Below are 461,373 nucleotides of genomic sequence, written 5' to 3'. Positions count from 1 at the left end.
TCCTGTTTGCGATTCACTGCGTTTTCGCGGGGCTTTCCTTTATGGTCATGCAGCTGCTGCATGTAAAAATCGGTATGACCTTCTCAGGCGGTCTGATTGACTACTTCCTGTTCGGAATTCTGCCTAACCGGACGGCTTGGTGGCTTGTCATTCCGGTCGGCTTAGGATTAGCCGTCATTTACTACTTCGGTTTCCGGTTTGCGATCAGAAAGTTCAATCTGAAAACGCCGGGCCGTGAAGAAGAGGCTGCGGATGAAGGTGCGGGCGCCTCAGGCGAAGCCGGCGACCTTCCTTATGAAATCCTGCAGGCAATGGGTGATCAGGAAAACATTAAGCACCTTGACGCTTGTATCACGAGACTCCGCGTTACGGTCAACGACCAGAAGAAAGTGGATAAGGCCCGTCTGAAACAGCTTGGCGCCTCAGGCGTTCTTGAAGTCGGAAACAACATTCAGGCCATTTTCGGCCCGCGTTCTGACGGTTTAAAAACACAGATGCAGGATATTATCGCCGGACGCACGCCGCGCCCTGAACCGAAAGTATCCGCGCAAGAAGAAGTCAGCCAGCAGGTTGAAGAGGTTATCGCAGATCCGCTCCGAAACGAGCAGGGTGAAGAAGTGTTCGCTTCTCCGATCACCGGCGAAATCCATCCGATTACTGATGTGCCTGACCAGGTGTTCTCAGGAAAAATGATGGGTGACGGTTTTGCGATTCTTCCTGAAGAAGGAATCGTCGTATCGCCTGTCCGCGGAAAAGTGCTGAATGTTTTCCCGACAAAACATGCGATCGGCCTTCAGGCTGACGGCGGAAGAGAGATCCTCATTCATTTCGGAATCGACACAGTCAGCCTGAAAGGCGAAGGATTCACTTCTTTTGTTTCTGAGGGTGACCGGGTTGAACCGGGGCAAAAGCTGCTTGAAGTTGATCTTGAAGCGGTTAAACCTCATGTTCCTTCATTAATGACACCGATTGTCTTTACAAATCTTGCCGAGGGTGAAGCGATTTCCCTTTCGGCCGAAGGTACCGTAAAACGGGAACAAAAAGATATTGTGAAAATCGGAAAATAAGCATATAAATACGCCGTGCTTGTCAGATGACAAGTACGGCTGTATGATATAATATTGTGTAGTAAAATAGCTTTAATTTAAAGGAGAATGATAATCATGGCACAAAAAACATTTAAAGTAACAGCAGATTCCGGAATCCACGCTCGTCCTGCGACAGTTCTTGTACAGACTGCAAGCAAATACGATGCTGACGTAAACTTAGAATATAACGGCAAAACAGTAAACCTTAAGTCAATCATGGGCGTTATGTCTCTAGGTATCGCTAAAGGCGCTGAAATCACAATTTCCGCTTCAGGCGCTGACGAAAACGATGCTCTTAACGCTTTAGAAGAAACAATGAAAAGCGAAGGACTCGGCGAGTAATGCAAGAATTAAAGGGAATAGGCGCTTCAGCCGGAATTGCGATTGCGAAAGCATACCGGCTTGAAGAGCCGGACTTAACGGTTGAAAAGAAAAACATTGCTGATGCTGCGGCTGAAGTAAGCCGTTTTGATGAAGCGATTGTACGTTCTAAAGAAGAGCTTGAAAAAATTAAAGAGCATGCTTTAAAAGAACTGGGACAAGACAAAGCTGACATTTTCTCCGCGCACCTTTTAGTTCTGAGTGATCCTGAGCTGTTGAACCCGGTAAAGGAGAAAATCAGCACCGATTCAGTCAATGCTGAATTCGCTCTGAAAGAAACAGCTTCCATGTTCGTTACTATGTTTGAATCAATGGATAACGAGTACATGAAAGAGCGTGCGGCGGATATCCGTGACGTAACAAAACGTGTGACGGGGCACCTGCTGGGCGTGGAAATTCCGAACCCGAGCATGATCTCAGAAGAGGTTGTTATCGTGGCTGAAGATTTAACACCGTCTGATACGGCGCAATTAAACCGCCAGTTTGTAAAAGGTTTTACAACTGATATCGGCGGACGCACTTCACACTCCGCGATCATGGCCCGTTCGCTTGAAATTCCGGCTGTTGTCGGCACAAAAGCGGCTACAGGGACAATTGAAAACGGTGTTACGGTAATCGTAGACGGCATCGATGGTGATGTGATCATCGATCCTTCCAGTGAAACGTTAAAGAAATATGAAGAAAAGCACAGTGCTTACCTGGCGCAAAAAGCTGAGTGGGCGAAGCTCGTAAATGAACCGACTGTTTCTAAAGACGGCCATCATGTAGAGCTTGCCGCAAATATCGGCACACCTGACGATGTAAAAGGCGTTCTTGAAAACGGAGGAGAAGCTGTAGGGCTTTACCGTACGGAATTCCTTTACATGGGACGCGACCAGCTTCCGACGGAAGAGGAGCAGTTTGACGCTTATAAAACGGTTCTTGAGCGTATGGAAGGAAAATCAGTTGTCGTGCGGACATTGGATATCGGCGGCGACAAAGAGCTTCCATACCTGCAGCTCCCTAAAGAAATGAACCCGTTCTTAGGCTACAGAGCCATCCGCCTTTGCCTTGAAGAGCAAGAAATCTTCAGAACTCAGCTTCGTGCGCTGCTTCGTGCAAGTACATACGGAAACTTAAAAATCATGTTCCCGATGATTGCGACAGTAAACGAGTTTAAACAGGCGAAAGCGATTCTTCTCGAAGAAAAAGAAAAACTCGTTGAAGCCGGCGTAGCGGTTTCTGACGATATTGAAGTCGGTATGATGGTAGAGATTCCGTCTACAGCCGTTATCGCAGATCAGTTTGCCACAGAAGTTGACTTCTTCAGTATCGGAACAAATGACTTAATCCAATACACGATGGCTGCTGACCGCATGAACGAGCGCGTAGCTTATCTGTATCAGCCATACAATCCGGCGATTCTTCGTCTGATCACCCTTGTTATTGAAGCCGCTCACAAAGAGGGTAAATGGGTCGGCATGTGCGGAGAAATGGCGGGAGACGAAATTGCGATTCCGATTCTTCTCGGCTTAGGCTTAGATGAGTTCTCAATGAGCGCTACATCCATCCTTCCGGCAAGAACGCAGATCAGCAAGCTTTCTAAAAAAGAAGCTGAATCATTCAAAGAAACAATCTTGTCTATGAGCACGACAGAAGAGGTTGTCGCATTCGTTAAAGAAACATTCAATAAGTAATACAAAAGCCAGACGGTGTAAGCCGTCTGGTTTTTTTCATATTCGGAAAAAAGGGGGGAACAATAACTTTCAACAGGAGGGATTATCATGACAAAATCATTTGCAGCGGGGGATACGGTCTATGTGATTTACCGCAATCCGCATGCCGCCAATGTTGCCCATATTAAAGAGGCGGAGATCGTCCATCACCCGTATCACGAGGGAGAACTGTCTCTGTTTTTATACGAAACCTATCATCCGCTGGCCGAAGATGACGCGGTCTTTTCGACATATGAGGAAGCGGAAGCGCTTTACAGCGAGCTTTTTGAAGAAGACCGATATCATTGATCAAAGGAAATGTTTACAACGCATATTCACTCTCTTTTCAACGGAAAGTAACAACATGAGAATATGTAAAGGGAGTGTCTGTCTATGCTGAAGCCGTTTGTGCCCCAGCTTGTTTATATTGAACCGAGAGCGCTCGAATACCCGTTAGGACAAGAGCTGAAGAATAAGTTTGAAAACATGGGGCTTGAGATCAGAGAAACGACATCGCATAATCAAGTCCGGAATATTCCGGGAAAAAATCACTTGCAGCAATACCGGAACGCGAAATCAACATTGGTAATCGGCGTCCGGAAAACACTGAAATTCGATTCTTCAAAGCCGTCCGCCGAATATGCCATTCCATTTGCGACGGGCTGTATGGGGCATTGTCACTATTGCTACCTGCAGACGACGATGGGGTCAAAGCCTTACATCCGGACATATGTCAATGTGGAAGAGATTCTGGATCAGGCTGATGAGTATATGAAAGAACGGGCGCCGGAATTTACAAGATTTGAAGCCTCTTGTACATCTGATATCGTAGGAATCGATCATCTGACACATACATTAAAAAGAGCCATTGAACATTTCGGACAAAGCGAATTGGGACAGCTCAGATTCGTGACTAAATTTCACCACGTCGATCATTTGCTTGATGCAAAACATAACGGAAAGACTAGGTTCAGATTCAGCATCAATGCGGATTATGTCATTAAAAACTTTGAACCGGGAACTTCTCCGCTCGACAAACGGATAGAAGCCGCCGTCAAAGTCGCTAAAGCGGGCTATCCGCTCGGTTTCATCGTGGCGCCGATTTATATTCACGATGGCTGGGAGGAAGGCTATAAGGAACTGTTTGAGAAACTTGACGCGGCGCTTGATGAAGACGTTCGGCATGACATCACATTTGAACTGATCCAGCACCGTTTTACAAAACCGGCCAAACGGGTGATTGAGAAGAACTATCCGAAAACAAAGCTTGAGCTTGATGAAGAAAAGCGCAGATACAAATGGGGACGCTACGGAATCGGCAAGTATATATACCAAAAAGACGAAGAGCATGCTTTAAGGGAAACACTGGAGTCTTATATCGAAACCTATTTCCCTAAAGCGAAAATCGAATATTTTACGTAAGGCGGAGCTGTCGGCATGACAGCTCTTTTTTTGCTGCGCCAAATGGCGGGAATTTTTGATATTTATTTCAAGGTTTATTCATTTTCTTGGCCGAAAGACCGATATAACTCTCAGGAGGGGATGGTTATGTTTAAAAAAATGCACATCAAAATTGCTGTGTTTGTATCGGTAATGCTTATCGTAACGGTTGTTTTTTTAACGGTTTCTTCATATTTGACATTAAAGCCGATGATGACGGAGGAAGCAAAACGTACGACAGAGAATGTCACCAATTCACTCGGTCAGAACATTGAGCTTCAGCTGAAAAATGATGAGACCGTATTAATGAGATTAGCAGACGGTGAATTGTCCCGGTCTTTTCTATCAGATGGGAAGAAAGAAACCGCGCGGCTTTTTAACGATGAGTTAAAACAGATCGGACAGAATGACAAATATGTCGCGCTTGCGTATGTCGGAACCGCAAACAAACAAATGTTTACATATCCAAAGGCCGAATTTGCCAAAGACTATGATCCGACAAATCGAACGTGGTATAAGATGGCGGCCGAAAAACCCGATAAAGTTGTCTGGACTGATCCTTATAAAGATGCAGTGACGGGAGACATGATTGTGACGGCGTCAAAAGCCATTCAAAACAGCGGAACCGTCGTCGGAGTGGCGAGCTTAGATCTGAAGCTGTCCTCCATTCAGAGCATGGTCAACGAGCAAAAGGTTCCATATAAAGGATTTGCGTTTTTGGCGGATGAAAACGGTTCTCTGCTGGCGCATCCGGAAAAACAGGGAAAAAATATTTCGGAAGATCAGACGTTAAAAGACATCACTACGGATAAAGAAGGCATCAAAGAGCTGCAGGGGAACATGGTCGTCTACCAAACGGTAAAAGAAACAGGGTGGAAAGTCGGAACGCAGTTTGAAAAAGATCAGCTGATGGGAGTAGCCGACAAAATGAACACGGTGAGCATTTTTATGTCACTGATCGCCCTTGTGATTACGATCGGACTCAGCTATTTACTAGCAAAAACGATAACCGGGCCGATTCAGCAGCTGATCGCCAAAACAAATTCAGTCTCAGCCGGAGATTTAACCGTCCGCGCCCAGACGAAATCAAAAGATGAAGTAGGCGAGTTAACAAAAGACTTTAATCAAATGGTTGAAAATATGAAAGAGATGGTCGAACAGGTTAAGGCCTCCTCAGAAAATGTGTCTGATACATCTGACCAGCTAACCGTCATTTCACAAGAAACAAATGAAACGAGCGGACAAATCGCAAAAGCGATAGAGGAAGTCGCCGCCGGAGCGACAGAGCAAGCGTCAGAGGTTGAGACGATCAACGAAAAATCAGAAAATCTCTCAGTCAAAATAAAAGGAATCGCAGATCGCGCGGGCAGCATAAAACAACTCTCAAAATCTTCAGAGGATGCCAGCTACAAAGGATTGGACGCGCTCGGGCAGCTGCTGATGAAGTCAAACGAAGCCAATTCAGAAACGAAAAAAGTAGAGGCAATGCTGAATGACCTGGAAGAACAAACGAAAAACATAGAAGAAGTCGTGACGGCAATATCCGCCATTTCAGACCAGACGAACCTCTTGGCGCTGAATGCGAGCATTGAAGCCGCAAGAGCGGGAGAAAGCGGCCGGGGCTTTGCCGTCGTCGCGGAAGAAGTCCGAAAGCTTGCTGAACAATCAGCTCTTTCTTCCGGCCATATCAGTGAGACGGTCCGTCTGATTCAATCTGAGACAAAAGAAGCGTCACACGCGATGATTGAGGCAAGCAGAATGAATGATGAACAAAACAGCGCCATTCATGAAACGGGTGAGGTCCTCAATCTGATTACGACGGAAATGCAGTCTCTCGTTCAAGGTATAGATCATATTTACAATGACATTCAAAAAATGAGTGAAGAACAAGCCGCGATTCAAGAAGCGATTCAAAGCATCTCCGCCATTTCTCAAGAATCTGCGGCAGCGGCGGAAGAAGTGAATGCTTCTACTGATGAACAGCTCGTTACGCTTGAAAAAGTGAAGCAATCGACTGATATGTTAAAGAGCGCAAGCGAAGATCTGATCAGCGCCATTTCTAAATTCACTTTGTAATGCGGTCTCTATCAGCCTATAATATGGTAATATAGACATGGAAGAATAAATACTATGAATCGCATAAGGGGAGGAAAGCGCAGTGAACAAAACGGTCGGATTTATCGGTTTGGGCGTCATGGGAAACAGTATGGCATCGCACATTTTAGAAGCGGGCTATCCTGTTTTAGTCTACACGCGGACGAAACAAAAAGCGGAAGAGATTCTGAATAAGGGAGCGGTCTGGCAGGAGATGGTCAAAGACCTCTCGGAAAAAGCTGACATTATTATTACCATGGTCGGCTATCCGAGTGATGTCGAGGACATCTATCTCGGCGAAAACGGCATTCTCCGGCACGCAAAAGAAGGGGCGTTTGTCATTGACATGACGACATCAAAACCGTCTCTGGCGAAAAAGATTGCGGAGAAAGCCAAAGAAAAGTCCATTCACGCCTTGGATGCACCCGTTTCCGGCGGAGACATCGGCGCGAGGAACGGAACGCTTGCCATTATGGCCGGAGGAGAAAAAGAAGCGTTTGAAGCATGCCTGCCGCTTTTCTCCGTTATGGGGGAAAACATTCAGTATCAAGGGCCGGCTGGCAGCGGCCAGCATACGAAAATGTGCAATCAGATCGCGATTGCAGCGGGAATGGTCGGAGTGGCTGAAGCGATGGCTTACGCTGAAAAATCCGGTCTGAACCCGGAACAAGTGCTGAAAAGCATTACAACCGGAGCGGCTGGCAGCTGGTCATTGTCAAATCTCGCCCCCCGTATGCTGAAAGGCGATTTTGCGCCCGGATTCTACGTGAAACACTTTATTAAAGACATGGGCATTGCCCTTGAAGAAGCGGAGCTCATGGGAGAAGAAATGCCCGGATTGGCTCTTGCCAAATCATTGTACGACAAGCTTTCCGCGCAAGGTGAAGAAAACAGCGGAACTCAAAGTATTTATAAGCTTTGGGTGAAATAAAAAAGATTGCCCGAACGGACTATTTTATGGATGCCGAGGAAGAGAAGGCTTACGGTATTGTTGATGGTGTTTTGTAAACAATGATCTGTAAACCTTGTATTCTTAGAGTCTTTAATGAAGACAGGAACTTAGCAGGATAATGTATTAACGTGTATCCGTTTATAATGCTCTACTGTGAATAATTTGGAAAATCCCCCTCGTTTGTTTGATGCAGACTGTCTATTATAAATCTAAAGGGGGATTTCCAAATAATGATTAGGATTAATACAACTTTACAACAGTAGGATGTATCATGTTTGATTCAACTATGAATTCGAGTAACCCAAATGTACATAGCAATAAATCGAGTTGATTCCCGCAATTAAAACCTAATAATTTGGCATCCGAAACTCTACAGATTAGCTTTCTAGCAAAACTGAAAAATAAAAGAGGATGTATCGTAAAAAATCCAAGAGATTTACGAAAACATCCTCGATTCAGAGATTTCATCATTACATGCTGTTTTTTGAATTCCAGATGAAATCAACGTTAAACCCATTTGTTAATAATATGAATTTTAATGTTTTACAGTAATATAGTGTTTCAGTTCTCCTCTATGGGTTTGATTTCCCCAAGTCAATGCTACCACCACATCATACTTGCCTGCTGGAATATTTTTTGTCAAAAAGCTCACTTTAAAACTGCGAATATTACGGCCATTAACATATATGTCTTTGACTACATCTCTTTTTTTATTGACAAGAAGAACATTAACACCCCAGTTTACCTCATATTTTGCAGGAACAGTACCTGTTACGACAATAGAAGTAGCGTGTTTTGAGTAAGTATTAGCATCTGTTTGGAATTTAATTGCTCCTTTTGAAGTCATGGCTAACGCTTCTGAACTGTTTGAGAAAATCCCGAATGTCAAAAGAGCAACTGTGAATAGTGTCATTACAATTTTTTTCAATTTAAACTTCCTCTCTCCATTCATTTAGAAACCCATTCAATATACTACTAAATATTGAAAAATTATTCAACAGAAAATAGGTAAATTCTACTTTTTATTAAATAAAGTATTACTAAAGAAGCAAAGGCTAACAAAACCAATTTAATCATCACGTTTAAGATTTTACAAAAAAGCTCCCAGCACTTATGTGCTGGGAGCTTCAAAATTTATAAATTTTGCCGTCACCGGGTTCACGGGTTTTGAGCACTTTTTGTGCCGTCTCAGCCACTTTTTCGACAGACAAAAGATTGCCCGCAGGGGCAATCTTTTTTATTATTTATTTTCCGATGAATTGCTGTGTCCAGATGTTTCCTGATTCTACATAACCGACACCGATTTGAGTGAACTCAGGATTCATAATGTTCTTTCTGTGGCCTTCACTGTTCATCCAAGCTTTAACGACAGCTTCAGGAGTCGGCTGTCCTTTGGCAATATTTTCACCGGCAGTTTTATAAGTGATTCCGAAAGACTTCATCATATCGAAAGGTGAGCCGTAAGTAGGACTTTGGTGATCAAAATAGTTTTTGTCTTTCATATCTTGTGATTTTGCGTGAGCTGATTTGCTTAATTTTTCATCAATCTGCAGAGGTTTTAAGCCTTGCTTTTGTCTCTCTGCATTTGTCAATTCAACGACTTTCTTTTCGTACGCACTGACTGATGAAGGAGTTTTCTCGCTGCTGTTGTTTGTGTTATCTGTCTGCTTTGCATTGTCAGCCGTCTGGTTTTGATCGGCTTTCGGTTTTTCGGCAGCTGCCGGAGCCGTTTTTGCCGGTGTTTCTTTTTGAACGTCTTTAACTGTCATATCAGAATGCTTTGCGTGTTTTTGCAGCAGCTGAGTCAGTTCTTTCTCATTTTTAACGTTCAGCTTTTTCACGCTCGTTTTCATATGTAGTTTTTCAACAGCCTCTTGAAGAGTCAGATGCTGTACGGTGTTTCCTTTTTTCACAGTAACGACGTGCTGGCATGACAGCTCTTTGGCAGATGCCTGCTGAATGCCTCCGAATGTAATCAAACTGACTGCCGCGGCGGCAGATAAGAGAAATGCTTTTTTCATAAGTTTATAGCCTCCCAGAGAAGTTGTTTTTTTCTACATGAAAAATCTTATCACAGCTTTTTTGTCATAATGCAGGCAGCCATTTCCTTTGACAACAAACGTTTGTCATAATTGTAATTGAGCACAGAAAAATGGCTTTATATCAGGAAAAACGATCTGTATTTATTTTTAAAATCCGTTACATCTCTTCAAATTATTTGAAGTGTTAGATATATTTTAAGATAATTTGATCTTGACAGTTTTTTTTACCCGTTTTCGCTGTAACAACTTTTACAAAAATGTTACAATTAAAATCTGTTTATGTAAATATATTCAATGATTTGAGAGGTGTAACAGAAAGTGGCTGAAGTCGCGCGCGAACCAAAGAAAAAAACGAAACGTTACAGAGCGCTGAGAATGAATCTCTATTTTTTGATTGTTTTTCTTCTCTTTACGGCACTGATTTTTAAACTCGGCATCGTCCAGATTGTCGAAGGGGATAAACACCGCCAGGATGCGGAGAAGGCAAACGCAAAAACCGCCTATTATCCGACACCGCGGGGAAAGATGTATGACAAGCGGAACAGAGTGGCGGTTGATAACCAGGCCGTGCCCGAAATTGTATATGTATCCACCTCAAAAACCTCGGCAAAGGACAAATTGAAAACGGCAAAAAATCTCGCCGCACTGATTCATATTGATACTGAATTTATGAAGGATCGAAATATCATTGATTACTGGCTTGCGGCACATCCGAAGAAGGCGGAAAAGCTTATGAAGGATTCAGAAAACAGCCTGAAGCCGCAAGAAGTATACAAACGCCAGATTGAACGCGTCCCGAAGCAAGAGATTGATGCGATCAAACAAAATAAAAAAGAGCTGGAAATCGCGGCGATTTATACGCGTTTTTCAAGCGGCAACGCTTATCAGCCGCAAGTCGTCAAATCAATGGACCCGAATAAGCTGAACGGAAACGGAAACAGCGGTTCACTGCTTGACGAGCATGACAACAACAAGCAAAAACCGAAAAGCGACCTGACATATGAAGAAGTTTCCGTCGTATCCGAGCACCTGAAAGAGCTCCCCGGCATTGACGTAATCAATGACTGGACGCGGAAATATCCGTACGACAAAACACTGTACTCTCTGTTCGGCGGTGTGACGACACCGGAACAGGGATTGTTGGGCGAACGGAAAGATTACTATGTCACAAGAGGCTATTCACTGAATGACCGAGTGGGAAAAAGCTACATCGAATATCAGTATGAAGACTATTTAAACGCGCATAAAGAAAAAGTAGAGTATGTGGAAAACAGCAAAGGTGAGGTCGTCAGCCAAAAGCCCGTCGATGAAGGCAGCAGAGGCTACGATCTGCAGCTCTCGCTCGATATGGAACTACAGTCGAAAGTCGAAAAAGTCATTGAAAAAGAGCTGAGAAGAAGCCGCGCCGCAGGCAACTATATGGTTGACAGAGGATTTGCCGTCATGATGGACCCGAACAACGGGGACATTCTCTCAATGGCGGGGAAACGCATCGATCTCGAAACAAATAAAATACAGGATTTTGCGATCGGAGCATTTACGACCCAATATGAGATGGGCTCTTCTGTTAAAGGAGCGACTGTTCTCGCAGGTTACCAAAGCGGCCTCCCGCATTATAAAACGTTTGTCGATGCACCGCTTGTATTTAAAGGCAAAACGAGAAAACAATCGTGGACACAAATGGGAGCCATTACTGAGCTGACTGCGCTGCAAAGAAGTTCAAACGTATATATGTTTCATGTGGCCATGCATATCGCGGGCATTACCTACGTCCCGCACGGCACGCTGCCTGCCGGATTAGACGATATTAAGAAAATGCGCAACTACTACGCCCAATTCGGCCTGGGTGTGAAGACCGGGATTGATCTTCCGCAGGAATCAGCGGGCATGCAGTCAAATCCGCAAATGGTCGGGGGATTGCTGCTTGACTTTGCGATCGGACAATTTGATACATATACGCCGCTTCAAATGGCTCAATATATTTCAGCCATCGCAAACGGCGGGTATCGCGTCCAGCCGCGGATCGTCACAAGCATTCATGAACCGGACAGCAAAAACAAGATTGGAAAAGCGATTGAACAGCGAGATATTAAAATTTTGAACAAAGTAAATAACAGCCCGAGCGATTTTGACCAAGTTCATAAAGGGATGAAATTGGTTACAAGCTCACCTCAAGGAACGGCTTATTCAACATTCCAGGGGTCCGGCGCCGATGTTTCCGGAAAAACGGGAACCGCGCAGACGCGCTATTACGGCACGAACAAAAACTGGTGGGGGAAAGAGACGTATAACCTGACCTTTGTCGGCTATTATCCGTCAGAACATCCGCGAGTGGCATTCAGTGTCGTCGTACCGACTGTTCAGGATGATCACGATCCCGTCAGTAAAAACATTGCCAAGGGAGCAGTTGACGCTTACAAAGAGCTTGAAAAGAAATACAATAAAAAATAACAAATGAAAGGGCGGCCGAACATCTCGTGCGCCCTTTCTTTCATTCAGGAAAATTGACGTTCACAATAAGAATAGAAGGAGAATGCTTATTTTTTAGCGAATCAATCTAGTGGAATTTCTTTTTATATCAGTCCGTGTCCAGCCTGCAGTGCGAGTATAATGCAAAGGAGGGATTCTGTGGAACAGGATACTCAGCATGTCAAACAGTTTCAATCGAAAACCGATCTTCATGCCGTTTTGACGTCTAACGGGCGTATTATGTATATTTCTGCAAACTGCAAATCGTACTTCAGTTATTCTCAGGAAGAGATGATTGGGTCATTTCTCAAAACGTTCCTGCATGAAGAAGATCAATTTTTGGTTGAAAGTTACTTCTATAATGAGCATCATTTGATGCCTTGCACCTTTCGTCTTATTAAAAAAGATCATACCATCGTATGGCTTGAAGCGGGTGTGGAAATTGTCACACCGCAAATGGAGGGGACGGATCGGGAAATCATCCTCAAAATCAAGGTGCTTGAGGAGAAGACGCCCCGCCGGCCTTATATGTATGAACAAAAGAAGCAAAAGGCAGAACAACAGTCGGAAGATGCGGCTGGAAACGGCGAATTCGAGCGTCTTGTCGAAATGCTGCCGAATCCTTTATATGTCAGCATCAACGGCACAATCGCCTACGCCAACAATGCGATGCTTGCCATGCTGGGAGCCGAAAGCAAAGACGAGGTAATCGGCAGGCGCTCTTATGAGTTTATTGAAGAAGAGTATCACGACATTGTGAAAAACCGAATTGTGCGGATGCAAAAAGGAATGGAAGTCGGAATGATCGAACAGACGTGGAGAAGGCTCGACGGCACGCCCGTTCATTTAGAAGTAAAGGCGGCACCGACGACATATAAAAATCAGCGGGCGGAATTGCTGCTTCTGATTGATATTTCTTCACGGAAAAAATTCCAAACGATTCTGCAAAAAAGCAGAGAGCGTTATCAGCTCCTCATTCAGAATTCAATTGATACGATCGCCGTGATTCACAATGATAAATGGGTATTCATGAATGAGTCGGGCATTTCGCTGTTTGAGGCTGAAACATATGAAGATTTAATCGGGAAAAACGTCTATGATCAGCTTCATCCCTGTGATCATGACGGCGTGAAACAGCGGATCCAAAATATTATCAACCGAAAGACCGAGTCAGAAATTATTAAGCAATCGTGGTTTACCTTTAAAAACCGGCTGATCTACACGGAAATGGTCTGCATTCCGACGACGTTTTTCGGAGAAACGGCCGTACAGGTCATTCTGCGTGACATTTCTGAGCGGAAGCAGACGGAGGAATTAATGCTGAAGTCGGAAAAGCTGTCTATCGCAGGGCAGCTGGCGGCGGGAATCGCTCACGAAATCCGCAATCCGCTGACGGCGATCAAAGGATTTTTACAGCTCATGAAGCCGACGATGGAGGAAAACGAACATTACTTTGAAATTGTGTTTTCTGAACTGAGCAGAATCGAATTAATTTTAAGTGAGCTTTTAATGCTTGCCAAACCTCAGCAAAACGCCGTGAAAGAGCGTGTAAACTTAAAGAAAATTATAAGTGAAGTGACCGCTCTTTTAGAGACGCAGGCAAATCTTAAAGGGATTTTTATCAAAACGGATTACGAACATGACAGCATGTATATTAACGGTGATCAAAATCAGCTGAAACAGGTGTTTATCAATCTGATTAAAAATGCCGTTGAGTCGATGCCGGATGGGGGAACGGTTCACATTCTTATGACAGAAGATGAGTATTCCGTTAATGTGACGGTGAAAGACGAGGGTGACGGGATACCGGAAAACGTGCTGAAACGAATAGGCGAACCGTTTTTGACAACGAAAGAAAAAGGAACCGGCCTGGGGCTGATGGTCACATTCAACCTTATTAAAAACCACCAGGGAGCTATCCAAGTAGACAGCAAACCGGATAGAGGCACGGCCTTTCATATTACATTCCCGAAACAATAAAAAACAACGGCGTTATGCCGTTGTTTAAATAGTCTGCATGGATTCTCTCGTTTTTAAAATAAATGCTTCCAGCCGGTCCAAGCCTTCTCTCAATGTATCCAGTGAATATGCGAATGACAGCCTCACATACCCTTCACCCAACTTTGAAAACGAGCTGCCGGGGACAAGAGCCACACCTGCATCCTCTAAAAGAGCCATACTAAAATCAAACGATGACATTCCGAATGACTTAATGGAAGGGAAGATATAAAATGCGCCTGACGGCTTTACGACGTCAAGCCCCATTGAAACAAGACGGTCATATACATAGTCAAGCCGCTTTTTATACTGTTCTCTCATAATAAGCGCATCATCAACACCGTTTGTCACTGCTTCAAGAGCCGCTTTCTGAGAGATTGAAGACGCGCATGTCACACTGTATTGGTGAACTTTTAAGATGTGCTTGGCAATTTCTTTCGGTGCGAAAATGAAACCGATTCTCCAGCCCGTCATGCTGTGTGATTTTGACAGGCCGTTGATGACGATCGTCTGGTCTCTCAAATAAGACGCGATCGAATAATGCGGTCTGTCATAGGTTAATTCGCTGTAAATTTCATCAGACAGGACAAAAACATTTCTGCCCTTCAGGACGGCTGCGATGTTTTGCAGCTCTTCCTCAGACAATGTCACTCCGGTCGGATTTGACGGATAAGGAAGAATGACGCATTTTGTTTTTGGTGTCAGCGATTCTTCAATGAGCCGCGCCGTCAGCTTAAATCCGTGTGTCGTCGTATCCACATGGACCGGAACGGCGCCCGACATGCGGATGATCGGTTCGTAGCCCGGATATATCGGTCCGGGGAGAATAACTTCATCGCCCGGAGATAAAATCGTCCGCAAAGACGCGTCAATCGCTTGGCTTGCCCCGGTTGTGACGATGATTTCAGTTTCAGCTTCATAATTCAAATCAGCTTTTTTCTTCATATAAAGCTGTACGGCCTGTCTCAGCTCAAGGCCGCCCGCATTCGGAGTATATGCCGTGGCGTTCTCGTCGATTGCCTTTTTGGCAGCCGCTTTGACATGGTGCGGCGTGAAGAAATCCGGCTGACCGATCGTAAGCGAAATGACATTGTCGTGCTGAGCTACAAGATTTGAGAATTTGCGAATTCCTGAAATTTCAATTTCTTTTACATTCGGATTAAGCAAATGTTCCATAATTCATCACCTTATACTATATATTGAGTTTATCCTATTTTACCACTAGCTGAGCATTTGTCATCTTTTTATTGAACTATCCCGAGTATATGTCCGATATGTGAAAACATACCTTCTTTCAGAAAAAAATAAGACAACCAGCTGAAATGATTGTCTTCATTGTATCATGATCTATCTATTGTGATATGTAGCGAATGTCATTAATACCCGTATTCAAAGCTGACGTCTTCCCGCCATAAGATGTATGGAGCGGGCTTGTCGGGACGCTCTTTCGCCTCTTTTTTCATTTGCAGGTAAGCCGTTTTGCTGATATCTTCTAACACCGTCATTTGATCTTGGTCGAATATGACTACTGTACCCATTTATTACACCCTTCTTCCTGAAAAATCCTTGACTATTTTACCACTCGATGTCAAAAAGTCAATGGGATATCAGAAAAAAGCATTTTTTTATAAAGAGTTTTTGGCCAGTTGGACCGAATACATTCACTTTTTCCGTTTACAGCCGATATATACAGTACAATACTGAATGCGGATAGCGAGGGATTGAATTGTCTTTACAACAATACGATATTTTATTGGATTCAGGCACAAACGAATTAGAAATCGTCAAATTTGAAGTAGGCGTCAATACATTTGGCATAAATGTGATGAAAGTCCGGGAAATCATTCAGCCGGTAGATGTCACATCTGTGCCTCAGTCTCATAAAGACGTAGAAGGGATGATTAAGCTGAGAGGCGAAATTCTTCCCGTCATCAGTCTGTATTCCTTTTTCGGCGTTGATGCCGAAGGAGCAAAAGACGATAAATATATCGTAACGGAATTCAACAAACGGAAAATCGTCTTTCACGTCGGTTCCGTTTCACAAATCCACAGGGTGTCCTGGGAGGCGATTGAAAAGCCGACTTCCCTGAACCAGGGCATGGAGCGGCATTTAACGGGAATCATCAAACTGGAAGACACGATGATCTTTCTGCCTGATTATGAAAAGATCATTTACGATATTGAATCGGCATCGGGAGTTGAGACTTATCATGTCCATCAGGAAGGATTTGACGAAAGACGGGCGGGTAAAAAACTGATCATCGTTGAAGATTCGCCGCTTCTGATGCGTCTTTTGACGGATGAGCTGACTGAGGCGGGGTACAGTGAAATCGTTACGTTTGAAAACGGAAAAGAAGCGTATGATTACGTCGTAGAACTGACGGATAACGGAGAAAACCTGTCAGACCATATTGACATGATTATCAGTGACATTGAGATGCCGAAAATGGACGGGCATCGTTTGACGAAGCTCCTTAAGGATAACCCGCAAAGCTCTGATGTGCCGATTATGATTTTCTCGTCCCTGATTACGGACGACCTGCGCCACCGGGGCGAAGTAGTCGGAGCGGATGAACAGATCAGCAAGCCTGAAATCAGCGAGCTCATTAAAAAAGTGGATACGTACGTGATTGAATAGAAAAAAGCCGATGCATGACGCTCGGCTTTTTTGCGGAGGAATTAAAAATAACTCTCACCAAGTTTTTTAAATACGGGTTTATGATAAGCGGGCTGCTGCCTGTTGGCGGCAAGCGGTTTTTCCTTTAAGCCCACATATTTTTGCAATACGTTTTTCGCTTTTGTTAAAGACATTTGTGCTTTAGGATTGCGGTACGATTGATTTAACGTACCTAAATGCGGAAGATGATGCCGGAAGTCTTCTTTTGTTGGAGGCATGTGAAAATAGTAGTCTCCGATAGAGATAAGTACGTCTGACTGCTGTTGGCTAAACCTGGGATTATTTGAAAAGTGAAGCCCTATTTTTTTCCCTTTGCCTTCTTTCACAAGCTTTTGTAATGCCCGTTTTTTCAGCAGATAAAGGTATTTAGGGTTGGGGGCGGTTTTTGCATGGCGGTTCACAGTATAAACAGCTTTTGAAAGATTCTCGATGGTTGGCTGCAGCTCTTTCGAATAAGCGTGGTCGTCCATTATTTCTCTCCTTTGCATTGATCAAGTTCATATATAGATTATACTTTTTTAGCGTTGAAATGCAAATATTGATTATAAAAATACGCCTTTTTCTGATGAAAAGGGCGCATCTTTTTCCTTTATTAGACAGGATTCGCATGTTTTTCGGAATCAGCCTTTAATGATTGCTGCACATCGACCTCTGCTGCCTCGGCGCTGTATTTCGGAAGAGCGATAAAATAGAACACAAATACCGCTAAAATCACGATTCCCATGCCGTAATAAAGGTAATCAATATTGGAAACGAATTTCGGAAATAACAGGGCAACCAGTCCGAGTGTAATCGATTGGGCAAACATCATAAAAGGATCCTGCCAGCCGCTGACCCGGCCCATTATTTTCGGATGAACAATTTTCGGCATCCAGCCGCCGATGGCGATATTGACAGGGCCGATGCACATGCCGAGGACGAAAGCCGCCGCATAATAAATCCACAGCTTATCCGTATAGCCGAGGACAAAAATGAGCAGTCCGGCTGCCAAAATAGGAATCGACATCAAATGATGCGGTTTGACTTTTTTCGCGATCATCGTTCCGATCACACTTCCTGCAAGCAGGCCGAAGCCGAGTGCGACGGTGAAGATGGAAGTATGTGATTCGTAATGATCAGGCGCAAGTCCGTACTTCATCGTAAACATCGGCAGTACGGCAAAGCCGCCGTTGACAAAACCGAAGATAAAAAAGCCGAAAATAAGGGAAGCAAGCAATTTGTTTTTAACAATATATACGATCCCTTCCTTAAAATCAGCGACCGAGTCTTTCAGAAACGAATCTCCCCATTTAAAAGGGCCGTTCGGCTGACGGGCTTCTTTCGGAATGCGGCAGGCGCGGATCAGAAAGCCTGATACAATAAAGCTGACAAAATCAAGGATAATGGCTCCGTGAATACCGATCGTTTTATACATAAACGCGCCTATACCGACGCCGAATACCATGAAGATGCTGAACAGGATCTGGTTAAGTCCCGCCGCTTTCGCGTAATGCTCCTTAGGCAGAATAGCTTGTACAAGGCTGGCTTCCGCCGGGAAAAAGAACTTGGTCACGGCGCTTCTGATGAACAAAATACAGAACACGAGAGGGATGCTCCCGGTGTATAGTGCGGCAAACAATACGATCGTCAGTCCGGCTCTGATCCAGTCACAATTCTCTGCGACCTTTTTCCTGTCAAGCCGGTCAGCTGCGACACCGACAATCAGAAATACGAAAACTGTCGGCAGTGAATACATCAGCTCAGCCAAAGTCGTGTATGCCGGCTGATTTGAAAAATGGTCCAGCAAGTAAAAAGCGAAAGCCATATTACCTACAGTCGTTCCCATTTGAGAAGCGAGTGCTGCGAAAAAGAGACGGACAAAATTGCGATTTTTAAATATATCCATAAACACGCTCCTTACCCTAAAGGTCCCACTGTAATATATTATCATCAGCTCGTTCCATTAACAAATAAGATCTTTCTATCTTATAATAGTCACCCTTGTTCCATTAGGAACGGCAGCGGCAAGTTTAGTGACGTCCTGATTATACATCCGGATGCATCCTTTTGATACCGCTTTGCCGATGGAGGAAGGATTATTTGTTCCGTGAATGCCGTAATGAATTTTAGAGAGGCTGAGCCAATAAGCGCCGAACGGGCCTCCGGGCTTAGGCTGGCGGTTCACGATGTAAAATTCTCCGGTCGGCGTGGTCGTCAATATTTTTCCGACTGCGATGGGGTACGTACGGATGAGCCTGCCAAGGCGGTATAACTCCAGTTTCTTCGCTCCGATATACACGATGATGGAGTAGGGAATGGTGGATGGGTCAGGAAGATTCGGTATGATAATGTGCTGTCCCGCGTATATGACCGATTGGATTGAGGGATTTGCCTGAAGGAGAGCAGCAGTGCTTATTCTGAAGTCTTGCGCAATGCTTGAGATGGTTTCTCCTTGTTTCACTTGATATGTCAGCAGTTTCATCACCCTCCTTTTTGCTCTTTTCCATATACATATTACGGAGGGGGTGTCTGTGCATCAGGATAAAAGTCTTATTTTTGCTCGGTTTTCAATGTGAACAGCGTGATTTCCGGTCTGGCTAAAAATCGATACGGCAGTCTTGTCGTACCGAGCCCGCGATTGACGTAAACGGCTGTGTCATGCAGCGTATACATGCCGTCGGTATACGTTTTTCCGTAAGGAGGCGTAATGAGAGGGCCGAAAAACGGGAGCTGGACCTGGCCGCCGTGAGTGTGTCCCGACAGCTGGAGGTTTACGGGATATCCGCCTATCTCGAGAGCGGCATCAGGCTCGTGGACGATTAAAATGGAAAACGCATCTTCGGAAAGGCGGGACAGGGTGCCTTCATAATCGGGTTTTCCGAGCATTACATCATCCAAAAACGCGAGTTCAATCCGGCTTCCGTCTGTCAGCTGCACCTGACGATAGCCGTTTCGAAACACTTGAAAATCAGCCGCTTCCATCAGAGCCTTGTACGTGTTCGTACCGTAGCCTCCGTGGTCATGGTTTCCGTAAACACAAAGTTTGCCGAAGGGAGCTTCAAGATTTTGCAGCACGGCGAGTGCACGCTGGTGATCATTAAATAAATGCGGCTTATCAATTAAATCTCCCGTAAAGATGAGCAGATCGGGTTTCAGCTGATTGATCTTTTCCGCTGCTTTTTTCAAGTCAACGGATGTAAACACATCACTGAGATGCGTATCGCTGAATTGAACGATTTTAAAATTGTCAAAGCCGCGGGGGATCAGGCGGTTGGTGATTGTATGCCGGGTGATTTCAATCATGCGCGGTTCAATATACCGGGCATAGCCGTAGCCACCGCAAGCCGTTGCAAGAGCTGCACCCAAAACACCGAATCCTCTTTTTAAAAATGTTCTTCTGGTCATTTTCTCCATATGTAAAACCAACCTTTGTCAGAGTTTTTCTATTATATCATCAGCTTGGCTGAAAAATCCCTTCTCAGCATGTAATGACGCGGAAAGACATCTATGATAAAATTATGAATGATTATTCATTCAATAAAAGGGGTGGGTTTGTTATGGATAAGAAAGCGGTAATCATTACAGGCGGTTCAAGCGGCATGGGAAAAGCAATGGCGAAAAAACAGGCTGAATTAGGATGGCACGTCATGGTGACAGGGAGGAACCATGAAGCACTTGAGGAAACAAAAAAAGAAATTGAGACCTTTGAGGGGCAGGTCGCCTGTTTTCAAATGGATGTCCGTTCTGATTCCGCCGCTTCAGACATGATTACAGAAGCGAAAAAAGTCTTTGGCCGGCTCGATGCGCTGATTAACAATGCGGCCGGCAACTTTATTTGCCCGGCAGAGAAGCTGACGCCCAATGGATGGAAAGCTGTTATTGAGATTGTTTTAAACGGCACATTTTTCTGCAGCCAAGCCGCGGCAAGGCATTGGATCGAGCAGGAGCAGAAGGGCGTCATCTTAAATATGGCCGCTACATACGCATGGGGAGCGGGAGCGGGTGTCGTTCATTCTGCTGCAGCCAAAGCGGGGGTATTGTCACTGACAAGAACGCTGGCCGTTGAATGGGGGAGCAAATACGGCATCCGCACAAACGCGATAGCCCCAGGCCCGATTGAACGGACAGGCGGTGCGGAGAAGCTGTTTGAATCGGAAAAAGCGGCGTCCCGCACTATGAACAGTGTGCCGCTCGGCCGGCTGGGCACACCGGAAGAAATCGCCGCGTTGGCAGCGTTTTTGCTATCTGATGAAGCGTCCTATATAAACGGGGATTGTATCACAATGGACGGGGGGCAATGGCTGAATCCTTATCCGTTTTAATTTTTCAGATATTGATGATTTTGCAAAACAAGCGAACGTTAAAGCCGCCGTTCGCTTGTTTTATTTTCTATTCAAAATTATGATATAATTTTGAAAGATTAAGGGGCGATTAATTGAAGAAATTATTAAAATGGTTCGTTGTACTATTTGTAAGCAGTTTAGCTATCATCTTTAATATTTGGTACTTTATTATTTGTGCTTTTACTCCGGAGTATTATCAAAATACCAATCTTACATCTGATGAAATAATCAGATTTGAAAAGCTATATCACATAGATTTTCCTGATGAAACGAAATGTATTAAAGCCAGGGAGTATTTGAGTGGGCTCGGAGGCGATACATCGGCTGTATTATATGTGTCTCTGCCAACCAAGCTGGCGGAAACAATTTTATCTGATTATACGTATATGCCAATAAATCATACTGATCATGCCGGTTCAATGTATGGAGTTGACGTTTCCGAGAGTGTTGGCGGGTTAACAACTCTTACATTTGGCATTTTAGATAAAAAAGGAACTTTCTTTCAGTTGAAACATGATGATGATTGGATATTTAACAGCACTGATTGGAGCCATTATTTTTGGACAGCTGCCGGTTATAATGCTCTTATATTTATCCTTTTATTTGTGATTGTGAAACAAATGAATAACGTCCTTAATTAACCGGTCTGAAGAGTGATCTTAAAAATGTCCCCCTTTTATTTTAAGCTGCTGCCATACTGCCTCCTTTTCCCCTAATCTAAACATTTGTGGTGCTGATATAATTGTGTATAATCAGACAAAGATAGAGAAGCAGGTGATAACATGTTGGACCCACTTGATATACTGACGAATATTGATGATGTCATTCCGTATTACCAAGCGATTTTTAACGCTGAAGAACAAAGAGTCGTAGGCTATGAGGTGCTTGGGCGTATTTTGGCAGATGCGGAGATTGAGAGCCTCGGGTCGTTTTTCTTAGATTCCGGCATTCCGGAAGAATATAAGCTTGAGGTCGATGACAGAGTCATCAGGCAGGCGCTGGAGCGGTTTAAAGAAGCTGACCGTGATCTGTTGATTTTTATCAATCAGGATGCGAATGTATTGATGCTTGACCACGGCGAAAGCTTTCTTGAGCTTTTGAAAGAATACGAAGAGCAGGGCATTGAATTGAACCGTATTGTGCTTGAGATCACCGAGCACAATTTCGAAGGCGACATTGAACAGCTGTACCATATGCTTGCCTATTATCGTACATACGGCATTAAAATCGCGGTGGACAATATAGGTAAGGAGAGCAGCAACCTGGACAGAATCGCGCTCCTTTCACCGGACCTTCTGAAAATAGATTTGCAGGCGCTGAAGGTATCTCAGCCGTCACCATCATATGAGCATGTGCTGTACAGCATTTCATTGCTGGCGAGAAAAATCGGCGCCGCGCTGCTGTATGAAGATATAGAAGCTGATTTCCAGCTCCAGTACGCATGGAGAAACGGAGGCCGATTTTTTCAAGGCTATTATCTGCAGGCGCCGAGCGGGGATTTTATAGACCGGAGCCTGTTAAAAGCACGCTTGAAAACGGAGTTTCAGCAATTTATCACGAGAGAAAAAAAGAAGCTGGAAACGGTATATGAACACTCTGAGAATTTTTATAAGCGGGTCAATCAGGCAGTTTCCGAGCTGAAGAAAACCCATCAGGCGGACGATGAGTTTATTAAAAAACTGGCGGAAAACCTGACCGACTGCTGCTTCAGAATTTATATGTGTGATGAAGAAGGCTATCAGCTGACGGGAAATGTGTTCAAGCAGTCCGGCGAATGGCTTTATCAGCCTGAATACATGGAGAAAAACTGGAGCTGGCGTCCGTACTTTTTAGAAAACATCATGAAGATGCGGAATTCAAGAAAAGGTTTTTTCAGTGACCTGTACAGTGATATTGAGACGGGTGAGATGATCAGAACCTTTTCATACCCGATGGATGACAATATGTATTTATTTATCGATCTGCCTTACTCTTATTTATATGAACAGGACGGGTTACTTTAAAGCGGCTGCTGTATGCCGCTTTTTTTATAAGTGTGAAAAAGTTTTAAAAAACGATTGACAATGATACTGATAATCATTATCATTTAGTTATAGAGAGAAGTTACTCTCTGTTCCCCAACCCCTCTATCAGATCAAGATCCGAAAAAACTTGGCGCTACCCCCGCCAAGTTTTTTTATGCCGTCTGCGCATAAAAAGGCTTCTTCTCACATACATCTGACAATGGCGGCTCAAAAAGCGAAAAAATTTTTTGAAAGGTGTATGACATTCCGAAAAAAGCTTCAAACTATTCGAAAACACGGTTTTCCCGTTTATTTCTTTTTGAAAATCCAGCGGGAAAATGCCATCCCGGTCTACTTTATGGTATGATGCTCTGTAGAACTTGTATTATAATAAATACTTGTTGATTTGAAGTTGTTTTTTGAAAGGAGTCTTTTTTTAGAATGTCACAATTAATGGGTATCATCACGCGGCTGCAAAGTCTGCAAGAAACAGCGGAAGCGGCGAACGAGCCGATGCAGCGTTATTTTGAAGTTAACGGCGAAAAAATTTGCAGTGTTAAATATTTCGAAAAAAATCAAACGTTTGAACTGACGGTTTTCCAAAAAGGTGAAAAACCTAACACATATCCGTTTGATAACATTGACATGATTTCTATTGAAATTTTTGAGCTCCTTCAGTAATTTGATTTGATTTTTCAGGCTGACCAAGCTTCCGGTCTTCCGCAAGCGGAGCTTTATTAAATTATGCAAAGGAACGTGCTTGTTCGTTTGGTTGTAGACTCTGGAAAGAGGAGTGTCCGTACATGGCTGATTCTTTTCTGTTTTATAATCTTTCTGAGGCACAGATGACCTTTCAAGACGTGACGGAGCGGCTGAAACGCTTTGTCAATAAAGACCCCCGTTCAGCATACGTGCTGTCTGTAGGGACTGATTCACAAGTTTACCGCGACTTCACAAAGTTTATTACGGCTATACACTTGCACCGTACAGGCAAGGGAGCTTGGGGCTGTTTGAAAAATCATGATCTTGCAAGACCGATACATAGCCTTCGCGAAAAAATTTCGCTGGAAACCGCGTTCAGCCAGGAGATGGCTGCGCATATCCTCGACGGCCGTCTTATGGAAATGACAGATTTACTCTTGCCTTTTGCGGATGAAGGGGCGGATCTTTCATTTGAAGTGCATCTGGATATCGGTCAAAAAGGGCTGACAAAAGAATTGATACAAGAAATGACCGGCCGCATTACCTCGATGGGCATTGAAGCGAAAATCAAGCCCGATTCCTGCACAGCATTCAGTTATGCCAATCGTTACACAAAATAATATTTCATACAGAATCCGCAAAATGTCGAATTATGCGGTTGACGATTTTTTTCTGTTTACTTATTCTAGCGGTAGAGCTGAAAGCAAATTTCACCTTGCTTTCAGAGGTATTCAGTTAAAAATAGGGGGCCTGATTACGTATGAGTCTTATCAGTGAACGATTTACGGAAGAAGAACAGAAACTTCTGCTGAATATCCTGATCAATCAAGAATATGCCATTGAGCTTTTGACCAGCGAAATCAACGATATAGAAGCAGGGTCAAAAAGCGTTGATGGAACCACTTATAAAAAACTCGTAACGCTCTATGACCGTTTTCGGAATGAAAATTAATCAGCGGCCTATAAATTGATACTCGATTGCAAAGAGTATCTTTTTTATTGACGGAAACTTTTCGACAAAAAATGATAATGTTTATATTATTGCAATATAGGGAATACATGCTTTGATGAAAAATGTAAAGGGGTCGAAGTGACATGATTAGCTTACAATCAGATCAGCTTCTTGATGCAACAGTCGGACAATTTATGATCGAGGCGGATAAAGTGGCGCACGTTCAAGTCGGTAACAACCTTGAGCATGCTCTTTTAGTGCTGACCAAAACCGGCTATACCGCCATTCCCGTCCTCGACGCTTCGTACCGTCTGCACGGTTTGATCGGGACAAATATGATTATGAACAGCATTTTCGGACTTGAACGGATCGAGTTTGAGAAACTGGATCAAATTACGGTTGAGGAAGTCATGCTGAAAGACATTCCCCGTCTCCACATCAATGATCCGATTATCAAAGGGTTCAGCATGGTCATTAACAACGGCTTTGTCTGCGTTGAAAATGATGAAGGCGTCTTTGAAGGCATTTTCACGAGAAGAGTCGTGTTAAAACAGTTGAGCAGCCATATCAGATCATTGAATAAGTAGGCTCGCACGATCAGCCTATTTGTTCTTTTGCATGCCGGAAAAAGAAAACGCATACATATGAGTGGCGCTTGCCTCGGCAGCCTTTATTTTATTAGAATGGTAGATAAGAAATACGAAAGGCATTGAAAAGGAGGACGACATGCAGCTTCAAGAGCTTCATATGCTCGTAGTTTTAGCTGAGGAATTAAACATGAGGAAGGCTGCCGAACGGTTATTCGTGTCACAGCCGGCTCTGTCCCAGCGATTGCAGACCATTGAAAAAGCCTGGGGAACAAAGATCTTTCTAAGATCTCAAAAAGGACTTACGGTAACGCCGGCAGGAGAAAAAATCATACAATTTGCAAATGACGTCACGGATCGGCAAGAAAGAATCAGAGAAAACATTGATGAACTTGAGGGTGAGATTCACGGCACATTAAAGCTTGCCGTCGCCTCCATTATCGGGCAGCACTGGCTTCCGAGAGTGTTAAAAACATATGTGGAACGATATCCGAATGCAAAGGTCTCTCTCATTACAGGGTGGAGCAGCGAAATGCTGAAAAGTCTGTATGAAGATCAGGTACATATCGGCATTATCCGGGGAAATCCGGAATGGAAAGGCCGGAAAGATTATTTAATGACCGATCATTTATATTTGGTTGATACGGAAATTTCCTGTATTGATGATATTGCCCATACCGATCGGCCGTTTATCCAATTCAAAAGTGACAGTACATATTTTCAGGAAATTCAGCATTGGTGGCATCAAAAATTCAAAACCTCGCCGAAACAGACCATCCTCGTCGATCAGATTGAAACGTGCAAGCAGATGGCGCTGCACGGAATCGGTTATGCCATTCTGCCGTCAGTCACTTTAGAAGAGGAAGACAAAGTAAATAAAATGCCCCTGCTTGATACAAAAGATCATCCGATCGGCCGTGACACATGGCTGCTCGGTTATGAGCCGGCATTTGAATTAAAACAGGTGCAGGCTTTTGTTTCTGTCATTAAAGATATGCTGAAGCAGGAACGCCCATTTTAGAAAGACAGCAATCATGCTGTCTTTTTTTTATTTTTTATTGACAATGAAAATCATTATCATTTAAAGTGTTATATATGTTAATGAAAATCATTATCAATTACGAGGTGATCATATGCAGAAAGCATTAATGATATACGCAAGCATGTCGGGGAATACAGAGGATATTGCCGGCATTATAAAAGAAACACTGAGCGGGCATCAGATAGCAGTTGACTGTCTCGACATGGATGAGGCAGATGCGGATTCTCTCGAAGCATATGATTATGTTTTTGTCGGCACGTACACATGGGGGGATGGTGATCTTCCTTACGAAGCGGAAGATTTTTACGAAGATATTCTGCACAGCCAGCTCAACGGACTGAAAACGGCCTGTTTCGGTTCAGGCGATCACGCCTACCCGAAGTTTTGCGAAGCGGTCACGCTGTTTTGCGATGCGTTTGAACAGGCCGGAGCCAATTTATATCCGGAAACGCTGAAAATCGAATTGGCGCCCGAGACGGCTGAGGATCAGGAATGCTGCAAAGAATTTGTCCGCGGTTTTCTTGCATGGGCCGCTCACCACGGAGACCGGTGCCATGTTTCATAAAGGCGCGACGGCTGTCATGGCATCAGTGACTTTAGGATATTTTGTCGCAGTGAAAGACGAAGGTATTTTTCATTTTTCCGCGGAAGAAGGCTGGAAAAGACTATTCCGAGTGAAAAGCAGAATTCATGTGCTGACTTATATAGGGCCCTACATATTCGCGGCTGGAGAAAAAGGCGCCGTTCTCAGATCAGCCGATCAGGGAAAGACTTGGACGGTCTCCCGATTTCCGACCAGCGCCTCCGTATGGGCCGTTGCCGGGCGGAATGACGGGTTTGTCTGTGCGCACGGCACATATTGCCTCTACTTATCTGATGATTTCGGCGTCACTTGGCATGTGGCTAAGCCCTTTTCACAATTAAAGGAGCCGCCTGTCATCCGTTCGCTTTGTTTACACGGTCAGACGATTTATATCGGCACCCGGATTCATATGAATCATGGCGGCATTTGGGCGTATGATCTGACGGAAGACCGCATCCGGCGTATAAGCCGCGAAAGGCAGCGCATGACGGCTTCAATGATGATGTATCAGAATGACTGGCTCATTGCAGCAAAGGGCGCGGCAAAGGGAGAACGGGGGGAGGTTGCCGTCCGAAACGTGCGGACGCAAGAGGAGTTTGCCATTACAGCCGGGCCCGCCGTACGGGAAAAATCATTTCTCGACGTTTCTGAGGATAACGGGATTATTTATGTCACATCGTCACAGGACGAAAACGGATTTTCGCGTATTTATCAAGCTGATCTCGCCGCCGGTGAATTAAAGTGGTTTGATACGATCCGCGGTCACGGATGGCGGGTGGCAAACCGGGAAGAAAACTTTTTTTGCGCGGGCCTTTACGAAAGTAAGTTTGTCAGACCGTATGAGGCGGTTCGGCTCGCACATTAGTTTTTATGCATAAAGGAGAGACGAAGATGGGGAATGTACTGCTTGTTTACGCTACAATGTCAGGAAACACCGAGGCGATGGCGGATTTAATTGAAAAAGGGCTGATCCAAGCACAAGCATCCGTAGACAGATATGAAGCGATGGATATTCATGCCGAACTTTTTAATGATTACGAGTATATTTTATTAGGCACATATACGTGGGGAGACGGGGATCTTCCTGATGAAATGCTCGATATTGCTGAAGATATGGAAAACCTGGAGTTTACGGGAAAAACATTTGCTTTGTTCGGTTCCGGAGATACGTCCTATGAGTTTTTTTGCGGAGCAGTTGACGAATTGGAAAAAGTAATCACGGCCCGCGGCGGGCGGGTGGTGCTGCCGTCGGTCAAAATTGAAAACAACCCTGAGGGCAGTGAGGAAGAAGAGCTCCGGGAATTCGGAAGACAGTTTGCCGCGCTGTGCAGCCAGCCGGCAGAATAAAGGCTTGTTCCTTTTTTTCTTGTCTTTGTATCCTTCCTTTGTTACAGTAATGAGGTAGAAAATCAGAGGAGGACAATACATATGAAAATGATGGATGCAAATGAAATTATTTCATTTATTCAAAATAGTACAAAATCAACGCCTGTAAAAGTGTATGTAAAAGGCGATCTCGAAGGAATCAGCTTTGGCGATTCCGCTAAAACATTCCTGAACGGCCAATCCGGCGTCGTTTTTGGCGAGTGGGCTGAAATTAAAAGCGCAATCGAAGAAAACAAAGACAAAATTGAGGATTACGTCATTGAGAATGACCGCCGCAACTCTGCGATCCCGATGCTTGATTTAAAAGATGTTAAAGCGAGAATCGAGCCCGGCGCTATTATCCGCGACCAAGTCGAAATCGGCGACAATGCCGTTATCATGATGGGTGCGTCTATTAATATCGGTTCAGTCATCGGCGAAGGTACGATGATTGATATGAACGTTGTTCTCGGTGGGCGCGCGACTGTCGGCAAAAACTGCCACATCGGAGCGGGTTCTGTATTAGCGGGCGTTATTGAGCCGCCTAGCGCTAAGCCTGTTGTCGTGGAAGACGACGTTGTGATCGGCGCAAATGCGGTTGTGCTTGAAGGCGTAACAATCGGTAAAGGCGCGGTTGTCGCTGCGGGAGCCATCGTTGTGAACGATGTCGAACCATATACCGTTGTAGCGGGAACACCTGCGAAAAAAATCAAAGATATCGATGAAAAAACAAAAGGCAAAACAGAAATCAAACAGGAATTACGCCAGCTGTAAGGAATGGTTTGATAGAATGGGCGTGGATGATAAAATCCACGCCTTATTCTTATCTCAAGGAGGAATACATATGGAAAAAGAGCGGCTCATTGCCATCCGAAGAGATCTGCACCGCATTCCGGAGATCGGCTTTCAGGAATATAAAACCCAGCAGTACCTGCTGAATCTATTGAACCAATATCCGGAGGAAAGAATTGAAATCGAAACTTGGAGAACCGGGATCTTTGTTAAAGTCAACGGCACGGCTCCGGAAAAAATGCTCGCCTACAGAGCGGATATAGACGCTCTGTCGATTGAAGAGCAGACGGGGCTTCCGTTTGCATCTGAACACCCCGGTTTTATGCACGCATGCGGCCACGATATGCACATGACCATCGCGCTAGGCATTATTGATCATTTTGTCCATCATCCCGTCAAACATGATCTGCTCTTTTTATTCCAGCCGGCTGAAGAAGGACCGGGCGGAGCGGAACCGATGCTTGAAAGCGATGTGCTGAAAAAATGGACACCGGATTTGATTACCGCTCTCCATATAGCACCTGAGCTTCCTGTAGGCACAATCTCCACCAAAAGCGGATTGCTGTTTGCCAATACGAGCGAACTCGTCATCGATCTCGAGGGGAAAGGCGGGCATGCGGCATATCCGCATACAGCAGACGACATGGTCGTCGCCGCGAGCACGCTTGTCACGCAGCTGCAGACGGTCATATCCAGAAATACGGATCCGCTTGACAGCGCTGTGATCACTGTCGGAACGATTACCGGGGGCACGGCGCAAAATATCATCGCAGAGGATGCTCATCTGGAGGGAACCATCCGGACGCTTTCCGAGGAATCAATGCGTATGGTGAAAAAGCGGATTGAAGAGCTTGTCAAAGGAATTGAAATCGGCTTCCGATGCAAAGGAAAAGTCACGTATCCGTCCGTTTATCATCAAGTTTATAATACAAGCGGCCTGACCGAAGAATTTATGCAATTTGTCAGCGATCATCAGCTTGCTGACGTGAGAACGGCGAAAGAAGCGATGACCGGAGAAGATTTCGGATATATGCTGAAAAAATATCCCGGCTTTATGTTCTGGCTGGGGACCGATTCATCCCACGGGCTTCATCACGCAAAGCTGAACCCGGATGAAGATGCGATGGAAACCGCGGTAAATGTCATGGTCGGATATTTTTCGAAGTATGCCAATTAAATCCGAAAAGAAGAATAATCTAACAAAAATTGAGCATTCTACATAACGGAGGTGTTCAATATGACGAAAAAAATTGGAATTGAACAATCTTTATCGGATGTAGAACAGGCGTTAAAACAAAAAGGATATGACGTAGTGATGATGAAGACTCCTGAGGATGCGAAGAATTGTGACTGCTGTGTTGTAACCGGACTTGACAGCAATGTCCAAGGAATTGCAGATACGTCAACTCAGGCTCCCGTCATTACGGCTTCCGGAATGACCGCCGACGAAATCTGCAGCGAAGTGGAAAAAAAATTTCATTAAAAAGAAAAAACCGAAGCTTACGCTTCGGTTTTTCTATTCGGCGGAAGCGGCGTTTTTAAAACGGTCGAGCGCGATTTTCATTTCTCTCCGCAGTACGCGTTCAACCCGCCATTGCTCCATATTTTCTGTTTTGGCAATGATTCTGAGCACCATTTCTGACGAGCTTAAATCCTGAACCCCGATGACGTCCGGCCCTTCCTTAATCTGCGGGAGCTCAGCGGCTGCTTTGTCACACGCGGTTTGCAGGATTTGAATGGTTTCATCAAGATTTTCTTCAAGCGGCACTTTAATATCGACAAGCGCCTGCATCGTTCCGCGGGAATGGTTGCTCACATTCGTAATGCCCCGGTTGGGAAGATAGTGAAGCGTGCCGTCAAAGCTCCGGATTTGCGTCGTACGGAGACCGACCTGCTCGACAATGCCGCTGTAGCCGGCAACCGTAATATAATCACCGACGTCGATCTGTTTTTCCAAAAGGATAAAAAATCCGGTGACGATGTCACTGACAAGCCCCTGAGCCCCGAAGCCGACTGCGAGACCGACCACGCCGGCGCCGGCAATGAGAGCGCTCGGATTGTAGTGAAATAAATCCAAAATCATTACGATAAAAACGAAAATCAGGATGTATCCATATACATTAAGCGCGAGGCTTCGCAAAGTATAAGCGCGGCCTGTAGAGAGGTTGTTTTGTTGCTCGAATTTCTGAAACAGATGCTTGATCAGCTTTTTTCCTGCCGTCCGGAAAATAAAGTACGCTAAAATAATGAGAGCCAGCTTTATGATGAAAATCCCGGCAGATGTGAGAAGCCCGGCCCAATCAAAGTGTTTTAAATCAATCATAGTGATGTCTTCCTTTCAAGTCTATTGCGGAAAAAGCTAAAAGTGATATACCCGTTTTTAAAATAAAATAAACCTTTTAATAGAAATCAGTTATTTCATTTATGATTTGTTCATATTGCCCGGTTTCAATATCATCATTTTTGTGAAGATATGAACTAAGGAATCGCCACACTCATTTTAACATGGTGATTCAGCCAAATCATATCCTTTGGAGGGAAAACAGGAGAACGTTGCCCGGCGGACTGAAAGCCCCGGCAAAAAACCTTTTTCGTAAGGAGGGAAATAAGATGAAATTACGTCAGCAAATGCCTGAATTGACAGGCGCTAAAGCATGGATTAACAGAGAAGTCTCGAAGGAACAGCTGGTCGGCGGAAAGCCGGCACTGATTCACTTCTGGTCCGCCAGCTGCCGCATGTGTAAAGAAGCGATGCCTGAGGTGAACGGGTTTCGTGATAAATATAAAGATCAGCTGAATGTGGTGGCCGTTCACATGCCCCGTTCCGAAGATGATCTTGATCTTGAGAAAATCAAGAAAACAGCGGCTGAACATGATATCTCTCAGCCGATTTACGTCGACAGCGATCATACGCTGACTGAAGCATTTGAAAATGAATATGTGCCGGCTTATTACGTTTTTGATAAAAGCGGGCAGCTCCGCCATTTTCAAGCGGGAGGAAGCGGGATGAAAATGCTTGAAAAACGCGTCAGCCGAGTACTTTCAGAAACGGAGCAGGCTTCTGAGTAATCGGGACAATCTCCGCCGGACTATTGTCTCGGTTCCGCAAGACCTTTGCCGTTTAGGTAACAGGGTTTTTTTGTGCCTATTGGATAAAAAATTCCAATATGACATGTGTGGCTTAAAAAATAAGAGAAACAGCCGTAAACACGCTGTACCGCTTGTTTTATCCATATCATTATCTTTTACATATTATAGTCGAAAATTGTAGATATCACGCTAATTTTCATTAAAGAAGTAATTTCAAGTTATATTTTGAAATGGTTGAATAAATTGGAACTTTGTCCAGAATCCCCTATATGATAAGGATTTTTGTATATAAAGTACCATTTTCAGAAAATAAGCAATTTTTCATAGAGTAAATAAAATAGTAAAATGATAAAATAATAGTTGATAAAATTACTTTTGTAATCTAATATCTTAATAAAAGCGTTTAAATTTTTGACAGGGGGTTTTACACATGTTTAATGAAAGAGAAGCGCTGCGCTTACGTTTAGAACAATTGAACGAAGCAGAGGTAAAAGTCATTCGTGAATATCAAATAGAACGTGATAAAATATATGCAAAACTGAGAGAATTAGACAATACAGGCAGCCTGTCCGATACAAAAAAAGAGTTTCGTCCGGAGAAAAAAAGTGACTCTCTCCCGGTGCTTGCAGAGCTTGCGGCACAGGAAATGAGAAGCTATCAAAAGCCGCAGACACAGACTCAATCCTCCCAGCCGCAGATGCAGTCTATTACGTCTCTTCCCGCCGGCATTCCGGACGGTTCTACAAGAAGAAGAAGAGGGACGGCGAGACCGGGATCAAAAGCGGCAAAACTGCGCGAAGCAGCGATTAAAACGTTGAAACGCCACAATGCAGCGATCAAAAGTTCCGAACTGCAAAAGGAAATTGAAAAGGAAAGCGGCCTTGAAATTCCTAATATGACAACATTTATGCAAAGCTTAATTAAAATGTATCCGGAAGTGAAAAAACCATACCGCGGCCAATATATTCTTGAGGGAGAAATTTCTCAGGAAACAGCAGAAACGGCAAATGATACGGCTGCTGAATAAAACAGTAAAAACTGCTTGCGTTACTCAAGCAGTTTTTTTGCGTTTTCCCGCTTATTCTGCGGAAGTGACGCATCTTTTCCCGGCTTTTTTTCAAGCTTGACGACATATTTTTGGAAAGGCTTTTCGCCGTCAGCACGTTCTTTCAACGCATCCAGTTTTTCATCAAACGACTGATCGCGGGACTCTGATTGTACAAATTGTTTTTGCAGGGAGATGACTTGTTCGGTAACGGCTTTAAGCAAGTCTTCTGCCTGAACAGTCTCTTTGGAAACAGAAGGGATTTCCAGAGCTTGTTCCGCCGGTTCCGCCGTGCGGCTGTCAATATCAGCAAAATGGCCGGCAATCCAAGCATCACTTTCGTCCAGCTGCCGTTTATACGAAAGAATGGTTTCTTGAAATAACTTTTCTTTCGTTTTTTCTATTTCTACAAGCCGTTCTTTTGTTTCTAGTATTCGATCTCTCATATGATTAATTTCTATTTTAATATGTTTGAGCTGGTATTCTTTTTCTATCATTTGTGTTTGGAGCCGGGTATTTTCGTCTGCAGCGGCATGATAACGCTGTTTCATATCTTCGTGAGAAGTCCGTTCAGTTTGAATGGCGGTCTCAAGTGAGCGGATGCGGGTATGTAAGTTTTTATTTTCTTCTTCAAATTTTACATTTGTAAGATGCAGACGGTGCTTTTCTTCCATCTCATTCTTCCGCCGAAACGTTTCCTGCTGAAGCAGTTCTTGCAGAATGACGATTTTATCGAGCAGCCCGGCTCTGATTTCCTGCAAAGAACGTTCCGTGTCACTTGTCTGTTTGTGTTTTTGAGCCATGGCTTCCAATTCGTCAGAAAGCTTGTGAAGCCGCTCTTTAATATTGGCGTTTTCCTCTTGAAGCTTATTATTTTTCTGATGGAAGTAGCTTGCTTCAAATTCTGAAATTAATTTTCTGCATCTGGAAAGTTCGGATTTCAAGTAAAGGTTCTCTTGAGAAGTGTCGTGGAAAAACGGACCGGATATTTTCATAAGAACCATCTCCCTCATGATGTTAACACTACAATATGGGAAAGGAACAACGGCTATTCCTCTTATTTAAACAGACAAGCACCGTAATATTGTATTTCGGCTGAGGCGTTTGCTATGCTTTTATATAGAATGGGAGAGAGATGACATGAAACGGGTGAATGTAATATTAGCGGGGGGAGCTTCCCGAAGATTCGGAGAACCGAAAGCTTTTGCAAAGTGGAAGGGCGGCATGTTTTATGAACAGGCGAAAAAAGCCTTCGGCGGCGGAGAAACGGTAATTATCAGCCGCCCTGAGCATATAAAAAAGTTCTTATCAAACAGGGAGCGGCATGTTTTTGCCGATGAGCCGCGGTTTCGGGGAATGGGCCCGCTGGCCGGCATATATACGGCAATGAAACAAACGGAAGGCGAAACATACACGGTCATATCCTGTGACACGCCGCTCGTGACAAGAAAGACGATGGCTGCGCTTGAAATGAAGCTGACCGGAAATCTGGACGCTGTCATACCGGTTTGTGAAAACAGAGAGCATCCCCTCTTGGCGGTTTACCATAAACGGGTGCAGGATGTGCTTTTTGATCAGCTGACACAAAACAAACTGAAAATGACAGACACGCTGAAACGGCTGTCTGTCTGTTATGTGCAGGCTGAAGACATCGGCGCCGGGCCGGAGGAGTTCGCTAATATCAACACACGGGACGATTACACCAGACTTTTGGCGCATGTCGAGTCTTCAAATCAGGACTGATCGGGAAGAAACATGGTATGATGGAAATAAAAATGCAAGGGGACAACACAGATGGAAGAGCGCTATTCGCGGCAGACAAGATTTAAGCCGATAGGGGAAAAAGGGCAGCAGGCGCTGGCTGACAGCAGTGTCCTGATTGTCGGAGCCGGAGCCCTCGGAACAGCCGCGGCAGAGGGCTTGGCAAGAGCCGGAGCGGGCCGTATGGCGATTATTGACCGGGATTATGTGGAATGGAGCAATTTACAAAGACAGCAGCTGTATACAGAAGAAGACGCGAGACAGCGCCTGCCGAAAGCAATGGCGGCCAAGGCGCGTCTTTTGGCGGTAAACAGTGATATACATATCGATGCTTACGCGGCGGAAGGTACGGCGGAAACGCTCGAACCGCTGATCGAACAAGCGGATTGCATCGTGGATGCGACAGATAATTTTGAAACGAGAATGGTCATCAATGATCTGGCGCTGAAAACGAAAACACCTTGGATTTACGGTGCCTGTGTCAGCAGTCAGGGAATGTGCATGACGATTATTCCGGGGGTTACGCCGTGTTTATCCTGCCTGTTTGAGCAAATGCCCGTGGGCGGAGCGACATGTGATACAGCAGGTATCATACCTCCGGCGGTTCATATCGTCTCCGCTTATCAGCAGGCTGAGGCGCTGAAATTGCTGACAGGAAATCATGCAGCGGTAAATCGGCGCTTTTTCACGTTTGACGTGTGGAATAACACCAATATGAGCATAAATGTGGATCAGATCAAACGGGATCATTGCCCTTCCTGCGGCGCGGAGCCCGTATATCCGTATCTGCAGCCTGAAAACAGGCCGAAAGCAAGCGTGCTGTGCGGAAGAGACACCGTTCAAATCAGATCGGAAGCCTTAAAGAGGCTGGATAAAGAAGAGCTTGTCAAACGCCTGAAGCAGATCGGTAAAGTGGAAGCAAATGAATTTCTGCTGCACATGGCGTATGAGCGCTTCAGAATCGTTATTTTTCAGGACGGACGGGCTTTGATTCACGGTACAAACGATATAAAAGAAGCAAATTCAGTTCTGGCCAGAGTGATCGGACTGTAGGAAGGGGAGATATTGCTATGCTTGAAAAAAGAACGCCGATTCAGGTGGACGAAGCAGTCCGCCGGGTGAGCCGGTATAAAAAACAGGGGGATACCGAATGGGTGGCGCTTGAGGACAGTCTCCACCGCTATTTGGCGGAGGATGTTAAGGCGGATCATGATGTGCCGGCCTTTAACCGTTCCCCGTATGACGGGTTTGCCATCAGGGCGAGCGATTCAAAAACGGCTTCCCGTGACAATGCCGTCACCTTTGAAGTCATTGACCATATCGGAGCCGGCGCCGTGTCAGAAAAAGAACTCGGGCCTTATGAAGCGGTCCGCATTATGACGGGGGCGCAGATTCCAAAAGGCGCGGATGCCGTAGTGATGCTTGAACTGACAAAAACGTTTTCTGAAAACGGGACGAATTACATGTCAGTGAAACGCCCTTTTCATGCGGGTGATAATATTTCATATCAAGGAGAAGATGCGAAAAAGGGCAGCTCGCTATTAAAAAAAGGGACGAAAATCACGCCGGGCGTAACCGCTCTTTTAGCAACCTTCGGCTATGCTTCCGTTCCCGTGGTCAGAAAGCCGGTTGTCGGCATTATCGCAACGGGAACCGAGCTTCTTCATGTCAGCGATCCGCTTGAGCCGGGGAAAATCCGCAACAGCAACGCTGCCATGGTGTATGCCCAGGTCATTGAAGCGGGCGCGGTACCGCTGAACTTAGGGAAAATTTCCGATGATTTTGATGACAGCTATGCTGCGGTGAAGGAAGCTATGAAAAAAGTTGATTTTCTGATCACGACCGGCGGCGTGTCAGTCGGCGATTTTGATTTTCTTCCAGACATTTATAATAAGCTCGGAGCGGAAGTTCTTTTTAACAAAGTGGCAATGCGCCCGGGGAGCGTGACAACTGTCGCCCGGGCCGATGACATGCTGCTGTTCGGCCTTTCAGGCAATCCGTCCGCATGTTATGTCGGATTCACCCTGTTTGTCAAACCGATGATTCAGACGTGGCTTCTGAATGAAAAACCTCATTCCGGATGGGCGGAAGCCGTGTTAACAAACGACTTTCCGAAACCGAATCCGTTTACGAGATTTGTGAGAGCATTTGTTTATCATAAGGACGGAAAGATGATGGCGTCACCGGTCGGTCTCGACAAATCAAGCTCAGTCACATCTCTAGCCGAAGCAAACGCGTTTATCCTTCTGCCGGGAGGAACGAGGGGGTATGAAGCGGGACGGACGGTTCACGTGCTCCTCATCCGTGATGAGAATGGAAGTGAATGGCCGTGGTCAATTCTTTCCCGATCGTCCAGATCGTAGGTTTTCAAAACAGCGGTAAAACAACGTTTATTGAACGTGTGCTGAAAGCGGCGCCGAAAGAGTGCGATATTGGATGTTTAAAACATCACGGACATGGCGGAGAACCGGAACCTTTTTCTGACGGAAAAGACTCGGAGCGTTTTTCAAAAGCCGGAGCCGCGGTTACGGCAGTAGAAGGGGACGGCGTCCTGCAGCTTACGGCGCGAAAAAAATGGGATCTGGCGGGTTTGATCAGTCTGTATGAATGTCTGGGAATTGACGGTCTTCTTATAGAGGGATTTAAACATGCGCCGCATCCGAAAATCATTATGATCAAAGACAGCGAAGATTGGCAAAAGCTGAAGCATTTGGAGCGCGTGATCGCGGTTATCAGCAGAAATACGGAGCATATGCCGGCAGATGCAGGCATGCCCGTATTCCATGCGGACGATCCGGCTGCCATTATGTTTGTGCTTTCGCAGCTGAAAGGGGAATCAGCATAAATGGAACGTTTTCAAATTACAAGGGAACCTATCATTGCGGAAAATATCGTAAAAAAAGTTGAAAAGCGTGAAGCCGGCGCCATCACAACGTTTATCGGCACGGTCAGAGAGTGGACTGCCGGGCGGCGGACGGTGCGGCTCGAATATGAAGCGTATGAACCGATGGCTGTTCAAATGCTTTCTCAAATCGGCGATGAAATCAGTGCGAAATGGGAAGGAGCCGAAGCTGCAATCACTCACCGTGTCGGCGTCCTTGATATCGGAGAAGCAGCGGTCGTAATCGCCGTGTCTTCACCGCACAGAAAGGCGGCATATGAGGCGAATGAATATGCAATTGAACGGATAAAACAGATTGTGCCGATATGGAAAAAAGAAATCTGGGAAGACGGCGAAGAATGGATAGGCGATCAGCTGGAAACAACGCCCTATCCGAACGGAAAACCGGATTTGGATAAAGGGGAATCGCGATGATTAAAGTATTATTGTTTGCCGGGCTTGCGGAGCAGGCGGGAACACCGGTCATTGAACTTGAAGAAAAAGAGACGGCGGCGTCTGCTGTAAAAACACTGTTAAAGGAACGGTACGGACTTCAGACGATTGACAATGCCATGATCGCAATCAATGAAACATATGTAAAAGACAACAGCATCGTAACAGAAGGTGATACCATTGCCTTTATCCCTCCTGTAAGCGGAGGGTGAAAAAAGAGCCGGATGAGCATCATTGCCATCCGGCTTTTTTGTATATAGGAGCTGAATTCCAGAGAATATCTAAATGGGATTTAAAGGAATTTGTGATTGAGACGGTTTTGATTAGATGAATAGGCTGAAGACAGTGCCTTCACAAGGCTTTGAGCCTCCCGTCATACCGGTCTGACAATACTTTTTTTTACATAATTATGGAACGTAAAGCTGAGAATTTGTGTTACAATTTAGCATAAATACGCAAACGGCAAAAAAATTGAAACTTCTCTCAGCCTAAAGCGTACGTATAAACAGAATAATACATAGGAGGCATCAGCAATATGGAACCAAACCTGGAAAAAAGCAATACGGCAGTAACGGAAAAGCCGTCAATTTTCGGCGTCATTACAAGTCCTGTTGTGCAGTTTAAAAGATTAAAAGAAAAGCCGGTCATCGGCATTCCTCTCCTGATTGTCATCATTCTCATCGCGGCCGGCAGTATTTTGCGCGGACTGGGGATGAATTATGAAGAAGTGCTGAACAGCACATCTCTTGACGGATTGTCGGATGATCAGATTGAAATGACCAAAACCATTGCTAAATTCGGCTCGATGTTCGGAGGAATCTTCGGGGGCATTATCGCTCTGTTTATCGTTCCGCTCATTTACTGGCTGTGCGTCAAAATTTCAGGCGGCGTGACAACTTATAAAAAAATGCTCTCACTCAGCCTGTTCACGGCATTTATTACCAATATCGGCTTAGTCATTAACGGTCTTGTCACTTATTTTACCGGAGCGGGCTCCCTGCACGCCGTTACATCTTTGGCGAGTATCATACCGGCCGGAGACGGCGTTGCGGTCTTTTTAAGCGCGTTCGACATTTTCAGCATCTGGAGCTATATTCTGCTCGCTTTGGGACTTCGCTATACAGGCGGCATTTCGAAAAAAGCGGCCTGGACTTCCGCGATTGTCCTGTTTGTTATTATGCTTTTGGTTTCGGCAGTCGGAGGACTGTTAAGTTCAGTGACAGCAGGTGTATAACATGAAAAAAATTTGGATCGGAATCGGCATCGCCGTAATTGTTGCAGTATTCATCGGTATCAATATTTATAAGTCTGCCGCTCCCGCGGGCGGCAGCGCCGGGAAAAAAATCGAAACCGGAACCATGGAAAACAGAGAAATCTCCTCTACGGTTATGGTTCCGGGAACACTTAAATTCTCTAAAGAACAGTATGTTTTTTATGAAGCGGATAAAGGAACTCTTGATAAAGTGAAAGTAAAAGAAGGCGACAAAGTAAAAAAAGGGTCGTCGTTAGTCACGTATACAAATGAGCAGCTCAATCTTGATAAAGAACAAAATGAGTTGACAGAACAATCAAAACGGATGCAAATCGAACAAGTTGAAGAAAAACTCAGAGCATTAAACAGCAAGGAACAAGATCTGGCAAAACAAGTTGGAGAAGCGGAAGCCAAAAAACAAATTGAATCCGAACGGACTGATCTGCAGCTTCAGCAAAAAACGGCGGAAATCGAATTAAAGCAATCTGATTTGCAAAAGCAGTCTCTTGAAAATCAAGTGGCGAATCTCAATGTTAAGAGTGAGATGGACGGGACGGTAATCTCGGTAAATCAAGAAGCGGCTTCTAAAAAATCGGATATTCAAGAACCGGTTATACATATAGGAGACCCGGAACACCTGATCGTTGCCGGCAATTTGTCCGAATACGACACGCTGAAAGTGAAAAAGGGACAAAGCGTTACGATTACCTCAGACGCCATTCCAGGTAAAACGTGGAAAGGGAGAGTGGCGGCTGTCGGACTCGTTCCTGATCAAAAGTCAAGCGCTGCTTCGGGGGAAAGCACGGAACAGGCTGTGCAGTATCCGTTTCAGGTTAAGCTGATCGGAAACCTTCCGGAGGGCAAGCCGGGGTTTAAATTAATTATGAACATTGAAACCGACAAACGGAAAGCCGATACGCTGCCGTCCTCCGCGGTCAAAAAAGACGGAGATGAGCACTGGGTCTTTACGGTAAAAGACGGGAAGGCCAAACGCGTGAAAGTTAAAGTCGGCGATACCGCAAATCAGCTTACGGAGATAAAAGAGGGGCTTTCAAAGGATGATAAAGTCATTCTGAATCCGGCTGACGGTTTGACTGACGGAACGGATGTGAAAGCATAGATGATTCAGCTTTCAAAGGTGAAAAAAAGCTATCAGATCGGCAAGGAGACGTTTGATGTTCTCCGTTCAATCGACCTGACGATTGAAGAAGGAGAATATGTGTCAATTATGGGACCGTCGGGATCGGGGAAATCTACGATCATGAATATCATCGGCTGTCTGGACAGACCGACGTCCGGCAGTTACAGGCTTGCGGGCGAAGATGTTTCTTCATGCACCGAAAAAGAGCTTGCGGCGGTCCGGAACAAATCAATCGGATTTGTCTTTCAGCAATTTCAGCTGCTGCCGCGATTGAATGCAAGAAAAAATGTCGAACTCCCCATGATCTACGCCGGTATCGGCAAAAAAGAGCGTGAGGAACGGGCTGAGCATGCGCTGGAAAAAGTCGGTTTGGCGGATCGGATGCGTCACATGCCGAATGAGCTGTCAGGCGGCCAGAAGCAGCGTGTCGCGATTGCAAGAGCCATCGTGAACGAACCGAAGCTCATTTTAGCTGATGAACCGACCGGCGCGCTGGATACGAAAACAAGCATTTCCATTATGGAGCAGTTCACAGAGCTTAATGCAGAGGGCGTGACCGTGGTGCTTGTGACTCATGAGCCTGAAGTGGCGGACTGTACAAACAGAGTGGTTTTCGTCCGTGACGGCATGATCGTTTCCCGCGATGCTGAGCAGAGGAGAGTGGGGGAATGAGCCTGTTAGAAAATCTCCGGATGGCCCTCAGTTCCGTAAGAGCTCACAAGCTGAGATCGATCCTGACAATGCTCGGAATCATTATCGGCGTCGGTTCAGTAATCGTGGTTGTGGCTGTCGGCCAGGGCGGAGAGCAAATGCTGAAGCAATCCATCAGCGGGCCGGGCAATACGATTGAATTGTTTTACCTTCCGAGTGATGAAGAATTAACAGCCAATCCGAACGCCTTACAGGAAGCGAGTTTTACAGAAGAAGATATTAATGGATTAAAAGGAGTGGACGGCGTAAAGCAGGTTGTCGCTTCCGCGGTAAAATCCATGACGGCCCGTTACCATGAAGAAGACACGGATATTACGCTGAACGGCATTAACAGCGGCTACATGGACGTAAAAAAGCTGGACGTTCAAGATGGACGGACATTTACGGACAATGATTTTCTTTCCGGGAAAAGAGCGGGAATCATCTCGAAAAAAATGGCTGAAAAGCTGTTCGGGAAAACGTCTCCGCTCGGAAAAATCGTCTGGGCCGGCGGACAGCCCGTTGAAGTAATCGGCGTACTGAAAGAAGAGAGCGGTTTTTTATCGTTAGGACTCAGTGAAATGTATGTGCCGTTCAACATGCTGAAAACGTCTTTCGGTACTAACGACTACAGTAACGTTTCCGTTCAGACGGAGTCCGCTGATCAAATCAAAACAACAGGAAAAGAAGCGGCCCGTCTCTTAAATGACAATCACGGTACAAAAGAGGCCTATCAAGTCATGAATATGGAAGAAATCGCGGCGGGAATCGGTCAGGTCACGACCGTCATGACGACGATCATCGGTTCGATCGCCGGTATTTCTCTCATTGTCGGCGGGATCGGGGTCATGAATATTATGCTCGTATCAGTGACGGAACGGACAAGAGAAATCGGCATCCGCAAATCGCTCGGTGCCACGAGAGGACAGATTCTGACACAATTCTTAATTGAATCTGTTGTGCTTACATTAATCGGCGGCTTAATCGGAATCGGTCTCGGCTACGGGGGAGCATCACTCGTTTCTCTTATCGCAGGCTGGCCGTCGCTCGTTTCCTGGCAGGTGGTTTGTATCGGCGTACTGTTCAGTATGCTGATCGGTGTCATTTTCGGCATGCTGCCCGCCAACAAAGCATCACGCTTAGATCCGATTGAAGCATTAAGGTATGAATAACCTGCGCCCCATGCAGTCTGCATGGGGTTTTTTGTGTTTTAATGATTGAATGAATATAATAGACTTTTTTCATTTATGATAAAAAGAAAATGTCATACAATTGTCCCCCTTTTTGTCGAATTTACAGTTTACAAACCCTATGTACATACGTTAATATGAACAAATGTGAAAGATTTTGATAGTTATTGAATGAATTTGAGTGATTTTAGTTGCTTGAAGTAAAAAAAGCGTTTACAATTATCTTGCAGCCGAAATGAATACGTTTTCAAAGGAGGCGGAATATGCTCACTCCTGAAAGGTATCAGCTGATTATGGATCAGATTGAAAAGCGAGATGTGGTGAAGATTCAAGAGCTGATAAGCATGACAAACGCTTCTGAATCAACGATCAGAAGAGATTTATCAACACTTGAAGAGCGCGGGTTTTTAAAGCGCGTTCACGGCGGGGCGTCTAAACTTTCCAACAGCAGGCAAGAACCCGATATGCTTGAAAAATCCTCCAAAAACCTTCAAGATAAACTGAAGATCGCAGAAGAAGCGGCATCTTTATTAGAAGAAGGTGACTGTATTTACCTCGATGCGGGAACAACTACATTGCACATGATTGATTTTATAGATCATACAAAGGACATTGTGGTTGTCACAAACGGAGTTATGCATATCGACGCTTTAATAAGGAAAGGGATTCCTTTTTATCTTCTCGGAGGATATGTGAAGCATAGAACAGGTGCGATGATCGGCGGCGCCTCATTAACGGCGGTCAGCCAGTACCGTTTTGACAAAAGCTTTCTCGGGGTGAACGGCGTGCACATTGAAGCCGGCTTTACAACACCCGATCCGGATGAGGCTCTTCTGAAGACAAAGGCTGTGAGACAGGCGAAAAATGCGTATGTTTTAGCCGATCCTTCTAAATTCGGCGAGATTTCTTTCGCAGCGTTCGCCGCCTTGGGCGATGCCGCTATCATTACCACTGAAGCTGAAGAACTTGCATTCGATAATTACCAAGAAAAAACTGTCGTAAAGGTAGTGAAACCATGATTTACACTGTAACCCTCAATCCGTCTGTTGACTATATCGTTCACGTTGAAGATTTTGCCGTAGGCGGTTTAAACCGTTCCAGCTATGACACGAAGTATCCCGGCGGAAAAGGCATCAACGTTTCGAGATTACTGAAAAGACACCATGTGCCGTCAAAAGCATTGGGGTTTGTCGGCGGATTTACCGGAAATTATATCACGTCATTTTTGCAGCAGGAAGGTCTGGAAACGGCTTTTTCTGAGGTAGATGAAGACACGCGTATAAATGTAAAACTGAAAACGGGCGATGAAACGGAAATTAACGGACAGGGCCCGACGATTTCAGATGAAGTGTTCAATGCCTTTTTAGAACAGTTCTCCGCTCTGGAAGAGGGAGACATCATCGTTTTAGCGGGAAGCATTCCTTCTTCCCTGCCGCATAACACGTATGAAAAAATTGCTGAGGCATGCAGAAAGCAGAATGCCCGGGTAGTGGTGGACATCTCCGGTGAAGCGCTGATGAAAGCGACAGAAATGAAACCGTTTTTGATGAAGCCGAATCATCATGAGCTTGGGGAAATGTTCAATACGGTCATTGATTCAGCCGAAGCTGCCGTTCCTTACGGTAAAAAATTAATTGAACAAGGCGCTGAACACGCGATTGTTTCGATGGCTGGCGACGGTGCGCTTTTATTTACGAAAGAGGCGGTTTTCCTCGCCAATGTTCCTAAAGGAAAGCTTGTCAATTCGGTAGGCGCGGGTGATTCCGTCGTCGCGGGATTCCTTGCGGGAATTTCAAAACAGCTGCCTTTGGAAGATGCGTTCCGTTTAGGAGTTGCTTCCGGAAGCGCGACGGCATTTTCTGAAGAACTCGGAACTGAAGAGTTTGTACAGCAGCTTCTTCCTGAAGTTAAAGTCACACGTCTATAGAGGAGGAAAGAAAAGTGAAGATAACTGAGCTGTTAACAAGAGATACAATTCATCTCAATATAGAAAGCAAAGAGAAAGAAAACGTTATCGATGAAATGGTGACAGTGCTTGACAAAGCCGGCAGATTAAATGACAGAGAGGCTTACAAAGCAGCCATTTTAAATCGTGAAAGCCAAAGCTCGACGGGAATCGGCGAAGGCATTGCCATTCCTCATGCGAAGACGGCGAGCGTCATTAACCCGGCCATCGCATTCGGCCGTTCAAAAGATGGTGTGGATTATGAATCATTAGACGGTCAGCCGGCACACCTGGTCTTTATGATTGCGGCAACCGAAGGAGCGAATAATACGCACCTTGAGGCATTATCAAGACTTTCAACGCTTCTTATGCGTGAGGAAATCCGCAAACAGCTTCTTGAAGCTGAATCAGAAGACGCGATCATTGACATCATCAATCAGCATGACAAAGATGACGATGAGGAAGAAGAAGAGCAGGAAGAACAGGCAGCGCCGTCAGGAAAAGGCAAAATCCTTGCCGTTACGGCATGTCCGACAGGTATCGCCCATACGTTCATGGCAGCTGACGCACTGAAGGAAAAAGCGAAAGAGCTCGGCGTTGACATTAAAGTCGAGACAAACGGCTCAAGCGGTATCAAACATAAGCTGACGGCTCAAGAAATTGAAGACGCGCCTGCGATCATCGTGGCGGCTGATAAACAGGTTGAAATGGAGCGCTTTAAAGGCAAACATGTTCTTCAAGTACCTGTAACAGCTGGTATCAGACGTCCTCAGGAACTGATTGAAAAAGCCGTTAACCAAGATGCGCCGATTTACGAGGGCAGCGGCGGCGGATCTTCCGCTTCAAATGAAGACGGCCCGAAACAGAAATCAGGCACAAGTATCGGAAGCACTTTCTATAAACACTTAATGAGCGGTGTCAGCAACATGCTGCCATTTGTCGTCGGCGGCGGAATTCTCGTTGCGATCTCATTCTTCTGGGGAATTCATTCAGCTGATCCGAAAGACCCGACATACAACACGTTTGCCGCAGCGCTGAACTTTATCGGCAGCGATAATGCGTTAAAACTGATCGTTGCCGTTCTTGCCGGATTCATCGCAATGAGTATTGCGGACCGTCCGGGATTTGCGCCGGGTATGGTCGGCGGATTTATGGCTACGCAGGCGAATGCCGGATTCTTGGGCGGACTGATTGCCGGATTCTTAGCCGGTTATGTCGTAATCCTGCTGAAAAAGCTGTTTGTCTTTATCCCTCAATCTCTTGACGGATTAAAACCTGTATTGATTTATCCGCTGCTCGGTATTTTTATCACAGGAGTTCTGATGCAATTTGTCATTAACACACCTGTAGCAGCGTTCATGAATTTCTTAACAAATTGGCTTGAAAGCCTTGGAACTGGAAACCTTGTTTTAATGGGGATTATTTTAGGCGGTATGATGGCTATCGACATGGGCGGCCCGCTCAATAAAGCGGCGTTCACTTTCGGAATTGCGATGATCGATGCCGGAAACTATGCGCCGCATGCGGCCATCATGGCGGGCGGAATGGCTCCGCCGCTTGGAATCGCACTGGCGACAACATTCTTTAAACACAAATTCTCTAAACGTGACCGTGAAGCCGGTATTACGTGCTACTTCATGGGAGCAGCTTTCGTTACAGAAGGCGCCATCCCGTTTGCAGCGGCTGATCCGCTTCGCGTCATCCCTGCAGCCGTTGTCGGTTCTGCGGTAGCTGGCGGGTTGACAGAGTTTTTCCGTGTAACGCTTCCTGCACCGCACGGAGGAATATTCGTTGCATTCATTACGAACCATCCGCTGCTTTATTTAATGAGCATCGTGATCGGAGCGATTGTAACGGCTGTTATCTTGGGAATCGTCAAAAAACCGGTTGTAGAGAAATAAGCAAAAAGCGTCCTTTACGGGCGCTTTTTTCAATCATGTACGCATAGAAGCGTTATGTATTTTGTGATGAGTTATGATAAAGTAAAGATGGTGCATGAACTGAAACAGTGATCGTCTAGGAGGAACCACGTTGACTGAAGAACAAAAACCTACTTCTGAAAAATCGGTAAAAAGAAAATCCAACACGTATTGGGAATGGGGAAAGGCCATCATTATAGCGGTCGCACTTGCGCTGTTAATCCGCCATTTCCTGTTCGAACCGTACTTAGTGGAAGGATCATCAATGTACCCGACATTACATGACGGTGAAAGGCTGTTTGTCAACAAAAGCGTCAATTATATCGGAGAAATCGAGCGGGGGGACATCGTCATTATTAACGGCGATACATCGAAAGTCCATTATGTAAAGCGTCTCATCGGAAAACCGGGAGAAACGGTGGAAATGAAAAATGACACGCTTTATATAAACGGCAAAAAAATCGCAGAACCGTACCTCGCGAGCAATAAAAAAGAAGCGAAAAAACTGGGAGTCAACCTGACGGGAGATTTCGGCCCCGTAAAGGTTCCGAAAGGCAAATACTTCGTCATGGGCGACAATCGGCTGAACTCAATGGACAGCCGGAACGGACTCGGTTTAATTGCCGAAAACCGGATCGTCGGCACCTCGAAGTTTGTGTTCTTCCCATTTCATGATATGCGTCAGACAAAATAAAAACGCCGCGCTGCCCGATTTGGACAGCAGGCGTTTTTTATTTGGCAAACGAGGCGGCGACGGCGATGAACAATACCGTGGCCAGCACTGATCCGACAATGGCCAGAACGCTGAAAAAAAGGTTCACCTGCTTCTTCTCTTTGCCGCGTTTTTCAAGCATCCGTTTTGAAAAGAGATGCGAAAACGTATAAATGAGGGCGATTCCCACGTACAAGCCGATGTCACGGGCCGTAAAGCCTGTGACGGCCAGAAAAACCCCGGTGAAGAAAATCATAAGACAGTATTCTGTGAGTGTTAAAAGCTTCAACTTGTTCCTCCGTGATGAATATGTATATATATCTATTGTATCACAGCGCTCCGGGTTTGACGCCTGCATCTTTTCAAACCCGTATATTCGCAGGGAAACATTTCTCTTCCCCTTTATTCATGGTATACTTTTAATGATGATAGACACGATGGAGGATTCTAAATGATTGCTGTAAATAATGTGAGCTTGCGTTTTGCGGATCGCAAGTTATTTGAAGATGTCAATATTAAATTTACGCCGGGCAACTGCTACGGATTAATAGGCGCAAACGGTGCCGGAAAATCAACATTTTTGAAAATTTTATCCGGTGAGCTGGAGCCGCAGACCGGCGATGTCCATATGAGCCCGGGTGAACGTCTTGCCATTCTGAAGCAGAACCACTTTGAATATGAAGACTTCGAAGTGCTGAAAGTCGTCATTATGGGACATAAACGTTTATACGAAGTTATGCAGGAAAAAGACGCGATTTATATGAAGCCTGATTTTTCAGATGAAGACGGCATCCGCGCCGCTGAGCTTGAAGGAGAGTTTGCGGAATTAAACGGATGGGAAGCTGAAAGTGAAGCCGCTATTTTGTTAAAGGGCCTGGGCATCTCTGAAGACCTGCATACGAAGAAAATGGCGGACTTAGGCGGTTCAGAAAAGGTGAAAGTGCTTTTGGCACAGGCGCTGTTCGGCAAGCCGGACGTTCTGCTGCTTGATGAACCGACCAACCACTTGGATCTGAAAGCGATTCAGTGGCTGGAAGAGTTTTTAATCAACTTTGAGAACACAGTCATCGTCGTATCCCATGACCGTCACTTTTTAAATAAAGTGTGCACGCACATCGCCGATCTTGATTTTAATAAAATTCAAGTGTACGTCGGCAACTATGATTTCTGGTATGAATCCAGCCAGCTTGCTTTAAAGCTTTCTCAGGAAGCCAACAAGAAAAAAGAAGAGCAGATTAAACAGCTTCAGGAATTCGTGGCCAGATTCAGCGCCAACGCTTCTAAATCAAAGCAGGCGACATCAAGAAAGAAACTCCTTGATAAAATCACGCTTGATGATATCAAACCGTCATCACGCCGTTATCCTTATGTCAATTTCACGCCGGAACGCGAGATCGGAAATGACGTGCTGCGGGTTGAAGGCTTAACAAAAACGATTGACGGGGTAAAAGTGCTTGATAACGTCAGCTTTATTATGAACAGAGAAGATAAAATCGCTTTTACGGGCCGCAACGAACTTGCCGTTACGACATTGTTTAAAATCATTTCCGGGGAAATGGAAGCTGACAGCGGCACATTTAAATGGGGCGTGACCACTTCTCAGGCGTACTTCCCTAAAGACAACAGCGAGTATTTTGACGGCAGCGATGCGAACCTTGTTGACTGGCTCCGCCAATACTCGCCGCATGACCAAAGTGAAAGCTTTCTGCGCGGTTTCTTAGGACGCATGCTGTTCTCAGGAGAAGAAGTCAACAAAAAATCAAACGTTCTTTCCGGAGGAGAAAAAGTGCGCTGCATGCTTTCAAAAGCGATGCTTTCCGGCGCGAATATCTTAATTCTGGATGAACCGACAAACCACTTAGATTTGGAATCCATTACGGCGCTTAACAACGGCTTAATCAGCTTTAAAGGCGCTATGCTGTTTTCATCTCATGACCATCAGTTTGTACAGACAATTGCCAACCGCATCATTGAATTAACGCCTAAAGGCATTGTTGACAAACAAATGTCTTATGACGAATTTCTTGAAAACGCGGATGTACAGAAAAAGCTTGAAGAGCTATACGCGTAATAAAGAAGCAGGGGAGACTCTGCTTCTTTATTTATGAAAAAAGTTTTCAATCTTCTGACTTCCCGTTACAATAAATGAATACATAACTTGAAAAGATACGGAGGAATGCATCATGAAGTTTTTAATTGTCGGAGCTGGAGGAGTGGGCGGATATATCGGCGCGCGTCTTGCAGAAAAGGGAAATGACGTTACGTTTCTCGTCCGCAAGAAACGGGCGGAACAATTACAAGAAACGGGTTTGATCGTCAAAAGTGCAAAAGGTGATGTTTCAATCAAGCCGAAATTAATGATGGCGGGCGAAGAAGGAGCATTTGACGCCGTTATTATCGCTTCAAAAGCGTATTCTTTGCAGGACGTTATTCGGGATGTCAAACCGTTTGTCAAACCTTCGTCGGTCATTATTCCTTTTTTAAACGGATACAGGCACTATAACCAGCTGTTTGAAGCTTTTTCAAAACGGCAGGTGCTGGGCGGCCTCTGCTTTATTGAGAGCGCCCTTAACGACAAAGGGGACATTCTTCATACGAGCGCTGGCCACCGCTTTGTTTTCGGTGAATGGAACGGGGAACGCACAGAACGTATGAACGAGCTGGAAAACGCATTTGCAGGTGTGAAAGCGGATGTCATCATCAGCCGGGATATTGAAAAGGACATTTGGAAAAAATATATGTTTATTGCCGCGCAGGCGGGAGTGACCACTCTGTTTCAACAGCCGGTCGGACCGATTTTAGAAACAGAAGGCGGCCTCAACACGGCAAAGCGCCTCTTTGCTGAAATCGGAGCCATTTTCAAGGCTGCCGGCATCCCGAAAGATCCTGGTCTGGAAGAAGAGAGTTATCGCACATTGACAAGCATGTCTTACCATATGAAATCGTCGATGCTGAGAGATATGGAAAAGGGCAGGGTGACGGAAGGTGATCATTTACACGGATTTTTGCTTGAGAAAGCGAAAGGCTTGTCAGTTGATACACCTGTTTTGGAAACCGTCTGCGCCAACTTGCAAATGTATGAAGCGAAATAAAAAAAGGAGGCCTGATCGCCTCCTTTTTTATTAAAATGCCCAGTTTCCGTTTCTGAAGATCGGTTCTCTTTTGCCGTCCGCCGTAATGCCGTCGATATTCATATCTTTGGAACCGACCATAAAATCTACGTGTGTAATGCTTTCATTTAAGCCCTCTTTGACAAGCTCTTCCCGTGTCATTTGTTTACCGCCCTCAATATTAAAGGCATACGCACTGCCGATCGCCAAGTGGTTAGAGGCGTTTTCATCGTACAGTGTGTTGTAAAATAAAATATTTGATTGTGAAATCGGTGAATCGTACGGCACTAAGGCCACTTCTCCGAGATAGTGTGAGCCTTCATCGGTTTCGACGATGCCTTTTAAAATCTCCTCGCCTTTTTCAGCTTTCACATCGACAATGCGGCCGTTTTCAAAGGTAAGAGTGAAGTTATCAATAATGTTGCCGCCGTAGCTCAGCGGTTTCGTGCTGGAAACCGTGCCGTTCACCCCGTCACGCTGCGGAAGGGTGAAAACCTCTTCTGTCGGCATGTTGGCCATGAATTCGTGCCCGCTCTCATTCACGCTTCCCGCGCCTGCCCATACATGTTTTTTCGGCAGTTCAATGGTTAAGTCTGTTCCTTCAGCCTGATAATGCAGGGCGCTGTAATGTTTTTTGTTCAGGTGTTCCACTTTTTCATGAAGATTTTGATCATGTTTTTTCCATGCTTCCACAGGGTTTTCTTCATTTACGCGGGTCGTTTTGAAAATTTCTTCCCATAAAAGCTGAACGGCTGTTTCTTCCGGCTGATCCGGGAACACTTTTTTCGCCCAGCCTGTTGAAGCCGCTCCGATCACCGTCCAGCTGACCTTATCTGATTGAATATATTGTCTGTATGTATGCAATGCTTTTCCGGCGGCTTTTTGGAACGCTGCAATCCGTTTGCCGTCAGTGCCTTTTAACAGGTCGGGGTCGGATGAGACGACAGAAATAAACGCAGCCCCTTTTTTCGCGAGCTCTTCTTTGCCTTTTGCTTCCCATTCAGGATACTCTTCAAACGCTTCAAACGGTGCCATCTCGTATTTTAATCTGGACAGTTCATCGTCCTGCCAATTTACGGTGACGTTTTTTGCGCCTTTTTCATAAGAATGTTTGGCAAGCAGTCTGACAAGTTCCCTAACATCAGTTGAGGCATTGATTACGACATGCTGTCCTTTTTGGACATTGACGCCGACTTCTACCGCCAGCTGAGCATATGTATGTAACTTTTCAGTAAACGAACTCATCGTTCATTCCTCCTCATCGGTTTTTCTCATCATATCAAATATCGCCTCATAAAGGAAAGAAAGGAGCACAAACGAAAAAGACACAGCTTTTGCTGCGTCTTTACGGGTGATTCAGTTTTACGGCGCCGCCGGCCGGAGAATGGGGCATATTGGCCAGTGAAATGCTCATACCCCCCAAAATAATTCCGCTTAAAATGACGGCTACTGCTACGCGTCTTCCCACATCTCTAAGCATATGCTTCCTCCTTAATGTTTCTCCAGTTCTCACAATATGAGCCGGCCGGAGAAAAAAGAAGCACAATCTTATTATTTAATCGCTTTTTGCAGCTTGTCGATGACGTCTAATGAACGCCCCGTGCCGATAGCCACTGATTCAAGCGGATTTGCCGCCAAATGAACGGGAACGACGATTTCTTCTGTCAGCCATTCTTTCATCCCGTTTAAAAGGGAGCCTCCGCCGGTTAACACGACGCCGCGGTCAACGATATCGCCGCTGAGCTCCGGCGGACAATCTTCAAGTGTCGCTCTGATCGCTTCAAGAATATGCAGGAGCGACTCACGCATCGCGTGCTGAATTTCATTAGACTGCAGTCTGATTGTCTTCGGCAGACCGGTTACAAGGTCACGGCCGCGGATTTCCATCGTTTCCGGCACATGTTCAATCAATGCAAAACCGATTTCCATTTTCACTTGTTCTGCCGTACGTTCCCCGATCAGCAGGTTGTATTTTTTTCTGACGAACGAGGCGATATCTTCATCAAGCTGGTCGCCGCCGATTCTGATCGAATGGCAGGATACGACGCCCCCGAATGAGATGATGGCGACTTCAGTCGTACCGCCGCCGATATCTACGACGACGTTTGCGACCGGCTCGTCAACAGGGAGGTCGGCCCCGATTGCAGCGGCTACGGGTTCTTCAATCAAGTGAACGTTTTTCGCTCCGCAGTTTTTGACAGCGTCACTGATGGCGCGGCGTTCAACGGCTGTTGAGCCTGAAGGCGTGCAGACGACGACATTCGGTTTGCGGAAAGTCATTCCGATTTTTTTTCCGGCTTTTTTCATAATGTGTTTTAATAAGTCAGTTGTCATATCATAATCAGCAATGACACCGTCTTTCATCGGCCGTACGGCGACGATTTTCCCCGGCGTCTTTCCGATCATGCTTTTGGCATCCGTTCCGATGGCAAGCACCGCTTTCGTTGTTGTATCTACAGCGACAACGGAAGGTTCGTTTAAAATAATTCCTTTATTTTTACTGTAAACAAGTATATTAGCGGTTCCTAAGTCGATTCCGATCTCAGTTGATTGAAACATGTTTTCACCCAATCCCTATCCTGATTTAATTGATTCTACATTTAAAGTTTCTGAGAAAAACCACGATTTTTGGGGGTTTCCGCCGGGAATGAAATGTTTTTGTAAAAAAGGAGGGAAAGTCTGTATCCCATATTTCAAAAGGATTTTCTTCTGTAAAAAAACATTCAGTTCCGGATGCTGAGAAACTTTTGCTCCGTTCCTTTCGTCTACGTTTATGAAGGATTTTCCTTGGACATAAAGAAGAGACATTAAAGGAAGTAGGGGATTTCTATGAAATCAATTGGTGTAGTAAGAAAAGTAGACGAACTCGGGCGTATTGTCATGCCGATTGAATTGAGAAGAGCATTGGATATCGCTATTAAAGATAGTATTGAATTTTTCGTTGACGGAGACAAAATTGTCTTAAAAAAATACAAGCCGCACGGCATTTGCTTAATGACGGGGGAAATTACCTCCGAAAATCAGGAGTACGGCAACGGCAAAATTATTTTAAGTCCTGAAGGAGCGAAAATGCTGCTTGAGGAAATCGAGGAAGCGTTAAAAGGTAGATCATAATCGGCAAAAAGGGCGGAGCATCATTCCGTCCTTTTATTATGAACTTGTGCAAAAACTCACGGGAAAAGTAAGCGAACCTGCTCAATTAATTGGGAATAGTTATCATTTTTTAGTCAATAATGCAGTCAACAATGTTACAATATATGTAGAAATGCTAGCGGCAGGTGGGACTATGGGAAAATATCAAGCGCGTATCATTTCCTTAATCTTGGCAATGATTTTTATTATGTTTTGGGATTATTTATTTTATATGATTGAACGGAATCCGATTAACTGGCCAGTTGACATCACCTTTACCGCCGTCACATTAATCGGCGTCTGGCTGCTGGCTTATTATGTGGATAATAAAAAGCAGCTGCTGGCGGAGCTGAAGGACAGCGAGCAGAAAGCAAAGGCGCTTTCAGATGAGAAAAACCGGATCATGGACAATCTGCAGGAAATCGTTTTTCAGACGGATGCACAAGGGAATATTACATATTTGAATCAGGCCTGGACGGCGATTACGGGCCACTCCATCAGCGAATGTATGGGCACGATGTATAATGATTATTTTATAAAAGAAAAACATATCATTGATTATATTATCTCCCAAATCAAGCAGCAGTCCCCGTCAGGAATGTTTACGGCCAAATATATTAAAAGAGACGGCTCGATCTTTTGGGGAGAAGTCCATTATAAGCTGTATTATGACCGCAGACAGAAATTTGTCGGAAGCCTGGGGACGATGTCTGATATCAGTGAACGGAAAAAAGCGGTCGACGAGCTTCTGGAGACGAACGAACGCCTTGCCATGCAATCTCAAAAGCTGGCCATTGCCGGGGAGCTTGCGGCAGGAATCGCCCATGAAGTAAGAAATCCTTTAACGTCAGTCAGCGGCTTTCTCCAGCTGATGAAAGCCCAGTATCCGGAAAGAACGGATTATTTTGATATTATTTTTTCGGAGATTAAAAGGATTGATCTCGTGCTGGGGGAGCTGCTTCTGCTCGCCAAGCCGCAGACCGTGACGTTTACCGCTCATCATCTCAACCATATTTTAAGGCAGGTGGCGACGCTTCTTGACACGAACGCGGTGCTGTCGAACACTGTGATTGAGAAGGATTTCAGGCAGACTGAGTCCTGTATGGTCAACGGTGACGAAAACCAGTTGAAACAGGTATTTATCAATATTATTAAAAATGCGATTGAAGCGATGCCTGACGGCGGGAATATTCATATTTATACAAAACGGGATGAAGAATACGCGGTGATCAGCATACAGGATGAAGGGAACGGCATGTCGAAAGAAAAGCTTGAAAACATCGGGAAACCGTTTTTCTCAACAAAAGATCAGGGAACGGGTCTCGGTCTTCCGATTTGTTTACGAATTCTGAAGGAGCATAATGGTAAACTTAACATTAAGAGCAAAAATGGAGAAGGCAGTACGTTTCAGGTGATTCTGCCGTTAGAAGCGGCTGCTGTCCAAAAGGAGGAAAAATAACTTGCTTCTTTTTGTATACGGTTTGTTACGGAAGCGTGAAGAAAACCATGAACTGCTGAAAGGCGCTCCGTGTGTGTGCGAGCAGGCCGCGATAAACGGCGTGCTGTACGAAACGGATAAAGGTCAGCCTGCGGCGTCTTTAGCAGAAACAGCTTTTGTGTACGGGGAATTGTATGAAACAGATCATCAGATGATCCGTAAGCTGGATGCGTATTATGCTGATTTTGATCGGAAAGAGGTTGCCGTGACGACGGATGCCGGGAATAAAACCGCCTTCGCATATGTCGTAAAGCCCGGCCAGTGTGCCTCATTCAGCCGTATCAAAAGCGGAGACTGGAAAGAATACCGTTTTATGAAACGGGAGGATGACAGTCCGGTTTATTATTTCGCTTACGGCTCCTGTATGGACAATGCCCGGTTTAAACAGGCGGGGGTCGACCACTTTTTTGCCGAGCCGGTCGGAGGGGCGGTTGTTGAAGGGTATTCGACGAGATTCACGTTAAGGCGTCCTGACGGTTCCAGAGCCGATCTTGTTGAAGACGGGGGACGAACTGAAGGCGTGCTGTACAAGCTCCCGTTTGAAGCGGCAACCTATCTGTACAAAAGAGAAGGTGTTGATAACCACACATACCGTCCAGCATTCATAGAAGTGTGTGCCGGCGGCCGTGTATACAGAGGCGTCCTGACGTTTCTCGTTCTTGATAAAGCTGAGGAAATTGCGCCTCCGGGTCACTATCAGGAAGAAATCGAACGCGGAGCGGACCTGTATTTATCGCCCGCCTTTTCAGAAAAGCTTAAACGCTATATGAACTCATTGCCGAAAATGTGATACTATTCCTATTAGAGATATTGTTTAAAGGAGTACTGTTATGAGAAAAGAGTTTGCCGTTATCGGTCTCGGACGCTTCGGCGGAAGTATTTGCAAAGCATTAAGTGAAGAAGGCCTTGAGGTCATGGCGATGGATATTGATGAAGATAAAGTAAATGAATACGCCAAAATCGCATCACACGCGGTCATCGGCGATTCAACCGATGAATCGGTGCTGAAAAACTTAGGGCTGCGCAACTTTGACCACGTCATTGTGGCAATCGGCGAAAATATACAGGCGAGCATTTTAACGACGCTGATCTTAAAGGAACTCGGCGTGAACACGATCACGGTTAAAGCGCAGAACGATTATCATGAGAAAGTGCTTGCGAAAATCGGGGCCGACCACATCGTCCACCCTGAACGTGACATGGCAAAACGCATCGCCCACAACATCGTATCAAATAATGTGCTTGATTATTTGGAGCTGTCCGACGAACACAGCATTGTGGAGATCGTGGCCAACAGCAGGCTTGCGGGCAACACACTGCTTGACCTGGACATCCGGGCGAAGTACGGCATTAATATCGTGGCCATCAAGAGAGAAAAAGAAGTGATCGTATCTCCGCTGGCGACTGAAATGATCCAAAAAGAAGATATTCTCATCGTTATCGGCTCTCTTACGGACATTTCCCGATTTGAAAAAAGAGTGCTTCATACAAAGTGAAAAGCCGTCCGTAAAAGGGCGGTCTTTTATTATGTCAGAATAGTAAGACATTTATCGTGTAAGCGGTATTTTCTGCGATTTTTATTGACTATGATCAAGCGATCCGATAGCATATTGTACCATATAAAGAAAAAGAGGAGGCCTCATTTTGAACAAAGAAACACTGGCTGAACGGCTGAATGCATCAGCCGGCAGACAAAAAGCCGATACCGTCATTAAAAACGGAAAAATCATGGATGTATTTAACCAGGAATGGATTTCTGCAGATATCGCCATTACGGACGGAGTGATCGTCGGGCTGGGCGAATATGAAGGGGAAGAAGTCATTGATGCAGAAGGCCAAATGATCGTTCCGGGCTTTATTGACGGACATGTTCATATCGAGTCCTCTATGGTTACTCCGATTGAATTTGCTAAAGCCGTCCTCCCACACGGAGTGACTACGGTCATTACTGATCCTCACGAAATTGCGAACGTTTCCGGAGCAAAAGGCATTTCATTTATGATAGAGCAGGCGAAAAAGGCGCCGCTGAACATCCGTTTCATGCTTCCTTCCTGTGTTCCCGCCGCTAGCTTTGAACGCTCAGGAGCCGTATTAAAAGCCGAGGATTTAAAGCCTTTTTATCAGGAGAAAGAGGTGCTCGGACTTGCGGAAGTAATGGATTATGTGTCTGTTGCGGAAGGTCAAGAGGATATGCTTCAGAAACTGCTTGATGCCAAGCGTCACGGAAAACGGATCGACGGGCATTTAGCCGGACTCTCTTCAGATATCATCAATATATATAGAACCGCAATGGTGTCAAATGATCATGAAGTGACGACAAAAGAAGAAGCGCTGGACAGAATCAGACGGGGGATGTATGTCATGCTGCGCGAAGGATCGGTGGCAAAAAATACGCTCAATGTGCTGCCGGCGGTGAATGAAAAAAACGCGCGGCGCTTTTTCTTTTGCACGGATGATAAGCATGTAGATGATCTGCTTTCAGAAGGAAGTGTGAACCACCAAGTCAAAATGGCGATAAAGGCGGGACTTGATCCATTCCTTGCGTATCAGCTCGCCAGCTTAAATGCGGCTGAGTGCTACGGTCTTGAAACAAAAGGGGCGGTAGCGCCGGGTTTTGACGCAGATCTGCTGTTCATTTCAGATGTACGGGAGGCTGCCGTCACGAAGACCATGGTCGCCGGCCGGACCGTTGCCGAGAACGGACGCACGGTTTATGAACAGTCTGCCGGTTCCTATTCGCCGGACCAGGCGCTGTTGGATACAGTGCGGCTGAAAGCGCCGCTGACTGAATCGGATTTTCATATACCGATTCAAGAGGGCAAGAAAATGAACGTAATCGAAATGATACCGAATCATTTGGAGACGAGAAAAAAAGAAGTGCCTGCACCGTCTGCTGACGCGTTTCGTCCTGATACAGAAAATGATTTATTAAAAATCGCCGTCGCAGAGCGGCACAGCGGCGAAAAAATGATAGGACTCGGGATTGTACAAGGGTTCGGGTTAAAAGAAGGCGCCATCGCCACAACCATTTCTCACGATTCCCATAATATCATCGCCGTCGGTACAAACGATGCCGATTTGGCAAAAGCAATCAACAGGCTCCGTGACACCGGAGGAGGATTAACAGCCGTGAAAAACGGAGAATTGCTTCATTCCGTTCCGCTTCCGATCGCCGGGCTTTTGTCTGATAAGTCGGCGGAATGGGTCAATGACAGCTTGGGCGTGCTTCATGAAAAGCTTTCTCTGCTCGGATTCACCGGTGATTTCAATCCGTTTCTCACATTATCGTTTTTAGCGCTTCCGGTGATTCCGGATATTAAAATGACGGCGGCCGGTCTGTTTGATGTCAAAGCCTTTCAGCATATTCCGCTGCAATAAAAAAACTGCACTCGTAATGAGTGCAGTTTTTTTTAGACCTCCATAATGATCGGAAGGATCATCGGGCGGCGTTTTGTTTTTTCGTATAGGAACGGAGCTAGTGTATCGGTAATTTCGTTTTTAATTTCGGACCACTGCGTTGTTTTCCGATCCATTACTTTCTCCAGATGGTTCGAAATGAGCTGCTGCGCGTCATTGATCAAATCACCGGATTCTCTCATGTAAACAAAACCTCTTGAGATTAAATCAGGTCCCGCCGAAACCCTAAAGTCGTCCATATTGATGCTGACAACAACGATAACAAGGCCTTCTTCTGAAAGAATGCGGCGGTCGCGGAGCACGATATTGCCGATATCACCGATTCCGCTTCCGTCAATGTAAACGGAGCCGGACGGAATTTTGCCTGCCACAGCGGCTTCTTCGCCTTTGAGGGCCAGCACTTCGCCATTATCCATGATAAAGCAGTTTTCTTCAGGTATGCCGCAATCAGTCGCGAGTTTGACGTGCATTTTCTGCATTCTGTACTCACCGTGAATCGGCATAAAGAACTTCGGTTTGATCAGGCGGAGCATTAATTTCTGCTCTTCCTGTCCGCCGTGTCCGGATGTATGAATGTCATTCAATGAACCGTGAATGACTTCTGCGCCCGCACGGTACAGCTGGTTGATGGTGCGGCTTACGCTGATTGTGTTTCCGGGAATCGGAGAGGAAGAAAAGACGACCGTATCTCCGGGATTAATGGAAATCTGCCGGTGCGTCCCGTTAGCGATGCGTGATAACGCCGCCATCGGTTCACCTTGGCTTCCCGTACATAAAATCGTTACCTTATTGGCAGGCATACGATTGATTTCGTTATGCTCAATAAACGTATTTTTAGGACAGGTAATGTAACCGAGATTTTGTCCGATTTCAATAGCCGATTCCATACTGCGTCCGAATACGGCAACTTTTCTGCCGTTTAAAACGGCTGCTTCAATCACCTGCTGAAGACGGTGTATATTTGAAGCGAATGTCGCAAATATAATTCTGCCGTCCACTTTTCGGAAAATATCGTGAATGCTTTCGCCTACGCGGCGTTCTGACATGGTGAAATCAGGAACCTCACTGTTTGTACTGTCAGAAAGCAGGCACAGAACGCCTTCTTTCCCGATTTCAGCCATCTTAGTCAAGTTTGCCGGTTCGCCTACCGGTGTGAAATCGAACTTAAAGTCCCCGGTATGTACGATATTGCCCGGCGGTGTTTTGACGACGATTCCGTATGAATCCGGAATGCTGTGTGTCGTTCTGAAGAAGGATACAGACGTCTTGCGGAACTTCACGATGTCGTCTTCACCGATGATGTTTAATTTGGTCTGTCTTAGCAGCCCGTGCTCTTCAAGTTTATTCCGAAGTAAGCCGATCGCGAGTTTACCGCCGTAAACGGGAATATTTACTTGTCTGAGCAGGTACGGAATACCGCCGATATGGTCTTCGTGACCGTGGGTGATAAACAGACCTTTAATTTTATCTTCATTTTTTACTAAATACGTGTAATCGGGGATTACGTAATCAATGCCGAGAAGTTCATCTTCCGGGAACTTGATTCCCGCATCAATCAGTACAATTTCATCCTGAAACTGCACCCCGTACGTATTTTTCCCGATCTCGCCCAATCCGCCGAGGGCGAAAACGGCAGTCTGGTCATTTTTTACAAATTTCATTCCGCTCATAACTCCAATACTTTAAAATTTTCGCTCTGCTTCTCATATTCTAAAAAAGCACCGTCCACAGGCTGAACAAATTCAATGTTGTATTTCTGATCTTTCAGTTTCGTTCTGACGTCCCGTTCTGAAACGCCCTCAATGTAAAGTGAATCTGTTTTTTCCCGAACAGGTACTTCGTCAGCCTTCTCTTGATAAAATACCTTATAAATCATCCAAATCTCTCCTTAAATGCCGTATGTTAGACTCGCTTATTCTATTATATTCGAAAACGGATTATAAGGAAAGTCTCGAGCAAAAAAGGGACTTTCAAAAACCGAAAGACCCCTTCTACGCGATGACTTTTTTCCGGAGCATTCCGCCCCACTGTCTTCTGAGTTTCTTCCGTAATCGGCGCAGCATCGTATACCTCCTTTGAAGCCCTTTATAGCAGTAGTATGCGGAAAAACTGAATTTGTTTTCGTGGGTAAAACTGGAATTTCATCAAGGCGGTTTTCCGGAAGAAAAACTTTATGTATGATGATATTGAAAAAGACACGACTGATAAACGGGAAAAAGGAGAAATTGACATGAAACCAAAATTGATTTTTTTTGATATTGACGGCACGATCTATGACCATGATAAACATATTCCCGATAGCGCAAGAAACGCCGTGACGGCGCTTAAAGAGGCTGGCCATCACGTTTTTATCGCCAGCGGAAGGTCCCCGTTTATGGTAAAACCGATTCTGGAAGAGCTTGAGATTGAATCATTTATTTCATACAACGGCCAGTATGTCGTATTTGAAGGTGAGGTCATTTATAAAAATCCGCTTCCTGAAGATGCAGTTGCGCGTTTATTAAAGCAGGCGGCAGAAGGGGAGCACCCCGTCGTATTTATGGCGGAAGACACGATGAAAACGACCGTCCCCGGACATCCGCACGTCTCGGAAGGAATAGGCAGTCTGAAAGCGCCTTATCCCGAAGTTGATGAAACATTTTATAAAGGAAAAGAAATTTATCAGCTGCTTTTATTCTGCCGCGGTCATGAAGAAAAAGCATATGCCGCTTTTCCGGAGTTTGATTATGTCCGCTGGCATGAATTGTCAACGGATGTGCTTCCGAAAGGCGGTTCAAAAGCGGAAGGCATTAAAAGAGTGCTTGAGCGGCTTCCGTACGGGGTAAGTGACACTTATGCATTCGGCGACGGACTAAATGACCTTGAGATGATCCGTTTTGTCGGCACCGGGGTGGCGATGGGAAATGCGGTTCCGGAATTAAAAGCTGCCGCCGATTTCGTCACAAAGCCGGTGGATGAAGAGGGAATCAGCTGGGCCGTCAAAGAACTGGGCCTTTTGAAATAGAGAAAACCGGCACTTTGGGAAGTGCCGGTTATTTTTAACGGTCAATGGCAATGGCGTTTTCAGGTTCTTTGAACGGATTTTCTTTGTCGATATGGTCGTAAAACATCACGCCGTTCAGATGATCGATTTCGTGCTGAAACACGATGGCCGGAAAACCTTTGAGACGGATGTCAATCTGTTCTCCTTCAAGCGTCACCGCCTTTACGCGGATGCGGGCGTAGCGCGGCACATAGCCGGGAATGGGTTCGTCTACCGACAGGCAGCCTTCTCCGCTCGTCAAGTAGCTTTTTTCCACTGAGTGGCTGACGATCTTAGGGTTAAAAAGAGCATAGCTGTATAAAGTGCCTTTCGCATCTTCTGCATGGACGGCGATCATCCGTTTTTTTACGTCTGTTTGCGGAGCGGCAAGACCGACGCCCGGACGAAGCTTGTATTTCTCGGCTAATTCAGGATTTTGGCTGTTTTTCACAAACTCAATCATATCAGCAAGATGCTGTTTTTCTTCGTCAGAAGCGGGAAGCTGAACCTCTTCAGCGATCTCTCTGAGCGCGGGATGTCCGTCGCGTACAATATTTTCCATAGTAATCAAGAAACTTCACTCCTAAAGCTTAATATGTAAATTATAGCGAATTTCTTTATCGCGGCGCAACGAAACAATTGGCCGGCCATAGCAGGCCGGCCGATGTTCATGGTGTATAAGGTCAGCAGCCGCAGCCTAAATAAGCGGCACCGACGATGATTAATAAGATAAACAATACGACGATTAATGCGAATGTGCGGCCGTATCCGCCGCCGCAGCCGTAACCGTAACCGCCGCCATAACCATATCCGCCGCCGCAACAACCGCCGCCAAATCCGCCGCCAAATCCATATCCGTACATAAAAAAACCTCCTCTTTTAATTACGCTGACCCTCTGTCAGCAGGGCCGGCGTCTACTATAAACTATGTAAAAGCCAAAAAGATGTATGGTCATCCGCCCTGTTTTCTCAATTTTTTACGCAAGTATTCTTTGAAAGCACCGTAAGCGTCTTTACCCGGTCATGCCAATTACAGCTCAGCTATTGTCAAAAAGCGTTCGGGCTTCTATAGTGGAAATTGTCAAGATTGGGGGATTTTAAGTGAATATGATTCAAAAAAAGGTATTAGCAGGAATCGGAGCGCTCGGCGCCGCAAGTATGCTGCTTGCCGGCTGCGGGGGAAAAGATCCGGTTGAATCGCTTCATGACTCGATGGAAAAAGCCGTTCAAGCGGAAAAACCGTTTCAAAAAGAGCAGAAAACATTAGAAAAATTGGAGAAAAAAGAGCATCAGCTATACGACAGCGCGGTTAAACTGAATATGGATGATTACCAGAAAATTGTCACACTGTCTGATCAGGCTCTGAGCAATGCAAATCAGCGAAAAAAACATCTGAAAGCAGAAAAAGACAGTATTGATGATTCAAAACAAGCGTTTGAATCCGCAAAAAAAACTTCTCAAGAAATAAAGGATAAGAAAGTAAAAGAAAAAGCCGGGCATGCGGTCGCTTTAATGGAGAAAAGGTATGCATCTTATGACCTTTTGTACAAAAAGTACGAAAAAGCCATTTCACTTGATAAGGACCTTTATAAACTGATTAAAGATAAAAAGCTCACATTAGCGCAGCTGGAAGAGCAAATCAGCAAAGTAAACTCAGTTTACGAAAAGGTGCATAAACAAGCAGATGAGTTCAATCAATTTACTAAAGACTACAACAAAGAGAAAGAACTATTATTCCGCAAATAGTATAGTGAAGGCATATCGGCATGGGCTGATGAACTGATAACAACCGAGTTCAGCCGCCTGTAAAAAGGCGGCTGAAGAATTGGTAAATACGTGTGTTTCCCATTGACAACAAGTAAATCATAGTATAGTATTTATTTAGGGAAATATTCACATAAAACCAATCGTTGTTTCGGCACGTTGGAATGTTTTTATTATATTGATATATATATATATATAAAACAGAATGAAAATGTGATTTTAATTATCAGAAAATTCTATCTATTTATATTTACGGCAATATGATATTTGTACATGCTTTTTGCTTTTAAACCTTTATCCGGCATAAAGGTTTTTTTATTTTGCTTAGTAATGCTTATTAAGTAAGGGTGCTGAAAGTAAACGACAATTTTAAAATTGAAGTGAAAAACGTTTATCAAAATCGTAACGAAAAGAAACGGCAGAAATACGGAACAGGAGGAAAACAAATGCTTGCTTACGTCTTTCCCGGACAGGGAGCGCAGTTTAAAGGAATGGGCAGAGACTTATTCGATGAATTCGGTGAGCTCATTAAAAAGGCAGATCATATTTTAGGATACTCCATAAAGGATTTATGCCTTTCAGACGAAAAAGAGAGGCTGACTGATACGAAGTATACACAACCTGCAATTTATACAGTGAGCGCACTGCAATATTTAAAGGGTTTAAAAGAAGGTCATACACGTCCTGATGCTGTTGCAGGACATAGTCTGGGTGAATATACTGCGCTTTTTGCGGCCGGTGTTTTTAATTTTGAAACAGGTCTCCGGCTGGTTGCTAAAAGAGGCGAGTTAATGAGTGAGGCTTCCGAGGGCGGAATGGCTGCCGTGATCGGACTGGATGAGCACCACATAAAAAAAATACTTCAAAAGTATGAATTCGGCCAAATAGATATCGCCAATTACAATACATCTTCACAAATTGTGATAGCAGGGGCTGCAGAAGAGATAAAGCGGGCAGCCTCTTTTTTTGAAAAAGAAGGGGCGAAAGCTTATATCGTATTGCAGGTCGGCGGGGCTTTTCATTCTCGTTTCATGGAAAGTGCACAGCGTGAATTTGCGGAATTTATCGAGGGGTTTCATTTTTCTGAATTGAATTTCCCGGTCATTTCTAACTATACGGCAAGACCTTATAAACAAGAAGATATCAAACGGAATTTAATTGAACAAATAACAAACTCGGTAAAATGGACTGAAAGCATCAGGTATCTAATGGGACAAGGCGTCACTGTGTTTGAAGAGATCGGTCCCGGAAACATTCTGACTAAATTAATTCAAACCATACAAAGAGATGAGGAACCGCTTACTATCAGTGCGCCGGAAGACAGTCTCTTTTTTCCTGAAGGGAACAAGGACAATTCGGAAAGCGGGAAAGAGCATAGCCTCTTGGCCGAAAATATAGAGAGCGGTGCAGCTTCACCGGTGTCCCGATTGGGTGATCAATCTTTCAAAGAAGATTACGGTTTGACATACGCGTATTTGGCAGGTGCGATGCATAGAGGGATCTCTTCCGCTGAAATGCTGATCCGCCTCGGGAAGAAAGGAATGCTGGGGTTCTTTGGAACAGCAGGTTTAACGATAAGGGAAATTGAACAGGCCCTTATTTCTATTAAGAAGACACTCAAAAATGGCCAGCCCTACGGTATGAATCTGCGATTTGAGCCGGCTCATCAAGATAGAGAAAAGGAATTGATAGATTTATATATCAAGCATGACGTACGAGTAATAGAAGCGTCTTCGTATCTTTCCGTCAGCGCGCCATTAATTTATTACAAAGCGCATCAGTTGAAGATAGACAAAAGCGGCAGCGTCATACCTCATAATCGGATCATTGCCAAAGTTTCACGGCCGGAAGTTGCGGCCGCATTTCTGAGTCCGCCTCCTCAAAGTATCGTAAAGAGAATGTGTCAGAACGGTATGCTGACGGAAGAGCAGGCGGAGTGGCTCAGCCGTATTCCGTTAGCAGACGATATCATTATTGAAGCAGATTGCGGAAGTAATACCGAACAGGGCTCATTGACGGCGATGCTGCCGTTTTTTGTTAACCTGCGGGATGAAATGATGGAAACACACAAATACGCAAGGAAGATAAGGATCGGGGCTGCGGGAGGAATCGGGACTCCCGAGTCTGCCGCGTCTGCTTTTTTAATGGGCGCTGATTTTATTATGACGGGATCCATTAATCAATGTACAGTTGAAGCCGAAACAAGCGGTTTTGTTAAAGAAATGCTGAGTGAGACAGGAATATGCGATACTGCTTATGCGCCTTCGGAGACTCTGTTTGAGTTCGGAACAAAGGTTCAGGTGCTGAAAAAGGGCACGCTGTTTCCGGTCAGGGCAAATAAATTATTTCAAATCTACCAACAATACGAGTCTTTGAATGAGATAGATGAAAAGACAAAGATTCAGCTCGAAAATGATTATTTTAACAAGACTTTTGATGAAATCTACGAAAGCATAATAGAAAAACAGCCGAACCTGGCCCAAAAAGCTGAGCGCAATCAAAAATATAAGATGCTGTTACTATTTAAGTGGTATTTGCAAAGAGGATGTCTGCTTGCTTTGGAAGGGCAGGAAGAACAAAAGGTGAATTTCCAAGTTCATTGCGGCCCGTCTTTAGGCGCTTTTAATCATTGGGTAAAGGGCACGGATTTGGAATCATGGAGAAACAGACATGTCGATGACATTGGTGAAAAATTGATGAATGAGACCGAAAGTCTGCTGAGGCGCAGATTGGATACGTTATTTCTACACTAAAGAAGGGGCGGGTGGAGGCCAATGGTTCATTTGAATAAACAGAGTGCGGATATCGCGATAATCGGGGTTGCTTGCAGATTCCCCGATGCAGATCATTATCATGAATTCTGGGAAAACATAAATAGCGGCAAAGATTCCATCCGGGAAGTGCCGATTGAACGGTGGGATCCCGATCTTTATTATTCAGCCGATATCAGTATACCGAACAAAACAATCAGCAAGTGGGGAGGTTTTATTCATAAAGCTGACCATTTCGACCATAAGTTTTTTAATATCTCTCCCCGGGAAGCGAAAAACATGGACCCTGAGCAAAGAATCCTTTTAGAAGAAACTTGGCGGTGCATCGAAGATTCCGGGATTTCTTTGCAGGATCTCCAGCGTAAAACCACTTCTGTTTTTGCGGGTATTATGAATTCTGACTACCGGCAGACAGGTCATACTGAATCGGAAATCGACAGTTACGCCTGTTTAGGAAGTTTCGAAGCTATGCTTTCCAACCGGCTTTCATACACATTCGGTTTGACCGGAAAAAGCATGTCTGTAAATGCCGCTTGTGCATCGTCGCTTGTTGCTTTACATGAAGCGGTTAAGTCATTGCGGACAAAAGAAAGCGATTATGCAATCGCATCGGGAGTAAACTTGAATTTCCAACCCGGAAAATATATTTCTTTTTCCAAAGCCAGAATGCTGAGTCCTGACGGCAAATGTAAAACCTTTGACGCAGCGGCGAACGGGTACGTTCCCGGAGAAGGGGCAGGCGTTGTATTGCTGCAGCGCCTTGGTGATGCAGTAAAAGCCGGTCACCATATATACGGGATCATAAAAGGGACAGCTGTTAATCATGGCGGTAAATCCCGTTCCATAACCGCTCCCAGAGCAGAAGCGCAGAGCCGGGTCATCTCAGAAGCTTTACACAACGCTGCTGTCGATGCTGCGACGGTTTCTTATGTAGAAGCACACGGCACAGGTACATCTCTGGGCGATCCGATAGAAATAGAAGCATTGACAAAAGCGTATCGGCAATATACTGAGGATACTCAATATTGCAGGATCGGAAGTGTGAAAACAAATATCGGTCATACAGAAGCAGCGGCGGGAATGGCCGGATTGATAAAAGTTCTAATGATGATGAAACACCGGAGGGTGCCGAAAAGCCTGAATGTACATACGGTAAATCCAATTATACAGTTTGAAAAAACACCGTTTAGGCCGGCACTTGATTCAAGTGATTGGAAGGCGGCAGACGGGGCTCCGCTCAGGGCGGGAATCAGCTCCTTCGGTTTTGGGGGTGTCAACTCTCACGTCATCATCGAAGAATTTATACATACAAAAGACGAATCTGACAGAAAAGGAAGGGTACCCTTCCTTTTTTCCGCTAAAAGTGAAGAAAGCATGAAACAAATGATACATCATTGGAGAACCTTTGCTGACGATTCAGAGGAATTTTGCAAAATATCAAATGAAGTGATCAGCAGCACCCTTTTAACAGGGAGGACATCGTTTGATTACAGGGCTGGTTTATTGGCAGGCAGCAAGGAGGAATTTAAAAATCAGCTTAAAGAGGGATTGAGTTTTCGGAGGAAACAAGATTCTGAATGGGCGCTTGCCATCGGTGACTTCAAATGGGAAAGTTATAAACAATTTGCCGTTTTGAAACGGGTGTTCCCTGATTTAGAAAAGAACGTAAGGCCGGTGCTGAAGGGTATACCGACATTGCACAGTTCATTTAAAAGAAAATGGACGCCTGAGAAAATCCGCTTGTATTCTTTAGTTATCAATACGGAAATCATAAAAAGTATCCTGGCATCCGGTTTTAAGCCAAGCCTCATTACAGGCGCCGGAGACGGATATTACGTCGCTCTTGCAGCAGCGGGTATCATCAAAATTGAAAAGGCCATTTCTGTCATCACAGGCGCTGAAAAACCTTCGCACTTATCCTGTGAGCCGCCGTCCATTCCATTTGTCAATCCGTACACTTCAAAAACGTACCCGCCGGTTCGATTAAATGAAGAATATGTAAGGATGCTGCTGAACGGTCTGAGCTTCCCGGCTGATTTTGCAGACCGCCTGTACGGGAAAACACGGCTGCTTCTTGAGCACCAATATACGTTTAAAGGGTTTTTAGAAGAGTGGGATAAAGCGGGAAAGACTCAGGAAATCGAGATTTTATCTTATATTGTGAATCGCACGGCGGATAAAAGAAACGCATTGCCGGCTGATGAGGAAGCGGCGATCATGGCTATCCTTGCCTCTATGAGGAGACTGTATAAGAGATGGGATTTAACAGATTATGATGGATTCTTTAATAATGATTATGTTCTGGAAATATTAAATTTACTGGACGAAGGAATTTTGTCTAAAGAACTTTTTCTGAGCATGTTATTGAAAAAGCAAGACGGAATTAAACAGGCTGTTGCTTGTATGAATGAGCAGCCGGCAGATTTTTATGATAAGGATCGTTTTCCGTTGATGACAGAATACAATCAAATGGATGCCGTGTCTCAGGAGATAGCTGATCATATGCCGCTTCACACGGAAGAAAAGGGAACGGAGCCGGATGTGGATATTTCTGAGTTTTCAGTTTTTCAATTCGGATCGCTCCCTCCATCAGCAAAACTAAACAAAGCGGCTGCTTTTGAAGCGGACAAAGCAGCTGATGAGGCTCTTTATCATTCATTTATGCAAATGTGGCTTTCAGGAGAAGAGATTGAATGGGCGAAACTAGGTGACTATCATAAAAGAAAAGCCCCGCTTCCGCCTTATCCGTTTGAGCGCTGTCAATTTTCTTTAAACCCTCAGCAGGTAAAATCAGACGCGGCTTTTTCAGCAAAGAAGAATCAGGCACTTTATACGCCGATATGGAAAGAAACCGCACTTGAGAATGAAGCGGACAGCGGACAAGCCTGTACTATTTTGCTGTTCTCCGAGAATAAAGACTATTTTGAAGAGATGAAAAAAAGAGAGAATACGTCCGCATATCTTATTATGCCCGGTGACCGTTTAGAGCAGATAAGCGATAGTGTTTTCACGATCAACAGGCAGCGTCCCGATGATTATCAAAGTGTCATTCGTCTGTTAAAAGAAAAAGGCGCAGCGCCTGATGCAATTTTGCATACGTGGTCTGAAAAACAGCCTGAACTGGAAGAAACACTCGAATCAGGAATTTATTCCGTGTTTTATCTGACTAAGGCTTTAATCAGCGAGAACCTTATAAACAAAGTAACGTTCATTTATACATTCAGCGCAGATCAAAAAGAAAAATTGCCGTATTTTGAAGGTGTGAACGGTTTTTTTAAATCGGTAAAACAAGAATATCCGCAGCTGCATTGTAAGACGGTTTGCTTTGAACATGATTCTGCAGCCGTTTCATTTTCAGAGAAGGCTGCCATTCTTTATAAAGAAATAAACACAGCGCCTGATCGGCATATTCATATCACTTACAGAGGCTGCGTAAGATATGCACGGATGTTAGAGAAGCAGAGAGAAACATACACAAAGACCATTCAATACCCTGAAAAAGATAAAGTATATTTAATTACAGGGGGATTTGGGGGGATTGGCAGTAAAGTCGCTGAATATTGCGCGAAAACTGAAAGATCCACCATTATTCTATCGGGGCGATCTGCTTTAACCGGAGATAAGCAGAAACATTTAGAATATCTGAACAGCTTTAAAGCCAAGGTTTATTATATACAGGCGAATATATCCGATAAAGAAGCGGTAAAAAAAATGATTGACGGTATTACCGATCAGCATGCAGGTCTTCATGGCGTCATTCATTGCGCAGGAGTTATCAGAGACTCGCTGCTTTTTCAAAAAACAAAGCAGGAACTTTCAGAGGTGATTGCTCCAAAAGTTCATGGTGCATTGAATCTTGATCATGCAACGAAGTCGCTGGAATTGGATTTTTTCGCCGTTTTTTCTTCAGTCGTCTCTATTGCAGGGAACGAAGGCCAGTGTGATTATGCATATGCAAACGGCTTTTTAGATCATTTTGCAGAATATCGGGAATGGAAACGGCAAAATTCTCTGCGCAGCGGCCGCACGCTGACAATCAATTGGCCTTTATGGAAAGACATCGGAATGGGGGCGAACCTGTCAGGTCAAGGGCGGACGTCTCTTTTTCATGGTTCCGGGCTCGAAGAACTTCCTGCTGAAAACGGAACGCAATGGTTTTCGCGGATTGTAACTTCGGGTCAGCTGCATAATATTGCAGTCTGCGGTGATCATGAGCGCTTTGAACAATTTATGCGGCAGAGATTTTTGACGGACGAAACAGAGACAGGCAGTGCCATTCCTTTGGCTCAAGGCGATATTTTGGATCAGACAGTTTTGTTTTTAACCAATATCATCTCCTCTGAGGTCGGTGCAGAACGGGAAGAGATCGATCAAGATGTGCATCTGGCTGAATATGGAATGGATTCGGTTATGATTCATCAATGCAACACAAAGCTGGAGCAGTCACTGGGAGCAATTTCGAAAACGCTTTTATTTGAATTTCATACAATCAGAGATTTAGCAGATCATCTTGTAAAGGAATATCCGGATCGGCTGGGGCGTTTATTTTCACGGGAGGAAAAAGGAAAACAGATTCAGAGCATTACCCCCGCCAGGCCGGAACAAAACATCACTGCACCTGCGGCGGAGGAAAAAGAACATCTTGACGGGATAGCGGTAATCGGTATCAGCGGCCGTTATCCCGGGGCTGAAAATATCGAAGAATTGTGGGAGCTTCTATCAAAAGAGAGAACCGCAATCACAGAAATTCCGAAAGAACGATGGAATTATGAGACCTACTATGATCCAGACCCCGCTAAAGCGCATGAGGGGAAAATTTATTGCAAATGGGGCGGATTTTTAAAGAATGCTGAATCATTTGATTCTTTGTTTTTTCAAATATCTCCAAGAGAAGCAGAAGCGATGGATCCTCAGGAACGAATATTTCTCGAAACCGTATGGAAAGCATTTGAAGATTCGGGATATACCATTGAAGGGTTGAGAAAGCAGACCGAAAAACATGTCGGTGTATTTGCGGGAGTGACAACCAATTCTTACAAGCTGCTCGGCGAAAGAATACCGACGGACAAAAACGATGTACTTCCAAATTCGTTCCCATGGTCTCTCGCGAACAGAGTGTCTTACACATTTGACTTTACAGGTCCCAGTGTCCCTGTAGATACGGCTTGCTCTTCATCCTTAACGGCAATTCACATGGCTTGCCAAAGTTTAAAAAAAGGTGAGTGCTCGGTTGCGGTTGCGGGAGGAGTAAATTTGTATCTTCATCCTTCTGACTATTTATACCGATGTCAGATGGGAATGCTTTCAAAATCGGGAAAATGCAGAAGTTTTGGAGAAGGCGGCGACGGTTTCGTACCCGGGGAAGGTGTCGGGGCCGTTATTCTTAAACCGCTTAAAGATGCCATACGTGATAATGATACTGTGTACGCCGTCATTAAAGGAACGGCAATTAATCATGGGGGAAAGACGAATGGCTATACGGTGCCTAATCCTGCCGCACAGGCGGATTTAATCCAAGGAGCTCTTAAAGCGGCCGGTTGGAGCGCCAGAAGTGTCAGCTTTATTGAAGCCCACGGCACGGGAACGCCGCTGGGTGACCCGATTGAAGTCCGAGGCCTGACCAAGGCGTTTAGAGCTTATACCGAAGATGTTTCATATTGCTCTCTCGGATCGATTAAATCTAACATCGGTCATCTCGAAGCGGCTGCGGGTATTGCCGGCCTGACAAAGATTATCTTACAAATGAAGTATAAAAAAATAGCCGCAACACTGCATGCTGAACGGGTGCATCCGGATCTTTATCTGGAAGAGACACCTTTTTGCCTTCAGCAGGAAACCGCCGACTGGATAAAACCCGCGAATGAAAAACATTCTGACAGCAAATATCCGCGGCGTGCGGGATTAAGTTCTTTCGGAGCGGGCGGGGCGAATGCTCATATTCTTGTGGAAGAGTATGAGTCTGCTGCTGACTGTTATACGGATTGTGAGGAAAGTGAGGAACTTATCGTACTCTCAGCCAAGCATTCACTGAGTTTACGGGAATCGGCAAAACAGCTGGTGGAATATCTTCAAAAGGCCCGTCAACAACAGGGCGAGTTTTTGCAGCAAGCGGGAACAAACAAGCCGCTTCACCTTTCTGATATTGCGTATACCCTTCTTGAAGGGCGTGAAGCCATGCCGGAAAGGCTTGCTGTCATTTCAAATAATATCGATGATCTGATGTTGAAATTAAATCACTTTTATAATGGAATTGACGATCACGAAATATTTAGAGGGAAAAAACTGAATCATAAACGCAGACAGCAGCAATCGGAACTTCCGCTCAAATCCGGCAGAACCACATTAGCCGAAATGGCTGAATTCTGGGTATCAGGAGGCAATTTAAGCTGGGAAGATTTCCGCACTGGCAGAAAACCGGCGAAACTTACCCTGCCGACTTACCCTTTCTTAAAAAACAGACTGTGGGTGTCAAATAAGGCGCAATCAAAATCAACAGCTGATAAAGCTCCTTTATTTGATTTTTCTGCAGGTGAGTGCCGATTTTATAAAACGCTTTCAGATTCTGAATATTATGTAAAAGATCATGTTGTGCATGGGAATATGGTTCTGCCAGGAGCGGCAATCATCGAAGCGGCCAGAGAAGCGGGAGAGAGGCTGTACGGAAAATCAGTCATAAAACTGAGTCAGGTTGTATGGGCGGTTCCAATAACCGTTGAAAAAGAAAAGACGATAATGATAGATCTGCTGCCGAATCAAAAAGACGGCAGATTTGTGGTGAAAACCGATATGCAACCTGAAGCGGCAGTTCACTGCCAAGGAAACATTATCACATGCGGAGATAAAGATGCCTCTCATACAGAGCGTTTTCAATTGGACAGCTGGTTAACCGGACAGAAAAGATTAATCAGCGGCGCTGAGTGTTACAGGGATTTCCGGCAGAGCGGTTTGGACTATGGAGCCAGTTTTCAGGTAATAAAACAGCTGTTTATCCATGAAAATGCTGTTCTTGCACGAATATCACTTCCTGAGAGCATTCATAAAAAATCCGGCACGCTGCTGGAACCGTGTTTATTGGATGGCATTTTTCAATCCACAACCGGGTTTACGTCCGGTCAAGAAGGAGATCACACCGCATATTTGCCTTTTGAATTAGGTGAGCTGGAGATTCTTCATACACCTTCGGCAAACGGCTATGCTTACATTACAGCTGCCGATGAAAGACAACATGATGATGTCAAAAGGTTTCATATATTATTTATGGATGAAAACGGATCTGTAAGTCTTAAAATAAAAAACTTAGCGTTAAAGGCGTTAAGGGCTGCACCGCAGACTCAGGATGAGCGGCATTCAGTTAAGTATTACACTGATATGTGGAAGCGGGCCCCTCTGCTTCATCAGCCTGAAGCCAGCGGTTTAAACAGCTGCCTTGTGATTTCACTCCGTCGGGATATATCAGAACCGCTGATCCGCCAGGCATATAAAGATATCGGCTTGAACATGATCTTTGTCCGCCATGGCGGCAGTTTTCAAGAAAAAAGAGCTGATTCCTTTGAATTGAACAGCGTCAAACTTGACGGCTATCAGAAATTGCTGGCGATTCTTAAAGAAAGACAAGTGACAATTGACCGCGTCATTTTAATCGGGATGAGCCCTGAAACGGGAATTGAGCAGAACATTCATGAAAAGCTGGAAGAGGCTGTTTTGCCGGTTTTCAATGTAACGAAAGCTCTGCTAGCAACAATCCCAAGACATAAAATCCTGATATCACATGTATTTTTCACAAGGGAAAATCAAATCTTACCTTATCAAATGGCAATCAGCGGCTTTTTTAGGTCACTTCATTTGGAACATCCAATGTTGTCCGGTAAAAATATTGAAATACAAAGCGGTGAAATTCAGTTACAGCTGAACACCGGTCTGCCTGAATTAAAAAACCTTGTGAAAGAAACAATCATCAGCGATGGTACTTCAGAAATCAGATACAGAGATGGAATCAGGCAGGTCAAGCACTCTGCAGAAATTGAAAGTGCCGAGCCCCCCAAAAAGATGGAAGTAAAAGAAGGGGGAGTTTACCTCATTACAGGAGGAACGGGCGGTCTGGGACTGATTTTCGCCAGACATCTTGTGCGAAAAGGGAGAATAAAACTTGTCCTTATCGGCAGGTCAGAGCTTTCTGAGGAAGCCGTAAGCAATGTAAAAGAGCTCGAAAAAAACGGATCAGAGGTTTTTTATGTAAGAACCGATATTTCTGATAAGGAAAATGTCAATAACCTGATAAACCTCGTCAAAAACAAATTAGGTCCTGTTAAAGGAATTATTCACAGTGCCGGTGTGATAAAAGATTCATTACTCATCAATAAGCGTGAAGAGGATCTCGATTCAGTCGTGGCCAGCAAGGTTTACGGAACGATATGGCTTGACCGGTATACAGACAGAGAACCTCTGGACTTTTTTGTAATGTTTTCATCTATCAGCGCAATAATCGGGAACGCGGGACAAACCGATTATGCTTATGCAAACCGGTTTATGGATTATTTTGCGGAAATGAGAGCGGCGGAAAATAAACCTGGAAAAACAGTCTCGATTAATTGGCCTTTATGGAAAGAAGGCGGTATGCAAATTGATATTCATTCAGAGAAGTTCCTTTATGACCGTTTCGGAATGCTGCCTCTGGGAAAACGGGAAGGCCTTGCAGCATTTGATCAAGCAATGACAGGGTGTGAACATCAAATAATGGTATTTAGCGGTAATGAATTAAAGCTGGAACGAATGATAACGATTGACAGCGGAAAAAGTGATCCGGCAATCGCCGACGAAAATCACGAACCGAAAGAGCTGTCAATAACTGAATCTTTAAAAAGCACTTTGACGCGCATCATCACCGGCGTATTAAAAATTGAAGAACGGGAATTTGATTTTGAACTGCCGATAAGTGAATACGGATTTGATTCAATTATGTTTACAATGCTGGGCAGCGAATTAAACGAGTCATTAGGAATATCAATGATGCCGTCAGATTTTTTCGGTCTTACTGATTTTAATGAACTTCTTGAGTTTTTAAAGAGTGAGTATTCCGAGAAGCTTCATCTCTGCGGTTCTTTTTCTTCAGATGAATCTGCGGCGAAAGACCGGAGAGAAAATCTGATTGAGGGCATCGCAAAGATGATGTCAAGTATTTTGAAGATTGACAGAAAGGAAATAGAAGAAGAGACTTCATTCGGCGAGTACGGATTTGATTCTATTACGTTTACCAGACTCGGAAATGAAATCAATCAACAATATGGTACGGAATTATTGCCGTCCATTTTCTTTGAATGCAATTCACTGGCTGAAATGACTGATTATGTAATCGAGGAATACGGAGAAATCCTTTTTGCTGAGACAGAATCTTTTTCTGCAGCTGACGAAAAAACATTGTACAGCACGCCTCCGCCGGAATCCTATGAACATTCCCCTGAGCCTGAAAATAAAACTAGGCAAGAGGAAAGACATATGAATGAGCCGGTGGCAATAGTGGGAATAAGCGGCCGTTTCCCCCAAACAGATACGCTGGAAGACTTTTGGGAAGGAATTGAAAAAGGCCGGGATATGATTACAGACATTCCTGAAGACCGTTGGAACTGGAAAGAGTTTGACGGCGATCCGATCAGGGACGTCAATAGAACAAAAATAAAAAAAGGCGGATTTATCAAAGGCGCGGACAGTTTTGATCCGTTGTTTTTCGGGATTTCTCCCGCCGAAGCAGAATTAATGGATCCCCAGCAAAGAATTTTTATGGAGACTGTATGGAAAACAATAGAAGATGCGGGCTATAAGCCGTCTGATTTGGCAGGGACGAAAACCGCGGTGTTTGCAGGGGTCGCCACAACGGATTATGCTGAACGTCTGAATGAAAATGGCGTCTCTGTTCAGGCGCAGACCGCAACCGGTTTAAATCATTGTATATTGGCAAATCGTATTTCTTACCAGCTGAACCTGACGGGTCCGAGCGAACCGATTGACACTGCCTGTTCAAGTTCGTTAGTTGCGCTCCATCGTGCGGCTGAGGGGATTCAAAGAGGCGATTTTGAAATGGCGATTGCAGGCGGAGTGCATATTATGACAAGCCCTACTCTGTTTATAGCTTTTGATAAAGCAGGTATGCTTTCCAAAGACGGAAAGTGCAAAACGTTTGATAAAAGCGCTGACGGCTATGTAAGGAGTGAAGGGGCGGCTGCAGTATTGCTCAAGCCGCTCAGCAAAGCACAGGCAGACGGTGATCATATATATGGTTTGATTAAAGGGTCAGCTGTAAATCACGGCGGCCGCGCCAATTCTTTGACAGCTCCGAATCCGAACGCACAGGCGGACTTATTAACCGAAGCTTGGCGGAAGGCGGGGGTCAGTCCTGCCACTGCGGGATATATAGAAGCGCATGGCACAGGGACAAGTCTTGGTGATCCGATTGAAGTGAACAGCATCATAAAGGCATTTAAAACGTTATATCAAGAATGGGACATTCCTTTTGCGAAACAGAAATGCTGCGGAATCGGGTCTGTGAAAACAAACATCGGCCATCTCGAAACCGCTGCCGGAATAGCCGGAGTGCTGAAAGTGTTACTGGCTTTTAAATATCGCAAACTTCCGGGACTCGCCCATTTTTCAGAACTCAATCCATACATCAAACTGGAAAATACGCCATTTTATATCACAGAAACCGCTCAAAAGTGGAATTCGATAAAAGATGAAGAGAACAACGATCTGCCGAGGAGAGCAGGTGTCAGCTCATTCGGATTCGGCGGTGTGAACGCGCATATTGTTTTAGAGGAATATAGGGAACCTCAAAAAGAAGTGCCGGAAAACAACGGTAACACACATATTTTTGTTTTATCTGCGAAAACCAAAGATCAATTACTTGAGTATATCCGGCTTATGGTTCAGTACTTGGATCGCGTGATTGCCGGTGACATGACCGTTAATGCCAGTGACATGGAATTTACATTGCAAAACGGCCGGGAAGCAATGAACGAAAGAATTGCCGTATGTGCAGCGAGTCTGACTGAGCTGAGAGATAAATACGTCAGCTTTCTTGATGACAGCAAGGTGCAAAAAGGCGTATTTATAAGCGAAAACACTGAAGAGCGCACAGCTGTTTCTGAATATATGATTCAGGAGGCTCTTCAAAGCGGAAAAGAGGAGCTGCTCGCACAATGGTGGGCCAATGGAGCCGAGTTTGAATGGAAGACAATCGGCAATAAGAAATTGAATAGAGTGCCGATGCCAACTTATCCGTTTGCAAAAGAGAGTTATTGGTTTACTCCGAAAAAGAACAAAAGCGAGGTTAATAGTAAAAGTCTTCACCCATTAATCAGCGAGAATGTCTCAACATTAAAGAAACAAGCATTTAAAACTGTTATTTCCGGAACTGAATTTTTCGTCACTGATCATCTTGTTTCAGGAGACTATGTGCTGCCAGGAGCCGCTTCGCTTGAAATGGCTCTTGTTTGTGCGGAAATAAGCGGAGAAAGTAAAGTATATAAAATAAAAGACGTGATGTGGAACAGACCTATATTATATAAAGGAAAAACGCTGCACATTTATACCGACTTGGAAATGAAACAAGATAAGTTGAACGTAATGATATGTAAGGAGGGTCCGGATGGCGTGCAGCAAATCTGCACACAAAGTGAAACAGTATTCGGAGACATAAACAGCAATCCTGAGTATGTCGATATTGATCAGTTCATACGCAGCAGTGAGCCGGTCATAAGCCGGGAAGAGTGTTATCACCGCTTCAGCCGTATGGGCCTGACATATCATAGCAGTTTTCAAACGTTGAAAGCCGTATATCGCAGTGATATGGAGTTAATGGCAGAATTGGAGCTTCCTGCTCATTTAGCGAACGGGTTTTCACATTTTACACTTCATCCTTCATTGATTGACGGCGGTTTTCAAGCGGCGGCATTTTTGTTAAGAGATAATGAGAAAGAGGGCTTATTTGTTCCATATTCACTTAGAGAGCTTCACATTAAGAGGGCGCTTACTGCCCGATGCCATGTTTCGGTGAAAGAAACCGGTTTTTATACGTATAACATTGATTTTATTAACGAGAGCGGCGAAATAGCCGTGAGCATGAAAGACTTTTCTGTCAGAAAAGTGACCGGGGGAGAATTAACCGCAGGACGTAAAAATGAAGATCAGGAAATTCTCTTCTTATTAGAACGATTGAAAAACGGTGAACTTTCTGCTGACCAAGTTTATCAGCTGCTGGAGGGAAAATAGTGCAGATCAAACAAATACTTTCCTTAATTGAAGAACAGCAAATGTCTCCTGATGCAGGACTGGAGCTAATTCGCACTTACAGAAAAGAACAAATGGAAAAAAAGGCGGAGCCGGAATCACAAGCTCCGTCCCCAACCATTTTTTTCAAGAACGATTGGGTAAGGACAAATAACATTGATATGCCGAATCAGCAGGCGCCGGGAAATATGCTGATTTTTGATCAGGATAACCGTCTTTTTCAGCATGCCGAGATGATGAATGGAGAACATAACCGTGTCATTCTCGTAACGCCCGATTCTGATTATAGAATTGAACGGAATAGATGCATAATCAATCCTTCTGATGAAAATCATGTCGAAATGCTGCTGTCTGATTTGGCTGAAAACGGATTTACACCTGATGTCGTGCTTTATTTATGGAACGGAGAAATCAGAGAATTCACTGAAGAATCCGTTAACGAAACTCTTCGCAGAGGGATAAACTCGCTCTTTTTATTATCAAAAGCTTTAATGCGAAGAAACGAACCTGTTACGTTATTGCATATTTATTGGACAAGCGGTCTGAATCAGCCGTTTCATGAAGCTGTCGGAGGGTTCATGAAAACGGTAAACATGGAAAGCTCCAAGCTTAAAGCGAAAACCATACAGATTCGCCATGAGCATTCTGAGATAAATCCTCCGGTTTCCGAGGTGTGGGATGCTGCAATCAGTGAAATACAGCACTTTCAATCCGATGAATGTGAGGTTTTAATAGACTCACATACCCGTTATGTGAAAGGGCTGCAGCATATTGATAATCCGGAACACGATAACGGATCTGTAACGTATCAAAAAGGCGGCATATATATCATTACCGGAGGAGCGGGAAAACTCGGGCTGCTGTTTGCGGAACACATCGCTAAAGAAAACCAAGCCGTGATTATACTTACAGGCCGTTCTTTTTTAACCGCTGATCAAAAAGAACGGATCAGTAAGCTTAATGAGAGCGGCTCTATTGTTGAATATCAGCGGACGGACATAACAGATCGAACAGAGACAGAGCGATTCATTTTCGGCGTTAAACAGCGGTACGGCAGCATAAACGGGATCATTCATGCTGCCGGCATCCTTCGTGACTCATTTCTTGTAAATAAAAGTCTCAGTGATTTTACGGACGTACTGAACCCGAAAGTTTACGGGACAATCTGGCTGGATGAGCTGACAAAAGACGAAGATCTTGATTTTTTTGTTCTCTTTTCTTCTTTTTCCGCTTACGGAAATGCCGGCCAAAGTGACTATGCGTACGCAAATCATTTTATGGACAGTTTTGCAGTGCTTCGATCTCAGCTCTCCCGAAACGGAAAAACCCTTTCAATCAATTGGCCGTTATTGAAAGATGGCGGGATGAGTCTCGACAGCAATGGAATCATTCAAATAAAAGAAAAATACGGAATGACTCCGATGCGAACTTCCTCTGTTTTGGAAGCGTTTCTGAAAATGCTGCGGTCTTCATTTACCAGCTTAATGCCTGCAGAAGGAGAGCGGGATAAAATGATAAAAGCGCTTTCGATTCAAAGAAATACAGCTGCAGCAGATCAAGATACACTCACGGCGGAACACGATGAAGAAGAGGAATATGCTGCGAAAGAAAAAGTCAATGACTATTTAATCAAGATCATCAGCGGTGTCTTGAAAATCCAATCTCATAAAATAAATGCGAAAGACTCTTTTGAGAAATTCGGAATCAACTCACTTATGATCATGTCACTTATTTCAAAGCTTGAAGATACTTTCGGGGATCTTCCAAAAACAATCTTTTTTGAATATCAGAACATTGAAGAGCTTTCAAACTTCTTCCTAACATCTTTTAAAGAAAAAGTGCTTAAGGCCGCAGGGGCAGCTCCGGTAACAAGAGTGCCGAAGAAAAGAGAAAATCTGAGTAAAAAACAGCACCGGCAGCAGAAGGTTGCATCTGCACCGAGCATGGTTCCGCCGGGTGAGGATATTGCCATTATCGGTGTGAGCGGAAGATATCCGAAATCCGATACTCTTGAGGAGTTCTGGGAAAACATTGCCGGAGGGAAAAACTGTATTATTGAAATCCCCGAGGAACGTTGGGATTTCAGATCGAATTACAGTCCCGACAGAATGGAGAAGGGGAAAATCAACAGTAAGTGGGGCGGTTTTATCAGCGGTGTTGATCAATTCGATCCGCTGTTTTTCCACATTTCTCATAAAGAAGCTGAGCTGATGGACCCTCAGGAGCGAATTTTTCTCGAAACCTCCTGGCATACGCTTGAAGATTCAGGATATACAAAAGAGAAGCTTGACGGTATGAAAGCCGGTGTGTTTGTCGGAGCCATGTACGGACAATATCAATTATTCGGCGCAGAAGAAACTGCGCGGGGCAATCCGATTGCGCTCAGTTCCTTCTTTTCATCTATTGCGAACAGGGTTTCATACTTTTTTAATCTCTCCGGCCCGAGCATTGCACTGGATACGATGTGTTCATCATCGCTGACGGCCATTCACTTGGCATGTGAGAGCATTAAAAGAGGGGAAAGTGAAATTGCGCTTGCGGGCGGCGTTAATGTGTCCATACATCCCAGCAAATACCTTTGGCTGAGTCAAGGTAATTTTGTTTCCACCGAAGGATTGTGCAGAAGTTTCGGAGAGGGCGGAGACGGCTATGTCCCGGGAGAAGGTTCGGGAGCCGTCCTTTTGAAACCTCTGGAAAAAGCAATTGCTGATCAGGATCATATATACGGAGTGATTAAAGGAACATCTGTAAATCATGGCGGAAAAACCAATGGATTTACGGTTCCGAATCCGAATGCACAAGCTGAGCTGATTGCTGAAAATTTCAAGAAATCAGGCATCAGTCCGCGATCCGTCAGCTACTTGGAAGCACACGGAACGGGTACCTCGCTCGGAGATCCGATTGAGATCGCAGGATTGACAAAAGCGTTTGAGAAATTTACGGATGATAAACAATTTTGTGCTATAGGTTCAGTGAAGTCTAATATCGGACATTTGGAGTCTGCTGCAGGTATAGCAGCTCTTACAAAAGTTCTTTTACAATTTAAGCATCAGAAATTGGCGCCATCCATTCACTCGGAACAGCTGAACCAAAATATCCGATTTGAAAAGACGCCTTTTTACGTTCAGCGGAAAGAAGAAGAGTGGCGGAAAGAATCAGGCGCCTCCAACAGGAGAGCAGCAATCAGTTCGTTCGGAGCGGGAGGAGCAAATGCCCATGTCATTGTGGAAGAATATCAAAACCATGCGGACACACAAACAATAAGCGGGCCGTTTGCCGCAGTTCTCTCAGCCAAAAATGAAGACAGACTGAAAGAATACGCTCGGCGCCTTCTGCAATTCACAGAGCGGGAGACAAAGGCCTCGGCAGCTGATATCGCTTTTACATTGCAGACATGCAGGCAACCGATGGAAGACAGACTTGCTGTTGTAGCTTCCGATTTGCCGGAGCTTAAGGAGAAGCTGAGAACTTTCTGTACTGAAGGAACAATTGGAGAGGGCGTATACAAAGGCAATGTTACGAAAGATTTTGATAAAGTCTTTATCTTTCATGACCAAAAGATGAAAGATAAATTCCTCGAGGTGATGATGGAGACAAAGGACTTGAATCTTCTTGCAAAATTATGGTCTTTCGGGGCTGATATTCAATGGCGAGAGTTATATGAAGAATATACCCCGCAAAAGGTCAAGCTTCCTTTATATCCATTTGCTGAGGAGTCTTACTGGGTGCCTCGAAATCAAAGTGCAATATTTCCGGAAACATTGCCGCAGCAGTCTTCACTGCACCCGCTTCTGGATTCGAATGAATCTACTCTGGAACAGCAGTTTTTTAAAACGACATTAAGAGAAAAAGAGATTTGGTTAAAAGACCACATTGTAAAAAACAAGAGCATTCTCCCGGCAGCTGCTTTTCTTGAAATGGCATGCGCAGCGGGAACGCGGTCATATCGAAAGAAAAAGGTCACTCGTTTAAAAAACGTGATATTTGCCAGACCGGCCATGCTTTTGCAAGAGAGCCTGACCATTTACACTCACATTTCCGTAAAAGACGGCAGCATATTATTTAACATGTCACCTGACGAGGATGCTGCTGTAAGGACTGGATTTGTGACGGGGGAATTAGATTATGATCATCATTACAGTGATGATGATATAGAGAACATCGACAGACAAGAGATGATAAACAGAAGTGCTTTTGTCCGTGAACAAGATGAATGTTACGAGTATTTTCGGGAAAACGGGTTCCTGTATGGGCGCGCTTTTCAGCCGATTCAACGTTTATGGGGCGGCGGAACGGAAGCGGTTGCACACTTATTGCTGCCAAAAGAAGCCGCATATGCTCTTGAAAATTATACATTGCATCCGTCTTTAATTGATGGGGCTCTGCAATCTTTGTTCGGAATTACCGACGGAAGAGAAGAGGCATCTGTTTATGTTCCTTTTTCAATAGGAGAGATTACGATTCGGAAAAAGGTTTCAGCAGAATGCTGGGCTTATGCGCGTAAAACAGGCCAAAAAGGTCAATCCGAGCTTATTTACGATATTCAGCTGCTTAATGAACAAGGAGAGAGACTTGCAGGTTTGAAGGATGTAACCATTCGTAAAAAAGAAACGTTTTCCGCGGAGGCACAGACTCGTGCAACAGCGGATTCCAATGGAAAGAACGAGAGAGTAAAAGAGCTCCTCAGACAATTAAAAGCGGGCGAACTGACTGCGGAGGAAGCAGATTATGCGCTGGAGCGTATGCAGGATTAGTTTATCATTTTGCGGAAGTGCCATTTGTAAAGGGGATGAAGATTTTTATGAAAGAAGCCCGTCATATTAGAAAAAAAGTACTTTCTGACATAGAAAGCGGCATCATTTCTTTGGAAGAAGGAGTAAAGCGGATACAGCAGCTTGGTTCTCATTCCGCAGGGGGTAACGGACAGGCGATATATTATCAGACGGTCTGGCAGCGGACAGATCTCAGCATTCATGTAAAAGGCGGCCGACGTGAGGGCAGCCTTTTATTATTTGATAAAAATGAAATTGTGAGAAATGAACTTGCTGCATTGCATGATACAAGGGTTATTTTGGTTAAGCCGGGGAAAGAGTTTCGAAAAACCGGGGACGGTGTATTTGAAATCGACCCCCGCTCTGAAAGAGATTACATAAACCTGTTAGGATGGCTTATAGAAGAAGAGAAGTCAGATATACGGGAAGCGGTGCATTTATGGTCAGACATGCCGTTTGAAAAGACTGAGAGAGCGATTCGTGAACAATGCGACAGCGGAGTCTATTCTTTGTTTTTACTGCAACAGGCGCTCTTCAAAAATAACTGCCGCAAACCGATCAAGCTGTTATACGGATATTTTTCGCATCTTTCCGGAGAACAGCCTCTTTACGCGGCGGCAAGCGGATTTTTGCGGACATTGCAGCTGGAAAATCCGTTAATCTCAGCAAAAAGCATTGAATTGGAGCAGTCAATAGCAGCCGTTCACGCGGCTGATATCATACGCAATGAGCTGAGTGATTTCCAGCCTTCAGATGTAGAGATCCGTTATAAAGACATGCAGCGTTATGTTAAACAGCTCAAAACGTATGAACCCGAAAAAAATTCCCGAAGCGGAGATGTGCCGCTGAGAGAAAATGGAGTATATATTATCGCGGGAGGCGCGGGCGGATTAGGATTTACCTTTGCAGAATATTTGGCTTTTCAAACAAAATGCTGCCTTGTTTTAACGGGGAGATCTCCGCTTTCAGATCATATAAGAAAACAGCTGAGACGATTAGAGGATGCCGGTTCTTCAGCTGTTTATGTTCAGGCTGATATTACCAATAAGGAAGAAGCCGAATATGTAGTCAAAAAAGCCAAAACTTCTTATGGAAAAGTAAACGGGGTCATTCAGGGCGCGGGAATCATCCGTGATTCTTTCCTTCTTAACAAGTCACGAGAGGAATTCGATCAGGTAATCAGACCGAAAGTATTGGGTACGATGTGGCTGAATGATGCTGTTGAGAAAGAAAATCCTGACTTTTTCATTTGCTTCTCCTCTACTTCCGCAGTGTTGGGAAATGTCGGGCAATCTGATTACGCGTTCGGAAACAGTTATATGGATCATTTCATGAATATGCGTTCTGCCCAGGATTCTGATACGATTTCTCTCTCTCTGAACTGGCCGCTGTGGAAAGAAGTCGGCATGCAAGTGGATGAGCGCACGGTAGAGACAATGAAAAAGGCGGGTTTTTATCCTTTAGAAAAAGAAGAAGGTAAAGAAGCGTTTGCAGTCGCATTGTCCTCCGGTTTTTCGCAATTTACTGTATTTTACGGAGATGAGCAAATTGACAATCATGTTCATCAATTATATGAACGAAAAGACAATATTCAGGCAGATGAAGGAACAGGGAGAAATATCGAATCATTTGATTCAGAGAAACTGACAGCTGAAACATCTGATTTTATTATAAAAATGATTGCTGCAGAATTCAGGATGCCTGCGGACAAAATAGATGCAGAAGAGGCATTGGAAAAATACGGACTTGATTCCGTTATGATTATCAATATGACGAATGAGCTTGAAAAACATTTCGGCGCGCTCTCAAAAACGCTGTTATTCGAATATCAGACTGCGGCAGAATTGTCACAGTATTTCGTTGAGGAGCACAGGGATACTCTTCTTCATAAACTCCGGTTAGGAGAAAACAGGAGCAGCACCCCATCTCAGAAGAAAAAAGACAATAAACAGACAGCCGAAGTTAACGGGAAACAGAAAATCCAGATGAAAAATCAGGTGCAGCAGCAGGAGAAGTATCATGACAATGATATCGCGATTATCGGTATCAGCGGACGTTACCCGATGGCAAATGATCTTGATACTCTGTGGGAAAACTTATTGAACGGTAAAGACTGTATAACTGAGATACCTAAGGATCGGTGGGATTCGGGGCTGCACTATCAGCCCGCAGCGGGCGATGAAGTAAAAAACCAAAGCAAATGGGGGGGATTTATTGACGATGTGTATCATTTTGATCCGTTGTTCTTTAATATTTCTCCTGCCGAAGCTGAATTAATTGATCCGCAGGAGAGACTGTTTTTAGAGACGGTTTGGCACACCATAGAAGATGCGGGGTACGCAAAGAAAACGCTTGAAAGAAAAAACGTCGGTGTTTTTGCAGGGGTTATGTACGGCCAATATCAGCTGTACAGCGTTGGTCACGAAGCGGCCGTTTCTTCCTCATATGCATCAATCGCCAACCGGGTATCCTACTTCTTTAATTTCAGCGGGCCAAGTATTGCTTTGGACACGATGTGTTCCTCATCATTAACGGCTGTTCATTTTGCTTGTGAAAGTTTAATCAGGAATGAATGTGAAATTGCAATTGCAGGAGGCGTCAATTTATCCATTCATCCTCATAAATATGAACTCTTGACTCAAGGCGGATTTTTATCCAGTGATGGCCGATGCAGAAGCTTCGGTTCAGGAGGAGACGGCTATGTGCCGGGAGAAGGGACAGGTGCCGTGCTGCTGAAACCCGTAAAAAAGGCTATTGCCGACGGTGATCAGATTTATTCAGTGATTAAGGCAACAGCCATCAACCACGGTGCTAAGACGAATGGATATACCGTGCCGAATCCCAAAGCTCAAAGTGAGGTCATTACGAGAGCCTTAAAAAAAGGATTTATTGATCCAGACAGCATCAGCTATATAGAGGCTCACGGAACAGGCACCGCGTTAGGAGATCCGATTGAAATCACCGGTCTGACCAAAGCATTTTCAGGTGCCGAACGCGATAAGAAGACATGCGCGATCGGGTCGATTAAATCAAATATCGGACATCTTGAGGCTGCTGCAGGCATAGCGGGCATTACGAAAGTTATTCTTCAAATGAAACATAAAACAATTGTTCCGTCACTGACTCATTCTGCTGAATTGAATGAAAATATACCGTTTCAAAAAACACCTTTTTATGTACCGGACAGTGCCGAAAAATGGGAGTCATCCGTTCCCAGGCGTGCCGGAATCAGTTCTTTCGGGGCAGGAGGAGCTAATGCCCATGTTATTTTAGAAGAATTTGCGGATGAAGCTATCTCTCCTCTCGCGGCTGAAGAACCTGAACAGCTTTTATTTGTTTTTTCTGCAAAAAATGCCGACAGGCTGGAAGAATATGCAAAACGCGCAAAAGAACATATAGCAGCCAGAGATTATCCATTAGAAACACTTAGAAATACAGCATTTACTTTACAAACCGGCAGAGAAGAAATGCCGCACAGATTGGCTGTTATCGCCTCCACAAGAGATGAATTGCTTAAAGGACTGACAGACTATACTCTCGGAAACGCGATGGATCATATTTTTACAAGCGGCAAAGACACAACAGAAGCAAAAAGGATGAACAAAGCTGAAATTGAAGAAGCAGCCGCAAACAGGGATCTTTTGAAGATTGCTGAATACTGGGTTGCCGGTAACGGGGTAGATTGGCCGTCACTTTATAAAGATGTCACTCTGAGACGGGTATCAGCACCCGGATATCCATTTGCCAAAGAGCTATGCAGAATAGATGCGCAAAATACGGGAAGCCGCCGGATGAACGTAAATAACGATCTGCATCCTTACATTTCATGCAATATATCTGATTTTAAAGCACAGAAGTTTCTTATCAATGTAAGCGATACCGATTTGTATATAAAAACAAAGTATCAAGACAAGGAAATGTTTCCGTTTCTCAGCCAGATTGAAATGGCGAGAGCTGCCGGAGCGATGGCTTCAGGGAATCCGATTATTAAATTAACAGAGCTCTCCTTTAGAGAACCGATGTTACAAAGCGGAAGCAATGAGCAGATCCGGATTGTATTAACCCCGGATAATCAGGGTGCATCGTATTCTATAGAAAAACAGAGCGACTCATCCATTTATTCCTCAGGGCGGCTCGAATTAGAAGGCGGGGCGTACGAGAACGGAAATATTCGTCTTGAGCCGTTTCTGTCTCAGCGCGCAGACCGCATACCGTATGAAGCGTTTTATCAGCGGCTTGCCGAATTCGGATACAGCTGCAGTGACAGTCTGAAAGCCGCAGAGCAATGTGTCAGCAGGAACGGACAGGTACTTTTAAAGATAAAAGCAAAGGCCGAGCCGAAAGGGTGCATAATCAAACCGGAAGTTATTGAGAGCGTATATCAAGCCGTCATATACCTTGCGGGGGAAAATGCCGGAGAGCTCCCGGAAAACATTAAAGAATGTACGATTTTTGATCATGAGACTGAACCCGTTTATGTATATGCAGAACAAACTGAAGAAAGCGATTCGGCTTATGATGTGTATGTATTAGACAATGCCGGCGGGATTTTGATGGAACTGAGCGGACTGGTTTTTGGCGGAAAGCCTAATAAAAATGTACGTTTTTATGAGCATAAGTGGGATCAAAAAAACCCTCTGATTGAAATGAAAGATAGGGAGCCTAAAACAATTCTGGTCTTTGCAAAAGATGAAGCATTGGCTGGAGCTCTGAAAAATCAATCAGACAGCCGTGTCATTCTCGTCACGCCGGATCAGCGGCAGACCGATCAAAATCTGCTGACATTCTGTATAAACCCGGAAGTGACGTCAGATTACATTCGTTTATTCGAAGAATTGGAGAAAAAGGGGTTTTCTCCTGATGTCATCTTGCACACGGGAGAAACATTTTACGCGGGTGACCGCCTTCTCAGCGGCCTGGAATCAATTTTTTATTTATTAAAAGCGCTGAACGCCCGCAGTGACGCCGCTCTTTATCTTCATTCTCTGCTTCTTGTTCACTCTTTTAAAGAAGGCGTGAATGATCCGTATACGGGCGCTCTTGCAGGCTGTTTAAAAACGGCAAATATGTTGGTGCCATCCGCAGAGAATGTGAAGTCAATCGGTTTTTCAGAACGTATATCAATTGAAAAAATGGCTGAATTTTGTCTTAACGAAATGGTTTCAGGCGTGGAACGGCAGGCGGAAGAAGTTAAATATATAAATGACAAGAGGTATGTTAAGACATTAAAGGAGTATGTATTCAATCATACAGAGCACTCTCATCAGCTGAAACAGAAAGGGATTTACCTCATAACGGGCGGTTTGGGCGGTCTGGGCCTGATTTTCGCCAAATATTTAGCCTCTCAATATCAAGCAAAATTAGTATTGACGGGAAGGTCACCGTTAACAGCTGATAAACGACATAACATTGACCGGCTGCAGGCGCTTGGAGGAGATGCGGTATATTATCAAGCTGATGCCGCAGATCAAAAGACGATGGGACGGGTCATAGAAGAAACGAAACGGACTTGGGGCTCCATTCAAGGCGTTATTCATTCAGCTGGTCATGCCGATGATCGGTTATTTACAGAGATGAATCTGACTGATTTTTCAGAAGGCATGACTGCTAAAATTGAAGGAACGGTATGCTTAGATGAATTAACGAAAGATGAGCCGCTTGATTTCTTTATCGTATTTTCTTCTATTTCTGCGGTCTTCGGAGATTTTGGACAGGTTAATTATGCGTTGGGCAATTATTTTCAAGATCAATATATAAATTGGAGATCCGAACAGAGCCGCCGGCAAGAGAGACAAGGCAAGAGCATTTCGATTAACTGGCCGTTGTGGCGTAAAGGCGGAATGCATTTAAACAAAGAAGCTGAAGAAGCATATCTTTCCGCATCCGGGTTTGATTATTTGGAAACGGAAGAAGGGATAGCGGCTTTTGAGACGATTTTGGCAAGTGACTGTCCGCAAATTTCGGTTGTTACCGGGGATGCCGGAACAACACCAGCAAAAAAAGACCTGCCGCATCAAAAAGTAAATACGCTTCCGGTTCGTCAAGAGGAAATTTCTTATACAGCACCGGTGTCTGCAGACAATGTCCTGGAAGAACTGAAGCAAATGGTATCGGAATTATTGAAAATTAACATTGAACAGCTGGATACGGCAGAGAATTTCGGCAATCTCGGCTTTGATTCTATCAGTTTGAAAACATTAGCTGTCCGACTGAATAAAAAATACAAGCTTAAGCTGACACCTGCCGTTTTCTTTACTTACAGCCATATAAAATCTCTTTCAGAATTTCTAAACAGTGAACTGCGTACTGTTGCAAAAGGGAATACAGATGCAGAAAAAAACATTTCTGAAAAAAGGAAAGTAGTGCACGCTGGGAAAACCGCCGGGAAAACCGTGAAGCCGCCGCGAAGTTTTCCGTTTGAAAAAAAGACAACAAGACAGGCTGACCATCATCCAGAGAAGCAGCCAGTTGCCATTATCGGGATGAGTTGTGTTTTTCCGGGATCAAAAAATGCAGATGAGTTTTGGATCAATTTAATCAATGAAAAAGATTTGATTCAGGAAATTCCCCCGGATCGCTGGGATTGGAAAAAATACGCCGAAGGCAAAGGAAGCAGCGAAGTACATTCGAAATGGGGCGGCTTTATCACAGATGCCGATAAATTCGATGAGGCGTTTTTCAATATTAATCCGCGGGAAGCAGAACTCATGGATCCTCAGCACAGAATTTATTTGCAGGAAACCTGGAAAGCGATAGAAGATGCGGGTTACAAAGCTTCAAAGCTGTCTGGAAAAAATATCGGGGTGTTTACGGGCATTCAATTTAATGATTACCGCCAGCTGCTGATGAGGCATTCGGACGGGGCGCATGCGTTTGCGGGAACCGGAAACAGCCAGGCGCTCATCAGCAATCGTGTATCCCACTATTTTAATTTCAGAGGTCCGAGTGAGTCCATTGATACAGCCTGCTCAAGCAGTCTTGCAGCAATCCACAGAGCTGTGCGCTCGATTCAAAATGGCGAAAGTGAGCTGGCGGTAGCAGGCGGGGTTTCGCTGCTCTTAGATCCAGTCACGCATATGTATACTGATAAACTCGGTATTTTGTCTAGGGACGGCCGGTGTAAGACGTTTGATAAACTTGCCGACGGTTATGTCCGCGGTGAAGGTGCAGCTGTTCTGTTATTGAAACCATTGCAAGCGGCAATGAATGACAGAGACAATATTTACGGAGTCCTGAGAGGAACCGGAGAAAATCACGGAGGAAGATCTGCTTCATTGACCGCTCCGAACCCGGAAGCTCAGGCTGAACTGTTAACGTCTGTTTACAAAAATGCCGGTATTCCTGTTGATACGATATCTTATATTGAAGCACACGGAACCGGGACAGAACTGGGAGATCCGATTGAGATTGAAGGCTTGAAAAAAGCGTTTGGATCTTTTGAGCCGCATCCAGGAAAGAATCATGACCAATATTGCGGCATCGGTTCAGTAAAAACGAATATCGGTCATTTAGAGCCCGCCTCTGGAATGCCGGGGCTGATTAAAGTATTACTATCCATGAAGTATAAAACATTGCCTGCCACACTTCATGTCAAGGAGCTGAACCCTTACATTCAATTAAGCGGAACACCGTTTCATATTGTCAATAAAACGATGAAGTGGGCCAGATTAAAAGATCGAAAAGGAAATGAAATTCCGCGCCGTGCCGGAGTCAGTTCCTTTGGATTCGGCGGGGCAAATGCTCATGTCATCGTGGAAGAATTTGAATACGGCCAAGATAAAGCAGTAACTGCCGAGCGGGAACAAATCATTGTTCTATCGGCCAAAACAAAGGAAAGGCTGATGGTTAAAGCCAAAGAGTTAACAACATTTTTACATGAAGAACGATCAGTTCAATTCAGTCAGCAAGAGGTGCAGGAACGTGATTTACAAGAGGCGGTTCGGGAAGCGGCAGCGGGTATCCTGCGTTTAGATACCGCAGATATAGATGCAAAGACACCTCTTTCGGAATTCGGATTTGATCCGTTGGCTTATTCCGAATTAATCTCTTTTATAAACCAAATGTACGGCACAGAAATATCACTTGACATATTTCAGGAATTAAAGACACTGAGCGAGCTGTGCCGCTATATCAGCCGCATCCGGAATCGATCAGCTGATAAACCGCATAACGGCAATTTTAGAGAAAAGTCCGGATTCGGTCTTGAAGAAATAGCATATACGCTGCAAACCGGAAGGGAACCATTTGAATGCCGCCTTGCGATCACTTGCTCGAATACCGGAGATCTTCTTGAAAAATTAAACGGTTACATCCAGGGGAGCAGGCTGCAAGGTGTTTATGAAGGAAATGTAACGGATTTTGATAGTCTGTACGCTCCTTTATTCGGCGGCCCCGAAGGTCATGCATATGTTCAATCACTAATTCAGCAAAACAAGCCGGCCAAACTGGCTCAGTTGTGGACGATCGGTTGTGAAATCAGCTGGGAAGACTTGTATGAGGAGGAACTCAAACCGGTTAAACTGTCTCTTCCTCTTTATCCTTTCAGCAAGAACAGACATTGGATTCATTTAAATAAAGATGAAGCGCAGAAGGCTGAGGCTTTCTCGAACACTGAGCTTCACAACTCAAATAAAGATACAGCAGATGGAGAAATCATGTCGCTTCTTGAAAAAGCACAAACAGGTGAGATGAATACGAAAGAGACGTCAGAGCTGATAGAGGAGTTGCTTTTCCATGAATGAAAAAACGATGCAAATTGAGCAAATCGTGAAAAAGGTGAAAGAACGCAGCCTGACGCCTGAAGAAGGGCTGGAATTCATTAAGAGCTTGGGGAAAACCCATCTATATGAAATGGTATGGGATAGACATGAATTTAAAGGCAGTGAAAAATTCCCGCATACGAAAGAGCCAATTTTATTTTTTTGCGAAGACGACAGCATGTATACCGTAATGAAGAGGCAGCTTGAAGGCTATGAGGCACCTTTCATTTACGTGACTTCCGGCGAGCGTTTCGAAGATTGCCGGAACGGTCGTTTTACAATGAACTTTACAAAAGGTGAGGATTATGATGCGTTATGCGGGGTTCTGCGTTCTCAAAATATAAGACCCCGCCACATTATTCATTTTTTAGCTGCCGGGCTCTTCAAAAATACGGAAGATGCAATGAGAAAGCAGCTCAATAAAAGTCTGTATTCCTTGTTTCAAATGTTTCAGGCCTTAATGGCGAACAAACTTTGTCCGAAAGCAGAAATTTTGTACCTGTATGAAAATACCGAGGGCGAGGTTCAGCCGATTTATAACGCGGTTGAAAGTTTTCTTAAGACCGTACAGGCCGAAAATCCGAATTTCACATGTAAGGCTGCAGAGCTGAAATCAATGTTTGACGAGCCGTTTACAAAGCAGCATATTGCAGATGTCATCTCTTTTGAATGGAACAATCAATGTAAAACGGACCACTTTACCTGCTATGAGCCGAGGCATTATTATAAAAGGCAGCTTCAAAGAGTAAAAAAAGAAGATGGGGAGAAACATAGTTTCAGTGTAAAAAAGAACGGTGTGTATTTAATTACGGGAGGAGCCGGCGGTCTTGGGTATCTGTTTGCTGAATATCTGGCGAAACAGGCAGAAGTCAAGCTGGTATTAACCGGGCGTTCCCCGGCCTCCAGTGAAACGGCGCAAAAATTGAGCGCTCTTGAAAATCTTGGCGCTGAAGCCTTATATGTCCCGGCAGATATTTCAAAGGAAAAAGAGACGGACGCTTTGATTAAGCACATTAAGCAGACATTCGGAGAATTAAACGGAATTTTGCACAGTGCCGGACTTGTTAAGGATGCATTTATCATAAAAAAAACGAAAGAAAGCATAGAAGAAGTTATAGCGCCTAAAGTATTCGGAACCGTTTGGCTGGATAAAGCAGCTGAAGAAGAGCCTCTTGATTTCTTCGTTATGTTTTCATCCCTTTCGGCCGTTCTGCCTAATGCGGGTCAAAGCGACTACGCCTTCGCTAACGGATGTATGGATGGATTCACTCAGTATCGAAGCATTAAAGGACGTCCCGGGAAAACACTTTCTATTAATTGGCCGTTATGGGATGCGGGCAATATGACAGTCGGGCCGGGAGAGCTGCAAGCTTTAAGACATGCAGGGCTGGAACTTTTATCCGCCCAAGCAGGGCTTGCCGCTTTTCAGGACAGTATGAGCCGCTCTGCTTCTCAGCTGGCTGTTATCAGCGGAGACAAAGATAGAATAAGTGAATTACTCTCAACTGATCATAAAGAAATAGAGACTGTGCCTGAAAACAACAGTAATCTGCCGCAATTAAATGAAAAAGATCTGAAAAAGCAAACGGTCCGTCTTTTGACAGAGATCGTCGGTGCGGAAACGGGAAGACCGGCGGACAGTATTTTACCCGAGGATACGTTTGACCGTTACGGAATTGATTCTCTCACGATTTTAGGTCTTAACTCCCGTCTGGAAAAATATTTTGGAAGAGTGTCTAAGACTCTTTTCTTTGAATACAGCAGTGTTGAAGAGCTGTCAGAGTATTTTCTTGAACACTATCATCATGAGTTGAAGAAGGCGTTTTTACCGGCAGCCGAACAGCGAATTGATCATTCGGCGCCGGCGAAACGGGAGAAGCTTTCCGTTTCCCGCATACCATCCGCACCTTCCGAGGAAGATATTGCAATTATCGGTATAGCCGGCCGCTACCCGATGGCGAAGGATGTGGAACAGTTTTGGGAAAATATTTCTTCCGGAAAAGATTGTATAACGGAAATACCGAAAGAGCGCTGGGATTTTCGGAAATATTATCACACAGGTGACAATGCCCGTCATGACAGCAAATGGGGAGGTTTTATAAAAGACGCTGATAAATTCGATCCGCTGTTCTTCTCAATTTCGCCCCGTGATGCCGAGTTAATTGATCCTCAGGAACGGTTATTTTTAGAGACAGCGTGGCACACGTTTGAAGATGCGGGTTACACAAAGAAAAAGTTGAAACGGCATAAGACAGGTGTATTTGTCGGCGTCACCTACAGCCACTATCAGTTATTTGCAGCCGGTGCTTCAGATGATGAGGAACGTCAGGCGCTCCTGTCTTCTTATTCGTCTATCGCAAACCGGGTGTCATATTTCTTTGACCTGCACGGACCCAGCCTTGCAATTGATACAATGTGTTCTTCTTCACTTTCTGCTGTTCATTTTGCATGTGAAAGTATAAAAAGGGGAGAATCCACCCTCGCTATTGCCGGAGGAGTGAATTTATCCTTACACCCTGATAAATATACTTTGCTTTCACAAAATCATTTTGTTTCAAGCGATGGGCGCTGCAGAAGCTTTGGAGCGGGAGGAGACGGATATGTGCCGGGAGAAGGAGTCGGGGCCGTTCTTTTGAAATCGCTTTCTGCCGCGAAGGCTGACGGGGACAGGATTTACGGTGTGATTAAGGGAACATCTGTAAATCACGGCGGAAAAACAAACGGATACACTGTGCCAAATCCGGGCGAGCAGGCAAACGTCATCAGTGAAACTCTTGATAAGGCGGGGATTGATGCAGACAGCATAAGTTATATTGAAGCGCATGGCACCGGGACATCTTTGGGAGACCCGATTGAAATTTCAGGATTAACCAAAGCTTTGCACAGCTCGAAAAGCGATTATCGTTGTGCAATTGGTTCGGTTAAGTCAAATATCGGACACCTAGAGGCTGCGGCGGGAATTGCTTCTATTACAAAAGTGCTGATGCAAATGAAGTATAAACAGCTTGCTCCTTCCCTTCATTCCGATCACTTAAATCCTAATATTGATTTTGGGGAAACACCGTTTTACGTGCAGTCTGAACTGACCGATTGGGAGACGCCGCAAAATCAAGCCAGAAGGTCAGGCATCAGTTCTTTCGGCGCTGGAGGATCTAATGCCCACATTATCATCGAAGAGTATAAGAATGAAGAAAAGATGGAAACGGTACAGAGCAACAAGACGCAAATTATTCTGCTTTCTGCCAAAAATGAAGAACGGCTCAGACTCTTGATTGATGCATATATAAAAGAACTGGAGCCAAAAACGTCATTAGCTGATGCTGCGTACACCTCGCAGACCGGGAGAAACGCTATGGAAGAGCGGCTCGCTGTTGAGGTTAGCAGCATTGACGATCTTCGCAATAAGCTGACGATGTATTTGCGTTCAGATCATAAGTTAAACGGTTTATATAGGGGAAAGGCCCGCCGAGGCGCTGGTCAAAAGGATGCCATGTCAGCCGCTCACTTTAAAAGTGCAAGAGAAATGGCCATTCACTGGGTGAACGGAGGAGATGTTCAATGGGAAGAGATGTACACTTCGGAATTACCGAAGCTTATCTCTCTTCCTGCATATCCTTTTGAACGGAACAGATATTGGGTGCCTGCCGCAAAAGCAGCACAGAAACAGAAAAAAACAGGCGTACCGCAGAGTCTGCCCCATGCACCGACTGACTTATCATTTGATGTATTAAAAAAATCGTGGAAAAAACAAAAGGCTGCGCCTTCCGCTTTTACGAAAGGACAGGTGATGATCCTGGCTAATAGTGAAAGTGAGCGGCTTGCATTCGAATTGTTTGATTCAGACCCTATGATTGAATCCGCTGTCATTTGCGCAGATAACTGGGATCATTCGGATGGGGAAGCCAAAAAAACGGCTCTAGCGGTCATAGAAGAAAATCCGGAAATCATCGGCATGATTGACCTGTCAGATTTCCGGAGTGATCAAAACGGGGCACGCACTGGCACAATCGGGAAGCTGACACTGCTGCAGGAAATCATAAAGACACGTAAACAGCTTTTCGTTTTACATGTGACCAGAGGGCTGCAGACATTTCTGAATGACAAGCCGTCGTTAGCCGGAGCCGAAACAGCCGGACTATATAAAATGCTGAGTGCGGAGTATCAAAAGATAAAATCAAAAACAATAGATGTAGACGGGCATGTCGGGACTGCGGCGGAACTGAGACAGGTAATCACAGATGAAGCTTGCGCTGACGGGCTGTATAGTGAAATCTGCTACCGGAACGGTGAACGTTATATTCCATACGTCGAGAAATTACATGCAGCGGAAATAAACCGGAAACTATCCGGTCTGCCAGTATGCCGTACGGATCAAACCCTGGTAATTACAGGGGGAACAAGAGGGATCGGAGCAGAACTTGCCAGACATTATGCCGGCAAGGGAGTCAAAAAACTTGTGTTGATGGGAGTAACCGACCTTCCGGAATCTGATAAAATAGCCGGCATGTTAAAAGACACCGATGAAAAGTCACCTCTTTATTCGAAATTACAACTGCTGCATGAGTTGGATCAAAAGGGAGTTCAGGTGGAAGTGTATTCCGGGCCGCTCACGGAAAAAGAAACATTACATCGCTTCTTTTCAGAGGTGAGACTGAAGTTCGGCAAAATCGGCGGGGTGATTCATTGCGCTGGTGCAGCCAATCATTCGAATCCGGCTTTTATTCATAAATCTGATAAAGAAATAAGAGAAGTATTTGAGCCAAAGGTGCAGGGGATGCAGGTACTTCATGACATTTTTATTGATGACGAACTTGATTTCTTCATTTTGTTTTCATCTGTTGCGAGCGCTTTTCCTTTATTAGGCGCCGGAACAAGTGACTATGCCGCAGCGAACGCTTTTATGGATTACTTTGCGGCGTATCAGCATGCAGCCGGCAGAACATATTATCAATCAATTAACTGGCCGAGCTGGAAGGACATTGGGATGGGCGAGGTGACAAGTCCATCATATCAGGCACTTGGTTTACTATCTCACTCAACAGAAACAGGTATTGCCATGCTGGATGAAATGATGACGATAAACGGATACCCCTGCCTTATACCGGCAAAGACACATCCGGAGAAATTCATGCTGCAGCAGCTGCTTCAGACAAGAATTCAAGCTGCTAAAAATAACCCGGATGCTGAGGAAAAAGTGATTTCTGGTCAGGGAGACAATGAAGCTATGATCAGGAAGTTAATGGAGATTTTTTCCGCAGAGCTGAAAATACCTTACGGGAATTTAGATCAAGATACGTCTTTTGCGGATTACGGAGTTGATTCAATCTTACTGGTTCAGCTTGTCAAAAAAGCGGAAGATGCATTTCAAATAAAAATTGAACCTTCAGCTTTTCTGGAGTATCCGAGTTTTTCACAACTGGCCGTCTATTTAAACGAATTATTTGCAAGTGAGGGGATCAGTCCTCAAATTGATTCAGAAAACATTGAGGTTCGGAAAAAAGAGCAACATATAAATCAAAATGCTTCCGAAGTACGGGACAGCGGATCTCAAATGCAACAAACCAGTCTGAACCAAATCGCTATTATCGGAATGGGCTGTGAGTTTCCGGATGCTCCGGACACAGAAACGTTCTGGACAAATTTGAAGAAAGGACAAAATAGTGTCCGCGAAGTCCCGGCGTCGCGATGGGATATTTCTTCATACTACTCTGACACCTATGAAAAGGGAAAAAGTATCAGTAAGTGGGGCGGATTTCTTCAAGATATTGAGTCTTTCGATCCCGCATTTTTTAATATGAACAAAAGTGAGGCATCAGAGCTTGATCCGTTAATCAAAAAATGCCTTGAGGTCAGCGTCCAGACATTGAGAGACGGCGGCTATACAAAAGAAGAAGTATCAAATAAAGAAGTCGGCGTCTTCGTCGGTTCGCGGACCGGGACGTTTATGTCCAAAATAGGTTCCCCTTCAAAAAATACGATCGTTGGTATAGGACAAAATTTCATAGGCGCGCATATCTCACACTTTTTTAATCTGAAAGGACCGAATCTGGTTGTAGACACGGCTTGTTCTTCTTCATTGGTCAGCGTCCATCTCGCTTGTCAAAGCCTGATGTCAAAAGAGTCAGATATGGCGATTGCGGGCGGGGTTGACATTTTGCTGGATCAAAAGCCTTACGTCATGCTGAGTGAGGCTCGGGCGCTTTCACCTGAAGGAAAATGTCATACATTTGATGAGAAGGCAGATGGATTTGTACCGGGAGAGGGATGCGGCGCAGTCCTTTTGAAAAGACTTGATGATGCCCTTGCCGAAGGTGACAGAATTTACGCGGTAATTGACTCATCCGCGGTTAATAATGACGGACAGACAATGGGAATGACAACACCTAATCCGAAAGCGCAAAGCGCAGTGATAAAAAAAGCCCTGAAAAAAGGCGGAATTGATGCAGATACTCTCAGTTATGTCGAGACGCATGGCACCGGTACGATGATAGGAGATCCGATTGAATTAAAAGCGCTGACTGAAGTGTTCCGGGAGGTTACGGAAGAAACGCAATTTTGCGGAGTAGGCAGCGTAAAAACGAATTTCGGACATTTAATGAGCGCAGCGGGGATAGCGAGTATTATAAAGGTTGCCTTATCCATAAAAAATCAGATGCTCCCGCCGACATTACATTGTAAAACGCCAAATCCGCGTTTTAAATTTGATCAGTCGCCATTCTTTCCGAACACGTCTTTAAAAGAATGGCGTCCCAGAAAAGGGGTTTTGAGAGCCGGAATCAGTTCTTTTGGATTCGGGGGCACGAACGCACATATGATATTGAGCGACAGCCATCTCACATTAGGATATGGAGAGACAAAAAGACACCCGCTTTCTCCGATTATATTCAATAAGGAACAATGCTGGATCGACAATGGAGAAACTCCAGAAAAGGAAGAGTCAGAATTGCTGATTCCTTTACTTGATTTCAAAGAATTATAAAGAAAAGAAAAGGAATGAGACAGGTGGCCAGTAAACAAAACTATCAGTTCACATTAACAATTAAACATACGGACTATATTGTCAGGGATCACCGGGTGCATGGCACCCGGATTATACCCGGTGTCACATTTTTAGATATGATATACCGTATGGCGCTGAGCAAAGGTTTGCCTATTGAAGAACTCGAGTGTCAGAATATTTTGTATTTGGAACCTGTAGCAACATCGGATACCTTTGACAGAGAAATCCGCATCCGTTTTCAGGGATTGGAACAGGGATGGGAAATTCAGGCGAAGAGCAGAAAAGTAAAAGATGACCGCATTCTGGATGAAAGCTGGGATGAGAATATGAACTGCAGGCTCATGCCGAAAATCCCGGAAAGCATGAGTTCAATCAATATTGATGAAATCAAACATGCCTCCGTCCGTGAAGCCGATATGGAGATATGTTATGACTATTTAAAAAAGGTCGATATAGAGCATTTTGAATTTATGAAGAGTCTGGGGAAGGTTTATGCGTCTGACCATTCTGTACTTGCAGAGTTGACGCTCAGCCAAATTGCCAATCAATATACCGGCTATTTTCAATTGCATCCCACTTTTCTTGATGCGTCTACCATCATATCGATCCTTTATCAGGCATGTCCCGAATATTTTACACAAGGATCTCCGGCAAGCCGGATGAAAACGTATATTCCCATTCATATTGAATCTTTCCGTATGACGAAGCGCCTGGAAGACAGGTGTTATGTGTACATAGAGAAGCAAGACCAAAATCATGATTCAGGGGATGTCATCCAAGTAAGTTACGGTTTGTACGATGCACACGGGGAGATGATCGCTTATTTTACGCGGCTGTCTGTGAAACATATCCGCTCAAAAGATTTAATTGAAAACCTGAAGCAGACTCGTTTGGAAACTGAAGCGGCTTCTCAGCCAAAAGACAGCCTGATCAGAAAAGATTCAATCATAAATCGAAGCGAAAGCATCGAGACACACCTTAAAGAATTAATATCCGGGGTTTCAAATATAGATCTGCGTGACATAAGGACAGACATTGGTTTTTATGAACAGGGCCTGGATTCAGCTTCTTTGCTTGCCATTGTCAAAGAACTTGAAAACAAAACAGGGGAACAGCTGTATCCTACACTCCTGTTTGAGCAGAAAACGATCCGGGAACTCGCCGCGTATATTAAAGAAAATCAAAAAATGTCCAGTTATTTCTTAACGCGAAATCTACCGGCTGAAAAGCCTGACTTGAAAGAAAGTAAGAACGAAAATCTTTCCGCTCTTATAACAGAAGGAGACATTCAGCAGCTGATCGCAGATATCAAAGGGACTGCTCCTGAAACACTCTCTGTTGTAAAAGGTTTTTATGAACAAGGCCTCGATTCCGTAACACTTATGCAAGCCGTAAAGGCATTGGAAGAGAAAACAGGCAGGGAACTGTACCCTACTTTATTGTTTGAGTATCCGACGATTCAAAAACTTGCAAATTATTTTGCAGAGAGCGGCGAAAAGACTTCCGTTGAAAAAGACCGCCCTCTTCATCATGGAGAGAATCATACGGCTCTGACCTATTTAACGCCGCATTGGAGACAAAAGGCTGCCGCTTGGGACCCGAATTGCGGAAATAAAAAGAAAAGAACATGCCTGCTGTTTCAATATGACAGAGAGCTTTTTCATTTTATGCGGGAAAATGCTGAAAATGGATTCGAAAATACACAGATCATTCTCGTTTTATCAGGGAATCGTTTCTCCTATCACGGAGACGGTGTTTATGAGATAGATCACAGGGAGGAAGCTCACTTTGACAGGCTTGCAGCTGATCTGAAAAAAAGGGGGCAAATGCCCGACACCGTGGTTTACGGGTGGCCGGAAGGGTCATTTGCCGGCCCGGAAAAAATAAGTGAACAGCTTTCTAAAGGGGCTTACCCGCTATTCTTTTTCAGCCGGGCATTGATGCGCAGCAAGGCGGAAAAAAAGGTTGTATCGCTTTTCCTTTATCCGGCGGACCATAAAAATGATCAGCCGCTTTACGCTTCAGTCCATGGCGCAGGGCAGTCTATTTTGCTTGAGAACCCGAAACTGGCCCTTAAGACAATCGGGATATCAGTTTCAGACAAGTCATCGTTGCCGGAACTTACAGCTGAAATCATCAGAGTCGAATCTACGGAAGCGCATCCGGGAGAAACCGATCTTTATTATGAAAGAAATGTGCGCTGGGTCCGTGCCTTACGGGAAGCGGAACCGGCTCAAAACTCAGGTTTCTCCTTTAAAGAAAACGGAGTATACATGATTACAGGAGGGGCCGGCGGCTTAGGCCTTATATTTGCAGAACATATCGCAGCCCAAACGAAAGCCAATATTATTTTAGCGGGCCGTTCTGAACTTACGGAAGACAAAAAGAACAAAATCAGCCGAATGAAAGCAGGCGGTTCTTCGGTTCAATATATAAGAGGTGATTTTTCAGATAGCCGCGATGCAGAGCGAATCATAAAAACCATAAAAAGGCAATTCGGAGAAATCAACGGTGTGATACACAGTGCCGGTGTGACGCACGACGCTTTATTGATTCAAAAATCAAAAGATGAAATTCAGGAAGTGATCGCTCCGAAAATAAATGGGACGGTCTTATTGGACAGCTTGCTGCAAACCGAACCTTTGGACTTCTTTGTGATGTTTTCATCAAGCAGCTCGATGTACGGGAATATCGGACAGACGGATTACGCATTGGCCAACCGGTTCATTGATCTTTTCGCTGAGTGGCGTGAAGGAATGAGGCGGAAAAAAGAACGCTCCGGCGTCTCAGTAGCCATCGGCTGGCCGCTATGGGAAGACGGCGGCATGAAAGTGGATAAACAAACTGAAAAATGGATGAAACAAAAAATCGGTATGGTTCCCCTTAGTAAAACCAATGGGATCAAAGCTTTTCAAGATTCACTCTCTCTGAACGCATCACAGCTGATCGTGTTTGAAGGTGACAAAGAAAAATTAGAATCTGTACTTCAAGATACCTTCATAGAGGATGAAAACTGCGAGATCCAAATAAATGAGAAAGCTGATACAAGGCATGAGGACATTGCCATTATCGGATTAAGCGGGAAGTATCCGATGGCTGAAGACTTACCTGAATTTTGGAAGAATTTAAAGAGCGGAAAAGATTGTATTACAGAAATCCCGCCTGACCGCTGGAATATGGATGATTTCTTCAGCGAAGACAGAGATATGAAAGGGAAGTCTTACAGCAAGTGGGGAGGTTTTATCAGCGGAGCCGATCAATTTGATCCGCTTTTCTTTCATATTTCCCCAAGGGAAGCAGAACTTATGGATCCCCAGGAAAGGCTCTTTTTAGAAACGGCCAAAAATTGTTTTGAAGACTCAGGGTACCCGAGAAACATGCTGGAAAAGATGAAAGTCGGTGTATTTGTCGGTGCAATGTGGGGCCAATATCAACTATTTGAAGGGGAAGAAAACGGAGCGGCTTTCTCGCCGGCGTCCGTCTATTCTTCAATTGCCAATCGGGTGTCTTATTATTTTCATTTAAAAGGTCCGAGTTTGGCTCTGGATACAATGTGCTCTTCATCACTGACCTCTATTCATTACGCATGCCAAAGCATACATTGCGGAGAGAGCGATATGGCATTAGCCGGCGGAGTGAATTTGTCAATACATCCGAATAAATATAAGTTCCTCAGTATGGGACAGTTTCTATCAAGTGACGGCAGATGCCGGAGTTTTGGAAAAGACGGAAGCGGTTATGTTCCCGGTGAGGGAGTCGGAGCCGTATTGTTAAAACCATTGAAAAAAGCAATAGAAGATCAAGATCAAATATATGGCGTGATTAAGGGAAGCGCCGTTAACCATGGAGGAAAGGCGAGCGGGTATTCCATACCGAATCCGGATGCGCAGGCGGAGGTCATTTCAGAAGCGCTTCGTAAAGCTGACATTGATCCGAACACCGTCAATTATATTGAAGCGCATGGAACAGGGACGTCATTAGGCGATCCGATTGAAATTCAAGGACTGAAAGATTCCTATCAATTGAACCATCCTTGCGCCATCGGTTCGGTGAAATCAAATATCGGACATTTAGAATCTGCGGCAGGAATCGCTGCGGTAACGAAAGTGCTTCTCCAAATGAAGAATAAGCAGCTTGTTCCTTCTCTGCATTCCGATATTGTTAATCCGTTTATAGATTTTGATCAGGTTCCTTTTCAAGTGCAGCGGAAAGCGGCTGAATGGAATATTCCGCAAAACAGCAATGTTGTTCATCCTTTGAGAGCCGGGGTAAGCGCTTTTGGGGCAGGAGGGACAAACGCGCATCTTATATTGGAAGCGTATGAGCCGCCAAAAGCTTTTGATCATCAAAGCGGCCGAGTGATCTTTGTTTTATCGGCTCAAGACAAACAACGGCTGATAAAATATGCAAAGGTTATGGCTGATTTTCTATCAGAAAATGAATCGAAGGATAACAATCATAAACTGCGTCTTCAGGATATTGCCTATACACTTCAGACGGGACGCGATCATATGGAAGAACGGCTGGCGATAGTGGCAGATTCCGGGCAGGTCATTGCTGAAGAGCTTTCAGCTTATATCAGGGGTGAAAAAAGCAGCTTGAGCCATACCGGTCATACATTCGAATCAGAAGTTCACAATGAAATGCCTCACGTTTGTTCAGATTACGCCGAAGCAGCATCCAAATGGGTAAATGGAAGAAAGATAGATTGGGAGACTTTTGAGGTGAATCGGAATGCTCGCAGGATTTCTATTCCGGGACAACCGCTGATCAAACAGCGGTATTGGATAGCGGAAAAAGGGGACGCACTTGCTTCAGCGGATGTGAGTAAGCCGGGTCACCCTTTCTTGGGGAGTAACACGTCCGATTTTAATCAGTTCAGTTTCACGAAAAAAATCAGCCGTAATCATCCGTTTGCACTAAGTCTGTCTGAAGGAAACGTGTCCTTTTTCCCTTATGCATCTTTGGCTGAAATGGCTATCGTCAATGCAGCGGAGGCATTTGGACAACCAGTTCATACATTGACTGATTTATTGTGGACCGAAAGCATGAACGGAATGACTGATATACGGGAACTGATGATTACGCTGACGCCTGAGCGCGGCTTTGCGCGATTTGAGATATATGCAAACACAAAAAATGAGAATAAAGTACGTCTTGCCAGGGGAAATGCGCATATTGTTAAGCCTGAAAGCGGTATGCTTCCTGAAGCGCTTGATATTGCTGAAGTCAAATCAGAAATGACTGAACATCCGGCTGAAGCGCCTTTTGTCATTGAATCAGCGAAAAACAGTGACGGAATGCTGTCGCTTCATTCATTGCCGGATGAGCTTTATGCAAAAAGAGAGAATTTTACGATCTCTCCTGAAGCGCTTGAGTCCGCGATTCAAGCCAGTGCGTTTTTTGTCAGCGGAGAAACCTTCCCGGAATTGATCGGAATGGGAGCGGCGGATGTCTATCAGCCTCTCGCTCAAAATTTTTATGTCTATACTCAAAAAGAGAACCGGCAGAACAGCCGTGATGTAACGTGTCATATGACATTTACAGATGGAAACGGAAGCATTCTGGCAGAGTGCAGAGATGTGAGATTCAGGTATGGTCATGAAAAAGACACTGTTCAGACGGACGATGAACTCATTCGTCTCCTGCGTCAATTGGAAACCAATGATATTGATCAGAAGGCTGTATTGAAACAATTAATGGGGGAAGAATGATGAACGGAAAACGTGAACAAATCAGCGATATTCTTGATCTGATTCAAACAGGACAAATGTCGGCTGACGAAGGCTATGCCCGTGTGACATCCATTCAGAATCAAAAATCACGGGCATCGAACCATCCGCTTTTTTATTACAAGCCGGAATGGACAGAATCGTTCATTCCGAGTAAGAAGAGCGTACCCTTGACGGGATTGCTCCTGATTTTTGCAGAAAATGAACGGCAAATACAAGAATTGAGCGGTTTGTTTAAGGGCTGTACTCTCTTGTTTGTCATCCGCGGAAAAGAATTTGCTGTTTTACATGATGATACGATTTGTATGAACCACGTGAAAAAACACGATTATCTAAAGCTGTTCCGATACATTCATGATCATTATCAGCTGCCCGAAAAGATTCTTCACTTGTGGTCTGATTCTCAGGCTGACATGAGTAAAGGAGGTATACAGAAACAATTGGAAAACGGATTGTTTTCTCTTCTGTATATTACACAGGCGCTGATTGAACTAAAATGGAAAAAGATAATAAAGCTGACGCATATTTTTCAAACAGAGAATAAAGAACAACTGCCGCTGCATCATGCGCTCGGCGGATTGGTGAAAACCGTTCACCAGGAACACCCCAATTTTCACTATCAGATTATCAATATCACGCAATCAGAGGGTGCGGGAGCCGCTCTTCCTGCAATAGCGGACATATATCAGAGAGAGTTTGACGAAAAACGGGATATTCATTTTGAAGTGCGCTATGAAAACGGCAGACGTTTTACGAAAAGCTATAATAAAGCCGGCTCATTCGATTTAACCCAGCCGCTGAAACATCATGGGAATTATCTGATTACAGGAGGCCTGGGCGGTCTCGGTTATATTCTGGCAAAACATCTGTCGGAAAAATGGAAAGCGAATCTCATATTAACGGGGCGCTCTGATTTAACTGAAGAGCAGGAGAAAAAGATCGAATATTTAAGAAGTTCAGGTTCAACAGTTGAATATATCCGATCTGATGTTTCAAAACAAAGTGATGCTGAACGGATATTTGCTTTTGCAAAAGAGCAGTTCGGCACCTTACATGGAGTATTTCACAGTGCCGGCGTACTCCGTGACTCTTTTATCTTAAGAAAGACAAAAGAAGAAATTGATCAAGTCACAGGTTCGAAAGTTTATGGCACGCTGTGGCTGGCGGAAGAAATCAAAAAAATGAAAGTTGAATTACTTGTCTTGTTTTCATCCACATCGGCAGTCTTCGGCTCAGCCGGCCAATGTGACTATGCTTTCGCCAATGCCTTTCTGGATCAGTATGCAGCAGTTATGACCGCAAAAGAGTCTGCCGAAAGGGTAGTGTCAGTCAATTGGCCGCTATGGACTTCCGGCGGGATGAATATTGACGATGAAGGAGTATCCTACATGAAACAGGAACTCGGTCTTGACCCGTTAGATGACAGTGACGGAATACAGGCTCTGGAGAACAGCTTGTGTCAATCATCTGAACAGCTGATTGCCCTGAAAGGCCGTAAAGAAAAGATTGAGGATGTGCTGAAGCGTGCCGGCACAATCAGCTTTCATTTAAAGCAGCAGGAAGATGCTGATTTGCAAAATGATGAATTAAGACAAAATATAATCAGTTATCTGAAAAATATAATGTCAGAGGAATTGAAATTACCGGCCTCACTCATAGATGAAAAACAATATCTGGAGAAATACGGCATTGATTCAGTGATGATCATGCGTCTGACCAAAAAGCTGGAGCAAAGTATCGGCAGATTGTCGAAAACATTATTTTTTGAATATCATTCAATATCGCAGTTAGCCGAATATTTCCTGAGTCATCACAGCGAACGAATGATGAAACTGCTGAACCCGGCCGGCACATCTGAACTTGTTTCATATCAAAAAAAGCCAAAAAGAAAACCAGTGGAAACAAAAGCGCCGTTACGCTCTGAAGGAGAAGATTCAAAAGAGCACATTTCGGCCGATCCCCTTTCTGCTGATATAGCCATTATCGGTGTCAGCGGCAGATACCCGGGTGCGGAAAACATCAGGGAGTTCCAGAATGTGCTGATGAATGGACGGGATTGCGTAAGCGAAATTCCTGATGACCGGAAGGAAATGCTGGAGGGAAGCTGCTATAAGTGGGGAGGTTTTCTGAAAAATCCAGACCGGTTTGATCCTTTATTTTTCCGGATATCACCGAAAGAAGCGGCTTTTCTTGATCCTCAGGAACGCCTCTTTTTAGAGACAGTGTACAATACCATAGAGGATGCGGGTTATAAACCTTCAGATCTGACCCGCAAAAAGGTCGGAGTATTTGCAGGCGTCACATATGGAAGCTATCAATTTTTCGGCGTTGAAGAATCACTTAAAGGAAATGAACTGGCCGTCGGGTCTCCATTTTCTGCAATAGCAAACAGAATATCATATTTCTTTAACTTTAAGGGGCCGAGTATGGCGGTTGATACAATGTGTTCATCCTCTCTTAACGCCATTCACTTAGCCTGTGAAAGTATACGAAGAGGAGAAAGCACCCTTGCTGTTGCGGGCGGGGTCAATCTTACGCTTCATCCGAATAAATATACATTATTAAATCAAAGCCGCTTCTTTGCAAGTGATGGCCGGTGCCGTACATTCGGCGAGGGCGGTGACGGTTATGTACCGGGAGAAGGAGTGGGATCCGTACTTTTAAAGCCGGCGGCGGAAGCGGTAAGGGACGGAGATCATATTTATGCGCTGATTAAAGCGACAGCGGTCAATCACGGAGGGAGAACAAACGGTTTTACGGTTCCTAATCCAAATGGTCAGTCTGAACTGATACAGGACGCGCTTCAGAAAGCTTGTATTGACCCTCGTACAATTAGTTATATTGAAGCTCACGGAACGGGAACTTCTCTGGGAGACCCGATTGAGATCACCGGATTAACAAAAGCGTTTCGGGAATTTACGGAGCACACTCAATATTGTTCAATCGGTTCTGTCAAATCAAATATCGGCCATCTTGAGGCCGCAGCGGGAATTGCCGGTTTGACAAAGGTTCTTTTGCAAATGAAACTGAAAAAACTGTTTCCTTCCATACATGCGGAGACGTTGAATCCAAATATTGATTTTAAAGCATCTCCCTTTTATGTACAGCGGTCATTGCAAGACTGGAAGAAACCGAAACTGCAGGAAAACGGAAAAACAGTAACTGTTCCGAGAAGAGCGGGGATCAGCTCATTCGGAGCCGGAGGAACGAATGTTCATATCATTATAGAAGAATATGAAGAAACAAACGTCTCAACAGAACATGTTGAGAACGAACCGCATATTGTCCTGTTATCTGCCAAAGACAATGAACGTCTTCTTGAGTATGCCGAAAACATGAAAGATTTTATTCAACGTTCACTAAGTCCTGAAGTAAAGGATAAACAGCCTGATATGAAAGAAAAGGTGAATGAAGTACTCAAACCGTTTGTTTCGGAATTGCTTCATATCCATCCGGAAGAAATTAATATTGCTGATCACCTGAGTGAATTTGGCGTAGGGCCTTTGGAATTAAGCCGGATGGCGGATTTTATTAACGAAATGTTTCATATTGAACTCACGATGTATGAATTAACTGATTGCGCCTCCATTCAAGCGGTTACTGAATACTTATTGAAGGAATATGCCGGAGCGATAAGAAACATGTTCCCGAATGAAGTGATGGAAGCCGGCCATTCGGAAAGCGTCGTTTTACGGGATCTGGCATACACTACACAATCGGGCAGAGAAGCGATGGAGGCCAGAGCGGCGATTACCGGTACCTCTCTTAAAGAAATGAAAGATAAATTATTTGAGTTTTGCCGCGGTGACAAGCAAGTTCCAGGCGTATATGTTAATCAGCAATCAGCAGATGCATTCGCTGAAAAAATGAAGGCGTTAACGGAAGGCAGAGCAGGTGAATTGTTTGTAAAGACCATTATTGAGAACGGTGAAGCGGAAAAGCTGGCTCAATTATGGGTTTGGGGGGCGGATATCGACTGGAAATCCGTTCATCAACATTTACAGCAGCCGGGTAAACGGATCTCAATTCCGACTTATCCGTTTGCAAAAGAACGTTATTGGGTTCCGTCCAGGACTGAGAAGGCAGAGATCCCTCAGCATTCTTTTCAACATCACTTGCAAAAAAAATGGAGGGAGAATCCGTTTGTAAATCCATCCGAAACAAAAGAGTACGGACTGACAGTAGCATTTGTAAATCAAGACACAGAATCAATTGCCCGCACCATTTGTTCGGATATAGATCAGGAGAATCTGATTGTCATAAAACATCACTCTTCATTTATAAAACACTCTGATCAAATGTTTAAGTGTTCTTTATTAGATGAAAACCACGCATACGACGTTATCCGTGAGATCTTCTCGGGCGGTGAGCGGCAGGTCGAAAATATATTTGATTTCTCAGATATCGGAAACCAGAGTGACAATCAGAACGGCATCCCATATGGTAAATTCTTATTTATACAAGAAATAATTAAGCGGAGTAAAAAGGAAACACCATTATCCATTTTACAAATCACCAATGGCTTGCAGGTATTTAAAGCGGAAAAACCAAAGCTGACGGGGGCAGAATCAGCGGCTTTTCTGAAAGCCCTTTCTGCGGAATACGGCTTTGCTCATGTGAAAACAATAGATATAGACAGCATGAAAGAAACGCATGAGCTGAAACAAATCTTTGAGAATGAAAGGGCGCAATGTACCGGAGAGAATGAAGTATGCTACCGCAGCGGCGTCAGATATGTTCCGTATTTTGAAGAAGAAAGAATCCATACCGGCGGGCCTGTTTCATTTCCTGCGGATAAAGCCATCGTGATTACCGGCGGGACAGGGGGTATTGGCAGAGCAATAGCTGAAGATTTGGTGAAACGGGGAGTGAAAAAACTCGTGCTGACGGGGACGCGTCCATTACCTTTGCGAAGTGAATGGGATCATTTGCTGAAAGAGGGCAGACAGGACGAAAAGACAGTCAGCAATATCAAACTGTTTCAAAGTTTTGAAGAGAAAGGTGTCAACTATCTGTATTACAGCGGTTCTCTCACAAATGAAGAGAGGCTGCGTTCATTCTTTCACCAAGTAAGCATTGAATTTAAAGATATAAGCGGTGTCATACACTGTGCCGGACTGCACAGCGGCGGAAATCCGGCCTTTATTCATAAAAGAATGAGTGAATTTAAGACGGTGTACGGCCCGAAAGTCACTGGACTTCAGAATTTGGAGCGGATTTTTAATAATAGGCCGCTGGATTTCTTTATTCTATTTTCATCAATTGCTGCACAGTCACCCAAACTGTCGAAAGGAATGACTGATTACGCGTCTGCAAACGCATATATGGACTATTTCGCGGCTTATCATTTTCAAAAGGGGAGAACGTATTTCACGTCCATCAATTGGCCGAGCTGGAAAGAAGTCGGAATGGGTACTGTGACGAGTCCTTTATATGATGAATTGGGATTGGACTCTCTTTCCACACGGGAAGGACTGGCGGTTTTGTATCATGCACTGGAGAAAAAATCGGCCAATATCATTCCTATCGTGAAAAAAGGAACAGTGTTTCATGCAGACAGTCTCCTGAATATCAATAAAACCGGCAAGGCTTCATTTCCAGTGCGAAGACAGGAGACTCCCGACACTTTTGATCATTCAGAAGGGCTTGTCAGTGAACTTTCTGCCGTATTTGCCGAGGAATTGAGCATTCCCCTTGAAAAGCTTAACCCAAATACGGATTTTCAGGAATACGGTGTGGATTCTATACTTCTTGTCAGCATTATACATCGTATAGAAGCAATGATTCAGAAAAAAATTGACCCTACTGTGCTTCTTGAACACAACACGATTCATGGTCTTGCGGAATATATCGGTAAGACGGCGCCGCCGTTGAAAAAACAAATCGAACAGACTGATTCTCAAAGCAGCAATCAGCATGATATGCAGTCTGTGACGAGCCGAAATACAGAACCGCAGACGGCTTCCTCTGCAAAGATAGCTGTTATCGGAATCGGATGTAAGTTCCCTGGAGCGGCTGATAAAGAGGAATTTTGGGACAATCTGAAAAAAGGGAAGAATCATATTAAAGAAGTACCTGATTCCCGGTGGAATATAGAAGAAAATTACTCTCCGGTGCAGCAAAAGGGAAAAAGCATCAGCAAATGGGGAGGATTTATCAATGGAATCGGCAGCTTTGATCCGGAGTATTTCCGCATGGAAGAGGAGAAAGCCATCCAAACGGACCCGCTGATAAGACATTTCTTAGAAACGAGTGTACAGACTGTACGGGATGCCGGTTATGAAGAAACAGAATTATCGGGAAAAAAAGTCGGCGTATTTGTCGGTTCCAGAATGGGCGGCTACGGTCACAAACTGCCGAAAGAAAGCAGCAGCCACATCGTCGGGCTTAGTCAAAACTTTATTGCTTCACACGTGTCGCATTTCTTTAATTTTCACGGTCCAAGCATGGTTTCTGATACCGCTTGTTCTTCTTCATTAGTCAGCATTCATTTAGCCTGCCAAAGCATAAAAAACGGTGATTCAGAGATGGCGCTGGCAGGAGGGGCGGATCTGCTTTTGGATGAAATTCCTTACCTGATGTTAACAGAAGGAGGAGCTCTTTCGCCGGACGGTCAGTGTTTTACTTTTGATGAAAGGGCAAACGGCTTTGTACCCGGAGAGGGTTTTGGCGCTGTTCTGTTAAAACCGCTCGAGAAAGCGAAAGCGGACGGAGATCGGATATACGGTATCATTGAAGCATCAGCTATTAATAACGACGGTGCGACAATGGGAATTACGACCCCGAATCCTAAGCTTCAAGAGCAGGTTATTCAAGATGCATTTGAAAAAGCCGATATCACTCCCGGATCAGTCAGCTACGTCGAAACTCACGGCACAGGTACGATGATTGGAGATCCGATTGAGCTACAGGCTCTGACAAAAGTATTCCGAAGAGACACAAACAAAACGCAATTTTGCGGAGTAGGAAGTGTAAAAACCAATATCGGACACTTATTAAGCGCTGCCGGAGCGGCAAGTTTCATTAAAGTGATTTTATCAATATGGCATAAGGAAATTCCGCCTACATTGAATTGTGAAACGCCAAATCCCCGCTTTGAATTTGAAAAGTCGCCTTTTTATCCGAATACAGAGCTGAGAAGCTGGAAGGATGGAAAACGGAGGGCGGGCATCAGCGCTTTCGGTTTTGGCGGAACAAACGCCCACCTTTTGGTAAGCGGCCTGGATGATTCATATCATGCCGTCAGAACTCCGCTGCCGCCTGCCGAGTTTGTCAGAAAAGAGTACTGGCCGGATTCAAATCGAAAAAAACAAATCAAACAGAATAAAAAACGGCTTCTTGAAATTATTGATGAAACAGAGTAGCACCTGCTCTGTTTCTTTACTTTGTAAAAGAAGAAAGGTTGTCGAGTTGCATGAGGTTCAGCGTATTAGTCAAACATGACGATTATATTGTTTCAGACCATGTCCTTCATCAAGTGCGTACGATACCCGGCGTAACGTATCTGGATTTAATAACACGATTTTTAGCTGAGAAAGGGATATCCCCCCGAAGTTTTGAAATCAAACATGTTTTATTCCGTGAACCTGTTGCGACGTCAGTCCATTTTGATAAAAAAGTCACCTTCCAGTTTACGGAACAAGAAAACGGCTGGCTTGTTGAAACAACAAGCAGGAAATGGGTCGCTGAAAAGGCGGAAGGTGAAGCGTCAGTCAACTTGCAGGCGGAAATCATAAGAAAAAATGCGATAAACGAAAAGACAATTTCAATCGAAGAATTAAAGAAAGGAGCCGTCCGGATTTCGGATGCTGAATCCGCCTATCGTAATTTGCGCAGGGGCGGGCTGATTCATAAAGATTTTATGAAATTGGAAGGTACGGTATTTGAAGGTGAAAATTATATTCTGGGAGAGGTCAGTTTAAGCGGACTTTCAAAAGAATATACAGATGACTTTTACATGCATCCCGCATTTTTGGATGGGTCTCTCAGCTTGTTGGGAATCCTTACATCAGACTTGCCGGATGAAGGAACAAATGCGTTTATCCCTATATATATTGAGACATTCCGGGCACTGCATAAAACAACTGGGTCTTGTTTTGTGTATATTGATAAAAACAGTATAACGCAGCCGCCTTCTAAAGACATTTTATATGCGGACATAGAAGTATACAGGCCTGATGGAGAGCTTGCTTTTTATTATGAGCGATTCGGTGTGAAAAGAGTCAGAAATGAAAAATCAATACAAAGGCTGGAGCATTCCCAAAAAGCTAAAGAAGTCGGCAGCGCAACGAACAATAAAGAAATGATCAGAAATAATTTGATCCAAGAGATAGCCGGCATGATTGAAAAACCTGCTGAAACAGTGAAGAATGATATTTCCTTTTACGAGATGGGCTTGGATTCTAAACAATTATTAGACTTATCCAAAAAATTAGAACTGATGTTAGATACAAAGCTGTACCCGACTTTATTATTTGATTACTCCACAATCGGTGAATTGACGGAATATCTGCAGGAGAAATACGGAGCTGACATTACAGACTCTATCTCTGATACAGTTTTGCACCAAGACAGTCAAAAAACATTAACAGATGAGCTGTCATCCATTATTGGAGAGGTTACAGACACACCGCCAAATAAAGCGGACAAACACCAATCTTTTTACGAACTGGGTCTTGACTCAAAACAGCTGCTGCATATATCGAAAATGCTCGAGGAAAGATTGGATACACAATTGTATCCGACATTGCTTTTTGATTATAACAATATTCATGATTTAGCGGCTTATTTAGAAGAAAAATATGATGTGCGTAATACACCGGCTGCAGCTTTTAAAGAAAAAACGCAAACGAAAGAGCCGTCTGAAAAGCCGATGCTTGAATCTTTGTATTTACAAAAAGAATGGATTGAGTCGCCATTAAAGTCCGGAGAAGTACCTAAGGAAAATACATTGATTTTCGATTTCGACAGTTCATTGAGTGATGAAATCCGTAAGTGCATCGGCAGTGAAAATGTTATTTATGCGGAAGCCGCCGCTGAATATGAAATGGTAAATGAAAAGCATTATAAATTTAACCCGGAGCAGTCTGCTCATTACACCAGACTGTTAGATGATATGAAAAAGTCCGGAGCGTTTCCGGCGTCAATCATTCATTACCTGTCAAAAAAAGCTTATACTGAAGCGGCGTTAGACCTGACTCACAGCTTTTATTCAATCCTTTATTTAAGTAAAGCTTTGATCCGTCAAAAAACAAAAGAAAACATCAACATTCTGTACGTACATGACAAGGATCAATATACAAATCCGGTTTACGCCGCGATTGGAGGCTTTTTTAAAACGCTGAATGCGGAGCAGCCGAATATAAAGTGTAAAACGGTTGAGATTTCTTCAAGACAAACCATTGAAAAAGCACCTTTGCTTCTCAATGAATTAAGTGCCGGACATCATCGGGCTGTGAAATATGACGGCGATCAAAAAAGGTGGGTGACAGCATATAGAGACGCTTCGCTGCAAACAGGACAAAAGGCCGCAAAGTTTGCAAAAAACGGGGTGTATCTCATCATCGGAGGGTTAAGCGGCATCGGCTGGATTATTTCAGCGTTTCTTTATGCAAATCACGGAGCCAGCGTTATCATTGCCGGGCGATCGAAAATGACAGCAGACATGGAAGAAAAATTAGACAGCATCCGATATGACGGGGCAAGCATTTCTTATATCCAGGCTGACATGTCAGATAAGCAGCAGGTCATCAAGTTAGCGGAAAAAATTCGTGCTGATTATTCCGAAATCAACGGGGTCATTTACAGTGCAGGCGTGTTAAAAGACTCTCTCATTATGAACAAAACAGACGCGGAAGCTCAAGCGGTGCTGCAATCAAAGGTCAATGGTGTGATTCATTTGGATGAAGCGCTCAGAGATATGCCTTTAGACTTTTTTGTTTTGTTTTCTTCCATCTCCTCAGAAATCGGAAGTCTGGGTCAAGCCGATTATGCCTACGCCAATCGTTTTCTGGAGCATTTTGCCGAGTGGAGGGAATGTATGAGAAAGGCGGGGGGAAGATCAGGAAAAACCATCGCTGTAAATTGGCCTTTCTGGAAAGACGGAGGCATGTCAGTTGATCCCGGCATCCAAGATATTATGAAAAGGGAGTACGGACTTCACCCATTAGAAAATACTGCCGGAATCAAAGCTTTTGAACACTCGCTTCTCGGCCAAGGCCACCAGCTGATCGTGTTATACGGAGAAAAAGAAAAAATACAAAACGATTTCAAGCCGTTATCCGCCCGTTCAGCACCGCCTCTGGTAAGAGATTCAGCGATTGCAGCCGATTTTGATGCTTCGTCAATCGTTACGGAAGCTGAAAGTCCTTTCCGGATACTCGGCACGGCTTCCAATCGTCATCTCGACGATTATTTGCATTATTGGAGCAGACTGAAGAAAGGAGCCCTTCAGCACAATCAAAGCGATGCCGCAAAAAAACTCATCGCTTTTTACCAGACAGAAGAAACGGAAACCGTTCATTTTCTGGCAAACACAGAAAATGCCCGGCATATGGAGATATTGATGAGCGGTAAGGGCGAAACAATTTTACTGATTTGCGGTTTTGCTACCACTGCTTACATGTGGAAAGAACAAATGAAAGAGTGGGCAGATCAATTTAATGTAATTGTCATACACACACCGGGTTACGGGCTGAGTGAGGGGAGCGCCGATTTTACACTGAGCGGGCTGGCTCAGACTTTTATCGAAGTGCTGAACGAGATAGGGGTTGCGTGGCCGATCCACATTGCGGCAGCTTCTTGGGGAGGCATGATAGGGCAGAGGATAGCCTATGAATACCCTGAAAAAGTAAAAACACTCATTCTTTCCGGAAGTTACACCGAATACGAAGAAGACCCTGAAAGCAGTGTCGAGGAAAAACTGAAAAATGATTTTATAGCTATAGGAAAATCGCATGAATATGAAAGTTTATACAGTAATCAATTTTTAAATGCTTCTATTGAACGTTTTATGAAGATACATCAACAAGAAGGCTATTCTACGATCGGCTTTTTAAAAGACATTCATACAAGAACGCTTATCCTTACGGGTGAGAAGGAAAGCGTAGTTGATCAGAAAGAAACAAAAAGGCTGCAGAAACTGCTGAGCAATGCAGAATTAAAGAAAATTAAGGGAGCGGGGCATCTTCCGAACCTCACACATCCGGAAGAATTTAATAAAGCGGTGTCAGAATTCATCAAGAAATCAGTAAGTAAAGGATGAAAACGATACATACAGTACAGGGGGAGAAAACAATGAAACAAACAATAAGCAATCCGGCATTTGATATGAAACAAATTAACGCTCTTAACAGCCATTATCAGACGATGATAGACAATGGAGATCTGCAATGTGCGAGTTATATGATGTCAAGAGGAGGTGAGGTTTTTGCAGCTGAGTCGTTAGGGGAATTTACCGGCGGACAAAACGAAAAGCAAACATTTCAGCTTGATACAATCAGAGAAATCGGTTCTTTGACAAAAGTGTTTACCGCTGTAGCCGTCATGCAGCTCGTCGAAAAAGGTTTGCTCGATCTGAAAATGCCGGTCAAGCTCATTTTGCCTGCGTTTGATAAACCGGGTTTCGGAGAAATTAAAATTTTGCACCTTTTGACTCATACGGCGGGATTAAGTTTTGAGCTGGATATTCAAAAGGCTGAAGGCATTGACTTAACGAATGAGGAAGAATGGATAAACTATCTGGTCAGTACGCCTTTGGAGTACGGAGTGGATGAAGCATGGAACTATTCCAGAACCGGTTTTGTTATACTTGGCATCATTATTTCAAAAGTAACAGGCGTATCCTACGAACAGTATGTAACAAAGCATATTATTGAAGCGCTCGGATTAGAAAGAACGTATTTTTATGTGCCTGATGCTTTAAAAGAAGAAGTTTGTGTGATCAATGAACACGAGTGCGTACAGCTGGAAAAAAGTCATCACCCGTATTTTCCGAATAAAGCGACAAGCGGTCTGTACTCTTCGTTGCGGGATATTTGGAAGTTGGCTGAAATGTTTAGAAATAAAGGCAGATTGAAAGATAAGAAGCTGCTTGGAAGAAAAACAGTCGAGGCCATGCTGAGAAATCAAATAAAGCCCGGTCTTCCTTTTTACTTCTTCGGAGCGCCCAGAGAGGAAGGCGGCTTTGGTTTAGGCGTTAATTTGTGGCCGGCCGGCGACCATTATTTCATGACAGAAGGCACCTTCTCACATCTTGGAATGGGTTGGTGCGGCATGTTTTCTGATCCAGCCGAAGATTTTACGTATGTATTTTTCACTCCGATTTCCGAGTTTCATCCTCATGCCGTGCTGACGCCGCTGAATATCGTGTGGGCGGGTATTGAATAATTAGACAAAAGCATCGTCCCGTCTGTTCGGCAGGCGGGACGATTGCTAACTGCCCGTTTTTATCCCGCGGCATCTTTTCAAAGCCTGCCCCTAAGTTAAATAACTTAATTTACTCTTTGTAATTTTTTTTAATTGTAGTACAGTAGAGTATTTTTATAATACAGTTTAAAGTCTTTTATAGTACAGTTTGGCGCAATATGGTCTTAAGTTTTATAAGCGGTTTCAAAATGAGGTTATAAATAATTGACGGCTTTGTTTAATTACTGTAAACTATGGTTGTTGATCATATTGTACTAATAAAAAATCTTTTTTTATTAGTACAGTTTAAACGTCATTATCTTTGCTTAAGCGCTATGTGAATTTCTGAATGATTAATTTTAGAATTGCAGAGCATGATAAGACTGTTTTTAATACGGATGGCTAAACGGTATCCTAACCCTGTTAAATCAAAAGAAGAGGTGGTTTAAAAAATGGCTGCAAAGACAAAAACTTCAATTGTTGATAGCAAAAAACAATTTGATGCTATTCATAAGCAGTTTGAAACGTTCCAAATTTTAAATGCTGAAGGAGAAGTCGTAAATAAAGACGCAATGCCTGATCTTTCAGATGATCAGTTAAAGGAATTAATGAGAAGAATGGTGTATATCCGCATTTTAGACCAGCGTTCAATTTCTCTTTCCCGTCAAGGACGTTTAGGTTTCTATGCACCGACAGCGGGCCAGGAAGCTTCTCAAATTGCATCACACTTCGCGCTTGAACAGGACGACTTTATCCTTCCGGGTTATCGTGACGTTCCTCAGCTGATTTGGCACGGGCTTCCTTTACATCAGGCATTCCTGTTCTCAAGAGGCCATTTTAAAGGTAATCAGATGCCTGAGGGAGTAAATGCTTTATCACCTCAAATTATTATCGGTGCTCAAATTATTCAAACCGCAGGTGTAGCTTTAGGTCTTAAAAAGCGCGGTAAAAAAGCGGTAGCTATTACTTACACTGGTGACGGCGGAGCTTCTCAAGGTGACTTCTATGAAGGAATGAACTTTGCCGGAGCATTTAAAGCGCCAGCGATCTTCGTTGTTCAGAATAACCGCTATGCGATTTCAACTCCTGTAGAAAAGCAATCATCCGCACAGACAATTGCCCAAAAAGCAGTTGCCGTCGGTATTACAGGTGTTCAAGTAGACGGAATGGATGCACTTGCCGTTTACGCTGCAACCGCAGAAGCACGCCAGCGCGCAATTAACGGTGAAGGTCCGACTCTGATCGAAACTCTTACATTCCGTTACGGACCTCATACAATGTCCGGTGACGATCCGACTAAATACCGTACGAAAGAAATAGAAAATGAATGGGAGCAAAAAGACCCGCTCGTACGTTTCCGCAAGTTCTTGGAAAACAAAGGACTATGGTCTGAAGAAGAAGAGAACAAAGTGATTGAACAGGCCAAAGAAGAAATCAAACAAGCTATCAAAAAGGCTGACGGCGAATCAAAACCGAAAGTAACAGAGCTGATTGAGAATATGTTTGAAGAGCCGACGTTCAACTTAAAAGAACAACTTGAAATTTACAAAGCGAAGGAGTCGAAGTAAGCCATGGCGCAAATGACAATGATTCAAGCGATCACTGATGCGTTACGCACAGAACTGAAAAACAATGAAAACGTTCTGCTTTTCGGGGAAGATGTAGGCGTTGCCGGAGGCGTATTCCGTGCAACTGAAGGCCTTCAAAAAGAATTCGGTGAGGACCGCGTATTTGACACGCCGCTTGCTGAATCCGGTATCGGCGGTCTCGCTCTCGGTTTAGGCCTGCAAGATTACCGTCCTGTTATGGAAATCCAATTCTTCGGATTCGTATATGAAGTAATGGATTCAATCTCAGGACAAATGGCTCGTCTCCGCTACCGTTCCGGCGGACGCTGGACTTCTCCGGTGACAATCCGTTCTCCATTCGGCGGAGGGGTTCATACACCTGAACTTCACGCTGACAGTTTGGAAGGCCTTATCGCTCAGCAGCCGGGTATTAAAGTTGTTATCCCTTCCACTCCTTACGATGCAAAAGGACTGCTGATTGCCTCTATCAGAGACAATGATCCGGTTGTTTTCTTAGAGCATATGAAACTTTACCGTTCTTTCCGTCAGGAAGTTCCTGAGGAGGAATACACAATCGAGCTTGGCAAAGCTGATGTGAAACGCGAAGGTACTGACCTTTCTATCATCACATACGGCGCGATGGTTCATGAGTCGCTTAAGGCTGCTGAAGAGCTTGAAAAAGAAGGCGTTTCTGCTGAAGTTATCGACCTTCGAACTGTAAGTCCGCTTGATATTGATACGATTATTGCTTCTGTTGAAAAAACAGGCCGCGCAATTGTCGTGCAAGAAGCTCAAAAACAAGCCGGCATCGCTGCCAACGTTGTAGCTGAAATCAATGACCGCGCGATTCTGAGCCTGGAAGCTCCGGTTCTGCGTGTTGCGGCGCCTGATACAGTATTTCCTTTCTCGCTTGCTGAGAGCGTATGGCTTCCAAACCATAAAGACGTTCTTGAAACTGCGAAAAAAGTTCTTGAATTTTAATCAGGCATCATAAAAGACGGTAAAGAGAGTCCTTTTCTCTATATGAAGGAGTCTGTTTACTAGGTTCAATGCTTGCGAATGCATAACTAAAATTTGCTTAATCAACTAGGAGGTCGAAAACTGTGGCATTTGAATTTAAACTTCCGGATATCGGGGAAGGTATCCACGAAGGCGAAATCGTAAAATGGTTTGTTAAGCCGAACGACGAGGTAGAAGAAGACGATGTTCTGGCTGAAGTGCAAAATGATAAAGCAGTGGTAGAAATTCCTTCACCTGTTAAAGGAAAAGTATTAGAATTAAAAGTTGAAGAGGGAACAGTTGCAACTGTTGGACAAACGATTATTACGTTTGACGCACCTGGTTACGAAGATCTTCAATTTAAAGGAAGCCATGATTCAGGAGATGCGAAAACTGAAGCTCAAGTTCAGTCGTCTGCTGAAGCAGGGCAGGATATCGCTAAAGAAGAGACTCCTAAAGAGCCTGCAAAAGAAACCGGCGCAGGACAGCAGGACCAAGCGGAAGCTGATCCGAACAAACGCGTGATCGCGATGCCTTCCGTACGCAAATATGCCCGTGAAAAAGGCGTGGATATCCGTAAAGTAACAGGTTCAGGCAATAACGGACGTGTTGTAAAAGAAGATATCGACAGCTTTGCAAATGGTGGAGCGGCTCAAGAAGCGGCACCGCAAGAAACAGCTGCACCTCAGGAAACAGCTAAACCTGCAGCGGCTCAGGCTCCTGAAGGCGAATTCCCTGAAACACGCGAAAAAATGAGCGGTATCCGTAAAGCGATCGCGAAAGCAATGGTGAACTCTAAGCATACTGCACCGCACGTAACTCTTATGGATGAAGTTGACGTAACAAATCTTGTTGCTCACCGCAAACAGTTCAAACAAGTTGCTGCTGATCAAGGCATCAAGCTGACTTATCTGCCTTACGTCGTCAAAGCATTAACATCCGCTTTGAAAAAATTCCCTGTTTTAAACACATCTATTGATGATAAAACAGATGAAGTGATCCAAAAACATTACTTCAACATCGGAATTGCAGCGGATACCGAAAAAGGCCTGCTTGTGCCGGTAGTGAAAAATGCCGACCGTAAAGCCGTTTTCGAAATCTCTGATGAAATCAACAGCCTTGCTACAAAAGCGCGTGAAGGCAAGCTTGCACCTGCGGAAATGAAAGGCGCTTCTTGCACGATCACAAATATCGGTTCTGCCGGAGGCCAATGGTTCACACCGGTTATCAACCACCCAGAGGTTGCGATTCTCGGTATCGGCCGTATTGCTGAAAAAGCGATCGTCCGTGACGGTGAAATTGTAGCTGCTCCTGTCTTAGCTCTTTCTCTCAGCTTTGACCACCGTATGATTGACGGAGCAACTGCACAAAATGCGTTAAACCACATCAAGCGTTTACTGAACGATCCACAACTTATTTTAATGGAGGCGTAATGTTATGGTAGTAGGAGATTTCCCTATTGAAACAGATACTCTTGTGATTGGTGCGGGACCTGGCGGCTATGTAGCTGCCATCCGCGCTGCTCAGCTTGGACAAAAAGTAACAGTCGTTGAAAAAGCAACTCTTGGAGGCGTTTGTCTGAACGTCGGCTGTATTCCTTCAAAAGCGCTCATCAATGCAGGCCATCGTTACGAGAATGCAAAACATTCAGATGACATGGGAATCACTGCTGAGAACGTAACGGTTGACTTTACAAAAGTCCAAGAATGGAAAGCTTCTGTTGTAAATAAGCTTACCGGCGGTGTTGCAGGTCTTTTAAAAGGAAATAAAGTGGACGTTATAAAAGGGGAAGCTTATTTCGTAGACAGCAACTCTGTCCGCGTAATGGATGAGAACTCTGCGCAAACATACACATTTAAAAACGCAATCATTGCTACCGGTTCTCGCCCTATCGAATTGCCAAACTTCAAATATAGCGAACGCGTTCTGAACTCTACAGGCGCACTTGCGCTTAAAGAAATTCCGAAAAAGCTCGTTGTTATCGGCGGCGGATATATCGGTACTGAGCTTGGAACAGCGTATGCGAACTTCGGAACTGAATTGGTTATTTTAGAAGGCGGAGATGAAATTCTTCCTGGCTTCGAAAAACAAATGAGTTCTCTCGTTACCCGCAGACTGAAGAAAAAAGGCAACGTTGAAATCCATACAAGCGCTATGGCTAAAGGCGTTGAAGAAAGACCTGACGGCGTAACAGTTACATTCGAAGTAAAAGGCGAAGAAAAAACGGTTGATGCTGATTACGTATTAATCACTGTCGGACGCCGTCCGAACACTGATGAGCTCGGCCTTGAGCAAGTCGGTATCGAAATGACTGACCGCGGTGTCATTAAAACAGACAAGCAGTGCCGCACAAACGTACCGAACATTTACGCAATCGGTGACATCATTGACGGACCTCCATTGGCTCACAAAGCGTCTTACGAAGGTAAAATCGCTGCGGAAGCTATTTCAGGAGAGCCGGCTGAAATCGATTACCTCGGTATTCCGGCGGTTGTATTCTCTGAGCCTGAACTGGCTTCTGTCGGTTACACTGAAGCACAGGCGAAAGAAGAAGGCATTGAAGTCGTTGCAGCTAAGTTCCCGTTTGCAGCAAACGGACGTGCGCTGTCTCTTAACGAAACTGACGGCTTCATGAAGCTGATCACTCGTAAAGAAGACGGTCTTGTAATCGGTGCGCAAATTGCCGGCGCAAGCGCTTCTGACATGATTTCTGAATTGAGCCTGGCGATCGAAGGCGGAATGACTGCTGAAGATATCGCAATGACAATTCACGCTCACCCGACATTGGGCGAAATCACTATGGAAGCTGCCGAAGTAGCAATCGGAAGCCCGATCCATATCGTAAAATAATAATGTAACAAAGAAACAGCCCCCGTTTGTAAAAGCGGGGGCTGTTTTTATTGTGCAAGCACATGCTGCATAGGTTTGATGATATCCTCTTTTTTCTTTACGGATCCCTCAATCTTCATGACCACATGCCGATGATTGATCACCATCAGCGCAGGGAACGTATTGATTTCCTCTTCCCATCCCTTTCTGTTGTCATAAACCTTCATTTGATCGACATGATGGGGATATTTCTTTTCTAAATCAAGGATCGCATCGTAATAAGGCACTTCTTTATCTATATGATTTTCATCGGAAAAAAACAAGATTTGAGTGTGATGAATGCTGTCGATCCGGTTTTTTTTGAATGGACTGACAGTAGAAACCGAACAGCTTGACAGAACGAACAGCATCAAAAAAAAGGGAATCACCGTACGGTAGCGCATCTATCTTACTCCTCTGTTTTATATAATATATTGGTTCATCCATTTATAAGGACTATATCAAGTGTATCACGAGAGGTGAAAAACCTAAGGCTTGTTACTGAATTGTTATATAATTGAAACCGTTTTTAATGAAGAAATAATACGTGTGACAACTTGCGCAGCCGATGTGTAAAAAAGGCACATTGTTTTTCGTGAGAGCGCTGTTTTTTCGTTATACTGGGGGCAAAACCATATCAGGAGGGATTGTCATGTATAAAGCCGCTGCAGCCGTCGTATGTATGTGCTTACTCGCCGGCTGCCAATCAAATGAAAAAATGCAAACAAACAAACCCCATTCTCAAGCCGCGGCCAATCATGCCAAACGGGAAAACCACCATACAAAAGAGGAAAAACAGAAAAAACAGAAGGCGGAGCCTCGTTACTATATCAATCCTAAAACCTTTTCTGTGGAAAAAATGGATGAACAGAAAGAGAAAAAACCGATCGCATTGGTAACGATCGATGACGCGCCTGATCAGCATGCCGCTGAGATTGCGGACAAACTGCATGATCTCAATGCGTCAGCGATCTTTTTTGTAAACGGACATTTTTTGAAAAAAGATGAAAATAAGAAAGCGCTTAAGCATATTCATGAGTTAGGTTTTATGATCGGAAATCATACAATGACTCATCAAAACTTAAAAGATCTTTCCGAACAAAAACAACGGGAAGAAATCATTGGCGTCAATAAAGCGGTTGAAAAGGTAATAGGAGAGAAACCCGCATTTTTCAGGGCGCCTTTCGGAAGCAATACGGACTACAGTGACAGACTTATAAAAAAAGAAGGCATGGTGAAAATGAACTGGACCTTCGGGTATGATTGGGATCAGAAATATCAATCCAAAAAAGCGCTTACCGATATCACACTGAGCAGTCCTTATCTGCGGGACGGGGCCAACATATTGATGCATGACCGGAAATGGACGGCAGAAGCCATGCCGGACATTGTAAAAGGATTGCGTAATAAAGGATATACTGTGATTGACCCTCGAGCTATAAAAAGACCGTAAAAAATAAATGTGTTATACAATTTATCAGTTGACATATTAAATGTGACATAATAATATAATAACAACAAGTAAAAATTAAGCGTTTTCAAATTCTGAGAAATGGGGAATGACAGATGGGTACAATTGTTTGCCAAGACTGTAACGAAGCGATTCATTACTTTGAGGATGAGAAGGTCACGACGTTATACGGAACATGCTGCGGACAATGCCAGTGTCATCTTGAAGAAGAGTAAAAAGCGTAAAAAGGCCCGAAACAATTTCGTTTCGGGCTTCTTTATATTTATTGGATGGCTTTTTGCTCTTTGATGACTCTGATCATTTCAAGCGTTGCATCTTCGGGACCCTGCACAGGAAGGCCGGCGTCCAAGTTTTTAAAAATGTAGCTGATATTTTCTTCAGTAATGATCTCACCCGGAATAAAGATCGGAATTCCCGGCGGGTACACCATGACAAACTCTGCGATGATCCGTCCCGCGGATTCTTTTAACGGAATGACTTCCGTATTTGCGTAAAACGCGTCTCTTGGCGTCATCGCTAACAGAGGAATTTCAGGAAGCAGAACTTCGGTTTGCTGATGAGCATAGTCATTGGCGGAAGCCTGTTTTGAAATGTCTGTAAGCGCGCTTACAAGACGGTCGGCATCTCCTGCTCTGTCTCCGGGGGTGAAAATACATAAAATATTATACAAATCGGACAGCTCGACTTCGATATTATATGATTCGCGGAGCCATTTTTCAACGTCATGACCCGTCAGGCCGAGGTTTTTGACCGAAATGATTAATTTAGTCGGATCATAACTGAAGGCAGCTTTAGACCCTGTGATTTCTTCGCCGACACAGCGGAAGCCTTCAATTTGATTGAGGCGTTCCCGTGTCTGATCCGCCAGCAGAATCGTATCTTCAAGAAGATCGCGGCCTTCTGTAGCGAGGCGTTTTCTTGCGACATCCAGTGAAGCGAGAAGCAGATAGGATGTTGACGTTGTCGTCAGCATGCTTAAAATCGACTGTACTCTTTCTTTGGAAACAAGACCTTCTCTCACATTTAAAATGGAGCTCTGCGTCAGGGAGCCTCCCAATTTGTGCACGCTTGTGGCTGCCATATCAGCGCCCGCCTGCATGGCGGACAGAGGAAGCTTATCATGAAAATGAATATGCACGCCGTGCGCTTCATCGACAAGCACAGGCACATCGAAAGAATGCGCGAGCTTTACAATGCTGCTCAAGTCCGCTGCCACACCGAAGTACGTCGGATTTATGACAAGCAGGCCTTTTGCGTCAGGGTGCTCCGTCAAAGCCCGCTCTGCGGACTCAAGCGTAATGCCGTGAGAAATTCCGAGCTCATCGTCAATTTCCGGGTGTATAAAAATCGGAACCGCTCCGGAAAATACAATGGCCGACATAATGGATTTATGAACGTTTCTCGGGATGATGATTTTATCTCCGGGTCCGCATACGGCCATGACCATCGTCATAATGGCGCCGCTCGTCCCTTGAACGGAAAAGAAGGTATGGTCTGCGCCGAATGCTTCCGCGGCCAGATCCTGGGCTTCTTTAATGATGCCCTTTGGCGCATGTAAATCATCCAGAGGTTCGATATTAATTAAATCTATGCTTAACGCGTTTTCTCCGATAAATTGTCTGAATTCCGGATCCATTCCCGCGCCTTTTTTATGGCCCGGAATGTGGAATTGGACAGGCTGTCTGTCCGCGTGCTTTTTCAGTCCGCTGTACAGGGGTGTTTCATGTTGCGGCAATTGTTTTCCCACCTTTATCATAATACCTACGGATTAGTTTGTATTACATTCAGTTTTATTACCCATTTTTTAAACGTAAAACAAATGAATTATATTATGAACTTGAAAGAAAGTAAAGAACAATTTATGATCTATGGAAGATGCTTATTTTGAGCATGATTATAAAGGAGTGAAGACATTTGGAATATCAATATCCGATGAATGAGGACTGGACGACAGAGGAGGCTGTGGATGTCATTGCTTTTTTTCAGCAGGTGGAAAACGCCTATGAAAAAGGAGCTGACCGAGACAGACTTCTGAATGCGTACCGCCGCTTTAAAGAAATCGTTCCCGGGAAAGCGGAAGAAAAGAAAATCTGCAGCCAATTTGAAGCTGACAGCACCTATTCCCCGTATCGGACTGTGAAACAGGCGAAACAATCAGATCAAGCGATTATCAAAATGTAAACAAAGCGAGCCGGCAATCGGCCCGCTTTTTATGTTATGAGACTTTCTGAGTCAGTGTGTATAAAAAGGAAAGCTTCCTAAAAGCGTCTTCAATGGTTTGCAGGAATTCATTGTTGTTCATGTTGATCACGTCTTCTTTTTGCAGCTGAATGCCGCACAATAGCTCTGCTTTTTTCACTGTCTGCAGGCGTTCAAATAATGTTTTCAGCTGCTCCTGATCCATGTCGGACTGCTTGTACGCACCTGGCTTCGTATGATCCGGCGACCATACAAAATGACCGGGAATCTGTTTTGTGATGTCCTCCTGCTTCGCTTCCAGCAATCTGCCGTATTCCTCTTTTATCGGAGATTCATAAATGATGGCAAACCATACAAACATATGGGTGTCCCATAAACCGATCTGAAAGTGAGGGAGTTTCTTATACCCGCGTTTGCTGTTGGCAAAGGCAACCCAGCTGTCAGCCGGCGGGTTGACAGATCTTCTCGCGTGCTTGGCGACATGCGGGAACATTTCATCGCCTGTCAATGCTGACAATGTCGGTGCGAAATGCTCTCCTAACAAGGTCAGCTTCGGACGGACTTGTTCTTTTAACACCTCCATGCGCGGATCTAAACCTTCTATTGTAAATGTATCGAAGTCTTCTTTTGTAAAACGCATCTGAGTCATCTTTTTCCTCCTTATCGTAAGTATTCATATTTTACCACAGCCGCCGCCGGCCGCAAAAACATTGAGAACGTTTGAGCCGAGAGGATTGGGGTAAAAAACGAATAGGTAAACACACAATTTTAAGAATGTTGTTACAGCCGAATATAAGTTTCCATACGATATAAGAAGTATCATTAATAAATTGGAAAAATGGGATGCTTTTTTAACAAATGATCTCTGGAAGGGGCGAAAGACAATGAGGCAAGTGGTGAAGGAAGGATTCAGGGAGGAAAAAAATAACCGTGTAGCTGTCTGGAGACTAGAGGTTGATTATGAATTGGCAACCCTGTATGAGGCCATGCAAAAAGAGAATGAAGATCAAATCGATCTCAGCAAAAGAAAACTGGAACGTCTCAGAAAAGAATGGATTCGGCTTAACGGATAAAGAATAGTAAAAACGAACCGCAGGAAATGGTTCGTTTTTACGTGAGAAGGCATTTTTTTCATTTTCCTTGCTTTTTCATCGCCTTTATCAGTATGCTATAGAATAAGCTATACATAGAAAAGAGGTACACGGTATGACAAATTGGACGGAAATTGATGATATCGCAAAAAAATGGGTAAAAGAAGCCGGAACGAGAATCAGACAATCCATGCAGGAAAGCTTGACGATTGAAACAAAATCAAATCCGAATGATTTAGTCACAAATATTGATAAAGAGACGGAACGCTTTTTCATTGACCGTATACAAGGAACTTTTCCCGGACACCGGATTCTCGGAGAAGAAGGGCAGGGGGATAAACTCCGCTCCCTTGACGGAATTGTCTGGATCATTGATCCGATTGACGGAACGATGAATTTTGTCCATCAAAAGCGGCATTTCGCGATCTCCATCGGCATCTTTGAAGACGGAAAAGGCAAAATCGGCTTAATTTATGATGTGATGCAGGACGAATTGTATCACGCATTCAGCGGAAAAGGGGCTTATCTGAACAATACGCCGCTTGCTCCTTTAAAAGAAGCTTCCATTGAAGAAGCCATTATTGCAATCAATGCCACATGGGTGACGGAAAACAGAAGGATTGACCCGAGTATTTTGGCGCCGCTCGTAAAACGGGTCAGAGGAACGCGTTCCTACGGTTCGGCGGCACTTGAGCTGGCCAGTGTTGCGGCCGGCCGCATTGACGCATACATTACGATGAGGCTCGCGCCGTGGGATTACGCTGCCGGCTGCGTGCTGCTGAACGAAGTCGGGGGCATTTACACGACCACAGACGGCGAGCCGTTTACGTTTTTAGATAACCACAGCGTGCTTGCGGGCAATCCGGCAATACATAAAATTATCTTTGACGACTATTTACATGCTGACAGGTAGAGATTTTGAAGAAGAAGATCTCGGGTTTCTGGAGCAGCTGGCGGCATCACACCCGGTGTGGAAAAGCGAAGAGTTCGGAACAAAAAATGCGGCGGAGTTTATGCTTGCATACTCCATGTACAATGGAACGTGGCTCGTATGGGAGATTGACGGCGCTCCTGCCGCCGTCAGTTTTCATTTGGAATGGGCGCCTTCAAACGGAAAACCGTGGCTCGGAACCGTGGCCGTCGCTCCGGAGGCAAAAGAGAAAGGAATCGGACGCGCGGTCATTGAAGAGATTGCGGGCCGGCTGAGAGGGGAGCATAAAGCGATGTTTTCAGCCGTTCCCCTGGACAGGCAGGAATGGGTTTTGTTTTTAAGCCAATGCGGCTTTGAACAGCTTAAGCTTGAAAAAGACGATCGGGAAAAAACATATATGATCATGGTGAAGCCATTGTGAAATGTTTCAGATATAAAAAAGAGACCGGATTTCTCCGGTCTCTTTTCTTGTTTACAAGCCGACCGCATTCCAGGCCGCTTCTACGCTTGCAGCGTCTTGAGAGCCGTAAAGGTCCCGCGCTGATTGAATCAAAGCTGCTTTTGCATCTTTAAAGCTTGATGACGGAGTGAGATATACCGTCAGTGCACGGTAGTAAATCTGCTCCGCTTTTTTCACGCCGATTTTTGTAATCGTGTTGTAAGCGGCTTTGTTCGGAATTCCGCTGTTTGTATGCACGCCGCCGTAGTCGCCGGCATCAGTATTCGGAAGGTTTCGATAATTTTTGTAATGGTCGGGCTGTCCGTATTTTGTCGGATTGGATAAACTGCGGAGAGCCGGCTGGCTGACCGTAATATCTTCACCGATATCCCAGTCCTCAGTATCATTGAAGTATCCGAATACATCAGAGAAGGATTCGTTTAAAGCGCCCGGCTGATTTTCATAGTTCAGGTTGGCTGTTTCCTGTGTAACACCGTGTGTCATTTCATGGGCCGTTACGTCCATTGAACCGGAAAGAGGCGAGAAGAATGAGCCGTCACCGTCACCGTAAATCATTTGGTCGCCGATCCAGGCCGCGTTATTGTATTTGCTGCCGTAATGAACGGAAGATACGATTTTGCCGCCTTTATTGTCGTAGCTATTGCGTTTAAACGTCTGATAGAAATAATCGTACACTTTGCCGAGATTGTAATGCGCATCAACGGCAGCGCGCTGAGAAGAAGTTGTGAACTGGTTTGTAGTGCTTGATACGAGCGTGCCCGGCAGGTTATATTGTCGGTTTTGCAGATCGTACGTAATAATTTGCGTTCCGGTAGGTTTAGAAAGATCACGCATTACATATTTGCCGCTTTCAGAAGAAATATTTAATGAGACCGTTTTTCCTTTAAGAGTCGTACCTGTTCCGGTTGCAGCGGCATGCTCCACTTTGTTTTGCTTTTTCAGGACTTTCCCTGTTTCCGCATCAACGGTTACTTCCCAGTTAGCTGGTTCCGGTTCGATGTAGCGGATGGTTACATCATAGGCGAGGCGGTATTTACCGTCTTTTGTGGCCGCTGCTTTCAGCTCGGCTTTGTTTTTGTTTGCAACGTTGCCGTTAGAGACGGCTTCAGGTGATTTGCCGATTGCTTTAAAAGCATGATCCAGCGCCTGATTTGCAGATAATTTTTTGCTGTTTGCCGTTTTGGCAGAAGCATCGTTGTTTAATTCACCGTTAATCGCATAGACATTGTTGGATTTATCGACGTGAATAATGACTTGCGAGTCTTTCACAGGCACACCGTTAACGACAGGCACATAACGGAAGTGCTTGTAGCCGAGATCATCGGTCGTGTGGTCAATCAGCTTCAGTCTCTCAGAAGGGTTGCCTTTGAAGACTTTGCCGTTTTGTTTCAAGTATTGCTTGATTGCTTTGTCACTGACTGAAGGCAATTCAGATTGCACCAAAGAATGCTTCGGCACAAAGTTCGTCAGGTTTTCTTTAAGCTGAGGATTCTCAGCGGCCTGAACACCCGGAAGACTGATGGTTAAACTCATAAAGGAAGCGGCGACAGCAACAGACAATTTCTTACCTAAACCCACAATAAATCCCCCTTTTTGAAAATAATGAAAACTTATATTGTTATAATAAACCAGCATTCTCTCATTCTGCAATATAAAACTAGACTCCGCTGATGAATTGATAGAATCGTCCCGGAAAGGCTTCCGGAGGCCAGCATCGGGGGATAAGCCGAGAGGCACGTGTTGAATCAGACATGAGTCGAATGATGCGATTTATTCTGAAAAAAATGACAAATGAAGTCGGGAAAAATGATAGGGGAAAAATGTTCCGATTTGTAAAACTTTTTTTATAGCCGTTTGTCTAAACGGGTGAGGCCTTAATAAACGAAAAGGATTGTTTCAGATGTCAGAGATTTTCAGTCATTTTATTCAGCATTTCGACAGATATTTCAAGAGCTGTCTTACGAAGAGATTGCAGATGTTTTGGACTGGAGTCTTTCGAAGGTGAAGAGCACCCTGTACAGGGCGAGAATGCAGCTGAAACAGCACTTGGCGGAAAAAAGGAAGGACGGACAGATATGACTTGCTGTTTAGTGAGAGATTTACTCCCTTTATATATTGAAGGCGATTGTGAAACAGAAACGGAGCGGTTTATTTCCCGCCATCTTGAATCATGCGGTAAGTGCGGGAGTTTATATCATATGATGAAGGAGCCGCTTGACCTCGGCAGCCCTGAGATGAAGGCGCCAGCCTGTTACGCAGAAGAAGAAAGGCGGTTTAAGGAACGGTATTACGGGAAGCTGCTGATAAAAGCAGCCTGTTTGTTCGGCGCTGTTTTCTTTATCATGCTGATCCTTAAACTGCTGATTTAAAAAAACGCCCGGCTGAATGACCGGGCGTTTTAATCCGTTTACTCAGCCGGATGAAAGGCTGTATAAATGCCTTCAAGCAATTCCTGGGGCAGTGAATTAAAGAATCCGGCACACAGCTTTGCTTCTTTTTTTCCTGCTCCTGCTTTTTCAGCAAGGTCCTGATCAAACGTATACTCACCGTCTTCTTCAATCAGCGCAGATTGAAGGATATGAAGACTTTGGGAAAAAGCGGTGAACAGCTGATCAACGATAAGGGCCTCTTTTTCCGTAAAGCCGAGCTCCACCGCTTTTTCTTTATTAAATGTATATTCGCCGTCCGTTTTCTCAATACATTGGGAAAGAACGGTTAAAAATTCGGTTGAACTGTCCCACAGCTTTTGAATGATCTGGGCTTGTTCTTGATCTAATCCCAATTCCACCGCTTTTTCGCTGTCAAAATAATAGACACCGTCTTTTTCGTAAATCGATTGGCTGATGATGTCAATGAGTTTTGCCGCGTCTTCCGGTGTTTTCTCTGCGGAAGCCTGCAGGATATGCGGTTCATTTGCCTGGATCGTTTTTGCGCCGGCAGAATCAAGCGGACTGAATGCAAGCAAGGCGGCTGAGGCGGTTGCGGCGGCAGTTACAGCGGTTTTCTTCAAAAAAGATGTTTTCATTTCGTTCTCTCCTTGTCATGTGTATTTGCTTACAGCCACAAGTATAAAAAGACAATGATGGAATTGATATAGGAGGTATGGTATTTTCTGCATAACGATGCCGGACTATTTCAGACTGCATCTTCTGAGGGAATCTGCTGATGTAACTAGAATGGGAGCTGTCATTTCCGGCTTCCTGACTAGGCGGCGGGGGAGATAAGCCTTACATCTAAAGCCTGTTTTGAGCATGTGAAAAAGCCTGAATCTTTGATTCAGGCTTCATTAGATATTGTGCTTTCCATGTTTACCGAATTTTGCAAAGGGCCATGCTTTTAATCAAGCAGTCCCTGTTCGCGCATTTTTTTCTTTACGGTGAAACCGCTTCCCATCATGGCGATAACGAGAACAATGCTTCCGATGATGCCCCATGCGCTTTTCTCAGCGATTGATACGCCGATCAGCATCATGCTGAAGACTGCTGCGAATGCAAATAATAATAAGAGCCAATTCAATTTTTTCATATTTCCATCCCCTTTAACGTCATACTTTCAGTTTACAGAAAAACGTAACGCTTTTAAAGAGGATGTGTGGTATAATATGAAAGTTATCTAATTTTTTTAGGAGATGAAAATGTGAAACTTCGAAACGATCTTCGCAACATCGCGATTATTGCCCACGTTGACCATGGGAAAACGACTTTGGTAGACCAATTGCTTCACCAAGCCGGAACATTCCGTGCCAACGAAAATATTGCCGAGCGCGCAATGGATTCAAACGATCTTGAACGTGAACGCGGTATTACAATTCTTGCGAAAAATACTGCGATTAACTATAAAGATACACGCATTAATATTTTGGACACTCCGGGACACGCCGACTTCGGCGGAGAGGTAGAACGGATTATGAAAATGGTTGACGGCGTTCTGTTAGTCGTTGACGCATATGAAGGCTGCATGCCGCAAACCCGTTTCGTACTGAAAAAAGCCCTTGAGCAGAACTTAAATCCGGTTGTCGTCGTAAACAAAATCGACCGTGATTTCGCCCGTCCGGAAGAAGTCATTGATGAAGTGCTTGATTTGTTCATCGAGCTTGACGCAAACGAAGAACAGCTTGAGTTCCCTGTCGTCTACGCTTCTGCGATTAACGGAACGGCAAGTCTTGATCCGAAAAAGCAGGACGAAAATATGGAATCATTGTATGAAACGATTCTTGAACATGTCCCTGCCCCGGTAGATAACGCCGAAGAGCCTCTTCAATTCCAAGTGGCGCTGCTTGATTACAATGATTATGTCGGCCGTATCGGTATCGGACGCGTTTTCCGCGGCACGATGAAAGTGGGTCAGCAGGTTTCATTGATGAAACTTGACGGAACGGTAAAATCATTCCGCGTAACGAAAATCTTCGGTTTCCAAGGATTGAAACGCGTGGAAATTGAAGAAGCGAGAGCGGGAGACCTCGTTGCCGTTTCGGGCATGGAAGATATCAACGTCGGTGAAACGGTTTGTCCGGCTGAACACCATGAGCCGCTGCCGGTTCTGCGCATTGATGAGCCTACGCTCCAAATGACATTTGTCGTAAACAACAGCCCGTTTGCAGGCCGTGAAGGCAAATATGTCACATCCCGCAAAATTGAAGAGCGTCTGAACGCGCAGCTTCAAACAGATGTCAGTCTCCGTGTCGAACCGACGGCATCACCTGACGCATGGGTTGTTTCAGGACGCGGTGAGCTTCACCTGTCCATTTTAATTGAAAACATGCGCCGTGAAGGCTATGAGCTTCAAGTGTCTAAGCCTGAAGTTATCATTAAGGAAATCGACGGCGTAAGCTGCGAGCCTGTTGAGCGCGTGCAGATTGACGTGCCTGAAGAGCATACCGGTTCTGTTATGGAATCAATGGGTGCGAGAAAAGGCGAAATGCTTGATATGATTAATAACGGAAACGGCCAGGTCCGCCTGATCTTTACCGTACCTTCGCGCGGACTCATCGGCTATTCTACTGAGTTTCTGTCACTGACACGCGGTTTCGGTATCCTGAACCACACGTTTGACAGCTATCAGCCGATGCAAAAAGGCCAAGTCGGAGGCCGCCGTCAGGGTGTGCTCGTTTCCATGGAAAACGGAAAAGCGACATCTTACGGAATTCAAGGTATTGAAGACCGCGGCGTCATCTTCGTTGAGCCTGGAACAGAAGTATATGAAGGTATGATTGTCGGCGAACATAACCGTGACAATGACCTTGTCGTCAATGTCAGCAAAATGAAACAGCAGACAAACGTCCGTTCCGCTACGAAGGATCAAACGACTACGATTAAGAAAGCGCGCATTATGTCGCTTGAAGAATCACTCGAGTACTTAAACGAAGATGAATACTGTGAAGTAACGCCGGAATCCATCCGTTTAAGAAAGAAAATCCTGAATAAAAACGAACGTGAAAAAGCGGCGAAAAAGAAAAAAACAGCAGGAATGTCTTAATCACTTGCAGAATTTGAAAAGGTAGAACCCGAACGGAAAAGGGGAGGGGGATCCTTTTGAATGAAGTAAGTGAACGGCTGTCGTTCTTTGCGGCTCTTTACCAAGTGGATGAGCATCCGCTGACGGGAATGTGGCTGTTATACGGAACGATCGTCGTGCTTTCGGTGATTGTATTTAAACTCGGCTTTGCCAAACGGCTGCCGGTGTTGAAGGCTGCGGCAGTTTATCTCTTTCTCGTGCTCGGCTGCACCGTGCTGACTTTTTTCGGTGTGTTTCTGCCGGTCGGAGAAGGGCTTGTTGTCGCCGCCTTGATTTTGATCGTTTACAAAATCCGTCTGCACCAGTCCAAAAAAAACCAGTCAGCTAAACCGCAATAAAAAAATGACCTTGCCTTCCGGCGGGTCATTTTTTATTCGGTTTATTTTTTCAGTTTATCTTTTTTCGCTTTTTGTCCGGGATGAAAGGAAAAGTGTCCGGTATTCAGCCGCGCCTCCGTTTTGACTTTGATTCGGTCATGGCATTCCCGGCACATATATGTATGAATCGGACGATTGCGGAGGCGTTTGGCTGTCAGTGTTTCATCATCAATTTGTTCGATTTTGTCGCAAATGGAACATTTTACTCTCATTGATTTTTCACCTCTTTCACTATGACAAGCATTATATCATGGATGCCCCTCCTGCCAAAGGGAAAGAAAGCAGCGCCCTTCCTTTGAAGCGGGCGCTGCTTTTTACCGGCGGTTTTTCATATGATGATCCGATTGATCGTTCTGTTCGTTCTGCAGCTTGTTCTGGTCTCTTTCGTTCAGCTGATCATCATTCGATTGAGTCGGTGATTCTTTTTCATTGTCGGTCACATCATTCGGGACTTCCGGCATGACACGGCCGACGATGGCGGCAAGTTCGTCCAAAATGCCTGAAACGGGGCGGCCGGCCTTAATGTCGCTGCCCATGCCTCTCAGACGGGAAACCGTATCAGGATCAGCCACGACAACGGCATTGGCGCCGTAAGGATCGTTTTTTAACGCCTGGGCAACCGTGTATTTAATGCTCTCCACTTTGCTTCTTTCTAAATTGTCATCCACATCGATACCGACAACGGAGTATCTTCCGAGTACAACCGCGGTGGCATCTGAAATGCCGGGGATTTTTTCGGTTACCTCGACGAGATGCTTAGCGATGTCTGTCCGGCCTGGATTTTCAGCTGTCTCAGGAGCCGTATTTTTCACATGGATCGGTTTTGCATCGCGCTGATCGGCTGATTCGTTCTGAATATTGCGGCCGCGGCCGTCCTGTACAGCAGTGCAGCCGGTAAGGATAAACAAGGCTTGTATGATAATGAAAAGAATTCGCACGTCAGATTTCCTCCTTGAATGCTTTCATTTATTTTATTGTTGAATTAACCTTCTATCTTTATTCACCAAATCATATATTTTAGCAGGCATCCCCGTTTTTCGCGGAAAGAGAAGCACACGATGGGCTTTGATCCTTATTTCAGGAGGCTGAGACTTGAGTAAAATTTATGTGTTAGATACGAATGTACTTTTGCAGGATCCTAACGCCATTTTTTCCTTTGAAGAAAACGAAGTTGTCATCCCCGCCGTCGTGCTGGAAGAGGTCGATTCAAAAAAGCGGTATATGGACGAGGTCGGGAGAAATGCGAGGCACGTATCTAAGCTGATAGACGGGCTCAGGGAGAAAGGAAGGCTGCACGAGAAAGTTCCGCTTGAAAGCGGAGGAACGCTCAGAATTGAACTGAACCACCGGTCATTTCACCAGCTCCAAGAAATTTTTATCGAAAAAACGAATGATAACCGCATTTTGGCGGTGGCAAAAAATTTAAGCCTTGAGGAGGAAACGAAAGAAAACGGCCGCCTCGTCATCCTGGTCAGCAAAGATGTGCTTGTCAGGGTAAAGGCGGATGCCATCGGGCTTTTGGCGGAGGACTTTTTAAACGACAGAGTCGTTGACCATGATGAAATATATAGCGGGTACAAAGATATATTTATGAATAAAGAGCGGTTTGCCTCGTTTTATAAAAACAAACAAATTTCAGTCAAGGAGCTTCAGCAGCATCAGGTTTATCCGAATCAATTTGTGCTGATGAAAGATGAATTAGGAGGATCTTCGTCTGCGGTCGGCATGGCAGATAAGAAAGGCGAGACCGTAAAAAGACTCGTTTTCGATGATGAGCACGTATGGGGTATCAGGCCGAAGAACGTCCAGCAGACAATGGCGCTTGAACTCCTGCTGAGGGAAGATATCCCGCTTGTCACCCTGATCGGAAAAGCGGGAACGGGAAAAACCTTGCTTGCTCTCGCGGCAGGGCTTCTGCAGACGGAGGATCTCGGTATTTATAAAAAACTGATCGTCGCGCGTCCCATCGTCCCGGTGGGAAAGGATATCGGATATTTGCCGGGCGAAAAAGAGGAAAAGCTCAAGCCGTGGATGCAGCCGATCTTTGATAATCTTGAATTTTTATTCAATGCGAAAAAGCCGGGTGAACTTGAAGCGATTTTGGCAGGAATCGGATCGATTCAGGTGGAGGCGCTGACATACATTCGGGGAAGAAGCATTCCGGATCAATTTATTATTATTGATGAGGCTCAGAATCTGACGAGGCACGAGGTCAAAACGCTTTTGACTCGGGTGGGAGAGGGCAGCAAAATTGTCCTGATGGGCGATCCGGAGCAAATAGATCACCCATACTTAGACAGTTTAAACAACGGACTTGCTTATGTTGTAGAACGGTTTAAAGAACAAACCGTCTCCGGCAGCGTGAAGCTTGTGAAAGGTGAGAGATCCGGCCTTGCACAGCTTGCCGCCGATTTGTTATAAAACTTCGATTTCTGTGACGCCCGTTATTGGTTTTTCAAAGTCTCCGTCCACGTAAAAATGGACCGGGCCGCCGTCTTGAAGGGGTTTCCCCGCATCGCTGAAATGCGCGATTGCGTCCATCGCCTTTTCGAGCGGCACTTCGGTTCTTTCTGATTTTGAAATAAATGCGCACAGGACAGCGCTTTCTTTCGGCTCGGCATTTGCTAAAACAGCGCCGAGCTTCATGGCGAAGCTGCCGTTCATCAGTCTTTCTTTTTCATAACGTTTTTCGCTTTTTAAAGTCGGCGGCGAAATGCGCCCTTCTCTGATCACCCGTTCCGGATCAAGCGTATGCTCCTGGGTTTCTGCAGAGCCGTCCGGATGAACGGGCTGATTTTTTTCAAACGGAAACTTGCGGTCATCGAAAATCCAGACACTCGGATCAATTGTAATCGGGTATGTAACATTGCCTTTTACTTGAATAACGCTCATGGTGAAGCCCCCCTTTACTTAAAGTATAAAAGTTTTCGCATGAATTGTCACTTTGTGTCGCAAATTAGATGTATACAACGGCAGCGAAGTGAGGATGATCGACATGGTATGCCGGCATTACCAAGAGCTGGACGCATTAGTTCAGGAAGCGAAAAAAAGGACCGAAGAAGGCAAAGTGGCAGACTATATTCCGGCTCTGGCTGAATCTGAACAAGACAGCCTATCGGTCACGATTTATCATGCGGAAAATACATGTCTGACGGCAGGAGACGCCGACCGGACATTTACGCTGCAGAGCATTTCGAAAGTGCTTTCTCTGGCGCTCGTACTGATGGATTACGGAAAGGAAAAGGTGTTCAGCTGCGTGGGTCAGGAGCCGACCGGCGACCCGTTTAATTCCATGATTAAGCTTGAAACAGTAAATCCGGGCAAGCCTTTAAATCCGATGATTAATGCGGGAGCTCTCGTCGTTACGGGTTTAATTAAAGGGCATTCGCCGAAAGACCGCCTGAATTACCTGCTCGGATTCATCAGAAGACTTGCGAATAATCAGGACATTACATATTGCAGCCATGTCGCGGAATCGGAATTCAAATCTTCCATGATTAATCGGGCCATGTGTTATTACATGAAGCAGTATGACATTTTTAAAGGCGATGTTGAAGAGGTCATGGATTTGTATACAAAACAGTGCGCGATTAAGATGAGCAGTCTGGATTTAGCCAAAATCGGCTGTGTATTCGCCCTTGACGGCAAGCATCCGGAAACCGGGGAGCAGGTCATTAAAAAAGATGTGGCGAGAATCTGCAAGACGTTTATGGTGACCTGCGGCATGTACAATGCGAGCGGGGAATTCGCAATCAAGGTCGGCATTCCCGCTAAAAGCGGCGTTTCGGGAGGAATCATGGGTATTTCGCCGTACAACTTCGGAATCGGTATATTCGGCCCGGCGCTTGATGAAAAAGGCAACAGCATCGCGGGTGTGAAGCTTTTGGAAATCATGTCTGAGAAATACAGGCTGAGTATTTTTTGAAACATTTTTTATCATAACATCTGCTTAAATCCTCTTGCAATTTCACCTGATACCCTTTATGATAAATAGAAGAATTAGGTACTCGCCTGGGGAACGGAGGGATACTTTTGGCTTCAGAGATTATAGTTGACCATCAGCAGAAAGCATTCGAGCTGTTGAAGTTAGATGCTGAGAAGATTTTGAAGCTGATCCGAGTACAAATGGATAACTTAACGATGCCTCAATGTCCTCTGTATGAAGAGGTCTTGGATACTCAGATGTTCGGACTGTCGAGGGAAATCGATTTTGCTGTCCGCCTGGGATTAGTTGACGAAAACGACGGCAAAGAGCTGCTGGACAGACTTGAAAGAGAACTGTCTGCTTTGCATGACGCGTTTACAGGAAAATAAATGATCAAACTCAAACTATTCAACGGTTTGGGTTTTTTTATAACCGTAAACCGTTTTTTTGCATCTTCTTTTCGTAAGACGGTCTCTTAATCTGCATTTCATCCGAAAAACTATAAAGAAACTGCGTAAATTGTTTATGAATTATAGTAAAATATAATACGCAATAGGTATTAAACGTAAGCTTTAAGCAGGAAAGAGGATGTTATGTTTAAAAGAATGTTAAAATCTTACGATTATTCATTGATATGCGCTATCATTCTGCTGTGCAGTTTCGGATTGGTAATGGTATACAGCTCAAGCATGATTACCGCCGTTATGCGTTACGGCGTGAGCAGCGACTATTTCTTTAAACGGCAGCTGTTCGCCGTCATCGCGGGGTTTGTGCTGTTTATCATCGCGGCCGTTTTTCCGTACAAAGTGTTCGCCCATCAAAAGATTCAGAAATTCATACTGCTTGCGTCAGTGGCTGCGCTTTGCGCGCTGTTTGTTTTCGGACATGTTGCCGGAAACGCGCAAAGCTGGTTTAAAATCGGAGGAATGGCCATTCAGCCGGGGGAATTTGTCAAGCTGACCCTGATACTGTACCTTGCCGCGGTATACGCAAAGAAACAAAGCTACATCGATCAGCTTTTGACGGGGGTTGCTCCGCCGGTGATCGTCACCGTAGTCATTTGTGCGCTTATCGCTATTCAGCCTGACTTCGGAACGGCGATGATTATCGGTCTGATCGCGCTTTGCGTTATTATGTGTTCGGGATTCAGCGGAAGGACCCTGCTCAAGCTGGTTCTCATGGCGGGAATCGTATTACTCCTTGTCAGCCCGATCATCTATCTGAAATGGGACGATATTTTGACACCCGGGCGTATGAGCCGGTTTGAAAGTCTTGAAAATCCCTTTAAATACGCCAGCACATCAGGCCTGCAGATTATAAATTCGTATTATGCGATCGGCTCAGGCGGTTTTTTCGGTCTCGGTCTTGGAGAAAGCATTCAAAAATACGGTTATCTGCCTGAATCGCATACAGACTTTATTATGGCGGTTATTTCAGAGGAGCTCGGCATTTTCGGCGTCCTGTTTGTCATTGTGCTGCTGGCTTTTGTCGTGTTAAAAGGTTTTTATATTGCGAGAAAATGTGAAGATCCGTTCGGAAGCCTTTTGGCAATCGGGATATCCAGCATGATTGCGATTCAGACCTTTATCAATCTCGGCGGTGTCAGCGGTTTAATTCCGATCACAGGTGTTCCGCTGCCGTTTATCAGCTACGGGGGCTCATCAATGTTTTTGTTATTAACGAGTGCCGGTATATTGGTGAATGTCAGCATGCATGTCAAGTACTCAGAAAAGAAGAAAAAGAGGGAGCCCGTTCCGTCTAAGGGGGTAAAAAGACGGCAGACGGAAAAATCTGTGTATCTCTAAAAAACAAGTGTATACACAGGACGGATATTCCTTTATTATAAACTACATATTTATTAGGCCAAGGGGGAGAAAAGTTTGTCACAACAATCCATCCAAAAAGTGTTAGTAGCAAACAGGGGAGAAATTGCGATCCGGATTTTCCGGGCGTGCACAGAATTGAACATCAGAACGGTAGCCGTTTATTCAAAAGAAGATTCGGGCTCCTATCATCGCTATAAAGCGGATGAAGCTTATCTTGTGGGAGAAGGCAAAAAACCGATTGACGCGTATCTTGATATTGAAGGGATTATTGAGATCGCAAAAAGAAACGGCGTTGATGCCATTCATCCGGGCTACGGATTTCTCTCTGAAAATATCCAATTTGCGAGGCGCTGTGAAGAAGAGGGCATCGTATTTATCGGACCGACGTCAGCGCATTTGGATATGTTCGGAGATAAGGTAAAGGCGAGGGAGCAGGCAGAAAAAGCCGGCATCCCCGTTATTCCGGGGAGTGACGGACCGGCTGAAACATTAAAAGATGTCGAACAATTCGCAAAAGTCCACGGATTTCCGTTTATTATTAAAGCATCGCTCGGAGGCGGAGGCCGCGGAATGAGAATCGTCCGAAGCGAAAGCGAATTGAAAGAATCGTTTGAGCGGGCCAAATCAGAAGCGAAAGCCGCATTCGGAAACGATGAAGTGTATGTTGAAAAACTGATCGAAAATCCTAAGCATATTGAAGTTCAGGTGATCGGAGATAAAGAAGGCAATGTCGTCCATCTGTATGAGCGGGACTGTTCCGTTCAGAGACGCCATCAAAAGGTCATTGAGGTGGCGCCGAGTGTATCTTTGCAGCCTGAATTAAGGGACGAAATCTGTGAAGCGGCTGTCGCGCTTGCGAAAAATGTCGGCTATATCAACGCGGGGACCGTGGAATTTCTCGTAGCGGGCGGTGAATTTTACTTTATTGAAGTGAACCCGCGCGTACAAGTGGAGCATACGATTACGGAAATGATAACGGGGGTTGATATCGTTCAGACGCAAATCCTCGTCGCGCAGGGCCACGGACTGCACAGCCGTGCCGTCAATATCCCTGAGCAGAAAGACATTTTTACAAACGGGTATGCGATCCAATCACGTGTGACCACTGAAGATCCGCTGAATGACTTTATGCCTGACACGGGTAAAATTATGGCTTACCGCTCAGGCGGCGGCTTCGGCGTCCGCCTTGATACGGGAAACAGCTTCCAGGGCGCCGTCATCACGCCTTATTATGATTCACTGCTCGTCAAGCTGTCGACATGGGCGCTGACGTTTGAACAGGCATCAGCGAAAATGGTCCGCAACCTGCAGGAATTCAGGATCAGAGGCATTAAGACCAATATTCCGTTTCTTGAAAACGTGGCAAAGCATGAAAAATTCCTGACGGGCCAATACGACACATCATTTATCGACACAACGCCTGAGCTGTTTGTTTTCCCAAAACAGAAGGACCGCGGAACAAAAATGCTTTCCTATATCGGCAATGTCACGGTGAACGGTTTTCCGGGAATCGGGAAAAAAGAAAAGCCTGCATTTGATAAGCCTCAGACCGTTACGTTAGATATCGGGGAAAGGCCGGCAAGCGGTACGAAACAGATCCTTGATGAAAGAGGCGCTGAGGGGCTTGCAGACTGGGTGAAAGAGCAAAAATCCGTGCTCCTGACCGATACAACGTTCAGGGATGCCCATCAGTCCCTGCTCGCAACACGGATCAGATCCAATGATTTGAAAAAAATCGCGAATCCTACGGCTGCCCTGTGGCCTGAACTGTTCAGCCTTGAAATGTGGGGAGGCGCGACATTTGATGTAGCGTACCGTTTCTTAAAAGAAGACCCTTGGAAACGCCTTGAAGATCTTCGCAAGGAAGTGCCGAACACATTGTTCCAGATGCTGCTTCGTTCATCAAATGCCGTCGGTTATACAAACTATCCGGACAATGTCATCCAAAAATTTGTCCGGCAGTCAGCGAAGTCAGGTATTGACGTATTCCGGATCTTTGACAGCCTGAACTGGGTAAAAGGGATGACGCTGGCCATCGATGCCGTCCGTGAAACCGGAAAAGTGGCGGAGGCTGCGATTTGTTACACGGGAGATATTCTTGATAAGACCCGGACGAAATATGATTTGAAGTATTATCTTTCTATGGCGAAAGAGCTTGAGGCGTCTGGTGCGCACATTCTCGGTATTAAAGACATGGCCGGTCTTTTGAAACCTCAAGCCGCATACGAACTTATCTCAGCGCTGAAGGAAACGATTGATATTCCCGTTCATCTTCACACGCATGATACGAGCGGCAATGGCGTCTTTCTCTATGCCAAAGCTGTTGAAGCGGGTGTGGACATCGTGGATGTCGCCGTCAGCTCAATGGCGGGTCTGACTTCACAGCCGAGCGCAAGCGGATTTTATCATGCCCTTGAAGGAAACAGCCGCCGTCCTGAAATGGATGTCCGGCAGGTGGAAAGACTGTCGCAATACTGGGAATCCGTCCGTCAGTATTACAGTGAATTTGAAAGCGGGATGAAGTCTCCGCATACTGAGATTTATAATCATGAAATGCCGGGCGGCCAGTACAGCAATCTGCAGCAGCAGGCAAAAGGAGTCGGCCTCGGTGATCGCTGGAATGAGGTGAAAGACATGTACAGCGTCGTCAACCGCATGTTCGGCGACGTCGTGAAAGTAACACCTTCTTCCAAAGTCGTCGGAGATATGGCGCTTTACATGGTGCAAAACAATTTAACAGAACAAGATGTTTATGATAAAGGCGAAACGCTTGATTTTCCGGATTCAGTCGTTGAGCTCTTTAAAGGGCAGATCGGCCAGCCGCACGGCGGATTTCCGGAAAAACTGCAAAAGCTCGTTCTGAAAGGACAGACGCCGATCACGGTAAGACCGGGTGAGCTGCTTGAACCGGTATCTTTTGAAGGCATTAAAGAAGAATGGAAAGAAACACATCAGATGGAATTGAGTGATCAGGACGCAATCGCGTATGCTCTTTATCCGAAGGTGTTTACTGAATATGTTAAAACGGCGGAACGCTTCGGTGATATTTCCGTATTGGACACACCGACTTTCTTCTACGGCATGACACTCGGTGAAGAAATCGAAGTGGAAATCGAGCGCGGAAAAACGCTGATCGTGAAGCTTGTATCTATCGGTGAACCGCAGCCAGATGCGACACGTGTCGTTTATTTCGAATTGAACGGCCAGCCGCGCGAGGTGGTCATTAAAGATGAAAGCATTAAATCGTCCGTACAGGAAAAATTAAAAGCAGATCGGACAAACCCAAGCCACATTGCGGCATCCATGCCGGGAACCGTCATTAAATTGTTAACGGAAACCGGGGCAAAGGTGAATAAAGGCGATCATCTGATGATTAATGAAGCGATGAAAATGGAGACGACGGTACAGGCGCCGTTCTCCGGGACGATACAGCAGATTCATGTGAAAAACGGTGAACCGATTCAGACAGGCGATTTACTGATCGAAATTGAAAAAGCGTAAAAAATGAATATAAAAAACCTGATCCGCCCCCGTGTGCGATCAGGTTTTTTATATGTAAAAAGGCCGAAGCTCTAATGCTTCGGCCTTTTCATGTGCCTCAGATGTTCCGCTGTTTTGATTCATAGCGGAAGCGGGCGATTAATAATAAGAAATAGCATAAGACGCCGAACAGGCCGGCAATAAAGAGCGAATGGGCAAGTGCAAAACCGGTGGCCATTTCTGAATAAACAACCATGATTCCGGACAGCGCCTGTAATAAAACAAAGACAAGAGACGCTATCCAGCCCCCAAGAATCTGTTTTTGATCTTTGTAGGAGCGCACCGCATGCGCAAAAGCGACAAGAATCCATACGAACAGAAGCAGTGCTGCCGTTCTGTGACCCATCTGCACCCATTCCTGAAAATGGGACGGAAGCCCGTGATTCAGCCTGCTGCAAAGCGGAACGTCAGGGCAGGCAAGGCTTGATTTCGTATGGCGTACATAAGCCCCCGTATAAACGACGATATACGTGTAAATCGAAAGACCGATCATATGAAACTGCATTTTTCTGCCGATTCTGAGCGGCTTGACGAGCTTTTTGTCTGATTTATCAGCTTCGAATATGAGCAGCGTCAAAATCAGAACAGAAGCGAAAGAAATCAGCGATATGCCGAAATGAAGCGCCATAACGAGCGCATTTGATCCGAAAACAACCGCTAATGCGCCGAGAAGCGCCTGTAAAAATAAAAAGATAATGGACATAATGGCGAGAAAGGTTGTTTCACGGAAAACAGGCGTGACTTTTCTCCATGCCCAAAAAGCGAGACTCAGCACGAGAACGATTGAGACACCGCTTGCGAGTCTGTGGCTCCATTCAATGATAGAAGCGGCGTTAAGCTCCGGGAAAAACCGGCCGTGGCAAAGCGGCCACTGCCTTCCGCAACCGAGACCCGATCCTGTCTTTGTGACAAGAGCGCCGCCGATCAGCACGACGAGCATGACGAATGTCGTCAGTACGCCGAGCGCTTTCAAAGCTTTATTCATTTTACATTCACCTTCTTAACAAACTGGACAAAATGATATACGTACCAAGTGTAAGCGAATATGTGTTTTGTGGCAATTCTCAATTCTGTTTGTTCACAAAAATATAATAGAATCAGGACTTCTTAGATAATGGGGTTGATTATTCCAGATGGGTCTGATAGAAATAAAGTAACCGCTTTATTAAGAAACCGGCGGATTTGGTAAAATTCATAAAAAGTTCACAAATAAATTCCTGTTTCTCGTTTAATATTTAAGAGGATGTTTTTTTACAGGTCATTATCTTGTATGATAGAGTTGCAGGTCTTAAAAAACCTGCTTTAGGTTTGTAAGGGAGGTTTACGTTATGGCTAATTCCAGAATTTTAAACGATACAGCTATAGACGGACAGATTGAAGAGACGACGGCATGGAAGGATTTCCTTTCGCTTATCAAAATAGGAATCGTCAATTCGAATTTAATTACGACTTTTACCGGCATGTGGCTTGCGTTACATATATCCGGTCTGAGTTTTTTAGGCAATTTAAACACCGTGCTTCTTACATTAATAGGATCTTCTTTGATCATCGCCGGTTCTTGTGCGGTTAACAACTATTACGATCGTGATATTGATCATTTAATGGAACGCACGAAAGTAAGACCGACGGTAACCGGAAAGATTCAGCCGAATCAAGCGCTGTGGTCAGGAATTTTACTCATTGCTTTAGGACTTATCATGCTTTTGATGACCACCGTGATGGCAGCAGTCATCGGTTTTATCGGCGTGTTTACGTACGTTGTTCTTTATACAATGTGGACGAAACGCCGTTATACGATTAATACGGTTGTCGGAAGTGTATCAGGCGCCGTGCCGCCGTTAATCGGCTGGACAGCGGTTGAAGGGCACATCGGTGTTGTCGCGTGGGTTTTATTCATGATTTTATTCATCTGGCAGATTCCGCACTTTTTAGCGCTTGCGATTAAAAAGACGGAAGATTACAGAGCAGCGAATATCCCGATGCTTCCGGTAGTGCACGGCTTTGAAGTGACGAAAAGACAGATTATCGTCTGGGTCGCATGCCTGCTGCCTCTTCCGTTTTTCCTCGGCAGTCTCGGTCTTCCGATCGTCATTCTCGGCACTTTGCTGAATGTCGGATGGCTTGTTCTCGGACTGATGGGATTCCGCATGAAAAACATCATGAAGTGGGCAACTCTTATGTTTGTCTATTCGCTTAATTACATGACCATTTATTTTGTAGCGATGGTGGTCTTCACGCTGTTTTAATTGAATAATGAGCTTGTTTGATCGCCAAAACAAACAATGACAACTAGTAAACGCCGCCTTGACCTTTTGTTTAATCAGGCGGCTTTGCTTTTATACATAGATGGAATTTTAAGTAAAAAATCTCATATTTTAAGAAATGAGGAAATGAAGTATTTCGGCTGGAAGCAGATTTACTGCTTGTGCATCTCGTACTGATTCAAAAAAGGGGTTGGGTGAAATGTTAAAGCGTTGGCGTCTTTTATCATTATTAGCCTTAGTGCCGCTTTTATTGAGCGGCTGTGGAAAACCGTTTCTGTCCACACTCAAGCCTGCCGGCGAAGTGGCTGATAAACAATATGATCTGACGGTGCTCAGCACACTTATCATGGTTGTCGTCGTTGCGGTCGTAGCAGTTATTTTCTTTTACGTCATTGTGAGGTTCAGACGGTCGCGTGTAGGGGAAGACACGATACCGAAACAGGTGGAGGGGAACCGTTTTTTAGAAATCACCTGGACCGTTATTCCGATCCTGCTTCTGATTATTCTTGTCATTCCGGTTGTCATCGACACATTGGCGCTGGCGGATACGTCGCCGATGGATAAGAAAAACCGTAAAGCAGAGGATGCGCTCGTGATTAATGTAAGGGCGAATTTATACTGGTGGGAATTCGAGTATCCTGATTACGGGTTTGTGACAAGTCAGGAGCTGATCGTTCCCACAGATGAACGCGTCTATTTCAAGCTGAAGTCCTCAGATGTGAAACACTCTTTCTGGATTCCGTCAGCCGGGGGAAAAATCGATACGAATACGGATAATGACAATACTTTCTTTCTGACCTTCGATTCTAAACGCAGCAAAGAAGCGGGAGAATATTTCTTCGGGAAATGCGCAGAGCTGTGCGGACCTTCACATGCGCTGATGGATTTCAAAGTGAAACCGCTGCCGTCAAAAGAATTTAAACAATGGACGAAAGCGATGAAAAATTATAAGCATACAACAGATTCCGGTTTAGCCGCGCAAGGAGAAGAGCTCTTTAAGGAAAAAAACTGCCTGAGCTGTCATGCGGTTGAGCCCAATGATAAACGGGCTGAAGCGGCAAGAACGGCTCCGAACCTCGCTACCTTCGGTGAGCGGGTCAAAGTGGCCGGCATTAAGGATGCGAATAAAGAGAATATAAAAGCCTGGCTGAAAAATCCGGACAGCATTAAACCGGGCAATAAAATGACAGGGACTTATCCGAAGCTCTCGGACGCTGAAACGGATGCGCTGTATGAATATTTAAAAGGGCTGAAAGCGGAGAACAAGTGAGGACAGGGAGATATCAGGGGGGAGGTCGCAAATGATGAATACGCTTACAGGACAGCAAAGAAAAAGCTCTTTGCTTTGGGATTATTTGACGACGGTTGACCATAAGAAAATCGCGATTTTATATATGATCGCCGGGGGATTTTTCTTCGTCGTCGGCGGACTTGAGGCCATGCTTATCAGGATTCAGCTCTTGAGGCCGGGGAACGATTTTATGGGTGCGCAGCAGTTTAATGAAATTATGACGATGCACGGCACGACAATGATCTTCCTGGCGGCGATGCCGCTGTTATTCGGGCTGATGAACGCGGTTGTGCCGCTGCAGATCGGGGCGCGTGACGTATCATTCCCATTTTTGAATGCGCTCGGATTTTGGCTGTTTTTCTTCGGAGGCATCTTTTTGAATCTGAGCTGGTTTTTAGGGGGCGCTCCTGATGCAGGATGGACGTCGTACGCGTCACTTGCGCTGAATTCGAAAGGGCACGGCATAGACTTTTTCGTGCTCGGCCTGCAAATATCAGGCTTAGGTACGCTGATTGCGGGGATCAATTTTCTCGCCACGATTATTAATATGAGGGCGCCGGGTTTGACGTATATGAGATTGCCGCTGTTTACGTGGACGACATTTGTGGCGTCGGCACTCATTTTATTCGCATTTCCTCCGCTCACCGTCGGTTTGGCGCTGATGATGCTGGATCGTTTGTTCGGAACGAATTTCTTTAATCCTGAATTGGGCGGCAATACGATAATCTGGGAGCATCTGTTTTGGATTTTCGGGCATCCGGAAGTATACATTTTAATTCTTCCCGCCTTTGGGATTTTTTCAGAAATCATTCCCGTATTTGCGAGGAAACGTCTGTTCGGTTATTCGTCTATGGTCTTTGCGATCGTGCTGATCGGCTTTCTCGGGTTCATGGTTTGGGTTCACCACATGTTTACGACGGGACTCGGACCGATCGCTAATGCGATATTTGCGGTTGCGACGATGGCGATCGCGGTGCCTACGGGCATTAAAATTTTCAACTGGCTTTTGACCATCTGGGGAGGAAATGTCAAATTCACGACGCCTATGCTGTATGCCGTCGCCTTTATTCCTTCTTTCGTACTCGGAGGAGTCACGGGTGTCATGCTGGCGGCCGCAGCGGCAGATTATCAGTTCCATGATACGTATTTTGTCGTAGCGCATTTCCACTACGTCATTATCGGCGGCGTTGTGTTCGGCATCCTGGCGGGCGTGCATTTCTGGTGGCCGAAAATGTTCGGGAAGGTGCTTCATGAAACGATGGGAAAAATTTCGTTCGTCTTATTTTTTATCGGGTTTCATCTTACCTTCTTCATTCAGCATTTCCTCGGCTTGATGGGAATGCCGCGGCGCGTTTACACATATCTGCCCGGCCAGGGGCTTGATACCGGCAACCTGATCAGTTCAATCGGCGCGTTTTTCATGGCGGGCGCGGCAGTTTTACTCGTCGTCAATATTATTTATACCTCAATAAAGGGGAAATACGTGGGGAACGACCCGTGGCTGGACGGTCGTACGCTTGAATGGGCGGTCTCTTCGCCGCCGCCGGAATATAATTTTAAACAGCTTCCGTTTGTCCGGGGACTTGACCCGCTGTGGATTGAAAAGCAGGCCGGAAATGAAGGGATGGCGCCTGCAGAGCCTGTAGAGGACATTCATATGCCGAACGGCTCCATCATGCCGTTTATCATATCTTTCGGGCTGTTTGTCGCAGCGTTTGGGTTTTTATACCACTCCGATTATTCATGGGGGCTTCCGGTTATCTTCATAGGGCTCGGCATCACATTCTTTACCATGCTGCTTCGCTCTGTGGTCGATGATTACGGCTATCATATTCACAAAGAAGATCTGCCGAATGATGATAAAGGGGTGAAGGCGTAATGCAGCTGCAGGAAAAAATGACGGCTGAAACCTTTCCGGCTTCTCCTGAAAAAGCAACGCTAGAGGGGAAAAATAAGTTTTTGGGATTTTGGCTGTTTCTCGGCGGCGAAACGGTTCTGTTCGCCTCGCTATTTGCGACATTTCTTGCTTTACGGGAATCTAAAGCCGGAGGGCCGTCAACGGCTGAGATGTTTGAGCTGCCGATCGTGTTTATCGCGACGATGCTTCTTTTAACGAGCAGCTTAACGAGTGTGTATGCGATGTATCATATGAAAAATTTCTCCTTTAAAAAAATGCAGGTGTGGCTTCTGGTTACCGTTTTATTGGGAGCAGGATTTTTAGGGGTAGAAATCTATGAATTTATGCATTACACTCACGAATTCGGCTTTACCATTACAAGCTCTGCGCTCGGCTCAGCGTTTTACACGCTGGTCGGCACACACGGAGCACACGTGGCGTTCGGGCTGTTGTGGATCAGCGCGCTTATGATCCGGAATGCGAAAAGAGGGCTCAGCCTTTATAATGCGCCGAAATATTATGTGGCCAGCTTATATTGGCATTTTATCGATGTCGTGTGGGTCTTTATCTTTACCGTTGTATATTTGATGGGGATGGTGGGATAACGATGGACGATAACAAAAACAGAGGGACTGTCAGTACGGATCTCGAATATCGGAAAAAGAAAAATGCCGAGGAGATGAAATATCAGGTCATATCCTTCGGTTTGATGATCGGCCTTACGCTTGTCGCGTTTTTGACGGTGGCTGCTGACGGCATTGCCGGATGGTTTACGATGCCGTTTCTGATCCTGCTTGCGGTCATCCAGGTCATCTTTCAGCTGTTTTACTTTATGCATATGAGCCAGAAGGGGCATGAAGCGCCGTCATTATTTCTGTATTCGGGAATATTTGTCGCGTTTATCACCGTGCTTGCATTTGTCACGATTATTTGGTGGTAATCGGGACGGCGGGGAGTGAGAGATTTGATTAATTTGGAAATGTTCGGGTTTCGCGCAATGTGGAGCCCGTATCTGTTTTGTATAACTGCCGTGATAACAGGTGTTTACTTTTACTGGTGCAGCCGGCATAAAGGACGTGTGGCCGCTAAGGAGAAGGTGCTGTTTGTGCTTTCCGCGCTATTTTTTTACACGGCTGCGGGAAGTCCGGTTGATTTATTGGGCCATGTGATGTTCAGCGCCCATATGGCGCAGATGGCGGTTCTGTTTTTAGTCGTACCGCCGCTGTTGATTTCCGGAATTCCCGGCTGGGCATGGAAAAAACTGATCTTCCGTCCTGTCATAAAGCCGCTGTTTTCGTTCTTTTCAATGCCGCTTATCGCATTAGTGCTGTTTAACGGTATTTTTTCACTGTATCACATCCCGTTTATATTTGATTTCGTCAAAACGGATTCGCTGTATCACACGCTGATGAACGGACTCATCTTTGTAACGGCGTTTTTTATGTGGTGGCCGCTCGTGCATAAGGTGGACGGTCTGCCCCGTCTCAGCGGTTTAATGAAGCTGGGGTATATTATGGCAGACGGGATTCTGTTAACGCCGGCCTGCGCGCTCATTATGTTCAGCGGGGCGCCCATGTATGCCACGTATACAGATCCGGCGGCTTGGGCCGAAGCAATGAAGCTTTGCGTTCCTTTAGACTTGCTGGAGGAGATCCCTTTATCCGGACCGGAGATGTTTAACACGCTCCCTCCTCTGGAAGATCAGCAGCTTGGGGCAGTACTGATGAAAATCATTCAAGAGGCGGTCTACGGAACATATTTGGCTGTCATCTTTTTTCAGTGGGTCAGAACGGAACGGGAAAAAGATACGCTGTCAGAGCCGCCGTATATCGAGCATACCGTCTCATAAAAAAAGTACAGCAGAATATGCTGTACTTTTTTATTACATTTGCACTGTTTTTAATGACTCTTCCAATTCAAGCAGTAAAGCTTTGCTTTCAGCGACAACATGTTCCGGAAATTCTTCAGCACTGCCGTATTCTACGCCGTGCGGATAATAATGCTTTCCTAAAAGAGGGGCCTTCAGCTGAATCACGGCCCGGCTGCCGCCGACATCGCCCTCTTTTGCCGTTCCTTGAATCCGCAGATAAAATGTCCCCTCAGGTACTGAAAACTTTTTGTCGTAAGTCACTCTTTCATAATCCCATTGTCCAGCCAGAATGAGCCCTTTACCTTCCATCAGATCATTCAAGCGGCTGAGCTCCGCTGTTACCCCTTCAAGACCGCTGTTTTCAAACTTCAAACCTTCCCCCTCCTTTTAAAAATGCCCTTTCCTGACAATCATAGTATGAAAGCGTTACACTTTCAATGATTCATGCGGTGAAAGTATGCAAAAAGAAAAATTTGACGACAATAGTAGCAGAAAAAGGAGGAATTCCGCAATGACAAAGATCAATAAGCTCATGACGTCAGACTTGCAATATTGTACAGTATTAGATAATGTATATGAAGCTGCGGTGAAGATGAAAGACGCGGATGTCGGCGCCATTCCGATAGTGGATGAAGACGGCGCCACACTTGTCGGGATCGTGACAGACAGAGATCTCGTATTACGGGGAATTGCTTCAAAAAAGCCGAACTCTCAAAAAATAACCGACGCAATGACAGAGCGGGTTATCAGTGCAGAAGAAGACGCCTCTGTGGAGGAGGTGCTCCATTTGATGGCTGAACATCAGCTCAGAAGAATTCCCGTCACAAAGGATAAAAAACTGGTCGGCATTGTTACGCTCGGCGATCTTTCGCTGGCCGAGCAATCAAATGAGCAAGCAGGCCGGGCGCTGTCTGACATTTCTGAAGACGGCGGTCCGGAGGGGTTTATCCATTAAACATAAATCACGGACGATGCAAATAGGCTGTACTGTATAAGAGTAAACAAAAACAGAACGGTTTGAACATATGGGGGTGAGAGGTTGAAAAATATCGCAAGGGCTCTCGTTATCCTTTTGCTTATTTACGGAGCGTATGTTCTGTTTATACAATATGGATCGGCTCCTCAGAAAAAGACGGATCAGGAGGAGCCTCAGGTTTCCAATGAAGAAGAGAGCGGAAAACGGCTGAAAATGCCGTCATCCGGACTGCTTTCTCTCATGGGGAAATCTGCCGCCGATGTGAAAAAGAAACTTGGGGAACCGTCCCGGAAAGATCCTTCTGCCTACGATTACGAGTGGTGGGTGTACAACCAGGGGAAAGACCAATACGTACAAGTCGGTATTTTGAATGATAAAGCCGTGACTTTGTACGCTTCGGGAAGCGGCATCAACGCAAAACCGTTTAAGATCGGCGAATCGACGGGCGAAGTTTTTAAAACGACGCAGGTTTCTCCTTTTGTCAATGTGACTGACAAGGGAAACACGTATCGGTTCGAGTTTTCTGAAGAAGATATCAATACCCGCCCCACCGTCAAGATAGGCGGAATGTATGTTCAGCTGTACATGGACAAATTTGACGGGAATCTGTCAAGCATCAGGGCATTTGATGCGGAAACACTTGTGAAACAAAGGCCGTATGAAGTCATGTACAGAGGAAAGCTGACAGAACCCGAGCCAGTTTCTGATGAAAAATGGAACGACATTGAACGAGCGAGTGAGCAGCAGATTCTCGACATTACAAATGTCATCCGCGTGAAACACGGACTGGCAAGGCTGAAATGGGACGAAGGCGCCGCAAAAGTGGCATTCGGCCACAGCAAGGACATGAAGGATAACAAGTATTTCTCTCACGTCTCAAAGAAATACGGGACTCTGAAGGACCGCTTGGAAAAAGGCGATGTGAAATACCGGGAGGCCGGTGAAAATATTGCCTACAACTATGTGGACGGTCCTGCCGCCGTGGAGGGCTGGCTGAACAGCGAAGGCCACAGAAAGGCGCTGTTAAGCCCGGATTATACGCACCTCGGTGTCGGCGTGGACCGGAAGTATTATACGCAAAACTTCATTAAGCCTTGGCAGTAAAAACCGCAGAGGGGCGCGTCCCCCGCGGTTTTTTTATGTTTTTTCGCGAGCGGCGCTCCTGCTGAAAAAAATATACCTGCTTTTTTTCGCAATTTAGGCGAACATTAAGGCGCATGAACCGATACATTATAGCAGGCAAAACTTTTCGGAGGGGGTGAGAATTGTGGCGAATCAGCAATCACGGCAATCAATCGATGATTTTAAACAATTCGTAAAAAAGCATCCCAAACTGATCCAAAATGTTCGCAAGGAACAAAGGAGCTGGCAGGAAGTCTATGAAAATTGGGTTCTTCTGGGCGGGGATGATCCGATATGGGACCCTTTTAAAGACGAGGCCGTTCAGCCTTCTTCCGACGCGGAAACCAAACAGGAACCAGCTGAAAAGAACGATTTCGTTTCAAAAATGGTCACTGCCGTTAAAAAGATGGATATCAACCAAATGAATGAGCAGATCAATAAAATGAGCCAGTCCATTTCATCATTGCAAAGCCTTTTAAGCCAATTTTCGGGGAGCAGCACGAAGCAGCCCCGGCAAGGCTCCGGACAACATCCTTTTTCGTTCAGAAAGGATTAAAGAAGGGGATCGTGTATGCGAAAAGAGGTTCAGGAATTCATATCCGCAGATGAGGAACGGAAACGGTTTATACGGCAGCGTCCCGTCTGGTACCGCAGACTTGCGAGAAAACCGGACGATCTCAATTCCTTTCAGCTTGACATGATGAATTTTTATGAAAAGACGATACCGCATCGGGTAAGCCAATTCTCAAACGGGATTCAAATGGCGCAGATGATGATGCAGATGGTTCACGCCATGCGTTCACAGGATTAAAAAGCGTTTAAACGCCGCATTTTCCAATTGGGTGGTTTCATGGTAAACTAGCAACTGGAGGTGCGTATTTATGTATGCAACAATTGAGTCCGTCAAGCTTCAAAGTGAAGCGGAGCAGCTTGCCGGCATGATTCTGCAGTCTGAGACGGCTGAAAATTACCGCGATTGTTACAAGCGTCTCCGTGAAGATGAAGAGGCAGGGCGGATCATTCGTTCTTTTATGAGCGTTAAAGAGCAGTATGAGGATGTGCAGCGCTTTGGCAAATACCATCCTGATTATAGAGAGATTTCCCGCAAAATGAGAGAAATGAAGCGGGAACTGGATTTAAACGATAAGGTGGCCGAATTTAAAAAAGCGGAGACTGAGCTTCAGTCGCTGCTTGACGAGATCAGCATTGAACTCGGAACGGCCGTCTCGGAGCATGTAAAAGTTCCGACGGGGAATCCTTATTTTGACGGCCTGTCATCCTGCGGCGGCGGGTGCGGTTCCGGCGGCGGCTGCGGATGCAAAGTTTCCTGACGAGACGGCCGTCTCGTCTTTTACATAAAATGAACAGAAAGTCAGGCGGGTGATCATGATGGAAAATAAGCGCCAAGGCATAATCGTATATCTGCATTCTTTAAAACACAGCAAAATGCTGAGAAAATTCGGCAACGTTCATTATGTTTCCAAGCGGCTGAAATACGTTGTGCTGTATTGCGATATGGATCTAATCGAAAAAACAATGGAAAAGATTTCTTCTTATTCTTATGTGAAGAAGGTAGAGCCTTCTTATAAACCTTTTTTAAAGCTGGAATTTGAATCAAAGCTTGATAAAGCGAAAGAGTACGATTATAAAATCGGCATATAAAAAAATCCCCGCAGATACCTGCGGGGTCCTTCTATTCCTTAACAAGTTAAGGAGAAGGAAAAGGGAGAGGAGAAACCGGAGGAAGAACTTATGGGGAAACGTAAGTCTTCTCCGCGGTTGGCAACAACATCATTCATTGATGCTGTTACACTTAGTCTTGACAGGAATGTGAATATGTATACACGATTTCACGTTCATTGTTTGAAAGAATGCTTTATGATAAGATAGGGATTGTTTTGATACATAACGGCTCAGCCGATGAGAAACATCAAAGTTTTCAGAAAAAGTGGTGTGAATAATGAGAGTAATTTCCGGTTCAAGAAAAGGACGAGCCTTAAAGGCTGTGCCGGGCACATCAACAAGGCCGACGACGGATAAAGTAAAAGAGTCTATTTTTAATATGATCGGCCCGTATTTTGACGGAGGAACGGGGCTGGATTTGTTTGCGGGGAGCGGCGGTCTCGGGATTGAAGCGCTGTCGCGCGGATTTGACCGCTGTATCTTTGTGGATCGTGATTTCAAAGCCATCCAAACGGTAAAAGCGAATATCAAAGCGCTTGATCTGCTGTCTTCAGCGGAAGTATACCGCAATGATGCAGAGCGGGCCCTCTATGCCGCGGCGAAACGGGAAAAAGGTTTTGACGGAATTTTCTTAGATCCTCCGTATAAGGAACAAAAGCTGAAAGCGCTTATCGAAATGATTGATGAGCAGAACATGCTGAATGAAGGCGGTTTTGTCGTAGCCGAGCATGATAAAGCCGTTGCGCTTCCTGAAGCCGTCGGCGCGCTTTCCGTAACAAGAAGGGAAATTTACGGGCTTACAGGAGTGACGATATACCGAAATAGGGGGTAATGATGTGGCAAGTATAGCTGTATGTCCCGGAAGTTTTGATCCCGTTACCTACGGACATCTGGACATTATCAGACGGGGGGCAAACGTGTTTGAGCAGGTGTACGTATGCGTGCTCAATAATTCTTCTAAGCAGCCGCTGTTTACAGTTGAGGAACGATGTGAGCTGTTAAGAGAAGTGACAAAAGACATACCGAATGTTACGGTCGAGACGTCACAGGGACTGTTAATCGACTATGCGAAAAAAAAGCGGGCGAAGGCGATTATCAGGGGGCTCAGAGCCGTTTCTGACTTCGAATATGAGATGCAGGGGACTTCCGTCAACCGCGTGCTCGACGAATCAATAGAAACTTTTTTTATGATGACGAACAATCAGTATTCTTTTTTAAGTTCAAGCATCGTAAAAGAAGTCGCAAAATATAACGGGCCTGTTTCAGAGTTTGTTCCTCCGGAAGTTGAACAGGCGCTGAAGCAGAAATTTAAAGGATGAGAAGCGCTGATTGGCGTCTCATCCTTTTTTTGTCCGTGCTGACAGCCTGTAACAATAAATCAATGCGTATACGGCGAGAGCTGTCAGCGTGATGGCGGGTCCGGTTTCAACAAGTGTATTCCATCCGCTGACGGCAGCAGATACCGCTTCCTGATCGCGGAAAGGGAGGAATACGGACTGGTAAGGTTCGTCCAATGCAAGGTAAAGCGGCTTCCACAGTAAGAGAATAAAGAGTGCGGCATAAATGCCCTGAAGGATACGCGCCGCGAAAAATGGTTTAAAGCGGATATCTGTTTCCGATAAAATGCCGGCTACCTGGGCCTGTACGGAAAGGCCGCTGAACCCGAGAATAAAACTCACAATCATGGCTTTCGGCAGCAAGTCGGCATCAGCTTCACTGACCAGTTTGCTCCCAAGTGTAATTTCAAACATCCCGCTGATAAGAGGGATGTCCAGATTTGCCGGAAGATGAAAAAGCGAAAGCAGCGCGTTTGTAAATACAGAAAGCACATCCATGACTTGTACGATTGATAATAACCGGCTGAAAACCGAAAACAATATAATAAAACCGCCCACCATCAGCAAGGTTTGTACAGAAGAGGTGACGGCGTCGCCCAAAATTTTTCCGAGCGGCCGCTTTTCCGAAAGCCGCGCCTTGTGGAGGGCCAGAAATGCTTCCTTCAGAGAAGGGAGAGCGATCGACTTTTTACCGGTATACGCTGCTTCTTCTTTCCGTCCGTATGAACGCATCGTCAGGCCGACGGCGATGTTTCCGAGATAGTGAGCCGATGCCAGCAGAATGCCGAGAGACGCGTTATGAAAAAAGCCGACCGCTACAGCAGCGAATATAAATAACGGATTGGATGAATTGGTAAAAGAGACGAGGCGTTCAGCCTCTACTCTGGAGATTTGTTTATCCTGGCGCAGCCGTGCAGTCAGCTTCGCGCCGGCCGGATTGCCTGAAGCCATGCCCATAGCCAGTACAAATCCGCCGACCCCCGGCACTCTGAAAATGGGACGCATAAAGGGTTCGAGTAAAAGGCCGACAAACTTGACAATGCCGAATCCGATTAAAAGCTCAGATAGAATAAAAAACGGAAGCAATGAAGGAAAAACTACCTCCCACCACATGGAAAGACCGGTTTTGGAGGCTTCGAATGAGGCCTGAGGGTGTGAAATAACCGTCGCCGTCAAAAAAATGAAAAACAATGAAATCAAAAATGTATGAAACTTAGACAAATTCATTCTTACCTCCCCGATGCTAAAATTGCACACTGACATTTATATCATGATAAAATATAGAACAGACCTTAAAGGCGGCCGGGCAAGTACCTATTTGTCATCCTGTACTAATATACGAGCATAGGGGTTCAATTTAGACCATAGAATTCATGTATAGGATGTCTATTAGGGGGTTCGTCGCGTTGGCCAAACCTACAATCGGGTTAGCGTTAGGTTCGGGAGGGGCAAGAGGCATCGCTCATCTCGGAGTGTTATCCAGTTTACATAAGCATCAGATTCCAATTGATATGATTGCCGGCAGCAGCATGGGAGCATTAGTCGGGAGCTTTTATGCGGCCGGGCATGACGTGGCCACGATGAAAAAAGTCGCTAAAGCATTTAAGCGGCGGCTGTACGCGGATTATACGATGCCGAGGCTTGGTTTTTTAAAAGGAGACCGCATCAGGCAGCTCGTTCATGCCTATACGTACGGCAAGCCGATAGAAGAACTGCGGATCCCGCTCGGCATTGTGGCCTGCGACCTTCAGACCGGCGAAAAGCTTGTTTTTACGAAAGGTTCAGTATCCGAAGCCGTCCGAGCGAGCATCAGCATACCGGGCGTTTTCGTCCCGCAAAAAATGAACGGACGTATGTTAGTCGACGGCGCGGTGGTCGACAGAATCCCGGTTTCCGCCGTAAAAGATATGGGTGCTGATATCGTCATCGCCTCTGACGTATCCCGGGTGAAAAAAACGGAAAAGGCGGCACATATTTTTGATGTAATCATGCAAAGTATGGATATACTGCAAAATGAATTGGTCCGTCACCAGACCATTGCCGCAGACGTCATGATCCGCCCTTCTCTTGAATCATTCAGCTCAAGTTCTTTTGCCAACATTGATCATATGATCACAGCGGGCGAAGAAGCCGCAGACCGGATGATCGGCCGGATTAAACAAGAAATAGAGAACTGGGAGGGCTAACTCATATGAAAGCAAAACATTTTCGCTGGGTGTTTATCATCCTGATCTTATTAATCGCTGTTACATTTATTAAGCTTCCGTATTACATCACACAGCCGGGAGAAGCATCAGAGCTGAGACCGCTGATTAAGGTGGACGGAGGCTATCCTGAAAAAGGAAGCCTTTCCTTGATGACTGTCAAAGTAGGCCCCGCCAATCCGTATACATATCTTTGGGCGAAAGTGCATCCTTACGATGAAATCGTCCCTGACGAAAGCATAAAAGAAGAGGGCGAATCGGACTCGGATTATATGAAGCGCCAGCTGCAAATGATGAAAAGCTCCCAAGAAAACGCGGTCATTGCCGCTTATCAAAAAGCCGGGAAACAGGTGAAATACTCATTTAACGGCATTTATGCCAGCTCAGTCGTCTCTGACATGCCGGCAAAAGGAAAAATAGAGGTCGGTGATAAAATCATCAGCGCGGACGGGAAAACATATGATTCCGCCGAAAAGCTGATTGATTATATCAGCAGCAAAAAAGCGGGGGAAAAAGTAACGTTTCACATTGAACGGGACACGAAAGAAAAGACCGTTGACATTGTGCTGAAATCCTTCCCGGACGACCCGAAAAGAGCGGGAATCGGCGTCGCGTTATATACGGACCGGAACGTGAAAGTGAAGCCGGATCTTCATTTCAGCATTGAAAACATCGGCGGGCCTTCTGCGGGTCTCATGATGTCTTTAGAAATTTACAACCAGCTGACAAAACCTGACGAAACAAAAGGCTATAATATAGCCGGAACGGGGACAATCGACGTGGACGGCAAAGTCGGACCCATCGGCGGAATCGATCAGAAAGTCGTCGCCGCAGACAAAGCGGGAAAAGATATTTTCTTTGCGCCGAATCAAAACGGAGCTGAAAATTCTGATTACAAAAATGCGGTAAAAACGGCGAAAGCAATCAAGTCCGATATGAAGATCGTCCCTGTCGACACCATGCAGGACGCACTTGACTATTTAGATCAGATGAAAGTAAAAAGCACCTGATACAGTCAGGTGCTTTTTTTACGCATTCAAAAAACGCTTTTCGTCTTCATCATAGCGGATCGGCGCTTGTGAAAATTCCTGCTTCTCAAACAATGTGCGTTCAGGTTCTTTTATCGGCAGGCTGTAAACCCGTCCCGCCAGTATGTCCAGATCCAGAGCGGGATGAGAGAAAGAAGAGAGCTTGCTGACGAGAGGTGCGGTAAGCTCTTTTTTCTTTGCCGACAGGTACGCCTGTCCTTTTTTCGTCATTCCGAGAAGACGGATATAAGGAGCGCTTGAAGGCTGCAAGAGCCGATGCATGTCTTCTTTTTTCGACCGTGTCAGAATGTGCGTGTTCATCCGCTGCAGCCTCGTCCACGTGTATCGTTTTGTTTTCAATCGTTCCATCATTTCGCGATAGGATCGGGCTTGTCTGATGGTGCGCAGAATTCTGTGCTCAAGGCCTTCTTCCACTTCATAGATTCGGCTCAATTCTTCAGCGGAAAGAGTGCTGAGGCTGTATTTTACATATGAAAAATAGTCTTCCGTGCTGTGCCATATTCCGTATGAATTTCTGTATGCCTCCAGCTCACGCGCAGACGCTTCCGGGAGAAAGCTCCTTGCGGCCGCCGTTCCTTTTTCTATCAGCGCTTTCCGGATGCTTGTTGCGCTGGCTATCCGGCTGTTATCTCCGGGAAGCTCGGCGTCATGATATTGGGAAGCGATTCTGGCTGTCGTATAAGGCTTCATAGCGGAACCGGAGGTGTGTATCGCTCTAACGTAGTGAAAACCGAGAATATTGTTCGGCTTGGACAAATCGAGCATGTCCCGCCCTTTGAATATGTGTGAAAAAGCTTTTGAGGCGGCGGCCGGATAGCTGAGACCCTTTTTCAGCTCCTCTTTCAGAATCAGGCTGCAGTCATCTTCCTTTCGGCTGAACGCTTCAGACGCTTCAATAAAGGGTTCGATCCGCCCGTTTTCGCTGCCGAAAAACAAGCTGCTGCATCCTAAATGATGAAGAAGCGAAACGCTGCCGCGCGCGAATAATTCCGCTTTTTGTACGGCATATATATAAGGGAGCTCAATGACGATATCCACGCCGTTTTCCAGCGCCATTTTTGTCCGGGCCCACTTTGAGACGGCGGCCGGTTCCCCGCGCTGCAAAAAAGGGCCGCTCATCACCGCCGCCGCGACGCTGCTGTCCGTTTTGATTTTTGCTTGTTCCGCATGATAGCGGTGTCCGTTATGAAAGGGATTATATTCAACAACCAGGCCGACTGCTTTCATATTTGTCCCGCCTTTCTTGCTATGTTTTGCTTCGTGTGGTACATTTGCAAATGAAGTGCATATTTTAGTCCGTTTCGTTTAGTGTATGCATAGCCTATCCGGCTGTCAACGATTGCATGACGGCGGCATTATGCTGTAAAGAAAAAATATTGACAAAAACATTCTGAAAAGCTATAATCATGTTTGTTGCTTTCCTGAGGTGATACAAATGAAATGGACGATTTATCAGCTTCATCAAATGGCGAAAAAGAGCTTTGAATTTGATGAAACAGTTGAGTTAAATGAGCTGACAAAATTGAATTCTGACATCCGCCGCATTTCTCCCGTCCGGGTGAAGGGCCGCGCGGAGATTGAATCCAAGCAAGTTTCGTTTGACTTTACGATTTCAGGCGAAATGGTTTTGCCGTGCTCAAGAACTTTAGTTGATGTGCCGTATCCATTTACAATCGCGACAAAAGAACTGTTTAGATTTCATAAGTCGGATGATATAGAAGATGAGGACGTTCATATTGCTGAAGACGATACCGTCGACTTAACTCCGATCGTAAAAGAAGAGATTCTTTTAGAAATTCCTATGCAAGTCTTTTGTGAAACTGAACAAAAAGAAGGAGCCGCTCCCCAAGTGGGGAAGGATTGGCAAGTGATTTCTGAGGAAGACAAGAAAAATCAAATCGACCCCAGACTTGCAGATCTGAAAAAGCTCTTAACACAAGATGATGAATCTTAACTCTTTAAGGAGGTGGGAATAATGGCTGTACCTTTTAGAAGAACTTCTAAAATGAAAAAAAGATTGCGCCGTACACATTTCAAACTAAATGTACCTGGTATGACAGAATGCCCGTCATGCGGAGAGATGAAATTGTCTCACCGTGTATGTAAAGCATGCGGATCATACAACGGCAAAGACATAAATGTTAAAAGCAATTAATGTATGAAGAAAAGCGCGGGAATCTCGGTTCCTGCGCTTTTCTTTTTTTTTTGCCCCTCCGGCCTGCTTCCGCCGAAAAAATTGTGAGCCCCAGTAGTCTATCTAATCTATCAGCGGCATATGTATGAGGTAAATGAGCAAATATGGAGGGAGATACGATTGACGATAACGAGACAAGACGCGTGGACGCAAGATGAAGATTTGCTGCTGGCCGAAGTGGTGCTCAGGCATATTCGGGAAGGCGGGACCCAGCTTTCCGCTTTTGAAGAAGTCGGCAGAGCGCTGACGAGAACGGCTGCCGCCTGCGGGTTCAGATGGAATTCTTATGTCAGAAAACAATATCAGTCAGGGATAGAACTGGCGAAAAAACAGCGGAAGGAATTAAGAAAGCAGATCGGGGTGCATTCCGCCAATATGCCGGGAACCGTCAAACAGCCTCCGATCCGCAGGGCGGAAGGAGAAAAAGAGCTGTCCATTGATGATGTCATTTTGTTTCTGCAGCAATTTAAAGAGTCGCCGGCCGCAGCGGATGTGCGTCATGAAAAAGAAAAACTCACAGAACAGCTGACCGCGCTGCAAAAAGAAGTCGAGGATCTGCGTGAGGAAAATGAAAGCTTGAGAAACAAGCTGGAGATGACGGAAGAAGATTATAAAGCGCTAATTGACATTATGGACAGAGCGAGAAGGATGGTCAATTCAAAAGAAGACGACAGAAAATCGGCGCAGAGCCTGTAAAATGAACCGGCCTGGGGGCGGCGCCCCGCCGGTTTTTTATTATGCCGTTTCTCCGGATGTCATTTCACCGTCCATATCGGGATGCCAGATATAAGGATTTTCTCCTTTATCACGCGCCATATCATATTTAACGGGCTCAAAATTCATCTTATCCCAGAAATCTGCTGATTTCATGCGTGAATTTGTCCTGATCGGCATTCTGAAGGATTTTGCAAAATCAACAAGCGCTTTTCCGTATCCGTTATTTTGATAGCCCGGAAGAACCTCAAGCTTCCAAAGTTCCAAAAAGTCCTGACGCTGATCAAAATACGGATTCGCACCTCCGTTTACCTGATATAAACTCATTCTCGCCACTAGTTTATCCCCGAAGTAAATCCCGTAAAAAGGCGAGGTGCTGTCATTTTCAATGATATTATCCTGAAGATCTTCAAGCATCGACAGCTCCTGCATCCCGTATTCCTTAAACCTTTTAAATTCTTCGAGTGTCTTAAAGTTGATGAGCAGTCGCTCTATTTTCAACACAAACTCCCCCTTTGTTGTGTTCTACCATTATTGTAAACGCTTTAATTGAAAATTCCAACTATAATATGCTTGCCAGTCTTTTTGCTCAAAACGAAATTGAAGTAATTTGCGGCGGCTTCTGCTATGATAATATGGAAAAATGCAGATATAGGGTGTGACAGTGTGAAAATCGGAATTATCGGCGGCGGAGCGGTAGGCCTTTTATGTGCTTACTACTTATCGTCCCGCCATCAGGTAACGGTCATTACGCGGCGGACGGAGCAGGCTGATGCGATTAACTCAGGCGGTATACGGCTTGTGAAAGACGGAATAGAATGTACGGCGGCATGCAGAGCGCAAACGGGCATCACTTCCGGATTCGACCTCTTAATCGCAGCCGTTAAACAGCACCAGCTCAGTGCTGTGCTGCGGGATCTTGAGACGATAAAAGAGACGAATGTGCTGTTTTTGCAAAACGGCATGGGACACATACACGACATGAAAGATTGGCAAACAGATCATTCGCTTTATGTCGGCACTGTTGAGCACGGAGCAAAAAAGATATCAGATCATGCCGTTGAACATACGGGAGCGGGAGCCGTAAGATGGAGTGTATTCAGCGCATCCCGGCCGGAAACGATCAAAAGCATCTTTTCCGGCATGCATCGGGATTTTCCCGTATATGATGAAAACGACTGGTATCGGCTGTTAACGGGAAAACTGATCATAAATGTATGCATCAACCCGTTAACTGCATTGCTGCGCGTGAAAAACGGAGAGCTGTTAAGAAATGACGCTTACAAAAAGTATATGAGAAACGTATTTGAAGAAGCGGAGACAATTCTTGGCCTCGCCGATAGAGAAAAAGCGTGGAACAAGGTTTGCGAAGTGTGCAGACTGACGGAAAAAAATCATTCTTCCATGCTCGTCGATATCATGGCAGGCAGGCGGACAGAGGTTGATGCGATTATCGGCTACCTTGTAAAAGAAGCGGAAAGCCGCGGATTGCCGGCCGTTCATCTCACGTTTTTACACCGCAGCATAAAAGCGTTAGAAAGAAACTGAAACAAAGTCTTTTGAGGTTTTCCGGTAACATGCTATACTCATTTCGGAAACCTAACTATTTATTGGAGAAAGGAAGTTCCAGACAGATGCAGCTAACTGAACTTTCCATCAAAAGTCAAAATAAGTTTGTGCAGCACTATATAGATGGAGAAAACATGTCTTCATTTTTTGATTATGATATTCATTCAGAGGACGTATGGCAAAAGCGGCTCCATGACTTGTCTTCGCGGCCGTTTGCCAGAGAGGAATTAGCGGATTATTTATCCTCCTATCACGAAAAATTTCACTCCGCCGCCATGCAGGCCTCCATCGAAAAACTGAGAGATCCAAAAAGCGCAGCGGTAGTAGGCGGCCAGCAGGCCGGTCTTTTAACGGGGCCTCTTTACACCATACATAAAATTATCTCCATTATCGTACTTGCCAGACAGCAGGAAGAGGCGTTACAGATTCCTGTCGTTCCGATTTTCTGGGTGGCGGGTGAAGATCACGATCTGGAAGAAATCAATTTTGTGCATACGTCAACAGAGAATAAAGGTCCGGTGAAACAGAAACTGCCGCAGTCGTACTGGAAAAAAACATCGGCGGCTAAAACCGAGCTTGATCAGGAAAAATGCGCGGCTTGGATTGATGAAGTGTTCGCTGCTTTTGAGGAAACGGATCACACAAACACACTCCTTCAAAACGTGAAGCGATGTTTACGCTCATCAGAGACATTCACCGACTTTTTTGAGCTGTTGATCGCCGACTTGTTTCAAGAAGAAGGCCTTATTCTGATGAACTCGGGAGATCCGGGGATTAAAAAGCTGGAAACGGGTATGTTTCAGCAGATTTTAAAACACAATCATGAGCTTGCCAAAGCCGTTTCAGACCAGCAGCGTCTTATGCGGGAAGCCGGTTATCACCCGATTATTGAATCGGACAAAGATCAGGCCAATCTGTTTTACGAACACGAGGGAGAGCGTTTCTTAATTGAAAAAGAAAACGGCGTTTTTGTCATTAAGGAGCTTGACCTGAAGTGGACGAACGACGAGCTTCATACCCATATGGAAGAAAAACCGGAATGTTTCAGCAATAACGTTGTGACAAGGCCGCTTATGCAGGAGTTTCTCATCCCGACTCTGGCGTTTATCGCGGGACCGGGGGAGATCAATTATTGGGGTGAGCTGAAGCAGGCTTTCTCATTAATGGGCTTTCGCATGACGCCGGTAGTGCCGAGACTGAACATTACGATTCTTGAGCGCCATATTGAAAAGAAGCTTTCAGAACGGAATATCCCGCTTCAGGAAGCGATCGAACACGGCACCGGACACCTGAAAGACACTTATTTTGAAGAGCAGATTCCGGAAGAGTTTTCTTCTGTAATGGAGCAGGCGAAGTCGCAGATTGAAGCTGTCCATAAAAGCGCAAGGGACGAAGCGCTGAAGGTCGATTCAAGCCTTGAGCCGCTCTTACAGAAGAATGCCGCTTTCATTCAAGATCAGCTCTTGTTTTTAGAACGGACGGTAACGAAAAGAATTGAAGAAAAAGAAGGCTTTGTGCTGCGTGACTATGAAAGAATCCAAAACAGCATCAGACCGCTCGGCGCTCCGCAGGAACGGATTTGGAATGTGATGTATTATCTGAACCGCTACGGTCCAAAATTCTTCACAACCTTCAAACATCTGCCATTTTCTTTTCAAAACCAACATCAGATTGTCAAACTTTGAAATAAAGTTTTAAAGAACCCTGAATAGTTCAGGGTTTTTTTTTATGTGTAAACAGTGTAAAATGAGGTTGTGGAGAGAAGTGGCGGATAGTGGTGAGTTTAGGGGAGAAAGTGGGGGTCCTTATCATGTTTATGGGTGAATACCGGCATACTGTTGATGCAAAGGGCCGCATGATCGTACCCGCAAAATTCAGAGAAGGCCTCGGTGAGCAGTTTGTGCTGACCAGAGGACTGGACCAATGCCTTTTCGGCTATCCGATGAATGAATGGAAGCTGATTGAAGAAAAGCTGAAGGCTCTGCCGCTCACCAAAAAAGACGCCCGCGCATTTACCCGATTCTTTTTTTCCGGTGCGACCGAATGCGAACTGGACAAGCAGGGAAGGGTTAATATTGCGTCATCTCTTCTGAATTACGCAAAACTGGAAAAAGAATGTGTTGTCATCGGGGTTTCCAATCGAATTGAATTGTGGAGTAAGGTAATATGGGAACAATACACAGAAGAGCAAGAAGATTCATTCGCTGAAATTGCTGAAAACATGATTGGATTTGATATATAATGGATCTTCGTGCATCACAACAACAACTGACAATTCAATTCATTCCTGATAAAGGTGGGACCGACACAAATGTTTCAGCATAAGACAGTACTTCTTCGTGAAACCGTCGACGGTTTAAATATCAAACCGGACGGAACCTATGTGGACTGCACCCTTGGCGGCGCCGGGCACAGTACATATTTATTGCAGCAATTATCGGAAAAAGGACGCTTGATCGCCTTTGACCAAGATGACACAGCACTTGAAAACGCAAAGAAAACATTGTCCGAATACAAAGGACAGCTTATTCTGGTGAAAAGCAACTTTCGTTATTTAAAAGAGTGTTTACATGAACACGGCATTACGAGTGTCGACGGAATTTTATTTGATTTAGGAGTATCCTCTCCGCAGCTTGATACACCGGAACGGGGATTCAGCTATCATCATGACGCACCGCTGGACATGAGGATGGACCAGTCGGCCGCCCTTACGGCGAAAGAAGTCGTAAATGAATGGCGGTATGAGGACCTTGTGAGGATTTTCTTTAAATACGGAGAAGAAAAATTCAGCAAGCAGATCGCCCGAAAAATTGAAGAGGCTAGAGAAAAATCGCCTATTCAAACAACCGGCCAACTGGTCGATCTAATAAAGGACGCGATACCTGCTCCGGCGAGAAGAAGCGGAGGTCATCCGGCCAAACGTGTATTCCAAGCCATTCGAATCGCCGTAAACGACGAGCTTCAAGTATTTGAAGAGGCCCTCTTGCAAGCGATAGAGGTGCTGAAGCCGGGCGGAAGGGTGTCTGTGATCACTTTTCACTCGCTGGAAGACAGAATGTGCAAGACGACATTCAAGGAAAAATCATCACTTCCCGAACTGCCTCCGGGTCTTCCCGTGATACCGGAAGAATTTGAACCGGAATTAAAACTGATTACGAGAAAGCCCATTACGGCATCAAAAGAGGAGCTTGAAGAAAATAACCGCGCCCGGTCAGCGAAGCTCCGCATTGCGGAGAAACGAAAATAACGGGCAGCAAATGACAACATTAAAGGAGGTCATCAGCCTATGAGCAACTTAGCTTACCAGCAGGAAAAACAACAACGGCCAGTGATAAGTCCCGAAAAAAAGGTGATTGTCAAAAAAAGGGCTTCCATTACACTCGGGGAAAAGGTGCTGCTCGTCCTGTTTGCCATTGCCGTTCTCTCCACATCAATGTTTATCGTATCAAAGGCATACGCGGCGTACCAATCCAATATTGAGGTGCAAAAACTGGAGGAGAAAGTATCTGAGAAGAATAAGCAGATCGGTGATCTCGAAAAGACGGCTGCTGACTTAAGCCAGCCGCAGCGCCTGATGGATATCGCCAAAAAGCACGGTTTGAATCTGAAAGATAAAAAAGTGAAAAACATACAGGAATGATAACCCATGCCGAAAAAAAATAAGTTTATGAACAGAGGAGCAGCGATACTCAGTATTTGTTTCGCTCTCTTTTTCTTTGTCATTCTCGGGAGAATGGCGTACATTCAATTAACCGGTAAAGCAAACGGTGTAGAACTTGCAACAAAAGCGACCGAGCAGCACGAAAAAAAGCGGACGATAGAAGCGAGCCGCGGCTCTATTCTTGACCGGAACGGCAAAGTGCTTGCAGAGGACACGGCGACATATAAGCTCATTGCAGTGCTTGATAAAAAGATGACGACCGACAAGAAGCATCCTCAGCATGTCAAAGACAAAGAGAAAACGGCGGAAAAACTGGCGACCGTTATCAATCTTGATAAAAGCAAGATTCTGGACATCTTAAACAGGGATGGCGCGAAGCAGGTGGAATTCGGTTCAGCCGGCCGCGATATCTCTTATGCGAAAAAACAAAAGATCGAAAAAATGAATCTTCCGGGTATTTCTTTCTTAAGAGATACGAAGCGCTACTATCCGAACGGCATATTTTTGTCAAATGTTCTCGGCTATGCCGATGTGAATGAAAAAACAAACGAGATACAAGGCTCTTTAGGGCTTGAAAAAATACTGAATAACTATCTGACGGAACGCGACGGATCCGTCACTTACGAAAGTGATAAATCCGGCTGGAAACTTCCGAACAGCAAAGAAAAAATCACCGCACCTAAAAACGGTGACAATGTATATTTAACCATTGATCAGAAAATTCAAACCTTTTTAGAAGACAGCATGACGAAAGTAGCGGAAAAATATAAACCGAAAAAAATTATGGCGGCTGTCGTAGAACCGAAAACAGGCAAAGTGCTTGCGATGGGGCAGCGTCCGAGTTTCGACCCGAATATCAGAAACGTCACCAATTATTACAACGACTTAGTGTCGTACGCGTATGAACCGGGTTCAACGATGAAGATCTTTACGCTTGCCGCGGCGATTCAGGAAAATGTGTTTTCTGCAAACGAGAAATATAAATCAGGAACATATAAAGTGGGAGGCAAACCTGTTAAAGATTGGAACGAAGGCGCCGGTTGGGGTATGACAAGCTTCCGTGACGGCCTCATGAGGTCATCCAATGTTGCTTTCGCCAAACTGGCCAACGAAAAACTGGGGTTTGACCGGTTTAATGAGTACCTGCACAAATTCGGGCTCTATCAAAAAACAGGGATTGATCTGCCCGGTGAAGTATCAAGTAAAATTAACTACAAATATGATTTTGACAAAGCGTCTACGGCTTACGGCCAAGCATCGGCGATAACGCCGATCCAGCAGCTTCAGGCCGTCACGGCGATTGCCAATAACGGCAAAATGATGAAACCTTACGTCATTGATCATATTGTCGACCCCGATACGAAAAAAGTCGTCAAGCAGACAAAACCAGAGCAAGTAGGCACGCCGATTTCAGCCGATACGGCGAAAAAAGTCCGGAACCTGCTCGGAGAAGTCGTGACGTCAGACATCGGAACGGGAAAACCTTATAAAATTGAAGGATTTGACGTCGCGGGTAAAACGGGAACCGCGCAAATCGCCGGGACGGGCGGATATTTAAAGGGAACGAGCAACTATGTGTTTTCATTCATGGGCATGGCGCCGAAAAATGATCCTAAGCTCGTCATCTATGTAGCCGTGCAGCAGCCGCAATTAAAAGCGGGCCAAAGCAGCACTGATCCTGTCGCGGAAATCTTTAACCCGACGATGAAAAACAGCCTCCACTACCTGAATATTGAACCGACGGAAAAAACAGATTCCGGTCAGGAAGAAACGAAAAGCCAAAAGATGCCTGACCTGACAGATAAGACGGTCACGAGCGCTGAGAAGGAAGCGAAAAATGAACATCTCACACCGATTGTCATTGGCAGCGATGTTGCCGTAAAAGAGCAGTATCCGACAGCTGGAGAAGATGTGATCACCAATCAGAAAATCTTCTTAAAAACAGACGGAAAGATGACGATGCCGGATATGTCCGGATGGTCGAGACGGGAAGTGCTTCAATTCAGCAAAGTATCAGGTATTCACATTGATGTGAGCGGTGAAGGTTACGCTTCAAGCCAAAGTGTGAAAAAAGGCAAAGAACTGAAAGAAAATACCGTGATCAAGGTGAAATTTAAAAATCCTGATTAACGGGACAGAGAAGTCCGCGGATGCCCGCGGGCTTCTTTTTTATACGCCGCCGTTCTATGTGTCCAAGCTGAGGCATAAATTGAAACAAGCCTAAATAAGGAGTGGACGGTCCCTTGCGCGTTTCAAATGTAACGGTTCGAAAACGTTTATTACTGGTTTTGCTTTTTGGCGTAATCATTTTTTTGATCATTGACAGCAGATTAGGCTATGTCCAATTTGTGATGGGAGAAAAGCTGACTTCACTGGCTAAGGATTCCTGGAGCCGGAATTTGCCGTTTGAGCCTGAGCGGGGAGAGATTCTTGACCGAAACGGCGTGAAGCTGGCTACTAATAAAAGCGCGCCGACCGTCTTTGTCGTACCGCGCCAGATCCAAAATCCCATAAAAACGGGCAAGCTTCTCGCGTCAGTTTTAAATATGTCGGAAGAGAAGGTCTACAAACACATTACTAAGAAAACCTCCATAGAAAAAATCTCACCCGAGGGGCGGAAAATTTCCAATAAAAAAGCGAAAGAAATCAAAGCGCTCGACTTAAAGGGGGTTTATGTGGCTGAAGACAGCATCCGCCATTATCCGTACGGAAGCTTTTTGTCCCATGTTCTCGGTTTTGCCGGTATTGATAACCAGGGCCTTCTCGGATTGGAGGCTTATTATGATGATGACTTAAAAGGTGTAAAGGGATCTGTGAAATTTTATACGGATGCCAAGGGGAAGAAAATGCCTGATGAAGCGGATGATTACAACCCTCCGAAAGACGGACTTGATATGAAATTGACGATTGATGCCAAGGTTCAGACGATTATAGAAAGGGAGCTCGACAATGCAGCGGCGAAATATAACCCGGACGGAATGATTGCGGTCGCAATGAATCCGAAAAACGGGGAAGTGCTCGGCATGTCAAGCCGTCCTGATTTTGATCCGGCTGACTATCAATCGGTGGATCCGTCCGTTTACAACCGGAACCTGCCGGTATGGAGCACATATGAACCGGGTTCGACCTTTAAGATTATTACGCTTGCGGCGGCTCTCCAAGAGCAAAAAGTAAACTTGCAAAGAGACCACTTTTATGACAAAGGATTTGCCGAGGTCGACGGCGCCCGCCTCCGATGCTGGAAAAAGGGCGGCCACGGTTCGCAATCTTATCTTGAAGTCGTTCAAAATTCCTGCAACCCCGGGTTTGTACAGCTGGGGGAACGGCTCGGAAAACAAAAGCTGTTTCAATATATTAAGGACTTCGGCTTTGGAAAGAAAACAGGCATTGATCTGCAAGGGGAAGGAACGGGGATCTTATTCCCGCTTGACAGAGTCGGACCGGTCGAACAGGCGACAACCGCTTTCGGACAAGGGGTTTCCGTCACGCCGATTCAGCAGGTGGCAGCCGTTTCCGCGGCAATAAACGGCGGAACGCTTTATACTCCGTTTATCGCCAAAGAGTGGGTTGATCCCGTTACGAAAAAAACCGTTAAGAAACAATCGCCGATTGCGAAAAGGCAAGTTATTTCCCAGGAAACGTCAAAGCAGATCAGATATGCTTTAGAAAGCGTCGTCGCTCAGGGAACGGGGCGGAATGCCTTTGTGGAAGGATATCGCGTCGGCGGAAAAACAGGTACCGCACAAAAGGTTAAAGACGGCAAATATCTCGAAAACAACCATATCGTCTCCTTTATCGGTTTTGCGCCGGCTGATGACCCGAGCCTTGTCGTATATGTCGCGGTTGATAATCCGAAAGGTACGATTCAATTCGGGGGAACCGTCGCCGCGCCGATTGTCGGAAATATGATGAGAGACAGTCTGCCTGAGCTCGGCGTCAAACCGCGAAAAAATCAAATCGAGAAAAAATATCAATGGAACGACACAAAAACAATAGAGGTTCCGAATGTTGTAGGGATGTCTGTCTCTGATCTTGAGTCGCTGCTTGTCAATTTGAATATAGACTCCTCAGGAAAAGGAAGCAAAATTGTGAAACAATCACCTGCAGCCGGAACGAAAGTAAAAGAAGGCTCAAAGATCCGTGTTTACTTGAGTGAAGAATGAGTCTTTTTGAGGCAGCCGATTGTTTTCGGCTGCCTCTTATCATAAAGAGAAAAAAAGAAGATAACTTTTAAGATTAACTGGATGTATCCTTTTATTTACGCTAAAATATGAACTGTATGTTTAAAAGCCATTCTGACTTTTATAAACGGTTATCATGATAAAAGAATGAATAGAATTTCTGAGAGGTTTGATACAATGAAACTTACAAAGCTGCTTACATATTTAATGGCCGAACCTGTTCAAAATGACTTTCATGACCCTGACATAACTTCAATTGAGATGGACTCCAGGGAAGTGAGAAAAGGGAGTCTTTTTGTATGTATAAAAGGGTATACGGTAGACGGACATGATTTCGCCCAAAAAGCCGCAGAAAACGGCGCAGCGGCCATCGTTGCCGAGAAAGAGCTTGACGTCGATGTTCCTGTCATTATCGTCCGCCGGTCACAGCGGGCGCTCAGCGTTCTTTCTGACGCGTTTTACGGGCAGCCGACAAAGCAGCTTCAGCTTATCGGCATCACCGGCACAAACGGCAAAACATCAACGACGCACATGGTTGATGAGATTTTCAAAAAAGCGGGAAGGCAGACCGGTTTAATCGGAACGATGTACATTAAAATCGGGGATGAGACATTCCCGGTCAAAAATACAACGCCCGAAAGCGTCACACTGCAAAAAACGTTCAAGAAAATGAATGATGAGCATGTTGACACAGCTATTATGGAAGTGTCTTCTCACGCTCTGTCACTCGGCAGGGTTCACGGCTGCGATTATGATATCGCCGTATTCACGAACCTGACGCAGGACCATTTAGACTATCACAAGACGATGGAAGACTACAGACAGGCTAAAAGCCTCCTGTTTTCCCAGCTGGGCGGCTCCTTTAACCACGAAAAGCCGAAGCGGGCCGTTTTAAACGCAGATGACAAAGCCAGTGCTTATTTTGAAAAAGTGACGGCGGCGCACATCCTTACATACGGAATCGAGAACGATGCCGATGTCATGGCGAAACAAATCGAGATCTCTGCGCAAGGCACAAGCTTTGAACTCGTTACGCCAAAAGGAACAAAGCAGATCACGGTTTCACTCGTCGGCCGCTTCAACGTGTATAACGTACTGGCTGCAGCGGCGACAGCGATCGCAGCGGGTCTGCCGTTTGATACGATCACAAGCGCTCTTGAAGAGCTGCAAGGTGTCAGAGGCCGGTTTGAACTGGTGAATCATAATCAGCCGTTTCCTGTGATCGTCGATTACGCGCACACGCCTGACAGTCTGGAAAACGTTCTGAATACATGTAAAGACATGACAGAGGGCAAGCTTTTCGTCGTCGTCGGATGCGGCGGAGACCGGGACAAAACGAAACGCCCGAAAATGGCGGAAATTGCGGTGCGGATTGCCGACGAACCGATTTTTACTTCAGATAACCCGAGAAGCGAGGACCCGCTGGCCATATTAAGAGATATGGAAAGAGGGGTAGAAGGCACTTACTATCACAGTATCGCAAACCGCGAGCAGGCTATCTTTTTTGCCATTGCCAACGCGAAAAAGGGAGATGTGGTTCTGATTGCCGGGAAAGGGCATGAAACCTATCAGCAGATCGGCAATGAAACATTCGACTTTGATGACGCCGAAGTAGCGGGTAGAGCTATTGTTGAGCTGAATAAAAAGTAAAACAGGAAAGAGTGTTAGAATGAGGGAAATGAAAAGAATTACGGGGACACAATGTGAATATGATAAATACGTATGTCGTTTGAACGAAACGGGAGGAGAAAAGAGCAATGCTTGAGCAAGTGATTTTATTTACAATAATAATGGGATTTTTAATCAGTGTTCTGATATCTCCGATTCTTATCCCGTTTTTAAGACGTTTAAAATTCGGCCAAAGTATCAGGGAAGAGGGGCCGAAATCACATATGAAAAAATCAGGGACGCCGACGATGGGCGGAGTCATGATTATCGTATCCATCGCCATTACGGCGATTGTCATGACGCAGAAATTTTCGCATCTGAGCGCGGAAATGTTTCTTCTGCTGTTTGTCACGATCGGATACGGCCTGCTCGGCTTTCTGGATGACTATATTAAAGTAGTAATGAAACGGAATCTCGGATTGACGTCGAAGCAGAAATTGATCGGCCAGATCATTATTGCCATTGTATTTTACGGAGTATATCATTATTGCCATTTTTCAACCGGCATCCGGGTGCCGGGCACACATCTGTCAATCGATCTCGGCTGGGGATACTTTATCCTCGTTCTCTTTATGCTTGTCGGAGGTTCAAATGCCGTCAACCTGACAGACGGTCTGGACGGTCTCTTGTCCGGTACCGCGGCTATCGCATTCGGCGCTTTCGCCATCCTTGCATGGAACCAGTCACAATATGACGTTGCGATTTTCTCGGTTGCCGTTGTCGGCGCCGTTCTCGGTTTTCTTGTATTCAATGCCCATCCCGCCAAGGTATTTATGGGGGATACCGGTTCGCTTGCGCTCGGAGGAGCGATCGTGACCGTTGCCATTCTGACGAAGCTTGAAATTCTGCTCGTCATTATCGGCGGAGTATTTGTTATTGAGACCTTATCTGTTATCTTACAAGTCATCAGCTTTAAAACGACAGGAAAACGAATCTTTAAGATGAGTCCGCTTCACCACCATTACGAATTGGTCGGATGGTCTGAATGGAGAGTTGTCGTCACATTCTGGACTGCGGGACTGCTGCTTGCCGTTTTAGGAATTTACATCGAGGTGTGGTTATAAGTGGAAAACGAACTTTTTTTGCAAAAACAAAACTTTCTGGTCCTCGGACTGGCGAAAAGCGGATATGCGGCTGCGTCGATTCTTCATGAAAAAGGCGTTAACGTCGTCGTGAATGATCAAAAAGCCTTTGAAGAGAACGAACCTGCCCAAAGGCTTGCAGAAAGAGGAATTGAAGTCATCTGCGGTGAGCATCCGACGTCACTTTTTGATCAGCATCACATTACCATTCTGATCAAAAATCCCGGAATCCCGTATGAAAATATCATGGTGGAGGAAGCGCAAAGAAGAGGCATCCCGGTCTGGACGGAAATCGAGCTTGCGTATTATATCACCAATGCAAAATTCATCGGCATTACAGGTTCAAACGGGAAAACAACAACGACGACCCTGATTTATGAAATGCTGAAAGCTGACTCGATAAAGGCGCTGATCGCAGGGAATATCGGCACTGTCGCCAGTGAAGTGGCTTATCATGCTGACGGTGATGAATGGATCGTCACAGAGCTTTCTTCGTTCCAGCTTATGGGGACTCATGCGTTCAGACCTGAAATCGGCCTGATTTTAAATGTATTCGACGCTCATTTGGATTATCATCACAGCCGTGAAAACTATGAAAAAGCCAAGCAGAACGTGTATCTTCATCAGCTTGAGAGTGATACGGCCATCGTGAATCAAAGCGATGAAACAGTCGTGCGGCTTGCCGAAAGCGGAAAAGCCGGCACCGTTCCGTTTTCAGTTCACCAGGAACTGTCAAGCGGCGCATTCATTAAAGACGGAATGCTGATGTTCGGCAATGAAGCGATTCTGCCTGTTGATGACATCGTACTGCCGGGCGCGCACAATTTAGAAAATATATTGGCCGCTGTAGCCGCGGCAAAAACGGCGGGCGCGTCTAATAAAGCGATTCAGAAGGTGCTGACAAGCTTTACCGGTGTCAAACACCGTCTGCAGTATGTAACTGCGATCCAGAATCGTAAATTTTATAATGACAGCAAAGCGACGAATATTTTGGCCACAAGCAAAGCGCTCTCCGCATTCAAAGCACCGGTTATTCTGCTTGCAGGCGGACTGGACCGCGGCAACGGTTTTGACGACCTGAAACCGTATATGGACAATGTCAAAGCGGTCCTGACGTTCGGACAGACAGCGCCGAAGATAGAAAAACTGGGCAATGAGCTGGGAATACAACATGTCAAACGTGTCGATAATGTTGAACAAGCAGTATCTGCGGCGTTTGCGCTCTCAAATGAAGGAGACGTCATCCTCTTGTCACCCGCGTGTGCAAGCTGGGATCAGTTCAAAACATTTGAAGAACGCGGTGACATGTTTATAGATGCCGTGCATATGCTTAAGTAAGGGCTTGTCTCTGTTCATCGGCAGCCCTAAATGACTTATGCTTGGGGTGTCGATTGCTTTGACTACTAAAAAAACAGCGCCTGATTTGTTATTAGTTATCATTACGTTATTGCTTTTAACAATAGGATTAATTATGGTCTACAGTGCAAGTGCGGTATGGGCGGATTATAAATTTGACGACTCGTTTTTCTTCGCGAAACGGCAGCTGCTGTTTGCGGGGATCGGCGTCATTGCCATGTTTTTCATTATGAATGTGGATTATTGGACATGGCGCACATGGTCGAAGCTGCTTCTGATCATTTGTTTTTTTCTGCTTGTGCTTGTGCTGATTCCGGGAGTCGGAATGGTGCGGAACGGTTCAAGAAGCTGGATCGGAGTGGGAGCGTTCAGCATTCAGCCTTCGGAGTTTATGAAACTCGCGATGATCGCGTTTCTGGCTAAATTTCTTTCTGAAAAACAGAAGAATATTACGTCATTCAGACGCGGATTCGTTCCCGCGCTCGGAATCGTGTTTTCTGCATTTATTATTATTATGTGCCAGCCCGACCTGGGAACGGGGACGGTAATGGTGGGCACGTGCATCGTGATGATTTTTGTTTCCGGTGCGCGAATCGCTCATTTCGCGTTTCTCGGACTCATCGGTTTAAGCGGATTTGCGGCGCTTGTTCTATCCGCTCCTTATCGGATTAAACGGATTACCTCTTACTTAAACCCGTGGGAGGATCCGCTTGGAAGCGGATTTCAGATCATTCAGTCGCTCTATGCCGTAGGTCCGGGCGGTCTGTTCGGGATGGGGCTGGGCCAAAGCCGGCAAAAGTTTTTTTACCTGCCGGAGCCGCAAACCGATTTCATTTTTGCTATTTTATCTGAGGAACTCGGCTTTATCGGCGGTTCGCTCATATTGCTGCTGTTCAGTATTTTATTATGGCGGGGCGTCAGGATTGCCCTCGGCGCGCCGGATTTATACGGAAGCTTTGTCGCCATCGGTATTATTTCTATGATAGCTATTCAAGTCATGATTAATATCGGCGTTGTGACGGGGCTGATCCCGGTAACAGGAATTACGCTGCCGTTTTTAAGCTACGGAGGCTCATCACTGACGCTGATGCTCGCAGCGGTCGGCGTGCTTTTAAATGTCAGCCGGTACTCGAGGTATTGATCTGTATCTTGCCTCATCACTCATGATTTATTCGTTATCTATAAAAAAACAGACAACATCAATAACCCTGTCCTAAAAAACAGGGTTATCGCTATGTGATTAAGGGGGACATACGAATGCGTATTGCAGTAAGCGGAGGCGGAACCGGAGGACATATTTATCCGGCCCTGGCCTTTATTAAAGAAGTTCAGCGCCGGCATCCGGATGTGGAATTTTTGTATATCGGAACAGAGAACGGCCTTGAGAAAAAAATTGTTGAACGGGAAAATATTCCGTTTCGCGCCATTGAAATTACAGGTTTCAAACGAAAACTTTCTTTTGAAAATGTAAAAACCGTCATGCGTTTCTTAAAAGGCGTGACGAAAAGCAAATCATATTTAAAAGAGTTTAAACCGGATGCCGTTATCGGTACAGGCGGCTATGTATGCGGTCCGGTCGTATACGCGGCGGCAAAAATGGGGATTCCGACGATCATTCATGAGCAAAACAGCCTGCCCGGCATCACAAATAAGTTTCTCTCGAAATATGTTAATAAGGTGGCAATTTGCTTTGAAGAGGCAAAATCGCATTTTCCTGCTGAAAAAGTTGTGTTTACGGGAAACCCGAGAGCCTCTGAAGTCGTCTCAATTAAGACAGGCCGCTCATTAACTGAGTTCGGGCTGAAAGACAATCAAAAAACGGTGCTCATTTTCGGCGGAAGCAGAGGCGCGGCTCCCATTAACCGTGCCGTTATAGATATGCAGGAAGAATTGAAAACGAGACCTTACCAAGTCCTTTATATTACCGGGGAAGTGCATTACGAGAAGGTAACGGCTGAGCTGAAAGGCGGAAAAGCCGCTGATAATATGGTGACAAAACCGTTTTTGCACCAAATGCCGGAGTACTTACAATCAATTGATGTCATTGTGGCAAGAGCCGGAGCGACGACGATTGCGGAGATCACCGCTCTCGGCATTCCGAGCGTGCTTATTCCGAGCCCGTATGTGACAGCCAATCACCAGGAAGTCAATGCGAAGGCGCTCAGCCAGCATGACGCTGCAATCGTACTGAAGGAAACCGAGCTCAGCGGAGAAAAACTGATCGCTGCGCTGGACAAAATCGTCATGAATGAAGAAACCTTAAAAGACATGAGTGAGCGGACAAAATCACTCGGTGTTCCGGATGCGGCAGCCAGACTGTACAGTATCATGGAAGACATAAAAAAATAGAGCAAATGGAATGCGGAGGTTTATGATGGAGAACGTAATTCAGGAATTAAGAGACCGCGAAGTCGGCAAAGTGCTGGAACAAGAACCGCTCGCGAACCATACAACGATGAAAATCGGCGGTCCGGCGGACATTTTAATCATCCCCAACCGTGTGGAAGCGGTCAAAGATATTATGGATATTGTGAAGAAACATGATCTGCCATGGACGGTTATCGGCCGCGGTTCAAATCTGCTCGTGCTTGATGAAGGCATAAGAGGAGTTGTCATCAAACTGGGCGCGGGTCTGGATCATTTGGAGATTGACGGTGATCAGGTGACGGTCGGAGGCGGCTATTCGGTCGTCCGGCTTGCGACTTCCATGAGTAAAAAAGGAATGTCCGGTCTCGAATTTGCAGCGGGCATTCCCGGATCAATCGGCGGAGCCGTCTATATGAATGCCGGGGCGCACGGATCTGATATGAGTGAGATTCTTGTGAAAGCCCGTATCTTATTTGAAGACGGCACAATCGAGTGGCTGACAAACGAAGAGATGGATTTCAGCTACAGAACGTCTGTTTTGCAGAAAAAACGCCCCGGTGTCTGTCTCGAGGCAGTTCTTAAGCTTGAGCAAAAGGAACGGGAAGCCATTACGGCGCAAATGCAGCAGAACAAAGATTACAGAAAAAATACTCAGCCGTATTCAAGCCCATGCGCCGGAAGCATATTCAGAAATCCGCTGCCGAATCATGCCGGAAACCTCGTTGAAAAAGCGGGATTAAAAGGACATCAGATCGGCGGAGCGAAAGTATCCGAAATGCACGGGAATTTTATCGTCAATGCCGGCGGAGCGACTGCCAAGGACGTTCTAGACCTGATTGAGTATGTGAAAAAGACAATCCGTGAGCAGTATGATGTTGACATGCATACAGAAGTTGAAATCATCGGAGGGAATCGTTAAAAGGTTCTCTGATTTACATGGGCTCATGTGATATACTTTTAACAAATGTCAAACGGCATCACAGCATGCCGTTTGTTTTTCAATCAGACGAATGTCAAGCTGTTTCATTCTTAGTGAGGTGGACAGGCAGTGAACCCAAATCATGAAAGAGAAAAAATCGTAAATATTGAAGAGCGGATTCCGAAAATCAAAGAGCAGCGGAAACAAAAAGCAAACCGCCGGCTGATTTCATTCATTGTGCTCTTTTTTATGATGGTGCTGATCATCGTGTACTTGCAGATGCCGATCAGCAAAGTGTCTTCTGTCACCGTTTCCGGAAACGAAAACGTTTCTGTAAAAGAGATCAACGCGCTTTCTGATATACATAACGGACAAACCGAGTTCTGGAGTCTGAACAAGAAACAAACAGAAGAAAAGATTGAGCAGAATAAGCTGGTGAAAAAGGCGGAACTTTCAAAAGTATTTCCTAACAAAGTCAGCATTCACATTGAAGAATACAAGACGATCGCGTATCTGCAGCGACATGATGTGTATTATGAAGTGCTGGAGAACGGCACTGTGCTGCCGAACGAAGTCACGCCGGATGACGCGGGCCCGATTTTGGTTGACTGGACAAACGCGAAAAAGCGGGTCAAAATGGCGGAGCAGCTTGATAAGCTTTCCGGTTCGCTTAAGCAGTCGATTTCTGAAATCTATTATACACCGGTAAAAATGGATCAGGACCGGATCAAGCTGTATATGAACGACGGGTATGTAGTTACCGCTTCTATTAAAACGTTTGCCGGCCGGATGAAGACCTATCCTTCTATCGTTTCCCAGCTGGATGGCGGGAAAAAGGGGATTATCCACTTAGAAGTCGCTACGTATTTTGAAGAATTTAACAAAGGTAAATCCGGCAAGAAAAAAGAAAATGATTAATAGTTCTAAAGAACTAATTTAAAGGCGGTTCAAAAGAATCTATTACAATCAGCGGGGCAGCCGATATAACCGATAGCGGAATCATTATGACTATGTTTGTTTTTGCGCGGGATATGGCTGCCGGACAAGCGGAAAATTCTCAATGCAATGGGCGTGTCTTCTGCAGTGAGCATTACATTTGGAATTTTCCTCCTGTTTCTTCTTTTTTCGGATGTTTCTGGCAATATCTATAGCTTTTCTGGAGGTTCATCTTAGTGTAGACTAAGGGAAAGCGGGTATATTTGCATCTGGATTGCACAGTATGACACCGTGACAAGAAATCTTACGGTAAGGTGGGCCGTCTCTAAAAAAAATAAAAAAAATGCGATATAAAAGAGGATATACATAGAATATAACGAATAGTTTCATTAAACATAAATTGTGAGAAATCAGATAAGAATTTGTTGATGCTGTTGTTTTTGTTACACACTTGTAAAGCCACATTCATTGTATTGTTGTTCCGCAAATAATAGAATAGAATTTGATCGAAATGTGAGGAGGTGCCATAGAATGAACAACAATGAACTTTACGTCAGTCTTGACATCGGTACGTCCAATACAAAAGTGATCGTCGGAGAAATGACAGATGATTCCCTTAACATTATCGGAGTGGGAAATGTACCGTCTGAAGGGTTGAAAAAAGGCTCAATCGTTGATATAGATGAAACCGTTCATTCTATAAGAAAAGCGTTTGACCAAGCTGAAAGAATGGTAGGTTTTCCGCTGAAAAAAGCCATTGTCGGCGTTAATGGAAATTATATTCATATTCAAGATACGAACGGCGTTGTCGCTGTTTCCAGTGAAAACAAAGAAATTCACGTTGAAGACGTCCGCAGGGTAATGGAAGCGGCACAGGTCGTGTCAGTTCCGCATGAGCAGCTGATCGTTGACGTTGTTCCGAAACAGTTTATCGTTGACGGAAGAGACGAAATTACCGATCCGAAAAAAATGCTCGGCGTGCGCCTGGAAGTAGAAGGCACGCTGATTACCGGCTCCAAAACGATCTTACATAATTTACTTCGCTGTGTGGAGAGAGCGGGCGTTGAAATTACTGATATCTGCCTGCAGCCGCTTGCGGCCGGTTCGGCGGCTTTGTCAAAAGACGAAAAAAACCTCGGAGTCGCCATGATTGATATCGGCGGCGGCTCGACGACGGTGGCGGTATTTGAACAGGGGCACCTGAAGGAGACAGCCGTCATTCCGCTCGGAGGCGAAAACATCACGAAAGATGTATCGATCGGATTGCGCACTTCCACCGAAGAGGCTGAAAGAGTAAAAAAACAATTCGGACATGCATTCTATGATGAGGCTTCAGAAGATGAAGTATTTGAAGTCACCGTCATAGGAACGAATCAAAAGCAATCTTTTACACAGCAGGAAATTGCCAATATTATTGAAGCAAGAGTGGAAGAGATTCTTGAGATTGCCGCAGCCGAAATTGAGCATATGGGAATTACAGATCTGCCCGGCGGCTTTGTGCTGACCGGCGGACAGGCCGCAATGCCCGGAGTGCTTTCATTGGCACAGGAAGTGCTGAGGCACAATGTAAGGGTCGCAAGCCCGAATTATATCGGTGTAAGAGACCCTCAGTATATGACGGGTGTCGGCTTGATACAATTTGCCTGCCGAAATGCCAGAATTCAGGGAAGAAAAATAGGCTTTCATATGCCGGAAGAAGCCGTGCAGGAAATCGCGGTCTCTCACGAAGAAGAACATCATCAGCGGCCAGAGGCGCAGCAGCGTCCAAAAGCAAAACAAAAAACACAAGCCGAACACAACAAACCGAGCAAAATGAAAAAACTATTAAGCATGTTTTGGGAATAGATTGATAGTCATTCGGCAGATTAGGAGGATTTAGCATGTTGGATTTCGAAACAAACATAGACGGCTTAGCATCAATTAAAGTAATCGGAGTAGGAGGCGGCGGTAATAACGCGGTCAACCGAATGATTGAAAATGAAGTACAGGGTGTAGAGTACATTGCGGTAAACACGGACGCGCAAGCTCTTAACCTGTCAAAAGCGGAAGTGAAAATGCAGATCGGGGAAAAGCTGACCCGCGGTCTCGGAGCGGGTGCGAATCCGGAAGTGGGCAAAAAAGCCGCTGAAGAAAGTAAGGAACAAATCGAAGAAGCGCTAAAAGGCGCTGACATGGTGTTCGTTACAGCCGGAATGGGAGGCGGTACCGGAACGGGAGCCGCACCGGTTATCGCGCAAATCGCAAAGGACTTAGGCGCTTTGACTGTCGGTGTCGTAACAAGACCGTTTACATTTGAAGGAAGAAAACGTCAGCTGCAGGCTGCAGGCGGTATCACGGCAATGAAAGAAGCCGTTGACACACTGATCGTTATTCCGAATGACCGCATTCTTGAAATTGTCGATAAAAACACACCGATGCTTGAAGCATTCCGTGAAGCTGATAACGTGCTTCGCCAAGGGGTGCAAGGTATCTCTGACCTCATCGCAACGCCTGGTTTAATCAACTTGGACTTTGCCGATGTCAAAACCATCATGTCCAACAAAGGTTCAGCATTGATGGGTATCGGGATCGCTACGGGCGAAAGCCGTGCTGCTGAAGCCGCCAAAAAGGCGATCTCCAGTCCGTTACTGGAAGCGGCAATCGACGGAGCGCAAGGTGTTTTGATGAACATTACGGGAGGTACAAACCTGAGCCTCTACGAAGTGCAGGAAGCAGCCGACATCGTCGCTTCTGCATCTGACCCTGATGTCAACATGATTTTCGGTTCAGTTATCAATGAAAATCTGAAAGATGAAATCGTCGTCACCGTTATTGCGACCGGTTTTATCGAACAGGAAAAAGATGACTCAAAACCGCAGCGCCCGACTTTAAACCAAGGATTGAAGTCTCAAAGCCAAAACGCTGCGAAACGTGAGCCGAAACGAGAAGAAACACAGCATCAAAACACGGCGAACCGCCATACATCACAGCCGGCGGATGATGCCCTCGACATTCCTACATTTTTAAGAAACCGCAACAAACGCGGCTGATGTAAAAAAGGACAAGACCACATGGTTTTGTCCTTTTTCTTTTTTGTGCCAGTCTTCCTTCCTATCCCCATGATCTATACGGTGAAAAAAGCAACTTTATACCTATGACGAATTGATTGTTTTTTAGTTTCATACGGCTTTCTACAGAATGTGACAATATCTGGATGGAAGATTGTCTACATTTAACGTACAGCATCGAAAATGACAAACGATTCCAATTATGAAGGAGGGATACACATTTTATAGGGTGTTACCAAATAAGGGGGGATACGATTGAAGAAAAAAACGAGAAACAGATGGACAGGCTCCGTTTTAAGCGCGATTGTCGTCAGTTCACTGTTGTTTCCGGGTGCAGCCGGAGCGAACAGCACACCGGGGGCAGTTTCTTTCACCAAAGATCTTTCTTCCTCTAAGAGCATTCAGCATAAGATTTCCGATTCAGTCAAGAAGCGTTTTGAAAAAAATGATAAAGTCACGTTTCTTATCAAATTTAAAGAGAAAGCCAATACGAAAAAAGCGGTCAAAGAAGCAGAAAAAAACGCCAAGTCTCAATCGCTTTCCGCAGCAAAAACCGAATATCAAAAGCGGTCAGCCGTCGTTTCTTCTTTAAAACTGGCGGCTCATGATGCGCAGCAGAATCTGAAAACATATTTGGAAAAACAAAAAAAGAAAGGCAAGGCTGATCACATCCATTCCTATTATATTGTTAACGGAATGGCAGTCACTGCTTCGAAAGAGGTAATGGAAAAAGCCGCCTCATTTCCTGAAGTAGAAAAAGTTCTTCCGAATGAAAAACGTCAGCTTACTCAACGACAATCAAAAGCTCCTTTTCAAATGAAGAAAAAACAAAAAGAGATCAAAGCAAAGGAAGGCATCGAATGGAATATCAGCCAAATTGATGCGCCGCAGGCCTGGGCCTCAGGATACGACGGAACCGGCACGGTTGTCGCCTCCATTGATACGGGAGTTCAGTGGGATCATCCGGCGCTTAAGGAAAAATACCGGGGTTACGATCCTGAAAATCCCGCAGCGCCGAATAATGAAATGAACTGGTATGATGCCGTGTCCCATAAAGACGCTCCCTACGATGATCTTGAACACGGCACTCATGTAACAGGGACCATGACGGGTTCAGAACCTGACGGCTCAAATCAAATCGGTGTGGCTCCGGGGGCGAAATGGATCGCAGTAAAAGCATTTTCAGATGACGGAGGAACCGATGCCGATATTTTGGATGCCGGTGAATGGGTGCTCGCGCCTAAAGATAAAAACGGCACGCCGCATCCCGAGATGGCGCCGGATGTTGTTAATAATTCCTGGGCAGGCGGTTCGGGAATGGACGAGTGGTACCGCGATATGGTGAATGCGTGGAGAGCGGCAGGGATTTTTCCGGAGTTCTCTGCGGGAAATGAAGACTTATTTACACCGGGAGGACCGGGTTCAATCGCAAATCCGGCCAATTATCCTGAAGCATTTGCGACAGGTGCGACTGACATCGACAAGAAACTCGCTGATTTCTCACTTCAAGGCCCCTCACCGTATCATGAAACAAAACCGGACATTTCGGCTCCGGGAGTGAATATCCGTTCTTCGATCCCTGGAGGAACATACGAAGGCGGCTGGGACGGAACTTCAATGGCCGGGCCGCATGTGGCGGCGACGGCGGCTTTGTTAAGGCAGGCAAACGCCTCTATTACGGTCGATGAAATGGAAGACGTTTTGACGCGCACCGCGGAAAAGCTGACAGATTCCGTTTTTCCGGAGTCACCGAATAACGGTTACGGCCACGGTCTCGTTAACGCTTTTGATGCCGTTTCTGCCGTAACGGACGGTATCGGAAGCGTAGAAGGCAAGGTCTCTTCTGCGGGCGAAGATCACAATCCGCCCAGCTTTCACCATGAACCGGTCTCAGTGGCTTACAAAGGGGCAAACCTTCCGTTAACGGTTACAGCAGAAGACAATGTAAGCGTAACTGAAGTCATCCTTTCCTATCAGTTTGATGAAGGAGAGTGGAAAACGACAGCCGCCGTTCAAAAAAGCGGTGATGAAAAAAAGGGAACATACCAGGCGGAAATTCCGGATGTAACGGGAAGCAAGATAAGTTATAAATGGACCATAAAAGATTTCGGAGGTCATTCTGTAGAATCTGATACGTACCGGGCTGACGTGAAACCGAGCATTACTGCGGGATACAAAGAGGATTTTGAATCACAGCCGGCGGGCTGGTCCAGTTACGGGACACATGACCAATGGGAATGGGGTACCCCGGGTTCAGGGCCCGGCACCGCATTTTCCGGAGATAAAGTGTATGCGACGAATCTGTCCGGCCCTTATGCCGATTCAGCCAACATGAATTTGGTGATGCCTCCGATTCAAGTTCCGGAAACAGGACGGCTGTTTTTGCAATTTAAAAGCTGGCACAAGCTCGAAGAATTTTTTGATTACGGGTATGTGTTCGTTCTGCCGGAAGGAAAATCAAATTGGGAGCAGGCGGCCGTTTACAATGGTGACTCCGCAGGATGGAACGATGAAGAGGCTGATTTATCTGCGTATAAAGGCCAAAACATAAAGCTCATGTTTAATATGCAGTCAGACGAAGTACTGAATGAAGACGGATGGTATATCGATGATGTCCGGCTTTCAAGCAGCCCTCTCGGCAAGGCGGCCAAAAAAAATAAACACAAAAGACAAACACCTCCCGGCCACCTGAAGAAAAAAGCCGTCAGTCCGAAACAGGCCAAACCGGCAGTGAAATCACCCGGAAAAAGAGTGAAACGTGAAACAAACCTCCTGCCGCTCAGAGCGCAAATCAGTGTCGCCGAGACGGGGAAATCCGTATATTCCGACCCTGCAAGCGGAAGCTACAGCCTGTCACATAAGGCGGGAAGCTATACGCTGAAAGCCGAGGCTTACGGATTTAAGTCCGCTTCGAAACAAGTTTCTATTCAATCAGACAAAACCGCACAGGCAGACTTTACACTGGAGCAAATGCCGTCCGGTACGCTAAAAGGAACCATCACCAATCAGTCAACAGGTAAACCGGTAAAAGGGGCTGCGCTTTATGTGGCTGAGGATGCCGCAATTGAACCGGCGGTGACAAACGATAAAGGGGAATATTCGCTTAAGGCGTACGAAGGCTCCTACACAATCAAAGTAGCGGCAAAAGGCTTTTACAATAGCGAATTTTCTGTTGACATCAAAGGAGATTCTGAAAAAAACGTCAAGCTTAAGCCGTATATCGGTTATGAAGGGGAAATTGCCTATGATAACGGGACGGAAGAAGCCGCGCTGTCATATTTTAAAGCCGGCAGCAAATCTGCCGTTAAGATGACGCTTAAAGACGGAAAAGAACACGGTATGCTGACGGGAGGCCTTTTTAAATTTTGGGGCGCCGACTGGCCTGATCCGGGCGGTACTGAATTTCAAGCAGAAGTATATGATGCATCCGGCCCTGATGGAGCTCCGGGCAGCAAAATTGCCGGCCCGTTCCAAGCTGAAGCGCTTCGAAACGGCGAATGGACCAAAGTGGATCTCAGCTCAAAAGGAATCGCGGTCGGAAAGGATTTTTATCTTGTGTTCCGCCAGACGAAACCCGATCCTTATACACCTGCCCTGTCATCTGATGACGGCAGTCCGTACTCGAACAGAAACTGGCAATACCTTGACGGCCGCTGGTCAAAAGCCGATAAATCAGACGGAAACTTTATGATCAGGGCTTTGGTCGACTATGAAGCTTCTGTGCCTGAGATAACCTCGCCTGAAGATCAGTCATTTACAAACAAGAAGTCAATCACGGTGAAGGGAACGGCTTCACCAAAAACCGCTGTCCGTCTTACCAATAACGGTAAAACCGCCGCAGAAACGAAAGCAGATGCAGACGGCAATTTCCAGGCTGATGTCACACTCACTAAAGATGCCAATCGGCTGACAGCGGCATCTGTGACAGACAGCGGGTCAACCGATGAGTCACGCCCTGTCACGGTCATACTGGATGAGGATAAGCCGGATGTGACGATTGACAGTCCGGCAAACGGTGATAAAACAAATAAAGAAGCAGTGACTGTAAAAGGAAAAGTGCACGACGCCCATTTAAAATGGGTAAAGGTGAACGGAAAAAAAGCTGAAGTAAATAACGGTTCTTATCAAGCGAGAACCCTTCTGGAAAACGGCAGCAATGAGATCAAGGTCACGGCCTCAGATGAAGCGGGTAACAAAACAACGAAAAAGACGGTAATCGATGTCAATTACAATGCTCCCGTCATTTCCGGATTGGTTCCCGGAGCGGATAAGGAATTAAAAGCCGGAGAATCAGTGAAAATCGCTTTTTCAAGCGGAAAGAAATTAGACGCTTCCTTCGTGATCCGTCTGCCTCTGACAAACGCCCGGGCAGGGAGCCAAAACGCAACAGAGCTTCCGCTGAGAGAAATTTCTCCGGGACGATATGAGGGTTACTGGACGGCGACTTCTTCCATCAAAGCAAGCGGAGCAAAAATTGACGTTATCGCAAGAGATGACTACGGAAATGAAACGAGACAGACGGCTAAAGGAAAACTTTATATCAATGAGTAAAAACAGAGCGCTGCCAAATCACGGCAGCGCTTTTTTAGTTGAAGGGGACAATAGGAAATCAACCCTTTCGGCCCTCGACAAATAAAACGGTTATCCCTTAAAAATTGTACTTTACCCTCAACATTAATTGACAGACTTTCCCACAGAGCTTGCTTTATACTTATGAAACAAGAGAGAGAAACAGATAAGTAAGACAAAAGAGGAAAGGGGTCAGATGTGAAAATCTATCTGGATGTCATTTGGCTGTTGAACTTTTGTTTTGATTCTCTTTTGCTTTTATTGACCGCCTTTATTTTAAAACGCCAGGTGAAAAAAAGAAGAGTGGCCGCCGGCGGTTTCATCGGGTCAGCCATTGTGCTTCTGATGTTTACGCCTGTTTCTCCCTTTGTGGAGCATCCGGCGGGAAAAATGGCGTTTTCAGTAGTCATCGTGCTTACGGCTTTTGGCTTTAAACGGTTCCGATACTTTTTTCAAAATTTGTTCGCCTTTTATTTCGCGACTTTTCTCGTCGGCGGGGGAATGATCGGCGTACATTCCCTGCTGCAGACAGAATCAATTGTGCAGCAAGGCGTAATGGTCACAAGCCAGACCGGATTCGGCGACCCGATCAGCTGGATGTTTGTAGTTATCGGATTTCCGGCCATATGGTTTTTTTCGAAAAAGAGAATTGAAGACATCGAGACGAAGTCCATTCAGTACGATGAACTTGTCATGGTGCAGGCGGAATTCAGCGGACAGACAATCCGCGCGAAAGGATTGGTGGATTCCGGGAATCAGCTGTATGATCCGCTGACGAAAACGCCGGTCATGATCCTTTGCATTGACAAATTCGCTCCGATTCTCAGCGAAAAGGAAACGGACCTCATCAAATCCGCCAGTCCGCTTGAAGTGATAGAGCAGCTTGATGATTCGTTCCGCCATGCGGATAAGCTGAGGCTGATTCCGTACAGGGGCGTCGGCCAGGACAATCAATTTTTACTCTGTTTAAAGCCGGATTACGTCACGATTTTAACAAAAGACGAAATGATCGCTTGTGAAAAATGCCTGATCGGCATCAGCACGAAACCATTATCCGCGGACGGTGAATTTGACGGAATCGTTCATCCGAAGATGCTGACAGGGAAGGCTGTAAAACATGTTTCCTGACGAAAAGTCTGTTATTCATCATACTCAAAATGCATTGTATTTAGAAGGGGGAGGAAGATGAAAAAACTTAAGCTGCGTCTGACATATTTGTGGTATAAATGGCTGATGAAACTCGGACTGAAAAGCGATGAAGTGTATTACATAGGAGGAAGCGAGGCGCTGCCGCCGCCTTTGTCTAAAGAAGAGGAGCAGGTGCTCTTATTAAAGCTGCCGAGCGGGGATCAGGCGGCGCGGGCCATTCTGATTGAGAGAAACTTACGTCTTGTCGTTTACATTGCCCGCAAATTCGAAAATACCGGCATCAATATCGAGGACTTAATCAGCATCGGCACCATCGGTTTGATCAAAGCGGTAAATACTTTTAATCCGGAAAAGAAAATCAAACTCGCCACCTACGCGTCGCGATGTATCGAAAACGAAATTTTAATGTACTTGCGCAGAAACAATAAAATCCGTTCAGAGGTGTCCTTTGATGAACCGCTGAATATTGATTGGGACGGAAACGAGCTGCTGCTTTCGGATGTGCTCGGCACAGATGATGATATTATTACAAAAGACATTGAAGCCAATGTGGATAAAAAACTTTTGAAAAAAGCGCTTGAGCAATTAAACGAAAGAGAAAAGCAGATTATGGAACTGCGTTTCGGGCTTGTCGGAGAAGAAGAAAAAACACAAAAAGATGTAGCCGACATGATGGGGATTTCACAATCTTATATCTCCCGGCTCGAAAAGCGGATTATCAAAAGACTGAGAAAAGAGTTTAACAAAATGGTGTAAAATTTTTTCCATCTGACAGCCCTTACTGCTGCAAGGATTGCCGCAGCCGGATGTTTATTTCTGTAAAATGGCGGTGCATATTTTTCCCACCCGAGGAGATACTTAACGTTGTACAGCAGCTCCTAGTGGGAGGGAAAAACGTGTCAAGAAATAAAGTCGAAATTTGCGGGGTGGATACCTCCAAATTACCGGTGCTCAAGAATGAAGAGATGAGAAAGCTGTTTAGGCAATTACAGGATGAGGGCGATGATTCAGCGAGGGAAAAGCTTGTAAACGGCAATCTGCGCCTTGTCTTAAGCGTCATTCAGAGGTTTAACAACAGAGGAGAGTATGTTGATGACTTATTTCAGGTCGGCTGCATCGGACTAATGAAATCCATTGATAATTTTGACCTAAGCCATAATGTTAAGTTTTCAACATACGCTGTACCGATGATCATCGGAGAAATCCGCAGATATTTGCGGGATAATAATCCGATCCGCGTCTCGAGGTCGCTTCGCGATATCGCATATAAAGCGCTTCAAGTAAGAGAGCGGTTAATCAGTGAGACAAGCAGGGAGCCGACAGCAGAGGAAATCGCCAAAGTTCTTGAAGTGCCCCATGAAGAAATTGTGTTTGCCCTTGACGCCATCCAGGATCCGGTTTCACTGTTTGAGCCGATTTATAATGACGGCGGCGATCCGATTTACGTGATGGACCAGATCAGCGATGAGCGCAACAAGGATACACAATGGATTGAGGAGCTGGCTCTGAAAGAAGGCATGAGAAGACTGAACGAACGGGAAAAAATGATTTTGCGAAAGCGCTTTTTCCAAGGGAAAACCCAAATGGAAGTCGCTGAAGAAATCGGCATATCCCAAGCTCAGGTCTCAAGGCTTGAAAAGGCAGCCATTAAACAAATGAATAAGAATATCCATCAATAACGGAAAAAGCCTTTAAACCTTGTTTAAAGGCTTTTTTTATGCGATGGTTTACGTTTGCAAAAAAGTGATGTATTCTAATGTGTAAAAGTTTTTAGAAAATTTAAATAAAACAAACGGGGGAAACTGCAATGATTTTACAGCTGGACAGTGTGTCATTAAAAAGAAACGGGAAATGGATTTTGAAAGATATCAACTGGCGCGTCGAGAAAAACGAAAATTGGGTGCTGTACGGATTAAACGGAGCCGGGAAAACGGCTTTGCTGAATATGTTATGCTCTTATTACTTCCCCACTTCAGGAGAGATGCAGGTGCTCGGCCATCAATTCGGCAAAACAGAGCTCGGTGACAGGCTCAGAAGGAAAATCGGCCTTGTTTCGGCAGGTCTTCAGCACAAATTATATGCCGCGGACTCCGCTTTTGAAATCGCCCTCAGCGGCGCGTACGCCTCAATCGGGCTGTACGAAACTCCGAGTGAGCAAGTAAGGGAAAAAGCGATCGGTCTTCTGAAGGATTTGGGCGCCATCGGTTACGCCGACAGACGGTATGAAACATTATCACAAGGGGAAAGACAAAGAGCGCTGATTGCGCGGGCGCTTATGGCTGATCCGGAACTGCTGATTTTGGACGAACCCGTGACGGGTCTTGATTTTATGGCAAGGGAGCAGCTGCTGGACACGATTACGTCGATCGCCGAAAAAGAAAATGCGCCGTCCATCCTTTATGTCACCCATCACGCTGAAGAAATTCTGCCGGTATTTGATCAGGCGCTTCTTTTAAAACAGGGCGAGGTGTTCGCCTCCGGGAAAATCAGGGACATGCTTTCTGACGAGCGGCTTACAGCGTTTTTCGATATGCCTGTCAATGTCTTATGGAACAATGGCCGCCCGTTTTTAACACGTGCAAAAGAGGCATCATCCGTAAAATAACATATATTCACCCTGGGGGTGCTGCCATGCGGCTGAGAGAGACGTTGTCTCAACCCTTAACGGACCTGATCCGGATCATGCCGGCGGAGGGAAGCGGTGAAAAAGCGGAGGAAGATCCGTTTTTTACCCGTTTCATTTCATGAATGAACGGGTTTTTTGATACAGCCAAAGGGGAGATTTCCAATGCATCAGATTGATATGCTGTTACACCAGGCGGAGAAACGGCGGCACGACTTCATACATATTGCTGAAAGACTGATAGCCTTTCCCACTCCGGCCCCGCCAGCAAGAAATACGGCAGAAGCCCAAAAGTGGGTGGCCGGCTTTTTAAAAGAAACGGGCTGCTCGGTCGATATGTGGGATGTGTATCCGGAAGACCCGAATGTAGTCGGTGTTTTAAAAGGGACAGATTCAAGCAGGCATCAAAGCCTGATTTTAAACGGACACATTGATGTGGCAGAAGCCGGGGGCGAAGACTGGCACTCTGACCCGTTTCAGCCGCTCGTAAAAGACGGCATGCTGATCGGAAGGGGCGCCGCTGATATGAAAGGGGGATTGGCGTGTGTTCTTTTCTCTCTGAAGCTGATCCATGATGCCGGCATTGAGCTTCCGGGCGACCTCATTGTACAGTCTGTAATCGGAGAAGAAGTCGGTGAGGCGGGGACGCTGGAATGCTGCAAACGCGGCTATCACGCGGATTTTGCGGTTGTCGCGGATACGAGCAGCCTGCATATTCAAGGGCAGGGCGGTGTAATCACCGGCTGGATAGAATTGAAAAGCAAACAAACATTTCATGACGGCATGAGGCGCAATATGATTCATGCAGGCGGAGGCACATTCGGAGCGAGCGCCATCGAAAAAATGGCGAAAATCATTGCTGCCTTGGGAGAGCTGGAGCGCCACTGGGCGGTAACGAAAAGCTATCCCGGCTTTGCGCCCGGCACCAATACGATCAACCCCGCCGTCATTGAAGGCGGAAGACACGCAGCGTTTGTCGCCGATGAATGCCGGTTATGGATCACCGTCCACTTTTATCCGAACGAAACGCACGAACAAGCAGCCGCAGAAATCGAAGACTATATTAATCGTGTCGCTGACAGTGATCTGTGGCTCAAAGAAAACAGGCCGGTGTTCAAATGGGGCGGATCTTCGATGATTGAAGACAGAGGAGAGGTGTTCCCGGCGCTGGAAATCGACCCGGACCATCCGGCAGTTTCTGTCTTGGCTGCATCACACTCAGCCGTCAAAAAACAGGAGCCCGTCATTGATGTTTCCCAAACCGTAACAGACGGAGGGTGGCTTTATCATGCCGGGATTCCGAGCGTCATATACGGCCCCGGCGATTTAAAAAACGCCCACTCCGTAAACGAGGAAGTGTCCGTTGATGAGCTTATGGACTATACGAAAATCATGCTGAGATTTATCCTCGGCTGGTGCAGCCGCAAAAAAGATTGCCCGATGTGACAAGGTTCAGCCCGGCCGTTCATATAATAGGAAAAAGAACGGGCAAAGGGCGTGATACGGATGATCAGCATATCTGAATTTCAAATAAAAGATGTGGTAAACGTGTCGAACGGAAAAAAACTCGGAAGCATCGGTGATATTGATATTAACGTGACAACGGGAAAAATTCAGGCGATTATTTTAGGCGGAAGCGGAAAAGTTCTCGGTTTTTTCGGAAAAGAAGAGGAAATGATCATTCCTTGGCGAAATATAGTTAAAATTGGGGAAGATGTCATCTTAGTGCGTGTAAACGAACCAAAGGGGGGAGCGTAATCCTCCCTTCACTTGTAAAAAGCCGGAAATCTCAATGTTTCCGGCACATTTATTTATCTCATTTTTCAATCAGCCGCTAAACGTATGCTTAAAATTGTGTTAAAATGAGTGGGAAATTACGCTTTTTTAATGTTTGTCGAAAGGTTGGATCTCCATGAATACATATCACCCGTTTAGTCTTACCACCCCCTCGGCACTCATGATAGAAGACTGGAACTGTGTGAATCAGCTTAACACAAAGGTCATCGCCGGATTCACGACGAAAAACGGCGGGGTCAGCAATCCTCCGTATGAGTCATTAAATACCGGATTGCACGTCCGGGACGAAGCTCATGATGTTGTGACAAACCGTGAAGTCATAGCGTCCTTATGCGGTACTGATCTGGATTCCTGGGTGTTCGCCGACCAGACACATGAAAACCGCGTCCGGCGCGTGACAGCCGGGGATAAAGGAAAAGGAGCGAGAGACTATTCTTCCGCATTCCGCGGGACGGACGGGCTCTACACGAAAGATGCGAATCTTTTTTTGGCCCTTTGTTTTGCGGACTGTGTGCCCTTGTATTTTTATGACCCGGTGAAATCCATTATCGGCGCTGCCCATGCCGGATGGAAGGGGACGGTCAAACAAATCGGACGCATCATGACGGAACGCTGGGTAAACGAAGAAGGCTCCCGTTTAACAGATATTCAGGCTGTCATCGGTCCGTCCATCAGCGCGGGAAGCTATACAGTCGACGACCGCGTCATCAATGAAGTGCGGGCGCTGCCTTTTACGGCTGAATCCGCCATATGCGAAACGGAAAAAGGCCAGTATCAGCTTGATTTAAAAGAGGTCAACCGTCTTCTTCTGATACATTGCGGCATTCCGGAAGAAAACATTTCAGTCAGCGGTTTATGCACCGAACGAGAGCGTGAACTATTCTTTTCACACCGCCGCGACAAAGGGAAAACGGGACGCATGATGTCCTTTATCGGAATGAAGGAGGCGTAAGATCTTGCGTGTTGCTGATCAATTACGACATATAAACGAAAGAATAAACGAAGCATGTAACAGATCGGGCCGAAGCCCCGAAGATGTTACCGTCATCGCGGTTACAAAATACGTATCAGCCGAAAGGGCTCAAGAGGCCGTTGATGCCGGTATTACAAGTCTGGGAGAAAACCGGGATGCCGAGCTTATCCATAAGCAGGAAGTCATCAAAGGCAGCCCGGAGTGGCACTTTATCGGCAGTCTTCAGTCCAGAAAGGTGAAGGCCGTCGTTGACCGTGTATCTTATATTCATTCCTTAGACAGACTGTCATTGGCAAAAGAGATTGAAAAACGGGCGCAGCATACGGTTCGCTGTTTTGTGCAGGTGAATACTTCGCTTGAGCCGTCTAAGCACGGTTTGAAAACAGAGGAGGTCATCCCCTTTATCAGAGAGCTTTCTGAGTTTAGAAACATTTCTGTAGAGGGCCTGATGACGATGGCTCCCCTGACAGACGATACAGAAACGATCAGAGCCTGCTTCCGGCAATTGCGTGATCTGAGGGATCAGGTGCAAAAACTGAATCAGACAAACGCACCGTGCCGGGAACTGTCAATGGGCATGTCAAATGACTATGAAATCGCTGTTGAAGAGGGCGCAACTTTTATCAGAATCGGCTCTTCATTAGTCGGAAATGAACCGGGGGGTGTAAACAAATGAGCATGAAAAATAAACTGAAAAACTTTTTCTCAATGGATGAGGAGGAGTACGAGTACGAATACATTGAAACGGAGCAGGATCATCCGGAAGAGCATGAACAGCAGAAAGATAAACAGCCTGCTTACGCTCAGAAGCCGCAGGGCAAGCAAAACGTAGTAAGCTTGCAAAGTGTTCAGAAATCCTCTAAAGTGGTGTTGAGTGAACCGCGTGTATATGCGGAAGCGCAGGAAATCGCCGATCATTTAAAGAACAGGCGGGCGGTTGTCGTCAATCTGCAGCGCATCCAGCATGATCAGGCGAAAAGAATCGTCGACTTTTTAAGCGGTACCGTCTACGCCATCGGCGGCGACATTCAGAGAATCGGTTCAGATATTTTTCTGTGCACGCCTGATAATGTCGACGTTTCCGGCACGATTTCGGAGCTTATAAATGAAGACGAACATCAGAGGTGGTAAAGCAGGATGATTCTTTATCAAATTTTTTCCGTTCTGAGTTATTTAATTTACATCTACTCGTTTGCCCTGATCATCTATATCTTTATGTCATGGGTGCCGAGTACGAGAGAAACGGCGGTCGGACGGTTTCTCGCAGCGATTTGCGAACCGTATTTAGAGCCGTTCAGAAGGATCATTCCGCCCATTGCCATGCTGGATATATCCCCGATTGTAGCGATTATCGTGCTTCGGTTTGCCACGACGGGACTTTGGGGCCTATACCGCATGATCGCAATGTATACTTGAATGCGACAGTTTGATACGGGCTTGGCACCAGCCAAGCCTCTTTACATAGAAAGGAAAGAACATGAGCGATATTTACCAGCACTTCAGACAAGACGAGCGGCCTTTTATTGATCAGGCGCTTGAATGGAAACAGATTGTCCTGGACCAGTATCGGATGAAGCTGACTGATTTCTTAGATCCCAGAGAACAGGTGATTGTAAAAGCCGTTATCGGCGACGCCTGCGGTCTTGCGTTTTTCGGAGGATATGACAGAGCTGAGCGCAAACGCGCGATTTTATACCCTGAATATATGGAACCTGAACAGGATGATTTTGAGCTTCGGGCTTTTGACGTTCAATACGCTGAAAAATTCGTCAGCATTGACCACCGCTCTCTTCTCGGATCATTAATGGGGATCGGCTTAAAGCGGCAGAAATACGGCGATCTGATTTTCTCAGAGGAAGCCGTGCAGCTGATCGTCTCCGGTGAAATCGCCGATTTTGTCAGCACTCAGCTGACCAAAGCGGGCAAAGCGCCGGTAAAGCTTGAGAAAATCGAGCTTTCCGCTCTTCACATTCCCGCTTCAGATGTCGAAATAAGGGATGACACGGTTTCTTCATTGCGTCTCGACGCCGTCTGCGCTTCAATGAGCAGGCAATCCCGTCAGAAAGCGCAGGCGCTTGTGAAAAACGGGCTCGTTAAGGTGAATTGGAAAGCCATTGAAGATCCGTCTTATCAGGTTGCTGAAGGGGACATGCTCTCGATTCGCGGCTTCGGACGATGCAGTTTGGCAAAAGTTGACGGAAAAACGAAAAAAGACAAATGGAAAGTTACATTTGAACGGCAAAAATGAGTCGTTTTTTCAGTTTTTTTCTCCATCTGTGCCGTATTTGTTTTATAATGTGAACTAGATAACCGTACTGAAATGTAAAAATGGAGGTGGCAATATGCCATTAACGCCGAATGATATCCATAACAAAACGTTTACAAAAGGTTTTCGCGGATATGATGAAGATGAAGTAAATGAATTTTTAATGCAGGTCAGAAAAGATTACGAAATCGCACTCCGTAAAAAAACGGAGCTTGAGGCGAAAGTGAACGAGCTGGACGAAAAAATCGGCCACTTTGCCAATATCGAAGAAACGCTGAATAAATCAATTCTCGTAGCTCAGGAAGCCGCAGAAGACGTAAAGCGCAACTCGCAGAAAGAAGCGAAGCTGATCGTCCGTGAAGCAGAAAAAAATGCTGATCGCATCATCAATGAGTCGCTTTCCAAATCAAGAAAAATCGCAATGGAAATTGAAGAGCTGAAAAAACAGTCTAAAGTCTTCAGAACGCGTTTCCAAATGCTGATTGAGGCGCAGCTCGACCTGCTGAAGAACGATGATTGGGATCATCTGCTGGAATATGAAGTCGACGCGGTTTTTGAGGAAAAAGAATAATTTTCTGATTTTCTTGACATTCTCCGGCCCGTTCGAATATAATACGTTCATAAATTCAGATGAAAAGACGATTGAAAGGGACCGGCATGACTCAAAACAGGCTATAAAGCGACCCGGGGAAGGTGAAAGCCCGGGATGGCCGGAATCATGCAGATCAGCCCTTTAGTTTCCTTTCTGAACCGAGAGTAGGATAGGACGTTCCATCACGTTACGATGTTCGAGAGGAAAAGACGGATGATCCGTTTTTTCTAAAAGGGTGGTACCGCGAGATAAGCTTTCTCGTCCCTTATGGGATGAGAGGGCTTTTTTTATTTTCTGAAAAATGTTGTGGAGGAATGAAAATGGATTACAAAGATACGCTGTTAATGCCGAAAACAGATTTTCCGATGCGCGGAAATCTGCCGAATCGTGAGCCGGACATGCAAAAAGACTGGGAGGAGCAGGACATTTACCGTCTTGTTCAAGAACGGACGAAAGACCGCCCGAAATTCGTGCTGCATGACGGACCTCCTTATGCAAACGGAGACATCCACATGGGCCATGCCCTGAACAAAATCCTGAAAGACTTCATCGTCCGCTATAAATCAATGAGCGGCTACAACGCACCGTACGTGCCGGGCTGGGATACGCACGGACTGCCGATTGAAACGGCGCTGACGAAAAACAAAAAAGTAAACCGGAAAGAAATGTCAGTAGCGGAATTCCGCAAACTATGTGAAGAGTACGCTTGGAAGCAAATCGAGGGACAGCGTGAGCAATTCAAACGTCTTGGTGTCCGCGGTGACTGGGAAAACCCATACGTGACATTAAAACCGGAATACGAAGCGCAGCAAATCCGCGTATTTGGTGAAATGGCAAAACGAGGCTACATTTACAAAGGCCTTAAACCGGTTAACTGGTCACCTTCAAGTGAGTCTGCTCTGGCTGAAGCCGAGATCGAATATCAAGACAAACGTTCAGCATCTATTTACGTCGCTTTTGGTGTAAAAGACGGAAAAGGCGTTCTTGAAAACGGCGAGCGCATCATTATTTGGACAACAACGCCTTGGACAATTCCGGCGAACCTCGGAATCTCAGTGCACCCTGATCTTGAGTACAGCGTGATTGCAGTAGGTGAAGACCGCTTTGTCGTAGCAAGTGCCTTAGTCGAAAGTGTTGCATCAGCATGCGGATTTGATCAGTATGAAGTGACAAGAACGGTCAAAGGAAAAGACCTTGAGAACATTATCGCTGAACACCCGCTATATGGCAGAGACTCTCTCGTTATGCTTGGTGAACACGTAACAACTGATGCCGGAACAGGCTGTGTTCATACAGCGCCAGGACATGGGGAAGATGACTTTATCATTGGCCAAAAATACGGTTTAGATGTGCTTTGCCCAGTCGATGAAAAAGGTGTAATGACAAGCGAAGCCCCTGGGTTTGAAGGCATGTTCTATGATGATGCAAACAAAGCGATCACACAGCAGCTCGATGAAAAAGGCGCACTTGTGAAGCTTGAATTCATTACTCATTCTTATCCGCATGATTGGAGAACAAAAAAACCAACCATTTTCAGAGCGACAGCGCAATGGTTTGCGTCTATTAAAGATTTCAGATCAGACCTGCTGGATGCCATTAAAGAAACCAAATGGGTTCCTGAATGGGGTGAGCAGCGTTTGCACAACATGGTTCGGGACCGCGGAGACTGGTGTATTTCCAGACAGCGTGCGTGGGGTGTGCCGATTCCGGTATTTTACGCTGAAAACGGAGAACCGATTATTACAGATGAAACCATTGAACATGTTTCTGAATTGTTCAGACAGCACGGATCAAACATTTGGTTTGAAAAAGAAGCAAAGGATCTTCTTCCGGAAGGCTTTACGCATCCTGGCAGCCCGAACGGCACATTTACAAAAGAACAGGATATCATGGATGTTTGGTTTGATTCAGGCTCTTCACATCAAGCAGTGCTTGAAGAACGTGATGACCTCGTTCGCCCGGCTGATTTATACCTAGAGGGATCTGACCAATATCGCGGCTGGTTTAACTCTTCTCTTTCTACAGCAGTAGCCGTAACAGGAAAAGCGCCGTATAAAGGTGTGCTCAGCCATGGGTTCGCACTGGATGGAGAAGGACGCAAGATGAGTAAATCAATCGGTAACGTTGTTGTTCCGGCTAAAGTCATGAAACAGCTTGGTGCCGACATCTTAAGATTATGGGTATCGTCAGTGGATTATCAGGCGGACGTTCGCGTGTCTGACGCCATTCTGAAGCAGGTTGCGGAAGTATACCGGAAAGTCCGCAACACGTTCCGCTTCCTTCACGGCAACCTGTTCGATTTCAATCCAAGTGTCAATGCCGTTGATGTAAAAGATCTCCGCGAAGTGGATCAATATATGCTGATCAAGCTGAATAAGCTGATTGATAAGGTGAAAAAAGCGTACGATGAATATGAATTTGCGGTGGTTTATCACAGCATTCACAATTTCTGTACGATCGAGCTCAGCTCCTTCTATCTTGATTTTGCAAAAGATGTTGTGTACATCGAGCATGCGGATCATCCGGACCGCCGCAGCATGCAGACCGTCTTTTATGAAACGCTGCTGGCGTTAGTGAAGCTGACGGCGCCGATTCTCCCGCATACGGCGGATGAAATGTGGTCTCACTTATCATTTGTTGAAGAAGCAAGCGTGCAGCTGACAGATATGCCGGAAACCATTGCTGTTCCGGACAGTCAAGCGACAGAAGAAAAGTTCGACCGCTTCATGGAGCTTCGAAACGACGTGCTGAAAGCTTTGGAAACAGCCCGTAACGAAAAAATTATCGGAAGATCATTGGAAGCGAGCCTGACTTTGTATCCGAACAAAGAAAACCGCGACCTCTTGTCATCCATTAAAGAAAACATCGCGCAGCTGTTTATCGTCTCAGAACTGACAGTAAAAGACGAAAGTGAAGCGCCTGAAAACGCGCAAAGTTTCACAACAGGAAAAATGACCGTAGAAAAAGCGGAAGGCCAGATGTGTGAGCGTTCCCGCGTAATTTCTAAAGATGTCGGAGCCAATCCGAAATATCCGACATTATCACTGCGCAATGCAGAAATCGTTGAAAAATATTATCAAAAATAATAAATGGGAAAGCGCCCGGTGTCAGCCGGGCGCTTTTTTACATGCCAGCAATGTCATCGATTAGAACGACAGGAAAAATCTTATGGGCTTCAAATGGCGCTCTGGGGGCAACAATAAAGCCATAACATCAAGAGCAGGAGTTGTGATGAATGAATGATCAACTGACCGCAATCCACACGGAGCTTCTCATGATGAAAGAAGAACTTCAATCAAGATTATTCGAATATTCTTGCTTTCAAATGTCAGCATCTGTTGAACCTTCAATGAACGACCAAGAAGCAACTCTGATCTATCATATAAAAGAAGAACTTCAGGACGTTCTTCTTGCCCTGTCTAAGTTTGAAAACAATACGTACGGTTATTGTGAAAAAACAGGCGCCCCCATTCCGATTGAAAAACTTGCGGTGTTGCCGACGGCCAGAACCGCTGATGATTTTTATTATCCCGCTCAATTTGAAAAGAAAACCCTTCCATATTGGGAACCCGGAGATTATGCATATGATCAGGCGCTGTATGAGTGACAGCGTCTGTTTGCATGCGCTTATGATCTGCCTTTACTCTGGCATCTTTTACTGATAAAATTCATAAAGGATAAAAGTAACTGTATACTGGAGGAACGTGTGTGCTTTATTATCTTATCGCTCTTTTTATTATTATTGCCGACCAATTGACCAAATGGCTTGTCGTCAGCCATATGGAATTGGGACAAAGCATACCTGTCATCAATCAGGTGCTTTATATCACATCTCATCGCAACACGGGAGCGGCGTGGGGGATTTTAGCCGGCCAAATGTGGTTTTTCTACGTCATTACCATCGCCGTGATTATCGGAATCGTTTATTACATACAGCGTTATGCAAAAGGGCAGATGTTACTCGGAATTTCTCTCGGCTTAATGCTGGGCGGTGCGGCCGGAAACTTTATTGACCGGGCGGCGCGCCAGGAAGTGGTGGATTTTATTCATGTCATCATCGTGGATTATCACTATCCGATTTTTAATATCGCGGACTCCTCACTGTGCGTCGGTGTAATACTTTTATTTATTCATATGCTGTTTGACAGCGGGAAAAAGAAGGAGCAATAACATGAATCAATTTGAGATAACCGTTCAGCCTGAACAAAAGAGCGAACGGATTGATAAATTTTTGGCTTCAACGGGAGAAAACTGGTCACGCACTCAAGTGCAGCAGTGGGTAAAAGAGGGACTGGTATCCGTTAACGGCAAATCCGTAAAAGCGAATTATAAAATGCAGCCCGGCGATCAGGTAAACGTCACCATTCCTGAACCGGAAGAATTGGACGTGCTTGCAGAGCCGATGGATTTGGACATTTACTATGAGGATCAGGACGTCTTGGTTGTGAACAAACCGCGGGGCATGGTTGTACACCCGGCGCCCGGCCATGTGACAGGGACGCTTGTAAACGGACTGATGGCTCACTGCAACGACCTTTCCGGCATTAACGGCGTCATGCGCCCGGGAATCGTCCACCGGATTGATAAAGATACTTCCGGTCTGTTAATGGTCGCTAAAAACGATATGGCGCATGAATCACTCGTTAATCAGCTCGTCAATAAAACCGTGACCAGAAAGTACACAGCGGTTGTCCACGGGATGATTTCACATGATGACGGAACGATTGACGCTCCGATCGGGAGAGATAAAAAAGACCGTCAAAGCATGACCGTAACAAGAGAAAGCAGCAAAAACGCCGTCACGCATTTCCACGTGCTTGAGCGTTTTCAAGATTTCACGCTCGTAGAGTGCCGTCTTGAGACCGGAAGAACGCATCAGATCCGTGTTCATATGAAATATATCGGATTTCCTTTGGCGGGCGATCCGAAATACGGACCGAGAAAAACCGTTGATTTTAACGGTCAGGCGCTTCATGCCGGAATATTAGGTTTTGATCATCCCCGGACGGGCGAATACATGGAGTTTGAAGCGCCCCTTCCTGAAGATATGAAAAAACTCATTGAAGATTTAAGAAATAGCCGTTGACAGCGAGTTTCTTTTCTGAAATAATAAAAACAAGCTGAATAGATTCTTTAACACAGTCCAGAGAGGCTGAGAAGGATAACGGATAGGACAGAAGAGATACACGTGTGTCTTCGTCCTGGAAAGGAACCCCTCTATGCTCTGGCAGGAGGGGTTTTTTCTTCTTATATACGAATGGAGAGGTGTCACGAGTGAATCAAAAAGCTGTTATTCTCGACGAACAGGCGATCAGGCGGGCGCTGACAAGGATAGCCCATGAAATGATCGAACGGAATAAAGGAATGAATGACTGCATTCTTGTAGGAATTAAAACAAGAGGCATTTATTTAGCGAAGCGGCTGGCCGAGCGGATCGAACAGATTGAAGGGAATCCGGTCACCGTCGGGGAAATCGATATCACCCTTTACCGTGACGATCTCACGAAAAAAACGAGCAATGAAGAGCCGCTTGTAAAAGGCGCGGACATTCCGGCCGATATCACAGACCAAAAGGTCATTGTGGTTGATGATGTGCTTTATACCGGCCGGACGGTGAGAGCTGCGATGGATGCCCTCGTTGATGTCGGGCGGCCGTCATCGATACAGCTTGCCGTGCTTGTCGACAGAGGGCACCGGGAACTGCCGATCAGAGCGGACTATATCGGGAAAAACATTCCGACCTCAAAAGCTGAAAAAGTGATGGTTCAGCTGAGCGAAGTTGATCAGACTGATATGGTCGCCATTTATGAAAATGAATAATCACCCTTTTTAAATGCATTCCAGAGAGTTTGCAAAGAGGATTTTAAAACACAAAGCCGGGCGGATCGACGCGGCCGGGTTTTGTATGCCTCTTTGCGCAAAAAGCAAAGAGGTTTTTTTATACCATTTGAAAGTCAACCGGGAGGAAAACGCCATGAGTAAGAAAAAAGTAAACCTGGGAGTCAGGGACGTCCCCAATCCATTGTCCTGGCTGTCATTCAGCCTGCAGCATTTATTCGCCATGTTCGGCTCAACCATACTCGTGCCGAAACTGGTCGGAATGAGCCCGGCTGTGGCGCTTGTCACGAGCGGAATCGGGACACTCGCCTATCTCTTGGTGACAAAAGGCCAGATTCCCGCTTATCTCGGCTCATCATTCGCCTTTATATCACCGATTATCTTGGTGAAGGCGACGGGAGGGCCGGGGGCTGCCATGGTCGGCGCTTTCCTGGCGGGAATTGTGTACGGCCTGATCGCACTTCTCATCAGGCAGCTTGGAACGGGGTGGCTGATGAAGCTGCTGCCCCCGGTGGTCGTCGGGCCGGTCATCATCGTCATCGGCCTCGGACTGGCAAGCACAGCCGTCAATATGGCAATGTATGCTGATCCGAATGCGAAGGAACTCGTCTACAGCTTGAAACATTTCAGTGTAGCCGGCGTCACTTTGGCAATCACCATTATCTGCGCCATCTTTTTACGAGGATTTTTAAGCCTGATTCCGGTATTGATCGGCATTATAGGCGGATATCTGTTTGCGCTGACACAGGGTATCGTCAATTTTCAGCCGGTCATTGATGCAAAATGGTTCGCCGCTCCTGAATTTATCATCCCTTTCAAAGACTATACGCCGTCAGTGACATTGGGCATTGCGGCTGCGATGGTGCCGGTCGCTTTCGTGACGATGTCAGAACATATCGGCCACCAAATGGTGCTGAGTAAAGTCGTCGGACAGGATTTCATTAAAAAGCCGGGACTGCACCGCTCCATAATGGGGGACAGCGTAGCGACGATTATCGCTTCGTTAATCGGCGGCCCGCCGACGACAACATACGGCGAAAACATCGGTGTACTGGCAATTACGAGAGTTTTCAGCGTCTTTGTCATCGGCGGCGCGGGTGTGATTGCGCTGTGCTTCGGATTTATAGGAAAAGTATCAGCGCTGATCAGCTCTGTTCCGTCCGCGGTTATGGGAGGCGTTTCCTTCCTGCTCTTCGGAATTATCGCCTCCAGCGGCTTAAGAATGCTGATTGACAACAACATTGATTATGAAAACAAGAGAAATTTAATTATCACATCCGTCATCCTCGTGATCGGCGTCGGAGGGGCTTTTATTCAAGTATCAAAAGGCGGGTTCCAAATATCCGGCATGGCGCTTGCGGCAATCGTCGGAGTCATCCTGAACCTCATCCTGCCGCATGCAAATGAAGAAGACGCGATTGCATCAGAAAAACAAAATCATATGTAAAACCTTTTAAAGAAAGTCCAGAGAGGCTTGGAAGGGTTATAACGGGAAGAAGCTGTACGCTGCTTCTCTCTTTAACCGCACCCCGAGTCTATAGACCGGGGTGTTTTTTACGGCCTTCAAGCGGAAACGGAGGAGAAAAACATGAATCATTTAACGGCGATGTCTGAACTGAGCACGGCTGAAATTACAGAACTGCTGCGTGAGGCAAAAGCGATAAAAGAGGGAACAGTCCGCCCCGATCTCGCGGGAAAATTTGTTGCGAATCTGTTTTTTGAACCGAGCACGAGAACGCGGTTCAGCTTTGAAGTGGCGGAAAAGAAACTCGGAATGAACGTGCTCAGCTTAGACGATACGAGCACAAGCGTTCAAAAAGGCGAGTCCTTATATGACACGGTCAAAACACTGGAATCAATCGGAGCGGACGCCTGCGTCATCCGGCACAGCACGGATGAATATTACAAAGATCTGACCGGCAGAGTCAATATTCCGATCTTAAACGCCGGCGACGGCTGCGGCCAGCACCCGACTCAGTCATTGCTCGATTTAATGACGATTCAAGAGGAATTTGAGACCTTTCAGGGCCTGACGGTTTCCATTCATGGCGATATCAAACACAGCAGGGTGGCAAGGTCGAATGCCGAGGTGCTGACAAGGCTCGGCGCACGCGTGCTGTTTTCTGGTCCGCCGCAATGGCAGGATGAGAAAAACGCCTTCGGCACCTGTGTTCAGACGGATGAAGCCATACAAGCTTCAGATGTCGTCATGCTGCTCCGCATCCAAAATGAAAGGCATCAGACAGAAGCTGACCAAAAAGGCTACCTGGAAGCATACGGGCTGACCGCAAAGCGGGCGGAGAGCATGAAGCGGCATGCCATCATCATGCATCCCGCACCGGTGAACAGAGGAGTCGAAATTGACACAACATTAGTGGAATGCGGAAAATCAAGAATCTTTAAACAAATGGAAAATGGTGTGTATATCAGAATGGCAGTCTTAAAAAGAGCACTGCAAACCAATGTGAAAAGGGGAGAAGCGGCTTATGTCTTATCTCATTAAAAACGGCTGGATGTTAAATGAACAGGGAGAAAAAGTGGCACAGGATATCCGGGTAACGGGTGAATTCATTACGGAAACCGGGCTTCTGACAGCGAAAGAAGGAGAAACGGTGATCGACGCTGAGGGACTGTTCGTTTCACCGGGGCTCGTAGACCTTCATGTCCACTTCAGAGAACCGGGCGGCGAGAAAAAAGAAACCATTGAGACGGGCTCTAAAGCCGCGGCGCGGGGCGGCTTTACCACAGTCGCAGCCATGCCGAATACAAGACCGGTGCCGGATACGAAAGAGCAGATGGAATGGCTGCAAAACCGGATCAAAGAAACCTCATCTGTCAGGGTCCTTCCTTACGCATCAATTACGATCAGACAAATCGGCGAAGAAATGACAGATTTTGAGGCGCTTCATGAAGCGGGCGCATTCGCCTTCACCGATGACGGCGTCGGCGTTCAGACGGCAGGAATGATGTATGAAGCCATGAAACGGGCGGCTTCAATGAATAAAGCGATTGTCGCTCATTGTGAGGATAACTCGCTTATTTACGGCGGAAGCGTGCATGAAGGATCTTTTTCAAAAGCGAACGGCCTGAACGGCATACCTTCCATTTGTGAAGCGGTACATATCGCCCGTGACGTCCTGCTGGCGGAAGCGGCGGACTGCCATTACCATGTGTGTCATATCAGCACGAAAGAATCCGTCAGAGCCGTAAGAGACGCAAAAAAAGCGGGAATCCGCGTGACGGCGGAAGTGTCGCCGCACCACCTGCTGCTTTGTGACGAAGATATCCCGGGACTTGATACCAATTTTAAAATGAATCCGCCGCTTCGCAGCAAAGAGGACAGAGAGGCGCTGATTGAAGGGCTTTTAGACGGCACGATTGATTTCATCGCCACTGACCATGCGCCGCATACAGAAGAAGAGAAAAACACGGATATGAAGCTTGCGCCTTTCGGTATCGTCGGTTTAGAAACAGCCTTTCCGCTTCTGTACACACATTTTGTGAAAAACGGGACGTGGACGCTGAAGCAGCTGGTTGATTTCATGACGGTAAAACCTTGCGAGGCATTCGGTCTTCCGTACGGAACGCTTGCACCGGGGGCGCCGGCTGACATTACCCTGATTGATCTGGAAAAAGAAGCAGCCATTGACAAAGATACATTTTTATCTAAAGGAAAAAATACGCCATTCAACAAGATGAAGTGCTTCGGCTGGCCTGTTGCAACGATGGCTGCCGGTAAGCTTGCATATGAAGAAGGGAGACTCGTCAAATGAAAAGAAGACTAGTGCTGGAAAATGGAGCGGTATTTGAGGGTGAAGCATTCGGGAGCCTGGAACATACCGCGGGTGAAGTTGTATTCAACACGGGAATGACCGGTTATCAGGAAATTTTATCAGACCCTTCTTACTGCGGGCAGATCGTGACGCTGACGTATCCTCTGATCGGCAACTACGGAATTAACAGAGATGACTTTGAATCCATCACTCCTTTTGTAAAAGGGCTGATCGTAAAAGAACTGTGCGAGCTGCCTTCCAACTGGCGTTCGGCTTACACGCTTGACGAGTATCTGAAAATGAAAAATATCCCCGGCTTACAAGGGATTGACACGAGAAAGCTCACAAGAATGATCCGCACGGCCGGCGCATTAAAAGGAACGTTTGCTTCAAGTGAGGAGAATGTCGGTGAGGTTCTTGCAAGGCTGAAAGAAACGGAACTGCCGAGAAATCAAGTCGCTCAAGTATCTGCGAAAACGGCATATCCGAGTCCGGGCCGCGGCAAACGCATCGTACTCGTCGATTTCGGTATGAAGCACGGCATTTTAAGAGAGTTAAACAAAAGAAAATGCGATGTCATCGTTGTGCCGTACAATGTAACGGCGGAAGAAGTGCTTCAGCTCAAGCCGGACGGCATCATGCTTTCTAACGGACCCGGAGATCCGAAAGATGTGCCGGAAGCCATTGAAATGATAAAAGGCATACTCGGGAAGGTGCCGTTATTCGGAATCTGCCTCGGCCACCAATTATTTGCGCTGGCATCCGGAGCGGAAACGGAAAAAATGAAATTCGGACACAGGGGTTCCAATCATCCGGTTAAAGAGCTTGCGACAGGGAAAGTCGCTTTAACCGCCCAAAACCACGGATATACAGTTTCTTCAATAGATGAGACAGAGCTTGAAGTGACGCACATTGCGATCAATGATCAAACGATCGAAGGACTCAAGCATAAAACGTTGCCGGCATTTACGGTTCAGTACCACCCTGAAGCTTCACCGGGGCCGGAAGACGCCAATCATTTATTTGACAGATTCATTGACTTGATCGAAACAACTGAGAAAGAAGGGGAAGCGGTATGCCAAAACGCGTAGATATTAAAAAGATTTTAGTGATCGGATCAGGCCCGATTATTATCGGACAGGCGGCGGAATTTGATTATGCGGGCACACAGGCGTGTCTCGCTTTAAAGGAAGAAGGCTATGAAGTCATTCTCGTCAACTCGAATCCGGCAACGATTATGACGGATACGGAAATGGCTGATCGGGTATACATAGAGCCGCTGACGCCGGAGTTTCTCACGCGTATTATCAGAAAAGAACGGCCGGACGCCATCCTGCCGACTCTGGGAGGACAGACCGGACTGAACCTTGCCGTCGAGCTGTCTGAACTCGGGGTTCTTGAGGAATGCGGGGTGGAAGTGCTCGGCACAAAGCTGTCCGCCATCCAGCAGGCGGAAGACCGCGACTTATTCCGTACGCTGATGAATGAGCTGAATGAACCGGTGCCGGAAAGTGAGATCATCCGCACTTTACAGGAAGCCGAGGAATTTGTCGGCCGGATCGGGTTTCCGGTTATCGTGCGCCCCGCTTACACATTAGGCGGAACGGGCGGCGGCATCTGCTCGAATGAAGCAGAACTGAAAGAGATCGTCGAAAACGGATTAAAACTCAGCCCCGTCCATCAGTGCCTTCTGGAAAAAAGCATTGCCGGTTACAAAGAGATCGAATATGAAGTCATGAGAGACAGCAGAGATCACGCGATCGTCGTTTGCAACATGGAAAATATCGATCCGGTCGGCATCCATACGGGCGACAGCATCGTCGTTGCCCCGAGCCAGACTTTGAGCGACCGGGAATATCAGCTTTTGCGCAATGTTTCATTAAAGCTGATCCGCGCGCTCGGCATTGAAGGCGGCTGTAATGTTCAGCTCGCGCTCGATCCCGACAGCTTCCAATATTACATTATCGAAGTGAATCCGCGGGTGAGCCGCTCATCTGCCCTCGCTTCAAAAGCGACGGGTTACCCGATCGCAAAGCTTGCGGCGAAAATCGCAGTCGGGCTTTCTCTTGATGAAATGATGAATCCCGTAACAGGAAAAACATATGCGGCTTTTGAGCCCGCGCTTGACTATATCGTTTCTAAAATCCCGCGCTGGCCGTTCGACAAATTTGAGTCGGCAAACCGCAGGCTCGGGACGCAAATGAAAGCCACCGGAGAGGTCATGGCCATCGGACGCACCCTTGAAGAATCGCTGTTAAAGGCGGTCCGCTCACTGGAAGCCGATGTCTATCACCTGGAACTGAAGGATGCGGGAGAGATTTCTGACGGACTTTTGGAAAAACGGATCAGAAAAGCCGGGGATGAACGCCTGTTTTATCTTGCTGAAGCGTTCAGAAGAGGCTATACAGTGGAGCAGCTTCATGAGTTTTCCGCAATTGACGTATTCTTTTTGCACAAGCTCTGGAAGCTGGTCGCTTTTGAAACAGAGCTGAAAGCGGAAAAAGGCAGCCTCGCCGTCCTTCAAACAGCGAAGGAACTCGGTTTCTCCGACAAATATATCAGCCGGGAATGGAATATGCCGGAACAAGAGCTGTATCAAATGCGAAAAGAAGCAGACATCAAGCCTGTATATAAAATGGTGGATACATGCGCGGCGGAATTCGAATCAGAAACCCCGTACTTCTACAGCACATATGAGGAAGAGAACGAGTCTGAGGTTACTTCAAGAAAAAGCGTCGTCGTCCTCGGTTCCGGGCCGATCCGTATCGGACAGGGCGTCGAATTTGACTATGCGACCGTTCATTCTGTCTGGGCGATCAAGCAGGCAGGCTATGAAGCGATTATTATCAACAACAATCCTGAGACGGTGTCCACTGATTTCAGCATATCAGACAAACTGTATTTTGAACCGCTGACGGTTGAAGATGTCATGCACATCATTGATTTGGAACAGCCGGAAGGCGTTGTTGTCCAATTCGGCGGGCAGACGGCGATCAATCTTGCGGAAGAATTGAGCGCCCGCGGCGTCAAAATTCTCGGCACATCACTTGAAGATTTAGACCGTGCGGAAGACCGGGATAAGTTCGAGCAGGCGCTTGAGGCGCTGAATGTGCCGCAGCCTCTTGGAAAAACCGCCGTGTCGGTGAACGAAGCTGTCAAAATCGCCGCATCCATCGGCTATCCGGTACTTGTCCGCCCTTCGTATGTGCTCGGCGGCCGGGCGATGGAAATCGTCTATCACGAAGAAGAGCTGCTTCACTATATGAAAAATGCGGTCAAAATCAACCCGCAGCATCCGGTGTTAATCGACCGTTATCTGACGGGGAAAGAAATCGAAGTCGATGCCGTATCTGACGGCGAAACAGTCGTTATTCCGGGAATTATGGAGCATATCGAGCGGGCCGGCGTCCATTCAGGGGATTCAATCGCCGTCTATCCGCCTCAGTCTTTAAGCGAAGACATTAAGAAAAAAATCGAACAATACACTGTAGCCTTAGCAAAAGGCCTTAACATCATCGGGTTGCTGAACATCCAGTTCGTCCTGTCGCAAGGTGAGGTGTATGTGCTTGAGGTAAATCCGCGGTCAAGCAGAACCGTGCCGTTCTTAAGCAAAATCACAAAAATCCCAATGGCGAACCTGGCGACAAAGGTCATCCTCGGCCAAAAGCTTGCTGATTTCGGCTATCAAGAGGGGCTGCAGCCTGAACAGCAGGGGGTATTCGTGAAAGCGCCTGTCTTCTCATTCGCGAAGCTGAGAAGAGTGGATATTACGTTAGGCCCTGAAATGAAGTCGACGGGAGAGGTCATGGGCAAAGATTCAACCCTTGAAAAAGCGCTCTATAAAGCGCTGATTGCCTCTGGCATTCAAATTCCGAACTACGGCTCAGTGCTGTTGACTGTTGCCGATAAAGATAAAGAAGAAGGACTGCTGATCGCCAAGCGGTTCCACGCCATCGGCTATAAAATCTTGGCAACGGAAGGAACGGCGGCTTATTTGAAAGACGCTCAGATTCCGGCTCAGGTCGTCGGAAAAATCGGCGAAGAAGGGAAAAATCTGCTCGATGTCATCAGAAACGGCGAAGCGCAATTTGTCATCAATACGCTGACAAAGGGCAAACAGCCGGCCAGAGACGGCTTCAGAATCCGCCGCGAATCCGTTGAGAACGGAGTCGCCTGCCTGACATCTTTAGATACGGCCGAAGCCATTTTGCGGGTATTGGAAAGCATGACATTCCGGGCGGATCATATGCCTGCATCCGAAACCAATCAAAAGGCGGCAGTCACGATATGAAGAAAGCGCATTTGACTGTTCAATCCAACTTAGAGATTGCCGACAGGATTTATAAGATGGTGCTGAAAGGAGAGCTTGTCCGGCACCTTACCGAGCCGGGTCAATTTCTTCATCTGAAGGTGAGTGACGCGGTCACGCCGCTATTAAGAAGACCGCTCAGCATTGCGGACGTCAATTTCGCCGCGAATGAAGTATCCGTTATCTACAGAGCTGACGGTGAGGGAACGCGTCTTTTGTCCGAGAAAAAAGAGGGCGGCAGGATAGACGTTCTCGGCCCTCTCGGCAACGGATTCCCCGTCCGGCGGATTGAACCCGGCAAAACCGCGCTGTTAGTCGGAGGCGGAGTCGGGGTTCCGCCTTTGCAGGAACTGTCAAAGCGCCTGACGGAAAAAGGCGTAAACGTCATTCATGTGCTTGGATTTCAATCAGCAAAGGATGTTTTTTACGAACAGGAATGTCGTGCGTACGGAGACACCTATGTGGCGACGGCTGACGGAACATATGGAGAGAAAGGATTTGTCACCGATGTCATCCGTGAAAAGCAGCTCGAATTCGATGTCCTGCTAAGCTGCGGACCGACACCGATGCTGAAAGCTCTGAAGCAGCAGTACGGCCATAAAGAGGTTTACCTTTCGATGGAAGAGCGGATGGGCTGCGGCATCGGGGCCTGCTTCGCCTGCGTGTGCCGCACGGGTGAAAGCGATACATCCTATGTAAAGGTCTGCCTTGACGGGCCGGTATTTAAAGCTGAGGAGGTGGCGCTGTAATGTTAGAAGTGAATCTGCCGGGTCTCCAATTGAAAAATCCGATCATCCCCGCTTCCGGATGTTTCGGTTTCGGGAAAGAATATGCCGGATTTTACGATTTATCATGTCTCGGAGGCATTATGATTAAAGCAACGACGAACGAAGCCCGCTTCGGAAATCCTACGCCGAGAGTGGCGGAGACAAGCGCGGGAATGCTGAATGCCATCGGACTGCAAAATCCCGGGCTTGAGCATGTGCTCAATCATGAGCTGCCTTGGCTCGAACAATTTGACACGCCGATTATCGCAAATGTCGCCGGTTCTCAGGTGGACGACTATAAAGAAGTGGCCGAGCACATCAGCCAAGCGCCGAATGTGCATGCGCTTGAGCTTAACATTTCATGTCCGAATGTCAAAACAGGTGGGATTGCTTTTGGCACTGATCCCGTCATGGCGGCCGAACTGACAAAAGCGGTGAAAGAAGTTTCCGCAGTGCCTGTGTATGTGAAGCTTTCGCCTAATGTCGCAAACATAACCGAAATTGCCAAAGCGATTGAAGCGGCCGGTGCTGACGGTCTGACGATGATTAATACACTCATCGGGATGAGGCTCGATCTCAAGACGGGACGGCCGATCTTAGCAAATAAAACGGGCGGACTGTCAGGCCCGGCGATCAAACCGGTCGCCATCCGGATGGTATACGAAGTCAGCCAGGCCGTTCAAATCCCGATTATCGGGATGGGCGGCGTTCAGACCGCAGAGGATGCATTAGAATTTCTTCTTGCGGGAGCGAGTGCGGTTGCCGTCGGCACGGCGAACTTCGTCAATCCGTTCGTCTGCCCGGAAATCATAGAACAGCTCCCCCGTGTGCTGCGCCAACACGGCTTTCAATCTGTAAGTGAATGCATCGGAAGGAGCTGGAAACATGAAAAACAACCTGCCCATCATCGCGCTTGATTTTGCATCAGGGGAAGAGACTTTAACGTTTTTAGACTTGTTTGAAAAGGAAAGGCTTTTTGTCAAAACGGGGATGGAACTTTTTTATCAGGAAGGCCCCGCCATCATTCACCAATTAAAAGAACGGAACTGTGATATATTTTTAGATTTAAAGCTTCATGATATCCCGACTACGGTCAATAAAGCGATGAGGCGGCTTGCCGGCCTCGGCGTTGATCTCGTCAATGTGCATGCGGCAGGGGGCGCACGCATGATGCGCGCGGCCCTTGAGGGGCTTGAAGAAGGCACGCCGGCAGGCAGAAAACGCCCGTCTTTAATCGCGGTGACTCAGCTGACCAGCACTTCAGAGCAGGTGGCGAAGGAAGAGCTTCTGCTGCATAAGCCGCTGTTAGAAACGGTTGTGCATTACGGCAAAATGGCGGAAGAGTGCGGGCTGGACGGAGTGGTATGTTCGGTACATGAAACAAAAGCCATTTATGAAGCGGTCCGGCCTTCATTTCTGACAGTCACACCGGGCATCCGCACGGCCAGTGACGCAGCTGACGATCAAGTCCGGACGGCGACTCCGTCATTTGCGAAAGAAAACGGGTCGTCAGCCATCGTCGTGGGCCGCTCAATTACAAAAGCGGAAAACCCCGTTAAAGCATATGAAGCAATTAAACTGGAATGGGAGGGCGTTCGCCGATGAAACAGGCTATCGCAAAACATCTATTACACATTGAAGCTGTCTTTTTACGCCCGAATGAGCCGTTTACGTGGGCGAGCGGCATTTTATCACCGATCTATTGTGACAACCGTCTGACATTGTCGTATCCAAAAGTGAGAAATGATGTGGCGGACGGGCTCGGCAAACTGCTGAAAGAGCATTTCCCCGAGGCGGAGATGATCGCGGGCACTGCAACGGCGGGCATTCCGCATGCTGCGCTTCTCGCAGATCGTACAGGCGCGCCGATGTGCTACGTCAGAAGCAAACCGAAAGCGCACGGCAAAGGAAATCAAATAGAAGGCGCCATTAAGAAAGGACAAAAAACAGTCGTGATTGAAGACTTGATTTCTACCGGGGGCAGCGTGCTTGAAGCTGCGGCGGCCCTTCAAAGAGAGGGCGCGGAAGTTCTCGGCGTCATTTCCATTTTTACATACGGACTGCCGAAAGCAAAAGAAGCCTTTAAAAAAGCGGGTCTTCCTTATTACTCGTTAACGGATTATGACACGCTGATTGAAGTCGCGCTTGAAAACGGAACGATTCATTCAGCTGACATTGAAAAACTGAAATCATGGAAATTAAATCCCGAGTCAAAAGATTGGTTTAAAAAATAATGACAATAAAAACAGGCCTCAGGGCCTGTTTTATTATTCCTATCAAAAAACTCGGGTTGACTTCTGTTAGAATTGTGCTAAAATTTAGTACAAATCTAAAAAGCTTATCAAGAGCGGCTGAGGGACTGGACCGATGACGCCCGGCAACCTGCGTGAATTGCAAGGTGCCGCATCCAGAAAAATGCACAGCATTTTGAAGATAAGGGCTATACCGGGTCACTGTCTTTCATTCCGCTGGATTGAAAGTTTTTTATATGAAAAAAAGATTGAGGGATAAGACAACCGGCAGAAAACAACAGCTGTTTGATTGTCTCCGGGAGGAGGAAAGAAAAAATGCTAACGTATGACACATGGGAAGAGCCGGCGATTACATTTCCGGAAGACGATTCCTATAAAGGCGCGCTGTCCGTTTTAAAATGGGCATACGGCCACTACGGAGACCAGCTTGTTTACGCGTGCAGCTTCGGGATTGAAGGCATCGTCCTGATCGATTTAATTTCTAAAGTAAAGAAAGACGCGGAAATCGTGTTTCTTGATACGGGTCTTCACTTTAAAGAAACATATGAAACGATTGAAAAAGTGAAAGAACGTTACCCGGGGCTGAACATTATCCTGAAAAAGCCAAGCCTTACTCTTGAGGAACAGGCCGAGGCTCACGGAGATAAACTGTGGGAAAGAGAACCGAACCAGTGCTGCTACATCAGAAAAATTCTGCCGTTAAGAGAAGCGCTCGCGGGGCATCCGGCATGGCTGTCCGGTCTTCGCCGGGATCAAGGGCCGAGCCGGGCGAATACGAATTTCCTGAATAAAGACGACAAGTTTCAATCGATTAAAGTATGCCCGCTGATCCATTGGACATGGAAAGACATCTGGAGATATACTTCCAAGCATGAGCTGGATTACAATATCCTCCACGATCAGGGGTATCCGAGCATCGGCTGTGAACCGTGCACTTCACCTGCATTTACCGCGGAAGATTTGCGGAGCGGCAGATGGAACGGCATGGCGAAAACAGAATGCGGACTGCATGAATAAAGGAGCTGCACGATGGAATTAGCCGCTATTTTATTCTGCCTGTTTTTTGCCATGAATATCGGAGCCAGCGGAGCCGCGGCTTCAATGGGAGTCGCTTACGGGTCCGGCGCCGTTAAAAAGAAAACGTATGCGCTGATCATCTGCGCGGCCGGAGTCCTGTCAGGGGCGGTTATCGGCGGCGGTGAAGTTGTTAAGACGATCAGCGGCGGAATCATTCCCGAACAAACCATTACGCTCACCATTGTCTGCATTATTATCGGATCGGCGGCGCTATCGTTATTCACGGCGAATGTGCTCGGCATTCCGCTGTCGACGAGTGAGGTCACTGTCGGGGCGATTGTCGGTGTCGGCGTCGCGTACAAAGTATTGTTTTTACAGCATCTTTTGGTCATCGTGAGTTTTTGGGTGCTTGTACCGTTTGTCGCGTTCTGTTTCACGTTTCTCGTCTCGAAGGTATTCAGTTCTCTGAATATTCGAGTCATTTCGAATCGGAAACAGAAGATTTTAGGGATTGTGCTGCTGATTGCGGGGTTTTGGGAAGCTTTTTCAGCCGGAATGAATAATGTCGCAAATGCAGTGGGCCCTCTGGTTGCTGCGGGCGTGCTCAGCGTGTCCAAAGGAACGCTGTACGGAGGCATCTTTGTCGCTCTCGGCGCTCTGCTTTTAGGACGTAAAGTGCTTGAAACCAACGGGAAAAAGATTACGAGATTTTCAGCCGGAGAAGGCATACTGCTTTCAGGAACCGGCGCGGGGCTTGTCATTATCAGTTCCGTCTTCGGTCTGCCGGTCCCATTGGCGCAAGTCACATCATCATCAATTATCGGTATCGGAATGGCCAAAAACGGGCCGAACGTTTTTCATAAAGAAGTCGTGAAAACGATGCTCAAAGTATGGGTCGTTTCGCCGTTTTTGTCACTATCGATTTCGTATCTGCTTGTCTCCCTGCTGTTAAAAGGAGATTACTATTCCATCTTTATGATGGCCAGCGTGCTTTTGGCAGCTGGCGGAGCCGCCAGTCTGATGAAAGCCATCCGAAAAGAGAAACGCTCTGTCCATGAACAAGGCGGGGGCATTTAACTATTAATCTGAGTTTATTTATCTGTTAACTGGGAGGAATCATGTATTATGAGTTTAGCACCGCACGGAGGAACATTAATTAACCGGGTGAATGAGCAGTATGATCTTACATCCGTCCAAAAAGAAATTGAGCTTGATTTGATTTCGTTCGCTGATTTAGAGCTGATCGGCATCGGGGGGTACAGCCCGATTGAAGGATTTTTCACAGAAAAAGATTACGTGTCAGTCGTTGAAAATATGCGTCTGGCATCCGGGGTTGTCTGGTCCCTGCCGATCACGCTTCCGGTCGATTCAGAAAAAGCGGCTGAGCTTGCCGTCGGCGACACGGTGAAACTGACTTACGGCGGAGAAACATATGGCGTCGTCGACATCGAAGATATTTATACGCCGGATAAACAAAAAGAAGCTGTTCACGTATATAAAACCGATGATGCCGCGCATCCGGGCGTGAAAAAATTATTTTCACGCGGCGATACGTATATCGGCGGGCCGATCACATTAGTTAAAAAAGCGTCAAAGCAGTTTCCCGAGTTTACATTTGAACCTGCCGATACAAGACGAAGCTTCGAAGAAAAGGGCTGGAAAACCATCGTCGGTTTCCAAACGAGAAATCCGGTTCACCGCGCCCACGAATATATCCAAAAAACCGCGCTTGAGACGGTTGACGGCCTGTTTTTGAACCCGCTCGTCGGTGAAACAAAATCAGATGACATTCCGGCGGATGTCAGAATGGAAAGCTACCAGGTGCTGCTCGATCATTATTATCCGAAAGACCGTGTTTTCCTCGGCGTATTTTTGGCGGCAATGCGGTATGCGGGGCCGAGAGAAGCCATTTTCCACGCGCTTGTCCGCAAAAACTACGGCTGCACGCATTTTATCGTCGGCCGCGATCATGCCGGCGTCGGTGATTACTACGGCACATATGAAGCGCAAGAGCTGTTTGATCAATTTACAGCGGATGAACTCGGGATTACACCGATGAAATTCGAGCACAGCTTCTTCTGCCGGAAATGCGGCAACATGGGAACGGCCAAAACATGCCCGCATGACAGAGAAGACCACGTCATTCTGTCAGGAACAAAGGTTAGAGAAATGCTGCGAAGCGGCGTCATGCCGCCGGCGGAATTCAGCCGTCCTGAAGTTGTCGAGGTGTTGATTAAAGGGCTGAAAACGAAAGAAGAAGCAGGCGTTTCTTAAGGAGGAAAATAGAGTGACAAATCGTGATATCGTGTGGCATGAAGCCTCAATAACGAAAGAAGAATACCAGCAGAAAAACAAGCATAAAAGCTCTATCCTCTGGCTGACGGGCTTAAGCGGTTCAGGGAAATCCACGATTGCAAACGCCGCAGCGCGCGAGCTGTTTGAACAAGGCTATCAAGTCATCGTGCTTGATGGTGATAACATCCGCCACGGCTTAAACAAGGACTTAGGTTTTTCCGATGATGACCGCAAGGAAAATATACGCCGAATCGGGGAAGTGGCGAAGCTTTTCGTTCAGCAGGGAACCATCGTCATCACGGCTTTTATTTCTCCGTTCCGTGAGGACAGAGATCAGGTGAGAGAGCTTGTGGCAGAGGGCGAATTTAATGAAATCTATGTGAAATGCGACCTCGATATATGTGAAAAACGCGATCCGAAAGGTTTATATAAAAAAGCAAGAAATGGTGAAATTCCGTTCTTTACGGGGATCGACTCACCGTATGAAGAGCCGAAAGCGCCTGAGCTCGTACTTGATTCAGGCAAATGTGAACGCGAAGAATGCACGGGAAGACTGGTTGACTTTGTGAAAAACAGCTTAGCATAATAGGTCCAAAAAGGCCGCGCAATCAGCCGGATATCCCCCCTAATGGCGGGATATGGTAAAATAGCTGAAGTGCGGCCTCGCGGCTGTTCTGGGAAGATTTCAAAACGGATCGGGGAGACATGCTATGGGGAAAGTATTTATCGTTGGAGCCGGTCCGGGAGATCCGGACTTATTAACGGTCAAGGCAATGAAAGCCATACAGAAAGCGGATGTTATATTATATGACAGATTGGTAAGCAAAGAGATTTTACAGTATGCCGGAGAAGAAGCGGATCTGATTTACTGCGGCAAGCTCCCGGATTTTCACATTATGAAACAGGATACGATCAACCGTTTCCTTGTGAAGTATGCGAAAAAAGGAAAAACCGTTGTAAGGCTCAAGGGGGGCGACCCGTTTGTTTTCGGCCGCGGAGGCGAAGAAGCGGAGGCTCTCGCGCAAAACGCCATTCCGTTTGAGATCGTTCCCGGCATTACATCAGGAATCGCGGCTGCTGCTTATGCCGGCATTCCCGTGACGCACAGAGAGGCGAGCTCCAATGTCGCATTCGTTACGGGGCATTATAAACAAGAAGACGACTTTGAAGAAAAATGGAAAGCGCTGGCGACGGGCATTGATACGCTGGTGATTTATATGGGAATTAAAAATATCCGGCAGATAGAAAGAATGCTGCTGGAAAACGGAAGAGACGCCGGCACCCCGGCAGCCTTTATTCATTGGGGAACGACGGACAGGCAAAAAACAGTCGTCTGCACCGTCGGCACGCTTTCAGACACAGTGATAAAAGAAGAAATCAAAAACCCGAGCTTAATTGTTATCGGTGATGTCGTCAATTATCACTGCAAACTGGACTGGTATGCATCTGAACAGAAAAATCTGGATTTGAGCGAGGCGTTGTAAATGAAGCAGGCGATTTTATACATCGGGCACGGAAGCAGGCTGAAAAAAGCGCAGACAGAGTCGGCGGCGTTTTTAAAAGGGTGCATGCCGCACGCTGACGCTCCCATTCAGGAAATTTGTTTTTTAGAACTGCAGGAACCGTCTATTGAAGCGGGATTTGAAGCATGTGTCAGACAAGGCGCCACTCATATTGCGGCCGTGCCTTTGCTGCTGTTGACCGCTGCCCACGCAAAACATGACATTCCGGCTGAAATCGCCCGTGCGGCGGCCCTGCATCCCGATATAAAAGTGACATATGGTGTTCCGATCGGAGTGGACGATGAAGTCGTAAAAGCGGTGCATCATCGCATTGAAGATACCGGAGTGCCCATTGAGCAGGCGAAAGTGGTGCTGATCGGAAGAGGAAGCACAGATCCGGCAGTTAAAAACGCAGTCAGTAAGATTGCCGGAAAACTTGAGGCGATTACACCTGTTAAAGAAGTCATCCCTTGTTTTTTAACAGCATGTGACCCGCACTATAAAGAAGTGTTTGCCGGCCTTGAAGAGGATGACGGAGCACCCGTTTTTATCGTTCCATATCTTCTGTTTACCGGGCTTTTAATGACTGAGATTGAACGGGAAGTTCAAAAGCTTCAAACGATCAATCAAAATGTTCATCTCGCTTCATACTTAGGTTTTCACCCGCATATTAAGCAGGCGTTTTTGAACCGTGTGTCAGAAGCTGTTCGAAACCCCGGCGGCCAGTTTGATTTTAAGGGGGGACAGTATGCTGCCTCTGCACATTAATCTAAGCGGAAAAAGAATTATCATCGCGGGCGGAGGCAATGTTGCCTTAAGAAGGCTCAAAACGGTGCTTCCGGAAGGCGCGGATATTACTGTAATCAGTCCCGATGCCCTGCCTGAAATTAAACAGCTGGCGGATGAAGGACGTATTCGCTGGGTTTCCCGTAAAATTGAAATGAAGGATCTCGCGCCCGCTTTTTTCATCATTGCCGCGACAAATGACCGCAGCGTGAATCAGGAGATAGCCGCGACCGCTTCTGAAACACAGCTGGTCAATTGTGTAAGCGAGGCTGAACAGGGCAGCGTGTATATGCCGAAGATCATCCGCAAAGGTCGCATTCAAGTATCCGTATCAACAAGCGGCGCAAGCCCGGCACATACGAAAAGACTGGCTGAGGACATAGAGCCTCTCATTACTGCTGATTTGGCTGAAGAAGTGGATCGTTTATTTGAGAAAAGAAGAAGATCATAAAAAACACCTTGTCTGTCATCAGGCAGGGTATTTTTTATACTGTCCTGACAGTCCCCGAATGTGAACAATTCAAAACGAAAGCGGGCAGTTTGAATGTTATATGCCGACAAGCGGTCAGGATTGCGAAGTGACGCGGAATATGTATCTGGTCCCGATGCCGCCTGGATTCCGCCCGCATACAAAGGAAAGGTCAGAGACCCGCCCGGATGTGCTCAGGTTCGGCGAGGGAAGGTGACAGTATCCGCCGCCAAATCAGGTGTGACCGTTTTAATCAGAGACGGCCCCGGCGGATCAGGCAGACATGACGGGAAACTGATCAGATACTGTAAAGATCGGTTCTGACGGCTGGGAGAGTTTCGTCACCGTTTATAAGTAATAAAAAACACCTCCAAGCTGAGTGCGGGTTTCAGCTTGGAGGTGCGTTTATTTTTTCAGCCGTATGACAAGGTCGGCATCAGGTGTGACAAATACGGTATGCTGGCTGTCATAGGTGACAAATCCGGGCTTTGCGCCGTTTGGCTTTTTCACGTGTCTGATTTTTGTATAATCAACGGGAACGGAGCCGGAATCTTTCGCCTTGGAAAAATAAGCGGCGATCGCAGCCGCCTCCAGTATGGATTGTTCATCCGGATCGCTGCTTTTAATCACAACGTGGGAACCCGGAATGTCTTTCGTGTGGAACCATAAATCATCCCTTGCGGCAGCTTTTGTCGTTAAGTATTCATTTTGTTTATTGTTTTTGCCGACAAGAATCGTCAATCCCCGTGAAGATTCATATTGCTCCAAAACAGGAACGTGCTGCTTCTGCTTTTTCTGTCCTCGCTGCTGTTTCGGTCGCAGATATTTGCCTTCCACAAGCTCTTCCCTTATTTCGTGAATATCCTTTGTGGAGGCGGAGGAGAGCTGCTGGATCAGCTGATCGAAATAAGCGATTTCCTCCTCGGCCAGACGGATCTGTTCTTTTACCACCTCGACGGAATTCTTCGCCTTTTGATACTTTGTAAAATACATCTGCGCGTTTTCTGACGGTGTTTTGTTCGGATTTAAAGGGATGGTCACCGTCTTACTTTCTTCATCATAATAATTGATGACTTCCGCTTCTTTGTCACCTTTTTTCAGCATATACAAATTCGCCGTCAGCAGTTCGCCGTATAGCTGGAATTCCTTCGCATTCTCTGAGTAGTCGAGCGTCTTTTCCAGCTTTTTTATCTTATTGGCGTTCTTTTTCCGTTCATTTGCGACAAACCGCTCGAGATCCTGAGCCTGCTGTTTGACGCGGTCGCGTTCCGCTTTGCCGAAATAAAACCGGTCCAACAGCTCACTCAGTGAGTGAAAGGTGCGCTCCTCTCCGTTTACATGTGTGAGAGACAGGAGATAAAAGTATTCCTTTCCGCCGGCTGTTGTAATGTTTGGTGTAAACCTGCAATCTTTCACGGCATGGAACATTTCAATCAGCGTCTTCGGCAGCGTTATTTTGTTAGCGAGACCCGCTCTGTGAACGGCTTCTTTTGCAAACAGCGGAGAAACACCGGAGAAATGTCTGACGATCTGCTGGTCAAGCCGTCCTTCCTGAAAACTGAGATAACGCAAAACGTCTTCTTCGTCCGCGGCGAGCGGCGAAATTTTTTCCTGAGCGGGAGGAAGCTTGTAATCATAGCCCGGCAGAACGGTCCGGTAGCTGTTCATCGACGGAGATAAATGTTTCAGCCCGTCGATGATGGCTCCTTCTCCGTCAGTCAGGATAATATTGCTGTGCCGTCCCATAATTTCAACATACAGCGTTCTTACGGTTTCGTCGCCGATTTCATTTCTGCTTTTTATGCGGAATATCATAATCCGGTCTAATCCGGCCTGTTCTATTTTCTCAATAAATCCGCCTTCTATATGCTTTCTGAGCAGCGTACAAAACATCGGCGGCTCGCTCGGATTTTCATAGGCCTGATTCGTCATGTGCACCCGTGAATAGCTCGGATGCGCCGATAATAATAATTTATGGTTTTTTCCGTTAGCGCGGATATGGAATATCACATCGTGCTTAAAAGGCTGATGGACTCTCGTGATCCGGCCTCCGGCAATCCGGCTGTTTAATTCATGTGTCATTCCGTATGTAAACATGCCATCAAAAGACATATAAAACACCCTTTCCTTCTTCCTGCATTCGATAATTATAGCATGAAAAGGGACGAGTCAGAATAAGCTTGTTTACAGAGTGACATCTCTAAAGCGAGGCAGGGGAGTGGACGAGAAGAATGAAGTTTCATGAAATGGGACAAACCGATTTGCTGAAAGCAACAAATACGTCCATTAAACAGGGGTTGACCGAAAAAGAGGTGAAAAAACGCCTTGAAAAGCACGGGCCGAACGAGCTTCAGGAGGGCAAGAGGACACCGGCGATCGCCGTGTTTTTCGCCCAATTTAAAGATTTTATGGTGCTCGTGCTGCTGGCGGCAACCTTAATATCCGGGTTTTTAGGCGAATATGTAGATGCCGTAGCGATTATGGCGATTGTATTTGTCAATGGGGTTCTCGGTTTTTTTCAAGAGCGGCGGGCGGAAAAGTCTTTACATGCATTAAAAGAGCTGTCAACGCCGTATGTGTCAGCGTTGCGGGACGGGAGCTGGAAGAAAATTCAGTCCAAGGAGCTCGTTCCCGGCGATATCATGAAATTTTCAAGCGGCGACCGGATTGGCGCGGATGTGCGGATCGTTGAAGCGAAAAGCCTTGAAATTGAGGAATCGGCGCTGACCGGGGAATCAATTCCGGTGGTTAAACAAGCCGATAAATTGAGAAAGCCGGATGTTTCGTTAGGCGACATCAGCAATATGGCGTTTATGGGTACGATCGTAACGCGCGGCAGCGGTGTCGGCGTCGTTGTCGGTACAGGAATGAATACGGCAATGGGGAAAATCGCCGATATGCTGGAATCCGCCGGCAGCCTTTCAACACCGCTACAGCGAAGACTTGAAGAGCTCGGCAAAATTTTAATTATCGTCGCGCTCCTTTTAACGGTATTGGTCGTTGCAGTCGGCGTCTTACAGGGACATGATCTTTACAGCATGTTTTTGGCCGGGGTGTCATTGGCCGTCGCCGCGATTCCGGAAGGGCTTCCCGCCATTGTTACGGTGGCATTATCAATCGGCGTCCAGCGCATGATCAAACAAAAATCAATTGTCAGAAAGCTCCCGGCGGTTGAAACATTGGGCTGCGCCTCTGTCATTTGTTCTGATAAAACCGGCACGCTGACACAAAACAAAATGACCGTCACCCATATGTGGTCAGGCGGCAAAATTTATAAAGTGTCGGGCATCGGCTATGTGCCGGAGGGCGTTTTCACTCGCGATGAGCGGGAAATCAAGCCGAAAGATGAGAAGATTCTTGAACAGATGCTGGTTTTCGGCGCGTTGTGCAACACATCTGAAATCTCACTGAAAGACGGCCGTTATGTACTCGACGGTGATCCGACAGAAGGAGCGCTGCTGACGGCTGCAAGAAAGGGCGGCTATTCAAACGATTGGCTCAGCGGGCAATACCGCGTGGTTGCCGAGTTTCCGTTTGACTCCGTCCGCAAAATGATGACCGTCATTATAGAGGATAAGGAAAAAAAGCAGTTCGTCATCACTAAAGGAGCGCCCGATGTGCTGATTGACCGCTCGTCACATCTGATGCACGGCGCAAGAAGTACGCCTTTTTCAGGAGAAAAGAAAGCAGAAACGGAAGCGGTTCTGAAAGAGCTGGCGTCGCAAGCTTTGCGTACGATCGCGATTGCTTATAAACCGCTTAAGCCCGGAGAAAAGCCGACAATGGAGCAGGCGGAAAAAAATCTGACGATGCTCGGCTTGTCAGGCATGATTGATCCGCCCCGTCCGGAGGTCAGACAGGCCATTAAAGAATGCCGTGAGGCCGGCATTAAAACGGTTATGATCACAGGAGATCACGTCGAAACGGCAAAGGCCATTGCAAAAGATTTGCGTCTTCTTCCGAAAAAGGGGCGTGTGATGGACGGCAAGACGCTGAATGAGCTTACGGAGAAAGAACTTATCGAAACGGTCGATGATGTCTACGTCTTCGCACGCGTGTCACCTGAACATAAATTGAAAATCGTCAAAGCGTTTCAGGAAAACGGACACGTCGTCGCCATGACGGGAGACGGGGTTAATGACGCGCCGGCCATAAAGCAGGCAGATATCGGTGTTGCCATGGGCGTGACGGGAACGGATGTGGCAAAGGAAGCCTCTTCTCTCATTCTGGTGGATGATAACTTTGCTACGATTAAATCAGCCATAAAAGAGGGACGGAATATCTATGAAAATATAAGAAAATTCGTCCGATATTTGCTCGCCTCCAACGTCGGTGAAATTTTAGTGATGCTGTTTGCGATGCTTCTCGCTCTGCCGCTGCCGCTCGTTCCGATTCAGATATTGTGGGTGAACTTAGTCACTGACGGGCTGCCGGCGATGGCCCTCGGTATGGATCAGCCGGAAGGAGATCTGATGAGGCGGAAGCCGCGGCATCCGAAAGAAGGAGTGTTTGCGCGAAAACTGGGCTGGAAAGTCGTATCAAGAGGGTTTTTAATCGGAGCCGCAACCATTTTAGCGTTTATCATCGTCTATCACCGCAATCCTGAAAATCTGCCCTACGCACAGACCGTTGCATTCGCGACTCTTGTCCTGGCTCAGCTTATACACGTGTTTGACTGCCGGAGCGAAACGTCTGTTTTCTCCCGGAATCCGTTTGAAAATATCTATCTGCTCGGCGCCATCATTTCTTCTATCTTCCTGATGGTCATCGTCATCTATTATCCGCCGCTGCAGCCGATTTTCAAAACAGTGCCGATTACGCCGGGCGATTGGATGCTGATTATCGGTATGTCGGGCATACCTACTTTTTTGCTGGCGGGTTCACTTTTGACAAGAAAAAAATAATTCCATATGATATAATCTTAGGGGTAATAGCATGTCTATTGCCCTTTTATTTTGATAACGGGAAAGAATTGGGTGTTTCATATGATACGGAGTATGACAGGCTTCGGCAGCGCAAGCAGCACAAAAGGCGATCTCTCGGCAACCGTTGAATTGAAATCCGTCAATTACCGGTTCAAAGAAGTGAACGCCCGCCTGCCACGGCCTTTGCTATATGTAGAGGATAAGCTGAAACAAACGATATTGCAGCATATACAGCGCGGAAGAGTAGAGCTGTTTCTCACTGTAAACAGTGACGCGCTCATAAAAAGAAGCCTGAACATCGATTGGGAGCTCCTTGATGAATATGTGAGCGCCGCACGCGTCATGAAAGAGCGCTACAGCCTGGCGGCAGAACCCGATGCAATGGATTTCTTTAAATTTGAACATATTGCGCAGATACACGAAGAACAGATGCGTGATGACAAGCTTGAAGAAGTCATCAGGGAAGCCGCTGAGCTGGCTGTAAAGGAACTTTGTGACATGAGGGAAAAAGAAGGACGGCTTTTGGCGGAAGACTGCTTTCTGCACATTGAGCGGCTTGAGACGCTGTCCGAACAGGTGAAAGAGCGCGCTTCGGCCGTTGTTATTCAATACCGCGAGCGTCTTTACGCCCGAATGAAGGAATGGACGGAGGACGCACTCGACGAAAGCAGGCTGATCACGGAATGCGCCATTTTCGCCGACCGTTCTGATATTACGGAAGAAATTACCAGATTGAAGAGCCATTTTGTTCAATTCCGTGATATATTAAAAGAAGGCGGGGCAGTCGGCCGCAAACTTGATTTCCTTGTTCAGGAGCTTAACCGGGAAGCGAACACGATCGGCTCAAAAGCCAATGATCATCAAATCACAAAGCTTGTCGTTGAAATGAAAAGTTCTATTGAAAAATTGAAGGAACAAGTGCAAAATATAGAATAGCGACTGTGCGTATTGTTTACAGACGGTCTCTTCAGGTTACACTAGAGACGTCTATTTTACAGGGGGAACGTAGAAGATGACGATTAAACTGATTAATATCGGATTTGGCAATATCATCTCCGCCAATCGGATGATTTCGATTGTCAGCCCGGAGTCTGCGCCAATAAAGCGAATGATCCAGGATGCAAGAGACCGCGGAATGCTAATAGACGCTACATACGGACGAAGAACCCGTGCAGTTGTCGTCATGGATAGTGATCACATTATCTTATCTGCCGTCCAGCCTGAGACAGTTGCACACAGACTTTCTGTGAAAGAAGAAATTATGGATGAAGGGCAGGGGTAATTGCCGCATGAAAGAAAGAGGGTTATTAATCGTTCTCTCAGGTCCCTCCGGAGTTGGAAAAGGAACGGTTCGGCAAGCAATATTTTCACAACAGGACACGAAATTTGAATACTCAATTTCAGTCACGACGAGAAACCCGAGAGAGGGCGAGGTCGACGGCGTCGATTATTTCTTTAAATCAAGAGATGAATTCGAACGCATGATTGAAAACAACAAACTGCTTGAGTGGGCGGAATATGTCGGCAACTATTACGGAACGCCCGTTGATTATGTCGAACAGACGCTTCAAGAAGGAAAAGACGTCTTCTTAGAGATTGAAGTGCAGGGCGCGCTCCAAGTGCGTAATGCATTTCCGGAAGGCCTGTTTATCTTCTTAGCGCCGCCGAGTCTTTCTGAGCTGAAAAACAGAATCGTGACAAGAGGGACTGAAACCGACGATTTAATCGAAAACAGAATGAATGCCGCAAAAGCTGAAATCGAAATGATGGACGCGTATGATTATGTCGTTGAAAACGACGATATCCAAACGGCTTGTGATAAGATTAACGCAATCGTTCTCGCCGAGCACTTAAAACGTGAACGCGTCGCTCCGAGATATAAGAAAATGCTGGAGGTAGAATAACTTATGTTAGATCCGTCAATTGACTCTTTAATGAATAAATTAGATTCTAAATATACGCTGGTGACCGTGTCTGCAAGACGCGCGCGTGAAATGCAGATCAAAAAAGACCAGCAGATTGAACATACCATTTCTCACAAATATGTAGGCAAAGCTTTAGAAGAAATTGACGCGGGCCTGCTTTCGTTTGAAAGAGAAGACAGCGAATAACAAGCACACGTAGCAACCTATCTCTACATAGGTTGTTATTTTTTTCCGTTTGGGATTTGTCCAATGCTTTCATAAAGGGGAGAAGACTTCATGAAAAACCGAAACATTCTGCTATGCGTAAGCGGAGGAATTGCCGTTTATAAAGCTTCCGCACTCACGAGCAAGCTGGTTCAGGCCGGCGCAAACGTCAAAGTGATTATGACTGAGTCCGCGCGTGAGTTTGTTTCTCCGCTGACATTTCAGGCGCTGAGCCGGAATGAAGTGTATACAGATACATTTAATGAACAAAATCCGAAGGTGATTTCTCATATTGATGCCGCTGACTGGGCGGATTTAATTATTGTCGCGCCCGCTACGGCAAATATCATCGGCAAGCTTGCCAACGGAATTGCTGACGATATGCTCACAACGACGGTGCTGGCGGCTGAGGCCCCGGTCTGGGTGGCGCCTGCGATGAATGTCCATATGTATGATCATCCGGCGGTGAAACGGAATATCTCTGTGCTTTATCAGGACGGGGTCCGCTTTATCGAGCCGAGTGAAGGCTATTTGGCATGCGGATATGTCGGCAAAGGAAGGCTGGAGGAGCCGGAGCTTATTGTTGAGCGTGTCAGAGAGCATTTTAAGGAGCCTGAAGACGATGCGCCGCTGAAAGGAAAACATATTGTCATTACGGCCGGTCCGACGCGCGAAGCCGTGGACCCTGTCCGCTTCTTCACAAATAAATCCACCGGCAAAATGGGCTACGCCGCTGCTGAAGCCGCCGTCCGTCTCGGAGCGCGGGTGACGCTGATTTCAGGTCCGGTGTCAATAGAGCCGCCAGTCGGGCTGTATCAGTTTCTTCCTGTGCAATCGGCAGCTGATATGAAAGAAGCCGTGCTTTCTGTGTTTGATTCATGCGACATGGTGATTAAGACGGCGGCCGTGGCCGATTTTACGCCGGCGGCTGTTTCTGATCACAAAATGAAGAAGAAAGACGGTTCGCTCGTGATCGAATTCAACCGTACGGCAGACATACTGAAAGAACTCGGCGAACGGAAAACACACCAGCTGCTGGTCGGATTTGCGGCTGAAACGCAAGACGTCGAACGCTATGCGCGCAGAAAACTCGAACAGAAAAACCTTGATATGATCGTTGCGAATAATGTGAAAGCGGAAGGGGCCGGATTTGGCACGGATACGAATGTCGTCACCTTCTATTTCCGGGACGGAAGAAAACGGGAGCTTGCGCTTATGTCTAAACTTGATGTTTCCTTTGAAATGCTGAAGGAAATGACCGCTTTGAAAGCCGAGGACCGAAAACCGGTATGAATGTAGCAGAAGTCATTGTCGATGTCAGCTCCAAAAACATTGACAGACCCTTTGATTACAAAATTCCCGATCATTTAAAAGGGATGATCGAAGTCGGCATGCGGGTGATTGTCCCGTTTGGCCCGCGCAAGCTTCAAGGATTTGTGACCGGTTTGAAAGATTCGTCTGAATTAAACGGCGGCTCAATGAAGGAAGTCGAGAAGCTTCTTGATTTGACGCCCGTTCTGACTGAGGAACTGATGCAGCTGTCTTCATGGCTTTCTGACAAAACGCTGTCGTTTAAAATCACGGCGCTTCAGGCAATGCTGCCCGCCGCACTGAAGGCGAAGTACGAGAAAGAGCTGAAAGTCGTTGACGAAGAAGCGCTGACACCGGACATTAAACAGCTTTTCAGGAATCAAAAAAGTCTTCTCTACTCGGATATTACCGATGAAAGCATTCTTTCGTCACTTCAAACATTCGTGCGCAAAGGAAGCATTGATGTCACATATAAAGTCGCCCAAAAAACGAATAAAAAAATGATCCGCATGATCGAAGCGGGGGCAGACAAAGAAGAACTCGCCCGGCACGCAGATTCATTGACAAAGCAGGCTTCTAAACAGCTCGCCGTGCTTACTTATTTTATCGGCGGGGGAGCAAAGATTTCCGCGGCCGAGCTTTGCAAAAAGACCGATTCCAGTTCCGCGACGCTGAAAACGCTTCTTAAAAAGGGGCTTCTTACGGAAAGCTTTGAGGAGGTTTACCGCGATCCCTATCAGGACAGAATGTTCAAAAAAACAGAGCCGCTCTCTCTTACAGAAGAGCAGCGGGCTGCTTTTGAGCCGATTAAACAAGCCGTAGCCGACCATGTCCATCACGTCTTTCTGCTTCACGGCGTCACTGGAAGCGGCAAAACGGAAATTTACCTGCAATCCATTGAAAAAGTGCTGGCAAAAGGACAAGAAGCCATCGTGCTCGTTCCGGAAATCTCGTTGACACCGCAAATGGTCAACCGTTTTAAAGGCCGCTTCGGCTCACAGGTTGCGGTCATGCACAGCGGATTATCCACAGGTGAAAAATACGATGAATGGCGGAAGATTCAGCGCAAGGAAGTCCGGCTTGTTGTCGGAGCCAGATCGGCCATCTTTGCCCCGTTTGAAAATCTCGGCATGATCATTATTGATGAAGAGCACGAATCTTCCTATAAGCAGGAGGAAATGCCGCGGTATCATGCAAAGGACGTAGCCATCCGCCGGGCCGAGCATCACAGCTGTCCGGTCGTCCTCGGGAGCGCCACGCCGACATTGGAATCATTTGCGCGGGCGAAAAAAGGCGTTTATGAGCTGCTACCGTTAAAACATCGCGTAAATCGCCAGCTCATGCCTGACGTTTCTCTCGTTGATATGAGAGAAGAACTGAGAAACGGCAACAGATCAATGTTTTCAAGAGAGCTGATGGAACAGCTGGAAGAGAAGCTTGCAAAAAAAGAGCAGGCTGTCCTTTTCCTGAATAAACGGGGGTATTCCTCGTTTGTGATGTGCCGGGACTGCGGTTATGTGCCGCAATGTCCGCATTGCGACATTTCAATGACTTATCACCGCTACGGACAAAGGCTGAAATGCCATTACTGCGGCCATGAGGAACCTGTCCCGGGAACATGCCCGGAATGCGGCAGCGAACATATCCGCTTTTTCGGCACAGGCACGCAGCGTGTGGAGGAGGAGCTTACCAAAGTGCTGCCTCAGGCGCGCGTGATCAGGATGGATGTGGACACCACTTCAAGAAAAGGCGCCCATGAAAAACTGTTGTCAGCGTTCGGTGAAGGGAAGGCGGATATCCTGCTCGGTACGCAAATGATCGCAAAAGGGCTTGATTTTCCGAACGTGACGCTCGTCGGAGTATTAAGCGCAGATACGACGCTTCACATCCCTGATTTCAGGGCTGCGGAGAAGACATTCCAGCTGCTGACGCAGGTAAGCGGACGGGCCGGGCGGCATGAAAAGCCGGGAACGGTGGTCATTCAAACGTATACACCGTCTCATTACAGCATTCAGCTGACGAAAACGCACGACTATGAAACTTTTTTTCAGCAGGAAATGGCGCACAGACGGGCCCAGTCATACCCGCCTTATTATTACGTGGCGCTGGTGACCGTTTCTCATGAAGAAGCGGCAAAAGCCGCGGTCACCGCAGAAAAGATTACAAACTATTTAAGAGCGGGATGCGGGCCTGATACGAAAATTCTCGGGCCGGCGGCTTCCCCGATCGCCAGGATCAAAGATAGATATCGCTATCAATGCGTGATAAAATACAGACAGGAAAACGAGTTGCAGATTCAGTTGAAAAAGATACTGGAGCACTATAAACGCGACATTGCGCAAAAGCATGTAATGATTTCAATCGATATGAATCCGTACATGCTGATGTAACATTAGTTTTTGGAGGGCAAAATTTTGGCTGTGAAAAAAATCGTCACACACCCGGCGGAGGTTCTGGAAACACCTGCCGAAGAAGTGACAGTGTTTGATAAAAAATTAAAAAAACTGCTTGATGATATGTACGATACGATGCTCGAAATGGATGGCGTCGGCCTCGCCGCGCCGCAAATCGGCATTTTAAAAAGAGCGGCCGTCGTGGACATCGGTGAAGAAAGCGGCCGGATCGACCTTGTAAATCCGGTTATTCTTGAAAAGAGCGGTGAACAGACCGGAGTCGAGGGCTGCTTAAGCTTTCCCGGGGTTTACGGCGATGTCACCCGCCCGGATTACGTAAAGGTAAAAGCCTATGACCGTAAAGGAAAACCGTTTATTTTAGAAGCGGAGGGTTTTTTGGCCAGAGCCGTTCAGCATGAAATGGATCATTTAGACGGCATTTTATTCACATCAAAAATTACGGCTTACTACACTGAAGAAGAACTGGCAGAAATGGAAGGATGATTGGATGACAAGGATCGTTTTTATGGGAACGCCCGACTTTTCAGTTCCCGTCCTGCGCACGCTTATTGAAGACGGATATGAAGTGGTTGGTGTCGTTACGCAGCCTGACCGCCCGAAAGGCAGAAAAAAAATCATGACGCCCCCTCCTGTAAAGGCTGAAGCTGAACGTCACGGCATTCCCGTGCTTCAGCCCGAAAAAGTAAGGCTCGAAGAAGAAATAGAAAAAGTGCTCAGCCTGAAGCCGGACCTGATTGTTACGGCGGCATTCGGACAGATCCTCCCCAAGCAGCTGCTGGACGGCCCGAAATACGGCTGTATCAACGTACACGCGTCACTATTGCCTGAATTAAGAGGCGGAGCGCCGATACATTATTCGATTCTCCAAGGCAAGAAGAAAACGGGCGTGACGATCATGTATATGGTTGAAAAGCTTGATGCGGGCGATATGATTTCTAAAATCGAAGTGGAAATTGATGAAACGGATAACGTCGGCACGCTTCACGACAAATTAAGCATAGCGGGGGCAAAGCTTTTGTCAGAGACCGTTCCGAACGTCATTTCCGGGAATATTAAACCGATCAAACAGGACGAATCAAAAGCGACTTACGCGCCTAACATTAAGCGTGAGCAGGAGCGGATTGATTGGGCAAAGCCCGGAGAAGAGATTTACAACCAGATCAGAGGTTTAAACCCTTGGCCTGTCGCCTATACAACTTTGAACGGTCAAACTATTAAAGTATGGGCTTCTGAAAAAGTTGCGGCAAAAACTGAAGCTGCGCCCGGAACAGTCATCCGCACGGAGCAAAACGGCATTGTCGTCGCATCAGGAAACAGCACAGCCCTTTTAATCACTGAGCTGCAGCCGGCGGGAAAAAAACGGATGAAGGGCGAAGATTTTGTAAGAGGCAAAAATGTGCAGCCCGGTGACGTGTTAGGAGAAGCAAATGAAGAAAATTAATGTCCGGGAGCTCGCCCTCGAAGCGCTTGAGAAGCTTGAGCAAAATCAGGCATACAGCAACCTGCTTCTTACATCGGTTATCAAAACGAACACGCTCAGCGATCAGGACAGAGGGCTGCTGACAGAGCTTGTCTACGGAACGCTGCAAAATAAAATCGCCTTAGACTTTATGCTGAAGCCTTTTATCCGCAAGCCGAATAAGGTGAAGCCGTGGGTGATTCAGCTGCTTCGTCTGTCCGCGTATCAAATGGAGTATTTAGAAAAAATTCCGGATCGCGCCGCCATCCATGAAGCGGTTGAAATCGCCAAAAAACGCGGGCATAAGGGCATTGCGTCCTTTGTCAACGGCATCCTCCGCTCCCTGCAGCGTGAGGGGGCGCCGTCATTCGCTGAAATTGAAGACCCGGTTCTCCGTCTTTCTACAGAGACAAGCCATCCCGAATGGCTCGTAAAAGAGTGGGTCGAGGCGTACGGCTTTGAGGCGGCTGAAAAGATCTGCCGGATTCATCTCATTCCGCCGAAGCAGACGCTCCGTGTCAATCACATAAAGAGCGACAGGGAAACGGTGCTGAATGAGATGGAGAATGCCGGTCTGGAAGCGGAAGCCGGAGACCTTTCTCCTGATGCGATTAAGCTTTTAAAAGGAAGCATCGCGAACACGGCATTTTTCCAAAACGGCCGGGTATCCATACAGGATGAAAGCTCAATGCTTGTCGCGCGGGCGCTGGACCCGAAGCCGGGCGAAACCGTTTTAGACGCATGCGCCGCACCGGGCGGAAAGTCGGCTCACATTGCGGAACTGATGGAGAACGAGGGGAGCCTCACATCGCTTGATCTTCACCGCCATAAAGTGAAGCTGATTAAAGAGGGCGCAGAACGGCTCGGACTTACGATCATCGACGCACAAACGATGGATGCGCGAAAAGCGGGAGAGGCCTTTGGCGCAGAACGGTTTGACCGTATTCTCGTTGATGCCCCTTGCTCAGGTTTCGGCGTCATCAGAAGAAAACCCGATATGAAATATACGAAGACGCCGGAGGACAGCAGACGGCTGTCAGAAATCCAGCTCGGCATTTTAAGGGAAATCGCCCCATTAGTAAAAAAAGGTGGCACACTCGTATACAGTACGTGTACAATGGACCGGACAGAAAATGAAGAAGTTATGCATGCGTTTATACAAGAACACCCTGAGTTTGAACCCGATTTGTCTCTTGAAAAGCGGCTGCCTGAAAAGGCGAGACCCTTTGTTCAGGATGGAAGCCTTCAAATTCTTCCGCATTATTTCGGAACAGACGGTTTCTTTATTAGCAGCATGAGAAAGAAGGGATAAAAAATGACACAATTAAAAAAGACAAGCGTACGGAAAGAGCTGCGGACTGAGCAGCCGTCCATTTACTCTTTTGAATTAGATGAAATCAAACAATGGCTGACTGAGAATGGCGAAAAGCCGTTCCGCGCGGCACAGATTTTTGAATGGCTCTATGAAAAGCGGGTTTCTTCATTTGATGAAATGACAAACCTCTCAAAAAGCCTGCGTGAAAAACTCGAGAGCCATTTTGTGCTGACAACGCTGAAAACGGCTGTAAAACAGACATCTCAAGACGGCACGATGAAATTTTTATTTGAGCTTCATGACGGTTATACGATCGAAACGGTTTTAATGAGACACGAGTATGGTAATTCTGTATGTGTAACGACACAGGTCGGCTGCCGGATCGGCTGCACATTTTGCGCGTCAACGCTCGGCGGACTGAAACGGAATCTTGAAGCGGGAGAAATCGTCGCTCAAGTCGTGAAAGTGCAAAAGGCGCTTGATGAAACGGATGAACGCGTCAGCTCAGTCGTGATCATGGGAATCGGAGAGCCGTTTGATAATTTCAATGAAATGCTCGCTTTCTTGAAAATCATTAACCACGATAAAGGACTGAACATCGGAGCGCGTCATATCACAGTTTCCACCAGCGGAATCATTCCGAAGATTTACGATTTCGCCGATCAAAAAATGCAGATCAATTTCGCGATTTCTCTGCATGCTCCGAATACGGAAATCAGAAGCCGTCTGATGCCGATTAACAAAGCCTATAAGCTTCCTGACCTTATGGAGGCCGTCAAATATTACATCGAGAAAACAGGCAGACGGATCAGCTTTGAATACGGGCTGTTCGGCGGCGTAAATGATCAGGTCGAACATGCAGAAGAGCTTGCAGAACTGTTAAAAGACGTGAAATGCCATGTCAATTTAATTCCGGTAAACTATGTGCCTGAACGGGATTACGTCCGCACACCGAGAGATCAGATTTTCGCATTCGAAAAAACGTTAAAATCCCGCGGTGTAAATGTCACGATCAGAAGAGAGCAAGGCCATGACATTGACGCGGCCTGCGGTCAGCTTCGCGCGAAGGAGCGTCAAGACGAGACGAGGTGAAGAGGTTGATTACAGCCTTGAAAACAGATACAGGTAAAGTCCGCCGGCATAATGAAGATGCGGCGGGCATTTTCACAAAAGAAGACGCGGTGCTTGCGGTTGTCGCCGACGGCATGGGCGGTCATCTTGCCGGAGATGTAGCGAGCAGGATGGCGGTTGCGGCGATGGAAGAGCAGTGGAACCGGACCGAAACGGTTCCTTCTCTGCCGTCTGCTTGCGAGGATTGGCTGAAAGACCGGATTCATGAGGCGAATGTCAAAGTACATGACCACGCTAAAGCGAATGAAGAATGCCGGGGAATGGGCACCACCGTTGTTTGCGCCTTATTCACCGGGAAGTTTGTCACTGTGGCTCATATCGGTGACAGCCGGTGCTACCTGCTTCAAGAGGGGGAATTCACTCAGCTGACTGAGGACCATTCGCTTGTGAATGAGCTGGTCAAGACGGGGGAAATTTCGAAAGAGGACGCCGAGCACCATCCGCGGAAAAATGTATTGACGAGAGCGCTGGGGACAGATGAAACCATCAGTCCCGACGCCCGTTCTTTTGAACTGTCTGACGGCGATCAGCTGCTTTTATGCTCTGACGGACTGTCAAATAAAATAGAAGATCACGAGATCAAACAAATGCTTCAAGCCGAATCTGATCCTCAGGAAAAAGTAGACCTTCTCATCAGCAAAGCGAATCAAAACGGCGGCGAAGATAACATCACGGCTGTGTTGATTGAGTTTTCCGCAGATGCAAAAGAGGGTGAAGACAAGTGCTAACCGGCAAGCGGATCAGCGGGCGTTATCATATCCTCCGGCCCATTGGCGGCGGCGGAATGGCAAACGTTTTTTTAGCTGAGGACATCATTCTCGAACGTGAAGTCGCAATTAAAATTCTGCGGTTTGACTTTGTGAATGACAATGATTTTATCAGGCGTTTCAGAAGAGAAGCACAGTCGGCATCAAGCCTCGATCATCCGAATATCGTGAGTATTTACGATATCGGGGAGGAAGGCGATATTTATTACATTGTCATGGAATATGTGGAAGGCATGACATTAAAGGAATACATAACCGCACACGGACCGCTTCATCCGAAAGAAGCGCTGTCCGTTATGGAGCAGATCGTCTCGGCCATCGCCCATGCCCATCAAAACCATATCGTGCATCGGGATATTAAACCGCACAATATATTGATAGACCATTTAGGGCATATCAAGGTGACGGATTTCGGCATCGCCACAGCGCTTACGTCTACGACAATCACACATACGAATTCTGTGCTGGGCTCGGTTCATTATTTGTCTCCGGAGCAGGCGAGAGGCGGTCTTGCAACGAAAAAATCAGATATTTACGCGCTCGGCATCGTGCTGTTTGAGCTTTTAACAGGTAAAATTCCTTTTGACGGAGAATCAGCCGTCAGCATAGCGCTAAAGCATCTGCAAACAGAAACGCCTTCCGCCAGAAAGTGGAACCCTTCCATTCCGCAGAGCGTCGAAAACATTATTTTAAAGGCAACCGCCAAAGACCCGTTTCACCGCTATGAAAGCGCCGAGGACATGGAAGCGGACATCAGAACGGCTTTTGACGCCGGCAGGCTGAATGAACAAAAATTTTCCGTTCAGGATGATGAGGAAATGACAAAAGCCATTCCCGTTATTACTGACGGCGCAAAAGCCGCGCCTCAGGCGGAAACGCCGGGGGAGACGGACGATAAGGAACAGCAGCCCGCCAAAAAGAAAAAACGGAAATGGCCGTGGGTTTTGCTGTCCGTTTGTTTCATTTTCATTATGGCGGCTGTTCTTGCGGTCACCGTGTTCCCGTCTTTATTTATGCCTAAAGATGTAAGCGTCCCCGACGTACGGGGCATGAAGTACGAAAAAGCGGAAGCCCTGCTTGAAAAGAACGGGCTCCGGGCGGATCCTGATATAACGGACATTGAAGATGAAAAAATAGAAGAGGAATTAATGGTCAAAACGGACCCAAAAGCGGGGTCTACCGTTAAAGAAGGCTCTTCTGTAAAACTGTACAAAAGCATCGGAAAACCGAAAACCCAGCTGATCGACGTGAAAGGACGGCAGATCGGCGACGCAAAAAAAGCGCTGAAGGAAAAAGGCTTCAAACATGTCAATGTCAAAGAAGAGAACGATGACAGCGAGGCCGGCACCGTAATTGATCAGGACCCGTCAGCCGGCACCGACATGGTCGCAAGCGACGATGAAGTCAATCTAACGGTCAGCCTCGGCCCGGCGGACGTTACGCTGAGGGACTTAAAGACTTACAGCAAAGAAGCGGCTTCAGGGTATCTTGAAGATAACGGCCTGCAGCTTGTTGAAAAACAAGCCCATTCAGATGACGTACCAAAAGGACAAGTCATGAAGCAAGAGCCGTCAGCCGGCACTGCGGTTAAGCCGGGAAGTAATGTTGAAGTGACGTTCTCGCTCGGACCTGAAGAAAAACCGGCGAAAACGGTAAAAGAAAAAATCAGCATTCCTTACGAACCCGAACATGAAGGGGACGAGCTTGAAGTGCAAATCGCCATCGATGATAAGGACCACAGCATCTCTGATACGTATGACTCATTTAAAATAAAAGAGCCGACTGAAAAAACAATTGAACTGAAGATTGATCAGGGACAGAAGGGGTATTACCAAGTGATGGTCGATCATAAAGTCGTCAGCTACAAAACGATTGAATACCCGAAAGATAATGACTGACAAGGAGGGACCCTATGCCTGAGGGCAAAATTATAAAAGCGTTAAGCGGATTCTATTATGTCTTGGATGAATCACAGGACAAGATCATTCAATGCAGGGGCCGGGGCATTTTCAGAAAAAATAAAATAACGCCCCTGGTCGGCGATTATGCCGTTTATCAGGCTGAAAATGATAAAGAAGGCTACCTGCTGGAAATCAAAGAACGAACAAACGAGCTGATCAGGCCGCCGATTTCAAATGTCGATCAGGCCGTTCTCGTCTTTTCCGCCGTTCAGCCTGCGTTCAGCACGTCTTTATTGGACCGTTTTCTCGTCCTTGTGGAAGCCAACGGCATTCACCCGATCATCTGCATAACCAAAATGGATTTAGCTGCAGACGGGGAATCGAAAGAGGCGATACTTTCTTACGTGAAAGACTATCAGGGGATCGGTTATGACGTATATGTGACGTCATCAAAAGAAAACAGCGGTTTAACAGGCATTGTGAAACACTTCGAGAACAAAACGACGGTGTTTGCCGGTCAGTCCGGAGTCGGAAAATCTTCGCTTTTAAATGCGATCAGCCCGGAGCTTGAGCTGAAAACAAACGAGATTTCCGCGCATTTGGGACGCGGAAAACATACGACGCGCCATGTGGAGCTCATTCATACATCAGGCGGTCTGGTGGCGGATACTCCGGGGTTCAGTTCGCTTGAATTTACCGGCATTGAGGAAGATGAGCTGGGCAGCACGTTCCCTGAGATCAGAGAAATAAGCGCCTCTTGCAAATTCAGAGGCTGTCTGCATCTTAAGGAGCCGAAATGCGCGGTAAAGCAAGCGGTGGAAGAAGGAGAGATTCAGCCGTACCGCTATGAGCATTACAAAGAATTTATGCAGGAAATAAAAGAGAGAAAGCCGAGGTATTAATATGATTAAGGTTGCGCCATCAATTCTTTCCGCCGATTTTGCTTCACTGGGCGAGGAAATTAAAGACGTGGAAAAAGGAGGGGCGGACTATATCCATATTGATGTCATGGATGGCCATTTCGTCCCTAACATTACAATCGGGCCGCTTATCGTTGAAGCCGTCCGTCCGGTGACTGATCTGCCGCTGGATGTCCATCTTATGATTGAAAACCCGGACCGCTACATACCGGCATTCGCAAAAGCCGGCGCGGACATCCTTTCCGTTCATGCTGAAGCGTGTCCGCATCTTCACCGGACCATTCAATTGATAAAAGAGCAGGGGGTAAAAGCGGGAGTTGTGCTCAATCCGCATACGCCCGTCCAAATGATTGAACATGTGATCGAGGAACTTGACCTTGTGCTGTTAATGACGGTTAACCCCGGTTTTGGCGGCCAGCGCTTCATTCATTCGGTTCTGCCGAAAATCCGTCAGGTCAAACAGCTGGCTGAGGAGAAAGGCCTGTCTGAGCTTTTAATCGAGGTGGACGGAGGCGTTAATAAAGAAACAGCCCCTTTATGCGCTGAAGCGGGCGCCAATCTGCTTGTTGCCGGGTCTGCCGTATATAATCAGCCGGATCGGAAAAAAGCCATCGCTGACATCCGAAACGCGTAATAAACATGCTGAAAAAGAGCCCGGTGAAAGCCGCCGGCTCTTTTCGCGTCTAAGAGAGAGGAAAACATATGAAGACAATCAATATCGTTGCGGGCGGCCCGCGGGAACTTATTCCCGATCTATCCGAATACACAGACGGAGATACGACGTGGGTCGGAGTCGATAAAGGGACGGTTTCTCTTTTGGAAGCCGGAATCATTCCGCAGGAAGCTTTCGGTGATTTTGACAGCATTACGGAAGAGGAGCTCATGCAGATTCAAAAAGCGGCGCCGGCCCTCTATGTGTATCAGGCGGAAAAAGATTATACCGATCTTGAACTCGCCCTTGACTGGGCTTTACAAAAAGAACCGGAAACCATTCGGATGTTCGGTGTGACGGGCGGAAGAGCCGATCACTTTTTAGGGAACATCCAGCTGCTGTATAAAGCCTTACATAAGAATACCGATGTCGAGCTGATCGACCGGCAGAATGACATTCAGATGTTCGGGCCCGGCCGTTATACAATTGAAGAAAAAGCGCGCAGACGCTATATTTCTTTCATTCCATTTACGGAAGCGGCAGACGGCCTGACACTCGACGGTTTTAAATATCCCCTTGATAATTGTCATATTCCTCTGGGTTCCACACTATGTATTAGTAACGAACTCATTCATTCACGAGGTACTTTTTCGTTTGCAAAAGGCATATTAATAATGGTAAGGAGCGCGGATTAAAAAGCGGCTTCTGCCATATGCGGAAAAAACCATGAATCCTAAAGTGATGAACGCAGCGGATACGGGACTTATAGGAGGGGACAAAATGAAATTTTATACCATTAAATTGCCGAAGTTTTTAGGAGGAATTGTCCGGGCGATGCTGGGCTCATTTAGAAAAGAGTAAGCCCAAGAAGCTGAAATTGCCCTCTTTGAACGCATAAAAAACGCCTGCCGCATAAAAGGGCAGGCGTTCATTTTTGCTTATACACGCTCAACTTTACCGGATTTTAAAGCCCGGGCAGATACATACACTTTTTTAGGTTTGCCGTCAACGAGGATGCGGACCTTTTGAAGGTTGGCGCCCCAAGTACGCTTAGAAGCGTTCATTGCGTGAGAACGGTTGTTTCCGGCTTTTGTTTTTTTACCTGTAATAAAACATTTACGTGCCATTTGTTTCCCTCCTAACTGCGCGAAACATCTTTTCAAACATAGTTTCTCAGATGCTTTCGTTATACAATACTTTAAATAATTTACCACAGCTAAAAACCGTTTGCAACTATTGTTTCCCTTACTTTCAAGAAAAATCACTTGACATGTAAAACCAATCACATTTCCGCGCTGAAGGCCGCTGTCTGTATCTTTTCTTTTCATAATGGGATACATATAGTAGAATAATGATAACTCTATGCACCTGAAGGAGGAACCTGTGTGTCCATTGAAATGAAGACAAAATACGGACAGATTGATATATCCAACGAAGTCATCGCAATGGTTGCCGGAGGCGCTGCCATTGACTGTTACGGAATAGTGGGGATGGCCTCAAAAAACCAGATTAAAGACGGTTTGTCTGAAATCCTCCGGAGAGAGAACTTCGCAAAAGGCGTACATGTCCGTCAGGAAGCCGAACAAATACATATCGACATGTACATTATTGTCAGCTACGGCACTAAAATATCCGAAGTAGCCCACAATGTTCAGACGAAGGTAAAATACACAGTAAATCAAACAATCGGACTTGCAGTTGATTCTGTAAATATTTATGTCCAAGGCGTACGAGTAACGAACCCGTAGTGAGGAGGATGAGTATTGTCTAGACGAAACTTAGATGGGAGAGCTTTTGCGGCAATGATTCTGGCGGGGGCTGAGACATTGTCTCAAAACGCATCCGCGGTGGATGCGCTGAACGTGTTTCCCGTGCCTGACGGCGATACCGGAACAAATATGAATTTATCGATGTCATCCGGTGCAAGAGAGGTAGAGCACATTGACTCACCCGACATCGGCAAAGTCGGCATCGCCCTGTCAAAAGGCCTGCTTATGGGAGCGAGAGGAAACTCAGGGGTGATCTTGTCCCAATTGTTCAGAGGTTTCACAAAGAGCATTGAAAACAAAAACCAAATAGACGCCCAAGAATTTGCCGCAGCACTCCAAGCGGGAGTGGATATGGCATATAAGGCGGTCATGAAACCGGTTGAAGGAACGATTTTAACCGTGGCTAAGGATGCGGCTAAAAAAGCGGTCGCCTCGGCCAAAGAAGAAACCGATATTATTTCGGTCATGGAGGCCGTTATTGAAGAAGCGGAAGCGTCGCTGAACCGCACGCCGGATCTGCTTCCTGTTTTAAAGGACGTCGGTGTCGTTGACAGCGGCGGAAAAGGTCTGCTTTGTGTATATGAAGGCTTTTTGGCTGCTTTAAAAGGAGAGGCCGTACCGAAAAAAGCGGTTCTTCCGGCACTCGATGATATGGTGAATGCCGAGCATCATAAAAGCGCGCAAAGCATGCTGAGTACAGAAGACATTGAATTCGGATTTTGTACGGAAGTGATGGTGAGGCTGGATCAAGATAAACGGACGTTCAAGGAAGAGACGTTCAGAAACGAACTGAGCCGTTTCGGCGATTCATTGCTGGTCGTGGCTGATGATACGCTGGCGAAAGTCCATATTCATGCCGAAGAACCAGGGAACGTACTCAATCTCGCACAGCGTTACGGCGATTTGATTAAAATTAAAATTGAAAACATGAGGGAACAGCATACTTCAATCATCAGCCAAGAACATGATGAAAAAAAGCCGGCCGGCGTTATGAAAGAAGCCCGCAAGCCTTTTGGCATCGTGACTGTGGCAATGGGAGAGGGCATTTCTGAATTGTTTACGAGCATCGGCGCTTCACACGTAATCGAAGGCGGCCAGACAATGAATCCGAGCACGGAAGATATTGTTGAAGCCGTTCAGTCTGTCAATGCGGAGACGGTTTTCATTCTTCCGAACAATTCCAATATTGTGATGGCTGCCAATCAGGCGGCGAGCGTGGCTGAAGAAAATGTCATTGTCATTCCGGCAAAAACGGTCCCTCAAGGCATGACCGCCCTGCTTGCGTTTAACCCTGACCAGCCGGCTGACGTAAATGAAGCCAATATGCTTGAGGCCATCCGGAATGTGAAAAGCGGACAGGTGACATATTCAGTCAGAGACACCCATATTGACGGCAAAGATATTAAAAAAGGTGATTTTATCGGCATTTTAAACAGTTCAATTATCGGCAGCGCCGAAGATCGGATGAGTGCGGCAAAATTGCTGCTGGATGAAATGATCGGGGAAGAAGATGAAATTGTCACCATCTTGTACGGAGAGGACGCTCCGGAAGAAGAAGCTGAGAAACTCGCTGAGTATATTGCTAGCGTCTGTGAAGATATCGAGGTTGAAATCCATAACGGCAGACAGCCTCTGTATCCATATATATTTGCGGCAGAATAGAAGGGCTTATCAGGCCCTTCTATTCTTATGTCTTTATTTACCTGCGGCAGTGCGGCAGTGTGCCTGCTTGCCAATTGAGAAATGTTCAATTAGTCTAAAGAAAAGCGCTGAATGAAGTGATGTTAAGGAGGAACAAACCAGCATGAAGTATAGAAGCGTTTTTGATATTATCGGCCCGGTAATGATCGGTCCGTCCAGTTCACATACCGCAGGCGCCGCCCGGATCGGCAGAGTGGCCAGAAGCCTATTCAGGCGGGAGCCCCGCCGGATCATTGTGTCTTTTTACGGATCATTTGCGGAGACGTATAAGGGTCACGGCACTGATGTCGCGATTATCGGCGGCCTGCTTGATTTTGATACATTTGATGAACGGATTAAAACAGCGATTCAAATTGCGGAAGAGAAGGGCATATATGTAGAGTTCCGTACAGAGGATGCCGTGCCCGTTCATCCGAATACGGCGCGTCTCGTCATTTCTGATGATGAGGGAGAGCTTGCCCTTACCGGTATTTCCATCGGCGGCGGAAAAATAGAAATCACGGAGCTCAACGGCTTTGAGCTGCGTCTTTCCGGAAACCATCCGGCTATTTTAGTCGTTCACAATGATAAATTCGGCACGATTGCAGGCGTTGCCAATGTGCTGGCGAAATTCTCCATCAACGTCGGACATATGGAAGTGGCGCGTAAGGACGTCGGCCAGCTTGCGCTGATGACGATTGAGGTCGATCAGAATATTGAAGAAGAAGTGCTTGACGAGCTTTCAACACTTCCTAATATTATACAGGTTACTAAGATAGCTGACTAAAAAGTCAGGAGGAAAATGACATGTTTCGTAATGTAAAAGAATTAATAGAAATCACTCAAGAAAAACAAATTCCGATTTCGGAAGTGATGATCACGCAAGAGATGGAAGTGACGCAAAAAACGCGGGAAGAAATCTTTCAAGGAATGGAGCGCAATCTCTCCGTCATGGAAGCAGCTGTTGAAAAAGGGCTGAAGGGCGTCACGAGTCAGACCGGTTTAACAGGCGGAGATGCCGTGAAACTTCAGGCATACATCCAATCGGGAAGAAGCCTGTCGGGCAATCTGATTTTAGACGCCGTTTCTAAAGCTGTGGCGACAAATGAAGTCAATGCGGCGATGGGAACGATCTGCGCTACACCGACCGCCGGCTCTGCCGGGGTTGTGCCGGGAACGTTATTCGCCGTAAAGCATAAGCTGAACCCTACGACAGAACAAATGATCCGTTTTCTGTTTACAGCCGGCGCGTTCGGTTTTGTCGTAGCAAACAATGCGAGTATTTCAGGAGCGGCAGGAGGCTGTCAGGCGGAAGTCGGGTCAGCATCAGGCATGGCAGCGGCTGCGATTGTGGAAATGGCGGGCGGAACGCCTCAGCAATCAGCGGAAGCAATGGCGATTACACTGAAAAATATGCTCGGTCTCGTATGTGACCCGGTCGCCGGATTGGTAGAAGTGCCGTGTGTCAAACGAAACGCAATGGGAGCATCCAACGCAATGATCGCGGCGGATATGGCGCTGGCCGGGATTACAAGCCGCATTCCTTGCGATGAGGTGATTGACGCGATGTACAAAATCGGCCAGACAATGCCGACAGCACTGCGTGAAACGGGACAAGGCGGTTTAGCCGCGACACCGACGGGAAGAGAATTAGAGAAAAAAATTTTCGGAGGAGCGCTGAAATCAAGTGACACACCATCAGCAAACTAGTATAGCGGAAATTAAGGGCATTGGGCCGGAAACAGAAAAAACATTGCACGAACTAGGTATCTATGACATTTCTGATCTTCTGAATTATTTCCCTTACCGTTATGACGACTATGAGCTGAGGGATTTAGAAGAAGTAAAACATGAAGAAAGAGTGACGGTAGAAGGGAAGGTTCATTCAGAACCTTCTCTTACCTATTACGGCAAAAAACGAAACAGGCTGACATTCAGGGTGCTTGTCGGCAATTATTTAATTACCGCGGTCTGCTTTAACCGTCCCTACTTAAAAAAGAAACTGACGTTAGGTTCAGTCGTCACGATATCCGGGAAATGGGATAAACACAGACAGACCGTTTCCGTGCAGGAATTAAAAAACGGTCCTCATCAAGAAGATAAAAGCATTGAGCCTGTTTATTCCGTTAAAGAAAACGTCACCGTAAAAATGATGAGACGGTTTATTAAGGAAGCGCTGCAGCATCATTTGGACAGTGCGGCCGATCCGCTTCCTGAAAAATTGAGAATCCGCTACAAGCTGCCTGATTACAAACATGCCCTGCAGACGATGCATCAGCCTGAAACGAGGGAATCGTTACAGCAGGCCAGGCGCCGGTTTGTTTACGAGGAATTCTTATTATTTCAGCTGAAAATGCAGGCGTTCCGTAAAGCGGAAAGGGAACAGTCAAAAGGCATCAGCCATGTGTTTCCTGCTGAAAAGCTCGCTGCTTTCACAGACAGCCTGCCGTTTTCGCTCACAACCGCACAGACGCGCGTGCTTCGGGAAATTACCGCTGATATGACATCCCCTTACCGAATGAACCGTCTGCTGCAAGGTGATGTCGGTTCAGGGAAAACGGCCGTCGCCGCCATCGCTTTGTACGCTGCGATTCTGTCGGGGTATCAGGGGGCATTAATGGTGCCGACTGAAATTCTGGCCGAACAGCATGCAGATTCTCTCGTATCGTTGTTTGCAAATGAAGATGTAAATATCGCGCTTTTGACGAGTTCTGTAAAAGGAAAGCGGCGCAGGGAGCTTTTGGAGCGGCTTGCTCTCGGAGAGATTGATATTTTAGTAGGGACCCATGCTTTAATCCAGGACGAAGTGGAATTTAAAGCGCTGAGCCTTGTCATTACGGACGAGCAGCACAGGTTCGGAGTCGAACAGCGCAAAAAACTCAAGAATAAAGGTCAGGATCCGGATGTGCTGTTTATGACAGCCACTCCGATTCCGAGAACGTTGGCCATTACCGTCTTCGGAGAAATGGATGTTTCCGTGATAGATGAAATGCCCGCGGGGCGAAAACAAATCGAAACGTATTGGGTGAAACACGACATGCTGGAGCGGATTTTGGCTTTTATAGAAAAAGAGCTGAAACAGGGAAGGCAAGCCTATATTATCTGCCCGCTCATTGAAGAGTCGGATAAACTGGATGTGCAGAATGCGATTGACGTATATAACATGCTGTCTGACGTTTACCGCGGTAAATGGAATGTCGGCCTGATGCACGGGAAGCTCCATTCTGATGAAAAAGATCAGGTGATGAGAGAATTCAGCGCCAATCAATGTCAGGTACTTGTGTCAACAACCGTCGTAGAAGTCGGGGTGAACGTGCCCAATGCGACGATTATGGTCATCTATGACGCCGACCGTTTCGGATTATCTCAGCTCCATCAGCTCCGCGGCCGGGTCGGGCGGGGAGACCACCAATCTTTCTGCATCCTGATGGCCGATCCGAAATCCGAAACCGGGAAGGAACGGATGAGAATCATGTCGGAGACAAACGACGGCTTTGAACTGTCTGAAAAGGACCTTGAACTGCGCGGCCCCGGTGATTTCTTCGGGAAAAAACAGAGCGGTATGCCCGAGTTCAAGGTGGCGGATATGGTTCATGACTACAGAGCTTTGGAAACGGCCCGCCAGGATGCGGCCAATCTGGTGTCTTCAGAGGCTTTTTGGAAAGATGACGAATACCGTATGCTGCGCGGCCAATTACTTTCAAGCGGCGTCCTAGAAGGGGAGAAATTAAGCTGATTCTGTAAAATTCGGCGGCTTTCAAAAAACAATCATTGCATTCCAATCTATGAGATTATATACTACTATTAGTACCTAGTCTTAATTGTCCGGATGGTGTTTACAGATGAGAAGAAGCAAGAAAGAACGCCAAAAATTATTGCAGCAGACGATCAAATCGACACCCTTCATCACAGATGAAGAATTAGCGGGGAAATTCGGCGTCAGCATTCAGACGATCCGTTTAGACCGCTTAGAGCTCTCAATACCGGAGCTGAGGGAAAGAATTAAAAACGTGGCAGAACAAACGCTTGATGATGAAGTGAAATCACTGTCTTTAGACGAAGTGATCGGTGAAATTATTGATCTGGAGCTTGACGGCCAGGCCATTTCCATATTAGAAGTAAGACGCGAACATGTCTTCAGCCGCAATCAAATTGCGCGGGGGCATCATTTGTTTGCGCAGGCGAACTCACTCGCCGTAGCCGTCATTGATGATGAGCTGGCGCTGACCGCAAGCGCAAATATCCGCTTTACAAGACAGGTGAAAGAAGGCGAGCGCGTCGTTGCGAAAGCCAAAGTGACGGCAGTCGAAAAAGAAAAAGGCAGAACGGTAGTTGAAGTCAACAGCTATGTGGGAGAAGAAGTCGTGTTCTCCGGCAGCTTTGACATGTACCGTTCAAAACAATCATAAAGGTGGAGCATGCATGAGAATAGCTGTAGATGCAATGGGAGGCGACAACGCACCCAAAGCTGTTATTGACGGAGTAATGAAGAGTATTGAGGCATTTGACGATCTTCATATTACGCTGGTCGGTGACAAGACAACGATAGAATCACACTTGCCAACAACATCAGACCGCATCACTGTGTTGCACGCCGATGAAGTGATTGAACCGACGGATGAACCGGTCCGCGCCGTACGCAGAAAGAAAAACTCTTCTATGGTGCTGATGGCGCAGGAAGTGGCTGAAAACAGAGCGGACGCCTGCATCTCAGCGGGGAATACAGGCGCACTCATGACAGCGGGACTGTTTATCGTCGGCAGAATTAAAGGAATCGACCGGCCTGCGCTTGCGCCGACGCTTCCGACCGTTTCAGGCGACGGTTTCCTTCTTTTGGACGTGGGAGCCAATGTCGATGCCAAACCGGAGCATCTCGTCCAGTACGGAATTATGGGATCTGTATATGCCCGGCAGGTTCTCGGAATCAGCTCGCCCCGCGTCGGATTGTTAAATGTCGGCACGGAAGAAAAGAAAGGAAACGACCTGACAAAAAAGACGTTTGAATTATTAAAAGAAACAAACGTGAATTTTGTCGGAAACGTTGAGGCGAGAGACTTGCTCGAAGGCGCTGCTGACGTCATCGTCACAGACGGCTTTACGGGCAACGTCACGTTGAAAACATTGGAAGGTTCAGCGTTATCGATTTTCAAAATGCTGAAAGATACACTGACTTCAAGTTTTGTTTCTAAGCTCGCAGCGGGAGTGCTGAAGCCGAAGCTGATGGAAATGAAACTGAAAATGGACTATTCTGAGTACGGCGGGGCGAGTCTTTTCGGTTTGAAAGCGCCCGTCGTTAAAGCGCACGGCTCTTCTGACGCACGCGCTGTTTACCATGCGCTGCGCCAGGCGAGAGAAATGGTCAGCCAAAACGTGGCCGCATTTATAGAAGAAGAAGTAAAAGAAGAAAAAACAGATGAGTAGTCTGGAGGTTACCGCATCATGAGTAAGATTGCATTTTTATTTCCCGGACAGGGATCACAATATATCGGTATGGGAAAAGACCTGTACGAACGCGAAGAAGCGTCAAAACGTATTTTTGATGAAGCGGATGAAACGCTTGAAACAAAGCTGAGCTCGCTCATTTTTGAAGGTGACGCCGAAGAATTGACCCTTACATACAATGCGCAGCCTGCGCTGTTGACAACGAGCATCGCCGTATTGGAAAAGTTTAAAGAATCCGGCATCACCCCTGATTTCACCGCCGGCCACAGCCTCGGAGAATATTCGGCGCTTGTTGCGGCGGGAGCGATGACATTTAAAGATGCCGTTTACACGGTAAGAAAACGGGGAGAATTCATGAATGAAGCCGTGCCGGCCGGAGAAGGCGCCATGGCAGCTATTCTCGGAATGGATGCAGAGTCCTTGAAAAAGGTAACGGATCAAGTGACGGAAAACGGTCATCTCGTACAGCTTGCAAACTTGAACTGCCCCGGCCAGATCGTAATTTCCGGAACGGCAAAAGGCGTGGAGCTGGCTTCAGAAGAAGCGAAAAACAACGGAGCAAAACGGGCAATCCCATTAGAAGTAAGCGGACCGTTCCATTCTGAATTAATGAAGCCGGCAGCGCAAAAACTCGAGGAGGTGCTCAGCGCCTGTGAGTTGAAAAATGCGGCTGTTCCCGTGATTTCAAACGTTTCGGCTGACGTTATGACAGAAAAAGACGATATCAAGAAAAAACTGATCGAACAGCTGTATTCACCTGTTCGCTTTGAAGAAACCATTAACAAACTGATTGACGAAGGTGTCACGACGTTTGTTGAAATCGGGCCCGGAAAAGTGCTTTCAGGCCTTGTGAAAAAAGTGAACCGCCGCCTTAAAACAATCGCGGTTTCTGACCATGAAACCATCGAACTGGCGATTCAAACGCTGAAGGAGGAGAATCAGGATGCTTAATGAAAAAACAGCAGTGGTAACGGGAGCGTCCCGCGGAATCGGGCGGGCGATCGCGCTTGATCTTGCGAAAAACGGCTGTAACGTAGTAGTCAACTACTCCGGGAATGAAGCGAAAGCGAACGAAGTCGTAGATGAAATCAAATCTTTGGGCCGAAACGCGATCGCGGTAAAAGCCGATGTATCAAATTCCGAAGAAGTACAAAACATGATGAAAGAGGCTGTCGCTGCATTTTCTTCAATCGACATTCTCGTGAACAATGCGGGGATCACAAAAGACAATCTTCTGATGAGAATGAAAGAAAATGAATGGGATGATGTCATTAACATTAACCTAAAAGGTGTATTCAACTGCACGAAAGCCGTTACAAGACAGATGATGAAACAGCGCTCCGGCCGGATTATCAACGTATCATCAATCGTCGGCGTCAGCGGAAACCCCGGCCAGGCGAACTACGTGGCGGCAAAAGCCGGTGTAATCGGCTTAACGAAGTCATCAGCCAAAGAGCTTGCGAGCCGCAATATTACGGTTAATGCCATTGCTCCGGGCTTTATTTCCACGGATATGACGGACAAGCTTTCTAAAGAAGTCCAAGATGAAATGCTGAAGCAGATTCCGCTCGCGCGTTTCGGTGATCCTTCCGATATCAGCAGCGTTGTTACGTTCCTTGCTTCTGAAGGATCGCGTTATATGACGGGCCAAACCCTTCATATTGACGGCGGAATGGTGATGTAAAGATTTGTTTTTAAAATTTCATCCTAGTTTCTCTAGTTTTTTAAAAACGAATCCACTATAATACTTGAGGGGAGGTGAATTGCTATGGCAGATACATTAGAGCGTGTAACGAAAATCATCGTAGACCGCCTTGGCGTTGATGAAGCTGACGTCAAACTTGAAGCTTCTTTCAAGGAAGACTTAGGTGCTGATTCCCTAGATGTAGTTGAGCTTGTTATGGAACTTGAAGACGAGTTTGATATGGAGATTTCTGACGAAGATGCTGAAAAGATTGCAACAGTCGGCGACGCTGTGAACTACATACAAAACCAGCAATAAGCTGATGCTAAAAGTCCCGCCTGACAGCGGGGCTTTAGCCCTTTAATCGTTCGGTTACCGGCGTCTGACGCTGTACGCGCTGCCGATTCCGTTTACGGCGGGGAGCGCGGTGAACCTGATGTGCCTATGGAGGTTACTATGTCAAAACACTCACATTTTAAAGATAAAAAAAAGTTCTATAAAAAAATAGAGCAATTTAAAGAGTTCCAAGAACGGATTTCGGTTCATTTTCAAAACGAGAAACTTTTGTATCAAGCATTTACACATTCATCTTATGTGAATGAGCATCGGAAAAAGCCGTATGAAGACAATGAAAGGCTTGAATTTTTAGGTGACGCTGTTTTGGAACTGACGATCTCCCAATTCTTATTTGCCAAATATCCGGCCATGAGTGAAGGAGATTTGACGAAGCTGAGAGCCGCTATCGTATGCGAGCCGTCACTCGTCTCACTTGCCCATGAATTGTCATTCGGCGATCTTGTTCTCTTGGGAAAAGGAGAAGAAATGACGGGCGGCAGAAAGCGTCCTGCGCTTTTAGCGGATGTGTTTGAAGCGTTTATCGGCGCACTGTATCTGGATCAGGGCCTTGAGCCGGTTCAGCAATTCCTGAAAGTGTACGTGTTCCCTAAAATAAACGATGGTGCTTTTTCTCATGTGATGGATTTCAAAAGCCAGCTTCAAGAATTTGTACAGCGGGACGGAAAAGGATCGCTTGAGTACAAAATTCTCAATGAAAAAGGGCCTGCCCACAACCGGGAATTCGAGGCGCTTGTCTCTCTTAAAGGTGAGGCGCTCGGTATCGGGAACGGACGTTCCAAAAAAGAAGCCGAGCAGCATGCGGCACAGGAAGCTCTTGCAAAAATGCAAAAACATCATACGAAACAATAAAATCCCCCTGTTTCCCTAGGGGGATTTCAGTATGTCTGCGCCTGATATAAGCGGGTGATTATGATAATATTGAGATACTTATACGATAAGGAGGATCTGGGATGTTCCTCAAACGTTTAGACGTTATAGGATTTAAATCATTTGCAGAACGGATATCCGTTGACTTTGTAAAAGGCGTCACGGCCGTTGTCGGTCCGAACGGCAGCGGAAAGAGCAACATTACCGAAGCCATCCGCTGGGTGCTCGGCGAACAATCAGCCCGCTCGCTTCGGGGCGGAAAAATGGAAGATATCATTTTTGCTGGAAGTGATTCGCGCAAGCGGCTGAACCTTGCCGAAGTTACGTTAACGCTTGATAATGAAGATCATTTTCTCCCGATCGATTATCACGAAGTCAGCGTGACGAGACGGGTGTACCGCTCTGGAGAAAGTGAATTTCTCATCAACAATCAGCAGTGCCGCCTGAAAGATATCATTGACTTATTTATGGACTCCGGGCTCGGGAAAGAAGCATTCTCTATTATCAGCCAGGGGAAAGTCGAAGAGATTCTCAGCAGCAAAGCGGAAGACCGCCGCAGTATTTTTGAAGAAGCGGCCGGCGTGCTGAAATATAAAACAAGAAAGAAAAAAGCGGAAAACAAACTGTTTGAGACGCAGGATAACTTAAACAGGGTGGAAGATATTCTCCACGAGCTTGAAGATCAGGTCGAACCGCTGAAAATCCAGGCTTCAATCGCCAAAGACTACTTAGAAAAAAAGAAAGAGCTTGAACATGTCGAAATCGCCCTTACCGCCTTTGACATCGAAGAACTGCATGGCAGATGGTCGGGTTTAAAAGAAAAGGTGCAGGCGGCAAAAGAAGAAGAATTGGCGGAATCATCGGCTCTGTCCGCAAAAGAAGCGATGATAGAAGAGACGAGAGATAAAATCCACGCGCTTGATGAATCCGTCAACGAACTGCAGCAGGTTCTGCTCGTGACAAGTGAAGAGCTGGAAAAGCTGGAAGGCCGGAAAGAAGTGCTGAAAGAGCGCAAAAAAAACGCCGCGCAAAACCGGGAACAGCTTGAGGAATCCGTTACACATTACACGAACAAAGAAGCCGAACTGAAAGCGGACATTGAAAAACAGTCTGCCGTCTATGATAAACTTCGTGCGGAAGTGAAGCGGTTAAACGCCCAGGTGAAAGAAAAGCAGCAGGCTCTCAGTCTGCATAATGAAAATGTAGAAGACAAAATCGAACAATTAAAAAGCGATTACTTTGAATTGTTAAACAGTCAGGCGTCGATTCGCAACGAGCTGCAGCTTTTAGATGACCAGATGTCCCAATCTGCGGTTCAGCAGGCGAGACTGACAGCAAACAATGAAAAATACCTTGAAGAACGTAACGATATTGCAGTCCGCAAAGCGGCGTGCGAAGAAGAATTGGCCTCCGTTGAAGAGGATATTCACAATCAGGTCGTCCGCTTTCGCGAAGTCCAGACAGCATATGAACAGAAAAAACGCCAATATGAAAAGAAAGAATCTGCGCTGTATCAGGCATATCAATTCGTCCAGCAGGCCAGATCCAAAAAAGATATGCTTGAAACGATGCAAGGCGATTTTTCAGGATTTTACCAAGGCGTAAAAGAAGTGCTGAAACAGAAAGAGCAGCTTGGCGGCATCCGCGGCGCCGTTCTCGAACTGATTGCCACCGAACAAAAATATGAAACGGCGATCGAGATTGCACTCGGCGCAGCGGCGCAGCACGTTGTCACAGACGATGAGCAGGCGGCGCGGAAAGCGATTCAATATTTAAAACAGAATTCCTTCGGCCGCGCGACGTTCCTGCCGCTTACGGTTATGAAACCGCGCCAGCTCCAAACCCGTGATGAACAGACGGCTCAGAAGCATCCGTCTTTCCTCGGCACAGCAAGCGGGCTTGTCACATATGATGCGGCGTATCGGAATGTCATTCAAAACCTTCTCGGCACCGTGCTGATCACTGAAGATTTAAAAGGCGCGAATGAACTGGCCAAGCTTCTCGGGCACCGCTACCGCATCGTGACGCTTGAGGGTGATGTCGTCAATCCAGGCGGATCAATGACAGGCGGCGCGGTCAAAAAGAAAAACAATTCTCTGCTCGGCAGAAGCCGTGAGCTTGAGACGGTGACTGCGCGGCTTGCCGAAATGGAAGAAAAAACAGCTCTGCTCGAAAAAGAGGTCAAAACGCTGAAGCAGGCCATTCAAGAGCTTGAACATACGCTGAGCGGTCTCCGTGAAGACGGTGAAGCTTTCAGAACAAAGCAGCAGGATGTAAAAGGCAGGCTGTATGAACTCGAAGTCGCTGAAAAGAACATCAATACCCATCTGGAGCTTTACGATCAGGAGAAAGCATCACTGACGGAAAGCAGCCGGGAAAAAGAGACGCGCAAATCAGCTCTGGAAGAACAGCTGAGTGAGGCATCCGGCCAGCTGAAAGAGCTTGAGGAAGAGATGGAAAGGCTGACAAAACAAAAGCAGACCCTATCCTCAACAAAAGAAACGCTCTCTCATGAACTGACGGAATGTAAAGTGGCCGCTGCGAAAAAAGAACAGGCGTGCTCGAGTGAAGAAGACAACCTCAAAAGGCTGAAAAAAGAGCTTGAGGAAACGCAGCTCGCTCTGAAAGAAACACGGGAAGATTTAAGCCTCCTGACCTCAGAGATGACGTCCAGCACAAGCGGTGAGGAGCAGCTTGAAGAAGCAGCCCATCATAAGCTTCACGATAAAACGAGAACAATCGAATTGATCGCCAGCCGGCGCGACCAGCGTGTGAAGCTTCAGAGGGCGCTTGATACGAACGAACTTGAGCTGAAAGAGATGAAGCGTCTCTACAAGCAAAAAACAGAAATTCTGAAAGATGAAGAGGTAAAACTCGGCCGGATGGAAGTTGAGCTTGATAATCTCTTGCAGTATTTACGCGAGGAATACAGCTTATCCTTTGAAGGGGCAAAAGAACAATATCAGCTCGAACTCGAGCCTGAAGAGGCGAGAAAACGGGTCAAGCTGATCAAGCTTTCAATTGAAGAGCTCGGAACGGTCAATCTCGGCAGCATCGATGAATTTGAAAGAGTAAACGAACGGTATCAGTTTTTAACAGAGCAGAAAAATGACCTGACGGAAGCGAAAAACACACTGTTTCAAGTCATTGAAGAAATGGATTCTGAAATGACGAAGCGATTCCATGAAACGTTTATCCAGATCCGTTCTCAATTCAACGACGTGTTCCGTTCTTTATTCGGAGGAGGAAGGGCTGAACTGAAGCTGACTGATCCGAATGATCTTCTTAACTCCGGGGTGGACATTATCGCGCAGCCTCCGGGCAAAAAACTGCAAAACTTAAATCTTTTGTCAGGGGGAGAACGGGCGCTGACTGCCATTGCCCTTTTATTCTCCATTCTGAAAGTAAGGCCCGTGCCGTTCTGCGTCCTTGATGAAGTGGAAGCTGCGCTTGATGAAGCCAATGTATTCAGGTTTGCGCAATATTTAAAAAAATACAGCAGCGACAGCCAGTTTATCGTCATCACCCACAGAAAAGGCACCATGGAAGAAGCGGATGTCCTCTACGGTGTTACGATGCAGGAATCCGGCGTTTCCCGAATGGTTTCGGTCAAACTGGAAGAAACAAAAGAATTCGTTCAGTAACGAGGAAAGAGGTTGAAAGATGAGCTTTTTTAAAAAATTAAAAGAGAAAATCACGAAACAGACAGACTCCGTCTCTGAAAAATTTAAAGATGGTCTTGAAAAAACAAGAAATTCCTTCTCGAATAAAGTGAACGAACTCGTCTCCCGCTACCGGAAAGTCGACGAGGATTTCTTCGAGGAGCTTGAGGAAGTGCTGATTGGCGCTGACGTCGGTTTTACAACCGTTATGGAGCTGATTGATGAGCTCAAAAAAGAAGTGAAGCTGAAAAACATCCAGGATCCTCAGGAAGTGCAGTCCGTCATTTCTGAAAAGCTTGTCGACATTTATAACAGCGGCGACGAACAGATTTCTGAATTAAATATTCAGGACGGGCGCCTGAACGTTATTCTGCTTGTCGGGGTAAACGGCGTCGGAAAAACGACAACGATCGGAAAACTTGCCCATAAGCTGAAGAATGAAGGCAAATCCGTTGTGCTCGCTGCCGGAGACACCTTCAGAGCCGGGGCGATTGAACAGCTTGAAGTGTGGGGGGAGCGTACAGGCGTGCCTGTCATTAAGCAGGCTGCCGGAAGCGACCCTGCGGCGGTTATTTATGATGCCGTACACGCGGCTAAAGCAAGAGGAGCGGATGTGCTGATTTGTGATACGGCCGGCCGCCTTCAGAATAAAGTAAACTTAATGAAAGAGCTTGAAAAAGTCAAACGCGTCATCGAACGCGAAGTGCCTGAGGCTCCGCATGAGGTTCTCCTTGCGCTTGACGCGACGACAGGCCAAAATGCGATGGCGCAGGCGAAAGAATTCTCCAAAGCGACGAATGTGACGGGTATCGCGTTAACGAAGCTTGACGGCACCGCAAAAGGCGGTATCGTCCTGGCAATCCGCAATGAGCTTCACATCCCCGTGAAACTTGTCGGCCTCGGAGAAAAGGTTGACGACCTCCAGCGGTTTGATGCAGAATCTTACGTATACGGTCTCTTTTCTGATTTAGTTGAAAAAGCCGAGGATTAATGAATAAAAAACGAGTATAAAATGGACGGTTTTATACTCGTTTTTTTATACGCATTGATAGATCGGAATGGAGGGGGCAATTGTTGGACAAATGGCTGAAAGCTGAATTGGAAAGTAAGATCGGCGCGATAAACCATATGTCGCTGTTGGGTGAACAGGGAGGCACTTCAACCGTTCGAAAAATAGTGACCGGCCAAGACGCATTTCTGCTGAAAAGTTCTTTTCAACAGAAGTATCGGGAATGGTTAATGAGAGAAGCCTTCGTTTTACAAAAACTGACGGAAACTCGTCGTCTGCCTGTTCCTGTTTATTATGGGATGATACAGGAACAGCATGCCAGCCATATCATCATGTCATTTGAGGATGGAATCACCCTGACTTCGGCTTTAAGAAAAGCAAAAGGGAATACTGAAAAGAAAAAGCTGATCAAAAGTTTCGGCCGGTTTCTGCAACGGCTGCATGAAACCGACATGGTCTCTGGTTTACAGCCGGAAACAGACTGGCTCGATCTGCAAATCAAACGAGCCGGAGAATATGTCAAAAAAGGACAGGCTGAAGGAAGTGCGGAGCTTTTGAAGGAATTGGACAGGTACAGGCCTGTTCCTGTTCAGCAGACAATGATTCACGGTGACTGCACGACTGATAATGTGCTGGTGAAAGACGGAGAGGTCTATCTGTTTATCGATGCTGCGGGAATATCGGCGGGAGATCCGCGATATGATGAATCATTAGCGATCAGTCATTTTGTCACAAATGAAGCATGCCTCAATGCTTTTTACGAAGGTTATTGCCGCTACCGTGTATCAAAACAAGAATTCGAGTATTTTAACGACGGTCTATATGAATTTTTTTGAAAAAACTTATGATGTAAAAAGAGCATCATGCTTTGACAAGATAAAAACTTGACACACGCTCTGAAACCATGTAAACTAAGTTTTTGTAAAGGGATTTGACTTAACAAAGGGGAGAGCTCAAATGTCGCTCGAAAAAACGACGAGAATGAACTATTTATTTGACTTCTATCAGTCGTTGCTGACGTCAAAACAAAAGAGCTATATGTCGCTTTATTATCTGGACGATTTCTCCCTTGGTGAAATAGCCGAAGAGTATGACGTTTCAAGGCAAGCCGTTTACGATAACATCAAACGGACTGAAGCGATGCTTGAACAATATGAAGAAAAACTGCTCCTTTTTAAAAAGTTTCAGGAGCGTAAAGAAATGTTTACAAAGCTGAAAGAGCTTGCTTCCGGGTTGCAGGAAGAGGAAAAAATGACGGCTCTGATTGAAGCGCTTGAGAAATTAGATTAGGAGGCGGCAAACAATGGCATTTGAAGGATTAGCCGACCGACTGCAAAAGACGATTTCAAAAATCCGCGGAAAAGGAAAAGTCAGCGAACAAGACGTAAAAGAGATGATGCGTGAAGTTCGTCTTGCGCTTCTTGAGGCTGACGTTAACTTTAAAGTCGTAAAGGATTTTGTGAAAAAAGTAAGTGAACGGGCTGTCGGACAGGACGTTATGCAGAGTCTGACACCCGGTCAGCAGGTTATTAAAGTCGTAAAAGAAGAGCTTACCGAGCTGATGGGCGGCGAAGAAAGCAAAATTGCCGTCGCCAAACGCCCGCCGACCGTTATTATGATGGTCGGGCTCCAAGGTGCCGGTAAAACGACAACCACGGGGAAGCTTGCCAACCTGCTGCGCAAAAAACATAACCGCAAACCGCTGCTCGTGGCTGCGGATATTTACCGCCCCGCCGCGATTAAACAGCTGGAAACCCTGGGGAAACAGCTTGATATGCCGGTCTTTTCGCTTGGCGATCAGGTCAGCCCGGTGGAAATTGCCAGACAGGCGATTGAAAAAGCGAAGGAAGAGCATCATGATTATGTGATTTTAGATACCGCCGGACGGCTGCACATCGATCATGAACTGATGGATGAGCTCTCCGGCGTAAAGGAAGTCGCAAATCCTGAGGAAATTTTCCTTGTCGTCGACTCAATGACCGGTCAGGATGCGGTAAACGTCGCCAAAAGCTTTAATGACCAGCTCGGTTTAACGGGTGTCATTTTAACAAAGCTTGACGGGGATACCCGCGGAGGTGCGGCGCTTTCTATCCGCGCGGTCACCGAAACGCCGATTAAATTCGCCGGAATGGGAGAAAAGCTCGATGCTCTTGAAGCGTTCCATCCTGAACGGATGGCATCCCGGATTCTCGGAATGGGTGACGTGCTGACGCTGATTGAAAAAGCTCAGGCGACCGTTGATGAAGACAAAGCCAAAGAGCTTGAGCAGAAAATGAGAACGATGAGCTTCACATTGGATGATTTTCTGGAGCAGCTCGGCCAGGTCCGAAACATGGGGCCTCTTGACGAACTGCTGCAAATGATGCCCGGCGCAGGCAAAATGAAAGGCTTAAAAAACATCCAAGTCGATGAAAAACAGCTGAATCATGTGGAAGCGATCATTAAATCAATGACTGTTCTTGAAAAAGAACAGCCGGATATTATTAACGCCAGCCGGCGGAAGCGGATTGCCAAAGGAAGCGGAACATCCGTTCAGGAAGTCAACCGTCTTTTAAAGCAGTTTGAGGAAATGAAAAAAATGATGAAGCAGATGACCAACATGTCAAAAGGGAAGAAAAAAGGCTTTAAATTACCTTTTATGTAATCGGTTATACATGATAAAACCGTTGTTAAGAAAAAACACTTTACAAACACTTTTATCATTGTTAATATACTATCTTGTTGAAATATTTTCGGAGGTGCTAGTAAAATGGCAGTAAAAATTCGTTTAAAACGTATGGGAGCAAAAAAATCTCCTTTCTATCGTATTGTTGTAGCAGATTCTCGTTCACCGCGTGACGGCCGTTTCATCGAAACAGTCGGCACATACAACCCGGTTGCAAAGCCGGCTGAAGTGAAAATCAACGAAGAGCTTGCTCTTAAATGGCTTCAAACAGGAGCTAAACCTTCTGATACAGTCCGCAACTTGTTCTCAAGCCAAGGAATTATGGAAAAATTCCACAACGCTAAACAAGGCAAGTAATGACTGATCAGAACTTGGAAGATTTGATTGTCAGCATTGTGGCTCCGCTTGTCGACCATCCGGAAGACATAACGGTCACAAAGGAAGAGACTGATCAAAAGATTGCGCTGCGCTTATCTGTCAATAAGTCAGATACCGGTAAGATTATCGGAAAGCAAGGCCGGACTGCAAGAGCGATTCGAACCGTCGTTTTTGCAGCTGGCGCACAGTCTTCTAAGAAAGTTCAATTTGAAATATTTGACTGAAAAAGGGAGAGGGCCGGCACCTCCCCTTTTTTTACACGTAAAAAAGGCAAATGAACAGAAATATGTTGGAAGAGTGGGGAGTCTGGTCCTATGCAGATTATTCACAGGGTAACCGTTATGCAGGTTCTGACCGAGCAAAGCAAGGAAAAGCTTTTGGCCTCTTTTGCAGAAAAAAAGCAAACGCTTGAACGAGAATGCAGCCAGCTCTATTTTCAGCTTAGAAAACATGAAAAAGATCAGCAGAATCCCGATGTAGCGGAATCTTTTAAAAAAGCCATTGAAAAAAGACAAGACAAAATCAAAATGATCGATTTCCAAATAAGCCAGACAGAGTCGCTCCCGCTTGGAAGCGAAGTGAAGGAAAAGGAGATCGATGCGCTGCTTTCAATCAATGTCGGTGATAACTGGCATGAAAAAACAGCGGCAAATACCATCGTCATAAAAGACGGGGTAGTAATTGAAATCCGCCCGAGGTGATAATATGACAAACAGATGGTTTAATGTAGGCAAAATTGTAAATACCCACGGCATTAAAGGCGAAGTGCGGGTCATTTCTAAAACGGACTTTGCCGAAGAACGGTACAAGCCCGGCAATACGCTCTATTTGTTTGCGGAAGGGGCTGCGGAGCCAATCAAAGTAACGGTCAGCGCCCACAGGCTCCACAAACAGTTTCACCTGCTGCAATTCAAAGAAATGCCGAGTCTCAATGAAGTCGAACACTTAAGAAACATGGTGATCAAAGTCCCTGAAGAAGACTTGGGAGAGCTTGAAGAAGATGAATTTTATTTTCATGAAATCATCGGCTGCGAGGTTGTGTCAGAAGACGGGGAACTGATCGGCACAGTGAAGGAAATCTTGACGCCCGGGGCTAATGACGTATGGGTGGTTGCAAGAAAAGGCAAAAAAGATGCGCTCATTCCGTATATTGCTTCTGTGGTAAAGGATATTAATATAAATGAGAAGAAAATTAAGATTCATGTAATGGAAGGGTTAATAGACGAATGAAAATCGACTTTTTAACACTGTTTCCCGAAATGTTTCAAGGGGTGCTCGGCTCATCCATTCTGCAAAAAGCACAGGAAAAAGAGGCTGTCCGTTTTGACGTCATCAATTTCCGGGCTTTTTCGGATAATAAACACCAAACGGTTGATGATTACCCGTACGGCGGGGGAGCCGGGATGGTGTTAAAGCCGCAGCCCGTATTTGATGCGGTTGAAAAGCTGACAGCCGGTACGGACGCCAAGCCGCGCATTATTCTCGTCTGCCCGCAAGGTGAGCGTTATACGCAGAAGAAAGCCGAGGAGCTGGCGGAAGAGGAACATCTCATGTTTATTTGCGGACATTATGAAGGGTATGATGAACGGATCCGGGAACATCTTGTCACTGATGAAATCTCCATCGGGGATTTTGTGCTGACCGGGGGAGAGCTCCCTGCCATGATGATTGCCGACAGCGTTGTCAGGCTTTTGCCGGGCGTCCTCGGAAAAGAAGCATCCCACGTGGAGGATTCCTTCAGCACGGGGCTTTTAGAGCACCCGCACTATACGAGGCCCGCAGATTATAAAGGCTTAAAAGTGCCCGAGACCCTTCTGTCCGGCAACCATGCCAAAATACAAGAATGGCGCAATAAAGAATCAATCAGAAGAACCTTTTTAAGACGTCCGGATCTTCTTGAAAACTATCCTCTCACTGATGAGCAAAGAAAATGGATTTCCGAGTGGGAAAACGAATAGATTCTATTGCGCAGGTGATGAAGATATGATAAGATACTACTTGTGGCTTAAGGAGGCTTATCCTTCAGAAGCTTGAAAACGATGTTCCGCTGTGCCTTGCAGTTGTGGCCAAGAGCATCTGTTGGAAGGAGTTGAAAACGATGCAAAAACTAATTCAAGATATCACAAAAGAACAGCTTCGCACTGATCTTCCTGCGTTCCGTCCTGGTGACACTTTACGTGTACACGTAAAAGTTGTTGAGGGTAACCGTGAGCGTATCCAGATCTTCGAAGGTGTTGTGATCAAGCGTCGTGGTGGTGGAATCAGCGAAACGTTTACAGTTCGTAAGATTTCTTACGGTGTTGGCGTTGAACGTACATTCCCTGTACACACACCAAAAATCGCGAAAATCGAAGTTGTACGTTACGGTAAAGTACGTCGCGCTAAGCTTTACTACCTGCGTGAACTTCGCGGAAAAGCGGCTCGTATTAAAGAAATCAGACGATAATGATAACGAACGAAAAGAGCTTGTTACCCGTAACAGGCTCTTTTTTTATATGAAATTTGTAAAAGCGGAACAAGCAACGTAAAATACATAAGAGATCATCGGAACATCCGGTTCCGGTAAATAAGGCAGGTGTCGAAGTCACATGACCATTCAATGGTTCCCGGGCCATATGGCTAAAGCGAGACGGGAAGTAACAGAAAAACTGAAATTAATTGATATCGTATACGAATTGGTGGATGCGAGAATCCCGATGTCATCGAGAAATCCGATGATTGAGGAGATTTTAAAAAATAAGCCGCGCATTATGCTTTTAAATAAAGCCGATAAGGCGGATGCGGCTGTGACTGCCCAGTGGAAGGACCACTTTCAGGAACAGGGCATTCCCTCTCTTTCAATAAACTCCGTTAACGGGCAGGGACTGCATCAAATCGTGCCGTCCTCGAAAGAGCTGCTGAAAGATAAGTTCGATAAAATGAAAGCAAAAGGCATTAGGCCAAGAGCAATCCGCGCATTAATCATCGGCATTCCGAATGTCGGCAAATCTACGCTCATTAACCGGCTGGCCAAGAAAAACATTGCCAAGACGGGAGACAGGCCTGGCATTACCACTTCACAGCAGTGGGTAAAGGTAGGCAAGGAATTAGAGCTGCTCGATACACCGGGAATTTTATGGCCTAAATTTGAAGATGAGCTTGTCGGCTTGCGCCTGGCGATCACCGGGGCGATTAAAGATACGATTATCAACCTGCAGGATGTGGCCGTCTTCGGGCTGCGCTTTCTGGAAGAGCATTATCCCGACCGCTTGAAGGAGCGCTACGGACTTCAGGAAATCCCTGAGGATATCGCCGCTCTTTTCGACGCGATCGGTGAAAAACGCGGCTGTTTGATGGGCGGCGGAATGGTTGACTATGATAAAACAACGGAAGTCATCATTCGGGACATCCGGACGGAAAAATTCGGCAGGCTTTCATTTGAAACGCCATCAGAATAAAGACGCGCAGCGATGCGGGTCTTTATTTTTTCCGCAGAACACCGATATACATAATGTAAGGGAGAAGAGAACGTGAATACATTAACCGTAAAAAGCGTAAAAGAACGCCTGCAAGAGGTCAGGGACGAAAGCGACCCCTTCCTTGCCCAATGTGAGAAAGACCCGAGAAAAAGCGTACAGACGCTTTTAGAGCAATGGCTGAAAAAGCACGCGAAGGAAAAAGCTCTTAAAGAGCAATGGCTGAACATGACGGCATACGAAAGACTGTCATCCAAAAAGGGCTTCCGCCTGATTGCGGGTGTTGACGAAGCCGGAAGAGGGCCGCTAGCCGGACCGGTTGTCGCCGGCGCCGTCATTTTGCCGGCAGAATGCGAGATTCTCGGTCTCACGGACTCGAAGAAATTGTCGGAAAAGAAGCTCGAGGAATATTACAGCCGGATCACGGAAGAAGCGGCGGCTGTAGGAGTCGGCATTGTCCATGCGGACGTCATTGACCGGATCAACATTTATGAGGCCGCGAGACTGGCGATGGTAAAAGCCGTCAATGCTTTAACGGAAACACCTGATTATCTGCTTGTTGATGCCATGACCCTTCCGCTTGACATTCAGCAGTCATCAGTTATAAAAGGGGATGCCAAAAGCGTGTCAATTGCCGCCGGAGCCTGCATAGCAAAAGTAACGCGGGACCGTCTCATGGCTGAGTACGCCAAAACCTACCCCATGTACGGCTTTGAAAAAAATAAAGGCTACGGAACGAAAGAACATCTTGAAGCTCTTCAGGCATACGGACCGACAACTATTCACCGAAAAACGTTCGCTCCCGTTCAATCTTATTGTTAGAAAAGAGGCTTAAGACATGAACATAAGCGGCGAAATCCAAGCGGCTTTCAGACAGCTGACGGCGGAAATCCCTCCGGACCGGCAAGACGGCGGTAAAGACAGCAGCGCTCAAAGGCTGCTGTTAGGGAAGGTTCTCCGTTTGCTGGACGATCAAAGCGCTCTTATCCAAATCGGCGGCCGGACGATGCAGGGAAAACTTGAAACCGCCCTTCGTCCGCAGGCGTATTACTGGTTTTCTTATGACAAACAGCCGGCGGAGAAAACGGGCCGGCTTCATGTCATCGACCAATTCGAAGGAAGCCCGAAAACCGTTCAGGAAGCGGCGGGAAGACTGTTAAACGCTCTTTCTGTCAAACCAGGCCCTGTGTCTCTGCAGATTGCCGAAACGTTTATGCAGCAGAAGCTGCCGATGACGGAAAACAGCCTCAAAGCCTGCATCCGCTGGGCTGAATCGCTTCCGGCCTCCGAATTGAAAAAAGCGGCGGAAACAATCGTATTTGCGCTGAAACGGGAACTGCCCGCACATCCGGAAGTCTTGTCAGCCATTCATGCCGTTAAATATCCGGTTCCGACCCGGCGCCTCCTCTCAGGACTGCTTCAGGCAATCAATCAGGCTCCGCAATCGGCAAAAGAGCTGTCTGTGCTCAAAGAGGCGGTTTCTGACGTGTTAAACGCGGAAACGGATCTTCATGCAGAACGTCTCTTGAAGAAGCTTGCCGAGGCTGCACGCATGCCGACCTCAGAAACCGGGCTGATGGATGAAGGAGAACGGACGGAATCAAAACAGTCACCATTTGTCCGAGAGACTCGTGAAAACGGAAAGGCAGTCTCAAGCCAACCTTCTCCTCCGAGTGCACGGACAGATCCGGAACTTCCTGAAAAAACGGCAAAACAGATTATAGAGAAACTAATGACATCGGCAGAAAAAACTGAAAACCGTCCCGTAAAAGTAACGGCGGAGATCATTAAGGCTTTCATTTCTCAAGAAAAAACATTTAAAACAGCACCTGTTCTTCAAAAAGCACATTTGACAGAACAGGAGGCGGCTGTTTTCGAAAAAGCCGTTCAGCTCACCGAATTGAAATATGCGGAAAAACATGATGTATTAAGCCTTTTGCAGAAAATCAAAAAAGGACTGGGCACGCGTGATGAATTATCATTCATTACAGCGCTTGAAAAAGGCGTGTCTCCGCAGCCGGAGAAACAAGCGCTGAAAACAGCCCTCCAAGCCGTCCGGACGCTTCAAGAAGCGCCCCAATCCGTTAAACAAGAGGCGGAACCGCTTATTCATAAATTAAACGGCCAGCTGTTTATTGAGCAGCATAACCCTTCTTTTACGCAGATGGTGCTGTCATTTCCGCTGGGTGCGTCCGCGTATGAGAATGACATCACAGTTCTTTTTAAAGGACGGAAGAAGCCGGACGGAAAACTCGATCCGTCACATTGCAGGCTCCTGTTTTTGCTGCATCTTGAAACACTGCAAGAAACCGTTGTGGACTGCATGATTCAGCAAAATGTAATGACCATTACGGTTGAGACTGATTTTGAGCTTCAGGCGGCCATCGACCCTCTCGTACCGGCTTTAAAAGAAGCCGTAAAAGAAACGGGCTTCAGCCTGTCAGGCGTCACGTCTAAAAAACGGCGCCCGAAAGACCAGAGCGCTCTTGTGGAAGAGTTTATAGAAAAAGACGGGGGAAGAAAAGTGGATGTGAAAATATGAAAGAGCAAACGCCGTTAAGAAGAGCTGTCGCCCTGCATTACGACCGGCAGAAAGACCAAGTTCCAAAGGTTGTCGCAACAGGCAGAGGGCACGTGGCGGAAAATATTATAAAAGAAGCTGAGAAGGCTGGGGTCCCCATTCAGGAAGACAGAACCCTTGTCGAATTAATGCGCCATTTGACGGTTGACGATCAGATACCGGAGGCGCTTTATGAAACCGTTGCCGAAATTTTTTCATTTGTTTACAGACTGGACGAAACCCTGAAAAACGAAAAATAAGGACCATTCATTTCCCGGACTCCGTTTAAATTTATATTTTCAATAAAATAAAAGTTAGAATGTTTGGAAGGATATAAAGATTTTGTTTTGAACCCTAGACAATTCTTCCAGTATTATATAGAATGAAAGCGCAGTCTATTTTTAGTTTTGCTACATAAGTTAGGAGGATGGGAAATGAATATCCATGAGTACCAGGGAAAAGAAGTCCTCAGAAAATACGGGGTGTCTGTTCCTGAAGGTAAAGTGGCTTTTACAGCAGAGGAAGCAGTTGAAAAAGCAGAGAGCCTGTCAAGCTCGGTTTATGTCGTAAAGGCGCAAATCCATGCTGGCGGCCGCGGCAAAGCTGGTGGGGTAAAGATTGCAAAAACAAAAGATGAAGTGAAAGAGTATGCCGAAGAACTGTTAGGCAAGACGCTCGTCACACATCAAACGGGTCCGGACGGACAAGTAATAAAACGCTTACTTATTGAAGAAGGCTGCGATATTAAAAAGGAATACTATGTCGGGCTTGTACTTGACCGCGCTACTTCAAGAATCGTTTTAATGGCGTCTGAAGAAGGCGGAACGGAGATTGAAGAAGTAGCGGAAAAAACACCTGAAAAAATTAAAAAAGCGGTAATTGATCCGGCTGTCGGCCTTCAGGGCTATCAGGCAAGGGAAATTGCATTCGCAATTAACATCCCGAAAGAGCTTGTCGGCAAAGCCGCTAAATTTATGCTCGGTTTATACAAAGCATTTGTTGAGAAGGACTGCTCCATCGCCGAGATCAACCCTCTCGTCGTTACGGGGGACGGAAACGTCATGGCGCTGGATGCTAAGCTGAACTTCGACAGCAATGCGTTATACAGACAAAAAGACATTATGGAATACAGAGATTTAGATGAAGAAGATCCGAAAGAAATCGAAGCGTCAAAATACGATTTAAGCTACATTTCCCTTGATGGAAATATCGGCTGTATGGTAAACGGCGCGGGTCTTGCAATGTCTACAATGGATATCATTAAACACTACGGCGGAGAACCTGCAAACTTCCTTGATGTCGGGGGCGGCGCAACCGCAGAAAAAGTTACGGAAGCTTTTAAAATCATTCTTTCCGATCAAAACGTAAAAGGAATTTTCGTTAATATTTTCGGAGGCATCATGAAGTGTGATGTCATCGCCGAGGGCGTTGTTGAAGCGACGAGACAAGTCGGATTGACATTGCCGCTGGTCGTGCGCCTTGAAGGGACAAACGTAGATTTAGGAAAGAAAATCCTGAATGAATCAGGCTTAAACATCACATCTGCGGAATCAATGGCAGACGGCGCACAGAAAATCGTATCCTTAGTTTAGGAAAGAATGAAAGGCAGGGGACCAGATAATGAGTGTTTTTATCAATAAAGATACAAGAGTTATTGTACAGGGGATTACAGGTTCTACCGCTTTATTTCATACAAAGCAGATGCTGGAATACGGCACGAATATCGTTGGCGGTGTAACACCTGGAAAAGGCGGAACGGAAGCGGAAGGCGTACCGGTATTCAATACGGTCGCAGAAGCGGTTCATACAACGGGCGCTGATGCGTCAGTTATTTACGTGCCGGCTCCGTTTGCGGCGGACGCAATTATGGAAGCGGTTGACGCGGAAATTGATCTTGTCATTTGTATCACTGAGCACATTCCGGTTTTGGACATGGTGAAGGTGAAGCGCTTTATGGAAGGCAAGAAAACGAGATTAATAGGGCCGAACTGCCCGGGTGTTATTACACCTGAAGAATGCAAGATCGGCATTATGCCGGGATACATTCATAAAAGGGGCCATGTAGGCGTTGTATCCCGTTCAGGAACATTGACATACGAGGCCGTCCATCAGCTTTCAGAAGCCGGCGTAGGCCAATCTACCGCTGTAGGGATCGGCGGCGATCCGGTCAACGGCACGAACTTTATTGACGTGTTAAAAGCGTTCAATGAAGATCCTGAAACACATGCCGTCATCATGATCGGAGAAATCGGCGGCACAGCTGAAGAAGAAGCGGCTGAGTGGGTGAAAGCGAACATGACGAAGCCTGTTGTCGGCTTTATCGGCGGTAAAACCGCGCCTCCGGGAAAACGCATGGGCCACGCGGGCGCCATCATCTCCGGAGGAAAAGGCACGGCAGAAGAAAAAGTCAAAACGATGAACGCCTGCGGAATTGAAGTCGCGGAAACCCCTTCTGTAATGGGTGAAACGTTGATTAAGGTGTTAAAAGAAAAAGGCTTATTTGAAACGTGCAAAACGCACTGATCGAAGCAGGGGCAGCCGTAACGGCTGTTCCTGTTTTTGCTGAAAAAAGAGGAGGTTGCCAGATTTGGATCAAGCATCGCGCTGTTTAATGGTCTGCAGTATTAATCAAATCATTTCCCCGTCTCTTCTATTAAAATGGTGGAAAGCTGACCACTCTCTGTCTTTTTTACCGGATCCGCATCCATTAACTGTTTTATCAGAAGGGAAAACAGCCCCGGAAGCAATTTTTCGGGAAATAGAGCGCAAGGAACCGGAACTTGATGAAGTTCTGTCCGATTACCGCCGCAAAGGCATTACTGTCATTCCGATTTCATCAAGCCGCTATCCAACATGGCTTAAAGCGATTTATGATCCGCCGGCTGTCTTGTATGCAAAAGGGAACACGCTGCTTCTTGAAAAAGGCAGAAAAATCGGGATTGTAGGAACGCGGAAACCGACGGAAGACGGAATAAAAGCGGCTGGGCATCTTTCCGCCGAACTCTCAAAAAAAGGCTGGGTCATTGTAAGCGGGCTTGCATCCGGTATAGACGGATTGTCTCATAAGGCGAGCATCAGGGCAAAAGGACTTACGATCGGCGTGATAGCCGGCGGATTCCATCATATCTATCCCCGGGAAAATCTCCTGTTAGCAGAATACATGGCTGAACACCATCTCCTACTCTCAGAACATCCTCCTGAAACAAAGCCGAAAAAATGGCACTTTCCGATGAGAAACCGCATAATCAGCGGACTAAGTGAAGGAATTGTGGTCGTGCAGGGAAAAGAAAAAAGCGGTTCATTAATCACAGCTTACCAGGCTCTCGATCAAGGCAGAGAGGTATTTGCCGTTCCGGGTTCCATATTTAATCCATATTCCGGAGGACCTATAAAACTCATTCAAGAAGGGGCGAAAGCTGTATTATGCGCAGAGGATATTGACGGAGAGCTGACCGCCCGATGCGTTCAGTATACGGAACCCTTTTGAAATATCGTTTGACAAACGGTATTGTAATATTTAATAATAGTGAGGATTTAAAGTTGCACATTATTTTCATGTATAAAATGACGTTCATCATAAAGAATGAAATGTTGAAAGCCATAAAAAGGCAGCTCTAAAATGAATTGATACTTGAAAAGAGAGAGAACACCTCTTGAGGGGGATGAAAATGTCTGATTATCTAGTCATCGTGGAATCGCCGGCAAAGGCGAAAACGATTGAACGTTATTTAGGGAAGAAATATAAAGTCAAAGCTTCAATGGGACATGTCCGGGATCTTCCGAAAAGTCAAATGGGAGTTGACATCGAACAGAACTTTGAACCGAAATATATTACGATCCGCGGAAAAGGCCCTGTTTTAAAAGAATTAAAAACAGCGGCAAAGAAAGCAAAAAAAGTCTATCTCGCGGCCGACCCCGACAGAGAAGGGGAAGCGATTGCATGGCATCTCGCACACAGCCTTGATCTGGATCTCAGCTCGGACTGCCGGGTCGTCTTTAATGAAATAACGAAAGACGCCATTAAAGAATCATTTAAACATCCGCGCATGATTAATATGGATCTTGTCGATGCGCAGCAGGCGCGCCGCATACTAGACAGACTCGTCGGATACAAAATCAGCCCGATTCTTTGGAAAAAAGTAAAAAAAGGCCTCAGTGCGGGCCGTGTGCAATCCGTTGCGCTCCGGCTGATCATCGACCGGGAAAAGGAAATCAACGACTTTAAACCTGAAGAGTACTGGACGATTACCGGCTCATTTTTAAAGGGAAAAGAGACGTTTGAAGCCGGATTTTTCGGGAAAAGCGGCAAAAAGCTTCCTTTAAAAAGCGAAGAAGACGTAAAAGCCGTCCTTGCTCAGCTGAAAGGCAATAAGTATACAGTTGACAAGGTTACGAAAAAAGAGCGCAAACGAAATCCCGCTCTGCCGTTTACAACGTCCACTCTGCAGCAGGAGGCTGCAAGAAAGCTGAATTTCAGAGCGAAGAAAACGATGATGATCGCTCAGCAATTATATGAAGGAATTGATCTCGGCAAAGAAGGGACAGTCGGGCTCATCACGTATATGAGAACGGACTCAACGCGGATTTCCAATACAGCCGTTGAAGAAGCGTCAGCTTTTATTGATCAGGCGTACGGAAAAGAGTACTTAGCGGGAAAACGGAAACCGGCAAAGAAAAATGAAAACGCTCAAGATGCCCACGAAGCGATCCGCCCGACTTCGGTGCTCAGAAAACCTGCCGACTTAAAAGCGGTGCTTGGAAGAGACCAGCTCAGATTATACAAGCTGATTTGGGAGCGCTTTGTTGCAAGCCAGATGGCGCCTGCAGTCCTAGATACGATGAGCGTCGATCTCAGCAATAACGGATTGACATTCCGGGCAAACGGAAGTAAAGTCAAATTCGCCGGCTTCATGAAAGTCTATGTAGAGGGTAAAGACGATCAGCTGGAAGAAAAAGACCGCATGCTTCCGGACCTTAAAGAGGGAGACACGGTTTTATCGAAAGATATTGAGCCTGAGCAGCACTTTACTCAGCCGCCTCCGCGTTATACAGAGGCGCGCCTGGTTAAAACACTTGAAGAACTGGGGATCGGCCGTCCTTCGACATATGCGCCGACTCTTGACACCATCCAGCGCCGCGGTTACGTGGGATTAGACAATAAACGGTTTGTGCCGACTGAGCTTGGGCAGATCGTGCTGGATCTTATCATGGAGTTTTTCCCGGAAATCATCAACGTTGAATTCACGGCTAAAATGGAAAGAGACCTTGACCATGTTGAAGATGGCCAGACAGAATGGGTTCAAATCATTGACAGCTTCTACACCGACTTCGAAAAACGCGTGAAAAAAGCGGAAGCCGAAATGAAAGAAGTGGAAATCGAACCTGAATACGCCGATGAAGATTGTGAATTATGCGGCTCCCGGATGGTTTATAAAATGGGCCGATACGGCAAATTTATGGCGTGCTCCAACTTCCCTGACTGCCGGAATACAAAACCGATTGTCAAACAAATCGGCGTAAAATGTCCTAAGTGCCATGAAGGAAACATTGTCGAACGAAAATCAAAAAAGAAACGCGTCTTTTACGGCTGTGACCGTTATCCTGAATGCGACTTCGTATCTTGGGACAAACCGATTGAACGAAAATGCCCGAAATGTGAAAATATGCTCGTAGAGAAAAAGCTTAAAAAAGGCATACAAGTCCAATGCGTCGAATGCGATTATAAGGAAGAACCACAGAAGTAGCGGTGAGCAGAGCCTTGCTCACCTTCTTTGTGTGGAAGGGACAAACAACAGGAGATGAAAAGAAATGAACCAGCAAACAGTTAATGTAATCGGAGCAGGCCTTGCCGGAAGTGAAGCGGCATGGCAGCTTGCAAAACGAGGAATTCAAGTGAAACTATATGAAATGCGGCCCGTCAGGCAGACGGCAGCCCATCATACTGATAAATTCGCCGAACTGGTATGCAGCAACTCCCTCCGTTCAAATACACTCGCCAATGCGGTAGGCGTATTAAAAGAAGAAATGCGGGCGCTTGACTCGGCAATCATTCAATCTGCTGATAAATGCTCGGTTCCGGCAGGGGGAGCGCTTGCCGTTGACCGTCATGAATTTGCGCAAAGCGTGACGGATCTCGTGAAAAACCATCCGAACGTAACGGTTCTTACTGAGGAAGTAACAGAGATTCCGGAAGGCCCGACTGTTATCGCGACCGGACCGCTTACGTCAGAATCGCTTTCACAGCAGCTGAAAGAGCTCACGGGAGAAGAGTATCTGTATTTTTATGACGCGGCGGCGCCGATTGTCGAAAAAGACAGCCTTGATATGGAGAAAGTGTACTTAAAATCCCGTTATGACAAGGGAGAAGCGGCGTACTTAAACTGCCCGATGACAGAGGAAGAGTTCGACCGTTTCTATGAAGCATTGACGACGGCTGAGACGGTACCTTTAAAAGAATTCGAGAAAGAAATCTTCTTTGAAGGCTGCATGCCGATTGAAGTCATGGCGAAAAGAGGCAAGAAAACGATGCTGTTCGGACCGATGAAACCGGTCGGACTGGAAGATCCGAAAACAGGCAAGCGCCCTTATGCAGTCGTTCAGCTCAGACAGGATGATGCGGCGGGAACGCTTTATAATATTGTAGGTTTTCAGACACATTTAAAATGGGGAGACCAAAAAGAAGTGCTTAAACTGATCCCCGGCCTTGAAAATGTTGATATCGTCAGATACGGCGTCATGCACAGAAACACATTTATCAACTCGCCGAGCCTTTTGAACCCGACATATCAATTTAAACAGCGTAACGATCTGTTTTTCGCGGGCCAAATGACCGGCGTAGAGGGTTATGTTGAATCTGCCGCTTCAGGTCTTGTAGCGGGAATCAATGCCGCCAAACTTGTGCTCGGTCAGGATCTTGTGACATTCCCGCAGGAGACGGCGATCGGAAGCATGGCTCACTACATTACGACAACAAATCAGAAGAACTTCCAGCCGATGAATGCAAACTTCGGCCTCTTAAAAGAATTGCCTGTAAAAATTAAAAACAAAAAAGAACGAAATGAAGAATACGCTAAACGCGCAATTGAGACTATTCAAACTATTTCGAAAACGATATAGCTTTTCATTGCAACTTCGATGCATTATATGATACCATTTAAAAGCCCTTCGGAGAGGGAGGTCTTCATAATGACTGAGAATGTTAACTTTTTTTTAAAGTTATTCGTTGAATATTTACAAATTGAAAAAAATTATTCACAATATACTATTGTGAATTATGTTAATTCGATTGAAGAATTTGGGATGTTTCTGCATGCTCAAAATATAAATGGAATGAAAGAAGCTGCATATCATGATGTGAGAATATTTTTGACAGAGGCTTATGAAAAAGGCCTGTCAAGAAAAACAATCAGCAAGAAAATTTCAGCTTTGAGAAGCTTCTATAAATTTTTAATGAGGGAAAAGCTTGTTGAAGAGAATCCGTTTCAGCTTGTTCATCTGCCGAAACAAGAGAAACGGATTCCGAAGTTTCTTTATGAAAAAGAACTTGAGGAACTATTCGCTGTTTCAGACAGAAGTCAGCCGTCAGGGATGCGCGATCAGGCCCTGCTTGAGCTTCTTTATGCGACCGGAATGAGGGTCAGTGAGTGCTGTACGCTTACTGTCGGCGATCTTGACCTGTTCATGGATACGGTGCTCGTTCACGGGAAAGGCAAGAAGCAGCGCTATATCCCGTTCGGCTCATATGCCCGTGATGCGCTGGAGCTGTATATCAACAGCGGAAGGCAGTGCCTGCTTGAAAAAGCAAAAGAGCCTCATGATGTGCTGTTTGTCAATCAAAGAGGCGGCCCGCTGACCGCCAGAGGAATCCGGTATATTTTAAGCGGGCTTGTAAAAAAAGCATCTGGCACTTTACATATACACCCGCATATGCTTCGGCACACGTTTGCGACTCATCTGCTGAATGAAGGGGCTGATTTAAGAAGCGTCCAGGAGCTTTTGGGCCATTCCAATCTGTCTTCTACGCAGATATACACGCATGTATCGAAGGAAATGCTGAGAAACACATATATGTCCCACCACCCGAGAGCTTTTAAAGAAAATTAAAAGGAGGCCCTTCTCATGTCATCTTTTCATGCGACAACGATTTTTGCCGTCCGGCATAACGGGAAAAGCGCTATGTCAGGAGACGGCCAGGTCACATTCGGTCAGGCTGTAGTCATGAAACATACCGCGAGAAAAGTGAGAAAGCTGTTTAACGGAAAGGTTCTGGCCGGATTTGCGGGATCTGTTGCAGACGCTTTCACACTTTTTGAAATGTTTGAGGCGAAGCTTGAAGAATACAACGGCAATTTAAAACGTGCGTCGGTTGAGCTTGCGAAAGAATGGCGCAGCGATAAAGTGCTGCGCAAGCTGGAAGCCATGCTGATTGTCATGAACCAGGATACCTTGCTTCTCGTATCGGGAACAGGTGAAGTGATTGAGCCGGATGACGGCATTTTGGCAATCGGCTCCGGCGGAAACTACGCCCTGTCAGCAGGAAGAGCGCTGAAAACCTATGCCGGAGAGAATCTGTCCGCCAAAGATATTGCAAAAGCCGCTTTAAAAATCGCGGGCGAGATTTGTGTGTACACAAACGATCAGATCATTTTGGAAGAACTTGAATAGAAAGGACTTGAGGCGCATGGAAAACAAACCGTTAACACCGAGACAAATCGTAGATCGGTTGGATCAATACATTGTAGGACAGCAGGATGCGAAAAAAGCTGTCGCCGTGGCATTAAGAAACCGCTATCGCAGAAGTCTTCTTGATGAAAAACTGAGAGACGAGATCGTTCCCAAAAACATCCTGATGATGGGCCCGACCGGGGTGGGGAAAACAGAGATCGCCAGACGGATCGCCAAGCTTACCGGTGCGCCATTTATAAAAATTGAAGCGACAAAATTTACAGAAGCCGGCTATGTAGGCAGAGATGTTGAATCAATGGTCAGAGACCTGGTTGAGACATCCGTGCGGCTCATTAAAGAAGAAAAAATCAGCGAAGTGAAAGAACAGGCTGAAGAAAATGCAAACAAACGTATAGTGCGGCTTCTCGTTCCGGGAAAGAAAAAACAAGCGGGTGTGAAAAATCCGTTTGAAATGCTTTTCGGAGGAAGCCAGGTAGCAAATGATGATGAAGCCGACCAGCAGGAAGAAGCAAGCCTTGAAGAAAAAAGAAAACGCATGGCGCATCAGCTCGCATTGGGAGAGCTCGAAGACCATTACGTCTCCGTAGAGGTGGAAGAGCAGCAGCCGTCGATGTTTGACATGCTGCAAGGCTCCGGGATGGAGCAGATGGGCATGAATATGCAGGATGCGCTGAGCAATCTGGTGCCAAAAAAGAAAAAACGCCGCAAAATGACGGTCAGAGAAGCAAGGAAGGTTCTGACCAATGAAGAGGCAGGCAAATTAATCGATATGGATGAAGTCGGCCAAGAGGCCGTGTTAAGAGCTGAAGAGGGCGGCATTATCTTTATTGACGAAATAGATAAAATCGCAAAAAACGGAGGGGCTTCTTCCTCAGCAGATGTATCGAGAGAAGGCGTTCAAAGAGATATCCTTCCGATTGTCGAAGGCTCTACCGTCGTCACGAAATACGGCTCCGTCAAAACAGATCACGTGCTGTTTATCGCAGCCGGGGCATTCCATATGGCCAAACCGTCTGATCTGATTCCGGAGCTGCAGGGCCGCTTTCCGATTCGTGTAGAATTGAGCAAACTGACGGTAGATGATTTTGTGAAGATTCTCGTCGAACCCGATAACGCGCTGTTAAAACAATATCAGGCTTTATTGCAGACAGAAGGTATATCTCTTGAATTTTCTGACGAAGCTATTCGTAAGATCGCCGAAGTGGCTTATCATGTGAATCAGGATACGGACAACATTGGAGCGAGAAGGCTTCACACGATATTGGAACGTCTCTTGGAAGACCTGTCGTTTGAAGCGCCGGACGTAACGATGGAAAAAGTAGCCATCACGCCGCAATACGTTGAAGAAAAGCTCGGAACGATTGCAAACAACAAAGATCTAAGTCAATTTATATTGTGAAAATTTAATAAGAGGAATTCTAGGAGGATTATTTATCATGGCTTTACTACAAAAAACACGAATTATTAACAGCATGCTGCAGGCTGCGGCAGGCAAACCCGTAAACTTTAAAGAAATGGCTGAAACGCTTCGTGACGTCATTGATTCTAATATTTTCGTCGTCAGCCGCAGAGGAAAGCTTTTGGGCTACTCTATTAATCAGCAGATTGAAAATGACCGCATGAAAAAAATGCTTGAAGACCGCCAGTTCCCGGAAGAGTACACGAGAAATCTGTTCAATGTTCCGGAGACGTCTTCAAACCTTGATATCAACAGCGAATACACGGCGTTTCCTGTAGAAAACAGAGACCTGTTCCAAGCGGGCTTAACAACGATCGTGCCGATCATCGGCGGAGGAGAGAGACTGGGCACGCTCATTCTGTCCCGTCTGCAGGATCAATTTGAAGATGATGATCTCATTCTTGCTGAATACGGAGCAACCGTTGTAGGAATGGAGATTTTAAGAGAAAAAGCGGAAGAAATCGAAGAAGAGGCGCGAAGCAAAGCAGTTGTTCAAATGGCGATCAGTTCTCTGTCTTACAGTGAACTTGAAGCGATTGAGCATATCTTTGAAGAGCTTGACGGAAACGAAGGCTTGCTTGTGGCAAGTAAGATTGCGGACCGTGTCGGCATTACGCGTTCAGTAATCGTTAACGCGCTGAGAAAACTGGAAAGCGCAGGCGTCATTGAATCCAGATCACTGGGAATGAAGGGGACATACATTAAAGTTCTGAACAACAAATTCCTTATTGAATTGGAAAACCTTAAATCTCATTAAGAAAAAAGCAGGATCCCTGAAAATGGGGGTCCTGCTTTTTTTATGGACAATAGGTGAAAAGTTGCAGTTTAAAGTTGCTTATTGGAATCTGATCTGAGATAATCCATCTTGCTGTGTGAAAAAAGGAGGAAGATACAGAAATTCTGCTATTTTCAGTCTTATATTAAACAAATCCTTGTAGTACAAATATTCTAGGACTTAATACCCACATGCAAAATAGATATAATTGAGCACTTTTTTTTAGCCTAACTTCATAGACTTTAAGCCTGTTATTTCTTACAATAAGCATATGGTTTTACAATTCTCGACAAGGATTTTTAGGAGAAAAATATCTGAAATGGAGGTAAGTGGATTTGGACTTATTTTCTGGAACTATAAAAAATCTTGAGAATGCCTTGGGGAGAGCGGACATTAAGCAAAAAGTCTTAACTAATAATATCGCCAATATAGATACACCGAACTATAAGGCAAAAAAAGTCTCTTTCCGAAATTTGTTAGATCAGGAAACATCCAATCTTGAGGCTGTAAAAACCGACTATCGGCACGTTGACTTTACGGGTTCAGGGGACGATTATTCTATCGTGTCCAGCAGTGATACATCGTACCAGCAAAACGGAAACAATGTCGATATCGACAAAGAAATGACAGATTTAGCCGAAAACCAAATTAATTATCAGGCTTTGGTTGAAAGAATGAGCGGCAAATTCAATTCTCTGAAAACCGTCTTGACAGGAGGAAAATAATGAGTGGCTTTCAAAGCTTAAATATTTCGGGTTCCGCTTTAACTGCACAGCGTGTCCGGATGGACGTCGTATCGTCCAACCTGGCCAATATGGATACAACGAGAGCGAAGCAGGTAAATGGCGAATGGGTGCCTTACAGAAGAAAGCTGGTATCTCTCCAATCCGGAGGCGAATCATTTTCGTCCCTTTTACATTCCAAGATGAACGGAACAGGAAGCGCGGGAAATGGCGTAAAGGTATCTGGTGTTACGGAAGACCCGTCCGCTTTTAATCTCGTTTATGATCCGGAGAATCCTGATGCGAATAAAGACGGATATGTACAAAAACCAAATGTAGATCCATTAAAGGAAATGGTGGATCTTGTCAGCAGCACGAGATCATATGAAGCAAACGTAACTGCATTAAACGCCTCCAAAGGCATGCTTTTGAAGGCTTTAGAAATCGGAAAGTAAGGTGATGTAAGTGGTTAACGCTATTACTCCTTTTCAGCTTCAACAAACCCAAAACACTCAAAACGTAACGAATCAATTAAACCAAACTCAAAAAACTGATTCTTCAAACCAAACAAGCTTTTCGGAGCTTTTAAAAAACTCTATTGATTCGTTAAATGAGTCACAAGTGAAATCTGACCAAATAACGAACGAACTGGCTGCAGGAAAGGATGTAAACCTTGACGAGGTCATGATCGCTGCCCAAAAAGCAAATATTTCTCTGACGGCCGCTACCGAATTCCGCAATAAAGCCGTGGAAGCCTATCAGGAGATCATGAGAATGCAGATGTAGTGGTCAGATTGAAGAGAATGACTGGAATGACCGGGGGTTAACATGAATCGTACTCTAATGCAAATGAAAACCAAAACGGCAGCGTTTTGGAACAACAGATCAAAAACACAGAAGATACTCATGGTAAGCGGCTTGGCCGCATTCATTATTTTACTCATCGTCGTTATTATTTTTACTTCGTCTGAAAAGATGGTGCCTCTTTATAAAGATTTGTCCGCGGAAGAAGCGGGGAAGATTAAAGAAGAGCTCGATACGAAAAAGGTGTCTTCTGAACTTGCTGACGGCGGCACGGTCATTAAGGTTCCTGAGAGCCAAGTGGATTCGCTTAAAGTCCAGCTTGCCGCAGAAGGCCTGCCGAAAACGGGATCAATTGATTATTCGTTTTTCGGACAAAATGCGGGCTTCGGCCTGACGGATAATGAGTTTGACGTTTTAAAGGTTGAGGCGACTCAGACCGAATTGTCAAACCTGATAAATGAAATGGACGGTATTAAAAGCTCGAAGGTCATGATCAATATGCCGAAAGAAGCCGTGTTCGTCGGTGAAGATCAGCCGGCAGCATCCGCTTCAATCGTTTTGCAGATGAAACCGGGCTACTCGCTTGATCAAAACCAGATCAACGGGCTGTACCATCTCGTTTCTAAAAGTGTTCCGAACTTAAAAGAAGATAATATCGTCATAATGGATCAAAATTCTACATATTATGACAAAAGTGACAGCGGTGCAGGGTCCGTTTCTGACAGTTATGCTTCTCAGCAAGGTATTAAGTCGCAGGTCGAAAAGGACATTCAAAAACATGTTCAGTCACTGCTCGCCACAATGATGGGGCAGGATAAGGTCGTTGTTTCCGTGACGGCGGATATTGACTTCACGAAGGAAAAACGCACTGAAGACACTGTCGAACCTGTCGATAAAGATAACATGGAAGGCATAGCGGTAAGCGCCGAAAAAGTTGCGGAAACGTATAAAGGCGACGGCGCGGCCAACGGCGGCACGGCCGGAACGGGAAGCAATGACACCGCGAACTATGCCGAGACAAACGGCGGTTCAAACAGCGGGGATTACGAAAAAAGCAGCAATAAAATCAACTATGAAGTCAACCGCATTCATAAAGAAATCGCTGAAAGCCCGTATAAAGTGCGTGATTTAGGCATTCAGGTCATGGTGGAGCCGCCTAATCCGAAAAATGCCGCTTCCTTATCAGCACAGAGACAGGCTGATATACAGAAGATTTTAGGAACGGTCGTCAGAACGTCTCTTGATAAAAACGAAACGCAAAATCAAAACCTGACAGACAATGATATCAACAATAAAATCGTTGTATCCGTTCAGCCGTTTGACGGAAAAACAAGCCTGAACACAGATTCGGCACAATCTTCAGGTCTTCCGATCTGGGTATACATTACAGGAGGCGTACTGCTTGCGGCTATTATTCTGCTTATTATTCTCCTCATCAGAAAGAAACGCTCACAAGAGGATGAATACGAAGAATATGAATATGAAACACCGCCGGAGCCGGTTCGATTGCCTGATATCAACGAAGAGAAAATTGAAACGGAAGAAACAGTCAGACGAAAACAGCTTGAAAAAATGGCTAAAGAAAAACCGGAAGACTTTGCTAAATTGCTTCGAAGCTGGCTGGACGAGGATTAGGGGGAATGGAAAATGGCGAAACGTGATCAGAACAAGCTTACAGGAAAACAAAAAGCAGCCATCCTCATGATTTCCTTAGGCCTTGATGTATCAGCTTCTGTGTACAAGCATTTGTCTGAAGAAGAAATTGAAAGATTGACACTCGAGATTTCGGGAGTCAGAAGCGTCGATCATCAAAGAAAAGATGAAATCATTGAAGAATTTCATAATATCGCAATCGCTCAGGACTATATTTCACAAGGCGGTTTAAATTACGCCCGCCAAGTGCTTGAAAAAGCGCTCGGAGAAGACAAAGCGGTAAGCATTTTAAACAGGCTCACCTCTTCTTTGCAGGTAAAGCCGTTTGATTTCGCGAGAAAAGCGGAGCCCGAACAGATTTTAAATTTCATTCAGCAGGAACATCCGCAAACGATGGCGCTGATTTTATCCTACCTTGACCCGGTGCAGGCCGGACAGATTTTGTCTGAGCTGAACCCGGATGTTCAGGCTGAGGTGGCAAGAAGGATTGCGGTTATGGACAGAACGTCTCCTGAAATCATAAATGAAGTGGAGCGGGTCCTTGAACAAAAGCTGTCCTCCTCCTTTACGCAGGACTATACGCAGACCGGCGGCATAGAAGCCGTTGTTGAAGTGTTAAACGGCGTAGACAGAGGAACGGAAAAAACGATTCTTGATTCATTAGAAATCCAAGATCCTGAGTTGGCGGATGAAATCAAAAAACGGATGTTTGTCTTTGAAGATATTGTCACCCTTGATAACCGTGCGATTCAGCGCGTGATCAGAGACGTTGAAAACGACGACCTCCTGCTTTCATTGAAGGTTGCGAGCGAGGAAGTCAAAGAAATCGTCTTCAGCAATATGTCACAGCGCATGGTTGAAACGTTTAAAGAGGAAATGGAAATTATGGGGCCTGTGCGTTTGCGTGATGTGGAAGAGGCGCAATCAAGAATCGTGGGCGTCGTCCGCAAGCTGGAAGAAGCCGGAGAAATTGTAATCGCGCGAGGCGGAGGAGACGATATTATTGTCTAATATCATTAAACAGCAATCATCATTTTCTCCTGAACAAAAACGGCGCAAGCTTTCCTTGCAGGAAGTCAGGAAAACACATTCCCAGCCAGACCGGGAGGAACCCGAAAATCCAGAGGCTCTCATGGCTTTTGCCAAAGCAGAAGCCGACAGGGTGTCTGAAGAAGCGAAAAATCAATTTGAGCACACTCTTCGGCAGATTGAAGAAGAGAAACACCGCTGGGCGGAAGAAAAACAAAGATTGATAGAAGAAGCAAAGGCAGAAGGATATGAAGAAGGTATGGCATTGGGAAAAGCCGAGGCTCAAGCTGAATACGCCAATCTCATCAGCCGGGCCAATGCCGTTATGGAAATGGCGAGACAGTCAGTCGAGGAAAAACTGGAAAGCGCTGAGGAAGAAATCATTGAGCTTTCCGTTGCGCTCGCTAAAAAAGTATGGCGGCAAAAAAGTGATGATAAAGAGGCTTTCCTTCTGCTGGTCAAACAGGTAGTAGCCGAAGTAAAAGATTATGATGACATCTCCATCTATGTGGACCCTGAATATTATGAGACGGTTCATCAGCATATGGACGAAATTCAGCAGCTGTTATACAAAGAATGCAGATTAAGCTTATATGCAGATGAAAAAGCCGAGAAGGGAACGTGCTCGATAGAAACTCCGTTCGGACGTGTTGATGCAGGCATAGACACCCAGCTGATGCAATTAAAGCAAAAACTTTTAACGGCGCTTGAGGCGGGAGCGGAGCAATGAAGACACAGCATTTAATAGACTCAATTGAAACAGCGGATCCGTACAAACGCTACGGCAAGGTTAAACGGGTCATCGGGCTGATGATTGAATCAAAAGGGCCCGAAAGCTCAATCGGAGATGTTTGTCTCATTTATCCGAAAGGCCATGCGAAAAAAGCGATTAAAGCTGAGGTTGTAGGCTTCCAGGATGAAAACATTCTGTTAATGCCTTATCTGGAAGCGGCCAGCATCGCGCCGGGCAGCATTGTGGAGGCCACTGGGGAGTCGCTCCGCATCAAAGTAGGCGCGGGTTTAATCGGACAAGTTGTCGACGCGTTCGGCGAACCTCTTGACGGCCGGGCGCTTCCGAAAGGTTTGTCCCCCGTTTCGACGGAACAGCCGCCGCCAAACCCGATGAAACGCCCGCCGATACGGGAAAAGATGGGTGTCGGCGTCAGATCGATTGACAGTCTGCTGACGGTAGGAAAAGGGCAGAGAATCGGGATTTTTGCCGGAAGCGGAGTCGGAAAAAGCACCCTGATGGGAATGATCGCGAAGCAGACTGAAGCTGATTTAAACATTATCGCACTCGTCGGTGAACGGGGGCGCGAGGTGCGTGAATTCATCGAGAAGGATTTAGGTGAAGAAGGCCTGAAACGCTCGATCGTCGTAGTCGCGACCTCTGATCAGCCTGCCTTAATGCGTTTGAAAGCGGCATATACGGCCACCGCCATTGCAGAGTACTTCCGCGATAAAGGCCGGAATGTGATGTTCATGATGGACTCCGTCACGAGGGTCGCGATGGCTCAGCGGGAAATCGGCCTGGCAGCGGGGGAACCGCCGACAACAAAAGGATATACACCTTCTGTGTTCGCTATTTTGCCCCGTTTGTTGGAAAGAACGGGCGCGAATGAACAAGGAACGATAACCGCTTTTTATACGGTTCTCGTTGACGGAGATGATATGAACGAACCGATTGCCGATACGGTGCGCGGAATATTAGACGGGCATATCGTTCTCGATCGGGCGCTTGCCAACAAAGGGCAGTTCCCGGCCGTGAATATCCTGAAAAGCATCAGCAGGGTCATGTCTAATATTTCAGACACATCGCATATAGAGGCGGCCAACAAATTCCGCGATCTTCTGTCAACTTATCAAAACTCTGAAGATCTCATTAATATCGGAGCTTACAAAAGAGGGTCATCAAGAGAAATTGATGAAGCGATTCAGTTTTATCCGCAGCTTATTCAATTTTTAAAACAAGGAACGGAAGAACCTGCTCAATTGGAAGACAGCATTGCGGCATTGACGAGTCTGACAGGAAAAGAGGAATAAACATCGTGGCATACCAATTCAGATTTCAAAAGCTGCTGGAATTAAAAGAAAATGAAAAAGACCAAACATTGACTGAATACAGACAATCGGTTTCTGAATTTGAGACAGTGGCTGAAAAACTATATGAAAATATGAGCAAAAAAGAATTGCTCGAAAAAGACAAAGAATCAAAGCTGAAATGCGGGATGAGCGTTCAGGAAATGAGACATTATCAGCAATTCGTTTCCAATCTTGAGAACACCATCTATCATTATCAAAAGCTTGTCATCATGAAACGAAATGAAATGAATGAGAAGCAGGAACAGCTCACCGAAAAAAACATTGAAGTAAAGAAATTTGAAAAAATGCGGGAAAAACAATTTAATATGTTCGCACTTGAAGACAAAGCTGCAGAGATGAGGGAAATGGACGACATTTCAATCAAGCAGTTTATGATTCAGGGGCATTAGGAGCGAATGAAATGGCCGATAAAGAAAAGAGATCTGGAAAGTTCGGTTCAATCCTGCTTTTTATCATGATCCCGCTGATTTTTCTGATCATCGTCGCAAGCATCATCCTTTGGGCTGCCGGCGTTGATGTGATGAAGCCGATTCAGGAAACAGCCGCTAAAACGCCTGTTTTAAAAGAATTGGTTCCCGAAACGAAAGAAATGAAAAGCGCGGCGGAAAAGCAGAAGGAAGACAGAACGGCTTCTCTTGAAAAGACCATAAAGGAACAAAAAAGTGAAATTAACATTTTGAATAAAGATTTAGACACAAGCAAGTCCGAAATCGATAATCTGAATCAGAAAATCCGTTCACTGAAACAGGAAGCTGAACAGCAGCAGAAAACAAAGACGGATGAAACGAAAAAAGACGCTTCGGATTCAGCCGGAAAAGATAAAATGATCAACATCTATAAAAGTATGGACAGCGGTAAAGCGGCAAGCATTATCGTAAAGCTGAAAGAAAAAGAAGCCCTCGATATTTTAAACGGATTAAGTAAAAAGCAGCTTGCTGAAATCTTGACGAAAATGACTCCTGAACAAGCGGCTAAATATACAGAAAAACTATCCGCTGACGGAAATAAGGAGTGATGTAAGTTGAAGCTGCTTGAATTAACGGGTAATCGTACGCAGACTGCGCAAAACAGCAATGTGAAGATGAATGTAAACAGCTTAGGTCTATTTCAGAACTGGCTCCTGTCGGAAATCACTTCTCCCCGGCAGCCCGGAGATGAAACAAAAACAAGTGACGCAGAGCTGAATGATGCCCTATCTAAAATCGGTGATTGGCTGAAAGCCGGCCCGGAAGATAAAGAATTGCAGCTGAAACAGCTGCTTGAAGCGGTAAAAGCTCTTGAAGGAAAGCAGACGGCTGAAACAGCTCTTCCTTTATTGAAACAGCTTGCCGAATCTGTTGAAGACATGTTAGCGGGAAAACAGCATGGGGGGAAGCCTGAAACGGATGAGCCGGATTCTTCCGCAAAAGACGGGGATTCCGTCAAGGATGCGCTTGAGAAGGGGCTGCTGTTCATTCAAGAAGCCGTATCCCAGCTCTTCACATCTCAGCAGGAACTGCCTGACAGCGCGCAGGCAAAGGCGGTTTACCAGGAAGGCGCCCGTTTATTAGAGGCATTGAAAAAACAAGGCGTTCCGGACCGCGTGATTCAAGACCTGCGGCAGACATTTTTTCCGAAAAACGAATCGGCATCTAAACTTTACTCCATGACAGCCGCTGAGCTGAAGAGCTTTCAAAGCGTCGCGGAGCAGCTTGCGGGCCTTTCTCAAAAGGGAACAAAGGATTGGGATATGGCTGAAACTGAGCTGAAAGCTTTTGTGTTATCTCAATCATCTGAATCATCCCAAGAGTCAGCCGGGAAAACAGAACAGCAAAACGGCGGCACGGTTTCTCACGCAAAGGCGCCTGACAGCAAATTGTCTGCACATATACTGTTTTCGGGAACGAGAAGCCTTGCCGGCATTCAGCAAACGTCCGCAGGAGCTGAACAGCAGCCGGCAGAAAATAAACCGTTAACGGATCAGGTCATCAGCGGCTGGAAACAGATGAAATACACGCCTTTCGGGAAAACAACCGGAAGCTTTACGATTCGTCTTAATCCCGAGAACCTCGGATTTGTCACAATTAAGGTGACAAACGAAAACGGGATGTTTCAAAGCAAAATAATCGCATCCAGCCAGTCCGCGAAAGAGCTGCTGGAACAGCATCTTCCTCAGCTGAAACAGTCGCTTCCGAATATGGCGGTCCAAGTCGACCGTTTTACAGTCCCGCTTCAAAGCGGGGATCAGCAGCCTGTTTACGGACAGACGGCCGATCACAATAAACAGCAGCATCAGGGACAGAGAGAGCAGAAGAACCAGCAGCAGTCAGGCGATTTCGGAGATATGCTGGAGGAGCTTTCTCTCAATGAAATGGAGGAAGAATAGTTGACATCAGTAAACTCGGATTATGCCGCGGCGGGCGCTTCAACCACATCAAGCGCGAAGAGCACCTCCGCAGTAAACAGCAGCACGAATTTAGGGAAAGACGAATTCCTGAAGATCTTAATGACACAGGTTCAAAACCAGGACCCGCTCAATCCGGTTGATGACAAAGAATTCATCAGCCAGATGGCGACATTTTCTTCATTGGAGCAAATGATGAATATGAATACGACGATGACTAAATTTGTAGAAAATCAAGATCCGTTTACGATGTATGTGAACTGGATCGGCAAAAATGTCACATTCAGCGACAGCGACGGGAAGGATCAGACAAGCCCGGTCAATTCAGTCAAGCATTCAAACGGCAATTACGTGCTCGTGCTTGAAAATGGCAAAGAGGTCAGTCCGTGGAATGTCACGGCCGTCAGCGAAACATCTAAATAAAAAGAAACCCAGGGGGAATTTAACATGTTACGTTCATTATATTCCGGTATCAGCGGCATGAAAAACTTTCAGACAAAACTAGATGTAATCGGCAATAACATCGCCAACGTCAACACAGTGGGATTTAAGAAAAGCCGCGTTACATTTAAAGATATGATCAGCCAGACAGTCGCCGGCGGTTCAAACGTGACCAATTCAAAACAAATCGGCTTGGGTGCCGCGACTTCTTCCATTGATGTCGTTCATTCAACCGGCGCCCCGCAGGCTACACAGAATAAAACCGACCTAGCCATTGACGGAGACGGCTACTTTCAGATTAATACAGGTGCGGGAATTGTTTACACACGTGCGGGGAATTTCGGAAAGGACAATCAAGGAAACCTTGTTACGACTGACGGGTACTATCTTGAAAAAATCGGCGGCGGCAAAATCAATATTCCGACTGATGCGAAAGATTACAGCATCGGTGCAGACGGAACCGTTACATATACTGATGCAGGGGATGAGGTTCATGATGCCGGACAAATCGGTCTGGTCACGTTCCCTAACAGCGCCGGTCTGGAAAAAATCGGAGGCAACCTTTACAGAGAATCATTAAGTTCAGGAGCTGCGAGCGCAGTCACCACTCCGGGCGAAAACGGAACGGGTAAGCTTTTGGCAGGCTATCTTGAAATGTCAAACGTAGATCTGACAGATGAATTTACCGAAATGATCGTTGCTCAGCGGGGTTTCCAATCAAACTCAAAAATCATTACGACTTCAGATGAAATCCTTCAGGAGCTGGTTAATCTGAAACGGTAAGGAGGGAGGAGAGGCGGTTAAGCCGCTTCTCCGGATTGCATGATTCAAGTCACCCGTTTAAACGGCCAGCCTTTTACGCTGAACGCGCTGTTTATCGAACAGATTGAGTGCTTCCCCGACACGACGATTACACTGTCCAACGGCAAAAAGTTCGTAGTGAAAGAACCGGAAGAAGCAGTTCTCAAAAAAGTCATATCGTTTTACCATAGCATACAAATATTTTCACTGGATCAGGGAATAGAGGAAGAAGAATGAAGAAAAAATTAGTCATCATTTTGCTGATTATTTTAATTGTCATCGCCGGCCTCGGAACGGCAGCATATTTTGTCGTCAGCGGAAATTCCGGCAAAGATAAAAAGCCGACAATTGACGAAGTCGTTGCAGCCACTGTGTCTGTCGACGATATCACGACAAACTTAAAGTCTGACAGCATCATCCGTATCGGCATCAAGCTTGAAACCGACTCGGCTAAAGCGAAGGAAGAACTTGAAAAACGCGATTTTCAGGTGAAAGACAACATCATTTCCATTTTAGCCGACACAAGCGCCGGAGAGATTGAGGGAGATAAAGGAAGAGAAGCGTTTAAACAATCATTAAAAGAGAAAGTAAACAGCTATCTCCAAGAAGGAAAAGTTCAGAAAGTGTACATTACCTCCTTTAATCTGCAATAAAAACAAATTTGACAGAATACGGAGGTGAAGAAAATGTCAGGAGAAGTTCTCTCCCAAAATGAAATAGACGCACTGCTTTCCGCCATTTCCACGGGTGAGGCGGATGCGGAAGAGCTGAAAAAGGAAGTAAAAGAGAAAAAAGTAAAGGTATATGATTTTAAACGGGCTCTCAGATTCTCGAAAGATCAGATACGCAGTTTAACCCGGATACATGATAACTTTGCGAGGCTTCTCACAACACACTTTTCCGCCAAGCTCAGAACGTATATTCATATATCCGTCAGCTCAGTTGATCAGGTGCCGTATGAAGAATTTATCCGTTCCATACCGAACATGACGATTTTAAATTTATTCGATGTCCATCCGATGGAAGGCAGAATCATGATGGAGGTTAATCCCACCATCGCATACGCAATGCTTGACCGCGTCATGGGAGGCATCGGCATCACTCATAACAAAGCTGACAGCCTTACGGAAATTGAAACGAATATTATTTCTAACTTATTTGAAAATGCACTGGGCAACTACAAAGAAGCGTGGCAATCGATTGCTGATATTGACCCTGAAATGACTGAATTTGAAGTGAATCCTCAGTTTGTGCAGATGGTTTCCCCAAATGAAACAGTCGTTGTCATTTCTCTCAATACGCAGATAGGTGAAATCAGCGGTGTCATTAATCTTTGTATTCCCCATGTCGTACTTGAGCCGATTATCCCTAAGCTTTCCGTACATTATTGGATGCAATCAGACCGGAATGAAGCGAAGCCCGAAGAAACGAAGTTGCTTGAAAAGCGCATCATGACGGCTCAAATTCCCGTTGTGGCTCTCTTGGGCGCTTCTGAACTGACAATAGAAGAATTTTTAAGTTTGGAAGTCGGGGACTGTATAACTCTGGACAAATCAGTGACTGATCCTCTTACTGTATTGGTCGGAAACAAACCGAAGTTTTTAGGGCAGGCCGGCCGGGTGAATCGAAGACAGGCAGTGCAAATTTTAGATCACGACATAAGAGGTGAACAAGATGAACAATAGATTATCTCAAGATGAAATCGATGCTCTTCTTAACGGCACAAGCAGTCAATCAGAGGATACAGAACAGCCTCAAGAGGCGAACTTGTCTGAACTTGAGCGCGATGCGATCGGAGAAATCGGGAATATTTCGTTCGGCAGCTCGGCTACGGCGCTGTCCACTCTTTTAAATCAAAAAGTGGACATTACAACGCCGAGTGTGACCGTCATTTCAAAAAGCAAAATCAGTGATGAATTTCCTCATCCGTATGTTGCCATTGAAGTGAACTACACAGAAGGCTTTGACGGCAGCAATTTGCTCGTCGTCGAACAAAGCGACGCGGCCATCATCGCGGATTTGATGATCGGCGGAGACGGCCTGGGCGCCGATCCGTCACTCGGTGAAATCCACCTGAGCGCCGTGCAGGAAGCAATGAATCAAATGATGGGCTCGGCTGCTACGTCAATGTCGACCGTGTTCAGTAAAAAGATTGACATTTCTCCGCCAAGGGTTGAACTTCTGGATGTGACGGAAGAAAAAGGGACCGACAGAATACCTGAGGATGACCTGCTCGTAAAAGTGTCATTCCGTCTGAAAGTCGGCGAATTAATCGATTCGAGCATCATGCAGCTTTATCCGATTACGTTTGCGAAAGATCTGATCGCAGAACTGATGACTGCAGACCAGCATGAGTCAGAGGCCGCAGAAACCGTATCAGAACCACAGGAAACATACGAAACGCCGCAGCCGGAACCTGCCATGCAGCCGGAGCCGCAGGCAAAACCCGAGCTTCCGAAGAGACAGGGAACCGCCAAAAAAGCTGCTCCTGTTCAAGTCGCTCCGGTGGAATTCCAGGCGTTTGATCATAACGAAGCGGCGCAAGGATCAAGGAATAACCTTGATATGCTGATGGATATTCCGCTTTCCGTTACGGTTGAGCTCGGCAGAACGAAGAGAAGCGTCAAAGAAATCCTTGAACTTTCTGCGGGAAGCATTATTGAGCTTGACAAGCTGGCTGGTGAACCTGTTGACATCCTGGTCAACCAGCGGATCGTGGCAAAAGGCGAGGTCGTCGTCATAGAAGAAAACTTCGGCGTGAGAGTCACTGATATTTTAAGTCAGGCAGACCGCCTTAACAATTTAAAATAAGCGAACATAGAGGAGAGAAACAGATTATGGCACACAGAATTTTAATTGTAGACGATGCAGCATTTATGAGAATGATGATCAAAGATATTTTAGTGAAGAACGGTTTTGACGTTGTAGCTGAAGCTTCAGACGGAGCGCAGGCAGTCGAAAAATTCAAAGAGCATTCCCCCGACCTTGTGACAATGGATATTACAATGCCTGAAATGGACGGGATTACAGCTTTAAAGGAAATTAAACAAATCGATCCGCAGGCGAAAATCATCATGTGTTCGGCTATGGGCCAGCAGTCAATGGTTATTGACGCGATTCAAGCCGGCGCAAAAGACTTTATCGTGAAACCGTTCCAAGCGGACCGCGTGCTTGAAGCCATTAATAAAACATTAAGCTAAAGGGTGTACGACTGTTGAAAAAGAGTCATGGTTTACTAGCTTTGATTTGTTGTTTCGTTTTACTCAATGTACATCCGTTCCCTGCTTTTGCGGCGGAGTCTGACAATTCCACCGTCAACGAATGGTTTGACAAACAATCAACAAACAAAACAGAGAAAAAAAGCGATACATCGAAACAAACGGCTGATCAAGAGATAGGGGATGCTTCTGCATCTTCTGTCTCCGCTTTTGATTTTGTAAAGATGATTGGGGCGTTATTATTCGTCATTCTGCTGATCTATGGATTTGTCAAACTGATGAATAGAAGAAACCGTCTGCTGAAGCCGTTTCAATATGTAGAAAATATCGGCGGAACGTCAGTCGGCCAAAACCGTTCCGTGCAGCTGATTAAAGTGGGAAACAGCGTTCTCGTAGTCGGTGTGGGCGAAACGATACAGCTTTTAAAAGAAATTGAAGATGAAAAAGAGCGCGAGGCGATTTTGAGCCAATACGAAGAGTCGATGTCTTCAAAAGTGGAATGGACCAAGCTCGTAAATCCGCGTAAGGATGGAGAAAAAAAGCCGCAAACGATGCTTCCGTCGTTTTCAAAAGCGCTGAAAGAACAGCTGAACGAGCTGAAACAAAGCCGTTCTGAAGGAAAGAAGAAAGGCCCTTATCATCATGAATGAATTTATTAATCTTTTTAATTCAAGCAGTCCGACCGAAGTCAGCTCCACTGTTAAATTACTGCTGCTTTTGACTGTCTTTTCAGTGGCGCCGGGGATTCTGATTTTGATGACCTGCTTTACGAGAATCGTCATCGTCCTGTCTTTTGTGAGAACCTCACTGGCGACGCAGAACATGCCTCCCAACCAGGTTTTAATCGGCCTTGCGCTGTTCTTGACGTTTTTTATTATGGCGCCGACTTTTTCAGAGATTAATAAGGAAGCCTTAACGCCGCTGATGGACAACAAAATCAGTCTCGATGAAGCATATACAAAAGCCGAGAAGCCGATTAAAGAGTATATGAGCAAGCATACAAGGCAGAAGGATCTTGCGCTGTTTATGAACTATGCCAAAATGAAAAAACCTGAATCGATTCAGGATATTCCTTTGACGACGATGGTGCCCGCTTATGCGATATCAGAACTCAAAACCGCTTTTCAAATGGGCTTTATGATTTTTATTCCGTTTTTAATTATCGATATGGTCGTGGCGAGCGTCTTAATGTCAATGGGAATGATGATGCTTCCGCCGGTTATGATCTCTCTGCCCTTTAAAATATTGCTTTTCGTTTTGGTCGATGGATGGTATTTAATCGTGAAATCTTTGCTTGACAGCTTTTAGGGTAGGTGCTAATTGTGAGTTCAGAATTTGTAATTTCCATGGCGGAAAAAGCCGTATATGTAACACTAATGATCAGCGGGCCGCTGCTTGCGATCGCGCTGATCGTCGGTTTGCTCGTCAGTATCTTTCAAGCGACAACTCAAATACAGGAACAGACGCTTGCGTTCATTCCGAAAATCGTGGCGGTGATGCTTGGACTGATCTTTTTCGGTCCTTGGATGCTGTCGACGATTCTTTCGTTCACAACTGATCTGTTTTCTCATCTGAACCGATTTGCAGGGTAGAATCAAATGAATTCCATCATTGATTTATTTCCCGCTTTTTTATTGGTCTTTATCAGAATCTCTGCTTTTTTTGTAACGGTGCCGGTGTTCGGACATCGGAATCTGCCGGCGGTTCACCGAATCGGCTTTGCTTTTTTTCTTTCGGTGATCTGCTTCAGCACGCTGAAACATGCTCCGGAAATAGAAATAGGGGAACAGTATATGCTGCTTGTCATAAAAGAGGCCGTTGTGGGCTTGAGCCTCGGGCTGATCGCTTTCATGATGATGACAGCCATTCAGATAGCAGGTTCCTTTATTGATTTTCAGATGGGCTTTTCCATCGCCAATGTCATTGATCCGCAATCAGGAACGCAAAGCCCGCTGATCGGACAATTCGTTTATACGCTGGCGCTGTTATTTATGCTCAGCGTAAACGCCCATTATCTTTTATTGGACGGGATTTATTACAGCTTTCAGTATATCCCGCTTGACCAGGCATTTCCGTCGTTTGGAAATGATCAGTTTGGACTTTTTATCGCAAAAAGCTTCAATGCCATGTTTATTATCGCTTTTCAAATGTCTGCGCCGGTTGTGGCCAGTCTGTTTTTAGTTGATTTGGCGCTCGGTATTGTAGCGAGAACGGTGCCGCAGCTGAATGTTTTCGTTGTCGGGCTTCCTCTGAAAATAGCCGTGAGCTTTATTATGCTGATCGTTTGTATGTCGGTGATGTTTGTCGTCGTCCGCAACATCTTCAGCCTTACCGTTGAAACCATGCGGAATCTATTGGCATTGGTCGGTGTGACATGATGAGACTCAGACTGAATCTGCAATTCTTTGCCGGTGAAAAAACGGAGAAAGCCACTCCGAAAAAACGGAAGGATACAAGAAAGAAAGGACAGGTCGCGAAAAGTACGGATGTGAATACAGCCGTTTCTTTACTGATTATCTTTCTTTCGCTGATCGCGCTCGGTCCTTATATGCGGGACAGGCTGCTGTCCTTTATTAAAACGTTTTATACGAAATCGATATCATTACATCTGTCAGCATCTGCCGTGCATGAACTGTTCGTGGATACGGTGAAAGATATCAGCCTCATCCTCGCGCCGATTATGCTGGTCGCGCTTGTGGCAGGTGTCGTGAGTAATTACATGCAGGTGGGTTTTCTGTTTTCTGCGGAAGTCCTCAAGCCTGACTTGAATAAGCTCAGCCCGCTGAAAGGTTTTAAGCGGATTTACAGCATGAGGGCGATTGTTGAACTGGTCAAATCTATTTTGAAGATTACTGTGGTCGGTTTTGCCGCCTTTATGGTGCTCTGGCTTCATTATGGCGATATTCTCCGCCTTCCTCTTTTAACGCCTGCGGAAGTGCTCACTTTCGTTTCTAAGCTCACGCTTTGGATGGGGCTTGCGGGATCAGGGGCTTTAATGTTGCTGGCCGGGCTTGATTATTTATATCAGCGTTTTGACTATGAGAAAAATATCAGAATGTCAAAGCAGGATATAAAAGATGAATACAAAAAATCGGAGGGTGATCCGATAATCAAGTCCAAAATTAAGCAGAAGCAGCGGGAAATGGCGATGAGGCGGATGATGCAGGAAGTGCCGAAAGCGGATGTCATCATTACCAACCCGACCCATTATGCGATAGCTTTAAAATATGATGAAAAGAAAATGGACGCCCCTTACATTGTTGCCAAAGGGGTCGACCATCTCGCATTAAAAATCAGGCAGATCGCCAAAGAACACGATGTCATGACGATTGAAAACAGGCCGCTCGCGCGTGCGTTATATGATCAGGTTGACATTGACCAGGCTGTGCCGGAAGAGTTTTTCAAAGTCATTGCGGAAATTTTGGCTTATGTATATAAAACGAAACAAAAAGTATAGTGAATTTCAGATTCAAAAGGAGAGAAAAACAGCATGTCAACAAGAGATTTATCGGTTTTAATAAGTGTTGTCCTCATTGTGGCAATGCTGGTGATTCCATTCCCTCCATGGTTGTTAAGTATTTTGATCATCATTAATATCTCTCTTGCGTTGATCGTGCTTCTCACCACAATGAATATGCAAGAACCGCTGCAATTCTCGATATTCCCGTCATTGCTGCTGTTATTGACGCTGTTTCGGCTTGCGCTCAATGTGTCGACGACACGTTCGATTCTTTCTCACGGAGAAGGGGGAAAGGTTGTTGAGACATTCGGGAATTTCGTTGTCGGCGGAAATGTGCTGGTAGGGCTTGTTGTCTTCATTATCTTGATTATTATTCAGTTTATTGTCATTACAAAAGGCGCCGAGCGGGTATCGGAAGTGGCGGCGAGATTTACGCTCGATGCGATGCCCGGAAAGCAAATGAGTATTGACGCGGATTTAAATGCCGGCATGATTACGGAGCAGGATGCAAAGCACAGACGTGAAAAAGTCGCCCGGGAAGCCGATTTTTACGGCGCCATGGACGGTGCGAGCAAATTCGTCAAAGGGGATGCCATCGCGGGTATCATCATCGTGATGATCAATATTATTTTCGGAATCGTAATCGGCATGCTGCAGCAGGGGATGAGCATACAAGAAGCTGCGTCTCACTTTACAATGCTGACGGTCGGTGACGGTATCGTTTCTCAAATGCCGGCCTTGCTCATTTCAACGGCTACGGGGATTGTCGTGACGAGAGCGGCATCTGAAGGAAACCTCGGTCATGATATTACAGGCCAGCTGTTTGCTTATCCGAAGCTCTTGTATGTAGCCGCGGGAACTGTACTTTTGCTCGGTCTTCTTACACCGATCGGCATTCTGCTGACGGGACCGATCGCCGGTCTGCTTGCATTCGGCGCTTACATGCTGTCCAAAACGGATAAGCCGAGCGAAGAAGAGGAAGAAATTCTTGAAGAAGAGGCTCAGGCGGATGAACTGAAAAGCCCGGAAAGCGTCGTGCAGCTTTTACATATTGATCCGATTGAATTTGAGTTCGGATACGGACTCGTGCCGCTTGCAGACGCGGGGCAGGGCGGTGATCTTCTTGACCGCATCGTCATGATCAGACGTCAGCTTGCGCTTGAATTGGGACTTGTCATTCCGGTTGTGCGCATCAGGGATAACATCGCGCTCCAGCCGAATGAATACAGATTGAAAATTAAAGGCAATGAAGTCGCTAAAGGAGAGCTCCTGCTGGATCATTACTTAGCGATGTCACCGACGCCTGAAGATGACGTCATTGAAGGAATTGAAACGATTGAACCGTCGTTCGGACTTCCCGCAAAATGGATCAGCGAAGCTGCGAAAGATGAAGCGGACATGCTGGGGTATACAGTTGTTGATCCGGCGTCAGTCGTATCTACGCATATTACAGAAAAAATTAAGCAGCATGCCCATGAACTGGTCGGCAGACAGGAAACAAAGCAGCTGATCGATCATCTGAAGGAAAATTATCCTGTGCTTGTTGAGGAAGTCACGCCAAACCCTCTTTCTGTCGGCGATATTCAAAAGGTGCTTGCCAAATTGCTGAGAGAAAAAGTGTCAATCAGAAACTTGGTGACCATTTTTGAAACTCTTGCCGATTACGGAAGATTAACGACAGATTCAGACCTTTTGACAGAATACGCGAGACAGTCGCTTGCCAAACAAATCACGGCACAATATGCGAGAGAGCATGAAACGCTGAAGGTCATCACATGCTCAGGCCGGGTGGAAAAAGCGATTGCAGACGGGGTACAGCAGACTGAACAGGGCAATTACCTGTCACTCGACCCTGAGGTTTCAGACAGCATCATCCGTTCTGTCGCTAAAGAGGCCGAGCAGCTTTCCATCCGTCAGGAGTCAGCGATTCTTCTTTGCTCGCCTGCTGTCAGAATGTATGTTAAACAGCTGTTAGAACGGTATTTCCCTGATCTTCCGGTTCTTTCTTATAATGAGCTGGAAGCAAATGTTGAAGTACAGAGCATTGGAGTGGTGGATATTTAATGAAAATAAAAAAAATTACAGCCGCTTCAATGCAGGATGCCGCGAAGCAAATCAAAAAGGAACTCGGCAATGATGCCGTTATTTTACATTCCAAACAAGTAAAGAAACGAAAATGGCTGGGGCTGCGGCCGCAGCAGGCCGTTGAAGTGATAGCGGTTTTAGATCGTGACGTCAGGGAAGCGAGAAAAACGCCGCCGGCTGCCGCTGAAGAAATGAAAAAGACGGAAACGGCGGAGAAAGCTGAGCCTGTTCAGCCGCCGCGTCTTCCGGATCAAAGCATTTCCGGCGAACTGGCGCATTATAAAGAAGTGCTCCCTGAACCATTAAAAAAAGCCGAGAGACTATTGAAGCAAGCCGGGCTTCCTGATCATACGCAAAACGCCGTTCTCAGTGAATTGCTCCGTTCTTCAATTGTTTCCGGAGATTTAACTGAAGATAATGTCAGCTCAAAACTGCAGGATTTGTTAGTGAAAAAACTCCCTTCGGCAGACAGGTGGCAGGAAGGGATTCAATCAAAATACGTCGTGCTTTTCGGTTCAACCGGGGCCGGCAAAACGACTACACTTGCGAAACTCGCGGCCTCATCAATGCTGACAGAGCATAAAAAAATTGCATTTATGACGACGGATACTTACCGGATTGCCGCGGTCGAGCAGCTGAAGACATATGCGGAGCTGCTTCAGGCTCCTCTTGAAGTATGCTATTCAAAGGAAGAATGTCTGAAGGCACTGGAAAAATTCGCTGAATATGACCATGTTTTCATTGATACAGCCGGTAGAAACTTTAAAGAAGAGCAGTATATTACGGAATTACAAGAGATGATTCCGTTTGAATCAGGCTTACAATCCTTTCTCGTATTATCAGCATCTGCAAAATATGAAGATATGAAACAGGTGCTGAAACGTTTTTCCGGTGTGCCGGTCAATCAATTCATTTTCACGAAAACGGATGAAACCGCCTCACTCGGCTCCGTGTTTCAAGTGCTGTCGGAATCAAGAATCGGCGCCGCCTATTTGACAAATGGACAGGATGTGCCTGAGGACATCCTATCGGCTTCACCAAAAGAGTTTGTAAGGATGCTTTTGACATGAAACCCGATCAGGCAGAGTCATTAAGAAGGAAAATGAGAGAGCGGCAAATGATCAAGCCGGAGCTTTATGAGAAAAAAGCGAAGACATTAGCCGTCATCAGCGGTAAAGGCGGCGTCGGAAAATCTAATTTAACATTAAACATGGCAGTTGCCCTGCAGGAAAAAGGAAAAAAAGCACTCATCATTGATCTTGACATCGGAATGGGCAACATTGATGTGCTGATCGGCGCTGCTTCTTCCCGCACCATTATTGATGTGATGGAGAATCGGCACGCATTGGCGCAATCACTGTCCTCCGGTCCGAAAGGCCTTCGGTACATATCCGGAGGAACGGGGCTTGAGGCGATCTATCAAGCTGACGGAGAGAAGTGGGCGGCTTTTATGAATGGTCTTTCCGCTGTATTAAGCGATTTTGATTACGTTCTGTTTGATATGGGAGCGGGACTTTCAAACGAACAGCTGCCGTTTATTTTATCGGCGGAAGACATTCTCGCCGTGACAACGCCTGAGCCGACGGCCATTATGGATGCCTACAGCGCGATCAAACATCTTTTGCTCGCGGATGAACGGCTGACCGTAAACATTGCCGTCAATCGCGCCCGCTCCCAAAAACAGGCGCTGGACACGTACAACCGCCTTTCTCATGCGATTCACACGTTTTTAGGCGCGGAAGTGCGTTTCGCCGGCTCCATACCCGATGACCCGCTAGTAAGTCAAGCCGTCATTGACCAGGTGCCTTTTTTAATAAAAAGTCCTCAAGCAAAAGCCAGCAGGTCCGTCCGTCTTCTGACGGATGTCTTGTTTCAAACGGAAGAAAACAAACCAAGAGAAGAGAAACCGGCATTTATTGAGAGATTATCTTCTTTTTTATTGAGGAGGACTTTACAGTGATTCGTGTGCTTGTCGTTGATGACTCAGCTTTTATGAGAAAGATGATTACCGATTTTCTGGCTGCGGAAGTGCAGATAGAAGTCATCGGGACAGCCAGAAACGGGGAAGAGGCGCTGAAGAAAATAGAGCTTCTCAAACCGGATGTTGTCACGCTTGATATTGAAATGCCGGTCATGAACGGAACGGATACATTGCGGAAGATCATCAGCATATATAAACTTCCCGTAATCATGGTATCGAGCCAGACACAACAAGGGAAGGACCGAACGATCAACTGCCTGGAAATGGGCGCTTTTGATTTTATCACCAAGCCTTCCGGAGCGATTTCCCTTGATCTTTATAAAATTAAAGAGCAGCTGATTGAGAGGGTGATTGCAGCCGGGCTGTCCCGCGCACAAAAACCTGAGGCGGCAGTGAAAGAGTCTTCTATCCCGGAACGTCCGGCTTTAGCGGGATTTGAAAGACCGAAAGCAAAATCCGCCAAGCAGGCCGTATTCATCGCGACCTCTACAGGCGGACCGCGGGCTCTGCAAAAGGTGATTCCGAAACTGCCGAAGGATTTAAAGGCGCCTGTATTTGTCGTTCAGCACATGCCTGAAGGCTTCACCGCTTCACTTGCAGACAGACTCAACCATTTGTCAGATATTCAGGTCAAAGAAGCGGAAAACGGTGAAGAAGCGAAAGACGGATGGGTGTACATCGCGCCCGGCGGAAAAAATATGACGGTTGCAGAGGAAGGCGGAAGGCTCCGCATCATTCTTGACGTTCATGATACGGAAAGCCGGCATAAACCGTCAGCCGATTATTTGTTTCGGTCGGCAAGCCGCTTATCCGATTACGAAAAGGTAGCCGTCATTATGACCGGCATGGGCAGCGACGGAACCGAAGGCGTAAAAGAAATGCTCAGAACAGGCGGCGTTAAAACGATTGCGGAATCGGACGAATCCTGTGTTGTGTTCGGAATGCCGAAGTCAGCGATAAAGGCGGGCCTCATTCATGAGATTAAACATGTGGAAGATATCGCGGCATCCATCACCGGATGTGTGAAAAAAGAGAGGGTGTGAATCAATTGGATATGAATCAATATTTAGATGTCTTTATTGATGAAAGTAAAGAGCACTTACAGACATGTAACGAAAAGCTGCTGCTGTTGGAAAAAGATCCGGCAGACCTTCAGCTTGTGCATGACATCTTCAGAGCTGCCCATACGCTGAAAGGCATGAGCGCAACGATGGGATATACAGATCTGGCGCATTTAACCCACCTGATGGAAAATGTGCTGGACGCCATCCGCAACGGAGAAATGCCCGTTACATCAGATTGGCTGGATGTGCTGTTTGAAGCGCTTGATCATCTTGAAGAGATGGTGCAGTCCATTATTGACGGAGGAGACGGCAAACGTGATATTTCTGAAGTGAGTGCGAAGCTCGACGTAAATGCGGTGCATGAGACTGCGGCTTCAGCCGAAACAGCAGAACCGCCGGCTTCAAAACAACAGGCTTCAACTGAATGGAATTATGATGAGTTCGAACGGACTGTTATTGAAGAGGCGGAAGAGCAAGGATTCAGCCGCTATGAAATAACGGTTTCCCTGAATGAAAGCTGCATGCTCAAAGCCGTGCGGGTGTACATGATTTTTGAAAAGCTGAATGAAGCCGGAGAAGTCGCAAAAACGATACCTGCCGCGGAAGTGCTTGAGACGGAAGATTTCGGAACGGATTTTCAGGTGTGTTTCTTGACAAAGCAGCCTGCTGAAGAAATTAAAGAACTCATCAGCGGCATTTCAGAAGTGGAGAATGTCAAAATTTCTGCCGGTGCGCCGTTAAAAACGGCCGAAAAACCGCAAGCGGCTGAACCGGTGAAGGAAGCTCCGGTTAAAAAGGCTGAGAAACAGCCAAAGCCGCAAGCGAAAACGGAAGAACAGCCGAAACATCACAGCGGCTCGAAAACGATTCGCGTCAACATTGAAAGACTGGATTCTTCAATGAACCTTTTTGAAGAACTTGTCATTGACCGCGGACGTCTTGAGCAGATCGCCAAGGAGCTTGACCACAATGAGCTGACTGAAACCGTTGAACGCCTGACCAGAATCTCGGGCGACCTTCAGTCTATTATTCTTAATATGCGGATGGTGCCGGTAGAAACCGTCTTTAACCGTTTCCCGAGAATGATCCGCCAGCTTCAAAAGGAATTAAACAAGAAAATCGAATTGTCCATCATCGGAGCTGAAACGGAGCTGGACCGTACGGTGATTGATGAAATCGGCGATCCGCTTGTCCATTTAATCAGAAACAGCATCGATCACGGCATTGAATCGCCTGAAGTGCGGGTGAATAAAGGAAAATCGGAATCAGGTCATGTCGTGCTTAAGGCATATCACAGCGGCAATCACGTCTTTATTGAGGTTGAAGATGACGGGGCCGGCTTGAACAGAAAGAAAATTCTTGAAAAAGCGCTCGAACGGAGTGTAATCACCGAACGTGATGCTGAAACGCTTGAAGATAATGAGATTTACGAGCTTATTTTTGCTCCGGGCTTCTCGACTGCCGATCAAATTTCTGACATTTCAGGGCGGGGCGTCGGTCTGGATGTTGTGAAAAATAAACTCGAATCACTCGGGGGCTCTGTCAGTGTCAAATCCGCGGAAGGCCAAGGTTCTCTTTTCAGTATCCAGCTTCCGCTGACACTTTCAATTATATCTGTTCTTCTCATTAAACTGGAAGAAGAGACGTTTGCGATACCGATTTCTTCTATTATAGAGACGGCTGTTATTGATAAGAAAGATATCCTGCAGACGCATGACAGAGAAGTGATTGATTTCAGAGGCCAAATCGTTCCGATCGTCTATCTGAAAAAAGAATTCGGCATTACGGATTCAAAACAGGATGCCGATCAGTTCCATGTAATCGTCGTGAAAAAGGGCGATAAATCCACTGCTTTTGTCGTGGACTCTTTTATCGGACAGCAGGAAGTCGTACTGAAATCACTCGGCGACTATTTGACGAACGTCTTTGCGATTTCCGGCGCTACGATTCTCGGAAACGGAGAAGTGGCGCTGATTATTGATTGTAATGCGCTGATCTACTAAAACGACACGAGGAGGTGCCCGAATGACTGCTGAAATCAAAACAGGTGAAAAAATGATTGTGTTTATGATAAACGGGAAAGAATACGCTATCTCAGTTTCCCAGGTGAAATCAATTGAAAAGTGGCAAAAACCGACGAGGGTCCCGGGTGTGGAATCTTATATCCGCGGCGTTATCAATCTGCGCGGAGTGATTACCCCGGTTCTTGATTTAAGAAAACGTCTGAACCAGCCTGAACAGGACATCACAGAAGAGACTCGGATTATCATCATTTCTTACCGTGACGCTGATGTCGGATGGGTCGTGGATGAGGCCAATGACGTCATCACCGTGCATGAAAATGAAATCGAATCCGCGCCTGAAAGCCAGACAAAGGAAACGGATGTGTGGATTAAACAGATCGTTAAGCAAGATAACAGGCTCCTCAATATTATCGATGCGCATGCGGTGCTGGATAAAGGTGCTTCGGCATCTGCGTCCGGAGAGCCTAATGCTTAAAGGGGAAAAGACAACATGAGTAAGTTTGAAGCGATCAAAGAAGAGCAGATGGATATTTTGCGGGAAGTCGGAAATATCGGGGCGGGTCACTCGGCTTCTGCAATGGCTCAGCTGCTGAACAGAAAGATAGACATGGAAGTGCCGTTTGCGACTTTATTGACATTTGATGAGCTCGCTGATTTTTTCGGCGGGGCTGAAACGCCGGTCGCCAGTATCTTTTTAAGAATGGAAGGCGACATGACCGGCTCTATCTTTCTCATCATGCCTTTTGATCAGGCGGAACAGTTTATCAGAGAGCTGATCGGAAATCCGGATTTTGATATTGACCAGCTGGGCGAAGATCATTTGAGTTCTTCTGCTTTACATGAGTTCGGCAATATTTTAGCTGGTTCCTATTTAACGGCATTGGCTGATTTGACAAAGCTTGAGATTTACCCGAGCGTGCCGGAAATCTCACTTGATATGTTCGGCGCGGTTATCAGTGAAGGGCTGATGGAGCTAAGCCAAGTCGGAGAGCATGCCATTGTCGTGGATACTTCTATTTTTGACCAGGGCAGCCGGCAGGAGCTCAAAGCCCACATGTTTATGCTCCCGGACTATGATTCTTTTGAAAAGCTCTTCGTCTCATTGGGTGCGGCTTTATGAGCCGTGCGGAAGCCGCAGTCGTTAAAGTGGGGATTGCGGATGTTCAAGTCGCGCGTTACCCGGATAAAATCCGAACCTCGGGACTCGGTTCATGCGTGGGGCTGGTTTTATACGATAAAGACAAACAAACGGCAGGACTCGTTCACGTCATGCTGCCGGACTCCGGTTTATCAAAAACGGCGGAGCTCAACCGTGCAAAATACGCGGACACCGCCGTTAAGATGACGATTGATATGCTTTTGAAAGCCGGCTGCCGCAAGTTTGCCCTGAAGGCAAAACTCGCCGGGGGAGCGGAGATGTTTAAGTTTAAAATGACAAACGACCTGATGAAAATCGGTCCGAGGAATGTAGCGGCCATCAAAGAGCAGCTTTCATTGTATAACATTCCGGTCATCAGTGAAGATACGGGCGGCTCAAGCGGCCGGACGATTGAATTTGAGCCAAAGTCCTGCATGCTGCACATTCGAACTGTTAAACAAGGTGAAACAACGATTTAATAAAGGTATGAGGTAGGGGGATAACAATGCAATCCTTGAATTATGAAGATCAGGTGCTTTGGTCGCGCTGGAAAGAGTGGAAAGATCCTAAAGCCGGTGATGATTTAATGCGCCGTTACATGCCGCTGGTCACATATCATGTCGGCAGAATTTCCGTCGGACTGCCGAAATCGGTGCATAAAGACGATCTAATGAGCCTTGGTATGCTTGGTTTATATGATGCCCTAGAAAAATTTGACCCCGGCCGGGATTTAAAATTTGATACCTATGCCTCGTTTAGAATTCGCGGTGCAATCATCGATGGGCTGCGTAAAGAAGATTGGCTGCCCAGAACTTCACGGGAGAAGACAAAAAAAGTCGAAGCGGCGATCGAAAAACTTGAACAGCGCTACCTTCGGAATGTGACGCCTTCAGAGATCGCAGAAGAGCTGGGGATGACGGAGCAGGACGTAGTATCAACGATGAATGAAGGGTTTTTTGCCAATCTCTTATCAATTGATGAAAAGCTTCACGACCAGGATGACGGTGAGAATATTCAAGTGATGATCAGAGATGACAAAAATGTGCCGCCGGAAGAAAAAATCATGAAGGACGAGCTGATCGCTCAGCTTGCGGGCAAAATTCATGAGCTCTCTGAAAAAGAGCAGCTTGTCGTCAGTTTATTCTATAAAGAAGAACTGACTTTGACCGAAATCGGACAAGTCCTGAACCTTTCGACGTCGCGGATTTCACAGATTCATTCAAAGGCGCTGTTCAAATTAAAGCACCTGCTTGAAAAAGTAATTCAATAATGAACTCATGGTTAGCGAGTGAAAAACATGTCAACACTATTATGGCTTTTAAGCTTTGTGCTTCACGGCGTACTGCTTTATGCCGTCATTATTCTGTACACGAGGTTTTCAGCCCTCAAGGAGACGGAGCGCCAGCAGAAGAAGATTCTTGAAGAGACGGAAAACACCCTTGCAGCGTTTCTGCTTGAGCTGAAAGAAGAAAATGAAAGACTCGAAGACGCAAAAAGCCGTCAAGCGCCGGACGCAGAAGACGCCGAACCCCGGCCGGAACCGAAAGAAGAGCCTGATATTCCGGACCATATGGAAAAGCTCATCAGTGCAACGGAACGGGCTGAAAGTGACGAAAACAGCGGCGCGCATTCGTTTGAAGAACGTGTTTCAGAATTATATGAACAAGGGCTCACCCCCGCGGAAATTGCCAAACGGATGCAGAGCGGAAAGACAGAAATCGAGCTGTTTTTAAAATTTCGCGGCAAAGCTGTAAAGGATTCTTGATTGTCGCATAAAGCTGTGTTATATTATTTCTTGGTGTTAAATACACACGCTTAACGATTTATGCAGAGGGTGCTGCAAACGGCAGTTCTGCACAAAAATGACCTAAGCGGAGGAAAAAAACCATTTTATTAGGAGGAAATCACATGTCAGTTATTTCTATGAAACAATTGCTTGAAGCTGGTGTTCACTTCGGCCACCAAACACGCCGCTGGAACCCAAAAATGAAGCGTTACATTTTCACGGAGCGTAACGGAATCTACATCATTGACCTTCAAAAAACAGTGAAAAAAGTAGAGGAAGCTTACAACTTCACGAAAAACCTTGCTGCTGAAGGCGGAAAAATCCTTTTCGTCGGCACAAAAAAACAAGCTCAGGATTCTGTTAAAGAAGAAGCTGTACGCTCTGGCATGTACTATGTCAACCAACGCTGGTTGGGCGGTACACTGACAAACTTCGAAACAATCCAAAAACGCATTAAGCGTCTGAAAGACATCGAGAAAATGCAAGAAAACGGTACATTTGAAGTACTTCCGAAAAAAGAAGTTGTTCAATTGAAAAAAGAATTAGAGCGTCTTGAAAAATTCCTCGGCGGAATTAAAGACATGAAGGATCTTCCTGATGCATTATTCATCATCGATCCTCGCAAAGAGCGCATCGCTGTTGCGGAAGCTCGCAAATTGAACATTCCTATCATCGGAATCGTAGATACAAACTGTGATCCTGATGAAATTGATGTCGTAATCCCTGCAAACGATGACGCAATCCGCGCTGTTAAACTTCTTACTTCTAAAATGGCAGATGCTATTCTTGAAGCGAAGCAAGGCGAAGAAGAAGCGGAAGCTGCTGAAGAGACTGCACCTGAAACAGAAACGACAACTGCGTAACCTAATCAAAAGGTGATAGAAGGGACTGCCTTTTATCACCTTTTTTCAAGAAAAATGTATCTATACATATCTTGTTTACACATATAAGGAGGAATTCAAATGGCTATTACTGCACAGCAGGTAAAAGAACTGCGTCAAAAAACAGGCGCTGGTATGATGGACTGTAAAAAAGCATTGACTGAAACTGACGGAGATATGGACAAAGCAATCGACCTTCTGAGAGAAAAAGGAATTGCGAAAGCGGCTAAAAAAGCTGACCGTATCGCTGCTGAAGGTTCTACTCTTATTAAAACTGACGGCAACAAAGGCGTTATCTTAGAAGTAAACTCTGAAACTGATTTCGTTGCGAAAAACGAAGGCTTCAAAGAGCTTCTGAACACGCTTGCTGACCACCTTCTTGCAAACGCTCCTGCTGATCTTGAAGAAGCAATGGGTCAAAAGATGGAAAACGGTTCTACTGTTGAAGAATACATCACAAGCAACGTTGCTAAAATCGGAGAGAAAATCACTCTTCGCCGTTTTGCTGTTATTTCAAAAGAAGACAGCGAAGCGTTCGGTGCTTACCTTCACATGGGAGGCCGCATCGGCGTATTATCCGTTCTTAGCGGAACAACTGACGAAGATCTTGCAAAAGACATCGCGATGCATGTTGCAGCGGTAAATCCTCGTTACATTTCCCGCGACCAAGTGTCTGAAGAAGAAGCAAACCATGAGCGTCAGATCCTGACTCAGCAAGCTCTTCAAGAAGGCAAACCGGAAAACATCGTAGCTAAAATGGTTGAAGGCCGTCTGAACAAATTCTTCGAAGAAATTTGCTTATTAGACCAAGCTTTCGTTAAAAACCCAGACGAAAAAGTGAAACAAGTTGTGGCTGCGAAAAACGCATCTGTTAAAACTTACGTCCGCTACGAAGTTGGAGAAGGTATTGAAAAACGCCAAGAAAACTTTGCTGAAGAAGTTATGAACCAAGTGAAAAAATAATGGCGGAAAGCCTTGGCGAATCTTTCGCGGCTTTTCAGGCAGTATAGGGGACACTACTTGTGTTCCCTATTTTTAAAACTATATTTACAAACCTTTTTTTCTCTTGCATAATAGGAAACGGCAATGTTTACACTTGGAGGTTATTATGGAAAAACCAAAATACAATCGTATCGTTTTAAAGCTTAGCGGAGAAGCATTGGCAGGAGAGCAGGGAAATGGCATTAATCCGACTGTCATCCAATCCATCGCTAAACAGGTAAAAGAAATCGCTGAGCTTGACGTCGAAGTGGCCGTAGTCGTAGGCGGCGGCAACTTATGGCGCGGAAAAACAGGCAGTGACTTAGGAATGGACCGTGCGACGGCCGATTATATGGGCATGCTTGCTACTGTCATGAACTCACTTGCCCTGCAGGACAGCCTGGAAACGCTCGGAATTCAGTCCAGAGTGCAGACATCAATTGAAATGCGTCAGGTCGCTGAGCCTTACATCAGAAGAAAAGCCATCCGCCACCTGGAGAAAAAACGCGTTGTTATTTTTGCCGCGGGAACAGGAAACCCTTATTTCTCTACGGACACAACCGCAGCGCTGCGTGCCGCTGAAATCGAAGCGGATGTGATTTTAATGGCGAAAAATAATGTCGACGGTGTGTATAATGCTGATCCGAGAAAAGATGAGTCAGCCGTTAAATACGAAAAATTATCTTATCTCGATGTGTTAAAAGACGGGCTGGAAGTCATGGATTCTACGGCTTCTTCACTATGTATGGATAATGATATTCCGCTGATCGTCTTTTCTATTATGGAAGAAGGAAATATTAAGCGTGCCGTAATCGGCGAATCAATCGGAACGATCGTAAGGGGGAAATAACGTTGTCAAACGAAGTATTAACACAAACAAAAGAACGCATGGAAAAAGCGGTTGCCGCTTATTCACGCGAATTGGCGTCAGTCCGCGCAGGACGTGCCAACCCATCTCTATTGGATAAAGTGACAGTAGAATACTACGGTGCCCAAACACCTTTAAACCAGCTGTCTTCCATCAATGTGCCTGAAGCGCGTATGCTTGTTGTCACACCGTATGACAAAACGGCAATCGGCGATATTGAAAAAGCGATCCTGAAAGCTGATCTTGGCGTAACGCCGACAAGTGACGGCACAATTATCCGTATCGCGATCCCGGCTTTGACGGAAGAAAGACGTAAAGAACTTGTCAAAGTCGTGAAAAAATACGCGGAAGAAGCGAAAGTAGCAGTCCGTAATGTCCGCCGTGACAGCAACGATGACCTCAAAAAACTTGAGAAAAACGGAGACATTACAGAAGACGAGCTTCGTGCTTCCAGTGAAGACGTTCAAAAGCTGACAGATGAATATGTGTCAAAAATTGACAGTGTCACAAAGGACAAAGAAAAAGAAATCATGGAAGTTTAATGAAAAACTATGTACAATAGATAATGTGAAAAGACCCTCTCATGTTTACAGGGGGTTTTTTTGTTAATACTGTTGATTACATTGATCATCAGCAACGCAACCTTTTTGGGTGACGGAGGAATCTCATGCTCAACATACTCAAAAATTGGAAGAATCAGCAGAATGCGGCTTCCAACTTAGAACGGTATACAAAAGAAGACATACTGAAGGGTGAAATTCCCGCACACATTGCCATTATTATGGACGGAAACGGACGCTGGGCGAAGAAGCGCTCACTCCCTCGGATTGCCGGACATCATGAAGGAATGAAAGTGGTAAAAAGGGTGACAAAGCTCGCAAGTCAGCTCGGCGTTAAAGTTCTGACTCTTTATGCGTTTTCAACGGAGAACTGGAAGCGCCCGAAGATGGAAGTCGACTTTTTGATGAAGCTTCCGGAAGAGTTCCTGAATACGTATCTTCCTGAATTGATAGAGGAAAATGTACAGGTGAAAATTATCGGAGATGAATCCGCGCTCCCTTCTCATACGTACAGGGCGATTGAGAAAGCCGTAAAAGATACAGAACAAAATGACGGTATGATTCTCAATTTCGCTTTGAACTACGGCGGACGCACGGAAATCGTCAATGCGGCAAAAGCACTGGCCGAACAGGTGAAAAGCGGCACGCTGAATATCGAAGACATTGATGAAGCGCTCTTTTCCGGGCATTTAATGACGGAATCAATCCAGGACCCGGAGCTGCTCATCAGAACGAGCGGAGAAATCAGATTGAGCAACTTTATGCTTTGGCAGGTGGCTTACAGTGAATTTGTTTTTACAGATGTCCTGTGGCCCGATTTTAAAGAAGATCACTTTCTGCAGGCAGTGGGAGAATTTCAGCAGCGGGGCCGGAGGTTTGGCGGAATTTAGAGGATGGTGGAAATGAAACAAAGATTGTTAACAGGTGTTCTGGCAGCGGCACTATTTTTATTTTTGGTTATTTTCGGAGGATTGCCGTTCACCGTATTTGTTTACGTGATGGGAAGTATAGCGCTTTTTGAGCTTTTGCGGATGAAAAAGCTCAGATTTTTTTCTTTTCCGGGTCTGATCAGCCTCTTGTTGTTATGGCTGTATATGATGCCGGACAAGTATCATTTTTTCGATGCGAAAATGGAAGTAACGATTTTCGCCGTATTGATTCTGCTCAGCTATACGGTGCTCGTGAAAAACACCTTTACGTTTGACGAAGTCGGGTTTATCGTTCTCGCGACGGTATATATCGGACTGTGTTTTCATTATTTTATTGAAATCAGAAACATTGAAACAAACGGGCTTTTGTATATCTTTTATGCCTGCGTTGTCATATGGTCAACGGACTCAGGCGCATATTTCGTCGGAAAGTCGCTCGGGAAGCGGAAGCTGTGGCCCGAAATCAGTCCCAACAAAACAGTGGAAGGGTTTCTCGGCGGTATTGTCATCGCCCTTATTTTTACGGCTGTTTTTCAGCTGTTTGCGCACCTTCCGATTTCATACCCGGTTCTTTTGGTCATCACGCTTGTTCTGTCTGTGTTCGGACAGATCGGGGATTTGGTTGAATCAGCGCTTAAGCGGCACTATGATGTGAAGGATTCGGGAAAAATCCTTCCCGGGCACGGCGGCATTTTAGATCGATTTGACAGCTTTTTGTTTGTCATGCCGTTCTTATACTTTCTGCTTGCGCTTTTTTCATGAGAAAGGCTAATATGAAAATAAGACCGATCTGGACGCATAGAATGGGAGTGGCATTTTGAAGAATATTTGTCTTTTAGGAGCAACAGGATCAATAGGGGAGCAGACGTTAGACGTATTGCGCATGCATCAAGATCAGTTCCGTCTCGTCTCGATGACTTTCGGTAAAAACGCCGAGAAAGCGATCCCGTTGATCAGAACGTTTCAGCCGAAATATGTAGCAGTCGGCGACATGGATACATACCAAAAAGTGAAAGAAGCGTCTTTTTCTCATGAATGTCAAATCGGCATCGGAGAAGAAGGCCTGATTGAAGCGGCAGTCATGGACGAAGTGGATATCGTGGTCAATGCGCTGCTTGGAAGCGTCGGTTTAATCCCGACTTTGAAAGCGATTGAACAGAAAAAAACAATTGCGCTTGCAAATAAGGAAACTCTCGTCACTGCCGGGCATATAGTGAAAGGACACGCAAAACGATACGGTGTTCCTCTTCTTCCGGTCGACAGCGAACATTCCGCTATTTTTCAGGCGCTGCAAGGCGAACAGAGCAAAAATATCGAGCGCCTGATCATTACGGCATCCGGCGGCAGTTTCAGAGATAAAACGCGGCAGGAGCTTGAGTCTGTAACGATTGCCGACGCCCTTAACCACCCGAACTGGTCGATGGGCGCAAAAATTACGATTGACTCGGCTACAATGATGAATAAAGGACTTGAAGTTATTGAGGCGCATTGGCTGTTTGACATTCCGTATGAACAGATTGACGTTGTATTACATAAGGAGAGCATCATTCATTCGATGGTTGAATTTCACGACAGAAGCGTCATCGCCCAGCTCGGAAATCCGGACATGAGGGTGCCGATTCAATATGCGCTGACATATCCAGACCGGCTGCCTCTGCCTGAAACAAAAAGGCTTGAATTATGGGAGATCGGAAGCCTTCATTTTGCGAAAGCTGACTTTGAAAGGTTCCGCTGCTTACAATTTGCCTTTGAATCAGGTAAAATAGGGGGAACAATGCCGACGGTTTTAAATGCGGCCAACGAAGAAGCCGTTGCCGCTTTTCTTGCCGGCCGGATTTCATTCTTATCGATTGAGGACCTGATTGAAAAAGCATTGGACCGCCACAGCGTAATTCAGGATCCGAGTCTTGCGGATATCCAAGAAGTGGACAAAGACACCCGGGGATACGTTAATTCAATACTCACATAAGGTGGTATGTTCGTGAATACAGTTATCGCGTTTATTATTATTTTCGGAACGCTCGTTTTTTTCCATGAGCTCGGGCATTTATTGCTCGCCCAAAGAGCGGGAATCCTTTGCCGTGAATTTGCGATCGGCTTCGGCCCTAAAATCTTTTCATTTAAAAAGAATGAAACCGTGTATACGATCAGACTCCTTCCGGTCGGCGGGTTCGTCCGTATGGCCGGTGAAGACCCGGAGATGATCGAAGTCAAACCCGGTTATACCGTCGGGCTTCTTTTTAATAAAGATGACGAAGTGGAAAAAGTCATCATTAATCAAAAGGAAAAATATCCTGACGCTTTAATTATCGAGGTGGAGACGGCTGATCTTGAGCACGAAATGAAGATTACCGGGTACGAGCAGGGGAAAGAAGATGAACTGGCGGGCTTTACTGTCAGTCAGACCTCTTTTTTTATCGTAGACGGAGAAGAAGTGCAGATTGCGCCTTACAATCGACAATTCGGGTCTAAACCCGTATGGAAGCGGATTAAGGCGATTGCTGCCGGTCCGATAATGAACTTCATCTTAGCGTATGTCATTCTCGTCATGCTTGGATTCATTCAAGGCGTGCCTTCGAATCAGCCTGAGCTCGGGAAGCTGACAGACAATGGACGCGCAGCGGCTGCCGGTCTAAAAGAAGGCGACTATATCCAGAGCATTAACGGTGAAAAAATGAGGTCATGGACCGACATCGTGACAGCGGTAAAAGAAAATCCCGGGAAAAAAATCGATGTCGCCGTCAAACGGGACGGCAAATCGTTTCATATCTCGGTTACACCTGAAGCTGTAAAAGATGAAAATAAAAAAACAATCGGCCGCTTCGGCTCTTATGCGCCGACTGAAAAAGGCGCGCTTGCAGCGATCGCCTACGGCGCGACATCTACCGTTGATGTCACAAAAGCGATTCTGACCAATCTGGGCAAAATTGTGACAGGCCAGTTTAAGCTTGATATGCTTTCGGGTCCTGTCGGCATTTATGATATGACGGATCAAGTTGCAAAAACCGGCATCATCAACTTATTGCGGTTTGCGGCGTTTTTAAGCATCAACCTGGGAATCGTCAACCTGCTGCCGATACCGGCGCTTGACGGCGGACGGCTGCTGTTTTTATTCATTGAAGCGATCCGCGGCAAGCCGATTAACCGCGACAAGGAAGCATTTGTCGTATTTATCGGCGTAGCTTTCTTAATGCTTCTTATGCTGGTTGTCACATGGAACGATATCCAGCGTTTATTCTTATAATTGACTAGTAAAAAAATCAGAGGTGCGAAGACATGAGACAAAGTTTGACGCTTATTCCGACCCTGAGAGAAGTGCCGGCTGATGCTGAAGCAAAAAGCCATAAGCTTCTGCTGAGAGCGGGATTTATCAGACAAAATACGAGCGGGGTTTACAGCTACATGCCCCTGGCTTACAGGGTCATTCAAAACATTCAGAAGATCGTGCGTGAAGAAATGGAAAAAATCAACGCGGTGGAAATGCTGATGCCGGCCCTTCAGCAGGCTGAAACATGGCAGGAATCAGGCAGATGGTATACGTACGGGCCTGAATTAATGCGTCTGAAAGACCGCCACGGCCGTGAATTTGCTTTAGGCGCGACACATGAAGAAGTCATTACTTCTCTCGTGCGCGATGAGGTGAAATCTTATAAGCGTCTGCCGCTCACTCTTTACCAGATCCAGTCTAAATTCAGAGATGAAAAACGCCCGCGTTTCGGGTTATTGCGCGGACGCGAATTCATCATGAAAGATGCGTATTCTTTCCATGCTTCTGAAGAAAGTCTGGAGGAAACATACCAAAACATGTACGGCGCATACAGCAGCATTTTCGCACGCTGTGAATTAAACGTCCGTCCCGTTATTGCCGACTCGGGCGCGATGGGCGGAAAAGATACGCATGAATTTATGGCTCTTTCTGAAATAGGGGAAGATACCATCGCTTATTCCGATGGATCCTCTTACGCAGCCAATACAGAAATGGCGGAAGTTGTCATGAACAGCGAGCCGTCAGATGAAACACCCGAGACATTGGAGAAAATTGATACGCCGAATGTCAAAAGCATTGAAGAGCTCGCTTCGTTCTTGCAGATCGAGCCGAGCGCCTGCATCAAATCAATGCTGTTTAAAGCTGATGACCGATTTGTTCTCGTGTTAGTAAGAGGCGATCATGAGGTCAATGACGTGAAAGTGAAAAACCTTCTGAACGCGGAAGTGGTTGAGCTTGCGTCTCATGAAGAAGTAGCGGAGAAACTTGGCACGGAGCCGGGATTTGCGGGGCCGATCGGCGCTGCCGGCGACATTGAGATTTATGCCGACCAAGCCGTGAAAGTAATGGTAAACGCTGTTAGCGGCGCGAATGAAAAAGACCGTCATTACCGAAACGTAAACATCGAACGTGACGCGTCAGTAAAAGCGTATGCCGATCTTCGAATCATTCAGGAAGGCGATCCGTCACCTGACGGAAAAGGCACGATCCGTTTCGCTGAAGGGATTGAGGTCGGACAAGTCTTTAAACTCGGTACGCGTTACTCTGAAGCGATGAATGCGACATACCTTGATGAAAACGGGCGTGCGCAGCCGATGCTGATGGGATGTTACGGAATCGGCGTGTCCAGAACGCTTTCAGCCATCGCTGAACAGCATCACGACGAAAAAGGCTTGATCTGGCCGAAAAGCGTTGCTCCGTATGATCTTCATATTTTGGCGCTGAATATGAAAAACGAAGCGCAAAAAGAGCTTGCTGAACAGCTTTACGGCAAATTCCAGGCGGAAGGTTATGAGGTATTATACGATGACCGCGCTGAACGCGCAGGCGTGAAGTTTGCTGATTCTGATCTGATCGGCCTTCCGATCCGCATTACTGTCGGAAAACGTGCCGACGAAGGCATCGTAGAAGTGAAAATCCGCAAAACCGGTGAATCTGCCGAAGTTTCAGTGGATGAGCTTTCTGAATTTATCAAGACGAAGTAATCACCATAACGAATCGTACAAAATCATGTTAAAATAGAGAAAAAAGAAGGTACCTCATCACCTGCGGAGGTACCTTCACTTATGATGTTTTAAGGGAGGGATACTGTCTGAATGGAACAGTTATCAGTAAACAGAAGACAGTTTCAGATTCTTCTGCAGCAGCTTAATATGACAGATGATACCTTCATGACATACTTTGAAGACGGAGAGATTGATAAACTGACAATCCATAAAGCAGAAAAAGCCTGGCATTTTCAATTTCGCTTTAAGGCTCTTTTGCCGTATCAAATATATGATTCATTCATGATGAGGTTAACACAATCGTTTGCTCACATCGCCCGTGTCACATCGTCTGTTCAGGTCATTGACCCTACAGTGACAGAGGAGCTTGTACAGGATTATTGGACACGCTGTATTGAAGAGCTTGAAGGAACCTCGCCGCCGATGGTGGCTCTTTTGAATCAGCAGAAGCCGAAGCTCAAGGGAAACAAGCTGATCGTGAAAACAAAAACAGATACAGAAGCATCTGCGCTCAAAAATAAATACAGCGCACTGATTCAGCACAGCTATCGCCAATTCGGCTTTCCGGAACTGCAGCTGGATACCGAAATTTTCGTATCTGACCAAGAAGTCCAGAAATTCCGCGAGCAAAAGCTTGCTGAAGATCAGGAGCGGGCGATGCAGGCGCTTATCGAGATGGAGAAGAAGGAAAAAGAGGGCGATGAGGATCAGGCACCGTCCGGACCGCTTGTCATCGGCTATCAAATTAAAGAGAACGAAGAAATCCGGACGCTTGACAGCATCATGGATGAAGAAAGAAGAATTACAGTGCAGGGGTTTGTGTTTGATGCTGAAACACGCGAGCTGAAAAGCGGACGCACGCTCTGCATTTTCAAAATCACGGACTATACAAACAGCATTTTAGTAAAAATGTTCGCCCGAGAAAAAGAAGACGCCGCTTTGATGAAAACGCTGAAAAAAGGCATGTGGGTGAAGGCGCGGGGAAGCATTCAAAACGATACATTCGTCAGAGACCTCGTCATGATTGCAAATGACGTGAATGAAATAAAAGCCAAAACCCGTGAAGACACCGCTCCTGAAGGCGAAAAACGGGTTGAGCTTCATCTGCATTCTCCGATGAGCCAAATGGATGCTGTAACGGGCATCGGAAAGCTTGTCGAACAGGCGAAAAAATGGGGACATGAAGCGATTGCGTTAACTGATCATGCCGTTGTGCAGTCTTTCCCGGATGCCTATTCCGCCGCGAAAAAACACGGCATTAAAATGATTTACGGAATGGAAGCCAATATCGTAGATGACGGCGTTCCGATCGCATACAATCCAGCTCACCGTCTCCTGGAAGAAGACACATACGTCGTCTTTGACGTTGAAACGACAGGTCTGTCCGCAGTGTATGACACCATCATTGAGCTTGCCGCAGTCAAAATAAGAGGCGGAGAAATCATCGATAAATTCGAAGCGTTCGCCAATCCGCACCATCCGCTGTCAGCAACGACGATAGAGCTTACCGGGATTACGGATGACATGGTCCGCGACGCTCCCGATGTCGTTGACGTCGTCCGGGATTTTAAAGAATGGATCGGCGATGACGTGCTTGTGGCTCATAACGCCAGCTTTGATATGGGATTTTTAAATGTGGCGTACAAGCGTCTTTTGAAAACGGAAAAAGCGAAAAATCCGGTCATTGATACGCTGGAACTCGCGCGTTTCCTGTATCCTGAGTTTAAAAATCACCGCTTAAATACGTTATGTAAGAAGTTTGATATCGAATTAACCCAGCATCACCGAGCGGTCTTTGACGCTGAAGCAACGGGCTACCTGCTGTTGAAAATGCTCAAAGATGCCGCTGAAAAAGACATTTTTTATCATGATCAGCTGAATGAGAATATGGGACAATCCAATGCTTATCAAAGATCAAGGCCTTATCACGCTACATTGCTTGCCGTAAATGAAACTGGCCTTAAAAATCTGTTTAAGCTCGTGTCCATTTCTCATATTCAATATTTCTACAGAGTGCCGCGCATTCCGAGGTCGCAGCTTAATAAATACAGAGAAGGTCTGTTAATCGGTTCTGCCTGTGACAGGGGTGAGGTCTTTGAAGGCATGATGCAAAAATCTCCTGAAGAGGTTGAAGATATCGCATCCTTCTATGACTATCTTGAAGTGCAGCCGCCCGAAGTATACAGACACCTTCTGCAGCTTGAGCTCGTCCGGGATGAAAAAGCGCTGAAAGAAATCATCACCAACATCACGAAGCTCGGGGAAAAATTGAATAAGCCGGTCGTCGCCACTGGAAATGTCCACTATTTAAACGATGAGGATAAAATTTACCGGAAGATCTTAATATCTTCCCAAGGCGGCGCCAACCCGTTAAACAGACACGAACTGCCCAAAGTGCACTTCAGAACGACAGATGAAATGCTGGAGGCTTTCTCCTTCCTTGGTGCAGAAAAAGCGAAAGAAATCGTGGTTGACAATACGCAGAAAGTCGCTTCGATGATCGATGAGATCAAACCGATCAAAGACGATCTGTACACGCCGAAAATTGACGGAGCCGATGAAGAAATCCGTGAAATGAGCTATCAGCGCGCCAGAAGCATTTACGGTGAAGAGCTTCCCGAAATTGTGGAGGCGAGAATAGAAAAAGAATTAAAAAGTATTATCGGTCATGGATTCGCCGTTATTTATCTGATCTCTCATAAGCTTGTAAAACGGTCTCTGGATGACGGTTATCTCGTCGGCTCCCGGGGGTCCGTCGGTTCATCGCTTGTGGCGACCTTAACGGAAATCACTGAAGTGAACCCGCTCGCTCCGCACTACGTGTGCCCGAGCTGCCGATATTCCGAATTCTTTAATGACGGATCAGTCGGTTCCGGTTTTGACCTTCCGGATAAAAGCTGCCCGTCTTGCGGCACACCTTTGAAAAAGGACGGACATGATATTCCGTTTGAAACGTTCTTAGGCTTTAAAGGTGACAAAGTACCCGATATCGACTTGAACTTCTCAGGTGAGTACCAGCCCCATGCCCATAACTACACGAAAGTATTGTTCGGTGAAGATAACGTGTATCGCGCGGGAACGATCGGCACCGTCGCGGAAAAGACGGCTTACGGATATGTGAAAGGCTATGCTGGCGATCACAACCTACACATGCGCGGCGCGGAGATCGACCGTCTGGTGCAAGGCTGCACCGGCGTTAAGAGAACGACCGGCCAGCACCCGGGGGGGATTATCGTTGTCCCGGATTACATGGATATTTACGATTTTTCACCGATACAATTCCCGGCAGATGCGACGGGGTCTGAATGGAAAACGACTCATTTTGACTTCCACTCCATTCATGACAACCTGCTGAAGCTTGATATATTGGGGCACGATGATCCGACAGTCATCCGGATGCTCCAGGATTTAAGCGGAATTGATCCGAAGACGATTCCGACAGATGATCCGGAAGTGATGAAGATTTTCCAAGGCACAGAATCGCTCGGCGTCACTGAAGAGCAGATCGGCTGTAAAACGGGAACGCTCGGCATTCCTGAATTCGGGACGCGATTTGTGCGGCAGATGCTTGAGGATACGAAGCCGACGACGTTCTCCGAGCTTGTCCAGATTTCCGGGCTTTCCCACGGAACGGACGTATGGCTCGGCAATGCGCAGGAACTGATACACAACAATACGTGTGAACTGAGCGAAGTGATCGGCTGCCGTGATGACATTATGGTTTACTTGATCTATCAGGGCCTTGAGCCTTCACTGGCCTTTAAAATCATGGAATTCGTCCGTAAAGGCAAAGGCCTGACGCCGGAATGGGAAGAAGAAATGAAAAAGAACAATGTGCCGAACTGGTATATTGATTCATGCAAAAAAATCAAATACATGTTCCCGAAAGCCCACGCCGCCGCATACGTGCTGATGGCGGTGCGGATTGCATACTTTAAAGTGCATCACGCGCTTTTATATTATGCTGCGTATTTTACCGTGCGCGCAGATGACTTTGACATTGATACAATGATTAAAGGCTCGACCGCCATCAGAGCGGTGATGGATGATATCAGCTCTAAAGGGCTTGATGCTTCGCCGAAGGAGAAAAACCTCCTTACCGTATTAGAGCTTGCGCTTGAAATGTGTGAGCGCGGCTATTCCTTCCAGAAGGTCGATCTATACCGTTCGAGCGCTTCGGAATTTATCATTGACGGCAACAGTCTCATCCCGCCGTTCAACTCAATTCCGGGACTCGGAACCAACGCCGCTCTCAATATTGTGAAAGCGCGGGAAGAAGGGGAGTTCCTTTCAAAAGAGGATCTTCAAAAACGCGGAAAAGTGTCAAAAACCATTTTAGAGTATTTAGACCGTCACGGCTGTCTTGAGTCGCTTCCGGACCAAAACCAGCTGTCTCTGTTTTAAGCTTTGTGCACAGCCGCCGAGCGGAGTTTGATTTGCATTAAATATATGGTTATGGTATAGTTTTATTGGAAATGCTAACGATTACCGAGGCAAAGAGTGGGGAAACCCGCTCTTTTGTATTGAACAGGCAATTTTGCCTCGACATGTCCATCGTTTTCTCAATGCCCCTGCTCTTTTGAAGCAGGGTTTTTATGCAGAGGAACGGCTGATATGATATCGACAGCACAAGGAGGAAAAACATGAGCAAAAAAGTGACTGATACCGTTCAAGAAATGGCTCAGCCCATACTGGATGACCTTCACCTTGAACTCGTAGACATTGAATTTGTCAAAGAGGGTCAAAACTGGTTCCTTCGCGTGTTTATTGATTCCGAGAACGGTGTTGATATTGAGGAGTGCGCCAAAGTCAGCGAAGCGTTAAGCGAAAAGCTGGATGAGGCCGATCCGATCACCCAGAACTACTTTCTTGAAGTATCTTCTCCTGGAGCCGAGCGTCCATTAAAGAAAAAAGCCGACTTCGAAAAATCACTGGGCAAAAATGTGTACATGAAAACGTACGAACCGATTGACGGTTTAAAAGTGTTTGAAGGCAAATTGGCTGAATTTGATGGACAAACTGTTACAATAGAGATGACGGTCAAAACAAGAAAGAAACGGGTCAATATTCCGTATGAAAAAATAGCTAACGCAAGATTAGCTGTAACATTTTAATGAATGAAGTATTAGTGTTTAAGGGGGGAGACCGCTAACATGAGCAGTGAACTATTAGATGCTCTCACTATTCTTGAAAAAGAAAAAGGCATCAGTAAAGACATTATCATCGAAGCAATTGAAGCTGCCTTAATTTCCGCGTATAAGCGAAATTTTAACCAGGCGCAAAACGTACGGGTCGATCTGAACCGTGAGACGGGCACGATCCGCGTGTTCGCAAGAAAGGATGTCGTAGACGAGGTATACGATTCAAGACTTGAAATCTCGCTTGACGACGCCCAGCACATCCATCCGAACTACCTTGTCGGAGATGTCGTTGAAATAGAAGTAACGCCGAAAGACTTCGGCCGCATTGCTGCGCAGACGGCGAAACAAGTGGTGACGCAGCGTGTCCGTGAAGCTGAGCGCGGCGTGATTTACTCAGAATTTATCGATCGTGAAGAAGACATTATGACGGGAATTGTACAGCGCTTAGACAGCAAGTTTATTTACGTGTCTCTCGGCAAGATTGAAGCGCTGCTGCCCGTCAATGAACAAATGCCGAATGAGAGCTATAAACCGCACGATCGGATTAAAGTATTTATCACAAAAGTCGAAAAAACGACAAAAGGGCCGCAGATCTATGTATCAAGAACGCATCCCGGTCTGTTGAAGCGTCTTTTTGAAATCGAAGTGCCGGAAATTTATGACGGAACGGTCGAACTGAAATCCGTTGCCAGAGAAGCGGGCGACCGCTCTAAAATTTCCGTCCGCACTGATGATCCTGACGTTGATCCGGTCGGTTCATGCGTGGGTCCTAAAGGCCAGCGCGTGCAGGCGATCGTCAATGAACTGAAAGGCGAAAAAATTGATATCGTCAACTGGTCTGATGATCCGGTTGAATTTGTTGCCAATGCGCTCAGCCCGTCTAAAGTGCTGGATGTCATCGTCAGCGAAGAAGAAAAAGCCACGACTGTCATCGTTCCTGATTACCAGCTTTCTCTGGCAATCGGAAAAAGAGGGCAAAACGCCCGCTTAGCTGCGAAACTGACAGGCTGGAAAATCGATATCAAAAGTGAAACGGATGCAAGAGACCTTGGCATCTATCCGAGAGAGCATGAAGAAGATGACGATTTAGAGCCGCTCTTTATGGAGCCTGAAACAGCCGAATCGGATGAATAAGAGGTGACTTTAGGTGAATAAGCGAAAAAAAATTCCTCTGCGCAAATGCGTGGTAACGGGGGAAATGAAGCCTAAAAAGGAACTGATCCGAATTGTCCGTTCTAAAGAAGGAGAGATTTCAGTCGATCCGACCGGAAAGAAGAACGGGCGGGGTGCCTATATCACCCTTGAGAAAGAATGCATCTTAGCTGCGAAAAAGAAAAACACATTGCAAAATCAATTTCAATCACAAATCGATGACCAGATTTTCGAAGAATTGCTGGAACTGGCGGAAAAGGTGAAAAAATAACATGTCTGGAATGGAATGGTTTCCCTTGCTGGGTCTGGCCAATCGAGCTCGTAAGGTCGTGTCGGGCGAGGACTTGGTTATAAAAGAAATTAGAAATGCGCGTGCAAAACTTGTTCTGCTGACAGAAGATGCATCTGCGAATACTGCAAAAAAAGTATCCGATAAATGCAATTATTATAAAGTGCCTTATAAAAAAGTCGAAAGCCGCGCGGATCTCGGCCGCTCTATCGGCAAGGAATCACGTGTCGTTGTCGCCGTCACTGACCAAGGTTTTGCGAATAAGCTGATCAGCTTGCTCGATTAATATTTTTGGGGGTGAACGAATGGCTAAAATGAGAGTTTACGAATATGCAAAAGCCATCAATGTTTCAAGCAAGGAAATTTTGACTGCGCTGAAAAACATGGATATAGTAGTAAATAACCATATGGCAATGCTTGAAGAAAAGACCATTAAGCAGCTTGATGCGAAATTTAAAAAAGGCGGCGCCGGCGTTACATCTCAGAAGCCTGCGGAAACGAACAAAAACAAGCCGCAAGGGATTAATCAGCAGCCTGCTGGGAATCAACCAAACAAAATTCGAGACGGAAAGAAGAATGACGTGCAGAATAATCAATTTAACAAAAACAAGAAGAACAACAACAACAAAAACAAAAACAAACGCAATCATAACAACAAAAATCAGTATCAGCAAAAACCGCTGAAGCCGAAAAAAGAGCTTCCTGAGAAAATTACGTTTTCCGGCTCTTTAACAGTCGGAGCTTTAGCCGAGGAACTGGGCAAAGAGCCGTCTGAACTCATTAAAAAACTGATGCTTCTGGGCGTAATGGCTACCATTAACCAGGAGCTTGACAAAGACACAATCGAACTGATCGCATCTGAATACGGTGTAGAAACAGAAGAAGTGATTGTGCTTGAAGAAACTGAGCTTGAAAAATATGAAGAGGCTGACAAAGAAGAAGATCTTCAAATCCGTCCGCCTGTCGTGACGATCATGGGCCACGTTGACCACGGGAAAACGACCCTCCTTGACAGCATCAGAAAAACAAAAGTTGTTGAAGGAGAAGCCGGCGGAATCACCCAGCATATCGGGGCTTACCAGATCGAAGAAAACGGCAAAAAAATCACGTTCTTAGATACTCCGGGACACGCGGCGTTTACAACAATGCGGGCGCGCGGTGCGGAAGTAACTGATATCACCATTTTAGTCGTAGCGGCCGATGACGGCGTTATGCCGCAGACAGTCGAAGCCATCAACCATGCGAAAGCGGCTGAGGTTCCGATTATCGTTGCCGTGAATAAAGTGGATAAAGAAAGCGCGAACCCTGACCGTGTCATGCAGGAGCTGACTGAATACGGACTCGTTCCTGAAGCATGGGGAGGAGAAACGATTTTCGTTCCTCTGTCCGCTCTTACAGGCAAGGGAATTGACGAGCTTGTCGAAATGATTCTGCTTGTCAGTGAAGTGGAAGAGCTGAAAGCCAATCCGAACCGTCAGGCAAAAGGAACGGTTATTGAAGCTGAGCTCGATAAAGGAAGAGGATCTGTCGCGACACTTCTCGTTCAAACGGGAACATTGAATGTCGGAGATCCGATCGTTGTCGGAAATACATTCGGCCGCGTGCGGGCCATGGTTAATGATCTCGGCCGCCGCGTGAAAACAGCCGGACCGTCCACACCTGTAGAAATCACGGGCTTAAACGACGTACCGCAGGCTGGCGATCAATTCCTCGTCTTTAAAGACGAAAAAACAGCCCGTTCTGTCGGTGAAGCACGCGCTTCCAAGCAACTGGAAGAACAGCGCAGCGACAAAGCGAAGCTGAGCCTCGATGATCTGTTTGAACAAATTAAACAAGGCGATGTCAAAGACATCAATTTAATCGTAAAAGCTGACGTTCAAGGTTCAGCCGAAGCGTTAACAGCCGCTCTCCAAAAAATTGAAGTAGAAGGCGTAAAAGTGAAAATCATTCACACAGGCGTCGGTGCGATTACGGAATCAGACATCATTCTCGCATCTGCTTCAAATGCAATCGTTATCGGGTTTAATGTGCGCCCAGACGGAAATGCTAAGAGCACGGCTGAAGCTGAAAATGTAGATATCCGTCTTCACCGTATCATTTACAAAGTCATCGAAGAAATTGAAGCGGCGATGAAAGGAATGCTTGATCCTGAATACGAAGAAAAAGTCATCGGCCAGGTTGAAGTGCGCCAAACATTCAAAGTGTCGAAAATCGGCACGATTGCCGGCGGATATGTAACAGACGGCCACATTACACGTGACAGCGGACTCCGCCTGATCCGTGACGGCGTGGTCATCTTCGAAGGGGAAGTAGACGTTCTGAAACGCTTCAAAGATGATGTGAAAGAAGTTTCACAAGGATATGAATGTGGTATTACAATTAAGAAATACAATGACATTCGCGAAGGCGACATCCTTGAAGCGTATGTCATGCAGGAAATCGAAAGAAAGTGATCGGATTTGCGGAATGTGAATGCATCATTTATGATGCGGGATCATTAAAGGAGAAACGAGCCGTTCTGAAGCGGATTATAACGAGGGTTCAGAATAAGTTCAACGTGTCGGCTGCAGAAATCGGCTATCAGGACACTTGGCAGCGGACCAGCTTCGGAATCGCCGTCGTCTCCTCCTCTCACGTTCAGGCGGAAAAGGAGATACAGCGCGTACTCGCGTTTATTGACTCCTTTCCCGAAATAGAACGGACGATCACTAGAACAGAGTGGTTTTAACTTAGAGGTGATTGAATTGAGTATGAGAGCAAACCGTGTCGGCGAGCAGATGAAAAAAGAGCTCGGGGATATTATCAGCCGAAAGCTGAAAGACCCGAGAATCGGATTTCTCACTGTAACAGACGTACGTGTTTCAGGTGATTTACAAATAGCGAAGGTGTATATCTCCGTTCTCGGCGGAGAGAAAAAGAAAGAGGAGGCGCTGAAAGGGCTTGAGAAAGCGAAAGGATTTATCCGTTCCGAAATCGGCAGCCGAATCAGACTCCGCAAAACGCCTGAGCTTGAATTTGAATTTGATGAATCAATTGAGTACGGCAACCGTATCGAAACATTGATTCACGAACTGCATTCAGATAAACCGTCTGAATAACAAGGAAAGAGGATGGGCGAGTGTCGTCTGTCCTCTTTTCTGCGTTTTACGGGATACAATTGATAACAAAGGAGCGAAAGACAGATGGTTAACGGAGTTCTCCTTTTACATAAACCGGTCGGCATGACTTCTCACGACTGTGTAATGAAAATAAGAAAACTGTTAAAAACAAAGAAAGTCGGACATACGGGAACGCTTGATCCGGAAGTGTCAGGCGTACTGCCGATCTGTGTCGGACGGGCCACAAAGATCGTTGAGTACGTCACCGACAAGTCAAAAACGTACGATGCTGAGATTACTCTCGGCTTCTCCACATCGACCGAAGACCAGACGGGAGAAACGGTCAGCGTAAAACCTGTCAAGGAGCCGCTGAAAGAAGCGGATATCAAAGCCGTTTTAGACGAACTGAAGGGACCGCAGGAGCAAGTGCCGCCGATGTATTCCGCTGTAAAGGTCAACGGAAAAAAGCTCTATGAATACGCCAGGGCGGGTATTGAAGTGGAGCGGCCGAAGCGGAATATCACGATTGAAGATATCGCGCTCACTTCCCCTGTCACTTATAACGAAGACACAGCATCATTCCGCTTTACAGTCACGTGCTCAAAGGGCACTTACGTCAGAACATTGGCGGTGACAATCGGTGAAAAACTCGGCTATCCCGCGCATATGTCGCATCTCATCCGCACCGCTTCCGGCGATTTCAGCCTTGATGAGTGTTTCACGTTTGAGGAACTTGAACAGCAGGTTTCAGACAGAACGGTTGCAGAGCATGCCGTGCCGATCGATAGAGCGCTCAATCATTTGCCGAAATGGGTCATAAGTGATACATTAGCTAAGAAAGCTGAAAACGGGTCAGTGTTTGACATCCCGGCGGAATTTTCTGCAATGACAGCTGACGCCCGTATAGCGGTCTGTACTGAAGACGGAGAATGTGTGGCTATTTATATGCCGCATCCTTCAAAAAAAGGACTGCTGAAACCGGCTAAAGTGCTCATGCAAAAAAGCGAACAATAAGAAAAAAGGTGACCGTTCTGTGAAGACGATACATATTTCTCATCCGCATCATTTACAAAAAGAAGAGCAGCCGGCGTCTGTCATGGCGCTCGGCTACTTTGACGGCGTTCATTTGGGACACCGGAAAGTAATCGGAACAGCCAGACAAATTGCCGAAGAAAAAGGCCTGTCGCTGGCCGTTATGACGTTTCATCCTCACCCTTCCCATGTGTTGGGCAGGGACAAAGAGCCAAAGGATCTGATTACGCCGCTTGAAGATAAAATCAGCCAGATCGGACGTTTAGGCGCTGATGTGCTGTATGTCGTAAAGTTTGATGAAGCGTTTGCGTCTCTTTCTCCAAAACAGTTTGCCGAGGAGTATATTTTAGGGTTAAACGCGCGGCACGCTGTGGGAGGCTTCGATTTTACGTACGGAAAATACGGAAAAGGTACGATGGAGACGCTGCCGGACGATTTAAACGGCAAGGCCGGATGCACGACTGTCGAGAAACAGACCGAGCAGGACAGAAAGATCAGCTCTACTTATATCCGGTCAGCGCTGCAGAATGGTGACGTTGAACTGGCGCACACTCTTCTCGGCCAGCCGTATTTTATCCGGGGCACTGTGATTCACGGAGACAAAAGAGGCCGCACCATCGGTTTTCCGACCGCGAATGTCGGTCTGCACAACAGCTATATCGTGCCGCCGACAGGCGTGTATGCAGTGAAAGCCGAAATAAAAGGCGAGGTGTATGAAGGCGTCTGCAACATCGGCTACAAACCGACCTTTTATGAAAAGCGTCCCGATCAGCCGTCAATTGAAGTACATTTGTTTAATTTTCAGCAGGACGTATACGGAGAAGACGTTAAAATCGAGTGGTACAAACGAATCCGAAGCGAACGGAAGTTTAACGGCATCGATGAATTGACGGCTCAGATCGGGAAAGACAAACAAGAAGCGATCCGTTTTTTCAGCAAATAACGGAAAAAACATCAAAAGTACACAAATTTTCTTCTAAAAGATTTGCATATGGGCGCGATTTTTAGTATCATATGTTTCGTAGTCTTAAAACCATTGCTTGGCAATCCGAAGTCACCGACGGTTGCTAGGTAACTGGGGCTAATTATGATATGGAGGTGAAACAGGATGGCAATTACTCAAGAGCGTAAAAATCAACTCATCAGCGAGTTCAAAACACACGAATCTGATACTGGATCTCCAGAAGTTCAGATCGCTATCCTAACAGACTCAATTAACAACTTGAACGAGCATTTGCGTACTCACAAGAAAGATCACCACTCACGTCGCGGTCTTCTTAAAATGGTAGGTAAACGTCGTAATCTTCTTACGTATCTGCGTAATAAAGACGTAACTCGTTACCGTGAGTTAATTAACAAACTAGGCTTACGTCGATAATCGTAAAAAGCGGGAGGATTCCCGCTTTTTTATCGTATTAAAGCGAAAAAAATAATGATAAAAAAACAATGAAATCCTTTTACATACTACTTTGACATTGATATGTTCAATTCATTTCGTTCATAATAGGAGTAATTGATTATTTCACACATTAAGAGAGGAGCTCGTAATCGAATGGGACAAGAGAAACATGTCTTTACCATAGATTGGGCCGGCAGACAGCTTACAGTAGAAGCCGGCCAGCTTGCCAAACAGGCAAACGGCGCTGTCATGGTCCGCTACGGCGATACCGCAGTGCTCAGCACAGCAACCGCATCAAAAGAACCGAAACCGCTAGATTTTTTCCCGCTTACCGTTAACTATGAAGAAAGATTATACGCAGTAGGTAAAATTCCGGGCGGTTTTATTAAAAGAGAAGGCCGTCCAAGTGAAAAGGCCGTTTTAGCCAGCCGTCTGATCGACCGTCCGATCCGCCCGCTTTTCGCAGACGGATTCCGTAACGAAGTACAAGTCATCAGCATTGTCATGAGTGTTGATCAGGACTGCTCATCTGAAATGGCTGCAATGTTCGGTTCATCACTCGCTCTTTGCGTTTCCGATATCCCGTTTGAAGGCCCGATCGCGGGTGTGACGGTAGGCCGCATTGACGGGAAATTCGTCATCAATCCGACGGTTGACCAGCTTGAAAAAAGTGATATCAACCTCATCGTTGCAGGCACAAAAGACGCCATCAACATGGTGGAAGCCGGAGCAGATGAAGTTCCTGAAGAAATCATGCTTGAGGCGATTATGTTCGGTCACGAAGAAATTAAGCGCCTGATCGCATTCCAAGAAGAAATCGTCGCAGCAGTCGGCAAAGAAAAAACAGAAATCGAACTGTATGAAATTGACGAAGAGCTCAGCGAAAAAGTAAAAAGCCTTGCGGAGCCGGATCTTCTCAGCGCCATTCAGGTTCACGAAAAACATGCTCGCGAAGACGCGATCAATGAAGTGAAAAATGCAGTTGTCGCGAAATTCGAAGAAGAAGAGCATGATGAAGATACGATTAAAAAAGTGAAACAGACACTGTCTAAACTCGTGAAAAACGAAGTGCGCCGTTTGATCACAGAAGAAAAAGTCCGTCCGGACGGCCGCGGCGTTGATCAAATCCGCCCGCTTTCTTCAGAAGTCGGCCTTCTGCCGAGAACGCATGGCTCCGGGCTGTTTACGAGAGGACAGACGCAGGCGCTCAGCGTTTGTACATTAGGCGCCCTTGGGGACGTTCAGATTCTTGACGGTTTAGGCGTGGAAGAATCAAAACGCTTTATGCATCATTATAACTTCCCGCAGTTCAGCGTAGGGGAGACAGGCCCGATGCGCGGACCGGGACGCCGTGAGATCGGTCACGGTGCTCTTGGAGAGCGTGCGCTTGAGCCGGTCATCCCGAATGAAAAAGACTTCCCGTATACGGTCCGCCTCGTATCCGAAGTGCTTGAATCAAACGGTTCCACTTCACAGGCCAGCATTTGCGCAAGTACGCTTGCCATGATGGACGCAGGTGTTCCGATTAAAGCCCCTGTTGCAGGTATTGCGATGGGACTTGTGAAATCAGGCGAGTACTATACGGTATTAACGGATATTCAAGGGATGGAAGACGCCCTCGGTGACATGGACTTTAAAGTAGCCGGCACGGAAAAAGGCGTGACAGCGCTGCAAATGGACATTAAAATTGAAGGCCTTTCAAGAGAAATTCTTGAAGAAGCGCTTCAGCAGGCGAAAAAAGGAAGAATGGAAATCTTGAACAGCATGCTCAGCACGCTTGGTGAATCAAGAAAAGAACTTTCTCAATATGCGCCGAAAATTTTAACGATGAACATTAATCCGGATAAAATCCGTGACGTTATCGGACCGAGCGGTAAACAAATCAACAAAATCATTGAAGATACCGGTGTTAAAATTGACATTGAACAAGACGGCACTATCTTTATTTCTTCTACTGATGAAAGCAGCAACCAAAAAGCGAAAAAAATCATCGAAGATCTTGTCAGAGAAGTCGAAGTCGGCCAGCTTTACCTCGGTAAAGTCAAACGGATTGAGAAATTCGGCGCTTTCGTTGAAATCTTCAGCGGAAAAGACGGTCTCGTTCACATCTCTGAACTAGCGCTCGAACGGGTCGGCAAGGTTGAGGATGTTGTGAAAATCGGTGACGAAATCCTTGTGAAGGTAACCGAAATTGACAAACAGGGACGAGTGAATCTGTCGCGTAAAGCAGTGCTGCGCGAAGAGAAAGAAAAAGAACAGGAACAACAACAATCTTAAATGAAAACCTAACAAGGAGCCTGGGAGACCCGGCTTCTTTATTTTGAGAAAGACAACAGACGGGTTCTACCTTGTCCTCCTCATACATAATGTGTGATGAGGGGGGAAGGACATGTTGAAAAAATTCGTGCCGTTTGCCGTTTTTTTATTTCTTTTTTTTGTTTCGTTTGAAATGTTAAAAAATCCGTATACAGTTGATTACATAGACGCAATGAAAAAAGACGCTGTAACTGTGTCAGCATCAAAAGATCCGCTCTATGAAGAATTACTGCAAAAAGCGTCAGAGTATGAAGTGAAGCCGCAAGACGCGCGGATTGATAAAATATGGAAGAGTATACCGGGATATAACGGTTTAAAAGTCAATGTGGAAAAATCCTATAAGCAAATGAAAAAGGACGGAGAATTTCACGAAGACGACCTTGTCTATGAGCAGGTGAAACCGAAAGTCCATCTTGATTCTCTCGCGCCCGAACCCATTTATAAAGGAAATCCCGACAAACCGATGGTCGCTTTCCTGATAAATGTCGCCTGGGGAAACGAATACGTGGAGCAAATGCTGCCTATTCTGAAGCAGCACCAGGTCAAAGCAACTTTCTTTCTTGAAGGGAAATGGCTGAAAAACAATCAGGAACTTGGGAAAAAAATAGCGGCAGACGGACATGAAATCGGAAATCATTCATACAATCACCCTGATATGAGCAAACTGACTTCAGGAAGCATTTCCGAACAGCTTGACAAAACCAATGCACAAATCAGCGAGACGCTCGGCATGAAGCCGAAATGGTTTGCGCCGCCAAGCGGCAGCTTCAGAAAAGCGGTGGTCGACCTTGCGGCGGAAAAAGGAATGGGCACCATCATGTGGACCGTTGACACCATTGACTGGCAAAAACCGTCTCCGGCTGTTTTACAAACAAGGGTGTTGAGCAAAATACATAACGGAGCCATGATTTTAATGCATCCGACTGATCCGACTGCGAAAAGCCTGGATACACTGATTGCAAAAATCAAAGAAAAAGGCTACGCGCTCGGCTCAGTGTCTGACTTAATGGATGAAAACAGGCTGATGAAGTAGCAGGCGGCAGTTTGCCTGTCTTTGAATAGGAGGAACAGACTTGATAAAACGCTATACATGCCAAAACGGTGTAAGAGTTGTGCTTGAAAATAATCCAACGGTGCGGTCTGTGGCAATCGGCGTCTGGATCGGGACGGGGTCACGTCATGAAACGCCGGAGACAAACGGTATTTCGCACTTTCTTGAGCATATGTTTTTTAAAGGAACAAATACCAGGTCCGCACGGGAAATCGCAGAATCCTTCGATCGGATAGGCGGCCAAGTGAATGCCTTCACTTCAAAAGAATATACGTGCTATTACGCCAAAGTTCTGGATGAGCATGCAAACTACGCACTTGATGTGCTGGCTGATATGTTCTTTCATTCTGCTTTTGACGAAGATGAGCTCAAAAAAGAAAAGAACGTCGTATATGAAGAAATCAAAATGTATGAAGACGCGCCGGATGACATTGTCCACGATCTGCTGAGCAAAGCGACATACGGCAATCATTCGCTCGGCTACCCGATTCTCGGGACGGAGGAAACGCTTTCGTCATTTAACGGCGATTCTCTCAGACAGCATATGGATGACTTTTACACGCCGGACCGCGTCGTCATTTCTGTCGCCGGAAATGTAACAGAACAATTCATTAAAGACGTGGAGAAATGGTTCGGTACATACGAAGCGAAGGGCAAAGCAAGCGGCATCAGCGAGCCTGAGTTTCATTATGAAAAGCTGACCAGAAAAAAAGACACCGAACAGGCGCATCTCTGTCTCGGTTTCAAAGGCCTGAAAGTCGGAGATGCGGACATTTACGATTTGATCGTCTTAAACAACGTGCTGGGCGGAAGCATGAGCAGCCGTCTTTTCCAGGATGTGCGCGAAGATAAAGGACTGGCCTATTCTGTATACAGCTACCACAGTTCCTATGAAGACAGCGGTATGCTGACGATTTACGGAGGCACCGGCGCGAATCAGCTCGGACTTCTGTCTGAAACTATTCAGGAAACGTTATCGGTTCTAAAACGTGACGGTATCACCCCGAAAGAGCTGGAAAACAGCAAAGAGCAAATGAAGGGGAGCTTAATGCTCAGCTTAGAGAGCACAAACAGCAAAATGAGCCGGAACGGGAAAAACGAACTCCTGCTCGGAAAGCATAAGACCATGGATGAAATTATCACTGAATTAAATGCGGTCAGCCTGGAAAGCGTCAACGGCCTCAGCCGCCGCTTATTTACGGATGATTACGCACTATCGCTCATCAGCCCGACCGGCAATATGCCGGCCTCGTCTTAATCGGCAAAGCAGTCTGCCTCTATACGGGGCAGGCATTTTTTTTTGCTCCGGGTCATATAGTACAAGGGGGTGGCTATCATGAGGCTCAGTGAACTGTCAGGTAAAGAAATTGTGGACATTAAACGGGCAGAGCGGCTCGGCGTGCTCGGCCAGACCGATTTGGAAATTAATGAACAGGACGGACAAATTACCGCGCTGTTGATACCGACGGTAAAATGGTTCGGATTGCGAAAACAAGGCCACGACATCCGCGTCCCCTGGAACCATATCCAAAAAATCGGGTCAGACATGATCATTTTAGATGTTCCGGGGGAGATCACGCCTCCCGAAGAGTAGATCTTATTCAATTGTTGCAAGCACCGGCTCATACAGCCGGTGCTTTTTTTATGAAAAAGACGCTGTACATTCACCGCCCTTTCTCTTCGCACATACGATGAAGAGGAGGATGACACTTAAAAGATCCAGTAACTGTAAAGAAGGTGAACGTTTCAGATGTTAACCGGATTGACAATTGCGATCATTGGCGGTGACGCAAGACAGCTAGAGATTATAAGAAAGCTGACAGAACAGCATGCCGATATTTATCTTGCAGGGTTTGACCAATTGGATGACGGTTTTACAGGAACCGTCAAATGCAAAATCGATGAGATTCCCTTTCAAAAAATAGACAGTATCATCCTGCCCGTATCGGCAACGACCGGAGAAGGCGTTGTTTCCACGGTTTTTTCAAATGAAGAAGTGATATTAAAGCAGAGCTATCTTGAGCGGACACCGGAGCATTGCGTCATTTATTCAGGCATCTCCAACGCGTATCTTGAGGGGATCGCCAGCGAAGCGGGCCGCAAACTTGTGAAATTATTTGAACGGGACGATATCGCGATATTCAACTCGATTCCCACTGTTGAAGGAACAATCATGATGGCGATTCAGCATACGGATTATACCATTCACGGATCAAATGTCGCCGTTCTCGGCATAGGGCGCACCGGTATGACGATCGCCCGGACGTTTGCGGCGTTAGGGGCGAAGGTAAAAGTGGGCGCGCGGAGTTCGGCTCATTTGGCCCGTATAACGGAAATGGGGCTTTCTCCTTTTCAACTTGAAGAGCTTACTGAACATGTAAATGATATTGATATCTGCATTAACACCGTACCGAGCTTGATTCTGAATCAAAGCGTTTTATCGCGCATGACGCCGAAGACCTTGATTTTGGATTTAGCATCCCGTCCGGGCGGAACGGATTTCAAATATGCTGAAAAACAAGGCATTAAAGCGCTGCTTGCTCCGGGTCTTCCGGGAATTGTGGCCCCGAAAACAGCCGGACAGATTATTGCGAACGTATTGAGCAAGCTTTTGGAAGACTTAAAGAAAGAGGGGGAATAACCATGTCTCTGAAAGGGAAAAGAATCGGATTCGGATTAACCGGCTCGCACTGCACATATGAGGAAGTTTTTCCGCAAATAGAGGCGCTTATCAGTCAAGGAGCTGAAGTCCGGCCGGTCGTGACGTCAACCGTTCAATCGACCGATACCCGCTTTGGGGAGGGGGGAGATTGGGTCAGAAAAATTGAAGAAGCAACAGGCTTTGAGGCGATTGATTCCATCGTAAAAGCGGAGCCTCTCGGGCCGAAACTTCCGCTCGACTGCATGGTCATCGCCCCTTTAACCGGAAATTCAATGAGCAAACTCGCAAATGCGATGACTGACAGCCCCGTCCTTATGGCTGCGAAAGCCACGATCCGCAACGGCCGCCCGGTCGTGCTCGGAATTTCGACAAACGACGGACTCGGTTTAAACGGAACGAATTTAATGAGGCTGATGTCCGCAAAAAACATATATTTCATCCCGTTCGGCCAGGATGACCACGTGAAAAAACCGACATCGCTCGTCGCAAGAATGGATCTTCTTCCGATTACGGTAGAAAAAGCTCTTTTGCACCAGCAGGTTCAGCCGGTGCTCGTACACCATCATGAATGATGACAGAAAATCATTCCGGAATAAAAAAATTCGGTCAATCCGTGACTATTCTATGGTAAAATAAAACGTAAAATGCAAAGTCAATTCAATAAATGATGCTTAATTGGCGGAAGGAGTTTTACAGATGGGAAGAGGATTACACGTAGCAGTTGTCGGAGCGACGGGAGCCGTAGGACAGCAAATGCTGAAAACACTGGAAGACAGAAACTTTGAAATCGAAACACTCACACTACTATCCTCAAAGCGTTCTGCTGGTACGAAAGTAATGTTTAAAGGCGAAGAATATACAGTGCAGGAAGCTGTTCCTGAAAGCTTCGAAGGCGTTCATATCGCGTTATTCAGCGCCGGCGGAAGCGTATCACAAAGCTTGGCGCCTGAGGCTGTAAAACGGGGAGCCATCGTGATTGACAATACCAGCGCATTCCGGATGGACGAAAATACACCGCTCGTGGTGCCTGAGGTGAACGAAGGTGATCTGCACAAACATAACGGCATTATCGCCAACCCTAACTGTTCAACGATTCAGATGGTGGCTGCGCTTGAACCGATCCGCAAAGCGTACGGTTTGAAAAAAGTCATTGTATCTACTTACCAAGCTGTGTCCGGGGCCGGCAATGAAGCGGCGAAAGAATTGTACAGCCAGACAAAGGCGATTTTAAACAATGAACCCGCAGAACCGTCCATTATGCCGGTTAAAGGCGACAAAAAGCATTATCAAATCGCATTTAACGCCATTCCGCAAATTGATAAATTCCAAGACAACGGCTATACGTTTGAGGAAATGAAAATGATTAATGAAACGAAAAAAATCATGCATATGCCGAAGCTGGAAGTGGCTGCGACATGTGTCAGACTGCCGATTGAAACAGGGCACTCAGAATCTGTTTACATTGAGCTTGACCGTGATGACGCAACCGTTGAAGATATTAAACAGCTTTTAAAAGAAGCTCCGGGTGTTACGCTTCAGGATGATCCGGCGGAGCAGCTTTACCCGATGCCTGCTGATTGCGTCGGCAAACGCGATGTATTTGTAGGAAGAATCCGGAAAGATTTGGACAGAGCAAACGGTTTTCATTTGTGGGTTGTTTCTGATAACCTGTTAAAAGGCGCCGCTTGGAACTCAGTCCAAATCGCGGAAAGCCTGCAAAAACTGAACCTCGTATAAAACAAACGTATTTTCTATAGGCGAATAGAAGAGAGTAAGGCTCTGCCTGCTCTCTTCTGTTACGTCAGACTAATTTGGAGTGAAAATAGTGAAGATCATTGTTCAAAAATTCGGCGGAACATCCGTAAAAGATGACAAAGGCCGCAAGCTTGCGCTAGCACACATTAAAGATGCCATCAGTGAAGGTTATAAAGTTGTCGTTGTCGTATCGGCGATGGGAAGAAAAGGAGACCCGTACGCGACAGATTCTTTAATCGGGCTCCTTTACGGCAGCCAGTCCGACATTTCTCCGAGAGAGCAGGATATGCTTCTGTCTTGCGGAGAAACGATTTCGTCCGTTGTTTTTTCCAGCATGCTGAAGGAAAACGGCATAAAAGCCGCAGCTTTAACAGGAGCCCAAGCCGGCTTTTTAACCAATGCCCAGCATACTGACGCCAAAATTATAGAAATGAAAACAGAGCGGCTTTTCGCTGCACTCGCCAGCCATGACGCTGTCGTTGTCGCAGGATTTCAGGGAGCGACTGAAAAAGGCGACACGACGACGATCGGCAGAGGAGGAAGCGATACTTCAGCAGCGGCGCTCGGCGCGGCGGTAGATGCTGAGTTTATCGACATTTTTACGGACGTGGAAGGCGTTATGACAGCCGATCCGAGAATCGTGGAAAATGCTAAGCCGCTTCCGAACGTCACATATACGGAAATCTGCAACCTTGCCTATCAAGGCGCGAAAGTCATTCATCCGCGCGCGGTGGAAATCGCCATGCAGGCAAAGGTGCCGATCCGCGTGCGCTCCACTTATTCAAAAGACAAAGGCACTTTGGTGACGTCCCATCATTCGTCTAACATCGGCAGCGATGTATTCGAACGGCTGATCACGGGGATCGCCCATGTGAAAGATGTGACGCAATTTAAGGTTCCCGCCAAAATGGGGCAATACAACGTTCAGACTGAAGTCTTTAAAGCGATGGCAAATGCCGGAATCAGCGTAGATTTCTTTAACATTACGCCGAGTGAAATCGTATATACCGTAGCCGGCAGTAAAACGGAAGCCGCGCGCAGCATTTTGGCTGAATTAGGATATGAGCCGACAGTGACGGAGAGCTGTGCGAAAGTGTCAGCGGTCGGCGCCGGGATAATGGGTGTTCCGGGTGTCACGTCAAAAATCGTCTCCGCACTTTCTGATAAAGGCATTCCGATTCTGCAATCTGCCGACAGCCATACGACGATCTGGGTGCTCGTTCATGAAAAAGATATGGTAACGGCCGTAAATGCGCTGCATGAAGTGTTTGAACTTTCAAAGTAAATGTGATTGAATCATGATGAGGTGAAAAAAATGAATGTCGGAAATATATCTACAGCGATGATTACCCCCTTTGACAGTAAAGGGAATGTAGACTTTCAAAAACTGTCTACATTAATCGACTATTTGTTGAAAAACGGCACGGATTCTTTAGTCGTCGCAGGCACGACCGGCGAATCTCCGACACTTTCAACGGAAGAAAAAATTGCACTCTTTGAATTTACAGTCAAAGAAGTGAACGGACGCGTGCCTGTTATTGCGGGTACGGGAAGCAACAATACGAAAGATTCCATTAAACTGACAAAAAAAGCTGAAGAAGCCGGCGTCGATTGCGTTATGCTTGTCACGCCGTATTATAATAAGCCTTCCCAAGAGGGCATGTACCGTCATTTTAAAGCCATTGCGGAAGAAACGTCTCTTCCTGTGATGCTTTACAACGTGCCGGGCAGAACGGTCGCTTCACTTGCGCCGGAAACGGCCATCAGACTTGCGGAGATTCCGAATATCTCTGCGATTAAAGAAGCGAGCGGCGATCTTGATGCCATTACGAAAATCATTGCCGAAACACCGGAAGATTTTTACGTCTATTCAGGTGATGACGGGTTAACGCTTCCTATTCTCGCAGTCGGCGGAAGAGGAGTCGTGTCAGTGGCCAGCCATATCGTAGGTTCTGACATGCAGCAGATGATTAAAAACTATACGAACGGGCAGACGGCAACCGCGGCGCTGATTCATCAGAAGCTTCTGCCGATCATGAAGGAGCTCTTTAAAGCGCCTAATCCGGCTCCGGTCAAAACGGCGCTACAGCTGAAAGGCCTTGATGTCGGATCTGTGCGTCTTCCTCTTATCCCGCTGAATGAAGATGAACGTCTGAGCCTGAGCAGCGTCATCAGCGAACTGTAAGAAAAAATTTATACAGTTAAAATACGCGGTCATTCTCATTTTTATCGTGAGTTTGACCGTTTTGTATACATATTGGTTTTCCCTAAACCTTCCGCTTCTTCTTGTTTTCTAAAATTGATATCAGTTATAATAGGAACAAGTGATGATGGACGGGTATGAGACTAGGAGGATACAGATTTTGAAAAAGAAAAATACAGAAAACGTCAGAATTATCGCCCTTGGCGGCGTCGGAGAAATTGGGAAGAACCTATATGTCATTGAAATTGACTCAGACATATTTGTAGTGGATGCAGGGCTGATGCACCCTGAAAATGAAATGCTCGGTATTGATGTCGTCATTCCGGATATTTCCTACTTAGTAGAACGGGCTGACCGCGTGAAGGCCATCTTTCTGACACACGGGCACGATGAAAACATCGGAGGCGTCTTTTATTTATTGAACAAGCTGTCGGTGCCGGTATACGGAACGAAGCTTACGCTTGCATTACTGAGAGAAAAACTCAAGCAGTACGGGCATAATCGAAAAGCTGATTTACGTGAAGTTCACTCTAAATCAGTCATTACATTTGAATCAACGAAAGTATCGTTCTTTAAAACGATTCACAGTATTCCGGATTCAGTGGGAGTCAGCTTCAAAACATCACTTGGCTCTATTGTATGCACGGGAGACTTTAAATTTGACCAGACGCCTGCTTATCACCAATCATGTGATATTGGCGAAATTGCCAAAATCGGAAACAGCGGCGTGCTCGCCCTGCTTTCTGACAGCGCCAATGCGGAGCGCCCGGGGTATACTCCGTCAGAAGCATATGTAAGCGGTGAAATTTCCGATGCGATGAACAGTTCAGAAAACCGTGTCATCATTGCTGTATTCGCGTCTAATATCAACCGGATCCAGCAAGTGATACAGGCTGCCGTCCAGAACGGCCGCAAACTTGCAATCGCCGGAAAAAATCTGCAAAACGTGCTTCAGCTTGGGCGAAAGCTCGGCTATATTGAAGCCGAAGATGAAATGTTTATTCCTGTACAGGATGTGAAAAAATATCCGAAGCGGGAAGTGGCAATTGTTACAGCCGGAAGCCATGGTGAGCCGCTGGCCGCTCTTACGCGGATGGCCAAGCAGGCGCACAAGCAGCTTAACATTGAAGAAGGAGACACCGTTGTCATTGCATCAACACCGATTCCGGGGCATGAATTGATATATTCCAAAACCGTCAACCTGCTTGCCCGCGCCGGCGCTCAAGTCATTTTCGCCCAAAAACGCGTGCATGTGTCCGGTCACGGTTCGCAGGAAGAATTGAAACTCATGCTTAATTTGCTGAAACCGAAATATTTAATTCCGGTTAACGGTGAATTCAGAATGCAAAAAGCGCATTCCAAAATCGCAGAAGAGATCGGCATGAAACGCAGCGACATTTTCTTGATTGAAAAAGGTGACGTCGTTGAATTCCGCGGTCAGAATGTGAAAATCGGGGATAAAGTCACGTACGGAAACGTTCTGATTGACGGCCTCGGAGTCGGCGACATCGGCAACATCGTGCTGAGAGACCGCCGCTTATTATCACAAGACGGCATTCTCATCGTCGTGATCTCACTCGATAAGCAGAAAAAGAACCTCGTATCAGGTCCTGAGATCATTACGCGCGGTTTCGTGTATGTCAGAGAATCAGAAGGTTTAATTGTACAAGCTACTGAGCTCGTCCGCTCTATCGTGACTGAAGCGACGGAAACATCTGCCGTAGAATGGTCCACGCTGAAACAAGCAATGCGTGATGCGCTGAATCAATTCCTTTATGAAAAAACAAAACGCAAGCCGATGATCATTCCGATCATTATGGAAGTATAATGTATACAAAGCCGGAGCGCATGATGCTCCGGCTTTGTTTTTGTTCATGTCCCGGATGGAAATCATCATCTTTGTTCATAATACAAAGAGACATTCGGAAAGGGTGAAAGATAAAATGGATCATCGTATGGAAAACACCGAAGAACAGCAGCCCGAAAAATCAGATGCGAAAGACAGCATTATGAGCAAAATTCAGCAGCTGGGAGAGACATCTCTGCCGCAAATGTCCCAAGATACCAATATTCACTGCCTGACGATCATCGGCCAAATTGAGGGGCACGTCCAGCTCCCGCCGCAAAATAAAACAACCAAATATGAACACGTCATTCCGCAAATCGTCGCGATTGAGCAAAATCCGAAAATCGAAGGACTTCTGATCATCTTAAACACCGTCGGAGGCGATGTGGAAGCGGGGCTTGCGATTGCGGAAATGCTCGCATCCTTATCAAAACCGACCGTCTCAATCGTACTCGGCGGGGGCCACTCGATAGGTGTGCCGATCGCCGTGTCATGTGATCATAGTTTTATCGCGGAGACAGCGACAATGACCATTCACCCCGTTCGGCTTACAGGTCTGGTTATCGGGGTTCCGCAAACGTTTGAATACTTGGATAAAATGCAGGAGCGGGTCGTCAACTTTGTGACCCATCATTCAAATATTTCTGAAGAAAAATTCAAAGAGCTGATGTTTTCAAAAGGAAACTTAACCAGGGACATCGGGACGAACGTAGTCGGGAAAGATGCGGCTGATTACGGATTAATTGATGCCGTGGGCGGCGTCGGACAGGCGATAAAAAAGCTGAATCAGCTGATTGAGGAACGAAAGGGCGAGGAAGGAAGGATGATTCAATGATCCTTTATACCGTCATGCCCCAAGAAGTCGTTTATGGTCAGGATATAGAGCAAAGCGTGCATGAACAGGTAGATTACGCCGGCGTGCCGCTGCTAGTTGAGATGAAGGGAAATGAAGCTGAAGTCGTACAGATTTTAAGTACGAACCCGATGGATTTTCTGAATCCTGACATCGCTCCGGGACAAAAAATCAAGCTGAAAATCTAACCGGCATTCAGTCCGTTTCTCGGGGGCAAAATATGCTATAATAGGGGAATCCTACAGAAAAATGCAGCCGGCAAAAGGCTGCTTTTCTTCATGATGTATGATTTTACATTTTTTAACGCAGTAAGGTGATGAGTGTGGCAAAGAAAAAACGGAAATCTAAAAAGAAACAAGAGAGTAAGCTCAATCTAAAATACGAACTAAGCGGACTGCTCTGTGTTGCAATCTCAATTATTGCTGTTTTGCAGCTCGGCGTTGTGGGACAGACATTTGTGTACTTGTTCCGTTTTTTTGCCGGAGAGTGGTTTATTTTATGCTTAATTGCGCTCTTCCTTCTCGGAATTTCGCTGTTTTGGAAAAAGAAGAGTCCAAGCCTTTTAACGAGAAGAAAGGCAGGGTTGTACTGTATTATCGCCAGTATATTGCTGCTGTCTCACGTGCAGCTCTTTAAAAATCTGTCTCATCACGGGTCGATTCGTTCGGCAAGTGTCATCGGCAACACGTGGGAGCTGTTTATGATTGACATGAAACAGCAGGCTGCTTCCCCTGATTTGGGCGGCGGCATGATCGGCGCGGTACTGTTTGCAGCTTCCCACTTTCTATTTGCATCAACGGGTTCACAAATCATGGCGATCGTGCTGATCTTAATGGGGCTGATTCTTGTAACGGGCCGTTCACTGCAGGAAACGCTCAAAAAGTGGACGAGCCCCGTCGGCCGGTTTATCCGCGGCCAGTGGCAGGCATTTCTTGAGGATATGAAGACGGTCAGAACGAATATGTCTTCGCCGAAAACAAAAACAAAATCGGGCAAAAAACAAAAACGGGTTCAAAAGAAAAAAGAAGAGCCTGAACCGGAGGAAGAGGATGAGGAAATCATTTCGCCGATCATCCATTCAGAGCCGATTATTTCAAGCTTTTCAGACCGTCAGGAAGAGCCCGCCGAACCGCTGATTCCGGAAAAAACGCAGGAGGCTGCACAAGCGGCAAAAGTTGAGCCTTCCGGCGGCGCTCAAGACAGTGGCGAAACGGCTGCGGCTCCGCCGATGACGTTTACAGAGCTTGAAAATAAAGATTATCAAATGCCTTCATTGGACATACTGGCTGACCCGAAACATACAGGCCAGCACACCGATAAGAAAAACATTTACGAGAATGCAAGAAAACTCGAACGGACTTTTCAAAGCTTCGGCGTAAAGGCGAAAGTGACGCAGGTTCATCTCGGTCCGGCGGTCACAAAATATGAGGTGTATCCGGACGTCGGGGTCAAAGTCAGTAAAATCGTGAATCTGAGCGATGACCTCGCGCTCGCGCTTGCCGCGAAGGATATCCGGATCGAAGCGCCGATTCCGGGCAAATCGGCAATCGGCATCGAGGTGCCCAATGCTGAAGTGGCGATGGTTTCGTTAAAAGAAGTGCTTGAATCCAAGCTCAATGACAAGCCGGACGCGAAGCTTCTGATCGGCTTGGGACGAAATATTTCCGGGGAAGCCGTGCTTGCCGAACTGAACAAAATGCCCCACCTGCTCGTAGCGGGGGCAACGGGAAGCGGAAAAAGCGTCTGTGTCAACGGTATTATTACGAGCATTCTGATGAGGGCTAAACCGCATGAAGTGAAGATGATGATGATTGACCCGAAAATGGTTGAACTGAATGTGTATAACGGCATTCCTCATCTGCTTGCGCCGGTCGTGACAGATCCGAAAAAGGCCTCGCAGGCTTTGAAAAAGGTCGTCAATGAGATGGAGCGCCGCTATGAGCTGTTCTCCCATACGGGTACGAGAAATATAGAAGGCTATAACGACCATATTAAGCGGTCAAATGCCGAAGAAGAAGTCAAGCAGCCTGAGCTGCCATACATCGTCGTCATCGTTGACGAGCTTGCCGATCTGATGATGGTCGCTTCTTCCGACGTGGAAGATTCAATTACGAGACTTTCACAGATGGCGCGAGCGGCGGGAATTCATTTGATTATCGCGACACAGAGGCCTTCAGTCGACGTTATTACCGGTGTTATTAAAGCCAACATCCCGTCAAGAATCGCTTTCAGTGTCTCATCTCAGACCGATTCACGGACGATTTTAGACATGGGCGGCGCTGAAAAGCTTCTGGGGCGCGGAGACATGCTGTTTCTGCCTGTAGGCGCAAATAAGCCGGTGCGTGTGCAAGGGGCATTTTTATCCGATGAAGAGGTTGAGCATGTCGTCGATCATGTCATTACGCAGCAAAAAGCGCAGTATCAAGAAGAGATGATTCCGGAAGAAGTTTCGGAAACACACAGTGAAGTAACGGATGATCTCTATGACGAAGCGGTCGATTTGATTATCGGCATGCAGACGGCATCAGTCTCCATGCTTCAAAGGCGGTTCAGAATCGGATATACGAGAGCTGCCCGTCTGATTGACGCAATGGAGGAACGGGGCGTCGTCGGGCCGTATGAAGGAAGCAAACCGAGGGAAGTACTATTATCTAAGGAACAATATGATGAGCTCTCTTCTTAAAAAGGAGAGAGTTTTCACTGAAAATGTTATCACCAAAATCATTCCTATTTATTTTTTTATCAAAACATGATATAGTTGTCCCAATTGTTCAATAATTTATGAAAGTGGTTTACGGAGGGGAAACATGTCTACAAAAGCTGACAATCGTCACTTGTATCTAAAAGTGATTGAGCGAATCAAAGAGGATATACAAAACGGAATTTACACCGAAAAGGAAAAGCTTCCTTCTGAATTTGAGCTTTCAAAATCAATGGGTGTCAGCCGGGCAACTCTGCGTGAAGCTTTGCGTATCCTTGAAGAGGAGCATGTGATTATCAGAAGGCACGGTGTGGGCACTTTCGTCCATACAAAACCGCTGTTTCTTTCAGGTATTGAACAGCTCAACAGCGTGACGAAAACGATTCAGCAGGCGAACATGGTGCCGGGTACGATTTTTTTGTCGTCTCAGGTCATCACGCCGTCTGATGAAGATATCGCTAGATTCCGGCTTGAGCCTGAGCAGGAGCTTTTTTATTTGGAACGCGTGAGAACGGCAAGCGGCACTCCGGTCGTTTACTGTTTAGATACGATTCCGATGCACATTCTGCCGAATTCTTTCTGTCATGAACAGGAGTCTATTTTTGATCTTTTGGAAAAAAACTCCGGGTCTGTGATCAGCTATGCCGTTGCTGATATCGAACCGATCGGATATCACGATACGATTTCACCGGTTTTGGAATGCGAGCCGGAGACGGCGCTTTTATTGCTGAAGCAAACCCACTATAATCAGAATGATGAACCTGTGCTGTATTCATTAAATTATTTCCGGGCTGATAAGTTCAGTTTTCATGTTGTAAGAAAACGTTTTTAAGACAGACGCGTCATGTGTCTGTTTTTTTATTTGCCGTTTCAGTACATACTTTGTTTTCTGCAAGGCACAATAAAACAGGAAACAACCAAGTATAGTGAATGGGTGAATAAGTTGAGTAAGAAGAAAAATGGAACGAAAAATATCATTGCTCTGGCTTCTGTACCGCTCGTGATGACACTCGGGAATTCCATGCTGATTCCTGTGCTTCCGATGATTGAAAAGAAGCTGTCCATATCGTCTTTTCAAGTATCGTTAATTATAACGGTCTATTCGATTGTGGCGATTATTTGTATTCCGATTGCCGGATATCTGTCCGATAAATTCGGAAGAAAAAAGGTTCTTCTGCCTTGTCTTCTCATAGCCGGTGCGGGCGGAGCGCTTGCCGCGATAGCTTCCACCGCGTTCAAGCATCCTTATCCCATTATCTTGGCGGGGCGGGTGCTGCAGGGAATCGGTTCGGCAGGAGCGGCTCCTGTAGTGATGCCGTTTATCGGTGATTTATTCAAAGGGGATGATGAGCGGATTACCGCGGGACTCGGCGATATTGAGACGTCTAACACTGCCGGGAAAGTAATAAGCCCGATTCTCGGGTCGCTCTTGGCTGCATGGTTTTGGTTTATGCCGTTTTGGTTCATTCCGTTTTTTTCGCTCATCAGCTTTTTTCTCGTATTGTTTTTGGTGGCAAAGCCGGAGGAAAAAAAAGAAGCGCCTTCTATTTCCGAATTTGTGAAAAATGTCGGCCGCATATTTAAGCGTGACGGACGCTGGCTCTTTACGGTTTTTATCATCGGCTGCGTGATTATGTTTTTGCTGTTCGGGGTTCTTTTTTATTTATCAGACTCACTGGAGAAGAAATACGGAATTGACGGTGTGGCTAAAGGAGCGCTTTTGGCAATCCCGCTTTTATTTCTATCCGTCAGTTCATATATATCAGGCCGAAAAATCGGAAAAGACCAAGGCAAAATGAAGTTTTGCATCGTTTTCGGAATGAGTGCCGTGACACTGTCGTTTATCGGCCTATGGTGGAATCACAGTTTTTATTTATTATTTATCTTTTTGTGTGTCAGCGGTATCGGTATCGGAATGGCATTGCCGGCTTTAGACGCTGTCATCACAGAAGGCGTAGACAACGAGGAATCGGGAACCATCACCTCATTTTATAACAGCATGCGGTTTATCGGAGTAGCGGCGGGACCGCCGATCTTTGCTGCCCTGATGTCAAATGCAGGCTGGCTGATTTTTATTTTATCCGCTTTTTGCGGCATTGTATCTGTATTTTTAGCGCTGTTAAATATCTCATCACAAGCAAAAGAAAAGAAGGAATCATTAAAGACGGTGTAATCTGCACTGTCTTTTTTTATTTTATTTTGAAGATTGACATGATACCGTCAAGTCGTTATTCTTTTTAATAGTTAAACATATTAACTATTGGAAGGAGGGGGAAAAGGTGCATGAAGAAAAAGTAAAGCAGCTGATTCAGCGTTATTCCGATGTATACCTGCACGTCTTAAAAAAAATTGACAGCATTATCGCTGAAAAAGTGAACAAAGAGCTGACATTGGATCAATATTACATCCTCCGCTATATTATGCTCAATCCCGATTGCAAATCAATTGAACTGGCCGCGGTGTGCCACGTCAATAAAAGCGCCATTACATCTATGACGAACCGCCTGTATGAAAAAGGCTACATCAATAGAGAACGCAGCCAAAGCGACCGCCGGAGCATACTTTTAAATGTCACGGAAAAGGGAACGGAAGTATTTCACCGTGTGGAGCGGCGGATTGAGGAACTCGTCCGTTCATATATTATGTATTTTGATGAAGACGAGGCGGAGATGTTCGTGAATACATATGAAAAATTATATCGATTGATGATGACAGAGGAGGATCAGCAGACATAATGAAAAACATTATCCGAGCCCGCTGGATCATCGCCGCGGTATGGGTCGCCGCAACGGTGATATTTATGCTTACAGCGCCTGATATGGCTGAATTGACACGGGAGAAAGGGCAGATCTCCGTACCGGACGGATATTCCTCTTCTTACGCCCATGAATTGCTTGATGAAATGTCTGATTCAGATGCACCGTCTTCTTCTGCCGTCATCGTATTTCACGAAAAAGGCTTAATGACAGACAAAAAAGATCGTCTGGAAGAAGCCGTCAGCACTTTGTCTGAACATAAAAAAGCGCTTCAGATTAAAACGGTGACTTCATACTTCGGGGAGAAAAATGACGACATCAAAAAACAGCTGCTGTCAAAAGACAGACAAACGATGCTCGTTCAGCTGCAGCTTGATACATCCAAAAACGATATCATCGAAATAAAAAATAAAATTGATAAAGAGCTGAAACCGTACGGCGTATCATACGGCATTACAGGCCAATCGCTGATCGACGAAGATGTGTTAAAAAGCTCACAGGACGGCTTGAAAAAGACTGAATATATAACGGTCGCTTTTATCCTGATCGTGCTGATTCTTGTATTTCGGTCAGTGGTCGCTCCGTTCGTGCCGCTTTTATCAGTATTGATATCTTATTTAGTCAGCCAGTCGATTGTCGCATTTTTAGTCGATCAGCTGAATTTTCCGCTCTCAACTTTTACTCAGATTTTTATGGTTGCGATTATGTTCGGAATCGGCACAGACTACTGCATTCTGCTTCTCAGCCGGTTTAAAGAAGAACTGTCGCATGGCGCTGATATAAGAGAAGCGATCGTCGTGACTTACAAAACGGCCGGAAAGACGGTTTTGTACAGCGGCGGTGCGGTGCTGATCGGATTTGCCTGCATCGGATTTGCGACATTTAAGCTGTATCAGTCGGCAGCCGCCGTTGCGGTCGGTGTCGCGGTGCTGCTGCTTGCGCTCATGACGATCGTGCCGTTTTTTATGGCTGTTTTAGGAAAAAGACTGTTTTGGCCTGTTAAGGGCGATATTTCCCATCCTCAAAGCAAAGCATGGGAAACGTCAGGGCGGTTTTCATTTAAAAGGCCGCTCATCAGTCTTGCAATCGTTGCGGTATTCACCGTCCCGCCTATCCTTCTTTACAAAGGGGCGCTATCTTACAACAGTCTTGACGAAATCGGGGATAAATATGAATCCGTCCGCGCGTTTAATACGATTTCAGACGCCTTCGGCCCGGGAGAACTTCTTCCGGCCACAGTCGTCATCAAAAATGATGAGACTCTAAATACCGAAAAACACCTGATTGATATCGAAAAAATCAGCAGAGAACTTGAAAAAACAGAGGGTGTAAAAACGGTCAGAAGCGCCACGCGCCCTGCCGGAAACGGATTGAATCAATTATTTGTCACAAATCAGGCAAAGCAGCTTCAAGAAGGGCTTGATAAAGGCAATACGGGACTTGAAAAAATTACGGACGGATTAGGGCATGCCGCAAAGTCGTTAGCTGATTCACAGCCGCAGATCGAAGAGTCGGGGAAAAGCGTCAATCAGCTTATTGACGGAACATTGTCTCTGAAATCCGGGCTTTCTGATATAGGAGAAAACCTGAATAAACTGCAGGCTGGCGTGAACGAGAATAAAGCCGGCGTCGCCCAGATGAGAAAGCAGATTGAAGAGCAAAAACAAATGCTGACTTCACAGCTCAGCCAAAACAGCGGTCTCGCTTCAGAAACGCAAAACGCTTTAAAATTGGTAAAAACCGTCCTGCCGATGAAAGATGAAGCCAGCAGACAGCTTGCCGATTTGAACAAGCAGCTTGCCCGTCTGCCGTTTGCAAAATTGGAAGCGTCAATACCGTCAGTCAAAACCGATCCCTCTTACCAAGAAATCAAATCGTCCTTTACGGGTGTACAGTCAGCCGTTTCCAAGGCAAACGCGGATGCAGAAGCTTTTTCTAAACAGGTCGACATTCAAAAGGCTCATCTGCAGCAAGCGGAAAAACAATTTGCCCGACTGGCAGCCGCTCAGAAGAAGATTGACACTCAAATTAACGCAATGATCAACGGTCTGACCAGTATTGAAAACGGTCTGCAGCAAGTATCAGACGGACAGGGGGCTCTCGCAGGACAAATGCCGCGCCTTGAATCGGCGGCAGGACAGCTCGCGGAGGGCCAGAAAAAAATGAAGAGCGGTCTCGGTGATTTTTCTTCCCGGCTCAGCGATCTTTCTTCAGGCCTTAACGACAGTGTAAAAGGGCTTAAGAAAGTATCAAGCGGCATGATGGGGGCTAATGATTACCTGGGTGAGCTTCACAAGGCGTCAGACAAAGAAATGACAGGCTGGTTTGTGCCGAAAGACGCGTTGACAAACAGTGATTTCACAAGCGTGTTTAATACGTACATGTCAGATGACAGAAAAACGACAGAATTGACCGTCGTTCTTGATAACAATCCTTACTCAAATACGGCCATTCAAGATATTCAAGCGATCAAAGCGAGCGTAAAAAGGGCCATTCCGAACACGGATCTGAAGAATGCTTCCTTCGGCGTTTCGGGAGTCTCCAGCATGAATGCCGATCTGAAGGAAGTATCGGATTCAGACTTCAAACGGACGGCAATGTTTATGCTGGCGGGAATTTTTCTGATTCTCATCGTGATGCTGCGCTCCCTCATTATGCCTGTTTATTTAGTGGCGTCGCTCGTACTGACGTATTTCGCATCCATCGGCGTGACGGAATACATCTTTACACACTTCTTCGGGTATCCGGGCGTAAACTGGGCCGTGCCGTTCTTCGGCTTTGTCATTTTGATGGCTCTTGGTGTGGATTATTCCATCTTTTTAATGGACCGCTTTAATGAGCTTAAAAAAGAAGGAACGGAACCCGCAATGATCAGCAGTATGAAAAATATGGGTTCCGTCATCATTTCTGCGGCGATTATTTTAGCGGGAACCTTTGCGGCCATGCTGCCGTCAGGCGTTCTTTCCTTATTACAGATTGCAACCGTGGTATTAACAGGCCTTCTCATGTACGCAATTGTCGTCCTTCCGTTTTTTGTACCGGTCATGGTGAAAATATTCGGAAGAGCCAACTGGTGGCCTTTCAATTTGAAAAAATAACGTTCAATGCCTCTGCCTGTTTTCGGGCAGAGGTTTTTTGTTTCCTTATAAATCCTCCAGTTGATATAATTACATCTGCGTACTCTTTTTTGCGAATGCTGAAATTTGGTCATAATACATACTATGAAAGAATGAACGAAGGAGGTTTCACATGACTTACGTAAATGAAATGAAGTCAAAGCACGGCGGGATCACCGCCCACATCGTAAAGACCGAGAAATTTAAAACCGTTTCGCTGACGTTTAAAATGCTGGCTCCTTTAACGAAAGAGCTCGTAACAAAAAGGGCGCTGTTTCCGCATGTGCTTCTGCGCGGAACAGAAAGCCGCCCGAAAACCGCTGATCTGCGGTCTTATTTTGATGAGCTGTACGGCACATCCGTTTCAGCTGATCTGACAAAAAAGGGAGAACGTCATGTCATTACGTTCAGACTTGAGATTCCTAATGAAAAGTATCTGAAGGACCGCACACCGTTATTGGAAAAAGGTCTTCAGCTTTTATCAGAGCTTGTCTTTTCGCCCGCTTTGGAAAACGGCGCCTTCCTGCCCCTTTATGTCACGCAGGAAAAACGGACGCTGAAACAGCGGATTCAAGCCGTATATGATGATAAGATGAGATATTCTAATCTGCGTCTCGTTCAGGAAATGTGCAAAAGCGAACCGTATGCGCTTCACGTCAACGGCGAGTTCGATGATGTTGAACACATTACACCGCAAGATTTGTATGAAGCCTATCAAAAAGCCATACGCGAAGACCAGCTGGACCTGTACGTCATCGGCGATGTTGATACAGATCAGGTGAAAACGGCCGTTGATACGTATTTTAAAACGGAAGAACGGGAGCTGCAGCCTTTTGAAAGAAGCGCGGCGAATGAACAGCCCGATCCGAAGGAAGTCATTGATGAAGAGGACGTCAAGCAGGGCAAGCTGAATATCGGATTCCGGACCAATACGACATATACAGATCCGGATTATCCGGCATTGCAGGTGTTTAACGGGCTGTTCGGAGGTTTCTCTCATTCAAAGCTGTTTATAAATGTCCGTGAAAAAGCGAGCCTCGCCTATTATGCAGCCTCAAGGGTGGAAAGCTTCAAAGGGCTTTTGATGGTCATGTCGGGCATTGAGGTGAAAAATTACAAGCAGGCCGTCACCATCATTGAAGAACAGTTTCAGGCTATGCAGAACGGTGACTTTTCAGAAGATGATATCGCCCAAACGAAAGCCGTTATTAAAAATCAAGTATTAGAAACGATTGATACGGCATACGGTTTAGCGGAATTTCTGTATCAGCAGGCCTCAGCCCAAGTAGAGATACCGATCGAAAGGTTCCTTGACAATATCGAGAAAGTGACAAAAGAGGACATTATCAATGTCGGAAAGAACATTAAGCTGGATACGACTTATTTCTTAAAAGGGACGGGGGGAGCATCTTGACTAAACCGATAAACTTCGAACAGCTTCAGGAAACGCTGTATCATGAAAAAATGGCAAACGGCCTTGATGTCTATGTGCTGCCGAAACAGGGCTTTAATAAAACATACGCCGTGTTTACGACAAAGTACGGTTCCATTGACAATCAATTCGTTCCTTTAAATAAGGAAGAAATGGTACACGTCCCTGACGGAATCGCGCATTTTCTGGAGCATAAACTGTTTGAAAAAGCGGACGGCGACGTGTTTCAGGACTTCAGTAAGCAGGGGGCGTCGGCAAATGCCTTTACATCATTTACACGAACCGCTTATCTGTTCTCCAGCACTTCTAATGTGGAGAAAAACCTGGAAACACTCGTGGATTTTGTTCAGGACCCGTATTTCACGGAAAAATCAGTTGAAAAAGAAAAAGGCATCATCGGCCAGGAAATCAATATGTATGATGATAATCCGGATTGGCGGCTGTTTTTCGGTCTTATCGAAAATATGTATAAAGACCACCCCGTGAAAATTGACATTGCCGGAACGGTGGAGAGCATCTCACATATTACGAAAGATCTGCTGTATGAGTGCTACGAAACGTTTTATCACCCGAGCAATATGCTGCTCTTTATCGTCGGTCCCGCAGATCCTGAAGCGGTCATCAGCCAGGTGCGGAAAAACCAGGAGAAAAAGCCTTTTACAGACCAGCCCGAAATCAAACGTGAAGAAGTTCAGGAGCAGGAAGCGGTTTTCCGCCGGGAGCAGGAGTTAAAAATGAACGTGCAAGGCTCAAAATGTCTTGTCGGCTTAAAGGCGAAAGACCCTTATAAAACGGGGCAGGAGCTGTTGAAGCACGAGCTCAGCATGAACCTCATGCTTGAATGTCTCTTCGGAAAAAGCTCACCGCATTACGGTGACTTGTACGACAAAGGCTACATTGATGAAACCTTCAGCTTTGATTACACGGCTGAATACGGATTCGGTTTTGCCTCTGTCGGAGGAGATACACCGGAGCCGGATAAGCTCGCTGACGAATTAAAACACATGCTGCTTGATGCGGAATCAGCCGTGACTGCGGAAAAACTTGATCTTGCGAGAAAAAAGAAGATCGGGTCATTCTTAAAAGCGCTCAATTCGCCTGAATATATCGCCAACCAATTTACACGCTACGCCTTTTTAGATATGAGTCTGTTTGATGTCGTAACCGTACTGGAGCAGATTACGCTGGAAGACGTAAAGCGGGTCATTAAAGAAGAAATATCAGAAGACAGGCTGACAGTCTGCAAAGTCGTGCCAAAATCATAACAAAAACATCCCTCACGCCCTGAGGGATGTTTTTCTGGGGAAAGAAGGAGTATTGATTGATGAAACAGACAGCGCTCGTAACCGGAGCAAGCGGCGGAATCGGACAAAGTATAAGTGAAGTCCTCGCAAAAAACGGATATGACGTCCTTTTGCATTATCATTCTAATAAGGAAGCCGCACACAGGCTTGCGGAAAGGCTGAGCGCATCATTCGGCGTAAAAGCCTCCGTTATTCAGGCGGATCTGTCCTCACCGGATGGCGCGGAGACACTCAGCCGTTCCGTTAAGCAGCCTGTGGACGCCCTGATACTAAACAGCGGCAAAAGTCATTTCGGCCTGATTACGGACGTTACGGATGACATGGCGCGGGAGATGGTGCAGCTGCATGTGACGAGTCCGTTTCTTTTGGCGCGTAATCTGGTGCCCGGCATGATCCGGGAAAAAAGCGGGGGCATCGTCGCGATCGGTTCCGTCTGGGGAGAAACAGGCGCATCGTGCGAGGTATTATACAGCATGGTCAAGGGAGCGCAGCATTCGTTCGTCAAAGCGCTTGCCAAAGAGCTTGCTCCGAGCGGCGTCCGCGTGAATGCAGTCTCGCCGGGTGCCGTTGATACAAATATGCTTGATCAGTTCACGTCTGATGAAAAAGAAGCGTTGGCAGAGGAAATTCCCGCGGGCCGGCTGGCAAAGCCGGAGGAAATCGCCGAAGCGGCGGCCTTTTTATTATCGGACAAGGCTTCCTATATTACGGGGCATATATTATCCGTAAACGGCGGCTGGCACTGCTGAAAAAAATGTGTGTATAGTTTGCATCTGCACGGACAAAATAATTTTGTAACAACAGATGAAATGGAGGAACCCAACATGTCAGTATTAGAAAACTGGGATAATTGGAAGAATTTCCTTGGCGACAGATTGAACTATGCGCAGGAAAAAGGGATGAGTGATGAAACGATCACTGACCTCGCTACAGAAATCGGCGGTTACCTTGCGAACGAAGTCGACTCGAAAAACCATCAGGAAAAAGTGCTTGCTGATCTTTGGAGCGTTGCTTCTGAAGATGAACAGCGCGCCATCGCAAATATGATGGTGAAGCTTGTTGAAAATAACAGCACTCATTAAGAGGGGGGATTTCTCCTCTCTTTTTTTATGTTTTCCTCTATAGAGCAACATTCTTCTTTCTAATTAGAGAAAAATGTTTTATGATAAAGGAAGGTAAAAATTTGCCACAATGGAGGGGGTATATCATTTGGCAAAGCTCGAATGGTATTTTGAATATGAAATTCAAGTGAACCGCCCCGGCCTGCTCGGGGATATTTCATCTCTTCTCGGGATGCTGTCAATTAATATTGTCACAATTAACGGTGTCGACCTTTCCAGAAGGGGAATGCTGCTCAGATGCCGGCATATAGATCAAATTAAACGATTGGAATCAATTTTAAAAACAATGGAGACCATTAAAGTAACGAAGCTGAGAGAACCGAGGCTTCGCGACCGTCTCGCAGTCCGCCACGGAAGATACATTCAGCGTGATGCCGATGACAAAAAAACCTTCCGTTTTGAAAGGGACGAGCTCGGTCTTCTGGTTGACTTTATGGCCGAGCTGTTTAAAAAAGAAGGGCACAAACTGATCGGAATCCGGGGAATGCCGAGGGTCGGAAAAACGGAGTCCATCGTTGCGTCAAGCGTTTGTGCCAGCAAAAGATGGCTTTTCGTATCATCAACGCTGCTAAAACAAACGATCCGGAGCCAGCTGGTTGCCGATGAATACAGCACGGAAAACGTGTTTATCCTCGACGGCATCGTTTCGACAAGACGGGGATCTGAGCGCCATCTTCAGCTCGTCAGTGAAATTATGCGGCTTCCGGCGACAAAGGTCGTGGAGCACCCCGATATTTTTGTTCAAAATTCGGAGTATACGCTCGATGATTTCGATTATATTATCGAACTCAGAAATGATCCTGACGAAGTCATTACATATGAACATGCAGAAGAACCGCAAATGTTTGATCAGACCGGTTTTTCAAGCTTTGATTTTTAATATTGGAAGGTGTTTGTTGTGACAGAATTAGCAATCCGGCTTAAAGAAGCCAGAGAGGAAAAAGGGATGTCATTGGATGAACTCCAGGCGGCGACGAAAATTCAGAAAAGATACTTAACCGCTCTGGAAGAAGGCAATTATGACGTCATTCCCGGCAATTTTTATGTGCGGGCGTTTATCAAGCAATACGCTGAAGCTGTCGGGCTTGATTCAGATCAGTTATTTGAAGAATATAAAAAAGACATCCCTAACACGTACCATGACGATGTGTCGGAAAAAATCTCCGGTCTCGCCATGCAAAGGGAGCTTCCTAAGTCCGCTTCAAAGGCGGCGGAATGGCTTCCGACCGTCCTTGTCGTCATCGGTGTCATTATCGTCATCGCGATCATTTATGCGATTATTCAGCTCGGAATGAGCAAATCCGGGCAGACAGACGGAGATAAAGCCGTCACCCAAAGTGAGAGCAAGTATGAGATTCCTAAGGATTCTGCGCTGAAAAACGACGGCAATACAAATGACGAAGCGCAATCTGACAGCAAAAAAGACAAAAAGGACACAAAAGCGTCAGAGCAGAAAAAGAAAGAAAAAAGCAGTGAAAAGACGGAGATCAAAGCGGCCGGAACGGAAGGCTCAGCTTCTTCATACAACGTCTCCGGGGCAGATAAGTATAAGCTTGAACTGATTGCTTCTGACAGCGCATGGATCCGCGTCCGTGATGACAGCGGCGGTTCTTTAAAAGAAGGAACACTGCAAAAGGGCGAAACTTTTAAAAAAGACGTCACGGATCAAAAGCAGATTGAAATCCGCACGGGCTATGCCCCTAACCTGAAAATTAAAATCAACGGAGAGGTTCTGTCCTATGAACTCAATCCGCATGATGTGATGGCGCAGACCATCACAATCAAGATGAAAAAATAAAAGGGGAAAAGTCATCTGAACGATTAAGATGACTTTTTCTTCACGTCCGAGTACATATTATTGGAGGGGCTTTATGTTTAACTTACCGAATAAAATCACACTGGCAAGAATCGCTTTAATTCCTGTATTTATGATTATCATGCTTGTTCCTTTTCAGTGGGGCAGCGTTCATATAGGGGATGAATCGATTCCGGTCGCGCATCTTACGGGAGCTGTTTTATTCATTATCGCATCAACGACTGACTGGGTGGATGGCTACTACGCCAGAAAACTGAACCTCGTGACAAACTTCGGGAAATTTTTAGATCCGCTGGCTGACAAACTGCTGGTATCCGCGGCATTAATTACGCTTGTGCAGTTTGACCTTGCGCCGGCGTGGATGGTCATCATCATCATCAGCCGCGAATTTGCCGTAACGGGATTAAGACTTGTGCTGGCGGGAACGGGGGAAGTTGTAGCCGCCAATATGCTGGGGAAAATTAAAACATGGGCTCAGATCATCGCTGTTGCCGCGCTTTTGCTGCATAATCTTCCGTTTGAGCTCGTTTCTTTCCCGTTCGGCGATATCGCTTTATGGGTGGCTGTGCTCTTCACAGTCATTTCCGGCTGGGATTATTTTGCGAAGAACTGGGATGCGTTAAAAACATCTAACTAAGAAAGAAGGACTTAAAGATGGAAATAGCAAAAAAAGCAGAGATCATTGCAGTCGGCTCGGAGCTTCTGCTCGGCCAGATCGCCAATACGAACGCGCAGTTTATCAGTAAAGAGCTGGCGGAAATCGGTGTAAACGTGTTTTATCATACCGCTGTCGGTGACAATCCGGAGCGGCTTAAGCAAGTCATCCGCATTGCCGAAGAGCGCTCAGACCTGATTATTTTTTCAGGCGGCCTCGGGCCGACCAAGGACGATTTAACGAAAGAAACCATTGCAAACACACTGGGGCGCCCGCTCGTTCTGAATGACGAAGCATTCCGGTCGATCGAAGAATATTTCGTGAAAACAAAACGGACCATGTCGCCGAATAACCGCAAACAGGCGCTCGTCATTGAGGGCTCAGACGTTTTGGCGAATCATTTCGGCATGGCGCCGGGAATGCTTGCAGAGCACGGCTCAAGGCTTTATATGCTGCTTCCCGGGCCGCCGAGCGAGCTGCGTCCGATGTTTGAAAATGAAGCGAAGCCGCTGCTTCTTAAAAAGCTCGGTTCTAATGAGAAAATCGTTTCAACTGTGCTGCGGTTTTTCGGAATCGGTGAATCCCAGCTTGAAGCTGATTTAGAAGATATCATTGATGCGCAGACGAACCCGACGATTGCGCCGCTCGCTGCTGACGGCGAGGTCACGCTGCGTTTAACGGCGAAACATGCCGACGAAAAAGAAACAGAACGGCTTTTAAAAGAAACGGAAGCCGCCATTTTAGAACGTGTCGGTGAATTTTTCTACGGATATGATGATACGTCTCTGGTGAAGGAGCTTTCAAAAGCATGCAGACAAAACAAAATCACGATTTCTTCTGCCGAAAGCTTTACAGGCGGCCTGTTTTCAGAGTGGGTGACTGATTTAAGCGGTGCGTCTCAACTATTTGCAGGGGGCGTTGTCTGTTATTCCGACAGCGTGAAACAGCATGTGCTCGGCGTGAAAGCTGAGACGCTCGCAGAAAGCGGAGCGGTCAGCAAAGAGTGTGCGAAAGAGCTTGCAGCCGGTGTGAGAAAGCTGACCGGAAGCGATATCGGCATCAGCTTTACCGGGGTTGCGGGTCCCGACCCGCAGGAAGGGCATGCTCCGGGCCGCGTCTTTATCGGCATTTCGGCGGAAGGAAAAGAAGAGGTGCACGAATTTAACTTTGCCGGCTCAAGAACCGGAATCAGAAAGCGCGCCGCTAAATACGGCTGCCATCTCATTTTGAAAATGCTGGATCAAAAATAAAGTTTTAAAGAGCCGTTTTCTCTGATTTTTAAGTTTTATAAGGGAAATTATGCTCTTTTGCAGAAAAGCGAACGCGGAAAAAATCCGAATATGCGTTCGCTTTTTTCTTGGCAAATGCCAGTAAACAAGGTATAGTATATGTAGTGGCAAGATAAAGGAGGAAAAAATAAATGAGTGATCGTCAGGCAGCCTTAGATATGGCTCTTAAGCAAATAGAAAAACAATTCGGCAAAGGTTCCATCATGAAGCTCGGAGAAAAAACGGATACAAGAATTTCAACGGTGCCAAGCGGTTCCCTTGCACTTGATACCGCTCTCGGAATAGGCGGATACCCGCGCGGACGGATTATTGAAGTATACGGACCTGAAAGCTCAGGTAAAACGACTGTAGCGCTTCACGCAATAGCTGAGGTTCAGGAAAAAGGCGGACAGGCAGCATTTATTGATGCTGAGCATGCTCTTGATCCTGTTTACGCGCAAAAGCTCGGTGTCAATATCGAAGAGCTTCTGCTTTCTCAGCCGGATACGGGAGAGCAGGCGCTAGAGATTGCTGAAGCGCTGGTGCGAAGCGGAGCTGTTGATATCGTAGTCGTTGACTCTGTTGCGGCGCTTGTTCCAAAAGCTGAAATTGAAGGTGACATGGGTGATTCACACGTCGGTTTACAGGCGCGTCTCATGTCTCAGGCGCTCCGTAAGCTTTCCGGCGCCATCAATAAATCTAAAACAATCGCAATCTTTATTAACCAGATTCGTGAAAAAGTCGGCGTTATGTTCGGAAATCCGGAGACGACACCGGGGGGCCGCGCGCTGAAATTCTATTCTTCCGTGCGCCTTGAAGTGCGCCGTGCCGAGCAATTAAAGCAGGGCAACGACGTCATGGGGAATAAAACGAGAATTAAAGTCGTAAAAAACAAAGTCGCTCCTCCGTTCCGTACGGCTGAAGTGGACATTATGTACGGTGAAGGAATCTCCAAAGAAGGGGAAATCATCGACCTTGGAACTGAACTGGATATCGTCCAAAAAAGCGGTTCATGGTATTCTTATGAAGAAGAACGCCTTGGCCAGGGCCGTGAAAACGCCAAGCAGTTCTTAAAAGAAAATAAAGACATCATGCTGATGATTCAGGAGCAAATCCGTGAATATTACGGTTTAGACAATAACGGTGTAACGGACAAAGCGGAAGAAGTTCAGGAAGAGATGGAATTAGAAGAATAAAAACACGATCAAAAGAGCGGAATAAGCAATTTCCGCTCTTTTTTTGTGTGTTTCAAAAAACACTGGCTGTTTGGGAAAATTTTATCTGGAATGTTACAACTTTTTTCACCCTTCACTCGTCTAACATCATGGCGAAAGTTGAAATTATATCTGAGGAGGAAAAAAGATGACGAGCCCCCGCCGCACAAGAATAAATAAAAAAAGAAAGAAGAAGCTGATGAAAACGGGAGGGCTGTTTCTTTTTCTGCTGCTTGTCACTGTTTTTATTATGATCTGGACCGTCACAGCGCATCACCGGGAGAAGGAATCCGTTAAAAGCGCTCCCGCCGCTCAATCTGATACTTCAAAAGACCAGACTCAACAGAAAAAAGAAAAGACGCAAAAAGAGAAAACACCTAAATCAATCGATCACAATAAACAGATCAGCAATTACTTGCAACAGATCGGGTTCAGCGGCACAGCAATGATCGTAAAAGATGGAAAGGTTGTGCTGAAAAAAGGCTTTGGCTATGCGGACCGAAAACAAAAAATTAAAAACAATCCGGAGACATCATATTATATCGGTTCTTCACAAAAAGCGTTAATCGCGACGGCTGTCCTGCAGCTTGAAGAAAAAGGGCTGCTGCAGACGAGTGACCCCGTCAGTACATACTTGCCGAATTTTCCTAACGGCACGCGCATTACATTGAAAAACCTGCTCAATCATACGTCCGGCATAAACGGGCATATTGAGGGTCAGGGACCGATTTCTCCAATTGATTTAATCAAGGATATAGAAAACCGCGGAATTAAACGGCAGCCCGGGGTTTGGGATTACAGGGATTCCAACTATTCAGTGCTTGCTTATATCGTATCTCAGGTCAGCGGGGAGTCTTATGAACAATATATAAAAGAACACGTGTTCAAACCGGCCGGAATGAAGCATGCCGGATTTTACAAAACATTTGCCAAAGCCAAATATCCTGCCGTCGGCTACAAAGTCGATGAGAGCGGCACTCTTGTAACGCCGCACCTTTTGGACTTATCGCAGCTGTACGGGGCGGGCGACATGTATATGAGCGCTGAAGATCTCTATAAATTTGATAAAGCGATCGTAAACAACACGCTCCTTTCAAAAGCAAGCTTCACAAAAATGTTTACAGCAGGAAGCAGTGCCGCTTACGGCATGGGGTTTTACATTGATCCGGGAAGCTATTCCAATCACGGTGTTATGCCCGGTTACAACATTTTGAACAGCTTCAGCCATTCGGCAAGCAAATATGTCATATTACTGTCAAATATTCAGAATAACGCCAAATTAGGACAGGTAAACAATAGAATTTACCAATTGCTTAACCAGGCGGACTGACAGAGCCGTCATTCACGAAAAGCGGATCTAGGTATGGTATGATATATACATGGCGAAGATTCCGAGCTGAAGGCGAATCGTTAAGCTGGCAAGCTTGACAAGTATTTCCGACACAATTACAATGAAGTTGTAACATTTGTTTTTTTAACATGATTGTTAAACCATTTAAACTTGACAAGGGCATGAGAGACTCATTCCCTGTGAAGGTTCTGTATGTTGAGAAAATCAAACAATGTACATGCCGGCACTTATTTAAGCAAAAACCAAGTTCATAGCAAGAGGAGGTGAAAGTATGACCCCAATGACGGTTCTCATCTCCATTTTGCTGACTCTGCTCGGTTTAGTTGTTGGCTACTATGTTCGTAAAACCATTGCCGAAGCAAAGATTGCGGGCGCACGCGGTGCTGCCGAGCAAATCCTTGAAGATGCAAAGCGTGATGCTGAAGCACTGAAAAAAGAAGCTCTGCTTGAAGCAAAGGACGAAATCCATACACTTCGAATAGATGCTGAACAGGAAGTTCGTGAAAGACGAAATGAGCTTCAAAAACAAGAAAACCGTTTACTTCAAAAAGAAGAAAATCTTGACCGTAAACATGAAGGAATTGATAAACGGGAAGCGATGTTGGAGAAGAAAGATCATTCTCTGAATGAACGACAACAACATATTGAAGAGATGGAAAGCAAAGTGGATGAGATGATTCGTATGCAGCAGTCAGAACTCGAACGCATTTCGAGCCTGACACGGGATGAAGCGAAACAAATCATTCTTGACCGGGTTGAAAATGAGCTTTCACATGACATCGCCATCATGACAAAAGAAACCGAAAACCGTGCGAAAGAAGAGGCAGATAAAAAGGCGAAAAACATTCTGTCGCTTGCTTTGCAGCGCTGTGCAGCAGATCATGTTGCCGAAACGACGGTATCGGTCGTCAATCTTCCGAATGATGAGATGAAAGGACGTATCATCGGCCGTGAAGGGCGTAACATTCGTACGCTTGAAACGCTTACAGGTATTGACCTGATTATTGATGACACACCTGAAGCAGTCATTCTTTCCGGATTTGATCCGATCAGACGGGAGACGGCAAGAATCGCTCTTGATAAACTCGTTCAGGATGGCCGTATTCACCCGGCGCGCATTGAAGAAATGGTTGAAAAATCCCGCCGTGAGGTTGATGACTATATCCGGGAAATGGGTGAGCAGACGACGTTTGAAGTCGGCGTTCACGGACTCCACCCGGATCTGATCAAGATCCTCGGCCGGTTGAAATTCCGTACAAGCTACGGGCAGAACGTACTGAAACATTCTATGGAAGTTGCGTTTTTAGCCGGTTTAATGGCTTCCGAGCTTGGAGAAGATGCAAAGCTTGCCAAGCGGGCCGGTCTTCTGCATGACATCGGAAAAGCAATTGACCATGAAGTGGAAGGAAGCCACGTGGAAATCGGAGTGGAGCTTGCGACCAAATATAAAGAGCATCCAGTCGTCATTAACAGTATTGCGTCACACCACGGAGACGAAGAGCCGACTTCCATTATCGCCGTTCTGGTCGCTGCCGCTGATGCACTGTCAGCCGCAAGACCGGGCGCGAGAAGTGAAACGCTCGAAAACTATATCCGCAGACTTGAAAAGCTTGAAGAAATCTCCGAGTCTTACGAAGGTGTTGAAAAATCATTTGCAATTCAGGCCGGCCGTGAAGTTCGCATCATGGTGAAGCCGGACTCCATTAATGATTTAGAAGCCCATCGTTTGGCACGTGATATCCGTAAACGAATTGAGGACGAGCTTGATTATCCGGGCCACATTAAAGTGACCGTAATCAGAGAAACTCGAGCCGTAGAGTATGCAAAATAAAGTGATGCTTAGCGCATCACTTTATTTTTTTGAGTCCCTGAAAAGGAAGGAATGGAATGTATGAGAATTTTATTTATCGGAGATGTTGTCGGTTCCCCGGGCCGCGACATGGTAAAAGAATATGTCCCGAAACTGAAAGCGAAACATAAACCGCATTTTACAATTATTAACGGAGAAAATGCAGCACACGGAAAAGGACTGACAGAAAAGATCTACCACAGCCTGATGGAAGCGGGAGCAGATGCCATTACAATGGGAAACCATACGTGGGATAAAAGAGAGATCTTCGACTTTATTGATGATGTGCCGCATCTTGTCCGGCCGGCGAACTTCCCGGAAGGTACGCCGGGCAAAGGCATTACCTATATTAAATCGAACGGAAAAGAGCTTGCCGTCATTAATTTACAGGGGCGGACGTTTCTTCCGCCGCTTGATGATCCATTTGCTAAAGCGGATGAATTAATAGAAGAAGCGAAAAAGCGCACGCCGTACATTTTTATTGATTTTCACGCCGAAGCGACAAGCGAAAAAATTGCGATCGGCTGGTACACAGACGGAAGAGCCTCTGCCGTGGTAGGCACCCATACACACGTGCAAACGGCAGATAACCGCATTTTACCGAAAGGAACGGCATATATTACTGATGTAGGCATGACGGGTCCGTACGACGGAATTCTCGGTATGGACAGAGAAACGGTCATCAAGCGGTTTAAAACCAATCTTCCCGTCCGGTTTACGGTGGCGGAAGGTAAAACTACGCTGAGCGGAGTGCTCATTGACATCGACGATCAAACGAAAAAGGCCGTAAATATCGAACGGATATTAATCAATGATGACCATATGTTCTTTGAATAGGTGATCATGTGTTTATTTTATAAAAATATTAAAAGGAAAAGCAGGAATATAGCAACTTCTTAGTGAATATAGTAGAAATGGAAGGTAGCCCGCTATTTTTGAAAAGCATTGTGGGGATGGCTTTTTGGATAGCAACATCTAATAATGATTGTTCTAATGAACACTCACTTATCCATTGTAAAACTAAGGGGGAGCAGAAATGGAAATCTTAAAAGTTTCAGCAAAATCAAGTCCAAATTCAGTAGCAGGCGCGCTTGCCGGTGTATTGAGGGAACGCGGAGCCGCCGAAATTCAAGCAATTGGGGCGGGTGCCTTAAACCAGGCTGTTAAAGCGGTTGCGATTGCCAGAGGCTTTGTCGCGCCAAGCGGCGTAGATTTGATTTGTATTCCGGCTTTTACAGATATACAGATTGACGGAGAAGAAAGAACGGCGATTAAGTTAATCGTCGAACCCCGTTAAAAACAAAAACACGACATTCTCAACCTGCTTGCGTAAGGCGAGCGGGTTGTTTTTATTGTTGTCATATTTTCTCACAATATTATATTGATAGTACGAAGAGATGATAAATGGCTTTATTCATATAATATTCAAAAAAAATCCCGCCCATTTTTCCGGACGGAAGCAGTTGTTTTCTTGGAGTGGACACTGGTATTTACCTCCTTTTTATCTCGTGTTACAATCCAGTTATTACAGTGTTTTTTCGAGGAGGAGTGTACATGTTGGGAGGAAAGATGAAAGCTATCGTCAAAAATGAAAACGCTTTCGGAGCAACTCTGAAAGAAATTCCCATACCTTCCATTAATGAGAATGAAGTTCTCATTAAAGTACAGGCCGCATCTATATGCGGTACAGATGTGCATATTTATAATTGGGATCAATGGGCGCAGAAACGAATCAAAACACCTCAAGTATTCGGACATGAATTCAGCGGTATCGTAGCGGAAACGGGCAAACACGTCACAAATGTCAAAATAGGTGACTACGTTTCGGCTGAAACCCACTTCGTCTGCGGTACTTGTGTCCCTTGTTTAACAGGAAAACATCATGTGTGCACCCATACAAAGATCCTCGGCGTAGATACAGCCGGTTCCTTCGCTGAATATGTCAAAGTGCCGGCTCGAAATGTTTGGAAAAATCCCGCTGATATGGACCCCGCCGTCGCTTCTGTTCAAGAGCCGCTTGGCAACGCGGTGCATACGGTGCTGGAAAACAGCCAGCTTGCGGGCGGTTCCGCTGCAATTATCGGTTGCGGACCGATCGGACTGATGGCGGTGGCGGTGGCTAAAGCGGCCGGTGCGTCCCGTATTGCGGCCATTGATAAAAATGATTACAGGCTGGCTCTTGCGAAGAAATTGGGAGCCACGATCACCATTCCAGCTGACGAGGAAGATCCGCTTGAGGTGATCGACACCTTAACAGGCGGAGAAGGAATCGACCTTGTCTGTGAAATGTCCGGCCACCCGACAGCCATAACACAAGGATTAAAGATGGCGGCCAACGGGGGAAGGTTCCACATGCTGAGTCTGCCGGAACGTCCGGTGACGGTTGACCTGACAAATGACGTGGTGTTTAAAGGACTTACCGTCCAAGGCATCACAGGCAGAAAAATGTTTGAAACTTGGCGGCAGGTATCGCACCTGCTTGAATCCGGCCTTGTTGATCTGACGCCGGTGATCACGCATCAGTTTCCGCTTGAAGACTTTGAAAAAGGGTTTGACCTGATGAGAAAGGGCCGGTGCGGCAAAGTCATTTTGATTCCATAAGGGGAGGGTTCTATAATGAAAGAATTTGAATTTCTAAAAGCCGAGCTTGATAAAATGAAAGAAAATAAAACGTGGCAGCAAATGAAACAAATTGAAACGAAGCAGGGTCCGTCGGTGGAAGTCAAAGGGGAAAACGTGATACAGCTTTCATCGAACAATTATCTCGGTTTGACGTCGCATCCAAGGCTTGTCGAAGCGGCCAAACGCGCCGCGGAAGAATTCGGAGCGGGTACGGGGTCCGTCCGGACAATCGCCGGAACATTCACAATGCACAATGAGCTGGAGAAGAAATTGGCAAACTTTAAAAAAACAGAAGCGGCACTTGTTTTTCAATCGGGGTTCACAACGAATCAGGGAGTCCTATCAAGCATTCTTACAAAAGAGGATATCGTGATCTCTGACGAACTGAACCATGCTTCCATCATTGACGGAATCAGGCTCACAAAAGCAGATAAAAAGGTGTACCGCCATGTTGATATGGACGATTTGGAAAGGGTGCTGAAAAAATCAATGAATTACCGCATGCGCCTGATCGTCACCGACGGCGTATTCTCAATGGACGGCAACATCGCTCCTTTGCCTGACATCGTCAAACTTGCAGAGGCGTACGATGCCTTTGTGATGGTCGACGACGCGCATGCTTCCGGCGTACTCGGAAAAAACGGAAGGGGAACGGTTAATCACTTCGGGCTTGACGGAAGAGTCCACATACAGGTGGGCACATTAAGCAAAGCCATCGGAGTGCTTGGCGGTTACGCCGCAGGGTCGCAGGTTCTGATCGATTACCTGCGCCATAAAGGGCGTCCTTTCTTATTCAGCACTTCTCATCCGCCTGCGGTAACGGCCGCATGCATAGAAGCCATTGACGTCCTGCTGGAAGAGCCGGAGCATATGGAAAAGCTATGGGAGAACACGGCGTATTTCAAAGACAAACTGGTTCAAATGGGGCTGACCCTCACAAAAAGCGAAACACCGATCGTGCCGATATTAATAGGGGAGGAAGAAAAAGCCCAGGCATTATCAGACCTTTTATTGACCCGCGGCGTCTTTGCACAAAGCATCGTGTATCCGACGGTCGCCCAAGGAAAAGCGAGAATCCGCACCATTATTACGGCGGAGCATACAAAAGAGGAGCTTGACCGGGCACTGGAAGTAATCCGTTCAGCCGCAAAAGAGCTGCAGCTTGTGTAAGGGGGGAAATGATTCCCTCTTTTTTATTTCTTATTGATTCTTATTCTCAATAAGGTGTACAATAATAGGCTGGCGGTTGTGCCAAACGCTTTTAACCAGTATACTTGAGGGTGGAAGTTTCGGTTGAAAGGAGACATTCGAACATGAATGAAAAGCAAAAGCAGGAAAGCGGACAAGTGAATCCGGCGGACAAAAAATCCGAAAAGGATTACAGCAAGTATTTTGAAGCCGTTTATATTCCGCCTTCTTTAAAAGATGCGAAAAAACGGGGCAAAGAATCCGTTCAATATCATAACGATTTTAAAATCTCAGAAGAATTTAAAGGCCTCGGTGAAGGCAGGAAATTTTATATCCGCACGTACGGATGCCAAATGAACGAGCATGATACGGAAGTCATGGCGGGTATTTTTATGGCGCTCGGTTATGAAGCGACAAATTCGGTTGATGACGCGAACGTTATTTTATTAAACACTTGCGCTATCCGGGAAAACGCTGAAAACAAAGTGTTCGGCGAGCTCGGCCATTTAAAGGCGCTCAAAAAAAATAACCCGGACTTGATTCTCGGTGTCTGCGGCTGCATGTCACAGGAAGAATCAGTCGTAAACCGCATCCTTAAGAAGCACCCGTTTGTCGATATGATTTTCGGCACGCACAACATTCACCGTCTGCCGGAACTTTTATCAGAGGCATATTTATCAAAAGAGATGGTCATTGAAGTGTGGTCGAAGGAAGGGGATGTCATTGAAAACCTTCCGAAAGTCCGCAACGGAAAAATTAAAGGCTGGGTCAACATTATGTACGGCTGTGACAAGTTCTGCACATACTGCATCGTACCGTATACCCGCGGAAAAGAACGAAGCCGCCGTCCTGAGGAAATTATCCAGGAAGTCAGAAGACTTGCAAGTGAAGGCTATAAAGAAATCACGCTGCTCGGTCAAAACGTGAATGCGTACGGAAAAGATTTTGATGATATGACGTACGGTCTCGGTGATTTAATGGACGAACTGCGTAAAATTGATATTCCGAGAATCCGATTCACGACGAGTCATCCGCGTGACTTTGATGATCGTCTGATCGAAGTGCTCGCCAAAGGCGGCAACCTTCTTGATCATATCCATCTTCCGGTTCAATCAGGAAGCTCAGCGATGTTAAAAATGATGGCGCGCAAATATGACAGAGAACGCTATCTGGAGCTTGTCGGAAAAATTAAAGCGGCGATGCCGAACGCTTCACTGACGACCGATATTATTGTCGGTTTCCCGAATGAAACCGATGAACAATTTGAAGAAACGCTTTCGTTATATCGCGAAGTGGAATTTGACAGCGCATATACGTTTATTTACTCTCCGCGTGAAGGCACGCCGGCAGCGAAGATGAAAGACAATGTTCCGATGAGGGTCAAGAAAGAACGTCTTCAGCGCCTCAATGATTTGGTGAAAGAAATTTCAGCCAAAAAAATGAAGGAATATGAAGGCAGGACTGTCGAAGTATTAGTTGAGGGAGAAAGCAAAAATAACCCTGACATTCTTGCCGGCTATACGGAAAAAAGCAAGCTCGTCAACTTCAAAGGGCCGAAAGACGCCATCGGCAAGATTGTACGCGTCAAAATCGAACAGGCGAAAACATGGTCGCTTGACGGTGTGATGGCAGGAGAAGCAATCGAGGTGAAATAATAATGACGCTTTACTCTAAGAAAGACATTGTACAGCAGGCTAGGAACCTTGCGAAAATGATTTCTGAAACAGAAGAAGTTGATTTTTTCAAACGCGCTGAGGCGCAGATTAACGAAAATGAAAAAGTCTCCGCGATTATTAATCAGATTAAAACCCTGCAAAAGCAAGCCGTTAACCTGAAGCACTACGAAAAGCTTGAAGCGCTGAAACAAGTGGAAAGTAAAATTGACGCCCTGCAGGAAGAGCTTGAAGGGATTCCGATCATTCAGGAATTCAGAGATTCCCAGATTGAGGTCAATGACCTTCTTCAGCTTGTCGCACATACGATCTCAAATCAGGTGACAAACGAAATCATTACATCTACCGGAGGCAACCTGCTGACGGGAGAAACCGGTTCAAAAGTAAAACATTCGAATAACAGCTGTTCTATTTAAACACGGGGCCTTCATCGGCCCGTGTTTTTTTGCTGTTTTAGAACTAATTGTAATATGTACTAAATTTTCATCGGCTCACCGTTTTGTCCCATTTTACTGGGAAGTTTTATCATACTTAAAAGTAAAGTTTCTGGGCAGGGCTGCATACAATGAAACAGAAACTTTGTATTTTTATATTTTTATTATAAAAATGCACATGAGACAAATGCCCAGCATAAGATAACACGAAGAAGAACAAGGAGGCCTGCCGGAATGTCTGAATACAGGGAAATTATTACGAAAGCGGTAGTTGCGAAAGGAAGAAAATTCACCCAATGCACCAACACGATCTCACCTGGAGAAAAACCGTCAAGTATATTGGGCGGCTGGATTATCAACCACAAGTACGATGCCGAAAAGATCGGGAAGACTGTAGAAATTGAAGGGTATTATGATATAAACGTCTGGTACTCTTACGCCGATAATACAAAAACGGAAGTTGTAACCGAGAGAGTAAAGTATGTCGATGTGATTAAACTCAGATACAGAGACACAAATTACTTAGATGACGAACACGAAGTCATTGCCAAAGTGCTGCAGCAGCCGAATTGTCTTGAAGTCACCATTTCTCCTAACGGAAATAAAATCGTGGTTCAGGCAGAGAGAGAATTTTTAGCAGAAGTGGTCGGTGAAACGAAAGTCGTCGTCGAAGTCAATCCTGACTGGGAAGAAGACGATGATGATGATTGGGAAGACGATCTTGATGAAGAATTAGAGGACATTAACCCTGAATTTTTAGTCGGAGATCCTGAAGAATAAGTTGAGGCTAGGGGAGTTTAACACCCCAAGTCTCTTTTTTATATATAAAGATATCACTCTTTTGTTTATGTTATAATGGGATTCGGATAAGAGAAGATACATAGTGAGGGATTAAATGATGGCTAGTTACACGCCTATGATACAGCAATACTTGAAGATAAAGGCAGAGCACCAAGATGCCTTTTTATTTTTTCGGCTTGGTGACTTTTATGAAATGTTTTTTGAAGATGCAAAAAAAGCGTCACAAGAGCTTGAAATTACACTGACAAGCAGAGACGGAGGTTCGGCTGATAAAATTCCGATGTGCGGCGTGCCGTATCATTCCGCGGCGGCTTATATTGAACAGCTGATTAAAAAGGGCTATAAAGTGGCGATCTGTGAGCAGACGGAAGATCCGAAGGCGGCTAAAGGCGTTGTAAAAAGAGAAGTCGTCCAGCTGATCACACCGGGAACCGTGATGGATGGAAAAGGCATTCATGAATCGGAAAACAACTTTATCGCTTCCGTTTCCGAATTCCGTGACGGATACGGTCTCGCTTTATCGGACTTAACGACCGGAGAAAACCTGGCCGTATTTATTGAGCGGATTGAAGATGTCATGTCAGAAATTTACTCAGTCGGCGCAAAGGAAATTGTCGTATCAAGCAAGTTTAACGAACATACAGCTGCTCAGCTGAAAGAACGGTGCGGCGCCACGATTTCCATCGAAGACGGGGAAATAACAGAACGCATTGAAATCGCAAAGCACTTGCCGGGCGAAGAGCTGACAGAGACGTTTATGCGTTTATATACGTATTTGCAGAAAACGCAAAAACGGAGCCTGGATCATCTGCAGCCGGTTCAAGTATATGAATTGGAAGAAGCGATGAAAATTGACCTGTATTCAAAACGGAATCTTGAGCTGACGGAAACGATCCGTTCGAAAAGCAAAAAAGGGTCATTGCTTTGGCTTTTAGACGAGACGAAAACAGCGATGGGCGGCCGGCTTCTCAAACAATGGATTGACCGCCCGCTGATCAGGGCATCCCAAATCGAAGAACGCCAGGAAATGGTCGAGACGCTGATCAATCATCTGTTTGAGCGTGAAGATCTGCGAGAGCGCCTGAAGGAAGTATACGATTTAGAACGTCTGGCGGGCCGGGTCGCATTCGGAAACGTCAACGCAAGGGATTTAATCCAGCTGAAAGAATCTTTAAAACAAGTGCCGAGCATCAAAGAGCTTGTAGGGTCTCTTAACGATAAAAAAGCAAAAGAACGCGCCGGCTTGATTGATCCGTGCGGAGATTTGCTTGACCTGTTAGAAGAAGCCCTTCATGAAAACCCGCCGTTATCGTTAAAAGAAGGCAATTTAATTAAAGACGGCTATCATCAGAAGCTCGATGAGTACCGTGACGCCAGCAAAAACGGTAAAGACTGGATTGCCAGACTGGAGCAGCAGGAACGCGCTTATACGGGCATCCGTTCATTAAAGGTCGGTTTCAATAAAGTGTTCGGCTATTATATTGAAGTCACAAAAGCAAACCTTCATCTGCTTGAAGACGGACGGTATGAGCGGAAGCAGACCCTCACAAACGCCGAACGGTACATTACGCCGGAATTGAAGGAAAAAGAAGCGCTTATTTTAGAAGCGGAAAACAACATCTGCGAGCTGGAATATGAGCTTTTTGCCGGACTGCGTGAAAAGGTGAAACAATTTATTCCGCGCTTGCAGCGTCTTGCCAAACAAATGAGTGAGCTGGACGCACTGCAATGCTTTGCTACGATCAGTGAAAACAGGCATTACACAAAGCCCGTCTTTTCTGATAATGAAGTAAAAGTCATTGAAGGGAGACACCCCGTCGTTGAAAAGGTGATGGACAGTCAAGAATACGTGCCGAACAACTGCCTGATGGGCGATTCGCGGGAAATGCTCCTGATTACGGGTCCGAATATGTCAGGTAAAAGCACGTACATGAGACAGATCGCACTTTTATCGATCATGGCCCAGATCGGCTGTTTTGTGCCCGCAAAAGAAGCGGTTCTGCCGATTTTTGATCAAATCTTCACGAGAATCGGGGCAGCGGATGATTTGATTTCCGGACAAAGCACCTTTATGGTGGAAATGCTGGAAGCGAAAAACGCGATTGTGAACGCCACAAAAGACAGCCTGATCCTGTTTGATGAAATCGGCCGCGGGACATCAACGTACGACGGAATGGCGCTGGCACAGGCGATTATTGAATATGTTCACGATTATATCGGCGCTAAAACACTGTTCAGCACGCATTATCATGAGCTGACGGTGCTTGAAGATAAGCTTCCTCAGCTGAAAAACGTTCATGTGCGCGCAGAGGAATATAACGGAACGGTCGTGTTTCTCCATCAAATCAAAGAAGGAGCCGCAGATAAAAGTTACGGCATTCATGTCGCCCAGCTTGCCGAGCTCCCGGATGATCTGATCAGCCGCGCGCAGGAGATCTTAAAACAGCTTGAGCAGACGGGAGATAAACCGGAGCTTCCGGCGGTATCTGAGAAAAAGTCCGCCGTCAGAGAAGAACCGGCACAGCTGTCCTTTTTTGCTGACGGTGAAAAAGAACTGAAGGCACCGGCTGTTTCTAATAAAGAAAAACAAGTGCTTGAAGCCTTTAAATCAATCAATATTCTCGATATGACGCCGCTTGAAGCGATGAACGAAATGTACAAGCTGCAAAAAAAATTAAAATAGAAAGAGGTGACGGACTTGGCAAAAGTCATCCAGCTCTCAGATGAACTTTCAAATAAAATAGCGGCCGGCGAGGTGGTCGAACGGCCTGCCTCAGTTGTTAAAGAATTGGTGGAAAACGCCATCGACGCAAACAGCACAGTCATTGAAATCGACATAGAGGAAGCGGGGCTTTCGTCGATTCGGGTGCTCGATAACGGCGAAGGTATGGAAACCGATGATTGCAAGCGGGCTTTCCGCCGCCACGCGACCAGTAAAATCAAAGATGAAAACGACCTGTTCCGGGTGAGAACACTCGGTTTCCGCGGAGAAGCTTTGCCAAGTATCGCGTCTGTTTCTCATCTGGAAATCAAAACGAGCATCGGCGAGGGAGCGGGCACCCATCTCATTCTTCAGGGCGGGAATATCATTTCTGAACAGAAATCCTCCAGCAGAAAAGGAACGGAGATTATCGTTACCAATCTGTTTTTCAATACACCCGCCAGATTGAAATATATGAAAACCGTGCATACGGAGCTCGGCAATATTACGGATGTTGTCAACCGGATCGCTCTTGCGCATCCGGAAGTATCGATCCGTCTCCGCCATCAGGGGAAAAATCTGCTGCAGACAAACGGTAACGGGGACGTGCGCCATGTGCTGGCCGCAATTTACGGGACGGCGGTTGCGAAAAAAATGATACCGCTCCATGTCAGCTCGCTTGATTTTGAAGTCAAGGGCTACATTGCGCTTCCGGAAATCACGCGTGCATCCAGAAACTACATGTCATCTGTCATTAATGGAAGATACATTAAGAATTTCCCGCTTGTAAAAGCGGTGCATGAGGGCTATCACACACTTCTGCCGATCGGCCGCCATCCGATTACGTTTATCGAAATTACGATGGACCCGATTTTGGTCGATGTCAATGTACATCCCTCAAAGCTTGAAGTCCGCCTCAGCAAAGAGACGGAGCTGCATGAGCTGATCCGTGACGGGATAAAGGAAGTGTTTCAAAAGCAGCGGCTTATTCCGAGCGCCCAGCTCCCGAAAAAATCAGCGCCGGCACCGGCCAAAAACGAACAGCAATTTATGACATTCGAGGAAAGCGCGCCTGAGCGGAAACTTCCTGAAAAAACGCCGGAACCGTCGTACTCACCAATGAAGCTGAGTTCGGTCGTAAAAGAGCCTGAGCCGGTAATAATAGAAGAAGAGATTCTCCCGAATGAAGCGGATCACGAAGTGCCGCCGGAGCTCGGCATGGCGGAAACGGCAGCGCCTGTTTCCGATACTCCGGAACCGGAAGCTGTCTCTGAAGAAATACGGGAAGAAAGAGTTCCGGTGATGTATCCGATCGGCCAAATGCACGGGACATATATTTTAGCCCAAAACGAAAACGGCTTGTATATCATTGACCAGCATGCGGCACAAGAACGGATTAAATACGAATATTTCCGGGAGAAAGTCGGGCAGGTCGAGCCTGAAGTACAGGACATGATCGTGCCGCTCACCTTTCATTACGCGGCAAACGAAGCGCTGATCATTGACCAGCATCAGCATGAGCTTGAAAGTGTCGGAGTGTTTTTAGAAGCATTCGGCACGAACAGCTACATCGTCCGCTGCCATCCGGCCTGGTTTCCAAAAGGGGAAGAAGCTGAACTGATTGAAGAAATCATTCAGCAGGTGCTTGACGCCAAACAGATCGATATTAAGAAACTGCGGGAGGAAGCGGCCATTATGATGAGCTGCAAAGGCTCAATCAAAGCGAACCGCCATTTGCGAAACGATGAAATCAAAGCGCTCTTGGACGACCTGCGCCGAACGACAGACCCGTTCACATGCCCGCACGGCCGGCCGATCATTATCCACCACAGCACGTATGAGATGGAGAAGATGTTTAAGCGTGTGATGTAGAAGGGTTCTGTGTGGGATGTACCCCTCGTGCCCACATTTTGCCTGTTTAGGTATTCGTCAAACCGGTTAATGCTTTTTTGATTGTGGTTCTGCGTGATATGGATATAGACATCAGCCGTCATTTTCACATCGGTATGACCGAGTCGTTCACTTACAAATTTGATATCTGAACGAAAGCAAAAGCGTTTTACCGGCTGGCTTTTGCCCTTCGCGTGGAAGTCTATAAGGACGGGGGCGCGCCGGAATGAATTTTGTTCAGCCGATAAGGGACCCGGAATGCATTTTCTATATCAAACGGTTCTTAAAAGAACAGAGCGAACGGAATTACATGCTATTTGTCACTGGTATAAACTCAGGCCTTCGTATATCAGATATACTGGAGCTGAGAGTAAGAGACGCCAAGCGGCCGTATTTCAACCTTATAGAGAAGAAAACCAAAAAGAAAAAGAGAATTGACATGACGCCGGCTCTTCAAAAAGAATTAAAGGCGTATATTGAGGGGAAAGAAGATCACGAATATCTTTTCAAAAGCCAAGGGATTAACAAGCCCATTTCCCGGGTCGATGGCTTATAAGATGCTGAGGACTGCTGCTGAGTATGTCAATTTGGATGATATAGGCACGCACACGCTGAGGAAAACATTCGGATACCATTTTTACAAGCAAACAAAAGACGTTGCCATGTTACAGGAGATTTTTAATCACTCAGACCAGCGGACAACCCTTCGATACATTGGAATCAATCAGGATGCCATGAACAACGCCATGAAGAAATTTAAAATATAAGCAGGCTCATCGCATAAGCAAGATGAGTCTTTTTTTCTGCATATTTTTTATTGATTCCCTTCAAAAAGCAAACGTGGAATTCATTTTAGGGATATTGCTTGAAAACAAGGGTGGCAAGGGCTGACGGAACTCGGGCAGTTGCACAGTCTATAAGTTATGATTAATTGGAAAAATGTTATAATTGATTTTTATAGGGGGTAAACATGTGGATGATATAAGTTTTTGGCAACCATTTATAACTTCTGTAGGAACTTTACTTTCTGCAGGCTTGGGCGGGTTTTTAGCACACTTCTTTTTTAATAGGAGAGAGAGCTCTGCTTCTAAAAGGAATACATATGAAAAACTATATTCGCCTATTCTTTATAAGATCTTTAGTTTTTATGAATACAATTCTTTATTTAGACGTGATATTTCAGCAGAACAAATTTATAAACATTGGTTAGAAGATATATACTTCCATACAAGAAACAATTTGAAATATGCGACGCCTAAAATACTTTCAATCTGTGAGTCAATAGAAAGCGTGAAATTTATAGAGGACGGAAAAGGATCATTGAAAGAAGAAAGATTGCTTGAATTAGTTGAAGAACTGTTAAATTCAGTTTTAAAACTTAAGATAATAGATGATAATGAAAGTAAAAGAGTACTAGAAAGATATAGAGCATTTTATTTTATATGGCGCATTTTGGCAACTCGCTATGGTCCAAGTACGGAAATAATGGATAGATTAAGATTAACTTTTGTATTAGAAAATATGGAGATTAAACCTAAAAGGTATAAAAAAGCCTATAGGTTTTACTCAGAAACTCCTCACAATATTGGTTGGGACGAGGTTATGGGTATTACTCTTAAAAAGATAGGGATTAAGAAAGAGGATCGCGATACTATTCTGAATAGCGTTAAGGAAGATAATAGTTGTTGTTAGCTAATTAGAGTTAAGAATTTAAGAATAGTATTTAGAATGAGAAAAATGGCACGATTATGGCACGATAACGGCACACCATTTTGTTTTAGATGAGGTGTATGTGCTGCATTTTCCTGTTGGTCCGACGACGAAAGTTGCGGAGTTGAAATCAAAAAGGGCCCTCTCTTTATGAGGACCCTAATCCGATTTATCTCCATCTCCAATTTATTTCGTTATCTTCCTCATAGATACCGGGCAAGGAAATGCCTACTTTTTTATGCTCGTCATCAACAATAAACCAATTATCATCGTCTAAGAGATTATCGTCAAACTTCTCAATTGCAAAGGGGTCATCTTCATCTACTACAGCTCTAAAGAAGTCCTTGAAGTTTTCCATCTTGTCATTAGGGATAATCTTGCCATAAGCCCAAGGCCCTTCTACTGCAACCCTTTCAATTTTACCTAAACACTCATTTTGATAGTAAAGAAACATAAGCGTCACTCCTTAGAAAACATTTTGAAGTATTCTTTTGGTATCTCACCTTTAACAAAATACTCAGTATCTCTATTTGTCCATTTGAGGGCTTTATTTTTCCAATTGTCTGTTTGTCTCGTATCGTTTTTTATAAGTCTCTCAATTTGCTTAGGGTTAAGGATGGCAACTCCTTTTAGCTTACCAGAGCGTATTGCTTTTCGAAGAGAGGATATGTCCAATTCAATAGTATGATCCCCGTAACCTTTTGCAATCTTTTTGTTGACTGTAAAGCTGGTATATGGGCTATTTGATTTTCCGCCTCTTCTATATCCTCCTAAAATATGTTCCGTTACAGTTACCTGACGACCTTTATACAGTCCACTTTTGTTAGCAGGTATTAAGTTTCCGGTTTCAGGTGATATATAAGATTTGCTGATGCCATTTTCCCTTTTTGCAGCATAGGGGAAATTTTCTCCTCTGAACAGGTTAGAAGGTTTTCCTGTTCCAGCGTTTGCCTTTAAGACTTTTCCCGTTCCAATCATACCTATAGGGCTGATTGCGGCTAATGCTTGGTCCGTTTTCCCGTCTAAAATATATGAGCAAGATCAGGGGGAACCAAGATTTAAACTTGTTTTAATGTTTCCTCCAATGTTTAAAGGGTCAAATGATTAATCGGAAAGCTACATGATTATCATGGGTTATACGAGTACCTGCTCTTACAAATTCACAGGGGAAGACATGGGGGAAGAATTTAAATCAAATTGGAATTTGGTGAGATGACAATGTGCAAGTCAAAGGGGACTAGTAATTAGCCCCCCTTACATTTAGTTCTTCCTGCGGTTTTTTCTGTTTTTGATCAAACTGAAAACCACTAAGAGAACCACACCGACAGCAACAATATAAAATGAAATTTCTGCTGCTGCGGTATTAATATTCTTAAGAACAAGGATAAGCCCTATTAAAACTATAGGAATGATGTAAGTTAGAATTCTTATAGCTTTTGGATTCGGTTCAGCGTTTCTTTTATTTTCCATAATTACCTCCCGTCTAAAGCTTAACACAGGTTAAATTTGATAATCACCAACAATAGTCCCGTTTAAAGGGAAAACATAAGGGGTTAAGTAATCCACCAAGCGGCGTACGTGCCGTTTGGTCCAGAAGATGCTTTATCTCTAGCATAAAAGATTACTCAGGGGAGAATGCTCCGGCTGTTCCAAGAAAGTGAAGAAACAACATCTTGTGTGTGAATTACGTCGTATTTTTCTAATTCGAATTGTGCGTTAATGCTAACTCATAAGCATAACATTGAAATTCGGGTAAGGAGCTAAGGTATTCTGATATATTTTGGGGAAGCCGTATGGGTTTAGGTTATCTTGAAGAAAAGGATTGAAATAAGAATCTAGATTGAATGTCATTTAAAGACTGATTATCCTCTCAGGCTACTTCGACAATTCTTTTCAAAATAAAAACTCGATTTGTTTTTCTTTCTTTTTATTCGAAAATTATACCATTCTTCATTTTCTGAATAAAATCTCCTAAAGTATTCATGTAAATGAATATTCTTATTTCCTTATATATTACGATAACAAATTTTAAAAACCGGAGGCTGGTTCTTTTGGTTGATTTGAACAGTTTTTTATCTTTACCGGAAAATCCATGGAAAAACGTGGTGTCATCTGGTAAAGTGGTTACAGTCGGCTGGGCGGCGGCAGCAGTCTGCCCGGATCTTTTAAATGGGAATGGTGACAATGGATCATACATATGAAGTGCATCAAATCAAAACTTATCACCAGATGTGGTCCAACTATTGTTATATTATCGCAGACCGCTCAAAAAAATCTGCGATAGCGGTGGACCCGTCCTGGGAAATCGATAAAATAACCGATAAACTGCATGAATTGGATGTTGATTTATCAGCTATTTTATTAACACATTCGCATTATGACCATGTAAACTTGGCGGAGCCGCTTCAGCAAATCTATCATTCTGATATATATATGTCGTCGGCGGAAATCGATTTCTATCAATTCCGGTGCAGAAACTTAATAGCGCTTGAAGACGGCCAAACCTTTGCGGCCGGAGGGTTTATCATCAGAAGTATACTGACCCCGGGACATACGGCCGGGGGAATGTGCTATTTGCTATCTGATCATCTTTTTACCGGTGACACCGTGTTTACAGAAGGGTGCGGTATATGTGAGGACAGGGGCAGCTCAGCTGAAGATATGTTTCACAGTATACAGAGGATCAAAGCCTCCATTCCGCCGCATGTGCGTGTGTATCCGGGGCACTCCTTCGGGGAGAAGCCGGGTCAAAAAATGGAGAGTCTTTTGAAAAACAATATTTACTTTCAGATTGAAAAAAAAGAACATTTCGAGAATTTCCGCAACAGAAAAAATCAAAAAGGGCTGTTTCATTTTAAGTAATGTGTAATTTAGTTCTATCTAACTAGCTTTCCTTTTGAGGCAAAGAAGTTCTGAAATGGAATGGTAGTTATTACTAGACTTCTGGTGATGAATGGCTGAGTAACGGGAGTTTGCGGAAGAGAACGCCGGGCAGGCCGGATGGGACATTCTGCTTACGCCTGTTCCGAAAGCCCTGAGTCCGCCTTCTGACAGGGAAAAATAGGCATTATTCAGGAGTTCGCATAGGATAAATTAACTTGACATGGTATTTTTGTGAAGTTACTATCAACTTGAACATGCTTCTTATCTGAATCCGAGAAAGGATGGCTGAGAAAATGATCACATACTTATTCCCCGGACAAGGTTCTCAAAAGCAGGGAATGGGGAGCTCATTGTTTGATGAATTTAAAGACTTAACGGAGCAGGCTGATGAAACACTCGGATATTCCATGAAACGGCTTTGTCTTGAGAATCCGTATTCCAATCTTCATAAGACGCAGTTCACCCAGCCTGCTTTATATGTTGTAAACGCGTTAAGCTATTTGAAAAAAATCCAAGACAATGACATAAAGCCGGATTATGTGGCCGGCCACAGTTTGGGAGAATATAATGCGCTGTTTGCAGCTGGTGCTTTTGATTTTATTACCGGCCTGCAGCTTGTCCGTAAAAGAGGCGAATTAATGAGTATGGCCACTGACGGAAAAATGGCCGCTGTTATGGGGTTAACTGCAGCTCAAGTGTCAGACGCCCTTCAAACGCACGGATTACATACGATTGATATTGCCAATATGAATTCTCCTCACCAAGTTGTCATATCCGGACGCAAAGGAGACATTGAAAGAGCCAAAAGCGTATTCGAAGGATTAAAAGACGTTACGATGTTTCATCCGTTAAACGTAAGCGGCGCTTTTCACTCGAGATATATGAGTGAAGCAAAACAAGAGTTCGAAAAATTTTTACAGTCATTTCATTTTTCTGCTATATCAATTCCCGTCATTTCTAATGTGCATGCCAGACCTTATGAGCAAGACGGAATCCACTCCGTTCTGGCCGATCAGATCGACCATTCAGTGCGATGGAACGACAGCATCCGCTATCTGCTGGACAAAGGGCGGATGGAATTTGAAGAAGTCGGCCCGGGCCATGTGCTGACAGGGCTTATTCACCGCATCAAAAAAGAAACTGAAGCTTCACCCGCCATGTAGCGGAACGCAAGTCAAAATTCTTATCTCACACAATAGTGCCAGCCATACAACATCACGACCACTTCACCTGCACACGACATCACGAAAAACTCACAAATCAATATTTTAAAAAAATAAGCAGCAAAAAGGAGAACAAATGAACCAGCCAATTGTTTTCATGTTTTCTGGACAGGGTTCCCAATACTATCAAATGGGGAAAGAGCTGTTTGCACATAACGCCGCTTTTCGGCAGAAAATGCTTGACTTGGACGATTTTGCAGTCAGCCGTTTCGGTTACTCTGTCCTTAAAGAGATGTATCATACAGGCAATCGTCTGTCTGATCCATTTGACCGCCTTCTTTTCAGCCATCCTGCCATTTTTATGGCTGAGTACGCACTTGCATATGCTTTGGAGCAAAGAGGCATACGTCCCGATTATGTGATCGGAGCAAGCCTCGGAGAGTATGCAGCGGCCGCTGTGTCGGGCGTGCTGAGCGCCGAGGATGCTTTAGATTGCGTGCTGGAACAGGCCCGAATCGTTACGGAAACTTGCCGTAACGGCAGCATGCTTGCGATACTGGGTGATCCGGCTTTATATCAAGATGATCCGCTGCTCGGCGAACATAGTGAATTGGCATCTGTAAACTATCATTCTCACTTTGTCATCTCAGGAGAGCGGGAGCATATCAAAAGGATCATGGACGATCTGAGAGAAAAGCAGATTGCTCATCAGCTATTGCCGGTATCTTACGGGTTTCACTCAGCGCTGGTTGATCAGGCGGAACAGCCGTACAAGCGCTTTTTAGCTCAGAAATCAATCCGGACTCCGTTTATACCGTACATCTCCAGTGCGACCGGAGAGGCTGAGACCGATATACAAGCGGACTTTTTCTGGGATATCGTAAGAAAGCCGATTCAATTCCGCGAAGCGCTTCAATTCGCAGACAGCCGCCAAAAAGGATTGTATATCGATGCCGGGCCTTCCGGAACATTGGCCGCATTTGCCAAACAGATTCTTCCCGCGGGATCGGCTGAACGCATTCGTGCCATTATGACGCCGTTTCATAAAGAACAAACACATTTGCAGCAAATAGAAGACAGCATTTTATCACCGCCCGGAAGGAGACTGTAAGATGATCAGCTTTGTTTTTCCAGGCCAAGGCTCGCAAAAAATCGGGATGGGAGAGGACCTGTTCGGCCGCTATCCTGAATTAACCGCAAAGGCCGATCACATTCTCGGATATTCCATTCAGGAGCTGTGCCGGGACGGAGAACGTCTCAATCAGACTCAGTTCACTCAGCCGGCGCTCTATGTCGTCAATGCCCTCAATTATTTGAAAAAAACAGAAGAAACCGGCTTGAAACCGGATTTTACCGCCGGACACAGTTTGGGCGAATATAACGCGTTATACGCTTCGGGAGCCTTTGATTTTGAAGAAGGCTTACAGCTGGTCAAAAAAAGGGGCGAACTGATGAGCCGCGCAAAAGGAGGCGGCATGGCAGCGGTGATCGGCCTGACTCATGAGCAGGTGACGGATGTTTTAAGAGAAAATCACTTGGATATGATTGATATTGCCAACATGAACACACCGCAGCAAATTGTCATTTCCGGCTATAAAGAAGATATTGAAAAAGCCGCATCCGTTTTTGAAGCCGTAAACGGCGTAAAAATGGTTCACCGCTTAAATGTCAGCGGCGCCTTTCATTCCAGATACATGCTGGAAGCGAAGGAGGAATTTTCACGGTTTATCGAATCTTTCCATTTTAAGCCGCTGTCCATTCCGGTCATTTCAAATGTGACGGCAAGACCCTATGAGCAGAGAGAGCTGAAAGAGACACTCACCGGACAAATAACGGGATCGGTGAACTGGACTGACAGTATCCGTTTCTTAATGGGAAGAAAGAACATGAGCTTTGAGGAAATCGGTCCCGGAAAAGTGCTGACGGGGCTGATTCAAAGAATTACGGCTGAAGCGGATCCGATAACAGATGAAATCAAAGTCCCGGCTGAGACTGGAAAAAGCTCAATTACGGCGGCGTCTTTAGGAAATGAAGAGTTTAAGCGCGATTATCAATTGAAATACGCCTACTTGGCCGGCGGCATGTACCGCGGAATTTCTTCGAAGGAAATGGTCGTCAAACTGGCCGAAAAAGGAATGATGGGCTTTTTCGGAACGGGCGGTTTGAACATCGCGCACGTCGAGGACGCCATTTTGTCAATTCAGCATGAGCTTCGTGACGGCGGTTCCTTCGGCATAAATATTGTACATAACATGAAGCATACAGATTCAGAAGAAAAAATGATTGATCTTTTATTGAAGCATGGGGTTCAGAACTTGGAAGCATCAGCGTTTTTAACGGTTACTCCCGCTTTAGTAAGGTTTCGCGCTAAGGGGTTAAAACGCGGTGCCGGCGGACAAATAATAGCGCGTCAGCGGATTATCGCCAAGCTGTCCCGTCCGGAAGTAGCGGAAGCGTTTCTCAGCCCGGCGCCTGATCACATTCTGCAGAAACTTGCAGCCGAAAACAAAATTACCCCTGAAGAAGCAAGTCTGATGAGAGAAATACCCGTTGCGCATGACATCTGCGTAGAGGCTGATTCAGGCGGCCACACTGACGGCGGAGTTGCTTACAGTCTCATGCCGGCGATCATCCGTTTACGAGATGACATGATGAAAAAATACCGATACGGCAAAACCGTCCGCGTCGGAGCCGCAGGGGGAATCGGAACGCCCGAGGCTGCCATGGCCGCATTTATGCTCGGCGCTGATTTTATTGTGACCGGATCTATTAACCAATGCACCGTTGAGGCAGCGACGAGCGGCCTCGTAAAGGACCTCCTGCAGCAGATGAATGTACAGGATACGGCCTACGCGCCGGCCGGCGATATGTTTGAATCAGGCAGCAAGGTGCAGGTATTAAAGAAAGGGCTGTTCTTTCCGACCCGCGCCTCTAAGCTGCATGAACTGTATCAGCGTCACCGCTCAATTGAAGAAATTGATGAAAAGACACTCAGACAAATAGAAGAGAAGTATTTTAAGGCAAGTGTAAGCAGTATTTATGACAAAGTGAAGGCTCATTATTCGAATGAAGACATTTCAAAAGCCGAACGGAATCCGAAACAGAAAATGGCGCTCATATTCAAATGGTATTTCAGGCAAAGTTCTGCTTCGGCGATTAAAGGAGACCCGGATGCCAAGGTAGACTTCCAGATTCATTGCGGCCCGGCATTAGGCGCCTTTAATCAATGGGTGAAAGGTACGGAGCTTGAGTCCTGGAAAAACCGCCATGCCGATGATATCGGCATGCGGCTTATGGAAGAGACGGCCTCGCTTTTGAATCAGAAGTTAGGTTCATTTTTGCAAACGTGTTGACAAGACGAAATGATAGATTGAAAACATGGAATATTCATAAAAGATGAAACAGGGAGGAACTGACAATGAGTAAAGAAAAAATCTTTGAATTGCTGCAGAACACAATCTACGAGGTTTTGCCTGATTTAGAAGGCGAACAGCTTTCACAGGAAGACCGGTTAGTTGATCTGGGGGCGGATTCAGTGGACCGCGCCGAAATTATCACGATGATGCTTGAAGAATTATCACTGCAGATCCCGCGTGTTGAGCTGACGGGAGTGTCAAACATCGGCGAATTGGCAGCAAAGCTTTATGAAAAGGTACAGGCTGTCTGATAAAACGGTGAAATAATCGGAAACTCAAAATTCATATTGGAGGCGAAGTTCATGGCGGCTGCCGGAATAGAAGCGATAAATGTGTTTGGCGGGACAGCATACCTTGATGTCATGCAGCTGGCGGAGTACAGAAACTTAGACCCTGCCAGATTTGAGAATTTACTGATGAAAGAAAAAGCGGTGGCGCTTCCGTACGAAGACCCCGTCACATTCGGCGTTAACGCGGCAAAGCCGATTATCGACCGATTGACAGAGGCTGAAAAAGACAGAATCGAGCTGCTGATTACCTGCTCGGAGTCCGGCATCGACTTCGGAAAATCACTCAGTACATATATTCATGATTACTTAGGCCTCAACCGGAACTGCCGTTTATTTGAACTGAAGCAAGCCTGTTATTCAGGAACGGCGGGTTTGCAGATGGCGCTTAACTTTATTTTGTCGCAGACATCTCCCGGAGCGAAGGCGCTTGTCGTCGCGACGGATATTTCCCGGTTTTTAATTGCCGAAGGCGGCGATGCGTTAAGCGAGGATTGGTCTTACGCAGAACCGAGCGCCGGAGCGGGTGCCGTCGCCTTATTGATCGGTGAAAATCCAATCGTATTTCAGGCGGATGCGGGCGCCAACGGCTATTACGGCTATGAGGTGATGGATACATGCCGTCCGATCCCGGACAGTGAAGCCGGTGACGCCGACTTGTCATTGATGTCTTATCTCGATTGCTGTGAACAGACTTTTCGCGAGTACAAAAACCGTGTGCCGGGCGCTGACTACAAAGAGACGTTTCACTATCTTGCCTTCCATACACCGTTTGGCGGCATGGTCAAAGGGGCCCACCGGACGATGATGCGCAAGCTTGCAAAAGCGAAAAACGCTGAAATTGAACAGGATTTTCAAACCAGAGTAGAGCCGGGGCTCCGCTACTGCCAAAGAGTCGGAAACATTATGGGAGCAGCCTCTTTACTGGCTCTTGCAAGCACGATTGACCAAGGGGCATTCGACACTTCTAAGCGGATCGGCTGTTTTTCGTACGGCTCCGGGTGCTGTTCAGAATTTTACAGCGGCGTTGTGACGCCTGAAGGACAAACGCGGCAGCATTCTTTCAAAATAGAAGAGCACCTGAACAACAGGTACAGGCTGTCCATGGAGGAGTATGAAGAATTGTTTAAAGGCAGCGGTCTGGTGAAGTTCGGAACCCGGAATGTCAAATTGGATATGAATATGATTCCGAACATTTTAGACCATCATGCCGGAAGCCCTCGTTTGTATTTGGAAGAAATCACGGAATTTCATCGGAAATACAGGTGGATATCGTGACCTATGAAACGATAAACGTCCGTTTTCAGCAAAATGTCTGCTTCATCACCTTTGATCGGCCTGAAGCCAACAATACGATTAATGAGCGTTTAGTGGAGGAATGCCTGCACGTTCTTTCTGAATGTGAAGACTCCGTGACCTCCGTAGTGCTTGAAGGGCAGCCGGAGGTATTTTGTTTCGGGGCGGATTTTGATGAGATGTACCGGAAAATGAGGCAGGGAATGCAGCATGCTGAATCGCAGGAGCCGCTTTACCGTTTGTGGCTGGCATTAAAATCCGGGCCGTACATCACAATCGCCCGCGTCCGCGGAAAAGTAAATGCGGGAGGTGTCGGTTTTGCCGCCGCGTGCGATATCGTCATTGCAGAGGAGAGTGCTTCGTTCAGTTTATCTGAACTGTTATTCGGACTTTATCCGGCCTGCGTTCTGCCGTTTTTAATTCAAAGAATCGGATTTCAAAAGGCGCATTATATGACGATTATGACAAAGCCCGTGCCGGCACGCCAGGCGCTTGAATGGGGACTTTGTGACGTATGCGTCCCGGACTCAGCAACAGAGCTGAGAAAGCATTTGCTGCGCCTTCGTCCGCTGTCGAAAAAAGCAGTCATCCGCTATAAAAAATACATAGATTCCTTAAACGACCTTGTTCATCGTTCGAAATCCATTGCTCTAGCCGAAAATCAAGCGATGTTTTCAGATCCGGATAACCAATCAGCCATCTTCCGTTATGCAGAAACGGGGCGGCTTCCTTGGGAAACGGAGAACAGTTAGGAGGATATCATGCCGAACGCCGCAGTTGAACTGCTCGAAATTGAACCGGATATTATCCAAGTGACAATGCAGGATAAAGCCCATAAAAACGCCTTCTCCAAAGAACTGACGGATGGATTGATGGAAGCATTCACCCGTATAAAAAAATCGTCAGTCTATAAAGCTGTGATTTTAACAGGATACGGCCATTACTTTGCTTCCGGAGGCACACAGGAAGGCCTGCTCAGGATTCAGCAGGGCATCACGAAGTTTACGGAAGACCGCATGTACTCTTTGGCGCTGGAATGTGATATTCCCGTCATTTCCGCCATGCAGGGCCACGGAATCGGAGGCGGGTTTGTCATGGGGCTTTTCAGTGATTTTGTCATTTTAAGCAAAGAAAGCGTGTATACCGCAAACTTTATGAAATACGGTTTCACCCCCGGAATGGGCGCTACCTTTATCGTTCCGGAGAAGCTTGGGGCAAGCCTCGGCCATGAAATGCTGTTAAACGGCGGCCACTACCGCGGCGGTGACCTGGAGAAAAGAGGGGTGCCTTTTCCGGTGCTTCCGCGGCAGGAAGTACTAGACTATGCGCAGGAATTGGCCCGTGAGCTTGCGGAAAAACCGAGAAACTCTTTAATTACATTGAAAAGGCACTTGGTGACGCCGTTTCGCGAGCAGCTTCCGGCCGTCATTGAGAAGGAGTTAATCATGCACGATGAGACGTTTCATGATGATGAAGTGAAAAAACGAATCACGACGATGTACGGAGTATAAGACATACATCTTACATACAGATGAAATGGAGGCAGCTCTATGAAAAGTGATATGAAGGCAAGCGGGTTACTCAAGCCATCTGTCAGCTATGGAAAATCATTGCGGCTTTCAGCGGATCAGCCGATGACGATTCCTGAAATCCTGCACAAAACCGCCGCGGCAGCGGGAGATCAAAAGGGCATCACATATATTCAGCCTGACGGCACCAAAGTGTACCAGACTTACAGCGGCCTGAAAAAGATCGCTCTTTCGATTGTGAAAGGGCTCCGCCAATCAGGAGTGAAGGCTCAGGATGAAGTCATATTACAGCTCAGTGACAATTCCCAGCTGATTCCTGCTTTTTGGGGCTGTGTTTTTTTAGGAGCGATCCCGGTTCCGCTTGCGGCCGCTCCGGCTTATACAGAAATGAACAGCGGGACGCAAAAACTGAAAGATGCCTGGATGCTGTTGAATCAGCCGTATGTCATCACAAGCCGTGACGTGCTGCCGGAGATGACTGAATGGGCGGAGGAGCAGGAGCTTTCCGGGTTTTGCGCTTTGGCGGCAGAAGATCTCAGTGCGCACGAAATGGATACGGACTGTCATCATCCCCGTCCGGAAGATTTGGCGATGCTGCTTTTGACCTCGGGAAGCACGGGCACGCCGAAAGCCGTGATGCTCAGCCATGAAAACATCGTCTGCATGGTCAAAGGAAATATTCAGATGCAGGGCTATACAAGTGAGGATGTCACGTTTAACTGGATGCCTTTTGACCATGTCGGCGGCATCGGAATGCTTCATCTGCGTGATGTTTATCTCGGATGTGAGGAAATCAACATACCGAGCGAATCCATTTTGATGGACCCTTTAAAATGGCTCGACCTGATTGATCATTACCGCGCTTCGGTCACGTGGGCCCCCAACTTTGCCTTTGGACTGCTTGCCGATTTTGCAGAAGAGATTCAAACGCGGAAATGGGACTTATCTTCCATGCGTTACATGCTGAACGGCGGGGAGGCCGCGGTTGCGAAAGTCGGACGCAGAATTATGGAGCTTTTAGAGCCGCACGGTCTGCCGGCTAATGCCATCCGTCCCGCATGGGGAATGTCCGAAACGTCTTCGGGCGTTATTTTCTCAGATGAGTTTACACTGGAAAACACGAGTGACGACGATCGTTTCGTCGAGATCGGTCTGCCGATCCCGGGATTTAATATGAGAATTACGGATGACCGCAATCAAGTGGTGGAAGAAGGAGAAATCGGCCGCTTCCAAGTGTCCGGTCTGACTGTAACGAGCGGATATTATGAGCGCCCGGACTTAAATGAGAGTGTCTTTACAGAAGACGGCTGGTTTGAAACGGGAGATCTCGGATTTCTGCGTGAAGGCCGCCTGACGATAACGGGGCGCACGAAAGATGCCATCATTATCAACGGTGTGAATTATTACAGCCATGCCATTGAATCAGCCGTTGAGGAATTGCCGGAAATTGAAACGTCTTATACAGCGGCATGCGCCGTCCGGCCGAATCAAAGCACGACAGATGAGCTGGCGATTTTCTTTGTGACATCTGTTCCGTTGGATGAGAACCGCATGACGAAGCTTCTTCATCACATTCACCAGCACGTGACACAGAGAATCGGCGTTACCCCTGATTATCTGCTTCCGGTCGCAAAAGAAGACATTCCTAAGACGGCGATCGGGAAAATCCAGCGCACTCAGCTGAAACATTCATTCGAACAAGGGCAATTTGATTCTTTACATAATAACAGACAAGAAGTCGGCAATTCAGACACGGCTTCTGCAGAGAAAGATATTGAACGGGATTTTATCCGTTTTCTGAAAGAGGAACTTTCCATCGCGGATGAGCTCGTTGATCCAAATACGCCGTTTCAAAGTCTTGGCGTCAATTCCATCAAGATGATGAAACTCGCCAGATCAATTGAAAAAACATATCACATCCGGCTGACGGCAAGAGAGCTGCACAAAAACCCGAAGATTGGCGCTTTAGCGGCTTATACTGCTGAAAAAGCGGCAAACATGTCAGCGGAGCATCATTCCCAAAAAGCCGAACCGCCGGCAGAACGGGATAGACGGCAAACGGCGCCAGCGCTTTCAGAAGTCCAAAAAGGGCTGTGGACATTGCAAAAATTGTCGCCTGAAACGACTGCATACCATGTCCCGCTCTGTTTCCGATTCACATCCGGAATCGACAAAGAGAAACTGAAACAGGCGTTTCAGTTCGTATTAAAGCAGCATCCGATGCTCAAAAGCGCGGTGAATGAAACAGACGGCGGGTTTTATTTCAGAGAAGCGGCAAATCCTTTTGTATTCTCGGAAGAAGATATTTCTGACGTCAATGAATCACAAATATCCGCTCTGATACGGAAAAAAGTGAAAGAGCCGTTTGTCAAAGAAGGCGGGCCTTTGCTGCGCGTGCAGCTGCTTTCAAAATCCGCCGAGGAACATTATCTTTTGACGGTCATTCACCACATCGTATTTGACGGCATTTCATCCATTACATTTATTCACAGTCTGCTGGATCGTTATCAGGCGCTGCTGGAGGGAAAAGAAGAGTTTACGGCCGCCGTTCCCGGCATTCATCCCGATTTCGCGGCTTGGGAAAAGCGGTATTTAGCGGGGGAAGAAAGCAAAGCTGCCCGCGCTTACTGGATGAAACAGCTCGGGGGCGATCTGCCTGGCCTTCAGCTTCCGCCGATGCGCACGGACAGCAGTGTTCCGGAGTTTACAGAAGATACGCTGACACGCCGTCTTCCCGAACGGCTGCTGAATAATATAACGGCGTTTGCCGCATCCCGTTCGATTCATTTGTCTACCGTCATGCTGAGCTGTTACATGGTGCTTTTAAGCAAATATACGGATAAGGAAGATATTGTGACAGGCATGCCTGCAATGGTCAGACCCGAAGAACGCTTTGACGGAGTGGTCGGCCATTTCCTCAACATGCTTCCCATACGGAACAGAGCCGGACGAAAAGAAACATTTGCTGACTTTGTTCAAAAGGTGCAGGATGCCGTTCTGGACGGACTGGATCACTCATTTTATCCGTTTCCGAAAATGGTGCGTGATGTGCATGCGAAACCCCGGCAGAACGGTTCGCCTGTTTTCAGCAATGCCTTTTTCTATCAGAACTTTCTGCAGCATTCGAGCTATCAATCGATGCTTGATGAATACAAGGAATTCTCCTGTGAGTTTGTAAAAGACATTCATCAGGAGGGGGAATATGATCTTGTTTTTGAAATGTGGGAAGAAGCATCAGGCATGGATCTTACGATTAAATACAGCACCGAATTATTCGACGAAGCAGGGGCGGCCAGGCTTTTCAGCCAATTTGTACAGGCTGCTGAAGCTTTGACGGCGAATCCGGATATGCCGCTTGAGAACGTTTCTCTCATGACAAAAAGAGAGGAGCACATGATTCTTAAGACTTGGAATGAGACAAGCCGTGAATATCCGGATGCCTGCTTCCATGAATTATTCGAACGTCAGGCGGCAGAAACACCGGACGCTTGTGCGGTCGTGTATGAACAGCAAAGGCTGACGTACCGTGAGCTTGATGAAAAAAGCACGAAGCTGGCGCTCTATTTGCAGGCGCACGGTGCAGGCCCTGATGATCTCATCGGCATTTATACAGACCGTTCATTGCATATGGCTGTCGGCCTTCTCGGCATTTTAAAAGCCGGGGGAGCGTATGTGCCGCTTGATCCTTCTTATCCCGCTGACAGATTGGAATATATGATCACCGACAGCAGGATTTCAATGTGCCTGACGACGGCTGATTTAGAGCACTCTTTGAACTGGGGAGGCGTGCAGACAACTGCCATTGACCGCGATTGGTCTCATATTGAAAGTACAGCCGCGGAAAGAACGTCGCTGAAGCGGTTAGTGACACCTGACGATCTGGCGTATGTCATTTACACGTCGGGCAGCACGGGCGAACCAAAAGGTGTCATGATTCCGCACCGGGCGCTGACCAACTTCTTAATCTCGATGGCGAATGAACCGGGGCTTTCGTCCGAAGACAAACTGCTTGCCGTCACGACATATTGCTTTGACATCGCGGCACTGGAGCTGTACCTTCCTTTAATCAAAGGAGCGGAGTGCAACATCTGTAAGACAGAAGTCACCAAAGACGCACGGAAGCTGAAAGAGCTGATTCAAGAGTACAAACCGACGATCATGCAGGCGACGCCGTTTACATGGAAAATGCTCTTTCATTCCGGATGGTCAAATGAAGAAAAAGTGAAAATCCTTTGCGGCGGAGAGGCGCTCAGCGAACAATTGAAGCAGCAGTTTCTCGATACGAAAAGTGAGGCTTGGAATATGTTCGGGCCGACAGAGACGACAATCTGGTCCGCGGTGCAGCGTATAACGGAAAATGAGAGTGCGCTTACGATCGGACGCCCGATCGCCAATACCCGCGTGTATATTATGGATTCCGGTCTCAACCCTGTTTTAGAAGGGGTGCCGGGAGAACTTTGTATTGCGGGAGACGGATTGGCAAGAGGGTATTTCAACAAGCCTGAGCTGACAGATAAAGCTTTCGTCAGCCACCGGCTCGAACTGGGATCAAAGCTTTATAAAACAGGCGATATGGCGCGTTTTCTTCCCGGCGGCCGCATTGAATACATGGGACGGATGGACACCCAAGTCAAAATCCGCGGCTACCGGATTGAACCCGGAGATATTGAGAGCCGGCTGAATGCCCATCCGGCCGTACAGGAAAGCGTAGTGGTTGTGAACAATCACTCCGGAAATGAGAAGCTTTGCGCGTTTTATATCCTGAAAAACGGAGAGCCGCTTCCATCTGCAAAGGAATTGCGCAATCATTTGAAACAAGCGCTGCCGGCCTATATGACGCCAGCTTCTTTTATCCGTCTTGAAGAGCTGCCGCTCACACCGAACGGAAAAGTGGACCGCAAGCTTCTTGCTGCCCGCGATCTGACGGAAAAGCAGCCGGACACACAAACATTTTCATCATCTCATATCCAGCAGGCGGTGCTGGCGATTTGGCAGGATGTATTGAAAAGCAAAGATATAGAGCTTGATGACCGCTTTTTTGATGCGGGGGGAGATTCGCTTCTTGCCGTGACTGTCACTGACCGGATGACGCAGGAACTGGATTGTGAATTCAGTGTAACGGAGCTGTTTGAATACGCGACGGTAAAAGACATCAGCCGGTACATCACAGAACAAAAACCGAAAGAAACCGTTTTGGCTCCTGTGCCGCAAAAGAAAGTGAATACAGAAGACCGGGAACATCCAGCGGGAGAAATTCCCGGTTATTACGAGGACAGTGTCGCGGTTATCGGTATATCCTGTGAATTTCCGGGAGCGAAAGATCATTATGAATTTTGGAATAACATCAAAGAAGGCAAAGAAAGCATCACCTTCTTTTCAAAAGAGGAGCTCCGCCGATCCGGTATTTCTGAAGAACTGGCTGATCATCCCGGCTTCGTTCCGGCTAAATCAGTTTTAGAGGGGAAAGAAATGTTTGATCCCGGTTTCTTCGGCTTTTCACCGAAAGATGCGGAATATATGGACCCTCAGCTGAGAATGCTTTTGCTCCATTCATGGAAGGCAATCGAGGATGCGGGATATATCTCCAAAGAAATTCCGGAAACAAGCGTGTATATGTCTGCCAGCACGAACTCTTACCGCAGCCTGCTGCCGGAGGAGACGACAGCACAGCTGGAAACGCCGGATGGCTACGTGTCATGGGTGCTTGCCCAAAGCGGTACGATTCCGACGATGATTTCTCATAAACTCGGGTTGAAAGGGCCGAGCTATTTTGTCCATGCCAACTGCTCATCTTCGTTAATCGGCCTGCATTCGGCTTTTCAAAGCCTGCAGTCCGGCGAAGCCAAGTACGCCCTTGTCGGCGGTGCGACCCATCATACGGAATCAAGCGCCGGATATGTTCATCAGCCGGGGCTGAATTTTTCGAGCGACGGGCATATTAAAGCGTTTGACGCGGCTGCTGACGGAATGATCGGCGGTGAAGGGGCCGGCGCCGTGCTCTTGAAAAAAGCGTCTGATGCCGTTAAGGACGGCGACCATATTTATGCGCTGCTGCGCGGAATCGGCGTCAATAACGACGGAGCGGATAAGGTCGGATTTTATGCGCCGAGCGTCAAAGGACAGGCTGAGGTCATTCAGAAGGTCATTGATCAGACGGGCATCCATCCCGAAACGATCGCGTACGTCGAAGCTCACGGCACAGGAACAAAACTCGGCGATCCGATCGAACTGTCCGCACTTCAATCGGTGTACGGCCGATATACAGATAAAAAACAATACTGCGGCATCGGTTCAGTCAAAACAAATCTCGGGCATTTGGATACAGCGGCCGGAATGGCGGGCTGCATCAAGGTTGTCATGAGCTTATATCATCAGGAAATCGCGCCGAGCATCAATTACAAAGAGCCGAACCCGAATCTTCATTTAGAAGACTCTCCGTTTTACGTAGCGGAAGAAAAGAAAGAGTTAACCCGTGAGAACAGAGCGCACCGCATGGCTTTAAGCTCTTTCGGTCTTGGCGGAACAAACACACACGCGATTTTTGAACAATATCCGGATGCATCCGAAGCAGCAGACGCTGCAGGTCCGTTCATCATTCCGTTGTCTGCCAGAAAAAAAGATCGCCTGAAGGAGTACGCAAAACAGCTGCTGGCTTTTCTGGAAAGAAAAACGGACGCCGACCTCGCTGATCTTGCCTACACGTTCCAAGTCGGAAGGGAAGCGATGGAAGAGCGCGCGGCCTTTATCACAAGCGGCACTGCGGAGCTGAAGCGGCAGCTTGCCGATTTTATCAATGATAAGCCGGCTGTAACAGGCTGCTTCAGAGGAGAAAAACAGCAGGCGAAAGATATTGCCTGGCTTTCTGATGATGATGACAGCGCTGAACTCATTGAGAAATGGCTTGCGAAAGGAAAAGGACCGAAGCTCTGTGAAATGTGGAGTAAAGGTGTCGCCATCAATTGGCACAAGCTTTACAAAGACAAGCATCCGAAACGAATCAGCGTGCCGGTCTACCCGTTTGCAAAGGAGCCGTACTGGCCGAAAAAAGCAGAAAAGAAAACATCTGCCGCACACACCGGAGTCTCAGTTTTACACCCGCTCGTGCAGCAAAATACGTCAGATTTAACCCTTCAGCGGTTCAGCTCACGGTTTACAGGCTCAGAATTTTTCCTGAAGGATCATGTGGTCAGGGAAAAAGCTGTGCTGCCGGGAGCGGCATATTTGGAAATGTCTTATGAAGCGGTAAAACGGGCGCTTGGCGGCTTATTAAAAGACCAAGACAGAATAACGCTCCATCATACCGTCTGGATGAAGCCGATCGTCGTTCACGAACAAGAGCGCCAGGTCCATATTGCGCTGTTCCCTGAAGAGGACGGCATCATCTCATATGACATTTACAGCATAAACGCTGACGATGAAGAAGTGCTGCACAGCCAAGGGCGTGCCGAAATCATAAAGGCTGAACGAGAGCCTGAGAGAGACCTTTCTGCCATACAAAACAGATGCACAGCGGACATTCTTGATCCGGCGGTCTTTTATCGGGAAGGCCGGAGCAGGGGGATGTTCCACGGAAAAGCCTTCCAAGGCATTAAGTCTGCCTTTATCGGCGAGAAAGAAGTGCTTTCGGACATACAGCTTCCGGATTCTGTTTCTCATACGAACGGACAATTTACGCTTCATCCGAGCATCATTGATTCGGCTATTCAGACGGCGACGATCTGCATTATGCAGGAGTTTTCCGGACAAAAACTGATTCTGCCGTTTGCGCTGGAATATCTTGAAGTCGTCAAAGCATGCACGCCGATTATGCGGGCGCATGCACGCTTCAATGAAGGATATCAAACCGGTGATTCCGTGCAGAAAGCCGACATTGACCTGTTCGACGAAACAGGAGCGCTTTGCGTGAAGGTGAGAGGATTCTCTACGAGAGTGCTTGAAGGCGATGCAGAATCGGCTCAGCGGCTATCAGGCTCGGAAAAGGTCTTGTTTGCACCGGTCTGGAAAGAAGCTGCCGCATCCGAGAAAGCTTCTGTCCATGCTGATGAGCATTTGATCATACTTTGTGAAGATGCCTGCCGTATAAAAGATGAAGCGGCATCCGGCCTGAAAGACGCCGAACTGCTGATTGCAGAAGGTGAGGGTGAAACAGCCGCTGAACGCTTCCAAAGCTACGCGCAGACAATCGCCGAACACATCCGGCGGATCATCAGCGAAAAAAGGCAGGGCCGCATTCTGATTCAGACCGTTATTTCAGCAGACGGCAGCCAGCAATTGTTTGCGGGGTTAACAGGTTTGTTAAAAACAGCCGAGCTGGAATACGGAAAACTTGACTGTCAGCTCATCGAAATGGAATCAATCGGTGAAATGCCGGCTGTCGCTCAAAAACTGAAAAACGACAGTCATCGGCCGCATGATAAACATATCCGTTATAAAGGAGACAAACGGTATGTGAAGGCTTGGGAAGAAGTGCATCCCGCAGGGGGCGGCACCGTCTGGAAGGACGAAGGCGTATATCTGATTACCGGAGGGACAGGAAGCCTGGGGTTGATGTTCGCAAAAGAAATCGCAGGTCGCGTTAAACACCCGAAAATCATTCTGACCGGCCGCTCAAATCTGACAGAAGCCAAACAGCGTGAGCTTGCTATGCTTCAGCACTCGGGCGCAAATGTCGTCTACAAAAAGCTGAATGCGGCAGACCGGCGGGAAAATGAAGCGCTGATAAAAGAGATTACGGCGGATTTCGGAAAGCTTAACGGAATTATTCACGCTGCGGGAGTGATACAAGACCGCTTCCTGCTGCAAAAAACGAAGGAAGAGTTCAGGGAAGTGCTTGATCCGAAAGTGATCGGAACCGCTTATTTAGATGAAGCCAGCAAAGACTGCAATCTTGACTTTTTCGTATTGTTCTCCAGTGTTTCCGGCATTCTCGGCAATATCGGGCAGGCTGATTATGCCGCAGGCAACGCGTTTATGGATGCGTACGCCGCTTACAGGCAATCCCTTACGGAGAATGGCCTGCGGCACGGAAAAACGGTCGCCTTTAACTGGACGCTGTGGAAAGATGGCGGTATGCAGGCGGGAGACGAGACGGAGAGAATGATGAAAAAAGCTTTCGGCATGGTTCCGCTTCAAAAGGCGTCAGGCCTGGCTGCTTTTTATGAAGGAATGGCTCAGGAAAAGCCGCAGCTTTTAGCAGCTGAAGGACACGCAGCAAAATTAAAACAGTCGTTCCTATCCGTTTCTGAAACTGAAAAGCCGCAGGTGGAGAAAATAGAGCCTGTATCCGCCGTTTCGGGAGACAAATGGCACGGTGCGCTTATCCGATTGGTCAGTTCAATTTTAAAAGTCGGCCAAGACGAGATTGATATTGATACGGAACTGAGTGAATACGGTTTTGATTCGGTATCCTTTACCGTCTTTACGAATCAATTAAATGAAGCGTATCAGCTGGAACTGGCGCCGACGATCTTCTTCGAACACGGGACGATCCGCAGTTTAGCAGAGTATTTGACGGATGAGGCAGAAGCCGGCCTTCCTTCTCAGCCGGAAGAAAAACACGATGCAGAAGAATCTCTTCAAACGCTTCAGACCGCTTTGACAGACATGGTAAGCGGCATTTTAAAAGTAGACCGTGAGGACATTGAGACAGATACGGAATTGAGTGAATACGGTTTTGATTCCGTATCCTTTACCGTCTTTACGAATCAATTAAATGAAGCGTATCAGCTGGAGCTGGCGCCGACGATTTTCTTTGAGTACGGAACGATCAGCGGTCTCGCCGGATATTTGGCAAAAGAGCATCCGGGCCGTTTCGGCGAAAAGAAGAAAGAGTCTCCGAAAAAAGAGCAGCCAAAAGCCCAAAAACCGAAAATGCAGCGGAAAAAGCGCTTCGCAACGGTAATGAACGCTGCGGCAGCGACACAAGAGCCGCGCCGCTTGGATACGGTTGCCATTGTCGGAATCAGCGGCCGATTCCCGGGCGCGAAGGATATAGAGGAATTTTGGCGCAATTTGAAAGAAGGAAAGGATTCGATCACAACCATTCCGAAAGAACGCTGGGATTGGCAAGCGTTTGATGGCGACCCGAATCTTGAAGGGAACAAAACGAATATCAAGTGGGGCGGCTTTATCGACGGAATAGCTGAATTTGATCCGCTGTTCTTTGGGATTTCACCGCGGGAAGCCCAATATTTAGATCCGCAGCAGCGGCTGTTATTGACTTATGCATGGCGGGCGATAGAAGATGCGGGCTGTAAGCCGGAAAGCCTTTCCGGCACAAATACGGGCGTCTTTATCGGCACCGGAAATACCGGTTATAAAGATTTGTTCACAAGGGCAGGTCTTGCGCCGGAAGGACATGCGGCGACAGGCAGCATGATTCCTTCCATAGGTCCGAACCGTTTGAGCTATTTGTTAAATCTTCACGGGCCAAGTGAGCCGATTGAAACGGCATGTTCAAGCTCGCTTGTGGCGATTCACCGGGCGGTATCCGCTATAGAAAACGGAGAATGCGACATGGCGATTGCCGGGGGAATCAACACGATTCTGACGGAAGAAGCGCATATCAGCTACAGCAAAGCAGGCATGCTCAGCAAAGACGGAAAATGCAAAACCTTCTCCAAAGATGCCAACGGGTATGTCAGAGGAGAAGGCGCGGGAATTCTGATGCTGAAGAAACTGACAGATGCAGAACGTGACGGCAATCCGATTTACGGCGTGATCCGCGGTACGGCTGAAAACCACGGCGGCCGGGCGAATACGTTAACCTCGCCGAATCCGAAACTGCAGGCTGATTTATTGGTGAAAGCATACCGGAAAGCGGGAGTGGACCCGAGCACCGTCACGTATATTGAAGCGCACGGTACAGGAACGGAATTGGGCGACCCGATTGAAATAAACGGTTTGAAAGCGGCGTTTCACGAGCTGGCGAAAACAAATCAAGAGCCTGAAGTCTCCGGTCACCGCTGCGGCATCGGTTCGGTCAAAAGCAATATCGGCCATTTAGAGCTTGCCGCGGGAGTATCAGGCGTGATGAAAGTGCTTTTGCAAATGAAGCACAAAACGCTGGTGAAAAGCCTGCATTGCGAGACGATCAATCCGTACATTCAGCTCGATGACAGTCCTTTCTACATCGTGCGGGAAAATCAGGAATGGACGGCAGCAAAAGATAGAAACGGAAACGCCATTCCGCGCCGGGCCGGGGTCAGCTCATTTGGCATCGGCGGGGTCAACGCCCATATCGTCATTGAAGAGTATGTCCCGAAAGCAGCCGCTCAGCCTGAGCACAGCCCGGAAAATCCGGCAATCATCCTTTTGTCCGCCAAATCAAAAGAAAAACTATTTGAACAGGCGCAGCAGCTGCAAAAAGCGATCCGTCAAACGCCGTATACAGATCAAGACTTGGCGGGCGTCGCTTATACGCTGCAAACCGGAAGGGACGAAATGGAAGAGCGCTTGGCCATTCTTGCAGCGACGATGGCGGAATTGGAAACAAAGCTGGAAGCATTTACGAAAAATGAGAAAAACATCGCCGGGCTGTATACCGGCCAGTCTCACCGCAATAAAGATACGTTTGCCTTGTTCACGGCAGATGAAGATATGGACATCGTCATTGACGCCTGGATCAGAAAAGGCAAATTCGCCAAGCTGGCAGAGGTATGGGTGAAAGGCGGCGTATTGAATTGGAACCGGCTGTATGAAAAGGGTACGCCGCGTTTACTCAGTCTACCGTCTTATCCGTTCGCAAAAGACACGTATTGGGTGCCTGAGAATCCTGACAAAAAGAAGGTCCATACAGAGGAACGGATGAAACGTATTTTGACGAAACAATGGGAACTGAGCCCGCTCGAACTGCGTGAACCGTGCGCACGTTCCGTTGCGATTTTGACTGGCGGGGACACGATCAATCTCGCAGAAGAGATCGCAGCGCACATGCCGAATCACCGTATCATCACAGCATCAGACCTTACCGGTGAATATGACTGGCAGGCGTTTGACGGAGTCATCGATCTCCTCGGCGCAGTGAAAGAAGATTCTCAAGACATGGCCGGAATCAAATGGCTTCAGCAATTGATTGAGCATGGGCATAAAGAAGGAATGACACTGCTTTGTGTCACGAAAGGCCTTGAGTCATTAAATAAAGAGGCCAATCAAACAACAGGAGCAAAACGGGCCGGTCTGTACAGAATGCTGGCATACGAGTACGGTCACCTGTCTTCAAGGCATCTCGACCTTGAAGGAGCGCTTTCGGATGACAAACTGGCGAAGCAGATTGCCGATGAGTTTCATGCCCGTACTGATGACGCGGAAGTTTGCCGGAGGGACGGCTTGCGTTACCGCGCTGTATTAAGCGGCTCAGAAAACATGGATATGAAAGGTGAAAGAATTGATTTTCCGGACACCCATGTGCTTCTGATCACCGGGGGTACGAGGGGGATCGGCCTTTTATGCGCACGCCATTTTGCCGAACATTACGGAGTGAAAAAACTGGTGCTTACAGGCCGTGAGACCCTTCCGCCGCGAAGTGAGTGGACGGGCGGACTGAATGGGGTGACGGCTTCTGTAAAAGCGAAAATTGAAGCTGTTCTCGACTTGGAATCCAAAGGTGTACAAGTGAAGGTATTGTCAGTCCCGTTAGCTGATGAAGCCGGGCTGAGACAGGAACTGAGTCAGATAAAACAGACGCTCGGACCTATCGGCGGCGTGATTCACTGCGCGGGTGTGACCGATAAAGAGACGCTCGCATTCATTAGAAAAACCGATGAAGACATACAGCGCGTGCTCGAGCCGAAAGTAGACGGGCTTCAGGCGTTATACAGTGTGCTCAGCGAAGAGCCGCTGAAGTTTTTCGTCTTGTTCTCTTCCGTGTCAGCTGCGATACCGGCGCTTTCGGCAGGACAGGCCGATTATGCCATGGCCAATGCGTATATGGACTATTTTGCAAACTCATACAAAGAGCAGCTGCCGATCGTAAGCATTCAGTGGCCGAACTGGAAAGAAACCGGAATGGGCGAAGTAACGAATAAAGCTTATAAAGAGAGCGGGCTATACAGCATCACGAATGCAGAAGGATTACAGCTCCTTGACGGCATACTTCTTGAATCAGCAATGGGCCCGGTGCTGCCGGCCGTTCTGAATCCTAAGCTGTGGAAGCCGGAGCGATTCCTGCGGCGGAGCAGGCAGGATCAGCCAATAAGTCCGGCTATGGTAAAACCGGCGGAAAAAACCGCTGACACTGCCGCAGATAACGCTCAATTAACAAGGAAAACAGAAGAATGGCTGAAAGAATTATTTTCTGAAGAGCTGCGGATTGATCAGGACCAGCTTGAGACAGACGTATTATTCCAAGATTACGGAGTGGATTCCATTATTCTTGCTCAGCTTCTGCAGCGGATCAATCGGAATCTCTCGGCATCGCTTGACCCGTCCATTCTGTATGAATATCCGACGATTCAATCTTTCGCAAATTGGCTTCTCGAAGGATATACAGAAGTTTTGTCAGAACGGTTTGATTTGGCGGCGGAGCCTGTTATGAAGAAGCCGGCTGAGCCGGTGATTGAAACACAAGCCGTTAAGGTGCAAGAAGAGCCGGCCGGAAAACAGATTCACCGGGAAGATATCGCGGTCGTCGGCATGTCCTGCCGGTTTCCGGGGGCGGCTTCTTTAGAGGCGTACTGGTCGCTTTTGGCTGAAGGCCGTTCGGCTATCGGTCCTGTTCCGGCTGAGCGATGGGGTTTGAAGACGCCTTATTACGCGGGAATGCTTGATGGAATTCATCAATTTGATCCGGACTTCTTTTTACTGGCTGAAGAAGATGTAAAGGCAATGGACCCTCAAGCTTTGGCCGCTCTGGAAGAATGCCTTAACCTGTGGTATCACGCTGGCTATACGCCGGATGAGATAAAGGGAGAAGCAATAGGTGTGTATCTCGGCGGACGCAGCCGTCACAAACCGGGTGAAGAGAAACTGCTGGATGCGAAAAACCCGATCGTCGCGCTGGGCCAGAATTATTTGGCCGCAAATCTCTCTCAATATTTTGATATGCGCGGCCCGAGTGTTGTCCTCGATACGGCTTGTTCTTCTGCTTTAGTCGGCATGAATATGGCCGTGCAGGCTCTTGTAACAGGAGAAATAAAAGCGGCCGTCGTCGGCGGCGTGAGCCTGTTTGAATCAGAAGAAACCCATAAATTATTTGAACAGCGCGGCATATTAAGTAAAGCGCAGTCGTTCCATGTATTTGACGAACGCGCCGATGGAGTCGTGCTGGGCGAGGGTGTCGGAATGGTTCTATTAAAAACCGTGTCTCAGGCGATTGAAGACGGAGATTCTATTTATGCCGTAGTGAAGGCGGCATCCGTCAATAATGACGGAAGAACGGCAGGCCCGGCTACGCCGAGTCTGGAAGCGCAAAAATCCGTCATGAAGAAGGCTCTTGAAAAAAGCGGAAAACAGCCGGAAGACATTACTCATATTGAAGCGAACGGTTCAGGCACGGTCGTGACGGATCTGTTAGAACTGAAGGCCATTCAATCCGTCTACCGTTCAAAAGACGCCGGCCCGCTCGGAATCGGATCTGTGAAACCGAACATCGGGCACCCGCTTTGCGCGGAAGGAATTGCAAGTTTCATAAAAGTTGTTCTCATGCTGAAAGAAAAGAGCTTTATCCCGTTTTTATCAGGCGAGCATGAAAATACACATTTTGATAGAGAAAAGGCCAATATTCAGTTCAGCCGCACTCTGGCAGACTGGCCGTCACCAATACCGGCGGCAGGAATTAACTGTTTTGCCGACGGCGGAACAAACGCCCACGTCATTGTGGAAGCGTGGCAGGAAGACGAAGGGCGCCCAATCAAGCGCCATCCTTTAACACCGCCTGCATTAAATAAGCGGCTGATTTCGCCGGACAGCAAAGAAGAAACGAACGAAAAAGCTGCGGCAAACATCTGGGATACCTATGAAGTGGAGGTTTAACGTGAAGAACTTCAATAAGCAAATCACTTTATCGCTGAAAAATCCGTTTATTTTACATCATGACGTTTACGGACAAAAAGTCCTTCCGGGATTGGCTTATATTGATATGTTTTATCAGATTTTCAAAGAGCGCGGCTATTCATACGACGGGCTTCAGCTGCGCCATTTATCCATATATCAGCCGCTTATTGCGAAAGAAGACAGCGCCGTCAAGCTTACGGTTGAATGTACAAAGGTAAAAGAAGGGCGCTGGAAACTTACCGCAAAAGGGGCTGAGGTCAGCGGCGGACGAGTCCAGCCGGAAGAACGCATTTACGTCAAAGCGGAAATGCACGAGACGGGACCCGCAGTTTTCAGTGACACGCTTGATCTTGACTCTGTCAAACGCGAGGCGGAACGCACCATCGATTTAAATGAGCTGTATGCACAATGCAGAAGCCAGGAATTGGTTCACAGCGGATATATGAAAGCAGAAGGAGAAGTGTTTGAGGAGCGGGACGGCGTCACCTTTGATGTATCGCTCGGAAAAGACGCGATGGGACAGGCCGGGGGATTTTTGTTCCATCCGACTCTTCTTGACGGAAGCGGCGTCGGCGCAAACCTATTGATCTCATCGCTGTTAAATGGGGAAAAGAGGCTGTTTCTGCCTCTTTTCTACGAATCTTTTACAGCTTCCGAACCTTTGCAGGCCGGCTGCATCACGAGAATCAAACGTTCGTCGCTTCGGCAGGAAAAGGAGCTCATTTACATTACACTGGAGTTTTTTAACGCATCCGGCCGGAAAGTAGCCGAGCTGAAAGATTTCACAAGCAAGCTCGTGCGGGATGCCGAGCTGATCAATACAGACCGTAAGCCTGCTGAGAAGTCTCCTGAAAAAGCCGGTTTACCGGAAGTTGCGGCATCGCTTGAAGGCGGACACCCGCATGAGGAAGCAGAGCGGTATGTCATGAATCTGATGGCGGAAAAAATCGGCAAGCCGCTTGAACAGATTGATTCTCAAGTCGGCTACTATGAAATGGGGCTGACATCGTCCGGATTGCTTGATGTCGTCGAAACGATCAGCGAAAAAATCGGCGAAACCCTTTCTCCGACTTTGCTGTTTGAATATACGACGGCAGCAGAGCTGGCAGCTTTCCTGACTGAGCAGTACGGGAGCCATTTCAGCGCGCCTCCGGCAAAAATGGAGAAGCCGGTTGAGACGCAAACAGAGAGAAGACGGAAAAGCAGTGTTCCGCAAGATGAAGATATCGCCATTATCGGCATGGCCGGCCGCTATCCGCAGGCCGAAAATATTCATGAATTCTGGGAAAACCTGAAAGAAGGAAAAAACTGTGTCACCGAAATTCCGGAGTCTCGCTGGGACTGGCGCCGGTTTGAAAATGTAAAGTCGCCTTCCGGAAAGAGCATTTCAAAATGGGGCGGATTTATTGATGATCCGGATTGCTTTGATCCCCAATTTTTCCGGATTACGCCGCGGGAAGCTGAAACAATGGACCCTCAGGAACGGCTGTTTTTACAAACATGCTGGGAAACGATTGAGGATGCCGGATATACGCCGAAGTCGCTCGCAGAGGCGCGCGGACGGAATAAGAGACAGCGCGTCGGCGTCTTCGCAGGGGTGATGCATAAGGATTATACGTTGGTCGGGGCTGAAGCTTCTTCCGAAGATCATGTATTCCCGCTTTCTCTTAATTATGCGCAAATCGCAAACAGAGTTTCATATTTTTGCAATTTTCACGGGCCGAGCATGGCGGTCGATACGGTCTGTTCATCTTCGCTGACTGCGGTTCACCTTGCTGCGGAAAGCATTCGGCGCGGGGAATGTGAATCGGCAGTTGCCGGAGGCGTCAACTTGTCGCTGCATCCGAATAAATATCTGACATACGGTTTATGGGACATGTTTTCAACAGACGGGGTTTGTCATACATTCGGGAAAGACGGAGACGGCTATGTACCGGCTGAAGGAATCGGTGCCGTTTTATTAAAACCGCTGCGAGAGGCGGTAAAAGACGGAGACCGGATTTATGCGGTGATAAAGGGCAGTGCCGTCAATCACGTGGGGACAGTGAGCGGAATTTCCGTGCCGAGCCCTGTCGCGCAGGCCGATTTGATTGAAGAATGCCTGGACAAAGCGGGCATCGATCCGCGCACGGTCAGTTATATTGAGGCGCACGGGACGGGAACTTCTCTCGGCGATCCGATTGAGGTTCAAGGCCTTGTCAAGGCGTTCCGCCAGTACACACAGGACAAACAGTTCTGTTCGATCGGATCAGTGAAGTCCAATATCGGCCATGCGGAATCGGCGGCGGGCATCAGCGGCTTAAGCAAGGTTGCCCTGCAGCTTCACCATAAAACTTTGGTGCCGTCTCTTCATTCCGAGGAGCTGAATCCGTATTTAGATTTTGAACAATCACCGTTTTACGTCCAGCATCATACCGAAGAATGGCATCAGCCCTCAGTGACGGAAAACGGAAATGAGACCGTATATCCCCGACGTGCAGGCATCAGTTCTTTCGGGGCGACAGGTTCAAACGTGCATCTCATTCTGGAGGAATTTATCCCTGAAGAATCACACGGAACAGTGGCTGAACCGGCAGAAGAACAGACATTCATTTTTCCGGTTTCAGCCCGGAATGAAGAACGGCTAAAAGAGTATGTTGCGAAGCTGTCTGCATTTATTCATCCCGGCCTGCCGCTTGAGGATGCGGCGTATACACTTCAGATCGGCCGTGAACAGATGGAGGAGCGGGTTGCGTTTACCGCTCAGAATATGACACAGCTCAAAGAGCGGCTGAAGGGCTTTCTGGCGGGTAAAACGGTCAGCGGGTGCTGGCGGAACCGAGCCGATAAAAGCAAACAGGCAGAGCTTGCTCCGGACTTGATACATAAATGGCTTTCTTCCGGGAGTCTGGGGATGATTGCCGAAAAGTGGGCCGGCGGAGGAACGATGGATTGGAATCTCTTGTACGGTGAAAACAAACCGAATCGGATCAGCCTGCCGACATATCCGTTTGAAAAAATCCGGTATTGGGTGCCGAAGGCGGAGAAAAGAGAATCGCTGCCGCAAAAAAATGCAGGCATGCTGCATCCGCTCCTTCATGAAAATGTATCAAACATGTCAGGCGTCCGTTTTCGGTCCTCTTTTAGCGGCGGAGAATTTTTCCTGAAAGATCACGTCGTCAAAAACGAGCGGACGTTACCGGGCGCGGCTTATCTGGAAATGGTCCGGGCGGCCGTTGAACACGCGGCAGAAACGAAGGAAGAAGGAACAGTCCGTCTGAAACATGTCGTATGGATACGTCCGTTTACAGCGGCGGATGAGTCCGCAGAACTGTATCTCCGCCTTTATGACGAAGAAAATGGGGAGATGGGATTTACGGTTTACAGTGAATCGGCTTCCTCGGAAGAAGAGCCCGTTCTCTATGCGCAAGGAAGCGCGGCATTTGTCCGAGCGGGCGAACCGGCCAAAATCGAGATTGACAAATTAAGAGAGTCACGCCGTCTGATCACACCTGACGCTTGCTATCAGGCATACAAACAGATGGGGATTGAATACGGGGATGCTCACAAAGCGGTCACGGAAATCTATGCAAACGACAGCAAAGTGCTCGCAAAGCTCTCACTCCCGTCATCTATTTCTCATACAAAAGATCAGTTTGTCCTCCATCCGAGCCTTTTGGATGCGGCCTTCCACGCGACAATCGGGTTAATGCTTGACAGAGACGGGACTGACATACGGCCGATGCTGCCGTTTGCTCTCGAACAGATTGATGTGTTGAAAAGCTGTAAAAGTGATATGTGGGTATCCATTGCGTACAGCGGCGAAAGCAAGCCTGAAGATGCTGTGCAGAAGCTGGATATTGATTTGTGTGACGAACAAGGCAATGTATGTGTGAAAATGACTGGTTATTCCGCACGGGAAATTGAAACGGATAAAACAGATACACTATTTTTTGAACACGTATGGGAAGAGAAGGCCGCTGTACATGAAAAAGCGCCGATCCATTTCAAAGCCCGTCACGTGATGATATCTGACCGGTTTACGGACCAAATGAACAGCATACAGACAGACTTCAGCTGTCATGTGCTCCGTGATCAGCATAAGAGTGAAGACGAACGGTTTGAAGCTTGTGCGCTTCAGGCGTTCGAAGAAGTGAAGAAAATCCTCGCTTCAAATTCCGGCGGGCGCGAGCTCATTCAGATTGTCGTGCCTCAAGAAGCGGATACGCAGCTCCTTTGCGGCTTAACGGGGCTTTTGAAAACAGCGGCGCTTGAAAACCCGAACCTGACCGGCCAGCTGATTGAAGCGGAGCCGGACGTCAAGGCAGACACGCTGTCCCGATATGTAAAAGAATGCAGCGCTCATCCTGATGACAAGCATATTCGCTATGAAAACGGCAATCGCTATACGGCACAATGGCAGGAAACAGGGCTGGAACAGTTCGGCGCCGAAAAGCCGTGGAAGGATAAAGGTGTTTATCTGATCACAGGCGGTGCGGGCGGTCTAGGATTTTTATTCGCCAAAGAAATCGCCCGGCATGCAAAAGACGCCGTTCTTATTTTAACGGGGCGTTCTCTGTTGGATAACCGTAAAAAAACCCAGCTTCAAGAACTGTCCGATCTCGGCGCGCAAGCCGTGTACAAACAAACGGACATGACGGAAAAACAAGAAGTTCAATCGCTCATAGCGGACATCTGTCGGCAGTACGGCGGATTAAACGGTATCATACACAGCGCCGGAACGATAAAAGACAACTATATTCTGAAAAAGCACAAAGATGAGATCCGTGATGTACTGGCGCCGAAAGTCTCCGGACTGGTTCATCTGGATGAAGCGGCAAAGGACATTGAGCTGGATTTTCTGATTCTTTTCTCTTCCGGAGCCGGAAGCGCCGGAAGCGCGGGTCAGGCTGATTATGCGATGGCCAATGCGTTTATGAACGCCTTCAGTGAAAAAAGAAACCGTAAAAAAGCCCGAAATGAACGCTATGGACACACCCTTTCAATCTGCTGGCCGCTTTGGAAAGATGGCGGCATGACGGTTGATGCTGAAACGGAAGCCATGCTGACAAAAGAAAGCGGCATGGTCCCTATGCAAACAGAAAACGGCATTCAGGCTTTGTACCGCGGGTGGGCGGCAAACACATCCCAAGTCATGGTGACGGAAGGCTACGCCGCAAAAATCCGGGCGTTTCTGAAAAAATCAGCGGAACAGCCGGATAAGGGCAGCGAAACCGAAGAAACGGCAGGTCTTACAGCGGGCGGAGAGAACATGCTTGCAGAAAAAACGGAGCATTTCTTGAAACAAGTGCTTTCGGAAGTGACCAAACTTCCTGTCGGCAAAATTGACGCCAAGGCGCCTATGGAAGACTACGGTATTGATTCGATTATGATTATGCATTTGACGGGCCGGCTGGAAAAGAGCTTCGGTTCATTGTCAAAAACATTGTTTTTCGAATATCAGAATATCGAATCGCTGGCGCAGTATTTTATGAAAGCACACCGGGACACGCTGCTGGAAGTGACCGGGATGAAAACAGAAGAAACCCCTGCAGCCAAACCGGCGCTGTCTGAGAAAGCGAAAGTAAAGCCCGTTTTCAAACGGAATGAAGGCAAAAAAGGCTTTGCGCAAGTCCGTCCAGACACGCGGGAAAATCCAGTGACGGAGCGTGAAGATATCGCGATTATCGGTATGTCAGGACGATATCCGCAGGCCGAAAATCTTCAGGAATTTTGGAAGAACTTGAGTGAAGGCACTGACTGCATAACCGAAATTCCAAACGATCGCTGGGATCACAGTCTTTATTACGACGCTGATAAAGATAAAGAAGGCAAGACGTACGGAAAATGGGGAGGATTTTTGAAAGACGTGGACAAATTTGATCCGCAATTCTTCTCTATTTCGCCCCGGGATGCAAAATTGATGGACCCGCAGGAGCGGTTATTCCTGCAGTGTGTCTACGAAACGATGGAAGATGCCGGTTACACGCGCAAAAAGCTCACGGAAAAATCGGGTGATTTGCTTGGCGCCAATGTCGGTGTTTACGTCGGCGTCATGTATGAGGAATATCAGCTTTACGGAGCCGAAGAACAGGCGCGCGGAAAATCGCTTGCGCTGACCGGAAATCCGTCATCAATTGCGAACAGGGCTTCCTATGTATTCGGTTTTAACGGTCCGAGCATGGCTCTGGATACGATGTGCTCTTCCTCTTTAACAGCCATTCATCTGGCATGCCAAAGCTTGCGGAACGGGGAATGCGAAGCAGCATTTGCCGGGGGCGTCAATGTATCCGTTCATCCGAATAAATATTTGATGCTCGGCCAGAACAGATTTTTATCAAGCAAAGGCAGATGTGAAAGTTTCGGAGAAGGCGGGGACGGTTATGTGCCCGGTGAAGGAGTGGGAGCCGTACTCCTTAAGCCGCTTTCTAAAGCAAAAGCGGACGGTGATCATATTTACGGCCTGATCAAAGGAACGGCCGTGAACCATGATGGAAAAACAAACGGGTATTCCGTACCGAATCCGAACGCCCAAGCCGCGGTGATCAAACAGGCGTTAAAAGACGCGGGAACCGATCCGAGGGCGGTCAGCTACATCGAAGCCCACGGCACCGGAACTTCACTCGGCGATCCGATTGAAATCACGGGTCTGACAAAAGTCTTTTCAGAACAAACACAAGATAAACAGTTTTGCGCCATCGGCTCAGCGAAATCCAATATCGGGCACTGTGAAAGCGCGGCGGGCATCGCGGGTCTGACGAAGGTGCTCCTGCAAATGAAACATAAGCAGCTCGCACCGTCACTGCATTCCCGGACGCTTAACCCTAATATTGATTTTCTCGCTACGCCGTTTAAAGTGCAGCAGACGCTTGAAGAGTGGAAAAGACCGGTCATAAATGAAAACGGAATAAATAAAGAATTGCCGAGAACCGCGGGGCTTTCCTCATTCGGAGCCGGCGGTGTCAACGCTCATATCGTCATCGAAGAATATTCAGCTGATGAGGATAAGGAGACGGCTTTTGCCGCGCCTCATCCGTCGATGATCGTCCTTTCCGCGAAAAATGAGAAACGGCTTCAAAAACGGGCGGAACGTCTTCTTGATGCGCTGCGGAGCGGGCGTTACCGGGAAGCGGATCTGAGCCGGATCGCATATACGCTTCAAATCGGCCGTGAACCGATGGAAGAGCGTCTCGGAATGATTGTCAGCAATTTGCGCGAGCTTGAAGAAAAGCTTGACGAATTTACGGGCGGCAAGGAGTCAATTGACCAGCTCTACCGCGGACAAGTCAAACAGAATAAAGACACGATGGCGCTGTTTGCGGCTGATGAGGACATGGAAAAAACCATTGAGGCGTGGCTTGAAAAAGGCAAAGCCGCAAAGGTATTAGAGCTTTGGGTGAAGGGTCTTCCGCTGAATTGGGATAAGTTGTATCAAATGGGCAGACCGCAAAAAATCAGTCTCCCGGCCTACCCGTTTGCAAAAGACCGTTATTGGATCGACATATCAGCAGATGCAGCTGTCAAAAGACCGGGCGAAACACAGTCTGCGCCGATCGCACCGGCGGCCGCCCCGGAACCGGTCATTGAAGTAACAACTCTTCACGAGGAGACTGCCAAAGAAAAACCGTCAAACATTTCATTGCAGCCTTTGAGCGGCGCGAAACCGAAAAGAACCGTACAGTCTGTTTCCCGTCCGGCGGTTTCCGTTGAAAAAGTAAGTGCCGTATTGACCGAAAGTTTGGCAGACGTTTTATATATGGATGCCGACGATATCGACGCAGACGACACATTTATTGATATCGGCATGGATTCAATCACCGGTCTTGAATGGATAAAGGCTGTTAATAAAGCATACGGCACGTCCCTTACGGTGACGAAAGTATATGATTATCCGACAATTCGCCAGTTTGCGGCTTTCTTGCAAAAAGAGCTCGGGACAGAACCGATCCTTGAGGAAGCAACCGAACCGCAGAAAACAGAGGCCGTGAAAAAACCGTCAAACATAATGCTGCAGCCTTTAAACGCTCATAAGCAGCATGTGACACAAGCAGAAGCGGATATTCTGGAGGCGATGTCTGAAACGGCAGCTTCCGCCGAACCGGAAGAACCGATTGAAGCAGTGCATGACGAGTTATCAAAAGCACTGGCTGATGTATTGTACATGGAGCGTCATGAAGTAGATATTGATGAGGCCTTTATTGACTTGGGTATGGATTCGATTACCGGTCTTGAATGGATAAAGGCCGTCAATAAACGGTACGGCACGGACTGTAACGTAACGAAAGTGTATGATTATCCGACAATCCGCCAATTTGCCGATTTTCTGCGTACGCAGCCGTCCGTCCGCGGCAGAAAAAAACAGGCGGTTCCCGTACGTCCAAAGCCGCTTACACAGCAACACGCCCTGCAGGAGAAAACACCTGCCGAGCCTGAGAGATTAACGGTTCAAAAGGAACCTGAACCGGTGCAGGCCAAACGGGAGCCTAAAGACGAGATAGCGGACGCGATAGCCATCGTCGGCATGTCGGGCAAGTACCCGGATGCGCCGGACCTAAAGACGTATTGGGACAACTTAGCCCGTGCGAAAAATGCCATTCGCGACATCCCGCTTTCCCGCTGGGATGTAGACAAATACTATGATCCGGCCTTAAACAAGAAGGGCAAAGTATACTGCAGATCAATCGGTATGCTTGACGGCATTGAAGAATTTGATCCGCTGTTCTTTAATATTTCTCCGTCTGAAGCGGAACTTATGGACCCGCAGCACCGGATATTTTTACAGGAAGGTTTTAAAGCCTTTGAAGATGCGGGTTACAGTTCAAAAGAATTAAACGGGAAAAATTGCGGCGTTTATTTGGGGATTATGAACAATGAATACGGCATGATGTTAAACAAACATCAGACAGGAGGAAGTGCGACGGGCAACAGTTTCAGCATCGCGGCGGCCCGCCTGCCTTATTATCTCAATTTGAAAGGTCCGGCCATTCCGATCGATACGGCATGCTCTTCATCTCTTGTCGGGACTCATTTGGCGCGTCAGGCGCTGTTGAATCATGAAATTGACATGGCGCTTGTCGGCGGCGTCACCTTGTATTTAACGCCTGAATCATACATCAGCATGTGTGAAGCCGGAATGCTGTCTCCTGACGGCCAATGTAAAGCATTTGATAACAGTGCGAACGGATTTGTGCCCGGCGAAGGCGCGGGGGCGCTCGTTTTGAAGAGGCTGAAAGATGCGGAAGCCGATCAAGACCATATTTACGGAGTCATTATCGGATCTGGAATTAACCAGGACGGAAAAACCAACGGCATTACCGCACCAAGCGCGAAAAGCCAAATGGATTTAGAGCGCCAAGTGTATGAAGCGCACAACATCCACCCTGAGAGCATCACCTATGCGGAAATGCACGGCACCGGCACAAAGCAGGGGGATCCGATTGAATTAGAAGCCCTGTCTTCTGTATTTAAGGAAAAAACGGACCGCAAACAATTTTGCGCCATCGGTTCGGTTAAATCGAATATTGGGCATACGTCGGCGGCGGCAGGTGTAGCAAGCGTCCAGAAGGTTCTGCTGTCGATGAAGCATCAGCAGCTTGTGCCGACCCTTCATTTCAGCACGCCGAATGAACATTTTGATTTCGATGACTCGCCTTTATTTGTCAATACCGAACTCAAACCTTGGGAAACAGGCGGAGCACCGCGGCGGGCCTGTGTCAGCTCATTCGGCTACAGCGGCACAAACGCTCATCTCGTTATCGAAGAGTATCAGCCGAAAGACCGGGGAAGCCGTAAGCCTGATGAGACAAACATTTTTGTGCTGTCGGCGAAAAAAGCGCCCCAGGTAAAAACCTATGCCGAGTCTGTGATCGAATTTGCAAAAGCCAATCAGAATATCAATCTTTCAGATATGGCGTACACGCTTCAAACCGGGCGTGATGCGAAGGATTACCGTCTTGCGGTTACAGCCGGTTCGAGAGAAGAACTGATCAGCCGTTTAACCGATTTTGTAAACGGAAATACGGGTGAAGGGATATATGAAGCCCATATCAAAACGGCTAAAAAAGAAATTAAAGCATTTGAAACGGACGATGACCTGAAGCAGCTTGTCAGGTCATGGTTCAATAAGAAAAAATACGCCAAAATAGCGGAATTGTGGGCTAAAGGGCTTCAGATGGACTGGGACAGACTCTATCAAGGCGAAAAACCCCGCAGAATCAGTCTGCCGGCTTACCCATTTGCGAAGGAGCCGTACTGGCTGCCTGAGCCGAAAGCCGTACCGCAGGAAACAGAAGACCGGCGCAAGGCTGTGCTTTTAGAAAAGCAATGGGTTCCGTGTGAGATCGATTCGGCCGGTGAGAAAAGCGGCAGGACGGTCATGATTCTGGCTGATGAAAGAACAGCGGAGCTAGCCGAAGAGACTGCGAAGCATTTCACTGACTCGTTCATTCTCCCGGTCGATTCTGCTGATACTGCAGCTAGCGATTGGAATCACATAGATGGCGCAATCGATCTGACGGGATGCGGAGACGAAGACCCTTCACTGAAAGGGATCAGCCGGCTCCAGACTCTGATTGATACAAGCCGCCGGCAAGCGCGGCCGCTGACGCTGCTATATGTAACAAAAGGCTTGGAGCCATTTCAGCAGAAAACGATTCATCTTGCAGGAGCGGCAAAAAGCGGCCTGTACAGAATGCTTCAAAATGAGTATCAAAACGTGACGTCAAGACACATGGATGCCGATACAGATACGGATCAGCAGACGCTTGCCAAACAGATTGCAGATGAATTTTCGGCGGACAGCACAGAACCGGAAATCTGCCGCCGAAACGGACAGAGATACCGTGCTTTATTCAGGGAGATTCCAAGCGGGAAGCGAGCAGAACATAAGCCCGCACCGTTTCCTGAAGACCATGTGCTTTTCATTACCGGAGGGACGAGGGGACTGGGTCTCTTATGCGCCCGCCATTTCACAGAAAAACACGGCGTGAAAAAAGTAGTGCTGACAGGCAGGGAGCCGATTCCTCCCCGCCATGAACGGTCAGCCGTTAATACAAGGCTGAAAGAGAAGATACGGGCGATTGAAGAGCTCGAAGCAAAAGGAGTGCAAGTGGCGGTGATCAGTCTGAAATTGTCTGATCATGATGCGGCGGCAGCGGAAATTGAAACGATCCGGCGCACGATGGGACCGATAGGCGGCGTCATTCACTGTGCGGGATCGGTTAATTCAGTAAATCCGGCGTTTATCAGAAAGACTGCCGACGATATACAAGAAGTGCTGGAACCGAAAGTCGCAGGGCTTCAAACATTAAGCAGCCTTTTCACAAATGATCCTTTGCAATTTTTTGTCTTATTTTCTTCAGTATCTGCAGTCGTTCCGGCGCTCGCGGCGGGACAGTCGGATTATGCGATGGCAAATGCGTACATGGATTATTTCGCGGCGGCTCATCAGCATCAATATCCGTTAGTCAGCATTCAATGGCCGAACTGGAAGGAAACCGGATTAGGTGAAGTCCGCACAGAAAGCCTGAAGCAGACCGGACTGCTGGGACTGTCCAACGCGGAAGGACTTGACTTGCTGGACCGCATTTTATCTGAAAACATCCGCCCGTCCGTTCTGCCGGCTATCGTCGATCGGAGCGAATGGCATCCTGACAGGCTGCTCTGTCAAGTGAAAACACAAAAAGCCGTAATAAACGGCAAAGCCGCGGAAAAACATTCAGACAGAGACCTGCTTCTTGATACGAAGGCGTGGCTTGTGAAACTATTTTCCGATGAACTGAAAATCGCTCCGGAAGAACTGGAAACAGACGAACCGTTTCAGGATTACGGGGTTGATTCGATCATTTTAGCGCAGCTTTTACAGCAAATGAATCAAGCGCTCAAAGAGGACTTAGATCCGTCTGTTTTATATGAACATCCGACGATCGATGCGTTTGCCGAATGGCTTGTATCCAATGGGCAGCCGCTGCTTGCAGAAAGGGAGGAACCTGATACAGAAATGTTGGTTCCGGCTGCCGTACAAACGGTTCACACTGAACAAAAGCGTGATGCCGTAACTGAAGACATTGCCGTCGTCGGAATGAGCTGCCGTTTTCCGGGAGCGGAATCGTTAGAACAATATTGGGACTTGCTGAGAAGCGGCAGGTCCGCAATCGGCTCCGTCCCGGCGGAACGTTTCGGATATGCAAATCAATACGTTGCGGGATTGATTGACAATATGGATCACTTTGATTCCGAATTCTTTTTCATTCCGGAAAACGACGCGAAAGCGATGGACCCTCAGGCGTTGGCGGTGTTGGAAGAGAGCTTGAAACTTTGGTGCCATGCCGGCTATACCCGTGAAGAAATCAAGGGCATAGAAGCCGGTGTGTATATCGGAGGCCGCAGCCAGCATCAGCCTGATCCTGAAAGTCTTGCGAATACCCGCAACCCGATCGTTGCGGGCGGGCAGAATTATTTAGCGGCAAACGTTTCGCAATTTTTTGATCTGCGCGGGCCGAGCATCGTGCTTGATACGGCTTGTTCATCGGCTTTGACAGGAATGAACATGGCCGTTCAGGCACTGAGAAGCGGCGATATCAAAGCGGCGGTAGTTGGCGGCGTCAGCCTGCTGAACACGGATGCGGCGCACCGGATGTTCCAAGAGCGCGGGCTGTTAAACGAAAAACCGGCATTTCACGTATTTGACAAGCGTTCAGGCGGAGTTGTCCTCGGTGAAGGCGTCGGCATGGTGCTGTTAAAAACAGTAAGCCAGGCGCAAAAAGACGGCGACACGATACACGCAGTCATTAAGGCCGCCGCCATGAACAATGACGGCAGAACGGCAGGCCCGTCAGCCCCTAATATGCAGGCGCAAAAAGACGTTATGCAAAGCGCGCTTTTCAAAAGCGGCAAAAAGCCGGAAGACATCACTTATATCGAAGCAAACGGATCGGGTTCCGCGGTGACTGATTTGCTTGAGCTGAAGGCGATTCAATCCGTATACCGCTCAGGTCGGCATGTTCCGCTCGGCATCGGGTCAATTAAGCCGAACATCGGGCATCCGCTTTGCGCAGAAGGCATCGCAAGCTTCATTAAAGTCGTATTAATGCTGAAGCATAAACAAACGGTTCCGTTTCTCTCAGGAGACGAACCGATGCCGCATTTTGATATAACAAAGACAGATTTTCACTTTCATAAAACAGCCGGCGAATGGGATGCAGCCAGACCGTCAGCAGCCATCAACTGCTTTGCCGACGGCGGAACAAACGCCCACGTCATTCTGGAAGCTTGGGAAGAAAAAGATACCCGAATGAAAAGAAAGCCGCTGCCGGTACCGTCATTAAGACGTAAGGCTCTGGTAAAAGAGCCTGACGCACCGGCGGAGAAACAAGAGCTTCCTGCGAAAAAAATGTTCTGGAAAGCATTTAAATGAGAGAGGAGTGGGAAGGAATGATATCGGAAAAAATCAATATCTCACTGGATCATCCCATCATGAAGGGCCATATGGTCTTTGGTGAAGCGGTATTGCCCGGTCTTGCTTATATCGATTTGATTTATCAGGTTTTTCAGGAACACGGTTATGTATACAATGAGCTTGAATTGAAGCACGTTACGATTTATCAGCCTTTAACCGTCAGTGAAACGGCTGCAATCATTCTGACCATTCAATGTTCTGAAAGCGGAGATGGAAAGTGGCTCATCTCCCTTTCGGGGCAGAAACAGCAAGGTGATGAGCTGTCAGACAATATACAATATGCGACGGCTGAAATGGTGAAAAGAGACGCTGTGACATTTGACGAAACCATTGATTTCGGCGATGTAAAGCAGTCAGGCAGATCTCTGAATCTTGATGACATGTATAACCGCTGCCTGGATCATGACTTGGTTCATTCCGGCATGATGAAATCGAACGGACGATTGTACGAAACAGAAGGCGGCATGCTGGCTGAGCTTTCTTGCGAAAAAGGAAAGGATTTCTTTTTATTCCATCCGGCCCTTTTGGATGCGAGCGGAATCGGGGCGAGCGGTTTGCTTTCTGATACAAACCGGCTTCATCTGCCTTTATATTATGAATCGTTCACGGCCGCCGACAGGCTGCAATCAGAGTGCACGGCGCGTATCGCCGCTTCCGGCGTCCGTCAGGAAAAAGAACTCACAACGATGACAATCGAGTACTTTAGCCGATCCGGACAAAAGGTGGCGGAGCTTAAAAACATTACGGGAAAAGCGGTTCGGCTCGAAGAAGACGCGAATACAGCCGAACAGAATCAACAGGCTGCAACTGAGCCGGAAAGCACAGATGAAAAAGACATCATTCTGTTTTTAAAGAAGCTTTTGGCTGATAAGCTTGGTCAGCCTTGGGAGACGCTGGACGTTCTTGCCGGCTACTATGAGCTTGGGCTGGATTCATCTTCTTTGCTTGAGATTGTACAGGATATCAGTAAAAAGACGGGTGCGGACCTCGCGCCCACTCTTCTCTTTGAATATACAAATATAAAAGAACTCGCAGCCTTTTTGAAAAAGACCGTTTCATTTGAATGTGCGGAACGTGCAGCCGAACCATCACGGTTTGAAGCTGAAGCACCGGACGCGCCAGAACATCATAAAAACACCGGAGACATCGCGATTATCGGAATGGCCGGCCGCTATCCGAAAGCGAAAAGTGTGGCGGAGTTTTGGGATAACCTGAAGGCAGGCGCGGATTGCATCACTGAAGTTCCGAAGTCCCGCTGGGATTGGAAAACATATCAAAACGTAACGTCCCCGTCAGGAAAAACAGTATCAAAATGGGGCGGTTTTATTGACGATGCCGACTGCTTCGATCCGCAGTTTTTCAGAATCTCACCGCGTGAGGCGGAAATGATGGACCCGCAGGAGCGTCTGTTTTTAGAAACATGCTGGGAAACGATTGAAGATGCGGGGTATACGTCTGAAACGCTGGGGAATAAAGGAGAGAAACAGCATCCGATCGGCGTATTTGCAGGGGTGATGCATAAAGATTATTCCTTAATCGGCGCAGAACAATTATCTGAGACTGATCCGTTTCCGGTTTCACTGAATTATGCGCAGATCGCCAACAGAGTGTCCTATTATTGTGACTTCCACGGGCCGAGCATCGCGGTGGATACCGTTTGTTCCTCATCATTGACCGCCGTTCATCTGGCCATTGAAAGCATCCGCCGCGGCGAATGTGAAGCCGCGCTTGCGGGAGGGGTGAACTTGTCGCTGCACCCGGCGAAATATCTCAGCTACGGGAGCGTGGGCATGCACTCAAGTGACGGCCGCTGCCGTACATTCGGCGAGGGCGGGGACGGCTACGTTTCCGGAGAAGGAGTCGGTGCGGTCTTGCTCAAGCCGCTGGAAAAAGCCGAACAAGACGGCGACCGCATTTACGCGGTCATTAAAGGAAGCGCCGTTAACCACGTCGGGAAAGTAAGCGGAATTACCGTCCCGAGTCCTGCTGCACAGGCAGAAGTCATTAAGGCCTGTCTGAAAAAAGCAGGTATCAGCCCGCGGACCGTCAGCTATGTGGAAGCCCATGGCACGGGTACCTCGTTAGGAGACCCGATTGAAATTGAAGGTCTGTCAAAAGCGTTCAGCCAAGGGACGCAGGATCAGCAATTTTGTTCCATCGGTTCGGTCAAATCAAATATCGGCCACGCAGAATCAGCGGCGGGAATCAGCGGGTTAACAAAAGCGGCGCTGCAGCTTCATCACAAAACGCTTGTCAAATCACTGCATTCTGCGGAATTAAATCCTTACCTGAAATTTGAGGGATCTCCTTTTTACGTACAGCAGCAGACTGCTCCGTGGAAGCAGCCGGCAGCCGAAGAAAACGGTAAAGTCACACATTATCCGCGCCGGGCCGGACTCAGTTCCTTCGGTGCATCAGGTTCGAATGCCCATATCATTTTAGAAGAATACATTCAGCCTGAACAAAAAGCGCCAGCACCTGAGAACGAGGCAGCAAAACTCATCCCGCTGTCAGCAAGAAATAAAGACAGGCTTCTGGCCTATGCGGAAAAACTAGCCCGATCGCTTTCAGAAAAGACGGTGCTGTCTGAACTGGCTTATACTCTTCAGACAGGACGTGAAGCAATGGAGGAGAGAGCTGTCTTCCTTGTAAATGACACCCGCGACTTGAAAGAAAAGCTGAATGATTTCGTAAAAGGAAACGAAAACATCCCCGGTCTTTGGCGCGGACAAGCCGAGCTGCCGGAACTGAGCGAACCCGCTCCCGAGACGGATGATCCGATACGGCTTGCCGAGTTATGGGCAGAAGGGAAAACAGTAGATTGGAATAAGCTGTACGGTTCATATAAACCGCGTAAAACAAGCGTTCCGACGTATCCGTTTGCAAAAGAACGCTATTGGATTCCGCAGCAGAAAAAACAGGAGAAAAGCCCGTCAGGCACAGTGCTGCATCCGCTTTTACAAGAAAATACGTCAGATTTTTCGCAGCAGCGCTTCACGTCTCTTTTTACGGGAGATGAATTTTTCCTATCTGACCATGTCGTCAACGGACAAAAAATACTGCCGGGTGTCGCCTATTTGGAAATGGCCGCAGAGGCGGTCAAAAAGGCCGCTGCCGTGACGGAAAAAGGCCATAGCGTCACACTCAGACAGGTTGTTTGGGTCCGTCCGGTCATGATTGAAGATAAACCGAAAGAAATACATATTGTCCTTTACCCAGAAGATAATGGTGAGATTACCTATGAAATATACAGTGAGGCAGAAAACGGCGAGGAACCGGTTATTCACAGCCAGGGTGAAGCGATCATTACCGAACAGGGCAGCGCCCAGATAGATATCGAGTCTGTCAAAGCTTCCTGCAATTTAGGAATCGTGACTGCGGAAGAATGTTACGGTGCTTTTGAGAAGATCGGTCTGGATTACGGAGAGGCATACAGGGGCGTACAGCAGTTGCTGCTTGGAGAAGACCGATTATTGGCCCGTATTTCACTCCCGGCTGCCGTACATGACAAAAAAGAACAGTATACGCTTCACCCGAGTATGATGGACGCCGCTTTTCACGCTTCCGTCGGTCTGCTTGTCCGCTCAATACATGACGATGCAGACAGCCACGAGCTTTCTTTGCCGTTTGCGATGCAGGAAGTGGAAGTGTTCGGGCCGTGCCCTGAACATATCTGGTCATATATCCGGTACACAGAAGGCAGCAAAGCAGATGACAGCGTAAGAAAATTTGACATTGATATGTGTGATGATGCCGGTACGGTTTATGTCCGGATGAAAGGCGCGTCCGTCCGGGCGCTTGACACAAGCCAAACAGCGGGCGGAGAAACCGCGGAGGCGCCTGTCGGCCATACGATGCTGATTCCGGCTTGGGAGCCTGTTGCGCTTGAAAAAGCCGGGGAAGCAGCGGTGGATAAGCAGACGGCAGTATTCGGCGGAACGGATTCGAGACATACGCGCATAAAAGAACATCTGCCGAACGCTTCCTATTATCCGATCAGAGGTACGGATGATATCACATCTCTTACGCACATGCTTGAAGGACAAAAAGAACTGAAGCAAATCATTTGGCTTGCTCCGCAGGCTGAGAGTGCGGACAGCCTCAAGGAACAGGAAAGGAACGTCCTTCATGTGTTCAAGCTGATGAAAGCATTACTTGCCTTAGGGTACGGAGAAAAACGTTTGGACTGGTGCATCGTCACAGCAAATGCCCAGCCGTTTTCGGATCAAGACAGCGCCGACCCGTCACAAGCCGCAGTCAGCGGACTTGCCGGAACAATGGCGAAAGAATATCCGCATTGGCATATCCGCATGATTGACACAGAAACGGACGGCAGCTGGCCGATCGAAGAGGCGCTCAGTCTTTCTGCCGGGAAAAACGGTCAAATTTGGGCGTACCGCAATCAGCAGCTGTTTGAGCGGCAGCTGATACCGCTTGACAATATGCCGAAAAACGGCACGCTGTACCAAACAGGCGGGGTTTATGCCGTGATCGGAGGCGCCGGATATCTTGGCGAGGCATGGAGTGAATACATGATCCGCCGCTACAAAGCACGCATCATTTGGATCGGAAGAAGCACACTGAATGATTCCATACAGGCGAAACTCGACCGGCTCAGCGCATTCGGCCCGGCGCCTGAATATGTTTCCGCCGATGCCGCCGACAGTGCTTCCTTAGAGTTGGCTTATCAGTTCATAAAAGAGCGCCACACAAAAATGAACGGAATCATCCACTCGGCAATGGATCTGTCTGAGCAAAGCTTAAATAATATGAAGACAGAAGAGTTCAAATCGGTGCTGCGGGCAAAAGCCGATGTAAGTGTGTCCATGGCGGAGGTATTTGGACGGGAGCCGCTTGACTTTGCGCTCTTCTTCTCCTCGCTTGTGGCATTTATTCATAACGTGAAACAAAGCCATTATGCCGCAGGATGCGCTTTCAGTGACGCATTTGCGAAGGAACTTGATCAGACATGGAATTGTCCGGTCAAAGTGATGAACTGGGGCTATTGGGGCAACAGCGAAGCGGCTGAAGACGATGATTTTATTCAGCTGATGGATCAGATCGGATTGGGATTGATCGAACCGGACGCTGCAATGGAGGCGCTTGAAACCCTTATGACGCTGCCGATTGATCAGGCGGCCTTCATTCATACGACCAAACCGGTCGCAGTCGAAGGGATGAATGAAAGAGAAAAGATTTCCGTTTATCCGCCTCAGCCGCTTTTCTTTTCACAACAGCCGAAGGTCGCTCCGCCCGGCGCACGTCTTGTTAGAGAGGCTGAACATCAGGAGCTCGATGATTTTCTGTATCAGCTTTTGATCGCCCAGCTTAAAGAAGCAGACTTGCTGACGCCGCAAAGCCTTAAAGCGTATGAGCCCGAACACGAATACTTTAAAAAATGGCTCAATCAAACGATCGCTTTCCTTCTGGAACATGGCTATCTGGAAGGGAATGCGGATTCATATAAACTGTCGGCGCGAGCCGAAAACACAACCGCCTCGCTATGGCAAAAATGGGAGCGGGAAAAAGAGGAATGGCTCAATAACGCCGATACAAAAGCGATGACTGTTTTAGCCGAGACGATGCTTAAAGCACTGCCGGACATTCTGCGGGAAGAAGTGCCGGCGACAGACATCATGTTTCCGCACTCTTCAATGGAACTTGTTGAAGGAATTTATAAGCACAACCAAGTCGCGGATTACTTTAACAGCGCCCTGTCAGATACATTAACGGCTTATGTGAAAGAAAACATCAGCAAACATTCAAAAGCCGAGATCCGCATCCTGGAAATCGGAGCGGGCACAGGCGGCACAAGCGCAGGCATATTTGAAAAGCTTAGGCCGTATCAAAACCATATAAAGGAATACTGTTACACCGATGTATCGAAAGCTTTTCTCGTGCATGCGGAGACGGAATACGGCAAACGGAATCCTTATCTGACGTATCAGCTTTTTAACGCAGAAGTGCCGCTTGCCGGCCAGGATATAGAGCCGGGCGCATACGACATCGTCGTTGCGGCCAATGTGCTTCACGCGACGAAAGACATCCGCCAGACGCTGAGAAACGCCAAAGCCGTTTTAAAAGACAACGGTTTGCTGCTCTTAAATGAAATGGCGGGAAACAGCCTGTTCCCGCATATTACTTTCGGACTGCTTGAAGGCTGGTGGCTGCATGAAGATTCTGCCCTTCGTATTCCGGGGTGCCCGGGCTTGTATCCGGAAAGCTGGAAACGCGTGTTAGAAAGTGAAGGCTGGCATTCTGTCTTCTTCCCGGCGGAAGCGGCACATGAATTAAGCCATCAGATTATAGCGGCAAAAAGCAACGGCATTGTTCGCCAAAAAACGCTTAAATCAGGGGCCGAAAAACGGACCGCACCGCCAAAAGCAGCGCAAGCGCCGGAACTTCAGGCGCAAACAACGGTGCAAAAAGGCGACACGTCTTTAACAGAAAAAAGCACCGAGTACTTGAAAACGTTAATCGGAGAAACATTAAAAATTCCGCCGGCTCAAATTGATCCGAAAGCGCCGCTTGAAAAATACGGAATTGATTCTATCGTCGTCGTACAGCTGACAAACGCGTTACGAAATGTATTGGACCAAGTCAGCAGCACTTTATTTTTTGAATATCAGACGATTGAGGCGCTCGTCGCTCACTTAATCAAAACGAAAAAAGACGCGATGATCAAACTGACGGGACAAACGCCTGTTCAGGAAGAACGGAAGGCATCACCAGAACCGCAGGCTGTACAGCCGGCTAAGCCGCTTCGCACTGACTGGCGGCGGAGGGAAAAACGGGCAGCCAAAGAGACGGTCCGGCAAAGTTCGGTTCGCGACGTGGCCATCATCGGTGTTTCAGGACGCTACCCGCAGGCAAAAACAGCGGCTGAGCTTTGGGCTAATATTAAAAAAGGAAAAAACTGCATAGAAGAAATCCCGCGGGAACGCTGGAACTGGCGGGATTACTACGATGAAGAGAAAGGTAAAGAAGGCTCTATTTATACGAAATGGGGCGGCTTCATTGAGGATATGGACAAGTTTGATCCGCTGTTCTTTCAGATTTCTCCTTTGGAAGCAGAGCGAATGGACCCGCAGGAGCGATTATTTTTAGAAACGGCGTATGCGAGTATCGAGGATGCCGGCTATACGCCTGACAACCTGTGCCAAAGCAGAAAAATCGGTGTTTTTGCCGGCGCGATGAACAAAAACTACCCGACAGGCTACGGCTATTGGTCCATTGCCAACAGGGTATCTTACCTTTTTGATTTCCAAGGGCCGAGCATTGCCGTTGATACAGCCTGCTCCTCTTCTTTGACGGCTATTCATCTGGCGCTTGAGAGCATATACAGCGGTTCAAGCGAATGCGCGATTGCCGGTGGCGTAAACATAGTGACCGACCCGATCCATTATATGAATCTGTCAGTCATGAACATGCTTTCCGCAGGCGACACGTGCAAATCGTTCGGAGACCGCGCGGATGGTTTTGTCGACGGAGAAGGGGTAGGAGCGGTCGTGTTAAAGCCGTTAGACCGAGCGATTGCCGATAACGATCACATTTACGGTGTGATTAAAGGAAGCACCATTAACAGCGGAGGCAAAACGAACGGATACACCGTTCCGAATCCGAATGCGCAGGCCGCCTTAATAAAAGAAGCTTTCGAAAGAGCAAACGTCCCGGCGCGCACCGTCAGTTATATTGAAGCCCACGGTACGGGCACCGCATTAGGAGATCCGATTGAAATCGCCGGATTAATGAAAGCATTTGAAGAGGATACAACAGACAAACAGTTTTGCGCCATCGGCTCCGCAAAATCAAATATCGGCCATTGTGAGAGCGCCGCGGGCATTGCGGGTCTGACAAAAATATTATTCCAGCTCAAAGACCGCCAAATTGCGCCGTCCCTGCACGCGGAACAGCTGAATCCGAATATTGATTTCGCGTATACGCCGTTTGCCGTTCAGCAGGAGCTCGGTGAGTGGAAACGTCCCGTCATCGGCGGCAGAGAGCTTCCGAGAAGGGCGGGGTTAAGCAGCTTCGGCGCGGGAGGAGCAAACGCCCACCTCGTCATAGAAGAATATACGGCAGACAAAGAGCCTGATGAAACGCCGGCAGATCAGTCCGCCATCATCGTCCTGTCCGCGAAAAACAGCGAACGGCTCACTGAAAAAGCAAAACAGCTCAGAGACGCCATCCGTGAAAAAAGATACAGCGGCAGCGACCTTATGAGCATAGCCTTTACTCTCCAGACTGGCCGGGTGCCGATGGAAGAGCGTCTCGGCTTTATCGTTCATTCACTTCATGAACTTGAGGAAAAACTGAATGGATTTATCGCCGGACAAAACAGCGCCGGACTGCACCGTGACGGCACGGAAGAAAACAAACGGATGCTTGCCGTATTTTCGGCGGATGATGATATGGAAACAATCATAGACGCTTGGATCAGCAAACGGAAATATTCTAAGCTGCTTGAGCTTTGGGTAAAAGGATTGGACATCGATTGGGCGAAATTATACGGAGACCGTCCTCCGGCCCGCATCAGCCTGCCTGCTTATCCGTTTGCGAAAGAACGCTTCTGGCATCAGCAGCCTGTACAAAGCAAGGCCGCGCCCGTTAACGCGCCGGCTGACGAAAATGATCCGGCGGAACAATTTGAAGTAATGACTTTTAGAGAAGTTCTTAAAGAACAGGCTCTGCCGGCAGCCGGAGAAAAGCAAGTCAAAACGGTGATTTCTTTCTTATCTGATCAGAAGAAGCAGCAGGAAGCCGTCTCTGTGGTCAAATCGTATGACAGTGACATTGACGTTATTTTTATCGCTCAGGGAGACCGGTATGAGGCTCTGTCCGCCGGCCGCTGCCAAGTGGTGCGGGAAGATCCGCAATCATATGTGAACGCTTTTGCGGATATTCAAAAAGAGTACGGTGAGGCTTCTGCCATTTTGTATTTATGGGCGCTTGAAGATAAAAGCTGCATCGAAGATTATTCATGTATCGTCCATATTCTCAAAGCAATGGCTGAGACCGGTCTGCAGCCGGAAAGGCTGTTATTGGCGGGGGAATATGCATCCGGTCTGGAAAGGTGCTACTTGGAATCATGGATCGGCTTTGAGCGTTCGCTCGGCATTGTTCTCCCGAAAACAAGTGTTACCGGCCACTTCAGAAAAGCCGGTGCGGCCATAACGGACTGGGTGAGAACCATTTGGGACGAGCTGAAAGCTGAAACAGACCATACTGTTTTCTTGGAAGAGGGAAAACGATATGTCTATCACATCGAACCAACCGGACTAACGAAAGAAAACAGCAGGATCAGAACCGGCGGAACATATCTCATTACAGGCGGATTAGGAGGGCTCGGCTACTTATTTGCCCGCCATCTGGCCCGGAACTACCAGGCAAATGTCATTCTCACGGGGCGGTCGCCGATCAATGAAGAAAAGAAAGAAAAAATGAAAGACCTGGAAAATCTCGGTGCGGGTGTTCTTTACGCCGAAGCCGATGTTTGTGATCCGATCGGAATGGGCGACTGCATCAAGCGCGCGAAAGAACGATTCGGAGCCATTCACGGCGTCATTCATGCGGCGGGCATCGAAAGCAGAACATCCGTCTTTGAAAATGAAATCGGGAATTTCCGCAGTACGCTTGAACCGAAAATAAACGGAAGCCTGCTTCTTGACGAGTGGCTGAAAAACGAAACGCCTGATTTCATCTGCTACTTTTCATCCACATCTGCTGTTTTAGGAGATTTCGGCTGCTGTGATTATGCGGTCGCGAACAGGTTCCAAATGGCGTATGCCCGCTATAAAAACGAACAATCAGAAAGCGGAAACGCTTTTGTCATAAACTGGCCGGTCTGGAAAAACGGCGGAATGGCCGTCGGCGGTGAAGAGACGACGGGCATGTACCTGAAATCAAGCGGTCAGCGCCTGTTAGAAACAGATGAAGGCATTGAGCTTTTTGAGCGCATCATTTCTCAAGACAACACCCAGTGCCTTGTCATTGCCGGCGAAAGAAGCCGTGCCGAACGATTTTTAGGCATACGGCGGGACGATTCATTAAAAACGGATGCGCTTTTGGAAACCGTGAGCCGCCGCATCTCGGAAGAAAGCGCGGAAAAACGGCTCGAAGCGGATTTGAAAGAGCTGATACACAGTCTGCTGAAAATATCTAAAGATAAACTCGTCCTGCATAAAAACTGGGCGGAATTCGGATTTGATTCCATCTATTTAGCCAAATTTGCCGCTCTTTTGTCGAGTCATTACGGCATTGAAGTCACTCCGGCGTTATTTTACAGCTATGCCACGCTCGGAGACGTCATCAGCTATTACCTGACAGAACATAAAGAAACGATCGAAACGTTTTACCGAACGGAAGAAACCGAAACAGAAGCCGCCGCTCCGGATAACAAGGAGTATACGGATCAGGAGATCATCGCCATGATGAAACAGGTCTCTGAGGGGACATTAGATTTTAAAAGAGTGCAAGACATCATAGAAGGGAGTAAGACCTATGAATCATAAAGAACTTCTCGATGCCTACAGATCAGGAACGCTCACCATCGCTGAAGTAGAACAAAAGCTTCAGGCTTCTAAGCGGACAACTGCAAAACGTCCGCTTTCAGAAGGCCAGAAAGGTTTGTGGATGCTTCAGAAAATGTTTCCGGAGATGAGCGCATATAACATTCCGTTATGCTTTCGTTTTCAAAAGCTGGATGTCGAGACATTCAAAAACGCCCTTTTGTCCGTGCAGCGCCAGCACCCTATTTTGACCAGTGTGATAAAAGAGGAAAACGGCCTTCCGTATCAGATAGAAGATACGGATCGGCATTTTCCGATTGAAGAAATGGATCTTTCCGAATTAAGCGGGCGTGACGCTCTTTCGTTTATTAAAGAAAAAGCAAAAGCACCGTTCTCGCTTGAAACCGGGCCGCTCCTGCGTGTTCAAGTATTCCGGCGGGCGAAGCGGGAGCCGATTGTGTTAATTACCATTCACCATATCATTTTTGACGGCGTCTCTCTTATGACGTTTATGTCGGCGCTGCTGGACGCTTATGTAAAAGCAAGTGAAGGCAAAGAACCTGTCATGCTTCAGCAGGCCGCAGATTATCATGACTTTGTGAAATGGGAAAAAGAGCTGCTGGAAAGCGAAGCGGGAAAAACGCATCTGTCTTATTGGAAAAAGCAGCTAAAAGGACCGCTGCCGGTGCTTGAGCTTCCGTCGGATTATCCGAGATCATCGGTTCAAACTTGCAGGGGGCAGGCGTATCAGCGCTTGCTTCCTGATGAACTGAACCGGCAGATTAAAGTTTGCGCCCAAAAAAATAATGTCAATGAATCCGTTGTGTATCTCGCTATTTTCAAAGGACTGCTCTATCAATATACGAATCAGGAAGATGTCATCGTCGGCATGCCGACGATGGGGCGTTCTGAGGCTCAATTTGAATCTGTCATCGGATACTTTATTAATATGATCGCGGTCAGAAGCAGGGAGACGGGCGCCAAATCTTTTACGTCGTTTTTGAAGGAGCTGCAGCTGACACTGGCAGAAGGGCTGGACCATGCCGCGTATCCGTTTCCCGCGCTTGTAAAAGAATTGAAGACGGAACGCTCGCCTGCGGTGTCGCCTGTTTTTCAAACCGCGTTTTTCTATCAAAACTTCTTCCGGACAGAAGGAGCGGAAAAGCTGGCGGAACTATATCAATCACTCGGCATTGAAATGATAGAAGACATTCATCAGGAAGGCGAATTTGAGCTTGCGCTTGAAGTCTATAAAAAAGAAACGGGAACCGTCCTGCAATTTCTGTACAACCCGGATGTCTACAGCCCTTCTTTCATCGAACGAATGGCGGAGCATTATATGAAACTGGCAGAAAAGGTGCTTTCTGATCCGGAGATCGCTTTTGAAGCCTGTTCCGGCCTGCTCAATCAAAAACGGGATGAAAGCCGTTTATCCCATCAGCCGAATGAGCGCTGCATTCATGAAGTGTTTGCAGAAAAAGCCGGACGCCACCCTGACAGAGAAGCCGTCACATTCGGTGAAAACAGTCTTACATATCGCGAATTAGATGAACGAAGCACGGCGCTCGCTGTGTACCTGCAAGAAAAGGGCGTCACACCGGAATGCCCGGTCGGCATTTGTACGGAGCGTTCTTTTGAGATGGTCATCGGCATCCTCGCCATTTTAAAAGCGGGAGGCGCGTATGTGCCGCTGGACCCGGCTTTTCCAAACGAACGGATGGCGCACGTGTTGACTGACAGCGGCGTTTCGATCGTATTAACGCAAGCAAAGACGCGCGGCATGATTGAACAGTTGGCCATCGGCGGTGTGAGCACGGTGGAAATTGAAAACAGCGGACGTTCTGTCAGCGGGGCAAAACTGACGCCGCGTTCAAAACCGTATCATCTCGCTTATATTCTATATACGTCCGGAAGCACGGGAAAACCGAAAGGCGTCATGGTTGAGCACAGAGCCATCATGAATACGCTGCAGTTTTTGGAAGCTGAGTATCCGGTCGCACAAGAGGATGCCTATTTGTTAAAAACGAATTACGTATTTGACGTTTCGATTTCTGAATTATTCGGCTGGTTTATCGGAAACGGACGGCTTGTCATTTTGCCGCCTGGTGCAGAAAAAAATCCGCAGCTTTGCATGGAATACATCCAAACCCACCAGGTCACGCATCTGAATTTTGCGCCCGCCGTGTTTAATGTATTTCTGGAAACGGTAAAGCGGCATACGGCATTTACAGAAGACGGCCCTGTGAAATATGTGATGGTGGCCGGTGAGGCGTTTCCGAAAGATTTAGTTAAAAAGTCAGTTTCCATCTTCAAACATGCCAGAATTGAAAACATATACGGCCCGACGGAAACATCCATTTATGCCGCTTACTACAGCTGCGGCCAAAAGGAAATCACAAGCAGGAATACGCCGATCGGGAAACCGATTCACAATACGCGGCTTTATATCGTCGATGAAAAGCTCAGCCCCGTCCCTGACGGTGTGGCCGGGGAGCTTTGCGTGGCCGGCGCCGGTCTGGCCAGAGGTTATTACAATCAGCCTGAGCTGACGGCGGCATCATTTATTGATAATCCGTTTAGTGAAGGAGAAAAGCTTTACAAAACAGGTGATTTGGCCAGATGGCTACCTGACGGAAACATAGAATATGCCGGCCGGATTGACAGTCAGGTGAAAATCCGCGGCTTCCGCATCGAATTGGGAGCGATTGAAACGAAATTGAACGAACATCCGGACATTCTTGACCAGGCGGTAGTTGTTCAGGAAAAGAACGGACATAAAAAGCTGATTGCTTATTATATGGCCCGCTCCGGTCATACGGCAGATGAAAAAGCGCTCCGCAACCATCTTTTATCAAGCCTGCCGGATTATATGGCGCCCGCCCATTTTATCCGCCTGGATGCGCTGCCGTTAACACCGAGCGGAAAAGTGAACCGCAAAGACCTAAAACAGCGCAAGGTAATCGTTCACCGGTCTGAAAAGACGGGCAGACTGCCGTTATCAGAAGCGGAAGCGAAAGTGACCGCAATATGGGAAGACCTGCTGAATACGGCGGGCATCAAAATCGAAGACGGCTTTTTCGATGTGGGAGGCGACTCGCTTCTGGCTGTTGCGGCGGCAGAACGCATTAAACAGGAGCTGGAATGCGATTTTACCGTCACGGATTTATTCGAACACTCTACCATAAAGGCGATCAGCCGATTTATTGTTGAAACAAAACAGGCAGCTGAATCAGAGGTGTCCGGCCAAGATGAAAGAGAAAAAGAACATACACCGCAAAACGGGATGCCGTCTTACTTTGATGACAGTGTGGCGATAGTGGGGATCTCCTGCCAGTTCCCCGGCGCGAAAAATCATCATGAGTTTTGGAAGCAGTTAAGAGAAGGAAAAGAAAGCGTCCGGTTCTACTCGAAAGAAGAACTTCGGAAAGCCGGCGTGCCTGAAGATTTGATCGAAAATCCCGACTATGTGCCGGCATTATCGACGATAGAAGGAAAAGATCTCTTTGACCCTGAGTTCTTTCACATTTCTCCGAAAGACGCAGAATTTATGGACCCTCAGCTTCGGCTTCTGCTGGTTCATTCTTGGAAAGCCGTCGAGGACGCGGGATATGTATCGAAAGAGATTCCGAAGACAAGCGTATATATGTCGGCAAGCAATAATTCGTATCGGTCGCTTTTGCCGGAAAAAACGACAGAAGGCCATGAATCTCCCGACGGCTATGTGTCATGGGTGTTAGCGCAGAGCGGCACGATTCCGACGATGGTTTCCCATAAGCTCGGATTAAAAGGGCCAAGCTATTTCGTTCATTCCAATTGCTCATCATCATTAGTCGGTCTTTATTCAGCCTATAGAAGCATAACGAGCGGAGAATCAGAATACGCGCTCGTCGGCGGAGCAACTCTGCATGCAGCGACCGGCATCGGCTATGTGCACCAAAACGGATTGAATTTTTCAAGCGACGGGCATGTCAAGGCATTTGACGCTTCAGCCGACGGTATGGCGGGCGGAGAAGGAGCGGCCGTCATTCTGCTGAAAAAGGCGTCACAAGCCGTTCAGGACGGAGATCACATATACGCCATGCTCAGAGGCATCGGTCTGAACAATGACGGAGCGGATAAAGTCGGTTTTTACGCACCGAGTGTAAAAGGCCAGACTGACGTCATCCAGCATGTTTTAGACAGCACGAATATTCACCCGGAGACGATTTCCTATATCGAAGCGCACGGCACAGGAACGACATTGGGTGATCCGATTGAAATGTCCGCGCTGCAGCAAGTGTATAAACGTTACACGGACCGGGAGCAGTATTGCGGGATCGGCTCCGTAAAAACGAATATCGGACATTTGGATACAGCAGCAGGTCTGGCCGGGTGCATCAAAGTCGCCATGAGTTTATATCATCGGGAGCTGGCGCCTACCATTAATTACACGTCACCGAATCCGAATATCAAATTCAGCGGTTCGCCGTTTTATGTGGCGGATAAGCGAAAACCGCTTCCGGAGAGAGAGACGCCGCACCGCGCAGCGTTAAGCTCATTCGGACTCGGAGGAACAAACGCCCACGCCATTTTTGAACAGTACGAAAACAAAACGATCAGCGGATCAAAGGACGGACAGCCGCCTTTTATCGTTCCGCTGTCAGCGAGAAATAAGCAGCGTCTTACTGCCTATGCATCTTGTTTATCCGGCTTTCTGGATGAAGCCGAAAACGATGTTTCCTTGCATGATCTGGCATTTACGTATCAGACCGGACGTGAAGCGATGGAAGAGAGAGCCGTTTTTATCAGTCATGATCGTCACGATTTGAAGCGTCAGCTGCAGGATTTTATCAACGGCAATGACCAAAACATCTTACGGGGCGAAAAAGTGAGAAGCAGAGAAGTGTCAGCTCAGGAGATGGAAGAGCTTGCGTCATGTCAGACACGGGATGAAAAGCTGAAAGCACTCGCGGCGCTCTGGGTTGAAGGAGCGCGTGTCGATTGGGGCTTATTGTATCAGGATTCCGCGCCGCAAAGAATCAGTGCGCCGACCTACCCGTTCGCAGAGGAGCGCTTCTGGCCGGAGGAAACTGTGAAGCAAACGGATACCAAACTTTTGCATCCGTTGGTACATCAGAATACATCTGTCTTGCAGGAGCAGCGGTTCAGTTCGGAATTCACGGGAAAAGAGTATTTTATTGCCGAGCATATCATTAAAGGAATGGCGATCGTGCCGGCTGCCGTTACCCTTGAGATGGCACGGGCCGCGGCGGAGAAAAGCATCGGCGGGGCAACAGAGGATTCTCTGGGCCTGCGCTTAAAGAATATTGTATGGGTCCGCCCGGTGATAGCCGATCAGGAGGCTGTCCGTGTCCATATCGGACTTTATGAAGAAGAGGACGGAAAGATTCATTACAGAATGTACGGGGGTAACGATTCTATCGGTGAAGAAGCTCCTCTTTATAATCAGGGCATCGCTGAAATCATCCGGAAGGAACCGGAGGAAGCGGCGGATATTGAGCAGCTGAAGCGCCGGTGCACACAGGGAACAATCGAATCTCAAGCGTTTTACAAAGGAATGATCGGTGCTGATTACGGGCCCGGATACAAAGGGGTGCAGCTTGTATACAAAGGCGAAGACCGGCTGCTTGCTAAATTGAAGCTTCCTGAATCCGTCTCTCATACAAAAGCTGATTATATCCTTCATCCGAGTATGATGGACGGTGCGCTTCAGGCCGCCGAATATTTGCAAAACGTGACGAGAGCGCTGCTTACAGAAAGCGGGGAACCATTCAAAGCCGCATTGCCGTTTGCTTTAGAGGAGCTGGACGTTCTGAAGCCGTGCGCTGATGATATGTGGGTGCACGTCACATTCAGTGCGAACAATAAAGCCGGCGATCCTATCCAAAAAGCCGATATTGATCTATATGACAATAACGGCGGGCTTTGTGTGCGGATGAGAGGTTTCTCAACGCGGATCATGGAAGAAAACTCGGGTGCCGGCATTTCGGTCAGCCGTACGGACACATTGCTCGCTGAACCGGTCTGGAAAGAGCAGCCGGAACCGGCGGCCCACGAGCCTTCGTATGAAGAGCATATCATTTTCCTTTGTGAGTACGATGAAGCTGTAAAACAGGCCGTGGAAGCAAAGCTTGAACATGCAAGCGTCATTATCTTGGACGATCGTCCCGCATCTATTGCAGAGCGGTATCATTCTTATGCGGGCCAGCTGTTTGACCATATCAAAACCATAATGAAAAGCAAGCCGAAGGGCCGCGTTCTTTTTCAGGCTGTTACGCGGTCAGCAGGCTTACAGCAGGTGTTCTCAGGCATTACCGGCCTCTTCAAAACCGCATGCCTTGAACATTCCAAGCTGATCTGTCAAATGATCGAAGCCGAGGAGGAAGAACGTGCTGAAGGCATAGCGGAAAAAGCGTCCGAAAACCGTATGCATGCCGAAAGCGTCCATGTGAAATATGAAAACGGCAAGCGCTTTGCCGCTGATTGGGAAGAGATGGATATTTCTCAAGCGGAGCCGGACATTCCGTGGAAAGACGAAGGCGTTTATCTCATTACAGGAGGTGCGGGAGGTTTAGGTCTGATTTTTGCAAAAGAGATCGCAAACCGTACAAAAGACACCGTCATCATACTAACCGGCCGGTCCGCTCTCAGAGAAAAGCAGAAAGACATGCTGGAAACAGTACGTGCTGCCGGCGCTTCTGTTTTCTTCGAGCAGACCGATGTCACGGACGAAGCAGAAGTATACCGATTGATCCGCAATATACGCAAACGGCACGGCAAGCTGGACGGGATTGTTCACAGTGCCGGCATTATAAAAGACAACTACATGGTGAAGAAGACGGCAGAGGAATACCAACACGTTCTCGCTCCGAAAGTGAAGGGCCTTGTGTATCTTGATGAAGCGTCACAACATGAGAAATTAGATGTCTTTATTGTCTTTTCATCCTTATCAGGTGTGCTTGGAAGCGTCGGCCAGGCTGATTATGCGTCTGCAAATGTCTTTATGGAGATGTATGCCGAGTACCGCCGTTCTTTACAAGCCGCAGGACAAAGATACGGAAAGACGCTTTCTGTCAGCTGGCCGTTATGGAAAGAAGGCGGAATGCAGGCAGGAAAGCAGACGGAAGATATGCTGATGCAGGAGGCGGGAATCGCACCGCTCGGCACAGATGCCGGCATCAAGGCTTTATATCAAGGCTTGATGAGCGGGACAGCCCGGATGACGGTTCTTGAAGGAGATGTGAAACACATGATAGCAAAACTGTTCCGCAAAGAGAATGATCATCCGGAAACAGAGACCGGCGTACGTCATGACATTGATGCTGACAGCCTGCTTGAAAAAGTGAAGCATCTGTTAAAACAGCAGACGGCCTCACTGTTAAAAGTAAACATTGACAAAATTGATCCTCATGAAGAAATGACAAAATACGGGCTGGATTCTATCTCGATGACTGAGTTTACGAACCAGTTAAACAAAACGTACCGGCTTACATTAACGCCGACGATTTTCTTTGATCATCCGACAATCCATGAATTTGCCGTTCATTTAATCAGTGAATACGAAGAGGAATTTGCCGGACGGTTTGCGGTAAATACAAAAACGGTTCAATCGGCAAGACCGGTAAAAGAGACTCAAATCACGCGCCCGGCCGTTAAGCGACGCCGCACTCTGCCTGAGACACTTCCGCAGACAGTGCAGCGGGACCAAGGGCCGGAACCGATCGCAATCGTAGGCATCAGCGGGATTTTCCCGATGGCAGAAGACATTGAAGCTTACTGGCAGAACCTGAAAGAAGGCAAAGACTGCATGACCGAGATTCCGAAAGACCGCTGGGACTGGCGGGACTATTACGGGGATCCCGCAAAAGAAGCCAATAAAACAAACGTCAACCAAGGCGGGTTTATTGACGGAATTGCTGAATTTGATCCATTGTTTTTCGGGATTTCACCGCGGGAAGCGGAGCAAATGGACCCTCAGCAGCGACTCTTGCTGACGCACGCGTGGAAAGCGATTGAAGATGCCGGATATGCGTCAAAGAGTCTCTCAGGCACAAAAACAGGTGTGTTTATCGGGACCGGAAATACCGGCTACGGTTCGCTTTTAGCCAATGCCGATGCGGAGATTGAAGGGTCATCCGCGGCGAATACAAGTCCGTCTGTCGGACCGAACCGTGTCAGCTATACGCTCAATCTGCACGGGCCGAGCGAACCGATTGATACCGCCTGCTCAAGCTCGCTCGTTGCCATACACCATGCCGTTTCTTCAATTGAAGAAGGAACGTGCGACATGGCTTTGGCGGGAGGAATCAATACGATTGTTCTTCCGGATGTGTATATCAGTTTTGACAAAGCGGGCGCGCTGAGTAAAGAAGGAAGATGCAAAACGTTCTCTGATCAGGCTGACGGTTTTGCCCATGGTGAAGGAGCCGGTCTCTTTTTCCTCAAAAAGCTGAAAGCCGCTGAGGCGGATGGGGACCACATTTATGGCGTCATTAAAGGAAGCGCGGTGAATCACGGCGGCCGCGCGGCATCTTTAACAACGCCTAACCCGAAACAACAGGCGGAAGTCATTAAAGCCGCATATAAAAAAGCGGGCATTGATCCGAAAACAGTCTCTTATATCGAAGCGCACGGCACCGGAACAGAACTGGGAGATCCCGTTGAAATTAACGGCCTGAAACAAGCGTTCAGCTCGTTTGCAGACGGAAAAGAGAAAGCGGCCGGCTATTGCGGCTTAGGGTCGGTCAAAACGAATATCGGCCATTTATCCCTTGCCGCGGGAGCAGCGGGCATTATTAAAATTTTGCTGCAGATGAAGCATCGGACACTAGTAAAAAGTCTCCACTGTGAGACGGTAAATCCGTACATTCAGCTTGAAGACAGCCCGTTTTATCTGGTGCGGGAGACGATGGAATGGAAGACGCAGACGGACGAACGCGGGAACGAACAGCCGCGCCGCGCGGGCATCAGCTCATTCGGCATCGGAGGCGTAAATGCCCACGTCGTCATCGAAGAATACATCCCAGAAGACAGAGAGGAAGCAGATGATTCTCATATCGATCCATGTCTTTTCGTTCTGTCCGCCAAAAATGAAAAACGCCTGAAAGAACAGGCAAAACAGCTGAAACGTGCGCTTACTGAAAAACGGTACGATCAATCCTCCCTCGTTTCTATGGCATATACCCTCCAAATCGGAAGGGACGCCATGGAAGAACGCCTGGCGGTTATTGCCGGATCCGCAGAAGAACTGCAGGAAAAACTGTCACAGTTTATCACTGGAGATAAGCACGCGGACTTGTACAGAGGAAGAATAGACAAAGGCACGCTGCAAATGCTGACGGAAGATGAAGAAATTCAAGAAGCCGTTGAAAAATGGATGGCCCGCGGCAAATACGCGAAGCTGCTTGAATTATGGGTCAAAGGGCTGAACGTCGATTGGGCGAAGCTGTATGGAGACCGGCCGCCTAAACGCATGAGCCTGCCGTCGTATCCTTTTGCAAAAGACCGTTATTGGGCGGCGAAACATACCGGAAAACACGAAAAAACAAGCACTGTATCTGCCGGAAAACAAGACGCGCTTCATCCGCTTCTGCACAGAAATACTTCAAACCTTGCAGAACAGCGGTTCAGCTCAATCTATACAGGAGAAGAATTTTACCTTGCGGACCATGTTGTAAAAGGCGTGCCGATTTTACCGGGAGTGGCACATCTTGAAATGGCGCGCGCAGCAATGGAACAGGCATCTGAAGTTCCGGCCGGACAAGGAAGCGTCAAGCTTAAGAATACGGTTTGGGTGCGGCCGATCACCATTGAAGACGAGCCGGTTCATGTCAACATCCGTCTCATTCCTGAAACGGCAAATGACGTTCAATTCGACATTTACAGCGGCCGGGACACAGATCAGCCGTCTGTTTACAGCCAAGGGGCAGTATCAGTCCGCCCTGACGCAAAGGCTCCGGTCATTGATCTCCAAAAGCTGAGATCAGAATCCGCCGAGACACCGTTTTCTGCAGATGAAGTGTACGATATGTACCGCAAAATCGGTTTTGATTACGGCCCGGCTTTCCGGGGTGTCAAAGCGATTTATACAGGTGATGATTTCGTATTGGGCAGACTGTCACTTGATGCGGCTTGTGCGGACACGGTACAGGAGTATGTCATGCATCCGGGCTTAATGGACTCTGCATTGCAGGCATCAAGCATATTAACCGGAACAAATGATGAAAAACTGATGCTTCCGTTTGCGGTTCAGGAGCTTGAAGTATTCAGCGCATGCGCTGCGGAGATGTGGGTTTACGCCAGACTTTCAGAAGACCACAAAGCCGGCCAGATTGAAAAACGCGATCTTGATATTTGTGATGAAAACGGCAAGGTTTGCGTAAGGCTGAAAGGTTTGTCATTCAGAACGGCTGAAAAAGAACCTGAGAAAAAAGAAAAAGCTCCGGAAACGCTCATGCTTGAGCCGGTATGGACCCGAAGCGATGAAACCGCCGTTCAAACGGAACCGGTTTTTGCCCGGCATATCGTGTTGCTTTGTGACACAGACGCAGGATTGAAACAAGCCGTTGAAGCCGCGGGAGCTGAATGTATTGAAATGACCTCCCCGCACGGGAAAGCGGCGGCGCGCTTCCGTGATTATACAGGACGGATATTGGAGACGCTGCAAAAACTGCTGAAGGAAGAGACGGATGGAGACGTCCTCATCCAGACGGTTCTCTCTAAAACAGATAAGCATCAGCTGCTCTCAGGGATTTCAGCTCTGTTAAAAACAGCCGGCCTGGAACATAAAAAACTGAAAACCCAGCTGATTGAAATAGAACCGGCGGAAAACGGCAGAATCACAGACATCATCAGAGAGAATAAAATACGGGCTGCTGATGACAGCCATATCAAATATGAAAACGGCATCCGATACAGCGCAGATGTCAAAGAAACGGCCGTGTCCGGCGGCAAAATACGCATTCCGTGGAACGACGGAGGCATTTATCTCATTACCGGAGGAGCCGGGGGCTTAGGCTTTATTTTCGCGAAAGAAATCGCCCGCAAAGTCAAAGAGCCGACACTGGTTTTGACAGGCCGTTCCGCTTTAAGCGAGAAACAGCGGATGCAGCTGCAATCGCTTGAATCACTCGGAGCAAAAGCGGAATACAAGCAGGCTGACGTAACAGACGCTCAAACTGCGGCAGACCTGGTCAAAACAATTGAGACGGAATATGGCGGCCTTCACGGCATCATTCATAGCGCGGGTGTGATGAAAGATCAGTATATCGCAAAGAAAACAACCGAAGAGTTTTACAGTGTATTGGCTCCTAAAACGGACGGATTTGTCAACCTTGATGAAGCAACCGAGCATTTAGCGCTGGACTTTTTCATCGTTTTCTCATCCATTTCCGGCGTCACCGGGAATGCGGGACAGGCGGATTACGCGGCGGCAAACGCATTTATGGACAGCTATGCGGCATACCGCAACGCGCTGGTTACGGCAATGTACCGCCACGGACATACATTGTCGGTCAATTGGCCGCTTTGGAAAGACGGCGGAATGCAAGTCAATGAAGAAATGGCGAAGCTCACCGAAAAAAGAACCGGTGTAACGCCGATGCGCACTGAGACCGGAATAGAAGCTCTTTACAAAGCATGGAGCACGGGGAAAACAAGCGTGCTCGTCATGGAAGGAAACCGCGCCGTAATGCGGGAAAAGCTGCTTCAAAAGACTCCTGCAGCCGCTTTTGCACCGGTTAAGAAAACGGATGAAACGCCTGCGCCGAAAGACCTGACGGCAAAACTTCAGGAATTGCTGGCAAAAGAGGTTTCCGGGCTTCTGAAAATAAACATTGAAGAAATCGATATCGAATTGGAGTTTAATCAATACGGATTTGATTCCATTACGCTGACGGAATTCGCCAACAAGCTGAATGACACTTATCAGCTTGATCTGACACCGACCGTATTTTTTGAATATGCGACGATTCAAGCCTTGGCGCATCATTTAGCAGAAGACTATCAAACACAATTTGCCGGCAGCACACAGCCGAAAGAAGAAAAACAAAGCGGCGTAACTGATGATGGCGGCATCAGACTGGCAGGTAACAAACGATTTGCAAAAACTGCCGTACAGCCTGTTCAGACTGCGGCTGAACATAAACCGGAACCGATCGCCATTGTCGGCATGAGCGGAGTGTTTCCAAAGGCCGCAAATATTGATGAGTATTGGCGCAACTTAGAAGAGGGAAAAGATTGTATAACAGAGGTTCCGGCGGATCGCTGGGACTGGCGTGAGTATTACGGTGACCCGCTTAATGAAGCCAACAAAACAAATGTAAAGTGGGGCGGATTTATCGACGGAGTTGCGGATTTTGATCCGCTGTTCTTCGGAATTTCACCGCTGGAAGCCGAACAGATGGATCCCCAGCAGCGCTTGTTAATGATGTATGCGTGGAAAGCGATAGAAGATGCGGGATATTCCGCTAAAAGCCTTTCCGGCACGAAAACAGGCCTGTATATCGGCACGGGGAATACCGGATACGGCTCACTGTTTTCCGACCTGGATATCGGCGGTGCGTCAGCCGCAAATATGAGTCCGTCAGCGGGGCCGAACCGCGTCAGCTATATGCTTAATCTGCACGGGCCGAGTGAACCGATCGACACGGCTTGTTCCAGCTCGCTGGTCGCGATTCATCACGCCGTATGCGCCATTGAAAACGGGAACTGCGATATGGCGATCGCCGGCGGCGTGAATACTGTCGTCACACCGCAAGGCCACATCGCTTATGACAAAGCCGGCGCTCTGAGCAAAGAAGGGAAATGTAAAACGTTCTCCGACAGGGCGGACGGATTTGCCGTCAGTGAAGGTGCCGGAATTCTGTTTTTGAAAAAGCTGTCAGAAGCGGAAAAAGCGGGCGATCATATCTACGGTGTCATTAAAGGCAGCGCGGTCAACCACGGCGGACGCGCGAACTCCTTGACGACACCGAACCCGAAAGCCCAGGCGGAAGTCGTCAGAACGGCTTATGACAAAGCAGGCATTGATCCGAGAACAGTCACTTATATAGAAGCGCACGGAACCGGAACGGAGCTTGGCGATCCGGTCGAAATCAACGGCCTGAAATCCGCCTTTCAAAAGCTGTACGAAAAAACAGGCGATCCCGCCGTTTACGCGAGTCACTGCGGTCTGGGATCGGCCAAAACCAATATCGGCCACCTGTCACTGGCAGCCGGTGTCGCGGGTGTGATCAAAGTGCTGATGCAGATGAAGCATAAAACACTTGCAAAAAGCCTCCACAGCGAGGTCATCAACCCGTATATCAAGCTGAAAGACAGTCCGTTTTACATCGTACAGGAAAAAAGAGAATGGACGGCATTGAAAGACGAAAACGGCAATCATCTGCCGCGCCGTGCGGGAATCAGTTCTTTCGGCATCGGCGGCGTAAACGCCCATGTCGTCATTGAAGAATATATCCCGAAGGTAGAAAGAAAAACAGCTGTTTTCACACACCCTCAAATCTTTGTGCTGTCGGCCAAAGAAGAAGAGCGTCTGCAGGAACAGGCGCAGCAGCTGGCGCAAGCTCCTTTTACGGATGCGGATCTTGCCGGTGTTGCTTACACGCTTCAGCAGGGACGGGATGCGATGGAAGAAAGAGCGGCCATTATCGCTTCCTCGGCCGAAGAACTGCGGGACAAGCTAAAGAGCTGTGCGAAAGGACGTTATGATATAGCGGGCATTTATAAAGGAAAAGCGGGTAAAACCTCCCTGAAATCCATTCTGGCAGGCGCAAACGGCGAAGCGGATATCGAAGAGCTGATAAGCCGCCGAGAGAATGACAAGCTTGCGGAATTATGGGTGCAGGGCGCGGATATCAAATGGGACGGCTTATATTCTGATATCAAGCCCCAACGGATGAGTCTTCCTGCTTACCCGTTTGCGAAAGAGCGGTACTGGATCACGGACAATCGGCCGAAAGCAGAGAAACCGCAAGCTGTGCCGACGTCGCGGGTGCTGCACCCGCTGCTTCACGAAAATGTATCAGATTTAACAGAGCAGCGGTACCGATCCGAATTTACGGGACAAGAGACGATTTTCACCGATCATCTTATTAAAGGCAAGCCGGTTATGCCGGGCGTCGCCTACTTGGAAATGGCTAGGGCGGCGGTTGCTCAGGCAGTCAAAGGGCAAAAGGAACGTCCATCTGTCACCCGCCTGAAAAACATCGTTTGGGTTCGGCCGATCGAAGCGGGAAACCGCCCGATTGAAGCGCAAATCAGCCTGAACCCGAGGGAAAACGGTGAAATCGTGTATGACATTTACACGGATTCACAAACAGAAGCAAGCGGCAGGCAGATACACTGTCAGGGGGCTGCCGGCATTCTCAGCGCCGGGGAGGCTCCGCACCGTGATATAGGCGCACTGAAAGCTCAATGCGGCCTCAGTATACTGACTTCTGAACAGTGTTACGGCTTATTCAGCAAAATCGGCATTGACTACGGTCCCGGACAACAAGGAATTCAGCACATTCATATCGGAAGCAATCAAGCATTAGCTGAGCTCCGGCTGCCTTCCTTCCTCGAAGAAACGGCAGATCAATACGTTCTTCACCCGTGTATGCTTGATTCAGCTTTGCAAGCGACAATCGGTCTGAAGCTGCACGCAGATGATAACCAGCTGTCACTGCCGTTCGCCCTTGAAGAACTGGACATTTTCAGCCCGTGCACGACAAGCATGTGGGCGTACGTCAGCTCCCGGGGAACGGATGAAAAAATACAGCATATGGACATTGACTTATGCGATGAGACAGGCCGGGTCTGTGTCAGAATTAAAGGGATTTCTTCCAGAATGATGGAAGGCCCCGCGCCGGAAACATCATTAAATGGAGCAAACCTTCTGGCTCCGGTGTGGGATCTCGCGGAATTCCGTGATCAAAGCCCGGCATATAAGAAGGAAGAGGTTGTCTTTATCGCGGGGGATGAGGAAAGCGCGGTTTTTCAATTGCATCATCCTTCTGCGAGAAGGCTCCATATCACCCCGGAGGATGGAATAGAGGCTGTTGCGGCTGAACTGAAAGCAAGAGGGTCTTTCGGGCATATCGTATGGATCGCTCCTTTTCACAGCGCTGATGACATGGTAAAAGCTCAGGATGCGGGCGTCATCCAGATGTACAGAGTGATTAAGGCCATGCTTGCTTTAGGATATGGAGGCAAGCGAATCAGCTTGACTGCAGTCACAATAAAAACACAGTCCGTACAGCCGGCGGACATTATTGATCCGGCTCATGCAGGCATTCACGGTTTGGTCGGCTCGCTCGCAAAAGAGTATCCGAACTGGCAAACAAGGCTGATTGATGTCGGATGTCCGGAAGATGTTTCAAAGGCGGAGCTGTTCTCAGCGCCGTTTGATGAGCAAGGCAATACATGGGCGTACCGGAACAATCACTGGTACAAACAGCGCCTTATTCCTGTACAGCAGCCGGTGTCAAGCCGGCCCGCTTACCAACAAGGCGGCGTTTATGTCGTCATCGGCGGTGCGGGGGGCATCGGCGAGGCATGGAGCGAATATGCCGTGAAAACATATCAGGCGCGAGTCGTTTGGATCGGCAGACGAAAACATAACAGCGCCATCCAGGAAAAAATCGACAGACTCAGCCAATTCGGCCCGGCGCCGATTTATATTGAAGCTGACGCGGCAAATCCGAATGAGCTCACACGGGCGTATGAAACGATCAAACGCACGCACCCGCAAATTAACGGAATCATCCATTCCGCAATTGTTTTAGAGGATCAGAGCCTGAAAAATATGCCGGAAAGCCGTTTTAAAAGCGTGCTCGCTGCAAAAGTCAATGTCAGCGTGAATATGGCCCGCGTGTTCCAAAATGAGCCGCTAGACTTTGCTTTGTTCTTCTCATCTGTTCAATCATTTGCACGAGCGGCCGGACAAAGCAATTATGCTGCCGGATGCAGTTTCAAAGATGCCTTTGCCGCTCATTTGGCTCAAGTTCGGCCGTATTCGGCGGCAGTGATGAATTGGAGCTACTGGGGCAGTGTCGGAATCGTATCATCTGCCGAATATCAAGAACGGATGAAACAGGCGGGAGTCGGATCAATTGAAGCGCCGGAAGCAATGGCGGCGCTTGAACGATTGCTCGGCGGCCCGTTGAATCAGTTCGTCATGATGAAACAGGCGGAAGAGCCGGAGGAAAAACCGGAAGAAATGATAGAAGTATACCCTGAACATCACGGCTCGGCGATGCAAAAACTGCGAAGCTATCAGCCTAAAGTAACAAGACATGTACAACAATTGAGTTAAGGAGGGGACGGCTTTGCAAAACACTGAAGATCTTCTTTACAAACTATTGGCAGGCCAGCTGAAATCTGTCGGATTTTTTACGGAAAACGAAACGCAGCCTGTCATGCAGGGGTTTTACGGCAGGTGGCTGGAAGAAAGCATCTCCATCTTGGTGCAAAAAGGCTTTTTGAAACAGTCAGGCAGTACGTATGTGTTAACGGGTCCGATAGAGCGTGCGGACGTTCTGTGGCAAGAATGGGATGAAAAGAAAGCTCCTTTACTCAAGGACAGCAGCAAACAGGCGATGATCACCTTAGTGGAGACCGCTCTCAGAGCTTTGCCGGATATTTTATCCGGCAGAGTTTCTGCCACTGATGTTCTGTTTCCTGATTCCTCAATGGAATTGGTGGAAGGAATCTATAAAAACAATGAAACGGCAGACTACTTTAATGAGGTGCTCGCTGACACATTGGCGGCTTTCATTGAAGAACGCCTGAAAGAAGACCCGAACGCGGAAATCCGGATATTAGAGATTGGAGCGGGGACGGGCGGGACGAGCGCGGCCGTTTTCAAAAGATTAAAAGAGTACAAACATCATGTGAAAGAATATTGCTACACCGATCTGTCAAAGGCCTTTTTCATGCATGCTGAAAAAGAATACGGTCCCGACAATCCGTATTTGACTTATAAGCGGTTTAATGTGGAAGAGCCCCCGGCTTTGCAGGGTATAGAGGCGGGCGCATATGACGCGGTAATTGCGGCAAATGTGCTTCACGCGACAAAAAATATTCGGCGGACGCTTCGCAATGCCAAAGCGGTGCTTAAAAAGAATGGGATTTTGCTATTAAATGAGATTAGCAGCCATTCGTTTTATTCTCATCTGACATTCGGTCTTTTGGAAGGCTGGTGGCTGTATGAAGACGCCAAACTGCGCATTCCCGGATGCCCGGGGCTGTATCCTGAAGCGTGGCAGTCTGAGCTGGAAAGCGAGGGATATCGGTACGTTACATTTATGGCGGAATCGTCACATCACCTCGGCCAGCAGATCGTGGCGGCAGAAAGCGACGGCGTCATCAGGCAAAAGCAGCCGGACGCGCAGGCGGTTGAAGAAACTGCGGCTTCCAAAGAGCCGGCTGATTTCACAGAACCGTCTTTCTCAGTCACAGACCGGACTGTGCAATTCATAAAAGAAACGTTAGCCAAGTCCATAAAGCTTGCTCCCGAGCGCATTCAGCCGGAAACCAGCTTTGAAAAATACGGCATCGACTCCATTTTGCAGGTGAATTTTATCCGCGAACTGGAAACATTGACGGGCGAGCTGCCGAAAACGGTCTTATTTGAACACACGAATACGAAAGAACTTGCCGAGTATTTGCTGGAAACTTACCCGGATAAGCTGCAACAGGCATTCGGAGCCGAACAAGCGCCTCCTGAAACGGAGCATCCGGAACCTGCAATGAATGAACCGGTGCCGCTTGTCACGGAAACGCGGCGATTTATCACTGAACAAAAAGAGCCAAAAGCGCCAAAGCCGGAAACAGAAACCGTCACCGTTAATCGTTCTGATCGTGACGACATTGCCATTATCGGCATTAGCGGCCGCTATCCCGAGTCTGAAACCCTCGATGAGCTGTGGGAGCATTTAAAAGCCGGAGACAGCTGTATTACGGAAGCTCCGGAAAACAGATGGAAATCCGGTCTTCTGAAAACAATGGCAAAAGAAACACGAAAAGAAGAACGCAAAACACGGTACGGCGGATTTCTGCAGCATATTGACGCTTTTGACCATCACTTGTTTGACATCCGGGAAGACCATGTGATGGAGATGACGCCTGAGCTCCGTCTAAGCTTAGAAACCGTATGGGAAACATTTGAAAACGGCGGTTACTCGTTAGAAAGAGTAAACGAATGGCAGGAATCAGACAGCGGCATCGGTGTATTTATGGGAAGTATGTACAATCAATATTTCTGGAATATCCCGTCGTTGGAAAAAGCTGCGCTCAGCTCTAACGGAGGGGATTGGCATATCGCCAACCGCATTTCCCACTTTTTCAATTTAACGGGCCCGAGCATGGGCGTTACGACCGCATGCTCCAGCTCACTGAGCGCCATTCATCTCGCCTGTGAAAGCCTGAAGCTTAACAGTTGTTCCATGGCGATTGCCGGAGGGGTCAATCTCACGCTTGAACCGTCTAAATATGATGCGCTCGAACGGGCGAATTTGCTTGAACAGGGAAGTGAAAGCAAAAGCTTCGGAACCGGCACGGGCCTGATGCCGGGAGAAGGAGTCGGGGCGGTGCTCTTGAAGCCGCTCTCCAAAGCGGTTGCCGACAAAGACCATATTTACGGGGTCATTAAAAGCAGCGCGTTGTGTCATAGCGGCGGAAGGCAGATGTACACGGCTCCGGATCCGAAACAGCAGGCGAAGCTCATGGCGGCTTCCATCGACAAGGCCGGAATCAATCCGGAAACAATCAGTTATGTTGAATCAGCGGCAAACGGCTCTGTATTGGGAGATCCGATTGAGGTCATTGCCCTGACAAATGCGTTCGCGCAATATACTGATAAAAAACGTTTTTGCGCGCTTGGATCCGTCAAGTCAAATCTCGGCCATTTAGAGGCGGCTTCCGGCATGTCCCAGCTCGCGAAAGTGCTGCTGCAAATGGAGCGGGAAACATTAGTTCCGACGATTAACGCAAAACCGCAAAATCCGAATATCGCGCTTGAACAAACGGCCTTTTACCTGCAGGAGAAAACCGAGTATTGGGAACGTCTGAAGGATGCCGAGACGGGAGACATCATACCGCGGAGAAGCATGATCAATTCCTTCGGGGCAGGCGGGGCATATGCAAATCTCATCGTAGAAGAATATATCAGCCCGAATTCCGATCAGAGCCGTCACGGAGATGAGGAATATATTTTCCCTGTGTCAGCGAAAACAAAATGGAGTTTTGAAGCCTATCTTGAGAGACTGGCGGCCTTTTTAGAAAAGACGCCAACTCTTCATCCGGCCGCCATCGCATCCGCGCTGCAAAAAAGAACGCATCATTCGGAGTATCGTACGGCATTTACGGCTGCTTCCGTTCTGGAACTGCTGGAAAAGCTGGCCGCTTACCGCATGGATCAGCGGAATCTCAATTTCTCCGATACTGATATCGGCCGGCGTGCGCGGCAATGGGAAAAAGGAGAGAATATCGCGTTTGATCAGTTGCAGCAGGAGCACGCCGTTCATCTGCCGGCCTACGCTTTTGACCACGGGACTTCTTTTCAATTCGGTGAATCAGAAAACGCTGCCGGCGTTCAGGCGGTATACAGTGATGACGACCCATACGTGAAAGGGCATCAATTCAGCGGAGAACCGGTACTCGTCGGCGCTACATATAACAGTCTGGCAGTCGATCATTTTTGTGATCTTTTTCCTGAAACGGAAGGAGGACAAATTAAAAAACTGAATTACGTCAGCCCCATTACCGTAAAAAAAGGCGATCGCATCGAGCTGAAAACAGAATCGAAACAAAACGGGGATGGATTTGAACTGAGCATAATGCACCGCAGCCGCACGTCTCCTGATTGGAGCATAGCGGCGTATGCCGAGTGCAGCCCGTATCCGTTTCAAAAGCAGCACGCGGATCTGGCGGCCATTCAGCGCTCTTACCGGGAAGTGGGCCGGATAGATGAGTTATACGGAGACGGAATGGGAACGGTCGTGTGGGGAGAAGAATTTAAAACGATCACCCGCCTGTACAAAGGCTCTGATGCCGTTTTAGCGAAAGTGAACCTGAACAATAGCGACTCACAACAAGCGCATCATTATGCCGTAAATCCGTTAATCGCCAACAGTGCTTACTTGGCCTCGCTTTCTTTATTGGACCAAACGGAGGCGGAAAGCTATCTGCCGTTCGGCATTAATTCCGTCACCTTCAGCAGCCCTGAAGATCTTACCGATTGCTGGCTGCACATCAAGCTGGCCAAACAAACGGGGGAAATGATTCTGATTAACGCAGATGTCATCAGCAGCCGATCGGAAGTGGTGATGCGTTTTGAAGGCTATGCCTTGAAACGGTTCCGCCCGAAAACCGAACAGATGAATCAGCCGGCCCGAACGGCTGTTAAGAATGCGGGAGCACCGATTTCTGCCGGCAGTCTGACAGATGATATCCGCAGCTACGTCCTTGGCAAGCTCGCCAAGATGATGGATGAACCCGCGCCATCTCTCCCGTCTGACGCGAATATCATGGAATTGGGACTTGATTCAGCGAGCCTGATCGGGCTGACAAAAGAGATCGGCCAAGAGGCGGACATCGATGTGAATCCAACATTGTTTTTCGAGTATCCGACCGCGGAGGAGCTGACCCGCCACTTCGCGTCAGCATATGAAAGCAAGTTTTCTCAACTGCTTGCCGATCATAAGCATTCAGAAGAGGCCAGGGTCACGGAAACAGAAGAGCGCACTTTACCGAAGAAACAGCATACGCCTTGTGATAACGCCGATGTCAATCAAGGAATCGCGATTATCGGTATGTCAGCTCAGTTTCCGCAATCCCCGGATATCCAGTCTTTTTGGGAGCACATCGTAAACGGGGATCACTGTATTACCGAAATTCCGGCGGACCGCTGGGACTGGCGCCGTTACGCCGGTGATGAGAATGACACGAGTCTCAGATGGGGCGGTTTTATTGACGGTGTCGGCGAATTTGACCCGCTCTTTTTCGGAATTTCCCCTAAAGAGGCATCACAAATGGGGCCGGAGCAATTTCTGCTTTTGATGCATACATGGAAGGCAATGGAGGATGCGGGCCTGACAAATAAGGAATTATCAAGCAGACCGACAGGCGTTTTCGTTGCCGCGGGCAACAGCGATCCGAACAATGGAACAGCCATCCCGTCCATCATTCCGAACAGAATATCATATGCCTTGAATTTACAAGGACCGAGTGAATATTACGAGGCTGCCTGCACGTCAACGCTGGTGGCATTGCACAGGGCGGTTCAATCAATCCGTCATAACGAATGTGAGCAGGCTGTCGTGGGGGCCGCCAATATTCTGCAATCGCCGAAGGGCTTTATCGGTTTTGATTCAATGGGGTATTTAAGCAAAAACGGCCGGGCGAAATCGTTCCAAAAAGATGCCGATGGCTTTGTCAGAAGCGAAGGGGCGGGCGTTATCATCATCAAACCGCTTGAGGCGGCAATTGAAGACGGCGATCATATTCACATGGTCATTAAAGGAACAGGAGTGTCTCACGGCGGTAAAGGCATGTCGCTTCACGCACCGAATCCGGCGGGAATGAAGGCCGCGATGAAAAAAGCGTACGAAGACACCGATATTGATCCGCAAACCGTCACTTATATTGAAGCGCACGGCATTGCCTCCGAAATGGCAGATGCGCTGGAGTTTAATGCAATCAAAGCGGGTTACGGCGAGTCTGCAAATCAAGGGGAAAGCGCGCCTTGTTATATCAGCACCGTGAAACCTTGCATCGGGCACGGCGAACTCGCTTCCGGACTGGCTGCCCTTATAAAAGTGGCGATGGCCATGAAGCATCATACCATCCCGGGCATTCCCGGATTTACAGCTGCAAATGAGCAAATGGCCATTCAGAAAAGCCGCTTCCGTTTCACCGAAGACAATCAGGAATGGACACAGCTCACCGACCATACGGGCAGACCGATTCCGCGCCGGGCCGCAATTAACAGCTATGGCTTCGGCGGCATGAATGCGCATGTCGTCTTGGAACAGTACAGCCCGAGCCATAAAGACAAAGAATCTGCGTGTGAACCGCAGCTTATCGTGCTTTCTGCTAAGAGCGAAGGACGTCTTAAGGCGGCCGCAGGTCAGCTGGCTGATTTTGTGCAAACTGGAGATACTCCGTCATTGCGGGATATTGCTTATACGCTTCAGACCGGCCGTGAGGCGATGAACTGCCGCCTGGCACTCGTTGCCCGCAATCAAGATGAATTGCTGGAAAAACTGAAAGAGTACAGAGCATTTTCCGAAGAAAGCAATGGAATGAAAAGCTTCTTTACAGGCAGTCAGCAGACTGGATCAGGAGATATCGGCGTTTTACTGGAAGGGACTCTCGGTACAGTCGTCACGGAGACGCTGTTGGCTGAAAATAATCTGGAAAAACTTGCATTTTGCTGGGTGAAAGGTGCGGATATACCGTGGGACAGACTCCACCAAGGCAAATCTGTTCAAAGAGTGCCGCTTCCGACATATCCTTTTGAAAACCATAAGTATTGGAACGGCGGTCAGTCAGAAGACATCAGCCTTGCACCGGTATCACAGAATCCTCAGATCCGCTGCGAGAGCGCGGCTGACATTGTGGCAGACATTTTGGGGATGGAGCCAGCGGAAATGGATCAAAATAAGCCGCTGACTGAATACGGCTTCGATTCAATCTCCTCTATTCAGCTGCTGAAAAAACTTGAGGGCGGAGACAGCCGCATCAGTCTGGAAGCCCTTCAGAAATGCAGCACTGTTCAGGAGATTAGCATGCTGTTAAAAACGAACCAATCGCAGGAGGCGGGCCGAAATTTTCCAGAACTCGTCAAGCTGAATGATAGAGAAAAAGGCCGTCCTGTTTTTTGGTTTCACGGCGGAACGGGAGGCGTTGAAGCATACCAGCCATTCGCCAAAAAGAGTCAGCGACCTTTTTACGGCATCCAGGCAAGAGGTTTGACAGGGAAAGAGCCGCTGCAAGGAATCGAAGAGACGGCCGCTTCTTATATGAGAATCATCCAAGCGGTACAGCCGAAAGGCCCTTATGACCTCGGCGGATATTCCTTGGGCGGAATGCTTGCATATGAAACCGCGCGCCTCTTGCAGGAGGAAGGTCATACGGTAAAAAGCGCCGTCATGATCGACACCCCGTACAGTGAAAAATGGAAAGAAAGAAAACCATCTGTTAAGTCGGTCATGCTGCAAACGATCAATACGATGCTTACAGCATATCTTAAGCCTGAAAACCTTGAAGAGGCATTAATCAGCAGAGAAAACATTACCGTCCAGGCTGAGGAAGAAGAAGTATTGAAAGAATTGATCGGCCTTGCCAAAAAGCGCGGTCTGCCAAAATCCGAAGAAGCGATCCGGATGCAGCTGGAGCAAATGATGAAGACGCAGCTCGCTTACGGAATGGAAGAGTATGACATGAAGCCGCTGCCTCATCCGGAAGCGCTGCAATGCTACTACTTCCGTAATAAAAGCGGTTTGTTCCTCGGAGATCTTGAACGTTATCTGACAGCAGAGGAAGAACAAATCCCGTTAGACCATGATGCGTATTGGAAAGAATGGGAACGCCAGATGAAACAGTTTCACCTGCTGGACGTTCACTCTTCCAATCATGTCACAATGCTGTCGGAACCAAAGCCGCAAAACGCCATTAAAGCATTCTGCGAAAAACTGTACGCAAACAAAGGAACGATAAGCGCAAATTTCCTTAAATCTTTCAGAAAAAAGCTGGACGAAACAAATGAGTTGGTAAAACGGTAATAGAGAACGGCCGGAGCAATCCGGCCGCTTTTTTTATCTATATAGAACTAAATCCACTATGTACTAAATTTTCATTGTCATATTGATTTCTGTTTATAAGACATTAAAAAAACCCCCGATAACAGGGGGGGCGATATTAAAATCTGACAGGCAATGTTTCAAGCCCTCTCAAAAACACATTTTTTCTCCATGTTACATTCTCGGGCGCGCCTTTCAGCTCTATATTCGGAAACCGTTTTAAAAGCGCGGTAAAGGCAATGGATGCTTCCATCCGGGCGAGCGGAGCCCCGAGACAAAAATGAATGCCGAATCCAAAAGAGATATGACGGTTCGGTGTTCTCGCTATATTTAATGTATCAGGATCATCGAAATATTCCGGGTCCCGATTGGCTGAACCGATGCCGATAAATATCATATCACCTTTTTTAATAGAAACATCTTTATAGGTGAAATCTTCAATCGCCCATCGATTTGCCATCATGATGACGGGAGAGGTATAACGCAAAAGCTCTTCGACCGCCGTCTGGATATTTTCCGGCTGCCGCTTTATCTTCTCCATCTGGTCTTTGTGCAGAAGAAGCGCCAGGGTGCCGGAGCCGAGAAGGTTAACCGTTGTTTCAAGCCCGGCAACGACTAACAAAAACAGCATGGAATACAGCTCTGATTCACTCAGCTTTTGGCCGTCCTCTTCAGCGTAAATAAGCTTGCTTGTCAGATCTTCAGCCGGATGTTTTCTTTTTTCTTCGATCAGTGTTTTCATATATTGTTTAAATTCTTTGAGAGCCTGGTTGGTCGCATCTTGTCCGCTTTCTGACGTGTCGACCATTGCGTTTGTCCACACTTGAAATTTGGCGCGGTCCTCTTTCGGAATCCCGAGCAGTTCGGAAATAACGATAAACGGAAGCGGTGCGGCGAAATCTCTCATGATATCAGGGTCTGCTTTTGTTTCCATTTCATCCAGCAGCTCTTCTGTGATCTGCTCTATCCCGGTGCGAAGCTGCTCAATCATCCGGGGAGTGAACCCCTGATGCACCAAAGATCGAAGACGTGAATGATCCGGAGGGTCTTTTGCCAGCATATGCTCTGAGACAAAATCGATATCTTCACTGACATTCAGCTTCGCGATCAGCTCCTTCGGCATGACCCGTTTTACATCTCTCGTAATTCTGCCGTCTTTTAAAAACGCCATACAATCATCATAACGCGTGATGAGCCAAGCCGGAAAGGTGCCTCCGAAACGCTGCAGTTCGAATTTATGTATGGGGTCCTGCTCTCTGAATCTGCTTAAAACCGCAAAAGGGTTTTCGTGAAACTCGGGTGAGTGTGGGTGAAACATTGTTTTTTCCATCTGGATTTCCCCGCCTTCATGTTTTTGAAAAGACATAACAAACAGCCGGTGCCTGCCGACCGGACGGCATTCCTCCTTTTATCTGCCGAAGACACTGATCACAACGGCTCATAAGTATGTCTAAAATATATAAGGAAACAGAAGCCGGTTCAATAGACAAATCGCAAAGCCGCCATTTTCGTTGATTATCAACAAAACAGCAAACTTTTTTTGCCATTTCATCATGTGTGTTAAATCCGGCTAATATACATATTTACGCTTCATATCAACTTCTTAAGGAGGATGTGAATGAATGCGTTTATGAAATGGGCGGCAAGTCTGCTTTTGGTGATCTCTCTTCAGGTCGGCCTTACGGGCGCCGGCATCCATTCGGACAGTGCTGCTCGTGCCGCATCCCGATACGATCAGGTGCTGTATTTCCCGCTGTCAAAATATCCGGAGACGGGAAATCATATAAAAGACGCCATTTCGGCAGGTCATTCTGAGATTTGTACAATTGATCGGGGCGGAGCGGAGAATAGAAGGAAAGAATCATTGAAAGGAATTCCGACAAAGCCCGGGTTTGACCGTGATGAATGGCCCATGGCAGTCTGCACAGAAGGCGGGGCGGGGGCTGATATCAGATATGTAACCCCGTCGGATAACCGCGGGGCCGGTTCATGGGTTGGAAATCAAATGAGCGGATACTCCGACGGCACGAGAGTACTATTTATCGTTCAGTAGCTTCTCCGGTTCGCCGGAGTTTTTTTATGCTCTGAAAAAGCGGCACGCCGGCTGGACATATGAAATGGCAAAGAGTAAACTTATATGTTGGAATCAGCATGAGAAAGGATTGGATCACATTGACAGTGACTACATACCGAAATATTGCACTTTTACTTCTTTGTTTAACAGCGGGAATTGTGGATGTGATCGGTTATTTAAGCCTGGGACATATCTTTACCGCCAATATGACGGGGAACATCGTTCTGTTCGGCCTGGCGATCGGCAACTCATGGCACCTTGCCGTACTCAAATCGTTAACCTCGTTAATCGGATTTATTGCCGGCGTTATTGCCGCGGCCCTGCTTGTGGGCAATAAAAAGAAATCATTCTGGCCCCCTGCGGTAACTGCCGCTTTAGCTATTGAAGGAGCTGTTTTGCTGCTGTTTGCTTTGTTCTCTTGCTTTTTTGCAGACGCAATTTCTGTTTATGTGCTGATTATGCTGCTCAGCTTCGCAATGGGAATGCAGACGACAGCCGCGAGAAAACTTGGTGTAGCGGGGATTTCCACGACCGTATTAACGGGAACGCTCGCTAATTTTTTTGAAGATCTCACCGCAAGGTTTTACAAAGCGGACAAGCGGAAGCAGTTTACGAGAGATGCTGTTTTGCGCGCGCTTGCCTTGGTTCTGTATTGCTTTGGGGCGGTCATCGGCGCTTTTGCCGAACCGGATTATAAGTTTGCCGTGATCTGGCTTCCGATTATCATTATTTTAGGCATTATGCTTTGCGCATTCACGATGTTCCACGGATATTCTGAAGAAAAAAAACAATAAAAAAACGCCGCTGGTTCAGGGCGTTTTTTCTTTTTATTGCTCTTTCCGGGTCCCGATTGTATACACGGCCCGATCTGTATGTACCTTTAATCCGTCTTGCTCCTTTTGGATGGTAATATCGCCGAGCAGAGGGATTTCATACGCATCTTGAGGAAGCGGGACATTTCCTTCCTCCGTATAGGTTGTGCCGTGCCCTTTTAAGACGAGCTCTTCGTCCGCTACATAGTCATCGGGATGGTTTGTCCGGCGGACGAGAACATCATCAAGGTGAAGCATGATCTGGTCCATATCAGAAATCTCGTTTCGGCTGTCTGTCAGCTCTCCTTTTCTGATATCAAGCGTTTGTCCGATCTGTTTTTGCAGCCATTCAGACAATTCGGTGTTTGTAAGTGCCATTGTGATTCCTCCTTTTATCTACACCATACTTATTCCCTATTTTTTTAGAAATACACTGCCTTGATTGATCTTTTTTTCTGACAGCCGGTTCTGAAGCATTCCGAGTTCCTTCATTATAAATGTTTCATCTGTTCACCTGAAAAACGGAGTCATCTGCAGGTTTAGACGACCCCGTTCTCATGATAAAAAGGTTACTCTTTCGGCACGGCGTTTTCAGCGTTTACTGCGCCCGCTCCGTAAATGTTCGGATCTTCATTTGTCCATTGATCCGGACTTTGTTTGATCAGTGTTTTCACTTCGTCAGGCGAAAGCTGCGGGTTCTGCTGAAGGATTAAGGCGGCAATGCCAGCACAGATCGGAGTGGCCATGGACGTGCCCGACAGACTGAAATACAAGGAGCCTACCCGGTTTGATTTCTGTAATTTGTCAAGGTATGAACGCGGAGAACGGAGAGATACGATATCGACCCCGGGTGCAAGAATGTCAGGCTTCTCTTTTCCGTACACCGTCGGGCCGCGGCTTGAGAAAGAAGCGACCGTATCGTCCTCATTGCCGGCCGTATCATTGTCATCATAGGCGCCTACCGTGATGACCTTCTCGCTGACACCGGGGCTTGAAATCGTTTGAGCTTCCGGACCGGAGTTGCCCGCGGCGACGCAGACGACGATTCCTTCATTCCATGCCTCTTCAACGGCCTTGACGAGCGGATCGTCCGTTTCTTTATCATATCTGAGCGCATCTCCGCCCAGTGACATGCTGATGATTCTGATCGGATTCTTCGTGTGTTCTTTATTATATTGTATGCACCATTCCACACCTTCAATGATATCAGCCAAGGTTCCTGATCCTGATTTGTTTAAAACCTTGACTCCGATCAGATCGGCTTCCGGCGCCGGCCCCTGATATTTACCGGAAGATGAAGCGCCGCTGCTTGCGATATCACCGGCGCAATGGGTGCCGTGCCCGTTGTCGTCATACGGTTCTGTCTTTTGGTTGACGAAGTCCGCAAATCCGATAACTCTGCCTTCTAAATCGGGATGCTGATAGATTCCGGTATCAATAACGGCGACGGTTACGCCTTTTCCTGTTAATACGGTGCCGTTACGGGTCACTTCTTTTGCATGAGACGATTCAGCTGCCGTATCAAGGAGCGCTTTTACTTCACGGTTTAAATAGATTTTACGGATATCCCGGCATTGCGAAAGAAGCATGTGAAGGGCGGACGGAGTGACTTCGGCGCTGCAGCAATTGATTGTTTGAAACTGCTTTTTTATGGTGCAGCGTTTTTCTTTTAATAAGACCTGTCCTGTGCTGTGAAAACCGGATTCATGGCAGCCCTCTTCAAATTCAATGATGACTGACATTTTCTTTCTGTTTTTCACCTTTTTTTCGAAAAAATTGTGCAAAAAGCAAGGTGTCCATTTGAAAGGTTTATATAACTGTAAGACGTTTTCTCTGAGCGGCCAGTCCAGCTTATGAGCATTTGACCGCACCATTTGTACCATTGAGTAACCAAACATATATACTTTTCCTCCCATTCTGGCGATTCTCTCTATACCATATGAACAGGCCGTATGTTCGGTCAGTTTGTTTGTCCTTCAGGAGCGCTGGTTACTTGCGGCTTTTTCAGGAGAAGAAATCGAGTTAGAAAGGAACGTTTGTTCGTTTATAATGAAGCCGGCGGAAGGAGGTATATACATGAACATAATATTGAGACATTCCTTGGAAAAACAGCTTCCGATTGATATTATATATATGAAAAAAGACGGCTCCATTTCAAAACGGACCATTATGATAAAAAAAGGGGATGAGCGGGCTGTAACGGCATTTTGCTGTACAAAAAGGCAGATGAGAACTTTTTTGACGGGCTCCATTCTGTCCTGCGCATTTGCTTCGGGAGGCGGATATTCATTTTTAAAAGCGTATTCTTGATGCCGTCCGTTTCCGGCAGTGAATCTCCCGCCCCTGAAAATTCGGGCGTTCCTCCCTTTTTTTTTGCCCTCTCTCAACCTTTTTTCACTGATGCCCGGCATTTGAGCGCTTGAACCGTGACAATCCATTGATTTTTCGAAACCGGGAAGTTTTTCACTGATGATAATGTTAATAGAATGTTAAGATAAGACCTATTGACAAAAATCCATATAATGAACATGTCATTTTTCAGAAAGGAGCAAAGAAGGAGAGCTGATGAAAAGAATTTTACTTAATGTCATCATTATCGTAGCAATGGTCTTACTAATAAGATGTGCTCATTATGCGTCAGACCCTGATCCCTCGAATTCTTCTGATACATACACAGATTTTAAAGATCTGGCTGAACACGAAGACCCCGATGATTATCATATATCGTACAATAAGCGAAAGGGGAGCCCCGTATTGATCATGTCGCCGCACGGAGGGAGAATTGAGGGCGGGGTGAGCGAGATCGTCCGCTCTTTCAGGGATGATTATTCAACCTACCTGTTTGAGGGATTAAAAGCGCATGATAACCAGACTCTTCATATTACGAGCACCAAGTTCGATGAGCCTTCAGCAGTCGAAAGCATTAAGCAGCACCATTATGTTATCGCAGTTCACGGTTATAAAGGCGACGAGAAAAATACTCTTGTCGGAGGAAGCGACCGGAAGCGGGCGAAAAAATTGGTGAGAGCTCTCGAACGAAACGGATTTTCTGCAGAATTGGCAACCTCAAAAACCGGTCTGGCCGGGGTTGACACCGAAAATATCAATAACCAGGCGCAAACCGGGCTGAGCATACAGCTTGAGATCAGCAGAAAACAGCGGGAAGCGTTTTTTGATAATTTTGATTACCGCGAAAGGGAATTCACAAAAACGGAGGAATTTTACCGGTTTGTCCGTACGATAAAAAGAGTGATCAATCAAGAGTATTCGTGAGCTTAAAAAAAGACAAACCAATGAAAGATGAGTAAACTGAAAAAAAGGAGGTTTGTCCCTTGGCAAAACATCACTTTTATTTAAAAGCAAATTGGCCCGGAAATCGCAACGACGTCGGCGATATTAAAAGCGGCCGGCTGGAGACGGCTGTGTCCATTCCTAAGGAAATGGACGGACCCGGAGAAGGCACAAATCCTGATGAAATGCTGCTTGGAGCGGCCGCGACCTGTTATATTATAACGCTTGCGGCGATGATGGAAAGAAGCGGCCTGGATAAAGAAGATCTACATATGGAATCTGAAGGAATTGTAGACGTCACGAACGGTGTGTTCACGTACCAGAAAATCATTCACCGCCCGTTTATATTATTAAAGCCGGATGCAGCCGAAACGGATTTTACGCTCGCCAGGAAGTTAGCGCAAAAAGCGGAGTCCTCATGTATGATTTCACGAGCGGTCCAAGGAAACGTGGAGATGGAGCTTGAGGTTGAAGTAAAAGCTGCCCGCGCTTGACGAGTTCAAACGGTCAGCTCCGGGCCGTTTGATTTTTTTTAGCTTTTTGAGACTTGGAACGGTTCAGCAGGATGACGCCCGTGATGACCAAAACAAGCCCGATCATCATTTTGACTGTCATGGCCTCCTTAAAAACAAAAAAGCCGACAATTGCCGTTAAAGCGGTGCCGACACCTGACCATGTCGCGTATGCGGCGGATAAATCAAGGCTTTTCAATGAGAAGCTCAAAAACATAAAAGAGGCTCCGATTCCGGCAATGACGCCGAGAGCGGGCCACAGGTGCGTAAAACCGTCCGACAGCTTCAGCATCGTGCTCCCGAACACTTCTGATACAATGGCTAATGCCAGGCAGAGTAATCCTTTCATCAGCATGCCTCTCCTTTCTACCAATTCATCAAAATGACACCGGCCAATAAGAAAAAGAGTCCGATGACGGCCTGCTTGTCCAGTTTTTCATGAAACCATTTCGCTCCGATAATGGATGCGAGCACCGTTCCGGCTCCGCTCCATGTTGCATAGGATAAGCTGAGCGGAATGAGATTCAGTGTCAGTGAAAGCATATAAAAGGCCAATGAATAGCCTGCCACTACAAGCGCGCTCGGCAAAAACCGCGTAAATCCGCGGGAGACTTTCAGCATGGCCGCGCCGATTGACTCTGATAAAATAGCAATTGTGAGGAAGATATAACCCAGAATCATATCAAATCCCCCTCTCATCATAATCCTTATGCCTTTTGTTTAAGGCAGTAAAGTAAAATAATATCCGAACTTTGCCCGCCAAGTCAAGACATTAGACCTATACAAAAAGGCCCCCGGGGAGGAGCCTTTTTGATTCGTCAATAGAAATACGGATAGCCGTAGCCGTAACCCCCGTACAAGTACGGATTGAATAAAGCGCTTCCGACAAGCCCCCCGACAAGCCCTCCGAAAAACGGTCCGCCGTAAAAACCAAACGGCCGTCCGAATCCATAACCAAACCAAGGCCGGCCAAATCCAAAACCAGGCCGTCCGAATCCAAATCCGAATCCGGGCCGTCCGAATCCGAAGCCCGGCCGGCCGAACCCAAATCCAGGCCGCCCAAACGGTCTCATATCACTATCTACTGCGTATGTGTATTCTTCATTCATAATTAAGGTACCTCCAAGAATAAATTTGAGATGATAACAGAGTATTCAGCCCACCAATTTTTGATTGGGCGTTTATCAAAAAAATAAAGGAGTGAGCTTTTGTGGGTCTGTATCAGTCCGATTGGTCAAAAAAACCTCCGCACACACACGCATACCGGGCGGTTACGGATGTTGTGCAGGGGCATTACCATTTGATTGAAGGCTTTTCGCAGCCGGAGAACGGCAGCAATACAGATGAGCATACACATTTCTATACGGGCATCACCTCGTTTGAAAACGGCCATTTTCATAGGTATTACGGCATTTCCGGCCCTGCCATCCCGAGGGTTGACGGAACACATTACCATGAGCTTTCAGAGACCACCTTTGCCGCCTACAATGAGCCGATTCAGATCCAGCACGGCGGCGTCGTTTACGATCCGCGGGAGGAAGGACGGAAAACGCACCGCCATACACTCAAAGGAAAAACGAGAGAGGTTGTCGGAAACGAGCCGATCGGATGGTAGTGGACGTTTAGCGCTCAGGAAAAAGGGCAAAATGGATAGGTGCCTGAAGAAATGAATGCTATAATTAGGGGGAGATTTATAAAAGAGAGTGATACATATTGAAAAATAAAAAACAGCCTGTCGTCATACTCGTCGGACCGACGGCAGTCGGAAAAACAAAACTAAGCATCGGACTCGCGAAAACGCTGAATGCGGAAATCATCAGCGGAGATTCCATGCAGGTATATAAAGGGATGGACATCGGAACGGCCAAAGTCACCGAAGAAGAGACAGAAGGCGTGCCGCATCACCTGATTGATATTTTGGAGCCGTCCGACACTTTTTCAACGGCGGATTATCAAAAAATGGTGAGAGGAAAAATCACCGAGATTGCCGATAGAGGAAAGCTGCCGATGATTGTCGGGGGGACGGGTCTGTACATTCAGTCCGTGCTGTATGACTATACGTTCACGGAAAACTCCGGCGACCCTGTATTCCGGGAGCGCATGGAGAAACTGGCGGCTGAAGAAGGGGCGGAAGCGCTTCATGCCAAGCTTGCGGCAGCCGACCCGGAAGCGGCGGCAGCCATTCATCAAAACAATACGCGAAGAGTCATCCGCGCGCTCGAAATCCTGCATGTATCGGGAAAAACAATGTCAGAGCATCTTAAAACCCAAAAACGGGAGCTGCTTTACAATGCGGTTCTTATCGGTCTTACAATGGACAGAGAAGTGCTGTACGGCCGGATTAACGAGCGCGTTGACCTGATGCTGGAAACCGGCCTTCTTGACGAAGTAAAGCGGCTGTATGATATGAATATCCGGGACAGCCAATCGATTCAGGCGATCGGCTATAAAGAGCTGTATGAATATCTTGATGGAAAAGTGCCGCTCCCTCAGGCTGTGGAGCAATTAAAACAAAATTCTAGGCGATATGCGAAACGCCAGCTGACCTGGTTTCGCAATAAAATGCCCGTTTCATGGACAGATATGACGCCGCCTGTTGATATTGAGCAGAAAAAAAAGGAAATTTTCGAGTGCATAGCAGGAAAACTGGAAATTTAATCGAAACAGTATTGTATTGAGAACCAAGGAGGACGAAACATGAAACCGATTAATATTCAAGATCAGTTTTTGAATCAAATCCGAAAAGACAATACGTTCGTCACGGTGTTTTTACTCAACGGCTTCCAGCTTCGCGGCCAGGTAAAAGGCTTTGACAACTTTACCGTTTTGCTCGAAACGGAGGGGAAGCAGCAGCTTATTTATAAACATGCCATCTCCACGTTCGCCCCGCAAAAAAACGTCCAGCTTGAGCTTGAATAGACTTTTTGAAAAAGACCATGAACAATGGTCTTTTTCTATGCGCATCTGTATATTGCAGGCTGTATATCGGAAACATAAAAGGGGGTTCGGAAAATCGTGTTCGAAAGTGAAAATGAACTGAGAAGAATCAGGATTACGCTCGTTTGGATCGCTGTTTTTTTGCTGTTTGGAGCTTGCAGCAATCATGAGACGGTGGTGACGGATGATGACGGCGGCTTGGCGGATACCGAACCGCAGACAGAAGGCATGGTGCAGCTGGAACATAATCGTTTCGGCATCTTTGAGGACGGTTACTTAAAAATATACCGCTATGATGAAAAAACGAATAAAATCGAACTGAAAAAAGAAACGGCGCTGGATGAGCTTGAATAAATTTCACAAGCGTTCGAATTTACAAAGCGGGCCGCACAAGCTACACTAAGTACTGACATTGATCATGCAGAGGGTGAGACGATTGAAACACAAGGTGATAATCAACCATTGGGAAGAAACTTGTGAAGATGATTCCTGCTATGAATATGGAACCAGCATCATCGTTGACGGCAAAGAACTGATCAGAGAGGCTTCCATCACAAGCGCTCTGAAAGCCGTGCTGAAAGAAATCGGTGCTGATGTGGAGATTGAAGAAACCGTTGAAAGCGAAAAAAAATGTGATTCTTACAAAAAATAAGAATAAAAGTCTAGACTACTAAGCAGTTTTTTTTCATGTTATGATAGACATCGGCTTACACATGACACCTTGAGTAGGATGAGAGATGATTCTCGTTCTGCTCTCTTTTTTGGGCGTTAATCGGGCCAGAGCCAAAGTCCGCTCTTTCAAAAATATGAATTTTTTATAAATCGATCTCAATATGTTGTGTTTTTCTGAGAGGTTAGTATACTATATATAGTGTTAAGAGATTCATTATTTTTGATAGGTCGTGATAAGGATGGTTCAAATCATATTTGATTCAAAGACAGGGAATGTTCAGCGTTTTGTGAATAAAACAGACTTTCAGCTGATCCGCAAGGTGGACGAAACGGACCACGTGGACACTCCGTTTGTTTTGGTCACCTACACGACAAACTTCGGCCAGGTACCGGCATCAACACAATCATTTCTCGAAAAATACGCCCATCTCTTATTAGGAGTCGCTGCGAGCGGCAACAAAGTATGGGGCGATAACTTTGCAAAAAGCGCCGATACCATTTCAAGACAATATCAGGTGCCGATCTTGCACAAATTTGAACTCAGCGGCACATCTAAAGACGTTGAATTGTTTACTCAGGAGGTAGAAAGACTTGTCACAAAATCAAGTGCCAAAATGGATCCAGTTAAATAACGAAATCATGATCCAACAAGATGGAAAATTCCAGTTTGATAAAGATAAAGAGGCTGTACATAGCTATTTTGTTGACTATATCAATCAAAACACAGTTTACTTTCACGATTTAAAAGAGAAGCTGGATTATTTGATTGAAAACCAATACTACGAAGAGGAATTCTTAAGCCTTTACTCTTTTGAAGACATTAAAGAAGTGTTTAAGACAGCTTACGCAAAGAAGTTTCGTTTTCCTTCCTTCATGAGTGCGTTTAAATTTTATAATGACTATGCTTTGAAAACGAATGACAAGAAAAGAATTCTCGAGCGTTATGAGGACCGAATCTCAATCGTCGCGCTGTTCTTCGCAAACGGCGACACTGAGAAAGCAAAAGAATATGTAAACCTGATGATCAACCAGGAATATCAGCCGAGTACACCGACATTTTTGAATGCCGGCAGAAAACGCCGCGGAGAACTGGTGAGCTGCTTCTTGCTCGAAGTCAATGATTCCTTAAACGATATTTCACGGGCGATCGATATTTCCATGCAGCTGTCTAAATTGGGCGGCGGGGTTTCTCTTAATCTGTCCAAGCTTCGCGCGAAAGGCGAAGCGATTAAAGATGTTGAAAACGCCACAAAAGGTGTTGTAGGCGTCATGAAGCTTCTTGATAATGCGTTCCGTTACGCTGACCAAATGGGCCAAAGACAAGGCTCAGGCGCGGCGTATTTAAATATTTTCCACCGCGATATCAATGATTTTCTTGATACGAAAAAGATTTCTGCGGATGAAGATGTGCGCGTCAAAACGCTTTCTATCGGTGTCGTCATTCCGGATAAGTTCGTTGAGCTTGCGCGTGAGGATAAAGCGGCTTATGTATTCTATCCGCATACGATTTATAAAGAATACGGCCAGCATATGGACGAAATGGACATGACGGCGATGTATGAAGAGCTTGTCGACAACCCGCGTGTCAAAAAAGAAAAAGTGAATGCGCGCAAATTGCTTGAAAAGCTTGCCGTTCTCCGTTCTGAGTCAGGTTATCCGTACATTATGTTCCAGGATAACGTAAACAAAGAGCACGCGAATAACCACGTATCAAAAGTGAAATTCTCGAACCTTTGCTCTGAAGTGCTTCAGGCGTCACAGGTTTCGGCTTACACAGATTATGACGAGGAAGACGAAATCGGCTTGGACATTTCCTGCAACCTTGGTTCATTAAATATACTGAATGTCATGAAACATAAATCGATTGAGCGCACGGTGAAACTCGCGACGGATTCCCTGACTCATGTATCTGAGACGACGGATATCCGCAACGCGCCGGCAGTCAGACGCGCGAACAAAGCGATGAAGTCAATCGGTTTAGGCGCCATGAACCTTCACGGCTACCTGGCCCAAAACGGCATCGCGTATGAAAGCCCGGAAGCAAGAGATTTTGCGAATACGTTCTTTATGATGGTGAACTTTTATTCCATCCAGCGTTCAGCTGAGCTTGCGAAAGAAAAAGGCGAAACGTTTGAGCATTATGAAGGCTCCACTTATGCAACGGGAGAATATTTCAATAAATACATCGAAAAAGAGTTCTCACCGGCATACGAAAAAATCGCTGCGCTCTTTGAAGGCATGCACATTCCGACAATCGAAGACTGGAAAGAGCTGAAGGCGTTTGTCGCTGAAAACGGCATGTACCACAGCTACAGACTGTGCATCGCGCCGACAGGCTCCATTTCCTACGTCCAATCCAGCACGGCGTCCGTTATGCCGATCATGGAACGGATCGAAGAAAGAACATACGGAAATTCAAAAACGTATTACCCGATGCCGGGGTTAGCGTCTAATAACTGGTTCTTCTACAAAGAAGCTTATGATATGGACATGTTCAAAGTGGTGGATATGATCGCGACAATCCAGCAGCATATCGATCAGGGAATCAGCTTTACCCTGTTTTTGAAAGATACGATGACAACTCGTGATCTGAACCGTATTGATCTGTATGCCCACCATAGAGGCATCAAAACCATTTACTATGCAAGAACGAAAGATACCGGGCAGGACAGCTGTCTTTCTTGTGTCGTTTGATTAAAGGAGAGTTTACAGTGACAAAAATTTATGACGCAGCAAACTGGTCAAAGCATGAAGATGATTTCACCCAAATGTTTTACAACCAAAACGTAAAGCAGTTTTGGCTTCCGGAAGAGATCGCATTAAACGGCGATCTTCTCACTTGGAAGTATTTGGGTAAAAATGAGCAGGATACGTACATGAAGGTGCTCGCCGGCCTGACACTGCTTGATACAGAGCAGGGGAACACGGGCATGCCGATTGTGGCCGAGCACGTCGAAGGCCATCAGCGAAAAGCGGTTCTTAATTTCATGGCGATGATGGAAAACGCGGTGCACGCAAAATCATATTCAAATATTTTTATGACGCTTGCTCCGACTGAAACGATTAATGAAGTATTTGAATGGGTTAAACAAAATAAATATTTGCAGAAAAAAGCGCAAATGATTGTCGGGCTTTACAAAGCCATTCAAAAAGATGATGAAATTTCACTGTTCAAAGCGATGGTTGCTTCCGTCTATCTGGAAAGCTTCCTTTTCTACAGCGGTTTCTATTATCCGTTATATTTCTACGGACAAGGAAAACTGATGCAAAGCGGTGAGATCATTAACCTGATCCTTCGTGACGAAGCGATTCACGGCGTGTATGTCGGTCTCCTTGCTCAGGAAATTTATAATAAACAGACAGAAGAGAAAAAAGCAGAGCTTCGTGAATTTGCGATTGACCTTCTGAATCAGTTATATGAAAATGAGCTTGAATATACAGAGGACTTGTACGATCAAGTCGGACTCTCACACGATGTAAAGAAATTCATCCGCTATAACGCCAATAAAGCTTTGATGAACTTAGGGTTCGATCCTTACTTTGAAGAAGAGGATATTAATCCGATCGTATTAAACGGATTAAACACCAAAACAAAATCACATGATTTCTTCTCCATGAAAGGGAACGGCTACAAAAAGGCGACGGTAGAACCGATTAAGGACGAAGATTTTTATTTTGGCCAAGATGAAGAGCAGATATAATATCTGCTCTTTTGGCTTGAATGGAGAGGTAAGACAGGAGGAACGGGCATGAATAAAATGGATGAAATCATCTTGGCTGCACCGCGGAGTGACGTCTTTCAAAACGAAATGCTGACATTTCAGGGAGTCAACAGCGAGGATGAACGTATCGTAAACATTATGGCTCAAATTGAGGCGCATTTTTTTGAAATCAGAAGAGGCGACGCGGAAGAGGACCCGCGATTTAAACAGCCGATTCCGTATGTCGTCATCCGCCGCGATGATGAGGTGTTTGTGTATGAACGGCTCGCGGGCGGAGGGGAATCGCGCCTCCATAATAAGCTTTCTCTCGGTTTCGGCGGACACATGAACCCTATGGAAGGGGCGGCTTCATTTTCGGAAGTGCTGAAACAGAATACCAACCGGGAGCTGGCGGAAGAACTGTACATTCGCGAGGAGGACAAACAAAACATTGTCACACTCGGCCTGATCAATGATGATGAAAACGATGTAGGGAAGGTGCATATCGGCATCCTTTCTGCGCTCCAGTTAGCGTCTGCGGCACAAGTCGAAGTGAAAGAAAAAGATCAAATCGCCGGGCGCTGGATGAAACTGAGCGAACTGAAAGAGGAAAATGTGTATCAGCGTCTTGAAGCTTGGTCTCAGTTTGTCGCCGATATACTTCAATAACAAAAAACCCCCGTTCGTCCCAAAAAAGGGAGAGCAGGGGTTTTTTCATTTAGTCTTGCACAATGAAGGCATCAAATCCGGCTTTTTCGGCCCGTGCTGCCAACGCTTCAGCATAATCTTTGGAAGAGAATGCGCCGATCTGCACTTTAAATAAGCCGCCTTTTGGAAGCACAATCGCGTCAAAACCTTTAGACACCGCATCGGCGGCAAGCGCATCAGCATTTGCTTTCACTTTGAATGCGCCGATTTGCACTTTATATAAGTCAGCCTTTTTTTTTAGACCGAAAGCTTGCTCCAAGCCCTTGGCATGTCCTCTTGCAAGGCTTTCAATAAAACTGGCTGTTTTCAGTTTGTTTGCATCAGCTGACGTATCAACAAAACCATTCTCCGTCAAAATCGCCGGCATACTTGTCTCCCGCAGCACATGGAAGTTAGCTGTTTTTTTTCCTCGGTCATTAAAACCTGATGCTTGAATCACTTGCGTGTGGACGGCTGATTGGTAAGTCGAGGTCGGCGCTCCGACACCGGGGTAAATATAGCTTTCGAATCCGGTTCCGCCTCCTGAGTTAATATGAATGGATAAAAAATAATCTGCGCCCCAGCTGTTGGCGGCATCCGTTCTTTCCGTCAGGCTGACCGTCTTATCGCTTGTCCTGCTCATCGTGACAGAAACTCCTTCATACTCATTCGTCAGAATCGTGCGCAAAGCCAGCGCGATCTCCAGCGTGACCGCTTTTTCTTGAAGTCCGTTTCCGGTTGCACCTGAATCAGTTCCGCCATGACCGGGGTCTATAAAAATTTTAACCATTCTCCATCACCTCATTACAGCATATGATGATATTCAAAAGGTGCTTGTACGGCTGTCATTCATGAAAAAAATGAGAAATATACCCAACATTTCCCGAAAAATAAAAATAAATGGTTTGTCCTCCCGTTTCTGCTGAATACAATAAGAAATGAAAAATATTTCTCGGGAAAGCGCAGGATTCAACATCATTCCCGAAGAGAACGGAAAAAGTGACAGATAAAGAGGAAAACAGGTCTCATGATGATAGGCGGATGTCACGGAACCGCTTCATAATGAGTAAGATAAAGAGAGAACAGAGAGGTGAGCATGTTGGAGCGCGCTGTAACCTATAAAAATAACGGACAAATTAACATCATTCTTAATGGCCAAAAGCAAGTGCTGACAAATGCGGAAGCTGAGGCGGAATATCAGGCCGCCCTGCAAAAAAATGAAGCCAAGCACAGCATTCTGAAAGAAATTGAAAAAGAAATGAACACATTAGTGGGTATGGAAGAAATGAAACGCAACATTAAAGAAATTTACGCGTGGATATTCGTCAACCAAAAACGGGCCGAACAAGGGCTGAAAGTCGGAAAACAAGCTCTTCATATGATGTTCAAAGGGAACCCCGGCACCGGGAAAACCACCGTTGCGAGACTGATCGGCAAGCTTTTCTTCGAAATGAACGTGCTTTCCAAAGGACATCTGATCGAAGCGGAACGTGCCGATCTGGTCGGTGAATACATCGGACACACGGCGCAAAAAACGAGAGATCTGATTAAAAAATCGCTCGGCGGCATTTTATTCATTGATGAGGCATACTCACTTGCAAGGGGCGGAGAAAAGGATTTCGGTAAAGAGGCGATTGATACGCTTGTCAAGCATATGGAAGACAAACAGCATGAATTTATTCTGATCCTGGCAGGGTACTCGAGAGAAATGACACATTTCCTGTCATTAAATCCCGGCCTGCAATCGCGTTTCCCTATCAGCATCGATTTTCCGGATTACTCTGTCACTCAGCTGATGGACATCGCAAAGCGCATGATAGCAGAGCGGGAGTATCAATTAAGCCAGGAAGCCGAGTGGAAGTTAAAAGATTACTTAATGACAGTGAAAAGCACGACAAGCCCCATTAAATTCAGCAACGGGCGCTTTGTCAGAAACGTGATTGAAAAATCGATCCGCGCTCAGGCTATGAGACTTTTAATGGGAGACCAATACTTAAAAAACGATTTAATGACGATCAAGAGCCAGGATTTACTTATAAAAGATGAGACGGCAGCTCACGAATAGACCTCTCAGCCGGTCTGAGGGGTCTCTTTTTTATTTCTCTCTTTAAAACCCGCCGGATGTGTGGTATACGCCCTGCGGGTTTGGTATGATAGTACTACTGCCCAATACGACACAGAAAGGAACATCCATTTGAACGAACAGGAAGGAAAAAAAGAAACGGTCATTTTGGTCGGCTGCCAGCTTCCGCACATGACAGATGAGCACTTTGAACATTCCATGGAAGAGCTTGCTTCATTGACAAAAACGGCTGACGGAACGGTGCTGACCCGGATTACGCAAAAACGGAACAGAGCGGATGCCGCTACATATATAGGCAAGGGGAAAGTAGACGAGCTGAAGGCGCTGTGTGAAGAGCTTGAAGCAGATCTGGTCATTTTTAATGATGAACTGTCACCGAGCCAGCTTAAATCACTCGCCACTGCAATTGAAGCGAAGATCATCGACCGCACGCAGCTTATTTTGGATATTTTCGCAAAAAGGGCGAAGACGAGAGAAGGAAAGCTTCAGATCGAATTGGCCCAGCTTCAATACGCGCTGCCGCGTCTGAGCGGACAAGGAATCAATCTCTCAAGACAAGGCGGCGGAATCGGGACGAGAGGGCCCGGTGAGACAAAGCTTGAAACAGACCGGCGCCACATTAGAAACCGCATACACGAAATTAACGTGCAGCTTTCAACGGTTATCCGCCACAGAAGCCGTTATCGGGAGAGACGAAAAAAGAACGGCGTGCTTCAGGCTGCACTCGTCGGGTATACCAATGCCGGAAAATCAACATGGTTCAATCAATTAACGAGCTCAGACAGCTATGAAGAAGATCTGCTGTTTGCAACACTTGATCCGATGACGAGAAAGATGGCGCTCCCAAGCGGCTACAGCGTCCTTTTGTCTGATACGGTCGGCTTCATTCAGGATCTGCCGACGACGCTGATTGCCGCTTTCCGCTCAACGCTTGAGGAAGTGAAGGAAGCAGACTTGATCATTCATGTCATTGATTCATCCAATGAAGATTATGCCGGACATGAACAGACGGTCCTCGGTCTGTTAAAAGAGCTTGAGGCAGATGATATTCCGGTGCTGACCGCTTATAACAAACGTGATGAGACACTTCCTGACTTCATCCCGACAGCGGGAGAAGGCCACATCATGATCAGCGCCAGAATCGCCGGGGATGAAGCAAAACTAAAAGCGGAAATCGAATCTTATTTGCGCCGGGAGCTGATGACGCCGTATGAAGTTCATGTGCCTGCCGCCGAAGGCAAATTGATGTCACGCATCAAATCAGAGACCATGATCGACAGCCTTTATTTTAATGAAGAAAATGAACGCTACGAAGTCTCAGGTTATGTACAGGAAGAACAAAGCATACTCGGAGAACTGAAGAAATTCATGTAAGGAAGGTATACACAACATGTTTGACACACTGACCCACGGCGCTCTTTTACAAAAAACCGCCGAAGAAACAGAAGCGGAAATCTCCGCCGTTCATAAAAGAATAGAAGAAATCAGTGAACGGAATGAATGGAGAGTCCTGCAAAGCTACAGAAAACATAAAGTAAGCGATACGCATTTTACGCCTTCAACCGGATACGGTTATGACGA

361 protein-coding genes, 3 pseudogenes and 2 riboswitches (2 of these 366 only partly in view) are annotated in these 461,373 nt (G+C 46.5%); of the genes and pseudogenes, 320 read left to right on the top strand and 44 right to left on the bottom strand.

Features of this window, described 5'->3' with window-relative positions:
• From ptsG to CXL14_RS16270, 7 genes are all read left to right on the top strand, one after another.
• Positions 1-1,067, top strand: the 3' portion of a protein-coding gene (gene ptsG / locus CXL14_RS16300; RefSeq protein ID WP_014417596.1) for a glucose-specific PTS transporter subunit IIBC. 1,030 nt of this gene lie to the left of the window's left edge; the window shows 1,067 of its 2,097 coding nt (coding positions 1,031-2,097); its start codon lies off the left edge, out of view; it ends in the stop codon at positions 1,065-1,067.
• A gap of 96 nt (positions 1,068-1,163) precedes the next feature.
• Positions 1,164-1,430 (top strand): phosphocarrier protein HPr, encoded by a 267-nt coding sequence (locus tag CXL14_RS16295; protein WP_003154654.1) that lies wholly within the window; start codon positions 1,164-1,166, stop codon positions 1,428-1,430.
• On the top strand, positions 1,430-3,145 hold the full coding sequence (gene ptsP, locus CXL14_RS16290; protein ID WP_014417597.1) for a phosphoenolpyruvate--protein phosphotransferase: 1,716 nt from the start codon (positions 1,430-1,432) through the stop codon (positions 3,143-3,145). Before CXL14_RS16295 ends, ptsP begins: the two co-directional genes overlap by 1 nt.
• An 87-nt stretch (positions 3,146-3,232) precedes the next feature.
• Positions 3,233-3,472: a splAB operon transcriptional regulator SplA gene (locus CXL14_RS16285; RefSeq protein ID WP_003154646.1), complete on the top strand. Its 240-nt coding sequence runs from the start codon at positions 3,233-3,235 to the stop codon at positions 3,470-3,472.
• An 84-nt stretch (positions 3,473-3,556) separates the two neighbouring features.
• A complete protein-coding gene (splB, locus tag CXL14_RS16280) occupies positions 3,557-4,585 on the top strand; it encodes a spore photoproduct lyase (RefSeq protein WP_003154644.1) in 1,029 nt (342 codons plus the stop codon).
• A gap of 126 nt (positions 4,586-4,711) precedes the next feature.
• A complete protein-coding gene (locus tag CXL14_RS16275) occupies positions 4,712-6,679 on the top strand; it encodes a methyl-accepting chemotaxis protein (RefSeq protein WP_032863836.1) in 1,968 nt (655 codons plus the stop codon).
• 82 nt (positions 6,680-6,761) lie between these two features.
• Entirely contained in the window at positions 6,762-7,628 is an 867-nt protein-coding gene (locus tag CXL14_RS16270) for an NAD(P)-dependent oxidoreductase (protein ID WP_014417599.1), read from the top strand.
• Positions 7,629-8,184: 556 nt separating this feature from the next.
• Here CXL14_RS16270 and CXL14_RS16265 read toward each other — a convergent pair.
• Both CXL14_RS16265 and CXL14_RS16260 read right to left on the bottom strand, forming a co-directional pair.
• On the bottom strand, positions 8,185-8,577 hold the full coding sequence (locus CXL14_RS16265) for a hypothetical protein (protein WP_032863772.1): 393 nt from the start codon (positions 8,575-8,577) through the stop codon (positions 8,185-8,187).
• A gap of 316 nt (positions 8,578-8,893) precedes the next feature.
• Positions 8,894-9,670, bottom strand: coding sequence for a CAP domain-containing protein (locus CXL14_RS16260; RefSeq protein ID WP_014417601.1), 777 nt, complete (start codon positions 9,668-9,670; stop codon positions 8,894-8,896).
• A 339-nt stretch (positions 9,671-10,009) separates the two neighbouring features.
• Here CXL14_RS16260 and CXL14_RS16255 point away from each other — a divergent pair, with 339 nt between their 5' ends.
• Complete coding sequence (locus tag CXL14_RS16255; RefSeq protein ID WP_014417602.1) at positions 10,010-12,142, top strand: peptidoglycan D,D-transpeptidase FtsI family protein; 2,133 nt, start codon at positions 10,010-10,012, stop codon at positions 12,140-12,142.
• A 177-nt stretch (positions 12,143-12,319) separates the two neighbouring features.
• Complete coding sequence (locus CXL14_RS16250; protein WP_021493759.1) at positions 12,320-14,140, top strand: PAS domain-containing protein; 1,821 nt, start codon at positions 12,320-12,322, stop codon at positions 14,138-14,140.
• Here CXL14_RS16250 and CXL14_RS16245 read toward each other — a convergent pair.
• Positions 14,121-15,334, bottom strand: a pseudogene (locus CXL14_RS16245) (aminotransferase A). The gene CXL14_RS16250 and the pseudogene CXL14_RS16245 overlap by 20 nt on opposite strands.
• Before the next feature lie 200 nt (positions 15,335-15,534).
• The gene (locus CXL14_RS20225; protein ID WP_007409608.1) at positions 15,535-15,696 is read right to left on the bottom strand and encodes a hypothetical protein; all 162 of its coding nucleotides are present in this window, start codon (positions 15,694-15,696) and stop codon (positions 15,535-15,537) included.
• A 188-nt stretch (positions 15,697-15,884) separates the two neighbouring features.
• Here CXL14_RS20225 and cheV point away from each other — a divergent pair, with 188 nt between their 5' ends.
• Positions 15,885-16,796 carry a chemotaxis protein CheV gene (cheV, locus tag CXL14_RS16235; protein ID WP_014417604.1) on the top strand — a complete coding sequence of 304 codons (912 nt, stop codon included), beginning with the start codon at positions 15,885-15,887 and terminating at the stop codon, positions 16,794-16,796.
• A 41-nt stretch (positions 16,797-16,837) separates the two neighbouring features.
• Here the strand turns inward: cheV and CXL14_RS16230 are convergent, their stop codons facing one another.
• The 4 genes from CXL14_RS16230 to CXL14_RS16215 all read right to left on the bottom strand — a co-directional run bounded on the left by CXL14_RS16230 (position 16,838) and on the right by CXL14_RS16215 (position 20,228).
• Positions 16,838-17,305: a YkyB family protein gene (locus CXL14_RS16230; protein WP_101287872.1), complete on the bottom strand. Its 468-nt coding sequence runs from the start codon at positions 17,303-17,305 to the stop codon at positions 16,838-16,840.
• A gap of 122 nt (positions 17,306-17,427) precedes the next feature.
• Positions 17,428-18,720 carry an MFS transporter gene (locus tag CXL14_RS16225; RefSeq protein ID WP_014417606.1) on the bottom strand — a complete coding sequence of 431 codons (1,293 nt, stop codon included), beginning with the start codon at positions 18,718-18,720 and terminating at the stop codon, positions 17,428-17,430.
• 75 nt (positions 18,721-18,795) lie between these two features.
• Positions 18,796-19,290, bottom strand: a complete 495-nt coding sequence (locus CXL14_RS16220; RefSeq protein ID WP_088056573.1) for a L,D-transpeptidase family protein — start codon at positions 19,288-19,290, stop codon at positions 18,796-18,798.
• Between the two features lie 74 nt (positions 19,291-19,364).
• A complete protein-coding gene (locus tag CXL14_RS16215) occupies positions 19,365-20,228 on the bottom strand; it encodes a metallophosphoesterase (RefSeq protein WP_053285009.1) in 864 nt (287 codons plus the stop codon).
• Between the two features lie 143 nt (positions 20,229-20,371).
• On the opposite strand from CXL14_RS16215, the gene fadH reads away from it, so the two are divergent.
• The 14 genes from fadH to CXL14_RS16140 all read left to right on the top strand — a co-directional run bounded on the left by fadH (position 20,372) and on the right by CXL14_RS16140 (position 30,666).
• The gene (gene fadH, locus CXL14_RS16210; RefSeq protein WP_014417609.1) at positions 20,372-21,136 is read left to right on the top strand and encodes a 2,4-dienoyl-CoA reductase; all 765 of its coding nucleotides are present in this window, start codon (positions 20,372-20,374) and stop codon (positions 21,134-21,136) included.
• A gap of 113 nt (positions 21,137-21,249) precedes the next feature.
• Positions 21,250-21,798: a hypothetical protein gene (locus CXL14_RS16205; protein ID WP_014417610.1), complete on the top strand. Its 549-nt coding sequence runs from the start codon at positions 21,250-21,252 to the stop codon at positions 21,796-21,798.
• Between the two features lie 141 nt (positions 21,799-21,939).
• Positions 21,940-23,160, top strand: a complete 1,221-nt coding sequence (locus tag CXL14_RS16200; protein WP_014417611.1) for an EAL domain-containing protein — start codon at positions 21,940-21,942, stop codon at positions 23,158-23,160.
• A gap of 441 nt (positions 23,161-23,601) precedes the next feature.
• Positions 23,602-23,841 (top strand): YkuJ family protein, encoded by a 240-nt coding sequence (locus CXL14_RS16190; RefSeq protein ID WP_003154613.1) that lies wholly within the window; start codon positions 23,602-23,604, stop codon positions 23,839-23,841.
• A gap of 122 nt (positions 23,842-23,963) precedes the next feature.
• Positions 23,964-24,482 (top strand): ribonuclease H-like YkuK family protein, encoded by a 519-nt coding sequence (locus CXL14_RS16185; protein WP_012117439.1) that lies wholly within the window; start codon positions 23,964-23,966, stop codon positions 24,480-24,482.
• A gap of 140 nt (positions 24,483-24,622) precedes the next feature.
• A complete protein-coding gene (gene abbA / locus CXL14_RS16180) occupies positions 24,623-24,814 on the top strand; it encodes an antirepressor AbbA (RefSeq protein ID WP_003154609.1) in 192 nt (63 codons plus the stop codon).
• Positions 24,815-24,957: 143 nt separating this feature from the next.
• Positions 24,958-25,401 carry a cyclic-di-AMP-binding protein CbpB gene (gene cbpB, locus CXL14_RS16175; RefSeq protein WP_003154608.1) on the top strand — a complete coding sequence of 148 codons (444 nt, stop codon included), beginning with the start codon at positions 24,958-24,960 and terminating at the stop codon, positions 25,399-25,401.
• Positions 25,402-25,540: 139 nt separating this feature from the next.
• Entirely contained in the window at positions 25,541-26,422 is an 882-nt protein-coding gene (ccpC, locus tag CXL14_RS16170; RefSeq protein WP_014417612.1) for a transcriptional regulator CcpC, read from the top strand.
• Between the two features lie 112 nt (positions 26,423-26,534).
• A complete protein-coding gene (locus CXL14_RS16165) occupies positions 26,535-27,008 on the top strand; it encodes a flavodoxin (protein ID WP_012117440.1) in 474 nt (157 codons plus the stop codon).
• Positions 26,998-27,891 (top strand): WD40/YVTN/BNR-like repeat-containing protein, encoded by an 894-nt coding sequence (locus tag CXL14_RS16160; RefSeq protein WP_032863766.1) that lies wholly within the window; start codon positions 26,998-27,000, stop codon positions 27,889-27,891. Before CXL14_RS16165 ends, CXL14_RS16160 begins: the two co-directional genes overlap by 11 nt.
• Positions 27,892-27,917: 26 nt before the next feature.
• Entirely contained in the window at positions 27,918-28,373 is a 456-nt protein-coding gene (locus tag CXL14_RS16155) for a flavodoxin (RefSeq protein ID WP_014417614.1), read from the top strand.
• A gap of 81 nt (positions 28,374-28,454) precedes the next feature.
• Positions 28,455-29,165 (top strand): 2,3,4,5-tetrahydropyridine-2,6-dicarboxylate N-acetyltransferase, encoded by a 711-nt coding sequence (dapD, locus tag CXL14_RS16150; RefSeq protein WP_007409623.1) that lies wholly within the window; start codon positions 28,455-28,457, stop codon positions 29,163-29,165.
• A 70-nt stretch (positions 29,166-29,235) separates the two neighbouring features.
• Positions 29,236-30,360, top strand: a complete 1,125-nt coding sequence (locus tag CXL14_RS16145; RefSeq protein WP_014417615.1) for an N-acetyldiaminopimelate deacetylase — start codon at positions 29,236-29,238, stop codon at positions 30,358-30,360.
• A 60-nt stretch (positions 30,361-30,420) separates the two neighbouring features.
• Positions 30,421-30,666: a YkuS family protein gene (locus tag CXL14_RS16140; protein ID WP_003154596.1), complete on the top strand. Its 246-nt coding sequence runs from the start codon at positions 30,421-30,423 to the stop codon at positions 30,664-30,666.
• Positions 30,667-30,699: 33 nt separating this feature from the next.
• Here CXL14_RS16140 and CXL14_RS16135 read toward each other — a convergent pair whose 3' ends face one another.
• On the bottom strand, positions 30,700-31,506 hold the full coding sequence (locus CXL14_RS16135; protein WP_014417616.1) for a mechanosensitive ion channel family protein: 807 nt from the start codon (positions 31,504-31,506) through the stop codon (positions 30,700-30,702).
• Between the two features lie 287 nt (positions 31,507-31,793).
• On the opposite strand from CXL14_RS16135, the gene CXL14_RS16130 reads away from it, so the two are divergent.
• Both CXL14_RS16130 and rok read left to right on the top strand, forming a co-directional pair.
• Positions 31,794-32,252, top strand: a complete 459-nt coding sequence (locus CXL14_RS16130; protein ID WP_014417617.1) for a TlpA disulfide reductase family protein — start codon at positions 31,794-31,796, stop codon at positions 32,250-32,252.
• A 451-nt stretch (positions 32,253-32,703) separates the two neighbouring features.
• Complete coding sequence (rok, locus tag CXL14_RS16125; protein ID WP_014417618.1) at positions 32,704-33,300, top strand: transcriptional regulator Rok; 597 nt, start codon at positions 32,704-32,706, stop codon at positions 33,298-33,300.
• 20 nt (positions 33,301-33,320) lie between these two features.
• Here the strand turns inward: rok and CXL14_RS16120 are convergent, their stop codons facing one another.
• On the bottom strand, positions 33,321-34,313 hold the full coding sequence (locus tag CXL14_RS16120) for a coiled-coil domain-containing protein (protein WP_014417619.1): 993 nt from the start codon (positions 34,311-34,313) through the stop codon (positions 33,321-33,323).
• A gap of 145 nt (positions 34,314-34,458) precedes the next feature.
• Between CXL14_RS16120 and CXL14_RS16115 the strand changes: the two genes are divergently transcribed.
• The 14 genes from CXL14_RS16115 to sipT all read left to right on the top strand — a co-directional run bounded on the left by CXL14_RS16115 (position 34,459) and on the right by sipT (position 47,244).
• Positions 34,459-35,061 (top strand): molybdenum cofactor guanylyltransferase, encoded by a 603-nt coding sequence (locus CXL14_RS16115; protein WP_014417620.1) that lies wholly within the window; start codon positions 34,459-34,461, stop codon positions 35,059-35,061.
• Positions 35,062-35,112: 51 nt separating this feature from the next.
• Complete coding sequence (locus CXL14_RS16110; protein WP_007611113.1) at positions 35,113-36,132, top strand: molybdopterin-synthase adenylyltransferase MoeB; 1,020 nt, start codon at positions 35,113-35,115, stop codon at positions 36,130-36,132.
• A gap of 17 nt (positions 36,133-36,149) precedes the next feature.
• Positions 36,150-37,442 (top strand): molybdopterin molybdotransferase MoeA, encoded by a 1,293-nt coding sequence (locus tag CXL14_RS16105; protein ID WP_014417621.1) that lies wholly within the window; start codon positions 36,150-36,152, stop codon positions 37,440-37,442.
• Complete coding sequence (gene mobB / locus CXL14_RS16100; protein WP_032863763.1) at positions 37,403-37,924, top strand: molybdopterin-guanine dinucleotide biosynthesis protein B; 522 nt, start codon at positions 37,403-37,405, stop codon at positions 37,922-37,924. Before CXL14_RS16105 ends, mobB begins: the two co-directional genes overlap by 40 nt.
• Entirely contained in the window at positions 37,925-38,395 is a 471-nt protein-coding gene (locus CXL14_RS16095; protein WP_007611116.1) for a molybdenum cofactor biosynthesis protein MoaE, read from the top strand.
• Positions 38,392-38,625, top strand: a complete 234-nt coding sequence (moaD, locus tag CXL14_RS16090) for a molybdopterin converting factor subunit 1 (RefSeq protein ID WP_014417623.1) — start codon at positions 38,392-38,394, stop codon at positions 38,623-38,625. The genes CXL14_RS16095 and moaD overlap by 4 nt, the downstream gene beginning before the upstream one ends.
• A 323-nt stretch (positions 38,626-38,948) precedes the next feature.
• On the top strand, positions 38,949-39,647 hold the full coding sequence (locus CXL14_RS16085; protein ID WP_014417624.1) for a YknW family membrane protein: 699 nt from the start codon (positions 38,949-38,951) through the stop codon (positions 39,645-39,647).
• Position 39,648: 1 nt separating this feature from the next.
• The gene (locus CXL14_RS16080; protein ID WP_012117453.1) at positions 39,649-40,785 is read left to right on the top strand and encodes an efflux RND transporter periplasmic adaptor subunit; all 1,137 of its coding nucleotides are present in this window, start codon (positions 39,649-39,651) and stop codon (positions 40,783-40,785) included.
• Entirely contained in the window at positions 40,786-41,478 is a 693-nt protein-coding gene (locus CXL14_RS16075; protein ID WP_014417625.1) for an ABC transporter ATP-binding protein, read from the top strand.
• Positions 41,475-42,668 (top strand): ABC transporter permease, encoded by a 1,194-nt coding sequence (locus CXL14_RS16070; RefSeq protein WP_014417626.1) that lies wholly within the window; start codon positions 41,475-41,477, stop codon positions 42,666-42,668. Before CXL14_RS16075 ends, CXL14_RS16070 begins: the two co-directional genes overlap by 4 nt.
• 281 nt (positions 42,669-42,949) lie before the next feature.
• Positions 42,950-43,705 carry a DeoR/GlpR family DNA-binding transcription regulator gene (locus CXL14_RS16065; RefSeq protein WP_014417627.1) on the top strand — a complete coding sequence of 252 codons (756 nt, stop codon included), beginning with the start codon at positions 42,950-42,952 and terminating at the stop codon, positions 43,703-43,705.
• Positions 43,702-44,613, top strand: coding sequence for a 1-phosphofructokinase (gene pfkB, locus CXL14_RS16060; RefSeq protein ID WP_014417628.1), 912 nt, complete (start codon positions 43,702-43,704; stop codon positions 44,611-44,613). The genes CXL14_RS16065 and pfkB overlap by 4 nt, the downstream gene beginning before the upstream one ends.
• Before the next feature lie 14 nt (positions 44,614-44,627).
• Positions 44,628-46,532, top strand: a complete 1,905-nt coding sequence (locus CXL14_RS16055) for a PTS fructose transporter subunit IIABC (protein ID WP_014417629.1) — start codon at positions 44,628-44,630, stop codon at positions 46,530-46,532.
• A gap of 130 nt (positions 46,533-46,662) precedes the next feature.
• Positions 46,663-47,244, top strand: a complete 582-nt coding sequence (gene sipT, locus CXL14_RS16050; protein WP_003154568.1) for a signal peptidase I sipT — start codon at positions 46,663-46,665, stop codon at positions 47,242-47,244.
• 37 nt (positions 47,245-47,281) lie between these two features.
• Here the strand turns inward: sipT and CXL14_RS16045 are convergent, their stop codons facing one another.
• A complete protein-coding gene (locus tag CXL14_RS16045; RefSeq protein ID WP_021493749.1) occupies positions 47,282-47,551 on the bottom strand; it encodes a hypothetical protein in 270 nt (89 codons plus the stop codon).
• A gap of 162 nt (positions 47,552-47,713) precedes the next feature.
• Between CXL14_RS16045 and CXL14_RS16040 the strand changes: the two genes are divergently transcribed.
• Together CXL14_RS16040 and CXL14_RS16035 are read left to right on the top strand one after the other, a co-directional pair.
• Entirely contained in the window at positions 47,714-49,333 is a 1,620-nt protein-coding gene (locus tag CXL14_RS16040; protein ID WP_007409642.1) for an ABC-F family ATP-binding cassette domain-containing protein, read from the top strand.
• Between the two features lie 112 nt (positions 49,334-49,445).
• A complete protein-coding gene (locus CXL14_RS16035) occupies positions 49,446-50,354 on the top strand; it encodes a ketopantoate reductase family protein (protein WP_014417631.1) in 909 nt (302 codons plus the stop codon).
• A 30-nt stretch (positions 50,355-50,384) separates the two neighbouring features.
• Here CXL14_RS16035 and CXL14_RS16030 read toward each other — a convergent pair whose 3' ends face one another.
• The 3 genes from CXL14_RS16030 to mreBH all read right to left on the bottom strand — a co-directional run bounded on the left by CXL14_RS16030 (position 50,385) and on the right by mreBH (position 52,931).
• Positions 50,385-51,617: an aminopeptidase gene (locus tag CXL14_RS16030; RefSeq protein WP_007409644.1), complete on the bottom strand. Its 1,233-nt coding sequence runs from the start codon at positions 51,615-51,617 to the stop codon at positions 50,385-50,387.
• A 100-nt stretch (positions 51,618-51,717) separates the two neighbouring features.
• Positions 51,718-51,852 (bottom strand): protein YkpC, encoded by a 135-nt coding sequence (locus tag CXL14_RS16025; RefSeq protein ID WP_003154559.1) that lies wholly within the window; start codon positions 51,850-51,852, stop codon positions 51,718-51,720.
• Between the two features lie 71 nt (positions 51,853-51,923).
• Complete coding sequence (gene mreBH, locus CXL14_RS16020; protein WP_014417632.1) at positions 51,924-52,931, bottom strand: cell shape-determining protein MreBH; 1,008 nt, start codon at positions 52,929-52,931, stop codon at positions 51,924-51,926.
• A 270-nt stretch (positions 52,932-53,201) separates the two neighbouring features.
• On the opposite strand from mreBH, the gene CXL14_RS16010 reads away from it, so the two are divergent.
• The 5 genes from CXL14_RS16010 to ade all read left to right on the top strand — a co-directional run bounded on the left by CXL14_RS16010 (position 53,202) and on the right by ade (position 58,380).
• On the top strand, positions 53,202-53,486 hold the full coding sequence (locus CXL14_RS16010; RefSeq protein WP_014417633.1) for a transcriptional regulator AbhA: 285 nt from the start codon (positions 53,202-53,204) through the stop codon (positions 53,484-53,486).
• Positions 53,487-53,658: 172 nt separating this feature from the next.
• Positions 53,659-54,963: an ATP-binding protein gene (locus CXL14_RS16005; protein WP_014417634.1), complete on the top strand. Its 1,305-nt coding sequence runs from the start codon at positions 53,659-53,661 to the stop codon at positions 54,961-54,963.
• Between the two features lies 1 nt (position 54,964).
• Positions 54,965-55,792: a gamma-glutamylcyclotransferase family protein gene (locus CXL14_RS16000; RefSeq protein WP_014417635.1), complete on the top strand. Its 828-nt coding sequence runs from the start codon at positions 54,965-54,967 to the stop codon at positions 55,790-55,792.
• 40 nt (positions 55,793-55,832) lie between these two features.
• Entirely contained in the window at positions 55,833-56,498 is a 666-nt protein-coding gene (ktrC, locus tag CXL14_RS15995; RefSeq protein ID WP_003154554.1) for a Ktr system potassium transporter KtrC, read from the top strand.
• A gap of 148 nt (positions 56,499-56,646) precedes the next feature.
• A complete protein-coding gene (gene ade, locus CXL14_RS15990; protein ID WP_053285007.1) occupies positions 56,647-58,380 on the top strand; it encodes an adenine deaminase in 1,734 nt (577 codons plus the stop codon).
• Positions 58,381-58,412: 32 nt separating this feature from the next.
• Here the strand turns inward: ade and rnjA are convergent, their stop codons facing one another.
• Together rnjA and CXL14_RS15980 are read right to left on the bottom strand one after the other, a co-directional pair.
• The gene (gene rnjA, locus CXL14_RS15985) at positions 58,413-60,080 is read right to left on the bottom strand and encodes a ribonuclease J1 (protein WP_053285006.1); all 1,668 of its coding nucleotides are present in this window, start codon (positions 60,078-60,080) and stop codon (positions 58,413-58,415) included.
• A 5-nt stretch (positions 60,081-60,085) separates the two neighbouring features.
• Positions 60,086-60,295, bottom strand: coding sequence for a DNA-dependent RNA polymerase subunit epsilon (locus CXL14_RS15980; protein WP_003154548.1), 210 nt, complete (start codon positions 60,293-60,295; stop codon positions 60,086-60,088).
• Between the two features lie 354 nt (positions 60,296-60,649).
• Between CXL14_RS15980 and CXL14_RS15970 the strand changes: the two genes are divergently transcribed.
• A complete protein-coding gene (locus tag CXL14_RS15970) occupies positions 60,650-61,423 on the top strand; it encodes a Cof-type HAD-IIB family hydrolase (RefSeq protein ID WP_031378771.1) in 774 nt (257 codons plus the stop codon).
• 34 nt (positions 61,424-61,457) lie between these two features.
• Here the strand turns inward: CXL14_RS15970 and def (CXL14_RS15965) are convergent, their stop codons facing one another.
• Both def (CXL14_RS15965) and CXL14_RS15960 read right to left on the bottom strand, forming a co-directional pair.
• Positions 61,458-62,012, bottom strand: coding sequence for a peptide deformylase (gene def / locus CXL14_RS15965; protein ID WP_003154544.1), 555 nt, complete (start codon positions 62,010-62,012; stop codon positions 61,458-61,460).
• Between the two features lie 112 nt (positions 62,013-62,124).
• On the bottom strand, positions 62,125-62,304 hold the full coding sequence (locus tag CXL14_RS15960) for a YjcZ family sporulation protein (protein WP_007409651.1): 180 nt from the start codon (positions 62,302-62,304) through the stop codon (positions 62,125-62,127).
• Positions 62,305-62,548: 244 nt separating this feature from the next.
• On the opposite strand from CXL14_RS15960, the gene CXL14_RS15955 reads away from it, so the two are divergent.
• The 14 genes from CXL14_RS15955 to lpdA all read left to right on the top strand — a co-directional run bounded on the left by CXL14_RS15955 (position 62,549) and on the right by lpdA (position 122,340).
• Positions 62,549-63,187 (top strand): YkyA family protein, encoded by a 639-nt coding sequence (locus CXL14_RS15955; protein WP_014417638.1) that lies wholly within the window; start codon positions 62,549-62,551, stop codon positions 63,185-63,187.
• A 464-nt stretch (positions 63,188-63,651) separates the two neighbouring features.
• Complete coding sequence (gene fabD / locus CXL14_RS15945) at positions 63,652-65,958, top strand: ACP S-malonyltransferase (protein ID WP_014417640.1); 2,307 nt, start codon at positions 63,652-63,654, stop codon at positions 65,956-65,958.
• A gap of 21 nt (positions 65,959-65,979) precedes the next feature.
• Positions 65,980-78,237 carry an SDR family NAD(P)-dependent oxidoreductase gene (locus tag CXL14_RS15940; protein ID WP_014417641.1) on the top strand — a complete coding sequence of 4,086 codons (12,258 nt, stop codon included), beginning with the start codon at positions 65,980-65,982 and terminating at the stop codon, positions 78,235-78,237.
• A complete protein-coding gene (locus CXL14_RS15935) occupies positions 78,237-83,009 on the top strand; it encodes a type I polyketide synthase (RefSeq protein WP_014417642.1) in 4,773 nt (1,590 codons plus the stop codon). Before CXL14_RS15940 ends, CXL14_RS15935 begins: the two co-directional genes overlap by 1 nt.
• Positions 83,010-83,056: 47 nt before the next feature.
• Positions 83,057-91,768: a type I polyketide synthase gene (locus CXL14_RS15930; RefSeq protein ID WP_014417643.1), complete on the top strand. Its 8,712-nt coding sequence runs from the start codon at positions 83,057-83,059 to the stop codon at positions 91,766-91,768.
• Positions 91,761-98,765: an SDR family NAD(P)-dependent oxidoreductase gene (locus CXL14_RS15925; RefSeq protein ID WP_014417644.1), complete on the top strand. Its 7,005-nt coding sequence runs from the start codon at positions 91,761-91,763 to the stop codon at positions 98,763-98,765. Before CXL14_RS15930 ends, CXL14_RS15925 begins: the two co-directional genes overlap by 8 nt.
• A gap of 23 nt (positions 98,766-98,788) precedes the next feature.
• On the top strand, positions 98,789-104,500 hold the full coding sequence (locus CXL14_RS15920; RefSeq protein ID WP_014417645.1) for a type I polyketide synthase: 5,712 nt from the start codon (positions 98,789-98,791) through the stop codon (positions 104,498-104,500).
• On the top strand, positions 104,500-111,882 hold the full coding sequence (locus CXL14_RS15915) for an SDR family NAD(P)-dependent oxidoreductase (RefSeq protein ID WP_032863758.1): 7,383 nt from the start codon (positions 104,500-104,502) through the stop codon (positions 111,880-111,882). Before CXL14_RS15920 ends, CXL14_RS15915 begins: the two co-directional genes overlap by 1 nt.
• A gap of 50 nt (positions 111,883-111,932) precedes the next feature.
• Positions 111,933-115,781 (top strand): alpha/beta fold hydrolase, encoded by a 3,849-nt coding sequence (locus tag CXL14_RS15910; protein WP_014417647.1) that lies wholly within the window; start codon positions 111,933-111,935, stop codon positions 115,779-115,781.
• Positions 115,782-115,813: 32 nt separating this feature from the next.
• Entirely contained in the window at positions 115,814-116,905 is a 1,092-nt protein-coding gene (locus CXL14_RS15905; RefSeq protein WP_014417648.1) for a serine hydrolase domain-containing protein, read from the top strand.
• Positions 116,906-117,375: 470 nt separating this feature from the next.
• Positions 117,376-118,491: a pyruvate dehydrogenase (acetyl-transferring) E1 component subunit alpha gene (pdhA, locus tag CXL14_RS15900; RefSeq protein WP_007611171.1), complete on the top strand. Its 1,116-nt coding sequence runs from the start codon at positions 117,376-117,378 to the stop codon at positions 118,489-118,491.
• A gap of 3 nt (positions 118,492-118,494) precedes the next feature.
• Positions 118,495-119,472 (top strand): pyruvate dehydrogenase complex E1 component subunit beta, encoded by a 978-nt coding sequence (pdhB, locus tag CXL14_RS15895; protein WP_003154528.1) that lies wholly within the window; start codon positions 118,495-118,497, stop codon positions 119,470-119,472.
• A gap of 122 nt (positions 119,473-119,594) precedes the next feature.
• Positions 119,595-120,923: a pyruvate dehydrogenase complex dihydrolipoyllysine-residue acetyltransferase gene (gene pdhC / locus CXL14_RS15890; RefSeq protein WP_014417649.1), complete on the top strand. Its 1,329-nt coding sequence runs from the start codon at positions 119,595-119,597 to the stop codon at positions 120,921-120,923.
• A gap of 4 nt (positions 120,924-120,927) precedes the next feature.
• Positions 120,928-122,340, top strand: a complete 1,413-nt coding sequence (gene lpdA, locus CXL14_RS15885; RefSeq protein ID WP_007409663.1) for a dihydrolipoyl dehydrogenase — start codon at positions 120,928-120,930, stop codon at positions 122,338-122,340.
• Between the two features lie 47 nt (positions 122,341-122,387).
• Here lpdA and CXL14_RS15880 read toward each other — a convergent pair whose 3' ends face one another.
• Entirely contained in the window at positions 122,388-122,762 is a 375-nt protein-coding gene (locus tag CXL14_RS15880; protein WP_014417650.1) for a hypothetical protein, read from the bottom strand.
• A gap of 248 nt (positions 122,763-123,010) precedes the next feature.
• Here CXL14_RS15880 and CXL14_RS15875 point away from each other — a divergent pair, with 248 nt between their 5' ends.
• Together CXL14_RS15875 and CXL14_RS15870 are read left to right on the top strand one after the other, a co-directional pair.
• Positions 123,011-123,811, top strand: a complete 801-nt coding sequence (locus CXL14_RS15875) for a polysaccharide deacetylase family protein (protein ID WP_014417651.1) — start codon at positions 123,011-123,013, stop codon at positions 123,809-123,811.
• 113 nt (positions 123,812-123,924) lie between these two features.
• A complete protein-coding gene (locus CXL14_RS15870) occupies positions 123,925-124,044 on the top strand; it encodes a GapA-binding peptide SR1P (protein ID WP_003154518.1) in 120 nt (39 codons plus the stop codon).
• Between the two features lie 47 nt (positions 124,045-124,091).
• Here CXL14_RS15870 and CXL14_RS15865 read toward each other — a convergent pair whose 3' ends face one another.
• Positions 124,092-125,564 (bottom strand): aminotransferase class I/II-fold pyridoxal phosphate-dependent enzyme, encoded by a 1,473-nt coding sequence (locus tag CXL14_RS15865; protein WP_014417652.1) that lies wholly within the window; start codon positions 125,562-125,564, stop codon positions 124,092-124,094.
• A 179-nt stretch (positions 125,565-125,743) separates the two neighbouring features.
• Between CXL14_RS15865 and CXL14_RS15860 the strand changes: the two genes are divergently transcribed.
• Complete coding sequence (locus CXL14_RS15860; RefSeq protein ID WP_007409667.1) at positions 125,744-126,010, top strand: UPF0223 family protein; 267 nt, start codon at positions 125,744-125,746, stop codon at positions 126,008-126,010.
• A 34-nt stretch (positions 126,011-126,044) separates the two neighbouring features.
• Here CXL14_RS15860 and CXL14_RS15855 read toward each other — a convergent pair whose 3' ends face one another.
• On the bottom strand, positions 126,045-126,677 hold the full coding sequence (locus CXL14_RS15855) for a DUF1054 domain-containing protein (protein WP_007409668.1): 633 nt from the start codon (positions 126,675-126,677) through the stop codon (positions 126,045-126,047).
• A gap of 235 nt (positions 126,678-126,912) precedes the next feature.
• Here CXL14_RS15855 and CXL14_RS15850 point away from each other — a divergent pair, with 235 nt between their 5' ends.
• From CXL14_RS15850 to CXL14_RS15835, 3 genes are all read left to right on the top strand, one after another.
• Entirely contained in the window at positions 126,913-127,101 is a 189-nt protein-coding gene (locus tag CXL14_RS15850; RefSeq protein WP_003154513.1) for a hypothetical protein, read from the top strand.
• Between the two features lie 133 nt (positions 127,102-127,234).
• The gene (gene suhB, locus CXL14_RS15840; RefSeq protein WP_017417710.1) at positions 127,235-128,032 is read left to right on the top strand and encodes an inositol-1-monophosphatase; all 798 of its coding nucleotides are present in this window, start codon (positions 127,235-127,237) and stop codon (positions 128,030-128,032) included.
• Positions 128,019-128,471 (top strand): GNAT family N-acetyltransferase, encoded by a 453-nt coding sequence (locus CXL14_RS15835; protein ID WP_014417654.1) that lies wholly within the window; start codon positions 128,019-128,021, stop codon positions 128,469-128,471. The genes suhB and CXL14_RS15835 overlap by 14 nt, the downstream gene beginning before the upstream one ends.
• A gap of 51 nt (positions 128,472-128,522) precedes the next feature.
• Here CXL14_RS15835 and CXL14_RS15830 read toward each other — a convergent pair whose 3' ends face one another.
• Complete coding sequence (locus tag CXL14_RS15830) at positions 128,523-130,088, bottom strand: M4 family metallopeptidase (RefSeq protein ID WP_017417711.1); 1,566 nt, start codon at positions 130,086-130,088, stop codon at positions 128,523-128,525.
• A gap of 366 nt (positions 130,089-130,454) precedes the next feature.
• Here CXL14_RS15830 and CXL14_RS15825 point away from each other — a divergent pair.
• A pseudogene (locus tag CXL14_RS15825) lies at positions 130,455-130,589 on the top strand (RNA polymerase sigma factor); the annotation flags it as partial.
• On the top strand, positions 130,586-130,879 hold the full coding sequence (locus CXL14_RS15820) for an anti-sigma factor family protein (RefSeq protein WP_007409673.1): 294 nt from the start codon (positions 130,586-130,588) through the stop codon (positions 130,877-130,879). The pseudogene CXL14_RS15825 and the gene CXL14_RS15820, both read left to right, overlap by 4 nt.
• A gap of 38 nt (positions 130,880-130,917) precedes the next feature.
• Here the strand turns inward: CXL14_RS15820 and CXL14_RS15815 are convergent, their stop codons facing one another.
• Together CXL14_RS15815 and CXL14_RS15810 are read right to left on the bottom strand one after the other, a co-directional pair.
• Positions 130,918-131,535: a hypothetical protein gene (locus CXL14_RS15815; protein WP_014417656.1), complete on the bottom strand. Its 618-nt coding sequence runs from the start codon at positions 131,533-131,535 to the stop codon at positions 130,918-130,920.
• Positions 131,536-131,846: 311 nt separating this feature from the next.
• Positions 131,847-132,035 carry a YlaF family protein gene (locus CXL14_RS15810; protein WP_003154504.1) on the bottom strand — a complete coding sequence of 63 codons (189 nt, stop codon included), beginning with the start codon at positions 132,033-132,035 and terminating at the stop codon, positions 131,847-131,849.
• A 111-nt stretch (positions 132,036-132,146) separates the two neighbouring features.
• Between CXL14_RS15810 and typA the strand changes: the two genes are divergently transcribed.
• Positions 132,147-133,985 carry a translational GTPase TypA gene (typA, locus tag CXL14_RS15805; protein ID WP_014417657.1) on the top strand — a complete coding sequence of 613 codons (1,839 nt, stop codon included), beginning with the start codon at positions 132,147-132,149 and terminating at the stop codon, positions 133,983-133,985.
• A 56-nt stretch (positions 133,986-134,041) separates the two neighbouring features.
• A complete protein-coding gene (locus CXL14_RS15800) occupies positions 134,042-134,362 on the top strand; it encodes a YlaH-like family protein (RefSeq protein WP_014417658.1) in 321 nt (106 codons plus the stop codon).
• A 41-nt stretch (positions 134,363-134,403) separates the two neighbouring features.
• On the opposite strand, the gene CXL14_RS15795 is transcribed toward CXL14_RS15800, so the two are convergent.
• Positions 134,404-134,613: a YlaI family protein gene (locus CXL14_RS15795; protein ID WP_007409677.1), complete on the bottom strand. Its 210-nt coding sequence runs from the start codon at positions 134,611-134,613 to the stop codon at positions 134,404-134,406.
• A 102-nt stretch (positions 134,614-134,715) separates the two neighbouring features.
• Complete coding sequence (locus CXL14_RS15790; protein WP_014417659.1) at positions 134,716-135,339, bottom strand: YhcN/YlaJ family sporulation lipoprotein; 624 nt, start codon at positions 135,337-135,339, stop codon at positions 134,716-134,718.
• 154 nt (positions 135,340-135,493) lie between these two features.
• On the opposite strand from CXL14_RS15790, the gene CXL14_RS15785 reads away from it, so the two are divergent.
• Positions 135,494-136,822, top strand: coding sequence for a PhoH family protein (locus CXL14_RS15785; protein WP_014417660.1), 1,329 nt, complete (start codon positions 135,494-135,496; stop codon positions 136,820-136,822).
• Here the strand turns inward: CXL14_RS15785 and CXL14_RS15780 are convergent.
• Positions 136,817-137,293 carry a hypothetical protein gene (locus CXL14_RS15780; RefSeq protein ID WP_007409680.1) on the bottom strand — a complete coding sequence of 159 codons (477 nt, stop codon included), beginning with the start codon at positions 137,291-137,293 and terminating at the stop codon, positions 136,817-136,819. The two genes, CXL14_RS15785 and CXL14_RS15780, sit on opposite strands and share 6 nt — an antisense overlap.
• A gap of 103 nt (positions 137,294-137,396) precedes the next feature.
• Here CXL14_RS15780 and glsA point away from each other — a divergent pair, with 103 nt between their 5' ends.
• The 4 genes from glsA to pyc all read left to right on the top strand — a co-directional run bounded on the left by glsA (position 137,397) and on the right by pyc (position 143,653).
• Positions 137,397-138,326 carry a glutaminase A gene (gene glsA, locus CXL14_RS15775; protein WP_040221710.1) on the top strand — a complete coding sequence of 310 codons (930 nt, stop codon included), beginning with the start codon at positions 137,397-137,399 and terminating at the stop codon, positions 138,324-138,326.
• Between the two features lie 107 nt (positions 138,327-138,433).
• The gene (locus tag CXL14_RS15770) at positions 138,434-138,715 is read left to right on the top strand and encodes an Fpa/YlaN family protein (protein WP_003154494.1); all 282 of its coding nucleotides are present in this window, start codon (positions 138,434-138,436) and stop codon (positions 138,713-138,715) included.
• 204 nt (positions 138,716-138,919) lie between these two features.
• Complete coding sequence (locus tag CXL14_RS15765) at positions 138,920-140,131, top strand: FtsW/RodA/SpoVE family cell cycle protein (RefSeq protein WP_014417696.1); 1,212 nt, start codon at positions 138,920-138,922, stop codon at positions 140,129-140,131.
• 75 nt (positions 140,132-140,206) lie between these two features.
• Positions 140,207-143,653 carry a pyruvate carboxylase gene (pyc, locus tag CXL14_RS15760; RefSeq protein ID WP_014417697.1) on the top strand — a complete coding sequence of 1,149 codons (3,447 nt, stop codon included), beginning with the start codon at positions 140,207-140,209 and terminating at the stop codon, positions 143,651-143,653.
• Positions 143,654-143,750: 97 nt separating this feature from the next.
• On the opposite strand, the gene ctaA is transcribed toward pyc, so the two are convergent.
• Positions 143,751-144,677: a heme A synthase CtaA gene (ctaA, locus tag CXL14_RS15755; RefSeq protein WP_014417698.1), complete on the bottom strand. Its 927-nt coding sequence runs from the start codon at positions 144,675-144,677 to the stop codon at positions 143,751-143,753.
• A 343-nt stretch (positions 144,678-145,020) separates the two neighbouring features.
• Here ctaA and cyoE point away from each other — a divergent pair, with 343 nt between their 5' ends.
• From cyoE to ctaG, 6 genes are all read left to right on the top strand, one after another.
• A complete protein-coding gene (cyoE, locus tag CXL14_RS15750; RefSeq protein WP_003154486.1) occupies positions 145,021-145,938 on the top strand; it encodes a heme o synthase in 918 nt (305 codons plus the stop codon).
• A gap of 217 nt (positions 145,939-146,155) precedes the next feature.
• Positions 146,156-147,226: a cytochrome c oxidase subunit II gene (coxB, locus tag CXL14_RS15745; RefSeq protein ID WP_014417699.1), complete on the top strand. Its 1,071-nt coding sequence runs from the start codon at positions 146,156-146,158 to the stop codon at positions 147,224-147,226.
• A 31-nt stretch (positions 147,227-147,257) separates the two neighbouring features.
• Positions 147,258-149,126, top strand: a complete 1,869-nt coding sequence (gene ctaD, locus CXL14_RS15740; RefSeq protein WP_014417700.1) for a cytochrome c oxidase subunit I — start codon at positions 147,258-147,260, stop codon at positions 149,124-149,126.
• The gene (gene ctaE / locus CXL14_RS15735) at positions 149,126-149,749 is read left to right on the top strand and encodes a cytochrome c oxidase subunit III (RefSeq protein WP_003154482.1); all 624 of its coding nucleotides are present in this window, start codon (positions 149,126-149,128) and stop codon (positions 149,747-149,749) included. Before ctaD ends, ctaE begins: the two co-directional genes overlap by 1 nt.
• Positions 149,750-149,751: 2 nt before the next feature.
• Complete coding sequence (ctaF, locus tag CXL14_RS15730) at positions 149,752-150,084, top strand: cytochrome c oxidase subunit IVB (protein ID WP_007409686.1); 333 nt, start codon at positions 149,752-149,754, stop codon at positions 150,082-150,084.
• A 24-nt stretch (positions 150,085-150,108) separates the two neighbouring features.
• A complete protein-coding gene (ctaG, locus tag CXL14_RS15725) occupies positions 150,109-150,993 on the top strand; it encodes a cytochrome c oxidase assembly factor CtaG (protein WP_088056515.1) in 885 nt (294 codons plus the stop codon).
• A gap of 33 nt (positions 150,994-151,026) precedes the next feature.
• Here ctaG and CXL14_RS15720 read toward each other — a convergent pair whose 3' ends face one another.
• Positions 151,027-151,386 carry a YugN family protein gene (locus tag CXL14_RS15720; RefSeq protein ID WP_007409688.1) on the bottom strand — a complete coding sequence of 120 codons (360 nt, stop codon included), beginning with the start codon at positions 151,384-151,386 and terminating at the stop codon, positions 151,027-151,029.
• Positions 151,387-151,525: 139 nt separating this feature from the next.
• Between CXL14_RS15720 and CXL14_RS15715 the strand changes: the two genes are divergently transcribed.
• The 8 genes from CXL14_RS15715 to coaD all read left to right on the top strand — a co-directional run bounded on the left by CXL14_RS15715 (position 151,526) and on the right by coaD (position 156,114).
• Positions 151,526-151,969 (top strand): CBS domain-containing protein, encoded by a 444-nt coding sequence (locus CXL14_RS15715; protein WP_014417702.1) that lies wholly within the window; start codon positions 151,526-151,528, stop codon positions 151,967-151,969.
• An 84-nt stretch (positions 151,970-152,053) separates the two neighbouring features.
• Positions 152,054-153,094, top strand: a complete 1,041-nt coding sequence (locus CXL14_RS15710) for a CAP domain-containing protein (protein ID WP_014417703.1) — start codon at positions 152,054-152,056, stop codon at positions 153,092-153,094.
• 163 nt (positions 153,095-153,257) lie between these two features.
• A complete protein-coding gene (locus CXL14_RS15705; protein ID WP_014417704.1) occupies positions 153,258-153,668 on the top strand; it encodes a YlbD family protein in 411 nt (136 codons plus the stop codon).
• A gap of 15 nt (positions 153,669-153,683) precedes the next feature.
• On the top strand, positions 153,684-153,923 hold the full coding sequence (locus tag CXL14_RS15700; protein WP_003154475.1) for a YlbE-like family protein: 240 nt from the start codon (positions 153,684-153,686) through the stop codon (positions 153,921-153,923).
• Positions 153,924-153,993: 70 nt separating this feature from the next.
• The gene (locus CXL14_RS15695) at positions 153,994-154,443 is read left to right on the top strand and encodes a regulatory iron-sulfur-containing complex subunit RicF (RefSeq protein WP_003154472.1); all 450 of its coding nucleotides are present in this window, start codon (positions 153,994-153,996) and stop codon (positions 154,441-154,443) included.
• Between the two features lie 58 nt (positions 154,444-154,501).
• Entirely contained in the window at positions 154,502-154,774 is a 273-nt protein-coding gene (locus CXL14_RS15690; RefSeq protein WP_014417705.1) for a YlbG family protein, read from the top strand.
• Between the two features lie 298 nt (positions 154,775-155,072).
• Positions 155,073-155,627, top strand: coding sequence for a 16S rRNA (guanine(966)-N(2))-methyltransferase RsmD (gene rsmD / locus CXL14_RS15680; protein WP_014417706.1), 555 nt, complete (start codon positions 155,073-155,075; stop codon positions 155,625-155,627).
• 4 nt (positions 155,628-155,631) lie between these two features.
• Complete coding sequence (coaD, locus tag CXL14_RS15675; protein WP_014417707.1) at positions 155,632-156,114, top strand: pantetheine-phosphate adenylyltransferase; 483 nt, start codon at positions 155,632-155,634, stop codon at positions 156,112-156,114.
• 18 nt (positions 156,115-156,132) lie between these two features.
• Here coaD and ylbJ read toward each other — a convergent pair whose 3' ends face one another.
• Positions 156,133-157,359 carry a sporulation integral membrane protein YlbJ gene (ylbJ, locus tag CXL14_RS15670; RefSeq protein ID WP_014417708.1) on the bottom strand — a complete coding sequence of 409 codons (1,227 nt, stop codon included), beginning with the start codon at positions 157,357-157,359 and terminating at the stop codon, positions 156,133-156,135.
• A gap of 179 nt (positions 157,360-157,538) precedes the next feature.
• Here ylbJ and CXL14_RS15665 point away from each other — a divergent pair, with 179 nt between their 5' ends.
• Both CXL14_RS15665 and CXL14_RS15660 read left to right on the top strand, forming a co-directional pair.
• Positions 157,539-158,318 (top strand): patatin family protein, encoded by a 780-nt coding sequence (locus CXL14_RS15665; RefSeq protein ID WP_014304961.1) that lies wholly within the window; start codon positions 157,539-157,541, stop codon positions 158,316-158,318.
• 5 nt (positions 158,319-158,323) lie between these two features.
• Positions 158,324-159,346, top strand: coding sequence for a SepM family pheromone-processing serine protease (locus CXL14_RS15660; RefSeq protein ID WP_014417709.1), 1,023 nt, complete (start codon positions 158,324-158,326; stop codon positions 159,344-159,346).
• 18 nt (positions 159,347-159,364) lie between these two features.
• Here CXL14_RS15660 and CXL14_RS15655 read toward each other — a convergent pair whose 3' ends face one another.
• Positions 159,365-160,612, bottom strand: coding sequence for a nucleotidyltransferase (locus CXL14_RS15655; RefSeq protein ID WP_014417710.1), 1,248 nt, complete (start codon positions 160,610-160,612; stop codon positions 159,365-159,367).
• Positions 160,613-160,820: 208 nt separating this feature from the next.
• On the opposite strand from CXL14_RS15655, the gene CXL14_RS15650 reads away from it, so the two are divergent.
• The 3 genes from CXL14_RS15650 to gerR all read left to right on the top strand — a co-directional run bounded on the left by CXL14_RS15650 (position 160,821) and on the right by gerR (position 162,275).
• Positions 160,821-161,339, top strand: coding sequence for a YceD family protein (locus CXL14_RS15650; protein WP_014417711.1), 519 nt, complete (start codon positions 160,821-160,823; stop codon positions 161,337-161,339).
• Between the two features lie 21 nt (positions 161,340-161,360).
• Positions 161,361-161,540 carry a 50S ribosomal protein L32 gene (gene rpmF, locus CXL14_RS15645; protein WP_003154457.1) on the top strand — a complete coding sequence of 60 codons (180 nt, stop codon included), beginning with the start codon at positions 161,361-161,363 and terminating at the stop codon, positions 161,538-161,540.
• 159 nt (positions 161,541-161,699) lie between these two features.
• On the top strand, positions 161,700-162,275 hold the full coding sequence (gene gerR / locus CXL14_RS15640; RefSeq protein WP_014417712.1) for a sporulation-specific transcriptional regulator GerR: 576 nt from the start codon (positions 161,700-161,702) through the stop codon (positions 162,273-162,275).
• A 39-nt stretch (positions 162,276-162,314) separates the two neighbouring features.
• Here gerR and CXL14_RS15635 read toward each other — a convergent pair whose 3' ends face one another.
• Positions 162,315-162,797 carry an N-acetyltransferase gene (locus CXL14_RS15635; RefSeq protein ID WP_007611262.1) on the bottom strand — a complete coding sequence of 161 codons (483 nt, stop codon included), beginning with the start codon at positions 162,795-162,797 and terminating at the stop codon, positions 162,315-162,317.
• A 162-nt stretch (positions 162,798-162,959) separates the two neighbouring features.
• On the opposite strand from CXL14_RS15635, the gene CXL14_RS15630 reads away from it, so the two are divergent.
• From CXL14_RS15630 to CXL14_RS15375, 51 genes are all read left to right on the top strand, one after another.
• Positions 162,960-163,841 carry a 2-dehydropantoate 2-reductase gene (locus CXL14_RS15630; RefSeq protein ID WP_014417713.1) on the top strand — a complete coding sequence of 294 codons (882 nt, stop codon included), beginning with the start codon at positions 162,960-162,962 and terminating at the stop codon, positions 163,839-163,841.
• 86 nt (positions 163,842-163,927) lie between these two features.
• The gene (bshC, locus tag CXL14_RS15625; protein WP_014721143.1) at positions 163,928-165,547 is read left to right on the top strand and encodes a bacillithiol biosynthesis cysteine-adding enzyme BshC; all 1,620 of its coding nucleotides are present in this window, start codon (positions 163,928-163,930) and stop codon (positions 165,545-165,547) included.
• Between the two features lie 125 nt (positions 165,548-165,672).
• A complete protein-coding gene (gene mraZ, locus CXL14_RS15620) occupies positions 165,673-166,104 on the top strand; it encodes a division/cell wall cluster transcriptional repressor MraZ (RefSeq protein ID WP_007409703.1) in 432 nt (143 codons plus the stop codon).
• A 69-nt stretch (positions 166,105-166,173) separates the two neighbouring features.
• Positions 166,174-167,109 (top strand): 16S rRNA (cytosine(1402)-N(4))-methyltransferase RsmH, encoded by a 936-nt coding sequence (gene rsmH / locus CXL14_RS15615; RefSeq protein WP_007409704.1) that lies wholly within the window; start codon positions 166,174-166,176, stop codon positions 167,107-167,109.
• A gap of 39 nt (positions 167,110-167,148) precedes the next feature.
• Entirely contained in the window at positions 167,149-167,502 is a 354-nt protein-coding gene (ftsL, locus tag CXL14_RS15610; protein WP_003154442.1) for a cell division protein FtsL, read from the top strand.
• Between the two features lie 6 nt (positions 167,503-167,508).
• A complete protein-coding gene (pbpB, locus tag CXL14_RS15605) occupies positions 167,509-169,653 on the top strand; it encodes a penicillin-binding protein 2B (protein ID WP_014417715.1) in 2,145 nt (714 codons plus the stop codon).
• A 113-nt stretch (positions 169,654-169,766) separates the two neighbouring features.
• A complete protein-coding gene (locus tag CXL14_RS15600) occupies positions 169,767-171,686 on the top strand; it encodes a stage V sporulation protein D (RefSeq protein ID WP_014417716.1) in 1,920 nt (639 codons plus the stop codon).
• A 195-nt stretch (positions 171,687-171,881) separates the two neighbouring features.
• Complete coding sequence (locus tag CXL14_RS15595; protein ID WP_014417717.1) at positions 171,882-173,354, top strand: UDP-N-acetylmuramoyl-L-alanyl-D-glutamate--2,6-diaminopimelate ligase; 1,473 nt, start codon at positions 171,882-171,884, stop codon at positions 173,352-173,354.
• A gap of 107 nt (positions 173,355-173,461) precedes the next feature.
• Entirely contained in the window at positions 173,462-174,436 is a 975-nt protein-coding gene (gene mraY, locus CXL14_RS15590; RefSeq protein WP_007409707.1) for a phospho-N-acetylmuramoyl-pentapeptide-transferase, read from the top strand.
• Positions 174,437-175,792, top strand: a complete 1,356-nt coding sequence (gene murD / locus CXL14_RS15585; protein ID WP_014417718.1) for a UDP-N-acetylmuramoyl-L-alanine--D-glutamate ligase — start codon at positions 174,437-174,439, stop codon at positions 175,790-175,792. It begins immediately after the preceding gene.
• A gap of 58 nt (positions 175,793-175,850) precedes the next feature.
• Complete coding sequence (spoVE, locus tag CXL14_RS15580) at positions 175,851-176,951, top strand: stage V sporulation protein E (protein WP_003154430.1); 1,101 nt, start codon at positions 175,851-175,853, stop codon at positions 176,949-176,951.
• 116 nt (positions 176,952-177,067) lie between these two features.
• Complete coding sequence (gene murG, locus CXL14_RS15575) at positions 177,068-178,159, top strand: undecaprenyldiphospho-muramoylpentapeptide beta-N-acetylglucosaminyltransferase (protein ID WP_014417719.1); 1,092 nt, start codon at positions 177,068-177,070, stop codon at positions 178,157-178,159.
• Between the two features lie 25 nt (positions 178,160-178,184).
• Entirely contained in the window at positions 178,185-179,096 is a 912-nt protein-coding gene (gene murB / locus CXL14_RS15570; protein ID WP_014417720.1) for a UDP-N-acetylmuramate dehydrogenase, read from the top strand.
• Positions 179,097-179,225: 129 nt separating this feature from the next.
• Entirely contained in the window at positions 179,226-180,014 is a 789-nt protein-coding gene (locus tag CXL14_RS15565; RefSeq protein ID WP_007409710.1) for a cell division protein FtsQ/DivIB, read from the top strand.
• A 549-nt stretch (positions 180,015-180,563) separates the two neighbouring features.
• Complete coding sequence (gene ftsA / locus CXL14_RS15560; RefSeq protein ID WP_003154425.1) at positions 180,564-181,877, top strand: cell division protein FtsA; 1,314 nt, start codon at positions 180,564-180,566, stop codon at positions 181,875-181,877.
• A gap of 35 nt (positions 181,878-181,912) precedes the next feature.
• Positions 181,913-183,061, top strand: coding sequence for a cell division protein FtsZ (gene ftsZ / locus CXL14_RS15555; RefSeq protein ID WP_014417721.1), 1,149 nt, complete (start codon positions 181,913-181,915; stop codon positions 183,059-183,061).
• Positions 183,062-183,334: 273 nt separating this feature from the next.
• Complete coding sequence (locus CXL14_RS15550) at positions 183,335-187,630, top strand: S8 family peptidase (protein WP_014417722.1); 4,296 nt, start codon at positions 183,335-183,337, stop codon at positions 187,628-187,630.
• A 216-nt stretch (positions 187,631-187,846) separates the two neighbouring features.
• The gene (spoIIGA, locus tag CXL14_RS15545; protein WP_014417723.1) at positions 187,847-188,776 is read left to right on the top strand and encodes a sigma-E processing peptidase SpoIIGA; all 930 of its coding nucleotides are present in this window, start codon (positions 187,847-187,849) and stop codon (positions 188,774-188,776) included.
• 57 nt (positions 188,777-188,833) lie between these two features.
• On the top strand, positions 188,834-189,553 hold the full coding sequence (gene sigE, locus CXL14_RS15540) for an RNA polymerase sporulation sigma factor SigE (RefSeq protein WP_007409714.1): 720 nt from the start codon (positions 188,834-188,836) through the stop codon (positions 189,551-189,553).
• Between the two features lie 140 nt (positions 189,554-189,693).
• The gene (gene sigG / locus CXL14_RS15535; protein ID WP_003154420.1) at positions 189,694-190,476 is read left to right on the top strand and encodes an RNA polymerase sporulation sigma factor SigG; all 783 of its coding nucleotides are present in this window, start codon (positions 189,694-189,696) and stop codon (positions 190,474-190,476) included.
• A 128-nt stretch (positions 190,477-190,604) separates the two neighbouring features.
• Entirely contained in the window at positions 190,605-191,402 is a 798-nt protein-coding gene (locus CXL14_RS15530) for an ABC transporter ATP-binding protein (RefSeq protein ID WP_007611292.1), read from the top strand.
• Between the two features lie 4 nt (positions 191,403-191,406).
• Positions 191,407-191,511: riboswitch (TPP riboswitch) on the top strand.
• Positions 191,512-191,585: 74 nt separating this feature from the next.
• The gene (locus CXL14_RS15525; protein ID WP_014417724.1) at positions 191,586-192,866 is read left to right on the top strand and encodes an acetylornithine deacetylase; all 1,281 of its coding nucleotides are present in this window, start codon (positions 191,586-191,588) and stop codon (positions 192,864-192,866) included.
• Between the two features lie 60 nt (positions 192,867-192,926).
• Complete coding sequence (locus CXL14_RS15520) at positions 192,927-193,178, top strand: YlmC/YmxH family sporulation protein (protein ID WP_003154415.1); 252 nt, start codon at positions 192,927-192,929, stop codon at positions 193,176-193,178.
• Positions 193,179-193,332: 154 nt separating this feature from the next.
• A complete protein-coding gene (gene pgeF / locus CXL14_RS15515; RefSeq protein WP_014304972.1) occupies positions 193,333-194,169 on the top strand; it encodes a peptidoglycan editing factor PgeF in 837 nt (278 codons plus the stop codon).
• A 4-nt stretch (positions 194,170-194,173) separates the two neighbouring features.
• Complete coding sequence (locus CXL14_RS15510) at positions 194,174-194,866, top strand: YggS family pyridoxal phosphate-dependent enzyme (protein ID WP_014417725.1); 693 nt, start codon at positions 194,174-194,176, stop codon at positions 194,864-194,866.
• Positions 194,863-195,321, top strand: a complete 459-nt coding sequence (gene sepF, locus CXL14_RS15505) for a cell division protein SepF (protein ID WP_007409719.1) — start codon at positions 194,863-194,865, stop codon at positions 195,319-195,321. The genes CXL14_RS15510 and sepF overlap by 4 nt, the downstream gene beginning before the upstream one ends.
• A 6-nt stretch (positions 195,322-195,327) precedes the next feature.
• Positions 195,328-195,606, top strand: coding sequence for a YggT family protein (locus CXL14_RS15500; protein ID WP_003154408.1), 279 nt, complete (start codon positions 195,328-195,330; stop codon positions 195,604-195,606).
• Between the two features lie 61 nt (positions 195,607-195,667).
• On the top strand, positions 195,668-196,438 hold the full coding sequence (locus CXL14_RS15495) for a YlmH family RNA-binding protein (protein WP_007409722.1): 771 nt from the start codon (positions 195,668-195,670) through the stop codon (positions 196,436-196,438).
• Between the two features lie 94 nt (positions 196,439-196,532).
• Positions 196,533-197,027, top strand: coding sequence for a septum site-determining protein DivIVA (gene divIVA / locus CXL14_RS15490; protein WP_003154406.1), 495 nt, complete (start codon positions 196,533-196,535; stop codon positions 197,025-197,027).
• A 341-nt stretch (positions 197,028-197,368) separates the two neighbouring features.
• Entirely contained in the window at positions 197,369-200,134 is a 2,766-nt protein-coding gene (gene ileS, locus CXL14_RS15480) for an isoleucine--tRNA ligase (protein WP_012117512.1), read from the top strand.
• Between the two features lie 149 nt (positions 200,135-200,283).
• Complete coding sequence (locus CXL14_RS15475) at positions 200,284-200,655, top strand: TraR/DksA family transcriptional regulator (RefSeq protein WP_003154399.1); 372 nt, start codon at positions 200,284-200,286, stop codon at positions 200,653-200,655.
• Between the two features lie 101 nt (positions 200,656-200,756).
• Positions 200,757-201,218, top strand: coding sequence for a signal peptidase II (lspA, locus tag CXL14_RS15470; RefSeq protein WP_014417726.1), 462 nt, complete (start codon positions 200,757-200,759; stop codon positions 201,216-201,218).
• 1 nt (position 201,219) lies between these two features.
• Positions 201,220-202,134, top strand: coding sequence for an RluA family pseudouridine synthase (locus tag CXL14_RS15465; RefSeq protein ID WP_014417727.1), 915 nt, complete (start codon positions 201,220-201,222; stop codon positions 202,132-202,134).
• A 188-nt stretch (positions 202,135-202,322) separates the two neighbouring features.
• Positions 202,323-202,868, top strand: coding sequence for a bifunctional pyrimidine operon transcriptional regulator/uracil phosphoribosyltransferase (pyrR, locus tag CXL14_RS15460; RefSeq protein WP_003154392.1), 546 nt, complete (start codon positions 202,323-202,325; stop codon positions 202,866-202,868).
• A 154-nt stretch (positions 202,869-203,022) separates the two neighbouring features.
• Positions 203,023-204,333, top strand: coding sequence for a uracil permease PyrP (gene pyrP / locus CXL14_RS15455; protein ID WP_025649477.1), 1,311 nt, complete (start codon positions 203,023-203,025; stop codon positions 204,331-204,333).
• Positions 204,334-204,474: 141 nt separating this feature from the next.
• The gene (locus CXL14_RS15450; RefSeq protein ID WP_014417729.1) at positions 204,475-205,389 is read left to right on the top strand and encodes an aspartate carbamoyltransferase catalytic subunit; all 915 of its coding nucleotides are present in this window, start codon (positions 204,475-204,477) and stop codon (positions 205,387-205,389) included.
• A complete protein-coding gene (locus tag CXL14_RS15445) occupies positions 205,373-206,659 on the top strand; it encodes a dihydroorotase (protein ID WP_014417730.1) in 1,287 nt (428 codons plus the stop codon). The genes CXL14_RS15450 and CXL14_RS15445 overlap by 17 nt, the downstream gene beginning before the upstream one ends.
• Complete coding sequence (locus CXL14_RS15440; protein ID WP_007409730.1) at positions 206,656-207,750, top strand: carbamoyl phosphate synthase small subunit; 1,095 nt, start codon at positions 206,656-206,658, stop codon at positions 207,748-207,750. The genes CXL14_RS15445 and CXL14_RS15440 overlap by 4 nt, the downstream gene beginning before the upstream one ends.
• Positions 207,735-210,950, top strand: coding sequence for a carbamoyl-phosphate synthase (glutamine-hydrolyzing) large subunit (carB, locus tag CXL14_RS15435; protein ID WP_014417731.1), 3,216 nt, complete (start codon positions 207,735-207,737; stop codon positions 210,948-210,950). Before CXL14_RS15440 ends, carB begins: the two co-directional genes overlap by 16 nt.
• Entirely contained in the window at positions 210,947-211,717 is a 771-nt protein-coding gene (locus CXL14_RS15430) for a dihydroorotate dehydrogenase electron transfer subunit (RefSeq protein WP_014417732.1), read from the top strand. Before carB ends, CXL14_RS15430 begins: the two co-directional genes overlap by 4 nt.
• Positions 211,717-212,652 (top strand): dihydroorotate dehydrogenase, encoded by a 936-nt coding sequence (locus CXL14_RS15425; protein WP_003154377.1) that lies wholly within the window; start codon positions 211,717-211,719, stop codon positions 212,650-212,652. The genes CXL14_RS15430 and CXL14_RS15425 overlap by 1 nt, the downstream gene beginning before the upstream one ends.
• Positions 212,621-213,340, top strand: coding sequence for an orotidine-5'-phosphate decarboxylase (gene pyrF / locus CXL14_RS15420; RefSeq protein WP_014417733.1), 720 nt, complete (start codon positions 212,621-212,623; stop codon positions 213,338-213,340). The genes CXL14_RS15425 and pyrF overlap by 32 nt, the downstream gene beginning before the upstream one ends.
• Positions 213,337-213,969, top strand: a complete 633-nt coding sequence (pyrE, locus tag CXL14_RS15415) for an orotate phosphoribosyltransferase (protein ID WP_007611309.1) — start codon at positions 213,337-213,339, stop codon at positions 213,967-213,969. Before pyrF ends, pyrE begins: the two co-directional genes overlap by 4 nt.
• A 101-nt stretch (positions 213,970-214,070) precedes the next feature.
• Positions 214,071-214,175: riboswitch (SAM riboswitch) on the top strand.
• Positions 214,176-214,302: 127 nt separating this feature from the next.
• A complete protein-coding gene (locus tag CXL14_RS15410; RefSeq protein WP_003154369.1) occupies positions 214,303-215,004 on the top strand; it encodes a phosphoadenylyl-sulfate reductase in 702 nt (233 codons plus the stop codon).
• A 12-nt stretch (positions 215,005-215,016) separates the two neighbouring features.
• Positions 215,017-216,081: a sulfate permease gene (locus tag CXL14_RS15405; protein WP_012117522.1), complete on the top strand. Its 1,065-nt coding sequence runs from the start codon at positions 215,017-215,019 to the stop codon at positions 216,079-216,081.
• Positions 216,082-216,129: 48 nt separating this feature from the next.
• Positions 216,130-217,278 (top strand): sulfate adenylyltransferase, encoded by a 1,149-nt coding sequence (sat, locus tag CXL14_RS15400; protein WP_014417734.1) that lies wholly within the window; start codon positions 216,130-216,132, stop codon positions 217,276-217,278.
• 13 nt (positions 217,279-217,291) lie between these two features.
• The gene (cysC, locus tag CXL14_RS15395; RefSeq protein WP_007611313.1) at positions 217,292-217,885 is read left to right on the top strand and encodes an adenylyl-sulfate kinase; all 594 of its coding nucleotides are present in this window, start codon (positions 217,292-217,294) and stop codon (positions 217,883-217,885) included.
• A 124-nt stretch (positions 217,886-218,009) separates the two neighbouring features.
• Positions 218,010-218,783, top strand: coding sequence for a uroporphyrinogen-III C-methyltransferase (cobA, locus tag CXL14_RS15390; protein ID WP_007409740.1), 774 nt, complete (start codon positions 218,010-218,012; stop codon positions 218,781-218,783).
• Positions 218,784-219,569 (top strand): sirohydrochlorin chelatase, encoded by a 786-nt coding sequence (locus CXL14_RS15385; RefSeq protein WP_014417735.1) that lies wholly within the window; start codon positions 218,784-218,786, stop codon positions 219,567-219,569.
• Positions 219,550-220,038 carry a precorrin-2 dehydrogenase/sirohydrochlorin ferrochelatase family protein gene (locus tag CXL14_RS15380; RefSeq protein ID WP_014417736.1) on the top strand — a complete coding sequence of 163 codons (489 nt, stop codon included), beginning with the start codon at positions 219,550-219,552 and terminating at the stop codon, positions 220,036-220,038. Before CXL14_RS15385 ends, CXL14_RS15380 begins: the two co-directional genes overlap by 20 nt.
• A 93-nt stretch (positions 220,039-220,131) precedes the next feature.
• On the top strand, positions 220,132-220,380 hold the full coding sequence (locus CXL14_RS15375; RefSeq protein ID WP_014417737.1) for a hypothetical protein: 249 nt from the start codon (positions 220,132-220,134) through the stop codon (positions 220,378-220,380).
• Positions 220,381-220,461: 81 nt separating this feature from the next.
• On the opposite strand, the gene CXL14_RS15370 is transcribed toward CXL14_RS15375, so the two are convergent.
• Entirely contained in the window at positions 220,462-222,168 is a 1,707-nt protein-coding gene (locus tag CXL14_RS15370; RefSeq protein ID WP_014417738.1) for an Rqc2 family fibronectin-binding protein, read from the bottom strand.
• Positions 222,169-222,287: 119 nt separating this feature from the next.
• Between CXL14_RS15370 and CXL14_RS15365 the strand changes: the two genes are divergently transcribed.
• The 17 genes from CXL14_RS15365 to spoVM all read left to right on the top strand — a co-directional run bounded on the left by CXL14_RS15365 (position 222,288) and on the right by spoVM (position 239,841).
• Entirely contained in the window at positions 222,288-224,960 is a 2,673-nt protein-coding gene (locus CXL14_RS15365; protein ID WP_014417739.1) for a calcium-translocating P-type ATPase, SERCA-type, read from the top strand.
• Between the two features lie 81 nt (positions 224,961-225,041).
• Positions 225,042-225,917, top strand: coding sequence for a YicC/YloC family endoribonuclease (locus CXL14_RS15360; protein WP_014417740.1), 876 nt, complete (start codon positions 225,042-225,044; stop codon positions 225,915-225,917).
• A gap of 76 nt (positions 225,918-225,993) precedes the next feature.
• Positions 225,994-226,263, top strand: a complete 270-nt coding sequence (remA, locus tag CXL14_RS15355; protein WP_003154355.1) for an extracellular matrix/biofilm regulator RemA — start codon at positions 225,994-225,996, stop codon at positions 226,261-226,263.
• A 7-nt stretch (positions 226,264-226,270) separates the two neighbouring features.
• Positions 226,271-226,885, top strand: a complete 615-nt coding sequence (gene gmk / locus CXL14_RS15350; RefSeq protein ID WP_003154347.1) for a guanylate kinase — start codon at positions 226,271-226,273, stop codon at positions 226,883-226,885.
• A 3-nt stretch (positions 226,886-226,888) separates the two neighbouring features.
• Complete coding sequence (rpoZ, locus tag CXL14_RS15345) at positions 226,889-227,092, top strand: DNA-directed RNA polymerase subunit omega (RefSeq protein WP_003154346.1); 204 nt, start codon at positions 226,889-226,891, stop codon at positions 227,090-227,092.
• Between the two features lie 90 nt (positions 227,093-227,182).
• On the top strand, positions 227,183-228,403 hold the full coding sequence (gene coaBC / locus CXL14_RS15340) for a bifunctional phosphopantothenoylcysteine decarboxylase/phosphopantothenate--cysteine ligase CoaBC (protein ID WP_014417741.1): 1,221 nt from the start codon (positions 227,183-227,185) through the stop codon (positions 228,401-228,403).
• Positions 228,400-230,811 (top strand): primosomal protein N', encoded by a 2,412-nt coding sequence (gene priA, locus CXL14_RS15335; protein ID WP_014417742.1) that lies wholly within the window; start codon positions 228,400-228,402, stop codon positions 230,809-230,811. The genes coaBC and priA overlap by 4 nt, the downstream gene beginning before the upstream one ends.
• Positions 230,812-230,835: 24 nt before the next feature.
• Positions 230,836-231,318, top strand: coding sequence for a peptide deformylase (gene def / locus CXL14_RS15330; protein WP_014417743.1), 483 nt, complete (start codon positions 230,836-230,838; stop codon positions 231,316-231,318).
• A gap of 4 nt (positions 231,319-231,322) precedes the next feature.
• Positions 231,323-232,276 (top strand): methionyl-tRNA formyltransferase, encoded by a 954-nt coding sequence (gene fmt, locus CXL14_RS15325; protein ID WP_014417744.1) that lies wholly within the window; start codon positions 231,323-231,325, stop codon positions 232,274-232,276.
• Positions 232,263-233,606 carry a 16S rRNA (cytosine(967)-C(5))-methyltransferase RsmB gene (gene rsmB, locus CXL14_RS15320; RefSeq protein ID WP_014417745.1) on the top strand — a complete coding sequence of 448 codons (1,344 nt, stop codon included), beginning with the start codon at positions 232,263-232,265 and terminating at the stop codon, positions 233,604-233,606. The genes fmt and rsmB overlap by 14 nt, the downstream gene beginning before the upstream one ends.
• A gap of 3 nt (positions 233,607-233,609) precedes the next feature.
• Positions 233,610-234,701 (top strand): dual-specificity RNA methyltransferase RlmN, encoded by a 1,092-nt coding sequence (gene rlmN / locus CXL14_RS15315; protein ID WP_014417746.1) that lies wholly within the window; start codon positions 233,610-233,612, stop codon positions 234,699-234,701.
• Positions 234,702-234,706: 5 nt separating this feature from the next.
• Positions 234,707-235,468 (top strand): Stp1/IreP family PP2C-type Ser/Thr phosphatase, encoded by a 762-nt coding sequence (locus CXL14_RS15310; protein WP_007409750.1) that lies wholly within the window; start codon positions 234,707-234,709, stop codon positions 235,466-235,468.
• Positions 235,462-237,405 (top strand): Stk1 family PASTA domain-containing Ser/Thr kinase, encoded by a 1,944-nt coding sequence (gene pknB / locus CXL14_RS15305; RefSeq protein WP_014417747.1) that lies wholly within the window; start codon positions 235,462-235,464, stop codon positions 237,403-237,405. The genes CXL14_RS15310 and pknB overlap by 7 nt, the downstream gene beginning before the upstream one ends.
• A gap of 14 nt (positions 237,406-237,419) precedes the next feature.
• Positions 237,420-238,310 (top strand): ribosome small subunit-dependent GTPase A, encoded by an 891-nt coding sequence (gene rsgA / locus CXL14_RS15300; protein ID WP_014417748.1) that lies wholly within the window; start codon positions 237,420-237,422, stop codon positions 238,308-238,310.
• Between the two features lies 1 nt (position 238,311).
• Positions 238,312-238,962, top strand: coding sequence for a ribulose-phosphate 3-epimerase (rpe, locus tag CXL14_RS15295; RefSeq protein WP_014417749.1), 651 nt, complete (start codon positions 238,312-238,314; stop codon positions 238,960-238,962).
• Positions 238,963-239,030: 68 nt separating this feature from the next.
• On the top strand, positions 239,031-239,675 hold the full coding sequence (locus tag CXL14_RS15290; RefSeq protein WP_101287870.1) for a thiamine diphosphokinase: 645 nt from the start codon (positions 239,031-239,033) through the stop codon (positions 239,673-239,675).
• An 85-nt stretch (positions 239,676-239,760) separates the two neighbouring features.
• Positions 239,761-239,841, top strand: coding sequence for a stage V sporulation protein SpoVM (gene spoVM / locus CXL14_RS15285; protein WP_003154329.1), 81 nt, complete (start codon positions 239,761-239,763; stop codon positions 239,839-239,841).
• Positions 239,842-239,918: 77 nt separating this feature from the next.
• On the opposite strand, the gene rpmB is transcribed toward spoVM, so the two are convergent.
• On the bottom strand, positions 239,919-240,107 hold the full coding sequence (gene rpmB / locus CXL14_RS15280; protein WP_003154328.1) for a 50S ribosomal protein L28: 189 nt from the start codon (positions 240,105-240,107) through the stop codon (positions 239,919-239,921).
• Positions 240,108-240,365: 258 nt separating this feature from the next.
• Here rpmB and CXL14_RS15275 point away from each other — a divergent pair, with 258 nt between their 5' ends.
• The 126 genes and pseudogenes from CXL14_RS15275 to CXL14_RS14645 all read left to right on the top strand — a co-directional run bounded on the left by CXL14_RS15275 (position 240,366) and on the right by CXL14_RS14645 (position 369,711).
• Positions 240,366-240,728, top strand: coding sequence for an Asp23/Gls24 family envelope stress response protein (locus CXL14_RS15275; protein WP_003154327.1), 363 nt, complete (start codon positions 240,366-240,368; stop codon positions 240,726-240,728).
• A 15-nt stretch (positions 240,729-240,743) separates the two neighbouring features.
• The gene (locus CXL14_RS15270; RefSeq protein ID WP_014417751.1) at positions 240,744-242,411 is read left to right on the top strand and encodes a DAK2 domain-containing protein; all 1,668 of its coding nucleotides are present in this window, start codon (positions 240,744-240,746) and stop codon (positions 242,409-242,411) included.
• A gap of 142 nt (positions 242,412-242,553) precedes the next feature.
• Positions 242,554-243,216, top strand: a complete 663-nt coding sequence (gene sdaAB, locus CXL14_RS15265; protein WP_014417752.1) for an L-serine ammonia-lyase, iron-sulfur-dependent subunit beta — start codon at positions 242,554-242,556, stop codon at positions 243,214-243,216.
• Positions 243,217-243,236: 20 nt separating this feature from the next.
• Complete coding sequence (sdaAA, locus tag CXL14_RS15260; protein WP_003154324.1) at positions 243,237-244,139, top strand: L-serine ammonia-lyase, iron-sulfur-dependent, subunit alpha; 903 nt, start codon at positions 243,237-243,239, stop codon at positions 244,137-244,139.
• Positions 244,117-246,165 (top strand): ATP-dependent DNA helicase RecG, encoded by a 2,049-nt coding sequence (gene recG, locus CXL14_RS15255; protein WP_014417753.1) that lies wholly within the window; start codon positions 244,117-244,119, stop codon positions 246,163-246,165. The genes sdaAA and recG overlap by 23 nt, the downstream gene beginning before the upstream one ends.
• Before the next feature lie 106 nt (positions 246,166-246,271).
• Positions 246,272-246,838 (top strand): transcription factor FapR, encoded by a 567-nt coding sequence (gene fapR, locus CXL14_RS15250; protein WP_003154320.1) that lies wholly within the window; start codon positions 246,272-246,274, stop codon positions 246,836-246,838.
• Between the two features lie 13 nt (positions 246,839-246,851).
• Positions 246,852-247,850 (top strand): phosphate acyltransferase PlsX, encoded by a 999-nt coding sequence (gene plsX, locus CXL14_RS15245; RefSeq protein WP_007409758.1) that lies wholly within the window; start codon positions 246,852-246,854, stop codon positions 247,848-247,850.
• An 18-nt stretch (positions 247,851-247,868) separates the two neighbouring features.
• Complete coding sequence (gene fabD, locus CXL14_RS15240; RefSeq protein ID WP_007409759.1) at positions 247,869-248,822, top strand: ACP S-malonyltransferase; 954 nt, start codon at positions 247,869-247,871, stop codon at positions 248,820-248,822.
• Entirely contained in the window at positions 248,815-249,555 is a 741-nt protein-coding gene (fabG, locus tag CXL14_RS15235) for a 3-oxoacyl-[acyl-carrier-protein] reductase (protein WP_003154312.1), read from the top strand. Before fabD (CXL14_RS15240) ends, fabG begins: the two co-directional genes overlap by 8 nt.
• A gap of 84 nt (positions 249,556-249,639) precedes the next feature.
• Positions 249,640-249,873, top strand: a complete 234-nt coding sequence (acpP, locus tag CXL14_RS15230; RefSeq protein WP_003154310.1) for an acyl carrier protein — start codon at positions 249,640-249,642, stop codon at positions 249,871-249,873.
• A 138-nt stretch (positions 249,874-250,011) separates the two neighbouring features.
• A complete protein-coding gene (rncS, locus tag CXL14_RS15225) occupies positions 250,012-250,761 on the top strand; it encodes a ribonuclease III (RefSeq protein WP_014417754.1) in 750 nt (249 codons plus the stop codon).
• Positions 250,762-250,862: 101 nt separating this feature from the next.
• On the top strand, positions 250,863-254,423 hold the full coding sequence (smc, locus tag CXL14_RS15220) for a chromosome segregation protein SMC (protein WP_094295747.1): 3,561 nt from the start codon (positions 250,863-250,865) through the stop codon (positions 254,421-254,423).
• A gap of 19 nt (positions 254,424-254,442) precedes the next feature.
• The gene (gene ftsY, locus CXL14_RS15215) at positions 254,443-255,432 is read left to right on the top strand and encodes a signal recognition particle-docking protein FtsY (protein ID WP_003154301.1); all 990 of its coding nucleotides are present in this window, start codon (positions 254,443-254,445) and stop codon (positions 255,430-255,432) included.
• 83 nt (positions 255,433-255,515) lie between these two features.
• Entirely contained in the window at positions 255,516-256,286 is a 771-nt protein-coding gene (locus tag CXL14_RS15210; RefSeq protein WP_094295748.1) for a phosphotransferase family protein, read from the top strand.
• 121 nt (positions 256,287-256,407) lie between these two features.
• Entirely contained in the window at positions 256,408-256,740 is a 333-nt protein-coding gene (locus CXL14_RS15205) for a putative DNA-binding protein (RefSeq protein ID WP_003154299.1), read from the top strand.
• 13 nt (positions 256,741-256,753) lie between these two features.
• Complete coding sequence (gene ffh / locus CXL14_RS15200) at positions 256,754-258,094, top strand: signal recognition particle protein (protein WP_014417759.1); 1,341 nt, start codon at positions 256,754-256,756, stop codon at positions 258,092-258,094.
• Between the two features lie 105 nt (positions 258,095-258,199).
• Positions 258,200-258,472, top strand: coding sequence for a 30S ribosomal protein S16 (rpsP, locus tag CXL14_RS15195; RefSeq protein WP_003154296.1), 273 nt, complete (start codon positions 258,200-258,202; stop codon positions 258,470-258,472).
• The gene (locus CXL14_RS15190) at positions 258,472-258,717 is read left to right on the top strand and encodes a KH domain-containing protein (protein WP_007611392.1); all 246 of its coding nucleotides are present in this window, start codon (positions 258,472-258,474) and stop codon (positions 258,715-258,717) included. The genes rpsP and CXL14_RS15190 overlap by 1 nt, the downstream gene beginning before the upstream one ends.
• 90 nt (positions 258,718-258,807) lie before the next feature.
• The gene (locus CXL14_RS15185; protein WP_003154291.1) at positions 258,808-259,194 is read left to right on the top strand and encodes a YlqD family protein; all 387 of its coding nucleotides are present in this window, start codon (positions 258,808-258,810) and stop codon (positions 259,192-259,194) included.
• Positions 259,195-259,198: 4 nt separating this feature from the next.
• Positions 259,199-259,723: a ribosome maturation factor RimM gene (gene rimM / locus CXL14_RS15180; protein ID WP_003154290.1), complete on the top strand. Its 525-nt coding sequence runs from the start codon at positions 259,199-259,201 to the stop codon at positions 259,721-259,723.
• The gene (trmD, locus tag CXL14_RS15175) at positions 259,720-260,451 is read left to right on the top strand and encodes a tRNA (guanosine(37)-N1)-methyltransferase TrmD (protein WP_003154289.1); all 732 of its coding nucleotides are present in this window, start codon (positions 259,720-259,722) and stop codon (positions 260,449-260,451) included. Before rimM ends, trmD begins: the two co-directional genes overlap by 4 nt.
• A 140-nt stretch (positions 260,452-260,591) precedes the next feature.
• Entirely contained in the window at positions 260,592-260,939 is a 348-nt protein-coding gene (gene rplS, locus CXL14_RS15170) for a 50S ribosomal protein L19 (protein ID WP_003154288.1), read from the top strand.
• Positions 260,940-261,081: 142 nt separating this feature from the next.
• Positions 261,082-261,930 carry a ribosome biogenesis GTPase YlqF gene (ylqF, locus tag CXL14_RS15165; RefSeq protein ID WP_007611396.1) on the top strand — a complete coding sequence of 283 codons (849 nt, stop codon included), beginning with the start codon at positions 261,082-261,084 and terminating at the stop codon, positions 261,928-261,930.
• Between the two features lie 72 nt (positions 261,931-262,002).
• Positions 262,003-262,770 (top strand): ribonuclease HII, encoded by a 768-nt coding sequence (locus tag CXL14_RS15160; protein ID WP_014417760.1) that lies wholly within the window; start codon positions 262,003-262,005, stop codon positions 262,768-262,770.
• A gap of 16 nt (positions 262,771-262,786) precedes the next feature.
• Complete coding sequence (locus CXL14_RS15155; RefSeq protein ID WP_014417761.1) at positions 262,787-264,490, top strand: hypothetical protein; 1,704 nt, start codon at positions 262,787-262,789, stop codon at positions 264,488-264,490.
• Positions 264,487-264,768: a FlhB-like flagellar biosynthesis protein gene (locus CXL14_RS15150; protein ID WP_014417762.1), complete on the top strand. Its 282-nt coding sequence runs from the start codon at positions 264,487-264,489 to the stop codon at positions 264,766-264,768. Before CXL14_RS15155 ends, CXL14_RS15150 begins: the two co-directional genes overlap by 4 nt.
• Before the next feature lie 174 nt (positions 264,769-264,942).
• Entirely contained in the window at positions 264,943-266,100 is a 1,158-nt protein-coding gene (gene sucC, locus CXL14_RS15145) for an ADP-forming succinate--CoA ligase subunit beta (protein ID WP_003154283.1), read from the top strand.
• 28 nt (positions 266,101-266,128) lie between these two features.
• Positions 266,129-267,031: a succinate--CoA ligase subunit alpha gene (gene sucD / locus CXL14_RS15140; protein ID WP_014417763.1), complete on the top strand. Its 903-nt coding sequence runs from the start codon at positions 266,129-266,131 to the stop codon at positions 267,029-267,031.
• Between the two features lie 64 nt (positions 267,032-267,095).
• Complete coding sequence (dprA, locus tag CXL14_RS15135) at positions 267,096-267,995, top strand: DNA-processing protein DprA (RefSeq protein WP_014417764.1); 900 nt, start codon at positions 267,096-267,098, stop codon at positions 267,993-267,995.
• A 181-nt stretch (positions 267,996-268,176) separates the two neighbouring features.
• Positions 268,177-270,252, top strand: a complete 2,076-nt coding sequence (gene topA, locus CXL14_RS15130; RefSeq protein WP_014417765.1) for a type I DNA topoisomerase — start codon at positions 268,177-268,179, stop codon at positions 270,250-270,252.
• A 64-nt stretch (positions 270,253-270,316) separates the two neighbouring features.
• Entirely contained in the window at positions 270,317-271,624 is a 1,308-nt protein-coding gene (gene trmFO / locus CXL14_RS15125; RefSeq protein ID WP_012117550.1) for an FADH(2)-oxidizing methylenetetrahydrofolate--tRNA-(uracil(54)-C(5))-methyltransferase TrmFO, read from the top strand.
• Positions 271,625-271,693: 69 nt separating this feature from the next.
• Positions 271,694-272,611 carry a tyrosine recombinase XerC gene (gene xerC, locus CXL14_RS15120; protein ID WP_007409774.1) on the top strand — a complete coding sequence of 306 codons (918 nt, stop codon included), beginning with the start codon at positions 271,694-271,696 and terminating at the stop codon, positions 272,609-272,611.
• Positions 272,612-272,626: 15 nt separating this feature from the next.
• Positions 272,627-273,172 (top strand): ATP-dependent protease subunit HslV, encoded by a 546-nt coding sequence (gene hslV, locus CXL14_RS15115; RefSeq protein ID WP_014417767.1) that lies wholly within the window; start codon positions 272,627-272,629, stop codon positions 273,170-273,172.
• Between the two features lie 16 nt (positions 273,173-273,188).
• Positions 273,189-274,592 carry an ATP-dependent protease ATPase subunit HslU gene (hslU, locus tag CXL14_RS15110; RefSeq protein ID WP_101287868.1) on the top strand — a complete coding sequence of 468 codons (1,404 nt, stop codon included), beginning with the start codon at positions 273,189-273,191 and terminating at the stop codon, positions 274,590-274,592.
• A 37-nt stretch (positions 274,593-274,629) separates the two neighbouring features.
• On the top strand, positions 274,630-275,409 hold the full coding sequence (gene codY, locus CXL14_RS15105; protein WP_003154263.1) for a GTP-sensing pleiotropic transcriptional regulator CodY: 780 nt from the start codon (positions 274,630-274,632) through the stop codon (positions 275,407-275,409).
• 353 nt (positions 275,410-275,762) lie between these two features.
• The gene (flgB, locus tag CXL14_RS15100; protein WP_089072433.1) at positions 275,763-276,152 is read left to right on the top strand and encodes a flagellar basal body rod protein FlgB; all 390 of its coding nucleotides are present in this window, start codon (positions 275,763-275,765) and stop codon (positions 276,150-276,152) included.
• Positions 276,152-276,604 carry a flagellar basal body rod protein FlgC gene (gene flgC / locus CXL14_RS15095; RefSeq protein ID WP_003154259.1) on the top strand — a complete coding sequence of 151 codons (453 nt, stop codon included), beginning with the start codon at positions 276,152-276,154 and terminating at the stop codon, positions 276,602-276,604. The genes flgB and flgC overlap by 1 nt, the downstream gene beginning before the upstream one ends.
• Before the next feature lie 10 nt (positions 276,605-276,614).
• A complete protein-coding gene (fliE, locus tag CXL14_RS15090; protein ID WP_007409777.1) occupies positions 276,615-276,935 on the top strand; it encodes a flagellar hook-basal body complex protein FliE in 321 nt (106 codons plus the stop codon).
• Positions 276,936-276,977: 42 nt separating this feature from the next.
• A complete protein-coding gene (gene fliF / locus CXL14_RS15085; RefSeq protein WP_101287867.1) occupies positions 276,978-278,588 on the top strand; it encodes a flagellar basal-body MS-ring/collar protein FliF in 1,611 nt (536 codons plus the stop codon).
• Positions 278,589-278,600: 12 nt separating this feature from the next.
• Complete coding sequence (gene fliG / locus CXL14_RS15080; protein ID WP_003154256.1) at positions 278,601-279,617, top strand: flagellar motor switch protein FliG; 1,017 nt, start codon at positions 278,601-278,603, stop codon at positions 279,615-279,617.
• A complete protein-coding gene (gene fliH, locus CXL14_RS15075; RefSeq protein WP_014417769.1) occupies positions 279,610-280,365 on the top strand; it encodes a flagellar assembly protein FliH in 756 nt (251 codons plus the stop codon). The genes fliG and fliH overlap by 8 nt, the downstream gene beginning before the upstream one ends.
• On the top strand, positions 280,362-281,678 hold the full coding sequence (gene fliI, locus CXL14_RS15070) for a flagellar protein export ATPase FliI (protein WP_014417770.1): 1,317 nt from the start codon (positions 280,362-280,364) through the stop codon (positions 281,676-281,678). The genes fliH and fliI overlap by 4 nt, the downstream gene beginning before the upstream one ends.
• A gap of 5 nt (positions 281,679-281,683) precedes the next feature.
• Positions 281,684-282,127 (top strand): flagellar export protein FliJ, encoded by a 444-nt coding sequence (gene fliJ / locus CXL14_RS15065; protein ID WP_003154253.1) that lies wholly within the window; start codon positions 281,684-281,686, stop codon positions 282,125-282,127.
• Between the two features lie 11 nt (positions 282,128-282,138).
• Positions 282,139-282,753 (top strand): MotE family protein, encoded by a 615-nt coding sequence (locus CXL14_RS15060; RefSeq protein ID WP_015388236.1) that lies wholly within the window; start codon positions 282,139-282,141, stop codon positions 282,751-282,753.
• 6 nt (positions 282,754-282,759) lie between these two features.
• Positions 282,760-284,103 carry a flagellar hook-length control protein FliK gene (locus CXL14_RS15055; RefSeq protein WP_088056512.1) on the top strand — a complete coding sequence of 448 codons (1,344 nt, stop codon included), beginning with the start codon at positions 282,760-282,762 and terminating at the stop codon, positions 284,101-284,103.
• Complete coding sequence (gene flgD / locus CXL14_RS15050) at positions 284,104-284,544, top strand: flagellar hook assembly protein FlgD (protein ID WP_007409782.1); 441 nt, start codon at positions 284,104-284,106, stop codon at positions 284,542-284,544.
• Positions 284,545-284,568: 24 nt separating this feature from the next.
• On the top strand, positions 284,569-285,345 hold the full coding sequence (gene flgG / locus CXL14_RS15045) for a flagellar basal body rod protein FlgG (RefSeq protein ID WP_007409783.1): 777 nt from the start codon (positions 284,569-284,571) through the stop codon (positions 285,343-285,345).
• A gap of 39 nt (positions 285,346-285,384) precedes the next feature.
• Positions 285,385-285,600, top strand: a complete 216-nt coding sequence (locus tag CXL14_RS15040; RefSeq protein ID WP_003154243.1) for a swarming motility protein SwrD — start codon at positions 285,385-285,387, stop codon at positions 285,598-285,600.
• On the top strand, positions 285,597-286,016 hold the full coding sequence (fliL, locus tag CXL14_RS15035; protein WP_014417773.1) for a flagellar basal body-associated protein FliL: 420 nt from the start codon (positions 285,597-285,599) through the stop codon (positions 286,014-286,016). Before CXL14_RS15040 ends, fliL begins: the two co-directional genes overlap by 4 nt.
• 33 nt (positions 286,017-286,049) lie before the next feature.
• Positions 286,050-287,048 (top strand): flagellar motor switch protein FliM, encoded by a 999-nt coding sequence (fliM, locus tag CXL14_RS15030; protein ID WP_003154240.1) that lies wholly within the window; start codon positions 286,050-286,052, stop codon positions 287,046-287,048.
• On the top strand, positions 287,038-288,174 hold the full coding sequence (fliY, locus tag CXL14_RS15025) for a flagellar motor switch phosphatase FliY (protein WP_014417774.1): 1,137 nt from the start codon (positions 287,038-287,040) through the stop codon (positions 288,172-288,174). The genes fliM and fliY overlap by 11 nt, the downstream gene beginning before the upstream one ends.
• 26 nt (positions 288,175-288,200) lie before the next feature.
• Complete coding sequence (cheY, locus tag CXL14_RS15020) at positions 288,201-288,563, top strand: chemotaxis protein CheY (RefSeq protein ID WP_003154238.1); 363 nt, start codon at positions 288,201-288,203, stop codon at positions 288,561-288,563.
• A gap of 14 nt (positions 288,564-288,577) precedes the next feature.
• The gene (gene fliZ, locus CXL14_RS15015; RefSeq protein ID WP_003154237.1) at positions 288,578-289,231 is read left to right on the top strand and encodes a flagella biosynthesis regulatory protein FliZ; all 654 of its coding nucleotides are present in this window, start codon (positions 288,578-288,580) and stop codon (positions 289,229-289,231) included.
• Complete coding sequence (gene fliP / locus CXL14_RS15010; RefSeq protein ID WP_007409786.1) at positions 289,224-289,889, top strand: flagellar type III secretion system pore protein FliP; 666 nt, start codon at positions 289,224-289,226, stop codon at positions 289,887-289,889. Before fliZ ends, fliP begins: the two co-directional genes overlap by 8 nt.
• Before the next feature lie 14 nt (positions 289,890-289,903).
• On the top strand, positions 289,904-290,173 hold the full coding sequence (fliQ, locus tag CXL14_RS15005) for a flagellar biosynthesis protein FliQ (RefSeq protein ID WP_003154234.1): 270 nt from the start codon (positions 289,904-289,906) through the stop codon (positions 290,171-290,173).
• 6 nt (positions 290,174-290,179) lie between these two features.
• Complete coding sequence (gene fliR / locus CXL14_RS15000; protein ID WP_014417775.1) at positions 290,180-290,959, top strand: flagellar biosynthetic protein FliR; 780 nt, start codon at positions 290,180-290,182, stop codon at positions 290,957-290,959.
• Positions 290,959-292,038 carry a flagellar biosynthesis protein FlhB gene (flhB, locus tag CXL14_RS14995; protein WP_007409787.1) on the top strand — a complete coding sequence of 360 codons (1,080 nt, stop codon included), beginning with the start codon at positions 290,959-290,961 and terminating at the stop codon, positions 292,036-292,038. Before fliR ends, flhB begins: the two co-directional genes overlap by 1 nt.
• 33 nt (positions 292,039-292,071) lie before the next feature.
• The gene (gene flhA / locus CXL14_RS14990) at positions 292,072-294,105 is read left to right on the top strand and encodes a flagellar biosynthesis protein FlhA (protein ID WP_029973463.1); all 2,034 of its coding nucleotides are present in this window, start codon (positions 292,072-292,074) and stop codon (positions 294,103-294,105) included.
• Positions 294,105-295,196 carry a flagellar biosynthesis GTPase FlhF gene (gene flhF / locus CXL14_RS14985; protein WP_014417778.1) on the top strand — a complete coding sequence of 364 codons (1,092 nt, stop codon included), beginning with the start codon at positions 294,105-294,107 and terminating at the stop codon, positions 295,194-295,196. The genes flhA and flhF overlap by 1 nt, the downstream gene beginning before the upstream one ends.
• Positions 295,193-296,086, top strand: coding sequence for a MinD/ParA family protein (locus tag CXL14_RS14980; RefSeq protein ID WP_014417779.1), 894 nt, complete (start codon positions 295,193-295,195; stop codon positions 296,084-296,086). Before flhF ends, CXL14_RS14980 begins: the two co-directional genes overlap by 4 nt.
• A complete protein-coding gene (locus CXL14_RS14975) occupies positions 296,083-297,150 on the top strand; it encodes a protein-glutamate methylesterase/protein-glutamine glutaminase (RefSeq protein WP_007409791.1) in 1,068 nt (355 codons plus the stop codon). Before CXL14_RS14980 ends, CXL14_RS14975 begins: the two co-directional genes overlap by 4 nt.
• A 5-nt stretch (positions 297,151-297,155) precedes the next feature.
• On the top strand, positions 297,156-299,174 hold the full coding sequence (gene cheA, locus CXL14_RS14970) for a chemotaxis protein CheA (protein WP_021493681.1): 2,019 nt from the start codon (positions 297,156-297,158) through the stop codon (positions 299,172-299,174).
• Between the two features lie 22 nt (positions 299,175-299,196).
• Entirely contained in the window at positions 299,197-299,670 is a 474-nt protein-coding gene (cheW, locus tag CXL14_RS14965; RefSeq protein ID WP_003154225.1) for a chemotaxis protein CheW, read from the top strand.
• Positions 299,671-299,685: 15 nt separating this feature from the next.
• The gene (cheC, locus tag CXL14_RS14960; protein WP_014417781.1) at positions 299,686-300,315 is read left to right on the top strand and encodes a CheY-P phosphatase CheC; all 630 of its coding nucleotides are present in this window, start codon (positions 299,686-299,688) and stop codon (positions 300,313-300,315) included.
• On the top strand, positions 300,312-300,812 hold the full coding sequence (gene cheD / locus CXL14_RS14955; protein WP_003154219.1) for a chemoreceptor glutamine deamidase CheD: 501 nt from the start codon (positions 300,312-300,314) through the stop codon (positions 300,810-300,812). The genes cheC and cheD overlap by 4 nt, the downstream gene beginning before the upstream one ends.
• 26 nt (positions 300,813-300,838) lie before the next feature.
• The gene (sigD, locus tag CXL14_RS14950) at positions 300,839-301,603 is read left to right on the top strand and encodes an RNA polymerase sigma-28 factor SigD (RefSeq protein ID WP_003154217.1); all 765 of its coding nucleotides are present in this window, start codon (positions 300,839-300,841) and stop codon (positions 301,601-301,603) included.
• 27 nt (positions 301,604-301,630) lie between these two features.
• Entirely contained in the window at positions 301,631-302,098 is a 468-nt protein-coding gene (locus tag CXL14_RS14945) for a DUF6115 domain-containing protein (RefSeq protein ID WP_014417782.1), read from the top strand.
• Between the two features lie 143 nt (positions 302,099-302,241).
• Positions 302,242-302,982 carry a 30S ribosomal protein S2 gene (gene rpsB, locus CXL14_RS14940; protein WP_003154215.1) on the top strand — a complete coding sequence of 247 codons (741 nt, stop codon included), beginning with the start codon at positions 302,242-302,244 and terminating at the stop codon, positions 302,980-302,982.
• 99 nt (positions 302,983-303,081) lie between these two features.
• Complete coding sequence (gene tsf, locus CXL14_RS14935; protein WP_007611455.1) at positions 303,082-303,963, top strand: translation elongation factor Ts; 882 nt, start codon at positions 303,082-303,084, stop codon at positions 303,961-303,963.
• Between the two features lie 145 nt (positions 303,964-304,108).
• A complete protein-coding gene (gene pyrH, locus CXL14_RS14930; protein WP_003154213.1) occupies positions 304,109-304,831 on the top strand; it encodes a UMP kinase in 723 nt (240 codons plus the stop codon).
• A gap of 2 nt (positions 304,832-304,833) precedes the next feature.
• Positions 304,834-305,391, top strand: coding sequence for a ribosome recycling factor (gene frr / locus CXL14_RS14925; RefSeq protein ID WP_003154212.1), 558 nt, complete (start codon positions 304,834-304,836; stop codon positions 305,389-305,391).
• Positions 305,392-305,516: 125 nt separating this feature from the next.
• Positions 305,517-306,299: an undecaprenyl pyrophosphate synthase gene (locus CXL14_RS14920; protein ID WP_014417783.1), complete on the top strand. Its 783-nt coding sequence runs from the start codon at positions 305,517-305,519 to the stop codon at positions 306,297-306,299.
• A gap of 3 nt (positions 306,300-306,302) precedes the next feature.
• The gene (locus tag CXL14_RS14915; protein ID WP_007409796.1) at positions 306,303-307,100 is read left to right on the top strand and encodes a phosphatidate cytidylyltransferase; all 798 of its coding nucleotides are present in this window, start codon (positions 306,303-306,305) and stop codon (positions 307,098-307,100) included.
• A gap of 55 nt (positions 307,101-307,155) precedes the next feature.
• Positions 307,156-308,307 (top strand): 1-deoxy-D-xylulose-5-phosphate reductoisomerase, encoded by a 1,152-nt coding sequence (gene dxr, locus CXL14_RS14910; protein ID WP_003154208.1) that lies wholly within the window; start codon positions 307,156-307,158, stop codon positions 308,305-308,307.
• A 6-nt stretch (positions 308,308-308,313) separates the two neighbouring features.
• Positions 308,314-309,582, top strand: coding sequence for an RIP metalloprotease RseP (gene rseP, locus CXL14_RS14905; protein ID WP_014721183.1), 1,269 nt, complete (start codon positions 308,314-308,316; stop codon positions 309,580-309,582).
• Positions 309,583-309,614: 32 nt separating this feature from the next.
• The gene (gene proS / locus CXL14_RS14900; RefSeq protein WP_014417785.1) at positions 309,615-311,309 is read left to right on the top strand and encodes a proline--tRNA ligase; all 1,695 of its coding nucleotides are present in this window, start codon (positions 309,615-309,617) and stop codon (positions 311,307-311,309) included.
• A 111-nt stretch (positions 311,310-311,420) separates the two neighbouring features.
• Entirely contained in the window at positions 311,421-315,734 is a 4,314-nt protein-coding gene (locus tag CXL14_RS14895; protein ID WP_014417786.1) for a PolC-type DNA polymerase III, read from the top strand.
• 239 nt (positions 315,735-315,973) lie between these two features.
• Positions 315,974-316,444, top strand: coding sequence for a ribosome maturation factor RimP (gene rimP / locus CXL14_RS14890; RefSeq protein ID WP_014417787.1), 471 nt, complete (start codon positions 315,974-315,976; stop codon positions 316,442-316,444).
• A gap of 39 nt (positions 316,445-316,483) precedes the next feature.
• Positions 316,484-317,605, top strand: coding sequence for a transcription termination factor NusA (gene nusA, locus CXL14_RS14885; RefSeq protein ID WP_003154195.1), 1,122 nt, complete (start codon positions 316,484-316,486; stop codon positions 317,603-317,605).
• Between the two features lie 13 nt (positions 317,606-317,618).
• Positions 317,619-317,894, top strand: a complete 276-nt coding sequence (rulR, locus tag CXL14_RS14880) for a glucose-induced regulator RulR (protein WP_003154193.1) — start codon at positions 317,619-317,621, stop codon at positions 317,892-317,894.
• A gap of 1 nt (position 317,895) precedes the next feature.
• On the top strand, positions 317,896-318,198 hold the full coding sequence (locus CXL14_RS14875; protein WP_003154192.1) for a YlxQ family RNA-binding protein: 303 nt from the start codon (positions 317,896-317,898) through the stop codon (positions 318,196-318,198).
• A gap of 19 nt (positions 318,199-318,217) precedes the next feature.
• Positions 318,218-320,365, top strand: coding sequence for a translation initiation factor IF-2 (infB, locus tag CXL14_RS14870; RefSeq protein WP_014417788.1), 2,148 nt, complete (start codon positions 318,218-318,220; stop codon positions 320,363-320,365).
• On the top strand, positions 320,362-320,640 hold the full coding sequence (locus CXL14_RS14865; RefSeq protein WP_003154188.1) for a DUF503 domain-containing protein: 279 nt from the start codon (positions 320,362-320,364) through the stop codon (positions 320,638-320,640). The genes infB and CXL14_RS14865 overlap by 4 nt, the downstream gene beginning before the upstream one ends.
• Positions 320,641-320,656: 16 nt before the next feature.
• Complete coding sequence (gene rbfA / locus CXL14_RS14860) at positions 320,657-321,010, top strand: 30S ribosome-binding factor RbfA (protein WP_003154185.1); 354 nt, start codon at positions 320,657-320,659, stop codon at positions 321,008-321,010.
• 84 nt (positions 321,011-321,094) lie between these two features.
• The gene (truB, locus tag CXL14_RS14855; protein WP_014417789.1) at positions 321,095-322,024 is read left to right on the top strand and encodes a tRNA pseudouridine(55) synthase TruB; all 930 of its coding nucleotides are present in this window, start codon (positions 321,095-321,097) and stop codon (positions 322,022-322,024) included.
• A gap of 19 nt (positions 322,025-322,043) precedes the next feature.
• On the top strand, positions 322,044-322,985 hold the full coding sequence (ribF, locus tag CXL14_RS14850; RefSeq protein WP_014417790.1) for a bifunctional riboflavin kinase/FAD synthetase: 942 nt from the start codon (positions 322,044-322,046) through the stop codon (positions 322,983-322,985).
• 165 nt (positions 322,986-323,150) lie between these two features.
• Entirely contained in the window at positions 323,151-323,420 is a 270-nt protein-coding gene (gene rpsO, locus CXL14_RS14845; protein WP_003154182.1) for a 30S ribosomal protein S15, read from the top strand.
• A gap of 174 nt (positions 323,421-323,594) precedes the next feature.
• Positions 323,595-325,718 (top strand): polyribonucleotide nucleotidyltransferase, encoded by a 2,124-nt coding sequence (gene pnp / locus CXL14_RS14840; protein WP_007611468.1) that lies wholly within the window; start codon positions 323,595-323,597, stop codon positions 325,716-325,718.
• 112 nt (positions 325,719-325,830) lie between these two features.
• Positions 325,831-326,790: a polysaccharide deacetylase family protein gene (locus CXL14_RS14835; protein ID WP_003154180.1), complete on the top strand. Its 960-nt coding sequence runs from the start codon at positions 325,831-325,833 to the stop codon at positions 326,788-326,790.
• Positions 326,791-326,830: 40 nt separating this feature from the next.
• Entirely contained in the window at positions 326,831-328,066 is a 1,236-nt protein-coding gene (locus tag CXL14_RS14830; protein WP_014417791.1) for a M16 family metallopeptidase, read from the top strand.
• Between the two features lie 78 nt (positions 328,067-328,144).
• On the top strand, positions 328,145-328,402 hold the full coding sequence (locus CXL14_RS14825; protein WP_003154176.1) for a YlmC/YmxH family sporulation protein: 258 nt from the start codon (positions 328,145-328,147) through the stop codon (positions 328,400-328,402).
• Between the two features lie 156 nt (positions 328,403-328,558).
• Positions 328,559-329,449 carry a dipicolinic acid synthetase subunit A gene (gene dpaA, locus CXL14_RS14820; protein ID WP_101287865.1) on the top strand — a complete coding sequence of 297 codons (891 nt, stop codon included), beginning with the start codon at positions 328,559-328,561 and terminating at the stop codon, positions 329,447-329,449.
• A gap of 2 nt (positions 329,450-329,451) precedes the next feature.
• A complete protein-coding gene (dpaB, locus tag CXL14_RS14815; RefSeq protein ID WP_007409809.1) occupies positions 329,452-330,042 on the top strand; it encodes a dipicolinate synthase subunit B in 591 nt (196 codons plus the stop codon).
• Between the two features lie 124 nt (positions 330,043-330,166).
• Positions 330,167-331,207 (top strand): aspartate-semialdehyde dehydrogenase, encoded by a 1,041-nt coding sequence (asd, locus tag CXL14_RS14810; protein ID WP_014417793.1) that lies wholly within the window; start codon positions 330,167-330,169, stop codon positions 331,205-331,207.
• Between the two features lie 88 nt (positions 331,208-331,295).
• Positions 331,296-332,510 carry an aspartate kinase gene (gene dapG / locus CXL14_RS14805; protein WP_003154168.1) on the top strand — a complete coding sequence of 405 codons (1,215 nt, stop codon included), beginning with the start codon at positions 331,296-331,298 and terminating at the stop codon, positions 332,508-332,510.
• A 30-nt stretch (positions 332,511-332,540) separates the two neighbouring features.
• Positions 332,541-333,410 (top strand): 4-hydroxy-tetrahydrodipicolinate synthase, encoded by an 870-nt coding sequence (gene dapA / locus CXL14_RS14800; RefSeq protein ID WP_003154166.1) that lies wholly within the window; start codon positions 332,541-332,543, stop codon positions 333,408-333,410.
• Positions 333,411-333,588: 178 nt separating this feature from the next.
• Positions 333,589-335,256, top strand: a complete 1,668-nt coding sequence (gene rnjB, locus CXL14_RS14795) for a ribonuclease J2 (protein ID WP_021493672.1) — start codon at positions 333,589-333,591, stop codon at positions 335,254-335,256.
• A 115-nt stretch (positions 335,257-335,371) separates the two neighbouring features.
• The gene (locus CXL14_RS14790) at positions 335,372-336,109 is read left to right on the top strand and encodes a ClpP family protease (RefSeq protein WP_003154162.1); all 738 of its coding nucleotides are present in this window, start codon (positions 335,372-335,374) and stop codon (positions 336,107-336,109) included.
• Positions 336,106-336,315, top strand: coding sequence for a YlzJ-like family protein (locus tag CXL14_RS14785; RefSeq protein ID WP_003154161.1), 210 nt, complete (start codon positions 336,106-336,108; stop codon positions 336,313-336,315). Before CXL14_RS14790 ends, CXL14_RS14785 begins: the two co-directional genes overlap by 4 nt.
• Positions 336,316-336,449: 134 nt before the next feature.
• A complete protein-coding gene (locus CXL14_RS14780; RefSeq protein ID WP_032863740.1) occupies positions 336,450-338,810 on the top strand; it encodes an FtsK/SpoIIIE family DNA translocase in 2,361 nt (786 codons plus the stop codon).
• Positions 338,811-338,934: 124 nt separating this feature from the next.
• Positions 338,935-339,660: a GntR family transcriptional regulator gene (locus CXL14_RS14775; protein WP_007409813.1), complete on the top strand. Its 726-nt coding sequence runs from the start codon at positions 338,935-338,937 to the stop codon at positions 339,658-339,660.
• Between the two features lie 171 nt (positions 339,661-339,831).
• Positions 339,832-341,001, top strand: a complete 1,170-nt coding sequence (locus CXL14_RS14770; RefSeq protein ID WP_088056571.1) for a bacillibactin exporter BcbE — start codon at positions 339,832-339,834, stop codon at positions 340,999-341,001.
• Positions 341,002-341,107: 106 nt separating this feature from the next.
• Positions 341,108-341,563, top strand: coding sequence for a MarR family winged helix-turn-helix transcriptional regulator (locus CXL14_RS14765; protein ID WP_003154157.1), 456 nt, complete (start codon positions 341,108-341,110; stop codon positions 341,561-341,563).
• Positions 341,563-344,682, top strand: coding sequence for an MMPL family transporter (locus CXL14_RS14760; RefSeq protein WP_101287864.1), 3,120 nt, complete (start codon positions 341,563-341,565; stop codon positions 344,680-344,682). Before CXL14_RS14765 ends, CXL14_RS14760 begins: the two co-directional genes overlap by 1 nt.
• Positions 344,683-344,833: 151 nt before the next feature.
• Positions 344,834-346,114 carry an EF-P 5-aminopentanol modification-associated protein YfmF gene (gene yfmF, locus CXL14_RS14755; protein WP_012117578.1) on the top strand — a complete coding sequence of 427 codons (1,281 nt, stop codon included), beginning with the start codon at positions 344,834-344,836 and terminating at the stop codon, positions 346,112-346,114.
• Positions 346,111-347,397, top strand: a complete 1,287-nt coding sequence (gene yfmH / locus CXL14_RS14750) for an EF-P 5-aminopentanol modification-associated protein YfmH (protein WP_014417799.1) — start codon at positions 346,111-346,113, stop codon at positions 347,395-347,397. The genes yfmF and yfmH overlap by 4 nt, the downstream gene beginning before the upstream one ends.
• A 59-nt stretch (positions 347,398-347,456) precedes the next feature.
• Complete coding sequence (gene ymfI / locus CXL14_RS14745; protein WP_014417800.1) at positions 347,457-348,185, top strand: elongation factor P 5-aminopentanone reductase; 729 nt, start codon at positions 347,457-347,459, stop codon at positions 348,183-348,185.
• Between the two features lie 75 nt (positions 348,186-348,260).
• Complete coding sequence (locus tag CXL14_RS14740; RefSeq protein WP_003154150.1) at positions 348,261-348,518, top strand: DUF3243 domain-containing protein; 258 nt, start codon at positions 348,261-348,263, stop codon at positions 348,516-348,518.
• Positions 348,519-348,645: 127 nt separating this feature from the next.
• Positions 348,646-349,437 carry a DUF3388 domain-containing protein gene (locus tag CXL14_RS14735; protein WP_003154149.1) on the top strand — a complete coding sequence of 264 codons (792 nt, stop codon included), beginning with the start codon at positions 348,646-348,648 and terminating at the stop codon, positions 349,435-349,437.
• Between the two features lie 18 nt (positions 349,438-349,455).
• Positions 349,456-350,355 (top strand): helix-turn-helix domain-containing protein, encoded by a 900-nt coding sequence (locus CXL14_RS14730; RefSeq protein ID WP_014417801.1) that lies wholly within the window; start codon positions 349,456-349,458, stop codon positions 350,353-350,355.
• 73 nt (positions 350,356-350,428) lie between these two features.
• Positions 350,429-351,010 (top strand): CDP-diacylglycerol--glycerol-3-phosphate 3-phosphatidyltransferase, encoded by a 582-nt coding sequence (pgsA, locus tag CXL14_RS14725; RefSeq protein ID WP_007409821.1) that lies wholly within the window; start codon positions 350,429-350,431, stop codon positions 351,008-351,010.
• Between the two features lie 17 nt (positions 351,011-351,027).
• Positions 351,028-352,278 (top strand): competence/damage-inducible protein A, encoded by a 1,251-nt coding sequence (locus tag CXL14_RS14720; RefSeq protein ID WP_029973453.1) that lies wholly within the window; start codon positions 351,028-351,030, stop codon positions 352,276-352,278.
• A 170-nt stretch (positions 352,279-352,448) separates the two neighbouring features.
• Complete coding sequence (gene recA / locus CXL14_RS14715; protein ID WP_003154145.1) at positions 352,449-353,492, top strand: recombinase RecA; 1,044 nt, start codon at positions 352,449-352,451, stop codon at positions 353,490-353,492.
• Between the two features lie 166 nt (positions 353,493-353,658).
• Positions 353,659-354,840 (top strand): serine hydrolase domain-containing protein, encoded by a 1,182-nt coding sequence (locus CXL14_RS14710; protein ID WP_014417803.1) that lies wholly within the window; start codon positions 353,659-353,661, stop codon positions 354,838-354,840.
• A 292-nt stretch (positions 354,841-355,132) separates the two neighbouring features.
• The gene (gene rny / locus CXL14_RS14705; protein ID WP_003154140.1) at positions 355,133-356,692 is read left to right on the top strand and encodes a ribonuclease Y; all 1,560 of its coding nucleotides are present in this window, start codon (positions 355,133-355,135) and stop codon (positions 356,690-356,692) included.
• A 60-nt stretch (positions 356,693-356,752) separates the two neighbouring features.
• A complete protein-coding gene (locus tag CXL14_RS14700) occupies positions 356,753-357,547 on the top strand; it encodes a TIGR00282 family metallophosphoesterase (RefSeq protein ID WP_003154137.1) in 795 nt (264 codons plus the stop codon).
• A 199-nt stretch (positions 357,548-357,746) separates the two neighbouring features.
• On the top strand, positions 357,747-358,007 hold the full coding sequence (spoVS, locus tag CXL14_RS14695) for a stage V sporulation protein SpoVS (RefSeq protein ID WP_003154135.1): 261 nt from the start codon (positions 357,747-357,749) through the stop codon (positions 358,005-358,007).
• Between the two features lie 257 nt (positions 358,008-358,264).
• Positions 358,265-359,311 (top strand): L-threonine 3-dehydrogenase, encoded by a 1,047-nt coding sequence (gene tdh, locus CXL14_RS14690; RefSeq protein WP_014417804.1) that lies wholly within the window; start codon positions 358,265-358,267, stop codon positions 359,309-359,311.
• A 12-nt stretch (positions 359,312-359,323) separates the two neighbouring features.
• On the top strand, positions 359,324-360,502 hold the full coding sequence (locus tag CXL14_RS14685) for a glycine C-acetyltransferase (RefSeq protein ID WP_029325912.1): 1,179 nt from the start codon (positions 359,324-359,326) through the stop codon (positions 360,500-360,502).
• Between the two features lie 143 nt (positions 360,503-360,645).
• Positions 360,646-362,175 carry a tRNA (N6-isopentenyl adenosine(37)-C2)-methylthiotransferase MiaB gene (gene miaB, locus CXL14_RS14680; protein WP_014417805.1) on the top strand — a complete coding sequence of 510 codons (1,530 nt, stop codon included), beginning with the start codon at positions 360,646-360,648 and terminating at the stop codon, positions 362,173-362,175.
• 2 nt (positions 362,176-362,177) lie between these two features.
• A complete protein-coding gene (locus tag CXL14_RS14675) occupies positions 362,178-362,609 on the top strand; it encodes a regulatory iron-sulfur-containing complex subunit RicA (RefSeq protein ID WP_003154113.1) in 432 nt (143 codons plus the stop codon).
• Between the two features lie 252 nt (positions 362,610-362,861).
• Positions 362,862-363,407, top strand: coding sequence for an outer spore coat protein CotE (cotE, locus tag CXL14_RS14670; RefSeq protein WP_003154111.1), 546 nt, complete (start codon positions 362,862-362,864; stop codon positions 363,405-363,407).
• A gap of 118 nt (positions 363,408-363,525) precedes the next feature.
• A complete protein-coding gene (mutS, locus tag CXL14_RS14665) occupies positions 363,526-366,111 on the top strand; it encodes a DNA mismatch repair protein MutS (RefSeq protein WP_032863834.1) in 2,586 nt (861 codons plus the stop codon).
• Between the two features lie 15 nt (positions 366,112-366,126).
• Positions 366,127-368,001 (top strand): DNA mismatch repair endonuclease MutL, encoded by a 1,875-nt coding sequence (mutL, locus tag CXL14_RS14660; protein WP_014417807.1) that lies wholly within the window; start codon positions 366,127-366,129, stop codon positions 367,999-368,001.
• A 244-nt stretch (positions 368,002-368,245) separates the two neighbouring features.
• Positions 368,246-368,786: pseudogene (locus CXL14_RS14650) on the top strand (tyrosine-type recombinase/integrase).
• Between the two features lie 205 nt (positions 368,787-368,991).
• On the top strand, positions 368,992-369,711 hold the full coding sequence (locus CXL14_RS14645) for a hypothetical protein (RefSeq protein ID WP_014417810.1): 720 nt from the start codon (positions 368,992-368,994) through the stop codon (positions 369,709-369,711).
• Between the two features lie 187 nt (positions 369,712-369,898).
• Here the strand turns inward: CXL14_RS14645 and CXL14_RS14640 are convergent, their stop codons facing one another.
• The 3 genes from CXL14_RS14640 to CXL14_RS14630 form a co-directional block, all read right to left on the bottom strand.
• Positions 369,899-370,183, bottom strand: a complete 285-nt coding sequence (locus tag CXL14_RS14640) for a hypothetical protein (RefSeq protein WP_014417811.1) — start codon at positions 370,181-370,183, stop codon at positions 369,899-369,901.
• Between the two features lie 5 nt (positions 370,184-370,188).
• Complete coding sequence (locus tag CXL14_RS14635) at positions 370,189-370,707, bottom strand: hypothetical protein (protein ID WP_014417812.1); 519 nt, start codon at positions 370,705-370,707, stop codon at positions 370,189-370,191.
• Positions 370,708-370,989: 282 nt separating this feature from the next.
• Positions 370,990-371,199, bottom strand: a complete 210-nt coding sequence (locus CXL14_RS14630) for a hypothetical protein (protein ID WP_032863736.1) — start codon at positions 371,197-371,199, stop codon at positions 370,990-370,992.
• 714 nt (positions 371,200-371,913) lie between these two features.
• On the opposite strand from CXL14_RS14630, the gene CXL14_RS14620 reads away from it, so the two are divergent.
• The 13 genes from CXL14_RS14620 (at position 371,914) to CXL14_RS14560 (ending at position 443,005) form a co-directional block, all read left to right on the top strand.
• Entirely contained in the window at positions 371,914-372,591 is a 678-nt protein-coding gene (locus CXL14_RS14620) for an MBL fold metallo-hydrolase (RefSeq protein WP_014417813.1), read from the top strand.
• A 314-nt stretch (positions 372,592-372,905) separates the two neighbouring features.
• Positions 372,906-373,775: an ACP S-malonyltransferase gene (gene fabD / locus CXL14_RS14615; RefSeq protein WP_014417814.1), complete on the top strand. Its 870-nt coding sequence runs from the start codon at positions 372,906-372,908 to the stop codon at positions 373,773-373,775.
• A 136-nt stretch (positions 373,776-373,911) separates the two neighbouring features.
• Positions 373,912-374,886, top strand: a complete 975-nt coding sequence (locus CXL14_RS14610) for an acyltransferase domain-containing protein (protein WP_014417815.1) — start codon at positions 373,912-373,914, stop codon at positions 374,884-374,886.
• A 1-nt stretch (position 374,887) separates the two neighbouring features.
• Positions 374,888-377,128, top strand: a complete 2,241-nt coding sequence (gene fabD, locus CXL14_RS14605) for an ACP S-malonyltransferase (RefSeq protein WP_014417816.1) — start codon at positions 374,888-374,890, stop codon at positions 377,126-377,128.
• 65 nt (positions 377,129-377,193) lie between these two features.
• On the top strand, positions 377,194-377,442 hold the full coding sequence (locus tag CXL14_RS14600) for an acyl carrier protein (RefSeq protein ID WP_014417817.1): 249 nt from the start codon (positions 377,194-377,196) through the stop codon (positions 377,440-377,442).
• 51 nt (positions 377,443-377,493) lie between these two features.
• Positions 377,494-378,756 carry a hydroxymethylglutaryl-CoA synthase family protein gene (locus tag CXL14_RS14595; RefSeq protein ID WP_014417818.1) on the top strand — a complete coding sequence of 421 codons (1,263 nt, stop codon included), beginning with the start codon at positions 377,494-377,496 and terminating at the stop codon, positions 378,754-378,756.
• Positions 378,753-379,526, top strand: coding sequence for an enoyl-CoA hydratase/isomerase (locus CXL14_RS14590; RefSeq protein WP_014417819.1), 774 nt, complete (start codon positions 378,753-378,755; stop codon positions 379,524-379,526). Before CXL14_RS14595 ends, CXL14_RS14590 begins: the two co-directional genes overlap by 4 nt.
• 9 nt (positions 379,527-379,535) lie before the next feature.
• Entirely contained in the window at positions 379,536-380,285 is a 750-nt protein-coding gene (locus CXL14_RS14585) for a polyketide synthase (protein WP_003154094.1), read from the top strand.
• Positions 380,286-380,324: 39 nt separating this feature from the next.
• Positions 380,325-395,273: a non-ribosomal peptide synthetase gene (locus CXL14_RS14580; protein ID WP_101287862.1), complete on the top strand. Its 14,949-nt coding sequence runs from the start codon at positions 380,325-380,327 to the stop codon at positions 395,271-395,273.
• 1 nt (position 395,274) lies between these two features.
• Positions 395,275-408,687: a type I polyketide synthase gene (locus tag CXL14_RS14575; protein ID WP_101287860.1), complete on the top strand. Its 13,413-nt coding sequence runs from the start codon at positions 395,275-395,277 to the stop codon at positions 408,685-408,687.
• Between the two features lie 17 nt (positions 408,688-408,704).
• The gene (locus CXL14_RS14570) at positions 408,705-419,240 is read left to right on the top strand and encodes a type I polyketide synthase (RefSeq protein ID WP_101287859.1); all 10,536 of its coding nucleotides are present in this window, start codon (positions 408,705-408,707) and stop codon (positions 419,238-419,240) included.
• Positions 419,230-435,534, top strand: a complete 16,305-nt coding sequence (locus CXL14_RS14565) for a non-ribosomal peptide synthetase (protein ID WP_101287857.1) — start codon at positions 419,230-419,232, stop codon at positions 435,532-435,534. The genes CXL14_RS14570 and CXL14_RS14565 overlap by 11 nt, the downstream gene beginning before the upstream one ends.
• 13 nt (positions 435,535-435,547) lie before the next feature.
• Positions 435,548-443,005 (top strand): beta-ketoacyl synthase N-terminal-like domain-containing protein, encoded by a 7,458-nt coding sequence (locus CXL14_RS14560; RefSeq protein WP_101287855.1) that lies wholly within the window; start codon positions 435,548-435,550, stop codon positions 443,003-443,005.
• 136 nt (positions 443,006-443,141) lie between these two features.
• Here the strand turns inward: CXL14_RS14560 and CXL14_RS14555 are convergent, their stop codons facing one another.
• Positions 443,142-444,353, bottom strand: a complete 1,212-nt coding sequence (locus CXL14_RS14555) for a cytochrome P450 family protein (protein ID WP_061862630.1) — start codon at positions 444,351-444,353, stop codon at positions 443,142-443,144.
• A 288-nt stretch (positions 444,354-444,641) separates the two neighbouring features.
• Between CXL14_RS14555 and CXL14_RS14550 the strand changes: the two genes are divergently transcribed.
• Positions 444,642-445,076: a NucA/NucB deoxyribonuclease domain-containing protein gene (locus tag CXL14_RS14550; RefSeq protein ID WP_021493650.1), complete on the top strand. Its 435-nt coding sequence runs from the start codon at positions 444,642-444,644 to the stop codon at positions 445,074-445,076.
• Between the two features lie 59 nt (positions 445,077-445,135).
• Positions 445,136-445,891 (top strand): YoaK family protein, encoded by a 756-nt coding sequence (locus tag CXL14_RS14545; protein WP_101287853.1) that lies wholly within the window; start codon positions 445,136-445,138, stop codon positions 445,889-445,891.
• A gap of 33 nt (positions 445,892-445,924) precedes the next feature.
• Here CXL14_RS14545 and CXL14_RS14540 read toward each other — a convergent pair whose 3' ends face one another.
• Positions 445,925-446,287, bottom strand: a complete 363-nt coding sequence (locus CXL14_RS14540) for a protein YmzB (protein ID WP_007410383.1) — start codon at positions 446,285-446,287, stop codon at positions 445,925-445,927.
• 191 nt (positions 446,288-446,478) lie between these two features.
• Positions 446,479-447,807 carry a serine protease AprX gene (locus CXL14_RS14535; RefSeq protein ID WP_095272093.1) on the bottom strand — a complete coding sequence of 443 codons (1,329 nt, stop codon included), beginning with the start codon at positions 447,805-447,807 and terminating at the stop codon, positions 446,479-446,481.
• A gap of 178 nt (positions 447,808-447,985) precedes the next feature.
• Here CXL14_RS14535 and CXL14_RS14530 point away from each other — a divergent pair, with 178 nt between their 5' ends.
• The 3 genes from CXL14_RS14530 to CXL14_RS14520 all read left to right on the top strand — a co-directional run bounded on the left by CXL14_RS14530 (position 447,986) and on the right by CXL14_RS14520 (position 449,694).
• Positions 447,986-448,219 carry a hypothetical protein gene (locus CXL14_RS14530; RefSeq protein ID WP_015239897.1) on the top strand — a complete coding sequence of 78 codons (234 nt, stop codon included), beginning with the start codon at positions 447,986-447,988 and terminating at the stop codon, positions 448,217-448,219.
• A 255-nt stretch (positions 448,220-448,474) separates the two neighbouring features.
• A complete protein-coding gene (locus tag CXL14_RS14525; RefSeq protein WP_014417828.1) occupies positions 448,475-449,182 on the top strand; it encodes a poly-gamma-glutamate hydrolase family protein in 708 nt (235 codons plus the stop codon).
• Between the two features lie 59 nt (positions 449,183-449,241).
• Positions 449,242-449,694, top strand: a complete 453-nt coding sequence (locus CXL14_RS14520) for an OsmC family protein (protein WP_014305039.1) — start codon at positions 449,242-449,244, stop codon at positions 449,692-449,694.
• A gap of 13 nt (positions 449,695-449,707) precedes the next feature.
• Here the strand turns inward: CXL14_RS14520 and erbB are convergent, their stop codons facing one another.
• The 3 genes from erbB to CXL14_RS14505 all read right to left on the bottom strand — a co-directional run bounded on the left by erbB (position 449,708) and on the right by CXL14_RS14505 (position 450,785).
• On the bottom strand, positions 449,708-450,061 hold the full coding sequence (gene erbB / locus CXL14_RS14515; protein ID WP_007410379.1) for an SMR family multidrug efflux transporter EbrB: 354 nt from the start codon (positions 450,059-450,061) through the stop codon (positions 449,708-449,710).
• Between the two features lie 17 nt (positions 450,062-450,078).
• On the bottom strand, positions 450,079-450,393 hold the full coding sequence (erbA, locus tag CXL14_RS14510) for an SMR family multidrug efflux transporter EbrA (protein WP_007410378.1): 315 nt from the start codon (positions 450,391-450,393) through the stop codon (positions 450,079-450,081).
• A gap of 137 nt (positions 450,394-450,530) precedes the next feature.
• Positions 450,531-450,785 carry a hypothetical protein gene (locus CXL14_RS14505; protein WP_370530899.1) on the bottom strand — a complete coding sequence of 85 codons (255 nt, stop codon included), beginning with the start codon at positions 450,783-450,785 and terminating at the stop codon, positions 450,531-450,533.
• 137 nt (positions 450,786-450,922) lie between these two features.
• Between CXL14_RS14505 and CXL14_RS14500 the strand changes: the two genes are divergently transcribed.
• The 9 genes from CXL14_RS14500 to CXL14_RS14460 all read left to right on the top strand — a co-directional run bounded on the left by CXL14_RS14500 (position 450,923) and on the right by CXL14_RS14460 (position 457,691).
• Complete coding sequence (locus CXL14_RS14500) at positions 450,923-451,327, top strand: YmaF family protein (RefSeq protein WP_014417831.1); 405 nt, start codon at positions 450,923-450,925, stop codon at positions 451,325-451,327.
• Positions 451,328-451,425: 98 nt separating this feature from the next.
• Entirely contained in the window at positions 451,426-452,370 is a 945-nt protein-coding gene (gene miaA, locus CXL14_RS14495; protein ID WP_014417832.1) for a tRNA (adenosine(37)-N6)-dimethylallyltransferase MiaA, read from the top strand.
• Between the two features lie 39 nt (positions 452,371-452,409).
• Positions 452,410-452,631 (top strand): RNA chaperone Hfq, encoded by a 222-nt coding sequence (gene hfq, locus CXL14_RS14490; protein WP_003154064.1) that lies wholly within the window; start codon positions 452,410-452,412, stop codon positions 452,629-452,631.
• Positions 452,632-452,727: 96 nt separating this feature from the next.
• Positions 452,728-453,003: a YmzC family protein gene (locus tag CXL14_RS14485; protein ID WP_014417833.1), complete on the top strand. Its 276-nt coding sequence runs from the start codon at positions 452,728-452,730 to the stop codon at positions 453,001-453,003.
• Positions 453,004-453,085: 82 nt separating this feature from the next.
• Entirely contained in the window at positions 453,086-453,301 is a 216-nt protein-coding gene (locus CXL14_RS14480; RefSeq protein WP_003154062.1) for a hypothetical protein, read from the top strand.
• A 259-nt stretch (positions 453,302-453,560) separates the two neighbouring features.
• Entirely contained in the window at positions 453,561-453,953 is a 393-nt protein-coding gene (gene nrdI, locus CXL14_RS14475; RefSeq protein ID WP_014417834.1) for a class Ib ribonucleoside-diphosphate reductase assembly flavoprotein NrdI, read from the top strand.
• Positions 453,913-456,015, top strand: a complete 2,103-nt coding sequence (gene nrdE / locus CXL14_RS14470) for a class 1b ribonucleoside-diphosphate reductase subunit alpha (protein WP_007611605.1) — start codon at positions 453,913-453,915, stop codon at positions 456,013-456,015. The genes nrdI and nrdE overlap by 41 nt, the downstream gene beginning before the upstream one ends.
• A gap of 17 nt (positions 456,016-456,032) precedes the next feature.
• A complete protein-coding gene (gene nrdF, locus CXL14_RS14465) occupies positions 456,033-457,022 on the top strand; it encodes a class 1b ribonucleoside-diphosphate reductase subunit beta (protein WP_012117608.1) in 990 nt (329 codons plus the stop codon).
• Between the two features lie 48 nt (positions 457,023-457,070).
• A complete protein-coding gene (locus CXL14_RS14460; RefSeq protein WP_014417835.1) occupies positions 457,071-457,691 on the top strand; it encodes a hypothetical protein in 621 nt (206 codons plus the stop codon).
• Between the two features lie 49 nt (positions 457,692-457,740).
• Here CXL14_RS14460 and CXL14_RS14455 read toward each other — a convergent pair whose 3' ends face one another.
• Entirely contained in the window at positions 457,741-458,499 is a 759-nt protein-coding gene (locus CXL14_RS14455; RefSeq protein ID WP_007410370.1) for an N-acetylmuramoyl-L-alanine amidase, read from the bottom strand.
• 306 nt (positions 458,500-458,805) lie between these two features.
• Between CXL14_RS14455 and spoVK the strand changes: the two genes are divergently transcribed.
• From spoVK to CXL14_RS14435, 3 genes are all read left to right on the top strand, one after another.
• Positions 458,806-459,774 carry a stage V sporulation protein K gene (gene spoVK, locus CXL14_RS14445; RefSeq protein ID WP_014721211.1) on the top strand — a complete coding sequence of 323 codons (969 nt, stop codon included), beginning with the start codon at positions 458,806-458,808 and terminating at the stop codon, positions 459,772-459,774.
• A gap of 129 nt (positions 459,775-459,903) precedes the next feature.
• A complete protein-coding gene (gene hflX, locus CXL14_RS14440; protein ID WP_014417838.1) occupies positions 459,904-461,166 on the top strand; it encodes a GTPase HflX in 1,263 nt (420 codons plus the stop codon).
• Positions 461,167-461,182: 16 nt separating this feature from the next.
• Positions 461,183-461,373, top strand: the 5' end (the start) of a protein-coding gene (locus tag CXL14_RS14435; RefSeq protein WP_014417839.1) for a methionine gamma-lyase family protein. The gene runs 1,075 nt beyond the window's last position; the window shows 191 of its 1,266 coding nt (coding positions 1-191); its start codon is at positions 461,183-461,185; its stop codon lies beyond the right edge, outside the window.

This window comes from Bacillus sp. SJ-10, from assembly GCF_002843505.1.
Taxonomy (GTDB): domain Bacteria; phylum Bacillota; class Bacilli; order Bacillales; family Bacillaceae; genus Bacillus; species Bacillus velezensis.
The sequence above is the reverse complement of the archived record's forward strand: the minus strand, read 5'-3'. Positions and strand labels throughout refer to the sequence as shown.

Bases quoted from the DNA above. Each gene is read 5' to 3' on its own strand.
- CXL14_RS16295 (WP_003154654.1), top strand. From the start codon at position 1,164: ATGGCACAAAAAACATTTAAAGTAACAGCAGATTCCGGAATCCACGCT.
- ptsP (WP_014417597.1), top strand. From the start codon at position 1,430: ATGCAAGAATTAAAGGGAATAGGCGCTTCAGCCGGAATTGCGATTGCG.
- CXL14_RS16285 (WP_003154646.1), top strand. From the start codon at position 3,233: ATGACAAAATCATTTGCAGCGGGGGATACGGTCTATGTGATTTACCGC.
- splB (WP_003154644.1), top strand. From the start codon at position 3,557: ATGCTGAAGCCGTTTGTGCCCCAGCTTGTTTATATTGAACCGAGAGCG.
- CXL14_RS16275 (WP_032863836.1), top strand. From the start codon at position 4,712: ATGTTTAAAAAAATGCACATCAAAATTGCTGTGTTTGTATCGGTAATG.
- CXL14_RS16260 (WP_014417601.1), bottom strand. From the start codon at position 9,670: ATGAAAAAAGCATTTCTCTTATCTGCCGCCGCGGCAGTCAGTTTGATT.
- CXL14_RS20225 (WP_007409608.1), bottom strand. From the start codon at position 15,696: ATGGGTACAGTAGTCATATTCGACCAAGATCAAATGACGGTGTTAGAA.
- CXL14_RS16230 (WP_101287872.1), bottom strand. From the start codon at position 17,305: ATGGACGACCACGCTTATTCGAAAGAGCTGCAGCCAACCATCGAGAAT.
- CXL14_RS16225 (WP_014417606.1), bottom strand. From the start codon at position 18,720: ATGGATATATTTAAAAATCGCAATTTTGTCCGTCTCTTTTTCGCAGCA.
- CXL14_RS16215 (WP_053285009.1), bottom strand. From the start codon at position 20,228: ATGGAGAAAATGACCAGAAGAACATTTTTAAAAAGAGGATTCGGTGTT.
- fadH (WP_014417609.1), top strand. From the start codon at position 20,372: ATGGATAAGAAAGCGGTAATCATTACAGGCGGTTCAAGCGGCATGGGA.
- CXL14_RS16200 (WP_014417611.1), top strand. From the start codon at position 21,940: ATGTTGGACCCACTTGATATACTGACGAATATTGATGATGTCATTCCG.
- CXL14_RS16190 (WP_003154613.1), top strand. From the start codon at position 23,602: ATGTCACAATTAATGGGTATCATCACGCGGCTGCAAAGTCTGCAAGAA.
- CXL14_RS16185 (WP_012117439.1), top strand. From the start codon at position 23,964: ATGGCTGATTCTTTTCTGTTTTATAATCTTTCTGAGGCACAGATGACC.
- abbA (WP_003154609.1), top strand. From the start codon at position 24,623: ATGAGTCTTATCAGTGAACGATTTACGGAAGAAGAACAGAAACTTCTG.
- cbpB (WP_003154608.1), top strand. From the start codon at position 24,958: ATGATTAGCTTACAATCAGATCAGCTTCTTGATGCAACAGTCGGACAA.
- ccpC (WP_014417612.1), top strand. From the start codon at position 25,541: ATGCAGCTTCAAGAGCTTCATATGCTCGTAGTTTTAGCTGAGGAATTA.
- CXL14_RS16165 (WP_012117440.1), top strand. From the start codon at position 26,535: ATGCAGAAAGCATTAATGATATACGCAAGCATGTCGGGGAATACAGAG.
- CXL14_RS16160 (WP_032863766.1), top strand. From the start codon at position 26,998: ATGTTTCATAAAGGCGCGACGGCTGTCATGGCATCAGTGACTTTAGGA.
- CXL14_RS16155 (WP_014417614.1), top strand. From the start codon at position 27,918: ATGGGGAATGTACTGCTTGTTTACGCTACAATGTCAGGAAACACCGAG.
- dapD (WP_007409623.1), top strand. From the start codon at position 28,455: ATGAAAATGATGGATGCAAATGAAATTATTTCATTTATTCAAAATAGT.
- CXL14_RS16145 (WP_014417615.1), top strand. From the start codon at position 29,236: ATGGAAAAAGAGCGGCTCATTGCCATCCGAAGAGATCTGCACCGCATT.
- CXL14_RS16140 (WP_003154596.1), top strand. From the start codon at position 30,421: ATGACGAAAAAAATTGGAATTGAACAATCTTTATCGGATGTAGAACAG.
- CXL14_RS16135 (WP_014417616.1), bottom strand. From the start codon at position 31,506: ATGATTGATTTAAAACACTTTGATTGGGCCGGGCTTCTCACATCTGCC.
- CXL14_RS16130 (WP_014417617.1), top strand. From the start codon at position 31,794: ATGAAATTACGTCAGCAAATGCCTGAATTGACAGGCGCTAAAGCATGG.
- rok (WP_014417618.1), top strand. From the start codon at position 32,704: ATGTTTAATGAAAGAGAAGCGCTGCGCTTACGTTTAGAACAATTGAAC.
- CXL14_RS16120 (WP_014417619.1), bottom strand. From the start codon at position 34,313: ATGAAAATATCCGGTCCGTTTTTCCACGACACTTCTCAAGAGAACCTT.
- CXL14_RS16115 (WP_014417620.1), top strand. From the start codon at position 34,459: ATGAAACGGGTGAATGTAATATTAGCGGGGGGAGCTTCCCGAAGATTC.
- CXL14_RS16110 (WP_007611113.1), top strand. From the start codon at position 35,113: ATGGAAGAGCGCTATTCGCGGCAGACAAGATTTAAGCCGATAGGGGAA.
- CXL14_RS16105 (WP_014417621.1), top strand. From the start codon at position 36,150: ATGCTTGAAAAAAGAACGCCGATTCAGGTGGACGAAGCAGTCCGCCGG.
- mobB (WP_032863763.1), top strand. From the start codon at position 37,403: ATGGCCGTGGTCAATTCTTTCCCGATCGTCCAGATCGTAGGTTTTCAA.
- CXL14_RS16095 (WP_007611116.1), top strand. From the start codon at position 37,925: ATGGAACGTTTTCAAATTACAAGGGAACCTATCATTGCGGAAAATATC.
- moaD (WP_014417623.1), top strand. From the start codon at position 38,392: ATGATTAAAGTATTATTGTTTGCCGGGCTTGCGGAGCAGGCGGGAACA.
- CXL14_RS16085 (WP_014417624.1), top strand. From the start codon at position 38,949: ATGGAACCAAACCTGGAAAAAAGCAATACGGCAGTAACGGAAAAGCCG.
- CXL14_RS16080 (WP_012117453.1), top strand. From the start codon at position 39,649: ATGAAAAAAATTTGGATCGGAATCGGCATCGCCGTAATTGTTGCAGTA.
- CXL14_RS16075 (WP_014417625.1), top strand. From the start codon at position 40,786: ATGATTCAGCTTTCAAAGGTGAAAAAAAGCTATCAGATCGGCAAGGAG.
- CXL14_RS16070 (WP_014417626.1), top strand. From the start codon at position 41,475: ATGAGCCTGTTAGAAAATCTCCGGATGGCCCTCAGTTCCGTAAGAGCT.
- CXL14_RS16065 (WP_014417627.1), top strand. From the start codon at position 42,950: ATGCTCACTCCTGAAAGGTATCAGCTGATTATGGATCAGATTGAAAAG.
- pfkB (WP_014417628.1), top strand. From the start codon at position 43,702: ATGATTTACACTGTAACCCTCAATCCGTCTGTTGACTATATCGTTCAC.
- CXL14_RS16040 (WP_007409642.1), top strand. From the start codon at position 47,714: ATGATTGCTGTAAATAATGTGAGCTTGCGTTTTGCGGATCGCAAGTTA.
- CXL14_RS16035 (WP_014417631.1), top strand. From the start codon at position 49,446: ATGAAGTTTTTAATTGTCGGAGCTGGAGGAGTGGGCGGATATATCGGC.
- CXL14_RS16030 (WP_007409644.1), bottom strand. From the start codon at position 51,617: ATGAGTTCGTTTACTGAAAAGTTACATACATATGCTCAGCTGGCGGTA.
- CXL14_RS16025 (WP_003154559.1), bottom strand. From the start codon at position 51,852: ATGCTTAGAGATGTGGGAAGACGCGTAGCAGTAGCCGTCATTTTAAGC.
- mreBH (WP_014417632.1), bottom strand. From the start codon at position 52,931: ATGTTTCAATCAACTGAGATCGGAATCGACTTAGGAACCGCTAATATA.
- CXL14_RS16010 (WP_014417633.1), top strand. From the start codon at position 53,202: ATGAAATCAATTGGTGTAGTAAGAAAAGTAGACGAACTCGGGCGTATT.
- CXL14_RS16005 (WP_014417634.1), top strand. From the start codon at position 53,659: ATGGGAAAATATCAAGCGCGTATCATTTCCTTAATCTTGGCAATGATT.
- ktrC (WP_003154554.1), top strand. From the start codon at position 55,833: ATGAGAAAAGAGTTTGCCGTTATCGGTCTCGGACGCTTCGGCGGAAGT.
- rnjA (WP_053285006.1), bottom strand. From the start codon at position 60,080: ATGAAATTTGTAAAAAATGACCAGACTGCCGTTTTCGCCCTCGGCGGA.
- CXL14_RS15980 (WP_003154548.1), bottom strand. From the start codon at position 60,295: ATGATTTATAAGGTATTTTATCAAGAGAAGGCTGACGAAGTACCTGTT.
- CXL14_RS15970 (WP_031378771.1), top strand. From the start codon at position 60,650: ATGAAACCAAAATTGATTTTTTTTGATATTGACGGCACGATCTATGAC.
- CXL14_RS15960 (WP_007409651.1), bottom strand. From the start codon at position 62,304: ATGTACGGATATGGATTTGGCGGCGGATTTGGCGGCGGTTGTTGCGGC.
- CXL14_RS15955 (WP_014417638.1), top strand. From the start codon at position 62,549: ATGATTCAAAAAAAGGTATTAGCAGGAATCGGAGCGCTCGGCGCCGCA.
- fabD (WP_014417640.1), top strand. From the start codon at position 63,652: ATGCTTGCTTACGTCTTTCCCGGACAGGGAGCGCAGTTTAAAGGAATG.
- CXL14_RS15940 (WP_014417641.1), top strand. From the start codon at position 65,980: ATGGTTCATTTGAATAAACAGAGTGCGGATATCGCGATAATCGGGGTT.
- CXL14_RS15930 (WP_014417643.1), top strand. From the start codon at position 83,057: ATGAAAGAAGCCCGTCATATTAGAAAAAAAGTACTTTCTGACATAGAA.
- CXL14_RS15925 (WP_014417644.1), top strand. From the start codon at position 91,761: ATGAATGAAAAAACGATGCAAATTGAGCAAATCGTGAAAAAGGTGAAA.
- CXL14_RS15915 (WP_032863758.1), top strand. From the start codon at position 104,500: ATGAACGGAAAACGTGAACAAATCAGCGATATTCTTGATCTGATTCAA.
- CXL14_RS15910 (WP_014417647.1), top strand. From the start codon at position 111,933: ATGAGGTTCAGCGTATTAGTCAAACATGACGATTATATTGTTTCAGAC.
- CXL14_RS15905 (WP_014417648.1), top strand. From the start codon at position 115,814: ATGAAACAAACAATAAGCAATCCGGCATTTGATATGAAACAAATTAAC.
- pdhA (WP_007611171.1), top strand. From the start codon at position 117,376: ATGGCTGCAAAGACAAAAACTTCAATTGTTGATAGCAAAAAACAATTT.
- pdhB (WP_003154528.1), top strand. From the start codon at position 118,495: ATGGCGCAAATGACAATGATTCAAGCGATCACTGATGCGTTACGCACA.
- lpdA (WP_007409663.1), top strand. From the start codon at position 120,928: ATGGTAGTAGGAGATTTCCCTATTGAAACAGATACTCTTGTGATTGGT.
- CXL14_RS15880 (WP_014417650.1), bottom strand. From the start codon at position 122,762: ATGCGCTACCGTACGGTGATTCCCTTTTTTTTGATGCTGTTCGTTCTG.
- CXL14_RS15875 (WP_014417651.1), top strand. From the start codon at position 123,011: ATGTATAAAGCCGCTGCAGCCGTCGTATGTATGTGCTTACTCGCCGGC.
- CXL14_RS15870 (WP_003154518.1), top strand. From the start codon at position 123,925: ATGGGTACAATTGTTTGCCAAGACTGTAACGAAGCGATTCATTACTTT.
- CXL14_RS15855 (WP_007409668.1), bottom strand. From the start codon at position 126,677: ATGACTCAGATGCGTTTTACAAAAGAAGACTTCGATACATTTACAATA.
- CXL14_RS15850 (WP_003154513.1), top strand. From the start codon at position 126,913: ATGAGGCAAGTGGTGAAGGAAGGATTCAGGGAGGAAAAAAATAACCGT.
- suhB (WP_017417710.1), top strand. From the start codon at position 127,235: ATGACAAATTGGACGGAAATTGATGATATCGCAAAAAAATGGGTAAAA.
- CXL14_RS15835 (WP_014417654.1), top strand. From the start codon at position 128,019: ATGCTGACAGGTAGAGATTTTGAAGAAGAAGATCTCGGGTTTCTGGAG.
- CXL14_RS15820 (WP_007409673.1), top strand. From the start codon at position 130,586: ATGACTTGCTGTTTAGTGAGAGATTTACTCCCTTTATATATTGAAGGC.
- CXL14_RS15815 (WP_014417656.1), bottom strand. From the start codon at position 131,535: ATGAAAACATCTTTTTTGAAGAAAACCGCTGTAACTGCCGCCGCAACC.
- CXL14_RS15810 (WP_003154504.1), bottom strand. From the start codon at position 132,035: ATGAAAAAATTGAATTGGCTCTTATTATTATTTGCATTCGCAGCAGTC.
- CXL14_RS15795 (WP_007409677.1), bottom strand. From the start codon at position 134,613: ATGAGAGTAAAATGTTCCATTTGCGACAAAATCGAACAAATTGATGAT.
- CXL14_RS15780 (WP_007409680.1), bottom strand. From the start codon at position 137,293: ATGAGCGTTATTCAAGTAAAAGGCAATGTTACATACCCGATTACAATT.
- glsA (WP_040221710.1), top strand. From the start codon at position 137,397: ATGGTATGCCGGCATTACCAAGAGCTGGACGCATTAGTTCAGGAAGCG.
- CXL14_RS15765 (WP_014417696.1), top strand. From the start codon at position 138,920: ATGTTTAAAAGAATGTTAAAATCTTACGATTATTCATTGATATGCGCT.
- ctaA (WP_014417698.1), bottom strand. From the start codon at position 144,677: ATGAATAAAGCTTTGAAAGCGCTCGGCGTACTGACGACATTCGTCATG.
- cyoE (WP_003154486.1), top strand. From the start codon at position 145,021: ATGGCTAATTCCAGAATTTTAAACGATACAGCTATAGACGGACAGATT.
- coxB (WP_014417699.1), top strand. From the start codon at position 146,156: ATGTTAAAGCGTTGGCGTCTTTTATCATTATTAGCCTTAGTGCCGCTT.
- ctaD (WP_014417700.1), top strand. From the start codon at position 147,258: ATGATGAATACGCTTACAGGACAGCAAAGAAAAAGCTCTTTGCTTTGG.
- ctaE (WP_003154482.1), top strand. From the start codon at position 149,126: ATGCAGCTGCAGGAAAAAATGACGGCTGAAACCTTTCCGGCTTCTCCT.
- ctaF (WP_007409686.1), top strand. From the start codon at position 149,752: ATGGACGATAACAAAAACAGAGGGACTGTCAGTACGGATCTCGAATAT.
- CXL14_RS15715 (WP_014417702.1), top strand. From the start codon at position 151,526: ATGACAAAGATCAATAAGCTCATGACGTCAGACTTGCAATATTGTACA.
- CXL14_RS15700 (WP_003154475.1), top strand. From the start codon at position 153,684: ATGCGAAAAGAGGTTCAGGAATTCATATCCGCAGATGAGGAACGGAAA.
- CXL14_RS15695 (WP_003154472.1), top strand. From the start codon at position 153,994: ATGTATGCAACAATTGAGTCCGTCAAGCTTCAAAGTGAAGCGGAGCAG.
- CXL14_RS15690 (WP_014417705.1), top strand. From the start codon at position 154,502: ATGGAAAATAAGCGCCAAGGCATAATCGTATATCTGCATTCTTTAAAA.
- rsmD (WP_014417706.1), top strand. From the start codon at position 155,073: ATGAGAGTAATTTCCGGTTCAAGAAAAGGACGAGCCTTAAAGGCTGTG.
- ylbJ (WP_014417708.1), bottom strand. From the start codon at position 157,359: ATGAATTTGTCTAAGTTTCATACATTTTTGATTTCATTGTTTTTCATT.
- CXL14_RS15660 (WP_014417709.1), top strand. From the start codon at position 158,324: ATGAAAGCAAAACATTTTCGCTGGGTGTTTATCATCCTGATCTTATTA.
- CXL14_RS15655 (WP_014417710.1), bottom strand. From the start codon at position 160,612: ATGAAAGCAGTCGGCCTGGTTGTTGAATATAATCCCTTTCATAACGGA.
- CXL14_RS15650 (WP_014417711.1), top strand. From the start codon at position 160,821: ATGAAATGGACGATTTATCAGCTTCATCAAATGGCGAAAAAGAGCTTT.
- rpmF (WP_003154457.1), top strand. From the start codon at position 161,361: ATGGCTGTACCTTTTAGAAGAACTTCTAAAATGAAAAAAAGATTGCGC.
- bshC (WP_014721143.1), top strand. From the start codon at position 163,928: ATGCAGCTAACTGAACTTTCCATCAAAAGTCAAAATAAGTTTGTGCAG.
- mraZ (WP_007409703.1), top strand. From the start codon at position 165,673: ATGTTTATGGGTGAATACCGGCATACTGTTGATGCAAAGGGCCGCATG.
- rsmH (WP_007409704.1), top strand. From the start codon at position 166,174: ATGTTTCAGCATAAGACAGTACTTCTTCGTGAAACCGTCGACGGTTTA.
- ftsL (WP_003154442.1), top strand. From the start codon at position 167,149: ATGAGCAACTTAGCTTACCAGCAGGAAAAACAACAACGGCCAGTGATA.
- pbpB (WP_014417715.1), top strand. From the start codon at position 167,509: ATGCCGAAAAAAAATAAGTTTATGAACAGAGGAGCAGCGATACTCAGT.
- CXL14_RS15595 (WP_014417717.1), top strand. From the start codon at position 171,882: ATGAAACTTACAAAGCTGCTTACATATTTAATGGCCGAACCTGTTCAA.
- mraY (WP_007409707.1), top strand. From the start codon at position 173,462: ATGCTTGAGCAAGTGATTTTATTTACAATAATAATGGGATTTTTAATC.
- murG (WP_014417719.1), top strand. From the start codon at position 177,068: ATGCGTATTGCAGTAAGCGGAGGCGGAACCGGAGGACATATTTATCCG.
- murB (WP_014417720.1), top strand. From the start codon at position 178,185: ATGGAGAACGTAATTCAGGAATTAAGAGACCGCGAAGTCGGCAAAGTG.
- ftsA (WP_003154425.1), top strand. From the start codon at position 180,564: ATGAACAACAATGAACTTTACGTCAGTCTTGACATCGGTACGTCCAAT.
- ftsZ (WP_014417721.1), top strand. From the start codon at position 181,913: ATGTTGGATTTCGAAACAAACATAGACGGCTTAGCATCAATTAAAGTA.
- sigE (WP_007409714.1), top strand. From the start codon at position 188,834: ATGAAAAAACTTAAGCTGCGTCTGACATATTTGTGGTATAAATGGCTG.
- CXL14_RS15530 (WP_007611292.1), top strand. From the start codon at position 190,605: ATGATTTTACAGCTGGACAGTGTGTCATTAAAAAGAAACGGGAAATGG.
- CXL14_RS15525 (WP_014417724.1), top strand. From the start codon at position 191,586: ATGCATCAGATTGATATGCTGTTACACCAGGCGGAGAAACGGCGGCAC.
- CXL14_RS15520 (WP_003154415.1), top strand. From the start codon at position 192,927: ATGATCAGCATATCTGAATTTCAAATAAAAGATGTGGTAAACGTGTCG.
- pgeF (WP_014304972.1), top strand. From the start codon at position 193,333: ATGAATACATATCACCCGTTTAGTCTTACCACCCCCTCGGCACTCATG.
- sepF (WP_007409719.1), top strand. From the start codon at position 194,863: ATGAGCATGAAAAATAAACTGAAAAACTTTTTCTCAATGGATGAGGAG.
- CXL14_RS15500 (WP_003154408.1), top strand. From the start codon at position 195,328: ATGATTCTTTATCAAATTTTTTCCGTTCTGAGTTATTTAATTTACATC.
- CXL14_RS15495 (WP_007409722.1), top strand. From the start codon at position 195,668: ATGAGCGATATTTACCAGCACTTCAGACAAGACGAGCGGCCTTTTATT.
- divIVA (WP_003154406.1), top strand. From the start codon at position 196,533: ATGCCATTAACGCCGAATGATATCCATAACAAAACGTTTACAAAAGGT.
- ileS (WP_012117512.1), top strand. From the start codon at position 197,369: ATGGATTACAAAGATACGCTGTTAATGCCGAAAACAGATTTTCCGATG.
- CXL14_RS15475 (WP_003154399.1), top strand. From the start codon at position 200,284: ATGAATGATCAACTGACCGCAATCCACACGGAGCTTCTCATGATGAAA.
- CXL14_RS15465 (WP_014417727.1), top strand. From the start codon at position 201,220: ATGAATCAATTTGAGATAACCGTTCAGCCTGAACAAAAGAGCGAACGG.
- pyrP (WP_025649477.1), top strand. From the start codon at position 203,023: ATGAGTAAGAAAAAAGTAAACCTGGGAGTCAGGGACGTCCCCAATCCA.
- CXL14_RS15450 (WP_014417729.1), top strand. From the start codon at position 204,475: ATGAATCATTTAACGGCGATGTCTGAACTGAGCACGGCTGAAATTACA.
- CXL14_RS15445 (WP_014417730.1), top strand. From the start codon at position 205,373: ATGTCTTATCTCATTAAAAACGGCTGGATGTTAAATGAACAGGGAGAA.
- CXL14_RS15440 (WP_007409730.1), top strand. From the start codon at position 206,656: ATGAAAAGAAGACTAGTGCTGGAAAATGGAGCGGTATTTGAGGGTGAA.
- carB (WP_014417731.1), top strand. From the start codon at position 207,735: ATGCCAAAACGCGTAGATATTAAAAAGATTTTAGTGATCGGATCAGGC.
- CXL14_RS15430 (WP_014417732.1), top strand. From the start codon at position 210,947: ATGAAGAAAGCGCATTTGACTGTTCAATCCAACTTAGAGATTGCCGAC.
- CXL14_RS15425 (WP_003154377.1), top strand. From the start codon at position 211,717: ATGTTAGAAGTGAATCTGCCGGGTCTCCAATTGAAAAATCCGATCATC.
- pyrF (WP_014417733.1), top strand. From the start codon at position 212,621: ATGAAAAACAACCTGCCCATCATCGCGCTTGATTTTGCATCAGGGGAA.
- pyrE (WP_007611309.1), top strand. From the start codon at position 213,337: ATGAAACAGGCTATCGCAAAACATCTATTACACATTGAAGCTGTCTTT.
- CXL14_RS15410 (WP_003154369.1), top strand. From the start codon at position 214,303: ATGCTAACGTATGACACATGGGAAGAGCCGGCGATTACATTTCCGGAA.
- CXL14_RS15405 (WP_012117522.1), top strand. From the start codon at position 215,017: ATGGAATTAGCCGCTATTTTATTCTGCCTGTTTTTTGCCATGAATATC.
- sat (WP_014417734.1), top strand. From the start codon at position 216,130: ATGAGTTTAGCACCGCACGGAGGAACATTAATTAACCGGGTGAATGAG.
- cobA (WP_007409740.1), top strand. From the start codon at position 218,010: ATGGGGAAAGTATTTATCGTTGGAGCCGGTCCGGGAGATCCGGACTTA.
- CXL14_RS15385 (WP_014417735.1), top strand. From the start codon at position 218,784: ATGAAGCAGGCGATTTTATACATCGGGCACGGAAGCAGGCTGAAAAAA.
- CXL14_RS15380 (WP_014417736.1), top strand. From the start codon at position 219,550: ATGCTGCCTCTGCACATTAATCTAAGCGGAAAAAGAATTATCATCGCG.
- CXL14_RS15375 (WP_014417737.1), top strand. From the start codon at position 220,132: ATGTTATATGCCGACAAGCGGTCAGGATTGCGAAGTGACGCGGAATAT.
- CXL14_RS15370 (WP_014417738.1), bottom strand. From the start codon at position 222,168: ATGTCTTTTGATGGCATGTTTACATACGGAATGACACATGAATTAAAC.
- CXL14_RS15365 (WP_014417739.1), top strand. From the start codon at position 222,288: ATGAAGTTTCATGAAATGGGACAAACCGATTTGCTGAAAGCAACAAAT.
- CXL14_RS15360 (WP_014417740.1), top strand. From the start codon at position 225,042: ATGATACGGAGTATGACAGGCTTCGGCAGCGCAAGCAGCACAAAAGGC.
- remA (WP_003154355.1), top strand. From the start codon at position 225,994: ATGACGATTAAACTGATTAATATCGGATTTGGCAATATCATCTCCGCC.
- gmk (WP_003154347.1), top strand. From the start codon at position 226,271: ATGAAAGAAAGAGGGTTATTAATCGTTCTCTCAGGTCCCTCCGGAGTT.
- rpoZ (WP_003154346.1), top strand. From the start codon at position 226,889: ATGTTAGATCCGTCAATTGACTCTTTAATGAATAAATTAGATTCTAAA.
- coaBC (WP_014417741.1), top strand. From the start codon at position 227,183: ATGAAAAACCGAAACATTCTGCTATGCGTAAGCGGAGGAATTGCCGTT.
- priA (WP_014417742.1), top strand. From the start codon at position 228,400: ATGAATGTAGCAGAAGTCATTGTCGATGTCAGCTCCAAAAACATTGAC.
- fmt (WP_014417744.1), top strand. From the start codon at position 231,323: ATGACAAGGATCGTTTTTATGGGAACGCCCGACTTTTCAGTTCCCGTC.
- rsmB (WP_014417745.1), top strand. From the start codon at position 232,263: ATGAAGAAAATTAATGTCCGGGAGCTCGCCCTCGAAGCGCTTGAGAAG.
- rlmN (WP_014417746.1), top strand. From the start codon at position 233,610: ATGACACAATTAAAAAAGACAAGCGTACGGAAAGAGCTGCGGACTGAG.
- rsgA (WP_014417748.1), top strand. From the start codon at position 237,420: ATGCCTGAGGGCAAAATTATAAAAGCGTTAAGCGGATTCTATTATGTC.
- rpe (WP_014417749.1), top strand. From the start codon at position 238,312: ATGATTAAGGTTGCGCCATCAATTCTTTCCGCCGATTTTGCTTCACTG.
- CXL14_RS15290 (WP_101287870.1), top strand. From the start codon at position 239,031: ATGAAGACAATCAATATCGTTGCGGGCGGCCCGCGGGAACTTATTCCC.
- spoVM (WP_003154329.1), top strand. From the start codon at position 239,761: ATGAAATTTTATACCATTAAATTGCCGAAGTTTTTAGGAGGAATTGTC.
- rpmB (WP_003154328.1), bottom strand. From the start codon at position 240,107: ATGGCACGTAAATGTTTTATTACAGGTAAAAAAACAAAAGCCGGAAAC.
- sdaAB (WP_014417752.1), top strand. From the start codon at position 242,554: ATGAAGTATAGAAGCGTTTTTGATATTATCGGCCCGGTAATGATCGGT.
- sdaAA (WP_003154324.1), top strand. From the start codon at position 243,237: ATGTTTCGTAATGTAAAAGAATTAATAGAAATCACTCAAGAAAAACAA.
- fapR (WP_003154320.1), top strand. From the start codon at position 246,272: ATGAGAAGAAGCAAGAAAGAACGCCAAAAATTATTGCAGCAGACGATC.
- plsX (WP_007409758.1), top strand. From the start codon at position 246,852: ATGAGAATAGCTGTAGATGCAATGGGAGGCGACAACGCACCCAAAGCT.
- fabD (WP_007409759.1), top strand. From the start codon at position 247,869: ATGAGTAAGATTGCATTTTTATTTCCCGGACAGGGATCACAATATATC.
- fabG (WP_003154312.1), top strand. From the start codon at position 248,815: ATGCTTAATGAAAAAACAGCAGTGGTAACGGGAGCGTCCCGCGGAATC.
- acpP (WP_003154310.1), top strand. From the start codon at position 249,640: ATGGCAGATACATTAGAGCGTGTAACGAAAATCATCGTAGACCGCCTT.
- rncS (WP_014417754.1), top strand. From the start codon at position 250,012: ATGTCAAAACACTCACATTTTAAAGATAAAAAAAAGTTCTATAAAAAA.
- smc (WP_094295747.1), top strand. From the start codon at position 250,863: ATGTTCCTCAAACGTTTAGACGTTATAGGATTTAAATCATTTGCAGAA.
- ftsY (WP_003154301.1), top strand. From the start codon at position 254,443: ATGAGCTTTTTTAAAAAATTAAAAGAGAAAATCACGAAACAGACAGAC.
- CXL14_RS15205 (WP_003154299.1), top strand. From the start codon at position 256,408: ATGTCGCTCGAAAAAACGACGAGAATGAACTATTTATTTGACTTCTAT.
- ffh (WP_014417759.1), top strand. From the start codon at position 256,754: ATGGCATTTGAAGGATTAGCCGACCGACTGCAAAAGACGATTTCAAAA.
- rpsP (WP_003154296.1), top strand. From the start codon at position 258,200: ATGGCAGTAAAAATTCGTTTAAAACGTATGGGAGCAAAAAAATCTCCT.
- CXL14_RS15190 (WP_007611392.1), top strand. From the start codon at position 258,472: ATGACTGATCAGAACTTGGAAGATTTGATTGTCAGCATTGTGGCTCCG.
- CXL14_RS15185 (WP_003154291.1), top strand. From the start codon at position 258,808: ATGCAGATTATTCACAGGGTAACCGTTATGCAGGTTCTGACCGAGCAA.
- rimM (WP_003154290.1), top strand. From the start codon at position 259,199: ATGACAAACAGATGGTTTAATGTAGGCAAAATTGTAAATACCCACGGC.
- trmD (WP_003154289.1), top strand. From the start codon at position 259,720: ATGAAAATCGACTTTTTAACACTGTTTCCCGAAATGTTTCAAGGGGTG.
- rplS (WP_003154288.1), top strand. From the start codon at position 260,592: ATGCAAAAACTAATTCAAGATATCACAAAAGAACAGCTTCGCACTGAT.
- ylqF (WP_007611396.1), top strand. From the start codon at position 261,082: ATGACCATTCAATGGTTCCCGGGCCATATGGCTAAAGCGAGACGGGAA.
- CXL14_RS15155 (WP_014417761.1), top strand. From the start codon at position 262,787: ATGAACATAAGCGGCGAAATCCAAGCGGCTTTCAGACAGCTGACGGCG.
- CXL14_RS15150 (WP_014417762.1), top strand. From the start codon at position 264,487: ATGAAAGAGCAAACGCCGTTAAGAAGAGCTGTCGCCCTGCATTACGAC.
- sucC (WP_003154283.1), top strand. From the start codon at position 264,943: ATGAATATCCATGAGTACCAGGGAAAAGAAGTCCTCAGAAAATACGGG.
- sucD (WP_014417763.1), top strand. From the start codon at position 266,129: ATGAGTGTTTTTATCAATAAAGATACAAGAGTTATTGTACAGGGGATT.
- topA (WP_014417765.1), top strand. From the start codon at position 268,177: ATGTCTGATTATCTAGTCATCGTGGAATCGCCGGCAAAGGCGAAAACG.
- trmFO (WP_012117550.1), top strand. From the start codon at position 270,317: ATGAACCAGCAAACAGTTAATGTAATCGGAGCAGGCCTTGCCGGAAGT.
- xerC (WP_007409774.1), top strand. From the start codon at position 271,694: ATGACTGAGAATGTTAACTTTTTTTTAAAGTTATTCGTTGAATATTTA.
- hslV (WP_014417767.1), top strand. From the start codon at position 272,627: ATGTCATCTTTTCATGCGACAACGATTTTTGCCGTCCGGCATAACGGG.
- hslU (WP_101287868.1), top strand. From the start codon at position 273,189: ATGGAAAACAAACCGTTAACACCGAGACAAATCGTAGATCGGTTGGAT.
- codY (WP_003154263.1), top strand. From the start codon at position 274,630: ATGGCTTTACTACAAAAAACACGAATTATTAACAGCATGCTGCAGGCT.
- flgC (WP_003154259.1), top strand. From the start codon at position 276,152: ATGAGTGGCTTTCAAAGCTTAAATATTTCGGGTTCCGCTTTAACTGCA.
- fliF (WP_101287867.1), top strand. From the start codon at position 276,978: ATGAATCGTACTCTAATGCAAATGAAAACCAAAACGGCAGCGTTTTGG.
- fliG (WP_003154256.1), top strand. From the start codon at position 278,601: ATGGCGAAACGTGATCAGAACAAGCTTACAGGAAAACAAAAAGCAGCC.
- fliI (WP_014417770.1), top strand. From the start codon at position 280,362: ATGAAGACACAGCATTTAATAGACTCAATTGAAACAGCGGATCCGTAC.
- CXL14_RS15060 (WP_015388236.1), top strand. From the start codon at position 282,139: ATGGCCGATAAAGAAAAGAGATCTGGAAAGTTCGGTTCAATCCTGCTT.
- flgG (WP_007409783.1), top strand. From the start codon at position 284,569: ATGTTACGTTCATTATATTCCGGTATCAGCGGCATGAAAAACTTTCAG.
- CXL14_RS15040 (WP_003154243.1), top strand. From the start codon at position 285,385: ATGATTCAAGTCACCCGTTTAAACGGCCAGCCTTTTACGCTGAACGCG.
- fliL (WP_014417773.1), top strand. From the start codon at position 285,597: ATGAAGAAAAAATTAGTCATCATTTTGCTGATTATTTTAATTGTCATC.
- fliM (WP_003154240.1), top strand. From the start codon at position 286,050: ATGTCAGGAGAAGTTCTCTCCCAAAATGAAATAGACGCACTGCTTTCC.
- fliY (WP_014417774.1), top strand. From the start codon at position 287,038: ATGAACAATAGATTATCTCAAGATGAAATCGATGCTCTTCTTAACGGC.
- cheY (WP_003154238.1), top strand. From the start codon at position 288,201: ATGGCACACAGAATTTTAATTGTAGACGATGCAGCATTTATGAGAATG.
- fliP (WP_007409786.1), top strand. From the start codon at position 289,224: ATGAATGAATTTATTAATCTTTTTAATTCAAGCAGTCCGACCGAAGTC.
- fliR (WP_014417775.1), top strand. From the start codon at position 290,180: ATGAATTCCATCATTGATTTATTTCCCGCTTTTTTATTGGTCTTTATC.
- flhB (WP_007409787.1), top strand. From the start codon at position 290,959: ATGAGACTCAGACTGAATCTGCAATTCTTTGCCGGTGAAAAAACGGAG.
- flhA (WP_029973463.1), top strand. From the start codon at position 292,072: ATGTCAACAAGAGATTTATCGGTTTTAATAAGTGTTGTCCTCATTGTG.
- flhF (WP_014417778.1), top strand. From the start codon at position 294,105: ATGAAAATAAAAAAAATTACAGCCGCTTCAATGCAGGATGCCGCGAAG.
- CXL14_RS14980 (WP_014417779.1), top strand. From the start codon at position 295,193: ATGAAACCCGATCAGGCAGAGTCATTAAGAAGGAAAATGAGAGAGCGG.
- cheW (WP_003154225.1), top strand. From the start codon at position 299,197: ATGACTGCTGAAATCAAAACAGGTGAAAAAATGATTGTGTTTATGATA.
- cheC (WP_014417781.1), top strand. From the start codon at position 299,686: ATGAGTAAGTTTGAAGCGATCAAAGAAGAGCAGATGGATATTTTGCGG.
- cheD (WP_003154219.1), top strand. From the start codon at position 300,312: ATGAGCCGTGCGGAAGCCGCAGTCGTTAAAGTGGGGATTGCGGATGTT.
- sigD (WP_003154217.1), top strand. From the start codon at position 300,839: ATGCAATCCTTGAATTATGAAGATCAGGTGCTTTGGTCGCGCTGGAAA.
- CXL14_RS14945 (WP_014417782.1), top strand. From the start codon at position 301,631: ATGTCAACACTATTATGGCTTTTAAGCTTTGTGCTTCACGGCGTACTG.
- rpsB (WP_003154215.1), top strand. From the start codon at position 302,242: ATGTCAGTTATTTCTATGAAACAATTGCTTGAAGCTGGTGTTCACTTC.
- tsf (WP_007611455.1), top strand. From the start codon at position 303,082: ATGGCTATTACTGCACAGCAGGTAAAAGAACTGCGTCAAAAAACAGGC.
- pyrH (WP_003154213.1), top strand. From the start codon at position 304,109: ATGGAAAAACCAAAATACAATCGTATCGTTTTAAAGCTTAGCGGAGAA.
- CXL14_RS14920 (WP_014417783.1), top strand. From the start codon at position 305,517: ATGCTCAACATACTCAAAAATTGGAAGAATCAGCAGAATGCGGCTTCC.
- CXL14_RS14915 (WP_007409796.1), top strand. From the start codon at position 306,303: ATGGTGGAAATGAAACAAAGATTGTTAACAGGTGTTCTGGCAGCGGCA.
- rseP (WP_014721183.1), top strand. From the start codon at position 308,314: ATGTTCGTGAATACAGTTATCGCGTTTATTATTATTTTCGGAACGCTC.
- proS (WP_014417785.1), top strand. From the start codon at position 309,615: ATGAGACAAAGTTTGACGCTTATTCCGACCCTGAGAGAAGTGCCGGCT.
- CXL14_RS14895 (WP_014417786.1), top strand. From the start codon at position 311,421: ATGGAACAGTTATCAGTAAACAGAAGACAGTTTCAGATTCTTCTGCAG.
- rimP (WP_014417787.1), top strand. From the start codon at position 315,974: ATGAGCAAAAAAGTGACTGATACCGTTCAAGAAATGGCTCAGCCCATA.
- nusA (WP_003154195.1), top strand. From the start codon at position 316,484: ATGAGCAGTGAACTATTAGATGCTCTCACTATTCTTGAAAAAGAAAAA.
- CXL14_RS14875 (WP_003154192.1), top strand. From the start codon at position 317,896: ATGTCTGGAATGGAATGGTTTCCCTTGCTGGGTCTGGCCAATCGAGCT.
- infB (WP_014417788.1), top strand. From the start codon at position 318,218: ATGGCTAAAATGAGAGTTTACGAATATGCAAAAGCCATCAATGTTTCA.
- truB (WP_014417789.1), top strand. From the start codon at position 321,095: ATGGTTAACGGAGTTCTCCTTTTACATAAACCGGTCGGCATGACTTCT.
- rpsO (WP_003154182.1), top strand. From the start codon at position 323,151: ATGGCAATTACTCAAGAGCGTAAAAATCAACTCATCAGCGAGTTCAAA.
- pnp (WP_007611468.1), top strand. From the start codon at position 323,595: ATGGGACAAGAGAAACATGTCTTTACCATAGATTGGGCCGGCAGACAG.
- CXL14_RS14835 (WP_003154180.1), top strand. From the start codon at position 325,831: ATGTTGAAAAAATTCGTGCCGTTTGCCGTTTTTTTATTTCTTTTTTTT.
- CXL14_RS14825 (WP_003154176.1), top strand. From the start codon at position 328,145: ATGAGGCTCAGTGAACTGTCAGGTAAAGAAATTGTGGACATTAAACGG.
- dpaA (WP_101287865.1), top strand. From the start codon at position 328,559: ATGTTAACCGGATTGACAATTGCGATCATTGGCGGTGACGCAAGACAG.
- dpaB (WP_007409809.1), top strand. From the start codon at position 329,452: ATGTCTCTGAAAGGGAAAAGAATCGGATTCGGATTAACCGGCTCGCAC.
- asd (WP_014417793.1), top strand. From the start codon at position 330,167: ATGGGAAGAGGATTACACGTAGCAGTTGTCGGAGCGACGGGAGCCGTA.
- dapA (WP_003154166.1), top strand. From the start codon at position 332,541: ATGAATGTCGGAAATATATCTACAGCGATGATTACCCCCTTTGACAGT.
- CXL14_RS14790 (WP_003154162.1), top strand. From the start codon at position 335,372: ATGGATCATCGTATGGAAAACACCGAAGAACAGCAGCCCGAAAAATCA.
- CXL14_RS14785 (WP_003154161.1), top strand. From the start codon at position 336,106: ATGATCCTTTATACCGTCATGCCCCAAGAAGTCGTTTATGGTCAGGAT.
- CXL14_RS14775 (WP_007409813.1), top strand. From the start codon at position 338,935: ATGTCTACAAAAGCTGACAATCGTCACTTGTATCTAAAAGTGATTGAG.
- CXL14_RS14770 (WP_088056571.1), top strand. From the start codon at position 339,832: ATGACACTCGGGAATTCCATGCTGATTCCTGTGCTTCCGATGATTGAA.
- CXL14_RS14760 (WP_101287864.1), top strand. From the start codon at position 341,563: ATGAAAAACATTATCCGAGCCCGCTGGATCATCGCCGCGGTATGGGTC.
- yfmF (WP_012117578.1), top strand. From the start codon at position 344,834: ATGACTTACGTAAATGAAATGAAGTCAAAGCACGGCGGGATCACCGCC.
- ymfI (WP_014417800.1), top strand. From the start codon at position 347,457: ATGAAACAGACAGCGCTCGTAACCGGAGCAAGCGGCGGAATCGGACAA.
- CXL14_RS14740 (WP_003154150.1), top strand. From the start codon at position 348,261: ATGTCAGTATTAGAAAACTGGGATAATTGGAAGAATTTCCTTGGCGAC.
- pgsA (WP_007409821.1), top strand. From the start codon at position 350,429: ATGTTTAACTTACCGAATAAAATCACACTGGCAAGAATCGCTTTAATT.
- CXL14_RS14720 (WP_029973453.1), top strand. From the start codon at position 351,028: ATGGAAATAGCAAAAAAAGCAGAGATCATTGCAGTCGGCTCGGAGCTT.
- recA (WP_003154145.1), top strand. From the start codon at position 352,449: ATGAGTGATCGTCAGGCAGCCTTAGATATGGCTCTTAAGCAAATAGAA.
- CXL14_RS14710 (WP_014417803.1), top strand. From the start codon at position 353,659: ATGACGAGCCCCCGCCGCACAAGAATAAATAAAAAAAGAAAGAAGAAG.
- rny (WP_003154140.1), top strand. From the start codon at position 355,133: ATGACCCCAATGACGGTTCTCATCTCCATTTTGCTGACTCTGCTCGGT.
- CXL14_RS14700 (WP_003154137.1), top strand. From the start codon at position 356,753: ATGAGAATTTTATTTATCGGAGATGTTGTCGGTTCCCCGGGCCGCGAC.
- spoVS (WP_003154135.1), top strand. From the start codon at position 357,747: ATGGAAATCTTAAAAGTTTCAGCAAAATCAAGTCCAAATTCAGTAGCA.
- tdh (WP_014417804.1), top strand. From the start codon at position 358,265: ATGTTGGGAGGAAAGATGAAAGCTATCGTCAAAAATGAAAACGCTTTC.
- miaB (WP_014417805.1), top strand. From the start codon at position 360,646: ATGAATGAAAAGCAAAAGCAGGAAAGCGGACAAGTGAATCCGGCGGAC.
- CXL14_RS14675 (WP_003154113.1), top strand. From the start codon at position 362,178: ATGACGCTTTACTCTAAGAAAGACATTGTACAGCAGGCTAGGAACCTT.
- cotE (WP_003154111.1), top strand. From the start codon at position 362,862: ATGTCTGAATACAGGGAAATTATTACGAAAGCGGTAGTTGCGAAAGGA.
- mutS (WP_032863834.1), top strand. From the start codon at position 363,526: ATGGCTAGTTACACGCCTATGATACAGCAATACTTGAAGATAAAGGCA.
- CXL14_RS14640 (WP_014417811.1), bottom strand. From the start codon at position 370,183: ATGTTTCTTTACTATCAAAATGAGTGTTTAGGTAAAATTGAAAGGGTT.
- CXL14_RS14635 (WP_014417812.1), bottom strand. From the start codon at position 370,707: ATGATTGGAACGGGAAAAGTCTTAAAGGCAAACGCTGGAACAGGAAAA.
- CXL14_RS14630 (WP_032863736.1), bottom strand. From the start codon at position 371,199: ATGGAAAATAAAAGAAACGCTGAACCGAATCCAAAAGCTATAAGAATT.
- CXL14_RS14620 (WP_014417813.1), top strand. From the start codon at position 371,914: ATGGATCATACATATGAAGTGCATCAAATCAAAACTTATCACCAGATG.
- fabD (WP_014417814.1), top strand. From the start codon at position 372,906: ATGATCACATACTTATTCCCCGGACAAGGTTCTCAAAAGCAGGGAATG.
- CXL14_RS14610 (WP_014417815.1), top strand. From the start codon at position 373,912: ATGAACCAGCCAATTGTTTTCATGTTTTCTGGACAGGGTTCCCAATAC.
- fabD (WP_014417816.1), top strand. From the start codon at position 374,888: ATGATCAGCTTTGTTTTTCCAGGCCAAGGCTCGCAAAAAATCGGGATG.
- CXL14_RS14600 (WP_014417817.1), top strand. From the start codon at position 377,194: ATGAGTAAAGAAAAAATCTTTGAATTGCTGCAGAACACAATCTACGAG.
- CXL14_RS14595 (WP_014417818.1), top strand. From the start codon at position 377,494: ATGGCGGCTGCCGGAATAGAAGCGATAAATGTGTTTGGCGGGACAGCA.
- CXL14_RS14585 (WP_003154094.1), top strand. From the start codon at position 379,536: ATGCCGAACGCCGCAGTTGAACTGCTCGAAATTGAACCGGATATTATC.
- CXL14_RS14580 (WP_101287862.1), top strand. From the start codon at position 380,325: ATGAAAAGTGATATGAAGGCAAGCGGGTTACTCAAGCCATCTGTCAGC.
- CXL14_RS14570 (WP_101287859.1), top strand. From the start codon at position 408,705: ATGATATCGGAAAAAATCAATATCTCACTGGATCATCCCATCATGAAG.
- CXL14_RS14565 (WP_101287857.1), top strand. From the start codon at position 419,230: ATGAATCATAAAGAACTTCTCGATGCCTACAGATCAGGAACGCTCACC.
- CXL14_RS14555 (WP_061862630.1), bottom strand. From the start codon at position 444,353: ATGGAAAAAACAATGTTTCACCCACACTCACCCGAGTTTCACGAAAAC.
- CXL14_RS14550 (WP_021493650.1), top strand. From the start codon at position 444,642: ATGAATGCGTTTATGAAATGGGCGGCAAGTCTGCTTTTGGTGATCTCT.
- CXL14_RS14545 (WP_101287853.1), top strand. From the start codon at position 445,136: ATGAAATGGCAAAGAGTAAACTTATATGTTGGAATCAGCATGAGAAAG.
- CXL14_RS14540 (WP_007410383.1), bottom strand. From the start codon at position 446,287: ATGGCACTTACAAACACCGAATTGTCTGAATGGCTGCAAAAACAGATC.
- CXL14_RS14535 (WP_095272093.1), bottom strand. From the start codon at position 447,807: ATGTTTGGTTACTCAATGGTACAAATGGTGCGGTCAAATGCTCATAAG.
- CXL14_RS14530 (WP_015239897.1), top strand. From the start codon at position 447,986: ATGAACATAATATTGAGACATTCCTTGGAAAAACAGCTTCCGATTGAT.
- CXL14_RS14525 (WP_014417828.1), top strand. From the start codon at position 448,475: ATGAAAAGAATTTTACTTAATGTCATCATTATCGTAGCAATGGTCTTA.
- erbB (WP_007410379.1), bottom strand. From the start codon at position 450,061: ATGAAAGGATTACTCTGCCTGGCATTAGCCATTGTATCAGAAGTGTTC.
- erbA (WP_007410378.1), bottom strand. From the start codon at position 450,393: ATGATTCTGGGTTATATCTTCCTCACAATTGCTATTTTATCAGAGTCA.
- CXL14_RS14505 (WP_370530899.1), bottom strand. From the start codon at position 450,785: ATGAGACCGTTTGGGCGGCCTGGATTTGGGTTCGGCCGGCCGGGCTTC.
- hfq (WP_003154064.1), top strand. From the start codon at position 452,410: ATGAAACCGATTAATATTCAAGATCAGTTTTTGAATCAAATCCGAAAA.
- nrdI (WP_014417834.1), top strand. From the start codon at position 453,561: ATGGTTCAAATCATATTTGATTCAAAGACAGGGAATGTTCAGCGTTTT.
- CXL14_RS14460 (WP_014417835.1), top strand. From the start codon at position 457,071: ATGAATAAAATGGATGAAATCATCTTGGCTGCACCGCGGAGTGACGTC.
- CXL14_RS14455 (WP_007410370.1), bottom strand. From the start codon at position 458,499: ATGGTTAAAATTTTTATAGACCCCGGTCATGGCGGAACTGATTCAGGT.
- spoVK (WP_014721211.1), top strand. From the start codon at position 458,806: ATGTTGGAGCGCGCTGTAACCTATAAAAATAACGGACAAATTAACATC.